We start from the raw sequence: 452,227 nt of genomic DNA, 5'->3' as shown, positions 1-452,227 counted from the left end.
GGGATGAGGGGACAAGCGTGCCCGGCCGCGCAGCGGGCTGGCTGCGGGCAATGGCGGAAAGTGGTGTAGGCGATTGACGCGAGAGGGGGTCAGCGTGGCGCCTGATGGCGCCACGCCGTGGGGGCGGGATCAGCCGCGCGCAGCGCGCGCCTCGAGGCCGAGCAGACGGTCGCGGATGCTCTGCTCGATGCCGGCAGCATCCAGGCCCAGGCCGGCCAGCAGCACATCACGCTTGCCGTGATGGATGAAGGTATCCGGCAGGCCGAGATTGAGCACCGGCACGGTCAGGGCGCTGGCGGCGAGGTATTCGTTCACTGCGCTGCCGGCACCGGCCATCAGTTGGTGATCTTCGAGTGTGACCAGCAGGCTGTGGTGGGTGGCCAGTTCACGGATCAGCACTTCATCCAGCGGTTTCACCCAGCGCATGTCGATCACGGTGGCATCCAGTGCCTCGGCAGCGGCCTGGGCGGCCGGCAGCAACACACCGAACGACAGGATGGCCACCTGGCGGCCTTCCCGCACACGCCGGCCCTTGCCGATCGGCAGGGCGTTGAAGCGGTCTGCCAGCGGGACACCGGGGCCGGTGCCGCGCGGGTAGCGTACCGCTGCCGGGCCGGGATGTTGCCAGGCGGTGTAGAGCAACTGGCGGCATTCGTTTTCGTCCGCCGGCGCAGCGATGATCATGTTCGGCACGCAGCGCAGGTAGGCGAGGTCGAACACGCCGCCGTGGGTGGCGCCGTCTTCGCCGACTATGCCGGCGCGGTCAATGCCGAAGGTCACGTCCAGATTCTGCAGCGCGATGTCGTGGATCAACTGGTCATAGGCGCGTTGCAGGAAGGTGGAATAGATCGCCACCACGGGTTTCTGGTTTTCGCAGGCAAGGCCGGCGGCGAGTGTCAGCGCGTGCTGTTCGCAGATCGCCACATCGTGGAAGCGCTCGGGGAAGCGGCGGCTGAACTCAACCATGCCGGAGCCTTCGCACATGGCCGGCGTGATCGCCACCAGACGCGCATCACGCGCGGCGGCATCGCACAGGAAACCGCCAAAAATATCCTGGTATTTAAGCAACGGGCCGGGTTTCGGCACTGCCTGCTCAAGCTTTTTCTTCGGCTCGATCTTGTTGATCGCGTGATACCCCACCGGGTCGGCTTCCGCCGGCGCAAAGCCCTTGCCCTTGGTGGTGTAGACGTGCAGCAGCTGCGGGCCTTTCAGATCGCGGATGTTGCCCAGTGTGTCGAGCAGTTCGTCGATATCGTGGCCATCCAGCGGGCCGATATAGTTGAAGCCGATGGATTCGAACAGCGCGTCCGGGCTGACCATGTTCTTCATGCTCTCTTCCGTGCGACGCAGGAAATCCCACGCGGCCGGCATGGCCGAGAGCACTTTCTTGCCGCCTTCGCGCAGCGCGATATAGGTCTTCGACGCCCAGATGCGCGCGAAATAATTCGCCAGCCCGCCCACGTTGTGGGAAATCGACATGTTGTTGTCGTTGAGGATCACCAGCAGGTTCGATTTGGTATGCGCGGCGTGATTGAGTGCTTCGAAGGCCTGGCCGGCGGTCATCGCGCCATCACCAATCACGGCCACGCTGCGACGTTGCCTGCCGGCCATTTCCGCGCCCAGTGCCATGCCCAGTGCAGCGCTGATCGACGTCGAGGAATGGCCCACACCAAAGGTGTCGTATTCAGATTCAGCACGATTGGGAAAACCGGACAGGCCGCCCTGCTGGCGGATGCTGGTCAATTGCTCGCGCCGGCCGGTGAGGATCTTGTGCGGGTAGGTCTGGTGACCCACGTCCCATACCAGCCGGTCGTCCGGGGTCTCGAACAGATAGTGCAGCGCCACGGTCAGCTCGACCACGCCGAGGCCGGCGCCGAAATGGCCGCCACACTGGCCCACGGCATACAGCAGGTAGGCGCGCAGTTCGTCCACAACCTGATGCAGTTGTTCACGGGGCAGGGCACGCAGGTCCGCGGGGCGGTCGATGCGGTCCAGAAGCGGCGTGGACGGCCGGGTCAGCGGTATCTCGTCAAACGTCTTCGCCATGCGGTGCTCAAAGTTGCGTTGCGTTAAGTTGCGTCATGTCAGGGCGGCATTATAGCCGCCCGTCGGGTGTCGGGTCAGTGTGTGCGGGCCACGATATAGCTCGCCAGGTCCTTCAGCAGGGTCACGTCGCGCTCCGTGGCGACGCTGTCCAGCAGCGCATGGGCCTGCTGGCAAAGTTGAGCGGCACGTTCACGGCTGGCTTCCAGGCCGATCAGGCCGGGGAAGGTGCTCTTGCCGTGACGTTCATCCGAGCCGCTGGGCTTGCCCAGTTGCTCGGTGGCGGCGGTGACATCAAGGATATCGTCCTGAATCTGGAATGCCAGCCCGATCAGGTCGCCGTACTGGCGCAATGTGTCGCGCAGTACCGCCGGGGCACCTGCGGCCAGCGCGCCCATCACCAGCGCGGCGGTGATCAGCCGGCCGGTCTTTAGGTAGTGGATTTCTTCCAGTGCCGGCAGTGTCAGCATCTGGCCGTGCGCCTGCATGTCCTGCATCTGGCCGCCAGCCATGCCGCCGGCGCCGGCGGCGTGGGCCAGGGTGCGCACCATCGCCAGGCGGGCGGTGTCGCTGTGGCCGCCGCCGCTGGCGAGCACTTCGAAGGCGCGGGTCTGCAGCGTATCGCCGGCCAGAATGGCAGTGGCTTCATCGTAGGCGATATGGCAGGTGGCGCGGCCCCGGCGCAGGTCATCGTCGTCCATCGCCGGCAGGTCGTCATGCACCAGTGAATAGGCGTGGATCAGTTCCACGGCCACCGCCGGCGCGTCGGCCTGCTCATCGGTGCCGCCGCACAGGGCGCAGGCGGCGTAGGTGAGCACCGGGCGAATCCGTTTGCCGCCGCCGAGGGCAGCGTAGCGCATGGCGTCGGCCAGCCGCGGGGAGGCGCCCAGGTCAGCGGGCACGGCCAGGTTCAGTTGCGCCTCCAGGCGTGCGCGATGCGCCTGCATGAACTGCTCGAGGCGGGTGAAATCAGGCGTTGTCAGCATCGTCGCCATCACTGAAGGGTTGCGGTTCGGCGTCCTGATGCTGGTCCAGCAGGATACGCACCTTTTGTTCGGCCTGTTGCAGTGCCTGCTGGCACTCGCGGGTCAGGCGGATGCCATCCTCGAACGCCTTGAGGGACTCCTCCAGCGACAGCTCGCCGGATTCCATGCGCTCGACCAGACTCTCCAGAGTGGCCAGCGCGTCCTCAAGACGGGCTTGCTTTTGCTTTGCGGCCATAGCGGGCGGGGTCCTCGGTGGCGGGGCGGACGGGCATTGTGACATGCCACGGCGGTGGCGGGCAGAACACTAAAAGAGAGCAGGGGGCGAGTCAATCTGTACGGCCCTTGCGAAGTGAGTGGGCGCTTGCTACAGGCGTGTGCATTCCAAATCGGCATAAGACGGCTATTTCCTGAACAGCCCCGCCAGGGCTATATTGGTGGGCCTCGTCGGCCGTGCGGGCATTCCGGATTCCCGAGATCTCCTAAACCCTTGGTATTCATGCCCGCACCCCCGGCGGGGGCCTTTGGGCCTCTTGCCAACCGATCTATCAGCAGAAGACGGATCAATCTCTGTGTCAGGCAGCCTTCAGAAGAGTCAGTTCACATTCGCCGCAATTTGCGGAGCAATTGCCCCGCTCACTAATTTTTAGCGGGCGGGGCGTTGATGCTCTATTCCCCTTTAACGATAGTGCAGGATTGGCTAAACATGCCGAGTACTGTGGTGCTCCGGTAGTCGACACTGGAAACTTTAGAGATGTTGCCCTTTTGCTTGGCTGCATCAATAGAGGCATTACCCCCAGCGACTATCCCCAAAATATTGGCGGCGCATGACTCCCCAGTCTTGGATGAGTGCTCGTTGTCTGAAGCGTTTACCGGTCCGGCTACTGAAGTGAACAAAAATCCGTTGCCCACCGGACTGACGGCAGCAGCGCAGCCGCCAAGAGTGGTAATCATTGTCCCCATTGCAAGCAGTTTAATAATTTTCATTTCAACGACCTTGTTTGGTTTTATGGATGTGCTTCCATTCGAGAAGCGCACGAAGTGTAAAACAATTGTCACAAAGCTGGCAGCTAAGGCCTCGCGCTGGCCGTCCCGTCGGGGCGGCCTTATCATCGCCGCCATGAAACTGATACTTGCCCCCATGGAGGGCCTGGCCGACTTCTGGTTGCGTCAGGTGCTCACGGACATCGGTGGTTACGACTGGTGTGTCACGGAGTTTGTCCGTGTCAGCGGGCTGCTGTTGCCGCCCAAGGTGTTCTATCGCTGGTGTCCGGAACTGAAACAGGGCGCGCGGACCCGCGCCGGCACCCCGGTGCACGTGCAACTGCTTGGCTCCGACCCGGCCTGTATGGCCGAGAACGCAGCGCTGGCGGCGTCGCTGGGGGCGCCGGCCATTGATCTGAATTTTGGCTGCCCGGCCAAAACCGTGAACCGGCACCGGGGCGGGGCGGTGCTGCTGGATGAGCCGGAGCTGGTGCATGCCGTGGTCGCCGCCGTGCGCCGGGCGGTGCCGGTTGATATCCCGGTGTCCGCGAAGATGCGGCTGGGCAATGCGGATGACGCCCGGGCGCTGGACAATGCCCGGGCCGTGGCGGCGGCCGGGGCGAGCTGGCTGACGGTGCATGGCCGTACCAAGGCTCAGGGTTACCGGCCACCCGCATTCTGGGATCGTATTCACGCTGTGCAGGCGGCTGTCAGCCTGCCGGTGATCGCCAACGGCGAGATCTGGACACCGGACGATGCGCGCCGCTGCCAGGCGGAAAGTGGCTGCCAGGCCCTGATGCTGGGGCGCGGTGCCGTCAGTGACCCGTATCTGGCGCATGCCATTCGTACCGGCAGAGGCCATGGCTGGGATGACATCGCGCCGCATCTGGATGCCTACGTACGCATGCTGCTTGGTACTGGCAAACCTGACCAGGAAGCCGGTCGGGTGAAGCAATGGCTCAATTATCTGCGTCGTGATTATCCTCAGGCCGCGGCGCTGCTGGCACGGGTCCGCCGAGAACGCGATCCGCACGCAATGCTGACGCTGCTGGCGGCGGATAAAGCCGCCTGAGTACCAGCCCCCTCCCTGTTGTCCGACCGGTCATCCCGCGCTACACCTTCGACTAAAGTCATGATGTGCGTGCTTGCCCCCTTGTTTTAAGTTGAACGGTAACCCGTCCATATCCAGTGGACAGGCATATCAGGTATGCAAAGGGGTAAAGCATATGAAAGAAGAAAATGCCCGTGCCTACTGGGCCGCGAACGTGAGGTTGATCCTCACCTATATCGCCATCTGGTTTGTCGTGTCGTATGGCTTCGGCATTCTGTTGGTGGATGTTCTCAATCACATCGAGTTCTTCGGCTTCAAGCTGGGTTTCTGGTTTGCGCAACAAGGCTCCATCTATGCCTTTCTGGTGCTGATCGTGATGTACGCGGTGTCGATGAACAAACTCGACAGGAAATTCGACGTACACGAGGAGTGATACCGGAATCCACGCTACAACTGCTCGGGTTGCAACCCGGCACTAACAATAACGAGAGGCCATAGTCATGGATGTGCAACTGCTAACCTATCTCTTCGTTGGCGGGTCATTCGCGCTCTATATCGGTATTGCGATCTGGAGCCGAGCCGCGTCAACCAAGGAATTCTACATTGCCGGTGGTGGTGTATCGCCGCTGGCCAACGGTGCCGCCACCGCCGCTGACTGGATGTCCGCTGCTTCCTTTATCTCCATGGCGGGGATCATCGCCTATTCGGGCTACGACGCGTCGGTGTACCTGATGGGGTGGACCGGTGGTTACGTGCTGCTGGCCATGCTGCTGGCGCCCTACCTGCGCAAGTTCGGCAAATTCACCGTGCCGGATTTTGTCGGCGACCGGTATTACTCGAGCACCGCCCGGACCGTGGCGGTGATCTGCGTGCTGTTCGTGTCGTTCACCTATGTGGCCGGGCAGATGCGTGGCACCGGTATCGTCTTTGCCCGCTTCCTGGAAGTGGACGTGAACGTGGGGGTCATCATCGGTATGGCGGTGGTGTTCTTCTACGCCGTGCTCGGGGGCATGAAGGGGATTACCTACACCCAGGTGGCGCAATACTGCGTGCTGATCTTTGCCTATCTGGTGCCGGCCGTGTTCCTGTCCATCATGATGACGGGCCACATTCTGCCGCAAACCGGGTTCGGGGCCACGCTGCTGGACAGCGCGGGGAATGACACCGGTGTCTACCTGCTGAACAAACTGGACCAGGTCGTCACCGATCTGGGTTTTGGCACCTACACCGATGGCACCAAATCCACCATTGATGTGTTCTTCATCACCGCTGCGCTGATGTGCGGTACGGCGGGTCTGCCGCACGTGATCGTGCGTTTCTTCACGGTGCCGAAAGTGCGTGATGCGCGCGTGTCTGCCGGCTGGGCGCTGTTCTTCATTGCCCTGCTGTACACCACTGCACCGGCGGTTGGCGCCTTTGCCCGCACCAACCTGATCGATACCGTGAACGAAACCGCCTATCAGGAACTGCCGGAATGGTTCTATAACTGGGAAAATTCCGGTCTGATTGCCTGGGTCGACAAGAACGACGATGGCCTGGTGCAGATGCGTGCCGGCAACCCGTTCGCCGGTGCGCCGAGCTATGCGGGTGCCAATGATGACCCGGCGGCGCGTGGCACATACGGAGAGCGCCTGTTGAACAATGCGCCGACCGAAAATGATGGCGAGGTGTATATCGACCGCGACATCATCGTACTGGCCAACCCGGAAATCGGTAACCTGCCTGCCTGGGTCATCGCGCTGGTGGCTGCCGGTGGCATTGCCGCAGCGTTGTCCACCGCAGCGGGTCTGCTGCTGGTGATTTCCGCCGCGATTTCGCATGACCTGCTGAAGAAAACGCTGATGCCGAATATTTCGGAGAAACAGGAATTGCTGGCGGCGCGCTTGTCTGCGGTGGTGGCGATCTGCATTGCCGGTTACTTCGGGGTCAATCCACCCGGCTTTGTGGCGCAGGTGGTGGCGTTCGCCTTTGGTCTGGCGGCGGCAAGTTTCTTCCCGGTCATCATCATGGGCATTTTCTACAAGCGCATGAACAAGGAAGGTGCGATTTCCGGCATGGTGGTGGGTCTGGCCTTCACCTTTGCCTATATCGTCTACTTCAAGTTCATTTCGCCTGAACTGAACACCGCCGAGCACTGGTGGCTGGGCGTGTCGCCGGAAGGTATTGGCACGCTGGGCATGATCCTGAACTTTGCCGTGGCGTTTACGGTATCGCGCTTCACGCCGCCACCGCCGGAGCACATCCAGCACATCGTCGAGGACATCCGTGTTCCGCGTGGTGCCGGTGCAGCCGTGGATCACTGAACCGCGTATCCCGGCCCGGCGTCCGCCGGGCCGGTGATGCCACAGTGAGGATGAATGTGGTACACACAAGAACGGGGCATCGCGGGGCGGTGTCCCGATTTTGCTTTCTGAAGACCGAGGATTCTGCATGATCCGTCTGGATCTCGCTCAGCTACCCTTTTCGCTGCTGGACGACGACGCCCTGGCGCAATTGCGTCAGGGCGCGGATGTTGCCTATTACGATCGCGGCGAGGTGATCCTTGATGCCGGTGACGTCGGCCAGCATGTCTTCGTGATTGAAAAAGGCGCGGTGGAAGAGCTGGACCTCAGCGCCCCCAGCGCCAGGGCCCGCATCGGGCTGTATACCCATGGCGATCTGTTCGGCGCCATCAGTGTACTCAACGGGCATAGCCGTTACCGCTTTGTGGCCGACCAGGAAACGCTCTGTTATCTGATCCCCGGCGTGCTGTTCTCCAGGCTGTGCGAGGCCAGCGCGCCGTTCGCCGATTACTTCCGCCAGCGCCTGGCGGAAAAGAGCCGCCTGCTGACAGAGCAGCGGGAGGGTGGCGTGACCATGGCGGGTTTCATGCTCGCACGCGTCTCTGAATGCATGCGCGCACCGCTGCTGCTGGAAGCCGGCGACACCATCCAGGATGCGGTGCAGGCGCTGAACAAACAGCGCGCCGACAGCGTGCTGGTATTTCGCGATGGCGATCTGGGCATCATCACCAAGACCGATATGCTCAACGCCATGGTGTTGCATGGCCGGGGTGTCGATGCAGCGCTGGGTGAGGTGGCCGAATACCGGCTGGTGACAGTGGCGCCCGAGGAATTCCTGTTCGCCGCACTGGTCAAGATGACGCGCCATGAAGTGGCGCGTGTGGTCGTGCTGCGGCAAGGGCGACCGGTGGGCGTGGTCGAACTGCCGGATGTGCTCAGTTATTTCTCCAGCCGCTCGTATGTGGTCGGGCTGGAAGTGGAAAAGGCCAACGACCTTGATGCACTGGCGTTGGCCAGCGCACGGCTGCCAGAGCTGGTCAGGGCATTGATGGCGCAGGGCGTGAAGCTGCGCTTTGCCATGGATCTGCTGGCGGCACTGAATGGCCGCATCATGAGCAAGGCGTTCGGGTTCGTCGTGCCTGCGGCACGCCAGGCGCAGAGTTGCCTGATCGTCATGGGCAGTGAGGGACGCGGCGAGCAGATACTGAAAACCGACCAGGACAACGGGCTGATCCTCGCCGATGACGTCGACTGGCCGGACCGCGAGCCGGTGCTGTCCCGGTTCAGCGATACCCTGCTGACGCTGGGTTACCCCCCGTGTCCGGGCCATGTAATGGTGAACAACCCGGAATGGGTGCACAGTGTATCCGGCTGGCGGGCGCGTATCGCGCGCTGGGCGATGCTGCGCGACGGCACCTCCATGATGAGGCTGGCGATCATGCTGGATGCGCACGCTATCGCCGGCGACCTGACACTGCTGGACAAGGTGCGCACGGCACTGTTCGACCAGTGCAGCCGCGATGAGCTGCTGCTGTCGCAGTTTGCCCGTAGCGTGCTCAAATTTTCCACGCCGCTGACACTGTTCGGCTCACTGAAAAAGCCGCAGCACGGCATTGATATCAAGAAGGGCGGCATTTTCCCGATCGTGCACGGCGTGCGCACGCTGGCGTTGCAGGCACGTATCGATGCGACCTCGACGTTTGTGCGGCTGGAACGGCTGGCCGCCAGTGGCGTCCTCAGCCGGGAAATGGCCGAGGACCTGGGCGAGGCGATGTCGCTGTTTGCCGAACTGCGGCTGCATCAGCAGCTGCAACGCATGGCCGATGGCGAGCCCGGCGAGGGCAACCTGCTGGTGGTGCAGAAGCTGCCGTCCCTGGAGCGTGACATGCTGCGTGATGCGCTGCATGTGGTGAGTGATTTTCGCCAGCATCTCTCGCGCCGGTTTCATCTGGAATACTGAAGTCTCCACGCCGGACCGGCGTGGAAGAAGTGGAGTGGAGCATGTTGAAAGCGATACGGCGGGCGGTGGATCGCCATCGTCACGGGCAGGGGGCCTACGCGCACCTGTTCGAGCGCTACCAGGGCGACGAAGTGGTTGCCCTGGATTGCGAGACCACCGGCCTGGACCCGCGCAGCGCCGAGCTGGTATCCATCGCAGCGGTGCCGGTGCGGGAGGAACGGGCCCTCAGTGGCAGCGCGCTGGATATTCGGCTGCGCCATCCTGCCGGATTGAGCGGTGACTCGATCCGTATTCACCGGTTGCGGCCGATGGACCTGAGCGATGGATTATCGGTGGAGGATGCCCTGGCCGCGCTGCTGGATTTTATCGGCAACCGGCCGCTGCTGGGCTGGTGCATCGACTTTGACGTGGCGGTGATCAACCGGCACCTGCGGCCGCGCTTCGGTTTTGAGCTGCCGAATGCCACCATCGAGGTGTCGGCGCTGTACCAGCGGTACCTGCGCCGCATCCAGCCGGAAGTGACGCCGGACCTGCGCTTTGAGGCAATTGCAAAGGCATTGTCCTTGCCGGAGCTGGAACGCCATTCGGCAAAAGGTGACGCCACCACTACGGCGCTGATGTATCTTCGCTTGAAGAAACTCGGCGCGGTTGCCACACCGAACTGACAGGCTGTTGAAAACACCCTGCCCTGCGCGCGCAGAACAACAACACAAGATGACGGGAGACAAGCGTGATTGCACGTCTGGAAGTACTGCTGCTGGTGATCGGATTGCTGATGGTACTGTTCGCCTACGGCCGCTATATCCGCCGTACCGGTGACTGGCACGGGGTGCTGGTGTTCTGGCGCCGGCGGCTGGCGCTGTCGGTGCCGGAGTTCAAGCTGCAACGGGCCGGTATCGTGGTAATGTTTCTGGCGGTGGCGTTGCGCCTGGTCAGCAGCATCTGGCTGGTGTGAGGGCGGGTTCTGCCACACCCTGAATAACGGCGCATGATGCCGCAGCGGGTCCTTGGGCCCGCCTGATCAGATAACAACGGAGACGGGGCGGTGTTCTCACTGTTACAGCTTGGCGGCCTGGCGCTGCTGTATGTGCTGGTGTTGTTCGTGATCGCCTGGTGGGGGGACCGCGCGGCGCGGCGCGGCTCGAAGCTGGTCAACAACCCCTGGACCTACAGCTTCGGCCTGGGGGTCTACTGCACGTCCTGGACCTTCTTCGGTGCGGTAGGCGAGGCCGCCAACCGGGGCTGGAGCTACCTGCCCATTTATCTCGGCCCGATCCTGCTGGTCGGGCTCGGTGGCACCGTGTTGCTGAAACTGATCACGCTCGGCAAGCAACAGCGCATCACCTCCATCGCCGACTTCATCGCGGCCCGCTACGGCAAATCACAACGGCTGGCAATGCTGATCACCCTGATCGCGGTGATTGGCGTGTTGCCCTACATCGCACTGCAACTGAAAGCCGTCACGCTGGCCTTCGATGTGCTGGCGCCGGGCACGGCGGAGCTGGACGGCATGGCCGACAGCGCGCTGGTGGTGGCGATGCTGATGGCCGCCTTCACGCTGTTGTTCGGCACCCGTCATCTGGATGCCACCGAACACCAGTCCGGGCTGATGCTGGCGGTGGCCTTTGAGTCGTTCATCAAGCTGGTGGCCTATATCGCGGTCGGCGTGTTCTGTCTGTTCTATGTGTTCGAGGGGCCGCTGGGTTTCTTCACCGACGAGACCGTGGCCTCCCTCGCCGGAGACCTGTTTGCCATCGGCTGGCCTGAACAGGATTTCATCGCGCAGATGCTGCTGGCGATGGCCGCGATTGTCTGCCTGCCGCGCCAGTTCCACGCGGCGGTGGTGGAGAATAACGATCTGCGACACCTGCGCACGGCGCGCTGGGTGCTGCCGGCCTATCTTGCCATCTTTGCTGTGCTGGTGATGCCGATTGCACTGGCCGGCCTGATCCGCCAGCCGCAGTTTGCCGCCTATGCCGACGTCTATGTGCTAACCCTGCCGATGATGGAAGGGCCGGGCTGGCTGACGCTGCTGGTGTTCATTGGCGGCATCGCGGCCGCGACCGGCATGGTGATTGTGTCCACCATCGCCGTGGCAATCATGGTCACCAACGAAGTGCTGTTGCCACTGTGGCTGCGCCGCCGCGTGAACCTGCGCGATGACCTGGAAGAGCTTGGCAGCAATGTGCGCAGCCTGCGTCGGCTGGCGATTGTGCTGATCCTGCTGCTGGCGTTCCTGTTCCATCAGCTGATGGTGGATTACGTGCGCCTGACCAGCATCGGGTTGTTGTCATTCGCGGCGGTGGCGCAGTTCGCCCCGGCGCTGTTCGGCGGCCTGTACTGGCGTGGCGGGCAGGTGCGCGGTGCGGCGAGCGGGCTGGTGGTGGGCATCGTGGTGTGGGCATTCTGTCTGTTGCTGCCGGCCATTGCGGACCCGCAATGGGTGGCGATGCTGAACAGGGAAGGGCTGCTCGGGTTCGGCGTGCTGCGGCCGCAGCAATTGTTCGGCCTGCAAGGGCTGACACCGCTGGCGCACGGGGTGATCTGGAGCCTGTCGCTGAACACCCTGGCCTACATCTGGTTCTCGCGCCGTGCGCGGCCCTCGGCGCTGGACCAGTCACAGGCGACGCTGTTCGTCGACATGCCGCTGGACTGGTGGCGTGATGCCGGCACCTCCGGGCTGGTGAGCCAGGGTGAACTGCTGGATCTGGCCGGCCGCTGCCTGGGCGCCTACCGTGCGGAAGTGCTGTTTCGCGAGCACGCTGACAAACAGCAATTTTTCTGGCAGCCGGAATTGCCGGCGCCGCTGCACCTGGTGCGCTTCACCGAACGGCTGCTGGCCGGGGCCATGGGGGCGAGTTCCGCGCGCATCCTGCTCGGCACTTTGCTGACAAAACAGGAAGCCGACCGCCACGAAGTGGCGCGCATCATGGATGAAGCGTCCCAACTGATCCAGTTCAACCACCAGTTGCTGCGTACCACCATCGAAACCATTTCCCAGGGCATCTGCGTGGTGGATCGCGATCTTAATATCGTCGCGTGGAACCGTGCCTACGAACGCTTGTTCGATTACCCGGAAGGGCTGATCCGCCTTGGCCGGCCGATTGCCGACGTGTACCGCTACAACGCCCAGCGCGGTTTTTACGGCGAAGGTGACCTGCATGAGCAGGTTGGCCGGCGGGTGACGCTGTTGCGCGAAGGGTCGGCGCACAACTTCGAGCGTGTGCTGCCCAACGGCACGGTGGTGGAGGTGTCGGGTATGCCGATGCCCGGCGGCGGCTTTGTCAGCACCTTCCTCGACATTACCGCGCGCAAGCGCGACGAATGGGTGTTGCGCGAAATCAACGAAAACCTGGAACAGATCGTCGCCGACCGCACGCGGCGTCTGTCGGAAGTGAACGAGCGCCTGCAACACGCGATTGCCGAAGCACAGCGCGCCAACCAAGGCAAGACACTGTTTCTTGCTGCCGCCGGGCACGACCTGATGCAACCCTTGAATGCGGCGCACCTGTTCTGTTCCTCACTGCAACAGCGCATGCAGGCCGACACGCTGGATGATGTCCCGCGCGCGCGGGAAATGGTGGCCAATATCAGCGGCGCGCTGGAAGCCGCCGAAGGGCTGATCAGTGATCTGCTGGACATCAGCCGCCTGGATACCGGCGCCATGCCGGTGGATGAACGACCGCTGCCGCTGAAGCGCCTGCTGGCCAACCTGGCCGGTGAATTCTCGGTGCTGGCGGAATCCCGCAATCTGGTGCTGCACTGGGTGCCGTGCGACGCGCTGGTCTTCACCGATGAAAAACTGCTGCGGCGCGTGTTGCAGAACCTGCTCGCCAATGCGGTGCGCTACACCCGTGAAGGCCGCATCCTGCTCGGCTGCCGGCGCTTGCCGGGTGCGGTGCGCATTGAAGTCTGGGATACCGGCAGTGGTATCGACCCGGCCGAGCAGAAGGAAATCTTCCGCGAATTCCGCCGCCTGCCCAACAGCGAGCAGCACGGCAACGGCCTGGGGCTGGGCCTCGCCATTGCCGAACGCATCTGCAAACTGCTGCGCTTTGAGCTGTCGGTGCGCTCCTGGCCGGGGCAGGGCACGGTGTTCAGCGTCACCATGCCGCTGGCGGATGCCCAGACCGTGCGCCCGGTGGAGACGCCGCCGCCGTCGTTTGCGCCGCGCCGCCTGGACGGCATGCGGCTGCTGTGCGTGGACAACGACAGCACCATCCTGGCCGGCATCGCCGCGCTGCTGGGCGACTGGGGCTGTGATGTGCTGTGCGCCCGCTCACTGGCCGAGGCCGAGGCACTGCTGGCCGACGGCACCGTGCCGGACATGCTGCTGGTGGATTATCAACTCGACGACGAAGACGGTTTCGACGTGGTGACGGCGCTGGATGCACGCTGGGATGATGCCGTGCCGGCGGTGCTGATGACCGCCAACCATGATCCCCGGGTGCGGCAGCGGGCGCAGGACCAGGGGCTTGGATTTCTGCAGAAGCCGGTGGATGCGCAGGCGCTGTATAACGCGCTGACGGGGCTTTGAGCAGATCGGACCAAGACTTGCCAATGATGCGCCGACCCTGGTCGGGCTTCTGGTATCTACCGTTGCGTGCTGTGCTCGCGAGCTGGATGTTTTAACTGACTGTTGAAAAACAGTCTGTGCTGACGGCCTAATCCGGCCGTCAGTAAAATCAATCGCTTATCGCGTTTTATTTTGATTGAGCCGTCAGTGCAGGCTGTTTTTCAACAGCCTGTTCATAACCCTCATGGCCGCCAAATACCTAGTTCTGGTAATTGGGCGCGCGTCAACACCTCTGTTAAATGGGCGTTTTTTGGGGGGGGGGCGGCCAGACAGCGGTCGCCGTGGACATGGCAGGCTGCCTTGCCGGCCATGCGACAGGGTGACCCGAGAGACAGGCGCAGACCTGTGTGTCGGGTTGCTGTGCACGGCCATCCCCTTTCGCATGGACAGTGGGAAGGGGACGTCATGAGTCATGTTCATCGTGCGCGGCAGCGCCTGCACATCTGCTTGATAGCTGGCGCCGTCTTCTCTGCGCGTTGTTTCGGTTTCGCAATCGTAATGTTACTGCTGCTGGGCAGCCCTGCCGTGGTGGCGGACTGTACGCGGCAAGGCGCCGACATGACGTGTGCCGGGGTGCCGGTGGAGGGCATCCGCGAGGACAACTCCGCCATCAGGCAAATCGTCGTCGAGCCGGGAGGCGATGGCAGCACGCCGGTGGAGCCGGGACAGACCGGCATATTCCTGCGCCAGACCGGCCTGCACGGCACCGATCAGGTGCGTGAAACAGAGTTCGGCAACAACACGGTCCAGTTGGATCATGACGGTGATGGTGCAGAGCAAGAGCCGACACCGGAATGGACGGTGCTGGCGGATGACCAGGGCCAGCCGGTGCTGATCGATGGCTACTATGTGCGCTTGCTGCCCAATGACGCATTTTCACTGGCCAACGACAGTGGCACGCTGCGGTCTTTTGGCGACGGCGACGCGCTGGCGGAATACCTGCTGGAAGAAGAGGTCGCGCTGGGCGATGGCGGCGGTGCCCTCACCGGCAGCCTGACGGTCGATAACCGGGCCTCGTTCGAGACCGTCGATGCCGACGGCATCACTACCGTCTCCAGCGGTGGCAAGGGTGGCAACGGCGGCTGTACTTCCTACCTCGTCTATACCAAATGCCGTGGCGGCTGGGCCGGCGGCAACGCCGGGTCCGTGGCGGTCAACCACCGTGGCGCCATTACCGTGCGCGGCGACGGTGTGCACGGTATCCGTGCGGTCAGCCTCGGTGGCCAGGGCGGCAACGGCGGTGGTTCATTCGGGGCGTTTTATTCCAGTGCCGGCCGGGGTGGCAATGGAGGGCACGGTGCGCAGGTGAGTGTGCTGCTGAGCAGCAGTTCGGTGATCGAAACCTTCGGCGCGGGCAGCTATGGGGTGCTGGCCAGCAGCAGTGGTGGTAACGGTGGTCGTGGCGGGTCTTCCTCCGGTTCGGTTGCGCTGGGCAGTGCCGGCGGCAATGGCGGTAACGCCGGCCTGGTCAACGTGATTCACCACGGGCAGATCACCACCCACGGTGAGGCTTCCTACGGCATTTACGCCCTGAGCACCGGCGCGGGCGCCGGCAAGGGCAGCAGTTCCGGCGGATTGGTCGCGGTGGGCGGCAACGGTGGTGGCGAATCCAGCGGCAATCAGGTGACGGTGATCAACACCGGCACCATCCTCACCGGCGGCGAGAACGCCATCGGCATCTTTGCCCAGTCGATTGGCGGCGGTGGCGGTGATGGCGGCGGTGCTGGCGGGCTTTTTTCCGTGGGCGGCAGCGGTGGCTCCGGAGGCGGCAGTGATCTGGTCACGGTCAATAACGCGGGTGTGATCCGCACCCAGGGCGAAGGGGCCACGGCCATCTTGGCGCAGTCCATCGGGGGTGGCGGCGGCAACGGCGGCAATGCTGTTTCGGGCGGCACCAGCGGCTCGGTGGCGGTCGGCGGTGATGGCGGGCTGGGCGGTGACGGCAATGATGTACTGATCAATGCGCTGGCGTCCGGCGAGGGGCTGGCGGACCTGATCGCCGGTGTGATCGAGACGTCCGGCGCGCGGGCGCACGGTATCCAGGCACAGTCCATCGGCGGTGGTGGTGGCAATGGCGGGCTGGCGGTGGCCGGCTCGGTGGACCCCGGCTTCAGTGCCAGCGTGGCGTTGGGCGGCAGTGGTGGCCAGGGCGGCGATGCGGCGGCGGTCACGATCAATCAGCATGGTGAGGTGCTGACCGGCGGCGACCATGCGCACGGCATCTTTGCCCAGTCCGTGGGTGGCGGCGGTGGTAGCGGCGGTGGTGCGATCAGTGCCTCGGTCAGCGGCGGTTATGCGATGGGGCTGGCGCTGGGGGGCAGTGGCGGCCAGGGGGGCGATGCCGGCGAGGTGGCGGTTAGCCTGCTCGGTGATGTGTCCACGCAAGGTACGCAGTCCTTCGGTGTGCTGGCGCAGTCGGTGGGCGGCGGCGGCGGTGACGGCGGCTTTGCCGCAGTGGTGACCACCGGCAGTGTGAGCGGCAGTGTCAGCCTCGGCGGTGGCGGTGGGCAGGCCGGGCACGCCAGTGATGTGTCGGTGCGGATCGGCGAGGTGGCGAATGCGCACCAGATCGCCACGCAGGGCGAAGGGGCGCATGGCGTGTTCGCGCAGTCCGTGGGTGGCGGGGGCGGCAATGGCGGCATGGCGATCAGCGGTAGTCTTGGCGGTGGTTCGGTATCGGTGGCGCTGGGTGGCAGCGGCAGTGGCGGTGGTAACGCCGGCGCGGTCGGGCTGGTGAATTACAACCTGATCCAGGCTCTGGGAGAGTCTGCCACCGGCCTGATGGCGCAGTCGGTGGGCGGCGGGGGTGGCCACGGCGGGTTCGCGCTGAGTGGCGCCGTGGGGGTGTTGTCGGCCGCTGCCGCCGTGGGCGGCTCGGGCGGTGGCGGCGGTGACGGTGGCGATGTGTCGCTGGAAAACCATGGCACCGTCATCACCGAAGGCAATCTGGGGTATGGCGTGCTGGCGCAGTCGGTGGGCGGCGGTGGCGGCAACGGCGGCTCGGCGGTGTCGGCCACGCTGGCGATCTCGGTGGAGAACGTGCCGGCGGCAGGTGCCTCGGTGGCCATCGGCGGCCGGGGCGGCACCGCCAGCCACGGCGGTGAGGTGTTGCTGGCCAATACCGGCAGTGTGCAGACCGGCACACAGACCACGGTGGATGACGAGGTGGTGCGCACCGGCCAGGGTGCACACGCGCTGTTTGCGCAATCAGTGGGTGGCGGTGGCGGCAATGGCGGCTTTGCCGGTGCCGCAGCGCTGACGCTGGGCCAGGGCGCCAGCTTTGCCGTGGCGGTCGGTGGGCAGGGCGGTGCCGGGGGCGACGGCGGTGAGGTGGCGCTCACCAGCACCGGCGAGGTATTGCAGACATTTGGCGATGGCGCGGACGGGATTCATGCCCAGTCCATCGGCGGCGGCGGTGGTGACGCCGGCTTCGGGCTGGCGCTGGCGGCCAGCGGCGGCGGGCAGACCAACCTCAGCGTCGGGGTGGCCATTGGTGGCGCGGGCGGCGACGGCGGCACGGGCAATCTGGTCAGTGTGGACAACCAGTCCGCCATCAACACAGCGGGTAACCAGTCCAACGGCATCCTGGCGCAGTCCATAGGCGGTGGTGGCGGCAACGGCGGCTTCGCGGCCACGGGCACTGTGACCGTATCGGGCAATGCCGCCCAGGCCGGTGTGTCGGTGGGCGGCCAGGGTGGCACCGGCAACTTTGCGTCGGCGGTGACGGTGAGCAATGCCGGCGCCATTACCACCCTGGGCGACGGCTCGCTGGGTATCCTGGCGCAGTCCATAGGTGGCGGCGGTGGCAATGGCGGCCTGTCCGTGACAGGGCAGTTTGTCATGAGCGAGGATTATTCCGGCCAGGTCGGCCTGGCCATCGGCGGCAACGGTGGCCAGGGCAGTTACGGTGGCCAGGTGGCGGTGGATAACCTGGCGGCGGGCAGCATCACTACCTATGGGCTGGGGGCGCACGGCATCCAGGCGCAGTCCGTTGGCGGCGGTGGCGGCAAGGGCGGGCTGGCGGTGTACGGTGGCATCAGCAAAGCCGGCAACGAGAAGTCGCTGAGTATTGCCGGCAGCGTTGGTGGCTGGGGCGGGGATGGCGGCTACGGTGACCGGGTGGATGTGGTCAACGCCGGGGCCATCCGGGTGCACGATGATTCGGCCATCGGCATCCTGGCGCAATCCATCGGTGGCGGCGGTGGGGACGGTGGCGATGCCTATACCGGCCTGCTCGGCCTGTCCAATACCTCGCAGTCGCAGGCCACCACCTACAACCTGGCGGCGTCGGTCGGCGGCGAAGGTGGCAGTGGCAATCATGCCGGCGCGGTGAAGGTGGTGAACAGCGGCAGCATCATCACCGGGAGCCTGACCGAGATCGACGGCGTCGAGTATGTCGCCGGCATGGGCGGCTATGGCATTTACGCCCAGTCGGTGGGCGGCGGTGGCGGTATCGGTGGCCGTGCCAACACCATGAACGTGGTGTTTGGCGGTGTCTGTACGGTGCCGCTGGCCTGCGACCGCAGCAACAATAATTTGGCCCTGGCCGTGACGGTGGGCGGCTTTGGCGGTGCCGGCGGCGATGGCGATGCTGTCGAGGTGATCAACACCGGCACGCTGGTCACGCTGGGCGATACCGCCGATGCCATCTTTGCCCAGTCGGTGGGTGGTGGTGGCGGCAGCGGCGGCAATGGCGTGAACGGTGTCGAGGGCGGGCCACCGCTGAAAAGCTATACCCCGATTTATCAGGACATCAGTGTCGTGGTGGGCGGCAATGGTGGCGCCAGCGGCAACGGCGGCGATGTGCTGGCGCAGAACGCCGCCGAGATTCTCACTTCCGGTGCCAATTCCAACGGCATCTTTGCCCAGTCAGTGGGCGGCGGTGGTGGCGTCGGCGGCAAGGCCGTGATCGGTGCCGTGGGCAAGGTCGGTGTCGGCGGTGAAGGGGGTGCCGGCGGTGATGGTGGGCGTGTCGACGTCGCGCAACTCGGCGGCGGCACCATCGAGACACTCGCGGTGGCCAGCCACGGCATCTTTGCCCAGTCGGTGGGCGGCGGTGGTGGCATGGCCGGCAACGTGGACCGCATGTTCGCGTCCGGCGTGCTGAGTCACCTGGGCGATGTCGGCGACGGCATGGGCAGTGGCATTGAGGCGGCGTTTGGTGTCGGCATCGGCCTGGGGCTGGCGTTTGGGCGTGACGCGGGTAATGGCGGCCACGGTGGCGCGGTGGATGTGTCGGTGGACGGCAATATCCTCACCCACGGCGACAGCAGCGCGGGCGTGTTTGCGCAGTCCGTCGGCGGTGGTGGCGGTGTGCGCGGCGAGTTGGGCAATGAGGGGCCGGTGCTGTCGATGCTGTCCTGGCATATCGGCTCCAATGGTGATGCGGGCAACGGCGGCGGCGTCAATGTCGAGGTGGACGGTAATGTCCTCGCCAGCGGCAACGCGGCGCAGGGTATTTTTGCGCAGAGCAGTGGCGGTAAGGGCGTGGCCGGTGATGTGGATGTGCTGGTGCGCGGCCAGGTGTTGATGGCGGCGCTGCTGGAGGATGAAGACGGCACGGCGGACGATCCGCAGCGTGGCCTGGGCGCGGTGGGCATCATGGCGCACAGCGCGGCGCTGGGCAGCGATGGTGACCTGGGTCAGGACGACTCGGTGGACCGGGCCAACAGTGGCGACATCACCATCACGATTGCCGGCGCGGACAGCGTGGTGCGCGGCGGTCGCAGCCAGGTGGTGCGCGATGACCCGGCCGATTATGCCGAATATGTCGGCATTGGAGTCTGGCTGCTCGATGGCCGCAACAATACCGTGACCAACGAAGGCACGATTCTCACCGCCGACGGGGTGCAGGGTGGCCTGGCCATCTATGCCAGTGGCAGCCACGGCGAGATTGGCCTCAGCGGCGGACACACCACTGTCGATAATCACGGCCTGATCATCGGCTCGGTGGACCTCGGTGAGGGCACCAATGCCTTCAACAATTTCAGCAGTGCGCAGTTCGATACCGGGCGCGCCGTGGACCTGGGCGCCGGCAATACGCTGTCCAACGAAGGCCGGGTGGAAATCGGCGGTGCCGGGGCCATCCTGACCACCGAACTGACGGGCCGTTTTGCGCAGAGCGGTGACGGCACGCTCGGGCTGGACCTGGACCTGGCCCGTTCCGGCGGGGCCGATGAGGCGGACCGCCTGAACGCCACTGGCGATATCGTGCTGGCCGGCGACGTTGATCTGCATGTCCACAACGTCAGCCAGCTCAAGCCCGGCCAGTATTCGGTGACGCTGGCCGAGTCTCAGACCAGCTTGGCAAATGCCGGCCTGACGCTGCTGCATCCGGAATCCGCAGTGATCCAGTTCGATTACCGTTTGGTTGGCGACACCGCACTGCAACTCGACTACGGCATTGATTTTCAGGTCGACGGCCTGACCGGCAACCAGCAGGCACTGGGCGGCCACATCAACGCGATTCAGACGGCGGGCGGGTCGGACACGCTGGCGCCCTTCGTCACCAGCCTGTTTTACCTGCCAGATGCCGAAAGCTATCAGCAGGCAGTGCGGCAGATGCTGCCTTCCGCCTATCAGGCCAACGAGGCCACGACGCTGTTCGCGGGCATGAATTTCGCGCGCAAGATGCTCAGTTGCCGGAGCAGCGACGGCGCCTATCGTTATGTCGCGGAGCAGGAATGTGCCTGGATGAGCCTCCAGCGTGAAACCTCCCGGCGCGATGAAACGGACGACCTGCCCGAGTCACGCCAGGACACCACGGCATTCGCCTACGGCATCCAGGCCGCGCTGGACCGGCAGGAACGGTTCTTCGCCGGCTTTGGTGTCGGCTTCGACAAAGTGCAGGGCAACGCCGGCGACAGCATGAAAAGCGACGGCACCCGCTTCCACCTGGGCGCCGTGCTGAAGGCGCGCTGGGGCAACAGCGTGCTGTCGTCGTCGTTCTCCGGTGCGCTCGCCAACATGGACGTGGTGCGCACTGTCTCCATGCCGGGGCAGCCGGTGCAGCATCTGGAAGCCACCCAGCGGCTGCGCTACCTGGCGGTCAACGGCATGGCCAGCCATGCGTTTGAATTTGGCAATCTCTACCTCAAGCCGATGCTCGGGCTGGGCATGACGCACATGATGTATTCCGGCTACACCGAACAGGGTGGCCCACTGGCGTTGCGTGTCAGCGGTGACCGCCATACTTATGTCTCGCTGTCGCCCGCGCTGGAGTTGGGCGGTGAACTTGGCCTGGGACGCAGTGCGCTGCTGCGCCCCTATGCGCAGGTGGGTGCCACCCGTCTGCTCTCCGGGGATGATCCATCAATCTCGGTGGCGCTGGCGGCGGCGCCGGGCGGGGTGGGCGCCTTCACGGTATCCGATCAGCTCGACGACACCCTGCTGGATATCACGGCCGGCGTGGACCTGCTCACCCACGATGGCTTCAGCGTGCGCCTGAGCGGCACGGCGCGCACCGGCGACACCGTGCGGGATTATGGCGGGCAGCTCAAGATCGGGTTGCGGTACTGAGTGTCGGGCTCCGGGCACTAAAGCCATGGGCGGCAGGGTAGGTAGAGCAGGGGGAGTATGTGGATCCCGGCAACGCTGCCGGGCTTTCGCCATCTCCCTCTGGCTCCCTTGCCCGGAAACTGGCAGCATTCCCTGCTTTCCTGTCCCCTGGGGGGAAGCCACATGACCACTGCCGCCGCAGAGCGCCCGACTAACTCGCCAGCCCGTGTCCTGTTCGCCAGCCTGGTGGGCACCACGATCGAGTTCTACGATTTCTACATCTACGCCACCGCCGCCGTGCTGGTGTTCCCGCACCTGTTCTTCCCTGGCTCGGACCCGACCACCGCCACCCTGCAATCGCTGGCCACCTTTGCACTGGCATTCTTTGCCCGGCCCCTCGGTTCGGCGGTGTTCGGGCATTACGGCGACCGCGTCGGCCGCAAGGCGACACTGGTGGCGGCGTTGCTGACCATGGGGGTCTCCACTGTCGTGATCGGCCTGCTGCCGACCTACGCGCAGATCGGCATGCTGGCACCGCTGTTGCTGGCGCTGTGTCGCTTTGGTCAGGGGCTGGGGCTGGGCGGCGAGTGGGGCGGCGCGGTGCTGTTGGCGACCGAGAACGCGCCGCCGGGCAAGCGCGCCTGGTACGGCATGTTCCCGCAGTTGGGTGCACCGCTGGGCTTTCTGTTGTCCGGCCTGTCGTTCCTGATCCTGGCCGAGACGCTGAGCGAACAGCAATTTTTCTCCTGGGGCTGGCGTATTCCGTTCCTGGCCAGCGCGCTGCTGGTGGCGATCGGCCTGTATATCCGCCTGCAGATCGAGGAAACGCCGGTGTTCCGCCAGACACTGGACCGCAATGAGCAGGTGAAACTGCCGATGGTGGAAGTGGTGCGCAAGCACCCGCGCACGCTGGTGCTGGGCACGCTGATCGCGCTGGCCACCTTCGTGTTGTTCTACCTGACCACGGTGTTCAGCCTGACCTGGGGCGTGTCGCAACTGGGTTATGCGCGCGATGAATTCCTCACCATCCAGTTGTTCGCGGTGCTGTTTTTCGCGCTGATGATCCCGGTCGCGGCGCTGGCGGCGGACCGCTACGGCCGCCGTCGTACATTGATCCTGGTGACGGCCGGCATCGCCCTGTTCGGGCTGCTGTTCCAGCCGATGTTTGGCGGTGGCAGCCTGGCCGGCGTGGTGATCTTCCTGACACTGGGCCTGGGTCTGATGGGCATGACCTACGGGCCGCTGGGGACGGTGCTCTCCGAGTTGTTCCCCACCGCAGTGCGCTACACCGGCGCCTCGCTGACCTTCAATATGGCCGGCATCTTTGGGGCCTCGCTGGCGCCCTATATCGCCACCTGGCTGGCCACGCACTACGGCCTGCAATACGTCGGCTATTACCTGGCGGTGGCGGCGCTGCTGACGCTGGCAGCCCTGTGGATGACGCGCGAAACCAAGGATGATGACCTGAATCAGGTCTGAGGCGCGCCTCAGGCGTCGGAGGCGGATTCCGCGTGCGCGGTGTCGATGGCGATGTCGCGCAGCAGCAGCACCGCCTGCGTCCGGTTGCGGGCGCCGAGCTTGCGCAGGATGGCGGTCATGTGCGCCTTCACCGTCGCCTCGGACACATTCAGTTCGATGGCAATCACTTTATTGGCCATGCCTTCCAGCAACATGCCCAGCACGCGGAACTGCTGCGGCGTGAGGCTGGTGATACGCCGGGCCAGTTCCTGCTCGCTGGCCGAGGCGGCGGTGGCGCTGCTCTGACGGGCCGTGACCGGCAACCAGGTCTCGCCCTTGAGCACCGCTTTCAAGGCATCGGTCATGGTGTCCAGGCTGGTGGACTTGGGGATGAAGCCGTTGGCACCGAAGTTGACCGCGCGCTGCATGATATCCGGTTCGTCACTGGCAGAGATCACCACCAGCGGCGTCTGCGGATACTGCTCGCGCAGATAGATCAGGCCCGAAAACCCGTGTGTGCCCGGCATGTGCAGATCCAGCAGCAACAGGCTGAAGCTGCGCTGTGCTTCGACCAGATGCTGCACGGCGGCCAGCGAATCGGCCTCGGTGATCGGTGCATCGGTAAAGCAGCCCGCCACGGCCTGGCGCAGGGCCGCGCGGAACAGCGGATGGTCGTCGGCGATCAGTATCGGGTCCATGGGCTGATTATAGGCCTGTGAGGAAAGAAAAAGCTGCCATGCCGGGTCTGTGACCGGGGTGACGGTCGGTCACGTGCCCATGCCGGCATGGCAGGAGGGTACGGCAACGCTATTTCCATCGGCCCTGCTGGGCCTGTCTGGCCGTCCAGCAAGGCAGCCGAAGCGTAGTGTAGCGAGACCTACATGAGCAGAGGCTAACGCGGCGGGACGGCCAGACAGGCCCAGCCCTTCGGGTTGGGGCTGAAAAAGCGCCGCTCCGCGTTGCTCGTCGTTCATTTGGGTCCGCCAAACTTCACTCCTCGCGCCTCGCTTGAAGCGCCTACTTCTGGTGATCGGCGCTTTTTCAGCCCCAACAGGGCCGATGGAAATAGCGTTGCCGTACCCTCTGGGCAAAACGCCCATGGGGACAAACGCAGAATCAGCGATTCATGCGGGTTTCGACCAACTGGGGCACCACCGCCGGCTCGGCCAGCGTGGACACATCGCCCAGGCTGTCGTGCTCGTTGGCGGCGATCTTGCGCAGGATGCGGCGCATGATCTTGCCGGAGCGGGTCTTCGGCAGCCCCGGCGCCCAGTGGATCAGATCCGGTGTGGCAATGGCGCCGATCTCGCGGCGCACCCACTGCCTGAGCTCGGCATACAGCTCATCGCTCGGGCTGTGGTCGCAGGTCAGTGAGACATACACGTAAATCCCCTGGCCCTTGATCTCGTGCGGGTAGCCGACCACAGCTGCCTCGGCAACGGCCGGGTGCGATACCAGCGCGCTTTCGATCTCCGCCGTGCCCATGCGGTGGCCGGAGACATTGATCACGTCGTCCACCCGCCCGGTAATCCAGTAGTCGCCATCGGCGTCACGGCGTGCGCCGTCGCCGGAGCAATAAGTGCCGGGGAAGGTGGTGAAATAGGTATCGATGAAGCGCTGGTGATCCCCCCACAGCGTGCGTGCCTGCGCCGGCCAGCTGTCCAGGATCACCAGATTGCCCTCGCCGGGGCCGTCGATCAGGGTGCCGTCGTTGTCCACCAGCGCCGGGCGGATGCCGAAGAACGGCCGCATGGCGGCGCCGGGCTTGGTGGCGTGTGCCCCCGGCAGTGGCGTGATCATGACGCCGCCGGTTTCGGTCTGCCACCAGGTGTCCACCACGGCGCTGCCGCCGTGGCCGACGCTGTCGTGGAACCAGTGCCAGGCTGCCGGGTTGATAGGCTCGCCGGCAGTGGCCAGCAGTTTCAGTGAATCACGACGGCTCTGCGCCAGCGGTCCGTCGCCGGCAGCCATCAGGGCACGTATTGCGGTGGGCGCAGTGTAAAGCGTGTTGACCTTGAACTTGTCGATGATCTGGCCCAGCCGGGCGGCGTCGGGCCAGTTCGGCAGGCCCTCGCTCATGACACAGGTGGCGCCGTTGGCGAGCGGGCCGTAGACCAGATAGGTATGGCCGGTGATCCAGCCGACATCGGCGGTGCACCAGTAGATATCGCCGGGGTGGTAGTCGAACACCATTTGGTGGGTCAGTGAGGCATAGGTCAGGTAGCCGCCGGTGGTGTGCAGCACGCCTTTCGGTTTGCCGGTAGAGCCGGAGGTATAAAGGATGAACAGCGGGTCTTCCGCATTCATTACCGCCGGTTCGCACTGTTCCGAGGCCGTGGCCATCAGGTCGTGGTACCAGAGGTCGCGGCCGTCGTGCCAGTCCACGGCACCGCCGGTATGTTGCACCACCAGCACCTTGCTGGCGGCTTTCGCTTCCGGGCGGGCCAGGGCGGCGTCCACGTTCGCCTTCAGCGGGATCTCACGGCCACCGCGCAGGCCGGCATCAGCGGTAATGACCAGTGAACTGCCGCAGTCCGCGATACGGCCGGCCACGGCTTCCGGCGAGAAACCACCGAACACCACCGAATGAATCGCGCCGATGCGCGCGCAGGCCAGCATGGCAAATACGGCTTCGGGAATCATCGGCAGATAAATGGTGACGCGGTCGCCCTTGCGCACGCCCAGGTGCTTGAGCACGTTGGCCAGTTTGCAGACTTGCTGGTGCAGAGCCGCGTAGGTGATGACGCGCGCCTCGCCCGGTGTGTCCGGCTCCCAGTACAGCGCTACGCGATCCGCGTGGGCTGACAGGTGGCGGTCGATGCAGTTTTCCGCCGCGTTGAGCTGGCCATCAGCGAACCAGCGGATATGCAGGTCGTTCTTGTCCCAACGGATATCGCGGATCTGCGTGGGGGGCTGGCGCCAGTGCAGGCGCTGGCTCTGTTCGCGCCAGAACGTATCCGGCCCATCAATGCTGCGCGCGTAGAGCGCGTCATAGGTGGTGGCATCCATCCAGGCGTTGTCGCGGAAACGCGGTTTCACTGCGACGGGCTGGATATCGCTGGGCGCCACGGTGGCGTGTGTAGCGGACATGACGGGCTCTCCCTGAGCTTGGGAACCTCTGAATAACTCCCCGGTGGTTCTGCGGGCGCTACAGCATGCAGTAGCAAGGCGCGGCGCGCCGGCAATACCCCATTCGGGGCACATAGTGGCCGTAGCCCTTGCCAAGCGACGCAACGCGGCTAATGCGTGCTGTAGCGCCCGCCCTTCGGGGCTTTCCGGGCGGCGCCTGCGGAGCAAAGCGACTTCTCGACGTAGCCCGCTATGCCTTCGAAGTCGCGCCTTGATCAGGCGCCGCCCGGGAAGCCAGAACCACCGGGGAGTTATTCAGAGGTTCCCCTGCCTTTGTTATTCGTTCCATGCCCGATGCGGCAGGCACCAGGGGTAATGGTGCCCGGCTGCGCATCCCGAAGGCACGGCGTGGCCGGGGTATCCGGCACGATCAGATATCACGGGGTAGTGACTCCCCGGAGTGTGCGCGCGGTGCCCGGTGCTCTGAATTAGACCTTGGTAGCAAAATCGGAGTGAGGGGGCGGAAGTGGAGGGCCGCCCGGCGGCGGGGGCAGGGCCAAATGCACGGTGAGGCGTGTCTCGCCTGGCACAGAGGTGATGGTCAGTTGCCCGCCGATGCGTTCGATACGGGTACGCATGCTGTGCATGCCGACACCACTGCCGTCGCTCACTGCCTCGACATCGAAACCGATGCCGTTGTCGGAGACCTCCAGCATCAGGATGCCGTCTTCACCCGTGTGCAACTGCACCTGGAAATGATCGCCGCGGCTGTGTTTGATGGCGTTGGTCAATGCTTCCTCAATAAAACGCGTCAGTGTCAGTAGCGGGATGGAGGACAGTGCCCGGGGCCAGTCGGCGGGCACCTGCCAGGTGGAGGTCAGGCCCAGCTCTTCAAACAACCGTACAAAACGGTGGCGCAGGGGGGCAATCCAGGCGGACGGCGTGGTGTGTGTGACGGCCGAGCCCGCGCTGTTGTCGATGATTTGCCGCAGGTCACTACGCAGTTCCTTGAGCATGGACAGAAAGCGGGTGCTGCCGAGCTGCTCGCCGGACTGCTCGACCACAGCGATAGAGCGCATCAGCGAGCTGCCCAGGCTGTCGTGAAGATCATGGGAGAGCCGCAACCGCTCGGTGAGGCGGATATTGCGGCTTTCCAGTTGGTGCTGGTGTTGCAGTGTGCGGGTCAGCTCGGCGCTGGTGTGGCTGATGGCGGTTTTCAGCTCCGTGTTGAACGCCTTGATGTGGCGCAGGTTGCTGGCGAAGCGATCCGCGATGATCAGAAACATGAACAGCATCGAGATGGGGGATGCAATCGGGGCATAGATATGCTCGCCGCCAATCACCGTGAGCACTACCAGCAGATCGTGTGTGGCGATGACCAGGAAAGACAACAGACACAATGCCAGCAGTACATTATGCCGCTGCCGGTTGAGCCAGGCGTGAAACTGGAACTGGATGCAGTTGGCGATAAAGACCAGCGTGTAGCCGGGGATCACGGCCATCAATACCGGCGTGAGATGGTCGTCCGGTATCCACCATAGCGTCACCGTCAGACACAACGTGATGCCAGGCAGTGCACGGGACAGGCGCGGGAAACGTTGCCCGCCGAAGTGCCAGGTGAACAGGCAGAACGCACTGCAATAGATCGTCAGCACCAGCGTGACGGCACGATTCCAGTCGGCACTGTTGGTGAAGGGCCAGGGTGAGGTGGCCAGCATGGTGTGGGCGAACAGCGCCCAGGACAGCGATGCCAGCGCGTACCAGCCGAATGCCCGCTCCGAGCGCTGCACGGCCCACAGGGAGAGAAACAGACAGCCGAGCACCAGCGAGATACTCATGTTGAGCGTGAACAGATCGCGCTTCTGCCAGACTTGCTGCGTGTGCAGCGGCCAGATTGTGGCGGGATCACCAATGTCCACCTGCCCCAGCCCGAGCACATCGTGACGCATGCCGACGACACGAAACCACAGCGTGTTGTCGCCATCAGCATTCAGCGCCGCGCGGGGCAAAACCCAGTAGCGGGGCATATTCCAGCTGCGGGAGAAGGGTTCTTGCAGATGCGCGTCGCGCCAGAGCAGCGTGTCATTGATCAACAGGCTGCCTGCCATCGTCACATGGCTGACTGCGACCGCGATGGCCGCCTTGCCGTGGCATCCGTCGTGCCAGCGCAGGCGGTACCAGACCGCGCCATCATGGCCGGGCCAGCGCTGAAACCAGGTATCCGGCAGGGCAACCTTCACCCAGCCATCGGTGGGCGGTTGCGCGCTACCGGGCTGTTCCGGCGCGGCGGCGATGTCGAGCAGGCGTGTCCGGCAGTCGTCGGCCGCCACCGGCGTGGCCAGGCCGGCCAGCAGCAATGTCAGGGCAACAAGCCACGCTGACGCGCTTCGTTGACGGCGCGCGTGCGCGATGAGACGGCCAGCTTTTTGTAGATATTTTTGATGTGGCATTCGGCTGTATGGCGTGAAATGAACAACCGTTCGGCGATTTCCCGATTGGTCAGCCCCTCCGCGACCTGATGCAGTATTTCGGTTTCGCGGGTACTGAGGCTGACTTCCCCCATGTCAGTGTCCTGCTGCGCTTCGGGTGCGGAAGCGGCGGCGGGAATGAGTTCCAGAATACGGCGTGCGATGAACGGGTCAATAGGCGCGCCGCCGCGCAGCACGCTGCTGATGGAGAACGCGATCTCCATATCGTCCCTGTCCTTGAGCACATAACCCGTGGCGCCGGCGCGCAGCGCGGCGAGGATGTGATCCTCCGTGCTCCAGGCCGAGATCACCAGAATGCACAACTCCGGCGCCGAGGCCCTGAGCTGCCGGATCAGTTCGATGCCGCTGCCGTCCGGCAGCCCCAGATCCACCAGCGTCAGGGCGGGGCGCTGCGTGTCGAGGCGCGCGCGTGCCTTGGCGATGCTGGACGCCATGTCGAGCGCGCCCAGGCTGTAGCCCAGGTCCTGCAGGATGCGCAGCAGGCGCTGCTGCATCAGCGGATCATCCTCGACCACCAGGACCGGGGCGGGGAGCGGTGACGCGGGAAACGGGGAAGAAGGGATCGGCATGGTGCTGCCCAGGGTTGTCAGTGGCGATGTTGTTCGATGGTTGCCGGGCAGTGTCCCACAGACGCGCCGGCCCGGCACATCACCAGAAGTGGGTAATTTGCCACCCATTGTGACCGTCATGTTAGACCTTTTGCCAATACCTCCTGCCGCGCACGCGGGTTCACGCTGTGCAGGTTACTGCTCAGGAGGACTTAATAATGAAAACAAGGCTGTCACTCGCCGTACTCGCGGCTGCACTCAGCGCTAACGTTGCAAGCGCGCAAACCCTGGAAGAAAGAATTTCCGCACTGGAATCCCGGTTGCAATCGGGGACCAAGGTGGATATTGGTGGTTATATCAAACTGGATGCGCAGGTCAGCCGTTTCAGTGACGGCAACCGGGCCACGGCGACCATTGGCGATGATTATCTCGTGCCCAGCACGATCCCTGTGGGAGGTGAAAGCGGTGGCGCCCACACCGATTTCAGCGCCAAGGAAAGCCGTTTCTGGCTGAAAACCACCACGCAGACAGACTACGGCAAACTCGGTACTCACATCGAAGTGGATTTTTCCACGCAAAGCATGGGCGATGAGCGGATCAGCAACAGTTATGCACCGCGTATCCGTCACGCGTATCTGACTTTCAACGACTGGCTGATGGGCCAGACCTGGACCACCTTCTTCGACGTCGCAGCACTGCCCGACCTGCTCGATTTTGTGGGGCCGGCCGGTACGACTTTCGGTCGTCAGGCGCAGATTCGCTACAGCCCGGGCCAGTGGGATTTCGCGATGGAAAACCCGTCCACCACGCTGTATGACACCAGCAACCTGGTGGGCAACCCGAGCTCGTTCGATGACAACCGCGTGCCCGACCTGATCGTCCGCTACAGGATGCCTGTCGGCAAAGCCCATTACAGCCTGGCTGTCATGGGCCGCGAACTGGCCTACCGTGATGGCACCGGCAGCCGCGAAAGCGAATACGGTTACGGCGTGAACTTCTCCGGCAAGATCCCGGTGGGCGATCGCGGCAACGACATTCGCCTGCAGTTGACCGGGGGCAATGCCATCGGCCGCTATATTGCACTGAACGGTTTCCGTTCCGGTGAAATCGAAGCGGATGGTTCCATCGAGCCGATCGATACCTGGGGTGCCATGCTGGCCTACCGGCATCTGTGGAGTGACCAGTGGCGTTCCAGCGTGTCCGCCTCCGTGGTGGAAGCCGATAACCCGGATACCGTGGCAGCCGGTGTCGCGAAAGCCTACCGTACAGCGCACGTCAACCTGATCTATACGCCGGTGGCGCGTCTGGAGCTGGGTGGTGAGCTGATCTGGGGCGAGCGCGAAAACGAAAGCGGCGACAAGGGCGACGTAGAGCGCTTCCAGTTCTCCGCCAAGCTGGCATTCTGATCCGTGCTACAAAGGGAGGGCGTCCGGCGTAATTGAGCAGGCGCTGGACGCAAAAAACGGGAGGCCTGGTAACAGGGCTCCCGTTTTTTATGTGCGGCGTGCGTGAGAGTCAGCCTTCGATGGCTTCCGCTTCCAGGGCATACACGCCGTTCTCGTCGTGTTGCTCCTTGCCATGCAGCGGCGGGTTGAAAGCGCAGGCCAGTTGCATGTCGGTCTTGGCACGCAGCAGATGATTGTCGTGCTTGTTCAGGATGTACACGGTGCCAGGCTTGATCGGCCAGATCTTGCCATCATCCAGTGTCTCCACTTCACCCTCGCCGGAAATGCAGTACACCGTCTCGAAATGGTTCTGATACCAGATGTGGGTTTCGGTACCGGCGAAAATGGTGGTGATGTGGAACGAGAAACCCATGCCATCGTCTTTCAGGGACAGGCGCACGGATTCCCAGTTGCCATTCTCGGCACGCACGGCGCGATCCGTATTGCGGGTTTCTTCAAGCGTACGAACAATCATTGAACTCTCCTCTGGACGGTGCCGGTCCTTCGGCGAAAACAGCCCGCGCCGGAAACGGGGCGCGGGCGGGGAATAGGGCCTCTCCCGGGGAGGTAACCGGCCGGCGCGGCCCGCTGGTTACGGGAGAGGCGGTGTAACTCGGGCGCCTCAGGCCACCGCGCCGACTTTCTTCGGCTTGGCCTTGTCCTGCATGACCTGATCGACACTGTCGGTCACGATCTGCAGGCCCTTGCGCAGGTCTTCCTCGGAAATGGTCAGCGGGCACAGCGTTTTCACCACGTGATCGTCTGCGCCGGATGTCTCGATGATCAGATGGCGCTTGAACGCCTCCGAGGTGATCTCGTCGGCCAGTTCACCACTGGTGCAGACCAGGCCCTGCATCATGCCGCGGCCGGTGGTGGTGAACCATTCCGGGCCATACTTCTTCGCGATGGCGCTGAAGTACTCGCTGATGATGCGGCCTTTGCGTTTCACCTCGTTGCCGAAGGTGTTGTCACGCCAGAAGTGATCCAGCGCGGCAGCAGCGGTGACAAACGCCGGGTTGTGGCCACGGAACGTACCGTTGTGCTCGCCCGGTTTCCACTGGTCCAGCTCCGGCTTCATCAGCACCACCGAGAACGGCAGGCCATAACCGCTGAGCGATTTGGACAGCGTGATGATGTCCGGCTTGATGCCGATTTCATCAAAGCTGAAGAAGGTGCCGGTCCGGCCACAGCCGGCCTGGATGTCATCCACGATCAGTAGCATGTCGTGCTTTTTGCACAGCTTCTCCAGGTTGCGCAGCCACTCGAAGCTGGCTGCGTTGATGCCGCCCTCGCCCTGCACCGTTTCCACGATCACGGCGGCGGGCTTGTCGACACCGCTGGAGGAGTCGGACAACTGCTTGTCGATATATTCGGTGGTGTCCACGCCTTCACCCATGTAGCCGTCGTACGGCATCACGGTGGCGCCGTTGAGTTCGACGCCGGCAGCATCACGGTGGTGGCTGTTGCCGGTCACGGCCAGCGAGCCCAGCGATACACCGTGGAAGCCGTTGGTGAAGGTGATGATGTTCGAACGGCCCTTGATGTTCCGGGCAATCTTCAGCGCGGCTTCGACGGCATTGGTGCCGGTCGGGCCGGTGAACTGCACCATGTACTCCATGTCACGCGGCTTGAAGATCACGTCGTTGAGCATGTTGAGGAAATTGCGCTTGGCCACGGTATGCATGTCCAGGCCGTGCACGATGTAGTCCTCGCTCAGGTACGCGACCAGCTTTTCCTTCAGGACCGGGTTGTTGTGGCCGTAGTTGAGCGTGCCGGCGCCAGCCAGGAAGTCCAGATAGGCCTGGCCTTCCTCGTCATAGAGATAGGAGCCTTTGGCCTTGCTGAACAGAACCGGAAAACTGCGGGCATAGCTCTGCACTTCGGATTCGATACGGTCAAAAATCTGTGTGTCCATGGTTCGCACCTCCCAATGCGTGGGTATGACGGAGTGAGCGGGGCTCACTGTGTGGTGACGGCATCCGCCGTCGTGCCACGTGGGTATGTATCAGGGTGTTCGCTCAGGCGTCGTCGCGGTTGAACGGGCCAATGCGCAGCAAATGTTCGTCCTTGTGCTCGCCGGAAAAATGCAGCCGGCTGTCGAACAGGATGAACTGTTCGGTGGGCATGCGGCGCGCATAGGCGAAGCTGCGAAACATGCCCCATGACGCCTCGTTGTCCGGCGTAATGGTGGTTTCGATGAACTGCACGTTGGCGCACTCGTCGCGACCGATGAGCTCGGCCAGCATGCGCTTGGCCAGGCCTTGCCCGCGGGCTTTCTCGTGCACCGCCACCTGCCAGACAAACAGCGTGTTCTGCTGTTTCGGCGGGATGTAGCCGGAGATGAAGCCGACCAGATCGCCGTCCATCTCGGCCGCCACGCAGGTGTCGGCAAAATGGGTGCACTGCAGCAGGTTGCAGTAGGTGGAGTTCTCGTCCAGGGGCTTGCACTCGCTGATCAGCTTGTGCAGACGGGCGCCGTCCTGACTCTCCGGCTTGCGCAGCGCGATCTGCGGTGTGCTGTCCTGGTCCTGTTGGGTGTCCGTTTTCTCTGCAAGCATAGCGTTTACTTTCTGTTGGCCTCGGAAATGGTGGGTTTGGATGGGGCGCTGCGCGCTCGCCGGTCGCTGAGGTCCACGGTCGGTTGGGCCCGATCCATGGCGCCGAGATCCAGCACCGGTGAGGCGTCGATATCGCCGGCATTCATCATCGCGGCGACACGTTGCAGCGAACTCAGGATCAATGACTGTTCCCAGTCGTTGAGTTCGGCGAAGCGCTCGATGAACTCTTCCTGCAGCGGCGTGGGGGCCTTCTCCAGCAGGACGGCGCCGGCCTCGGTGAGGCTCGCGTACACCCGGCGTTTGTCGGTGGAGCCACGGGTGCGCTGGATCAGCTCCCGTTTTTCCAGCCGGTCGAGAATGGTGGTGATGGTCGCCTGGCTGAGAGACACCTCATCGGCGATATCGCCCATGGTCATCTCGCCGCGATTGGCGATGGACTGCATCACCAGCAGTTGCGGGGCGGTCAGCCCGGCGACCTTGCTCAGATGGCGCGAGTACATATCAGTCGCGCGAATGATTCTGCGTAATGCAATCAACACTTCGTCATGCCTCGCCATGTCTGCTGATACTCTCGACAGTAAGTAAAAGTAATGAGGGCGTGGGCTACTCATTTCGCGTCCGCTCCTCGATATCCATACTTAATAGGTTGATAAATATGAATATCTATCCGTTAAACGTGGCGTAAACCATAGCGCCCGAAACTTTAGATGTCAAAATTTAAGGCGTAAAAATGCTTGCCGCCGGCCACCCGGATCGCTGCAGAAATGCCGCAAAGCCGCGTGCTGCGGGGTGTTCAGGGAATGAACGGGTGGTCACGGAAAGTTTCGGGCTATGAAGGCCATAGCCCGGTTTCACGCTTGAAAAACGTGCCTGGCGGCTACACTTCCGCCCCTGACGACAGGTGATAAAGCGCGAAGGCGTGCGCGTGGCGCAGCATCGTGCATGGGGGTGCAGGAAGCGTGATATCCCCCCACGGAAAGTCGGTCAATTACCCCGGGCTTTTCTGCTAGACTTGCCCGCCCCGAGGCGTCACGGGCCGCTGCCCTGACCGCCGCATCCCACGGCCCGCCCGTGCAAGATGGAGATCCTGATGAAACGCGAAGACGCAGCGCCCCACAGCATGCCGGATGTCGCCAGCATGGCCAGCCGCCATAAAGGGCCAAAGCTGGACTGGGTGGGCATGAGTGAAATCCACCTGCCGGCGCGGGTCAGCGACAGTGTGCACGGTGAGCGTCCGATCAGTTCCAGAATACAGGCGTATGTGAACCTGGCGGACACCAACGCGCGCGGTATTCATATGTCGCGCCTGTACCTGATGCTGGAAGAAACCTTCGGTGATCATTCCGTCAGCACGGCGTCCATCCGCACGCTGCTGGAAAACTTCCTGCACACTCACGACGGCCTCAGCAGCCGTGCCTTTGTCGAGCTGGACTTCGAATATTCGGTGCGGCGCCCGTCGCTGAAGAGCCAGTACGCCGGCTGGAAGAGCTACCCGGTACGTATCGCCGGCACCTTGTGCGAGCAGGGCCTGCGTATCGAGCTGTCGGTGGAAGTGCCGTATTCCTCCACCTGCCCGTGTTCGGCGGCGCTGGCACGCCAGTTGATCCAGGACGCCTTCCGCGAGAAGTTCGGTGATGTCGGCACCATTGATGCAGAAGATGCCGCCGAATGGCTCGGCACCGAGCAGGGCATCGTGGCCACGCCGCACAGCCAGCGCTCCATCGCCCAGGTGCGGGTGCTGCTGGATCATGCCCAGGATGACGCTTTCCCGATTACTGCCCTGATCGACCTGATCGAGGGTGCGCTGAAGACGCCAGTGCAGACCGCAGTGAAACGTGAGGACGAACAGGAATTCGCCCGTCTCAATGGCCAGAACCTGATGTTCTGCGAAGACGCTGCGCGGCGCCTGCAGGTGGTCATGGACCAGGATCCGCAGTACAAGGACTTCTGGCTGCGGGTGAACCACCTGGAGAGCCTGCACGCACACAATGCGGTGGCGATTGTGACCAAGAATGTGGACGGGGGTTACCTGCCGATTCCATAAAGCCGGCATGCCCGGACACCAGAAGAAGAGAGCCTCGGCTCTCTTTTTTTTGGCCCGTTTTTGGGGCTCGCGCAGTGAGGGTTCCGGATTACGACAGCAATCGCACCAGCTCATCCGGCAGCGGATGCGCCTTGTGTGTTCCCACCGCAGCACAGACCCAGATGATCTCGCCCCGGCTCAGGCAGGCGTCCTCGTCACGGCGAAACACGCCCAGCTCCCAGGTCAGGCTGCTGTTGCCGAGGCGGCCGGCGCGCACGCCGATATCCAGTTCTTCATCGAAATGAATCGGTGCCAGGTACTCGACGGTGGATTTCACCAGGTGAAAGTCCAGCCCCTGCTGTTTCACCAGGGCGTGGTAGTCGTAGCCGAGTTCGCGCAGGTATTCGTTCAGCGCGACGTCGAAGTAGGTCAGATAGTGGGCATTGAATACCACGTTCTGCGCGTCCACTTCCGAGTAGCGGACGCGCAGGCGGTGGCAGTAGGGGAAATCTCCCCGGGTCATCAGAAACGACCGCCGATACCAAGGGTCAGGTTGGTGACTTCGCTGCTGCTGCTGTCGGTGGCGCGCAGGTATTCCAGGGTCACGAAGATGTTGCGGTCCAGGCGGACGTCGACACCGAAGCCCAGCGAGACATCGCTGTAGCTGCGGCCACGGCTGCCATTGGTCTTCTCGGTGGTCTCCACGCGGGTGACACCGACCAGGCCGTAGGGGCGGACCGGTACCGTGTTCGGGAACTGGGCGCGCAGGTAGCCGCCGTAGTAGCGATCGATCTCGACCTTGCCACGGATGCCGTTCTGGTTGGTGAAACTGTCATCACCCAGGCCCAGGGCGATACGGCCTTCGGCTGCGAAGGTCTGCTCGGCGTTGAACCAGCCGCCGAAGCCGAACTGCAGTGCGTCGACATCGGCGCTGCTGCGCGCGCGCTTGGGTTCCAGGTCGCTCAGCACATAGCCCATGGTCACATAACCGGATTGCGCCTGGGCGGGCAGGGCGATGAAGGTGCCCAGGGTAAGGCCGGCAACAGCAAGGGTACGCAGGACTGCTTTCATGGTGGCTCCTGAGGTCATGAATCTCGAATGCGGGGCATTGTAGCGGATTCATTTGCCCCTCGCTCGCCGCCTGTCCTGTGGTGTGCGTGTGGTGTGCGGGCGGACACAGGCGAAGGGGCCTTGCCCCTTCGCCTGTCAGGCTCAGTGCGCGTGATCGTGCTCGTCACCGGCCTCGACAACGCCGGTCCAGGCCAGGCCCACGGGGGCAAAACCCGGCTCGATACGTTCATCATCCAGCAGGGTCACCGTCTCCAGGTCCACGGCCAGGATCGCTTCATTGGCCGGGTCGGTAATGTAGGCGATATCTTCCGTGCCGCTGGTGGTGATCTGCGCGCCGGTAACGTTGCCGAGTACCGCGACGCTGCCTTTATAGGACCAGTCATCGGCTTCCAGTACGTGCAGGGTGCCGGTGGTGTCGAGCACCAGCAGATGCTCGCCGTGGGCGTCGATCTGGTGCTGGCTGCGTGTGGCGCCGGCGCCGTTGGACCAGTCGATCTCCTGCTGGGTGCCGGCCACCGGATCCACCGCGTACATCACCTGATTGCCAGTGGCGAACGTCGCGAACTGTGACAGCGCGTGGTGGCCGCTGACCTGCGTGACGCGCAGCGGCGTGGCGACCTTGCTGGCAGTGAAGGTGGCGCCGTTCTGTGCCACGACCAGTACGCCGTCGTCACAGCCGAACGCCGCGAAATCCTCCAGCGAACCGCCGCCGTGCAGCCCGGTGCAGGGTTCGGCCAGCGTCTCTTCCAGATGGAAGTGATCGCCGTGCAGCTCGTGCACCTCAATCGCATCGCGGGTGGCGTTGCTGGTCAGCACGAACTCACCGCGTGGCTCGGCGATGCCGTGGTGGGCGGCCAGGCTGCTGTCGGCCGCCATGATGCTGGCGGCTTCCAGGCTGGCATCGGTAAACAGCACAAAGCGGTTGCTGGCCGTGGCGCCGTCGAAAAACAGCGCAGCCTGGTCTTCCACCGTGCGGTAGTGCGCTGGCGTTTCGCCGGACAGCGTCAGACTGACCAGGGACGGGTTCGCCGCGTCGATGTGATCGCCGTGGGCGAACAGGCCGGCGTCGACGAACTGGACCTGGTTCGGGTTGGCGCCGGTGTCGCGCTGGGTAATGACCGCGAAGCGTTTGCCGGGGCTGGCATAAAGGCTGTGTGCAGGATAGTCCAGGTGCAGGTCCGGCAGCATTTCTCCCGCATCCAGATCGTACACATAGGCATGCGCATCGCTGCCGGCGTTGGTGAACACCAGCCGGCCGCGCAGGCCGCCGTGGTCGTGATCATCCCCGGTGCCGGGGCGCGGGTTGCTGTCATTGCCACAGCCGCTGAGGACGACACTGGCGGCGAGAAGGGAAAGCGCCATCGGGCGCGCAAAGCCATTGGAAAAAGGGGTCATGATGTTCTGCTCCATGATGCGTGTGGTGATCACTGCAACGTCAGTGCTCAGAACGTCAGCCGGACGCCGACGCTGAGGTTGCGGCCCGGTTCCGGCACGTTATTGGCCAGGAACGAGCTGTGATGCCAGATTTTTTCGCGCAGCAGGTTGGTGCCGCGCACGAACAGGCTGTAGCGATCGTCGCCGGCGGGATGCCAGGTCAGTGATGCGTTCAGCATGTTGTGGCCAGGTGTGCGTTGTTCGTAGTCGGCAATGTCGTCCTGGCTGCCGACGTGATACATCTCCACTTCGCCGGTCAGCGTGTCCCAGTAGCGGTTGACCCGTGCACCGGCGCGATAGGCCGGAATGCGCGGCAGGTTGCCGCCGTCGACAAAGGTGGCGCGCACCGTGTCGCCAAAGGCGGTGACGGAGTATTGGTCCGACAGGAACCAGGTGGCTTCCGCCTCGGCGCCGGTAAACTCGGCGTCGGCCTGGGTGTACTTGATCAGCCGGAAATCCTCGAACTGGTCCAGCGTGCGCGCGTAGATGTAATCGTTCACGCGGTTGTGGAACACGCCGATATTGAAGGTCAGCTCGCCCATGGTGCGGCGCAGCGTCAGGCCAATGTTGTTGGAGGTTTCCGCGCGGATGCGCGCGTCATCGGCCGCGCCGCCGCAGGTCAGGGCGCTCGGGAACAGGCCGCACTCATAGGTGTTGGTGGCCAGGTGCACGCCGCGGGCATACAGCTCCTGTGCGTGCGGCAGGCGCTGCGAGCGGGCGGCCGTCAACGACAGGCTGTAGCGGGGCAGGAATTGCCAGGTGGCAGCCGCCGACGCCGAGGTGCCGTACATGCGCGAGTGCGGCAGGTCCTGCGGATCGTTGCGCGTGGCAATCTTCTGATAGTCCTGCCGTGCACCGGCTTCCAGGTGCCACTGCTCGTTGAGTGCGTAATGTTCCAGGATGAACACCCCGAGGGTTTCCGTTTCGGTCTGCGGCAGGAACGCCTCGGTGCCCTCGGTGGTCAGCCGGCTGAAGCCGTACTGTGCCCCGATCACGCCGTGCAGGCCGGCCACCGGCACATGCTCGGCCTCGACCCGGGCTTCATAGCCGAGGTTCTGGAAGCGGGTGCCGACCATGCCGCCCTCGATTTCATCGTGGGCATAGTCGGTGTAGCTGGCGCGAAAACGCACGCGCTCGACACCGGCCACCGGGTCGCGGTATTCACCGCGCAGATCGACCCGCTCGCTTTCCAGATCCACCCAGGGGGCGGCTTGCGCGTGGTCATGCTCATGGTCGTGATCGTGACCATGGTCGTGACCGTCATCGTCGCAGTGCAGGCTGCCGCCCTCCGCATGACAACCTTCGTACTCATGGCTGTGTCCCGGCAGGCCATACTTGTCCTTGCGGTAGCTGTAGGCCATGCCGATATAGCCGCGCGGTGTGATCCAGGACAACCCGGCGCTGCCGTTGTGGCTTTCGGCAAAGGTGCCGTCCACGCGCAGCGTGTCAAAGCCGTGCACTTCATAGTCGTTGGCGTCGCGGGTCGAGCCTTCCACGTGGATGGCCAGGTGTTCGCTGGCGCGCGCGGTGATCCCGGCTGCCCCGGCGCGTTCGTTGGCGACGGTGTTGCCGCGCAGCGCGACAAAGCCGTCCACACCCTCTTCCGGCATGGCGGTGGGGATCTTGTCGTCCAGCAGGTTCACCACGCCGCCGATGGCGCCGCCGCCGTACAGCAGCGTGGACGGGCCGCGCAGGATTTCCACCCGGCGTATCAGCAGTGGCTCGGCGGTGATGGCATGGTCCGGCGAAATTGCCGAGGCATCCACCAGCGCGGCACCGTCAGACAGCACGCTGACCCGTGGCGCGGTCTGGCCGCGAATCACCGGCCGGCCGGCGCCAGCGCCGAATGTGTCGACGTGCACACCCGGTTCCCCATTGAGGGTGTCGCCGAGCGTGGCCGCACTGCGGCGGAACGTTTCGTCTTCCTCTATCACGCTGTAGGGCGCGGCCAGTTTGTCGGCGTCTTCGTCCAGTGCCATGGCCGACACCCGCACCGGCGCGAGCTGGTGCGTGGTGCCGGCGTCCTCCGCATCGGCGCGCACACTGGCGCTGGCCAGTGAGGCGACCATCACGGTCCCCGTCGCCAGCGCGAGCTGGCGGTATTTGCTCAACATGCGATTACCCTCGTGTGCAGTCAGTTTCCGGAAAGCAGGAAATGACCGCCGGCACGCGGGTCAGGAAAAGCAGCGGGGCCGGCGGTCAGCCGGCGCGGGGAGGGTCCCGGCAGAGGTATTGCTCGCGGGGCGCGGCAAGGCTGCGGTTGTCCGGTGGGGCACACCAGGCGTGGGTTTCGTGTTGCGGAATCAGCGGCAGGGTGGCGGCCGGCAGGGTGGCGTGTCCGGCGGCGCAGAGCTTGCAGGTGAGATCGGAATGCGACACGCCGGCATGGCCGGGCAGCCTGTGATCGTTGTCGTGATCGCTGTGCAGCGTATGCCCGGTGCCAACGTCGATGTGGCTGAGCGCATGCACCACGGCATGGGCCTGGCCCACGACCATCAGCAGCGCCAGCAGCCAGGGCAGGGCGCGCCACGACCGGCTAGCGCGCATCGTCATCGGCCTCGGGATGTGCGTCCTCGGGCAGTGGGACGCCGGGCACCGGATCAAACCCGCCGGGATGCCAGGGGTGGCAGCGACAGACGCGTTTTGTGGCCAGCCAGCTGCCCTGCAGGCTGCCGTGATGAATGATCGCCAGGCGAGCGTACTCTGAGCAGGTCGGATAGAAACGGCACTGGTTGCCCACCCAGGGACTGAGCAGGAACTGGTACAGTCGGATCATGCCGAGCAGCAGGGATTTCACCATGCACCATGCGTTGAGGCGTCGGAAGGGTGGCCGGTTCGGGGCCAAGTGTGCGTGGCAGATTATGATATGTTGTAACAAAAGTCCAGATGATCACGCAGTGGTATAGTGACCGCTTCCCGATTGCCGTGACGCCTCGCCATGCCCGCTGCCGCCACCCTGTTGTCTCCGCTTCGTCACGCCTTCGGGCGGTTGTGGGGACAGGAGGCGTTCGGCGACAGCCTGCGCATTTTGCTGGCGCTCTCCGGCGCCCTGCTCTGGAGCCATTTCACTGCCCGGCCGGACTGGCTGATTCCGCTGTTTCTCGGTGTCATTGCCAGCGCGCTGGCGGAAACCGACGACAACTGGCGCGGCCGGCTGCGCGCGCTGCTGGTGACGCTGCTGTGTTTTGCGGTGGCATCGCTGACGGTGGAAATCCTGTTCCCCTGGCCGGTGCCGTTTGTGCTGGCGCTGTCGCTGGCCAGCTTCGTGCTGGTGATGCTCGGCGCGCTGGGCGGTCGTTATGCGAGCATTGGTTCGGCGACACTGATCCTGTCCATCTACAGCATGATCGGCGTTGACCAGCGCAATGGTGTGACGCTGGCGCTATGGCAGGAACCGCTGCGCCTGCTGGCCGGCGCCGCCTGGTATGGATTGCTGTCGGTGTTGTGGCAGGCGCTGTTTACCCAGCAGGCCGTGCAGCAGGTGCTGTCGCGCGTGTTTATCGAACTCGGTGAATACCTGAAGCTGAAATCGCGCCTGTTCGAGCCGCTTACGCAACTGGATGTGGAAAGCCACCGGCTGGCACTGGCACAGCAAAACCGGCGTGTGGTCGAGGCCATGAACGATGCGCGCGACGTGATCCTGCACCGGCTGGCGCGGCGCCGCGCCGGGCAGCGTGTGAATCGCTACCTGAAACTGTATTTCCTGGCGCAGGATATTCATGAGCGCGCCAGTTCGTCGCACTATCCCTATCACCGGTTGGCGGAGGCGTTTTTTCACAGCGATGTGATGTTTCGTTTCCAGCGCGTGCTGCGCCAGCAGGGCAGTGCCTGCAAGGCGCTCGGCCGTGCGTTGCGCCAGCGGCAACCGTTCGATTACGGTGCCATGCCGAATCCGGCCTTTGATGATCTGCGCACGTCCATGGCGTGGCTGACCACACAAAGCGATCCGGCGCGGCGTGGCCTGCTGCGCCTGCTCGGTGCGCTGATGGACAACCTCACCTACCTGGAGGATCTGCTGACGCGTGCCGGACGGCCCGATGCCCTGGTGGCGGAACACGACAGCACCTTGCTTGACCATTCGCCACGTACCGCGCGGGAAATCACGGCGCGTCTGCGCAGCCACCTGACCCCGGCGTCGTCCGTGTTTCGTCATGCGGTGCGGCTGGCGCTGGCATTGCCGGCCGGGTACGGGTTGATGCATGCGCTTCATGCAGAACAGGGCTACTGGATTCTGCTTACCACGCTGTTTGTCTGCCAGCCGAGTTTTGGTGCCACACGGCGCCGGCTTGGCCAGCGGGTCACCGGCACCCTGCTCGGGCTGGCGCTGGGCTGGGCGCTGTTCGATCTGTTTCCGTCACCGCAGTGGCAAGCGCTGTTCGCGGTGGTGGCGGGTGTGCTGTTCTTTGCCACACGCCATCGGCGCTACCGGGTGGCGACGGCGGCGATCACCTTGCTGGTGCTGTTCTGTTTCAACCAGGTGGGCGATGGTTACGCGCTGTTCTGGCCGCGCCTGATGGATACGCTGCTGGGCTGTGCGCTGGCCGGCGCAGCCGTACTGCTGGTGCTGCCTGACTGGCAGGGGCGACGGCTTGATCGTTTGCAGGCAACGATCCTGGCCAGCCATGGTCGCTACCTGCGGCAGATCATGCACCAGTACGACACGGGCAAACGGGATGATCTGAATTACCGCATCGCCCGGCGCGAAGCCCACAACGCCGACGCCGCGCTGGCCGCAATGCTGGCGAATATGCGAGAGGAGCCGGACGGGTTGCGGGGCGATGTGGAAAGCGGGCTGCGTTTTCTGGCGTTGTCCCATGCCCTGCTGAATTATCTGTCGGCACTGGGTGCGCACCGGGATCTGTTGCAGGCGCATGCCAGCGATGCATTGATTGATGACGCAGTGGAAACGATGGCGGACTGGCTGGATGCGATGGCGCAGGCCCTGATGCAGTCGCAGCCGGTGCCGGCGGGTGGTCAACGCATGGAAGAACTGGCGCAGGCGCTGGAGGCGATTCCGGAGGAACTTGATGAAGGCCATCGCCGGGTGCAGTCGCAACTGGCGCTGATTTGCCGGCAGGTGATGGCGCTGCACGACAGCCTGCAGCCGGCGTCATAAAAAAGGCCGGTGATCCGGCCTCACGATAAAAATACCTACTTGCGCGACCAGCGTGTTCCTTCGCGCGTGTCTTCCAGCACGATGCCGGCCTCGTCCAGTTGCTGCCGAATGGCGTCAGCGCGGGCAAAATCACGGGATTTTTTTGCTTCGGCGCGTTCGGCAATCAACGCATCAATCGTTTCATTTGCCAGGTTGCTGTCGCCGCTGCCCTGCTGGAACCAGGCAGACGGTTCTTGCGAGAGCAGCCCAAGCAACGCCGCCGCCGCCAGCAGTTCGGCTTTCAGGCGTGGTTTGTCGGCGTCGTCGGCCTTGTTCAGCGCGGCGGCGATGCGGTGCAGTTCGCTGATCGCTTCCGGTGTGTTCAGGTCGTCGCACAGGGCCAGATTGACCGGATGATCTTCCGGTAGTGCATAGCCAGCTTCTGGTGTCACCTGCTCACCACGGCCGAGCAGGGCGTAGTACAGACTGTCCAGCGTTGAACGTGCCTGTTGCAACACGTCTTCGGAGAAATTCAGCGGTGAGCGGTAATGCGCCGACAGCAGGGCAAAGCGCAGCACTTCGCCGGGATAGACTTTCAGCAGCTCGCGCACCAGCCGGAAGTTGCCCAGTGACTTGGACATCTTCTCGCCATCGATATTGATATAGCCATTGTGCAGCCAGTAGCGCACATAGTCGGTGCCGTGCGCGCAGCAGCCCTGGGCGATTTCGTTTTCGTGGTGCGGGAAGATCAGGTCCTGGCCGCCACCGTGAATGTCGATCAGCGGGCCGAGGTGACGCGCGATCATCGCCGAGCATTCGATATGCCAGCCGGGGCGGCCACGGCCCCAGGGGGATTCCCAGCCGGGCTGGTCGTCGCTGCTCGGCTTCCAGAGCACGAAATCGCCGGGGTATTTTTTATAGGGCGCCACTTCCACGCGCGCGCCGGCGAGCATGTCGTCCAGAGAGCGTTTCGACAGCCGGCCGTAGTCGGGCATGCTCTGCACGTCGAACAATGCGTGGCCTTCGGCCGCGTAGGCGTGGCCCTTGTCCACCAGCGTCTCGATCATGCCGATCATGTCGCCGACATGTTCGGTGGCGTGCGGCGTGATGGTCGGTGGCAGCGCGTTCAGTGCGGCCATGTCCTGTTCGAACGCCTCGGTGAAACGTGCGGTCAGGGCACTGATCGGTTCGCCGTTGTCGCGCGCGGCGTTGATGATCTTGTCATCGATATCGGTAATGTTGCGGGCGTAGACCACCTGCGGATACAGGCGCTGCAACAGTCGGAACAGCACATCGAACGCCACCACCGGGCGAGCGTTGCCGATGTGCACGTAGTTGTAGACCGTCGGGCCGCACACATACAGGGTGATCCGCTCCGGGTCGATCGGGGTGAAGATTTCTTTCCGGCCGGAAAGCGTATTGTGCAGGGTCAGTGTCGGCATGGCGGTCAGCGTTTGTCCGGGTACAGGTCAGCAGGATCAATGAGCGGTGCCTTGTCGAGCACCAGTTGCGCGCCGTCGGCACGCCAGTAGAAGCAGTCGCGCCGGCCGGTGTGGCAGGCCGGGCCGGTCTGGTCCACGTTCAGCAGCACGGTGTCGCCGTCGCAGTCGATGCGCAGTTCGATCAGTGTCTGCGTCTGGCCGGAGGATTCGCCCTTGCGCCACAGGCCGCCGCGCGAGCGGGAGTAGTAGCACACGCGGCCGGTGCGCAGGGTGTCTTCCAGCGCTTCGCGGTTCATCCAGGCCATCATCAGCACTTCGCCGGTGTCGTGCTGCCGGGCGATGGCAGGCACCAGCCCGTCAGCGTTCCAGCGCAGGTGATCCAGCGCCTGCGCCAGCGGCAGGGTGAAACCGTTCGGCTGCTGCTCGTTGTCCTTGAACATGATCCTCTCAGCCCGGTATGCGGGTGGCGTCCTGTATCTGTTGTACGGCGTCGGCCAGCGCGACGACCTCGGTGTCGCGGCTGCCCAGGCGACGGATGGCGACCTTGCCTTCGTTCGCTTCCTGTTCGCCGATGACGAAAATCACCGGCACTTTGGCAGCGGAATGCTCGCGCACCTTGTAGCCGATCTTTTCGTTGCGCAGGTCCATTTCCACCGTTACGCCCGCGGCTTCCAGTGTGTCCCGCACGCTGTTGGCGTACTCATCGGCAGCATTGGTGATGGTGGCAATCACCACCGGCACCGGCGCCAGCCACAGCGGCAGGTGGCCGGCGTGGTGTTCGATCAGGATACCGATGAAACGCTCCATGGAGCCGAGGATGGCGCGGTGCAGCATGATCGGGCGCTGGCGCTGGGAGTGCTCGTCGACGTACTCGGCGTCCAGGCGCTCCGGCATCATCGGATCAAACTGCACGGTGCCCATCTGCCAGGAGCGCCCGATGGAGTCCTTCAGATGGTATTCGATCTTCGGCCCGTAGAAGGCGCCTTCGCCGGGCATTTCTTCCCATTCCACGCCGGCGCTGGCCAGCGCGGCACGCAGGCCGGCTTCGGCCTTGTCCCAGGCGTCGTCAGTGCCGATGCGCTTGTCCGGGCGCAGCGCCAGCTTCACGGAGATATTCTCGAAGCCGAAGTCCGCGTACACCTTCATGGCCTGCTGGTGGAATGCGGTCACCTCTTCCTGCACCTGATCTTCGGTGCAGAAGATGTGGCCATCGTCCTGGGTAAAGGCACGCACGCGCATGATGCCGTGCAGGGCGCCGGACGGCTCGTTGCGGTGGCAGCCGCCAAACTCGGCATAGCGGATCGGCAGGTCACGGTAGCTGTGCAGGGCAGCGTTGTAGATCTGCACATGGCCAGGGCAGTTCATCGGCTTCACCGCGTAGATCCGTTTTTCGGATTCAGTGAAGAACATGTTGTCCTGGTAGTTGTCCCAGTGGCCGGATTTCTTCCACAGGCTCACATCCATGATCTGCGGGCCACGCACTTCCTGATAACCGCTCTTGCGGTACACCTGGCGCACATACTGCTCGACCTTCTGCCAGATGGCCCAGCCGCGCGGGTGCCAGAACACCATGCCGGGGGCTTCTTCCTGCTGGTGGAACAGGTCCATTTCCCGGCCCAGCTTGCGGTGATCGCGCTTGGCGGCTTCTTCAAGCTGGCGAAGATGTTCGTTCAGCTCGTTCTTGTCGCGCCAGGCCGTGCCGTAGATGCGTTGCAACTGGGCGTTGTTGCTGTCGCCACGCCAGTAGGCGCCGGCCACCTTGGTCAGTTTGAAGCCGTCACCGAGCTTGCTGGTGGCGGGCAGGTGCGGGCCACGGCACAGGTCGATGAAGTCGCCCTGGCGGTACAGGCTCACTTCCTCGCCCGCCGGCAGCTCGCGGATGATCTCGGCCTTGAAGGTCTCGCCCTTTTCCAGGAAGAAGGCGATGGCCTCGTCACGGTCCCAGACTTCGCGGCGGATCTCTTCGTTGCGGCGCACGATATCCTGCATGCGCTTCTCGATCGCCTTGAGGTCGTCCGGGGTGAACGGCTGCTCGCGGTGGAAGTCGTAATAGAAGCCGTTTTCGATGGTCGGGCCGATGGTGACCTGGGTCCCGGGGAACAGCTCCTGCACGGCCTCGGCCATGACGTGCGCGGCATCGTGACGGATCAGTTCCAGCGCATCGGCGTCCTCACGGGTGATGATCTGGACGGTGGCGCCCGCCGGGACGGTCAGATAGACGTCCCGCAACTGGCCGTCCACTTTCACGGCCAGGGCCTGTTTGGCCAGCTTTTTACTGATGCGTTCGGCGATCTCGCTGCCGGACACGGGCTGCTCAAATTCCAGGGCCGCCCCGTCGGGCAGCCGGTACGCTATGCTCATGGGATCAGGTCGTCGGCTTGTGGCTAATAGGGTTGGATAGCCGGCTGATGGTAGGCAATCAGCCGGGGGGCTGCAAGGAAACCACGGGAGCTGGCAGCCTGCCAGCAGGGTTACATGCTGCCCTCATGCAGTAACAAAGCGATGCTATGCGCCCCCGGATGCCGGGGCTATTCTGCCCCGAGTCACAGCCCAGGATGGCGCCATGGAACCGTTCAGCCCGCAACATTATCAGCGTCTTCTGCGTGTCGCGCAGCGCATTACCATGCAGCGTGACACGCTGCGCCTGTGTGAAGTGATCCTCGACGAGGCACGGCTGCTGGCGCGGGCAGATGGCGGCATGCTGTACCTGCTGGATGACGGTGCCGGCGCGCGGGCGCCGCAACTGGAATGCGTGCTGCTGCGCTGGCCGGCGCTGGTGCTGTGCCAGGGCGGCGCCGGCGGGGTACCGGTGACGGCAGCGCCGGTGGTGGTTGCCGCCGGCAGCCTGCATCCGGCTGCCCGCGCGGTGCTCAGCGGTGAAGTGCTGGTCGGCCCGCAACCGGGCGAACTGGCCGGTGTGCCGCCGGACATGCGCGAACGGGTGGAAAACAGCCTGGTGGTGCCGCTGCTCAATCACGGCCGCGAAGTGCTCGGCGTGCTGCAACTGTTCAACGCCCGCGATGATGACTCGCAGGAAGTGACGGATTTTCCGCCGCGCCTGCTGGCACTGGTGTCCGGGGTGGCCAATTATGCCGCCATCGCCTTGCATAATGTCCTGCTGGTTCAGGAGATGGAGCAACTGCTGGATGCCTTCATCAAGGTGATCGCGCGAGCAGTGGACGAGAAAAGCTCGCACACCTCCGGCCACTGCCAGCGAGTGCCGTTGCTGACTGAACTGCTGGCCCGGGCCGCCTGTGAGGACCAGCAGCACTACGCCGATTTCAACCTGAACGACGACGAATGGTATGAACTGCGCGTGGCCGCCTGGCTGCACGATTGCGGCAAGCTGACCACGCCGGACTCCGTGCTGGAAAAATCCACCAAGCTGCACACCCTGCATGACCGCATCGACGAGGTGGCGACACGCTTCGCCGTGCTGCGCGTGCAGTATCAGGCGGAGTGTGCTGCCGCCGTGGCGGATGAGCCGCAGGCGGCAGAGGCCCTGGCCGAGACGCTGGCGCGCACGCTGGAGACGCTGGTGGATGAGCTGGCGTTCCTGCGCCGTATCAATGTCGGTAGCGAGCGCATGGCCGAGGCCGACCAGCAGCGCGTGCGCGAGATCGCCATGCGCGAGTGGCGTGACGTCGACGGTGTGCTGCAACCGCTGCTCAGTGATGAGGAAGTGGCCACACTGTGTATTGTCCGGGGGACGCTGACCCCTGCCGAACGGGACATCATCAACAACCACATCCAGGTCACGCTGGACATGCTTGAGTCGCTGCCCTTTCCACGCAAGCTGCGCCGGGTGCCGGAATACGCCGGTGGTCATCACGAGCGTATCGACGGCACGGGTTTCCCGCGTGGCCTGACCGGCGAGCAGATGTCGCTGCCGGCGCGGATGATGGCGATTGCCGACGTGTTCGAGGCGCTCACTGCCCACGACCGCCCTTATAAGTCACCGATGAAAATTTCCGAAGCGCTGGGTATCCTGCGACGCATGCGCGATGCCCGGCATATCGATGCCGGGCTGTATGAACTGTTTGTCCGCGCCCGGGTCTGGGAAAGCTATGCCCTCCAGATTCTCGACCCGGCGCAACTGGATGTGAGTGATGCGAGTTCTTATTTGTAGTCTGTGTCTGTTGTTGTCTGTGGCCGCCCGGGCGGCGGATTCCCTGCTGATCACCCTGCACGGCGACCCGGCGCCCGGCGCCCTGCTGCGGGCGGAGGTGGTGCCGGGTACGCAGGTGTGGCTGGGCGATACGCCATTGCGTGTGAGCCCGGCGGGCCAGGTGCCGTTCGGCTTCGGGCGCGATACCGAGGGCGAGGCGACATTGCTGCTGAAGCAGGGAGCACGGGAGGAACGGGTCCGTCTGCCGTTGTCGCCACGCGAATGGAATATCCAGCGCATCGAGGGCGTGCCGCAACGCACCGTTGATCCGCCGCCGCCGGAGGTGCTGGCGCGCATTCGTGAAGAAACGGCGCTGGTGCGCAGGGCGCGGGATACCGACAGCTCGCTGGATTTTTTCGCCGACGGCTTCATCTGGCCGCTGACCGGCCGCATCAGCGGCGTATATGGCAGCCAGCGTGTCTACAACGGCGTGCCCGGCAGCCCGCACCTGGGCCTGGATATCGCCGCGCCCACCGGTACGCCGGTGGTGGCACCGGCGGCGGGTGTGGTGACGCTGGTACACGACGACATGTTCTATTCCGGTGGCACCCTGATCATTGATCACGGCTACGGCGTCTCGACCACCTTCATTCATCTGAGTGAAATGCTGGTGCAGGAAGGCGACGAGGTGACACAGGGGCAGGCCGTGGCCCGCGTCGGTGCCACCGGGCGTGCCACCGGGCCGCATCTGGACTGGCGCATCAATTGGTTTCAGGAGCGGTTGGACCCGACCACCGTGGTCGGGCCGATGCCGTCACGCTGAACGCCACGCCTCGCTGCGGTTGCCGCCGGCAGCGAGGGCCCGCGACAGGGCCTGATCGGCAGCCTGCAGCAAGGTATCGGCGCTTGGTTCGCGCAGGTGTTCGCTGGCGGCTACGCCGCCACTGAGCGTGATGACCTGGCTTGGGCTGCCAAAGTGCGGAATCCCCATGGCCTCCACTTGCCGGCGCAAGCGTTCTGCCAGATGCAGTGCATCGAAGCCATTGCCGCCTTCCAGTACCAGCGCCAGAGAGCGGTCACCACGCCGGGCGACAAAATCACCGCTGCCAGCAACCATGCGTTGCGCCGTGCGTGCCACGGTGGCCAGGCAGAACAGCGCCTCGTGTTCGCTGTAGGTGGCGACGAGGGTATCGAAATGATCCAGCGTGCAGATCACCACGGCGATACGTGGCGGGTGGTGGTAGGCAAAGTGCTTGCGCAGCCGCTGATCCAGCGCAGCGCGGCTGACCACGCCAAGTTCGCGGTCCGGTTGCAGAACCTCCGGCTGGCCGGGGTCCGGCCGGTGCAGGCCGCGCCGGTGCAGATTGAGCAGGCTGGCCTGCAGGAAACGCTGGCGTTGCAGCCGTTCATTGAAAAAGTGACTCAGCAGCAGGATCAGGATGAAAGAGAGAAAAAAGAAACCGGTGTGATAGAGCTGGATACCGGAAAGGCTGGAAAAGCGGGCCGAACATAGCAGGAAGCCACCGGCGGTACACAGTCCCACCCACAGTGCGCAACGAAACGGCACCCGCGAGACCGTGCTCATGAAGGTCAGCGGCAGCAGCATCCACAGCAGGGTCATCGCCTGGTAGGCCGGTGCGCTGAAGCGGCAGATATACAGTTGCAGGCTGTTCAGCAACAGGATGGCCAGCGGTACGATCCACGCCAGATGACGGCGCGTCATGGCGCAACTGGCCGCCACGCCCACCAGCAACAGCAGCCCGATCGCCAGCGCGCGGGTTGGCAGGGTGAGGCGTAACAGTGCCGGATCGGTGCGCCATTCGATCAGTGTGGTGATCAGGTACAGCGGTATGCCAACCAGTACACCGATGCGTGCGGCCAGCACCTGGGCCGGTTGTTGCCGGCGCCAGAAGGGTTGCTCCAGCGCCGCAGGGAAGCGCAGCAGCCAGATCGGCCGGTGCAGCAGTGCAGTGAGCCGGTCGAGTTGGGCCACCGGGGTGTCTGGCGGCGGGTGTTGCTGCACAGGGTCCTTCCCGGGCAGTGACGTCATGGGGTGAGGACTCGCACGGAGCCGTCGTCATCGACGCAGGCGACCCGGTTACGGCCGGCGCCTTTGGCCTGGTAGAGCGCTTCGTCGGCGAGGTGGATCAGTCGCTCGGCAGAATCAACACCCTCGGCGGTGCAGGCCACACCGATGCTGATGGTGACCACGTTGTTGCTTTTGGAGTTGCGGTGCGGAATGCCGAGCCGCTCAATACGGGCGCGCATGCGTTCCGCAAACACCAGCGCATCACGCAGCCGAGTGCCACCCAGCACGATGACAAATTCCTCGCCGCCATAACGGGCAACGAAATCGGTGGCCCGCTGCACCATGGCCTTGGGCACCTCGGCCACTGCCTTGAGGCATTCATCACCAGCCTGATGGCCGTAGGTGTCGTTGTATTGCTTGAAGTAGTCGATATCGAACAGCAGCACGGCGATGCTGTCCGGGGCGCCGCGCGCCTGGTGCTGCATGTTGTGCAGCAGGTTGCTCAGGCGCACGTCCATGCCGCGCCGGTTGACCGCGCCGGTGAGGCCGTCCTCGGTAGCCTGGCTTTCCAAGGACCGGTTGGCGGCATGCAATTCGCTGCGGTGCAGGTGCAGTACCCGGTCGGAAAGGAAATGCTGCCTTTGCAGGCGCTCAAAGAAATACTGGCCGAACAGGCTCATGACCGTGGCGCAGGCGGTGAAGGCGGTGATCACCAGCGCCTCGGCGTCGCTGAGGTGGCTGGCGCCGAACAGGATCACCGCCTGCGCGGCGAGGATGGCCAGGCTGGTGGGTAACGCCCAGTAGAGCTGGATGCGAAACAGGCTGCCAAGCAGCAGGATGGCCAGGAACGGGACGTAGAAGTAGGCATCCTGCAGTGGGTGATCGACGCTGAGCCCCAGGTACAGGTGGATGCCGGCAACCACCAGTGCCATGCCGGCCACCGCCGGCTGCAGCCAGCGCAGGGCATGGCGGCTTGCCAGCAGTACGCCCACCGTGACCATGGCGGCCAGCAGGCGCGGCCGCCAACTGATCTCGGTGGCCTCCGGGGCCACATGATGCTCGACCGCAAAGGCCACGACATACACCAGCAGCATCAAGATGGTGGCAGCGGGAATCAGGCGGGCAGCGTTGTCGCGGAACTGTTCGCGGAAGGCGCTTTCCAGCCGCGCTGGCAGGGTCAGGTGCCAGGGCAGGGCCAGGTCGCGTCCGTTGGGTAATGACTGGTCTTCTTGTAGTGACTGCTGACTGTTCATCCCTGCCCCTGACGTCCCGGGTGGTCCCGGGTAACGCAAACAACCCCTTGCGGCTCAATAGATTACCACCGGCGGGCGGGCTGCCACCAGTTGCCGGGTGATGCGCAGCCGACAGGCCGTGCAGGCATTATGAAATCATGACTGCCGCAGAGGACGATGCCCTGTTCCGGCTCCCTTGCCCGATGCCAGTGCAGGACGCGTTCATAGAGTTTACACATGACCGCTGAATGGCATTCAGATTTTGCTTTGCAGAGAAATTTTTCTGCCAGAAAAACATCGCCGAAAAGAGGTTTTTCTGCTGCCTGCTGCGGCGTTCTCTCGCGATCCTCAAAAACAAAAAAATCCCTGGGTATCAAAAGACAATCAGCTTGATATCAGGCCGATATCTGACCTGTTTTTTGCAGCCTTTCCCTCGCATTCGTTCGATATCAGCGGATGTAAAAGAGCCATCACCTTTGCTCTATCTTAGAAACGTGGCGTGAAAAAACAAACAGAGCGCGTCACGTTCTGCCATCAGCAAGCCATGACGTGTTGCTGATAAACCAAATCAGTATTAATCGGAGACAAATGCATGAATATCAAACTCAACGAACTGTCCGTACAGACGAAAATCGCCGACATGCCGGATTTTCTGAAACGCCGTATGGATGAATTTTTCCTGGAGCGCTGGGGGAAACTGTGGGGGGGCAAGCACATCCTTCGGGGTCGCATTCCTGACCGGCAGTCGATCCAGTTGTTGAGCAACGATTACCTGAGCATCGCCGGACACGAGGAAATCGTGAAAGCGCAGGTGGACTGTCTGCTGGGAGACACCCAGAGCGTGCTGATGTCCGGGTCGTTCCTGCGCGGTGACAACCACCAGCGCCGGTTCGAGCGGCGCATGGCGGATTACACCGGCTATGAATCGTCGATCCTGGCGCAGTCCGGGTACGCCGCCAACGTGGGGCTGATCCAGGTGCTGGCCAGTGATGGTGTGCCGGTGTACATGGACATGAACGCCCATGCGTCCATGTGGGAAGGCGTGATCAGTGCCGGCGCCCAGGTGCGGCCATTCCGCCACAACGATCTGGAGCACCTGCGGCGGCAGTTGAAGACATACGGACAGGGCATTGTCTGTGTGGATTCGGTGTACAGCACCATGGGGGCGTTGTGTGAACTGGAGGGGGTAGTGGATCTCGCCACCGAATTCGGTTGCCTGATCATCGTCGACGAGTCCCATTCGCTCGGGACGCATGGGCCGTTCGGCAGTGGCATGGTGCGCGAGTACGGTCTCAATGACCGGGTGCATTTTGTCACCGCGAGCCTGGCCAAGGCGTTCTCCGGCCGTGCTGGCATCATCCTCTGCAGCAAGACCTTCGAGGAGTATTTCTGGTGCACCGCGCGAACGGCGATTTTCAGTTCCTGTCTGCTGCCGTATGAAATCGCCGGCCTCGACAAGACGCTCGACATCATCATTCGTGATGGCTGGCGGCGTGAGGCCATGCGGATGAACTCCGACTTTCTGCGCAACGGGCTGACCGAGCTGGGCTACAACGTCTCGGCCAGCCAGTCGCAGATCATCTCGCTGGAAGCCGGGCCGGAAAACCTGACCCTGAAACTGCGCGAGGCGCTGGAGGAGCGTGACGTGTTCGGCTCGGTGTTCTGCGCACCGGCAACGGCCAAGAACCGCTCGATGATTCGCCTGAGCATCAACGCCGGCCTGACGCTCAATCAGGTCGGGCATGTGCTCGATGTGTGTGCGGAGATTCGTGATGAAGTGGGTATGTGGGACTGGGCGTCGACCCGTCGTCTGCATCGTGACGTGGTGACACGTCAGCGTGCCGTCGGCTGATAGATCCCGGGCCTGAGCCAGGGAAGGCCTGGAAAAGCCTCGGCTTTTCCGGGCACTTTCCCTGGGTCCGGCCGCCGGGGGCGGGCTGCGGGGCTTGTGCTGCAGAGAGGCTTATTGCTTGTCGAGCTCTTCCAGGTAGGCCATGTAGCTGGAGGTTTCGCTGTCGTACTCAATATCTGCCGGCGGGCTTTCCACCAGTGCGCAGAACCAGGTCTGGTCGCCGCTGACACGCGTTGCTGTGTGCACGTAATCGTCCCAGAAGAAATCCTCATCCTCGTCGAATTCGTCCGGTGATGCCCACAGCCACGGCACTGCCTTGCCGGAAGAGATGCGTTTCATCAGGGCGGCCGGCGGTTTCAGGCCGCGCAGGTTGAACAGGGTGCGTTGCAGGTCGGTTTCGCTATAGACCACCAGGCGCCAGAGCTGGCCGGTCTCGCTCACCATCAGGAAGCCGGTCGGGTCCTCGACGTAGTAGTACTCGGCGACATGGTGCCTGTCGACCAGATCGAAGAAATAGCGGATGAAGTCGGCATCGTAGAGAAAATCCGGCGCTTCCAGTGCCAGCGTGCTCTGGATCAGCGAGGAAATTTCGGAGAAATAACGGCGCTGCAGGTCATTGATGGTCTTGTTGATGCGCATCGTGATCTGCGGATCGCTCTTCATCATGAAGTGATCGATGATGCCGGCGTTGAACGCCTCCACGGCGATTTTCTCGTCCGCCACGCCGGTCAGCAGAATCTTCTTGATACGGTGGTTGCGGATGCGCTGGCAGAATTCCAGGCCGGTCATCTCCGGCATGTCGTAGTCGACCACGACCACGGAAATGTCGCGGAAGCGCTCCGGATTGCTGATCTCCTGCTCGATCAGGGTCAGGTCCAGCCGGATGACCCGGTTCGAGGCCGTGTTGGACGGCTGCTGGTAGTAGGAGAAGCAGCGCTGGTCCAGCGGCGTGCGCTTGGCGCGGCCGTTGAGCATCGCCAGGCATTCCACGGCCGAGGAATAGAAGACACAGGCCAGTTTCTCATCCAGCTGCAGGCTGAAATTATCGAGAAACCGTTCGTTGTCATCCACCATCACCACGGTGGTGGGATGAAAGTAGGGCTGAATGACAGGCTTCAACATGATTAGCGACCCCGGGGAAAAGACAATTCGAACAGTGTGTATTCGCCGAGCCTGGACTCGCAACGGATGCCACCATGCAGGCTCTGCATCACCAGACGGCAGAATGACAGGCCGAGCCCGGTACCCTGATCAACCGTTTTCGACGTGTAAAAGTAGTCGAAGATGTGTTTTACCTGGGTACGGGGAATGCCCGGCCCGGTGTCCATGAAAATCAGCCGGTTGGTGTCCACGCCACGACTGCTGCTGATATGGATCACACCCTTGCCGGCACTGATGACGCTGTGCAGGGCGTTCTTGGTCAGGTTGAACAGCACGTGGGTCACCAGCAGGTCAGACCCATAGTATTCAAAGTCTTCGCCTTCCTGCCACTGTACCAGATGCCGTTCGCGCTCGGATTTGAACGGGTATCGCTCCAGCGCCCGGCGGATGGTGTCATTGATGGAATGATTGCGAAAATTATCCTGCTTGATGGTGGTCTGACCGGCACTGAGCAGCAGCATGTCGATGATGGTATGGGAGAAGTCGATCTCCTCCTGGATACGGTTGGCGGCGTCGCTGAGCTGGTCCAGGCGGGTGCTGCGGATGCGGCGCACGTCCAGGCCGGCCTCCATGGCCGCGCGGTGTGCGGCGACCAGGTGCGGCAGGTATTGCACCAGGCCGGAGGTGGCGCCCTTCATGCCAGAAAGAGGCGTACGCAGCTCATGGGCTATATTGCGACCGATGGCCGCGTGGGCGTTGAGTTTTTCTTCCTTCACCATGTTAGCGGTGTAGTTGAAGATACTGCCTGCAATCACCACGAACGCATAGATCGGCAGTTGCTGCATGTAGGCGGAAAAGGCGGCGGCGCTGTCCGCCGTCAGCAGAAAGGCCATCCAGCCCAGCAACGAGCCGACGACAGCAATGCAGATCACCAGCAGCCAGTCGTACACGGCCAGCACCAGCATGAACAGCGCCGCCATGGTACTCATGCTCCAGACCAGCGACAGGTCGTTGCGCAGCAGCATGTAGGTAAAGAAGAACGGCAGGGCGTAGCTCAGGGCAAACACCCAGTAGCCGGCAAAATAGCGCTGCATGCGCGCCGGCCACAGGCGATAGAACAGCAGCGGGATACACACCAGCACGCCACCGATTCGCAGCCACACGCTTTCGTACGGCTGCGGGAAGACAAATTGCCAGATGAAGTAGTAAAGCGGAAAGCTCACCAGGCCGAGCACGCCGACCATGGGCGCATTGTGGCGAGAAAAATGTGCACTTTCGCTGATCGACTGGTTAAGACGGGAGACAATCATCAGGTATCGGCACGCATGACATAAAAAGGCTGGCCTGTTGGCCAGCCTTGGTAGAGCACTGAGGCGGTTGCCCGCTGGATCAGCGCAGCAGTTCCAGCAATGCGCGACGACGGTCGCCGGAAAGGCGACGGAAGCGCTCGAGCAGACGCTCTTCCTGCTGGGCGGCAGTCTGTTCGTCGGTCAGTTGCATGTCCGGACGCGGATGATCGCCGTTGACGGCGTACAACTCCGGTGCGGCTTCGCTGACGCCATCCACTGGCGCCGACAGACCCAGACTTTCTTCCAGTCGCGCAACGATTTCAGAATTCATGCTGCGATGGTTGATACGGGAAATTTCCGAGATCATGCCGCGAATGCCTTTCGGCAGGCGTACCACGAATTTTTCCACTTCCTGTCTTGTTTGTACGGATGCCTTTCTGTTGTCCATCACACTCCATCCTCCCGACAAAAACACTTAAATATCATAATGATAGCAGTCTGTGCTGCGTGCCAACCCGATGATACTACACCGCAAACGGGAGTGTGCCTCAGTACTGATTAACATCATGGTGTGACCGCAGCGCATTCTGGCGGCGTCTCCGGGGCCAAGCTCTAGGGTGGATTCCACCGGCTGACGCGGCCTGAGGGTCAAGTGACCTGCGCCGGGGCAAGTGACATAATTCGCCCTGATTATAATCGTGGCATTTTCATTCACAGAACGAATGACGGGCGGGAAGCCCTGCCAGCAAGCCCTTCCAGAGAGCCCCATCATGAACATAGGTCGCGTTGATCTCAACCTGCTTAAGTACCTGGATGTCCTGCTGCGCGAATTGAACGTCACCCGTGCCGCCGACCAGCTCGGCATCTCCCAGCCAGCCATGAGTAATGGCCTCAAGCGCCTGCGCGAACTGTTCGGTGACCCGCTCCTGATCCGCACCTCCAATGGCATGAACCCCACCGAACGGGCGCTGGAGCTGCAACCGCTGGTGCGCCAAGTGCTGGCCCAGACGGAAGCGATGCTGACCCCGGACGAGGAATTCCTGCCCGACAGCAGCCGCCGGGTGTTCCGCATCATGACCAGCGACTACGCCGAGGCGACCCTGGTGCCGCATCTGGTGCGCCGCCTGCGGCTGGAGGCGCCGAACGTGGTGCTGGATTTCCTGACGCCCTCTGACGTCAGCTATGCCGACATGGAGCAGGGCCGGGTGGACCTGGCGATCAACCGCTTCAACGAGATCCCCCGCTCCTTCCACCAGGTCACCCTGTGGAAGGACTACTTTTCCTGCCTGCTGAACCGGGGCAACCCGCTGGCGCGGGATTTCAATCTGGATGCCTACCTCAGCGCCCAGCATATCTGGGTGTCCAAGACCGGCTTCGGCGTCGGCTTCGGCATGAACCCGGAAAAGCTCGGCGGCCTGGGCTGGATCGACCAGGCGCTGGCGCGGATCGGCAAGACCCGGCGCATCTCCATTTTTACCCGCCACTATCAGATGCCGGCGCTGCTGGCGATGAACAATGACCTGGTGGCGACGCTGCCGAGCCGGGTGGCGCGCATGCAGGCCCAGAACCCGAGGCTGGTGATCAAGGACCCGCCGTTCGTGATTCCGCGCTTTGAGTTGAAGATGGCCTGGTCACCGCTGCTGCATCACAACGCGGCGCACCGCTGGCTGCGTAAGCTGATTCAGGAAGAGGCGGGGAATATCCTGCGCGAGGACCCGGACGAGCGGGAGCAGGATATTTGAGGGGGCGGGTCTGACGTCGGACGTCTGACGTCGGACGCTAAACCGGGAAGGCGCTATCCTGCAGCATCGGGGCATATGCCGGTCCCCAGTATCGGTGGGCAGTGTTTTTGGTTTTGGCGTCAGACGTCCGACGTCAGACGTCCGACCTCTTTCTCACCCCACCGGCCCCCGCGGCCCCAGCGAGCCGGCCTCAGCCAGCGCCCCTTTCGCCACCCCTTCGAAGGCACGCACGCGAAAGTGCTTGCCGGGCGCCTCGTCGGCGAGCTGGCGGGCAATGTGCTCGGCCAGATGCTCCACGGTGGAGTCGGTGTCGATCAGGTAGCAGTGGTCTTCGGGGATCAGCAGTTCGAACAGGCCCTGCTCGGCTTCATAGCGGAAGCGGTGGTGCGGCACCTCATCAATATAGTAGGTGCCTTCCAGGTCTTCGCGGGTGCCGATGTAGATATCTTCCCAGCGATCCGCCCAGAGTTTTTCCCAATAGCGGCTGCGACGGCCATTTTCGAAGATCTGGATGCAGGAGCGGTGGCCGTGGGCAATGCGCTGGCAGTTGCCGTCGTGTTTCTTCAGGCCGTGGGAGTAGTGGTAGCTCGGTGCCGTGCCCACGTCTTCCTCGCGCAACGTCAGCACCAGCTCGCGCACGTTGGCCGGCAGCACCGGCTGGACGATATCCAGCAGAAACAGGGTCAGGGTGCTCTTGGTGACTTCCGAGCCCGGCAGGTACACCGTGCTGCACGTCGGCGCCTTCATGCGGATGGTGCCGCCCTGATAGACCCACTCCAGATTGACGTCACCGCCGGCCTGGCCGGCTACCAGATGGTCACTGTCGGCGGGCACCACCAGTTTGTGATCCACGGTGGCATCCACGGCCTTCTTGACGGCCTTCTTGATCAGGCCGAAGTCGAACACCATGCCCTGCTCGTCGAGATCGCCGGTCAGTTCCAGATCAACGATCCAGGATTCGCCCACCATGCCGCGCTTGCCGTGCAGGTAGGAAAAATCGAGCACTGTCAGGTTATCCACGAAGAGGGTTGCCATGTTTGCCTGCTTGTCTGTTCGTTACCGCGAGATAAAGCGGCCAACATTATGACAGTTGCGGCCAGCCGGCTCATCCTACCGTCCGGCGATTTGTTGATTATTAACGTTACAGGTGTGAACCGTGCCACGTCGACAATGCTGGCTCGTAGACACTGGTCATGCCGGTGGCGCTGGATTAAGGTGATTGTCCCGTGGCGTGTTGTGGCTCCAGCAAGAGGGTGCGCGGCACGCCGGATTCTTTTTCCGCAGTGAGACCGGGCAATGGCCGACACCATTTTTTCCAAGATCATCAGCCGGGAGATTCCGGCCAACATCCTCTTTGAGGACGACCAGGCGCTGGCGTTTGCCGACGTCAACCCGCAGGCACCGACGCACTTCCTGGTGATTCCGAAAAAGCCGATTCCAAAGCTTTCTGACGCCACCCGGGAAGACCAGGCGTTGCTGGGCCACCTGTTGCTGGTGGCGAATAACGTGGCGGCGGAACAGGGGCTGACGGATTTCCGCCTGAACGTGAACAACGGCGCCGGCGCCAGCCAGACGGTGTTTCATCTGCACATCCATGTGCTGGGTGGCCGGCCCTTCAGCTGGCCGCCGGGCTGATGTGCCGCTGCTGAAGGCGCCAGGCGCCTTCAGCGGCTCAACCAGCCGATCAACTGCCGCGTCACCGCTTTCGGCGCCAGCTTTTCCATCGTCACCAACCCGTTGAACTGCAGGCCGATGGCGTGATGCACGGCCTTGCTCTCCACCGCGTGCCAGGCCGCGCGGGCCACTTTCTCCGGCCCCATATTGACCCCCAGCTTGCGCAGCACCGGCGGGATGAACGCCTGTTGTGACAGCATCGGTGTGTTCACAAACGGTGGCATCAGGTCGCAGACGTGGATACCCAGTGCGCGCCATTCCAGGTTCAGCGCTTCCGTCAGCCCGCGCACCGCGAACTTGGAGGCGGAATAGCTGGCCAGGTGCGGGATGCCGTGCACCGCCGAGGCGGAGCTCATGTTGATCACCACCGGGCGCTCGGCCTGTTTCAGCCAGGGCAGGGCGGCGCGGGTCATGGTGATCAGGCCGAGCACATTGATGCGCAGGGTCTGCTCGTGTTCGTCCAGCGGCAGGTCCTCGAAATGCCCGGTGCGCAGGATGCCGGCGCAGTTGAACAGCACCCGCAGCCCGTGATCCCGGGCGAAATCATCCACCGCCGCCTGCGCGGCTTCGCTGTCGCTGACATCCAGCGCCCGATGCCAGGCCGGGGCGCCGCTGGCATCGGGCAGGCCGCCGGCGATGCGGGCCAGGTCGCGCTGGTTGATATCCAGCAGGCCCACGCGCCAGCCCTTCTGATGGAACAGTTGCGCGGTGGCCAGGCCGATGCCGGAGGCGGCACCGGTAATCAGAATGCTGTTGCTCATTACAGTCCCCGTTGAATAAAAGTCGCCATGCGTGCGATGGCGTCGTCAGCACTGCTGAGCACACCGGCATGCACGGCAAAGACGTGCCACATCTGCTGATAGATGCAGGTATGGTGCGCCACCCCGGCGGCGGCCAGCGCCTCGGTGAGCCGCAGGGTGTCGTCGGCGAGAATCTCGTCGGTGGCGCCGATGGTCAGGCATGGCGGCAGGCCGCGCAGGTCGGCGCGCAGTGGCGAGACGTACGGCAGTTCGCGCCGGGCCGGTGCGTACAGATCGGCAGCATGCTCCAGCGTGCGCCAGCTCAGCATCACGTCGTCCGGCTGCTCGGCATGGTGCGCGGCCGGGTGGGTGAGGTCCGCCCAGGGCGAGATCAGGATCAGCCCGGCCGGCAGCGGCAGGCCGCTGTCGCGCAGGCGCAGTGCGGTGGAGAGGGTCAGGCCGCCGCCGGCGGAATCGCCGCCAATCACGATGTTCTCCGGCGCATAGCCCTGGGCCAGCAGGCTTTGGTACGCCGTCACGGCGTCGTCCTGCGCAGCCGGGAACGGATGCTCCGGCGCCAGCCGGTAGTCGACCACGAACACGCCGGCGCCGCTGGCCCGCGCCAGGTGGCTGGTCAGCGCCCGGTGCGTGCCCGGGCCGCCCACTACATAGGCGCCGCCGTGCAGGTAGAGCAGCGCGCGCGCCGGTTGCGCCGTATCCGGGACATGCAGGTATTCCGTTGGCACGCCATTGAGCGAGACGACGCTGCGCTCGACGCCGCGGGCGGTCAGGGTGGTCAGTGCCGAGAGGCGCAGGCCGCGCCGCAGCACGGCGACCGGCACCGCCGGATGGAACATCGGTTTCACCAGCGTGCGCAGTGCCAGCCGCAGCGACGCCGCCGCCAGTTGCTGGCCGCGCCGGGTGTCAGCGGGCAGTAAAGTGGTAGTCATCCGGATTGATCCGTCGCGTCAGTTGCCGGTAGCGGAAGGTGAAGCCCGGCCAGTTATTGGTGTTCTTGCCGCTGTCGGTCTTGTACCAGCTTGTGCAGCCCTTGTCCCAGACGGTGCTGCGAATCTGCTCCTGCAGCGCCAGGTTGAAGACGTCTTGTGAGACCTCGTGCACTTCCAGCGAGCGCGCGTTGCGCTCGTCCATGGTCTTCAGGCTGTCCATCACATAGTGAATCTGGCTCTCCAGCATATAGACGATGGAGCTGTGGCCCAGGTTGGTGTTCGGGCCGTAGAGCATGAACAGGTTCGGGAAACCGTGCACGGTAATGCCCAGGTAGGCCTCGGCGCCGTCGCGCCAGGCCTGGTTCAGGGAGAGGCCGTTGCGGCCGGTGATCTGCATCGGCGACAGGAATTCGGTGGCCTGGAAACCGGTGCCGTAGATCAGCACATCGGCCGGGTGCTCGACGCCGTCGCGGGTGCGCACGCCGGTGGGCGTGATGTTGTCGATGCGGGTATCGACTACCTGGACGTTGTCGCGGGCCAGCGCCGGGTAATAGTCGTTGGAGATCAGCACCCGCTTGCAGCCGATCGGGTAATCCGGGGTCAGCGTGCGGCGCAGCGCCGGGTCCTTGATGTGCTTGTGCATCAGCGCCTGTGCTTTACGGGCGTACAGCGTCATCACCTGTTGCAGCGCGGTGAAACCGAGCACGCGGGTCTCGTACAGCGAGTAGATGCCGCCCCGGCTGAGTTTCTGCAGCAGCGGTGAGCGTGCGATCAGGGCTTTTTCCAGCCGCGTGTAAGGGCGGTCGGCCTTGGGGATCACATAGGGGGCAGAGCGCTGGAACAGGGTCAGCCTGGCGACGTGCGGCGCAATGGCCGGCACGAACTGGATCGCGCTGGCGCCGGTACCGATCACGGCGACCCGCTTGCCGGTCAGGTCGAGATCATGGCGCCACTGGGCCGAATGAAATGCCGGGCCCTGGAAGCTGTCGATACCCGGCAGCCGGGGAATGGACGGGCGATTGAGCTGGCCGGTGGCGGTGATCAGGTAACGGGCGCTGAGGGTGTCGCCCCGGGTGGTGTTGATGCGCCACAGGCCGGCGGTGTCATCGAAGTGGGCGCCGGCTACTTCGGTGCCGAAGCGGATATGCCGGTACAGGTCATACTTGCGCGCGCAGTGCCGGAGGTAGTCGAAGATTTCCGCCTGCGGGGCAAAGCGCCGCGACCAGTCCGGCTTGCGCTCAAACGAATAGGAATACAGGTGCGAAGGCACATCGCAGGCGGCGCCGGGGTAGCTGTTCTCGCGCCAGCAACCGCCCACGTCCTCGGCCTTTTCCAGCAGCACGAGCGAATCGCGGCCGGCTTTTTTCAGTTTGATGGCCATACCCAGCCCGCCAAAGCCGGCGCCGATGATGGCCACTTCAAAGGTGTTCTGCATGACATATCCCGGTCACAGTCCCTGATGGTGGGCATGCTAGTGCAGGTCAGGCGGCTTGTTTATGACCGCAGCGGCCATTAGATTGTGATTTTCGGACATCCGGTCAAGTGGCGTCATGAACCTTCAGGCACGCCGGGGCACCGCCTCGGTACAACTGCTCTGCCAGCTCGGTGAAGAACTGGGCGTGTCCACGGCGGCCTGCCTGCGGGATACCGGGCTGGACGAGGCGCTGCTGGCCGACCCGCTGGCGGAGATCACCGCCGGCCAGGAACTGCATCTGGTGCGCAATCTGGTTGCCCGGATCGGCAGCGGCCCGGGCCCGGGTGTGCTGGCCGGGCAGCGCTACCACCTGACCAGCTACGGCATCTGGGGCTTCGGCCTGGTCAGCAGCCCGAGCCTGCGCAGTGCGGTGGAGCTGGGTATCCACTATCTGGACCTGACCTTTGCCTTCGCCCGCATCTGGCTGGAGGAAGTCGAAGGTGAAGCGCGGCTGCGCCTGGATGGCAGCCACCTGCCGGAGGATGTGCGCGTGTTCCTGCTCGAACGGGATGCCGCCGCCATTGCCACGCTGCAACGGGAGTTGTTCGATACACCGCTGCCACAACGGCGCGTCTGCTTCCGTCATTCGCCGCCGGAGGATCTCGGCCCGTACCGGCAGGTCTTCACCATCATGCCCACGTTCAACCAGCCACAGGACCTGGCCGCCTTCGATGCCCGCCTGCTCGATTTGCCGCTCCCGCAGGCCAACAGCCACACCCGCCGGTTGTGCGAGGCCCAGTGTCGTGACCTGCTGGTGCGCCGCCGCGCCCGCGCGGGGATTGCCGGGCAGGTGCGCGAGCAATTGCTGGCCGCTGCGGCAGACATGCCGGACATGGAGCGGGTCGCGCAGGCGCTGCACGTCAGCTCCCGCACCCTGCGCCGGCAGCTCGAGGCGCAGGACACCAGCTTCCGCGCCCTGGTGGAAGAAGTACGCCAGGCGCTGGCGGAAGAGATGCTGCGTGCCGGGGGCTTCAGCGTGGAAGAGGTGGCGGCCAGGCTGGGCTATGCCGAAGTGGCCAGCTTTATCCACGCTTTCCGCCGCTGGACCGGCATCACACCGGGGACCTTTGCCCGCCATGCCCGCGCCGGGCTGTGACCGGGTGCGCGCCAGACGTCGGGCGTGCGTGCTAGATTCGGCATCACTGGGGAACGCCTGATTGGGGAATCATCGTGAGCCTGACCTTATTGCGCCGTCTGCTGTGCGCGGTGTTGCTACTGTGCAGCGGCCTGACCGTGGCCGGTGAGCTGAGCGACGACAGCGCGCAGTTCCGGCGCGACATACTGGATATCAACAAGCGCCTGCTGCTGATGGAAGAGGAACTGCTGTTCCCCGCCGACACGCGCGTGACGCTGTTTCTGTCGCTGGACGTGGGCCGTTTCTTCACGCCGGATGCGGTGACGCTGAAACTCGATGGCGACACCCTGGTGAGCCATCTCTATACCGAGCGCGAAATTCGCGCCCTCAGGAACGGCGCCGTGCAGCGGCTGCATACCACCAACCTGCGCAACGGCGAGCACGAACTGACCGCCTTTGTTACCGGCATCGGCCCGAACGGCCGTGAAATTCGCCGCGCCGGCACACTGACGTTCGAGAAGGCCAGCGGCCAGCATTACATCCAGTTGCGCCTGGAAGATGATGCGGCGGCGCAGCAACCCAACATCGTCTTCCGCAACTGGCAGTGATGCGCCGCGTCCTTGCGTTACTGCTGCTTGCGCTGTGGCCGGCTGCCGCGCCGGCCTCGGCCCTGCATGCGGCACACCGTGTCGAAGACCCGGCCTACGGCCAGATCCTCTACGATTATTTTCAGCAGCAGTATTTTGCCGCCTTGACCACCACGCTGGTGGCGCTGGACAGCAACGCCCTGCCGACACAGCGGGATCGTGCGCGGGTGATGCTGGGCGTGCTGTATCTCGCCTACGACATGCCGCAGGATGCCGAGGAAGTGTTCGGGGCGTTGCTCACCGAAGACATCGACCCGTCCCTGTCGACGCGCATCTGGATACATCTGGCGGAGCTGTATTATCGACGCGCGCAACCGGAACAGGCGCTGGCGTTGCTTGATCAGCGTGTCACGCAGGTGCCGGACGACCTGCGCGAAAACTACCATGCCCTGCGCACCCGCATCCTGATGCGGCTGGGGCGTTACGACGACACCCTGGACGCGCTCGCCCAACTGGACACCGGCAGCCGCCTGAACGCCTACCTCAAGTACAACCTGGCGGTGAGCCGCATCAATGCCGGGCAGGGCGAGGCCGGCCTGCTGTCCTTGCGCGAGCTGACGGCCCTGCCGCCCGGCGATGCGGAAATCAACGCCATCAAGGATCGCGCGCTGCTGGCGCTGGGTGTGCATCATCTGCGCCAGGGCGAGCCTGAACAGGCCGCCTACTACATGGGGTTTGCGCGGCTCGACGGGCCCTACGCGGAACTGTCGCTGCTGCTGCACGCGCGCGCAGCGCTGGATCAGGATGCGCCGGCGCGCGCGCTCGGATCCCTGCAACAACTGGTGGCGCGGCCGATGCAGTACGAGCCCGTGCAGGAAGGTGCCCTGCTGCTGCCCGGCGTGTATGAAGACCTGGGTGACTACAGTGCCGCCGAGCAGGGGTATCGCAACGCCATCGAGGGCTACACCGCACACTATCGTTACCTGGGCACGCTGGCCGAACAGATCCGTGCCGGTGGCTGGTTTGCCGAACTGCTCGGCGAGGTGCCCTGGAGTACCGCGATGGACCCGCTGCCACCACTGGTGCCAGAACGGGTGGAGAGCTTTGTGTCATTCCGGGCGCTGTTTGCCTCCCATGCGTTTCATGCCGCCTGGCGCAATTATCACGAACTGCTGCGCCAGCGCCGCCTGCTGACCCGCTGGCGCGCCGCGCTGCCGGCCATGGAGCAATTGCTGGCGGCGCACGAAACGCGCCACCAGGAACGGGTGCCCCAGGCACACGCGCTGCTGGCGGAGGTGGACGCAGCCCGGTTGGAGCAGCAGCTCCAGCATCTGTTCGAGCGTCTGGATGCGGCAGTGCAGGACAACGACTGGCGCGCTTTCGGCGATGAAAAAGAAACACGGTTGTTGGCCGCCCTGACAGAAGCGCGCGCCCTGGCGGAAAAATGGGGCGACCGGGTGCGGCCGAACGTGCGGGAAAAACTGGCCTTCTACGAAGGGCTGCTGGCCTGGGACCTGCAGGACGATCAGGTGCCGCGCCAGTGGCAGCATCGCAAGCTGCTCAATGAAGCACAGCGGCTATTGCAGGACACCGATGCCCTGCGCGGGCGCGTGGCGCGCGCCGCCACCGACGACAGCGGCCGGCTGGCGCAGTGGCGCAGCGCACTCACCGACCTGACCCGGGCCGTGGATGAGCTGGACGCCCGTGGCGAGCAGTTGATGCAACGCCAGCAGGTCGCGATTGAAGCGCTGGCGCTGGAGTGGATTGCGCGCGAGCGGCCACGGCTGAACGGGCTGGCGGCGCAGGCGTGGATGGCGTTGAGTGATGTGCAGGCGCGTGCTGCGCGGTAGGGTGGGTAGAGCCAAAGGCGAAACCCACCGGGTCCATGCCCGTTATCCACTCCCGCAAAATCATCGAAGCTGGCCTTTACGGCGGCCGGCAGTTTCGCTGTTTTTGTGCGAGCAGTGTGCGGCATGGACGTGGTGGGTTTCGCCTTTGGCTCTACCCACCCTACGGAGCTCTTGTGAAGGTCGGCAACATTAAAGTGTAGCCAGGTAGCGTTCCACGCCGTCTGCGGGCGGTCGCTCGCCTGTCCAGAACAGCTGCGCTTCGGGGTGTCCTGTAGCGGGTATGTCATCATCGAGCAACTGCGCCACGCGGCGGGCAATCGCCTCGCCGGAATCCACCCAGATCACCGTTGGCCACAAGCGCGCCAGCATCGGCCTGAGCAACGGAAAGTGTGTGCAGCCCAGCACCACATGACTGACCGGATCAGGTTGCGTCAGCCAGCCATTCAAATGCGCGAACAGGCCGTCCGGTTCACGTCCTTCGGCCACCCAGTCTTCCGCCCACTGCACCAGCTCGCGGCTGCCGAGGCGGCGTACACGGCAGCCGGCAGCGAACTCGCGGATCAGGTTGTCGGTATAGGGGCGATGCACGGTGGCAGGGGTGGCCAGCAGGCCGATTTCGCCGCCGGGGCAGGCGGAGGCCGCGACTTTCAGTGCCGGCACTACGCCCACCACCGGGATCGGCAGCGCGGCGCGCAGCGCCGGCAGCGCCAGGGTGCTGGCGGTATTGCAGGCCACCACCAGCATGCGCGGCTGTTGCGCGGTCACGGCGTCACGGCACACCTCCACCACCCGTGCGGTCAGGGTCGCGTCGTCCTTGGTGCCGTAGGGAAAGCCGGCACTGTCCATCAGATAGTGCAGCGGCTGGGTCGGCAAACGGCGACGGATTTCCGCGGCGACGCTCAGGCCGCCAACACCGGAATCGAAGACCAGGACGGGGGGTGCGGGCATGGGGGTGAGGGGGTTGTGGGTTTGGGGGGAGTGTACTCGGTAGTGGGGGGGGATATAAGGGGTCGGACGTCGGACGTCTGACGTCGGACGCTAAAACAAAAAGACGTCGGTTCTTTGCTCTTCTTCTTTTGCGTCAGACGTCCGACGTCAGACGTCCGACCCTTCTTTTTTGCATCCGGCCTTCTTCACAACGCCCCCAAATCCTCCGAATAAAACACCTCACCATGCCGATCAATCAGAATCGCCGACACCCCCGGCAGCCGATTCGCCAATGCCAGGCCCTGCTCGCGACCGAGCACGAACAGGCTGGTGGACAGGGCGTCGGCGTCGATGCCGCGCTCGGCCAGCACGGTGACGCTGACCAGCTCACCGGCCGGCTTGCCACTGGCGGGGCTGAGGATGTGATGCACATGCTCACCGTCGCGGATAAAAAAGCGTTCGTAATCGCCGGAGGTGGAGACGGCGATATCTTCCAGTGGCAGGGAAATCGCCACGGCTTCTTCGCGGCGTGGATGGCGGATGCCGACCTGCCAGGCGCGGCCGCGCCGGTCGCCGAGCACATAACTGTCGCCGCCCAGGCTGATATAGGCATGGCGCACGCCGGCCTGATGCAGGATGGCCACGGCGCGGTCGATGGCGTAGCCCTTGGCGATGCCGCCGAGATCAATGCGTGTGGCCGGATGGTGCAGGCGCAGGCGACGCTGTTCATCAAGCGTGACCTTGTCCATGCCGACACCCTCCCTGGCGTGTGCCAGGGCGTCGTCATCCGGGGCGATGCCGGCGCGGTAATCGTACAGGTGGCCGACGGTGGCAAAGCTGATGTCGAAGGCGCCGTCCGTCAGGGTGGTATAGTGACGCGACGTCTCGATCAGTTGCGCAAATTCCTCCGACACGGTCATCGGGGCCTGCGTCGCCGTGTGGTTGGCCTGATACAGCTCGCTGCCTTCGCGCCAGGGCGAGTATTGCCCGTTGATACGGTCGAACTCCGCCTGGATCTGCGCCACGGTGTCGCGGCTGTCCTGCTCGCCCGGCCAGAATTCCAGCGTGGCGCGCGTGCCCATCACGTTCCACTGCGCCTGCACCCAGTCGGCGTGCGCGCTGGCGGCCAGCCAGCACAGTGACAGGAGGCAGGTCAGCAGCAGTCGTGGCACGCGTGACTCCATCAAGGTAAACGGGCGCAGCGTCAGGCAATCGTCAGACAATCGGCTGGAACGCCGTCAGGCGCTCCATCATGGTGGCGTTGCCCAGGCTGTGCAGCGGGAAGCGGCTGCCGAACAGGCCCGCTTCACCATGCAATGCCATGTAGTTCAGCAATACCGTTTCCACCAGCAGGTTGACGTTGTTGGCCGCCGGCGAACTGGCCGTTTCCACCGAACCGTTGGCACGCATCCAGCCAAGCTGCTGGTGGCGCGCCTGTTCATCAGGCGAACCGCCGAGCAGCTGTGGCCGCCCGCCGGGATTGTAGACCAGAAAGAACGACGCCGCCGTGCCGCTGCTGTCGCCGGTCCATTCGCCTTTGCCCCGGCCATTGATGGAATCGTCGATGCGGCCATTGCTGGACACCGAACCGTCGCTGAACACATACAGCATCAACGGCGTGCCCATCCGTGCAGCGTATTCCAGGCAGGCCCCCATGCAGCGGCCGGCGCGCAGGTCGCGCAGCTCGCCGGTGCCGCGTTCGCCGGTGTGGTAATCGTAGCCGCCGATGGTGACGCAGCCGGCGCCCGCGTAACCGCCAATGACCAGTTTCATGATGGAGGCGGTCTTGCGGAATTCGCTGTCACTGTTGAATTCAGCTTCGGTAAAGATACCGCCGTCGCCGACGATGTTTGTATCCAGCACCGGGTTCAGCGCTGACGGATCCCCGTAGCGGTCGGTGATATCCGCCGCTTCGATATACCCGCAGCGCATCAGTTCTTTCAGCACGGCATCCTGGGTCACGGCGGTATCCACCTGGCCGAGTTTGCTGTGGCTGATGCGCGCCACCGCTTCCATCACTGCTACCGCATCGGACTGGTCCAGCAGGCCAACCAGCTTGCCGGTGTTGACCAGGCCGGTGACATCCGAGGGACGGTCCACCTTGGTCGGCCGCACGCTCGGATCGATCAGCCAGGCAGGCGCCATGGAATTGCCGCCGGAATCGGAACTGGAGGAGCCAGCCAGCGCCAGCAGCTCGCCGTTGGCGCCAGCCTTGAAGATGCCGTACAGCGGGTTGTGCGGATTGTTGGCGGTGTCGTTTTCCGAGCGAGCCGGAATCACACAGCCGTTGGTGCCGGCACGCGCGCCGGCACTGGTTTTTTCCAGAATGCCCTGAAGAAACCCCGAGTCGGTATGGAAGGCCAGGCCCAGGCTGCGGTCAATGAACGGGCTGCCCAGTGACGGCAGCATGTTGCCGGGCAGGCCCTGCATCGAATAGCCGGCAGCAGACAGAAACGCCTCCTGCCCGCCTTCGCGACCGACCAGCACGTTCGAGCCGGCCATGCTGGCGCCGCCAGCCAGATCGAAACAGATGAAAGGAATTTTGCCGGCACCGGCCACCTGAATGCCGCAGCCGGCTTTCAGGTTTTCCAGATCGGGCGCCAGGGCGGCCATGGCCGCGCGCGGATTACTGAACAGACTGAACACACCCAGGCTGCTGACCAGCCCGGCGCCGCGCAGCAGGCCGCGTGCGAGAAAGTCGCGCCGGGTCATTGGCCGGCCATGGTTCAGCCGCGTCAGCGGCATATCCGGATGCAGTGGCGGTAAGCGTCTCATCCTGGCCTCCGTTATTTGATCAGCATGGTGGCGCCGCCGAGTGCGGCGGCACAGGCGGCTTTCACCGCGGTTGCCGTCTGCCCGGCGGGGCAGGCGCCATTGCAGCGGGCCAGACCATCGGGCACACCGTCCGGTGCGCCCACCGGTTTCACATCGCCGGTGGACAGCAGCAGCTGCGTCAGTTCGGTGCGCACACTGGCATGGGCCGGCTGCGAATCCAGCCCGGTGCCGAGCATGCGCGCAAGCAGCGGGGTGATGATCTGGTCCTGCCAGTCCTGGTCACTGATCGACTGCGCATTGGCGTTGTAGTCGAAGCCGGTGAACAGCGGCGCGATGCCGGCACTGCCTGTCATTTCTGCTTCCACGAGGGCGTTGCAGTACTCAATCGCCAATTGCGCCACGCCGATCTGGTGCGCAGTCAGGAAACCGCCAAAGCCGTCACTGATCGGCAACTGCTGCCGCACCAGTGAGAAGGTTTCCGGCACATCGCCCCAGGTCGCCGGCACGCCGGTGAGCGCGCTCATGGTGGCGTTGATTTCGTCGAAGGTGCGCACGCCGATATCCGGCTGCGGTGCCGCCGGCACTTTCGGAATCGGGATCGGTGTCGGTTCGGTGTAGACATTGGTGTGGCTGCCCAGGCGCGCGAACGAGAGGAAAAATTCATCCTGCTCCTGGCCCACGTCCAGCGCGATGATGGTGCCCAGCCGGGACAGCGGCTGTATGCCGCCGAGGTAGCCGGGGCCGCCGATCTCGGTGTCGAGCTGGCTCCAGGTCTGGCCGACGGTGATTTCGCGGCCGTTGATGCCGACGCGCAGCCCCTGCAGGGTAGTGGCCTGTGGTGCCGTGTTGTCCAGATTGATGAAAAACGGCTCGGCGAACAGATACGCATAGTTATCAAAGCGCGAGACTTCAAAACCGATATAGGACTCCGGCGTGTTGATCAGCTCACTGATACTGAACAGCAGATAGAAGCGCTCGCCCACACCGGCGGCAAAATTCTGAGCAATCTGGCTGGCATTGAGTGCGCGGTTGTGGACCGCGACAAACCGGATCACGCCCTGCCAGAGCCGGTTGCCGGAGGCTTCGTTGCCGAGCACCAGCGCGTAGGTGTCGTTCCAGCTTTCCAGCGCCGACGGCGCGACCGGATCAGTGATGCCGCTGTCCTGGCCGTTGATGTACAGCCGCCGGCCGTTGACCGCATCGAACGTCAGCACCACGTGTTGCAGGCTGGCCTGGAGACTTTCCGCCGGGCTGTCCAGCAGCGGCTCGCCATTGGCGCTGGTGTTGTTGTGGCGCAGTGCGAAGCCATAGCTGGACTGCTGCTGGCTCAGCGTCAGGTTGCGCGCGTCGGCGCCCGCCGCGTAGCTGACGATATGCGCGTTTTCCTGGCCGGTGGTGGCCGGGATCACCCAGGCTTCCAGGGTGAATTCGCCGCTGCCGGTGATCAGGTCGGTGAGCTTGCGGCTGGCGGCGGTGTTGCCCTGCGCCTTGCCACTGTTGATGCGGATGCCCCAGCCGCCGACCCATTCCACATCGCCGGAGAGTGTCAGGTTCAGTTGTGGTTCCACACCGCTGTTGTCGAACGCGGTGTTGCCGGTGCCGCTGCGGAATTCATAGCGGGCAATCACGTTGGCGTCATGGCGGCCGCCGCTGGCGGCAAGGATGCCATCGTCCAGCCGCAATGCCTTGGAGAGCACCAGCGCGCTGTCCGGTTCGCTGACCGGAATACCCTCGGCCATGGCGGTAATGGCATCGCGTAGCACGATGGCATCGTCGCCGCATACGCTCCAGCAGTTGTGCGAATCCTCGCGCAGCCGCGCAACCAGGCGCGAGCCGTCCGGGTTATCCAGATTGACGCTGTTCTGCACCGCCTTGTAGGCGTTGTCCACGTCGCTGGCGGCGAAGTAGGGCGAGATCGGTGTGCCGGCGGCATTTGGCACATGGCACTCGCTGCAATGGGTGGCGAGGATCGGATGCAAATGCTGTTCAAACAGCGCGGAGGACGCCGGGAACGTTCGGCTGCTGCCCGGATCACGAATCGGGGGCGGCACAAACTCCACTTCGCCGGCATTGCCGTCGATGCTTTGCCCGGCCCAGTTGTCGATCCACACGGTAATCTGGTCCGCGCACGCCTGCGCCGCGATGGTGTCATTGCCGATCCAGCAGTGGTGGCCGCCGCGAATCTTGCTGACCATCTGCGAGTTGCCCGGCTGGCGCAGGTTCACCACGCTGTTGGCAGCGGTATAGGCCAGGTTGATGTCGTCGTCGCGCACAAATGAAGGCGCCTGGCCGCCGGTGCCGTGGCAGGCGCCGCAGCGGTCGGCACGCACCAGGTTGTCCCACACATTGAGCTTGAAGGCGACCACATCGCTGGTGCGGGCCACCGGGCCGGTGTAGTTCACATCATCGTCGTTGTTCGGCGGCGGGTTCTGTGTCACCGGCGCACCGCTGCCGCCACTGCCACCGCAGCCGGTCAGTGCGACGAACAGCAGGGACAGGGCCATTGTCGGGATACGCATCGCTCAGTCCCCCATGCAGTAGACGGCAGCGTCGACGAACAGGTCGCGCAGCCGGTGGCCGTTGGCGCTGAACGCGGCGCGCATGTCCTCGACCTGTGACAGGTCCGCCGTGGAAGCGGGGCTGCGCAGGCACACGGTGCGGAACGTCTTTTCTGCCTGGCAGGTCGCGAACGCTTCACTGTGGGCGAGTTCCTGGCCGAGACTTTTTGCCCCCTGGCCGTGGCCGGGCAGGCTGCCGTCCCAGCCGAGCACGGCGTTCTGGCCGTCGCGCCAGTAGTTGAGCCAGGTGTCGTCGCCGGTTTCAAAACCGTGGATGAAGTTGTTGGCATTGATGCGGTATTTCGCCTGCACCCGGGTGCCGGTGGCAGGGTCGGTCTGGCCGTCGCGGTTATATAAAATCTCGCCCGCCGGTGAACCTTCCGGGCCGCTCCAGTTGTAATAGGCGAAGGCGCCGGCCATCGGGTCCATGCCCGAGTGGCAGGCGATGCAGTTGTTCAGGAAGATGCGGCTGTCGCCGCCGGGGCTGCGGGTGATGTCCTGGCGAATGCGGTCTGCCGGCCGAGTGGCGTCCTTGAGCTGTTCCAGGTCGTGGCAGAGGTGGTTCATCAGGGTAAAGCGCAGCATGGCGCGGTTGGTGCCGGCGTAGAAAAAGGCTTTCGCCGCGGCGCGGCTGGTCATGATGCCGGCGGTGGCGTCGGCGGGCAGGCCGTAGAGGGCGGATTGCGCGCGCGCGGTGAGCACTTGCTGCAATGGCACATGGGCGGCTTCCATGGCTTCAAAGTGCGCGTTGCTGGTGCCGGAAGGCGCGGGAATGTCATTGTGGCCCAGCGCGCTGAGCTCGCCCTGGTCGCCGGTGTAGACCAGGTCGGCGAACAGCACTTCACGGAAATCCCGGTCGTCGCGCACCAGCCCGATCACCGTGGCGGTGTAATCGTTCAGCGGGGCGAACACATCGCGCTCGCGGTTGGTCCAGGGCGTGGCGAAGTTTTTCAGCACCACGTTGTAGAAACCGTCCTGCTCGGTGGCCAGCAGTGCCGCTTCGCGGGTCTGCCCGGCGTCGATCAGGCTGGCCATGGTGGTCAGCAGCGCGTCCGTGGCCGGTGTGCCGGTCAGACGGTTGTGCATCCGTTGCGCCTGGTCACGGGCATTCGCCGCCGCCTCGCTGGCCGCCACAAGGCCACCCAGGCACAGCATCAGTGCCGTGACGCGTTTGATTCGTTTCATCCCCTCATCCCCCCGACGAGGTCGCAGCCCGCCATTGCGGCGAACGTCTGTGGTCTTTGTTGTCGTTCCCGCACCCACTATAACGGCCTGGCAAGGCGGGTTTGCGCTACTGACGCACCCCCGTATAGTGAACCGCCGCCCAGATTTACAATGCAAAGTTGTTGATACTGGCGGTCCGACCGCCCGTCGGGGAAACGGGCGGTCGATCACAACAAGCAGGGTGCGGGGGCAATCAGATACCGTGTCAGGGGAAATGTTTACACCTCGGTGGATCCGTGCCGGCGTCATGCTGGCGGCTGTGCTGTGGCTGACGGCCTGTGACCTGGGTGGCAGCGGTGACGGCGGCAGTGGCGACGTGGCGTTGCTGGACCGGCCGGTGGCCTATGTCAGCCGCAGCGAGGCACTGGACGAGGACGGCGCGCCGTTGTCGCCGGTGCTGCGCGAGCCGGCCGGTTTTATTCCCGGTGCGGTGCTGCACCTGCGCGATCTGGCCTCTCCCAATGCCCGCGAGCGGGTGCTCACGGCGGGGCTGTTTGATGACCCGATCGATATCCGCGACCTGTCGGTAAGTTTCGATGGCCGTCGCCTGCTGTTCGCGCTGCGCGCACCGGAAATTCCCAATGCCGATGACGACGAGCAGCCGACCTGGAATATCTGGGAATACGACGTCGACAGCCAGCAACTGCGCCGCGTGATCAGCAACGAGCTGATCGCCGAGGAAGGCCAGGACCTGGCGCCACGCTACCTGCCGGACGGCCGCATCCTGTTCGTCTCCACCCGCCAGCGGCAGGCCCGTGCGCGCCTGCTCGATGAAGGCAAGCCGCAGTTTGCGCCGTTGGAAGAAACGCGCCGCGAATTTGCCGTAGCGCTGCACGTGATGAATGCCGACGGCACCGACCTGCGGCAGATCAGCTTCAACCCCAGCCACGACCTCGCGCCCATGGTGATGGACGACGGCCGCGTGCTGACGCTGCGCTGGGACAACAAACAAAACCGCAACAGCCTGGACTTCTTTGCGCTGAACCCGGACGGCACGGCGACAGGGCTGCTGTACGGCAGCGACCGCCAGAACCCGGACCCGGACGGCCTGCAATTCACCCGCCCGCGCTGGTTGCCGAATGGCGACCTGCTGGTGATGGCCCGCGAAGACGGCGGCGGCTGGGCTGGCGTGCCGCGCCGGCTGGCCGTGCAGCGTTTCCAGCGCGCCTCGCAACCGCTGCCGGGCGAAAGCGCCGAGGGTGCCGAAACCGATGTGCTGGGCCTGCCACTGGCGCCGACCCGGGAGACGCTCTCCGCCGGCGGGCGTGTGGCCGCCATGGCGCCGCTGTTCGACGGCACCGACCGCTATCTGGTGGCCTGGTCACCCTGCCGGGCGCAGGTGGGCAGCAGCCTGCGTGCCTGCGACGACGAGGTGCTGGCGAACCCGGAGGCTGAAGAAGCCGCGCCCGCCTATGGCCTGTGGATTTTTGATCGTGTTACCGGCACCCAGCGTCCCGTCGTGCTGCCGCAGGCGGGCCGCATCATCAGCGACGTGGCGGTGATGGCGCCGCGCACCCTGCCGCCGGTGCTGGCCGACGGGCAGCCCGGTGCCGGGCTGGACCCGCTGCTGTTCGAGCAACTCAGCGGCGTGCTGGATATCCGTTCCGTGCTGGATATGGATGGCGCCTTCAATGTGCAGGGCACCCGCCCGGCGGGCATTGATACGCTGACGGATTATCGCGACCCGGCCCTGATGACGGCGGCGCAGCGCAACGTGCGCTTCCTGCGCGTCAGCAAGGCGGTGCTGATACCGGATGACGATGTGGTGGAGGTGCCAGGTGCCGCCTTCGGCCGCAGCGCTGCCTTCGGCATGCGCGAAATTCTCGGCTATGTGCCGGTGGAGCCGGACGGTTCGGTGCGCGCGGTGGTGCCCGCCAACGTGCCGCTGGATATCCAGTTGGTGGATGCCGCCGGCCAGGCGCTCGGTAACCGGCACGGCAACTGGCTGACGGTGCGCCCCGGTGAAACGCTGCGCTGCAACGGCTGCCATGCGCCCAATAGCGCCGTGCCGCACGGTCGCTATGACGCCGTGCAGGCGCCGTTGAACGACGGTGCGCCGGTCACCGGCCTGCCGTTTCCGAACACCGACCCGGCGCTGTTTGCCGATGCCGGCGAAACCATGGCGCAGGTGCGCGCGCGCCTGCTGCCGGAGGATCAGGCACTGCGCCCCGACCCGGACTATGTCGACATCTGGACCGACCCGGCCGTGCGCGCCGTGGACGACCCGCTGCGCCTGGGCTACGACGCCCTGACCACGCCGGCGCCGGCCACCGATGACTGTCTGGCGGACTGGAGCACCCTGTGCCGCGCCATCATCCATTACCCGAACCATATCCAGCCGCTGTGGGACCTGCCGCGCGAGGTGGACGACAACGGCACGCTGGTGGACGTGACCTGTTCAGGCTGCCATACGCGCCGCGACGCCATGAGCCAGTTGCAGGTGGCGCCGGCGCAGCTGGAACTGACCGGCGACGCCTCCGGCCAGCAGCCCCTGCACATGACCAGCTACCGCGAACTGCTGTTTCCCGACACCGAACTGACCCTGCAGGACGGCGCCCTGGTGGAGTTGCTTGTGCCGCTGATCGAGAACGGCCAGCCGGTGTACGAAGTGGACGAAAACGGCGAGTTGCGGCTGGATGAAAACGGCGACCCGATTCCGGTCATGGTGCCGGTGCAACTCGGCCAGCGCATGAACCCCGGCAATGCCCGTGGCAGCGCGCGCTTCTTCCTGCCGTTTGCCGACGGCGGCAGCCATGCTGGCTGGCTCAGCCCGGAAGAAATACGCCTGCTCAGCGAGTGGCTGGATGGCGGTGGCCAGTATTACAACGACCCGTTCGAGGTGCCGCAGACATGAGCGGCTGGCGTGTCCTTTTTTTCCTGCTGTGCCTGCTGCCGGCTGTGGCACCGGGCGACACGCTGACGGTCACCGTGGCCGATCCCTTTATCGAACTGCGCACCGGGCCGGGGCGCGGTTATCCCGTGTTCCATGTGGTGGAGCAGGGGCAACAGATCGTATTGCTGAAACGCCGCACGCAATGGATCGAGGTCCGTGCCCCGCGTGGTCACCAGGGCTGGGTCAGCCGTGCGCAACTGGCGCGCACGCTGGATGACACCGGCGATTATGTGGCCCTGGAAGAACGTGAACTGGCGGATTTTTTCACGCCGCATGCGGAATTCGGTGTCCTGGTCGGTGAGCTTGACCGCACCACGGCATTAAGTGTGCAGGCCGGCTGGGCCTTTACCGACCGCTTCCAGCTGGCGTTGTCGTGGACGGAAGCCAACAGTGATTTTGCCAGCCGCCGGTTGCTGGATGTGTCGCTGATGAACCAGTTTCTGCCACACCGCAGGTTGTCGCCGTATGTGCTGGTCGGCGGCGGCCGTGTGGACGTGGAGCCACGCACGGTGCTGGTCCAGTCCAGTGATCGCAGTGAGCGTTCGGTGCATGCCGGCGCCGGCCTGCGGCTCTGGCTCACGCGCGGGTTCGTCTGGCGCGCGGAATACCGGCATTACGTGTTTCTCACCACCCAGGATGACAACGAAGAGCTGGAACAATGGCGAACCGGATTCAGTGTGCTGTTCTGAGCGCCGCGCTGGCGCTGACCACCGTGCCGGCCCTGGCCCAGGTGCCCGGTGACCTGTCACCGGAGGTGACCACGCGGCGGGTCAGTGAAGCGCAGATCGAGGGCAGCAATATCGAGATCGGCCTCTACGGCGGCCTGATCAATATCGAGGACTTTGGCAGCAGCGGACTGGTGGGCGCGCGGCTGGGTTATCACCTGTCCGAGGATGTGTTCTTCGAAGCGGCGGTGGCACAGGCGAAAGCCGGCGACAGCAGTTTCGAAACACTCAATCCGGGCGTATCGCTGCTGGACGGCGATGAGCGGGATTTCCGCTACTACAATTTTTCCGTCGGTTATCAGTTGTTGCCGGGCGAAGCCTTTCTGAGTTCGCGGCGCGCCTACAACAGCGCCTTCTACCTGCTGGGCGGCGCCGGCTCCACGCGCTTTGCCGGTGATGATCATTTCACGCTGAGCCTGGGCGCAGGTTATCGCCTGATCCTGGCCGACTGGCTGACGCTGCGCATGGAAATGCGTGATCACCTGTTCGAGCTGGACATCACCGGCCGCAACAAGACCACGCACAATCTGGAATGGACACTGGGGCTGGGTGGTTTCTTCTGAGCTGCCCGCCAGCAAAAAAGACACGCAAAAAAGAAAAGACACGAGGGGGAAACATGGCACTACGACAGATGATCACACAAGGCTGCGCAGCCATTGTGCTGGCGCTGGCCTGTGAGAGCGCACTGGCCGAGCCGGTGCCGGCACCGGATTTCACACTGAAAAGCCGCAGTGGCGACAACATCCGCCTGAGCGAATTGCAGGGGCAGGTGGTGATGGTGAATTTCTGGGCCTCCTGGTGCGGCCCGTGCCGCCAGGAAATGCCGCTGCTGGACGATCTCTACGAAGAATACCGCGACTACGGTTTCGAACTACTGGGCGTCAACGTGGATGAAAATACCGCCGATGCAGAAGCCTTGCTGGCGCGTATCCCGGTGGAGTTTCCGATCCTGTTCGATCCGCAGGGTTCACTGAGCAAGGCCTGGGAAGTGGATGCCATGCCCAGTACCGTGCTGATCGACCGTGACGGCAATGTACGTTACCTGCACCGGGGCTATCGCAGCGGCGAAGAAAAAATCTACGCCGAAAAGCTGCGTGCGCTGGTGCTGGAATAAACCGGGAGCCACTGCATGAAAGCCGTCCTGCCCGTGCTGTGCCTGTTGCTGCTCACCGGTTGTGCCGTACAGCCCTGGGTGCAGCCCTACGAGCGTGCCCGGCTGGCGGACCCGATCATGAGCCGTGACCGCAGCCCGGCGGCATCCGCCTACCTCAAGCATGTGCATGAATCCCGCGAGCGCGCCCGTGGCGCGGAAGACGGCGCCGGGGGAGGTTGCGGATGCAGCTGAAGCCTCTGGTCTGGCTGTTGCTGTGGCTGCCGGTGGTAACGCAGGCAGCGGTGCTGGCGGAAGAACGGTTGGACGTGCTGTATCACCGCTATGACGGCGGCGGCATGGACATCAAGGGGCCGTCGGTGCTGGTGCGCAAGAACTTCGCCGAAAAAGTCTCGGTGAATGCCAACTATTATGTTGATCAGGTCAGCGGCGCCTCGGTGGACGTGGTCACCACCGCCAGCCCCTACACCGAAGAGCGCATCGAGAAATCCGTCGGCGTCGATTACCTGACCGGGAAAACCCTCTATTCCGTTGGCATCAACGCCAGCGACGAAGATGACTATATTGGCCGCACCGCGTATTTCAGCGTCAGTCAGGATTTCTTTGGCGACCTGACCACGGTGTCGTTCAGCTACGCCCAGGGCGATGACGAAGTGCGCCGCCGTGGCGACCGTGCCTTCAGCGAGGACCTGAGCCGGCGCAGCTATAAAGTGGGGCTGAGCCAGGTGCTGACCCGCGACCTGATCATAAGCCTCGGCCACGAGTTGATCACCGACAGCGGTTACCTGAACAACCCGTACCGCTCGGTGCGTTTTCTCACGCCCACCGGCTACGCCTACCAGCCGGAAGTCTACCCCGGCACCCGCACCAGCGAGGCCTGGGCGCTGCGGGGCAGTTACTACCTGCCCTGGCGCGCGGCGTTGCACGCCGAGCATCGCTGGTTCGAGGATTCCTGGGGTATTGAGGCGCGTGACTGGAGCCTGGCGTTCGTGCAGCCACTGTACCAGCACTGGCTGCTGGAACTGCGCGTGCGTCAGTACCGGCAGGAAGCGGCGGATTTCTACAGCGACCTGTTCCCCTATCAGGACGCGCAGAACTTCATGGCGCGCGACAAGGAAATGAGCAGCTTCAGCTCACGTTCCTACGGCGTGTCGGTGAGCTACCAGCAACGCCTGGACAGCCTGCGCTGGGCGGAGCGCTTCGGTGTGCAGCTCGGGCTGGACCGGTATGAATATGACTATCGGGATTTTCGCGATCTGCGCGTGAATACCACCGCCGGACAGGAACCGCTGTACAGCTTTGATGCACTGGTGACGTCGTTCGTGGTGACGCTGTGGTACTGACGGAATGCCATGATTGATCTCATCATGATATGCCGTGATCATGCACGCTTCTGATCGGGGATTTCATGATGACAAGAATAATCTGCGCCCTGCTGGCAGCCGTGCTGCTGTGCGGCTGCCAGTCCATTTATCGCCCGCAATCCGGCAATGAACCGCTCGGTTACCGGGATGCCCGCCTGAGTGATACCGAATACCGTATCTCGTTTGAAAGCTGGCGCAGCGGCGATCGCGCCCGGTTGCGCCCGCTGGCGGAATATCGTGCTGCTGAACTGGGTGCGTCGCTGGGCTATGACTGGATGCAGATCATGGATGCAGACTACGTGATGCGAGAGGACGCTGCGCTGGGTAACGATGCGGCCCTGATTACCCGGGGCGCGGCCACCTCATCTGGCGTGGTGACCGATGTGACCCCGGGTCTCGGTATGCGGCAGAGGGTATACGAAGTGTCCCTGCGGGTGCGCTATCTGCATGAGCCGTCAGACGATGCGCTGGGTGTGCTCGCCCTGCTGGCGCGACCGCTACCCTGAATTGTGGCGTGAGTTACGGCGCCGGCAATCCGATCTCGCCTTCGTGATCAAACTTCAGCGGCAGCGGGCTGCCGCCGACCCGCGCCGAGCCTTCAATGCGGTAATGCAGCGGTTCGCCGGATTTGTAGTCGAGTTGCTGTAATTGCCGCAGTGTCTCGAACAGCCCGGTCACCACCCGCGTCTGCACCAGCGCATCGCCCATGGCCGGCACGGTGACTTCCGCATTGGTCAGGCCACGGCCGAACGGCTGGCCTTCCAGGAACACCTGATAGTCCAGCGAGCGCAGCGTCAGCGGAAAATCATTCGGATTGCGGGCGCGCAGCGTCAGCGCCCATTCCTGCTCCAGCATGGTGATGCCCAGCAACTCCACATTGGAGAGTGTCACCTCTGGCGGCTCGGCATTGCGCAGGCTGGCGCAGGCGCCGAGCAGCAGGGACAGGCACAGCAGGGTCACGAGGCGTAGTGGCATGAATCGGGTCTCCGGTCAGTGTGGGGCATGTTCAGGCAGACCGTGATGCAGCCCGCCGGTTCGGATGGCCGGCGGGGTTCCTTTTTTCTTTCACAGAGTGTCGGTCAGCAGCACGCCGAGGCTCACACGGTTTTCATAATCGTCGTAGTTGATCAGTGAATCCCCATAGCCGGTAAAGACCTGGAAGATGCCCTTGAAGCGGCTGGAGATCGGGAAGGTATAGTCGATCTGCCCGGCACCCCGGTTTTCGCCACGGCGCAGGTTGTTGCGCAGCATCACTTCCACCACGTGGTTGCCGAACGGGCGTGCCACGGTGAGTTCGAAATTGCCCATGTATTTCTCGATGTCCGGGTTGTCGTCACCGCGCGGCGACATCGGGTCGTCTTTTTCATTCTCGGGGAAGCGGTACCAGCCCATCAGCTGCCAGTAATACTGCCCGGTGCGGGCCACATAGCTGCCGAACAGCCGGTCCCAGCCGCGCGAGGTGGGTACGTCCTGGCCGTTGGACTGGTGCACATAGCCGAAGCTGATCAGCTCGGAGTCCACCGGGCCGAACTGCCAGTCCACCGTGCGGGTGACAAACAGCTCCGGCATGTAGTTGGTCTCCCGGAATGGCCGTGACTGTTCCTTGTTATAGACCTGGAAAAAACTCACCTGGGTGTAGGCGAAATAGACGTTGTAGTGATCCAGCACCTGGGTCACCAGCGGCATCTTGATGGACAGCTGGAACTTCACTTCATAGGGGTTGAGCTCGCTGTCGTTCTTGGTCGGGTCGTTCCATTGCCGGTTCGACCAGTAGCTCATCGGCATGATGTAGTTGCGGCGGTGCGGGGTCATCACGAACGGGTTGAACTGCGAGTTCTCTTCCAGCAGCAGCCGCTCACGCAGGGCATCTTCATTGCGCTGGCGGCCGGATGGCCTGTCATCGCCGCACCATTCCTTCAGGGTCGACAGCGGTGTCTCCACCGGCGCGTTGCGCACAGCACGCAGCAGGCAGGCGTCCTGTTCGTCCATGGGCTGCGTGTCGCCGGCCTCAGCGGTCTCCGGGGTTCGCGTCTGCCCGGGATCAGGGGCGGGCGGCGCGATGATTTCGGCGTGAACGGCACTGACGCTCAGCAGCAGGGCAAGCGGGATGAGGGCGTGACCGCGCATGGACGCTCCTTGTGACATGGCTGGGCGGGTGCGGGCATGCCGCGCGCAACGCGACATGCCGGACATTCTGCAACAGCAGGGCGGGTAATGTTGTTAAAGATTTGTTGGCCGTGGGCTGCGTCATGCAAAGGATTACAGGCGGCGCAGTTCCTCGTCGTCCAGTGTGCGGGCTTCCTCGGCCAGCAGTACCGGAATGCCATCGCGCACCGGATAGGCCAGGCCATTTGCCTTGCAGACCAGTTCGCCGGTGCTTTCCTGCCAGATCAGCGGGGCCTTGCTGACCGGGCAGACGAGAATATCGAGCAGCTCTTTGTCCAGCATGCGGGCTTCCTTCATGCGTTATTGATGCGGTTGCAGGGCAGTATACCCGAACCGCTGCCAAACACTGGTTTCAAACGCCTGTTTGACTCGCGGGTCACAAATACTGGTGGGACGGGCACTGGCGCAGCGCTAACATTGGCGCCCATCAGTGCGCTGAGTGTTTTTTGAGCACCTGCGGCGCCATGCCCGGATTTATATCTGAACACCCTGTTTCCCGGAGGTCGTCATGCCTGAATACAAAGCCCCCGTGCGCGACATGCGTTTCGTGCTGCACGAGCTGCTGAACCTGGACGAGCACTACGCCAATCTCGGCCTGGAAGAAGTGAACGGTGAACTGATCGACGCGTTCCTGGAAGAAGGCGCGAAATTCTCCGCCAATGAGCTGGCGCCGCTGAACCGTTCCGGCGACGAAGAAGGCTGTCATTTCGATAACGGTGTGGTCACCACCCCGAAAGGCTTCAAGGAAGCCTACGCCAAGTACGTTGAAGGCGGCTGGCCGGCCATGGGCGGCCACGTCGAGTACGGCGGCCAGGGCCTGCCGTCCTCTGCCGGTATCGCCATTTCCGAAATGACCGGCTCCGCCAACTGGTCCTGGAGCATGTACCCGGGCCTGTCCCACGGTGCTGTGGCCACGATCGAAGAGCACGGCACCCCGGAACAGAAAGACACCTACCTGCCGAAGCTGATCAGCGGCGAGTGGACCGGCACCATGTGCCTGACCGAGCCGCACTGTGGTTCCGACCTGGGTATCCTGAAGTCCAAGGCCGAGCCGCAGGCCGACGGTTCCTACGCCATCTCCGGCACCAAGATCTTCATTTCCGCCGGTGAACACGACATGGCGGACAACATCATTCACATCGTGCTGGCACGCCTGCCGGGCGCACCGGCCGGCACCAAGGGCATTTCCCTGTTCATCGTGCCGAAGTTCCTGGTGAACGCCGACGGCAGCCTGGGCGAGCGCAACGGTGTGGCCTGCGGCTCCATCGAACACAAGATGGGCATCAAGGCCTCCGCCACCTGCGTGATGAACTTTGACGGTGCCAAGGGCTACCTGATCGGGCCGGAAAACAAGGGCCTGAATGCCATGTTCACCTTCATGAACTTCGCTCGCCTGGGCACCGCGATCCAGGGCGTGGCCCACGCCGAGATCGGCTTCCAGGGTGGTCTGGCCTATGCCCGTGACCGTCTTGCCATGCGCGCCCTGTCCGGCCCGAAAAACCCGGATGGCCCGGCGGACCCGATCATCGTGCACCCGGACGTACGCCGCATGCTGCTGACCGCGAAAGCGTTCGCCGAAGGCGGCCGTGCGCTGGTGTACTTCACCGCGCAACTGGGCGACGTGGTCCAGAAAGCCAAGTCCGAAGAAGAGCGCAAAGAGGCCGATGGCCTGATGGCGCTGCTGACCCCGATCGCCAAGGCGTTCCTGACCGAAGCCGGTCTGGAAGCGGCCAACCACGGCGTCCAGATCTACGGTGGCCACGGCTTCATCCGCGAGTGGGGCATGGAACAGAACGTGCGTGACGCACGTATCTCCACCCTGTACGAAGGCACCACCGGCATCCAGGCACTCGACCTGCTGGGCCGCAAAGTGCTGCAGACACAGGGTGCTGCACTGCGCAACTGGACCAAGATCATCCACAAGTTCTGCCAGACCAACGTCGACAACCAGGGCATGCAGGAATTCGTCGAGCCGCTGACCCGCCTGAACAAGGAATGGGGCGACCTGACCATGTCCATCGGCACCCAGGCGATGCAGAACATCGAAAACGTCGGTGCAGCGTCCGTCGATTACCTGATGTATTCCGGCTATATCACGCTGGCATACTTCTGGGCAGCGATGGCCGATGTGGCCCAGCGCAAGCTGGCCGAAGGCACCAGCGAAGAAGATTTCTACAAGGCCAAGATCGCCACCGCGCGGTTCTACTTCAAACGCATCCTGCCGCGTACCGCAGGCCATAAAGGCGCCATCGAAGGCGGCCTGGACTGCCTGATGGAGCTGGACGAGGCACACTTCGCGTTCTGAGGCGGCTGCCTGCACCGATCACAACAATGCCCGCCTCTGGTGGGCATTGTTGTTTCAGGCCCATGACCTGAAAGTCACTGACAGCATTTTTTGCGGAGAAAGACATGGCAACGTACAAGGCACCCCTGGATGACATGCGTTTCATCCTGCACGACGTGTTCGACGCCGAGACACTCTGGGCCAGCATGCCGGCCACGGCAGAAGTGAGCCGCGACCTGGCCGATGCCGTGCTGGAAGAAGCCGGCAAGATGGTGGAAGGCGTGATGCTGCCGCTGAACCGCTCCGGCGACGAAGAGGGCTGCACCTGGAACGATACTGTCGTGACCACGCCGAAGGGCTTCAAGGAAGCCTTCCGCATGATGGCCGAAAACGGCTGGACAGCGCTGTCCGGCAACCCGGAATACGGCGGCCAGGGCATGCCGAAAATGCTGGCGGTGCTGTTCGAGGAAATGATGCACAGCGGCAACACCTCGCTGGCGCTGTACACGCTGCTGTCCAATGGCGCCTGCCTGTGCCTGGACGCGCACGCCACGGAAGCGCTGAAAAGCACCTACCTGCCGAAAATCTACTCCGGCGAATGGTCCGGCACCATGTGCCTGACCGAACCGCACAGTGGCACCGACCTGGGCATCCTGCGCACGAAAGCCGAGCCGCAGGCGGACGGCAGTTACGCCGTCACCGGCACCAAGATTTTCATCACCGGCGGCGAGCACGATTTCAACGACAACATCATTCACCTGGTGCTGGCAAAACTGCCGGACGCCCCGGCGGGCAGCAAGGGCATCTCCCTGTTCCTGGTGCCGAAATTCCTGGTCAATGACGACGGCAGCGTCGGCGAGCGCAACGGCGTGACCTGCGGCTCCATCGAGCACAAGATGGGCATCAAGGGCTCCGCCACCTGCGTGATGAACTTCGACGGCGCCAAAGGCTGGCTGATCGGCGAAGCCAACCAGGGTCTGGCGTGCATGTTCACCATGATGAACTACGAGCGCGTGTCCATCGGCCTGCAAGGGCTGGGCCTGGGCGAGATCGCCTACCAGAGCGCGGTGGAATACGCCCGCGACCGTCTGCAGGGACGTGCTGCGGGCGGCGCGCAAAACCCGAACGGCAACGCCGATCCGATCATCGTGCACGGCGACGTACGCCGCATGCTGATGACCATGCGCGCCCTCAATGAAGGTGGCCGTGCCCTGTCCGCGTACCTGGGCATGCAGCTCGACATCGCCAAGTTCTCCGACGACGCCGCAGCAAAAGCGCATGCGGAAGATCGCGTGGCCCTGCTGACGCCGGTGGCGAAAGCCTTCTTCACCGACCGGGGCCTGGAAACCTGCGTGATTGGCCAGCAGGTGTTCGGCGGCCACGGCTATATTCGCGAGTGGGGCATGGAGCAGTTCGTGCGTGACGCGCGTATCGCGCAGATCTACGAAGGCACCAACGGCATTCAGGCGCTGGACCTGGCGGGCCGTAAAGTGGCACGCAATGGCGGCCAATCCGCCGCCGCGTTTGTAGCGGAAGTGCGCGAGTGGCTGGCAGGCGTGGCGGACCAGCCGGCGCTGGCCGAGGTGAAGGCGCCGCTGGAAAATGCCCTGGCGCTGCTGGAAGAAGGCACCGCGACACTGCTGACCCAGGCTGGCAATGATCCCGACGCAGTCAACGCCCTCGCGGTGGAATATCTGGACCTGTTTGGTCTGGTCACCTACGCCTGGTTGTGGGCGCGCATGATGCTGGTGGCCGCCGGCCGTGACGACAAGCTCGGCCAGGGCAAGCAGGTGGTGGGCCGCTTTTTCTTCGAGCGCCTGCTGCCGCGTGCGGAAACCCTGCTCAAACAGATGCAGGCCGGCAGCCGCACCATGATGACGCTGGCAGCAGAAGACTTCTGATCACACCGTCCCCTTGAAAAACGCGGTCATATGGCCGCGTTTTTTTTGCGCGCAGTTCGCTAGAACGGATCAGGCAGCGTCAGGGTGATGTCGTTGACAGTCTCCGGTGCATCAATATAAGGATTGCGCTGCCCCTGCGCGGTCTCGATACGATCATTCCGTGCGCGCTCAATCTCATCCGGCGGGTCCAGTTCGTTCCAGCGCTGATACATCTCCAGCGCCCCCACCAATGGCAGGCCATGTTGCGTGTGCATGTACAGCATGGCGCGCGCCACGTCGCCCTTGGCATGATCCGGTGGCTCGAAGGTCTGGAAGGTCAGCCGGTAGCCGCACGCATGGGCATTGTCGCTGGTGCGGGTTTCGCCGATCAGCGCGCCGCGCCGGTCCAGGTCGGCGCGGCGTTCGATGGGGAACATCTGGTGCAGGTCGTCGCGGGCCGTCTGGTAGCCCTCGGTGCGGCGGCAGGTAATGCTGTTGCGGCAGCGGAAATGCTGCTCAAGCTGCCGGTCGGGGTAGAGCCGGTCTATCTGGGTGCTGGTGCCGGCCGCGAACGGGCTCTGGCAATAGAGGGTGCTGCCGCCTTCGGGGTAAATCTGGCTGAACAACTGTTGATCGGCGGATTCCGCCAGGGCGGGCGCACTGGCGCCCAGCAGAATGGCGGTGACGGCTATTATTCTGTAGGTCTGCATGCCATGTGACCCCCATCACATTCTTCCTTCAAAAGTTACTCTTCTGGAGGACATCTGTGAAGCCCGGAAGCGGCCGGATCAGCCGTTGGCGGGGGGCTCGAAGGCGCTGATAGAGTAATCCAGGTACATCTCGATGCGCTGGCGCAGGTCACTGGACATGGTGATGCGGCGCGAGCGGCGGTCTTCGGCATCCTGCTTTTCGATCAGCAGGCCACGGTCGATGGCCTGTTGCAGGTACTTGGCCGCTGTGCGCTGGCTGACCTTGGGCATGAAGGCATACAGGTCGGTCTTGCGGTAGGCCTTGTCGGCATTGAGCCACATGCGGGTGAACAGATCGGAATAGTTCAGATCGTAGAAGATGTTGTCGCCGAACAGTTCGCCCCAGTACTGGTCACTGCTGGTCAGTGCCACGACGAAATGACGACGCTTCCTGTCGCTGTGCTTTTTCTTCCGAACCTTCACTCTTTTCCCCCTGAGCGGTAACTGCATCCTGCATCGGATGAACCGGCGCGCTGTCGCTGTGACGATGGCGCATATCATCCCATGCTTTGCCGCGATGGCAAGCCCTCCGCGCCCGGCGGTGCTGGCTTTGCGGCGCTGGCCGGCTGGCAGGGCGGCACCTTCTGGCATGATAAGTGCATGCAAAATTTCATGCAAATGATTGTGCAACAAGAGGTCGCCATGCAATTACAGCTTTATAAAACGCTCTGGGGACATACCGGCAGCTACGCCGACGCGGTGCAACAGGCACAGGACGCGGGGTTCCAGGGCATTGAGTGTGCAGTACCGGCCGCCGATGCGGACCTGGATGCCTTGGCCCGGGCGCTGGACGGGCCATCAGGACACCTGCCCTGGATCGCCGAAATCTGTACCGCCGGCAGCTATGTGCCTGAGCGATGCGCCACTTTGGTGCAACACCTGGACAGTCTCGACGATGCCCTGCGGCGCTGCCGGGTGCTCGCCCCCGTGTTCGTCAACTGCATGGGCGGTTGCGATGCCTGGCCGCTGGCCCGCTCGCTGGATTTCTTTCGCGGGGCGATGGCGCTGGCGGACAAGCATGGGCTGACCATCAGTTTCGAAACCCACCGTGGCCGCTCGCTGTTCAATCCGTGGCGCAGCATGGAGATCCTCGATGCACTGCCAGACCTGAAGATCACTTGTGATTTCAGCCACTGGTGCGTGGTGGCCGAGCGCCTGATGGACAGCGAGCTGGAGGCGATTGCACTGGCCGCCGAGCACGCCCACCACATTCATGCCCGCGTCGGTTACGACCAGGGGCCGCAGGTGCCACATCCTGCCGCGCCGGAATACGCCGAGGCACTGGCCTCGCACCAGCGCTGCTGGGAACAGGTCTGGGCTGCCCAGCGCCGGCGCGGCTACCACACCACGACCCTGACGCCGGAGTTCGGCCCCGACGGTTACCTGCACCAGTTGCCCTTCACCGGCGCCCCGGTGGCGGACCTGTGGCAGGTGAACACCTGGATCGCCGCCACCGAGCGTGACCATTTCCGCGCCGTGCAGGCGCTCGATGAAGCCGTGTAGGCAGGAGGCAGGCATGACCACACAAACCCGTTACCTGCGTTATGACGATGGCTTCTGGCCGCACACCCTGGCGGTGGTGTATGCCTTTGGTGGTTACGTTGCCGGTTTTGCACTGATCCTGTTCGCCAGCTGGCCAGGGAAAATCGCCGGCACCCTGTGGCTGGCGCACGCCATGGTGATCGCCGGCTACATGATTCACGAATGCGCCCATAACACCGTATTCCTGTCGGCCAGGCACAACGCCCGGCTCGGCCGGGCGCTGAACTGGCTCACCGGCGGATGCTACGGCACGTACGAAGACCTGCGGCACAAACACATGCGCCACCATGTCGACAATGCCGACGTGATTGCGCTGGATTATCGCGGCTGGCTGCTGCGCCATCCGCGCATGCTGACACTCACCCGCGCACTGGAATGGGCCTATATCCCGGTGGTGGACATCATGATGCACGCCATGCTGATCATCGCGCCGTTCGTGTTCGCGTCAAAAAAGACACAACGCTGGCGCGTGGTGCGCGTTGCCGCGATCCGCTGGACGTTGGGGGCGCTGCTGTTCTGGTATAGCTGGCAGGCATGGCTGCTGTACCTGCTGGCCTATGGCCTGTTCCTGATGGTGCTGCGTTTTATGGATGCCTTCCAGCACAGTTTTGAGTACGTGCTGGCACTGGACGATAACCCGGATCTGATCCGCCACAAGGGTGACCGTGAATACGAGGACACCCACACCTACAGCAATCCGATTGCCGCGAACCTGCCGGCCATTGACTGGCTGACGCTGAACTTCGGCTATCACAACGCACACCACACCCGCCCGACCACCCCCTGGTACCGGCTGCGCGCGCTGCATTTCGACACCTATGGCGATGACCGGCGCATGATCGTGCCGCTGAAAGCACAGCTGTTGAGTTTTCATCGCCGGCGCATGGACCGGGTGCTGCTGGATGCGGCAGAGGAAGATCCTGCCGAGGTGGCGCGCCGCTGGCGCGATGGCACCGTGGTCGGGTCCACCGGCGCGTCATTCCTGACGGCGTTTTGAGGTTGCACCGGCACGGGGCAGGGCGCACCAGTGTGCGTCATGCCGCAGGCCATGCACCCGGTTTTGGAGTCTGAAACATGCAGTTTTACTCGTATTGTTTCGAAAATATGGCGATGCCCGCTGGCACTGATGTTGCAGCGTCCCGGGTACACCCGTTTCACCGACACAGGACACGAGCATGACATCGAGCCTGCCTGCGACCGCCCTGCCGGAACGCGCGCGTCAGGATACCCGCTGGCGCACACCGCTGTTCGATTTCCAGCGCACGCTGACCTGGCGCGGGCGCGTGGCGCTGGGCGTGCTGGCCTGGGTGCTGTTTGTGTCCGCCTGGCAAATGCTGGCCCGTGCCGGCATCGCCCCGGAGCAGCTTTTCCCGGCGCCGACGGATGTGTTCGGCGCGCTGTACCGGTTGCTGACCGAGCAGCAATTCCTGGGCGATATCCGCGCCAGCCTGACACGCATCCTGATCAGCTTCGCCATTGCCGCCAGCATTGCTGTGCCGCTGGGCGTGTTGATGGGCGCGTTCCCGGTGGTGGCCGCGTTCGGTAATGCCCTGGTGTCGCCATTCCGTTATCTGCCGGCACCGTCGTTTATTCCGCTGTTGTTGATGTGGCTGGGCACGGGCGAAGCGCAAAAGATCGCGCTGCTGTGCCTGGGCGTGGTGTGGTTCCTGATCACGCTGATCATGGATAACACCCGCGCGGTGCGTGTGGACCTGATCGAAACCGCCAAGACCCTCGGTGCCACGCGGCGCGCCACACTCTGGACGGTGGTGGTGCCTGCCGCGCTGCCCGCCATTGTCGACACGCTGCGGCAGATGCTGGCGGTGTCCTGGACCTATCTGGTGATTGCAGAAATCGTCGCGGCCACCGACGGCATTGGCGCCATGATGATGCGCGCGCGCCGGTTTGTGCGGGTGGACGACATCATGGCCGGCATCCTGGTGATCGGTTTGCTGGGGCTGCTGCTGGATCTGTTGTTCCGGGCGCTGCACTGGTGGGTATTTCCCTACCTGCGCCGGCGCCGTCAATAAGTACGGATTCAATAACGCGGCGCTGTGCCGCGGGAGAGGAGAGTGCAATGAAAAAACTGACCATGACGTGTCTGGCCTTGCTGCTGTGCGGTGTCACGGTGACGGCCAGTGCAAAAGAAAGTGTATCGGTGTCGCTGTTTTCCTGGCCGGGCTACGGCTTCTGGTTCATCGCCAGGGAGAAAAACATGGTGCCGGAGCTGGAGCTGGATATCAGCATCATCGAAGACCCGTACGACAGCTTTGCGATGATGAGCGCCGGCCGTCTTGATGTGACTTCCAGTACGGTGGAATACGGCCCGATCGCCGCGTCGCAGGGGTCGCCGGTGAAGCTGGTGGCCTACACCAATCCGTCCTACGGCACCGACAAGATCATTGTTGGCCCGCAGGTCAAAGAGGCCAGTGACCTGGTCGGCAAACAGGTGGCCGTGATGGAGGGTGGCCTGTCGCAAATTTTCATGGGCATCTGGCTGGAGGACAACGGCGTGGCCATCGACCAGGTGAAATTCGTCAACCTGATCATGGACGATGCGGTGGGCGCGCTGGTGGGCGGCACGGCCGCAGCGGGCGAATACTGGGAACCGTTCGGCAGCCAGGTGCTGGCCAACCTGAAAGGCGCGCGCGTGGTGGCCAGTTCACTGGAGCCTTACTGGCAGGAACAGGCGCTGCTGGGCGACGGCATGTACATGTCCGAACGCTTTATCAGCCAACGCCCGGAGGCGGCGAAACTGGCCATGCAGGCCTACTTCGCCGCGGTGGATTTCTGGAAGGAAAACCCGGCAGAAGCCAACCGCATCATTGCCGGTGCGTTGCGTTTTCCGGTGGCGGATGTGGAAGCGGTCATCGGCGCCACGGGCGAGCCCCATGAAGGCGGCATCGCCGTGCTGGACCTGCCGCAGGCGGCACGCCTGATGGGCGTGCTGGAAGGCGAACCGCCGCTGGGCCTGAGCAACGGCCAGATTCGTGATCACTGGGCGCTGACCAGCGAATGGTGGAAAAAATTCGGACTCATCAGCGATATCCAGGCGCCGGAAGCCGGTATCGATTTCCGTCCGCTTACCGCAGTGGCCGGCGAATAGTCTCGCCGGTGCAGGAGGTTGCATGAATGCCTATGCCGCGTCCCGTCTCCACAGCGCGCCGGTGGCCCGGCGCGAGCTGCGGGTGGAAGGGCTGAGCAAACAGTTCACGTCGCGCCACGGCAGCACCATGACGGCGGTGGATGATGTGTCGTTCCGGGTATTGCCTGGCGAAGTGTGTGCGCTGCTGGGGCCGTCCGGTTGCGGCAAGTCTACCGTGCTGCGGATGGTAGCGGGGCTTGAGCAACCGAGCGACGGCAGTATCGTGCTGTCTGGCCGGGAGGTCACCGGGCCGGGGCGGGATCGCGGGCTGGTGTTCCAGAGTTACACCTGTTTCCCCTGGCTCACGGTGCGCGAGAACGTGGCCTACGGCCTCAAAGTCACCGGCTCGACGCTGGCGCTGCGCGAAGGCACCGTGGATTATTTTCTGGAACGGGTGAAGCTGACACCGTTTGCCGACCGCTATCCGGATGAGCTGTCCGGCGGCATGCGCCAGCGTGTCGCGATTGCCCGCACGCTGGCGAACGGGCCAGACCTGCTGCTGATGGACGAGCCCTTCGGTGCACTGGATTCGGAAACCCGCTGGCAAATGCAGCGACTGTTGCTGGATGTGGTGCGCCGTGAAGGCATGAGCGTGCTGATTGTCACCCACGATGTGGATGAAGCGCTGTATCTCGCCGACAAGATTGTCTGTCTGTCCCGGCATCCGGGTCGCGTGCGGGATATCCTGATGCCGCCAGCGGAAAAGCCGGCGCAACCGGACGAGCTGTACAGCGTGCCGGCGTTCGTGCAACTGCGGCGGCAGATTCTGGGCATGCTGCGGGAAGAGGGGCGGTCCGATCGGCCCGGCTGACCGTGGCGAGGTGCGCAAGGGGAAGAAAAGAGGCCGCTGGAATGCAGCGGCCTCCTGGTGTGTGCGGATCAGAAACTCTGACGCACACCGAGCAGCCAGTTCTGGCTGTCGGTCTCGACCTCGAAACCGGCATCGATGTCGGTCTTCTGTTGCAGGTAGCCCACGGTGAATGCCAGGCCGTTGTCAAACGGCGAAACGGCCAGGTCCAGACCATAGGCTTCCGGCTTGAAGCGGATATGCTGTCCGCTCACGCTTTCGGATGCGTGTGCCTTGCGGAAAAACAGCTCGGCATCGAACATGCCGATGGCGCCGCGCACACCGACCCGGAAACCGGTGCCGTTGACGATTATGCCGCTCTGTATGCCGGTCAGGCGATCATAGGTGACCTGCGCGTAGGCGCTGGCTTTCATGTCGCCGCTGTCGAGGGTATAGAACATGCCGGGACCAATCGACAGGTGATCATCCAGCACCATGCTGTCGCTGCCGGTCAGGTCGCTCAGGTCGTAGCTGATGGCGGTGTAATTGGCACCGATGAAAACGTTTTGCCAGGGTGCAATGCGGCCGTCAAAAACAACGCCACTGTCGGTGTCCACGTTTTCGCTGGTGCCGCCACCGTCAAGGTCGCTGTCGCCACTGAGGGCATAGGCAAATTGCAGGCTGTTGTAGCCCAGCGCATCCGGTGCGGCCGTGCTGCGCGGCGAAGCCTTGCCATCAAACAGGTAGCGCAGGCCGAGCTCGGTCACGACAATGTCCAGCTCCTCATCCGGACCGCCGTTGGAGCTCAGGTCCAGCTCGCCCCAGTAGCGTCCGAGACGGACCTGCACACGGTCGTTGATGCGATAGAACAGGTCCACGCCCTTGGCCGCCGGGTCGATATCGATATCGTTGCCCGACATTTCGGAATCGGTGCGGGCGCCACGGTACCAGACGCCGAGAGTCCACTGCGGGTTGAAGCTGGCCTGCGCACCCGCGGCATAGCCGAACCCGTTACTGGCGATGGACTGGAAGCCGACCCGGTCCAGCGTGACCTCCGCCCAGAGGTCCAGCTCGACGCTGTTCAGCGCCAGCGGATAATGCACGCCGGCGCCAAACCGGCTCCAGTCCTGCACTTGCGAGTCGATATCGCCCAGCGTGGCGAGGGAGAAATCCCAGGCGGTGGTGCCGGCACGCAGGTAGACAAACTCGTTCAGGGAGGCGGCGCCGTCGATGGCGAATCCGGAAACGTCCGGGCGGACGGGGGCGCCCAGGCGTGAGGTCTTGCCGTCCACGGCGTAAGACAGTTCCGCATAGTCCCAGCCAGGCAGGGCAGCGTGAGCAACGGTGGTCAGGGCAACAGGCAGGGTCAGTGCAACAAGCCGTATGGGCTTCGTGAATGAGGCCATGTTTCTCTCCTTGGTTTTTATGCTGCGCTTCATCATGAAGCGGTCAAAGGGCTACCGGGGCAGCCAGGGCGTATTTTGCAGAGGTTTCAGTTTTGTGAACAGCACCGCAGGGGCGCTGCCGGGACAGACGGGCGGGTGTGGCAATAAAAAACGGCCCCGCAGGGCCGTTTCAGAGAAGGAACTGTGATCTCAGTCCCATTCGGGTGCGAAGTCCGGATTGGCCAGCCGCTCGCCACGGTCCAGCGTGGCGATGGCCTGCATCTCCTCGCCGGTCAGGGTGATTTTGCGGGCGTCGAGGTTGGCCTTCAGATGCTCGCGCCGGGTCGAGGACGGAATCACCATAAAGCCTTGCTGCAACAGCCAGGCCAGCGTCACCTGCGCCGGCGTGGCGTTGTGCGCGGCGGCGATACGCTGCAGCGTCTCATCCTCCATCACTTTGCCGTAGGCCAGCGGCATATAGGCGGTGAGGGGAATGTTGTGCCGGCTGGCGAAATCCGCCAGCTTGCGGTTTTGCAGAAACGGATGGATTTCCACCTGGTTGGTGGCGATGTTGTCCGCGCCGATGGCATCGATGGCCTGTTCCATGTGCGCGATAGTGAAGTTGGACACGCCGATCTGTCGTGTCAGGTGTTGCTGGCGGGCTTCCAGCAATGAGGTCATGTATTCCGCCAGTGGCACCTGTTCTTCCGGTACCGGCCAGTGGATCAGTGCCAGATCGACCTCGTCCACGCCGAGTTTCTCCAGGCTTTCTTCCAGGCTGGTGATCAGGTTGTCGCCCGCCAGTTGCGTGGTCCAGACCTTGGTAGTGATGAACAGGTCTTCGCGGGCAAGGCCACTGTCGCGGATCGCCTTGCCGACGTCGGCCTCGTTACCGTAGATCTGCGCGGTGTCGATATGCCGGTAACCGAGTTCCAGGCCCATGCGCACCGAGTCGACCGCCTGTTGTCCCTTGAGACGGAAGGTGCCCAGGCCAAAAACGGGAATCGTCATGATGTGCTCCTCAGTGTTCTGCAAAACAGCCATCACGGGGTGGCGTTGGCCACGGAATCAGATCATCTCACATTCCGGCGCTGCGGGGTGGCGTCTGTCGAGCCAGCCACTGAAGCAGGTCAGTGCCAGCGCCAGCAGCACCACCAGCGCGCCGGTCCAGGGCGTGGCCGTCAGGCCCGGGCCGGCAACGATCAGTCCACCGAGCCAGGCAGCCAGGGCGATACCCAGATTGAAGGCAGCAATGTTCAGCCCGGATGCCACATCGACGGCTTGCGGCGTGAAACGTTCCGCCTGCGCGACCACATACACTTGCAGGCCCGGCACATTGCCGAACGCCACCGCTCCCCAGGCCATCACGGTCACGATCATCAGCCAGGGATGCGTCGCCGTGAAGGTCATGATGCCGAGCACCCCCGACAGCAGCAGGAATATCCATTGCAGCGCCCGTACCGGGCCGAGACGGTCGGCCAGCCGTCCGCCCCAGAGGTTGCCCACCGCTACCGATACACCGTAGACCAGCATCACCAGTGCAATACGGTGCCCCGGCAGGCCGGTGACCTGCTCCAGAATGGGGGCCAGGTAGGTGAACGGAATGAAGGTGCCGCCGTAACCCACTGCCGTGATCGCGTAGATCAGCAGCAGCCGGGGCTGCGCCAGCACGCGCAATTGCTGGCCGAGTGTGGCCGGGCTGCCCTGGCGAATATCGCGCGGGATCAGCAGTGCGCTGGCAACCAGCGCCACCAGGCCGAGCAGCGAGACCGCCAGGAACGTGGCGCGCCAGCCAAAATGCTGGCCGATCACCGTGCCCAGCGGCACGCCGGTGACCAGCGCCACAGTCAGGCCGGCGAACATGATGGCGATGGCACTGGCGGCTTTCTCCTTCGGCACCAGGCTGGTGGCGATGGTGGAGCCAATGGAAAAGAACACGCCATGGGCCAGCCCGGTCAGTACCCGCGCCACAATCAGCGGCGCATAGCCCGGTGCCAGCCAGGCAAGCAGGTTGCCGAGGGTGAACAGCGCCATCAGGCCGATCAGCAGCGGCTTGCGCGGCACGCGGCCGGTCACTGCGGTCAGCAGCGGGGCGCCGATGGCCACACCCAGCGCATACAGGCTGACCAGCAGCCCGGCGGACGGCAGGCTCACTGCCAGGTCGGTGGCGACGGTGGGAATCAGCCCGACGATGACGAACTCGGTGGTGCCGATGGCAAAGGCGCTGATGGTCAGCGCCCAGAGGGCGAGTGGCATGCGGGATCTCCGGCAGGTTCAGGTTGGCGCAGAGTATGGGTCTGCCGGGGTTTGCCATTAAGGTGGGTAATGGGAAATGATTGTTGCTCCTGATGCATGAATGGAGAATGCCATGTCCGGCCATGATGCACCGCAGTCCGCAGAGTTGCGCCTGTTCGTGGCAGTGGTGGAATGCGGCACGATCAGCGCCGCTGCGGAGCAGCTCGGCGTGGCGCCATCGGTCGTGAGCCGCACCCTGAGCCGGCTGGAGCGCAAGCTTGGCACCACGCTGCTCAGCCGCACTACGCGGCGTATGGAATTGACGGAAGAAGGCCGTTTCGCCCTGGAGCGCGCCCGCGTCATTCTCGACCAGATGGACGCACTGGAAGACAGCCTGGCCAGCCGCCGCGAACAGCCCGTGGGCCGCTTGCGGGTCGATGCCGCCACGCCCTTCATGCTGCATGCACTGGTGCCGCATGTGCCGGCGTTTCGGCGTCTGTACCCGCAGATATCCCTGCAACTGAACACCAGCGACCAGATCATCGATCTGCTGGAACAGCGCACGGATATCGCCATTCGCATCGGGCGCCTGGCCGATTCGACACTGCACGCGCGCTCCCTGGGCATGACGCCACTGCGGCTGTTGGCCAGCCCGGACTATCTTGCCCGCGCGGGCACCCCGCGCAGCGTGGCGGAGCTGCCCCGGCACAGCCTGCTCGGCTTCAGCCGCCCCGAGAGCCTCAACACCTGGCCAGTACGTCAGCCGGACGGGGGCGGGCTGGTCATCACGCCGACCCTGAGCGCTTCCAGCGGCGAAACCTTGCGTGCGCTGGCCCTGGCCGGTGAGGGGATCGCCTGCCTGTCCGGGTTCATGACCGATGCGGACCTGGCTGCCGGCGCTCTGGTGCCGGTGCTGCCCAACGCCATGAAAGGCGCTGCGCAGGAGATCAACGCGGTGTATTACCGCCACTCGCAACTGGCGCTGCGGATTCGCTGTTTTCTGGATTTCATGCAGCAGAAATGCGGAACTGCCTCAGCGTGACAGGTGCGCCACCGCCTCGGCTGGCGTCAACAGCGGGCAGGGGGCGTCGTCGCCGAGCACCAGCAGATCGCGGTCGCCCGTCACCAGCGCATCGGCCTGGGCCATGACGGCCAGTTGCAGGAATGGCGCGTCATCCCTGTCACGGCAGGGCGGAACCGGCGGCATGATGGCAGGCAGGGTGACGGGTTCGGCCCAGGGCAGGTAATCCGCCAGCAGGTCGTGCTGCTCATCCTCGCCCAGGCGGAACTTGGGGTACGCCAGCACACGGACCAACTCCAGTGTGGTCACGCGGCTGACCAGCGGCACGAACAGCGCCGCCTGCCAGGCCAGCCGCAACCGGCCGCTGATGCCGCCGGGGCGGATCAGCGCCGACAGCACCACGTTGGTGTCGAGCACCCAGCGTGGTGGCGCCTGGCGTTTCATGTGCGGGGTTTGCGCGGCTTGGCCGGCCTGGCCTTGCCATAACGGGCGGCGGGTTCCGCCACTTCACGGACTGGCGCCGCCGCCCGGCGTGCCCAGGCCACGGCATCGGCCAGGTCGTCCTCGGTGAGTGATAACTCGGCCAGGCGCGCCCGGACGGCATCCGCCCGTTGCAGGCGCACGGGCGTGAGCAGCAATTGCCCGGCGCGCACTTCAATCTCGAAATACTCTGGATTGCCTGCCGCTTCCACCGCCGCCTTGGGCAGTGTGAGCTGGTTCTTGGCAGTCATCTTGGCCAGCATGGGCTGTCTCCTGTGGGTAAGGATTCCTTACCCTATCATTTCATTTGTGTGCAGGGAAGCACTCGCCGCCATCCTGACGCGGCGCGGCCTGCCCGCTATAGTGACCCGCCCTGATCACCCTGGAGTTTCACCCGATGGAGTACCTGCACCTGAAAATGCTGCACATGACGCTCGCCGCCGTGAGCCTGCTGTTCTTTGTCACGCGCGCTGCCTGGGCGCTTCAGGGCAGTGCGCTGCTGCAACATCGCTGGGTGCGGATCAGCCCGCATGTCATCGACACGGCACTGTTGCTGGCCGGCGTGGCGCTGATGATGACGCTGCGCATTTCACCGCACGACACGCCCTGGCTGGCGGCCAAGCTGATCGGCCTGGTGGTGTACATCGGCCTCGGCGCAGTGGCGATCCGGCGTCGCAACGGCTGGGCGATGCTGGCGGCGGTGCTCGTATTTCTCTATATCGCCGGCGCGGCCATGCGCCACAGCCCGCTGTCATGGTTTGCCGGCTGAGACGACCTGTGTCGCGTGCTATGGTCCGTGCACCTTTAATAGGGTGTTGAAAAAGCCTCTTTGAGGCTTTTTCAAGCCACCTTTGCGGCGCAGGTCCGCAAAGGTGGGCACTGGAAATCAATCGCTTGCCGCGCTTGATTTTGCTGACAGCTTAATCAAGCTGTCAGCACAGGCTGTTTTTCAACAGCCTGTTAACAGACGACGTGAGAGGTGGACCATGTTGCAACGATGGCTGGGCGCCGTGCTGCTGGGCGTGTCCTGGGCGGCGCTGGCAGACAAGACGCCGGAATACGGCGTGGCGCTGGAAGGTTTCGATTACCCGTACCCGGTGCGTTATTTCGAGTTCGATTCCCAGCAGCAGTCGTTGCGCATGGCCTACCTGGACGTGCAGCCGGAGGACGCTAACGGCCAGACCGTGGTGTTGCTGCACGGCAAGAATTTCTGCGCCGCCACCTGGGAAAGCACGCTCAATGCCCTGAGTGAGGCGGGTTACCGTGTCATCGCGCCGGACCAGATCGGTTTCTGCAAATCGGCCAAGCCGGCCCATTACCAGTTCAGTTTTCAGCAACTGGCCGCCAATACCCACGCGCTGCTCGACAGCCTGGGTATCAAAGAGCACCTGATCATGGGCCACTCCATGGGCGGCATGCTCGCCACTCGGTATGCGCTGATGTACCCGGAGCGGGTGTCGCAACTGGTGCTGCTGAACCCGATTGGCCTGGAGGACTGGCTGGCGAAGGGCGTGCCGTATCGCGATGTGCAGGCATGGTATGAAAGTGAACTGCGCAGCAATGCCGAGGGCATGCGTCGCTACCAGCAGGCGACCTATTACGCCGGCGAATGGCGGCCGGAATTCGACCGCTGGGTGACCATGCAGGCGGGCATGTTCGCCGGCCCCGGCCGGGAGCGGGTGGCGTGGCTGTCGGCGCTGACCTACGACATGATTCTCACCCAGCCGGTCTATTACGAATTTCCGCGCCTCAAAGTGCCGACGCTGTTGCTGATCGGCGAGCAGGACAACACCGCCGTGGGCAAGGCCAGTGCGCCGGAAGCGGCGCGTCGCGAACTGGGCAATTACCCGGCGTTGGCGCGCGAGGCGGCAGCGCGTATTCCGGACGCGGAACTGATGTTGTTTCCCGAGTGGGGCCACTCGCCACAGGTCCAGGCACCGGCGGCATTCCACCGCATCCTGATCGAGCAACTGGCCGACTGACGCCACGGCGTGAATGGTCAATACAGCCGCCATGCCGCGCCGTAGGGTGAGGGCCGACAGCACAACAGCGGAGAGCAGCGCATGTCCCGTCTGCGTGGCAAGACCATCGTACTGACCGGCTCATCCAGTGGCATCGGCGCCGTGGCGGCGCAAAAAATGGCCCGTGCCGGCGCGCGCCTGTGCCTGGTGGCGCGCAACGAAACACAACTGCGCGAGGTGCAACAGTCGATTCAGCGTGCTGGCGGTGAAGCGTGGATCTATCCTGCCGACCTGACGGTGGAAGATGAAGCCGCCGCCTGTGCGGAGGCGATCCTGGCCGAGCACGCGCGCGTGGATGTGCTGATCAACAACGCCGCCCGCTCTATCCGCCGGCCCATCGTCGAGGCGCTGGACCGGCTGCACGATTACCAGCGCACCATGCAGATCAATTACCTCGGCGCCGTCAGCCTGACGCTGAAACTGTTGCCGCGCATGCTGGCCCAGGGCCACGGGCAGGTAGTGAATATCTCGACGCTGTCGACGCAGGTACCGATCCCATTGTTCTCGGCGTACCTGGCCAGTAAATCTGCGCTGGAATCTTTTTCGCGTTCATTGCAGGCCGAGCTGGGTCATCAGGGGATTGATGTGACGGTAGTGCATTTCCCGATGGTGCGCACGCCAATGTCGAGCAAGACCAGCATCTATAAACACATGCGCATGATGGACAGCGACGGAGCGGCGGACTGGCTGATCCGCGCAGTCGAGAAACGCCCTGCACGCATCGCCAGCCCGCTGGGCAACGTCGGCAGCGTGATACTGGCCGCCGTGCCGGGGCCGGCAACGCGCTTTACACAGCCGCTGTTCCGCTTGATGGACTGGCGTTTGAAGAACAAACTGAAAAAAGAAGGTGTGGAGTAGGGTGGGTAGAGCCAAAGGCGAAACCCACCGTGTCCATGCAGCACACTGCTCGCACGAAACCATCGAAACCATCGAAACCATCGAAACCATCGAAACCATCGAAACCATCGAAACTACCCACCTCCGAGGCAAGGCAGTTTCGATGGTTTGGCGGGAGTGATTAACGGACATGGACCCGGTGGGTTTCGCCTTTGGCTCTACCCACCCTACCGCCCCCGCTCCATCAACAAACGCTCAGTCTCCTCCCAACCAATACAGGCATCCGTAATCGACACGCCGTAGCGGAGGGATTCACCCATGGGCTGGTTGCCTTCCTGCAAATGACTTTCCAGCATCACACCGATCAGTGAGCGATCTCCCGCGCGCCGTTGCGCCAGCACATCGTTCAGCACCAACGCCTGGCGCCGATGATCCTTGCTGCTGTTGGCATGGCTGCAATCGACCATGATGCGGGGCGCCAGGCCCGCCTTTTCCAGCGCCTCGCGCGCGGCGCGCACAGGCTCTGCCGAATAGTTCGGCCCATGCCGCCCGCCGCGCAGCACCAGGTGCGTATCCGGGTTACCGGTGGAACGGATCACCGCCGGATGGCCGTGGCTGTCGACACCGAAATGCTGGTGCGATGCGGCGGCGGAGCGGATCGCGTCCACCGCGACGGCCACACCACCGTCTGTGCCGTTCTTGAAACCGGCCGGCAAGCCCAGGCCGCTGACCAGTTCGCGATGAATCTGTGATTCGGTGGTGCGCGCACCAATGGCGGCCCAGCTCAGCAGGTCGTCCAGGTAGCCGGCGGCCATCGGATGCAGAATTTCCGTCGCCAGTGGCAAGCCCAGATGCGCGATGTCGCGCATCAGCGTGCGTGCCGTGCGCAGCCCGGTGGCCATGTCGTGGCTGCCATCCAGGTGCGGATCGTACAGCAGGCCCTTCCAGCCAACGGTGGTGCGCGGCTTTTCCACGTAGGCGCGCATCACCACCAGCAATCTGTCGCTGACGGCCTCGGCCAGCGGTGCCAGGCGCGCCGCGTACTCCAGTGCCGCCTCCGGATCGTGGATCGAGCAGGGGCCGACCACCACCAGCAGGCGGTCGTCGTCGCCGTGCAGCACGGCACGGATCGCCTGGCGGTGCTGGTTGATGCGCAGCGCCAGCGATGGCTCTACCGGCAGGGCCGCCTTCAGTTCGGCGGTGCCCGGCAGGCGCTGGCTTTGCGCGGGTGTGGCGGCGCGGGCGGGAAGTGATGCGTTCATGTCCTGTCCTTATTCATCGTGTGTCGTCGTGTGCTGCCCGCCAGGCCCGGAAACGAAAAACCCCCGGGCGGGAAGCCGACCGGGGGTTTTCATGTGTTGCGTCAGTCAGGCGTCCCGGGTGCTGGGCGCCTGTGCGGGTATCAGGCGCGCCAGTGGCTAAACCAATACCCGAAGAAATAGCTGTTCGGAGACGACACGCACGCCGGCACACCGGCCACCGGGGCGGCGATCTGTGTCAGCGATGTCATGTGTGATGCAGTCATGGTGTGCGGCTCCAAACGTCTGAAGCAGGATATGCGATCTATTGTGACAGTTTCAACCATGGTTGATCAGAGCGCCCACCAGGCAGGCAGCAGTGCACGGGTGCCCGGGTGGCTGAAACGGTCGTCGATCAGGTACACCACGCCGGTATCCTGCGGCGTGCGAATTACCCGGCCGGCTGCCTGCACCACTTTCTGGAGGCCGGGGTAATGGTAGGTATAGTCATGCCCTATATCGCTGCCCGGGGCGCTGTTGCCAAACAACCGCTGCAAGCGTTCGCGCATCTGTTCATTGACCGGGTTCAGTTGCGGCATGCCCAGCGTGGCAATGAACGTGCCGATCAGGCGGCTGCCCGGCAGGTCGATACCTTCACCAAATGCGCCGCCGAGCACGGCAAATTCCACCTGTTGGCTGCGCAGGGTGAAACGGTCGAGAAACGCCTGCCGTTCCGGTTCGTTCATGCGCCGTGACTGTTTCGCCAGCGGAATGTCCGGGTGCCGGCGATGCAGGGCGGTGGCCACCTGTTCCAGATAATCGAAGCTGGAAAAGAACGCCAGATAATTGCCGGGCCGGTCGGCAAACTGCCGGGCGATCAGGTCGACAATCGGTTTCACCGACCGGGCGCGATGCCGGAAGCGGGTGGAGCAGCGCACGATGGACACCTGCAACTGGCTGGCACTGAACGGCGCCGGAATATCCACCCAGGGGGTGTCGGTGGGCAGGCCGAGCAAATCACGGTAATACCGGTCGGGACTGAGCGTGGCAGAAAACAGCACGCTGGCGTGCGCGGTGTCGAAACGCGAGGCCAGCAGTGAGGCCGGCACCAGATTGCGCAGGTACAGATCACCCTGCAGGCCGTCGGGGTCGTCCAGCCGGGAGGGCTGGCCACGCGTCAGGGTGAGATCCGTCATAAAGCAGTCGTCGGCCAGTTCTGCCACACGGCAGAATTTGCTGGCTTCGAAATAGAAATCCAGCAGTGCGGCATGTTGCTGCGTGGGGTGGGCGTTACGGTGTTCGCTGATGGCGTACACGGCGCCCTGCAATGCATTGATGAACTCTTCCGGTGGTTCGTTCAGCACCTGATAGCGTGCGTCCTGCTCTTCGTCCCGTTCTGCGTCCTGCGACCAGTGCTGCGCGTTCAGGCGTTGCCATTGATGCAGCATGCCGGCGAGTGGGCGACGCAATGCGGCGGGCACGTCGTGCAACAGCGCTTCAAGACGCGCCTGCGGCAGCGTGACGCTGTACATGCCCCGCGCGCGGTCGACCAGATTGTGTGCTTCGTCGATCAGCAGGCCGACACGCCAGCTGTTTTGCTGGGTCAGGCCGTGCAGCAGTGCGTTGAAGTCGAAATAGTAGTTGTAGTCACCGACGATCACGTCGCACCAGCGGGTCAGTTCCTGGCCGAGATAGTAGGGGCATACTTCGTGCGTCAGTGCGATCTCACGCAGACGCGACTGGTCCAGAAAACCCGCCTCGACCGCTGCCTGGCGTGCGGCCGGCAGGCGATCATAAAAGCCCCGAGCCAGCGGGCAGGCATCACCGTGGCAGGCTTTGCCGGGATGCTCGCAGCGCTTTTCCCGCGCCACCAGTTCCAGGGTGCGCAGTGGCATGGCTTCACTGTGCTCGCTGAGAGTCTGCACGGCATCCAGCGCCAGTTGCCGGCCCGGTGTCTTGGCGGTGAGAAAAAACAGCTTGTCCAGCGGTTGCGTGGGCAGGGCTTTAAGGGCGGGAAATAGCGTGCCCAGAGTTTTTCCGATGCCGGTGGGCGCCTGGGCAAGCAAGGCGTGGCCGCGATCAAATGTGCGGTAGACCTGTTCGGCCAGTGGCCGCTGTCCGGTGCGAAACGGGTAGGGAAATGTCAGCGCCCGCAGTGCTTCATCCCGCGTTTCACGATGCTGGAGCTCCTGCTCGGCCCAGAGCAGAAACCGCGCGCAGTGTTCAGAAAATAACGCCTGTAACGCTTCCCGCGTCATCTGCTCGCGGAATACGGTTTCCTGCTGGATGCTGACATCGAAGTAGACCAGAGCCACGGTCAGTGATGCGAGATTGCGCGCCTCACACAGCATGGCGCCGTACAGATACAGCTGCGCCCAGTGCAGCGCCCGGTGATTGTCCGGCACGCGGGCGAGGTCGCCGCGGTGAGTCTTTATTTCTTCAAGCTGGTTCAGTTCGGCGTCGTAACCGTCCGCGCGGCCACGTACTAGAAGACAGCCAAAAGTGGCTTCCAGTGCGATTTCCGTTTCGTAATGTGGCGGCCGCCGTGCGGCGACGGTCTGATGGCCGAGCATGCCTTCCTGCGCCGACGGCGAGGGTGTAAAGCGCAGGTCGATGTCACCGGTCTTTGCGGTGAATTCGCACAGGCTGCGCACGGCCACGGTGTAGCGCGGTGTGTTCATGTGTCATCCGCCCAGCGCAGATAACAGACACTCACCGGCATGCGATGTTCGGCACAGAACGCGAGCCAGCGCAGCTGGTGGTCCTGCAGGCGATCACCGGGGCCTTTGACTTCGATCATGTCGTAGCGGCGCTCGCCGGGATAAAACCGGATCAGGTCCGGCATGCCGGCGCGGTGCGCACGTATATCCTGCAACAGGCGCCGGAACCAGAGCGCGAGATGCTCGGGCGGCAGGCAGGCCAGGGCCTGTTCAAGCAAGGTCGCGTCCAGTGCGCCCCAGAATACAAACGGGTTTTGCAGGCCGGCTTTTTCATGGAAGTGCCGGCGTACTGTATCGCGCCAGCGGGTGTCGTCCAGCTCGGCCAGGGCGGCATCGAACAGCGCCTGCCGGCGCGGATAAAAATCCGGTTGCAGCAGGTCGGCCGGGGCATGATGAAACGGATGAAAGAAGGCGCCTGGCAACGGAGTGAACAGGGCCTTCCAGCACAGCAGGCCGAACAGGCCGGTGATCAAGGTGTTCTCGACGTAGTACACGGGCGCGTCATCGCTGTGCAGATGATCCCGCACCACATATTCCACCGGCTGTGGTACGTCCGGGCGGGGCAGTATCAACAGCTGCTCTGCCGGTGGCGCCGGCCGGGCGGTGCGCTCGGCCGGTTCGCCAAGGCGGCGTTGCAGGCGCGGCATCATGCGTGCCAGTTGCTGCTGCTCGGCATCGTCCTCTGGTTGTTGCCAGGCGTGCCGGGCCAGTGCCAGTGCATCACGGTCAAGGCCGCAACGCTCCAGTACCCGGATATGCCGCGCCCGGGCGCCGGGCCAGCGGCAGGCGGGATAAATCGCCAGCGCAGTATCGAAATCCTGATCTTTTTCCGCCTGCTGCCCGAGCCGGAACAACAACCGCTCGCGGCGTGCCCGCAGCCAGTCGGTACCGGCGTCGCCCTGCGGCAGCCGTGCCAGCACATCGGCCACCGGTTCCCCGGCGTCCAGCGCCTCGCGACAGGCGTGCAGTCGCAGCCCGAGATCAATGTCGGCGGCATCGTGGAAGGCACGGGAATGCTGATCCATCGGCACGATTTCATAGCGGTAGACGCCAAGTTCCGCGAGCACGAACTCTGACCAGTCCTGATGCAGATTGCCGAAGAACATCAGCCGCAGCCGGTCGCACAGCGGCATGATCGTCAGGGCGTAAAGCGTATCGGTCAGCGAGGGCGCCCAGGCTGAAAGTGGTCGCGGGGCCGGATCGTCTGCTGCCAGCGCGGCAAGCTGATCGGCCTTGCGGCCGGCGGGCAGGCGCTTGCCGAAGCTTTGCTGCAATTCCGGCCGTGTGAGGACGGCAAACAGTTCGGCCGGGGTAATCACCGGGTCTGGCGTCACCCAGCCCTGTTCGCACAACGTGGTCATGGCCGCCGGGATATCGTCAATCTCGGCATAGCGCAATTTGCCGGCGCGGAACAGCGTGCCCTTGCGCATGATCATGCGTACCAGCAGTGCCCGCGCTGCCTGCGGAAGCGTTGTGAAGCGGGCGATAAACACCTTCTCTTCCGGGCTCAACAGATCGGCATAGCGCGCGCTGAGCCAGTCCAGTGCGGTATGGAAGTTGTGCAGGTAGTAATACGGATCATCCAGCGCGGCAGGGGCCGGCTGCGTCGCTGGTGTGCTGGAGGGAATACTGTCCGTATGTATAGTCATCCGCATAGGCTAGGGCCTGTGCGGACGAATGTCACCCCGCGCTGTGCAGGGCGGGGTGACGGGGGGATTACTGCGCCAGGGCCATATTCCAGAGCTGGGTGGAGCGTGCCCCCGAGCGGCAGAACGCGAGCACCGGATACTCCGCGCTATCCAGCGCGCGGCGCATGGTGGCGGCCTGTTCGTCGGTGATTTGCCCACTGACGACGGGGATATAAATGTAGTGTAGTCCGGCGGCCGTGGCGGCTTCCGCCAGCGCGGCGCTTTCCGGTTGCGACGGGCCGCCTTCCTGGTCCGGGCGATTGTTGATCAGCGTGCGGAAACCCTGCGCCTTGAGCGCGGGAATATCCGCTGCGGTGATTTGCCCGCAGGTGGCGAAATCATCGGTATGACGGGTGAAGTTGTCCATGTGCAGTCTCCTCGACAGGATGTTGCACAGGGTAATGCCAAATCAGTCCCGTGCCGAGGGGCGCAGACGATACTGGATAGTGGGCGCCCGGTGCGGCGTATCGACAGGGGCCGGTTTGCGAGCTTCGGCTTCAGCGCGGGCTTGTTGTTCGCGGCGTTTTTTCAGCAGCACTTCAGCGTCCGCGATCACTTCCTGAAGCTGTTTGACGGTCAGACGGTCCAGAACAATAGCCATATTTTTTCGGTCTGTATGAATTAGCGATCAGACCAGACAGGTGCCGAACCATGCAACCTGTCTGTGTCCGCGTTCCCCGACGGTCTTTTTCAAAGGAATAGCACTGGAGATATTTAGAGAATAGATATATTTCCGGCTATTCGATAAGGCTTTCTGTAATAATCAGGTAAAACCCTTCACGTTCTGTGACATGACGCATGAGGTGACGATCAGGTACGGGCCTTAAAATCTCAGGGTGTACTTAATTGGCAAACCACTTCCTGTTACGCGTTACCTTGCTTCAGCCTTAATGAGCCAGTGCCAAGGCACGGATCCACTTGCTTGATATTGAATTGATATCATATCTGTCTGGCGACAAATGGCAACAGGAAATTAAGCATCGACATACGGCTTATATCGTGATTCTGAGCACACTTGTTCGCTGAATGCCGGTTTATGGGATTACTGTACTGATGTGTAATCCTGAGCTGCTCAGGTTCTTGCCAGCGTTCATGAGCAGGCACAGACGATAACATAATCGCCACGGTGGCCGCGTGAAGGTTTCATCACACCGGAATGGAAACGCACCATGGTGCATTTTTAGTTCTGGTGAATTTGGTTTTAGTTACAGGGGCTTAATTCTGGTGGTTTGGTGAAACCTGCGGGTTCTGGCTGGCCTGTCGGGCTGTGCCGGCTGCAATGGTTGCACCCGGCCCAAAAAAGGCGTTAAGTCTTTCGCCTCGGGATCGGTTATTCGGACGATCAGTATTCTCACAATCTGAAACTCCTCAACGGGGAGGTAGACAAGGATGTCTAGGCATATCGCCGTGGTGCTCTGTTGCACCCTGGGCATGCTGGCGTGTTCTCCGGATACGCCGGAACAGTCCGCTGTCCAATCCGCCGCGCAGGATAATGCGACGGCATCTTCCGCCGTGTACGCGCGGGTCAATCAGCAGGTCATTACCCGGTCGCAGGTGGATGAGCGGGTTGCGTTGCTGCGTGACAGTGGCGCGCTGCATCGTCGAGAGACTGCGCTGCGACAACTCATTGATGAGCAATTGATTAGTCAGGCCGCGCAGGAGCAGGGCCTTGAGTTACCCGACGGGACGCTGGATGACGCCATCAGCCGTTTCCGGGCACGCTTCCCGGACCTGGCGACTTACCGGCGTTTTCTTGATGACATACCCGGAAAAGAAGCCACGCTGAGAGCAAGGTTTCATCGTCAATGGCTGTTGCAGCAACTGGCGAATGAAAAATCGAGTACTCCTATATCCGATGAGCAGGTGGCTGAGTTCTATCGTCAGCATCCAGAGCAGTTTGCACGGCAGCCCCGTGTCGCTGGCCGGGGTATTCTGGTGCCCGTTCCCGAATGGTCATCAGCGTCCTTCAGGGAGGCTGCCTCCCGGCAGGCCCAAAGAATCCATTCGATGCTGGTCGCGGATCCGGACCGGTTTGCCGATATGGCGCGTGAGTATTCCGGCGACCTGTCCGCCAGGACGGCTGGGTTGCTGCCCGGCATTGAGGAAGGAGACGGGACCGGGTTATACGAGGCAATGGCGGCGCTTTCTCCCGGACAGATCAGCGACCCTGTTCGTACCGCGCGCGGTTTCTGGATCGTCCAGCGTATTGCCGCGCGCCCGGCGAAACAGCTGGCGCTGAACGATGCCGCGGGCAGTATTCGTACGCAAATCATGCGCCGTGAAAGCGTCGCGCGTGAGTCTGCAACGCTGTTGAGATTGCGTGATGAGGCACAGGTGGAAAGGCTTGTGCCGCTGGTGGTGCTGCCATCGGCGATGCGGCGCGAGAGTGACAGCGATTCACCTGCGGGGGACAGGCCTCATTTGAGGCTGCCCGGTGCACCGGGTTCGCAGGGAGGCGGGCAGCCATGACCAGAACAGGGAGACAATCCGGATGGCTGGCGCGGACATTGTTCAGTATTTGCGTGCTGTGGTCAGGCCCCTCCATCGCGTCGCATGAATGCGCGTCATGGTATGACACCAATGTCATGCTGCTTCTTGATTACTCGTCCAGCATGCAGGGTGGCAAGGACGCGCTGGCGAGAAACTTTGGTCTGGGCGTGCTGGATGGGCTGTCTGCGGTAGGGCATCTCTCCCGGGCTGGTGGAATCGGATTTCCCACGCCACCGGGCGGGTCGGGCTGGTGGGTTGATGTGACCAGTGGCAATCGCACGCTGCTGCGGGATCTTGTTGCCGTGACCCCGTCCGATGGGGTCTCCACGCCGCTCTACAATGCCGTCGTGCTGGGTTCGAACCATCTGGCCGGGCTGTCTGCTTCCGGCCGCAAGATCATGGTGGTGGTGACCGACGGTGCGGACTCCGGACCCGCCGGAGGCTACACCCATAACCAGGCCGCCATTGCCCTGAATGGCATTGGCGGTTGGCGATATCTTGTCTATGCGGGGTCTGCCGGTGAGCCAGGTGAGGCACTGTTGCAGGATCTCGCCATAACCAGCGGCTCCCAGTACCGGGTGGCATCGCCCGGAGTATCCGCATCGACGCTTGTGGATGAAGTGCTCGCTGCGGCATGTCGCAATTATCGGCCGCACGCGGCGATGACATTGTCCACCACACACCTGCGGCTGGGGCAGGACGGGTTCAACATCACTTTTGATGCTGGCAGTGCCTCCGATCACGAGACATCGGATGCAGGGCTGACCTACGAGTGGACCATCACCGCACCGGATGGTACGACGTTCGGTGCTTCGGGGATGGTGCATACACAAGTCTTCTCGGATCAGTGGCTGCCCGATACGTCGTTCCAGGTGCGTCTGGAGGTACGTGATCCTGACGGCGCAACGGACTCTGTAACGCAAAGTTTTCAGGTCACCGGGAGTGCACCTGCCATCACGCTGGTCGGGGGCGATGTCGATGCACTGGACACCCTCGCCGTGCGCGCTGATCCGGGAAATGACATTGATGGGGGCGCGCTGACGTTTGAATGGGAAGTCCTCACCGCGCCTCCCGGTGGTCAGTTCAGTGCTGGCGACACGTTTGCCTCGCGTGAAGTCAGCTTCGTCACGGAAGAAGGCGACATCGGTGAATGGGCCTTCCGCTGCACAGCTATCGACGATGAAGGCGAGGAAGACACGGACACCCTGTCGCTGCTGGTCAATAACCTGCCACCAGAAATAAACCTGATCGGCGATGAAGAAATCGACGTCGGTTTTGATATCCAGGTCGAGACCACCGAAGTGGATGACCCCGACAACGCTGACGGCGGTGGGCTGGAATTCAAGTGGGACATTATTCAGGCACCGCAGTCTTCCTCACTGATGGTGCAGGAAGATTTCCATCTGCTGCCGCTGCTCATTATGTCGACCCAGGACGGCGATGCCGGGACCTGGGTGTTCCGTCTCACGGTGACCGATGATGAACTGCCGCCGTGGCAGGAAGAGGTCACGGAAGAATTCACGGTGCTGGTGGACGGCCTGCCCGAAGCGGATATTGCCGGGCCGTCCACAGTGGGGTCGCTGTCGTTCCCGGTCACCCTCAGTGGTGAGGATTCCCTGGACCCGGATTCGCCGTGTGAAAGTGATGCCTACCGATGCCATGACACCCTGGAGGGCGGCCTGCCCACGGGGCTGTCGCCGGGTATTGTGCGCTACACCTGGACCTTGCTGGACGTACCCTACGATGCACCGCTGGAATATTTGCCCGGCCGGGTGGACGACGCGCTGGGCCTGCCGGCGGAAGGTGCGACGCTGACCATCGGCCCGGGTGACCTGGTGGCGGGCGACTGGCTGTTCCAGCTGGAGGTGGAAGACGGTGAGGGCAATACCGATGCCACCACGTTCCAGCTATCCGTGATCGACGAAGGCGGGCCGCCATGGGTATGGATCATGCCGCTGTTTTCCCGCCATACGGTAGACGCTGCCGGTGTGCTGCACAGCGACGTCGCGCTCAGCGGCCTGCTGAGTGTTGATTACGACAACATTCTGCTGGGGGAAGCGCCGGCCTTCGGTCTCGGCATTACCGATTACACCTGGAGCCTGCCGCTGGTGCCGTCGGGTTGCATAGCGGCCAGTGCACCGTCCGGACCGTCAGCAACCCGCTTTGAACTCTATGTGGCAGGGTCATCGCCGACGCTGACCTGCCTGGGGTACTACCAGGTGGGGCTGGAAGTGACCGACGACGACAGCGTGCCGAAGCGCAACAGCGCGCAGGCTTATGTCAGCCTCGGCAATTGCGACAGCCTGGTGTGCGTGGACTTTCCGCTGGAGGCCGTGCCGCACACGGAAGACTTCACCGACCAGACGGATGTGCTGATCTACTACCACGTGGATTCACTGGTCTACGACAACCCGCTGTTCGTCAGCGGGCTGTTCGCGCGATTGCAGATCTTCCATGAGAGCGACCCGGTTAATCCGTTTTATACCGCGTATGACCCGAACATCATCAGCGTCCTGCATGGCAGTACCACGGTGCTCAAGTGGGATGGGCGGGGTACCGGCGGGCTGCGGCCCAAGCCGGGGCGGTACAGCATCGAGATTGATCTGGTGGACATCGGCATGACACCGCGCGGCATCAGCGACCGCGAAAACAACGCCATTCTGATCGCTGTCGCGGCACCGGCCATTCTGCCTGCGTCCTCGGAATACGTTGTCCGGGAAAAACTGGAGGATGGCACGGAGCAGGTGAGTATCGAATACCAGGTCGACGGCGGGGCGACGATAGATGACGTGGCCTGGGAAGCCATGGACGCGTCGGATGTCGTGGTGGCGGAGGGCCGCCTGGGGACGGCGGCCTCGGGCACCCTGTCATGGAATGGCACCAACCATGCCGGTGATCTGGTGCCGGCAGGCGATTACCGCATCGTGTTGCGCGCGCTGCGTGGCGGCGGGGTGCTGGGCGAAAGTGCCGAGCATACCGTCAAGATACTGCGGCTTGACCTGGATGCTGATACCTCTCGGGACGGCCTCATCGACGACGTGGCGGATGACACTGGCGAAGATGACTGGGTCAAGGCGCGCGGCGCTGTCTTCGCCGTGAACCTCGACCGCGATGGCGGCCGCACCGCCGCCGGCAGGCCGATCCCCGACGCGGTACATTTCGATGATGCCGGCGACCCGGTGCACGAAGACTTCGAGATCAACGGTGCGGCGGATGAAGCGGACATTACGCCGTTTGTGATCCGCAATCCGGGCACTTCGTTGCCGCCATCGGTGAAAGTGTTCCTGCGGGCAGCGGAGCAGGAAGACATTGAGTCCGTGCATGTGTTCAAGCAGATCAGCGCAGGTGAGACAGCCATCTGGGGTGCGCTCGGCGGGCGCGTGGGTAATCCGGCGCCGCCGCTGGAACTGGATATCACCCGGTGGGTGGACCCGGGTTCACCGGACTTTGTCGGGGGCGGGCCCGGTGGCGATATCACGTTCGGGCTGGAAGGCATGTTTTTCCGTTTTGTTGGCATGTTTGCGGTGAATCCGTTCGATGGTGAAATCGATTTCACGCTGGAGCTGCGTGACGGTGGTGCGGTCGTGGCCAGCGATCAGATCCGCATGAAAGTGGCACCCTGGATCATGCTGCCGCATTCACAGCCCTCGGAATCGGTCTGGGTGCTGGATGATCCGGGTAACGCCAGTTTCCGCGAGACCGCCTCGGCAGAGGCCGGTTATGTCGGGCTGGATCATTCCGGGCAGATGCAGGCGTTGGGCCTGGCCGAGGGTGCCACGCAGTGGTTCCAGGACCATGGCGAAATGGGTTACTACGAGCGCCCGGGCGGTGCCAAGGTCCAGGCCGGCATGCGTCTGCCCTATGCGCGAGGGTTGCTGGATCCACAGCCGCCATGGATTCAGACACGGCTGCTCGGGCCGGATTTCGCCATTTTCCAGATGGGGGTGGACGTGGGTGGCGGAGCGGGCGATTACGGCGGCAATGTCGAGTTGCTGCCGCCCACGCCGGCATTCCCGCTCGGCCGCATTGTCGTCGGCGATACGCGCTCGGATGCGCTGTTCGACTTCTTCGCGTCGCAGGAAGTGCAGCCGCCGTTTGAAGTGCCTACCGCCTGGCTGAGCGTGAGCCATGTCGACGAAATATTCGGTTTCTCGATCGTTGACGGCGAAGTGATCGTGGCCAGCCCGGCAGAAGCCTGGACGCAGCTGGAAACCATCCCCGTGGCGGACCGTGGCCGGTCTGTGCTGTTTGCCATGGGCGCAGCGCCGGAAGACGGCGCCGCGTCGGCGGACAGTATCGATCCGCGACGGCTGGAAACCGGTGTGGATCATACCGGTGCGGGCTGGGGATATGTGCGTATCTATAACGATGACGCCAGCGGTTCCGGTGCACGCGGGCAGGTGGCGGAAATCACCACACTGGGTAACGGCTTTATCGAGATCGGCCGGGTCTGGAACACATTTCCGAAACTGCTGCCGGACGGCTCGGGCGATCCGAATGCTTATGAAAATGTCATCCGCACCGCGCCACCTTCGCAGGTGGGATGGTTCGTGCCGCCGAAGAGCGGTGACAAGTATGTGCTGGTGGAAGATACACGGTTCTGGAAGGCCCCGGCACCGGCCTTTATTACGGTGGCGGAAGTGCTGGGTGATACCGAGATGCACGCCTTCAACCTGATTACGGTGCAGGACAAGATCCAGGATGTCATCGACGCGCTGAATGCAGCGGCCGGTGTGCCCCTGACGTATATCGAAGTGCCGACTCTGTATGTGGGCGCCCGGGCCGGCTTCGACACAGGACGCTTCAGTGTCGCCTTTACACCGGGCGCCCCGAACTTCCAGCCCGTCAACGGCCATTACTATTTCCCGCGTCAGTTTGGCGCGCGGGATGTCGGCAGCGGTGACGATATTTTTGAGGTGTTGATTCGTGGCCTGCTGCCGAACGTCGAATATGTCGACGACTGGAATCTGTATCACCGTCTGGACGGCGAGGTGCACTGCGGTTCGAATGTGGTGCGTCAGCCCTACGGGCTCGACTGGTGGAGTAATCAGCCATGACGCGATGCATGCAATTGTGGGGTTTCCTGTGGCTGGCCGTGCTGGCGGCGCCCGCCGCCATGGCGCAGGAGCAGGATATGCCGTGGCCGGATGACGTCAGGGCATCGGCAGCGCGGATCAGTGCCGTGCTGCGCGAGGCAGCGAGCCTGCCGCCACATGATGTCGCGGGCCGTGTCAGCCAGGGCGAGGCGTTTGATGCCGCGCTGGACGAGATGGCGAAGCTGGCATCCGCCGATCTGGTTGCGCAGGCGCGGGCGCAGGAGTATCGCTCGGAAGCAGCCAAACTGCTGCTGATCGCCGCTGACCGGCGTGATGCACCCGACCGTTATGACACACTGCGCGAACGCTACCTGACAGCAGTGGCCGAACCGGCTGCGCGTGCACCCGCAGCCCCGCCCCTGTCGGCGGCGCAGGCGACGGAAGCCTACCGGCTGGCCTGGGAATACTGGTTGCTGCGGCCGACTTTGGCCGGGCAGGCGCCGCAGGCAAACCAGCGCATGGTGGATGCGCTGGTAGCGATCGATAATCCGGCGTCGGTGCAGGCTGTCATGATGGTGGTGGAAGCCTCGGCCAGTGACAAGGCGTTTCCGGGCCGGGCGCGAGCGTTTCGCCAGCACGACCTGCTGCAGATTTTAGGGCGCATGCCGGGCGAGAACAGTCTGCAGGCGCTGATGCGCAGCGTGGCGCTGATCAACAGCCAGCCGGCCAGCCTGACCAACGAAAAATCCGGCGCCCCGATGGCGCAGCCGGATTACCTCAATGCCGCCACCTATGCCGAGCGCCTGCTGACCGACGCCGAACACTTTGGTACCGCGTCCCGTTGGCGCGCGGTGCTGAACCGTGTGCCGGAAAAAAACGGTGCCACGGCGGACAACGACCTCTTGCGGAAAGCGCGGGCGTTCTACCGCGACAATCCGGTAGGCACAGACGCCGGAAAGACACCGCAGAACTGACAGGGAGAGCACACGCATGATTTCGCACTGCGGACAGGGAATGTCCGGCGTTGTCCGGATGCTGGGGCTTCTGGCGGGGCTGTTGCTGGCCGCGCCACTGGCCCAGGCGGACGATCTGGAATATGGCCCGCCCTTTATCATCGGCGATGACCTGATGGTGCCGACCGGCATGGCCGTGGACGCGGCCCGGGAACGTCTGCTGATTGCGGACACCGGCAATCACCGTATCCGCTATACCCGCCTTGCCGATTTTCCTGGCCCCTATACCTGGCATGAATTCGGTTATAACGCAGACGCGGCAGCAGCGGGTGCTTTTCGTGAACCACAGGGCGTGGCGGTGGACGCCGACGGCAATGTGTTTGTCGTCGATGCGTTGTCCGGCCAGGTGCAGTTGTTTCGTTACGACAGCGGTGCCGACAGCTACAGCCACGACGCGGCATTCGCCAGCGCAGGCACCACCGTGGACGGCCGCGCCATTCTCATGCCCCGCGATATTGCCGTGGCGGAAGATGGCTCGGTCTACCTGCTGGATTCCGGTAACAACCGCGTGCTGGTGGCAGACAACGCTGACGACGACAGCTGGGCTGTCTGGCGTGAGGGCACGGACTGGAACAATCCCTACGGGCTGGATGTGACCGCAACCGGGGACCTGTGGTTGGCGGATACCGGCAACAGCCGTGTGCTGCGGCTGCCGGCAGGCGGTGGTGCCCAGACAGCCTTTGGTCATTTCGGCACTGGCAGCGCGCAGTTCCGTTACCCCCGCGATGTGGCCGTCGGTGATGACGGTCGTGTCTATGTCGCGGACACGGATAACCACCGTATTGTCGTGCTGGAAGACACCGGCGCTTTCTATCGTCATCTCGGCGGTGCGCCGCTGTTTGATGCGCTGCAGAAAATCGTACTGGACGGCGAGGGCAGGGTGCTGGTCCTGGATGCCACAGAACATCGCGTGGTGATGTATCCCGGTGCAGGCTATACACCGCCGTTCGATGCCTACGTGCGCGATTATGTCGGCGACGAAGGTGTACAGCCATCGGACGACGGCTATCTGTTGTCCTCGCCAGATATTCTCGTGCGTCATCATCCGGATATTGACCTGGACGCCGCGCTCAGTGCGGGCCTTAACAGTTATGCGTTTCAGCAGCCACGCTTCAACGAAAACAACTATCTGTACCTGGCGGTTCGCAATCGTGGCGAGCAGCCGATCACCAATGTGACCGCCCGCCTGTTCTGGGCGGACCCGGCTTCGCCGCTGGCGTTCCCCGATGACTGGCACGACAGCGGCTTCTATAGCGCCTACGCCTCGTCCTCTTCCAACACGCCGGATAACCGGCTGTATCTGCCAACGATTGCAGGCCGGCAGACGACCAGCGACGGCATGACCGTAGTGGGCCCGCTGGTGTGGCGCCCCCCGGCACCGGAGGACGTCGAGGCCGAAGACGGCGGTGTGCATCTCGCGGTACGCCTGCTCAACCTGTACGACCCGTCCGTCTCCGCGCCGGGGCTGGCGCAGGTCAGGCAGAACAACAATGTCGCGCTGCGACCCGTCACGGTTTCACGAGGCCCGTTCCCGATTGGTGAGCAGGACACGCTGCTAGTGCGCGCGGATTTCAGCGGCATCGGCGGCAGTGCCGACCCGGCGATGATCGAAACCCGCGTGACGGAGGCGGCGGCCTGGCTCGAACGCGTCAGCTATGGTCAGACCACACTGGTGCCGCTGTATCGTGGCCCGGTGGCGCTCGATCATGACAGTGCGCACTATCAGGACAGCAGCCGCAATCTGCTGGTGGAAATGGCCGAAGAGGTGCTCGACAAACTCATTACCGCAGAGCCAACTGTACTGGATGGCGCCACGGCAGAGGCCGCAGACGATATCGACCGCGTGGTGATCGTGGTCAATGACCCGGCCTTCCAGCGTGACTGGGCCACGACCGGACTCTGGCCCTATGACGCTGCGGGGGAGACTCGCTATCTGTCTGTGTCCGTCCAGGGGCCGGACAACAATACCATGCAGTATGCCCACGGCCTGTCGCATCAATTGCTGCTGGAAGACCTGTACGTCCACGACGAAGTGGACAGCCTGCTGACGCACACGGCGGATCACTGGGACAATATGGCGCGGCCGTTTGACGGGGCGCATCCGCTGGTCTGGTCCAAGGAAAAAGCCACCTGGGTCACGTCCCATGGCGGGCGCGTACTTTATATCCAGCGCCCGCCGTCCGGCACAGAGCGCGAAGGCGAGCCGCCGATCCCGCTGCACTATCAGGCAGAAATAGACAGCGACCAGATCGCGGCAGTGGCCATCGGGCTCACCGAAGGCGCCACCACACTGGAATCCGAGCACCATTTCTACTGGATCGAGGCGCGCAGCCCGGCGCTGGCGCAAGCCGACCCGGTGCCGGCCGACGGTGTGCTGGTGTACTACGCAAACCGCCTCATTCCCCAGGGTGAGGCACCGGTGCTGGTGCGCGACGGCACGCCTTCCACCGATCACATCAATGACGCCGCACTGGCCGTGGGCGGCAGCCTGCAGCCGGCAGGCACCGGCATTGATATCGACGTGCTGGACAGGCTGCCCGATAACGACGGTTATCTGATCGATGTGGATTATGATCCGCCACCGGATAAGTACGATCTCTATGTGCGCCGTGGCGACCCGCACTGGACCAGCCCGGACATCTGGGTGGACAACCAGCGCGATGGCGACGGCTATGCCCCGTATGACCAGACCGTGCAATTGTCCACCGGACCGGGGGAAGAGCAGCCGATTGCCGACGAGCAGAATCGTATCTATGTGCGCGTTCATAATAGCGGGCCGGCGACCGCCTACGATGTGGAAGTCAAATTCCTGATGTCCGAGCCTTACCACACGGTGGGGGGCGAGGGCAGTTTCGATGAACGGGCGATCCGTTTTATCGGCAGCATTCCCTCGGGTGAATACCGTGATGTCTTCTTCGTCTGGACGCCGGACGGCACAGACGATGAACATAACTGCGTGCGCGTCGAGATCCGTCGCCAGGTCAATGATACCGATGCCAGCAATGACAAGGCGCAGCAGAATCTTCGTGTGGTCACCAGTGAAACCGCGAGCCCCTATACGCCGGTGGCGTTCAACTTCCAGATCGTCAATGAACAGGAACAGCCGCAACTGTTCTACTTCCGCGAAGACGGTATCCCGGCGGACTGGCACAAACAGTTTGCCGACGCCAAGCGTCTGGTTGCACCGGGCGAGCGCTACCTGGGGCAGCTTGATCTCCGGCCGAATGACGATGCACCCGTCTGCACCGACCACGATATCCATGTCACCGCCTGGATGCCCCGTGGCGACACACTGGTGCCGGTCGGTGGCACCACGGTCAGTGTGGGCTTGCGACGTCGTACCGACATGACACTGGACACCAGTGTCCGGGATTGTGGGAAACGCTTCCGGCCACAGGCCGCGAGCGCATATCAGGACGGGCAGAATGCCGAAGCCAGAGCGGCGCTGGCGGACATGGGGTTGCTGCTGGACGCAGAGAAGATGCCCGGGCAATGCGCCATCATCAGCGCCATGGGGTGCACACAGCCACCGCGCCCGACCGAAATGGTCACCGTGCGTTACCGGGACCCGGCGGGCAATCCGGTCTACCGGGAAGTGATGACGGATGAGTACGGTTGCTTCGAGGATGCCTATGTGGCGGTGGAAGGCGGCACCTGGGAGGCCAGCAGCCATTACCCCGGCGACGACTGCGCCGGGCCGGCATTCAGCAGCGTCAATCTGTCCGTGCCGCTGGTGCAGACCGGCGACCAGGACGGTGATGGGCTGGCCGATGAAGACGAAGTGCAGGGTGATGCAGACGGCGACGGCATTCCCAATCATCTGGATCGCGACAGCGACAACGATGGCATTCCCGACGGTGAAGAGCTGTACGATCCTGACGCGCCAGACAATGGCAGCGAACGTGATCCGTTGCGCGATGCCGACGGCGATGGACTCGATAACGTCGTTGACCCGGACAGTGACAACGACGGCATCCCGGATGGCGAGGAACCGCGTGGCGATATAGACGGTGACGGCCTCGACAACAGCCTTGATCCCGACAGCGATGGCGACGGGATACCCGATGGTGAGGACGACATGCCGTACACCCCGACTGGTGGCGCGTCCTGTGATCTCAGCGAACGGGCAACCTGCTGGGTGCACTGGCTGGTCGCGCTGGTCATCGTGGTGGCGCTCATCCTCACGGTAGTTGGACTGGTCCGGAAACGGAAACGGCGCTGGTGCCTGGTGCTGGCGGCGGTGCTGCTGGCGCTACTCGCGCTGATACTGCTATGGCTGTGCCTGCATCTTTATCTGCTCTATGCGGCCCTGCTGCTGGTGGTGGCACTGGTGTTGCTGTTGCTGACACGTCTGCTGTTGTAAGCCTGCGGCAAACCTGTGGGAGCGGGCGAGCCAGATGGCCCGCCCTGATGCAGCAACACAACCTGGCCAGAACGCGAACCCGGCCGGCGCCGCGGTCGGCATCCATCGCCATCAGACGGCCGGCGTGCGCCAGGGTTGGCCAGCACGCCGGTCTGGCTTGTCTTGCTCTCACTCCATCGGATCAATGTGATCACTGCTACAGGGCGCAACAGGCGGTACCCGACAGATGTCGGGGTACGCAACAGACCGTCGTGTGAGGCATTATGGGCGATTCGGGGGCGTGCTGGGGCGTCGTTCAGCCGGTGACGGCATCCAGCGCCGGTTATCAGGCCGGCCTGGTCACAGGAAGACTGCATGAATCGACCATTATCGTGCGGGGCGGAGCGCGGCTTTTCGGTGGGCATGTTTCTGATCGTCTGCCTGGTGATGGTGCTGGCCGGGCTGCGCGTCGCGCAGGCCGCTACGGAATTTCACGCCATCGAACTCACCGGGCCGGACAACCGTTACCCTCTTATCTCCAATGTGTATTCCTCAGGTTTCATTCCCGCGCCGGAAGGCCTGGCGCTGGACAAGGCTCCCGATACCGTGCCGGCGGGTGAGCGCTTTGGCCTGTCCCCGGATTTCAGGCAACACGGCCGGTACTGGCTCTATACCCGCGTCGTCAACCTGACCCAGACCAGTGACTGGATGCTCCACATCAGCAATTTCGGTTTCCGACAATCGGGCGTGCTGGTCCGGAGTGACGATGGTCAGGTTGTGCAGCGGTTCGGCAAGGGGGGCTATGGCGACACGACGGATATCAACACCCTCGGCCGGGCGGTGAACCTCAACCTGCAAGCCGGCAAATCCTATCTCGTGGTGGTTGAACTGAACGCCCGGCGCGGCACCTGGCATCCCTACATCGGGTTGATGAGCGGGCAGCAGTATGCGGCCTGGGCCATGCACCTGGACCTTGCTTTCAAGGTGGCCATAGGCGTCATCCTGGGCCTGGTCGTACTGGGGCTGGTCTGCTGGTTGCTGATGTCGGAAGTCGCTTTTTTCTGGGGCGCGCTGTCGTCGCTGCTGATGCTTGTCTATTACCTGGGACACAGCAGCATCCCGGCGCTGATATGGCAATCGGCGTATATCGAGACGGACTGGTTCTGGTGGCTGGTCTCTTCAACCCTGATGACACAACTGGCCTTCGCCGGCAGTTTTCTCCGCATCAACCGCGCCTCCGGGCGATGGTTTCAGGTGTTTGTCGGCGCGGCGCTGTTGACGTTGGTGATCTGCCTGCTCGCCACCGCATTGCCCATGGAAGCCAAAGTACGCCTGTACGTGCTGGATTACCTGGTGGTGTCGCTGGTGATTCTTGGCTCGGGTGTGGCCAAGGTGCGCCGCGAAGGTAGCTACTACTTTATTTATCTGCTCGGCTGGTTCCCGGTGGTGCTTTCGATGCTGCAAGTGGTGCTGGTCACGCAGGGGGCGTCCCGGGCGTTTCAGGAAGTAACCGAATCCTACAAGATGCTTCATGTGCTCTATATCCAGATCTTGCACATGCTGCTGCACGCCGTGGCGCTGATCCTGCGCGTGCGTGCCCTGCGCGACGAAAAGGTCAGGGCCGAATACCTCAGCCAGTCGAAGTCGCGTTTTATTGCGCAGAGCAGCCATGACCTGAGCCAGCCGCTCAATTCCATGAGTATCTTTCTGGAGCACTTGCAGCCGCATGTCCAGGGGTTGGACGGCAAGAAAATACTCTACCGGCTGAAGAATACGCACCGTCAGATGAGCGAATCTTTCAAGTCGATCATGGACCTTAGCAAACTGGAATCCGGTGCGATCCGGCCCGAGTTGAAGGCTGTTCAGCTCAACGACCTGTTTGCGCGCCTGCAGAACGAGTACCGGGTGCTGGCGAGAGAGAAGGGCATTGAACTGAGGTTCCACCCCTGCTCCGTAACCGTCTTCAGCGACCCGATGCTGCTTGATCGCATGTTGCGCAATCTGGTCTCCAACGCCGTGAAATATACCGACACCGGGCGGGTCGTGGTGGGCTGTCGTCGGCGCGGCCGCCAGGTCGCCATCCAGGTGCTGGATACCGGCTGCGGCATGGACGACAGCGTGCAGCAGCATATCTTTGATATCTACCACCGCGCTGCCGACGTGCCGCAGAAAACCGAAGGGGCCGGCATCGGCCTGTCCATCGTCAGGCATATCGCTGAACTGCTGGAGCACCCTGTGAACGTGATCTCCAGACCCGGCCAGGGCAGCACGTTTACCCTGAGCGTGCCGGTGTTGGCAGACCCGGCGTTGCCACGGTCAGCAGCGGCGGACCAGGGCGACAGCGCATTGAAGGTGAGCCTGATTATCCAGGACGATGCACTCAGGGATGCGTTGTCTGCGCGCCTGCAGAGCTGGCAATGCCAGGTCTCGGTGTTCCGTTCCGTGGACGAGGCTTGGCAATCCGGCTGGCCCGCCGCCGTGCTGCTCTGTGACGATGCCGCGCTCACACAGACGGCGCTGCCGGCGGACGCTGTGCAGCGGCTGGCCCGGGACCTCGTGGCAGCCTGTGTGTGCGCCACAGACGCGGCGTTGCCGGCGCAGTGGATCGCGGTATCCCCACAGCTTCTGCCGTCCCAGTTGCGGGCGTTGCTGAATGTGGCCGCCCGGCGGCGTCAGTCACCGATGAGCCTGGATATGCCAACGTAAACACGCCGCTCGGGTGGTGGACGTGATACGGTCCTTGCGCGTGCCCATTGTTAAGGCGCGCCCCGCAACCCCGGCCAGCATGAGCCCGACCCATGACCGCCAAGGTACTGATAACCGAAGATCACGCACTATACCGGGACGGCCTGCGCCTGCTGCTGCATGACGCCTTCCCCGACATCCAGGTCATCGAGGCCGCCGACTTCGACGCCGCCAAGGTGGCCCTGGCCACGCATCAGGATATTGCGCTGGTGTTGTTTGATATCCATCTTCCCGGCACCACCGGCCTCAATGGCCTCAGAGAAATCAAGACCCGCTACCCGGCACTGCCGCTGGTGGTGATCTCCACCGTCGATCACCACGCCAGCATCCAGCAGATGCTCCAGCTTGGCGCCGACAGCTTTATTGCCAAGACCAGTACCAAGGCAGCAATGATCAAAGCGTTGCGGGACATCATGGACGGCGAGACGGTGATTGTGGGTGGGCAGGCGCATACCGGCCATGTGATGTTGTCACCGCGTCAGCTTGCTACGCTGGAATTGTTGTCGCTCGGGTTGCCGAACAAGGAGATCGCGGCGCAGCTGAATATTTCGCCGGCGACGGTGAGGGAATATGTGTCGGATTTGTTGGGGTTGTTTGAGTGTGATAACCGGACGCAGGCGGTGCTGAAGGCGCGGCAGTTGGGCTTTATTCTGGATTGAGCGGCTTTTCCTGCTTCGATGCACAGCTTTATTTAAAGTCTTTCTCCGTGTTGGTGGAGCATTGATTTTTTACGTGAATAATATTTAATTTTTTGTGAGGAGTTAAGAGTGTGGCCGCATGTGGAGTCTGATGGAGAAAAACTGCAGCGCCAAGAGGGAGTTCCCCTTCATGAGATGCTTGGCGTGGGCCAGAGTAAATATCTATCTTGGCCGCTTTAAGTTTTTACTAAGTATGGTGGGCCCACCTGGACTCGAACCAGGGACCAAGGGATTATGAGTCCCCTGCTCTAACCAACTGAGCTATAGGCCCAAATAAATCACGATATTCTGCTTTTCACTATTTTAACGCTCACGGCTCTGGCTGGCCGCTCATAAAACAAAGGCCGCTGAATTATTCAGCGGCCTTTGTGCTTTTGCAACCCCTGATCAGGAATCGCCATCCAGGAAGCTGCGCAGGTGTTCGCTGCGAGACGGGTGCCGCAGCTTGCGCAGTGCCTTGGCCTCGATCTGCCGGATGCGTTCGCGGGTGACATCAAACTGCTTGCCGACTTCCTCGAGGGTATGGTCGGTGTTCATGTCGATGCCGAAGCGCATGCGCAGCACTTTCGCTTCGCGGGCGGTGAGGTTGGCCAGCACTTCGCGGGTGGCTTCTTCCAGGCCCAGCATGGTGGCGGAATCCACCGGCGATTCGATGTTGGCGTCCTCGATGAAATCGCCCAGGCTCGAGTCCTCGTCGTCGCCGATGGGCGTCTCCATGGAGATCGGTTCCTTGGCGATCTTGAGCACTTTGCGCACTTTGTCTTCCGGCATTTCCAGGCGCACACCCAGTTCTTCCGGGGTTGGTTCGCGGCCCATTTCCTGCAGCATCTGGCGCTGTACCCGGTTGATCTTGTTGATCGTCTCGATCATGTGCACCGGGATGCGGATGGTGCGTGCCTGGTCGGCGATGGAGCGGGTGATGGCCTGCCGAATCCACCAGGTGGCGTAGGTGGAGAACTTGTAGCCACGGCGGTATTCGAACTTGTCCACGGCTTTCATCAGGCCGATGTTGCCTTCCTGGATCAGATCCAGGAACTGCAGGCCGCGGTTGGTGTACTTCTTGGCAATGGAAATCACCAGGCGCAGGTTGGCCTCGACCATTTCTTTCTTGGCGCGGCGGGCCTTGGCTTCGCCGATGGAGACGCGGCGGTTGATTTCCTTGATGTCCGCCACGGGCAGGCCGGCGGCTTCCGAAATCTGCAGAATGCGTTTCTGGGTGCGAAGGATATCGTCCTTCACCACATTGAAGCGATCCTGGTCGAGCTTGACCTTCTTGTTGCGCAGCATGTCATCGGCCCACTCGACGTTGGTCTCGTTGCCGGGGAAGGTCTTGATGAAATCCTTGCGGTCCATGCCGCCACGTTTGATCGCGAGCGCCATCACTTCACGTTCGTGGCGACGGATCACGTCCAGTGTGTTGCGGACCTGGCGCAGCAGTTCGTCGTACACGCGCGGCACCAGCTTGAACAGGGTGAACATTTCTGCCATCTGCTCGAGCTGTTTGCCGGTGGTGGCGTGGTCGCGACCGTTGCGCTTCAGAGAACGCTGGACTTTTTCCCAGCGTGCGCGCAGTTCGTTGAAGCGCTCGGCGGCCAGTACCGGATCGATGCTGCCATCGTCCTCGTCACTGTCGTCGTCGCTGTCGTCGTCTTCTTCCTCGTCGCCTTCAGCGGCCTTGGCCTTCTCTTCCTTGCGCGCGGCGAACTGGGCCTCGGTCGGTTGCGACGGGGCGGCGGCGCCGTCGTCGTTCGGATCGAGGTAGCCGGCGATCAGGTCGGAGATGCGACGCTCTTCGGTGGTGATCTTGTCGAACTCGCCCAGCACCACTTCCACGGAGCCCGGCCAGTAGGCCATGGCGTGCAGCACTTCGCGGATGCCTTCCTCGATGCGCTTGGCGATTTCGATTTCGCCTTCACGGGTGAGCAGTTCGACGGTGCCCATTTCGCGCATGTACATGCGCACCGGGTCGGTGGTGCGGCCCGGTTCGGATTCCACCGACGCGAGTACGGCAGCCGCTTCTTCCGCCGCGACCTCGTCGGTGCTGTCGGCGTTCTCGTCCATCATCAACTGATCGGCATCGGAGGCTTTTTCCACCACCGGAATGCCCATGTCGTTGATCATCTGGATGATGTCTTCCACCTGATCGGTATCGGTAATCGAATCCGGCAGGTGGTCGTTCACTTCGGCATAGGTCAGGTAGCCCTGGTCCTTGCCCAGAGCGATCAGCTGTTTTAGCTGTGACTGCTGCTGCTCTTTCTGCGAGGTCATGTCGCGGCCCGTGGTTGGTGAAGCGGGATTAGCCAAGCGGCGGATTATACTGGAAGCGCTGTGCCATGCCTACTCGAACACCGGTCGCAGCGCCTGTGGGAAGGGGCTGGGCGGCGTGTTCTCGGGGTGGCAGGAGCGGCCTCCTGTGGTCCGGATATGGGGGCATCCGGGCGTCTTTGCAAGCGTTCAGGACGGGCTGTGCAGCGGCGCGGCCAGGGTCAGGCGGGCGTCGCTGAGGGCCTTGCTCAGTGCCGCCAGGCGGCGGATGTCCGGCGCGGGGGCGGCCTGTTCCCGGGCGATGGCGTTTTCGAGCTGGGTCACTTCCAGTTTTTTCAGGGCGTCGCGCCAGTAGCGGCGCGCGGTGATCTCGTCCATGGCCGGGCGCAGGGTCTCGCGCAGCAGGCGGGTGAGGCTCTCGCCCTGTTCCAGGGCCATGATGGTGCCCAGCAGTGCGGCGGGCGGCAGGTCCGGCTGGTCGCGCAGCAGGTCGGCCACCTGCAGCAGCAGGTCGAGGTTGGGCAGTTCCAGCTCTTCGATATCGGCCGGAAGTGGGTGTTCGCTTACCAGCGAGGGCACGTTCAGCAAGACGCACGTGAGGCGTTCCGCCAGGCTCAGGGTGCTGCTGCGGGGGGCGTCAGGCTTGTTGCGGCGCTTGGGTGTCTGGGCGCCGTAGCCGGGCGGTATGAAGTCTGGCTCGCGCTCCGGGGGTGCGCTGTAGCCGTAGTCGTAGCCGTCATCCGGCGGCGGTGCGCTGTGTGGCGGCGCGTCGCGCGGGGCGGCGGGCCGGGCCGGCGCGGCAGCCGGTTCGAGCTGGCGCAGTTCGTCTTCGTCCAGGCGCGTGCGGGTGGCCAGTTCCTTGCGCAGCAGGCTGCGGTAGAAGTCGCCTTTGGTGCGCTGGATGTAGGGCATGGCCAGCCGGGCCAGCCGGGCGCGGCCGTCGACGGAGTCGGTGTTGAGGCCCTCGGCCAGGTGGCTGAACAGGAAGTGGGACAGTGTCGGCGCTTCCTCGGCGCGGGCCAGCAGGCTCTCGCGGCCCTCGCGGCGGATCAGGGTGTCCGGGTCGTCGCCATCGGGCAGGAACAGGAAGCGCGCCTGTTTGCCGTCCTCCAGCACGCTCAGGGCCGATTCCAGTGCCCGCCAGGCGGCGCGGCGGCCGGCGTCGTCGCCGTCGAAGCAGAACACCACCTCGTCCACTTGGCGGAACAGCTTGTGGGCGTGGTCTTCGGTGGTGGCGGTGCCGAGGGTGGCGACCACGTTCGGCATGCCGTGCTGGGCCATGGCGATCACGTCCATGTAGCCCTCGACGACGAACAGTTGCGGTGACTTGTCGCGGCTCTGGCGCCATTCCCACAGGCCGTACAGCTCGCGGCCCTTGTGGAACACCGGGGTTTCCGGGGAGTTCAGGTATTTCGGTTTGCCGTCGCCGAGCAGGCGCCCGCCGAAACCGATGGTGCGGCCACGGCTGTCGCGGATCGGGAACATGATGCGGTCGCGAAATTTGTCGTAGGTGCGGCCGGTGTCGTCGCGGCGCACCAGCAGGCCGGCTTCCAGGGCCTGTTCCAGGCCGTGGTTGTCCAGCGACAGGTTGCTGATCAGGTTGTCGAAGCCGGGCGGGGCAAAGCCCAGGCCGAAGCGGGCAGCGACTTCGCCGCTGAGGCCGCGGCCCTTGAGGTAGTGCACCGCGCGCTGGCGCTCCGGGGCGCTTTTCAGCTGCTGGCGGTAGAAGCGGTCGGCGCGGGCGAGCAGGTCGTACAGGCTTTGCAGGTGGTCGCGGCGGGCGTGGTCTTCGGCGCTGTCTTCACGCTCGCGTGGCACTTCCACGCCGGCCTTGTCGGCCAGTTGCTTGACGGCTTCGGGGAAGCTCAGGTGTTCGTATTCCATCAGGAAGCCGACCGCGTTGCCCTTGGCGCCGCAGCCAAAGCAGTAATAGAACTGCTTGTCGGGGGCGACGGTGAACGAGGGGGTCTTCTCGTTGTGGAACGGGCAGCAGGCGCTGTAGTTGCGGCCGGTCTTCTTCAGCGGGACGCGGGCATCCACCAGCTCGACCAGATCGGTGCGGGCCAGGAGGTCCTGAATGAAGGATTCCGGAATACGTGCCATGGGCTGTCGCAGTCAGGTGTGAGAGCCAGAGTGTAACGGCACGACGCCGGGGCGCCCAGCGCACCGGCGATATGCGGGAATGTGACGCAATGGAGCGAAATCAGGCGCTCAGGCGCGCCTTGATACGGCCGCTGACGGCGCCCATGTCGGCGCGGCCCTGCAGTTGCGGCTTGAGCTGGCCCATCACCTTGCCCATGTCCTGCATGCCGGCGGCACCGGTGGCGGCAATGGCCTGGTCGATGAGGGCGTCGATCTCGGCCTCGGAGAGCGGTGCCGGCAGGAATTCGCGCAGCACCTCAATCTCGGCCAGTTCGGTATCCGCCAGTTCCTGGCGGCCGGCATCGGCGTATTGCGTGGCGGCGTCCTGGCGCTGTTTGACCAGCTTGTCCATGATCACCAGCGCGCGCTCGTCAGAGACCTCGATGCGCTCGTCCACCTCGACCTGCTTGAAGGCGGCCAGGGCCATGCGGATGACGCCCAGACGGACGCTGTCCCTGGCGCGCATGGCATCCTTCATGGCACTGGTCAGGCTGGCCTTGATGTCGCTCATCGGGGCGCTCCTGAGAAATACGCCTGAAAAATAGGCCTGAAGCGGAAGGTACTAACGGCCGGAAAGGCCGATCAGTACAGACGCTTGCGGTGCAGTTGCTCGCGCGACACCTTTTTCAGGTGGCGTTTTACAGCGGCGGCACGCTTGCGCTTGCGTTCCTGGGTCGGCTTTTCGTAAAACTCGCGACGACGCACTTCGGCCAGAACACCGGCCTTCTCGCAGGAGCGCTTGAAACGGCGCAGGGCCACGTCAAACGGTTCGCCTTCTTTTACACGTACTTGCGGCATGCAATCTTACCCTTGTGTTGTTCAGGTCGGCCCGATGGGCACCGCCCTGGACTCGGTTCTGTATGTCCGTGCGGACACGGAGAGCGCGGCATTCTACCGGAGCCCGGAGGATTTGCAAAGCAGCCCGGCAGGCCCGATATCGGGCCTGAAACTGGCCCCTCGCGTGGCCGGCGACTATCATCCGCCCCCTGACCCGCCCCTGAACCCGAGGCCCTGATGCGTGTACTGGGTATAGAAACAAGCTGTGACGAGACCGGCGTGGCGCTGTACGACACGGCGCGCGGCCTGCTGGCGGAAGCCCTGTACAGCCAGGTGGCCATGCACGCCGAGCACGGTGGCGTGGTGCCGGAACTGGCCAGCCGTGACCATGTGCGGCGCCTGCTGCCGCTGGTGCAACAGGTGATGGACCAGGCCGGCTGCACGGCGGCGGACATCGACGGCGTGGCCTATACTGCCGGCCCCGGCCTGGCCGGGGCGCTGCTGGTCGGCGCGGCGGCGGCGCGTTCGCTGGCGTTTGGCTGGGGCATTCCGGCGGTGGCGGTGCATCATATGGAAGGCCATTTGCTGGCGCCGCTGCTGGAAGACGAGCCGCCGGCGTTTCCGTTCGTGGCGTTGCTGGTCAGCGGCGGCCACACCCTGCTGCTGGAGGCACGCAGCCTGGGGGATTACCACCTGCTGGGCGAATCGCTGGACGATGCTGCCGGGGAAGCGTTCGACAAGGCCGCCAAGATGATGGGGCTGGGCTATCCCGGTGGCCCGCGCATCAGTGCGCTGGCGGAGCAGGGCGACCCGGCGCGCTTTACCTTCCCGCGCCCGATGACCGACCGGCCAGGGCTGGATTTCAGCTTCTCGGGCCTGAAGACCTATTGCCTGAACACCATCGCCGAGTGCGGCGGCAAGGAGGCGCTGAGCGAGCAGGACCGCGCCGATATTGCCCGTGCGTTCGAGGAAGCGGTGGTGGAGACGCTGGTGATCAAATGCCGCCGGGCCATGCAGCAGACCGGCCACGACACTCTGGTGATGGCCGGGGGCGTCAGCGCCAACCGGCGCCTGCGCGCCCGGCTGGCAGAGGCGCTGGCGAAGCCGGCCCGTGGCCACAAGCCGGTGCGGGTGTGTTATCCGCGTCAGGCATTGTGCACCGATAACGGCGCCATGATTGCGTTTGCCGGTGCGCTGCGGCTGGCCGGTGGTGAACAGCAGCAGGATCTCGGCATTGCCGTGCGCGCCCGCTGGCCGCTCACGGAGCTGACGCCGGTCACGCGCTCAGTCTGACTTCGGTTTTCTGAAGCCCAGTTCCTGGCCGCTGACCAGCTTGCGGATATTGCTGTGATGCCGCGCCAGCAGGATCAGCGTCAGCAGCAGCATCGGCCAGAAGGCGCCGGGCAGCCAGAACCACAACACCGCCGGCATGACGATAAAGGCAATCATCGACGCCAGTGAGGAAATGCGTGTGGCGCCGAACACACCCAGCCAAGTGAGGCCGGTGGCGATGCCGGTGGGCCAGTGCAGCGCAAACAGCAGGCCGAAGGCCGTGGCCACGCCCTTGCCGCCGCGCAACTGGAAAAACACCGGGAACAGGTGGCCGAGAAAGGCGCAGAAACCGATCAGCGCGGTGGCCGTGGCGCTCAGCCCGATCTGTGCGGCGACCAGCACCGGCACCACGCCCTTGAGCACATCACCCAGCAGGGTGAGCGCCGCCGCCGGCTTGCCGGCAATGCGCAGCACATTGGTGGCGCCGGGGTTGCTGGAGCCCTGGGTGCGTGGGTCGGGATAGCCGAACAGGCGGCAGACCAGAATGGCGCTGGAGATCGAGCCCAGCAGGTAGGCGCCCAGACACAACAACAGTGTGAGCCACCAGGCATCCTGTAATGTGTTGAGGTCCACCGGCTATAATCCTCCGCTCTGCGCAGAGCGCCCGGCGAGTGCCGGCGCTCCCTGGGCGGCAAGCTTCGCATGATCGCATAAGGATTGAAAATGGATATCGTCTATATCCGCGACCTGAAGGTGGATACCGTCATCGGCATCTTCGACTGGGAGCGCCGCATTCGCCAGACCGTGAGCCTGGACCTGGAAATGGGCGCGGATATTCGTCGCGCGGCCGCCACCGACAGTATTGAAGACACGCTGGACTACAAGGCCGTCGGCAAGCGCCTGATCAGCTTTATCCAGACCTCGGAATTCCAGCTGGTGGAAACGCTGGCGGAGAAAGCCGCCGCCATCGTGCTGGATGAATTCGATGTGCCCTGGGTACGGCTGCGGCTCTCCAAGCCGGGCGCGTTGCGTGGCTCGCACGATGTCGGCGTGATCATCGAACGGGGTGAGCGTTCCTGATGGCGTCACAAGCGATGACCCGGGTGTACCTGAGTCTCGGCTCCAATATCGACCGTGAACACAATATCCGTGCCGGCCTGGATGCGCTGGCAGCGCAGTTTGGCGAGGTGCATCTCAGCCCCGTGTACGAAAGCGAGGCGGTGGGCTTTGACGGCGCGCCCTTCCTGAATCTGGTGGCACGCATCGATACCGGGCTGCCATTGGGCGAGCTGGCCGGCCTGCTGCGCGACATCGAGGCGGACCACGGCCGTGTGCGCGGCGACAAGAAATTCGCCAGCCGGACGCTGGACATCGATGTGCTCACCTACGGCGACCTCACCGGCCTGGTCGATGGTGTGGAGCTACCGCGCGATGAAATTCTCAAGCACGCCTTTGTGCTGCGTCCGCTGGCCGATCTCGCGCCGCAGGCGCGCCATCCGGTGCTGGGTGAAACCTATGCGGCACTGCTGGCGCGGCTGGACATGTCGGCGCAGAAACTCTGGCAAGTGCCTTTCCGCTGGCCCGCGTAAGCGCGTCCGTTGACGTGGATCAACAAACGGTGACATTGTCCAATGTGACCGTTTTCGATGATTTCCTCTCCGCCTAAGCTGTCCCCGTTTTCCGCTATCTGGCAAGGGGTACGGCTATGTCCATTCAGATTGATCCGGTCCGCCGCAATCTCCGGTTCGCACTGCCGCAAGGGCGCGTGCTGAACTGGCATCCGGCGGGCCTGCATGTCACGCAATTCTTCAACACGCTGTCACTGTTCTTTCCCGCAGGCGAGCGTTTCTTTATCCAGAGCGTGCGCAATTTCCGGCATGAGATTACCGATACCGCACTGAAGGCGCAGATCTCGGCATTTATTGGCCAGGAAGGTTTTCATACCCGCGAGCACGAGGATTACAACCACGCGTTGCAGGGAGCCGGCCTGCCGGTGCAGGCGATGGAGCGCGTAGTGGAACGGTTGCTGGAGGCGGTGAAGCGACTGCCAGCGTCAGTGCAACTGGCAGCCACGGTGGCACTGGAACACCTCACCGCTGTGCTCGGTGACATGCTGTTGCGCAATGAAACGCTGCTTGCGGAAGCTGAGGTGCATTTCGCCGCTGTCTGGCGCTGGCACGCGCTGGAAGAAACCGAGCACAAGGCGGTGTGCTTTGACGCCTATGAACAGGTGGTGGGACGCGGTGCGCGCGGCTATGGCCTGCGGGTGATGGCGTTTCTGCTGGCCAATATGCTTTTCTGGGGTCTGTTCATACCGTTCTATGTGGTGATGGTGACGCGGGCGGGCGGGTTGTTCCGGCTCAAGGGCTGGTGGCAGGTGGTGCAACTGGTGGCGGGCCGGCCGGGCGTGCTGCGGCGCGCATTGCCGGACTGGGCTGATTTTTTCCGGCGCGATTTTCATCCCTGGCAGCACGACAACCGCGCGTTCCTGGCGCTGGCGCCTGCGCTGATGGACGAAGTGGCCGCGTTCAATGACCTGCCGGCACGGCGTGCCTGAGGGAAGAGCTGATGAGCAAAAAAGTATCCACGAAAGCGCCTGTCACACAGGTGAATGTGGTGATTGTCGGGGCCGGGTTTGGTGGCCTGTGCATGGCGATCAGGTTGCGCGAACAGGGTAACGATGATTTTGTCGTGCTTGAAAAGGCCGGCGAGGTCGGCGGCGCCTGGTATTTCAATGGCTATCCGGGCGCCGGGTGCGATGTGCAGTCGCATCTGTATTCGTATTCGTTTGCGGGCAAGCCGGACTGGTCGAAACGCTACGCGCCGCAGCAGGAAATCGAGCAGTACATTCTCGATGTCACCGAGCAGTATGGGTTGCGGCCGTTCATTCGTTTCCGGCAGGAAGTGAATACCGCGCATTTCGATGCGGCGACGGCGCGCTGGACACTGCACACGGCACAGGGCGACACCTTTGTGTGCCGTCACTTTGTGCTGGCGTCGGGGCCGTTGCATGTGCCGAATATTCCGGCCATCCAGGGCCTGTCCGATTTTCAGGGCAAGGTGATGCACTCGGCGGAATGGGATCATGACTATGATCTGGCCGGCAAGCGGGTCATTTCCATCGGCACTGGCGGTAGCGCGATTCAGTATTGCCCGGAGATCGCGCCGGTGGTGAAAAGCCTGTCGGTGTTCCAGCGCACGCCGGCCTGGGTGGTGCCCCGTGATGAACGCGGTTACCCCGGTATCAGCAAGGCGTTGTTCCGGCGCTTTCCGTCGCTGCGCCGGCTGCATCGGGCGCGGCTGTACTGGAGTAACGAGTCACGGGTAATGCCGGCGTCCAGCCCGCGCGCGGCGCGTGTGCTGGAAGCCCTGTGCCGCGCCTTTATCCGCTTCCAGGTGCGCGACCGGCAACTCGCCCGCGCATTGACCCCGGATTATGCGTTCGGCTGCAAGCGGGTGCTGATCTCCAACAAGTGGTATCCGATGTTCAACCGCGACAATGTGTCGCTGGTGACCGCCGGCATCCGTGAGGTGCGTGCCCACAGCGTGGTCACGGATGACGGGCTGGAACACCCGGCGGACTGCCTGATTCTCGGCACGGGCTTTGTCGTTGACCCGCGCATCTACATGAAGGATTTCCCGCTCACCGGTTTGCCGGGGCATGAATTGACGAAGGACTGGGCCGAGGCGGCGGAAGCCTATTACGGCGTCACCGTCAGCGGCTATCCCAACCTGTACATGCTGGTGGGGCCGAACACCGGCCTGGGGCACAATTCGATCCTGTTCATGATCGAATGCCAGGTGAATTACATCCTGCAATGCATGCGCCTGCTGAAAGCCGAAGAGGCGGATTACCTGGATGTGAAGCCGGCGGCGCAGCGCGCCTTCAATGACGCGGTACAACGGCGGTTGCAGGGCACCACCTGGACATCGGGCTGTACAAGCTGGTACCAGCAGGCGGACGGGCGCAACGTTGCGCTCTGGCCGGGGGCAACCTGGCGTTACTGGCTGGAGACGCGGCGGGTGTGCAGTACTGATTATGAGTTTGTATCGCTGGAAGAGATTCAGCAGCAAGGCGCGGCCTGACGGGGGCTGTCGAAGAGTGTCCGCTGCGCTCACACCGCAGGGTGCGAGCGCAGTGGATCGCCCGGTTTATTATTCCTCAGCGGTCCATTCTATGAATTCTTCGCAGGTAATGGGGTACTCCAGGTCGGCGCCATTGATCATGACCAAAACGTCTGTGCCGGAAAAATGGATGGACATGTCGTCATCATTGCTCCCTGTCACCAGCACCTGGCCCGCGTGCGGGCAGTCCTCGCCGATATCCTGTTCGAGGGCCGTATCGGTTTCGATGTCAATATAGGCTTCGATGGCACCGACAAACACGGTCAGGCGGCCAGTTTGTTCTGCGGAGGTGGCGGTGGGGGTAACTTCAAAATTGAGATCGTAGTTCTGTAAGTGAAAGTAGTGGAGGCCGCTCTGGCTCTCCAGCAATGTATTGGATACCGCATCGTAAACCTCTACCCGCTGAGTGACGCTCGCATTGGTATTGGTCAGTGCCAGGCCATCGGTGCCGCTGGTGGCTGTCAGGGAACCGTCCGCCCGGGTCTGTTGCACGGTTCGGAAACCACCAGCGATATCCAGCACATCATCCTCGAAAGTGGAGATATCATAAGTCTGAGTGGCCGGCGCTTCCGAGACGTAGGTTAGCAACAGGTTCGTGTTGCGTTCATGGTAAGTCATGGGGGGGGAAGGGGGGGCAACGGCGCAGTTCTCTACTTTAAGACTGAATGCGCCATCGCCGAGATCCGTTTCCGTCAGAAACTCATCACATTCATTGCGGATATCATCCACAAGAGCGAACAGATCGTTATACGTATCGGCAATCACTTCGGGATAACTCACCGCCAGTCGCGCTGCCACCGGCGCGTAATCCTCATCCAGCGGCAACGGAATCGGGTCAATGGTGCCGAGCTGGCCACCATCGGAGGAACCCCCGCCGCAAGCGGCCAGGGCCAGGCACAGGGCCAGCGGGGTAAAGCGGGTCAGGGCGTGTGTTGTAGCGTTCATACGGGGCAATCCTGTATCCGTCAGGTGAACAGCAGCGGTGCGGGCACCGCAATCCGTGCACCCGGTCGGGCCGGGTGCCTTGTTATTCGGTGTACGGTTGTAACACAGATGGCGTGCGGCCATAAGACCGGCGGGGAGGGGAGCCGGCCCGCCGGGCAGGCCGGCGGGCTGGTGTGGCGTCAGAGCTGGATGGGTGGCATCGCACTGCTGATCCACTCGTTGAACTCGTCACAGGAGTCCAGCGGTGTGGTCACGCCATTGAGAGTGATCGAGCCGCCGTTGCCGGTCAGCAGGATATCCAGCGAGGTGCCCTGGCCGCCGGCGATGGTGAAGTGGCCGTGGCATTCGGTGCCGTCGCTGAGGGCAACGGGAACCGGCGTGGCGAGGGTCACACTGCCCTCCATGGGGGCGCCCAGGTACACATTGCCCGCCACGGTCACCCCCAGGCTGCTGCCCAGTTCCTGTGCGTTGATGCTGAAATCGCTCAGACGCCAGTCGAGCACAATGGGCGGGGTGGCATCGAACTGGGCAACGACGCTGAAGCGGATATTGACGTCCGACATGGACATAAATGGGATCGGGAAGCCATCCGGAAGATCGTCGACACGGAACTCGCCGTCCAGTCCGAACTGCTGGCTGTTGCTGGTCACGCCGTCGTTATAACTGCCGGTATGAGTGTATTCGCTGAAGGTAAAGCGGGCTGGCACGTCCTGGTTACTGTGTTCGAGGTCCAGGCGCATGGCACCGTCCAGCGTCAGGCTGTCAGGGTCCATCTCGCTGCCGTCGACACGGCAATTCGAATAAATCACCAGAATCGACAATTCGGTTTCCGATGAGGAGTGGGTGCCATCGTCATTCAGGCAGGTCTCGAAGGACAGCGCGTCCTCGATCACATTGAGCAGCTGCATCGGCAGGATACCCACCAGCCCGAAGGTGTATGCCGTCACCGTGGCGGCATTGTCTTCGGTCAGTACCAGCGTCGGTGCCGCAGACTGTTGCCGGGAAGAACCGGAATCGCCGCCGCAGCCGGACAGAACAACACTTGCCAGCAGCACAGGCGCTGCCAGGCCGCGCCAGCCGAGGGCGCGGAAGTGGTTAGAGATCATGGTGTTTCCCCCAAAAAGAAAGACAGCTGTCAAAATCGTTTTTATGCGTGATCGGGACCGATTGGCATGAGGCTATGATATCGCCTCCGACGCGCGATATTCACGGGTGCGTGTTAGCAGAACGTCCGAATTATGTGTCTTGGGCCATGGCCTGTGGCTCATGCGGGTGGCTCATGCGGGTGACATGGCGCGCGCGGTGGTGCTGGACAAAGTGCCTGCTCAGCCGCCCTGGAATGCCAGCGAGCGGCCGCCGTCCACAGCCAGGATCTGCCCTGTGACATACGGTGCATCCAGCGCCAGCCATGCGACAGCGCCGGCAATGTCCGCCGGTGTGCCGCAGCGGCCGAGAGCGGTGGCGTCCAGAATGTCCTGTTGATTTCCCTGACCGGTTTCCGGCCACAGGATTGGCCCGGGTGAGATGCCGTTGATGCGCACGTCTGGCCCCAGCTCCCGTGCGAGTGAGCGTGTCAGTGTGGCCAGGCCGGCTTTGGCGATGCAGTAGAGCGAGTGGTCCGCCAGCGGTTTTTCGGCGTAGACATCGATCAGATTGACCACGGCGCCCTGGCGGGCGCGCAAGGTATCAGCCAGTGTCTGGATCAGAATGAAGGGCGCGCGCAGGTTGCTGTGCAGCAGTGCGTCCCAGTCGTCGTCGGTGGCGCTTGCCAGTGGCGTGGGATAGAAGCTGGAGGCGTTGTTGACCAGCACATCGACATGCCCCCACTGCGCCTTGGCGGCGATGCCGAGTTCACGCACGGCGGCCGGGTCATTGAGGTTGGCGCTGAGCACGCGGGCGGAATCCGGCCGCAACTGGTTCAGTTCCGTCGCCAGTTCGGCGGCATCGGTGGCGCTGCGGCGGCAATGAATAATGATGCTGAAACCGTGCTGGTGCAGGGTGCGCGCAATTTCCGCGCCGATGCGCCGTGCCGCGCCAGTGATCAGTGCGACTTTTGCCATTGTGTCCGGTACTCCTCGATCGCCGTGATACGGGCACGCTCAATGGCTTCGCCCAGTGCCTTGCCTTCAAAGCCCTGATCCCGCAGTGCCCGGACGTCCACGCGGTCGCTGGCAGCTGCCGCGCCGAGCAGATAGGCCGCCTGCGGGTAGTCGCGGTCGGCAAACCCCTCGCGGCCGCGCGCGTCGGCTTCGCAGGCCGCCACGAACAGCCGCAGGCGTTCCGGGCGGCGCGGGTAGTCCAGTGCCCGCAACAGTTTCCAGACCGTGCCGGGGCGCAGCTCCAGCGCGCGGTGGCAGTGCGTGTGCCAGGTGGCGGTGAGCAGGCCCAGTTCGCGGAACTCTGCCGGCACTTTCAATCTGGCACACAGCCGGCTCACCGGCGTGCCGCCGCGGGCTTCGTGGGCAATGTGGCGGGGCCATTCGGACGGCGGTGTGTCGCCCTTGCCCAGGTCATGCACCAGCACGGCAAAGCGTGCCAGGCCGGGCAGGTCCATGCGGGCCGCCTGCGCCAGTGCCAGGTACTGATGAATCAGGGTGTCCACTTCCGGGTGGTGGGCGGCCGTTTGCGGCACGCCGCGCAGGGCGGCCAGCTCGGGGAAAATCACCGCCAGCGCGCCACAGGCTTCCAGTGTCTGAAAGTACACCTGCGGGTCACGTTCGTTCAGTGCCTTTTCTGTTTCTTTCCAGATACGTTCCGGTGACAGAGCGAGCAGCTCTTCCGGGGTGCTCAACTGGCGCATCAGCGCCAGCGTCTCGTCGGCGATGGTAAAACCCAGCCAATGGAAGCGGGCAGCGAAACGGGCCACGCGCAGCACCCGCAGGGGGTCCTCGGCGAAGGCATCGGAGACGTGGCGCAGGCGGCGGGCCTTGAGATCACGCTGGCCGTGGTAGGGATCGATCAGCGGGCCACCCCGGGCGCGGGCCATGGCGTTGATGGTCAGGTCGCGGCGTGCCAGGTCTTCTTCCAGTGTCACCCTGGGCGAGGCATTGAAGGTAAAGCCATGGTAGCCGACGCCGGCCTTGCGCTCGGTACGCGCCAGGGCGTATTCCTCGCCGGTTTTCGGATGCAGGAACACCGGGAAGTCACGGCCCACTGGCCGGAACCCCTGGTTGACCATTTCTTCCGGCGTGCTGCCGACCACCACCCAGTCCCGCTCGTGGACCGCGAGGCCGAGCATGTCATCGCGGACTGCGCCGCCGACCAGAAAAACCTGTTGTTGCTGCATTGTGTGATTGCACCCGGGCGTTCATCTGCGCATCATGTTCGCATGATGACGTTAGCCCGCAAACCGCAAACTGCACACGCTGCCCCGGCCAAGGCCCCGGCGGCGCGTGCGCGCGTGGTGGTCGGCATGCCGGTGCGCGTGGCCCGCGCCTGGCGCAAGCCCCTGCTGCGATCCGGTTAACGCATCCCGTCAATCAGAAGCCGCAGCGTCGTTCCGACCCTGCGGCTTTTTTCGTTATACGGGTCGGGACATTTCATTGTCCTTTAGCCGTTACAGGAACATCCCTATGTCGACCGGCCTGGCTTATTTCACCGTGGTGCTCGTCTGGGCCACCACACCCCTGGCAATCAAATGGAGCGCGGAGGGCGGCGCTGCCGCAGGCAGCCTGATGCTGCGCATGCTGATCGCGACCGCCCTGGGCATTCTGCTGCTCTGGTGCAGCGGGGGCCGCATGCGCTGGCACCGGCGTGCGCTGCTGGGGTATCTCGCTGCCGTGCCGGGGGTGTTTGGTGCCATGGCGCTGACCTATCGCGCGTCCGCGAGTGTGCCCTCGGGGCTGATCTCGGTGATGTACGGGCTGGCGCCGTTGCTGTCCGGGCTGATGCTGCAATGCCTGCCGGGTTCGGTGCGCCTGCGCGGCTGGCACTGGGCCGGCTGCGTGATCGGAGTGATCGGGCTGGCGGTGATTTTCAGCGACGCGCTGGTGGGCGGTGGCCGGCTGGTGGCGGTGCTGATGCTGTTTGGCGGCGTGTGCCTGTTTTGCGGCAGTGCCATTGCCGTGCAGCGGGCGGCGGCAGGGCAGCCGCCGCTGAACCAGACGCTCGGGGCGTTGATCCTGAGCCTGCCCTGTTTTGTGGCCATGTGGCTGCTCAGTGGCGAACCGACGGCGATCCCGCTGACGGAGCGTGGCCTGTGGGCGGTGCTGTACCTGTCGCTGTTTGGCTCGTTGCTGGGGTTCCTGTGTTACTACCTGGTGCTGTCGCGGTTGCCGGCGGCCACTGTGGCGCTGATTACGCTGATAACACCGGTGCTGGCGCTGGGGCTGGGCATGTTGCTCAACGGCGAGCAGCCGGCGCTGTCCATGCTGGTCGGCGCGGGGCTGATCGTGGTGGCGCTGGGGGCGTATCTGTACGGGGATCGCCATGGCATGCGCCGTGCGCCGGTGGTGGAGTCGTGAACAGAGCTCTTCACAGACAGGCAGACTCTATGGCCTATGCGCGTGAGTCATCCGGCCATTGCCCCTGTACTGGCCGGCATGCTGTAGTCCCGTGATGGTAGTCCCGTGACGCAGGAACAGGAGCACTGACGCATGAAAACGAGAATCACCGAACTGCTGGGCACCCGCTATCCGATCGTCCAGGGCGGCATGCAGAATGTCGGCTATGCCGACCTGGCGGCGGCGGTCTCCAACGCCGGTGCGCTGGGTATCATCACCGCGCTGACCCAGCCAACACCGGAAGACCTGGAGCGTGAGATCCGCCGCTGCCGGGAAATGACCGACCAGCCGTTCGGGGTCAACCTCACCATCCTGCCGACCATCAAGCCCGTGCCGTATGAAGAATACGCCCGCGTGGCCTGCGAAGCCGGCATCAAGGTGGTGGAAACCGCCGGCCGCAATCCGGAACCGTTCATGCTGCTGTTCAAGGAATACGGTGTGCATGTGGTGCACAAGTGCACGTCGGTGCGCCACGCGCTGAAAGCGGAAAGCATCGGCGTGGCCGCAGTGAGTGTGGACGGGTTCGAGTGCGCCGGGCATCCGGGCGAGGACGATATTCCGAATCTGGTGTTGCTGCCGGCGGCGGCCGCAAAGCTGAAGATTCCGATGCTCGCGTCCGGCGGGATCGGCACCGGCGCGCAGATGGCCGCCTGCCTGGCACTGGGGGCGGACGGCATCAATATGGGCACGCGCTTTATGGCGACGAAAGAAGCGCCCATCCATGACAACATCAAGCAGGCCATTGTTGCCGCGTCGGAGCTGGATACCGCGCTGATCTTCCGGCCGTTGCGCAACACCGCGCGTGTGCACAAGAACGCGGTAGCGGTGAAAGTGCGCGAGATCGAGCAGGAGGCCGGCAAGGATCTGGATTTCGAGATGATCCGCGACATGGTGGCCGGTACCCGTGGCAAGGTCGCGCTCAGCGAGGGCGATGTCGATTACGGTATCTGGACGTCCGGCATGGTACAGGGCCTGATCCACAGCATCCCGTCCTGCGAAGCACTGGTGCAGGAGATCATTGCCGATTGTCAGAAGGTGATTCGGGAGCGGTTGAGCCCGCTGGTTTAAATCTGTCCGGGCGGGGTGGATCTGCGCCGTGAAAAGTGGGGGCGGAATGTCCGCCTCCTGCGCTTGCCCGTGCTGGCGGCTTTATCAGGCCGCCAGCACGGGCGCTTAGTCGCTGCCGTCGGTGATATCTTCTTTGGGCGGAATCGACAGCCGCTCGACCACACGTCCATCCTCAATACTTTCCAGGTGCACATCGAACTGCCATAAACGATAGAGATGGCGCATCACGTCGTGGGCACGGTCGCGGGCCAGTGGCCGGCGATCCTGGCGAATATGTTGCAGGGTAAGTGACCGGTCGCCACGGATGTCCGCATCGTAGACCTGAATACTCGGTTCATGGATGCTCAGGTTGTACTGCTCGGAGAGCAGCTGCCGCACGGTCTGGTAACCCGCGTCGTCGTGAATGGCGCGAATCTCCAGATGGTCCTCGTTGTCGTCATCCAGCACGGCGAACAGTTTCATCTCGCGAATCACACGCGGTGAGAGGAACTGCTGGATAAAGCTTTCATCCTTGAAGCTTTGCATGGCGAACTTGAGCGTCTTCAGCCAGTCGCTGCCGGCGATGTCCGGGAACCAGCGCCGGTCCTCCTCGGTGGGGGCCTCGCAGATACGGCGGATGTCGCGAAACATGGCGAAGCCGAGCGCGTACGGGTTGATGCCGCTGTACCACTGGCTGTCGAATGGTGGCTGATAGACCACCTGCGAGTGACTCTGCAGGAATTCCAGCATGGCGCCTTCGGTAATCAGGCCCTCGTCGTACAGATCGTTGAGCAGGGTGTAGTGCCAGAACGTGGCCCAGCCTTCGTTCATGACCTTGGTTTGCCGCTGCGGATAGAAGTACTGCGCCATCTTGCGCACGATGCGCACGATTTCCCGCTGCCAGGGCTCAAGCAGTGGCGCGTTCTTCTCGATGAAGTAGAGCAGATTTTCCTGTGGTTCCGCCGGATAGCGCTGTACCTGCTTGCGGCGCTTGATGCCTGGCTGCATTTCGGGAAAGGTCTTCCACAGTTCGGATACCTGCTGTTGCAGCAGCGTCTCCCGTTCCTGCTGCCGTAGTTGTTCTGTGGCGGCGGAAATGGGGTAGGGGCGCTTGTAGCGATCGACGCCGTAATTCATCAGCGCGTGGCAGGAATCCAGCACGCGCTCGACTTCTTCCACGCCATGGCGTTCTTCGCACTGGGCAATGTAATGGCGGGCAAAGACCAGGTAATCGATGATCGCCGAGGCGTCGGTCCAGGTACGGAACAGATAGTTGCCCTTGAAGAACGAATTATGGCCATAGCAGGCGTGTGCGATCACCAGCGCCTGCATGGTCATGGTGTTCTCTTCCATCAGGTAGGCGATGCAGGGGTTGGAGTTGATCACGATTTCGTAGGCCAGCCCCATCTGCCCGCGCCGGTAGCGGTTCTCCACCTCCACGAACTGCTTGCCGAATGACCAGTGGTGATAGCCCACCGGCATGCCGACGGACGAGTAGGCGTCCATCATCTGTTCCGAGGAAATCACCTCGATCTGGTTCGGGAACGTATCCAGTTGATACTTGTCCCGCGCGATGCGGCCGATCTCCTCATCAAAACGCTGGATCAGGTCGAAGTTCCATTCCGAGCTGGTGGACAAAGGCTCCCGCCGGACAGGTTCGCTCACGGGGTGTGTTCCTCCATACGCTGACGAAACAGCTCACGGAATACCGGGTAGATATCCTCCGGGCCATCGATCTGTTGCAGGGCAAAGGCATTGGGGTGCTGCAGGTGCACCTGCATGTAGCTGTCCCACAATGCCTGGTGGCGCCGGGGCATGATCTCCACATAGGCAAAGTACTGCATCTTCGGCAGCAGTTCCTCGCGCAGGATGCGCACGCAGGTGGGCGAGTCATCGTTCCAGTTGTCGCCGTCGGACGCCTGCGCGGTATAGATATTCCATTCATCCTCCGGGTAGCGTTCGCGGATGATCTCGCTGGTCAGTTTCAGGGCGCTGGACACGATGGTGCCGCCGGTTTCACGTGAATAGAAAAACTCCTGTTCGTCGACTTCCTTGGCACTGGTGTGATGGCGGATGAAGACGATCTCGGTGTGGGTGTAGTTGCGTTGCAGGAACAGGAACAGCAACAGGAAAAAGCGCTTGGCCAGTTCCTTCATTTCCTGGTTCATGGAGCCGGAGACATCCATGATGCAGAACATCACCGCGCGGCTGACCGGAACCGGCTGGCGCACGGTGTGGTTGTAGCGCAGGTCCACCGTGTCGAGAAAGGGGATGCGGCCAACACGGCCTTCGCGGCGAGCGATCAACTCGGCGAGTTCGGCCAGACGGGCCTGCCGTTCCGGGGATTGCTCCTGCTCCAGCAGCGCGGCTTGCTCGGCTTTCAGTTCGCCAAGCTGGCGGCGGCTGGCTGCACCGAGGGCGCGCCGGCGCATGGAGGCCTGGCGCATGGAGCGCACGATATTGATTTTTGACGGGTTGCCTTCGCTGACGATGCCGCCGTGCACGGCTCGATAGCTGGACTCACCCTGCAACTGCCGCTTGATCAGGTTGGGCAGCGCCAGGCCCTCGAACAGGAAATTGAGAAACTCGCGCGGGTCCAGTTCAAAGGCAAAATCATCCAGCCCTTCACCCTGGTTCGACGCCTGTCCACCGTCGCCGGCGCCGCCACCGGGTGGCCGGGCAATGGTGTCGCCCTGCTGGAATTCGCGGTTGCCGGGATGTACAACGCTGCGGCGTCCACCGGGGCCGTGGTGGAACTGTGGTTCGCTGAGGTCCTTGCGCGGAATCACGATGCGCTCGCCGCGCTCCATGTCGCGAATGGAACGCTGGTTGACGGCGTCGTTGACGGCCTCGCGGATGTGTTCGCGGTATCGCTTGAGAAAGCGTTGCCGGTTGATGGTGCTCTTGTGCCTGCCATTGAGCCTGCGGTCGACAATGAAGCTCATGCCGCCCTCCCGGTGCGGAGACTCTGCCAGCGGCCGTGAACGGCGCCCATGACGGACGCCGGGCCGCGCGTTACTGCGCCTTGCGGACGCGCAGGTACCACTCGGACAGCAGGCGAACCTGCTTCTCGGTGTAGCCGCGATCCATCATGCGCTGCACGAAGTCGTTGTGCTTCTTCATGTCTTCCTTCGAGCCCTTTGCATTGAAAGAGATGACGGGGAGCAGGTCTTCCGTGTTCGAGAACATTTTCTTCTCGATGACATCGCGCAGTTTCTGGTAACTCAGCCATGACGGGTTGCGGCCTTCGTTGTTGGCGCGTGCCCGCAGAACAAAGTTGACCACTTCGTTGCGGAAATCCTTCGGATTGGAGATGCCCGCCGGCTTCTCGATCTTCTCCAGTTCCTCGTTCAGCGCCTGGCGGTCGAAGATCTCGCCGGTGTCCGGGTCGCGGAACTCCTGGTCCTGAATCCAGAAATCGGCGTAGGTAACGTAACGGTCGAAAATGTTCTGGCCATACTCGGAATAGGATTCGAGGTAGGCGGTCTGGATTTCCTTGCCGATGAACTCGACATAGCGCGGCACCAGGAATTCCTTGATGAAGCGGCGCAGTTGTTCCTGCCGTTCCTGCTGGAACTGCTCCTGTTCGATCTGCTGCTCCAGCACATGCATCAGGTGCACCGGATTGGCGGCGATCTCGGAGTGGTCGAAGTTGAAGACCTTGGAGAGAATTTTGAAGGCGAAGCGGGTGGATATCCCGGTCATGCCCTCGTCCACGCCGGCGGCGTCGCGGTACTCCTGGATGGACTTCGACTTCGGATCGATATCCTTCAGATTGTCGCCGTTATAGATGCGCATCTTCGAATAGATGCTGGAGTTCTCCGGCTCTTTCAGCCGGCTCAGAATCGAGAACTGCGCCAGCATGTACAGCGTGTCCGGCGCGCACTGGGCGTCGCGCAGGCTGCTGTTGGCGAGCAGCTTTTCATAAATGTGCACTTCCTCGCTGACGCGCAGGCAGTAGGGCACCTTGACGATGAAGATACGGTCAATGAAGGCTTCGTTGTTCTTGTTGTGCCGGAAGGTCTGCCACTCTGCTTCGTTGGAGTGGGCCAGCACAATACCCTCGAACGGAATCGCGCCCATGTGCTCGGTGCCGTTGAAGTTGCCTTCCTGGGTGGCGGTGAGCAGCGGATGCAGCACCTTGATCGGTGCCTTGAACATCTCGACGAATTCCAGCAGGCCCTGGTTGGCCCGGCACAGGCCGCCGGAGAAACTGTAGGCATCCGGGTCGTTCTGGGCAAAGTCCTCCAGCTTGCGGATATCCACCTTGCCGACCAGCGCGGAAATGTCCTGGTTGTTCTCATCGCCCGGCTCGGTCTTGGCAATGGCAATCTGGTCGAGAATGGAGGGATACAGTTTCACCACGCGAAAGCGTGAAATGTCGCCACCGTATTCATGCAAACGTTTGACTGCCCAGGGCGACATGATGGAGCGGCTATAACGCAGGGGAATGCCGTATTCCTCTTCCAGGATCGGGCCATCCTCATGCGGGTCGAACAGGGCCAGTGGTGATTCATTTACCGGAGAACCCTTGATGGCATAGAAAGGCACCTTCTGCATCAAGGACTTGAGTTTTTCTGCCAGGGAGGATTTGCCGCCACCCACGGGACCAAGCAGATACAGGATCTGTTTCTTTTCCTCCAGGCCCTGCGCGGCATGGCGGAAATAGGCGACGATATTTTCAATCGCTTCCTCCATGCCATAGAACTCGCTGAACGCCGGGTAACGGCGAATCATCTTGTTGGAAAAAATGCGCGACAGGCGCGGGTCTTTGGAGGTGTCGATCATTTCCGGCTCGCCGATGGCCATGAGCATGCGTTCGGCGGCGGTAGCGTAGGTGGACGGGTCTGACTTGCAAAGCTGAAGGTATTCCTCCAGCGAGTATTCCTCCTGCTGGGTGGCTTCATAGCGGGTTTGATAGTGGCTGATAATGCTCATGCCTGGCTTCCTCACTGTGCGCCGGTGATTGTCAGACCGGTGGTTACATGATGTGGTTTTCCTTCCTCGGGTTAGCCTGCCGCAAGCCTTGGCGAACAGGGGTGGGGTGTGTTTGTAGAATGGCCATTATTGGTTGCGAAAGTCAAAAAAAATAATTCGCGCCGGCGAAAGAAATTTCGCCACTGGTCGGGAACCCGCAGTGCGCGGGCGAATCGTGAGTGGTGGGCTTAACGGGGGCTCAGCGACCGCAGTCGCAGCGGAACAGGCGGTTGTCTTCCAGCCGCAGGGCGCTGAGCTGGCCGCCCCAGACGCAGCCGGTATCCAGTGCCACCACATTCACGTCGGCGGGCGTATTGCCGTTGAGTGCGGCCCAGTGGCCGAACAGGATGCGCACCCCGGTGGCGTGTCGCGCCGGGTGCATGAACCAGGGCACAAAACCGGTCGGCGGCGCGTCGGCTTCGCCTTTGGTGGTGAGGTCCAGCGCGCCGTCGGCGTCGACAAAACGCATGCGCGTCAAATGGTTGGTGATCACGCGCAGGCGGGTCATGCCGGTCAGCGTGTCATCCCAGCGGTCCGGACTGTTGCCGTACATGGCGTGGAAAAAGGCGCTGGCCTGCGGGCCGCGCAATGCCTGTTCCACCTCCGCGGCGCGGGACAGGGTGTCGGCCAGGCTCCACAGCGGCGGAATGCCCGCATGGGTGATGACACTGTTCCAGGCGGGCAGTGCCAGCGCCAGCGGCTGGCCGCGCAGCCAGTCGAGCAGTGTGTCGCAGTCCTCGGCAGCGAGGATGGCGGCCAGGTCGCGTTCTTTTTCGCGCACGGGCGCGGCGCCGGCGGCCAGCGCCAGCAGGTGCAGGTCGTGATTGCCGAGGACGGTGGCGACATTGTCACGCAGGCTGTGCAGCAGGCGCAGGGTGCCGAGGGAATCCTCACCCCGGCTGACCAGGTCACCGGCCAGCAGCAGGCGGTCTTCGGCCGGGTCGAACCGGATCGTGTCCAGCAGCCGTTGCAGCGCGCCCAGGCAGCCCTGGATATCACCGATGACGTAGTGACTCATTTCAATGCAGGGCCAGCGGTGGCGCCAGGGTGAAGGCGGGGATGGCGGCGTCGAAGCAGGTGCCGTCCTCGGCCAGCATCTGGTAGCTGCCGTACATGCTGCCGATGGAGGTTTCGAGCACGGCGCCGCTGGTGTAGGAGAAGCTCTGGCCGGGCGCCAGCCGTGGTTGCTCGCCGATCACGCCTTCACCGTGCACTTCCTGCACCCGTTCCTCGGCATCGGTGATGACCCAGTGGCGGGTCAGCAGCTGTGCGGCCATGTCGCCGTGGTTGCGGATGGTGATGTGGTAGGCGAACACCCAGCGGTGGCCTTCCGTGTCGCTCTGGTCCGGCAGGAATTCGCTCTCCACCTGCACCTCGACGTGGTAATGCGGGTTGTCGGGGGTGGGTGGCGTCAGGGGGCCACCGGCGTGCAGGGGGGTATCGCTGGGCTTCATCGGCATCGGCTGGCTCGCGTCTCAGGCGTGGCTGGCCCGGGCGGCTGCGGCATTGCCCAGGGCGGCGAAATCCGCCAGTGACAGTTGCTCGGGGCGCAGGCCCGGATCAATGCCGGCGGCTTCGATCTCCGCCGGCGCAAGAAAGGATTTTAGCCCATTTCGGATCGCCTTGCGTCGCTGTGTGAAGACCTGGTTGACCAGCGCGGCAAAACGCGGGTAGTCCGTCACCGGATGCGGCAGTGTCTGGTGCGGCACCAGCCGCACGATGGCGGAGTCGACTTTCGGCGCCGGGCTGAAGGATTCCGGTGGCACCATGAACAGGAAATCGGTCTGGCAGTGGTACTGGATCATGATGCTCAGGCGGCCCCAGTCGCTGGTGCCGGGCACCGCCACCAGGCGGTCGACCATTTCCTTCTGCAGCATGAAGTGCATGTCCTGCACCACATGGATCTGGCTGATCAGGTGGAACATCAGGGGCGTGGAGATGTTGTAGGGCAGGTTGCCGACCACGCGCAGGCGGCGGGTGTCGCCCTCGGGCACCAGGGTGCTGAAGTCAAAGCGCAGCGCATCGGCCTGGTGCAGTGTCAGGCGGCGCTCGCTGAGGGTGCGTTGCAGCAGCGCGATCAGGTCGCGGTCGAGTTCCACTGCGTGCAGGTGTTCGAGCTCGTCCATCAACGGGCGGGTCAAGGCGCCCTGGCCGGGGCCGATTTCCACCATCAGGTCATCCGCACGCGGGGCGATGCTGCGTACCAGCCGGGTGATGATGCCGGTGTCGGTGAGAAAGTTCTGGCCGAAGCGCTTGCGCGCCTGATGCTGGGCCATGCGGGGCTCCGGGTGGATGGTGGGCTGGGGCGGCAGTGTAGCGGTTTTGCCGGCGCCGATCAGCCCTGTGCCAGGCTCAGCGCCAGCCGTGTGGCGGCCAGCAGGCTGCCGTGGTCGGCCCGGCCGCTGCCGGCCAGATCGAACGCGGTGCCGTGGTCGACGGAGGTGCGGATGAAGGGCAGCCCCAGGGTGATGTTCACCGCCTGGCCGAAGCCGGCGTATTTCAGCACCGGCAGGCCCTGGTCGTGGTACATGGCGAGCACGGCGTCGTGGTCCTGCAGATGGCGCGGGGTGAAGGCGGTATCTGCCGGCATCGGGCCGGTCAGGTGCAGCCCTTCGGCGCGCAGCGCGGTGAGCGTGGGGATGATCACGTCCAGTTCTTCCCGGCCCAGGTGGCCGCTTTCACCGGCATGCGGGTTCAGGCCCAGCACCAGGATGCGCGGGTACGGCAGGCTGAAGCGCTGGCGCAGGTCGGTGTCGAGGATGCGCAGCGTTTCGGCCAGCATGGCGGGCTGGAGGGCGTCGGCCACGGCGCGCAGCGGCAGGTGGGTGGTGGCCAGCGCCACACGCAGGGTGTCGGTGGCCAGCATCATCACCACGCGCGGCGTGCCGCTGCGGGCGGCCAGGTATTCGGTGTGGCCGGTGAAGGCCGGGTCGGCGCCGTCGCAGATGACGGATTTCGCCAGCGGCGCGGTGACCATGCCGGCGAAGGTGCGGTCCAGGCAGCCGTCGATGGCGCGGTCCAGCATGGCCAGGGTGCCAGCAGCGGTGGCCGGGTCGGCGCGGCCGGCGATGACCGGCACGCCGGCGGGGCAGTGCCACACCGGCAGGGCGTCGGTGGGCAGCGCCTGGCCCGGCGTCCAGTCATGCAGCCGCACGTTCAGCTTCAGTTGGCGGGCGCGCTCACCGAGCACATCGTGGTCGCCGAGCACCACCAGCGGGGCGCCGGGTTGCGCCTGCGACAGGGTCAGTACCAGGTCAGGGCCGATCCCGGCGGGATCGCCACTGGTGACAGCAATGGGTGCGCGCATGCAGGCTCCGGCAGACAGGACAGATTGAGCTTATCACTCCCCGCCCTGTGCGGCCGGGAGGGTTCAGATACGGATGTCGACGTAGGCCTCGTTGCGGGTTTCGCGCAGCCACTGTTGCAGCTCTTCTTCGTAGCGCCGTTGCTGCAGGGCCTGGCGGGCGCGCAGCACGCGGAATTCGTCGCTCATGTCGGCGGTGCGGGTGTCCTCCACACGCAGGAAGTGCCAGCCGAATTCACTCTGGAAGACCGGCGACAGCTCGCCCACCGGCGTGTTCTCGAAGGTGTTCTCGAACTCCGGCACCATCTCCCCCTGGGAGACCCAGCCGAGGTCGCCGCCGGCGCGGGCGCTGCCGGGGTCTTCGGAGTATTCACGGGCCACGGTGGCAAAGTCTTCGCCTGCGGCGACGCGATCATGCAGCTGGTTGATCAGTTGCTCGGCCTGGCTCGGGGTGCGCAGGGCGCTGGTGCGGATCAGCACATGGCGCACTCTGACCTGCTCGACGAACTGGGTGGCACCGCCGCGTTTCTCTTCCAGCTTGAGGATGTGGAAGCCGTTGCCGGCGCGCAGGGGCTCGGACACTTCGCCGGGGTTCAGGCGCACGGCTTCCTCGGCAAACAACGTTGGCAGCTGCGCCGCCGGGCGCCAGCCCAGGTCGCCGCCTTCCAGGGCCTGCGGGGCATCGGAGAAGCTCACCGCCATTTCGCGGAAATCGGCACCGTCGCGGATGCGCTGCACCAGGCTGGTGGCTTCATTGCGGGCACTCTCCACCTGATCCGGCGTGGCGTCGTCCGGCAGGCCGATCAGGATATGCCCGAGGCGGAATTCGGATTCGAACATCTGCTTGCCCATTTCCGATTCCAGGAAACGCTCCACTTCCCGGTCGGTGATGCGCACCCGGCGTGCCACCTGGCGCTGGTGCAACTGGTTGATGACCATCTCGCCACGGATCTGCTCGCGGAAGGCGGCCCAGTCGAAGCCGTCGGCGCGCAGCGAGCTGGAAAACTCGTCCAGCGTCATGTTGTTCTGACGGGCAATGCCGGACAGTGCCTGGTTCAGCGAGTTGTCATCCACGCGGATGCCGCCACGCTCGGCCATGTCCAGTTGCAGCCGTTCCATGATCAGCCGCTCCAGCACCTGCGGGCGCAGTACATCGCGCGGTGGCAGTTGCTGGCGCTCGGCGAGAAACTGCCGGGCGAGATCGTCGACGCGCTGGTCCAGCTCGCTTTCCATGATCACACTGTCGTTGACCACGGCGGCGATGCGGTCAAGCACCTCCATGCGGGCGCTGGCCTGCAGCGGCAGCAGCGTGGCGGCTGCCAGTAGCAGGGCGGCGCCGAAGCGGCGGGTCGCGTCAATCGTCTTGTCGTGCATAGTCTCTCCCGTATCCCGGAATGCTGCGTTCCAGCAAAGACTCCAGCCGGCCACCAAAGCCGCCCAGGCCGAGCATCTGGATCTGTAGCTGGAATGTCTGGTCGGCCTCGAGGGTGCCGTCACCGTCGCGGTCAGTAAGGTCGCGAATGCTGACCAGGCGCAGTTGCCAGCAGCAGTCGCGGTATTCCACGCCGGTGAGGTTTTCCAGCGAGCGGTCTTCTTCGATATCGAACAGCCAGCGTCCAATCAGGCTCCAGTGGCGATGGACAGGCCAGATCGCCGCCAGTTCCGTCTGCTGGATGTCTTCACGTGCCCGATAGCGATAGCCGGCGTGAAACACACGCCGTTCGCCGTCACTGTAGCCCAGCCGCAGGCTGTTCTGCTCGCGGCGGTCGTTTTCACGGTCCCATTGTGTTTCCGCAAACAGATGCCAGTAGCGGCTGAAGTACCAGGTGGCATCCGCCACCACCGGCGACCATTCGCGGGTGTCCACCGGCCGGTTTTCCAGCTGGATGCGGCGGTCATGGTAGTAGAACGACTGGCCGGCCCGCAGGCGCAGCACTTCGCGGCCGGTGTCCGTGTGCAGGAAGCGCGAGGTCAGGCCCATGGAGAGCTTTTCCTCGTCGCCGATGCGGTCATAGCCGGTAAAGCGGTTTTCGCGGAACAGGCTGCTGTAGCCGAAGGTCAGTTCGCCGGCATCGAAGTTGGGCAGGTAGCTCTGGTCTTCGAAATCGATGCGGTTATAGAACAGGCGCGGCTCCAGGGTCTGGGTCCAGCTGTCGCCGTTGAAGTCCTGCGGGCGTTCCAGGAACACGCCGGCGTCGACGCTGGCGCCCCACATGTCACGGGTCGGTTCGCGGCTCGGCAGGGTGTCCACGCCGTCCAGCGCGTAGCGGGTGTGGTATAGGCGCAGGCGCGGCTCGATGTACCCCCAGGAGCGCGTCAGCGGCAGGCTCAGCGCCGGCTCGAAGTGCAGCCGGTCGCCGGTGATGTTGTCCTGCAGCAGGTCGGTGTCGCGGTCGAAGCGGGTGAACTCGCTGACCCACAGCAGCTTCAGCGGGCCGTACAGGGCCGGGTCGCCGGTCAGCGCCAGCTGCGGCAGGCGGCGGTAGGGCTTGTTCTGGTCCGGCAGCAAAGGGTCGATGGTCTGCCAGCCCTGCACGCGGGTCAGGAAGGTCCAGGTGCGGCCCCGGTAGCGGGCCTCGCCCAGACGCGGCAGGTTGGTCTGCGAGCGCACGTCGAGGCCGGTTTCCAGGTCCTTGAAATAGAAGTCGTCGGAGACGTAGTTGACGTCGGCGCGCAGGAACCAGTTGCGCACCTGGCCGTCATGGGTCCAGCGGCCCAGCTCACGGTCCTCGTTGTCGAACTGCCGGTCGCTGGCCAGCCAGCCGTAGCTGAGGGTGCCCTGGCCGAAGTGGGTCAGGTAGCGGAATTCGCTGTCCAGGCCACTGCCGCGGTTCTGGATATGGCGTGGCGCCAGGGTGGCATCCATCTGTGGGTGCAGGTTCAGGTAGACCGGCTGGCTGATGTCCAGGCCACCGTCGTCGCCGGTGCTCAGGCTCGGGAACAGCAGGCCGGTCTTGCGCCGGTCGTCGATCGGAAAGGTCATCCACGGCAGGTACAGGACCGGCACGTCGCGCACGCGCAGCACCATGTCGCGCGCGGTGCCCCAGCCCTTGTCGCGGTCCAGGGTGATCTCGCGGGCGCCGATTTCCCAGCCGCGCTTTGTCGGCGGGCAGGTGGTGTAGCTGCCGGCATCGATATAGACGGTCTGGTCGGACTGCTCGATGCGCTTGGCGCTGCCACGGGCGCTGATGTCGAACAGCGCGTATTCCACCTCGGTGAACAGGCCCGCCTGGGTGCGGGTATTGCCGCGCATGCTGCTGGCGCGGGCGCTGAACAGGGTGGAATCGGCGCGCACATCGCCTTCCAGCAGGAAGTCGCCGGTGTCCTGGTCCAGTTGCGCCCGGTCGGCGCGGATAAAACGGCCCGGCTGGCGGATTTCCACATCACCGATCAGTTCGGCCAGGCCGCCGGGCACCAGACGTGAGCGGTCCATGGTGACTTCGGTGTCGGCGGTGGGGTCGGGTTCGCCCAGGCTCGGGTTGTAGTAGGTGCCGCTGCACCAGGCCGGGATCGGGCGTTGCTGTTCGATCGGCAGGGCGGCCATTTCCTCGCGCGTGGTCCAGCCCAGCTCGGCGGCAAACACCGGCAGGGGGGCTGCCACGGCCAGCAGCATCAGGCGGCAGGTCAGGCGGTTACGGGCTGAGCGCAGTGGCATTCGTCGTCCGGAACAGGTAAAAAGCGCTGCATGTGGCACCGCCATTCAAACAATGGTGTGCGGGGTTAAAGGCCGGGAGTGTAAAGGAACAGTGCAAGCAATGCAGCCGCAGAAGGGTAACGAGGATGTCCGGCTGGCGGCGCTGACCCGCTGGATTGCCGAGCAGACCGGTCATGCCGTGACACCAGTGCCGGCCTCTGCCGATGCCAGTTTTCGCCGCTATTTCCGCGTCGTGCTGCCGGAAGGCTCCCGAGTGGTCATGGATGCACCGCCGGAGCGTGAGGACAGCCGCCCGTTCGTGGACGTGGCCGGGCGCCTGGCCCGCGCCGGGGTGGCGGTGCCGTCGATTCTCAACGCCGACCTTGCGCAGGGCTTTCTGCTGCTGTCCGACATGGGCCGGCAGACCTGGCTGGAGACGCTTACCGCCGACAACGCCGACGCCAGCTTCCGCCGCGCCATCGATACCCTGATCCGCATTCAGCAGGCCGACACCGCCGGCCTGCCCGAGTACGACGATGCCCTGCTGCGCCGCGAACTGGCGCTGTTCCCCGACTGGTTCCTGCAGCGTCATCTGGTCGAACACCTGGGCCTGCCGCTGGATGCCGACCGTGCGCCGGCGCTGCACCGGGACCTGGCGGCGCTTAACGACCTGCTGGTGGCCCGGGCCCTGGCCCAGCCCCAGGTATTCGTGCACCGCGATTACATGCCCCGCAACCTGATGCAGGGCGAAACGGCCGACCCCGGCGTGCTGGATTTTCAGGATGCGGTACGGGGGCCGATCAGTTACGACGCGGTGTCGCTGTTCAAGGACGCTTTCCTCAGTTGGCCGGAGGAGCGCGTGCTCGGTTGGCTGCGGCACTATTGGGAACAGGCGCGCGCCGCCGGCCTGCCGGTGCCGGCGCAGGTGGAGGATTTCCTGCTGGATTGCGACCTGATGGGCGCCCAGCGGCATTTGAAAGTGATCGGTATCTTCGCCCGCATCTGCCACCGCGACGGCAAGCCGAAATACCTGGCCGATGTGCCGCGCTTTTTCAGTTATCTGCGCACGGTGGCCGAACGCCGCGACCAGCTCGCGCCCCTGGCCCGGTTGCTGGACCGGCTGCGCGATGCCGGCGTGCCGGGAGTGGCCTGATGCGGGCCATGATCCTGGCGGCCGGCCTCGGCACCCGCATGCGGCCGCTGACGGATCACACCCCCAAACCGCTGCTGCGCGCCGGCGGCGACAGCCTGATCGGCCATCATATCCGCCACCTGCGCGAGGCGGGCATCACTGAACTGGTGATCAACACCGCCTGGCTCGGTGAGCAACTGGAACATGCCCTCGGTGACGGCCGCGCGCTGGGTGTCAGCATCCAGTGGTCGCACGAGGGCACGCCGCTGGAAACGGCCGGCGGCATTCGCCGTGCGCTGCCGCTGCTGGGTGACGAGCCGTTCCTGGTCGTCAACGGTGACATCTGGACCGATTACGATTTCCGCCGCCTGCCGCGCGCGCCGCAGGGCGATGCCCATCTGGTACTGGTGGACAACCCCGCGCACCATCCCGAAGGCGACTTTTTGTTATTTTGTAACAGCGCAGCCTTGGCCCGTGACGGGAAAGTGCTGGACAATACCGCCGGGTCGCGTGCCCTGATGCCGGCCGGCCTGCCGCTCACGTTTTCCGGTATCGGCCTGTATCGCCCGGCCCTGTTTGCCGGGCTGGCGGACGGCGAGGCGAAGCTGGCGCCGCTGCTGCGCCGGGCCATGGACGAAGGGCGTGTCAGCGGTGAACATCACACCGGCCTCTGGTTCGACATCGGCACGCCGCAGCGGCTGGCCGATCTGGATCAGTTGCTCACCCGATAAACTCAGCGCAAAACGCCTGCGGGCGTTACGAGGAACAGGCATGGCCAAGCAGGACTACTGGATTGCCCCGTCGATTCTGGCGGCGGATTTCGCACGCCTGGGTGAAGAAGCGGCAGCGGTGCTCGACGCCGGTGCTGATGTGATTCACTTCGACGTGATGGACAACCACTATGTCCCCAACCTGACCATCGGCCCGATGGTCTGCCAGGCGCTGCGCAATTACGGCATCACCGCACCGATCGACGTGCACCTGATGGTGAGCCCGGTGGATGCGCTGATCGACAGCTTCGCCAAAGCCGGCGCCAGCATGATTACCTTCCACCCGGATGCCAGCATCCACGTGGACCGCTCGCTGCAACTGATCCGTGATGCGGGTTGCCAGGCCGGCCTGGTGCTTAACCCGGCCACCTCGCCGGACGTGCTCGAGTACGTGATGGACAAGCTCGACATGATCCTGCTGATGTCGGTGAACCCCGGCTTCGGCGGCCAGAAATTCATCCCCGGCACGCTGAAGAAAGTGGAACAGGTGCGCCGCCTGATCGACGCCAGTGGCCGTGCTATCCGCCTGGAAGTGGACGGTGGCATCAGCGAGCAGAATATTGCCGACGTCGCCGCCGCCGGGGCCGACACCTTCGTCGCCGGATCGGCCATTTACGGCAAGCCCGACTACCGTGCGGTGATCGACCAGATGCGCGCCGCGCTGGCCTCGGTCCCTGCTTCCCCAGACCCTCGCCTGAAGCGAGCCTGACCTGACCGAGAGGCCCCCGCAGCATGATCCGGAAAAATCCCAGTGGTGACCTGCCCGTGGTGGCCCAGTCCGCCTTCGTCGATCCGACGGCGATCCTGTGCGGCAAGGTGTTTGTCGGCGAGAACGTGTTTATCGGCCCCTATGCAGTGATTCGTGCCGACGAAGTGGATGCCAGCGGTGGCATGGAGCCGATCATCATTGGCGACAATTCCAATATCCAGGACGGCGTGGTGATCCACTCCAAATCCGGCGCGCGCGTGGAGATCGGCGAAAACACCTCGATAGCACACCGCTCCATCGTGCACGGTCCGTGCAAGGTGGGCCGCAACGTGTTCATCGGTTTCAACACCGTGCTGTTCAACTGCGAAGTGGGTGATGGCTCTGTCGTGCGCCACAACTCGGTGGTGGAAGCCTGCAAGGTGCCGGCCAACTTCTACGTGCCGTCCACCAGCCATGTGAACAGTGACGAGGACCTGGCGCGGATCGAGCCGGTCACGGCGGATGCGTCCAGCTTCTCCGAAGACGTGGCGCAGACCAACGTGCGGCTGGTGCAGGGTTACAAGAAGATCCAGAACGAGCTGTAAACGCCCACGTGAGGACGTGATTTCCTGAGAGCTGGTTCACATTTCTGGCACGCCGTGCCGGGCAAGCCCGACACGGTCGCCAGCCATCCTTTTTTCCGTTTTTGCCCTTTATTCGTTATTGCACGGACGCCAGCCCCCTGTGCTGGCACATCTGTGCCATCACCTTGCCACCATTTACAGCGCGACCGCTTTGCATAACCGTTGCACCCCTGTGAAGGGTTGCCCCGCCGACCGTCTTGCGTCGCGTCGGTGTCCGGGCTTTTTCGCATCCTGATTTGGATGCCAGACGCGATCCACACGCCGGTCACTTGACTGGCCAGCACATCTTTCGTGGGGGAAGTTGTGAGCACCGATGTTTTAACCCGTTACCGGGCGGCGGATGCCGAAGCCGGTATTGCTGCGCATTTCGATGCCGAGCGTCAGGCCGCCGAGGCCGCCGTCAGCGACTACGATGAACACGCCTTGCGCAAGGCGCTGCGCGGTCCCTTGCTGACCCGGCGCATGCCCGGCCGTCTTGAAGACGCTTTCCGTGACCATGCCCGCGCGCGCGCAGCCAATCTGTTGCGTGTCTCCATCTACGGCATGCTGATGGTCTATACCGTCGTGTCCGGTGCTGCGGCCCTGTTCAGCCATTCTCCCGGGCTGAACACCTGGCTGCTGGTGGCCGTGTTGCCGGTGGGGCTGGTGCTGGCATCCCTGTGGCTCGGTACGCGCCGGCGCGATCTGGAGCGCTTCGTCGAACCGCTGCTGATCGGCGGCGTGTTCTTTTCGCTGCTGGGATGTGTGCAGGCGGCGCTGTTGCTGGGCGAGGATTTTTTTGCGCAGGTGGCGGCCTACGAAACCATTTACGTCCTGATCATTGTCTTTTCCATTCTGCGTCTGCCGCTGGTGGCGGTGTCGCTGTCGACGTTGCTGGCGTTTGTGCTTGCCGTTGCCATCGCGCTGGCGGTGAACGGTCACTTCCTGTGGCTCGACAGCCTGCTGTATTTCTTCATGCCCTGGACGCTGTGCGTCGTCATCGGCGCCATGCTGGAAAATTCCGAACGGCGTGATTATCTGCAGAACGAACTGCTGAACCTGGAATCGCAGCGGCTGAAGGAACTCAACCAGCAGGCAGAAGATGATCTGCTGCGGCAGAAATTGCAGGCGGACTATCTTGCCCTGATCGCCGGCAACCCGAGCCTGGCGGTGCTGTTTGAGCGCACGCTGGGCTTTCTGGTGGAACAGACCGGCGCACTGATTGGCATGGCGTACCGCGTTGACGGCCAGCGCCTGCGCGTGATGGCCGCCTGGGGCGGGCAGCCGGGGCGCTGCGGCCAGATCAGTGATGCCGCCGACACCCTGATCGGCCCGGTGCTGCAACACCGCCGGCCGACACAGTTTCGTGATTTGCCGGCGAATTACCTGCCGATCCGCACTGCCTTCGAAACCGTCACGCCCGGTTGTGTGCTGATCGTGCCGGTATGTCGTGGTGACAGCGTGGTGGCGGTGATCGAACTGGGCAAGCTGTCTCACTTCACCGATCAGGAAACCGATTGTGTGACCGGCGTGGCGACCAGCTTCGCCTTTGCCGTACAGGCCGCCGCCGGACAGGCGGACGCGCCATTCTCCATGCCCGCCGCCGGCGTGCCGGCCTGATCGCCGGGCGGGCGCTGAGACGCAGCGCCCGCCCGGGGCTCCTTAACTTTCTTTTTCATTCCCCACCGGCTGATCCGTGCAAGACTGAATCCGGGCTGGCGTGGTGCGCTGCGCGCCGTCTTTGATGGGTGAAATTTTCCTTGCGGGAGTGCCTGCATGCTCTGGTTGCTGGGCCTGCACATTGTGGCGTTGCTGTGCTGGTGTGCAGCGATTCTCTGTGTGCCGATGCTGTGGCAGGAAGGGGTTCACTTCGACACGGGTGATGCCACGGCGGGCGCTGTGCGCGAAAGCCGGCACGACAGCGGCGCCACAGTGATACCGCGACGGGTCTTTACCTGGCTGGCGACGCCGGCAGCATTGCTGGCCATTGCATCCGGCACGGCGCTGTTTCTGCTGATGGGTACGGTGCAGGGCTGGTTGCTGCTGAAACTGGTGCTGGTGGTGATGCTGGTCGGTGCGCACATCGCCGCAGGGCTGCTGATGCTGCGCGCCGAACGATCCGACAAGGCGCCGCCACGGTATGCAGCGGCGGGGTTGAGCCTGCTGATGCTGGGGATCATGACGCTGATTTTTTGCCTGGTGCTTGCCAAGCCAGGCACCTGACAACGCACAGACTGACGGACGGTGATACAGGACAGACATGGCCATCACGGTGACGGGACAGCAAAACAAGCCGGGCGCGCAGACACTGTCAGCGCGTATCGACCGGCACGTCCACACCGACAGCGTGTTCGTATACCAGTCGCCCGCCCAGCAGGCCCGCTGCCGCCGTGAGCGCGGCACTGAGCAGTGTCAGCACCAGACCTGCGGGCATGATCACCGCGCCATGATCGTCCGTGCTGATGCGCAGCAACCAGTTGAAGCTGGCCAGCGACAACAGCATGACCGCCACCAGTGCATGGCACCAGGCGGTGACCAGCCGCCGGATCGGCCGCACACTGACCAGGTCGATCAGCCCGACGATGCCGGAAAACCAGCCCCCCGCCGCCCCGACGCCCGCCAGCCACACGCCGGCACGACTCCAGAACGGATCTTCCGTAAGCAGATACCCGGTATCAGTGCCGACCAGCGCCAGCAGTGCCGCCACCGGAAAATGAATCAGCATCGGATGCAGCGGGTGGCCGCCAATGGCCATGCGGCTGGGGATCGGGCGGTGGGGAGTATCGGGGGTGGACATGGCAACAGGCTCCCTGCAAGGACAATCCGTACGCAGTCTGCATTGAGACTACCGGTCGCTGCCGGCGGGCGCACAATATTTGATGTTTTTTTCAGATTGCTGCTGCCGGCCGGGCTGTTTTGTCTGAGCGGCTGCGACGGACCGCAGTCCACGTTGCAGCCGGCGGGTGATGCTGCGCGCGTTACCGCCGCGCTCTGGTGGGGCATGTTCGGTGTGTCGGTGCTGGTGACGGCGGCCTTCACCGCATTGTGGCTGTATGCCCTGCGTACCCGGCGCGAGACGCCTGACATGGCGCAACAGCGACGGACTCAGCGCCGGCTGATGATCGGCGGCGGTGTGCTGCTGCCGGTGACTGCGATCGTGGTATTGCTGGGGTTTGGCATTCCTGCCGGTCACGGCATGTTGCCCTGGCCGGATGACGGCACAGCGCCGTTGCGGATTGAAATAACCGGCCACCAGTGGTGGTGGCAGGTGCATTATCCGGACGCTGGCGTGACCACCGCCAACAGGTTGCACCTGCCCGTCGCCAGACCGGTGGACCTGCACGTGCGCAGTGCCGATGTGATCCATGCCTTCTGGGTGCCGCGTCTGGGCGGCAAGATCGATGCGATTCCCGGCCGCAGCAATGTGTTGCGGCTGCGTGCCACAGAAACCGGCGTCATGCGTGCACAGTGCGCAGAGTTCTGCGGCCTGGGCCACGCGCATATGGCGATGGATGTCGAGGTGATGGCGGCGCCGGCGTTCGAGCAGTGGTTGTCGCAACAGCAGCAACCGGTCGCACGCGACAGCGCACACACAGAGGGGCGTGCAGCGTTCCGGGCACATTGCGCTGCGTGTCATGGTGTGCGCGGTGTGGCGCCGCAGGGCAGCGGGCCGGACCTGACCACCGTGGCCCTGCGCAAAGAGGGCCTGCTGGGCTGGCTGCAGGGCCATGATGCAGGTTTCTCGGCACCGGGTGTGCCTGCGCATCGTGCGCTGGTGCCGGCCCGGCAGCCGGCCATTGTCGCCTGGCTGGAGAGCCTGCCATGAGCGGCTTCGGCACGATGGCGCCCCCGGCGCTCGACCCGGCACGCGGCGACGCCGGCCGGCGGCACGATGAATTCAATCGCGTCTGGGGCAATCCGCGCGGGCTGCGCACGCTGACCATCGTCAATCACACCACCGTTGGCCGTAATTTCATGCTGGCTGGCGGCGTGTTCTTCCTGCTTGGCGGGCTGATGGCCATGCTGATGCGCACGCAACTCGCCTTGCCTGGCCAGGACTGGTTGCCACCGGACATCTACAACCAGCTGTTTACCATGCACGGCACGGTGATGATGTTTTTGTTCGCGGTGCCGGTGCTGGAAGGGCTGGCCATGTACCTGATCCCGAAAATGATCGGCGCCCGCGATCTGGTGTTTCCGCGCCTGAGTGCGTTCGGGTTCTGGTGTTACATTTTTGGCGGCGCCATTCTGCTGTCCAGCCTTGCACTGGGTATTGCACCGGACACCGGCTGGTTCATGTATACACCGCTTTCCGGGGCCGAGCACACGCCCGGACTGAACGCGGATTTCTGGCTGATCGGTATCACGTTCGTGGAAATTTCCGCCGTTTCCGCCGGGGTCGAACTGGTGGTGTCGATCATGCGCACGCGCACCCGGGGCATGACGCTGCAGACCATGCCGCTGTTCGCCTGGTACATCCTCGCCATGGCCCTGATGATCGTATTCGGTTTCCCGCCGTTGATTCTGGGCAGCATCCTGCTGGAGCTGGAACGGGCCGCCGGCCTGCCGTTCTTTGATGTGGCGCGTGGCGGCGACCCGGTGCTCTGGCAGCATCTGTTCTGGCTGTTCGGGCACCCTGAGGTATACATCATTTTCCTGCCGGCGGCGGGCATCGTTTCGACCATCCTGCCGGTGTTCGCGCGGCGTCCCATTGTCGGCTATCGCTGGGTGGTGCTGTCGGTGATCACCACCGCGTTCATCAGTTTCGGGCTGTGGGTGCACCACATGTTCACCATCGGCATTCCGCAACTGGCGCAGGCGTTTTTTTCCATGGCCAGCATGCTGGTGGCGATACCGACCGGCGTGCAGATCTTCGCCTGGCTGGCGACGCTGTGGACCGGGCGGCCGGTGTTTCATGTGCCGATGCTGTGGATCACCGGGTTTCTGGTGATCTTCATCACCGGCGGCCTGACCGGTGTCATGCTGGCGCTGGTGCCGTTCAACTGGCAGGTGCATGACACCCATTTTGTCGTTGCACACATGCACTATGTGCTGGTCGGCGGCATGCTGTTTCCGCTGGTGGCCGGGCTGTATTACTGGCTGCCGCATTTCACCGGCCGCATGCCGTCGCGCACACTGTCGCGCTGGGGCTTCTGGCTGACCTTCGGCGGTTTCAATCTCACCTTCCTGGTGATGCATCTCACCGGCCTGCTCGGCATGCCGCGCCGCGTTTATACCTACGAAGCAGGGCTCGGCTGGGACTGGCCGAACCTGATCTCCTCCGTGGGCAGTTTCGTGATGGCCGCTGGTGTGGCAGTGGTGCTGCTTGATCTGCTGATACACGGGCTCTACGGCCGCCGCGCCGGCATCAATCCATGGCAGGCGGACACCCTCGAATGGGCCACTGCCACACCACCCAGCCCGTACAACTTCATGAGCCTGCCGCCGGTGACATCGCGGCATCCGCTTTGGGATGACCCGTCGCTGCCGGAAGCGATTGCCGAAGGGCGCTACGCGCTCTCAGTGGCTGACCATGGCCGGCGCGAAACCTGGGGCAGTGATCCGGTCAGTGGTCGCGTGCGCGAAATAGTGCATCTGCCTGGCAATTCCTGGTGGCCTTTTGTGGCGGCACTGGTGCTGGCGGTGATGTGCATCGGGTTGCTGGCCAAACAGTATCTGCTGGCGGCGCTGGCGGCCGGGGTTGTGTTGGCATTGCTGCTGCGCTGGTCGTGGGAAAACGGTGCGCACCCGAACGCGGCGCCGGATGCACGCACGGCCGAAGGCGATCCGCCGCTGCATTCGCGCACCTTCGACGGGCCGGGTTTGTGGGGCATGGTGGTCACGCTGCTGGCCAACGGCGCGCTGTACATGGCGCTGCTGTTCGGCTGGTTTTATCTGTGGACGGTGGCACCGCAGTGGCAGTTGCCGGTGGACAGCCGTGTTGACTGGCCCATGTGGCTGCTGGCCAGCGTGCTGATGGTCGGTGGCTGGTGGCTGTTCCGGCGTCGGGTGCAGTGCCTGCGTGACGGCAAGGACGAGGGGCTGGAGCGGGCGCTCTGGCTGATTGCCGCGATCGGGCTGGCGCAATGCATGACGCTGGTCGCCACCTGGCACGGCTCCGTGCTCGCGCCGCGCGCTACCTCGCATGACGCAGTGATCACGGTGTTTCTGTTGTATCTGTTGTTGCATTGCATGCTGGCGACGCTGATGACGGCGTTGCAGGCGCTGCGTGTGCGTTATGGATATGTGGGCCGGCTCGCGCCTTACGAGCCGGCGGTGGTGGAATACTGGTGGGCATACTGCGCACTGGTCTGCGGCGTGACCTTTGCCGCCGTGGTGTTGTGGCCGTTGGGCTGGGGAGGTGTGTGATGCAGGATGACAGCCTTCGTTCGCCGTACCATCCGGTTCAGCTTGTGGTGGGGCTGAGCATCTGGGCGGTATGGTTTGTGATCATCTACGCGGGGCTGTCCGTGGCCTGTGAACAGCAGCCGGGCGGGTTGCAACAGGGCTCGCTGACGTCCGTGAACCTGGTGCTGATGGCCTTCACCATGCTGACCTGCGGGCTGCTGCTGTTTCTGGCCCATCACAACTGGCGCAGCGCACGACGTATGTGGCGTGCGCTGTCCTCTTCGCAGCGTTTTATTGTGCGTCTTTCTGTTGCGCTGGACCTGGTGGCGGCGCTGGTCACGCTGGCCGTGGGGCTGCCGGCCGTGGTCCTGCCGCCTTGCCTGTGAGCCGGGGGCTGCCACTGCTGCTGCTCTGGAGCAGCCCGGCCTGGGCGCACTCTCCGCTGTCCGGGGAAGCGGGCCTGCCGGTGTGGCTGGCTGCGCTGCTGCTAGGGATGCTGTGGGCGCTGTACCTGGCAGGTTGTCGCCGCGTGGCGCCGGGCGGAGCCTCTCTCGCGTTGTTTCATGTCACGTTGCTGATTACTGCGTTGACCCTGTTTGGCCCGCTGGACGAGCTGGCGGAAACCAGCGCATCGGCACACATGGTGCAGCACATGCTGATGATGGTGGTGATTGCGCCGCTGTTGGTGCTGGTGCGGCCGCTGCCGCAATATCAGGCGGCGTTTGGTGGCAGCCGCCATCTGTTGCGGCCGCTGTTACGCGGCGCGCGCTTCCCGATGGCGATGGCGCTGCTGCATGCGCTGGTGGTGTGGGGCTGGCATGTGCCCGTGCTGTACCGCTGGGCGCTGCACAACGAATGGGTGCATGTGCTCGAACATGCCTGCTTCCTGATCAGCGCCGGGCTGCTGTGGTGGGCGGTGCTGCGCAGCAGCCTGCGTGGCACGCCGGCGGCACTGGTGGCGTTATTGTTCACACTGATGCAGACCGGTTTTCTCGGCGCGTTGCTGACGTTTTCGGATCGCAGTTTTTATGGCGACGCGCGCAGCGTGGCGGACCAGCAACTGGCGGGCCTGCTGATGTGGGTCATGGGCGGATTGCCGTATCTGGTCGCCTCCGCCTGGTGTGGCTGGCGCTGGTGGCGGCGCATGCAGCCCGCCTGATTGGTCAGCGCGCGTCGTCGACGGTGACCTCATGCAGGCCCAGAGGCGTGCCGTCGGCATCCAGCACCTGCACCGGCCGTACCGGGCGGCCGCTGTGGCGGTCGCGCAATGTCAGCGGCGGCCGGTCGGTGAGAATCCACTTGTCACCCCACTGGCGCAGCGCGGTCAGCGCCACGAACAGGTCGCGGCCTTTTTCGGTCAGGCGGTACTCCGGGCGCCGGCCAGCCTCGTCGGTTTCCACGCGGTTGAGCACGCCGGCTTCCACCAGCCGGTTCAGGCGATTGCAGAGGATGTTGCGGGCAATACCCAGCGCCTGCTGGAAGTCGCTGAAACGGCGCGTGCCGAGCATCGCCTCGCGCACGATCATCAGCGACCACCAGTCGCCGATCTGGGTGAGGGCGCGGGTGATGGCGCAGCATTCTTCGTGCAGGGCAGCGGGGTCTTTTCGGTTCATGCGTGCCAGTGTAGAGAGAGTGGTTGCAAAATGAAACCGTACTGCTTATCGTCCGTGGTTTCAAATTGAAACCATCTGCTGGCGACCCGGGTCGCCGGTTGCAGGAGCCCTCTCATGTCCGATCCCGCTCTGGCCCCTCTGCTGCGGCCCTTCCAGTGCAAATCCCTGACCCTGCGCAACCGGGTCGCCATGGCGCCGATGACGCGCACTTTCTCGCCCGGCTTTGTCGCCAATGAGCAGGTGGCCGGCTATTACCGTCGCCGCGCGGAAGGGGGCGTCGGCCTGATCATCACCGAGGGCACCACCGTCGGCCATGCGGCGGCCACGGGGTATGACCGGGTGCCGGCGATCCACGGCGAAGCGGCGCTGGCTGGCTGGAAGCAGGTGGTGGACGACGTGCATGCGGCCGGTGGGCAGATCATTCCGCAGTTGTGGCATGTGGGGGCGGTGCGCAAAGAAGGCGTGGGCCCGGATCCGTCCGTGCCGGGCTACAGCCCGTCCGGGCTGTTCAAGCCGGGCAAGGCGAATGGCCGTGCCATGACGCAGCAGGACATTGACGAGGTCGTGGCGGCCTTTGCCCAGGCGGCGCGCGACGCCAGGGCGGTGGGCTTCGACGGCGTCGAGATCCACGGCGCACACGGCTATCTGATCGACCAGTTCCTGTGGGAAGGCACCAATGTGCGCGAGGACGCCTACGGCGGCTCGCTGCTCAAGCGCACCCGTTTCGCGACCGAAGTGGTGGCGGCAGTGCGCGCGGCGGTGGGTGAGGATTTTGCCATCGTGTTCCGCTTTTCGCAGTGGAAACAGCAGGACTACGACGCCCGCCTGGCGCAGACGCCCGAGGAGCTTGCCCAGTTGCTGGCGCCGCTGGTCGAGGCCGGCGTCGACATCTTCCACGCCAGCACGCGCCGTTTCTGGGTGCCGGAATTCGACGGCTCGGACCTGAACCTGGCCGGCTGGACCCGCAAGCTGACCGGCAAGCCGACCATGAGCGTCGGCAGCGTTGGCCTGGATGATGACTTTATCGGTGGCAAGAACATGGGAATGGGCGGTGACGCCAATCCGGTCGGGCTGGATGAATTGCTGCGCCGCATGGCCGCCGACGAATTCGATCTGGTCGCCGTCGGCCGGGCGTTGCTGGTGGACCCGCAATGGCTGCAGAAGCTGGTCGAGCAACGTGCCGATGAGATCCGCCCGTTCACGAAAGAGGCACTGATGTCCCTGAGCTGATCGCTGCAAAGGTGGCCAGCCGGTCATCGCGTCGTTGCGCGCGGTCGTCCGGCTGGCTTCGTGGACAGCCGTCCACCATCCCGCCTGACGATAATCTTCTCCCTTCCTTTGCATTAACTTTTTTACTGTTCATACGTGCATGCAGTGCGTAGTAAAAATAAATGAACGGTAAAATTATGTTTCCCGGTTTGCGTAGTGATGCTGTTGCATTTTGATGCGCGCACTTTATCTGGAAACACTGCTGCGTGAGCGGTTTGCCTGCGAAAAAATAGACGTCCGATGCGGCATTGTGCATCGCGGTGGCCTGTTTGCATCCGTTCTGTTTCTGCTGCATCGGATTCCTGAACAAAAAAGTGAACATGACCCAAAAAAAGCGCCAACTCTGTTGCGTTTTTTAAGATGATGTCAGATGGCCACAATATACAGGGCCTGCGACAGCCATCACACTTCACGCCATGCAAACTCTGCAGGTTCTGCCCGATGCGTCGAGCCTCTGCCGGAGTACGCATTCAGGTCATGCAAGTCACGGATGAAACAGGAGTGTCAGGTGTTTCGGAGTCATGAAGTTGGTGCAGGTGTCGTTCATACCCGTCTGGGCGTGTTGTTCGCAGTGGTGGCGTTACCCTTGTGGGCGATTGCGCTCGGTGGTGCGTCCCGGAACGATACGACGGTAACGATGCACTACGTCAGCGAGCAGGGCGTGGGCAAGGAAGCGGGGCGTATTGCCATTACCGAAACTGGGCACGGCGTGGTGTTTACGCCAAATCTTTCCGGCCTGCCGGAAAGCAGTGCCGGGTTGCACGGGTTTCATATCCATGTGCACGGCGACTGTGGCCCTACCGGGCCGGACGGTGAGACCGGACCGGCGCTGGCCGCCGGCGGGCATTATGATCCGGACGACGCCGGCCGGCACGGCAGCCCCTGGGGCAACGGCCATCTGGGTGACCTGCCGCCGTTGTTTGTCGACGCCACCGGGCGCGCGACCCAGCCGGTGCTGGCACCACGCCTGACCCAGGTGGCGACACTGCGCGGCCGCGCGCTGGTGGTGCATGCCGGCGGTGACAACCATGCCGACCAGCCGCAAGCGCTGGGGGGCGGTGGCACGCGCATGCTGTGTGGCGTGATCCGCTGAACATCTCCCGCTCATACCCGTGAACTGATTTGCCCGCTCCCCTGGCGGGCCTGGCCGTCCGGGCCGTACAGGCCGCTTTCCGGATTGGCCTCGCGCGCGCAATCCCGCAGAAAATTCAGCATCCGCTGATTGTGGTGCAGCCGCATGTCGATCAGCAGGCCATTCAGACGATTCTGCCGCGCCACCTCCGCGGCCAGTGCCTGCACAGCGTGCCAGCCGGGCAGGCAACCCTGCCGGGTGGCTGCTTCGGTATCGCCGTCGGCGCTGTCCTCGAAGCCGAGCTGTTGCTGGACCGCCCGCCGGCGCTGTTCGCGCAGATTCAGATCTTCCAGCAATTGCTGTTTGCCCGCAGCCAGATCGGCCAGCAGATGGCTGTCCGGTTCGCCCTGTTGCAGCACCGTGCGTTCGCGCTGTAGCAGCGCTGACAGCGTCTCCAGTTGTCCCTGTTGCTGCGCGATGTGGCGCTGCAGCGGTGTCTGGGCAGCGGCGTTCATGAACGGCCCAGCAGGTCGCGCACGCTGGCGATCAGCGCGTCGGCGATCTGGTCGGTGCGGATTTCCAGCCGCCCCTCGCTGATGGCCTGGCGGATTTCCTCCACCCGGGCGGTATTGATGTCCTGATCACTGCTGCCCTGATGGCGCAGGTGAGTGACCGCCGCGCTGCTGCCGGCGGAGGCATCGCCCGCGCCGGCGCTGCGGTCAGTCTGCTTGCCCGGCGCCAGGCTGCCCGGCGACGTCAACGGAGTGAGCTTGTCGATTTTCAATGGACGATCTCCATTCTGGCCCTGCCGGTTCTATCGGCCCGGGCCGGGATAACTTTAGGTTCAAAAACAGCCGGGCTGGCCGGGCTCCCGGCAGGATCAGCCGCGTCAGCGGGCGGCGTGCACCCGGCCGGGGCCGATCACCTCGGCGTTGAGCTGGGTGCGGGGGTCAAGCTGTACCCGCACCAGATCACCGCGCGCACCATCGTCCAGTGCCACCACGTCACGGGTGATCTTGAACCCGGCGCCGTCGGCTTCCATCACCACCTGCTGGCGCCGTGTCACCAGCGGGACAGCGCGCAGGTGCTGTGCCTGGAGTACGGTGCCGGCACTCAGCGGCCGGGTGCTCTGCCGGCCCACCGCCGCGTCTGCCTCGCGCAGGGCCTGGTGCGGCAAGCGGCTGAGGTCGCCGCGTTCCTCGCGCAACAGGGCATGCGTCACGGTGGTGCCGGCGTCGATATCCGAGGCCGCCACCCAGTACGGGCCGATCACGCTGACCTGCGCCTGCAGATACCGTACCTGCTCTGCGCAACGCACACCGACAGTCACACGTCCACCGCGCGCCAGCTGTGACGCGTCCTGCGCGGCGCCGGGCAGAAAGGCCATGGGCGCCGGGCAGTCACCGGCCGTCACCGTCGCGGGTTGCACGGTGATGCGGACCTCTTCCGCCAGGCCTTGTGTGTGCGCCTGCAGCAGTGCCAGCGCGGCGTCGGTCAGCGGGTCAGCCGGGGCGTGCACGGCCAGTGCAGAAAAACTCAGGCCGCACAGCCAGCGCAGCAGGGTGGGGCGCAATGGTTGCATAACTTGTCCCTCGCGGTGGATGGGTGTCTGTCCCGCATTCTAGGGGTGGCGGGAAACCGCGAATAACCGAAATAGCGACCAAATAACGGCCTGTTTCCGCGTTTGCCCTGGCCGTGCCCCGTTTAGGCTGTTGCTCAAATGGAGACCCGACCCAGGGGCAAGCAGATGATCGACAAACTCGCCGGCGCGCTGAATTTTCATCAGGAAGCACTGAACCTGCGCCACGAACGACAGCGTGTGCTGGCCAGCAATATTGCCAACGCCGACACGCCCCATTTCAAAGCGCGCGACTTCGATTTTTCCCGGGAACTGTCCAGTGCCCTGCAATCGGGCCGCGCGGCATCGCAGGGGTTGTCCCTGCGCACCACCTCGGCGCGCCACCTTGATGCTGCCGGCCAGTCGTCGCCGCTGCATGAGCTTTTGTACCGCGTACCGGAACAACCGAGCCTGGACGGCAACACGGTGGACATGGATCGCGAACGGGTTGCCTTCGCCGAGAACGCGATGCGCTACCAGGCGGCACTGACGATGCTCAACAGCCGCATCCAGGGCCTGAAATCCGCGATGCAGCCTGAATAAAGGGAGAAGCACCGATGTCGCTGTTTTCCGTGTTTGATATCTCCGGCTCCGCGCTGAGCGCGCAGTCGCAACGCATGAATGTCTCGGCCAGCAACCTGGCCAATGCCGACAGTGTCGCCGGCCCGGATGGCGAGCCGTACCGCGCACGGCAGGTGATGTTTGAAAGCCAGGCCGATGCGCAGTCCACCGGTGGCGTGCGGGTGACCGGGGTGCTGGAGAGTGACGCGCCACTGAAGCGCGAATACCAGCCGCACCATCCACTGGCGGATGCGCAGGGGTATGTGTCGATGCCGAACGTGGAGCCGGTGGATGAGATGGTCAACATGATCGCGGCCTCGCGTTCGTACCAGGCCAATGTGGAAGTGCTCAACACCAGCAAGCAACTGCTGAACAAGACATTGACCCTGGGAGAAAGCTGATGGCGGTGGCGACGCAGAACACGGTTGACAGCAATGTGCTGGGCGCGATCAACGGGGGTGGCAAGAACAGCCGTGGCACCGCGCAGGATTTGCAGGACAGTTTCATGACGCTGCTGGTCACGCAGCTCAAGAACCAGGATCCGATGAACCCGATGGACAATGCGGAGATGACCTCGCAGCTTGCCCAGATCAACACTGTCAGCGGCGTCCAGGAACTCAACGCGACACTGGAAAATATCACCGGCCAGCTCGATGCCAGCCGCGTCCTGCAGGCGGCCGGCCTGATCGGCAAGGGCGTGCTGGTGCCGGGTGAACGGGTGCTGGTCGGCGATGAAGGTGCCACCACGCCTTTCGGCATTGAACTGAAGACGCCGGCGGACAATGTGGTGGTCACTATCCGCGACGCCAGTGGCCAGGTCGTGAGCCGCTATGAACTGGGCGAAATGAAAGCCGGTGTCGAATCGTTTGTCTGGGATGCCCAGCTGGAAGACGGCACGACCGCACCGAAGGGCGCCTACAGCGTCAGCGTGGAAGCCAGCCTGAACGACGAGACGCTGCCGGTGACCACGCTCAGCTATGCCCTGGTCAGTGGTATCAGCACCGGCAGCGATGGTGCGCCACGGCTTGATCTCGGCGGTGTCGCCGAACCCGTTTCCCTGGAGGACATCCGGCAGATTCTCTGAATCCGTCGCCGTTAACCAATCTGTTTCAAGGAGCACAACGATGGGCTTTTCACAGGCACTGAGCGGTCTCAACGCCGCGGCGATGAATCTGGATGTGGTGGGCAACAATATCGCCAACTCGCAAACCGTCGGTTTCAAGGGCAGCAGCGTGCAGTTCGCCGATGTCTATGCCGGCGCCCAGGTGGGCCTGGGGACAAGAGTGGCGGCGGTGTTGCAGGATTTCTCCGACGGCACACTGGAAACCACCGGCCGCAACCTTGACCTGGCGGTGGCAGGCACCGGCTTTTTCCGTTTCATGCAGGGCGAGCAGGTAGTCTATTCGCGGAATGGCCAGCTCATCATGACGCCGGAGGGCTACCTGGAAAATGCACAGGGCGCGCGCCTGACCGGCTTTCCGGCGGGCGTCGGCACCGGTGGCCAGCCGGTGCCACTGCAGGTGCCCTCCGGCGCCATGAACGCCACCGCGACCACGGGCGTGGAGGCGAGTTTCAATCTGGATGCCCGCGCCGACCTGATCGACCGCGCCACCGTGCCGTTCGACCCGGCCGATGGCAACAGCTATTCCTACGCCAACACCGGCACGGCATTTGATTCCCTCGGTGTCGAACACACCATGACCATGTACTTCAGCAAAACGGCCGACAATACCTGGGAAGTGCGCGTGGCGGTGGACGGCAATGCCGATGCGGCGAACGTGGGCGAGCTGGTGTTCGACAGCAATGGCCTGCTCAACGAAGCCGCCAGCACTTTCCCGACCTATGGTTTCACGCCGGGCGGCGGTGCCGACGCGCTGAACTTTGCGCTGGCGTTCGACGGCACGACCCAGTTTGGCCAGGACTTCAACCTGGATAACCTGAACCAGAACGGCTACACCGCCGGCACCCTGGTGGGCATCACTTTCGATGACGCCGGCAACGTGGTGGGCAACTACTCCAACGAACGCTCGCAAGTGCTTGGCACCATCGCGCTGGCCGACTTCCGCAACCCGGAAGGCCTGCAGGCCGCCGGTGACAACGTCTGGGTGGAAACCGCGACATCCGGGCAGCCACTGCTGGGCCTGCCGGGCAGTGGCATGTTCGGTTCACTGGAAAGCGGCGTGGTGGAAACCTCCAACGTCGACCTCACCCGCGCACTGGTCGACCTGATCATTGCGCAGCGCAATTACCAGGCCAACACCCAGACCATCAAGGTGCAGGACGAAGTGCTGCAAAGCGCCGTCAACCTGCGCTGACGGAGTTGAACCATGGACCGCATTCTCTACACCGCCATGAGCGGTGCCCGGCAGAGCATGGAACAGCAGTCGGTGATCAGCCACAACCTGGCCAACGCCACCACCAGCGGTTTTCGCGCGCAACTGCATGCCCTGCGCGCGGTGCCGGTGCAGGGCGATGGTCTGTTGCCGACGCGCGTCTCGGTGATGGCCACCACGCCCGGCTCCGATTTTTCCACCGGAGCGGTGAACGCCACCGGCCGTGATCTCGACGTGGCGTTGCAGGGCGACGCCTGGCTGGCGGTGCAGGGCGCCGACGGCGCGGAAGCCTACACCCGGCGCGGTGACCTGCAGATCGATGGCGACGGCCTGCTGCGCAGCGCAGGCCGGCCGGTGATCGGTGATGCCGGGCCAGTGGTGATTCCGCCGGGCGCGCAGGTGTTCATGGGCGCCGACGGGACGCTCAGCGTGCTCGGTCCCGGTGAGGACCCGGGCGCGGTGGTGGAAGCCGGCCGCATGAAACTGGTGAATGCCGGCGCCGTGACGCTGGTGCGCGGTGACGACGGTCTGTTTCGTCCGGCGGCGGATGCCGACGGCAACGTCGCCGTCCTGCCGGCGGATGACAACGCGCGGCTGCTTTCCGGTGCACTGGAAGGCAGCAACGTCAGTACCGTGGCCACCATGGTCGACATGATCGGCAGCGCGCGCCGCTACGAAATGCAGATGAAGGTGCTGCAAAGCGCCGATGACAACGCCCAACGCGCCAACAGCCTGCTGTCGCTGCAGGGCTGAGCCGGTACACAGGAGCACGTGACATGATCAAATCCCTCTGGACGGCCAAGACCGGGCTGGAATCGCAACAGGTGAAAATGGACGTGATTGCCAACAACCTGGCCAACGTCAGCACCAACGGTTTCAAGAAATCCCGCGCCGTGTTCGAAGACCTGCTGTACCAGAACCTGCGCCAGCCGGGCAGCGCGAACGATGTGCAGAACCGCCTGCCGTCGGGTTTGCAGATCGGTTCCGGTGTGCGTCCGGTGGCGACCGAACGGCTGCACAGCCAGGGCGGCCTGGAGAACACGGGCAACTCGCGCGATCTGGCGATCAATGGCCAGGGTTTTTTCCAGGTACTGATGCCCGACGGCAATATCGCCTACACCCGCGACGGCAGTTTCCAGCTGGATGAAAACGGCCAGATGGTGACGTCCTCCGGCTACCCGCTGGAACCGGCTGTGATCATCCCGCAGAACGCGCTGTCGGTGTCCATCGGCCAGGACGGTATCGTGTCGGTGACCGAGCCGGGCTCAAACCAGTCCCGCGATGTCGGCCAGCTCACGTTGTCCACGTTCGTCAATCCGGCCGGCCTGGAAAGCGTTGGCGAAAACCTCTACCGGGAAACCAGTGCCTCCGGCATGCGCGTGGAAAGCACACCGGGCCTCAACGGTGCCGGCCGGCTGTACCAGAACTATGTCGAGACCTCCAACGTCAACGTGGTGGAGGAAATGGTCAGCATGATCCAGACCCAGCGTGCCTATGAAATCAACAGCAAGGCCGTGCAGACCTCGGATGAAATGCTGGCCCGGCTGAGCCAGCTGTAACGGACGGGAGCGCGGCATGGACCTGATGCGGAGTGTGCTTCTCGGCGTGGTGTTGCTGGGCGGGTGCGCGCAATTGCCGCGCCCGTCCGTGGTCGGCGAACAGGAACAGGTGGATATTCCCGAGCCACCGCCGCCGCTGGCCAACGGCAGCATTTACCAGGCCAGCCGTGGTTACTATCCGCTGTTCGAGGACCGTCGCCCGCGCCTGATCGGCGACGTGCTCACTATCGTGCTGGATGAACAGGTTAGCGCCAGCAAGAACGCCCGCAGCAACGCCAGCCGTTCCGGCGGCGCCAGCTTTGAAATGGAACAGGTGCCCGAGGCGCTGGAAACGCTGGCCGAGTACGGCTTCGTGATGACCGGCAAGAACGATTTCGAGGGCGGTGGTGGCGCACAGGCGAACAACAGCTTCACCGGCACCATCACCGTGACCGTGCTGGGTGTGATGGGCAACGGCAACCTGCGCGTGCGTGGCGAAAAGCAGATCGGCATCAACCAGGGGGTGGAATTCATCCGCTTCTCCGGTGTGGTGGACCCCAGTGCCATCCGTGGCGACAACAGCGTGCTGTCCACCCGTGTGGCGGACGCGCGGATCGAATATGTCGGCGATGGCTATATCAATGAGGCGCAGCACATGGGCTGGTTGCAGCGTCTTTTCCTGAACATTTCCCCCTTCTGATACAGCGACGGAGCTCGGGCATGAAACGGATCGGACTGTCGCTGGTGCTGCTGCTGATCAGCGCGAACGCGCTGGCAGCACCGCTGCGCGAGCTGGCGGATTTCGCCGGCGTGCGCGCCAACGTGCTGGTGGGCTATGGGCTGGTGGTGGGGCTGGACGGCTCCGGTGACCAGACCATGCAGACGCCGTTCACCACCCAGTCACTGGTGAACATGTTTTCGCAACTGGGCATCACCGTGCCGGCCGGTACCAATATGCAGCTGCGCAATATCGCGGCGGTGATGGTGACCGCAGAACTGCCGCCGTTTTCGCGCCCGGGACAACGCCTGGATGTGGTGGTGTCGTCGATCGGCAATGCACGCAGCCTGCGTGGCGGCACGCTGTTGCTGACCCCGCTGAAAGGCGTGGACGGCACCACCTATGCCATTGCCCAGGGCAACCTGCTGGTGGGCGGTGCGGGCGCCGAGGCCGGTGGCAGCAGTGTGCAGATCAACCAGCAGGCGGGTGGCCGCATCAGCCGCGGCGCCATGGTGGAACGGGAAGTGCCGCTGGAACTGGGGCGCAATGGCGGCCTGCTGGAGTTGCAATTGCACCAGGCGGATTTCAGCACGGCGCAGCGCGTGGTGGAGGCCGTCAATGGCGAGTTCGGCTACCCGGTCGCGGCGGCACAGAATGGCCGCGTGATCCGCCTGCAAGGCCCGACCGACAGCAACGAGCGGGTCAATTTCATGGCCCGCGTGCAGCAGGTCCAGGTGGAGCCGATGGCCGCGCCGGCGCGGGTGGTGATCAATGCGCGGACCGGCTCCGTCGTGCTTAACCAGCGCGTCACGCTGGCCCCCGCCGCCGTGGCCCACGGCAACCTGTCGGTGGTGATCGATACGCGCTTCGGCGTCAGTCAGCCGGCGCCGCTCGGCGACGGCGACACGGTGGTGGTGCCTGACAGCGAGATCACCATCAGCCAGCAGGCCGGCGCGCTGCAGACGGTACAGGGTGCGGACCTGATGGCCGTGGTGGATGCGCTGAATGCACTGGGTGCGACACCGCAGGACCTGATGTCGATTCTGGAAGCACTCAAGGCGGCCGGCGCGTTGCGTGCCGAACTGGAGATTCTCTGATGAGCATCGGCAACCTGAACCAGCAGCTGGCGCTGGATGTACAGGGCCTGGCCCGGGTACGCCGCAGTGCCGCCGAAGATCCACAGCGCGAACTGCAGAACGCGGCAGCGCAATTCGAGGCGCTGTTTCTGCACCAGATGCTGAAAAGTATGCGCGATGCCACGCCGCGCGCGGACCTGATGGACAGCGCGTCAGTGCGTTTTCATGAATCGCTGCTGGACCAGCAACTGTCGGTGCATCTGGCCGGCCGTGGCACCGGACTGGCCGAGCAACTGGTGCGGCAGCTCAGCGGCGACGCTCCTTTGGCACCACCGAAACCATTGTGGGGCGCTGCGCCAGCGCCCCGCGCTGAAGCCACCTCCGGCCGGGTCGGGTTTATTGAGCGGTTGGCGCCCGCCGCGCAGGCGGCTGCCGGCCGCACCGGGGTGCCGGCGAAACTGATTATCGCCCAGGCGGCGCTGGAAACCGGCTGGGGCCGGCATGACATCCGTACCGCCGACGGGCGTGACAGCCACAACCTGTTCGGCATCAAGGCCGGCGCGGACTGGCGCGGAGAAACCACCGAGGTCGTCACCCACGAGTACATCAACGGCGAGCGCGTGCGCGTCACTGATCACTTCCGGGTGTACGACTCGCTGGACGCTGCGCTGACGGATCACGGCCGCCTGCTCACGCAACACGAGCGCTATGCCGGTGTGCTGTCGGCCACCAGTGACGAAGCCGCTGCCCAGGCGTTGCAGGCCGGTGGTTATGCCACCGATCCCGATTATGCAGACAAACTGATCGCAGTCATGCGCGGCATCGACCTGCCAGGCACGGAAAATCAATCGCTTGCCGCGCTTGATTCGACGGATGGCCCGATCAGGCCGTCAGCACCGGCTTTTTTTTAACAGCGCGCTAAAGTGAACCGCGACAGCGCCGATAACACAGGTATCGGTTCGAGGACATATCATGAGCATCTTCTCTGTCGGCCTCAGTGGTCTCAGCGCGGCACAGACCGCACTGCATACCACCAGCAACAACATCAGCAACGTCTACACGCCGGGCTACAACCGCGAGCTGACCTTGCTGGGTGAGACCCGCACGGGGAGCGGTGTGCGTGTCAATGATGTGCAGCGGCAGTTCGACCAGTACGTGGCCGGCCAGCTCAACGCGGCCAACAGTGCTTTCCAGGCGCTGCGCAGCTACCAGACCCAGGTCAGCCAGATCGATAACCTGCTCGCGGATGACAAGGCCGGGCTGGCGCCGCTGATGCAGAATTTCTTTTCGTCGCTGGAAGACCTGGCCGGCAGCCCGTCCGATCCGGCCGCGCGACAGGGCGTGATCGGCGCGGCCGATACCCTCACGGCACAGTTCCGCGCGTTCGACGATTACCTGCAGGACATGCAGGTCGGTGTCGATGGCCAGATCCGCGACGAGATTACCCAGGTCAACAACGACGCCGAACAGATCGCGCTGCTCAACCGCGAAATTGCCCTGGCCAAGGCCAGGCACGGTGAAGCGCCGAACAGCCTGCTGAACCAGCGCGACCAACTGGTGGCGCAGCTCAGCGAACGTATCAACGTCAAGCTGACGGTACAGGACAGTGGCACCTACAACCTGACCATCGGCAACGGACAGCCGCTGGTGGCCGGCAGCAACAGCTTTTCCCTGGAAGCGATGACGTCGCCGGAAGACCCGACCCGCACCGTAGTCGGCTACCGCGATTCCGCCGGCAATCTGTCAGCGCTGGACCCGCGCAACATCAATGGCGGCTCACTGGGTGGCCTGATCAGTTTCCGCGATGAAACACTCGACCAGACGCGCAACCAGATCGGCCAGCTTGCCGTGACCCTGGCGGTGGCCTTCAACACCCAACACGCCCAGGGCGTGGACATGGAAGGCAATCCCGGCGAGGCATTCTTTGCCATCGGCGTACCACGGGTCTACGGCAACAGCCAGAACACCGGCAGCGCCAGCCTCTCCGGTGTCTTCGGTGACCTGGATGCGCTGACCGCGAGCGATTACGACCTGCGTGTCAGCGATGCGGCTGCCGGTGAGTTCACCGTCACCCGCCGTGACAGCGGCGAATCCTTCACTGCCACCCTCAACGGCGCAGGCGAACTCGAATTCGGCGGCGTAGTGCTGACCGTGGATGACCCTGCCGCGCTGGCCGATGGCGACCGCTTTCTGTTGCAGCCGGTGCGCGCCGCCGCCGGCGACATGGAAACCCTGATCCGCGAAACCGGCGCGATTGCCGCCGGTTTCAGTGGTGACAGCGGCGATAACGAAAACGCCCTGGCACTTCAGAACCTGCAGGAAAAAGCGCTGGTCGGTGGCGCCGCCACCTTCAGCCAGGCGTACGCGACGCTGGTGGGTGACGTCGGCAGCCGGACCAATATCGTGCAGGCCAACCTGGCGGCCCAGCAGGGCCTGACCGAACAACTGAGCGCCGTACAGCAATCCGAATCGGGTGTGAACCTGGATGAAGAAGCGGCCAACCTGATCCGTTACCAGCAGTATTACCAGGCCAACGCGCGGGTGATCGAGGCCGGCGTGGCGGTGATCGACACGCTGCTTGGCCTGCGCGCCTGAAGGGAGCATTGACGGTTATGCGTATCAGCACCGTGACCATGTTTGAACAGAGCGTCTCCTCCCTGAACCGCCAGCAGGCGGACTTCATGAAGGTGGGCCAGCAGATCGCCTCCGGCCGGCGGGTGGTGAACCCGTCCGACGATCCGCAGGCGGCCTCGCGTGCCGTGCGTGTGGCGCAATCGCAGGCACTGACGCAGCAATTCACCGATGCCCGGGTCACGGCACGCAATGCACTGTCACAGGAAGAAAGCGTACTCAACAGCGTCGGTGACGCCATCGCCAGCGCCCGTACCCTGGTGCTGCAGGCTGTCAACGGCACGCTGTCCGACGCTGACCGCGATTCTGTCGCCAGTGAACTGCGCGGCATCTATGAAACCGTGCTCGGCCAGGCCAACGCCACCGATGGCAACGGCCGTTACCTGTTCGGTGGTTACCGGGACAGCAGCCCGCCGTTTGTGCGCGACCCGGCCGGCGACGTGCAGTATGTCGGCGACACGAACACCCGCGAGCAGCGCATTGATGCCTCACGCCTGATGCCGGTGGGAGACAACGGCGACGCCATTTTCCGTTCGGTCCACAGCAGCGCCGGCTATCTGGCCGAGGCCGATGCCGGCAACACCGGCTCATTGACCTTTGCCGGCCCGGACACAGTGAATGCCGCCGACCCGGATTACGGCAGCCGCCTGGACATCACGTTCGCTGTGGCTGGCGATGTCACCACCTACAGTATCAACGGCGGGCCGGCCCAGCCGTACACACCGGCGCAGCCGATCCAGCACGCCGGCCTGTCGTTCACCTTCGAGGGACAGCCGGCGGATGGCGACAGCGTGGTGATGGACCGCGCCGAAAACCTGAACACCGATCTGTTTGCCACCTTCGAAAAGGTGCTGTCGGTACTGGAGAATCCGGCCACTTCCGCCAGTGACAAGGCGGCCCTGAACAACACCCTGAACAGCGCGCTGCGGGAAATGGATAACAGCCTGGACAACGTGCTGACGGTGCGCGCCTCGGTGGGGGCAAGGCTGAACGAGCTGGAGGTGGTCGATTCCGTGGCCAGCAACCGTCAGCTCAATTACGCCGAAGCCATGTCGGATCTGGTGGAACTGGATTACGTCAGCGCCATCTCTGAATACACACTGCGGCAGGTCGGCCTGCAGGCAGCACAGAAGGCCTTTGTGGATATCAAGGGCATGACATTATTTGACCGCTTGTAACGCGGGAAGAGGGTCTCGCGTACGGCACACCACCACCAAAAGCGTGGCAACTCTGGCAGTGGTGGTGTGTTCGTACGCGGATTGGTTGACGGGAGAGTGTGTGCTACACGTGCGCTTTTTTCCTCGAGAGCGAGGCGGGCGAAAGCCCGCCCTTTTTTTGAATCGCTCTTGTGAATATTTCTCCCGATACCTCCTGAATGCATCTGAACCGGGCGAATCCTGTCTGTCAGTGCTCCCAGGGATTGATCAGATGTACTCCCGTCGGTTCGAAATCAGCGATATTGCGTGTTACCACGGTCATGCCGTGTACCATCGCAGTGGCTGCAATCAGGGCATCTGCTTCACTGCGCTGGTCCGGCACGTGCAACCGGGCGCATTGCAACGCTACAGCGGTATCAATCGGGAGAATTCGGCCACGGAATTCCGGCATGACATGACGATCCATCCATTCACGCAGCAAACGCCCCTGGCTGCCGTCCCGGCGCATGACTTGCAGAATCCCTTTTTCCAGCTCGAACACGGTGATAGTGGAAATAAACATGCTGCTGGCGTCCACGCTGCCTGCCCAGGCGACCACGTTGGCATTGGCCCTGTTCGTGCGGGCCTTGCGCAGTTCAGAAACGACGTTTGTGTCCAGGATAAACATCAGGACAGGTCAACCGGCCGTTCGGTGATTTGCATGCGCTCCGGTTCGAAATCAATATCCGCAGCCTCGGGCATGGCCAGGGCTTCGGCGATATTGCGTCGCTGTCCGGTGAGCCGTTGGTATTCCTCGATGCTGAGCAACACATGTGCAGGCTTGCCCCGGTCTGTAATAAAGACAGGCCCCAACCGGGCAGCTTTTTTGGCCCGCCCGACATCCTGGTTCAACTCGCGGCTGGAGAGAGTGGTGATCGTCATCAGGGTGCTCCCTGGTGGTCGGACTCGATAATGTAGTGATGTTGCTACATTGGGGCTGGGAATGTCAAGCCTCACCCCAACGGCGCCAGCGCCTGGATGACTGTCTCCATCATCGTCAGCCCTTGCTCGAACAACCCTTGCAGAAAGCGGCCCAGATCCGTCATCAGCACCGTCAGCAGGAAAATGCCTACGGTCAGTGAGGTGGGAAAGCCCACCGAGAACACGGTGAGCTGCGGCGCCGAGCGATTCAGGATGCCCAGTGTCAGGTTGATGATCAGGAGGGAAGCCACCAGCGGCAGGGCCAGCAACAGGCCGGAGACAAACAGGGTGCCGCCGAAGCGCACCAGCAGGATGAAGCCGTCCGGGTTCAGGCCAAGCAGGCCGATCGGCAGGGTGTGGAAACTGCTGGCAAGAATATCGATTACGATCAGGTGTCCGTTCACCGCCAGGAACATCAGCAGTGTGATCATGTACAGCAACCGCGCCAGGATCATGGTGTTGGCGCCGGTGTCCGGCGACACGAAGGTGGCAAATGCCAGCCCCATCTGCAAACCGATAAAGTCACCGGCGGCCTGCACGGTGCTGAGCATGACCCGTATCACCAGCCCCATGGCGATACCGACCAGCAGTTGTTCCACCAGAACGCCGAAGCCGGCCCAGGACATCAGCGGTACATCCGGCAGTGGTGGCAGGCCTGGCGCCAGCAGCATGCTGATCAGGGCGGCCAGCGCCAGCTTGACCTCCTTGGGCACGCTGGGATGGCCCCACAGGGGAGACACCAGCAGAAAGCCGGTCAGACGGGTGAACGGCCAGAGAAAACTCACCAGCCACAGATGCAGTTGTTCAAACGTCACCTGCAACATGGCGGTTTACAACAGGTGCAGCGGAATGTTCTGGAACAGTTCGCGGGTGAAACGGGTGATCAGCTCCAGCAGCCAGGGGCCGGCGATCACCAGCACGGTGAATACGCCGAGTATTTTCGGAATGAAGGAAAGGGTCATTTCGTTGATCTGGGTGGCGGCCTGGAACAGGCTCACCAGCAGGCCGATCAGCAGCGCGGTGATCAGCAGGGGGGCTGCCAGCAGCAGCGTTACCATCATGCCCTGGTAGGCGAGGTTCATGACGGCTTCGGGGGTCATGGGGAAACCTGGGGAAAAGGTCGGACGTCGGACGTCGGACGTCTGACGCTGAAGATAAAAACCTGTGTGATACGGCAAGGCCACCGGGGGGCGGGATACGTGGGTGCGAAAGCTGCTGGTACAGAAGCCGTTTTTTTTTGCGTCCGACGTCCGACGTCAGACGTCCGACCCGCCCGCCGCCAGGCGGGCTCTCTGATATAAAAAGCCGCGACCTGGCTGATGAATGGGGGTTCATCAGCCAGGCCACGGTTCAGGAAAAGCGGTGGCCGGCTCATGTCGGGAAAAAACTCTGCGCCAGCGAGCCGATGATCAGTTGCCAGCCGTCCACCAGGACGAACAGCATCAGTTTGAACGGCAGCGAAATGGTGGCGGGCGGCACCATCATCATGCCCAGGGCCATCAGCACACTGGCCACCACCAGGTCGATGATCAGAAACGGGATGAAAATGGTGAAGCCGATCTGGAAGGCGGTCTTCAGTTCGCTGGTGACAAAGGCCGGCACCAGAATGCGCAGCGGAATATCGTCCGGGCCGTGCAGGTCGCCCACTTCGCCGAGGCGGGCAAACAGTGCCAGATCCGGTTCGCGGGTCTGCGCCAGCATGAATTCGCGAAACGGCTCGCTGCCGGTGCGGAAAAATTCTTCCAGCGTGATCTCGTCGTTGCTCAGCGGCACCCAGGCGGTCTCGTGCACCCGGTTCAGCACCGGCGACATGATGAACAGCGTCAGAAACAGCGTCAGGCCAATCAGCACCTGATTCGGTGGCGCCGACGGTGTACCCAGCGCGGTGCGTAGCAACCCCAGCACGATGATGATGCGGGTGAAGCAGGTCATCATCAGCAGCAGTGCCGGTAAAAACGCCAGGCTGCTGAGCAGCAGCAGGGCCTGCAGCTGGATCGACCATTGCTGGCCGCCGTCGGCTGTCGGTGCACTGACCAGCCCCGGTATGGCCGCCTGTGCAAGCACCTGCACGGGCGCGCTGCACAGCAGCAGTGCCAGCGGCACACGACGCCATGTCATGCATCCCTCCCCGGGGCGAAAGTCTGCCGGGTCTGTGCGCGCAGGGCGCGGGCAAAACGACTGGCGAAACCCTGTTCAGTGGTGTCCGGTGAAGGAGTCCCGGCAGGCGCCGGCAACTCGTGCAGCTTGCTGACCTGCCCGGCGGCGACACCGAGCACCAGCCAGGTGTCCTGTACTGCCACCACCACCACACGCTCCTTCGGGCCGACGGCGCGGCTGGCGACGACGCGCAGCCACTGCCCGTCACCGTGCAGCGCCGGGCTGACGCGCCGCGCCAGCCACGCGCACAGCAGAATAACGCCGAGCACCAGCGCCAGCGCGAACACCGTCTTGCCGATCACGGCAAGACCGACCACGGCTTCGTTGCCGAAAGTGCTGGTGGTGGCCTGTGCGGTCTGCGTGGCAGTCATGGCTGGGCTCGCAAAAAAAATCAGCGGTTGAGTTTCTGGACGCGTTCGGAACGGGTGATGATCTCGGTGATACGGATGCCGTACTTGTCGTCCACCACCACGACTTCACCCTGGGCAATCAGGTAGCCGTTGATCAGGATGTCCATCGGCTCGCCGGCCAGGCCGTCGAGCTCCACCACCGAACCCTGGGTCAGCTCCAGCAATTGCTTGATGGTGATGCGGGTGCGGCCAAGCTCCACTGACAGCCGCACCGGGATATCCATGATCATGTCCAGGTCGCGGACATCACCGCTGGTGTCGCCGTCGTCCAGCGGACGGAATACGTCATCGCCCGCCGTGCGCGCCTGCTTCGGTTCTGCTTCCGTGGCGGCCTGCTCGGCAAGGGCCTCGGCCCACGGGTCGTCCTGACTGGCGTCTTCCGCAGGCAGGGCGGTGTCGTCGTGCTGATCCGGCTTCTTCTTGTCAGTCATGGTCGTTGTCTCGGCTTGTCGTCGTCGCGGCCTTGCGGAAGCTGTGCGCCGGCGTCGGGCTGGTGTGGTCGATCATGCGCAGTACGCGCAGCGCGCGCTGTTCATGCCGGCTGCCATACTCGCATTCCATCACCGGCACCCCGTCGACGCTGGCGGTGATCATCTCGGGCAATTCGATCGGCAGTACATCGCCGGGCTTGAGCGTGCGCACCTGGCCCAGGCGGCTGGCGATCGCCGTGAACTCGGCTACCAGCTCTACCCGCGACTGGCGGATCTCGCCGGCCATGCGCTGGCTCCAGGACTGGTCGCCACCGTCACCGCTGTCGGCAACCGGGTTGCTGAGCAGGTCGCGCAGCGGCTCGATCATCGAATAGGGAATGCAGACCTGGAAATCGCTGGCCAGATTGCCGACCTCCAGATGGAAGGTGGTGTTGACGACGATTTCGTTGGGCGAGTTGGTGATGTTGGCAAACTTGGCCTGGATTTCGGAACGCAGATAACTGATGTCCAGCGCGAACACCGATTTCCAGGCGTCCTGGTAGGCGTCCAGGGCCAGCGACAGCATGCGGCGGATGATGCGCTGCTCGGTGTTGGTGAATTCGCGGCCTTCGGATTTGGTCACGAAGCGGCCGTCACCGCCAAACAGGTTGTCCACCACCATGAACACCAGGCTCGGTGGAAATACCAGCAGCGCAGTGCCTCGCAGCGGTTTCATCGAGATCAGGTTCAGGTTGGTGGGCACCGGCAGGTTGCGGGCAAAATCCTTGAAGCTCTGGTAGCGCACCGAATCGACGGTAATGTCGGCACCACGGCGGATCAGATTGAACAGTGCAAAGCGGAACTGCCGGGCGAAACGCTCGTTGATGATGTCCAGGCTGTGCAGGCGCTCACGCACCACCCGGTGCAGGGATGCCGGGTCGTACGGGCGCACGCGCGGCGGCTGGGGCTCGGCCGGCTCGTCGTCATTGGCCGGGCCGTTCAGCAGCGCGTCGATCTCTTCCTGGGACAGCAGGTCGTCCTGGGCCATGGCGGGCTTATCCGGTCACTGAACAATGAATTCGCTGAACAGCACCTTGCTGACCGACAGCACCGCCGGTGGCGTGGTCAGTGAGGTCTGCAGCATGTCTCGGATTTTCGCTGCCAGGATGTTCTTGCCGTCTGGCGCGGTGGCAAGCTTTACATCCTGTGCGGACAGCAGGGACAGCAACTGGCTGCGTACCTGCGGCATGTGTGTTGTCAGGTAGTCGCGCGTGCGGATGTCATCCACCTGCAGCCATAGCGCCGTGTACAACAGGTTGCGGCTGTAGGCATCGCCCTGCAGGTTGACGGTGAAAGGATCGATGCGCACAAAAATCGGCGAACCGGCGTCCGGCACCGTGTTCTCGACCACGGGCTCCGCCGGTGCCGCAGCCTGTTGCTGATTGAACAGCAGATAGATATTGGTGGCCGCCAGGCCCGCCATCATCACCAGCACCAGGACCAGCAGCCATTGTGTTTTTCGTGAGCCTGTTTCGGAAAGCGCCATCGTGTTGCCTTAACGGTGTCAGCAGATTCTGTGAATCAGTATGCCGCTGGCGTGCCGGTGCCGATGGCGAGAAAAGGATGGAATATTGGCGCCAGATTTGGCTTTTGGCAGGCGATCCCGCCCGCCGCAAGCCTCAGGCGTACAGGTCGACCCCGTGCACCGTTATCGGCTGTGTCGCCGGGGCGGTGTCGACAGGCATGTCACTGGCGGGTGCCATGCCGCTGGCGCGGCCCTGGCCGCCGTGGGAGGCGTGCTGCTCACCCGGTGGCTGGCGGTGCTCGCCGACCATCGCGTCGCCCAGTGTGATGCCCTGCTCGGCCAGTGCTTCGCGCAATTGCGGAATGGCCTGTTCCACTGCGGTGCGTACGGGGGCATGGGCAGAGAAGAACTGCGCCTGGGCGCCCTGCTCATCCAGCGTCAGGCTGACCGACAGCGGGCCGAGATGCGCCGGGTTCAGGTGCATCTCCACGCGCTGCTCACCACCGCGCAGGCCCCGGCTGAACTGCACCAGTTGCTGGCTGAACTCCTGTGGCCACTGCGGGCTGTTGAGCGGCGCAGGCAAGCTGCTCGACGTGGCCGGCGGCGGTGCGCTGGCCGGTGTCGGCGTGGCGCTGTTTATCGGTGTCGCCATTTCCCTCGGTGCACTGATCATCGGTGCCTCGACCTGTTCAGCCTGATGCTGCACGGCGTCGGTCAATGTCGGGGTGGCGGGCAACCCGGCGGTGGTGTGTGGTGTGGCCGGCACCGGTGCCGGGGCCGGCGGCGGCATCTCTGTGGCGGGCAGGGCGGGCATGGCTGGCGCACGCTGTTCGCCGGCCCGGGCCACGTTGTGTTGCGGCGCTGGTGGTGCCATGCCGGGCAGGCTGGCCATCAGTGCAAGGGTATCCGGCGACAGCGTCACCTGTTCGTCCACCGGCGTGGGATCGGGCCTCTGTGTGTCGCTGTCCGGTGTCGTCAGCGTGGGCGGTAATGCTGGCGCCGGGTGCGGCACAGCGGTGGTGGCCGGCGCCTGTTCGCCGGGCACGGCCAGGCGCGCCTGTGTCATCAGTGCGGCGAAATCGGTGGGCCACTCAATGGCCGGGGTGGCCAGCGTCGTCGGTGCCAGTGTCGGGGTGGGCACGCTGGTCAGCGGCAGTAAGGTGGAGATAGAGATATCCATGGTCGCTCCCGGTCAGTCCGTGGTCGCATTGTCTTGCCGCCGGCGGGCGAGCAGGCCGGCGCTGAGTTCATCATCCTGGCGGCGTGCCTGCCGTTCGGCCTGCTGGTGTGCGTGACGGGTGCGGCGGCTGATCAGTGTGTCGTAGGACGACAGCGTGCGTTGCTGATGCTGCCACTGTTGCTGGCTGGCGCTGACGCGCCCTTGCTGCGTGGCCAGCGCCTGGCGTGCCTGCTCGATGGCGGTATCCAGCGACTGGATAAAACGCCGGTAGTTGTCCAGCGCCACTGTGTCAGTGCCACGGTGCAGCGCGTCTTGCAGGCGTGTGGCGTATTCGGCGCGGTACTGCAGCAGCACATCGAGCTGGCTGGCGGTTTGTGCTGCGCTGCGGCGATCGCCGGCCAGTGTCTGGCCGGCGTGGTCGCGGGCCTTGCGGGCCTTGTCGAGCAGGTACTGCAGTGGTGAAAACGGTGTCATGACGGGGCTCCCTGGCCGAGCAGCGACTGCATCGCCGCGTGCGCCCCGGCGATGTCGGCCTGCTCGTGGATGGACTGTTGCAGGAACGCTTCCACTTTCGGATACAGCATCACGGCCTGGTCCAGTTGCGGGTCATGGCCGGGCGTGTAGGCACCCACGCTGATCAGGTCGCGGTTGCGCTGGTAGCGCGAGAACAATTGCTTGAACTGCTGCGCCTGCTGCCATTGCGCCGGTGTCACCAGTGCGTGCATGGCGCGGCTGATGGAGGCTTCGATATCGATCGCCGGATAGTGCCCGGCTTCGGCCAGTTGACGCGACAGCACGATATGGCCGTCGAGAATGGCGCGCGCGGCATCGGCGATCGGGTCCTGCTGGTCGTCGCCTTCGGTGAGTACGGTATAAAACGCAGTGATGGAACCGCCGCCACGTTCGCCGTTGCCGGCCCGTTCCACCAGCGACGGCAGTTTGGCGAACACGGATGGCGGGTAACCCTTGGTGGCCGGTGGCTCGCCGATGGCCAGCGCGATTTCCCGCTGTGCCATGGCGTAGCGGGTGAGTGAATCCATGATCAGCAGTACGTTGCGGCCGGCGTCGCGGAAATCTTCTGCCAGCCGTGTGGCATAGGCGGCGCCCTGCAGCCGCTGCAGTGGCGAGGTGTCGGCCGGTGCCGCCACCACCACGGCGCGGCGGCGTCCGTCTTCGCCGAGAATATTGTCGATGAAATCCTGTACTTCGCGGCCACGTTCGCCGATCAGCCCGACCACGATCACATCGGCGCTGGTGTAGCGCGCCATCATGCCAAGCAACACCGATTTGCCGACACCCGAGCCGGCGAACAGCCCCATGCGCTGGCCACGGCCGACACTCAGCAGGCCGTTGATGGCGCGGATGCCGACATCAATGCGGTCGTGGATCGGTGTGCGTCGCAACGGGTTCACGCTCGGTGTCAGCAGGGTGTCGTGCGGGCTGTCGTGCAGTGCGGGGCCGCCGTCCAGCGGTGCGCCGCTGCCGTCCACCACGCGCCCGAGCAACGATGGCCCGAGCGGAAACCGACGTGCCCCGGCACGGCTGCCACTGCCCATGGGAAACACCCGCGCGCCCGGTGCCAGGCCACTGAGCTCTGCCAGCGGCATCAGAAACAATTTATCCCCGGAAAAGCCCACCACCTCGGCTTCGGCGAACCGCTCGCTGTCGCGTCCGCGCGTGGCGACTTCGATACGGCAACCACTGCCCAGCGGGATCTTCAGGCCGACAGCTTCCAGCACCAGCCCGGTGGCGCGGGTAATGCGTCCGCTGAGCTGATAGTCGCTACTGTCGGCGACGCGCTGGCCGACCCGTTGCAGTGTGCGTTGCCAATGCTGGCTGTGCGTCTGCATCAGCGCGGCTCCGTGTCGACGGGGCGGTCGCGGCGGCGCAGGGTGCCAAGCAGTTGCTGCCAGCGTGTGCCCACCGAGGCGTCGATCTCGCCGGCGTTGCTGCTCAGGCGACAGCCGCCGCGTTGCAGTTGCTCGTCGGCGAGCATTTGCCAGCCGGCGGTGTCCAGCTCGGCGCTGAGTTGCTCGCGGGCCAGCAGCAGATCATCCGGGTGCAGCCACAGGGTCGGTGTGCCGCTCGCCAGTGGTGCGTCGCGCAGCAGCTGGCGTACCAGGGCCAGTACCTGCTCCGGTGTGTCGCGCAGCGCGTCGCCGGCGAGTTTGCGGCCGACGATCAGTGCCAGGTCCACCAGCTCGCTGGCGATGTCGTCATCCAGCTTTTGCAGCGCCTGGTGAAAATTGCGTGCCATGGTGGTCAGGGGGTGCAGCAGGTCGCGCTGTTGCTGACGCATTTCCTGCTCGCCCGCCTGGCGGCCGGCTTCCAATCCATGCTGGTAACCGGCCTCGCGGCCGGACTGGAAGCCGGCATCGTAGCCTTCCTTGCGGGCTGTTTCGCGGGTGCGGCGGCGCAGCGCATCCAGCTCCGACTGCCAGGTGTCGATATCCGGTGCTATGGGCTCCGGCGGAGTATCCGCCATGGCATCGGCCGGAGCATGGTGCAGCCCGTCCAGGTCGCCCATGCGCCAACGGCGCCAGCGCCGCAGGGGGCCTGTCTTGCCAAGCGCGTCAGACATAGGTGTCGTTGCCTCCGCTGAGCACGATGTCGCCGTTGTCGGCCAGGCGACGTACCACCTGGAGAATGGCCTTCTGTTCGTTTTCCACCTGCGACAGGCGGATCGGGCCGCTGTTTTCCATGTCCTCGCGCAGCAGTTCGGCCGCGCGCTGCGACATGTTGCGCAGGAACTTCTCGCGCAGTTCCGTCTGTGACCCTTTCAGCGCGATGGTCAGCGAGTTGCTGTTGGTCTCCTTGAGCAGCAACTGGATGCTGCGGTCGTCCAGCTCGAGCAGGTTCTCGAACAGGAACATCTCGTCGATGATTTTCTGGGCCAGGTCTTCGCTGTGCGCGCGCACCGTTTCGATGGCGGTTTCTTCCTGGCTCGCGTTCATCAGGTTGAGAATCTCGGCGGCGGTGCGCGCACCACCCATCTTGCTGCGCTTGAGGTGCTGGCCGGAGAGCATGCCGCCGAGCACTTCGGTGAGTTCCTGCAACGCGGCCGGCTGCACGCCATTGAAGGTGGCGATGCGCAGCACCACGTCGTTGCGCAGTTTGTCCTCGAACAGTTCCAGCACATCGGCGGCCTGGCGCCGTTCCAGATGAATCAGGATGGTGGCGATGATCTGCGGATGCTCGTCGCGGATCATTTCCACCACGCTGGTGGCGTCCATCAGGTTCAGGGCATCAATGCCGGAGTTGGTGCTGCTGTGTTCGAGAATATCCTCCAGCAGCGTGGTGGCGCGTTCGTTGCCGAGGGCCTTGGTCAGCACGGCGCGAATATGGTCGCTGGAGTTCAGGTTGAGCGCGGCGAACTGTTCCGACTCCTCATGGAAATCGTCCAGCACCTGACGCATTTCATCGTGCGAGACCTGGCCCAGCCGGGCCATTTCCTGGCTGATATCCTGCACTTCAAGGGGTGTCAGGTGACGCAGCACTTCGGCGGCGCTGTCTTCGTCCAGCACCAGCAACAGGATGGCGCTGCGACGGGCGGGGCTGAGCTTGAGCGTATCGGTCATGTCGGGTCGTCTCAGTCCGGTTGCGTCATCCAGCTGCGGATGATCATGGCGACCATCAGCGGGTCTTCGCTGGCCATGTCCTGAAGATCGCGCAGGTTCTGTTCATAGGTGTGCGCATGGCGGCGGCGCTTGCGCCGGCGTGCCAGGCGGTTCTGTTCGTCCGCGTCTTCGCCGTCTTCCTCGCCGCTTTCCTCGCCACTTGCCTCGACCCGCCGTGTGCTGGCCTGCGCCTGGACACTGGCGGCGCGCTGGCGGGCGCTGGCGTCTGCGGCGGCACGCTCGGCCTGACGTGCAAGCATCGGACGCAGCAGCAGGCGGTACAGCAGCAGCGCGATGATCAATACGATCAGATAGCGGCCCAGTGTGAGGGCCACATGTTGCCACTGTGGCGATGTCCACCAGGCAGGTGCCTCGTCCTCTCCGGGATCAGTGAACGGGCTGTTGACGATTTCCAGACCGTCGCCGCGCGCCGGTGAGAACCCCATGGCCTGACGCACCAGTTGATCGATGCGTGCCAGCGCTTGCTCGTCGAGCGGCTCACGGGTGGCGGCGCCAGCCTCGTCCAGAGCGTCGCGGTAGTTCACCACCACCGCCACCGACAGGCGCTCGATGCGGCCAAGGCTGTGGCGGGTGTGGGTGACATTGCGGTCAACTTCGTAATTGACGATGTCCTCGCGGCGCAGTTGCCGGGTGTTGTCTTCCTCGGTGCCGGCATCGTCAGTGTTGCCACGGTTGATCGGCGAAGGAGCCGCGCCCGGTGGCGTATTCGACAGCGCGCCGGGAACACCACGGGCCAGGGTGTCATCGCCGCTGTAGGTGGCATTGATGCGTGTACTGCGCACGGCGGCGTCGTTGCCGTCCTGGTTCGGCCGGTAGGTTTCCGCCGTTTCCTCGCGCTGGGTGAAATCGATGTCGGCGGTCACCTGGGCGCGCACATTGCGACGGCCAAGGATCGGCGTGAGGATATCCTCGATACGCTGGCGATAGTCGCGTTCCACTTCGCGGATGTAATCCAGCCGCGTGCCGTCCAGCCCGGTGCCGCTGCCATCCTGGCGCGACAGCAGGCGGCCGGTATGGTCCACCACGGTCACTTCACTGGTGGCCAGTTCCGGCACGCTGCTGGACACCATGTGGGCAATCGCCTGCACCTGGCCGTCACCGAGCGCGCGGCCAGGGTGCAGGGTGAGCACCACCGACGCCTTGGCGGGTTCGCGTTCGCGAATGAACACCGACGGTTTGGCCAGCGCAAGATGCACGCGGGCATGTGCCACCGGGCTCAGCGATTCGATCGAACTGGCCAGCTCGCCTTCCAGGCCGCGCTGGTAATTGACCTGCTCGGCAAACTGGCTGATGCCGAATGCCTGGTTGTCCATGATGCTCAGGCCGACATTGCCCGCCTGCGGCAGGCCCTGCTCCGCCAGTTGCAGACGCAGGCGATGGACCTGACCGGACGGCACCATGACGGCCTGGCCGCCTTCACTGAAACGGTACGGCACGCCGCGCTGTTCCAGCTCGCTGATGATGCGACCGCCGTCGGCCTCACCAAGATTGGCGTAGAGCACGCGATAATCCGGCGCACTGGCCCACAGCAACAGCACCACGATCACGGCCACGGCGGCAGCGCCGGCCAGCAGCAGCGGCACCAGCGGCTGGCCGGCGCCGGCCTCGTTGCCACCGCGCAGGCGTTGCAGCCACTGGCTCAGGCTGGCGCCTGCTCCGTTCGGCGGCGCGCTTGCGCCCTCGCTCGCTGTAGTGCCACCCATGGTGCCACTCATCGGGGGGCTCCGGCGCGGGAATCAGCTTCTCTGGCTTGCAGCATCACAGTCCGTTCTCTCTGTCTCTGCCTGACGTGGCCGTGGGCACGGGAGCGCGCCGGACGGCAGTCCGATGCATGCCATTATGCGGAGCGCTGTCTGCGGCAAAGGAAAGAAAAGCCCGCGCTTTTGTCGCCAATTGCGCGCATGGCCGTGCCGATGGCGCTGCTAGTCTGTGGGGCCTGATGACACTGCCACCGAGGTCACGCCCGATGTCGACACCGGAAATCCAGTCCGCCCTGCAACAGATCCAGCAGATGGCCACCCAGGCGGCCGGTGGTCGTGGCCAACAGTTGTCCACGGTGGTCGGCGGCGGCGGTTTTGCCGGCGAGCTGCACGCCAGCCTGCAGCGCATCAATCAGCTGCAGGCGCGTTCCAGCCGGCAGGCCGAGGCTTTCCAGGCCGGCGCGCCGGACGTGGCGCTGCATGATGTGATGGTGGACATGCAGAAGGCGAGCGTGGCATTCCAGATGGGGGTGCAGGTGCGCAACCGGCTGGTGTCGGCCTACAAGGATGTGATGAATATGCAGGTGTAAGGGGAGCTCACGCCGTCAGGCGTATCAACAGGCCTCGAATCTGCTCCAGCCGTTCGGAAAGCGTGATCAACTCCTCCGGCGGTATTTCGCGAATCACTTCACCGCTCTCCCGGTCCACCAGACGAATGATGGTGCGGCCGGAATGTTCCGACAGTTCGAACTCGACGCCGTAGGCGCGCAGAACACCGTTGACCTGTTGCACGGGGGGGAGCAGGTCTTCCGGCACGGCCGTTTGCCGTTCTTCGGTCAGTACTTCATTGAGCACACGTTCCACGCGCTGGCGCGGCGTCAACGCGCTGTGCGCCACACTGCTCAATGCCTGGCTGACCGCATCGGCGGAAATTTTCATGCTGGGCGTCCTGTATGGGCGGTTCAGGAAACTGTATCGGCCATACAGGGCGCGACTTTAACAGGGTGTTGAAAAAGCCTCTTCGTGACTTAAACCACCTTTGCGATGCAGGTCTGCAAAGGTGCAAAGGGAAATCAATCGCTTGCCGCGCTTGATGTGCTGACAGCTTACTCAAGCCATCAGCACAGGCTGTTTTTCAACAGCCTGTTAGGGGATCAATTGTCGATGGGCGGAATGAATTGCTGATCTTCAAGTACTTTGATCAGGCTGCGCATCAGGTAGTTATTCATGAAGTTGACGTAATAGATGCGTCCGCCGGGGGTGAGGGTGTTGATAAAACCGGCCTCCCTCATTTTGGCAATCCGGTGGGTGCGGGCACGGGCATCCAGCCCGTCGATGGCTTTGCTCAGGTCTCCTGCCTTGAAACTCTGCAGGTGCACCCCGGTTTGCAGGATGCGGGACTCCGGGCGAGTCAGGTATCCGCGTGCTTCGCTCAGTGCAATTGTCGGATAAAGGATGCGTTCACGAAGAAAGCCGGCATCGAGCAGTTTGTTCAGTTTGGTTATTTCACCAAGGATGCCGGTGAGTACGTAATCACACCATTCCAGCAACGCTTGATCAGTGCCGGCGTCTGCTCGTGAGAGGCATGTATAGTATCGGTCCCTGTCGTTGCAGAACACGGCTGTAGGGTTCAGAAGTTTCCCTTGCTTGACGTTAAAGCCGTATTTGATCAGCAAGGCATACGTGAGCAGGCGGACCACCCGTCCATTGCCGTTGCCGAAAGGATGGATCCATACAAAGCGATGATGAGCCAGGGCGGTCTTGAGCAGATCATACTTGGGAGGATGATCCTGGTTGATGAAACCCAGCAGTTCATCCATGTAGGGTTGGACCGCATGCGCCTCAGGGGGGAGGTGCTCCGCATTGTGAATCTCGACATTCCAGGTACGGTATGCTCCAGGCGTCCGGTCGCCCTCGGCACCGAGATCATCGACAACAAGCTGATGAAGTTCTCGGATGAAATGATGTGTGAGTGGCGCGCCTTCGTCGATATTGTCCTCAATGAAGTTCATTGCGTTTTCGACATTGGCGATCTCCGAGAAACGTTCCTTCGAATGCTCCGTGTGTTCGATTTTTTGTTCTATGTACTCGGAAATGGTGGTGCGGTTGCCTTCGATACGGGCCGAGCCGATGCTTTCCAGAATATGAAAGATGTTCTTGAGCTGGAAAAACATCCATGGCGCGGTACTGCCGCCGAGCTTGAGCCGGCGAAGATGATCCAGTTCAAGCAGGGTATCGGTCAGTGGTGAGTCGAACTCCGGGCTGACGAGCCTGAGCGGGAATTCCTTTCCTTTCTTTGTCATAACTACACCGTCATATCTTAACTGTTTGATAGTTATGTTTTTTTGTGATCTTTCGTGGTTTGGTTATCTACAATGTTGCCTGTAGCGTAACTACAACAGGTGATGTTGGCCAGCCTTGAGTGGAGGGCTTGAGAAAAAAGAAAGGGCTCCTTGCGGAGCCCTTGGTATCGCCAGGGAGGCGGTCTGGGGGGACTGGACCTCCCGGCGGCGATATTAGCCCAGCAGGGACAGAACGCTCTGCGGAACCTGGTTGGCCTGTGCCAGAACCGAGGTGCCAGCCTGTTGCAGGATCTGCGCGCGGGTCATGTTGGAGACTTCGACGGCGTAGTCGGCGTCTTCAATCCGCGAGCGGGCAGCAGACAGGTTGGTTTCGGTGGTGCTCAGGTTGGTGATGGCGGAGTCGAAACGGTTCTGCATGGCACCCAGTTCCGAGCGCAGGCTGTCGACGGTGCTCAGTGCGGAGTCCAGTGCATCCAGCGGATCGGCGGTGAGCTGGTCGCCCAGGGTCACGGCGCCGGTGGCGGTATCCACTTCGGCGGCGTAGTACACGGTGTTGCCGTCGGCATCGCTGCCTTTGACAGCGTAGCCGCTGCCGTCGGAGAAGGCATACACCTCAGCGTTGTTGCCGACCAGTGCAGTGTCCAGGCCGCTGGTGTCGATGGAAACGGCGGCGTCCGGGTTGCTCAGCTGGCTGAGTGCCGAGCCGACCGTGGCGTCTGCGGCAGCGGAGGCGGCAGCGGAGGAGTCGTAGCTGACGGTGCCGTTGGCGAAGTCGACGGTGGCGGCGACGTAGTCATCGGCGCCGCGCTTCATGTGGTAGGTGCCGTCGGCCATCAGGTGCATGGTCGGCTGTGCGGCGACGTTGCTGTCACTGCGGCCGGTGATGTCGTCGGCTTCCACCACGACACCGCCACCAACGTGGATTTCGTTACCGGTCGCGGCAGTGGCGCCCGTGGCAGGGGTGACGGCGGTGCTGGAGTCGAACTCCAGGGCGTTGGTGTCTGCGTTGTAGGTGGCGGCGTAGAAGGTGGTGCCGGCATCGTCGGACACGTACAGCGTATCCGGGTTGTCGTCGTCCACGTACACCGCCCAGGTGGCAGCGCCGGCCGTGTCAGTGAAGCTGAAGTCTTCCAGGTTGCGGGAGGCCGGCACGGTTTCGGTAACGGCCGTGGCACCCAGGGAAGCGGTTTCGAAGGTGTTGCTCACGTCGAACGCGCTCAGGTTCAGCGTGCTGGCAGTGATTTCCTTCAGGTTCAGGGTGATTTTCTCACCATCGTTGGCGCCGACCTGGATGGTCAGGTTCTGGTCATCGGCCAGTACTTTTACGCCGTTGAAGCTGGTTTCGCGGGAGATGCGGTCGATCTCTTCCAGGCGCTGGTTGATTTCGTCCTGGATGGAGGAGAGGTCGGAACCGCTGTTGGTGCCGTTCTGCGATTGCACCGTCAGTTCACGAATGCGCTGCAGGTTGTCGTTGATCTGGTTCAGCGCGCCTTCCGCGGTCTGCGCCACGGAAATGCCGTCGTTGGCGTTACGCTGTGCCTGCGACAGACCGGTGATCTGTGCGCTCATGCGGTTGGCAATGGCCTGGCCGGCAGCATCGTCAGCAGCGCTGTTGATACGCAGGCCGGAAGACAGGCGCTCCATCGACGTTTGCAGTGCGCTTTGCGAGCGACCCAGGTTCTGCTGGCCGATCAGCGCGGTGATGTTGGTATTGATGACTGACATAGACTGTGTCCTTTCCTGTTCACCAAGAGGTCGGGCGCTGCGGTGGGCCGCGCCCCTGCCGGTCCGGTTTCTCGCGGGCCGTTATCCACTCTTTCGGCGGTCGGAGTGTGCGCTTTAGGGTTGCCGTGAAAAGTTTTTGCGGCGTCTGCGCGGTCGCTAAAGTCTGCAGACGGCCTGCCGATAGCCACCATAAGGAAGTAACAAGCGTAATAAGGCCGGCGGCGTCGGGCCTGTACCGTGCCGTCTGAAAGGCTATCCGGGGGGCATATGACGACAGACGGGCAGGCGCAGTACCGTCGCATTGATCAGCCGGCGCAGATGCAGCCGCTGCTGGATACGTTGCTGCAGGCCGGGGGCGCGCGGCTGGTATGGGCGGATCAGCCGGGCGAGGCGGTTCCGGTACTGGTGCAGGCGGTGTCTGCGGAAGAGGGCGTGTTGCTGGACCTGTCTGCCGTACCGGAACTGCTGGCGCCGCTCGCGGGCGGTGAAGCCTGCATGCTGCTGGGGCAGTACAACGGCGGGCAGCTGCGCACCGCGCCACTGAGTGCGGCCGGGCCGGTGGATGCCGGGCACGGCAGCCTGCTCTGGCGCGGCCCCTATCCGCAATGGGTGGACTGGCTGCAGCGGCGCGACACGTTTCGCGCCACGCTTGGCCTGGGCATGCGAGTGCCGGTGCTGGCGCGGCGTGAGGCGGTCCGGGCCGAAGGCTGGTTGCGTGATCTGTCGGTGCAGGGCTGTCTGGTGGAATTTGCCGCCGGCAACCTGTCCATACTGGGCGAGGGGACGCCGCTGGAACTGACCCTCAGTTTTCCGAACGGCTCGCGGCTGGTGCTGGACGCCCTGGCGCGCTATCAGCGTGCCGATGTGTCGCGTGGACTGGTCAGCCAGGGGTTTTCCTTTGTCGCCTGCAGTACGGAGCAGGAACGTCAGCTCTGGTACTACGTGCGCGAAATCGAACGCGAAGCTGCGCGCGGCAGCGGCGGCAACCAGACATTGCTGGTGGCGTCACCGCTGTTCCGGCAGGACGCACCGGAACCGGCCGCCGGCACAGAGGTGCGTGCGGCAGCGCGGGTGCCACAGTATTCCAGGCTGGCGCGGATCGCCGCGTATCTCGACAGTCAGATCCTGCTGCTGCGCGAAGGGGGTGTGATTGAACCCGGCCCGTTGTCGCGGCAGGCGGAGATCCTGCTGACGCTGCACGACGAAGATCGGGAAGCATTGCTGTTCGCCAGCCATTGCCTGCATCGTGAACCGGCGCTGGTGCGGCACTGCATCAGCGTGGCGGTGATGTTGCTGGATATCTGCCTGGCCAGGGACATCCCGCGCCGGCTGTGCAAGGCCGTGGCGGCCGCTGCGCTGGTGCACGATCTTGGCAAGGCATTGCTGCCGGATGCGGTGCGCGAGGCGGACGTCATCACCCCGGCACAGTTCAGTACCCTGGCCACGCACGTCGCCGCACTGGACGTGCCGCTGGCCGGCTGCGGCTGGCTCACTGCGCCGGTGATCGACGCGGTGGTGCGGCGTATCAACGAGCGGCTCGACGGCAGTGGCTACCCGGCCGGGTTGTCCGGGGAGGCATTGCCGGCGCTGGCCCGGCTGGCGGCGGTGGTGGATGTGGTGGATGCCATGAGCCATCCGCGTGCAGATCGTCCGGCGCGCGGCATCGACACGGTTTACCGGCACTTGCTGGACGCGCCACAGCAGTTTGATGGCCGCTGCGTCCAGGATTACATCCGGCATTTCGGCACGCTGCCGGTGGGGACACTGGTGCGCTACGCAGAGGGCCAGCTGGCCCGGGTGCTGCGGCTGGACATCACTGGCCGGCCGATGGCGGTCCAGCTCACGGCCGGGAACGAAGCGCCGGACGCCGGCACGGGGGAGGTATTGCGCGGCCGTACGCTGGCCCGTCTCGGCGAACCCCGCGCGGTACCGGAATACGCGATGCCAGCCCAGGACAGTCATCCGGGGACGGCGTGACCGGCGGCGCAAGCCGCCAACGGCACACAGAAATTCCATCGCTGGCCGCGCCTGCCGGCACAGGCTGTTTTTCAACGGCCCGCTAAAGTTCCTGCCTGCCCCTGCCGATAGCCCGAAATAGCGGTGTGTGGTGTGCCTTATCGACAGCTCGCCCGGTGCCGCCTCACGTCACAATACAACTGCGATGGATGAAGGACAGGACATGGCCTCAATATCTGCACTGGGCATCGGCTCCGGGCTGGAACTGAACGGGTTGCTGGATCAACTCGCCACGGCGGAACGGCAGAAGTTGAACCCGATTGCCCAGCAACGCCAGAGCTACGAAGCGAAGATTTCCGCGTTCGGCAAACTCGAGAGTGCGCTCTCGCAGTTCCAGGAGGCGGCTGCCAAGCTGAAGGAGCCGGAACAGTTCCGTACCGTGACACAACGCCTGACCGGTGACGCGTTGACCGCGTCCAGCCAGGACGGTGCCGCGCTGGGCACCTACCAGATCGAAGTCCATCATCTGGCGCAGGGTTACAGCATCGCCACCGCAGGCATCACTGATGAAGAAGCCTGGCTCGGTGGCGGCAGTGTCAGCTTTACGCTCGGCAACGGTGACACGTTCAGTGTCGATATCGACGCTGATGACAGCTCGCTGGAAGATATTCGTGACGCCATCAATGACGCCGGCAAGGGCGTGCAGGCGTCGCTGGTGAATGACGGCGGCGACACGCCCTGGCGGCTGGTGCTGGCATCGGAGCAGAGCGGCGAACAGGCGGCGGTGACCGATATCCAGTTCAATGGCGATCTCGGTAGCGCCCTGTCGCTGGATGCGGCCACGGAAGTACAGGCCCGTAACGCCTCGATGACCATCAACGGCATCAGTATCCAGAGCCAGGGCAATGTGGTCGAGGACGCCATCGAGGGTGTCGCGCTGACGCTGTCGGAAGCGGGCAGCGCCACGCTGGAGATTTCCCGCAACACCCCGGCGGTGGAAAAGGCGGTGAAGGATTTCGTCAACGCCTATAACGCGTTGCAGAAGAGCATGACCAGCCTGACGCGTTTCGATGCCAGCACCGGCGATGCCGGCGAACTGCTCGGCAACAGCACCCTGCGCACCGTGCAGTCGCAATTGCGCGGCGTGCTCAGCGCCGGTGTCGAGGGCGGTGACCTGACGTTGCTGTCGGATGCCGGCATCTCGCTGCAACTCGATGGCACGCTGAAAATCGACGAAGACGATCTCAAGGAAGTGGTCAGCGACAATCTGTCCGGCCTGTCCCGGCTGTTCGCCGGTGCCGGCAAGCAGGACGGGCTGGCCGATACCCTGCATGACACGATCGAGGACATGCTGCGCGACAACGGTCTGATCGATACGGCCACCAACGGGCTGGATACCAGCATTGCCGGCCTGGAGCGCCAGTATCAGCGCACGGAAGAACGCATCGATGCCACCATCGCGCGGTATCGCACGCAATTCGCGCGGCTGGACAGCATGGTGGCGCAGATGAACTCGGTCAGCAGTTACCTGACCCAGCAGTTCGACATGATGAACTCTCAGCTTGGGCGTAAATAACGCGCCGGTCAGCACCGGCAACACAGGGGAGAAACCGGACCATGAATGCCACCAGAGGCACCTCGTCACGCGGCAGGGGCGCTGGCGCCTACGCCCGGGTCGGTGTGGAAAGCGGTGTGATGTCCGCCAGCCCGCACCAGTTGATCACCATGCTGTTTGATGGCGTGGCCGCCGCACTCGGCACCGCGCGCCTGCATATGCGACAGGGCAATGCCAGTGGCAAGGGCGAGTCGATCTCGAAGGCGCTGGACATCATCAACAACGGTCTGCTGGCGGCGCTGGATCGTGAACGTGGCGGAGAACTCTCCGAGCGGCTGGGCTGGCTGTATCAGTACATCAGCCGCCAGTTGCTGGTCGCCAACCTGCATAACGACGAAGCACGGCTGGACGAAGCGGCACGGTTGCTCGATGACATCGGCTCTGCCTGGCGGCAGATCGACCCGCGCAGCCAAGGAGCCGTGCATGACTGATGCCACCGACGCCAGGGACGGCAAAGCGGTTTCACCAGAACGCGTTCTGGTGGCGTATGAACTGTTGCTGACACGCAGCCTGCGGATGCTCGCCAGCGCGCGCGCGCAGGACTGGGACGCACTGGTGGACGAACAGACACGCTACGTGATGGAAGTGGAATGGCTGGCCCGGCACGAGCAAAGCGTGGCCTTGCCGCTGGATGCCGTGGAGCGCAAGGCGGTACTGTTGGCGCGCATGCTGGAGAACGAAAGAGAAGTGCGCGCCTGCCTGACGGCGCGCCGTGACGAACTGGGCCAGTTGCTGGGCACCAGCATGCGCCAGCGTGAACTGGGCCGCGCCTACCGCCCGCGCCGCCCGCTGCCGGTTGATATACATCCGCTGTTTGATCCGGACAAACCATGAGTGGCATCACGCCGATCCTCGACACCCTGTTGCATCAGGTGCTGGGCCGGCGTGTCGAAGTGCCACTGAACCAGGCGCTCAATGAACCGGTGCGTCCGCTGCATCCCGGTGATGCGCTGCCGGCGCTGCGCAGTGATTCGCGGCTGGACCCGCGTGCGCCGCCGCTGATAGATCTGGCGCGTGGCCCTGCACAGAATGCGCCGGCGCCCGCGCCATCGCCGCCAACGGTGGCGGCAACGTCAGCGCGCACGCATTTCAGCGTGGCAGCGAAAGCCATCGCCGATGTGCTGTCACGATTTCCTGCACCGCCGTCGGCGATCCGGCCGGCGGCGCCGTTGTCGAGTGTGTCACCCCTGAATGCATCACTGGCGCAGGACGAACTGGTCACAGCACTGACGCAACAGCTGCGCGCGAGCATCGAACACAGTGGCCTGTTCTATCAGGCGCACCTGGCGCGCTGGCACCGTGGTGAGCTGCCGCTCGCGGCGCTGGCGCGCGAACCGCAAATGCAACTCACGCGTCCGGTGCTGTCACAGCGGCTGTTGCAGGACGAGGGCCTGCAGACGTTTCAGCGTACAGACACACAGGCGATATCGCTGTCGGCGCCAGACAAAAAAAATCAGTTCACTGATTTCGCCATGCGCATGCCCGCACACGACAGGATGGCAGAACCCGCACCGCAGAACGCAGCAGCCAGCGCCGCAACCATCAATGACACCCTGCAGGCACTGGTGCGACATCAACTGGAAGTGCTGACCACGCCGGTGGTGCACTGGCAAGGCGATGTGTGGACCGGCCTGTTCATGTCGTTGTCGCTGACATGGCTGCCGGTGTTGCCGGATGAGATGCCGGCGCAGGAACAGGACCCGGACGTGCCGAAGCACGAGCCGGAGGATCCCGATGCTTGTCGCTGGCAGGTGTCCCTGACGTTGTCCCACGCGCAACTGGGGCACCTGCACGGCAGCCTGCAACTGGCGCGCGGGCATCTGCTGATGACATTGCTGTGCGAGCGTGACGAGGTGACGGCGCTGCTTTCAGCGAACAGGGAATCACTGTGCCAGCGTCTTGCAGCAGCAGGTTTTGACACCGTGCAGGTGCGGGTAAAAAACGCTGAGCGGGAGCCGACCGGCGATGAGCGGTGATTCATCGTCGCTGCCACCCCGTCGCAGTGCGGTTGCACTCGGTTATGGTGAGCAGGACAAGGCACCGCGCGTGCTCGCCAGCGGCTACGGACCGTTGGCAGAACGCATCATCGAGGAGGCGCGGCGGCACGACATCTATGTGCAGTCAACGCCGGAACTGGTGGGCCTGTTAATGCAGGTCGACATCGACGAACAGATCCCGCCGCCGCTTTATCACGCGGTGGCAGAATTGCTGAGCTGGGTGGAAACGGTCGCGCAGGCGGAAGATTTTTCTCGCTAAGATGCAGAAAACTAAGGAAATAGAATTAGAAACATAAATAACCCGAAAACATCACTTGAAAAATCGATAAAATCTCGACAACATAACTGCGAACTGATTCACAAAAACCGTCTCTTCCAGGCTTCCCGCCATTCGTGCGGCGAACAGAAAGGAAAACTGTTTTTGGCACAGTTGGTTACAGGACGACGTGTCAGCCACGCTGACGTGACCTTTAGCGAACCCCGGGGGGGGATAGGTAATGGGTACGCGTCCATGGGCTAAGAACAAGGCATGAGTACGACTATGTCGGGTTCAAACAGGTTTTATCAGCTTATGGTGAATGGGAAACGCCAGTCTGCATCAGAACTGATGGCAGTTTTTCACTCTTAAGAAAGCCATTTCGGCGTCAGCAATGCAATGTGCCCGGGGGTGCGCCTCAGGGCCAGGGCGCTCGCTTGCCTGCCGAAGGAGAAAACGCGAAATGATCACGGATACCCTGCTCAGTGAAATCCAGGACATTAACCTGACCTACCTGCTGCTGGCGCAGCGCCTGCTGAAAGAAGATTACGCCACGGCGCTGTTCCGCCTGAAGATCAATGCGGCCATGGGCGATTTGCTGCTGTCGCTGTCGGCGAAACAGCTCGGCCGGCTGGCGCGCATCAATCAACTGCTGTGCCGCCTGTCGCTGGACGATGCCGACCAGCTTCGGCAATTGACGCACAACCAGCGGGAGCAGGGAATGTCGCAGACCCATGCGGCGCTATTAATGGCGTCAGCCAGTTATCAGCACGCATAGGGGGCGCAGGGCGATGTCTGATAAAAGCCTCGTGCTGGAAATGCGGCAAGTGCAACTGGCCATCGAGCTGATCGAACTGGGCGCCCGCTTGCAGGTGCTGGAATCGGAAACCGAACTCAGCCGTGGCCGGCTGATCAAGCTCTACAAAGAGCTGCGTGGCATGTCGCCGCCCAAGGGCATGCTGCCGTTTTCCACCGACTGGTTCATTACCTGGCTGCCGAATATCCACTCGTCGCTGTTCTACAGCTTTTACCGCGAACTGGTGGAAGAGCAGGACTGCGAGCGCATGGAAGGCTTCGTCAAGGCGTATCGCCTGTACCTGGAGCAGATGGCGCTGGACGATGCCGAGCCGGTGCTGGGGCTGACCCGCGCCTGGACACTGGTGCGTTTCTTTGAAAGTGGCATGTTCGAACTGTCGCAGTGCACCTGTTGCAGTGGCCGGTTCGTCAACCATGCCCGCACCCCGAGCCATGATTTTGTCTGCGGCATCTGCCAGCCGCCCTCGCGCGCCGGCAAGACCCGAAAGCGCCAGGCGATGCGTGCCGAAGCGGCTGCCCTGGCGGCACCGGGATCGACGCTGGAGCGGGCGTCTGCCGGACGCAGCTGGCAAAACTGATCCACTGCATCGCATGACCTGATCGGGAGGGCGCAGGATGGCGCCCTGCTGCCCGTCAGGCTGCTCCGTCCTGCCTCCTGCGCACCGCGCTTCTCCGCGTTTTTCTCCTGCTGACCCTCAAGCCCCGCCACGGCGTGCCGATAGATACGGTAACGACACCCACGCTGCCGTAAAGGATACCGCTCGTGCTGATACCCCTGGGCTTCATCATCGTCGCACTTTCCGTGTTCGGTGGATTTTCGCTGGCGGGCGGCCACCTCGGCCCGCTGTACCAGCCGACCGAAATACTGATGATCTGCGGTGCGGCGGTCGGGGCATTTATCGCCGCCAACAACGGCAAGGCGATCAAGGCGACATTGCGTACCGCGTCCACGCTCAAGCGCACCACCGGCTATGACCGCGATACCTACATGGAACTGATGGCGCTGCTGTACAAGCTGCTGTCGAAAATGCGCCGCGAAGGCGTGCTGGGTATCGAGCGTGATATTGAGCAGCCGCAGGACAGCCTGCTGTTTTCCGAGCACCCGAAAATCCTGTCTGACCCGATGATCATGGGCTTCATTACCGATTACCTGCGTCTGATGGTCAGCGGCGGCATGGACCCGATCGAAATCGACGAACTGATGACGCACGAGATCGAGGCGTTTGAACACGAGGCGCATATTCCCTCCGACGCACTGGCCAAGGTGGGCGATGCACTGCCGGCGTTCGGCATCGTCGCGGCGGTGCTCGGGGTGGTGAAGGCGCTGTCGGCCGCCGATGCCGGCGTCGAGGAAATGGGCTACATGATCGCGCACGCCCTGGTCGGCACGTTTCTCGGCATCCTGCTGGCCTATGGCTTCGTCAATCCGGTGGCCAGCCGTATCGACCGGCAGGTGAACGAGGCGGTGAAGATGCTGCAGTGCGTGCGCGTCACACTGCTCGCCAGCCTGAACGGCTATGCGCCGCAACTGGCGGTGGAATTCGGACGCAAGGCACTGCACCGCGCCGAGCGGCCATCCTTTACCGAACTTGAAGAGCATGTACGCGCCACCCGTATTGGCGGTACCACCGAAGCATGAGCAGCAACGCCGGCCCGCATCGTCCGATCATCATCCGCCGCAAGCGCTACACGCGACCGGCGCATCACGGCGGCAGCTGGAAGATCGCCCTGGCGGACTTCATGACCGCGCTGATGGCGCTGTTCCTGGTGCTGTGGATTCTGTCCACCGCGTCGCCTCAGCAGTTGCAGGGGCTGGCGGAATATTTCCGCACACCCCTGTCGGTCGCGATGACCGGCGGTGACCGGCCGTCTGCCAGCACCAGCGCCATCCCCGGCGGTGGCGACGACCCGGCACATGTCAAAGGGGAGCAGGCGCGGGTGGACCTGCGCCAGCAAACCCGCCCGGCGGATGTGCAGCGCCGTTTTTCCGAGTTGCAGGCGCGTATCGAACGGGTGGTCAGCGCAGACCCGTCACTGCGGGAACTGCTCGGGCAGATGCGCTTTGACACGATTCCCGATGGCCTGCTGATACAGCTGGTGGATACCGACCAGCGGCCGATGTTCGAGCTGGGCAGTGATCAGGTGGCGCCGTACATGCGCGACCTGTTGCGCACCCTGGCGCCACTGGTCAACGAACTGCCGAACCGTATCAGCCTCAGCGGGCATACCGACAGCCTGCGTTACGCCGCCGGTGAAAGCGGCTACAGCAACTGGGAACTGTCCGCCGACCGGGCCAATGCCTCACGCCGGGAACTGGTGGCCGGCGGGCTGGATTCAGCGCGCCTGCTGCGGGTCACCGGCATGGGCGACCGCGTCCCGGTGCCGGGCACTGATCCTGGCGACGCAGTGAACCGGCGCATTGCGTTGCTGGTGCTGTCCGACCTGGCCGCAGAACGTATCCAGGCACAGCATGACACCTCGACCCTGCAAGACCTGCCGGGCATGCCGTCGCCGTTACGGAGTGAGTGACGATGGATATCAGCGAATTTCACGACAGTTTCTTCGAAGAGGCGGAAGAACTGCTGCGCGAAATGGAAGCCTGCCTGCTGGCGCTGGACGTCACAGCGCCGGATACGGAACTGCTCAATGCCATCTTCCGGGCCGCCCATTCCATCAAGGGGGGCGCCGGTGCATTCGGCTTCCAGGCGTTGCAGCAGACCACGCACCTGCTGGAAAACCTGCTCGATCACGCGCGGCGCGGCGAGCTGACACTGCGGCGGGATATCGTCGATTTATTTCTGGATACCAAAGACATGCTCAACGATCAGATGGCCGCCTATCGGCAGGGCAATGAACCGGATCCCGAGGCGTTGCAACGCATCTGCGAAACGCTGCTGCAACTGGCGCTGGAAGAAGTGCATGACGGTGGCCAGGCGCCACCACCACCGCCGGCACCGGTAGCCGCCGCAGCGGTGGCGGCCGATGAGCCGGCCGCCGTCCATGACGCACTGCGCATCACCTTCCTGGGGGTCGGGGAGGCAGACCGCACGCTGCTGGTCGCAGAGCTGGGCCAGCTTGGCAACGTGCTCGCCAGCGACGGCGATGACGTGCGCTACAGCGTGACGCTGGCCACCAGTGTGGCGCCCGCCGATATCGAGGCAGTGCTGTGCTTTATCGTCGAGCCGGAGCAACTGGAGATCGAGCTGTCGGCGGCGCCCTCTGAAGAGGAGGCTGCGCCACCGGCAGACTCCCGGGAGGCGACGCCTGTGCCGGACCCGGTGCAGACGCCGGCGCCGCACCGCGCAGAGGGGCCTGCGCAAAGTGCAGTACAAAACACCGCACAAGGCGCTGCAGCACCCGGCACCCAGAACAGCGAGTCGTCCTCGATTCGCGTACCGGTAACCAAGGTGGACCAGATCATCAACCTGGTCGGCGAACTGATCATCACCCAGTCGATGCTCAATCAGGTGTCCGGGCAACTGGACGGCTTCGCGCACGGCGCGCTGGTGAATGGCCTGAACCAGCTGCAGCGCAACGCACGGGCCTTGCAGGAATCAGTGATGTCGGTGCGCATGGTGCCGATGGATTATGTCTTCAGCCGCTTCCCGCGTCTGGTGCGTGACCTGGCCGGCAAGCTGGACAAGGATGTGGTTCTGGTGACCGAGGGCAAATCCACCGAACTGGACAAAAGCCTCACCGAACGCATCGTCGATCCGCTCACGCATCTGGTGCGCAACAGCCTGGACCATGGCATCGAGTCGCCGGACGTGCGTGAAGCGGCCGGCAAGCCGCGCCAGGGCACCTTGTCGCTGTCCGCCCGCCACCAGGGCGGCAACATCCTGATCGAAGTGGCCGATGACGGCGGCGGCCTGAACCGGGAAAAAATTCTCGCCCGTGCCCGTGACAATGGCCTGTCGGTGTCCGACGCCATGAGCGATGCGGATGTCTGGCAGCTGATTTTTGCGCCGGGCTTCTCCACCGCCGAGCAGGTCAGTGACGTGTCCGGCCGGGGTGTGGGCATGGATGTGGTAAAGCGCAATATCCAGGGCATGGGTGGGCACGTGGAAATCCTGTCACAACCGGGGCAGGGCACCACCACCCGCATTGTGCTGCCGCTGACGCTGGCGATCCTGGACGGCATGTCGGTCCGGGTCGGAGAGGAAACCTTCATCCTGCCGGTCAGTGTGGTCACCGAATCAATGCAGCCGCGCGCCGAGCAGCTCTACCGCATGGCCGGCGACGATCTGTTGTTGAAAGTGCGTGAAGATTATCTGCCGGTGGTCGCGCTGCGCGACGTCATGGACGTACCCGGCGCCCGGGTCCAGGCGACCGGATGCATTGCCGTGATCGTGCACGGCGAAGGCCGCCGCTATGCGCTGCTGGTGGACGATCTGATCGGCCAGCAGCAGGTGGTGGTGAAAAACCTGGAAACCAACTATCGCAAAGTGCCCGGCATTTCTGCCGCCACCATTCTCGGTGACGGCCGTGTGGCGCTGATCCTGGATATCGCCGACCTGTACCGTCTTAACCAGAGCAAGGGCGAACGCCGCGCGCCAACCACGCCGCTGACGCCACCATCCCGTGAGCCTGTCGAGGAGCTGGAATCATCATGAATGCATTGAACTTGGCCCACGCCGGCACCGCCGGCGAGGCGGGCAGCCGCGAGTACCTGGTGTTTTCCCTCGGCGGGGAAGAGTACGCCATCGACATCCTGAAAGTGCAGGAGATCCGCGGCTACGAAAACGTCACCCGCATCGCCAATGCGCCGCCGTTCATCAAGGGCGTGGCCAACCTGCGCGGCGTGATCGTGCCGATCATCGACCTGCGCATCAAGTTTCGCCTGGCCAGCGCCGAGTACGACAGCCAGACCGTGGTCATCGTGGTGAACATCGGCGCGCGCGTGATGGGGGCGGTGGTCGACCGCGTCTCTGATGTGATGACGCTGACACCGGAGCAGATCAAGCCGGCGCCGGAGTTCGGCGTCAACCTGCCGCTGGATTACATCAACGGCCTCGGCAATCTGAAAGACCGCATGCTGGTGCTGGTGGATATCGAGAAGGTGCTGACCAGTGAAGAAATGGCCCTGGTGGATGAAGTCAGCGAATAACCTGGTGTGTTGACGGGGTGCCAGAATCATCCCGTTAAAGGAGAGAGACAGCATGCGCAACAATCAGCCGGTCAGCGGTCGCGAATACCCTTTGCGCGATGACCATTTCCTGATTTCCCGGACCGACCTGAAAGGCCGTATCACCTACGCCAATCCGGCGTTCGTGGAAGTCAGTGGTTTCAGCCGGGAAGAACTGCTCGGTGCCCCGCACAATATTGTCCGCCATCCGGACATGCCGGTGCAGGCGTTCGGCAACCTCTGGTCGACCATTGCCGCCGGGCATACCTGGATGGGCGTGATCCGCAACCGGCGCAGGAATGGCGATCATTACTGGGTGCGCTCGCACGTCACGCCGGTGGTCGAAGGCGGCCGTACCACCGGCTATGTCTCCGTGCGGCTGAAAGCCTCGGCGGCGGAAATCCGCGACGCCGAACGCGACTACGCACTGCTGCGCGAAGGCCGCGGCCGGCATCTGGTGCTGCATCGTGGTGAAGTGCGCCAGCGCGGGCTCACCGGCATGCTGCGCCGCTTTAACCGGCGCGCGCTGGAAGTGCGTCTGGCGGGGCTCGCGCTGGTGTCCTGCACGCTGCTCGGTGTATCCACCGGCATTGGCCTGTACGGCCTGTGGCAATCGGGCGAGGCACTGAGCCGCCCGCTGCTGGTGGCGCACGGCGCGGTCATGGTAGTGGGCCTGCTGCTGATGATCGGCCTGTGCGTGCGGCTGACCCGGCAACTGTTGCGGCCGGTCAGCGACGCGGTGCAATTCACGCTGCAGATCGCCGCCGGCAACCTCGGCGCCCGCCTGGCCGGTGAGGCACATCACGGCAACAACCGCTTGCGCCGGGCACTGGACGTCATGCGTCGCAGCCTGGCCAGCATCGTCGGTGATGTGAACGAAGGGCTGGATGTGGTGGCGCCGGCGGCGCGCAGTATTGCCGAGGGCAACGAAGACCTGTCGTCGCGTTCCGAGCAGCAGGCGGCGTCGCTGCAACAGACCGCCGCCAGTATGGAGCAGATCACCACCACCGTGCGGCAGAACGCCGACAATGCCCGCCAGGCCAGTTTGCTGGCGTCCGAGGCGGCGACCACGGTGGCTGGCAGTCGTGAGGTGATGGGGCAGGTGGTGGACACCATGGGCCGCATCACCACCAGTTCGGAAAAAATGTCGGTGATCATCGATGCCATCGACAACATCGCTTTCCAGACCAACATCCTGGCGCTGAATGCGTCGGTGGAGGCCGCCCGCGCCGGCGAACAGGGGCGCGGCTTTGCCGTGGTGGCCGGGGAAGTGCGCAGCCTCGCCGGGCGCTCGGCGGAAGCCGCGCGGGAGATCCGCGAGCTGATCGCCCGCTCCGGGGAGGAAATCGATGCCGGTGCACAACTGGTGCGCCGTGCCGAGGGCACCATGGAAGGGGTGGTCAGTTCGGTCACACGGGTGAACGACATCATCGGCGAGATCAGCGCCGCGTCGGAGGAACAGAGCACCGGCATCAGCCAGGTCAACCGCGCCATTACACAGATGGATGAAGTGACACGGCAGAACGCCGAACGGGTCGGCGCCTCGGCCCGGGCAGCCAGCGCCCTGCAGGAACGCGTCGGTATTCTCGGCGGCGCCATGGGGGTGTTCCGGCTGGAGAGTGAACCGGCGCCGCCCCCGGCACGACGCACCCCCACGCTGACAGTGATCAACGCGACGGCGGAGAAAGCCTCTTGAGCAACGCCCCGCCGGATGCATCGACAGGTGCCTTTGCCGGCCTGCTGGAACGCGATCTGCTGCTGACCGACGCGGACTTTACCCGCGTCAGCCAGCTGATCTATCAGCGCGCCGGCATCGTGCTGGCGCCGCACAAGCGCGACATGGTCTACAGCCGGCTTGGGCGGCGCGTGCGCAGCCTGGGGCTGACCCGTTTCAGCGACTACCTGACGCGGCTGGAGCTGCACGGCAATGCCACCGAATGGACTGCGTTCACCAATGCACTGACCACCAACCTGACGTCGTTTTTTCGCGAGGCGTATCACTTCCCGCTGCTGGCGCAGCACGTCACCGGGCGACGTGGTCCGGTGCGGGTCTGGAGCGCGGCGGCGAGCACCGGCGAGGAAGTCTGGTCGATCGCCATCACGCTGCTGGAAACCCTCGGGCCGCAGGCGGACATCGAAGTCGTGGGCACCGATATCGACACCGAGGCCCTGCGCCGCGCGCGGGCAGGCATCTATCCGCAGGAATTGCTGCGCGACATGGACAAGGGCCGGCTGAAGCGGTTCTTCCTCAAGGGCGCCGGGCAGCACAGCGGCTTTGTCAGGGTCAGGCCGGAACTGACGGCGCGGGTACGCTTCGGCGAACTGAATCTGGTGGCGCCGGCGTGGCAGGACATCGAGCCGTTTGATGCCATCTTCTGTCGCAACGTGATGATCTATTTCGACCGCACCACCCAGGCTCGCGTGCTGGACCGGCTGGCCGCCTGCCTGAAACCGGACGGGCTGTTGTTTGCTGGCCATTCGGAGAATTTTTCCCAGATCAGCACGCGCTTCCGGCTGCGCGGGCAGACCGTTTACACCCTGAGCTAAAGCAGGCGTGACGATGGCCGATAAACCTGTCAACAGGGATCGCAGGCGTGTGCTGCGGCATAACGGGAGAGCGTCTTGAGCGGCAACAGAATCCGGGTGCTGTGCGTGGATGATTCAGCGCTGATCCGCGACCTGCTGAGCCAGATCATCAACAGTCATCCGGACATGGAAGTGGTGGCCGTGGCGCCGGACCCGCTGGTGGCGCGTGACCTGATCAAGCGACACAACCCGGATGTGCTGACGCTGGATGTGGAAATGCCGCGCATGGGCGGGCTGGATTTTCTCGAACGCCTGATGCGGCTGCGGCCGATGCCGGTACTGATGCTGTCGTCGCTGACCAGCGCCGGTTCCGACGTGACGCTCAAGGCGCTGGAGCTGGGCGCGCTGGATTTCATTGAAAAGCCGACACTCGGTGTACGCGACGGCATGTTCGAGTACAGCGCACTGATTGCCGCCAAGATCCGCATGGCAGCGCGCGCGCAGCCGCGCCGCATCGAACCGGCGAAACAGGCCCCCGGCGCGCTGGCGGCGCTGGCGGTGTCGAGTGAAAAACTGGTGGTGCTTGGCGCTTCCACCGGCGGCACCGAGGCGATTCGCGAAGTGTTGCAGCCGCTGCCGGCGAATGCGCCCGGCATCCTGATTGCGCAACACATGCCCGGTGGCTTTACGCGCTCGTTCGCGCAACGGCTGGATGGGCTGTGCCGCATCCGGGTGAAGGAGGGCGAGCATGGTGAACGGGTGCTGCCGGGCCATGCCTATATTGCGCCGGGCGATGCGCACATGACACTCGGGCGCAGTGGCACCCACTACGTGGTGCAGCTGGATGACGGCCCACCGGTGAACCGGCATCGCCCGTCGGTGGACGTGCTGTTTGAATCCGCTGCGCGATTGTCGCGGGACAACACCATCGGCGTGCTGCTCACCGGCATGGGCAAGGACGGTGCGCGCGGCTTGCTGGCGCTGCGCGAGACCGGGGCCAGCACGCTGGCACAGGATCAGCAGACATCGCTGGTGTTCGGCATGCCGCGCGAGGCCATCGCACTCGGCGCTGCCAGCGAAGTGGTGGCGCTGGGAGACGTCGCCGAACGCCTGCTGGCACTGGCGACACGCACCACACGCGGCACGCGAGCGCATGCTGTAACGGGGCCTGCTGACAGGCCAACGCATAACCGGAACCAGGGAAACCCGCATGATGACTTTACTGCGTAACCTGAACATACGCACCGCCATGGCCGGAGTGTTGATCTGCTGCGCGCTGCTGATCGGCGCACTGGCGGTACTGAGATCGGTGAACAACGCCTCCACCGAGCAATCGATGGACGTGCTGGACAGCGTCAACGTGCAACAGCTCAACGAGATCAACCGCGCCCAACTGCTGCTGGCGCGGGCGCGGCTGAGCATGGACATGGCGGCCAGTTACCTTGAGCGCGAGATGAACAGCCAGGCGCACGATCTGCTGCGCCGGGTGGAAGGGCTGGTCGGTCAGTCGCGCGCGCATTTCGAAACCTTCCTCGCGGTGCCGAAAGAAGCGGAAGGCAAGGCGCTCGCTGATGACCTGGCGATGAATTACAGCGAACTGGTGACGCTGCTGCTGGAGCGGCGTGCATCACTGGAAAAGGAAGACCTCTACGGCTTCTTTGAACTGGGTATCAGCATGGCCGCCATGGACGAGATTCTGGAAGACAGCAATCAGCGCTTTGTCGACCACGCCTCCCAGGTGGTGGACATGGAGCTGGCTCGCTTTGACCAGCAGATGGCGCTGTTCCAGCGCATCGGTATCGCCGTGCTGGTGGTGACTGCTCTGGTGCTGGTGCTGATCTACCTGATGCTGCGCAAAGTGGTGATCCTGCCATTGGGGGATGCGGTGGAGCATCTCAACCGGCTGGCCGATGCCGACATGTCCCAGGATATCCGCGTGCCCGGGCGCAACGAGATCGGCACGCTGTTTGCCGCCATGCGCAAGTTGCAGGACAGCCTGTCCGGCATCGTCTACGACGTGCGCACCGGCAGCGGCGCGGTGTTCACCGGCGCGGCGGAAATCGCCAAGGGCAATGCGGACCTGTCCTCGCGCACGGAAGAACAGGCGGCCTCGCTGGAAGAAACCGCTGCCAGCATGGAGCAGTTGACCGCCACCGTACGGCAGAACGCGGAAAACGCCAGCCAGGCCAGCAACCTGGCCAGCGAAGCCTCCGGCACCGCCGTGCGTGGCGGCGAGGCGATGCAGAAAGTGATCAGCACCATGTCCGGGATTTCCGAGTCCTCGAAAAAGGTGGCCGAGATCACGCGCATGATCGATTCGATTGCGTTCCAGACCAACATCCTGGCGCTGAACGCGTCGGTGGAAGCCGCGCGGGCCGGCGAGCAGGGCCGTGGCTTTGCTGTGGTGGCCGGTGAAGTGCGCAACCTGGCCGGCAGCAGTGCGGACGCGGCGCGCGAGATCAAGCAACTGATCGAACAGTCGGTCGTGCAGGTGGATCAGGGCTCGGTGCTGGTGCAACAGGCCGGCAAGACCATGGACGAGGTGGTGGCGGCGGTGAAGCGCGTCACCGACATCATGGACGAAATTTCCTCTGCTTCCCGCGAGCAGAGCGGTGGCATCGAGCAGGTCAGTCAGGCGGTCAGCCAGATGGACGAAGTCACCCAGCAGAACGCAGCGCTGGTGCAGCAGGCCATGGCCGCCGCCGCGTCGCTGGAGGAACAGGCACGGCATCTTGAACAGGCGGTGTCGGTGTTCCGGCTGCGCCAGGGCGAGGAGCAATACAGGCCGGCGCTGAATGCTGTCGAGAGCGGGCAGGACGATGAGCCGGCACCGCCACTGCTGACACTGGAGACGCCGGCCTACGATGACAGTGTGGCGCCGGCGCCGCCTGCCGGCCGGCGCACCTCACGCCGTGAACCGGTCACCACCGAAGACGACTGGGAAGAATTCTGATGGCGCCTGTTGCGCCACCGGCAACCGCGCGCCCTGCGCACAGTGATTGAGAGACCGCGATGATAGACAAGGACATGAGCATTCTGGTGGTGGACGATTTCCCCACCATGCGCCGCATTGTACGCAGCCTGCTGAAAGAGCTGGGTTTCAATAATGTCGATGAAGCTGAAGACGGCCAGGAAGCGTTGAGCCGGCTGCGCAGCGGCAGCTTCGAGTTCGTGTTGTCGGACTGGAACATGCCGAACCTGGATGGCCTGGAGATGCTCAAGCAGATGCGCGCCGATGCCGCGCTGAAAGACCTGCCGGTGCTGATGATCACTGCCGAGGCGAAGAAGGAAAACATCATTGCCGCCGCCCAGGCCGGCGCCAATGGTTATATCGTCAAACCCTTCACGGCGGTGACGCTGGAAGAAAAGCTCAACAAGATTTTCCAGAAGTTGGGCAAGTAGGCCATCGGTGCCGGCAGGAGAGACCGTTATGAGTGGTGAAGCGCATTCCATGACCGCAGCGGAACAGGGCGGTTCCGATGAACTGATGCAGCGTATCGGCGCGCTTACCCGCATGTTGCGGCAGAGCATGCGTGAGCTGGGCCTGAACAAGGAAGTGGAAAAAGCAGCGGCGGCGATTCCTGATGCGCGCGCGCGGCTGGACTATGTTGCCTCGATGACCCGCCAGGCCGCTGAGCGTTCGCTCAATGCCATCGACCGGGCCCGGCCGCTGCAGGACGAGATGGAAACCACCGCCGCTGCATTGGAAGTGCGCTGGGCCGAGTGGTTTGCGGCACCGGACGCGCTGGATGATGCCAGAGAGCTGGTGCAGCAGACGCGCGCCTTTCTCGGTGCCGTGCCGGCCTCCACCCGCGCCACCAGCCAGGAACTGCTGGAGATCATGATGGCGCAGGATTTTCAGGATCTGACCGGGCAGGTGATCCAGAAAATGATGGAGGTGATCCAGGAAGTGGAGCACCAGCTCATGCAGGTGCTGCTGGAAGCCATACCCGAGGGCGAGGAACGCGAAGACATGCAGCGCCGCCTGCGCCAGCAGTGGGCCTCCGATGCGTCGCGCAACCAGGACTCACTGAAGAACGGTCCGGCCATCCAGCCTGGCGGCGACGACATCGTCAGCAGCCAGGACCAGGTGGATGATCTGCTCGACGAACTCGGCTTCTGAATCCTCGGCTTCTGAATTTGAGGCGCCTTCGTTTAAAGCGGCAATAAGCCCCTTTCCGAGCCGCCTTATCCGGCAATTGGCCCCCGGCGCGCTGCACCACAATGGTCCCATGCCATTGTGTGCCACGACCGGGTTGCCATGTCTGACGAAACCAGCGATCAGGAAAAGACCGAACAGGCCACCCCGCGACGCCTGGACAAGGCGCGTGAGGAAGGCCAGGTGGTGCGTTCGCGTGAACTGACCACGTTTCTGTTGCTCGCCGGCGGGGTGGGCGGCCTGTGGGCCATGAGTGGCGTGTTGTATGGCCAGCTTGGCCGGGTGATGGAACAGGCCTTCCTGTTCGGACGCCCGCAGGCGCTGGAACCGCGCGTGATGCTGGTGCGGGCTGGTGAGCTGGGCGAGTTGACACTGTGGTCGCTGCTGCCGTTCCTGCTGCTGATGGCGGTGCTGGCGCTGGTGGCGCCGATGCTGCTCGGTGGCTGGATGATTTCCGCCAAGGCGCTCGCGCCGCAGGCATCAAAACTCAATCCCCTGAAAGGCCTGAAACGGCTTTTTTCCTCGCAGTCGCTGGCCGAACTGGGCAAGGCAATTGCCAAGTCCGCGCTGGTCGGGGGCGTGGCGGTGTGGTTCCTGATGACACACCGTGGCGAATTCATGGCGCTGATGGACCAGCCGGTGCAACAGGCACTGGCCAGTGCCCTGCGGCTGGCGGCGACGGCCTGCGCACTGATGGTGCTGACGCTGGTGGTGGTGGTGCTGATTGATGTGCCCTACCAGCTCTGGAGCCACGCGAAAAAACTGCGCATGAGCCGCGAGGAAATCCGTCGCGAGCACAAGGAATCCGAAGGCGATCCGCACGTCAAGGCACGTATCCGCTCGCAACAGCAGGCGATGGCGCGCAACCGCATGATGAGCCGCATCCCCGAGGCGGATGTGATCGTCACCAACCCGACCCACTATGCCGTGGCGCTGCGTTACGAAGAACAGCGCATGGGCGCGCCGCGCGTGGTCGCCAAAGGTGCGGACGCCATTGCCGCCCGTATCCGGGAGCTGGGCAGCGAGCACGGTGTGCCGTTGCTGGAGGCGCCGCCGCTGGCGCGCGCCCTGTACCGGCACGTGGATCTGGAGCAGGAAATTCCCGGCGCGCTGTACACCGCCGTGGCGGAAGTGCTGGTCTGGGCCATGCGGCTGCGGCGTGGTGAACAGCCGGCGCGGCCAGCGCAGCTGCCGGTGCCGGTGGAACTCGATCCGCAGGGAGCCGGCGCATGAAGGGGCTGGGTGTCGCCACCGCCGGCCAGTGGTTCGCCGATGGCCGTGCGAAACTGCTCGCCGGACCGGTGCTCATTCTGCTGGTCCTGAGCATGATGATCCTGCCATTGCCACCGCTGGCACTGGATCTGTTTTTCACCTTCAACATCGCGCTCGCGGTGATGGTGCTGCTGGTGGCGATGTTCACCCGCGACACGCTGGAATTCGCATCATTTCCTACCGTATTGCTGTTCACGACCCTGCTGCGCCTGTCGCTGAACGTGGCCTCGACCCGCGTGGTGCTGATGGAAGGCCACCAGGGCGGCGATGCGGCCGGCAAGGTGATCGAGGCGTTCGGGCATTTCCTGGTGGGTGGCAATTTCGCCGTCGGCCTGGCGGTGTTTCTGATTCTGGTGGTGATCAACTTCATGGTGATCACCAAGGGCGCCGGCCGCATCGCCGAAGTGGGCGCGCGTTTCATGCTCGACGCCATGCCCGGCAAACAGATGGCGATCGATGCCGACCTCAATGCCGGCCTGATCGGTGAGGAAGACGCCCGCACACGGCGCGCCAACGTGGCCCGCGAAGCGGATTTCTACGGCTCGATGGACGGTGCCAGCAAGTTTGTGCGCGGCGATGCCGTGGCCGGGCTGGTGATCATGGTGGTGAACATTATTGGCGGCCTGCTGATCGGCATGCTGCAACACGATATGTCGTTCGGTGACGCCGGCCGGACCTATGTGATCCTCACCATCGGCGATGGTCTGGTGGCGCAGATTCCGGCGCTGGTGATTTCCACCGCCGCCGGCGTCACGGTGTCGCGGGTGAATACCGACCAGGACGTTGGCCAGCAGATGATCGACCAGTTGCTGGTCAATCCGCGCGTGCTGGCGCTGGCCGCCGGCGTCATGGGCCTGCTCGGCATGGTGCCGGGCATGCCGAATCTGGTGTTCCTGTTTTTCACGGCGGTGCTGGGCGCGCTGGCCTGGTGGTTGTCACGGCGTGCACTGGAAGCACAGATCGCCGGGCAGATGACGGCACCGGAGCCGGCCACACAGGAAGCACCGGAAGCCAGCTGGGACGACGTGCAACTGGTGGACACGCTGGGCCTGGAAGTGGGCCACCGGCTGATCCCGCTGGTGGACTATCGCCAGCACGGTGAACTGCTCGGGCGTATCAAGAGTGTGCGCAAGAAATTCGCGCAGGAAGTCGGCTTCCTGCCGCCGGTGGTGCATATCCGCGACAACCTGGAACTCGGCCCGAACAGTTATGTGATCACGCTCAAGGGCGCGGAAATCGGGCGCGGCGATGCCTACCCGGGCAAATGGCTGGCGATTGATCCCGGCCAGCTTGCCGGCGAAGTGCCGGGCACGCCCACGCAGGACCCGGCCTTCGGCCTGCCGGCGGTGTGGATCGAGGCGGCACTGCGCGAACAGGCGCAGGTGTACGGCTACACGGTGGTCGATGCCAGCACCGTGGTGGCGACCCATCTCAATCATCTGCTGCACCGCTACGCCAGCGACATGCTCGGCCGCCAGGAAGTGCAGCAGTTGCTGGACAAGCTCGGCGAACAGAACAAGGCACTGGTCGAGGATGTGGTGCCGAAAGCCCTGTCGTTGCCGTTACTGCAACGGTTGCTGCAGCAACTGCTCGACGAGGATGTGCCGATCCGCGACATGCGCAGCATTCTCGACACGCTGGCCGCCCAGGCCGGCACCCCGGAGCTGGAAACGCTGGTGGCGCAGGTGCGCGTGGCGCTCGGCCGGGCGATCACGCATCAATGGTTCCCGGGCCGCGAGGCGCTGCATGTGATCGGGCTGGATGCCGGCCTGGAACAGGTGCTCAGCCAGGCGCTGCACGGCAACGGCGCGCTGGAACCGGGGCTGGCAGACACCTTGCTGGAACAGGTGGGCGCAGCGTTGTCGCGCCAGGAAGCCGCCGGCGAACCGCCGGTCCTGGTGGTGCAGCACGAACTGCGACCGCTGCTGGCGCATTTCCTGCGCCGGCGGCTGCGTCATCTGGTGGTGATGTCGCAGCACGAAATTCCCGATGACCGTGTGCTGCGTGTGACACAGCTTGCCGGGATGGCGGCGTGAGGCACCTGCTGTGCGGTGCGTTGCTGTGGAGTGTCGCCCTCGCGCCGGCGGCCGGCACGCTGCCGCCGGGCAGCTGGGTGGCGAGTGCCCCGGCGCTCACGGTGGCGGTGGGCGGGCGCGGTTATCACAGCGCGGCGTTGCGGCCGCGCAATATCGCGCTGGTGCGCGGCGGCGAGATTGTCAGCGTGCGCTGGCGCTACGACGCCGCGCCCAGGGTGCGTGGCTGGGTCTGCCATGGTGCGCAGGCCGAGCGCTGCGTGGCGCTCGACGGGCCACGTGGTCATACGCGCGCGTTTGCCGGCGCCGCTGCCAGCGGGCCGTTCTTCTTTCGCTTTGAAGTGCCGCGGGGCACCGCCCGTGCCGAACCGGTGCAGGCGCTGCAACTGATCGTGAATTTTCGCTGACGCAGGCTGCGGCGGCGGAACGGCATCGCGGCCCGCATGGCCGCGACAACAATAAAAGGGGGGACATTCCCCGGGGTAACACGCTGCCCCGTGGTGGCCGCACACCGTGGCGCCGGGGCGCATGCCGCTGAGGAACGAGGATGTATACGGCACAGGGCAAGATAGACCAGGACCTGCTGCTTGAGCAGCATTTCCCGGCAGTGAGACGACAGGCACTGGCGCTGCAGGTGAAACTGCCGGCGAGCATTGAACTGGATGACCTGATCCAGGCCGGCATGGTCGGCCTGCTGGACGCGTTGCGGCGTTTTGATCCCCAGGCGGGCGCCAGTTTCGCCACGTTTGCCAGCCAGCGCATTCGTGGCGCCATGATCGACGAACTGCGCAGCCGCGACTGGCTGCCACGCAGTGTGCGACGCAACGCGCGGCAACTGGACCAGTGCATCCACGCGCTGGAACAACGCCTGGGACGTGCACCGCAGGAGCGGGAAATCGCCAGCGCCATGGGCATGTCGCTGGCGGATTACCGGCAATTGCTCAACGACACCAACAACGGCCAGCTGCTGCCGTTCGAGGACATCGTGGCCGAATGGGGAGAGCCGGAAGCCGGCAGCGATGGCCCGCCGTCGCCGTTCAATGCACTACAGGATGACGAACAGCGGCAGCGCCTGAAACGCGCCATCGACGCCCTGCCGGAGCGGGAAAAACTGCTGATCGCGTTGTATTACCAGGAAGAGCTCAACCTGAAGGAAATCGGGGCGGTGCTGGGCGTGACGGAATCGCGCGTGTGCCAGTTGCACGGTCAGGCAGTGAGCCGGTTGCGGGCGCGGCTGTCGGAGTAGGCGGGTGGGGCAGTGCATCCCGCCAGCCCCTGCAATGCTGCACGTCCACACACCATCACGGTACCAGTCCCCGCGCATGCCACTGCCGCCGCATCGCATCGCCACGGTGATATTCAAACAGCCAGCGCTGATGCGGCGATGTGCTCAGGTTCAGGTAGTCCACCCGCACCGGTTGCAGCGTCAGTAATGCAAAACAGTCCGGCAAGTGTGCCGGCGGTGTGCTGTCGGGCCCGTGGTAACCGGGCGGCAGCGGTGTGCCGGGCGCCGGGCCGGTGAACAGCACTTTGCCGGTGTCCGGCAACGCCTCCCATATCTCTTCGCGCAATGATGATCCCTGCTCGGCACCGGTCAGGGTCACGGTCCCGCGCAGGCGAAACTGTTCGCTGCGGGCCGGCAGGTACCAGCAGGCCTCGGCCTGTTCATGGCGGCGCAGGCCGCGCACTTTGTGGCTGCGCAGGTCGGTGGTGGCGACCAGGGTGCCGGTGTCCGGCAGCCAGCGCCGGCAGACCAGTGTGCGGCAGGTGACGTCGCCGCTGTCACTGAGGGTAGCCAGCTGGATATAACGGGCGCTGTGGTGCGGATTGTGCGCCAGCGCATCGCTGAGCAGCGCTGGCCAGTCGGGTGTGGACGGCATCGGATGCTCCATGCGGGCCAGAGAGGTGTGTTGCCAGCCTAGCCGTTGGCGGGTATTCGTCGCAATGAGGCACCGAGCATGTCCAGCGTGTAGCGCACCAGATCGGCCGGCGATTGTCCGCTGGGCAGGCTCGGGTTCGGCGGCTGGCGGGTGAGCATGATCACGCCGTGCAGGGCGCCGCGCAGGTACATGGCGGTCTGTTCCGGGTCGTTGATGCGCTGCGGATCGAGGCTGCCGTCGGCCAGCCCGCGCTGGATGGTGGCGGTCATGATATCCATGATTTCGCCCGAGCAGACTTCCAGCGGGGTGTCGTCATTGCCGTGGGTGAGGCTGGGCCATTCGCTGGCGGCGCGGGTGAGCAGATCGAAATAGTCCGGCTGTTCCAGCGAGAAGGCATAGTAGGCGCGGCCCATGGCGTTGATCTGCTCGCCGCCGGTGAGCCCGCTGGCGGCCAGTTCGCGGAAGCGGCAACGCAGGTTTTCTGCGGCACGCAACATGATCGCTTCGAGCATCGCCACTTTGTCGCGGAAGTAGACATACAGCAGGCCACGGCTGAGCTGCGCCTCGCGGGCGATGTCGTCCATGGTCGAGCGCTCGATGCCCTTGTCGAAGAACACCCGTTCGGCGGCATCAAGGATGCTGTCGCGACGCTCCTGTTTTTCCTGTTCCCGGCGTGCCCGCACGCTCATCTTGTGATCTCGCAGGTAGTAGTACTTGTGTTCAGGTTTGCGTATAACGCAGCCTGCCCCGGGGTGAAAGTGCACCAGTAAAGCGGGCATGCTAGCGTTTTGATAGCTCATTGACAAAATGTCAATAAATGACAATATGTCACGGAAGTGCCGGAGGTGCCACTGTTTCGCCTGGCCATGACCTCCGGCCGGCTTGTTTCAGGTTCCGCTGATCGATCACGGTTCATAACAGTACGCGCTCTCTCAGGGGCGCCCCGCAGGGGGTTGGAAGTATGCGCAGGATTCAGGCAAGGCACTGGGGCTGGCTGGTCCCGGTGGCGGCAGTAGTGGCCATCATGGTGGCCTGCAGTGGCCGCGAGGCGCAGGTCGAGGTGCGTCCGGTAACGGTGCGCACGGCGCCAGTGCTGGCGGGTGAGGACCTGGCGCCGTTGCGGTTTGCCGGGGTGGTCCGGGCGCGGCAGCGTGCCGAGCTCACCTTTCAGGTCAGCGGCACCCTGCACGAGCGGCCGGCGGAGATCGGCCAGCCGGTGGTGGCCGGTGACCTGATGGCCCGTTTGCGTAATCCGCAATTGATCCCGGCACGGGATTCTGCCCGTGCCCGCATTCGCGAAACCGATGCCCAGCTGCGCCAGGCCGAGCAGGAATACCAGCGCGCGGTGACGCTGCGTGAGCGCGGCGTGCTGTCGGAACAGGACCTGGAGCAGTTGCTGGCCCGGCGCGATGCGCTGGAGGCAGGGCGGGCCACCGCCCAGGCGGCACTGGCCGAGGCGGATCAGCTGCTACGCGAGAGTGAACTGCGTGCGCCGTTCGCGGGCACGGTGGAAGCGGTGCTGGCGGAGCCGGGTGAATTTGTGGCCGCCGGGCAACCGGTGCTGCGGCTGTCCTCGGCGCTGGGCCTGGAAGTGGAAGTGCGTATCCCGGAAATCCTGCGCACAAGCCTGAAGCCGGGCGACAGGCTGACGGTGTGGCGGGTGATGGAACGTGGCAGTGAACCGCTTACCGGTGTGGTGACAGAAATCGGTCGCGGCTCGCGTCGCGGTGAATTGTATCCGCTGGTGGTGTCGCTGGATGATCCGTCGCTGGCACCGGGGGTGTCGGTAGAAGTGGGCGTGCCGCGCGGCCGCCGCGAGGCGCTGGCGTTGCCGGTGCTGGCGGTGTTCCGTTCGTCCGAAGGCCCGGCGGTGTTCCGCGTGCGTGACAACATTGCCGAGCGTGTGCCGGTGACAGTGCTGCAACTGGCCGGCGAGCAGGTGCTGGTCAGTGGCGAGGCGCTGTCCGCTGACGATCAGGTGGTGTATGCCGGCCTGACACGGCTGGTATCCGGTGACCGGGTGACCGTGATTGGGCAGGTGGCCGCGAGTGATCAGGTGGGCACGATGGATCAGCTGGAGAGCTCGCAGTGATTGATTTCCTGCTGCGCCGCCAGCGTCTGCTCGGTCTGGTGGTGGTGATGATGTCGCTGGTGGGGCTGGCGGCCTATTTCAATATGGCGCGCCAGGAAGACCCGAGCTTCCCGCACCGCGCCGGACTGCTTACGGTGCAATACCCCGGCGCCACCGCCGAGGCGGTGGAGAGGCTGGTGTTGCGCCCGCTGGAAGAAGAGCTGTTGCAGGTGGAGGAGATCAACCACATCAACAGCAACGCGCGCGAAGGCTTTGCCGTGGTGCGCATCATGCAGCTCGACAAGATCTACGACACCACGGCGGCCTGGGACCGGGTGCGCCAGGCGATGGAGCGGGCGCGCCTGCAATTCCCCGATGGCGTCGGCCAGATGGTGCTGGATGACCGCATCATCGACACCCCGGCGGTGGTGCTGGCGCTCGGTGGCTCGGCCTCGGTGGCGGAACTGTCGCGCCAGGCAGAGCGCCTGAAAGACCGGCTGCTGGATATTCCGTTCCTGTCCCGCATTGAAATAGAAGGCCAGGCTGACGAGCAGATCACCATCGCTGTGGACGACGCAGAGCTGCATCGTATCGGCCTGACGCCGCAGCAGCTTGGCAACCTGATCGCGCAGCGTAACCAGGTGGTGCCTGGCGGCTTTGTCGTCGCCGGGGGCAAGCGGCTGTCGGTGCTGGCCAACAGCGAATTCCTGAACATCGATGAACTGCGCATGACGCAAGTGCCGCTGGCCGATGGCAGCACCGTGCCGCTGGCTGCCATTGCCGAGGTCTGGCGCGGGCCGCGAGAGCCGCTGCAGGCGGAAACCTGGTACGACGGCGAACGTGTGGTGCTGCTGAGCCTTTATGCCCAGCGCGGCCAGGTGGATGCGCTGCGTTTTGGCGAGGAATTGCGGGCGCGGCTGGCGGAGGTCTCGCCGCAGTTTGCGCCGCTGGCGATCCATGAAATGTTCTTCCAGCCTGACAAGGTTGGCGAGCGCCTGACCGAGCTGGAAGGCAGCCTGCTGATGAGCGTGCTGATCATCGTTGTGGTGGTGTTTGTCGGCATGGGGTTGCGCATGGGCATCCTGGTGGCGTCGATCCTGCCGGCGGTGGCGCTGATCAGCCTGGGGCTGTACAACCTTGGCGGCGGCATCCTGCACCAGATCGCGGTGATCGCCATGGTCATCTCGCTGGGTATTCTGATCGACAACGCCATCGTCATGGTGGAAAACGTGCAGACCCGCCTGAGCGACGGCGCCACCCGGCTGGAAGCGGCCGGCGGGGCGATCCGTGAACTGGCCGGGCCGCTCGGCGCCTCGACCGCCACCACGCTGGCGGCCTTTACGCCGATGCTGCTGTCCAAGGGCGGCACGGCGGATTTTACCCGGGGCATTCCGGTGATGATCATGCTGACGCTGTCGGTCAGCTATCTGCTGGCGATCAGCGTGGCGCCGTTGCTGGCGGCGCGCTTCCTGCGCCGGGAATCCTCCGAACGGACGCGCTGGGTGCTGACCCTGGGCGACCGGCTGGCTCACCTGAGCACCGGCCGGCCACGGCTGGTGCTGGCCATCAGCGCGGCGATGGTGCTGGTCAGCTTTGCGCTGGTGCCGGCCATGAACCTGCAGTTCTTCCCCAACGCCGACCGGCCCAAGGTGATCCTGGACCTGCACTTGCCGGAAGGCACCGACCAGGCCTATACCGCCGGTGTGGCCGAGGAACTGGAACGGGTGGTACGCCAGCGCAGTGACGTGCAGGTGGTGCACCGTTTCGTTGGCCACAGCGGCCCGACGTTCTATTACAACCTGGTGCGCACGCCGCAGGCGCCGAACCGCGCCCGGCTGGTGGTCAATGCCGTGGACCTGGCGGCGACGCGCCATGTGATCCGCGATATCCGCGAGTATGTGCGCGACCGTATGCCGGAAGTGAACCTGGCGGCCAGCCAGCTCGGCCAGGGGCCACCGCGCGAGGCGCCGGTGGAAGTGCGCATCTATCACGCGGATGACACCCAGCGCATGCGCGCGGCCGAGGAAATTTTTGCCATGCTGCGTGGTATTCCCGGTGCGGTGGACGTGCGCCACAACATTGATTTCGGCGTGCCGGCGTTGCGCGTGGACGTGGACGACGCGGTCGCGCAGCGCTTCGGCCTGACCCGTGCCGAGGTGGCCCGCACACTGTTCGGCCAGAGCTACGGCCTCACCGCCGAGCAGTATCGCCAGGAGCGCGACCCGATGCCGATGGTGGTGCGTTCCGTGGAAGGCACCGCGCTGCCGCTGTCACGGCTGCTGTCGGTGAATATCTATCCGCAGCAGGGCGACCCGGTGCCCCTGATGCAGGTGGCACGCATTTATGCCGACTGGGAGCCGGCGGGCATTTCCCACCGGGACGGGGTGCGCGTCTATAACGTGGTGGCCAATCTGTCCGACGGGTACAGCTTCAGCCAGGTGCTCGATAACCTGCGCGCGCAACTGGCCGAGCGGCCGCTGCCGGAAGGCGTGCGGCTGGAATACGGGGGCGACAGCGAAGGCAGCGGCGATGCCAACCGGGCGCTGGCCAGCTCGGCGCCGATCGGTGTGCTGTTGCTGCTGTTCTTCCTGCTGTGGCAGTTCAATTCTTTCCGTCGCGTGGGGCTGGTGCTGCTGACCGTGCCGATGGCCGCGGTGGGCATCATTCCGGGGCTGGCGCTGTCCGGTTCGCCATTCGGCTTTATGTCGATGCTGGGGGTGGTGGCGCTGGTGGGGATCGTGGTCAACAACGCCATCGTGCTGATCGATGTGGTCGACCAGCGTCTGGCCGCCGGTGACAGTGCGCAGGATGCGGTCTTCTACGCCGTGGCGCGCCGCACCCGGCCGATTCTGCTGACCACCGCCACTACCGTGGCCGGCCTGCTGCCGCTGGCGTTTACCCAGTCGACGCTGTGGCCACCGATGGCCTGGGCGATCATTTCCGGGTTGATGGCCTCGACGGTGCTGACGTTGCTGGTGGTGCCGGCGTTGTGTCTGGTGATGTTCCGTCACGAGCAACGCACGGCCTGAGATCGCAAAGAAAACGGACATCGCCGCCACAGCGATGTCCGTTGCCCGGCTCAGAAGGCCAGGCCAAACCCCACCGTGGTCACCCACGGATCAATATTGGCGGTGCCGATACGGGTGCTGTTCAGGTTCACCTCGGTATCAATGTCGGCGTAACGCACGTCGGCATTGATGAACCAGCCCTCATTGAAGGGCACATGCACTCCCACCTGACCGGCCAGCCCAAAGGAATCCTCCAGCACCAATCGGCTGCCGCTGAGTGCCCCCTTTGTGTCGGTGTCGAAGAAGCGGGTGTAGTTCACGCCCACGCCTACATAGGGCTGCACGGTGGCCGTGGGCAGGAAGTGCCACTGCAGGCTCAACGTCGGCGGAAGCTGTTTGGTGGTGGCGATCTTGCCGCCCAGCGCATGGCTCCGGATGTCGTGCTCGAAGGGCAGGGCGCCGAGCAGCTCGATGCCGACATGGCGGGTGGCCATCCAGGTCAGGCTGATGCTGGGCTCGACGTTGTCGCTGGCGTCCAGATCGACGGTGCCGCCCAGCACGCTGCCATTGTCGGAATCCGGTTTCACCTGGGTCACGCCGAACTTCAGCAGCCAGTCGCCGGCCTGGTGGGCGGCGGCGCTCTGGGCCAGGAACGGGCTGGCAGCCAGCAGGCAGCCGGCCAGTGCAGTGCGGTAGCGGGGGAATTCCAGGGTCATGATGCGGCTCCAGCGTCTCGGGATCGTTGATGGCACCAGTATCCCGGCTGGCCGGCGGGGGCGGACTGACCTGGATCAAGCCGGGCGGCTGCCGCCATTGATGCAGATCAAGCACCGCCAAGGCTCGCCGCGGGCGGCAATGCCCGCTACAATCCAGCCTCAGTTATCCGCGTCATTGCCACGGATCAAAGGAACCTTCGGTGTACCGGGACCACACGACACAACAGTCTGCCCGCTTGTTCGCGCCCGCCTGCTGGCGATGGTGAAGCTCGGCCGTGCCCTGCACACAGGGCGACCCCGGTTGTGTTTTCACCCCGTATTGCATCGCTATCGCTGAACAAGGACAGATCATGTCACCGGAACATCTTGAGCAATTCGCCCGCGCGGGCTTCAACCGCGTCCCCGTGGTCCGCGAAGTCCTCGCCGACCTGGACACCCCGCTTTCTGCCTACCGCAAGCTGGCCGCCGCGCCCTACAGCTTCCTGTTCGAGTCCGTGCAGGGTGGCGAGCGCTGGGGCCGGTATTCAATCATCGGGCTGCCGGCACGCGAAGTGATTCGCGTCTACGGCAACGAGATCCGCGTGACCGGCGAGGCCGGTGAGCACAGCGAGACGGTCAGCGACCCGATTGCCTGGATCGAAGCCTACCGGCTGCGCTATCGCGCCCCGGAGATCGAGGGCCTGCCGCGTTTCAACGGCGGCCTGGTGGGTTATTTCGGCTACGACAGCGTGCGTTATTTCGAACCGCGCCTGGGCCAGCCGAAGGGCCGCGATACGCTCGGCAACCCGGATATCCTGCTGATGCGCAGCGAAGAAGTGGTGGTGTTCGATAACCTGCGCGGCAGCCTGTTCCTGGTGGTGCTGGTTGATCCTGCCGCCGCTGGCGCATTGCCCGCTGCCAATGCACGGCTGGATGCATTGCAGGCGAAACTGCGCGCGCCGCTGCCGGCACCGGAAGATCGCCCCTATGGCGACGCCATCAACGAGACGGATTTTGCCTCCGATACCCCGCAGCAGGATTTCGAGGCCGGGGTCGAGCGGATCCGCGAATACATTCTGGCCGGCGACGTGATGCAGGTGGTGCCGTCGCAACGCATGTCGGTGCCGTTCGCTGCGCCGGCGCTGGATCTGTACCGGGCGCTGCGCTATCTGAACCCGTCGCCGTACATGTTCTATCTCGACCTGGATGATTTTCACATCGCCGGGTCGTCGCCGGAAATTCTCACCCGCATCGAGCACGGCGCGGTGACCGTCCGCCCCCTGGCCGGCACCCGCAAGCGTGGCCGGACCGACGCTGAGGACCGGGCGCTGGAAGAGGAACTGCTGGCGGACCCGAAAGAAATTGCCGAGCACCTGATGCTGATCGACCTGGGCCGTAATGACATCGGCCGCATTGCCGAGGCCGGCTCGGTGCGCCTGACCGACAAGATGGTGGTAGAGCGTTATTCCCACGTCATGCATATCGTTTCCAACGTCGAAGGCCGGTTGAAAGACGGTTTCGGCCCGCTGGATGTGCTGCGCGCCACCTTCCCGGCCGGCACGCTCAGCGGCGCGCCGAAAATCCGCGCGATGGAAATCATCGATGAACTGGAGCCGGTCAAGCGCGGCGTCTACGGTGGCGCGGTGGGCTATATCGGCTTCAACGGCGAAATGGACACCGCCATTGCGATCCGCACGGCGGTGATCCGTGATGGCCGGCTGTATATCCAGGTGGGCGCCGGCGTGGTGGCGGATTCCGTGCCACGGCTGGAGTGGAAGGAAACCATGAACAAGGGCCGGGCGGTGTTCACTGCCGTCAACATGGCCCTGCGTGGACTCACCCTGCCTGCCCGTGGTGCACAGCAAGGAGGTGCCCAATGATGCGGGTGCTGATGATCGATAACTACGATTAGCGTCTACTGAAGGCCATTGACTTCCAAGGTGTAAACGTAAGTTGTTGATTATGAACTGTTGATCGTCTGCTGCTGTCTGCTCCCTGCTAGACCGATCCACTGCAAAAGTGTATAATGGTGTGTATAACGACTCGACGGGAGGGCGTTATACACATGGCACTCAACCTTCTTACAGTACGCAAGATCGAAGCGGCGCAACCTGGCCCCCGTGCCTATCTGCTCAGGGACGGCGGTAGCCTGTACGTGCGCGTCCAGGTCAATGGAAGCAAGCTCTGGTGGTATCGATACCGCCTTGGGAAGACTCCCCACAACTACTCGATCGGTCCCTTCCCCAAGGTGTCCTTGGAGGCTGCGCGCAAGGAACGCGATTGGGCGCGTGCGCTGGTCCGCGAAGGTCGTGATCCGATCCTGGAGAAGCGGGTAAAGATCGCCAATCAGGTCGAGCAGAACGAGTACACGTTTGAAGAGGTCGCCCGCAGATGGATGGCGAGCAATGTGCAGTGGGGCGAAGGGTACGCGGATCAAGTCAAGACCGTTCTCGAAAAGGACGTGTTTCCCGAGATTGGCAAGCTGCCGTTCGGTGCCATCAGGGCTTCTCACCTGCGTCCCATCATTCAACGTGTGGTTGAGCGCGGCGCCCCAACCGTTGCGATCTTGATCCGGCAGTGGTTCGGTCAGATCTTCGGATATGCGTCGGGTGAAGGGCTCTGTGACAACGACCCATCCGCCTTGCTGAAGCGATCGGTCAAGCGCCCGAGAGTTCGGCATCATCCACCGCTGACGTGGCAGGAGATTCCCGCCTTCTTGAACGGTGTGGACGATGCGGGCTATCGGGCCACCGTTATTGCGTTGCGGTTGATGGCTTTGACCTACGTCCGCACGGCCGAACTGCGCAAGGCGCACTGGTCCGAGTTCGATCTGGACAGTGCGTTGTGGACGGTTCCTGCGGGGCGCATGAAGATGCGCGATCCTCACATCGTGCCACTCTCGAAACAGGCGATTGCGCTCTTGAAGGAGCTGCACACGCTGACGGGTGGTGGCAAGGTTCTGTTTCCCAGCTATCGGAAGCCAGGGGAGACGATCTCAGCCACAACGCTCAACAAGGTGTTGGAGCGCATGGGTTATGGCGGACGGTTTTCCTCGCACGGCTTCCGCTCAACTGCCACTACGCTGCTTGGTCTGTTGAGCTATCCCGAGAACCGAGTCGATCTGCAACTGGCCCACTCGAAGCGGAAGAAAGATTCGTCGCGCGCACCCTACGACCACACCAAGTACATCTCATCGCGGAAGATCATCATGCAGGATTGGGCGGACATCCTCGATGCGCTGGCCCGTGGCGATTCGATGAGCGAGGTCATGGAAACCTTCGGGCCGCTGTCGAAGCGGCGCAGGGCCTTGCTGCGGGTCATCGAGCGGGAGTGAGGTGAGTGCCGGGCGGAGGCTGCTCAGGACATTGAGCGGGCGCGTCGAAGAAAGCCCTCTTGAGGCGCTGTCAGGGAAGCATCGGGTCGAATCAGGTAGGCGGTCACGATCATCGGTGCGCTCGCCAACGGCCGCAGAGCGATGCCCTGGCATTGATACCCGGCAAGCCTCTTGGATGGGGCCACAGCAATTCCGTACCCCGCTGCGACCATTGTCATGGCGACCTCGAACGTACTGACGGCTTCTTCGCGGTTCCACAGTTCGTTCTCGAACGCGCTCTGTGCGACCGTGCGCCACGATGCTTCGGCGGTTGATTGCGCATAGATCAGCGGCTGTTTGAGCGCTTCCTGGCAGGGTACTTCGCGGTAGGCCAGCAAGTGGGATCGCTTTGCCACAGCGACGGCCAGGGTGTCGTGCCACAGCGGTTCGCAAACCCAGCCCGGCCACTCCCGATGGGTGGTGGACAACGCGAAGTCGAAGCCATTGTCAGGTCGTTCCTGTTGTTGTCCGGTGGCCGCTGTACCGATCAGAACGGCCATGGTTTCCGGTTCTTCGGCGCGCTGTATGGCGAGCACGTCGGCGAGTTGGGGAGGAACCCAATCGCCGAGGACTGCCAGACGGATTTCAGTGGAGACGTCGATCGATCTCACGTGCAACTTCCGAAGGCGCTAAAGCATGGAAACTTAATCGAATGAGTTAAGTTTAACGTGGTTTATATCGTGGCGCTGATCGACGCTTTTGGCAATGCAAAAGCGATCGATTCAACGCGGCCGACCAGCCGGGACAACTACATACGAAGCGGAACCAGCGATCGCGTTTGGGGCGGTGGTGCGGGAGGAAAGAACGAACCAGGGGATCGCACAGGAAACGCTGGCCCACCTGGCCGGGATCGAGCGGTCGCACATGGGCAAGATCGAACGGGGCGAGCACGTACCCACGCTTCCCCTGATCCTCAAGATCGCCCGCGCCCTGAAATGCAGCTCTGCCCACCTGATGGCTGCGATGGAAACCAAGCTGGCCGAACTCGACCCACCCAAGCGCGGCAACTGAGGGCGCGGTCATCGCATCCTATTCCTGTTCGCCGTCGTTCTTGGCCCGAAGCGCCGAGTCGTCGCGCTTTGCCTCGGTGTTGGCGAGGCGCAGATAGGGGTTGTCCGGGGGTGTTTCATGGAACAGCGAATCGGCGCTGGTCAGTAGGTATCCGTGCAGCCGTCTGGACTTGCGCGGTCCCGTCACCTCGCAGTTCCAGATGTTCAGCCCGCTGGCCTGCTTGCGGTGCAAGCCCAGCTTCTCGAACTTTTTCTGCATCCACTGCCATTCCGGCAACTTGTCCTGCTTGGCCAGCGGGCTGATCTGCGGGTGTTCCTGCGCATAGCGCTGGAACACGCCGGGACTGACGAGATACGCCGTGCCAGCCACGGTATGCACCAGTGCCTTGGCGTCGTTGATGATGAGCTTGCGGGTCTGGATGCTCTGACGCAGCCACGCGAGGAAATGAGCACCGGATGGATCGGAGCCGCTTTGGTGTACCGCTTGGACCGGCGTGGCGTCGGCAGGTCTGTCGTCCAGCAACGATGCGGGTTCGGGTTTCACGAGAGGTTGAAGCGGCGTAGCCGGGATGGTGGACGCGGGGGAGTCAAGCAGTTCCAGCAGTTCCGCGACGCTGCTGTCCGCAGTCACTGGTGCGGCGGATTCGGTGGGCGCCAGGACGGATTCCCCTCTTTCCACGTCGATAGCCTCGGATGCTGTTGCCTGCGCCGCCGGTTCCTCCGACTCCACCTGCACGGTGCCCACGAAGGCCGCCGGGCGGTCGGCTGCTTCCCAAATCATCGCCGGGGACAGTTTCAGGAAGGTGAAGCTGTGCGACCAGCCGGCATCGCTCGTGACTGTGGCTTTCCAGATCGCCTTGCCGTCCGGCGTGGCCAAGGCGATGCCATGGTCCTGAAGCACGTTGAACACCGCCGTGTTACTGGCCGGGATGCCATCGATGCCCTGCGATAGCAGATGCGCCCGCAGCCTGTCGGAGACGGTCTTGCTCACCAGCCAGAGCGCGTCCTGGGTCAGCCAGCCGTCCGAAGCCTGGGGCTGGTTCAGCTTGAATTCCTCCTTGAGCAGATAGCGCAGGCCGTCGAGCAGCTTGCGTTGCAGCGCGTGCTTGGGTGCGGCCAGCGCTTTGTTCGGGTCGCCGCCGAGTTCGTGGGCGACCGAAGCCTGGTCGGCCTGCACGACTAACTCGCCAAGCGTGCCGGCATGCTCATACTGGCCGGCCAGGACGTACAACAGTGAGGTCCACAGATCGGTGAAGCTGCTGAGCCAGTCGAGGATCTCGCGGTCCAGCAGTCGGGTGTACAGCAGTCCGGTGGCGGCACCGTGCAGCCGATACTCGCGGTCCTTGCGGTAGCGGAAGCGATACGGCCGCTGCAACGGGCCATGCCAGGGATGCCAGAGAGTGCCATCGGCATATTCGACATGCAGATCGACAGCGATCTTGCCGATGTCGTGCAGCAGCGCCGCATAGGCGGTGCCAGCGGTCCAGGCTTCGGCCTGGGCCGCCTGCGCTTCCGGCGTGACGCCGGCGGGCAGCAGATGCGACTGTCGCAGCTTCAATGCGTAAGCCACGATCTCCAGGCCGTGATCCAGCATGCCGCCCGGATAGGCGTGATGGTGACTCTCGGAGGCGGGGAACTGCTGCACCAGCTCGGCGTAGCGCTCCAGGGGCGTCAGATACAGCGCGGCGAACTGTTTGCGCGACAGCGAGGTCCGTTGCCAGATGTGTTCCAGCAGCTTCCGCCGGCGCGGCGTCGCCAGCAGCGAGGCAGCCGACTCCGGCCGGGTCAGCCCTTGGGGCATCGCTATGGAGGCGGTGGGCGGAGTGCCGGCGGTTGGTACCCTTTTGCGTTGGAACAGCGAGAACATGACGACACCGGAGTAACGGGCTGGTGGGGGAGCCTTTTGGCCTTTTCGGGTAGGGCCTTTCCCCTTGACCCCGTTCCCTTGCCCCTTCCCAGCCCTTTTGGCCTTTATGGAAGCCTTTGGGTATAGGGCAACCCGTGGGTATCCAGCCACAGACAAACGGGTTCTGGCCCATGCCGCTTTGAAAGCGGAAGGCAGCCTGTGTCCTGCTTACGATGTGCCTTTCCGCAGTGGGATGGAGCACAGCTTATGCAGCAGCACGACGCACCAAAGGGTTCCTGGATTGACAAGGTAAGGAAATTTCCTTACTATCAAAGCATGAGGATCAAAGACAGGAGCCCGACCATGCCCGGCATCCACGAACTCGCCACACTCACGTCCAAGGGACAGATCACGTTGCCCAAGTCCATCCGGCAGGCGCTGGGTGTGACCACCGGCGGCAAGGTGGCCTTCGAGCTACGCGGCGGCGAAGTCGTCGTCACCCGCGCCGAGGCCGAGCACGAAGACCCGGCGATCAGCGCCTTCCTGGGCCTGCTGGAAGCGGACATCCGCAGCGGCAGGAACGTCGGAGCGCTGCCGGTGGAACTCGCCCAGGCCATGCTCGCCAACATGGGCCACGCCTCAGACCTCGATGAAGACATCGAGGGAGAAGTGGCACTTTGATGCAGCGCCACGGATGGGTGCTGCTGTTCCATGAGTGCATCGTGGAGCAGCTTCAGAAGCTGCACGCGGCGGCCGGACGCGCCGAGCGCAACGATCCGAAGGGCTTTGAGCGCAACGCCAACGTCAAGCTGTTTCGTGCGTTGAGCCAGTTGATCCTGGAGACGGTGCCGAGCGATCCGGCACGGGACGAATACCGCCAGGGTAATACCCTTGGGCCAGCCTATCGGCACTGGCGGCGCGCGAAGGTCGGACGGCGGTTTCGCTTGTTCTTTCGCTACGACTCCAAGGCGAAGACCATCGTGTTCGCCTGGGTCAACGATGAGCAGACGCTGCGGTCGGCGGGCAGCAAGTCCGACCCCTACGCCATGTTCGAGAAGATGCTCGAACGAGGGAATCCGCCGGACGATTGGGACAGCCTGGTTGCCGCGAGCAGGTCTGATTGGTCCACACAGGAGAAGCGATAAATCCTCCGCATGAGGTAACAGTGATGAACGCGACGCCCCGTACCACAAAAGCAGAACGCGCCGGCAGATGGCTCGGCCGTGCGTGGCGTGGCCTTGCACGGCAAGAGGCCCGTGCCATCCAATGGCTGGGGGGCAAGGGACTGCCGGCCGGCGTAGCACGGCTGCTGTTCTGGATCGTGAAACTCGTCGTGTTCGGCGTGCTGCTGTACGCAGCGTTCTGGCTGGCCCTGCTGATCGCGTTCGCGCTGATCGCAGCCTGGCTTGTGCGCAATGCCGACCTGGATGAAGAAAAGCAGCCTGAACTCAGGGATGGCCACTCGGGCATTGGCTGGTACAACAAAGATGACTTGCGGATCGACATGGGTGATCCAGACGATCCGTAGCGCTCCCGTACTTCGCACCAGCACGTTCCTTCTACTTCGCGGCTCCCTTAGTTGCAGCCGCCATCGCGATACGTGAGCCGCTACCACCGGCCGACTTCGCATCCATGGAGCCGGTGGCCAGTCCGCCAACAATACCGCCCGTTTTGATTCCTGCCCAAGTCAAGGCGATTACCCAAAATCCGGGCAGGATGATGAACATCATCGCCATCGCGAAGTTCAGCAACATATCGCCGAATGCGTTGTTCAACCCCATCAGCGGATTGAAATTGCTGTGCGGGGAATGCCAGCCGTAGAGCGCGTTGAGGATCGTGCTGTCGATCCAGCGGGCGAGCTGGAACCAGAAATCGACGAAGAACAGCGCGAACTGCACGGCGGTCACCGTGACCACCGTCCGCAAATCGTAGGTGCCGAAGATCAGCACCAGAGGAATGCAGATGACCATCGCCATCTTCAGGAACGACAGGATCATGGGCAGCGCCTGGCGCACCACGTCCATGGCCGGAAACATCCCGATCGATCCCACCGTCAGCCCCAGGTCCGACACGGCGCGGGTCGCGACATTGGGCAGCGTCATGCCGATCTGCCCACCGTAGTCGGTGTAGACATGCCCCTGGTTCATGACCTGGTGCCGTGGTGAGGCAATGGCGCGAATCACGGAATCATCGGCCTGGGCCTGGCTCAGAAAGCCGGCCCACTGGCCGAGCCGGGACAGCAGGCTCGGATCGACCTGGGCCAGCAGCCGGTCACGCAGTCCGTCGCCGCTGTCCAGCCACCATTGCCGACAACTCGGATAACCGCCACCGCTGGATACTTCGGCGAGGCCGGCGTCGCGCGCATCGTCATAGGGCCAGGCGTCGCGTGGTCCGCGCGAGCGATACGTATCGTAGAAGCCGGCCGTGTCCAGGAAGAAGCGCGAACCGATCCAGGTCACGTCGTTCATCTGCTCCTCGCTGAGTGTCGGCCGGCTCATGAACAGCCTGGCGCGGGCCGGCCCGTAGCAGTCGTGCGTGAAGTCGGCGACTTCCTGGGCCAGCACCGGGTCGGCGATGCGCGTGCTGTCGATCTCCATGCGCATCTGCCGCAGGTCCGTGCCGCAGGGGATCGCCGCCACGGCGGCGCCGGTGACGGCCTTGGACAGCGAGTGCATGAAGAACCACCAGACTGGCACATGGGCACTCTGGTTGTTGATCGTCGTGAACGAAGCGGACCAGTTCGTTTCCGAGGGCAGCGGCACATTGACCTGGCATTGGGTCGAGCGCGTGCGATCGAACTGGATGGTGCTCAGGTCAAGGGGAATGAAGGGAATGCCGGCGAACATGATGACCACGATCGCCACCCACACGCGGTTCTCGATGCGCATGGACGAGAGCACGCCCTTGTTGCCTTCGTCCGCGCCTTCCGCACGGGCCTTGAGCCATTCCTGCACGACGATGGCGAGGAACGGCAGCGCGAAGATGCCGCTGGCCACCAGCACATTCCAGATGCCGTTGTTGATGATCCAGGCAACCAGTGTCAGGTAACTCAAGATAGTCCGTGGTGTAGAGGGTCATGGTCGTCGTCCCGCATTGCTACGGTTGTCGCAGCAGCGCGCTGATTTCGAGCAGCACGATGGCGGCGACGGCGCCGACCTCCGCGCGCAGCAGGCGCTGATGCGCTTCGCGGGATGCGTCGCGCTCCCGGAGTCGGCGACGCATCCATATCCACCCGTAGGCCGTCGCGCCATACAGGCACAGCCGCCAAACGAGGAAGTAGCCGGCATGCTCGTCCAGCCACCGACTCCAGGTGTCCGCATCACCGACGAGGCGAATGCCGACGAGGTTGACGGCCACGGCGACGAACACGATCAGCGCAATCCATCCCAGTGTGCGTCCGAGTTGCCGGTTGAACAGCCACTTCCGCAGCCCGATCCTCATGGCGGATTGCCGGGGTTCTGCGGCCGCTGGATGGCGTCGAGGCGATCGCGCTCGGTGTCGCCCTGGTAGATGCCGCGCGAGCCGGCGCTGCGCGTACCGTGCCGCTGGATGATCGCCATCGGCGAATTCGCCGCCAGTTCGCGCCGCAGGTCCAGTTCGGTCTTGAGGTTGTTGATCTCCTGTTCCAGCAGACCGCTTTCGTGGGCGATGGCACCCTGCGCGAGCTGGTTGGCCGCGACGTTGGGCTCCTTGCGGCCGGCGAGCAGCGTCCGCTGCAACAGCAGGGCCTTCTCCAGCACGCTGGCCAACGCGACTTCGGAAGCCAGACGCCGCGCGAGCACATCCTGGTCCGGTTCGTCGCGCAGCGCCTCGATGACGCCGCGCGTAATCGGCAGTGAAGTGCTGCCGGCCGCTTCCAGGTTCTCGAACGTGGTCGCGCTGGCACCCGTCACCAGATCCCGCAGCGCCTCCAGCCTGGTCTCGTACTCTTCCTGAATCAGGGGCGTCAGGCCGACGCCGGCGGTGGCCTGGGTCTTGAGGCAGCCATCGCAGGTCCGGTGCTCTTGCTCGCCCAGCACGCGGGTTGCCCAATCGGTGGCGGCTTCGGGAGAAGGCCAGGTCTGGCAGCTCAGGCGATTGCCGCAGGTGATGCTGTCGATCGGCGCGGTATCGGTCGCGCCGCGGCCGTTGAGCAGGTTGTAGCCGGCGCGGGTCACGTCGCTGACCACGCGGATGGGATTCTGTCCGGCGCCGCCGGCATTGCTGCCGCCGACCCAGGGCACACCGTCGTTGCCGCGACTGGTTTCGGCCTGTTCGATGGCCGATACGGCATCGGTGCTGGCCACGGCCTGTTTGAGCGCCATGCCTTCGGCCAACTGATCCCAACCGAGCTGACCGCCCGCCGCGTCGGCCATGCGGTTGGCGATCGCGCGGCAGGTGAGCTTGCTGCGGTCGAAATCGAGCCGTGCCTGCAAGATGCCGTTGGTCAGCAGGTTGTACAAACCGGGATCGGCGCGCTGGATGATGAGTGCCGGCAGCGACGCCACGGCCGCCGTGGCGTTCTGGATCACCTGGCTCATGATCGTCTGGAAGCCATTGGTGATGCCGTTGAGCTGGTTCTGCAGCGTGGTGGTGATGCTCATGTCGCCGCAGATCAGGTTGCTGTTCCAGCCGATGCCGACACCGAGGTGCTGCATCTGGCCGACCGGCCCCATCGACACCGCCCGGCCGCCACCGATGCTGTACAGCACGTCATCGCCGATGACGCTGCCGCGATGATGCACGCCGTAATCATTGACGCTGGTCTGCGCCCACAGCGGGTTGCTCATCGCGGCCAGGATGCCGGCAAACAGGATGCTGCGCGCCAGCCGCGTCATGGTGAAAGGATGTGAATGCGAGGACATGCTCATGGGCCGCACCTCAGTTGAAATCCGTGCTGCCCAGGAACACCTGTCCGCGCCGCTGGCAGCAGGAGTACGGGCGCCACAGTGCCCAAGCGTAGTCGCCTTGTTGCGCCTGGATGCGGGCGTTGTTGTGCGGGAAGACCGCGCAGGAAGATGACAACCGAGGCGTCAATTCCTGCCACTTTCCCGTGGAGGCATCGCTTTCCACCAAGGCACCTGCGGGCCAGTAGCCCGCGCTCGCATTGGCAAGCAGCGGCTGATAGACATGGACCTGGCCGCGCCGGGTCACGATGTCGCCGGCACGCTGGGCGACGACGGCGGCCGCCTTGTAGTCGTCCACGTGATGCAGGAAACCACCGCGCGGATAGACGTTGCCCCAGAGATTCAGGCCGGTGCGCGTGCCGATTTCGCGCATCCCAGGGATCAGTGCCTCGGGGTACACGGACTCGGGGATGTTGTAGCGCCAGGCCACGGTATCGAGCGTGCTCAGCAGGTACGGCATGAACGCCGTGCCCGCACCGGCGCAGGAGTAACCCAACTGGCTGACGAACTCGCTGAAGATGGTGGCGCCTGGATGCCCGATCACGTCGGCGTTCTTGAACTTCGCCAGGTTGTTCTCGTGTTCTTCGTTCGTCGTGCCGTCGCCGCCACCTTGAGCGGTGGGATTCGGCATGCTCATCGCCCGCACTTCCACCCAGGGGTTCTCGCCGGTGTTCGAGTAGCTCGACACGACGGCATCGGGAATGTAGTGCTGCACCTTGACCGAGGTGCGCACCGTACAGCCGGTGAGTGTGCAGTACAGCCAATAGCAAATGCCCTGCACGCGATAGGACAGGCAATCGGGCGACAGCACCGAGCCGGTGATGGTGGCGGTGTTGAGTGCGAAGGCGGAAGCGGCGGTGCCCAGCAGGACGGACGCCATGCCGGTGCGCCATGCGCGGCGGGATAGCTTCATGGCTGCGCCCTCCGGTATTCCTCGATGCGCGCCAGCGCGCGCGACACGTCGGTTTCGCCGTAGACGACGTAGCGCCGATCGACGACCACGGCGGGAATCCTGGTGACGCCTAGGCTCCAGGCATCGGTCACGCCCTGGTAGGCGTCGGCCAGGCGTCGCTGGAGCGGTGCGCCGCCATCGTGCAGCCGCTGCCGGACGATCGCGGCCGCCTGTGCCGGGTCGGCGGGAAGGTTTGCGGCCAGCTCCGCCTCGATGCGGGCCGGCGCGTCCAGCTCGACGACGTGGATACCGGCGGGCACCTCTACGGCGTGGTGCCGGTCGGTGAATACCCGGACGTCCGCCGCTGCGGCGTGGGCCATCGCGGCTGCGGCCATTGCCAGCATGCACGAAGCCAGCGTTGGGCGGCAGCGCAGCCGGTGTCGTTGTGTCTCGACGTGTTCAGAGTGTGGGTACATGGGGTGGCTCCCATTGGGTCGATACTCGCGCTAGTCGATCCCATCGGGCAGATGGACACCATCAAGAAAGGGAACTGTCCCGCGACCGCTTTCATCCGACCCGAACACGAAAAAAGAGGCGCCTGGTGGGGCGCCTCAAGGACTACAGCAAGCCGGCTTCCGCGAAGGAAAAAGGCGTTCCTTCACCGACGATGAAATGGTCCAGAACACGAACGTCCACCAATTCGAGAACCGATTTCAATCGGGTCGTGATTGCCTTGTCGGCATGGCTCGGCTCGGTCACGCCCGAAGGGTGATTGTGGGCAAAGATGACCGCGCTGCAATTGTGCTCGATCGCCCGCTTGAGGACCGCGCGGGGATACACACTGGCGCCATCGATGGTGCCGTGGAACATCGGCTCGAAAGCGATCACGCGGTGCTGCGAGTCGAGAAACACGACGGCAAAGACTTCCAGTGCTTCGCTGGCGAGTTTCAGCCATAGATATTCTCGCACGCTGGCCGGGCTGGTTAGCTCGGTACCGTGTTTGAATAGACGTTCCTCCAGCACACCGATGGCTTGCCGGATCAACGGATCTTCGTGGATGCTCGCGTACCGGACGAGCGCTGATGATGCACCGTCGGCGACGGTATCGGACGGATTCATGGGAACCTCCTTGATAGATGAAACGGGGGTTCCCGTCCCCGTGTGGGGGTGAGACCCCCGTGGGACGTGATGATGAAAGCCCGGAATCGGGCCTGGATGATTGGCATCCTCCATCGAAGACGACGGACGTTCGCGCGTGGGATGCGGTGCGAACTGGAACGATCAACGCGGTCGGAACCGCGCCGCAGCCTTGAAGATCGCGGCTACCTGGGCATGTCGCTGACGTTGTCAGCAGGCATCTCGGGTATCTCGGGCAAGGTTTCGGTCATCGCCGGCTCATCGCCCGATGACGTCAGCAGATCAATGGCCGACAGCAAGGCATCGCCTTCGACGGCACCCGGCAGCAGCAATGCCTGGCCGGTGCGGTTGTCGATTACGCGCAGCATCGGGGTCGCGGTGATGCCGGCCAGCGCGGCTTCCTTGGCCTGTGCCCGGATCACGGCGTCGGGCCGTGCGCTGGCCAGGCACTCGTGCAGCTCGGGCGTCGCGCCGGACGGCTGGATGCCGGGCGGCAGGCCCCGACCGCTGCCGTGGGTATGCTGGTAAATCCAGGCGACGGTGTTCCAGAACGCTTCCCGCCCGCCGGTTTCCCCCGCGCATTCCGCCAGGCGTGCCGATTGCGTGGCGGCTGGTTCGTGCATCGGCAGCGGCAGATGGTGCCATTGCCAGTTCACGTCGGGATTGGCGTCGATCCAGCGCTTCAGCACAGGAAAGTAGGCTTGGCAGTACGGGCATTCCAGATCGGCGTACTCGATCAGCGTGAACCGCGCGTCGATGCGACCGTAGCGCCACGGCGGGCCTGCCGACGCGGCAGCCTCGGCGGATGCCGGATCTCCAGTGTGTGGGCTGCGTCCAAGCGACCAGGCCAGCAGCACGAGCAGCACCGCGATCCCGGCCAGCATCGGTCCCAGGTAACGTCGTGGCGTGTGGGTAAGAAGGCTTGGCGCGCGCATGATCTTTCCGCCTCAACCGAGGGCGTCGAGCGGCAATGGCTCGATGCCGCGAGCCCGGTCGATTTTCTCCGCGACCTTGAAGGCGGCCTCAAGCTCCCCGATGCCGTATTGCCGCATCAACTGATAGCGCTCGGCCTTCTCCTCGGGCTCAGTCATCGCCATGGCCAGGTAGAGACTCGGCGGCACGGCGCGGAACAGGACTTCCATCGACTTCGACAGGATCACGCCTTCGCTGAATTTGCCGGACTCCTTGCGCGCCGACAGCATCAGCGCCTTCTGCGCCGGATTGAGTTCGCGGAAGCGCGCGACCTTCTCCACTTCGTCGGGCGGCATCGACAGGCAGATCCACCACTCGATCATCGACAGCATCGGTTCAGCGGCCTTGGGCAGATCGTCCAGGTTCTGCGTTGCCAGCCAGAACCAGGCGCCGAGCTTGCGCCACATCTTGGTGATCTTGACGACGTAAGGGGCGAGCAATGGATTGCGGGTGATGATGTGACCCTCGTCGGTGACGTTGACGATGGGGCGCCCCAGGAATTGATCCCGCTCGGCGATGTTGTTGACAGTGTTGATGAGCGAGATGTAGGCGATGGAAAGCTGCGCGTTGTAGCCCTCGCGTGCGAAGGTCGCCAGATCGACGATGGTGATGTCGGCCTCCGGCCATGGCGTGCCGGGTCGGTTGAACATTTCGCCATCCAGTCCCTGGCAAAACATATCCATCGCGTCCGCCATTTCCAGCAGGCGAGCGCGCCGGGCTTCGGGCAGCGCGGAATCGCTGGCGCGCTCGCGCAGGGCGTCGCGCACGTCCTCGGTCAGCACCGTGCGCTTCTCCGGCGCACAGCGATGCGCCGCGTCGAGAATGCACTGGCGGATCAGGCTGCGATCGGCGCGGGTCATGCGCGCTTCTTCCTTGTCCTCGCCGCCGGTAATCATCAGGCGGGCGGTGATCTCCAACTCGCCGAGCACGTCGCGCTGTTCATCGCTTTCGCTCGATGCGTCTTCGGGTTCCTGTTCCTCGTCCAGGGCATCGGCGTCCAGCGTCCGCACCTGGCTGGGCGTATCGACCAGACGCCACGCATCGGCGAAAGGCGCGAGGCTCACCCCGGCGCCGGGCGCGAGCTTCACCCGATGCACCGTCAGGCCAAGGCGCTGGGCGAATTCGCCAAACAGACCGAAGCTGTTCCCCGCCTCGACGATGAACAGCCGGGGCCGGTAGATCGCGACGAGCTGGTTGAGGATGTTGTTGAGCGTGGCCGATTTGCCCGAGCCGGTCGGGCCGAACAGAAACAGGTGGGCATTCATCTGCCGGTCGCGCCGGTTGAGCGGGTCGAAGGCGACGGTGCCGCCACCGCGATTGAAGAAGGTGATGCCGGGGTTCCCGGTGCCCTGATTGCGCCCCCACACGGGCGCGAGATTCGCCGCGTGCTGCGCGAACATGAGCTGGGTGTACCACTGGCGTCGATCCCTGGCCGGGTCATAGAAGCAGGGAAGCCAGCGCAGGTAACTGTTGAGCGGCGCGACCTCATCCTCCTCGCGCACGGGCAGGAGGCCGGCGTTGAGCATGACATTGGCGAGTTGCAGGCCGCGCGCATCGAGTTCGGCCATGTCGCGCCCGCGCAGGTAGAAGGCCAGCGCGCCACGGTAGAGCTTGTGCGAACTGCCGATCAGCGAACGTGCCTGCTGCACGTCCTGCCGGGCCTGCTCGGACGCCAGCGTTTCGCCGACCGCTTTCTTGCCCAGGTAGTTCAGATGCGCTTCCAGTGCGTCCTGCGGCGTGGCGACGAGGGTGAGACACATCACAGTGTCCTCGGGCATCTGGTCGAACAGCGCGTTGCAGGCATCGCCGCCTTTGCGCGTTTCCCCGGTCAGATGTCCGGTTGCCGGCGGCGTGCGCAGCCGGTCGAGCACCATGACCCGATGCGGCATGTTGTCGAAGAACCAGATGCCGTTCGCCACGTCGGAGCGTGGCTGGCCGAAGAACAGCCGTTGCGAGAAGTCCGTGCCGCTGGCGAGTTCGACGTCGCCTTCGTTCGTTTCTTCGGGGTAGGCGGCCAACTGGTAGAAGCGCTCACGATCGGCAGCCGTCGCGCCCAGCAAGCTCGGATTCGGGTTGAACCAGCGCAGCAACCAGGCGTGGATGTCCGCCGCGCCCAGGCGCCGCGCCTTGACGCCGGCATTGGCGAGACCGCCGACCAGCCGGTCGCACACTGTTGCCAGGGCCTGTTCGGGCGATTGGCCACGACGGTGTGAAGCGCCCGGCGCGCGACGATAGACCACCATGCGCACGCGCCGCGTCTGGCCGCGCCACGGCAGGCGGGTCACGGTGGTGTCGTCGAACAGGCCGCCCGGCTTGGTGATGGCCCGCAGGTGATGCGCGAAGAACCGCAGGTAGAAGTCGCTGAACGCGCTGCCCTGTGCGCGCGGTTGGATGTAGTCCCGCAAGACGTTCAAATAGTTCGTCCAGTCGGCTTCGTCCTGGGCGTAGAGCTGCACCACCCACGGCTGTTCGTCGAGTTCGTCGAAGCTGTCCTGCAGGGCATTCTCCAGCGCGTCTCGGGCCTGCCACAGCCAATCGCTTTCGCGTCCTTCGGTGCCGATCGGTGTCAACTCGAAGAACGCCGCCACCGATTCACCGTCCTCCAGCAACAGGCTCTTGGCGTCGGCCAGATATTCCACCCACGGCAACAGGTCCACGAAGGACGGCGCCACGTCGTAGAGGGCCTGTTCGTCCGCCTGAGTGGCGGGCCGGTGTTTCGGATCGAGGCGGGTGCCGGGCTCGGGAATGCCATGCGCTTTCAGGTCGGCCACATGGCGTTCCCAGGCGTCGGCCTGCTGTGCCTCGGATTCCTCGGATGCCGGCACAGGTTTGCGCGGCCACGGCAGCGACCACGCCATTCAATAGTCCTCCACGCGCTCGCCCGGCAGGGCGTACTGCACGCGCTGATAGAGCGGGAACACCGTGCTGTAGCCGGGCACCGGCACCGGATCGGAGCCTGCGAGGTGGGGAAACACATACATGACGAGATCGGGGTTCGGCAGGCGGTGGAACTGCCGGTAAATCTCGTTCTGTGCCGTGCGGGTATAGCGGGCCTGCACGCCGGGCGCGGCCTGCACGTCCGTGTCGGTGAGCGGCCGCCGCAGGGTTTGCCGGGCGTCCAGCAGCTCGCGCGATGCGCGGCCGCCGCCCGCTGGTCCGCCCGTTTCCTGATTCCAGATGTCGAGCATGGTCTGGTCGCCGTGGGTCAGCAGCTTCTCCTTGCTGGTCGCGCAGCCGGCCAGTGTGATGACCATGAGCACGACGGCGAGCCGTTCAATCCAGATCCGGGACATAGGAACCTCCGAGACGGTGATCGACCCGGCGCCCCTTGGCGTCGTAGTCGATGGTGAGTGGCTGCTCGATATGCACGGCGACCTTGGCGCCCGGCTCGACGTAGACGGCGGCGAAGGCCTGGCCGTAGAGCTTGTTCACCCACTGCGACATCTCCTGCACCCCGCCAGCCAGGATGCGGCCCATCGCCTCGTTGGCGGTGATCCCGACCGTCCCGATCGAGCCGTCGCTGCCGACGTAGGACACCCGGCCGCTGTCCGAGTCGATCAGCGAGGCTGCGCCCGCGCCGGCGGCCGTGATCAGGGCCTGGGTGCCGAGATACTGCTGGGCGTTGCTGCGCCGTTCACCGCTGACACAAGGGATGCCGTGGGGATCGCTGATCCAGCCGAGGCCTCCTTGGGTACCGGTGTCGCTCCGGTTGCTGTTGTTGCGACCGGACTCTTCCGGCAGCGTGCGGATGGTGCCGTCCTCGAACACAAAGGTGATGGAGCGGATTTGCCCGCGCACGCAGGAAAGCGTCCAGTCCCCCGAGGCCGTGCCGCTGACCACGGCGCCGGCCACATCCGGGATGTCGATGCCGTTGGCCGTGAGGTTGTCGGGGCCGATGACGACCTTGAACGGATAGGGATCGTTCACCGTGCCGTCGATGGGCACGCGCCCGATAAGGGCCGTCATCGCGATCGATCCCATCAGGGTCGAGTTCGACGGCACGGTGTAGACCGCCTCAAGCGACGACGTGCCGACGGCGCCGCCGGTGGCGCGGCCGAGGGTTTCGGATGCGGCGTCCAGGGTTTCCCCGGCCGGGCTGAAATCGTTGGGGAAGCTGAAGCCGCCGCGACTGCCGCTTCGGCCTTCGGCGGGCCTGGCGTCGTCCGGCTCGATCCAGCGCACGCCGTCACGGCCGAAGTGCTGGCCGTCGCCGTCCTCCAGCCCGAGACCGATCGGCAGGTCGGTGTGGCCGGCCCTGCCCCCCAGGCCTTCAAACTGGCGTTGCAAGTCCTGCAACAACCCCTGGGCCTGTTGCCGTTCGCTGACCGCCTGTTCGCGATCCTGACGCAGTTGGGCGCGTTCGGTGTCCAGGACATTCTGGATACGTTGCTCGATCGACCGCTCGCGCTGACGCAGGCGGTCGTTCTCCGCCCGCTGGTTGCGGTTGTCGGACAGCGCGGTATGCAATTCGGTGCGCAACTGCCGCACCTGGGCCACCAGCGTGGCGACCGTATCGTGCGGCGTGTCGCCTTCGATGCCGAGCGCCCGCATCTCGTCCGCCGTCAGTTGACCGCCGGCATCGCCGGGGAGCGGCGATGCGCCACGGTCGCCGGAAAACAGCTTGATGCCGATGAACACCAGCAACAGCGCCATCGGCAGCATCAACCACTTGAGCAAGCCGTTACTGCGCATCGCCGGCTCCTTCCGCGCTGCCGGCCGCTGCGGAGGCCGGCAAGTTGTGCGCAGCGTCGATGGGACTGATGGCCGGCAGCAGCGATTGCGCCAGGCCGCGGCCGCGCGTCACCAGGTACACCACGCTGGTGTCGCGCGAATCGCCCGCCGGCCCCAGGTCGGGGTGCTGGAACGTCGCGGTGACGAAATCGCCCTGCAAGGCGCGCGGGTCCAGGTCGATCCACCGGGCGGACGTGTTGGTCAGCCGGATCGCCGTCACCCACTGATCTTCCAGCCGCCATGCGGCCAGCGCCCTGGCGCGCACCGGCAGCGTCGGCAGCAATGTGTCGAGCGTCAGGTCGCGGCGCAGGTTCACGCGCACCACGCCGTTCACCGGCTCCACCGTGCGCAGCGGCGCGTACAGGCTCTGCGCGGCGTAGCGCGTCAGCACCACGGGAACCGGCGTCTCCCGCGCGGGGAGCCGCGCCGTGTCGGCGGCTGGTGGCTTGCCGGTGTCGCCGTAGCGCTTGGCGTGCGATTCGCCTTCGACGATGCGCACGGGTTCCAGCGGCGCCTCGCCAGGTTCGGCGGCAATGTCGAGCAGGATCAGGATGCCCGTGTCGGCATCCTGCAATTGCAGGCGGGTCGGCTCAATCGGTTCGCTGGCAAGCAGGTAGAGGGCGCCACCGGCGCTTTGCACGCGCAGGCGGTCGCCCAGCGAGGCGGGCACGCCGACACGCACATTGCGGTCGATGAAGATCACACGCTCGTGGCCGACCACGAGAGGCACGGCCAGCGGCAACCGCTCCCAGCGCAGAATTTCCAGCGCCAGAGCGCTCGGGATCAGGGCCAGGGTCAAGGTGGCGGTTGCCAGGATGTTAAGAACAAGACGTTTCATCGCGGGACTCCCTACGGACCTCCGGGACCATCGACGGCGGAGGCGGCTGCCCCCTGCGGCGCGATGCGTTGCGGGGTGCTGCTGTAACAGTCCAGCGCCAGGCCGAAGGGATTGCGCTCCGGGTCGATGTCCAGACGCACCACCTTCAGTGGGTAGCGCACCAGCGCGCGCTTGACCTGTTCGGCGCCGTGATACTCGTCGGCCGTCACGTCCAGTGTGACGATCCAGTCGCGGTCGGACACCACGCGGACGCGCGCCGTCGGGTCGTCGCCGAAGCCGCGACCCGGAATCTCGTAGATGCCCCGCACGCGCTGACGCAGTTCGCCCGTGCTGCGGCGCTGCTCGTAGTCGCGCCGCAGGAATATCTGACAGCCGGGTGTCAGGTAGGCCGACAGCGCGTGGATGTTGCGCGCGTAGTCGTCCTCGCCGTTCGTCGGCCAGCGGTTGAGCTGCTGGAAGACATAGAAGGTGAAGGCGTAGACCGACTCCGGCGGCACTTCCCACCACTTGCGCACGCTGCCCGAACGCAGGTCCGGTGGCACGTGGATGGTCAGATCGCGAGGCGCACTCCACCAGCCGAAGCCCAGCACCAGGGCGACGACGAACAGCGCGCCGGCTCCCAGGCGCAAGGTCTTGATGTGCGCCTGCAGGTGCGTGATCTCGTTCTTGAAGCGGCTCATGGCGCACTCCTGCGCGCCGTCCAGTAGCCCGACCGCGTGACCAGCGACCTGCCGCCCGTATAGGGCGCGAGGGCGGGATGGCGCAGCGCGATCCACCACTGAAGGTGCCGGTACAGCCAGGTGTCGGGACGCCCCCGCTTGTGGCGTCGCAACGCGCCGCCGCCAACGAACACGCCCATGCCGATGGCCGCCACGATCAGGGTCGGCACCATCGCGAGCGTGGATGCCAGCCACGCCAGCGGAATGCCCAGCATCAGGCCGACCGTGGCGGAGAGCCCTACGCAGACCCACAGTTCGTCGGCCGTCAGCCCGCGCACCACCACGGGCTGACGGTTCAGGCGATGCGGCAGGAAAGTCACCGTGCCGTCGTGCAGGCTGTCCTGGCTCCCCGACATTGCTCCGGTCTCCCTACAGGACGCCGGTGGCTTCAGTGAGCAGCCAGATGCCCACGACCAGCAGGATCGCGCCGATCGCGACCGTCAAACCGAACTGGCCCCAGGTCTTGCGCCCGGTGTGAATCTCCGAATAGGTGCTGTAGGCGTGGTAGCAGACGCCGACGAACATCGAGGCGACCACGAGCAGCGCGACCAGCATCACGATGTCGTAACCGTAATTGCGCAGCGTCTCCATGATGCCGCTGCCGGTGCCCCGCGACGGGTCTTCGATGGTCGGCAGGCCCTGGGCCTGCACGATCGGCGACAGGCTCGCGGAGATCACGGCGACGGCGGGCAGGCCGGCCAGGCGGGCGAAGCGAGTGGAGATGAAACGGAAAGTCATGGCGGAATCCTCTTTGCGTCAAGAGAGAAGGAAAAACGTCAGCACGACGTACATCGCGACGAATCGCACCGCGACGCCGAGGAACTGGCGCTGGGAGATGCTGTTTTCGGCCCAGCCGACATAGGCGGTGCGCAGTGCCCAGACGCCCCACAGCAACAGCACGACGAACACGCCGCCGACCAGGACGACGGAAACATCCGAAGGGCCGAAGCCGCTGTTGGCCTGAAAGGCGGCGACCTGATCGCTCGTCATGGCGCGTCCTCCGCGTCTTGGCGGTAATCGCCGATCAGCGTTGTGGGGTCGCGCGGTTGTGCGCGCTGCGGGGTCAGGTAGTCGCGGATGCCGCTGCGGACACGCTCGATGTCCTCGCGCAGCCGCGCGTAGTCGAAGTGGTAGCGGGAGGCGTCCTGCTTCGGCAGGCGCTCGCTGTGCTCGGCCAGCCGGTCGAGCATGTCGAGCTGACGCATGAGGACGGCCAGTCGCTCTGGTTCCGTAGCATCACCGGCGAACACCGAGGCTTGGAACGCCAATAGAGGGATAGCCAATAGCGCGGCGATCGGAAGACGCCGGGCAAGTTCGTGGCTGTTGGTATGTCCCATCGTGCCTTTCCCCATGGACGCGGATGGCACGATGCTGCGGCACACGGACTAGCCGCGCCGCAGTAAATAGGAACAACGCTGCTACCGGATTGATCTAGCCCGAGCTGAGTCTACGAAAAAGCGACAGCACGGATGCTCTCTGGCAAGAACCACCTTTCAAGTGTTGCGATGGCATCTGGCGAAAGCTGCTGTGTGAACAGCAGGGCAAGGCGGCGTTTCGGTCTTGAGCAGGCAACATAGAACAAGTTTCGATTTCGCTCGAAGGCCGCCTGCTTCCCGGGTGGGATGGCTGCGCTTCCTGCCAGTTCGAGCATCTCTCCAAAGTTGTACTGGTTCCACCCGCGACCGATGACAACAAGAACATTCTCGAACTCCGCGCCCTTTACTCCGTGTTTGGTTTCAAAGGGAGAGTGACCATCCAGATAGCTCCGTAGCGTTTTGATTTCTGCGTATCTGACCGCGCGTAGCTTCTCTATCTCCGCCAGTGCGGCCGGCATCTCTTCGCCGCTTGCTCGATCGAACTCGCGTAGTTCCCGCTCACGCTTCTCGATGGCTTCCGGGAGTCTTGGCTTCCGCCGGTTGAGCAGGTGGTCGATGACTTCTCCGACCGTGCCATTTTCGCGAATCGCCAGTAGCTGGCTCATCGCATCGTGCCAGGCTGCCTTATCGGCCTGACTCCGCAATAGCGGCGTGTTACCGCCCAGCGCATCGAACATGGCGCCGAACCTATTCGCGGAGAAGGCATCGCACGCAGGCTCCAACTGGTCTACGAAGAAGGCAATATACGGATGTTCCTTCTTGGCAAAGGAATCGTTGTAACGAAAGACTGATGGCAAGCTGGCATAGCCCTGCTCACTGGCAAGAAGCCTATGCGTCAGCATGAGTACCTTTGTACTTTCCGGGGAAAAATCCCATCCCTCTTGTGTCAACGAGGCCTTCACTCCCTCAAGTGTGTCGTGGCCGACTTCCGAAGGTAAATCTCCTCCCCAATGGGCACCGGTTTGTCGTCCTCCAGTCCAGGCATTTGTATGAAATACGCTGACCTGTCCAATAGCGTCAGGGTCTTCGACAAATTGTTGTAGCTCCGGGCGCATCCGGTTGAGGCAGTCAACAATGGCTTTGACTGATCGGAAGTTGGCTTCCTTGCCAATCTCTTTGACTTGCGGATGCTCAAGTCTTCCGCATCCATTGCCATATATCTTCTGCCAATGGTCGCCGAAGAAGCCGAATAGGGGTGAAGGCGGATTCCCCAAAAACAGCCGCTGAATCGCCTCGACCCAATCCTTATCGGTATCTTGATATTCATCCACAAGAATGATTGGAAACCGATCTGTCACTATATGCCTAAATTTGGCATGCTCCATCAATGAAACAGTGAGGGGCAACACATCATCGTGATGGAGAGACACGCGATCTTCACGAATGGAGCGGTGCCCAAAGTTGTACTCGATTACACGGTTACCCAGGCCGCCTCCAGCTTCCGCAATTCTCTCTTGCCATGCCGGCATCGCCTCAACCAAACCACGGAGTTGTTTCTGGAAGCCACTGATCAATGACCAACAGAAGGCATGATTGGTGTCGCAGTACACCATTGGGCTTCTGTCAGTACGGGCGGCAATTTCATCGCGGGCCACATTGGTAAATGTAATGCACGCAATCTGCTTGTTTTTCCTTGGAAATGTGCTTTTGTGGCGCTCGATCAAATAGTGGAGCGCTTTGATGAGGGAGTAGGTCTTCCCAGCGCCTGCTCCAGCTTCTAGCCGGAAGTGCTCTCCGGCATCCAGGCTGCGAAACATGGCATCAAGAGCGCGCTGGCTGGCAACCTCGGCCGGTGACTGCGGATCAGGCATCAGCGGCATCCTCCTCGTTGGCGATCATCGCCTCGGCCGCCAGGGCAAGCGCCGGGTCAGGGATGGCTGGCTCGATGCCAGCCGCTAGCCAGCGTATTCCATCGAGAATGTACTTGGGGGTCGTCCAGGCTTTTTCTTCTATTGCGTACTTCAGCGCAAACTCGGACTTCTTGATCTTACTGGCTTGGCTTCTGGCTCCCGCTTCAAGCTCTTCCCGTGTGGCTCCATTCAAGCCGAATAATGCTCGGTTCGCGAGAATGAAAGCATCTTCAAAGGTGCGACCGCATGGCCCGTTCTCTTCCTCCGCGCACTGATAGGCGATGCAGTTGCCATGCTTTGCCTTTTCGGATTCATCCTTGGTCAAGAGGCCATTGAGGGTGAATGGATTATCATCGGAGAACCAGGCTTTCAGGCAGGCGTTGCTGGAGTAGGTTCCCTTGTGGACCTCGCACGCGCTTCCGCCCGGTTTTTCTACCGAATCTAGATCGGTAAGGATTAGGGTTGGCAATTCAAGAAAGCGCAGGAGCCCGAAGAAAAGATGAGCATATGCTCCGCCGACTTCCATAGTGGTTACGTACTGGCTTGATAGCTTTGGCCGATCTGGCTCTGCGGTTTCCAGTTTTTCGATGATCGCGGGGAGCAAGAGCCGCTCGCTCAAACCTTCTACTAGGATCGCTTTGTCGGAAAAAAACAGGTCGCAGCGGGTCAACGTCATATACTGATGCAGAAACTTCTTGTCCGGTTCGGAAACGCCGTCCAGCCCCTCGCGTAGATCCTTGACCCTCGTTTGCCGAACGCCAGCGGCTGCGCCTTGTACTTCGCCACTGAGGAAATAGCGGATACTTTCAAATCCGGCCTCGTTGGCTATATGCGATGAGTGCGTGGAAACGACGAACTGGACCGGCCAAGCCGTCTTACTTTCCGTGCCTTCAACCAGCAGTTGAGCAGTCTTCGCGAGCTGACGTATGAAAACCTCCTGCATCTGAGGGTGCAAATGAGCCTCGGGTTCCTCAATGAAGACCAGGTGCACCCCTGGAGAATTTGGTTCGGCCAGAAACGATTTATAGAATCCCGCAAGCTGCAAAAGGATGAAAATGAGGTTTCTGGCTCCAAGCCCGTTGTAGGACTCCGGCAGAGTCACACCGCTGTAGCCGGCATAGCGCACCTTGGTGAAATTGGAGAGCAGCTTGCGAACATCAAGCAATGTCTCGGTATGCAGTTCCTGATTTCCCAATCCTGGGTATCCAAAGTTCTTCAATGCCGGTATCAGATTGTTCAGTTGGCCGCCGAAGCTGCTGTCTATCTGAGATTGAATGTCCTGAACGGCCTCTTTCAGCGCTTGGGCAATCTGTTTGTCAGCCTCATCTGCCGAAGATGAAGAAGCTGTGGCAAAGAGGAGTTCAACAGTCTTGGCGAGTACATCGGACTCGCGGGATGTTATGTCGTCCAGGCCTCTTTGAGCGTTGATGAAGCCGGTTTTGATCAGAGCCTTCAGTGCACTCGGCTGCAACTGACGATTGTTCTCCGCATCATTCGGATCTTCCGCCCATACCCTGACGGCAAAGCTGGTTGGAATACGTTCTCGAAGCGAGCGAAAGAAAGCTATCCTCGTTTCATCGGTCAGGGGGGTATCCGGCTGACCCGAGAAAAATTGGGCGAGCTGTCCATCCTTCAACTCGTAGCGGACTACAGCGAGTACCTCATTACAGTCGGGGTCGAGGTCGATAACGAATGGACTGAGAGGCCCCAACTGTGGCTGAGCAGGGTCATATTCAAACGTCAAACGCAACTCGATGAACGGAATCAGAGCCCTGACTACATCGTCATCTTGGCCATTATTATGAGCTTCCAGTGCCGTGCAGAACCTGTCGTAGCAGGCACTGGAGAAATCTTCGAGTTGAAATGCTGCGCTGCCTTCGGCTAGTAGTCGCCGTATGATCTCGGACAGTGAAGTTTTGCCACTGTTGTTTCGCCCCACGACAACAGTAGTCAAATCCTCCAGAGCAAGCTGCACGTCTGCGAGTAACCGGAAGTTCTTGATCTTTGCATGACGCAGCTTCATCTGTATTCCCCTAGGCTATTGGCGTGTCGGGTTACGTCAGGCTTCTCTGGCTCTAGCTGGCAACCCTTTGTTTTAACCCCCAAGTTTAGTAGCTAGTGTACGTAACTACAGGTATTTCTTGAAGCTTCCGGCCGCGATGTCCACGACCACGCCCAGCAGCACGGCACTCGGCAAGAGAATCAGGATCGGGCTCACGCTGATCGGCAACGCGAGGTAGACCGCCCACGGCAGTACCACCAGGGGCATCAAGGCCGCCTTGGCGCGGTGATAGACGAAGCCGGATTCGCGCCCCGCGCCGAAGCGGCGGATGTCACGGCGCACCAGGCCGTCCACGAGGCCCGTGAAAGCCGCCATGAGGAACAGCGGCAGCATCAGGCACAGCACCAGCAGGCGCACGAGGAACACCAGCACCGTGTACGCCGCCGCGATCAGATAGCTTTCCAGGTGGACATAGACCTGGCTCAGGTAGTACCGGAAATCCCTGGTCTGACCGTGGCTGCCGGCGCTGGCCTGCGCGGAGGCGTTCTGCACCCACTCCAGCAGCCCGGTCTTGAGGAAGACCCATTCATACGCCCACTCGACAACCCGATGGGCGGTGCGCCCCGGTTCCTGCACCACCACGCTGCGCGTGAAGTAGGTCGATAGCTGGTCCAGCTCGTAGGCCACCATGTCCTGCGCGTGGCGCCATCCCTGTTCCGGCCAGAACAGGTGCATGCCGATCCATTCGATCAGGATGCACAGCAACAGCGACCCGCACAGCACGCCGAAGAAGCGAAACGGCAAGGTGACAAGGCTGGCGAGAAAACCTCTCTGGCGTACCTGTTGGCGTTGCGCCGCGACGGCCGGATCGCTCATGCCCTTCCATCCTCGGCAGTATCGGCGAAGGCCATTTGCTTGAAGTCGTCGAGCAGGTCTGCCGGCAGCGCCTCGTGCTGCAACGCCGGCAGGCCCTGGCTTTCCCACCAGTCGCCGGCATCGACGTAGTGCTGGCGCATGTAGTCGGCCAGCTCCTGCAAGTCCTTGGGCATGGCCTCGTCGGCGTCGGGCGCGGGCAGCGGCATGCGGATCTTCCACAGGTTGCCGCCTTCGAGCAGCGCGAAGGCCTGCCCCTTCGGCAGATTGACCACGTGCGCCGGTTCGATCAGTGGGACGCTGGTGGTGGTGATGCGATCCTGCGTGTTGGACGTGAACGCGGTGTGCCCCTGGGGATCGGAGGTATCCGTGGCGCCGCTGACGATTGAGGTGGTGTACACCTCGACCTTGGGCAACTGCTGGGTCAGCAACTCGGCGGTGATCGTCTCCCGCACGCGCAACATGAACAGGTTGTTGAAGTTGCCGATGACCTGACCGGCCTTGGCGCGGTTGCCGATGCGCGCCTCGATGTCGCTGAGTGTTTGCGTGTACGCCGTGACCTGCATACCGGCGCCGCCGCCCTTGTTCACCATGGGGATGAATTCATCGCCCATCAATTCGTTGAACTCGTCGGCATGCACATTGATCGGCACCTTGGCGCCGGTCGAGGCGCCGGGCAGGCCGTCGTCGATGCCGAACTTGTAGATGTGCCCGGCGACCGATACCAGGTCGGAGAACATCGAGTTGCCCACGGCCGCCGCGACCTCAGCGTCCGAGAGTGCATCCAGGCCCACGTACACCACCGCGCGTTTGCGGATGATCTGCAACCAATCGAAGATCGGTCGCGGATCATCGAGATCGGCATAGTTCGGCGCCAGGAGTTGCGCGATCTTGCCCGTGGTGAGCTTTTCCAGCAGCGGCAGCAGCGAGGCGACGATCTTGTCGAAGTAGGTGCGGTCGTAGCGCACCGCCGAACGCAGGCCGTCGAGCACCGGGTCGTAGATGCGCACCTGCGACAGATACTGCTCGATCGCCACCACGCGCTTTTCCCGCCCGATCATGTGACGGGGAATGTTCTTGTCGTTCAGCCTGCCTTCGAGCTGGACGATGACCTCCCAGGCCTTCGGTTCGGCCTTGGCGAAAAAGTGCTGCGCGTATTCGATGAACAACGCATCGATGTTGACGACGTGGCGCTGGATCAGCAGGTAGTCCGGGCGTCGTCCCAATTCCACCAGGGCACGCGCGATGATGTTCACGAAACGCCAGGCGAACTCGCGAAACGCTGCGCTGTTGCCTTCGCCGGAGAGCTGGCCGGCGATGCGCGTGGCGACCTCCGAAATTCGTCCGAAGCGGCCCACCGCGTTGTAGCGCGCGGAGATGTCCGGCCAGCCGAGATGAAAGCAATAGAACTCCCCTGCGCGTCCTGCGCGCTGGGCCTCCACGTACATTCTTTTCAACAGGTCCGCGTCGCCCTTGGGGTCAAAGACGATCACGACCTCGTGTTCGCCATTGACCCTGCGGCGGATGTCCTGGGTGATGAACAACTCCGCGAGTCTCGTCTTGCCGACACGGGTGGTGCCGAGCACCAGCGTGTGGCCGACACGCTCGCCCAGCGGCAGCGACACATCGACCTCGTGCGGTTCAATGCCGTGTAACCGTGGCAGGCCGCCGACCGGCGGCAGCGGCCGCGCCGGGTTCAACGGGTTGTCCCACGCAGTCACGCGGGCCAGCAGAGGCAGCGGGCGAGGCGCGAACTCCAAACGCTCCTCCAGCCGGCGCACGGATCGGTAGAGCGGTGTCAGCTCGACGTAGCGGCGAAACTCCGGCCGGTATGTCTGCATCAGCCTGTGGGTGTGGCGCTGATCCCAGCGAAAACCCCGGCCCACGAACAGGCGATGCTGGCTCACCGGCACGTCGCGACTGGCCATCACGTAGCGCGGCATGCGGCGGATGTTGCGGCGATAGCGCAGGATCGCCCAGGCTTCGTAGAAGCGGATGGTGCCGAAGGTCAGAAAGGCCAGCGCACCGGCCAGGCCCACCAGCGGGCTCAGTGCCAGCGACCAGGGCGCGGCGAGGCAGAGAACGGCGGCGCCGAGGCAGACCGCGACGGTGTAAAGCTCGACCGCCGGACGCAGCAGGACTTCCACCGAATGCGGCTGGGCCATGTCACTGCTCGATCCCCGTGGCGGTGATGAGCACGGGGTAGTGGCGGATGCCAAGCCGTCGGGCCAGGTCGTCGGCGGAGATCGGGGACAGGATCAGTTCCGGCGTCAGGCGTCGCAGGGCATCCAGCGCGACCTGGGACTCGACGTTGACCACGAGGCCGACCGCGCCGAGTTCGTGCAAGACTTCCACGCGCTGACGCAGCCAGGCGCGTGAGCGTTCGTCATCACCGACGAGGAACAGCGGGCGCAACCCCTGCGCCTCGATCACCCGACGCTCCACCGTGCCCGGCGTCAACAGCGTCGAGCGCACTGGCAGCATGTCGGCCTCGCCGTGACGTTCCCCCGGCAGCGGCGGCACCTCGATATGCGGTGGCGGTAGTGCCTGGCGAGGGTTTCGGGGCTGGAGGTTCAGCGCCTGGTAGTAGGGCAAGGCGGACGCGCCGCCCCGATCCTCGACGACAACAAGGGTCTGGTCGGCGGCATGGGCGGTGAGGGCCAGCAGACCCAGCAGCGGCAGTACGCACAGGCGGATGTTCATGGTCGATGACTCCTCGATGCGATGGACGGAACCGGGCTGCCCTGCACACGCGCCAGATGTTTTTGAACGCTGCGGCGGTAGCGGGCTGCCGGTGCGCCACCGGCGGGGCGGTGATAGCGGCCGATGGCGAGCAGCCAGTCATCGCCGGGCCTGTGGTGTTCGCGCAGGATCGCGGCGGCGACCGCGAGATTCCGGTACGGGTCCAGCAGTTCGCAGGGGTGATCGAAACGGTGCGCCTGGTAGCCGAGGTTGATCTGCCCCAGACCAACGTCGATGCGCGTCGCCGGCACCTCCCGCAGCGCGCGCCGCAGGTTTGCGCAGGCGGCCTCGCGGGTCTGGAACCGCCGTGCCTGGCCGGCGACATTCAAGGTCCAGGGCCACGGAGTTCGCTGCCCGCGCAGCGCGATGCCGCTTTCCTGCAAGGCCACGGCGTACAACACCGCCGAGGGAATGCCGGCGTCGTGCGCGGCCAGTTGATAGGCCGGCGGCGGAATCTCCCGCGCCAGGACGGGCGCGGTCCAGACAGCGAGGCAGAGCAGGCACAGGACGCCTGCCCGGCAAAGGCTCACTGACGCAGCCATTGCCCGTTGACCTCGCGCACGACGGCCGGCAGCTCGCCCGGCACACCGATCGATAGCCACCGGCCGGCGTCGTGATTCAGGGTGATGGTCCGTGCGCGCACCTTGGCCGGCTCGATGCCCGCCTTGGCCGCCCATTGCCGGATGCGCGCATCGTCCTGGCGGCTGCCGACCATGTAGAGATCAAAGGCCGTGCCTGCTGTCTGCAATTGCCGCACGCGCTGTTCGCAGGGCGGGCAGTCGTCCTTGACGAAGACCGCCAGCCGGCCCAGGGCGCCGGACGTGGCGGGAGTGGCACCGGCATCGGTCAGGACGACGGGCTGAAGCGTGGGATGGAGCCGCTTCCAGGCATCGTCATAGGCGTGCTGGTACGCCAGCAGCTTCTCGACGCGGCGGGCCTCGGCCTGCACCTGAAGCTCTGCGTAGCGGCGGCGTTCCTCGTCCGTGCGCGCTTCGATGCCCAGGGCCGTGAAGGGGTCGAGGCCGGGCGAGTACACGCCCAGCGGCCCCTGCATCAACTGGCGGTAGCGTGCCCACTCCTCGTTTTGCAGCCCCCAATCCCGTGCCAGGCGTTCGTCGAGATCGGCGTCGATGGCGGTCCGGTCGCGGCTCTGGACGATGCGAGAGTCGGCGGCGGGCGCGTTCTGCGCGACGGCGATCGCCGAAGCCATCGACGCCACGGCGAAGGCGAGAACGAAACGAACGAACCACGGCTTCACGAAGACCTCCTACGGCACGCTCAAACGCCGCGCCTGCCCGTTGAACAGAAAGGTCGCGGTCCGCCCTTCGAGGGATTCGAGCCGCCAACCGCTCTCGGTCTCGCCGAGACGCAGCACGCGGACCGCCGCGAGCGAGCGGGAATCGGTGGGTGCGATGGACAGGAAGCGCTCGCCCGCACGCAGTTCGATGTCCAGCAGCCGGAATGGCGGTTCGACGGTCGCGGGCCGTGCGGCCTCGGCCGGAGGCGGGCGACGTGCCGGCGCGGCAGCGGGTGGCGGTGGCTGGCGGACTTCCTTCAAGCGCGCTTCGAGCTGATCGAGGCGGCTTTCCAGGTGTGCGATGTCGGTCGTGGCAGGCGGTTCGGCGTCCGTCTGTTCGAGCCGGGCGAGCCGTTCCTCCAGCGCCTGGCGAACCGCGTCGAGGCTGGCCTGGGTCAGCGGTTCTGGCTGGTGCCCGGTGCTGTCCGTCAGCAGTTCCAGTTCGGTGAGGCGGCTATCGAGCAGCGCGACCTCAATGGCCGGCGCGCTGGTGCGCACATCCCCGGCCAGACGGGACAGGGCCACGTGATTGACGACGACGGCCGCGCTGACCAGCAGCAGCCAGGTTGCTGCGGCGACTTGCAGGAGACGGGTACGGGATGCCGGATGGAAGTCAGGAGGCAGGGTCATGGCAGAGGCTCCTGTTCCTGGGTGAAGCACACCCGCCGCCCCACATCATCGACGTGAAGCTCCCAGGCCGGCCCCGCCAACGTCAGCAGGGCGTCGCGCAGAAACAGCGGCCCAAGCCGCAGGTGCGCTGCCGGCAACGGAAGGTCATGGAACACTGCGGCGTCGGAACCGGCTTCGCAAAGGGTGTAGCCGGAGCGCAGCAGCACGTAGCGCAGGGCCTCGCCGACCGTCGCGGGCAGGGTTGCGGGCATCGATACGTCGATGACTTGCAGCAGCAGGTCTTGCTGGGCGGCCTCCGGGACCAGTTCCACCAGCGTGTAGCGGCCATAGCGGACGATGGGAATCCAGCCGTCCGGCACGGGTTGCGCGCGTGCTTCAGGCTCCGGCTCGATGACGGGTGGCGCGACGGATGACGTGGCGCATCCGGCGGTCAGAGCGGCGGCGATCAGGCCGGCGGCAAGCGCGGCGTGTCCGACCGGGTGTTGGCGGTGAATGGATAGCATGCGGCGGCTCCCAGGGGCTTCGTGATGCCACCTTCGCAGGGGAAGGCCGTCGCATCAGCGAACAAAGGGAACTGCGGGCCGCCCGATTTTTCGACTGCCAGGTATCGCGGGGCCGATTACGCACCGGCCCGACAGAAAAGAAAACGGCCCCCGAAGGGGCCGCCAAAAATCGAGCGATGCTCAATGTACCAACTGCCGTGCCAGTGCCACTTCCACCGAGTCGCCGTCCTGATTGAGAACGTCCAACCCTGATTCCGGCACGTCTCCCGACGTGCTCTGCGACACCGTGATCTTCTTGGCCATCAGCCCCAGGCAAGTCATCTGCGAGGTGGCCGCGTAGCCGAGGTAGATCACCCGGACCGGCTGCTTCTGCCCGATACGCCAGGAACGGCGCGCGGCCTGCTGCAGCGAGTACACGTTGTAGCCCGACTGCATGAACACGATGGTCGGAAACTCCAACAGGTCCAGGCCGGTTTTCACCAGTTCGGGGTTGGTGATGAGCACGTCGATGCCGCGATCCAACTGCTCGGCGATCCAGTCTTCCCGGCGGGAGGCATCCACGCTCGCGCGCAGTACCGCCACCTTGAAGCCTTCCTGCTCCAGCAGCACCTTCAAGCGCGATGTGGTGTCGCGCGTGCCGGTATAGACGCTGTAGACCAGCACCTTGCGTCCCGCCGCTTTTTCCTCGCGGCAGATATCGATCAGCTCCCGCTCCTTCGGCATGACCTCCAGATCGGTGAACAGCGACGGCGTGAACGCCAGCAGGTTGCGGGTGCGCGGATGCTTGACCGTCTCGGACCGAAAGCACGTGTCCGGCCAGGCCAGCAGCACGTTGAGGACCACACCCAGCAGCGTCGTGTCGCGGCGCGCCAGCGCCTGCTTCAGCTCGGCGGTCAGTTGCCCCGCCAGGCGTCCATAGGCCTGCGCCTGCTCCGCGTCCATCGCCACTTCGCGGAACTCCTCGTCGTAGGGCGGCAGCACGTTGCCACCGATGTCCTTCAACTTGAGGAAGACCGTGAACGGCAATACGCAGCGCAGCACGCCCTTGGGACCGAAGCCGGGGGCCTTCACGGTTCGCACCGTGATCTTGCTGCCCTTGGCGGTCTTGTGGGCCGAGCCGTTGCTCTCGGAGTAGATGTCCTTGAGCACGCCGTGATCGCGCATGAACGCCATCGCGGCCGGCGTCAGACTGCCTTGCTTGCTCGGCCGGTAGCCGTCTTCGATCATTCGCCCAGGCAGGGCGCGGAACAGCAGGTAGAACAGGTCGTCGCCGTAGCCGCCCATCAAGGTGCCGGTCAGCAGCAGCGTCTTGCGTGACTTGGAGGCCAAGACCCCCATCGCCTGCCCCTGGGCGGAACCCGCGTTCTTGTACTCGTGCGCCTCGTCAGCGATGAGCAGGTCGAACGTGCCTTGCGGCAGGTAGCGTTTGACGTATTCCGAAGGCTGATAACCCCCTTCACCGAAGCCGAACTCCATCGAGGCCATCGCACGTTCCATGCGCTGGGCCTGCCGGTCGGAAAACACCAGCTCGCCGTTGTCGTCCATGAGATTGATGAACTCGTACAGGTTGTCGCCCAGCATCGAAGCCAGGAACGACTCGCCGAACTTCTTCATCAGCTTCTGCGCCGTGACTTCGCCGATCGTGGGAATACGCTTGAGCGCCTTGAGCACGGCGTGGGACTGGTCGTTGACCGACAGGCGCCGGGGACGGATCAGCGTCCACAGCGTCGAGGCGCAGTGTCCGCACTTGCGGCGGGTTTCCTCCGCTTCGAGTTCCACCGGGTTGATCGGCTCGCCGTCCAGATCGGTGATGACCTGGCCGCAATGCGGGCATGCCCCCACGTCGCCGTGACGGGTACGCCAACGCACGAACACCGGCTTCCAGTGAAAGCCCATGCGCATGCGCACACGGCCGAGGACGAAGAACTCCTGCCCCTGGGGCGGTACGCCCAACTGCTCGCGCAGTTTCAGCAGCTTGACCAGTGTGTCCGGGCCGTTGAGCACCCAGACCTTGGCGCCGGCCACCGTCTCCTGAATTTCGCGCCGCCACTTGTAGACCAGGTGGGGTGGCGAGAGCACCAGGGTGCGGCGGTAGCCTTCGGCGTTGAGCACGGCGGCCGTGGCGATGCCGACGGTCGTCTTGCCGCAGCCCATCTCGCCATTGACGATCGCGGCACGTTCGCCACGATCGACCAGCAGCTCGGTGACGGCATGGACGACCTCGGCCTGGGCGGGAAACAACTTCCGCTTCAGGCCGGCCAGGATGCCCTGGCGATGCGCCCGTGCCTGCCCGGCGTAGACAGGCGGGTTGGCGCGGTTGAGAGAATCGAGCAGCTCGTCGCCGAACTCGGTGACGAAATCCTGCAAGCTGATCGTGAGTGGGGAATTAGCCGCTTCCAGCAGGTCGCCCTGCGCGGCATCGGGAATGGTTTCGAGATCGAGGGACATGGTGATGCTCCAAGAAAAATGGGGCATGCACCTCCCCCTTGGGGCAGTGACATGCCCCAGGGTTGGGAAGAAACGCGACGCTCACACGTCGCGGAGAAAGCGGATCAATATTCTTCAGGCAACAGCAACGTGGTCACGCTGCGATCCCATTCGGTGATGATCCAGAGTTTCAGGTCGGAAGTGACTTGGTAGGACGAGAACAATCGATCCTCGCCGGACTTCAAAGCGACATCGTTCTGCCGCCTGTCGTCGTCGCAGAGATCGCCCCAATCGCCGTTGAGATGGCGCTGGAGATAGGGTCCGGGGTTGAACACACCCCGTTGAACAAGGTCATTCACGCCTGCGGTCATGAGCAATTTTCCGGCCCGAAAGCGTGGTTGAGACAGAACTGCGAGTGCCATGGTGACTACCTCTCAAGAAAAAGGGGCCACGGCACCCCACAGGGGCGACATGACCCCGGTGGGTGGATGAAAACGACGGCGAACCGTCAAGGAACAACGATCAGCGAATGGTCAGTACCTGGCCCCATGTGGGAGAGCCAAGGGTCATGTCCCACGCCCTGATAACAGGCACGAACCTGTCGGTGAGGATGCGCGTCTCGGCCACGGAGCCATCGTCACGCTCGGTGTATTCCGTCTGGTGAGACTTCTCCTTGTGGGTATCACCTTTGACGACGAGCGTGCGGCCGTTCTTCGATTGCACGACGCCTGAAACCGCGCCTGCTGCCAGAGCCAGGGCGAGATGCCAGTGCGACAGGGCGCGCGCCGGGGGCCGTGGCAAATGCTGCGCGGCGCCCAGGTGCGTGTCGATTGACGGCCACAGCCCTTGCAGGCGTTGTACCTCGTCGGCGAACTGCTCGGGTTCGAGCGTGACGCGATAGAAGTGCTCCGGTTCGGCGGGAGACGCCGGAACCGTGTAAGGCTGGAACGGCCATTCGCAGGGCAATTCCTCGGCTTCGATGTCGCCTTGCCCGACTTGCAGCAACAGGCTGCGCGCCGTCTTGGCGTCCTCCGGCACCTGCTCGCGCTGACGCACGCGCCGGCCGAAGATCACCACCTGCTTGAACTGCACGTCTACCGCACGGTAGATGCGCAGGTCGGCGAAGTGGCGGGTCAGCCAGCCGACGAACTCGGCATCGAGTACATAGGCCGGGATGATGAGCACCAGCACGCCGTCGTACTGCAACAGCGGCAGGCTGCGTTGATAGAACAGCTTTTCCAGCCGTGCGCGGCCCTGACCCTGGTAGCCGATGTTGCCATCGACGCCCCGCGTCAGATCGCCATAGGGCGGGTTGAACCACAGCAGTCCGAAGGACTGGCGGGAAATCAGCGAGTCCATCAGGTCGCCGTGCAGACAACGATCGACGAGTCCGCGCGCATGGGTGGCGCGTTCCGTGTCGTACTCGACGGCAAATGCCTTCACCTGTTCGCGCCCGAGGGCGTGAGCGGCTTCGGCGATCGCCACGCCTTCGCCGGCGCAGGGATCGAGAATGCACATGGCGCCGGATGAGGGTGCCAGCGCGGTCAGGGCTCTTTCCAACGTGGGTTCGTCCGTCGGGAAGTAGCCGTTCTTGATGAAGTTGCGCGCAAGGCGCGGAAACATGAGAGCCATGGGAATCTCCTGTGAGTGGGATGAAAGCGGGGCACGCGCGACGCACATGCCCGTGTGGTGAGCGTCAGGCCACCCGCCGCAGCGGTTTGCCCGAGGCCAGCTCGACCTGCGAAACACCAAGGGTGCCGTTGCGGATCAGTTCGCCCAGCGCTGTGGTCAGCGCCGGAACGTCCAGGGCCAGCCGATGGCCTTCCAGCGGCCCGAGGGCGAACGGAAGGCGGGTCAGCATGTCCCGTGATTGCAGCAGCTCCAGCACGGCATCGCGCCAGTGATCGAGTAGAGGCAGGGGGCAGGTCTCCCGCACCAGCGCCCATAGGCGTTCGGTGTGGTCGGTCACTGTCCTGGGCAGTAGCGCCAATGCGCTGGCGTTGGCCTTGTCGGGCTTCACGCAGCGCTTGTCGAACAGCCACAGATGAGACATCGAGCCGAACAGCGTGCGCCGGAAGACGCGCGTGGTGCGCTTCTCCAGGTTGTCCGCATTGCCGACGAAGACCGGGATCGATGCCTGATCGGTGACGAGATGGAACTGATCCAGCCCCTGCTCGGACCGACCGAGGGTCAGACGGGCAAGGAACTCCTGGACGGCGGTATCGCGCGCCCAGACGGACAGGAAGACCAAGTTGCCGTGCTCGTCACCGATGCAGCCGTCGGCCATGAGGTCGGGGCATTCGTCGATGCGGTAGAGCACATTGGGTGATGTAGATGCAGGCATGGTGATGTCCTCGAAGAAAACAGAGGCAGCACCACCCGCGAGGGCAGTCACTGCCCCAGGGGGATGGAAGGGAACGCCCGGTGAGCGTCTTGGCAAAGAGAACAACCAGTGCGTCGCAACGCACCGTAGCCTTGAAGGTCTCGGCTACCTGGGCATGTTGTCGGCAACGCCGACGGACATGGGAAGTAGCCTGCTTCAACAGGCCGATGAGCGGGAGCGAAAAACCGCCACGCGACGCCACCCTGTTTGCAAAGAGGGCTCCGAAGGGGTGTCTGCCGAACAAAAAAAGCGGACCATGCCGTCATGGGCATGATCCGCTTGAGGGTCAGGCTTTCAGCTGACGCAGACCTTCCGCCAGCAGCCAGAGCGCCCGGTTCAGCCGGACGTTCTGGTCGATGCCTTGAACGGGCCGCGTGCGTTGCTGGCGCCCGTTCGCAGTACGACCGGTCAGGCCGCCTTTGATGAGGTTCTCTTGGACTCGATTGAAGGTGGACCAGAGGTCCAAACGGTTGTCGTCGAAACGACGTGGCCGCAGAACCTGACTTTCCGTGATCGGCAAGGTCTTGCCGGAATCGTCGTATTTGAGGGTCAGCGCCGATCTGGCGAAGACCTTGGCCTCACCGTCATCGAGTGTGATAGCACCCATGGCGTCGCGCGAGTGTTGCACTTGCTCGAAACCCTGCAAGACCTCGTAGGCGCCTTCGATGACGTGATCGGTGACGTTGCCCTTGTGAGGAACACGGACGTCGGCGAAGGTGTCTCCGCACACCAGGCCGTTCTGGCAGACGAAGCGGAACATGCCCGCCAGCATCTGATAGCTGCTGGTGCCGTCGTGCGAGTTGAGCAAGATGATCTCGCTTGCCTCGGTGCCATTGATCTGGCTCGCATGACGAAGCCGCAGCATGTGCTTGGTGTAGTCACGCCGATCTTCGTGGCGCACACGTGTCTGGCACACCATGAACGGTTGGAAGCCCTCTTTGCGCAACTCCGTCAACACGGCTGCGGTCGGTATGTAGCTGTAGCGCTGGGAACGGCTTTCGTGCGGGGTTTTCGCGAAGATGGATGGGGCGACGGTGCGGATTTGATCATCCGACAACGGGTGATCCGAACGCAGCACCGGAGAACGATAAGAAAAGCGGGATGCGAGTTTCATAACTATCTCCTTTTGAGGATTGGAGCAATCGGCATCGAGAGGTCAAAAGCCGGATGCGTGCGATTGCATGGGACAAAGAAAGCCCTGCGGAGCAGGGCCTGTATGGATCAGGTAAAGAGGAATGCAGCCCCGTGAAGCACAGACCTGCGGTTCAGTCCGGCTCGAATTGCCGGCTGTAGGGGTTGAGGCGAAGCGCTTCGCTCCCTTTTGAGGGTCGGTGTGAAACCGTCCAGGTAGAGGTTGGCGAGGTACTGGTCGCGGTAGGTCAACGCCTGCCGTGCCTGTTCCTCGGTGAGACCGTCGCTGATGAAGTGATCGAGCAGTTCCTCGTCGGAGGAAACTTCGTTGTTGGACAACTGATCTTCGACGAGGCGCAGCAACGACGCCGGGAGAGAGGCCAGGATCGGGTCCATGACGTACCTCTCGTGCTCAGGCCACTGACGCCGGCATGCGTCGACGTGCGTGATGAGCGAGCACGCCTTCCCGCCACTCGGGGGATTGCACCGGCGCCATGTCGAGATAGCGCAACGGGCACGAGTAGTAGTAGGGGTGCATGGATTCATCCAGGGGCTTGTGGCCCCATTCGCCGCCCGAGCCTTGCAGCAGGTCGCAACGGATGACGTTGATGGAATCGCCGGCAGCGAGCTTCATGAATCCCGCCTGCTTGGCGGTGATGCGCGTCACGGACCACAGCACGTTGCCGCGCATGGTGTGGGCGATGACCTCCGAGCGAGCGTTTTCGCCCTCCTGCGGTTCGATCAATTCGCGAATCAGTTGGTCGCGGGTTTGCCGCGAGAAATACCAGCCCATGGGAGTTCTCCTGTGAAAAAAAGCCGGAGCACTCCCCCGACGGGGGAAATACCCCGGCGGGTGGTTGGAACGTCGCGGGAAGCGACGGAGGGATCAGGCGGAGGCGATATGCCAGTCCTGGGACAGCGGCGCGAACTCGTAGCCCAAGGCACCGAGACGGTCGCGTTGCTGACGCAACAGGCGGCGATCGACGGTGGCATCGAGCTTGACGATCTCGCCCAGCGGCCAGAGAGCGCCGAACAGCGTGGCGTCGTCGTCCTGTGTCACCGGCTTGGAAGCCGGCTTGGCGGGAACGTCGGCGCCGAACGGCGTGGTATCGACCAGGGGATCGCTGGACGTTGCCGCCTTCGCTTCGGCAGGTGCCGAAGTGGAAGGGACAGGTGCCTGCGCTTCCTCGTCGATCGGATCGACTTCCTGCGGACTCAGCCGGTTGGCTTCATCGCGGCTCAGGTGGTCGATGTTCGATAAGGTCATTCCGCCCAGGTGTGCGCGGATCTCGATGACCATGCGACCGCTGGTGTTGTACGTCGAAGGGCGAATCTCGGTGATGACGAAATCGCCCTCGTACTTGCCTTCGCGGTACTGGTCCAGCTCGGCGTTCTTGATGACGAACTCGCCGATGGAGGTGGCGAGGCGGCCGACGTTGAAGTCGCCGTTCCTGCCGTGGATGGTCTTGATGGCCAATTGGCCGGGAAGAGTGATCATGGGTCAGCTCCTTACGATGAGGTTACGAGACGCCGATCGGAAAGACCGGCGGCCCGTTGGATGGAAAGGAAGCAAGGCCCCGGCGAGGGGGCCTTGTGGGTTTAGAACGACTCGGCCAACGCCGGTACTTCGGCTGCTTCGTCGTCGGAAACCGCCTCGGATGCGGGTGCATCCTGGGCAGTGAGTTCGCTCGAAACGCTGGGCGCTTCGTCGCGAGCCGCTTCCTCGGAGGCCTTGGGTTCGGCCTTGTAGACGAGCTGGCCATCGACCTTGATCCAGCTTACGAAGAGCAGGCGGGCCTTCAGGCTGACGCCCTGTTCGCCGACACGCTTCCCCTTGCTGTAGGTGAAGATGTCGGTCCACAGATCGCCCAGGCGAAAGCCGATCAGCACTTTGCGTTCGGCCTCGACGGCGGGGACGCAACGGCGGATCAGGTGCTGCGCTTCGCTGCCGGATACGCGCACGTCGAAACGGCGGTACTCCGGCTTATCGCTGGGACCATTGAGCGCCGCGATGTCGCAGGCCAGGAAGGCATCGCCTTTCTTGGGCTTCACTTCGCGGATGCGATTGAGATACCCGAGGCCGGTGATGTGCAGATCGAAGAAGTTGGACTTTTCGGATGAAGTGGTCATGGTGAATCTCCAGACTTGAGGGACAAGAAGGCGGAGACACACCCACCCCGGCGGGGAGGCATAACCCCCGCGCGGGTTGATGGATCGAACGATCCAGGTACTGCTTGTGCATCCTTCGCCCTGGGAGGGGCGAACGTTCGCGCATGGGATGCTGGTGCGAACTGGATCGGTCACGCGGTCGGAACCGCGTCGTAGCCTCGAAGACCGTGACTACCTGGGCATGTTGCTGACGGATCAGCGGAACATGGCCGCAGCGTGGCATGGCGGCGGCGAACCGGCGACCGTCAATCGGCTTCCGCAGCCATCCCTATTTCTGTGGGGCACAAAGAGAAAGAGCCCCGTGAAGGGGCTCAAGGTGGAGGGGGTCATTCTTCGTAGACGGGGAGGCCGTCCAGTATCGCGGCGTTCGGATCGAAGATCAGTACGCGCACGTCCGCCATGGCGGCCAGGTGCAGCACGTTCAGCAGCGATGAAGGAACGCGCGCATTCGCCTGCTCGTTATACAGGGCCTGGACATCGCGGCCATCGACGATTTCGAGGTTGGCGTCGGTCCAGGGCGTAGCGATCAACTTCACGCCCACGGCATCGCTGTCGGGAATCCTGAAGGCTTCAAACAACAGGCCGGTGAGCGTGGACGTGTCCGCGAGGTCTTCGAGATACTGCATCGTTTCCTCGGGAAGATGCCCGGAACTGATCTCCCAGCATCGGCTGTAGTGGCCGGTGTCGAAGGTCAGACGCCGCACCACGTCGCGGGCGGCTTCTTCGGAATAGGTATCGCCGACATGCACCGGCGTTCCGAAGTCGTCCGCCATGACGGCATAGATCACCGTGCGCGCGAAGCCATGGTTCCGGCATTGAGCGTCCAGTTCATCCGGCACGGCTTGGCCTTGAGTGATCAAGGTGAAGTCGTCGCAGAAGACGCATTCAAAACGCAGGATCTGGTCGTCCCGCAGATGGGACTGCGAGGCGTGCAGCGGAAGATAGGTCAGCGGGCAGTCGTCATCGTAGGCGATGGCGATCATTCGCTGAATGGAAAGGCCGTTGTAGCCACGGACGAAGGGATTGGAAACAGGATTGGCATTGGGGTTCATGATGGTTCTCCAGTAGAGGAAAGGCGGAGCCGATCCCCTGCCGGGGATCGACCCCAGAGGGATGAAAGAAACGGTGCCCGTCACGAATGATGGGCCGCCGGTGCTGTTACCAGCCGGTGTAGTTGAGGATCAGCGTGGCGATGATCTTGCGTCGCTCCAGGTCCAGGCCGCCCAGGTCGGCCAGACCGTGGACGCCAACGCGCTTGAGCAGCGCACCGCCGTCCTTGGCGTTGTAGAAGCTCACCATCGCGGCGAGAAAGACCCTTTCGCCGGAACTCATGGCGCCGATGGTCTTCCTGATGACGGCGACGTTCGGGCACAAGTCCCACTTGTCTACGGCCAGGTTCAGACATTCCTGCGTGCCGTTGCCGAACAGGCCGGGGCCGACCAGTTCGACGCCGCGCTTCCAGGCGTGGAAAAAGGCGTCGGGGGCTTTCGAGAAGTGCAGATCGTTGCGCGCGATCTCGTCAAAGATCGCCTGCTCGCTCATCGGATTCATGACGAGGTTCTCCTGATGACAGATGGATGGGGATCACGGGTACTGGCGCTGCGTCCATGCGCCGGTTTCCAGGGCATGGCGAGCGGCCTCGTGGCTCGGGAAATACTCGACGGACTCGCGGGAGACGGGGCCGTCGTCGTCGAAGGTGCCGATGTAGTGCCCGGCGGCACTGCGCAGCACCTGCAAGGGCAGGCTTTTGCCCACATACGCCAGCGCCAGCAGACCCGAAGGGCCTGTGGGCTTGAGTGCGACAGGATCGAAGGACATGGTGCTCTCCTATGAAGGGATGGGAAGCGCCACATCCCGACGGGATGAAGCGGATTCCCGTGGGGTGGAACGAAGCATCGTCGCCAGGACATGGCGATCGTCCGCACGAGCGATGCGAAGCGGACTGGATCGGTCAACGCGGAAGAACCGCGTCGCAGCTTTGAAGACCGAAGCTGCCTGGGCATGGTGCTGACGGAGGTCAGCGCGCATGGGCTGTAGGTTCGGAGGCTTGGCGTGCATTGGCGAGCCGAAATCCGCTCGCGGTGATCGCCCGATTGCTTGCCGAGCGTGGTGCGTCGGCGCAGCGAAAGCTGGCGTGAAGGGAAAAGCAGCCGAAGGCGCGAGCCTTCGGCGGGGAGGAATCACCACCCGTGGGCTGTTGCAGGGCGTGGCCGTCGTCAAAGCCTGCCGCTGGTCCAGCAATCTCACCCGACCCGTTTCGTGGCTGGGGCCGGAAACCTCTGGCACACATCCGCGCACAAAGGGAACCCGTTGTTTCGCCGGCGGGCACCGGCACCGAGTACCGTGGACCCGAGGGGTCTCCTGACGATTCGCGCAGCGCCGGCGGGCCGGCAAGTCGTCAGGAGACCCCTCGCGATCAACGGAAGGAACACCGATCAATGGAATGGCGGCGAGCGCCATTCGTGGAGAAACGACCTTCTCGTCCCGTGGCCCTGTATCGGCCAGGCGGAACGCGCACACCGTTGCAGAAGGAGACGCGCGCTGGGGAGTCCCACGGGGCGCGGGACGGTTTGCCTCGCCGTCAGTGAAATCCCGGCGCGGCAGAGGTGTTCGTTGGCATCAGGACGCCTTAGGCGCAGCGCGCCGCTGGCGCGAAGCCCTGCGCCTGCCCGTCGAGGATTCGGCCGGCAGCGTGCCCTTGCAGTCGGGATAGCGGCTGCACGACCAGAAGGCACCGTTCTTGCCGTTGCGCTGGCGCGTCGCCGCACCGCATACCGGGCAGGCCGGCCCTTCGGGCAGCTTGATCGACAGGACGGTGCCTCGATATTGCTGAACCAACTGCGCGACCCAGGCCGATTGCTTGTCGATGAAGGTGTCCAGCGTCATCTGGCCGGCCTCGATCATGTCCAGCGCCTGTTCCCAGATCGCCGTCGTGCCGGGATCGGTGATCGCCGCCGGCACCGCGTCGATGAGTGTGAAAGCCGCATCCGACGCGCGGATGGCGCGACCCTTCTTCACCAGATAGCCGCGAGCCAACAGGCCGTTGATGATGCCGGCGCGCGTGGCTTCGGTGCCGATGCCCGTCGTCTCCTTCAGCTTCTGCTTCAGCCGTGGATCGGTGACCAGCTTGGCGACACCCTTCATCGCCTTGATCAATTCGCCCTGGGTGTAAGGCTTGGGGGGCAGCGTCTTCAGTGCCTTCAGTTCGACCTGCTGGACACCGCAGCGCGCTCCGGTGTCCAGCGGCGGCAGGATCTGGCTGCGCTGGGCCGGCTCGTCGTCCGCCGCATCCTGCCCCTTGCCGGGGAGCGCCAGGTGCCAGCCAGGCACGATCACCCGCTTGCCGACGGCCTGCAACGATTGCCCTGCACAGTCGAGCATCACCAGTGTGCGGTCGAATTCGTGATGCGGCAGGAACTGCGCCAGGTAGTGCGCCCGGATCAGCGCGTAGACCGCCAGCTCCTTCTCCGGCATGGCCGAGAGGTTCGCAGGCTCCAGCGTGGGAATGATGCCGTGGTGCGCCGTTATCTTGCTGTCGTTCCAGACGCGCGAGCGCTGTGTCCTGTCGAGCCGGTCGATCAACGGGCGCAGGCCGGGATCGGTGGCGAGCAGCGCGTCGAGCACGGTCGGCACTTCGGCCAGCATGCTCTCGGGCAGGTAGCCGGAGTCACTGCGCGGATAAGTCGTCGCCTTGTGCGTTTCGTACAAGGACTGCGCGATGTCCAGCGTCTCCTGTACGTCCAGCCCGAGTTGCCGCGAACACACTTCCTGCAAGGTGCCGAGGTCGAACGGCAGCGGCGCGGCTTCGCGCACACGCTCGGTTTCCACCGACAGCACCTTCGATTCACGACCCGCACGGATGCGGTCGGCAGCCTGCTGCGCCACTGGCTGCTGCAGGCAGCGACCGGCTGCGTCCGTTGTGCCGTCGGGCGGCATCCAGCTTGCCGCGAAGGACTGGCCCGCGTGGGACAGCGTGACGTCGATGGTCCAATACGGTACGGAGACGAAGCGTGCGATCTCGCGGTCGCGGTCCACCACCAGTTTCAGTGTCGGTGTCTGTACGCGACCGACCGACAGCACGCCCTGATACCCGGACCGCCGACCCAGCACCGTGAACAGGCGGCTCAGGTTCATGCCGATCAGCCAATCCGCGCGCGAACGGGCCAGTGCGGAAAAATACAGTGGCAGCGTTTCGCCACCCGGCTTGAGTTGAGTCAGCGCCTTGCGGATCGACGCATCGTTGAGCGCCGACAGCCACAGCCTCTGGATCGGGCCACGGTAGCCGCACAGATCGATGATCTCGCGCGCGATCATTTCGCCTTCGCGGTCGGCGTCGGTGGCGATCACCAGCTCGCCGGCCTGGGCGACGAACTGCTTCACGATCTTGAACTGCGCGGCGGTCTTGGCCTTGACCTCGATGCGCCAGCGCTCGGGAAGAATAGGCAACTGCTCGATGGACCAGTGCTTGTACTGCTCGCCGTAGGTTTCCGGCGGTGCCGCCTCGACAAGATGGCCGATGCACCATGTCACCGTGATACCCGAACCGCTGTAGCAGCCGTTGCCGCGCTGCCGGGCGCCCAACACCCTGGCGATGTCCTTGCCTTGCGAGGGTTTCTCGCACAGATACACCCGCACGCTTGGCCTCCTTCGTCATGGCATGGCGCTTTCTGAGTCAGGCTCCAGCATGGCGGTCCAAGGGCGGCGCGACAGCAAACAAGCCGGATCGGCATGAGACCGGCTTTCGGTCGGTGCTCGAAGGCCGGGTGAGTGGATGTCGGCGGAACAGGATGGCGCTATACCACTGGTATAACGGGTGCATGAGCTGGCGCACGGTGAGCGGCTGACGGCTGGTCCAGCCGCTCACACGATCCTGCGCAGCGGCTACTCGTCGTGGGGTTGCTCCATGGCCTGTCCCTTGACACCCAGCGTTACATCCTCGACGCGATACGGCAGGATGCCAACCCGGCGCGCTTCGATCTTGAAGGTCACGCGCTCGTTCTCGTCGGCGTCTTCCCACTCGTCGCGCACAGTGCGGCCTTCGACCAGCACGCGCATGCCCTTCTGGTATAGCGTGCTCCAGTGTTCGGCGTCGCGGTGCCACAGTTCCACCGGCGCCCAGAAACCTCCACGGTCCTCGAAAGTGCCATCCTTCATCGGCACCGGGTTGTCGAAGTAGACGTTCAGGCGCAGCAGCCGGCGCGGCTCGTCGTTGCCGTTGGCAAACTCGCGATAATCTGGCGCAGAGCCGATGTTGCCCTCGCCGAAGAAATGCGTGCTCATGGTGACTCCTTGGAAGTGGTGGGGTTGATCGAGGCGGCGTGCCCCTGGATACGCCGCAGGTAAGCCGCTTCGGCCTGGGCCATCTTTCCGGCGCAGTCCAGGGTTTGGCGGGCAATGCTGTGCGTGAGGCTGATCTGCATGTTCAGCGCGATGCGCTGCAGCTCCATCGCGTAGAGGTCGTCGATCAGCGATGCCGGTGTCGCGGGATCGGCCAGCAGCGCCTCCCACAAGGCGACGCCCATGCTAGAACGGTCGAGATTGCGCCAGCGCAGAAAGGTCGTGCCTGCGCCAGTGGTCTGCTGGGCCAGTTGCACACCGAGCAGGCTGAAGGGATAGCCGCGCGCCTGGGGCAGTACCCGCCGCTGCGCCAGCACGATCAGGTCGTCGCGCAGCGCCGCACACTGGTTGGCCCAGGACTCCAAACGTCCCTTACCCTTAAAAGGCTGTAAAAGGCCCTTTAGGTAGGCTGCGTGTTCCAGGCGCTGGAAGTCCGCCTGTTCCAGTGGCGTGAAGCGTGTCGGTTTGTCGGTGAGAGCAGATTCCGTCATGCTGGCTCATCCTCATCGGATGCGGCGCCGTCGTCGTTCGCGTCGTCTTCCGTGGCTTCGTCGGCTGGCGCAGCGCTCGGGATATCCGTCCTTTCCTGCCTGCCATCCTGCGATGACCGGCGGTTGATCGGCGGCGCGAAGCGCGAGCGGCGCGTGCCTTCGAGCACGTCGGTCGGCAGCTCGCCGAACTTCTCCAATGCCGCGCGCGCCGCTGCGTTCTTCGCCGCGAAGTCATCGCGCGTGGTGCCGGAATAGCGGTACTGCTGGGCCAGGGAGAACAGGCTGCGCAGCGCATGCGCACCGTCGTTGAGCCAGCGCTCCAGGGTGCTGCGATCGATCAACGCCGTGTGATGCGCCAGGATCAGGCGCCGCGCCAGGTCGTCGTAGTCGGCCAGCAGGTAGACCGCCATGAACCCCAACTGAGAATTGACGAACAGGGGCAGCTTGACCGGCTGCACGTTGAGGTTCTCGCCCAGGCTGAGAGCTGGCGGTACGTCGGCCAGGGCCTGGTCAACCTGTTCGCGCAGCGTTTGCAGGCGCGTCTTGGTGTCGGCGATCTTTTCCTCGATGCGCAGCATCCACCAGTCCGAGTAGGGGTCGTCCTGCTCGGCGCCGCGCTTGAGCTTGTTCATGATGGAGATGAAGCCGTTCAGGCCGATGATGCCGGGCCGGCCTTCGGCGGGCGCGCGGCCGTGCCAGATGCGTGAGGCGTGATGCGTGTGCAGCGTCAGCGCCATCGCGCTGCGCAGCGACCCGAGATTCAGTTGCAGGGGTTCGTTTGCCATAAGAGCGACTCGCTGTGAATGAACGAGTCGCCAGCATCGACAAGCAGTGGAAGGCTGTCAGTCAACAAACCGCATTGCGCCGCTGCCTTGTTTACAGGAACGGGAAGGCAGGCTGTTGCGCTATACCACTGGTATAGCCCGCTGGCTTCAAGACTCCTTGAACAGATCGTGCAGGCGGGTCAGATGCTGCTGCGCGGCTTCGTGATCGATCGCTGGCGGAGACCAGTCGCGCTCGGGTGCGCGCAGCGATTCCAGAGACGACGGTGAAATAGCGGTCGGTGCGTGTTCCGGTTGGCCGGCCCAGGCATGGAACTCGCCCTTGATCGCTTTCTGGATGACCCCGAAGAGATAACCGGCGGGATTGCGGATGCCGCCGGCCTGGCAGCGGGCCGCCCATTCGTCGAGCACCGCCTGTTGCAGGGTGTCGTCCACCCGCTGAATTGCGACCAGTGCGCCGGACTGCTGTTCCTCTTTCAAGGCGAGGAAGCGCTGAGGCAGACGAAGGTTTTCGCGCGCGCGCGGTACTGTACGTACTTTATTATTTTTAATACTTTCTTTACGTACTGTACGGTCCTGCTTCGGATTCGGAAGAAGGGCGTCTGACGGGGCTTTGCGACCCGCTTCGGATTCCGAAGACTGCTGTTCTCCGTGCCGAAGAAGGGCTTTCGGGCCTTCTTCGGCTTCGTGAATGGTCTCGTCCTGTGGATAACTTTCGAGAGCGTTCCACCCCTGGCTTGCCAACCGCTGCGCCAGCACCTGCAGGCGCGTGGGCAGAGCGCGGCCGTTGAGCAGTGGGTCTTCGGCGATCTCCTGGAGTGTGTGGACGCCGACGTGCTGCACCGCCTTGCTCGCATGCGTCAGCGCCTGGCTTACCAGGTCCAGGTAATCGGGATCGAGCTGCATGGCCTCGAAGGGCGTCAGCGGTTCATCGTGCAGCACGTACAGGTTGCCCTGGATGCGCCCGGTGCGCGGATCGCGCCGACGCCGCACCAGACTGAGCCAGCGCGTCAGGCGCAGCAGCGTGAGTGCGCGCGCCACCGTCTCGTGGGAGGCCTTCGGCGCGCACGGTGTCGAGGCCAGGTAGGGGCGGAGTTGTTCGTAGGTGGGAAAGGCGGTGATGCCGTCGTCGTCGAGCAGCAGCCGGAACACCTGCCAGGCGTTGCGTTCCAGTGGCGTGAGGCGATGATCGAAGAACAGCGCGCGCGGCACGCTCTCATGGCGGTTGCCACTGAACAGGAATCCATCGCTGGCCGCCGGCACGGTCTGTCGTGGCGGCAGGCGTTGAGCGGCCTCGTCCAGCAGGGCGGAGAGCGAGACTGGACCGCCTCCCCGATGAGGCTTGTCGATCGCCATGGCCTACACCAATCCCTGATCGATCCAGCTCCGAATCGTCGCCCAGATGACGGAGGCCGGCAGGGCGAGTTGTTCGGCAAGATCGAGGGTGAGGTCGAGCATCGCCATGTCGTCGTCCAGCGCGATGCCGCGTTGCTCGACGGCGGGCTTCCAGCGCCCCCACAAGCCGGTGTCCTGTTCCTCGCTCAATACCGGATGGCGGCCCTTGCGTTTGGGCAGGCCGAGAACGTCCCGGCGCAACGCCACTTCCTGATGGGTCAGGCCGTAGAACTTGCTGACCATCTCCGTGCTCGCGCCCAGGCGGAGCATGCGATCGACGGTGGCGATCTCCTTCTCGACGTCCTCCACCTGGTTCAACAGGCGTTGCAGCACCTCGCGGTTCACCTTGACCGAGCACCAGGACACCGTGGCGTTGACCAGCATGCTGACCAGCTCCGGGTGTTTGAGTGCGTCCAGCTCCCGGTCGCCGAAGCCCATCGCCTTGCAGCGGCGCAACTGGCCGTTGCGCAGATTGTGCAGCGCCTGGGCGATCACGGCCTGGTTGAGTGGATGCGGTGCCGACATCGCGTCTCCCTCGGCCTTACGGTTCGGTGGCGGTGCGCGCGCCCGATGCCGTGCCGGATTCCAGTTCCAGCAGCCGGCGCGCGAGTCGCAGCAGACGAAAGAGTTTGACCAGGCCGCTGTCGCTGAGACGCGAGGCCTGCGCCTTGTCGCCATTCTTCCGACCCTGCAGCAGCGGCCCCAGGGCATCGGTCAGGCGCAGGTTGTCGAGTGCGGTGGGTGCTGCGGCCGCCGGCCGGTATCCCGCACTGAGGGCGTGCAGCAGGGTGAGCGTCGCGCGGGCGATGAGCGGCATCGCCTGCGGGTCCGTCGATAGGGCGCCTATGTCGCAAAGGAAGCCGATGCCGTCGTCGATGGCCTCGATGCGCTCGGCCTGTCCGGCTTCCTCGGCGATCTCGCGCGCGAACTGCGTGATATGCACGCGCAGCCGATCCGGCGCGTCCAGGCCCGGTTCGATGTACCAGACATCGGAAATCGGATAGAGACCGCCGGCCTGCACCGGAATCGCCTGCAAGGCGTTTGCCTCGAAGTCGGGCAATGCCTCGCCGGTCTGGTCGGCCACCAGGCGTTGGATCGCCTGCAAGCGTTCGGTGGTCGGCGCCGGCGACACGATATGGCCTCGCAGGCGTTCGTCGTGATCGTCGTCCGAAGGCTGCACACTGCCGGGCGTTTCCGAGGGAGGGGGCGATGCCGGCGGTTCCGGCATCCGTGGTGGCTTCGGCGATGTGGCTGGGGGCTGCGCCATGGGAACTGGCGGCGCCGGGTCGGGCGAGTGCGGTGGCTGTGGCGTCACGGGCGCGGCCGCGGCATTGCCGGACTGCGGTGCGGGGGGCACCGGATCGCTGGTCAGCGCACGCTGCCGGTTCTCGGTCTCGCCGATCTCCAGCGTCAGGCTATCGTAGTCGGCTTCCAGCAACTCGGCCATCTGCCCGATGAGTTCATCCTGCACCCGCTTGATCGAGAAGCCGTCGGTGTCGCCGTCGAACAGGGCGAGCACGTCGTTGAACAGCGACGGGAAATCGACGGCCAGCCGTTTGTTCGCGCCGCGCGCTTCCCATATCCGTGTGCTCGCCCTGCGCAGGGCCGTCAGCCGTTCCACCTGGGGCCGGCCGAGACCGCCGTAGAGCACGGCTGGGATCGCCGGCAGCAGGTAGCGCACGGCGTCCTGCATACGGCTGATGTGTGGCTGGGCGATCGGGTAGCCGTCGGCACTGAGGCGACGCGCCAGCTCGCTCTGCGTCAGCGTCTGGCCGGACTCCTGTTCGTAGAGTTCGCGGGCCTTCTCCACGCCCAGGGCGCGTTCGATGAACGACAGGCCGCCGTGCAGTTCATTCTCGGCCAGGTGGCCGGTGAGCGCGATGATCTCGCCGCGTTCGGGCCAGGGCCGGAACAGGCAGGGGATGCGGAAGAAGCGCTCGTCCTTCGTTTCGCTCCACAACTCGCGCAGGATGGCGAGTCGCGTGTTGCCGCCATTGCGAATGATGTAGTGCGTCCCGCCGGGCCGGCGGGTGATGGCCGGCGGCGCGTCGAGGCCACGCTCCCGAATCGATGCCTTGATTTCGTCGTAACGCGGATTGCGCGTGACGCGCGGATTGAGGTCATAGGGCTGGAGCTGGTCCAGCGTCACCGTCATGGGAGTATCGGCGATGGGATCGCTCAGTGCCTCAGCGACCGGGCCGCTGCGCTCGAAGCGCTCGGCCAGCAACTTGGCCGCCATGTCCTGGGGGGTCGGTTCAGCCATCGGCGTCGGCCTCCCTTGTCGTCGCTTTCAGGTCGGTGGCGCGATCGGTGCGGCGCAGTCGAGCGCGCGCGTTGAGGCCGGCGCGGCGATCGCCGGGCGTCGAGCCGGTGTAGATCGGAGGCAGGCCCGGCTTGGTGAACTTCAGGTGTCCGCCCGCTGTGCGAGCGACCTCCCAGCCTTCCTTCAGTGCGAAGTCGATGAGCGGTTTCAGTCGCTTGTTGCCACGCTGTAGTGAGCGCGCGATGGTCATGTGCTGCTCCTCCGGTGCGCTCCCGCTTTCAGTCGAGTGAACGAGGGTTCCCAACTCGGCAACAGTTCGCAGGCGAGTGCGCGCATCGTGTCGAAAGCGGCCGGCGTCGTCCGCCCCGTAGGGCGTCGGTGTTCTACGCGATGCACCGGCAAGGCCTGGGTCGATGCGCGCGGATAGGCTTCGATGGCGGGGATGCTGGTATCGAGCACGGCGATGCCAGACTCGGATCGGAACAGGTCGCGCAGTGCCTGCTGTATGAGCCGCGCGTTGCTGGAAACCGGATGCACGCGGTTGATGAGCAGGTGTAGCGGCGGCGGCTCGATGCCGAGGCGCCGGTATGGCGCGATGTCCCGCATCAGTTGCAAGGTGCCACGTCGGAATTCGCGTGCAGCCAGTATCTCGGGGGTGACTGGCGAGAGTGCCAGGTCAGAGGCCAGCACGGCCATTTCAAGCAGGACACTGCGTGCGCCCTGCGTGTCGATCAGCAGCAAGTCGTAGTGTGCGTGGAATATGGGCAGCAGATTGCGCAACCGAAGTCGCCCATCCGGCGCGTGCAGCAACAGGGTATTCAACTGCCCCTTGTCGTCGTTGGAAAGCACCAGGTCCAGGCCCGCAATCGCGGTGCGCGACACCAAGCGCCCCATGTCCTGCTCGTTGAAAGCCAACAGCTCGTAGATGCCGGCCGAGGCGCGCGTTTGCAACTCGAAATAGCTCGACAAAGTGGGTTGCACGTCCAGGTCCAGCAGCAGCACACGCAACCCTGCGTCGGCCGCGAAGCCGCCCAGGTTGGCCGCCGTGGTTGTCTTGCCCACGCCGCCCTTGGTCGAAATGATGGATACCACCTGCATGGGCTTCTCCTCACGGAATGGGATGAACCGGAAAAGGAGAAGCGTCAGGCGCGTTCTTTGAGGCGATCAGCGATCCACTGGTCGATCTCGGTCGAGTCCCAGCCCACTGCGCGCACGCCCAAACGCAGTGCCTTCGGGAACCTGCCTTCTTTCATCAGGCTGTAGATGTGTGCGCGCTTGAAGCCGGTCTTGGCTTCGACTTCGGCGCGGCGCAGGATGCGACGTTCAACCGGCGTCGCCGGGGCGGTGGTCTGCGAAGACATGGTGGGCACTCCTTGACGCTCATCGGCGCTGTTCGGAAAGTGCCTCGTATTCAATAGCGCATCGGAACGGATTGCACTGCAACTGCAGACGGTTCGACTGCAATTACAGTCGGCGATCGCTGGCGTCCAGATGCCGCCTTGCCGCAGAGAATTTTGCCCATAAAGTGCGCTCGCTGATTCTTAGGTGACTCTCGCAATGCACGAGCAGCACGTTGATGAGGGGGTTGAGTCTCAGTCGAATACACCCTCGACGTAGCCAACCGGAATAAGGCCCGGTAAGGTCTTGAAGCGCGTGACACGCACGCCGGCAGCTTCTAGTGCGTTGCACAGCGAGCGGGTGGAGAAGCGATGCTTGATGGGAAAGCCCGTAAGTGAAAGTAATCTCGACAGGACGGTAGCCAATCTGGTTTCGTCGTGACAGAACGTTGGCACAACGAGTTTTCCGTCTGGTCGTAGCACCCGTCTCAGCGCCGCAAGCGTTGCGGCAAGGTCAGGCATTAGGTGCAGCACGTTCGCAGCGACAACACAGTCGAATGAGGCACGATCAAAGTGCAGTGCTTTGATGTCGGCTTGCTCGCAACGGACGTTCTGGAACCCTGCCTCCTGTACTCGTTTCGCTAGTATGGCCACCATTGCGGTGGCGTAATCCGTGGCAACGACCTCGCGTGCCGCACCTGCGATAGCAGTGGTGAACAAGCCGGTGCCGGCGGCAACCTCAAGAACCCGGTTCTCGCCGCGGACGGCATCCGCCGCAAGGATAGCGGCGCTTTTCATAGGACGCGCCAACGGGGCGGTGATTCGATCGTAGATGCGCGCTTTACTTTCCCAATAGTGTTGATCTGACATTCTTTTCTCTCCTGGCGAATCAGTGGCGCAGCAAACGCAATCCGTTGAGCACCACAATCAGGCTTGCGCCCATGTCGGCGAACACCGCCATCCACATCGTGGCGTGTCCCGAGAAAGTGAGCGCAAGAAAGACCGCCTTGATGCCAAGCGCCAGCACGATGTTCTGCGTCAGCACGCGCGCGGTTGCACGTGACAGGCGAATGAACGTCGGAATCTTGCGCAGGTCGTCATCCATCAGCGCTACGTCAGCCGTTTCGATGGCCGTGTCGGTACCGGCGGCACCCATCGCGAAGCCGATGTCAGCGCGAGCCAAGGCGGGCGCATCGTTGATGCCGTCGCCCACCATGCCGACCTTCCCCGTCCGCGCCAGTTGTTCGATCTCGCGCAGTTTGTCGTCTGGCAATAGGTTGCCCTGCGCGCGGTCGATGCCGGCTTGCCTGGCAATGGCCTGTGCCGTATGTGGGTTGTCGCCGGTCAGCATCATGGTTTTGATGCCCAGGGCATGCAGATCCTCGATGGCGCTCGTGCTGCTGTCCTTGATGGTGTCCGCTACCGCGATAAGGGCTTGCGCGCCACTTGTACATACCAGCGTCACCACGGTCTTGCCTTCGACTTCCATCGCGGAGATGCGCTGTTCCAGTTCCGGCGTGCAGTGCCCCAGCTCTTCGAGCATCCGATGGTTGCCGAGGTGATAGGTCTCACCGTCGATGCGGCCACTCACCCCTCTGCCGGGCAATGCGGTGAAATCGGCAACTTCGAGCAAGGCGACCCCATCAGCCTTGGCGGCTTGCGCCACAGCCTTGGATACGGGATGGTCCGAGCGAGCCGCCAGACTCGCGGCAATTCTGCGGCTGTCGCTAGGCTGTGCATTGGCCCACGCCACGAAATCGGATTGCGCTGGCTTGCCATGCGTGATCGTGCCGGTCTTGTCCAGCGCCAGCCAGCGCAGCTTGCGGCCTTCTTCCAGATAGACACCACCCTTGATGAGAATGCCGCGGCGCGCAGCGGCGGCCAATCCGCTGACGATGGTGACAGGCGTGGAAATCACGAGAGCGCACGGACAGGCAACGACCAACAGAACCAGCGCGCGGTAAATCCAGTCCAGCCACGCTGCGCCCATGAACAGCGGTGGTACCAATGCGACGACGATGGCTACGACGAAGACGATTGGGGTGTACCAGCGGGCAAACTGATCCACAAAGCGCTGGGTCGGCGCACGGCTGCCTTGGGCGGCCTCTACGGCATGGATGATGCGGGCTAGCGTAGAGTTGGTGGCTATGGCTGTGACGCGGTATTCGAACGAACCGGATTCGTTGATCGTGCCGGCGAACACCGGATCGCCAAGCGTCTTTTCAACCGGGAGGCTTTCGCCGGTGATCGGCGCCTGATTGACCGTGGAATGTCCTACCAGTATTTCGCCGTCGAGGGCGATCCGTTCTCCCGGTTTGACTCGAACACGGGCGCCAATGGCGACCTGCTTGGCGTCCACATCGCGCCATGTGTCGTCGGGTTGTCGCACGGTGGCCTTTTCCGGGGCCAAGTCGAGTAGCCCGCGTATGGCGTTACGGGCGCGATCCAGCGATCTGGCTTCGATCACCTCGGCCAGCGTGAAAAGCGCCATCACCATCGCCGCTTCCGGCCAGTGACCGATCAGCATTGCGCCCGTGACGGCAATCGACATCAGGGCGTTCATGTTGAGATTGAGGTTCTTGAGCGCAAACCAGCCCTTCTTGTAGGTGGAGAGACCTCCCGTGAAAATGGCGACGAGCGCCAGAGCGATGACTGACCAGTGGTTGCCGTCATGAAGCCAGTAGACGACCTCCGCTGCCGATGCCGCCACTAGGGAGACGGCAAGCGGCCACCACTTGGTAGGTGCTGTCGCCGGGGCAGCCGATGTAGTGGTGTCCGCTGCCTCAAGCACCTGTGCCTCGAATCCAAGCGCTTGCAGTGCGGCGAGCACATTTGGCAGCGCGTGGTCGGCATGACGCACGGACAGGGTGCGTTGCACCAGATTGAAATCGAGATAGGAGACGCCGGCCACGGTTGCCAGCTTGTTACGGATCAGCGTTTCTTCGGTCGGGCAATCCATCTTGGCAATGGATAATCTGGTGGTCTGCCCGGCCACGGCTGCATCCATGCGTACAGCCTGCATGCCGATCGCCTTCAGGGCTTGTTCAACCGGCAACAGCGAAGGCAGTTCATGTCGCACCGCCAAGGTACGCTGCATCAGATTGAAGTCGAGTCCGATCACACCCGATAGGCCGCCTAGTTTGCTTCGGATCAGTGCCTCTTCAGTCGGGCAATCCATGTTCTCGATGCGGTAGACAGCCTCGGCCGATTCGGCGATAGGTCGGGCTTGCGTTGCGGCTGGAATGATCGGTGTGGCCGCACAGTCACACCCTTCTGGGCTGTGTTCGCTCATGAATAAGTTCCGTCACATGGGTCATCTATGTTGTTGCCCATTAGAATCTCTATAGTTACTATAGAGTCAAGTGATAGATGGGTAGATGAGCTATGGAAATCAAGATTGGAGAGCTTGCGAAGCGGACAGGATGCGAGGTCGTGACCATCCGCTACTACGAGAAGGAAGGGTTGTTGCCAGAGCCCGCGCGCAGCGACGGCAACTTCCGGTTGTACGGCGCCGCGCACGTCGAGCGTTTGCGTTTCATCCGCCACTGCCGTTCTCTCGACATGTCGCTGAGCGAGATCCGGACGCTATTGGGCCTGCGAGATAGCCCGACTCGGGATTGTGGCGAGGTCAATGCGCTGCTGGACGCTCATATCCAGCAGGTGGAAGTCCGCATGGAGGCGCTGTTGCAGTTGAAACGGCACTTGCTCGCACTGCGCGAGACGTGCTCGGGTGCTCGGCCGGTGGAAGCGTGCGGCATCTTGCAGGGGTTGTCAGATGGCGATTGCCACGACGCCGACCTTCGGAATCCCAATCCGCAGGCCGAACTGTTGGTTGCTGCAGTGGATGTGCCAAACGGCGCGCGCCCGACGCGCACTGGCGGTCGGACTCGCCAGTTGACTCCAAAGGAGGCCAAGAGTAGAACCTCGCGGGCGCAGACTCTGTGATACCACAGCATTTCGCGTTTGTTTCTTGACGAGCTGCCCCTCCGAGAGCGGTTCGACTACAACTACCGTCGGCGATCGCTGGCGTCCAGATGCCGCCTTGCCGCAGAGAATTTTGCCCATAAAGTGCGCTCGCTGATTCCGGGCCGGCCTTCGTAGTGGGCAAGCAATGCGCTGATGACGGAATCCGTCGTCTCGAACGACGAGTACGGCCTCCCGCCCGGTGACTTGCCGAGCAGCAAGGTCAGCAGCCCGCCAACGATGTTGAGATAGGTCGTTTCACTCCTGGGCGCCACCTCGCGAGATGGATCGCGCTTGTGTTCAAGTTCTTCGCATACCGATTCGTACTTGGCCTGCATCGTGGCCAGGGACTGCTCATGTTCCGCCAGTTGTACACTGAGCGCTTCGCGATCGGCCAGCAGGGTTTGCAGGGATCTGACACTGATGGCCGGCTGCAGTTGCCGCTCGACGACATCGAAAAGGAAGGCGGGTTTTTGGTCTGGGTAGAAGTGCGACATCCACAGCTTGAGATCAACGTGGCGCACGGTTAGGTCGGGATCATCGAACAGCATGGGATCGTTGGATGTGATGCCATTCTTTCCAAACGATAGATCTCCGTTTCTGATAGCATCGAAGATGCGTTCGGTATTGAGGCAGAGCATTGGCCATCGCGGAAAATCCTGGCGGTCAGGTATTGGCTTGTCTCCGATCACGTGGAGAATGCGCGACTCGAACCGCATTAGATCACTCCAGCGAATGGCCGCTTCAATCGGTCGGTAAGAGACCTTGGAGTAGTGATGGTGTCTGGCCTTGCGCATTTGCGTTTCCATCCGTCTATTCTTTACATTCGATTCATCTCCGATGCCGGTGTTGACTGCGATTCATGTTGCCGTCTGTATCAAGCGAGTATTAACTGCGCGCGGAAGGCGCCAGGGATGGAGCATAGGGAAATTGATGTAGACAGCACTTGCCACGAATTTCTATGAATACTGCGTTGCACCGGCATAAAGCCCCCGTTAAGTACAAAATTCTGGACCAGAGATAGCCGTTTCGACCGGCGTAATCCCGGAGCTTGGGAGTGTTGTTTCCTATTGCGTCTGAGTAAAGACGCATATGGTCAGAATCGATCTTGATGAGGACATAGGCCGGTGTTGAGACTTTTCCGGACATCGCAGTTGAACGTGGCGGACTGGCAGGGTGCCATCAGTAGGATGGCCGCTTAAAATCGCGTGATCTTGCGGAGTGACGTGACCCGATAGCGCCTGACGGGTGACCTGTTGGGCGACAGCTTGGTGAGTGGGGCGATACCTCTCGGGTCTGAGTCGAGACCAAAAAAGAAACCTGGCCTGACTGCGGATTGACAAGATTGTCTATTCTCTTACCTTGCCAGAGCGCCATCACCTGCGAGTGTGGCGCGTTGGATGAATCTGCCGAGCTGGACCGAAGGTTCGTTATCCGGCCGCAGAAGATAGGTGGTCAGCATGAGAGGCCCACCATCTATGGGGCGCGAAACGACGTCGGGGTTATGGTACGCACGAACCTGTGCTTCGCATGCCAAGCCCAGTCCGTAGCCTGCTGCGATCAGGGCGAACATCACGTCATGGCTCGACGCGTGCTCGGCGATGACCGGCTGAGTTTCAACGGCTCTCAACAGACGTTCGATCTGTTTGTAGTGGCCTTCGCAGTTTTCCGGATGGCAGAGGATCAACGGGTATTTGAGCACTTTCTCCAAAGGCAGTTGTTTGCACACTAGCAAAGGATGGCGTGCGGGCAGCGCCACGATCAAGGGATCGTGCCAGACAGCTTGCGAATACATCCCATCGCAGCCTTCGTCCGAGCGGGAAAAACCGGCGTCATACAAGTCGTTGCGCAATCCTTTTGCCTGGTGAGAGAGCGGCACTTCAAACAGGCGTATTTCCACCTCAGGCTCCTCTAGTCGACATTGAGCCAGCAGTGTTGCCAAGCGTTGTGCCACGATGCCATCGGATAGAGCAATTCTCAGCATGCCGCGATAGCCGGAGGCAGCGGCCTGAACGTTTGCCCGCGCTTGATCAAGGGTGGTGAAGACGCGACGGGCATCTTCCGTCAATACCTCCCCCGCCCAGGTCAGACGTGTTCCACGAGAGGTTCGTTCGAAGAGTTGTGTGCCCAACTCCGACTCAAGCTCCTTGATCGTCCGGGAGAGAGGAGACTGTTCGATGTTCAGGCGTTCGGCGGCGCGGGCGAAATGGAGTTCTTTCGCAACTGCAATAAAGCATCGTAAATGACGTAGCTCCATGAGGCCCCTTCATTACTCGTGCATGGCATGCACGAAGTCCCTGGTTGGTTGTTGTCCACCTGTTGGCCTCCAAGTGTTGTCATCCATGAGGGCTGAGGGTGCCGAGTACCGCTACGCTTACCAGAATCAGGAGCGCGATCGTCGCCTCGATGGTCACACTCAGTCGCAGGTGCTGTGCAGAGTGCGAGGGGGCGCCGGTATGGATGTCACGTTCGAGCCGGGGCACCAACCACCAGCGATGCAGGGCGGCGAGGCCCAGCATCGCAGCGAACAGCGCCAGCTTGAGCAGCATCAGGTTGCCGTGCCGGCTGTGAAACAGCGGTGCGATGGACCAGCCGACCAGATCCCCGTAGTGAAGGATGCCGGTCACCACCAGGACACCGACGAAGACGGTGCCTGGGCGCGAAAAGGTGTGCAGTGCCCGCCACAGCATGTGCAAGCCCTCACCCGCGGCGGGCTTTCCGTGTCGAACGAACAGAATCAGCAAGGCGAAGATGGCCCCGATCCAGCCGCCGGCAGCGAGCAGGTGCGCCATACCAGCCACCAGCCGCACCGTACCACTCACACCCTCGCCACTGGCAGCGTGTCCGTTCCACGCCAGGCTGACCAGCGCCACACCGGCCAGCAGGGTCACTCGCCGAATGGGGAATGGGCGCTCGGCGCGCTGCGACTGCCAGCCGAGTACAGCAAGCAGCAGAACCAGCAGGAATGCTCGCGTCAGCCCGGCGCGCCCAGCGGCGGTGTCGAACAGATACCAGGCCAAGTCGTCCCGCACCAGATCGGAAACCGCGACCCCCATGATGCCAGCCGTGCTGCGCACAATCTCAATGCCCACTAGCGCCAAGCCGAGCACTCCACAGACCAGGAGCCCCCGGGTCAAGGCCCATCTGGGCTGGGGGGAGCGCTTATCGCCGCCGATCGTTGAGGCGACCGGACCGTACCACGCGAATAGCGGCAATCCGAACAGCAGCATCAAGTCCAGGTACTGCATGAACCGAAGCGTATAGTCGGGAAGACTGGACATGATGTTGGCGCCCTCTCATCTGATGGTGAAGCTGTATTCGCCAGTCATCGGATGGTTGTCATCACCGACGGCGCGCCATTGCACGTGGTAGACGCCTACTCCGAGGGGATTATGCAACGTAGCGCGCAGCGTCTTGCCGTCGTTGATGAGTTCAACGTCGATGTGCTCGACTTTCTCTGCGGCCCCACCGTCCTTTATGACGCTCAGCTCCAAGCGCGAGGCGCGAAGTACAAGCTGTTCACTGAAGACGAGATCGATCTGCTGCGGTGTCGTGACAACAGCATCGGCCGTCGGTGTGGATTTGACGAGGGAGATATGGGCCTGAGCGACCGATGTGATCAGCAACCCGGTCGCAAGACAGGCACCAACAATCAGAGAGCGAAATTGAGTAGTACGGTTCATGTGTATTACACCTCTTCCTATGTTTTAAGAATTTCGGCTGCAGCAACTTCGGCCGCCGCCTTCTGTTGATTGGCCGGACAGGGTGTCGCCGCGTGCCAGACGCGCGGGATACCCGGCCCGTTGCAACGTCGACAGCAGCAGATCGTTGCCTTGATCGAAGTTGCCTCGAACTCGAACGCGACCGGTGGCCAAATGCACTTCCACGGCATCGACTCCCGACAGCTCTTTCAACGCATCGGTGACTTTCGCGATACATGAGCCGCAGCTCATACCCTGCACATCGAGATCCACTGTGTTCATGACTGCGTTCTCCTCTTGATCCCGAAGGTCACCGGGACATTGGCCGTTTCATCGCATCGATCAGCGATAGGCTTGATAGACGCTGGTGCTGCCATCGACATGGATCAGCAGAACGTCGTAGGGGTCTTTGCGGTCGCCATAGAGCGGGCCGTCCATGCCAGGTGACCCGATCGGCATTCCGGGCACGGCCAAGCCGATCGCCTCGGGCTTTTCGTTCAGGAGACGCTTGATATCGGCAGCCGGTACATGGCCTTCGATGGCATAGCCGCCGATTCTGGCGGTATGGCACGAGCCAAACTGCTTGGCAATGCCGAGCCGTTCACGTATGCCGGTGTTGCCGGTATTGGAAGTACGCACCTGGATGCCCACTTCTTCAAGATGCTGGACCCATTCGGTGCAGCAGCCACAGCTGGGGTCTTTCCAGACTTCTGCGCTCAGCTCCGATGCGGTTGCCACATTAGTACCGAGCATGGACGACAGAAACAGGCCCGCCAGCCAGATGCGGGATTTGATAGTGACATTCATCATGCTCGGCTCCGTGACTCTTTAACTGTCGGTACAGGGGGATTCATGATGCTCGGCTGTGATTCGAGGCCCGAAATGCACCATGCGTCTTCATACCGATGCTAGAGAGCAGGCGCTGTCAGACAAATGACCCGCGCGTTACATTTATGTCATTCACGTGTCATCTACGCGGGTTCCACACAGCAATCAGTCACTGCTTTGCGGTCGCCTGCTCGGGGCGCGGAGTCGCTGAACTGCAAGCGACACCAGATGGCAAAGGCCGCCGGCTGTGCCCAGCGGGGTCAGGGACATGCAGAACCACAGCCTGCCCACGACAGGCTTCATGATGCGTGCCGACATGTCGGCACCGACGTTCGACTTCCACAGCAGCGGCATCAATTCGAAGGTCGTAGTCACCATCGTCATCAGCATCGAGCGCAGGCATTTCAGGGTGCCGTCGATCATGGCCGCATCCACGTCCTGCCGGATCGCAGGCGACCTGTTCCAGCGCGTCACGATAGGTGCGGTCAACAATGGACCATCACCACGATACCGGTTTGTGCCGCGACTCCGCCGACAGCGATCAGGCCCACCAAGAGCCTATGGCCTCAAGCTCATCCGAAAATGACTATTGGATGACGGGAATGTAATGGACGAGTCATCTCGGCGACAGTGACCGTCGCCTATGTTGGATGCCTGAGTTCCACAGACTTGGGTTCTTATGGCGGTGCGCTATGTGATGTCTGTTCAGAACGGCCCCGGGGATTGCAGCCTCTGCGGGTTGCCACATCCGGCATGCTCTGAATCGAATCCTTCCGCCATAGCGACTTCAGGTGCAGCAGATACCCGATGGCATGTGCCGCAGTGATGCGTGCTCTGCCACCGAGATCAATCAATACCGATCACCGGAGATCATTCATGTCATCCAGACCTTTCGGCTCAGACGCCGAGGAAAAATTCGCACTCTCACGGCGGCATTTTGTCCACGGGCTGGCCGCTGGCGGCGCGCTGTTCGGTCTCGGGCTGTGGCCCAAACCTGTGTGGGCGCTGAAATCGCACGGGCAGAAGACGGTGCTGGCAGGCACCGAATTCGACCTCTCGATCGGCGAAACACCGCTGAACTTCACTGGCGCCACCCGTACCGGCATTACCGTGAATGGATCGGTGCCGGCACCACTGCTGCGCTGGCGCGAGGGCGACACGGTCAATCTGCGGGTATCCAACAAACTGCCGGCCGACTCGATCCACGGCCACCAGACCTCGATCCACTGGCACGGCATCCTGTTGCCGGCCAACATGGATGGCGTGCCCGGCCTGAGTTTCGACGGCATCAATCGCGGTGAAACGTATCCGTATCGTTTCGACGTGATCCAGAACGGTACTTACTGGTACCACAGCCATTCCGGGTTCCAGGAACAGGCCGGCGTTTACGGCGCGATCGTGATCGATCCGCTGGAGCCAGAGCCCTTCACCTACGACCGCGACTACGTCGTACTGCTGTCGGACTGGACCGATCTGGACCCCACGGATCTGTTCGCGCGGCTCAAAAAGGCATCGGACTACGACAACTTCGCCAAGCTCACGGTCGGCGACTGGATCAATGACGTGAAGGAACAAGGTCTGGCGGCCACTCTGCGGCACCGCAAGGCGTGGGGCGAGATGCGGATGACCCCGACCGACCTGTCGGACGTCAACGGCAACACCTACACCTACCTGTTGAACGGCACCACCGCGCTGGGCAACTGGACGGGGATTTTCCAGTCCGGTGAAAAGGTGCGGTTGCGCTTCATCAATGGCTCGGCCATGACCTATTTCGACGTGCGCATCCCGGGTCTGAAGATGACCGTTGTCGCCGCCGATGGCCAGTACGTGCGCCCGGTGTCGGTCGACGAGTTCCGCATCGCAACCTCCGAGACATTCGACGTGATCGTGGAGCCCACCGGCCAGGATGCCTTCACGATCTTCGCGCAGGATATGGGCCGCACGGGTTACGTCAGCGGCACCCTCGCGGTGCGCGAAGGCCTGCGCGCGCCGGTGCCCGCAGTCGATCCGAAACCGATCCTGACCATGGACGACATGGGTCATGGCGGCATGGGCGGTGGTGGTCACGACATGTCGTCGATGTCAGGCGGCTCGATGGAAAACAGTTCCATGGAAGGCATGGACCACAGCGGTCACGACATGTCCGCGATGGCCGGCGGCGCCATGGCCGGCATGGACCATGGCGCAGGCGGCATGCAGCAGCACCCCGCCAGCGAGAGCAACAACCCGCTGGTCGACATGCAGACCATGGCCCCGACCGCGAAGCTCGACGACCCCGGCATCGGCCTGCGCGACAACGGCCGCCGCGTGCTGACCTATGCCGATCTCAAGAGCACCTTCCCCGACCCCGACGGACGCGAGCCCGGCCGCACCATCGAGCTGCACCTGACCGGCCACATGGAACGCTTCGCCTGGTCGTTCGACGGCATCAAGTTCTCGTCGGCCGAACCGCTGGTGCTCAAGTACGGCGAGCGCATGCGCATCGTGCTGGTCAACGACACGATGATGACCCATCCGATCCACCTGCACGGCGTGTGGAGCGATCTGGAGGACGCTGACGGCAACTTCCAGGTGCGCAAGCACGTCATCGACATGCCGCCCGGCAGCCGCCGCAGCTTCCGCGTCCGCGCCGACGCGCTCGGACGGTGGGCGTTCCACTGCCACCTGCTGTACCACATGGAAGCCGGCATGTTCCGCGAAGTGCGGATAGAGGAATGAGCATCATGAAATCGACACCTCTCACCACACGCACGCGCGCACTCGGCGTTGCGATCGCAATCGCGCTGGGCGCTGTGTCCGCGCCAGTCCTCGCACAGGAAGTGGACCACTCGAAAATGCAGATGCCGGCGCCGAAACCCGCCCCAGCGGCCCGCAAGCCCGAACCGCAGCCGTCTACAGCCCCGACCGCCGCGCCAAAGCCAGCGATCGATCCGCATGCCGGCCATGTCATGCCGGCGCCAAATTCCAAGCCAAAACTCGCACTCGGGCCGGCCCCGGCCCAAGCCACGTCGGTCGACCATGCCGCAATGGGTCACGAGATGCCGCCCACGGAGGCGATGGACCACTCGGCAATGGGTCATGACATGCCGCCCGACGAGCCAACCGAGGAAATGGATCACTCCGCCATGGGCCACGACATGAAAAGCATGACGGCGGAAGAACATGCCGGCATGCAAGGACAAGACCTGCCGGCGAACGCCGCACCGCGCGAACCGATCCCGGCGGTGACCGATTCCGATCGCGCGGCGGCATTCCCCGACGTCGCCGGACACACTGTGCACGACGACGGCATAAACTGGTTCGCGCTGCTCAACCGGCTCGAAACCTGGGACGCGGACGAGGGCAACGCGATCGGATGGGAAGGCCGCGGCTGGGTCGGCACCGACCTTGACCGCGTATGGGTGCGCAGCGAGGGCGAGTCGATCGACGGCAGTATCGAGTCGGCCGACGTCGAAGTGCTTTATGGCCGCGCGATCGCACGGTGGTGGGACCTCGTCGCCGGTGTTCGCCACGACTTTGGGGAAGGGCCGTCGCAAACCTTTGCTGCCGTCGGTGTGATGGGCTTGGCGCCGTACATGTTCGAAGTTGAGGCGACCGCCTACCTCGGCGAATCGGGCCAGACCGGTCTCGGGCTTGAGGCCGAGTACGAGACGCTGTTCACCAACCGCCTAATCGGGACGTGGCTGGTCGAGGCCGAAGTATGGGGACAAGACGATCGGAAGCGCGGCATCGGTAGCGGCCTGAGCACGCTAGAGGCTGGCTTCCGTCTACGCTACGAGTTCCATCGTCAGTTCGCGCCCTACATCGGCGTGGTGTGGGAGCGCGCATACGGTGGCACCGCCGACTACCGGCGCGAACAGTCCCGCGACATCGAGGACACGCGCGTTGTCGCGGGCGTGCGCATCTGGTTCTAGGAGAGCCCACCGCTATGTCGCTCCTGAAACGTAAGGCCTCGATTATGTTGGTCGTCAGCACCCATCATGTCGAGGACGGCTCCGGCGGCCGCCAATGTTCCGGCTGAAGGCGGGCTACCGCTGATGGTCGTCTACAACCCGACCTGGGTACCATGGGCTGTGGGCCGAACACATCGGCCGGCGGCTCTGGTTCTAAGAGGAGGTTTACCATGACAAAGCAGACTGTCCCGGGCCGAAGCGGTGGTACGAGGGCATCGCTCTATCGCCTGGCAACGAGCGATCACTTATGTCCGTATGGTTTGAAGACGAAGTCGTTCCTGGAGCGACGAGGCTTCTCGGTCGAAGACCATCCATTGTCGACGCGAGAGGAAGCCGATCGCTTCATGCAGGAGCATGAGGTCAAGACCACACCGCAAGTTTTCATCGGAGGCGAGCGGATCGGCGGCTATGACGATACACGCAAGCACTTCGGCAAAAGACTGCGCGGCAAGGACGAGACGACCTATCAGCCGATTATTGCGCTATTCAGCGTTGCGCTCTTGATGGGGTTTGCAGTGAGCTGGTCCGTCGCCGGAACCTTGTTCAGCATCCATGCCGTCGAAGCGTCAATTGCCGTCGCCATGTGCTTCCTCGGTGTGCAGAAACTCCAGGACGTCGAAAGTTTCTCGACCATGTTCCTCAACTACGATCTTCTCGCGCGCCGCTATGTACCCTATGCGCATTTCTATGCCTTCGGCGAGACGCTGGCGGGAGTTCTGATGCTGGCCGGAGTCCTGATGTGGGTCGCATCGCCCCTGGCTCTGTTCATCGGTACAGTAGGCGCCGTCTCGGTATTCAAGGCGGTCTACATCGACAGGCGCAAGCTCAAATGCGCCTGCGTTGGCGGCAACAGCAATGTGCCACTAGGCTTCGTCTCCCTTACGGAGAATCTCATCATGATTGCAATGGCCATATGGATGCCGCTGCGCATGGGATGGATGTAATCAGAAAAGTGGTACGTTCACGAAGCTTTTCGACGGCTGTATCTTTAACCCGCATCAGCGAGAGCGACCCTACTACCTAGGTTTCTCCGGGTGCTTGATTGCCGCACGATGGTCTGTCATCGGAAGTACGAGCTCCAAGAATGTCTGTCAATGAATGCGGGGATCTGCAGACTAACTTGGCTGAATCCTACTGCGGCGAGTGTAACGCTCCGCCATCTAAGCGCGTTCTAATTTGCTCCATCTGATCGATTTCGGATCGCTGCGCTCTAATGATTTCAGTGCAAAGGTCAACAAGCTCAGCATCATTGAGATCGGCTTCGCGGCACATCAGGATCGCGCCGGAGTGATGCGGAATCATCGAATCGATGAACTGGCGATCGTTGATGAGAATTTGCGCACGCGTCGCGGTAAACGATCCAACCGTTAAAACGGCAAAAAGTACATAGAGCGCGACGTTAAGACCTCCCTTGGAAAACATGTGCGGCATCGTTGCGAGCATGAAAATTCCCATAGGCGCCCACATCGTCACCGCCATATAGAACATGTTGAGATTGTTCCGGAAGTCGTGGATGCCATCGATCATCGTAAACATGACGATATACATGACAATCAGGGCGAGGCCCATGTTGATCCAGAACATCAGGTAGGGTCGATGTGTTCTCTTCCCGTGACCATCGTCAGTCGTGTGTGAAGTGTGCTCCATATCGAATCCCTTTCTCCAGCTTCAGTAATGGTCATCCTGAGGAGCTGTCGCTGTCATTCTGATGATATTTCGATTACATTTTTGTAATCTCCGTGTCATCATTCTGGCAGGTCCAGCTAGATAAGCTGCTGGTTGAAGCCACCTGACCCGATTCCCCTGGAAGGCCCGGGCATCGCATGAGTAACACAACGATGAAACTGCTGGTTGTCGAAGACGAGAACAAGACGGCGGACTATGTTCGTCAGGGCCTTACGGAAGCAGGGTTTGTAGTTGACTTGGCGCGCAACGGGCTCGATGGTCACCACATGGCCATGACCGAAGCCTACGACCTGATCATGCTTGATGTCATGCTTCCTGATATAGACGGCTGGCGCATTCTGCAATCAATCAGAGCGGCGGGCAACCAGGTTCCGGTGTTGTTTTTGACCGCACGTGGCAATGTGGATGATCGCGTGCAGGGGCTGGAGCTGGGTGCCGATGATTACCTGATTAAGCCGTTCGTTTTTGCCGAGCTGCTTGCCCGTGTGCGCACTTTGCTGCGTCGCGGCGGCATGCCTATCCACCACGACCGCATGCAGATCGTGGATCTAGAACTGGACCTGGCTCGGCGGCGCGCGATCCGCGGCGGACGGCGTATTAATCTGACCAACAAGGAGTTCGCGCTGCTTGAGTTGTTAGCGCGTCGCCAGGGTGAAGTGTTGCCGCGCTCGCTGATCGCGTCCCAGGTCTGGGACATGAACTTCGACAGCGACACCAATGTGATCGATGTTGCGATTCGTCGGCTGCGGGCAAAGATCGATGATGACTTCGAGCCCAAGCTCATTCATACCGTCAGGGGCATGGGCTATACGCTGGATGTTCCGGATGACGAATAAGCCTGCTATCGCTCGCCGTCCAGCCTCACTCGCGCTGCGGATAACCTGGTTGGTCGGCCTGGCGATGCTGCTGGTATTTCTGATATTTAACTGGATCAGTGTCAAATCATTGGATCAGCACTTCGCCGAGATGGATGAAGAAGAGCTGAGGGTGATAGCCAGTTCGGTGATCCGAGCGCTAGGTGAGGTGCATGACAATAGCGATGCGCAGGCCTTGCAGCGTGCAGTCCGTGGGCATCATGGCGTCTACTACTATGTAGCCAATGCTGCTGGAGAAGCACTCTATGCTCCCAGAGGTGGTCCCGATCTGGCGCGCTTTGCCGCGAATGAGCATCCTGTCAATCTCGCAAGTGAGCAGGAAATGTCAATATGGGAAGAAAGCGGGACGCACTATCGCGGCGCTGTTTTACAGATCGGCGGCGATAACACCCTGAGTGAAAAGTACACGATAGCCGTTGCGATGGATATCGGTGTCCATCTCACATTCATCAGCAGTTTTAAACGCATCCAGTGGTGGACGGTCTGCGTCGTCATGTGCATCGTGATTCTGGTGGCCTGGAGTGCGGTTCGCTGGGGGCACAAACCGATTCGCAGGGCCAACGAAAAGATTCGAGCGATCACCTCTTCCAAGTTGTACATGCGATTGGACCCGAAGGAAGTACCGATCGAACTGGAAGAGACCATCGCCTCGTTCAACGCTATGCTCGGGCGCATCGAGGAGGGATACGCCCAACTCGCCAATGTCTCCGCCGACATCGCCCATGAACTGCGCACGCCAGTCACCAACCTGACCACTCAGACGGAAGTGGCGGTGGGTCAGCCCCGTTCCGCTGATGAGTACCGGGAAATTCTTTACTCGAACCTAGAGGAATTCGGGCGCCTGAATCGGATGATCAACGACATGCTGTTTCTGGCACAGACCGAGAACGCCCCGGACGATCTCTATCTGGAGACCGTGGACCTCACCGAAGCGACCCAGGGATTGTTCGAGTATTTCGAGGCATGGGTGGAAGATCGGGGTGTCTCGTTGCAGCTCAAGGGGCGCGCAGCACCGATACAGGCCGATCGAGAAATGCTTCGCCGCGCACTCAGCAATCTCCTTTCCAATGCGATCCGTTACACGCCGCGCGGCGCAAGCATTACTGTTCGACTGCATCAAGATGTGGGAGCTACCACGATCAGTGTCGAAAACCCCGGACCAAAGATTCCGCGACAAGCATTATCTCGAATCTTTGATCGCTTCTACCGCGTTGATCCTTCACGTCAGAGCAAAGGTGAAGGCGCGGGGTTGGGCCTGGTGATTGTCAAGACTATCGTCGAGGCGCACAAGGGTAGAATCCATGCGGAGTCGGATGACAGCCTTACGCGCTTTGTCGTCACGCTACCGCATACTTTTTGTAACCCTTTGTTTGCGACCAAAGCTAGGCTAAACGATGGGTAACCCGAAAAATATTGTATTCATCGCGACGCGCGGATGGGTTCGTGCTCGCACATTAAGTCGCGAAGTATCGCTTATTCCTGAAGAGGTCTTATAGTCATGGCGGAGAACAATGAACGGTCCCATAATCAGGCCGTAAAAAAACAGGACTTCGGGTCGCAGCTTACTGATCCTGTGTGCGGGATGAATGTAACAGAAGAGTCTCCCTATCACGTTGCACATGAAGAAAAGTCTTTTTATTTTTGCAGTGCAAAGTGTATGCACACGTTCGAAAGCGAGCCTGAGAAATTCACTGCACCACGAAATAAAGAAGAATCTGCCGGACAAGTAGAGCCTGGTACAATCTACACTTGCCCTATGCATCCTGAAATTCAACAGGACCATCCAGGAAGCTGTCCCAAGTGTGGCATGGCGCTCGAGCCGCTCATGCCCAGCCTAGATGACGATAATCCAGAACTAAAAGATTTTTCCCGACGATTTTGGTGGACGCTGCCTTTCACCATCGTGGTCACCGTGCTGGCGATGTTCGGTCCCCAGCTTGGCTGGTTCAACATGGGCATGCAGGCGTGGATAGAGCTCGTACTGTCATTACCGGTAGTGCTATGGGCAGGGCAGCCATTTTTTGTGCGCGGCTGGCAATCTGTTATCAACCGCAGTCCCAACATGTGGACGCTCATTGGTTTGGGTACGGGGGCGGCATTCATGTACAGCACGGTCGCAACAGTGGCCCCGGGCATTTTCCCCGAAACCTTCCAGTCGATGGGGCGCGTTGGCGTTTACTTTGAAGCTGCGGTGGTCATCATCTCACTCACTCTTTTTGGCCAGGTTCTCGAACTCCGCGCCCGATCCCAGACCTCCGCTGCTATCAGGTCATTACTCGGTTTAGCACCCAAAACTGCCCGTCGTATCAATGCAGACGGAACTGAAGAGGATGTACCGCTGACGCATGTTCACGAAGGTGATCGCCTTCGAGTGCGACCCGGAGAAAAAGTACCCGTTGATGGGGTCGTCGAAGAAGGCAACAGTTCACTCGATGAATCCATGCTTACAGGGGAGCCTATTCCCGTCAGCAAGCGCCCAGGTGACAAAGTCATTGGCGCGACCATGAATACATCCGGCGCGCTAGTGATACGAGCAGAAAAAGTAGGTTCAGCCACGGTGCTGTCGCAAATTGTCCAACTTGTTGCGCAAGCCCAGCGCTCTCGCGCGCCAATGCAGCGGATGGCTGACCTCGTGGCCGGCTACTTTGTGATGGCTGTGGTCGTGATCGCAATCACGACATTCTTTGTCTGGGGAGTTTTCGGCCCGCAGCCAAGTTGGGTCTATGGTCTGATTAACGCAGTGGCTGTATTGATCATCGCCTGCCCTTGTGCGCTGGGGCTCGCTACGCCGATGTCCGTCATGGTGGCAACGGGTCGCGGTGCCACCCAGGGCGTGCTGTTCCGCGATGCTGCAGCAATAGAGAATCTGCGGAAAGTCGATACGCTCATCGTTGATAAGACGGGCACTTTGACCGAAGGCCGCCCGGCCTTCGATCAAGCCGTTCCCGCTGGCGACTTTGCCGCTGATGAAGTCCTGCAAATTGCGGCCAGCTTGGATCAAGGTAGCGAACATCCCCTTGCTGACGCGATCGTCACTGCCGCTCGCGAGCGCGGGCTGAATCTAAGCCCGGTGGAAGAATTTGAATCCGGCAGCGGTATCGGCGTGAGCGGTCGGGTGGATGGCAAACCGCTCACGCTGGGTAACACCGCGCTCATGGAGCAGGAGAACGTCGACGTGGCCGAGCTGAGCGATACTGCCGAAAGTTTCCGAACCAGGGGTGCGAGCGTTATGTATCTGGCAGTGGACGGCAAACTCGCTGGCTTGTTGGCGGTTTCTGACCCCATCAAAGAAACCACCCCTGAGGCCGTGGACGCCCTGAAGGCAGCGGGGATCCGCATCATCATGGCCACTGGAGATGGCGTCTCTACAGCGAGGGCTGTTGCTGAACGGTTGGGCATCGACGAGATTTTTGGTGAAGTGACCCCTAGCGACAAGCTCGATTTGGTAAATAAGCTTCAATCCGAAGGACGGATCGTTGCGATGGCGGGCGACGGCATCAATGATGCGCCGGCTCTTGCCAAGGCCAATGTCGGCATTGCCATGGGGACCGGAACTGATGTGGCCATGAACAGCGCGCAAGTCACATTGGTTAGGGGGGACCTGCGCGGTATTTCCACGGCTCGCTTCCTGTCGGAGAAGACCGTCCGCAATATGAAGCAGAACCTCGGCTTCGCATTTGTTTACAACGCGCTGGGTGTACCGCTTGCAGCAGGCGTCTTGTACCCGTTTGCGGGCCTTCTTCTTTCGCCGATGTTTGCCGCATTGGCTATGAGCTTGAGTTCGGCGTCAGTGGTGTTCAATGCCCTCCGGCTTCGCAGATCAACCTAAATAAAGCGACACCTTGAAACTAGCTAAGGCACATCAGGAATTCCCACTAGCGCCAGATTGGTAGTTGGCAAGGACGCCAGCGCCGGCCAGAGTTGATAACGGTTGGCATGACTTCGTCTTCAAGCCATTGCCAGGCGATAGAGCTATGCCGTTGTACCACCGCTTTGGCATGGTGAGCTTCCTCTTAGCGCTAGAGCCGCAGACCGCTGCCCGGCACCACGTGGGCCAAGGTATGAGAAAACGATAGACCGAGGGTATCTCGCACGCTTTCCCCTCTACGAATTTGTGTTGTGGTCTGCGCAGATCGGGTTGGGCGGCTAACGGACCAAGGAGCAAGTAAATGACTAACGACGCGCCGAGCCCGGCAGAAACTTATGAGCACTACCTCAGCCCCGCTATGGCTGATCCATTCACACGAATATTGCTTGAGATTGTTGGCCCGCAGCGCGGCGAGCGCGTGCTGGATCTGGCCTGTGGCACAGGGAGCGTGGCAAGAGGGGTCGCTCCGATGATTGGTACCGACGGCAAAGTGCTTGCGCTCGACATCAATCCCGACATGCTAGCTGTTGGGCAAGCCCAGGCGGCGCCGACCGGAGCACTGATTGAATGGCGGGAAGGCTCGGCAGTGACTCTGGGACTGCAGGACGAGTCGTTTGACCTGGTGCTCTGTCAGCAAGGGCTACAATTTTTTTCCGACCGTACTGCATCCTTGAGGGAGATGCATCGGGTGCTGACAGCGGAAGGTCGTGCTGGAATCAGCGTCTGGCAGTCGCTGGATCAGCACCCGCTATACAGGGAAGTATTCGAATCGACAGCGCGTCATCTGGGGGTGGCTATAGCTGATGTTAGCCTGTCCTTCTCGCTCGGCGATGCCGATGAGTTGCGTATGCTGCTGAACGACGCCGGCTTTCGGCGCGTCGAAATCCACCCACGATCACTTGAGGTATTCCTGCCTATGCCTGAGCGTTTTGTACAGCTCATGGTGATGGGCGCAGCGACCACAGTGCCGTTATTTGCAAAGCTGGATTCCACAGCCCGGTCTGAACTGGTCGAAGCTGTCAAGGAGGATACACGAGAAGTCGTCCACTATTACGGTGACGGGGATGAGCTGCGTTTCATGATGTTTACTCACATCGTCGTGGCGCACGGGTGACATTGCTAGCGTCGTAAGCGCGAAGTGAATACCTGAAGGAATGGGGGCGTCCTCTAAGGCGTCTTGATCCGCTGTCGTGGACCCTTCATCTTCACAAAAAGGGAGGAGTGTTCTCATGGCGAGGAGACAGCAGCGGATATACATGCCGCAGTTCCGCCAGCAGATGGTCGAGTTGGTCCGGCTCGGACGCAAGTATGAGGATCTGGGCCCGGAATTCGGCTGTACCCTCGTGGTCGATCCGGCAGCGGTCAAACGGGCGGAGCGTGATGAGCTAGCTGGCCAGGCTACGCCGCGAGAATCGCAAGCCCAAGCTGGAGCGGGATCTGGTGCGCCACGCAAGGGCGACTCTCTGCAGATTCAACTAATAGACGGAGAAGAGCCTGCATGTTATTATTGCTTGGATATGAGGCTGCCGTGGAGATTGGCTTCCGCTCGCATCTTCCCTGTTAACTGAACCTCGGTCTGCCATGACCCGTACCGCTTCAATCAACATTGCTCAGTGGTGGCGCTTCCAATAGGAAGCGGCACGTCGTTGCGGCCTCGACCCGCACCTTGCCGCCGTATCGGTGGGCAAGATTCAGCAGATGGCTCTCCGGCACGGCAGCTCCAAGACTCAGGAGATTTGCCCGATGCCATTAAAAACCTCCCTTGTCGACACCTTGCGGGCTGCTCCGTGGAGTGTGATCGTGCGCGCCGTTAACAGGTGGCCGGCTCGGTCGACTTCGTGCAGGTTCTTGCCGGAAGCTTTGTTGCAGCCAAGCATAGACACGGTAGTGCCGATTTTTCCTCGCCAAGACCGCTTTCTAGCGTTCGTTCTGCTGAAATCCACTGCTGATGTGTATAATAAAGTGTATAACAGCCATGGTTCTAAGATAAGAAATTCAAATAAAACAAGAGGTTGTCATGGCTAAACTGTTGATGATCGACAATTACGACAGCTTCACCTACAACATCGTGCAGTACCTGCAGGAGCTGGGCGCCGAGGTGCTGGTGCATCGCAACGACGCTATCACGCTGGCGCAGATCGAGGCGCTGGCGCCGGACCGGCTGATGATTTCCCCCGGCCCCTGCACGCCCAATGAAGCCGGTATTTCGATGGAAGCCATCGCTCACTTTGCCGGCAAGCTGCCGATCCTGGGTGTCTGTCTGGGGCACCAGAGCATCGGCCAGGTGTTCGGCGGCAAAGTGGTGCGGGCGCGTCAGGTGATGCATGGCAAGACTTCGCCGATTTACCACCGGGGTGTCGGGGTGTTCCGTGGCCTGCCTTCGCCGTACACCGCCACGCGTTACCATTCACTGGTGGTGGAAAAAGACAGCCTGCCGGAGTGCCTGGAAATGACCGCCTGGACGCAGCACGCGGACGGCAGCGTGGACGAGATCATGGGCATGCGGCACCGCACGCTGGACATCGAGGGGGTGCAGTATCACCCGGAATCCATTCTCACGGAGCATGGCCATGCTCTGCTGAAAAACTTCCTGGAGCGTTGAGCCATGGATATTCGTGATGCCCTGGCGCGGGTGGTGGAGCATATCGACCTGAGCCGCGAAGACATGCAGCAGGTGATGCGGCAGATCATGACCGGCGGCGCGACCGATGCGCAGATTGGTGCCTTCCTGATGGGCCTGCGCATGAAAAGCGAATCGCTGGATGAAATCACCGGGGCTGTGGAAGTGATGCGCGAGCTGGTCACGCCGGTGGATGTCAGCGGCCTGAATTACCTGGTCGATATCGTCGGCACGGGCGGCGACGGTGCCAACCTGTTCAACGTGTCTTCCGGTGCCTCGTTCATTGCGGCGGCGGCGGGCTGCCGCGTGGCCAAGCATGGTAACCGCTCCGTCAGTTCAAAAAGTGGCGCCGCCGATCTGCTGGAGGCCGCCGGGATCAGGATTGACCTGTCGCCGGAAGAAATCGGCCGCTGCATCCGCGAAGTGGGCGTGGGTTTCATGTTTGCTCCAGCGCATCACAGCGCCATGAAATATGCTATCGGGCCGCGCAAGGAACTGGGCCTGCGCACGCTGTTCAATATCCTTGGCCCGATGACCAACCCGGCCGGCGTGCGGCGTCAGGTGGTGGGGGTGTTTTCCGACAAGCTCTGCCGCCCGATGGCGGAAGTGCTCGGACGCCTGGGCGCTGAACACGTCATGGTGGTGCACGGCCTGGACGGGCTGGATGAAATCAGCCTGGCGGGCCGCACGCATGTGGCGGAATTCCGTCACGGTGAACTGAACGAGTACATGCTCACTCCGGAAGACGTGGGCCTGGAATCGGCCTCGCTGGTCGGCCTGGATGTGGCCGGTGCCGATGAATCCCTGGCGTTGATCCGCGACGCATTCGGCAAGCGCAAGACGGCCGCCAGTGCCAAGGCCGCCGAGATGATGGCCCTCAACGCCGGCGCCGCCATTTATGTCGCCGGTGTCACCGCAACACTCAAGGATGGCGTGCGCATGGCCGAAGACCTGGTGCATAACGGCGAGGCCGGCGAGCGCATGCGCGAAGTGGCCCGTTTCACCGACCTGCTCAAGAGTGGCCAGGCATGAGTATTCAGCACACCGGCACGGTGCTCGACCGCATTCTGCTGCGCAAGCAGGAGGAAGTCGCGGCACTGCAGAAAGCGCACCCGCTGGCGCAGATTCGAGAGCAGGCGCAGGCCATGAACCAGCAATCCCCGGCGCGGGGTTTTATCCGCGCGCTGGCGCATCGCATCGGGCAGGGCAAGCCGGCGGTGATCGCCGAGATCAAGAAAGCGTCGCCGTCGAAAGGCGTGATCCGCGAGGATTTCCAGCCCACCGCGATTGCCGCCAGCTACGAGCGCGGTGGCGCGGCCTGCCTGTCGGTGCTGACGGATCGGGATTTCTTCCAGGGCAGCGATGACTACCTGCAAGCCGCCCGTGCCGCCTGCACCCTGCCGGTACTGCGCAAGGACTTCACCATCGATGCGTATCAGGTGTGGGAAGCCCGCGCCCTCGGCGCCGACTGTGTGCTGCTGATCGTGGCGGCGCTGTCGGACGCGCTGCTGGCCGAGCTGTACCAGAGCGCTGTTGACGCCGGCCTGGACGTGCTGGTGGAAGTCCACACTGCCGAAGAGCTCCAGCGTGCCCTGCGCCTGCCGGCGCGCCTGATCGGCATCAACAACCGCGACCTGCACAGCTTCGATGTGTCGCTGGATGTCACCCTGTCGCTGCTGGCCGATGTGCCGGCGGACCGGTTGCTGGTCACCGAAAGCGGCATCCTTGCCCCTGCTGACGTCGCACTGATGCGCGAGCAGGGTGTGCACGGCTTCCTGATCGGTGAAGCCTTCATGCGCGCCGAGGATCCCGGCGCTGAGCTGGCGCGCCTGTTTCGCTGACCCCACTCCACTCACCCGGCGCGGGACGCTTTCATCCAGGCGCGCATGACAAGGCGGCGCTGATCCGGTAGAAATGAAGCGTTTTCTGTCGCCGGGGCACCTTACCTGGCATAGCCCGACGCAGATCGGGCAGCAGCCTCCGGAGCAGGAAGCTCACTACTCACCATGGGAAGGGAAGGGTTATGTTTCATGACGCATTGCCGCCCGGCGAGCTGGATGAGGCGTTGTTCGCCGAAGCGGCCGGTAACTGGCACTACATTCGTTTTTTTCGTTTTCCCGATATTGAACTGACCGATGCCACCACTGGCGTCGTCAGGGCGCGGCTGACGCAGCGCTCTGCGGCGACAAGGGTGTTGTGGGATAACGGGCCCCAATGCTACACCGCTGTATACGGTCACAATGTCACCGCAGTTTCCGCCAGCACACCTCATTTCAGTTCCCGCCTGATCATGCAGAACCAGGGCGGAGGTACTGAATTCACGACGGACATAGCCGACCATATCAGTTGCCGTGACACGGATCGCCGCAACGTGTGGAGTTTCAGTATCACGGAGGAGCAGTCGAAATATATCGTGCGGGCCGCCGCCACCCTGTTCGGGCCGGTGCAATGGGAGGCGTGCTCATGAAAATATGGATGATACCGGCGCTGCTGATATTGGCGGGCTGTTGTGGCCGGCCGCTGGTGCCGGACGAAGTGATGGCTCTGCGCGATATTCAGGGTGCACAGGTGCGCTATGACGACGTGCGTGTGCACGATGGCCTGTTCCGGCGCACGGCGAAGGTGCGCAAGGCGCTGCGCCAGGAAGGCAGTACCCTGGCGGCGCTGCTGGAACAGGCGGCACTCACCGACGACAGCGGCGAACCACTGACGGAGCGGGAGGCTGTCCAGCGCTTTGCGGACAGGCCGGATGCACTGACGCTGGGGAATCACATCTATTACCAGCGTGATATGTATCGGGATAATTTTGCGCGTGGTCCAAATGGGGAGGTGCCGGTGTGGGACCTGGCTCTGCTGGCCCACGAAATCACCCATGTCTGGCAAAACCAGCATCGCGAGCGCACGGGCTACAGCCTGGCGGCGGTGATCCTTGAACACCTGCGCTATGACCAGCCGTACGCCTTCCGGCTGGCACCGGGCAAGGCGTTCCTGGAATACCGCTTTGAGCAGCAGGGCGCGATGATCCAGCGCTATGTGATCTGCAGCTATTACCCCAGCACTCCCTGGTTCGAACAGTTGCGCGCGGTGGTAGAGCCGGTATTTGGCACTGCACCAGCGGTACCGGCGGGTGTGCGCATGGTGCGGCCGGAAAACGTCTCCTGTGACGGGTAAGGGGAATCCAATGAAAGGTTATCTGATGGGGTTTGCCGTGCTGATGCTGTTGTCACTGGCCGGCTGTCTGAAGCAGACCCATTTTGTTGCACCGAAACAGGAAGACGTGGCGTTGATGCTGATACCGTTCGACGCCAACCCGCGCAGCGACGCGCTGCCACGGGACTGGTCGGCACAGGATGGCGTGAGCGGCGTTTTTCCCCAGCAGGAACAGCGCATCCGGCAATATTGTGGCAGCGAGTCCGAAAAGGGAGTGCCTGCTGTGGGCGTGAAGCTGCTGGTGGCGCTTGGCGGCGCCCTGGGCGACTACCTGACCGAGCGCATGAGCCGGTCGCTGGCGAAAAAGATCGAACAGTACACCGCACAGTATGAGGCAGAAGGCCAGTTCGACTTCTATCGCATGGATGACGCCGGCAAGCCGGTATCGCCCTGGCGTTGCCTGCGGCTGGTGCGCTTTCACGCGGACCAGCCGGCGTTCGAGGCGCTGGTGGAAATCCGTCCACAGGAGGAGAGCGCTGATGCCCTGCAAATGGTGCTGCGCCGGGTCTACTGTAACGTGCCGGCGGTCCCGGCGGATCGGCGCCGCATTGCCGTGCAATTGAGTCTGACCGCCGACGCCACCTGGCAGCAGGGCAACCGGGGCATGCAGGAGACGCTGTTCGAGCACCGCTTCCCGGTGGTGTACTGCCCGCGCCGGGGTGGGCCGACGGTACAGTATTTCCTGACCGGCGAGGGGGAGCCTCTGAAGCAAGACGTGGACGAACCGGTTAAATGGGGTCAGGTGCCTCGCCTGCCCAGGGTGCCGCTGTCGGTCGGGTTTGACGGCCAGTTGATGGGCTTGGGCACGGTCTCCCTGCTCGCCACGGTCACTGAATCCGGCCTGCCACCCAAGTGGCTGGAAAAGGCCTACGAGATCGTCAGCGACAACGAAGACGCCCTCAGCGACCTGCTCAAGAAGGAGGCAGAGAAGCTCGGCGAGGAAGAGGACGACGACGAGGACTGAGCCGCCCCGTCTTTTTTTCCGGCGGCTGTCGAATCCCGGCGCCGCCCGGCGACTACAGGCATCTACCCGACGGTTTGATGCCATGAAATACCTGTGCCTGGTCTACATCGACGAACAGCGGTTGGCGGCCCTGCCACGCCAGGCGCTGGACCGGCTGGCGGCGGACAGCGCCGCCTACGACAGCGCCTTGCAGCAGCGTCACTGTGTGCTGGATGCCCGTTGCCTGCGGTCGGCCCAGCTGGCCACCACGGTGCGGCCGGGCCACCCGGATGCAAATGTGCCGCTGATCACAGACGGGCCCTATGCTGACACGTCCGAGCAGTTGAGTGGGTATATGCTCATCGAGGCCGGCGATCTGGATCAGGCGATTCGCATCGCCGCGCAGATTCCCGCCGGTGCCCTGGGCTGTGTCGAAATCCGCCCGCTGGGGCCGTGACCGGGAGATGTCATGAGCAGCCAGCCGCGGAGTATCGCTATGCAACAACAGGTCGAAGCGCTTTACCGCAAGGAGTCGCGGCGGGTGCTGGCGACGCTGATCCGCCTGCTGGGGGACTTCGATCTGGCCGAGGAAGCATTGCAGGAAGCCTTCATGGCCGCGATGCAGCAATGGCCGCATGATGGTTTGCCGGACAATCCCCGCGCCTGGCTGGTGTCTGCCGGCCGCTTCAAGGCGATCGACAACCTGCGCCGCCGTGCGCGCTTTAATGCGTCGGTGGCGGAAATGGCGCTGTTGCACAATGAGGTGGATGACACCGACCTGCTCGACGACAGTGTCGAGGATGATCGCTTGCGGCTGATCTTCACCTGTTGTCACCCGGCGCTGGCGCCAGAAGCGCAAATTGCCCTGACGCTGCGTGAAATCTGCGACCTCACGACCGAAGAAATCGGCCGTGCCTTTCTGATCAGCACGCCCACCGTGGCGCAGCGCATCGTGCGCGCCAAGACCAAGATTCGTGACGCCGGCATTCCCTACGAGGTGCCCACGCTGGCGGAATTGCCGATGCGGCTGGACAGTGTGCTGCGGGTTATTTACCTGGTGTTCAATGAAGGCTACTACGCGTCCTCGGGTGGCTCGCTGACGCGCACGGATGTGTCCGCAGAGGCGATCCGGCTTGGCCGTCTGCTGCTGGAATTGCTGCCCGAGCCGGAGGTTGCAGGGCTGCTGGCCCTGATGCTGCTGATCGAGGCACGCCGCCCGGCGCGGCTGGATGTCTCCGGTGATCCGGTGCTGCTGGAAGAACAGGATCGCACGCTGTGGGACCGTGCCCTGATAGAAGAGGGCGACCGGCTGGTGCTGCGCGCCTTGCGTTCGCGTCGCTTTGGCGCCTACACGCTGCAGGCAGCGATTGCGGCGGTGCATGCAGAAGCCGTGAATGCGGCCGACACCGACTGGGCGCAGATCGTTGGCCTCTACGATGCCCTGATGAACCTGACGCCGTCGCCGGTGGTGGCGCTGAATCGCGCGGTGGCCGTGGCCATGCGCGACGGCTCGCGCGCCGGGCTGGCGCTGATCGATGCGTTGCATGCGCAGGGCGAGTTGCGTGGCTACGCGCTGTCCCACGCGGCCCGTGCCGACCTGTTGCGGCGGCAGGGTGACAACGAGGCCGCCCGGACGGCCTACAGCGTCGCGCTGTCGCTGTCACAGCAGGATGCCGAGCGGGCGTTTCTCTCCCGTCGCCTGCAGGAACTGAATGAATGAACCGAGCTTGTATACGACCTTACCGCGTTGGAGGACGCACCATGAAATATTTGTGCCTGGTCTACAGTGATGAACAGTTGCTCCACAGCCTGCCGGACAGCCCGAAGGATCCGGAATGCCATGCCTACGCCAGCAGCCTGTACGAGAGCGGTCGCATGATCGCCGGTGAAGCGCTGCAGCCGGTGGCGACCGCCAGCACGGTGCGTGTGCGCGACGGCAAGACCGTGGTCACCGATGGGCCGTTTGCGGAAACCAAGGAACAGCTGGCGGGTTTCTACCTGGTGGAAGCGCGCGACATGAATGAAGCCCTGCAGATCGCCGCGAAGATTCCCCCCGCGCGTGTCGGCAGTATCGAAGTACGTCCGATTCGTGATCTGGACGTATGACAGGGTGGTGTGGGTCGAACGACGGACGTCTGACGTCTGACGTCGGACGCTAAAAGCGGTTGATATCCGACGCGGACGGCGCTGCCTTTCCATTACCAGAGTCGTTTGCTTTCGGTTTGGCGTCAGACGTCCGACGTCAGACGTCCGACCCTCCCTTATCCGCTATTACGCGATGAACCGTTATAACTCCCACTGACACAGGAGGTGTGCCATGAGTGTTGCCCTGATTCCCCATCTGCAATGCCGAGAAGCCAGCAAGGCGGCGGAATTTTATCAGCGTGCCTTTGGCGCGGAAGTGAACATGATGATGCCGGCACCGGATGGCCGCCTGATGCACGGTGAACTGCAGATCGGCGATGCCCGCTTGATGTTGTGCGACGTGTTCGAGGAGTGCGGTGATGTACCGCAGGCCGGTGCCATCAGCCCGGTCACGCTGCACCTGCAGGTGGATGATTGCGATGCGCTGTTCCAACGCGCACTGGACGCCGGCTGCGAGACGGTGATACCGCTGGAGGATATGTTCTGGGGCGATCGCTACGGCGTGCTCAGCGACCCGTTCGGACACCGCTGGTCGATCGCTTCTCACGTGCGGGATGTGAGCCCGGAAGCATTGCAGGAAGCAATGCAGCAGTTCTCACAGAACAATGACAAACCCGGCTGTGCCTGACAGGAGAAACAGCATGAGTAACACGGTGGAAAACGAGATTCGCGCGCTGGTAGAAGCCTGGCACGCCACGGTGACCGGTGGCGATCTTGATCGCATCATGGCGTTCTACGACGATGACGTGGTGGCGTTTGACGCGATTGCGACACTGCAATTTGTCGGCGCAGCGGCATACCGCGAACACTGGGCGCAGTGCCTGCAGTTCATGGGCGAGGGCAGCATTGTGCTGCACAGCGTGACGGTGCAGGCAAGCGACGATCTGGCGGTGGCCTGGTTTATCGACCGCTGCAGCGGCCCCAACGAGCAGGGCGAAATGGAAAGCGGTTATACGCGCGGTACGGCCTGCTACCGTCGCCAGGGTGACGGCTGGCGGATTGTGCATGAACACTTCTCCATGCCCATCGACATGCAGACCGGCAAGGCAATATTCGACGCTGCACCGTAAGGCCATCCTCCCAAGGTCGGATGTTGTCTTCGGAGGCGGTGTTCTAGGCTGACGTTCTGTCCGTCTGCAAGAGCGTGGTCCATGAAACTGAAGATCGGCTACAAGGCGCTGCTGGCGGAAGCCGGGCGCGAGGCAGAACTGCTGTCCCAGCAGGATGCTGCTGCGCTGTTGCACGACAGCGACGTGGTCTTTGTGGACCTGCGTGATTTGCGTGAGCTGGAGCGCGACGGGCTGCTGCCCGGCGCCTTCCATGCACCGCGCGGCATGCTGGAATTCTGGGTCGATCCGGAAAGCCCTTACTTCAAGCCGGTATTCGGCAGCGGCAAGCGGCTGGTGCTGTACTGCGCCAGCGCCTGGCGCTCGGCGCTGGCCGCCGCGCAACTCACGCGCATGGGGGTGCCACGCGTCTGCCATCTGGAAGGCGGTTTCCGCGCCTGGCAACAGGCAGGCCGTCCGACCACCTCCCTGCGTCGACATAGTGAACAACGCAAGGCCCCGCCGGCCTGACCCCTCCCCCGGAGGCTGGCGGGGCAGCGCGTTGCCCCTGCAAAACATTGTCAAAAGGACGCCGTGCTGGGCGACAACCCGGCGCACGGAGGGCCAACATCATGCCAGCAGGAGCGGTTGCCCGAGGCAACGCTGCCGGTCGCCTCGGAGGGCGACGGGTCCGTTCTCCGGCCTGTGTGAAGACATGCAGGAGGTCAGTATGAAAAAGTCTATACGTCGAGTGTTGCCCCTGGCAGGGGTGCTGGCGATGGGCGCGCTGTCCATGCCGATGGCACAGGCCGACATCAGTGTGGAAGATCTGCACGGTGTGCTGGAACGGAGCGCGGAATACGGCTTTACCTACTACAAGGACATCGAGATCGACGACGATGGTTCGGCGGAGATCGAAGGCTGGCTGGCCGGCAATGCCATGGCCAAGGTGACCTTCTCCGCGCAGGGCGCGGTGGTCGAGGAAAGAACCCGTGGCGAGCGCGAGCGCAAGCACAGCATGCAGCAAAGCGATGTGCGCGCTGCCGTGCAGGCTGCGGCCGGCGAGGGCCTGACCCGTGTCGATGATGTGCAGATCAATCGCAAAAATGTGATTGAGGTGGAAGGGCAGACCGCCGATGGCAAGGATATCGATGTGCGTGTCCAGCTGGGCAGTTTCGATATCGTCAAAGTGGACAAGGATGACTGACAGGCATGATCAATACGCCAGGCCTGTGCGGGTTGAAGCGGTTCTGGAAACCGCTCGACGGGAGCGATTCTCCAGCCACCTGACAACGGCGTGAGGCGCACGAAAAATCCGGCCCGAAGGCCGGATTTTTTTGTGATACCCCGGGCAAAAGGCGATATCAGTCGCGATCGATATTGATCACCTTGTAGCTCTCCGCGTCGATATGAATTTCCATTTCGCCACCGTTCTGGCCATAGCCTTCCACTTCAATGGTATTGCCGCGACGGGTCTGGATTTCCTCGATCTGCGTCAGGCCCTCGTCCGTGGCGGCTTTCACGGCGTTGCGCACGTCATCGGCGCTCAGGCCGCGGGCACCACCGTCCCGGCGACGGCGTTCCTCTCGGACCGCTTCACCCTGCAGGGTGAAGTCGACATCGGCGGTCCAGTTGTCGTCCAGCCAGCCTTCGACTTCCACCTCGCCATCATCGAAGCTGATTTCTTCATAGTGGGTAAAGCCATATTCACCGGTCTGCTTCAGCAGTGCGTCGACTTGGTCAGGTGTCATCCGGGCCTGGGCGCTGACAGCGGCCAGGGACAGGGAACCGGCGATCAGGGGCAGCATCAGGGCATGTTTCGTTTGCATGGTGAATCTCCTTGTTCAGCGCTTGGTATCGTTGCGACGGGGGCGGTGTGCCCCGTCGTTGAAAGCCATACTCACACAAGGCGGTTTTCAGGAAGCTGAGTGGCTTGTTAATGTGCCGTTCATGTTCGAGCCGCGACAATGGGCGCCATGAAGACATCAATTAAAGTACTGTCATGCACCTTTGCCCTGCTGTTGGCGCTGTGGCCGGCCGCCCGTGCCGATGATGACTGGCGCTCGCTGCATGATGATGTGCGGGCCGGGCGGCTGGTCAGCCTCGGGTCGGTGCTCGACTGGCTTGAGCAGCATTATGTCGGCAACGTGATCGAGGTGGAGCTGGACCGCGACGACGGCAAGGTGTACTACGAAATCGAGATGGTCGGCCCCCAGGGGCAGGTGGTGGAGTTCGAATTTGATGCGGCGACCGGCGAGCTGGTCGGTATCGAGGGCGTCAATATCAACGGGATGAAACGCTGAATGAAAGTGTTGCTGGTGGAGGATGATCAGGCACTTTGCACGGCTCTGGCCCGGGCGCTCACTGACGCCGGCCTGCTGGTGGAAACCAGCGGCACCGGCAGCGATGCGGATTTCCTGGTGCGCACGGAACGGTACGACGTGGTGATCCTTGATCTCGGCCTGCCCGATGGCGATGGCACCCGCTGGCTGGCGCAGTGGCGTGCGGATGACATCGACCTGCCGGTGCTGGTGCTGACCGCACGCGAGCGCTGGTCGGACAAGGCCGCCGGCTTTTCCGCCGGGGCCGACGACTACGTCACCAAACCGTTTGAAACCGGCGAGGTGCTGTTCCGCCTGCATGCACTGGTGCGCCGCAGCCACGGCCATGCGCACCCGGTGCTGACGGTGGGCGACCTGCGGTATGACAGCCATGTCGGCAGCGTCACCCGCGCCGGCATGCCGGTCACCCTGACCGCGCAGGAACTGCGCCTGCTAGCCTGCCTGATGCGTGCGGCGCCGCGTATCGTCAGCCGCACGGAACTGTCCGAGCACGTTTACGACCGCGACAGTGAACCGGATTCCAATGTCATCGATGTGCAGGTGAGCCGGCTGCGCCGCAAGCTCGGGGGTGAGCGTATCGAAACAGTCCGGGGCCAGGGCTACCGGCTGGTGGCAATCGAATGATCCGGCGGCCACTGTCGGTGGGCCTGCGGCTGTGGATCGCCGCGCTGGTGCTGGTGCTGGTGATTCTGCCGCTGGCCGGGCTGGCACTGGCCTACAACTTCCGGCAGGCGGTCAACCATTCCTTTGATGAACGTCTTGGCTCGCTGCTCAACGTAGTGTTGGCCGGTGTGCGCTATGACCCGCTGGCGGACCAGCTTGTGGTCACCCGCTCGCTGGGCGATGCCCGTTTCGACCGGGTGTTTTCCGGCTGGTACTGGCAGGCCAGCGACGGCGAAATGCTGGCGGTCACCTCACGCTCGTTGTGGGACCAGCGGCTGGCGGTGCGGTTGTCTGCCACGCCGGGGCAGGTGGCCTTCGACACCACCGGCCCGCGCAACACGCCGCTGCGGGCCATGCAACGGCCGATCCTGCTCGCCTCGCTCGGCCGGCCGCTGTACGTCACCGTGGCGGCCTCGCGGGAAGAACCGGATGCCGAGGTGCGCAGCTTCGAGCGGTTGCTGGGGGTGTCGTTGCTGGCATTGGCGGTGCTGTTACTGACCGGGCTGGCGTTGCAGATTCGCTGGGGGCTGACACCGCTACGGCGCATGCGCGCGGCATTGCGCAGAGTGGAAGCCGGCGATGCCGCGCGCCTGGACGAACAGGGCCTGCCCGGTGAACTGGCGGACCTGGCCACAGCCATGAACGAAGTGATTGATAAAGACCAGCGGTTGATCGAACGCGGCCGCAGTGCCGCCGGCAATCTGGCGCACGCGCTGAAAACCCCGGTGGCGGTATTGCAGACGCAGGCCGATCGCCTGCCGCCGGAGCAGCGCGAACAGCTTCGTGCCGAACTCGCACGCATTGACGATGCCGTGCGCCATCACCTGGCCCGCGCCTCTGCCGCAGGCGGCGCGGCGCTGGCCGGGCGCACGCGCGTTATGCCGGTGATCAGGCCGGTGCTGGACGGCCTGGGCCGGCTCGCCTCGCGCCGCGGCCTGGCGATGGAAACGGCGGTGAACGAGCAACTGACATTACGCATTGACCCGCAGGATTTGCAGGAGCTGGTCGGCAATCTGCTGGAAAATGCACTCGGCTGGGCGCGCGCACGAGTGCGTGTGACGCTGGAGCGCGACGGTGAACAGGGATTACTGTGCATTGAAGACGACGGCCCCGGCATGACCGCTGAACAACGCGACGCCGCACTGGCACGCGGCGCACGTCTGGATGAACAACGCCCCGGCTCCGGCCTCGGCCTGGCCATCGTGGCCGAACTGGTCACACTCTACGGCGGCACACTCACTCTGGATGAATCGCCACTTGGCGGGTTAAGGGTGAGCGTTGCCTTGCGCCGATGACATCGGCGCAATGCAACGCAGTTGCGAGCTACGGGCTACGAGCCGCGAGCGAAAGAAAAGAGCTCTTCCGCTCGTAGCTCGTAGCTCGCGGCTCGCAGCTCGCCGCTTCCCCTATTGCTTTTTTGCAAACGCACTGGCTTCGATAGCTTCCAGCGTGATGCTGACCTCCATCTCGTCACTGACGGCCGGGGCGTAGGCGCCCATGCCGAAATCGGAGCGCTTGACGGTGGTTTCTGCGCTCAGGCCAATGGCGCGGGCGTTGTCCCACATCGGGTGTTCGCCGACTTTGTTTACTTCCGTGTCGAGCACGACTTCCTTGCTGATGCCGTTCACCGTCAGGATACCGACCAGATCAAATTCCTGTTCCTCGCGGTCCGCGTTGCGGATGCCGGTGCTGCGGAAGGTGATGGTCGGGTGATCATCGGCCTTGAAGAATTCCGGTTTGGTCAGCAGGTGCTCGTCCAGCAGCGGCACGTGGGTGTGTACGCTGCGCACGGGGATGGTGACGTCGACGCGGGATTGTTCCGGGTGTGCTTCGTTCACATACACCGTGCCGGTCACTTCATCGAAACTGGCGCCGGGGGTGGAAAAGCCGAAGTGGTCCCAACTGAAGCGCACCTGGGTATGCGTCGGATCAAGGGTGTATTCGGTGAGGGTGTCGGCCTGGGCCAGTGGCGCGGTGGCCAGCAGGGCCAGGGTCAGTGCAGGAGCGAACAGGCGCATGAAGATCCTCCATGAGTGAGCGATACGGAAGCCTTCGAGCATAGACGTGGCCGGGGTGGTGGCTCCACCCCGGCGAACTGAACGTATTGATCGGATTTCCTGAACGGTCGGGTGTTCAGCGCAAGGAAAACAGGACGTCGGTGACGCGGCCTTTGCGCAGCAACTGCTTGGCATCCTCGGCGCTGAAGCAGCCGCTCTGGCGGGTGCCCTGAAAGCCGCAGATGAAACTGTCCCAGTTCGGGCTGCCGGTGACATTGAAACCGGTATCGCCGGCTTTCGGCACGGTCGGATCAATCTTGACGTAACCGTAGGCCTGATCGTTTTGCACCTTCACCCAGGCGTTGAAGTTGTACGGCAGACAGTCCGCCGGCGTGTTGGTGCCGGCTCGCCAGCGGAAATTGCCATTCACGGTAGGTTCGCCAAAGAACACACCGAGCTGGTAGGCCACGGTGATCTCGCTGATCTGGCAACTGCCGACGGTCAGGTTGCGGCGGGTGATGGTGCCTTCGCAGTCGCACGCCATGCCCTCGGCGGACTGCATGCGGCCGCGTTGCAGGCTGGCGCTGTTGGGGGAAGGTTCCACCCGGCGCGGGGCGGCGGCGGGAGGCGGGGTGCGGGAGGCGGGCACCGTAGCCGGCGCGCCGGATGTCATGGCGACAGGCGTGGCCTGCGGTGCGGGTGTCGCTGCCCGACGTACCGGTTGTTGTTGACGCGCCGCCTGCTGGGCGGCCAGCGCCTGTTGGCGTTCACGCAGGGCCTGTTGCTGTGCGGCCTGCTGGCGCTGTTGTTCGGCCTGGGCCTCGGCCAGTTGGGCTTGCAGGCGGCGGTTGGTTTCTTCGGCTTCCAGTGAGGCGCTGAACACCTGTTGCACGAGCGGGTCACGTATCTGGAAATTGCCGCTGGCGTATTGCTGTTGCAGTTGTGAAAGATTGTTGCCCTGACCGTTGTCGAGCCAGATATCACGGATGGACGCGCTCATGATGTCGGCGGTCTGGTGGGTGGGCAGGTCCGCCTGCAAGGCCGTCGCGCCGATGGCCACCGTGGCGAAGGTCCGCATGAAATTGTCACCGCCGCTTTTGCGGCCCTTGTAGTTGTGGGTCCGGCCGCCGTACCGGGCCAGCACCTGCGGGGTGGTGCTGTATTCCTTGTACAGGGCCAGGTCCATGGGGGAGTCGTTGTCCGCATCCAGCAGGTTCGGGTTGCCGCCCATCTGCAGCAGTGATTCGAGCACTTCGTAGTGGCCGGCGTTGGCCGCACGGTGCACTGGCGTCCAGTTGTACTGATCCGGGGTGCGCAGATTCGGGTGGGCACCGCCCGCCAGCAGGATTCTGACCATCTCACCGGCGTTGTCGCCCACGGCGTAATAAAGCGCGTTGTAGCCGTTCCGGGTGGTGATGTTCGGATCTGCGCCGGCCGCCAGCAGGCGTACCGCGATGTCCTGATGGCCATGGTCTGCGGCGGCCATCAGCGGGGTGAACGGGCCGTCGCCGTTGCGGCTGTTGACGTCGGCACCGGCCGCCAGCAGTTGGTCGAGCGTTTCCCCGGCGCCGTAATAGGCGGCCTGGTACAGGCTGCTGAAGCCGGAATGGCTGTTGCTGTTGACGTCGGCGCCTGCGGCCAGCAGCAGTGCCACCATCTCGGCGTCATTGTGTTGGGCAGCATAGAGCAGCGGCTGGCTGTACTGGGCGCTCACCGGCGGTTCGGGATGGGCACCCGCTGCCAGCAGCAGCTTCCCCATGGCGGAATGCTCGTTTTTCAGGGCCAGGCTCAACAGTGGAACCTGTTCGGTACCGTTCGGATTGCCGCCGGCGGCCAGCAGTGATTCCAGCAGCGCGCGGTTGTCTTTTTCCACGGCCACCTGCACGGCAGTCCGGCCGTCGCCGTCCTGAAGATTGGGGTCGGCCCCGGCGACAAGCAGCAGCGCCACGGCATCGGCGCTGTCGTGGGTGGCTGCTGCGAGCAGCGGTGTGCTCTGTCCGGCGGTCATCTGGTTCGGGTTGGCGCCGGCATCCAGCAGTTGTTGCATCAGGGATATCTGGTTATGCCGTGCTGTGCGGTACAGCATGGTCATGCCCTCGCCATCCTGTTGCGCGGGGTCGGCGCCGGCGGCCAGCAGCAAGGCGGTGAGTGTGCTGTCTCCGTTGGCGACGGCAACGGCCAGCGCGCTGTTGCCGTTGGTGTCGGTCTGGTCTGCGCGGGCGCCGGCGTTCAACAGATGCGTGGCGGTGTCGACATGGCCGCTCTGGACGGCGGCGATCAAGGCCGTCAACTTTCGGGATTCGTTGGTGCCGTGGATGTCGGCGCCGGACTGCAGCAGAAAGGCCACGGTATCCGTGTGGCCCGCAGCGGCGGCCTGATACAGCGGCGTGCGTCGGCGCAGATCCCGTTTGTCCACGGACTTGCCTTCGGCATGCAATGCCCGGAGGGTATCGAGATCCCCCTGGCTGGCGGCGTTGACCGCCCTGGTCGAGGCGCATCCACCAAGCAGAAGTGACAATGCCACGGTGACCAGGCAGACGGTTGCTGCTCTGTTGAGATACGTCATGATGTGTTCCCTTCCCGTTTCGTCAGGCGGGTTTGATAACATGATGTTTTCTGCGGCGCATACCCCAAACGGGGGATGTCCGACGGCCGGAGCCGGAGGAAGAGAGGAGAGCAATGATGACAGATCCGGGCTGGGCACGCCGGGTGAGACTGCAGCAATTGCGCACTGTATTGGCCGTGGCGCAGAACAGCAGCCTGGTGAAGGCCGGCGAGGAGCTGGGCCTGAGCCAGCCGGCGGTGAGCAAGATATTGCACGAAGTCGAGGCAGATCTCGGCGTGCAGTTGTTTGTGCGTACCAGTCGTGGCACGCACACCACACCGTTCGGTGAGATGCTCGCCAACCAGGCCAAGGCGGTGTTTGCCCAGCTCAGCCAGGTGGAGCAGGAAATCCACAATGCCCGCGAGGGGCTCAGTGGCCATGTGTCGGTGGGGGCGCTGATCGCCGGGTCGGCGCAGGTGCTGCCGCAGGCAGTGGTGCGGTTGCACCGGCTGGCGCCGGGCATTCGTACCTCGATCCGCGAAGGCACCTACCGGCAACTGGTGCCGGCGCTGCGGCAGGGCGAGCTGGACATGATCGTCGGCCGGCTGCCGGCCCACCGTTACCGGGAAGGGCTGGTGGTGGAGCCGTTCTATCAGGAAGAAATCCACTTCATTGTGCGCCCCGGCCATCAGGCGCTGTCGCTGCGCCAGCCGGACCTGGCCGCGTTGCGCCAGTGGCCCTGGATCCTGCCGCTGCCGGACACCACGCTGCGGCAGATGCTGGAAGCGGCGTTCCATGATCTCAACCTGGAACTGCCGGTGGCGCCGTGCGAATCCCTCTCCGTGATCGGTAACCGGTGCATGCTGCTGGAGACGGACTACATCTGTGCCTTCCCGGCGCGGGTCATCGAGCCGGACGTGCGCGCCGGGCTGCTGGCACGGATTGATATGGCAGAACCCCTGTTCTTTGGCCCGGTCGGGGTCTCGTTGCGCAAGGACAGCCCCCTCTCCAAGGCCGCAGAGGCGCTGCTGCGCGAGCTGCGGGCAGCGGGCAGCGAGGCGCTGTCGCCCTTCTAGGCTATTACTTCAAGTTATATTACATAGACACATATTCATTTCAGGGAATGGCGCTGGCTGGTTAGAGTCAATCGCCAGAGATGCCCTGTGATGGCTGCTGTCATGAGTCAGGCGGGGCGCTGAATAACAACAACGGGAGCGCCTGATGTCCGTTCATCCCGCCGCCGGGTCCCTGACCCGTCCTGCAGGTTCGCGCCAGAGCCCGTCGTTGTGCCCGGAAATCGTCGCTCCGGCGACCACACAACCACGGTAAGGAACCTGCTTCATGACTGACGCCCCTTCTCCCCAGGCTGACACCGTCACGCGCGCTGACGCAGAAATCATTGTTCGCCGCGCTGCGCGCGCCCTCGGCCGGCATGGCCTGGTGCATGCCTACGGACATTGCAGCCAGCGTCTGGACGCCGATCATTTTCTGGTCTGTACCGCCAAACCGCTGGGCACCATTGCGCCAGGTGAGGCCGGGACCGTGGTGCCGGTCAACGGCCCGTTGCCGGACGGTGTGCTGGGCGAAGTGCGTATTCACCGGGAAATCTACCGCCGCCGGCCGGACATCGGCGGCATCGTGCGCAGCATGCCGGCGCGCGCCATGGCGCTGTCCGCGCTGGGCCGCACGCCCCGTGTACTGCACGGCATGGGCAGCTATTTCGCGCCGGGCACGCCGCTGTGGGATGACCCGCAACTGATCCGTGATGACCTGGCTGCCGAGCAACTGGCAGACCTGATGGCTGACAGCCCGGCGCTGGTGATGCGGGGCAACGGCGTGGTGGCCGCCGCCGAATCGCTGCAATCCGCCGTGGTGCTGACCTGGTACCTGGAAGATGCCGCGCGCGTAGAGATGGATTGCCTCGCCAGCGGCCAGCCGGCAAAAGAACTGAGCCTGGAAGAGTCGCAGCGGCGGGCCACCCGCTCGGGCCTGATCTTCGAGCGCATGTGGGACTACCTGACCCATGGAGACCCCGAATGAGTGCGCAGACAGCGACACCTGACAGCAACGATGTGACGCTGCCCGATTTTTCCGGGCAGGGCTTTCTGCCATGGCTGCAACGCGCGAGCTATCGGCTGGCCCGGGCAGAACAGGTCCTGGCCGGTGTGTTTGTGGGGCTCGTGTTCCTGTTGCTGATCCTGAACATCAGCACACGTGCGTTCGGCAATGCGCTGTACTGGGTCGATGAAGCAGCCGTGACAGCGATGGTGTGGATGGCGTTTCTGGCAGCCTCTGTGAGCCTGTATGCCCGCGCCAACATCGCCGTGACGCTGCTGACCGATGCGCTGCCGGCAGTTGCCGCGCGCGCGCTGGCGGTGTTGGTGGACCTGGTGCTGCTGGCGTTTGTGCTGGCGCTGATCTGGATGCTGTGGCGCTGGTTCGCGCCGATGGACCTGTACAGCGTCGGCTTTGATACCGATGCGCTGGCGGCCGAGTTTTTCAATTTCATCTACCAGGAACCGACGCAGACGCTGGGCGTCGCCAAGTTCTGGCTATGGCTGATCCTGCCGGTGTTCGGCATTGCCAGCCTGATCCACGCGCTCTCCAACCTGGATATCAGTCTGGCGCGCCTGCTGCGCGCGAAGGAGGCCTGATGGTTGCCGGACTCTTTGTTGTGCTGCTGGCCATCGGCGTGCCGGTGGCGTTTGTGCTCGCGATCAGTGCGCTGATCTATATTTTTTCCACGGGCAATACCGTATTGCTGGATTCCTACCCGCAGCAGTTTTTCGGTGGCCTGGAAAATTACGGCCTGCTGGCCCTGCCGTTGTTCATTCTGGTGGGCGAGTGCATGAATGAAGGCGGTATTGCGCGGCGGCTGATGAACATGGCCACCGCGCTGATCGGTTCCATCAAGGGCGGGTTGGCCTACGTGAACCTGCTCTCGAACATGATGATGGCGTCGATCCTGGGTTCCACCGTGGCGCAGATCACCATCATGTCGCGTATTGCCGTGCCGGAAATGGAACGGGTCGGGTATCGCCGCGATACCGCCGTGGCAATCACCGCCGCCGGCGGCCTGCTGGCGCCGATCATCCCACCGTCGATGATGTTCGTGATCTTCGGCGTGATCGCACAGATTTCCATCGGCGACCTGTTTATCGCCGGTATCGTGCCGGGCGTTCTGCTCGGGCTGGCGTTTTTTGCCGTGCTGGGCTGGATGGCGCGGCGGCATGATTTCCCGACCACGGAAAAGCTCACCTTCGCCCAGCGCCTGAAAGCCATGCGTGACGGCGCCGCTGCCGTGCTGATTCCGCTGACCATTGTCGGCAGCATCCTCGGCGGGCTCGCGACACCCACGGAAGCCGCCGCGCTGGCCTGTGTGGCGGCTATTCTGGTCGGTCGCCTGGTCTATCGTGAATTCGATCTGCGCATGTTGTGGCCGGCGCTGCTGCGCACGGCGCGCAACTCCGCCATCGTCCTGTTCCTGATTGCTGCCGCGAACCTGTTCAGCTGGGTGATCACCTTTGAAAACCTGCCGGCGCTGGCGGCCGCCTGGATCAGTTCCCTGTCGGATTCGCCGGCCACGTTCCTGGTGCTGGTGATGCTGATGCTGCTGGTGGTGGGCATGATCCTCGACCCGATCCCGGCACTGATCCTGGTGGTGCCGGTGCTGCTGCCGGTGGCGACCGATGTGTACGCCATCAGCCCGTTCCACTTCGGCATGATCGTCTGCCTGACGCTGGTGATGGGGCTGCTCACTCCACCGGTGGGTTCAGCGCTGTTTACCGCCTCGGCGTTGTCCGGCGTCCGTGCCGAACGTATCGCCGTGCTGCTGCTGCCCTACCTGGCAGCGATGCTGGCAGTGCTGTTGCTGCTGATTTATGTGCCCTGGCTGGTGACGGTGCTGATATGAACGAGATACGGCATGTGGCGGTACTCGGTGCCGGGCTGATCGGGGCTGGCTGGGCCGCGCTGTTTGGCTTGTGCGGTCGGCGCGTGACAGTGATCGACCCGCATCCCCACGCCGCCACGCGGGTTGCCGACGCAGTGGCGCAGGCCCGACCGGTGCTGGCGGCGCTGGGGCTGGCGCCGGTGGCGACGCCGGCCATCGGTTATGTCGCCTCGTCATCACAACTCGATGCCGACGTGGCACTGGTGCAGGAAGCGCTGCCTGAAGACGCTGCGCTGAAGCGGGCTGCGTTTGAACAGCTTGAGCCGTTCATTGCCACCGACACGCTGATTGCCTCCAGTTCCTCCGGTTGCCTGCCGACGCCAATGCAGGCGGGGCTGGTGCACCCGCAGCGCCTGTTCATTGCCCACCCGTGCAATCCGCCGTGGCTGATGCCGCTGGTGGAACTGGTGCCCGGCCGCTACACCGACGCGGCGGTGCTGCCGCGCGCGGCGGCGTTCTATCAGCAACTCGGCCGGCGCACGGTGCAACTCTCCGGTGAAATTCGTGGCCATCTGGTGAACCGCCTGCAGGCAGCGCTGTGGCGTGAGGCCGTGCATCTGGTGGCCAGCGGTGCGGCGACCGTCGAGCAGGTGGACCAGGCGGTGACCGAAGGGTTGGGCGCGCGCTGGGCGTGTTGCGGCCCGCACATGATTTTTCATCTGGCCGGTGCCGAGCGTGGCATGGCCGGGTTTCTCGATAACCTGGGCGAAGCAGTGGAGCAGTGGTGGGCCGATCTGGGCACCCCGACGCTGGATGACGAGACCCGCCGGTTGCTGATCGAGGGCATGCAGGCGGCCACCCGTGGCCGGGAGGTGGCGGCACTCGCCAGCGCCCGTGATCAGGGCGTGACACACATGCTGCGTGCGGCACGTGCGCTGGAGAATGGATAACGGTGCGGCCCAGGCACCGCGATTTTCTTTTCGTATCACAACAATGACCCGAGACCGGGAGAGGTTCATGAAAAAGCTCGCGATTCTTATTTCGACACTGCTGTGTCTGTCCTTTGTGCCCCTGACCGGACAGGCGAAAACCCTGCGCCTGGGTGTCATCACGCCGCCGTCGCACCAGTGGAGCAAAGGTGCCCAGGCGTTTGCGGATGAAGTGAAGGCCCGTTCCAACCGGNGGAACTGGAAGTGCTGGTGTTCCCGTCCGGCCAGCTCGGCAGTGAAGCGCAGATGCTGCAACTGCTGCAGCGGGGTGGGCTGGACATGGCGTTCCTGGCGGCCGGTGAACTGGCCAACCGCCGTCCGTCTTTTGCGGCGCTGTTTGCCCCCTATATTGTCGAGACGCCGGAGCAGGCCCGTGCGCTGCTGCAGGGCGAGACGGCAACGAAAATGCTGGAAGACGTGCGACCGCTGGGCCTGGTTGGCCTGGGCTATGGCATGGCCGGCCTGCGTCAGATCGTGATGCGCGGCGATGTGCAGAGCGTGGAGGATCTCAGGGGACGCAAGGTGCGCACCATGCCGATCGAACCGGAGCGTGACTTCTGGCTCAAGCTCGGCGCCGCGCCGACACCGATTCCGCTGCCGGCGCTCTACGATGCGTTCGCCAATGGCCAGGTGGACGGCATGCAGATCGACTTCGAGGGCAGCTGGAATACCCGCTACATTGATAACGCCGGCACGGTGATCGAATCCAACCACATGATGCTGCCGATGGTGGGCGTGGCCTCCGCGCGGGTCTGGAGCTCCCTGTCCGAAGGCGAACGCACGCTGTTGTCGGAACTGGCGGCCAAGCACCTGGACCAGATCCTGCGTGTGTATGCGGATATCGATCGCGACTATCTGGCCAAGATCCGCGACGCTGGCGTGCCGGTGCTGACCGTGCACCGCGAGTTCTTTGGCCCGGGTGTTGACCGGTGGTACGAAGAATGGCGCGCGCGGGCGCCGGTACTGAAAGACCTGGAGGCCGACGCCGAAGCGATCCGCGCGGCCGGCGAGTAACTGCCGCCCTCACGGACAGTGCGCGGGCATTGCCCGCGCACGTCAGTCCGGCTCCAGCAGGCGTGGCCCCGGGCCCTGCTCGCCGAGTTCGTCCCAGGGATTGCGCAGCGGGCAGCCTTCGATGGACAGGCAGCCGCAACCGATACAGCCATCCAGTTGATCCCGCAGCCGGGTCAGCCGGTCGATGCGCTCATCCAGATCCCCGCGCCATTTGCGCGACAGGCGCGCCCAGTCCTTCGCAGTGGGGGTGCGTTTTTCCGGTAACGATGCCAGCGCCTCGGCGATCTCCGCAAGGGGGATGCCGGTGCGCTGCGCCACCTTGATGATCGCCACCCGGCGCAGCACGTCGCGGGTATAGCGGCGCTGGTTTCCCTTGTTGCGCGCGCTGTGGATCAGGCCGCGCGCCTCGTAGAAATGCAGGGCAGATACCGACACACCACTGCGGCGCGCCACTTGCCCTACGCTGAGTTCTTTGGGAAATTCCTCCGGGCAGCCTTTCTTCATGACGTATCCTTGATGACCGTGTCGGATGTAAAAGCACCGCCACGCGCTTTCTGCCAACGGCCTGTGCGTGACAGGCCCCAGGTAAGGTTCAGGTTTTATCGCAGCCACCGGCCCGGTGCAACGTGGGCAGCTATTCTGGAGCACTGATGCGCGAACGTCCGTTGATCACCGGCTTTTATCAGGATGACGACGGCGACTGGGTGGTGACGCTCAGTTGCGGCCACACCCAGCACGTGCGCCACCGGCCGCCGTTCATGCAGCGGCCCTGGGTGGTCAGCGAGGCCGGTCGCCAGGCGCAACTGGGCCAGCCGTTCGAATGTGGTTGGTGCCGCCAGGCCCGGGCGCGCTAACCAGGCCACCTGAAAACCTGAGCCGTGCGGGCGGCCAGCGGCGTCGGATGACGGCAAACTATGGTGGTGCCGTGGGTTCGTGCGGCCGCATCGGGGTGGGCGAATGCGAGTTGTGGCCATGGCTTCAGCGCGTGAGCATTGCTCTCACATGAAGCGATGACCCTGGAGCATAGCGGTGCTGTACGACCACACGGATTACCTTCGCTGCCTGCCACCTGCCTGGCAGGCACGCGCTACCATTCCCCCGGAAACTGACTGCTGGGCCTGGCGCGGCATGCAGGTGCATATCGCACGGGTGCGGCGTCCGCAGGCGCCGGCCAGGCTGATGATCCTGCACGGCGCCGGGGGCCACGCCGGTGCACTGTGGCCTGCCGCAGCACTGGCGGCAGAGATCGGCTATGACGTGCTGGTGCCGGATCTGCCCGGTTATGGGCGCACGCGGGTGCCACGTCCTGGCGCGGTGCGCTACCCGGACTGGGTGGCCTGCGTCGCCGACCTGTTGCGTGCCGAGCAGGCGCGCGATGACCGGCCGCTGGTGCTGGTCGGTGCCAGCATGGGCGGCCTGCTGGCCTATAGTGCCGCCGCACGTGCGGGAGGTGTGGCGCATCTGGTGGTGACCTGTCTGCTGGACCCGCGTGATCGGGTGGTCTGGTCGGCGTTGTCGCCGCTGGTCGGGCGCTGGAGCCTGGGGCTGATGAAGGCGTCGGCGCGGCTGACCGACCCGTTGCGGCTGCCGATCCGTTGGCTCACACCGATGCAGCGCATCGCCAATGATCCGCGGCTGTCGCAACTGTGCTGCACGGATGAGCGTGGTGGTGGCGGGCGCATCGCGCTGGGGTTTCTGCGCACCTGGCTGGGATCGTCGCCGGAGGTCGAGCCGGAAGCGTTTACCGCCGCTCCGGTGGTGCTCGCGCACCCGGCGGATGATCGATGGACGCCGGCGTCACTGAGCCTGCGCTTCTTTGAGCGCATCGCGGCACCGAAACGGTACCTGCCACTGCTCGGCGCCGGGCATTTTCCGGTCGAAGAACCGGGCATCAGCCAGTTGCAGGCATTGTTCGCCGAGCTGTTCGCCGGTTTTGTCCAGGCCTGAACAGGCAAAGGCGCCATGAGGCGCCTTTGCCGGGAGGTTGTCCGGTGCCCGGGTCAGCGGGTGCCGTACACCACCATGGTCTTGCCCTTCACCGAGACCAGCCCCTGGTCTTCCAGGTTCTTCAGTACCCGGCCGACCATTTCCCGTGAGCAACCGACGATACGTCCGATCTCCTGCCGGGTGACCTTGATCTGCATGCCGTCCGGATGGGTCATGGCGTCCGGTTGCTTGCACAGGTCGAGCAGGGTGCCGGCGACGCGCCCGGTCACATCCAGGAATGCCAGATCACCCACCTTGCGGGTGGTGGCGCGCAGGCGCCCGGCAATCTGGGCGGACACGGTGAACAGGATGTCGGCGTCCTCGCGGGCGAGCTGACGAAATTTGGCATAGCTGATTTCGGCCACTTCGCATTCGGTCTTTGCCTTGACCCAGGCCGAACGGCTCGGATCCTGTTCGAACAGGCCCATTTCACCGAAGAAGTCGCCTTCATTCAGATACGCCATGATCATCTCACGGCCATCATCATCCTCAATCATGACGGTGACCGAGCCCTTGAGCACATAGTAGAGCGCGTCGGACTCATCACCTGCATAGATGATGGTGCTTTTGGCCGGGTATTTGCGCCGGTGGCAATGGGCCAGGAAATTGTCCAGGTTGGGAATAATCTTGTTGCTGGAATCCGTCATGGCCTGTTATTCGCGTGGTGGGTAAGTAAAAAAGGTGACAAAACGGTCCGATATTGCCCTTTTTTGACGCCCCTGCCAAGGCGGGCCTTCACAGGCTGCGGACTGATCGGCATCGGCGGTCGCCGAGCTGGCTCATGCGGAGGGTATGGTGGCGGGGGGCCCTTGTGGTAATCTGCGCCCGCATTGAAGGAGTCTCCTATGCAAGCAACCATTCGCTGGCAGGGTAACGTCTGTTTTGAGGCGGAATCCGGGTCCGGGCACAAGATACTGATCGACGGTCCGCCGGATCACGGTGGCGAGAACCGCGGCCCGCGCCCGATGGAAACCCTGCTGCTGGGCATGGGCGGCTGCGCCTCCTTTGATGTGGTGCATATCCTGCGCAAATCACGCCAGGACATCACCGACTGCCGCTGCGAGATCCAGGCCGAACGGGCCGAGGACGAAGTGCCGGCGGTGTTCACCCGTATCCATCTGCATTTTGTTGTCACTGGCAACGACCTGAAGGAAAACCAGGTCAGGCGGGCGGTGGAGCTGTCGGCCGAGAAGTACTGCTCGGCCTCGATCATGCTCGCCCGTGCCGGTGTCGAGATTACCCACAGCTATGCCGTCGAGGCCGCCTGAAGTGAGCGAACGCCCCTCCGGTCTGGGCGGGCTGCGCCATGTAGCGCTGTTCGTCGGGGACCTGGCGGCCTGCGAGCAGTTCTATGTCGGGCTGCTGGGCATGGCGGTGGAGTGGCGTCCCGACGAGGACAATGTCTACCTGTGCTCCGGATGTGACAATCTGGCGCTGCATCGCTGGCAGGGAGAAGCCTTTCCTCGCCCGCAGCGACTGGATCACATCGGGTTCATTCTCGACGCCATGGACGACGTCGACCGCTGGTTCACGTTTCTGAAAGATCAGGGCGTGACGATGAGATCGGAGCCGCGTACGCATCGGGATGGCGCGCGCAGCTTCTATTGTCTGGACCCGGAAGGCGTGGTGGTGCAATTCATCTTCCACCCGCCGATTTCCGGCGGCCGGTTCATTCGCAACGACTGACTGCGCAACGCGCAGAGGAAAGGTAGAACGAGGTGAGAGATCCGAACCCGAAGATCAAGCTGCACGGTTTCAACAACCTGACGAAATCGCTCAGCTTCAACATCTTTGACATCAGCTATGCCAAGACCGAGCAGCACCGCAAGGAGTACATCGAATATATCGATGAACTGTACAACGCGGAGCGGCTGACCGAGATTCTCACCAACGTCACCCGGATCATCGGTGCCAACATCCTGAATGTGGCGCGCCAGGATTACGATCCGCAGGGGGCGAGTGTGACCATGCTGATCGCCGAACACGATGCTCCGCCGACCGACCCGGACTTCGACGAAGAAGGCCCGGGCCCGCTGCCGGACACCATCGTCGCGCATCTGGACAAGAGCCACGTGACGGTGCATACCTACCCGGAATCGCACCCGGACAACGGCATTTCCACCTTCCGTGTGGACGTGGACGTGTCCACCTGTGGCGTGATTTCGCCGCTGCGTGCACTGAACTACCTGATCCACAGCTTCGACTCGGATATCGTCACCATCGATTACCGTGTGCGTGGCATGACCCGTGACGTGGACGGCACCAAGCACTACATCGACCACGACATCACCTCGATCCAGAACTTCCTGACCGAGGACACGCAGAACGGTTACCAGATGATCGACGTCAACGTCTATCAGGAGAACATCTTCCACACCAAGATGCTGCTGAAGGACTTCGATATCGACAACTACCTGTTCGGTGCCGGCGCGGATGAGTTCAACGCCGAGGAACTGGAAGACATCGAAAGCCGTCTGCGCAAGGAAATGCTGGAGATCTTCTACAGCCGTAACCTCGACTGACGTTGACGCACTTGTTGACCGCGAACGCCCCTGCCTTGTCAGGGGCGTTCTGCTTTGCAGGCTGTTGAAAAACAGTCGGCGCTGACGGCCCGATCAGGCCGTCAGCAAAATCAAACGCGATAAGCGATTGATTCTCAGTGCCCACCTTTGTGGCTGACCTGACGGGTGGCCATTTTCCTACAGCGGCCAACCCCTTTGGCTGACAGGACTTTCAGCGTTGCCCGACAGCCACGGTCCGGACCGCCTGCGATGATGCTCATCCGCCTCGGGATGAGCCTGTCATGGATGACCACGATACCAGTTACCGTTTGCTGTTCTCCCACGTCGAGATGATTCGAGAGCTGTTGCGCGGCTTCGTGCCGGGCGACTGGGTGCGAGAGCTGGACCTGAACACATTGGAGAAAATGAACGGCAGCTACGTCAGCGACGACCTCCGCAGCCGGCACAGCGACGCGGTCTGGCGGGTGCGCTGGGGGCCACGCTGGGTCTACATCTATCTGCTGCTGGAGTTTCAGTCCACGGTGGACCGCTTTATGCCGGTGCGTATCCTGAGCTATATCGGGCTGTTGTATCAGGATCTGATCCAGCGCAAAGAGCTGGACAAGACGCGACGCCTGCCGGCTGTGTTGCCGATCGTGCTCTACAATGGCAAACGCCGGTGGCGCGCGCCGATTGCGCTGGAGCCACTGATCCAGGCGATGCCGGAGGCGCTGCGTGAGTTTCAGCCACAACAGCGTTTTCTGTTGCTGGATGAAGGGGCTTGTGCAGAACCGCCGGGGGCGCGGCGAAATCTGGTGGCGGCGCTGTTCCAGCTGGAGCACAGCGCCTCGCCAGAGGCCCTTCAGCGGGTATTGACGCTTCTGGTAGACTGGCTCGACACCCCGGAAATGGCGGATCTGCGTCGCCACTTTGTGGAGTGGCTGCAGCGCCGTGGCCCGAGCCTGGACCCGGTGACACACTGGCGTGAGATCAATGACTTACAGGAGGCGAACACCATGCTCGAGGACAGAATACGAGAGTGGAAGGCACAGTATCGCCGGGAAGGTCTTGCTGCGGGGCGTGAAGAAGGCATTGAGCAGGGCCTCGAGCAAGGTATCGAGCAAGGCTCCATTCAGGAGGCCAGAGCCATCCTGAGCCGTCAGTTGACGCGCCGTTTCGGCAACATCCCGGCGGCGGTGGAAACGCGCCTGAGCCTGGCCAGCCGCGAGCAACTGGAGCATTGGATCGACTGTTTTTACGACGCCACCACGCTGGACGAGGTTTTTCGATAAGTCCCCTGCCGGGCCTGCCGCAAGGTCTTCTTTCCCTTTTACTGTAACGACATCAAAGCGTCATTCACGGACGCTACCGTCTCCCCGCCATAACAATGATCTTGGGGAGAGCTTTATGCGCCGTGTCACACGCCGTGATTTTCTGCAGATTTCCGCCCTGGGCCTGGGCGCAGTGGCAGTGTCCACCGGGCTGTCAGGCTGTGGCGGCTCGTCCAGTTCGTCCCGAGGACGCAAAGTCGGTTTCCGGCACGGTGTGGCCAGTGGCGATCCGCTGAGTGACCGGGTGTTGCTGTGGACCCGCGTCACGCCGGAGGACTTCGACACCACTGCCATTGAAGTGGGCTGGGAAGTGGCCACCGATGCCGGGTTTGCGGACCTGGTCCACAGCGGCACGGCGCAGGTGTCGTTTGAGCACGACTACACCTTGAAAGTGGACGTGCTCGATCTGCTGCCGGGCAGCATCTATTACTATCGCTTCCGCGCGGCCGGCGAGCTGTCGCCGGCAGGTGTCACCCGTACGCTGCCACAGGGCAGCGTGACGCAGGTAAAGTTTGCCGTGCTGTCCTGCTCCAACTACCCGGCCGGTTATTTCAACGTGTACGCCGAAGCCGCGAAGGAACAGGGCCTGGACGCGGTGCTGCACCTGGGCGACTACCTGTACGAGTACGACAGCCAGGGCTACGCCGGCGAAGACGCCGAGGCGATGGGGCGCCTGCTGCCGGCCAACAACGATGTGGAACTGCTGACGCTGCTCGATTATCGCCGCCGTTATGCCCACTACCGCACCGATACCGACCTGCAGGCGCTGCATGCCAGCGCGCCATTTATTGCCGTGTGGGACGATCACGAGATCGCCAACGATACCTGGCGTGAGGGGGCGGAGAATCACGATCCAGCCACCGAAGGTGAATTCCTGGCGCGCAAGCTGCAGGCATTGCAGGCGTACTTCGAGTGGATGCCGGTTCGGCCGGCCATGCCGGACGACGAAGAAATCATCTACCGCAGTTTCGATTTTGGCGATCTGGTCAGCCTGCACATGCTCGATACCCGGGTGATCGGCCGCGACGAGCAGCTCAATTATGCTGACTACCTGACGGCGGACGGTATCAACCTGCCGGCCTTCCAGGCGGCCATGGGGGACCCGAACCGTTCGTTGCTCGGTGCCGAACAGCGGTTGTGGCTGCAGAACCAGTTGATGTCGTCGGCGGCCACCTGGCAGGTGCTTGGCCAGCAGGTGCTGATGGCGCGCATCCACATGCCGGCAGAAATGCTGCAGGGCGTGCTCGCCCAGGACCCGGCGCTGATTGGCCTGATTGCCGAACTGACGGAACTCAAGGGCCGCTATCTGATGAACGACCCGAACCTGACGCCGGAGGAGATCGCCCGCGTCACCACGGTGCTCCCGTACAACCTGGATGCCTGGGATGGCTATGTGGTGGAGCGGGAGACGCTGCTGGGTACGGCACACGCCGCCAGCAAGAATCTGGTGGTGCTGGCGGGCGACACCCACAACGCCTGGGCCAGCAACCTGACCGACATGGACGGCAACGCCGCCGGAGTGGAATTCGCTACGGCATCGGTGTCGTCACCGGGCCTGGAAGAGTACCTGCAACTGCCGCCGGAGATGGTGCCCACCGCAGAGCAGGCCATCAGCCTGCTGGTGGATGATCTGCACTACCTCAACGCCAACCAGCGTGGCTATCTGCTGGTGACCTTCACGGCCACCGAGGCGCGCGCTGACTGGCGTTATGTGTCCACGGTGAAAGCCCGTGAGTACAGTCTGGATGCGTCCCGTGCCCGCAGCCTGGTCGTGCAGGCCGGCAGCAACACCCTCTCCGAACTGGTGTGAGTTCACCGGCCGGTGTCGCCGCTGTGAGGGCGGCACCGGGCCGGCTCAGACGCGGTAGGTACTGAAGGTCATCACCTTGCTCATGACCGTCATCAGGTGACGCACTGGCGGCGGCAGGGCGGCGCCGCCAGCCTGTTCGGCGGTGACGGCGTGCCGCAGTTCGTCTTCGCGCATCTGTTCCAGAATGGCGCGGGTGCGCTCGTCCTCCAATGGCACCTGACCGAGATGGCTGTCCAGGTGGCGCACCACCTGTTGTTCCGTTTCCGAGACGAAGCCCAGGCTCCAGCGGTCACCGGCCAGCCCGGCCAGCGCGCCGATGCTGAACGACATTGCGTAGAACAACGGATTGAGCCGGCTCGGTACGCTGCCGAGTTCGCGGATGCGATCCTCGCACCAGGCCAGGTGGTCTTCTTCCTCACGGGCGGCTTCCTCCATGGCGCGGCGCACATGCGGCAGGCCGGCGGTGCTGGCCTGGCCCTGGTAGAGCGCCTGCGCGCACACTTCGCCGGTATGGTTGATGCGCATCAGGCCGGCAATGTGCCGCGCCTGATGCACGTCCGCCGGGCGGCTGTCGCTGTGCGCGGCGTCGGCCGGACTCGGCCGTTCGCCACGGGTGGCGCCGGGGGTGAGGGTGCGCAGGGCGTTGTCGGCGCGGGCGAGCAGTTGATCCAGCGGGCTCAGCCGGCGGCCGGTAGTACGGGCGTTGTCGTTCATGCGGCGCAGTTTACCATGGCGTGATGACGGCTGTGATAGTCTGCGCAGACTCGCTGGCGCCGGGGTTGATACAGAACAAGAAAGGGTGGTGTATGCGCCGAGCCATCCACCGTGGAATGGGGATTTCAGGGTGAAGGATCTCAATGACCTGCGACTGATCATGGAGTCGCGCTATCCGATCGTGGTGGTGGAAACCTGGGAAGAACAGCGTGCCCTGGACCTGGTGCGCCGTATCGGCATGCGGGAGGGGCGGCCGGTATTCAGCTGGAGCATTGTCGATGGCCTGCGCCGGCTGGAAGTCGAAGGCGCGCCAAATCAGCGGCATACGGTCGAGCCGGATGCGGTGCTGGGACAGATTCGCGGCAATGCCGAAGGCGGCATCTATGCCCTGTGTGATTTCCATCCGTTTGTCGAGAACGCGCCGAAGGTGGTGCGGCTCTTGAAGGAAATCGCCCTGCGTCACGACACCGTGCCGCACACGCTGGTGCTGGTCAGCCACGCCTTTACGCTGCCGCCGGAACTGTCGCGCTTCAGCGCCCGGTTCCGGCTGTCGCTGCCGGACCAGGAACAGCTCATGCACATTGTGCAGGAAGAGGCGCGTGCGTTTGGTCGCGCCCGCGGCGAGCGGGTGCGGGCCGGCCGCGAGGCGCTCGACAAGCTGGTGCGCAATCTGCGCGGCCTGACCACGGAAGACGCGCGCAAGCTCGCGCGCGGCGCCATCATCCACGACGGCGCGATCACCGAGAATGACCTGCCGGAAGTGAACCGTGCCAAATTCCGGTTGCTGGACATGGATGGCGTGCTCAGTTTCGAGTACGACACCGCCAGCTTCGGCCAGGTGGGCGGGCTGTCGCAGCTGAAGCAGTGGTTGCACCGGCGTCGTGACGCCTTTCTGCAACCGCAGGGCCCGGATACGCCGCGCGGCATTTTGCTGGTGGGCGTGCAGGGCGGCGGCAAGAGTCTGGCGGCGAAGGCGGTGGCCGGCCTGTGGCACCTGCCTCTGTTGCGGCTGGATATGGGGGCGGTCTACAACAAATACTTCGGCGAGTCCGAACGCAACCTGCGCGAAGCGCTGCAACTGGCGGAAACCATGGCGCCCTGCGTGCTGTGGCTGGATGAAATCGAAAAAGGCCTGGCCAGTGGCGACAACGACGGCGGCACATCGCGCCGTGTGCTGGGCACGCTGCTGACCTGGATGGCCGAGCGCAAGGCGCCGGTGTTCATGGTCGCCACCGCGAACAATATCGAGCAGTTGCCACCGGAGCTGGTGCGCAAGGGCCGTATCGACGAGCTGTTCTTTGTCGACCTGCCGGCGGCGGACATCCGGGCCGAGATTCTGCGTATTCACCTCGACCGCCGTGGCCAGGATACGGCGCAGTTTGATCTGGCCGCGCTGGCGGAATACTGCGACGGTTTCACCGGCGCCGAGATCGAGCAGGCGGTGGTGGCCGGGCTATACAGCGCCCGTGCCCAGGAGGCACCCTTGTCCGAGGCGCACCTGCGCACGGAAATGACCAGCACGGTGCCATTGTCGGTGACCATGGCCGAGCAGCTGGCGGCACTGCGCGCCTGGTGCCATGGCCGTGCCGTGCCGGCTGGCTGACAGGGAGCCCACATTCAGGATGCAGATCGATCCGGACCTGGCGGGCGAGCCGCAGTCGCTCTCCGCCGCCTATATCACCTCAGTGCTGCCGCCGCTGCTGGACCGTTATGGCCTGACGCGGGACGCGGTGCTGGCGCGTGCCGGGATTGATCCGCTGCAACTGGCGCGGGCCGATACGCTGGTGCCGATGGTCGACGCGCTGCGGCTGTTTCTGGTGATCCTGGAGCAGACCGGCGATGAAGGGCTGGGCTTTGAAGCGGGCCGCTGTGTGCAGCCGCGCTCCTATCAGGTGCTCGGTTACGCGGTGCTGTCCAGTGCCAGCCTCGGCGAGGCGATCCAGCGTCTGCTGCGGTTTGAAAAACTCGCTGGCAATCTCGGCCGCTCCACCCTGACGCCGGGCGACCCGGTGCAGCTGAGCTGGCACTGCCCGCTGCCGGGCGCACCGGCACGCTATATCACCGAGGCTGCCATCACCGGCTGGATCACGTTTGCACGGCAACTGCTGGCGGAGCCGGCAGCACCATTGTCGGTGCATTTCCGGCATGTGGCGCCGGTGCGCAGTGAGCGTTACGCGGACTGGTTCGGTTGCCCGGTGCACTTTGAGGCCGGTTTTGACGGCGTGATGCTGGCGCCGGCGATGTTATCGCTGCCGCTGACCAGCGCCGACCCTGGCCTGAACCAGATGATGGAACGGGAAGCCGCCGCGCTGCTGGCGGATTACGATGCCGGCACCAATCTCGCCAACGCGGTGCGCAGTCATCTGTATCGGATGCTGGCGGACGGTGAGCCGGGGCTGGAGGCGGTGGCGGGGCGCATGGGGCTGGCGGCGCGTACGCTGCAGAGCCGGTTGCATCGGCAGGGTGTCAGTTTCCAGGAATTGCTGGACGGATTGCGCCGGTCGCTGGCAGAGATTTACCTGCGCGATCCGGCGCTGGGCCTGACCGATATCGCACTGCTGCTCGGCTTCGCCGAGCAGAGTTCCTTCAATCGGGCGTTTCGTCGCTGGCGTGGCCAGAGCCCGACAGCATTCCGTCGCCAGCAGTGAACTGCACGATGGCCTGACGCAACACGTCCAGTTCCACCGGCTTGGGGACGTGGGCGTTCATGCCGGCAGCCAGGCTGCGTTCCCGGTGCTCGCGCAGGATGTGCGCGGTCAGGGCAATGATCGGCACGGCCTTGCGGTCGTGCATGCGCTCCCAGTCGCGAATCCGGCGCGCGGCTTCAAAGCCGTCCATTTCCGGCATCTCGCAATCCATCAGCACCAGATCGTAACGGCCATCGCGGACCGCTTCGAAGGCTTCGCGGCCGTTCGCCACCACATCGCCATCCAGGCCAAGTTTGGCCAGCATGCCACGGATCACTTTCTGCGAAAGCTGATGATCTTCCGCGACCAGGATGCGCAGGCCGGGGTCCGGGGCCTGGTCACGCAGGTCCGGCGTCTTGCGCCGTGACGCGGCGCCAAGTTCCTCCGCCAGCGCCTGACGCAGCCGGTTGCCGGATACCGGCTTGCCGAGCACGCGGTGAATGCCGACGTTGCGCGCGGCGGTGGCGGTGGGTGCGTCGTTGATGCCGGTGAGCATGACCAGAATCGGCGTGCGCGTGATCAGCGGATCCTCGTGCACGCGCGCGGCCAGTTGCATGCCGGTCATGCCAGGCATGCGCTGGTCCAGCAGCACCACGTCGTAGGGGTCGTTCAGGTTCGCCTGGGTGCGGATGCTGGCCAGGGCCTCGCGCGGGTCGTGGCTGGCGGTGACGCGCATGCCCCAGGCCAGCGCCTGCTGGCGGATCACCCGGGTCATGGTACTGGAATCATCCACCACCAGGATGGAGCGCCCCTGCAGGGTGGCGTCGTCGCCCTCGACCACGCCGGGATCGACCATCGCCGGCAGCGGCAGCACAAACCAGCTGGCTGGCCCGGCGCGGCCATGGCGTACGCCGCAGCGGCCCTCCATCGCGTCGACCAGTTGCCGGGCGATGGACAGACCGAGCCGGGTGCTGTCGCCGTTGTCGTCATCAGTGTTGTCATGCGGGGTGAGGGCGCTGAAGGCGTCACCGGCCTGTTGCAGGGCGCTGCCCTCGAATTCAAAGCGCAGGTGGTCGGCACGGCCGGAGGCGTCGCGGGCAACATCAATCACCAGCTCACCGGGCTGGGCGTGGCGGATACAGGCGCCGAGGATATTGGTCAGCACCTGCTTGATGCGGTTCGGGTCACCTTCGACCTGCTGCGGCACGTTGGTGTGCACGTGCGGGATCAGTTCGATCTGCTTTTCCTCCGCTTTTTCGCGGAACAGCTCGACGGCATCCATCACCAGTTCATTCAGATCGAAGCGCAGTTGCTCAAGCTCCGTGTGGCCCTGTTCCAGGCGCGAATATTCGAGCACGTCGTTGAGAATCTTCAGCAGGCTCTCGCCGGCGTTCTGGATACCGCGCACGCATTCCTTCTGATTGGGCGTCAGTGGCGTGTCACGCAGGATTTCCGCCATGCCCAGCACACCGCTCATAGGCGTGCGGATTTCATGGCTCAGCCGCGCCAGGGTTTCGCTGCGCGCGTGCCAGGTGGCGGCGGTGATGGCTTCCTCCTGTTGTTCGCGCAGGGTCTGGCGCAGGTCGTCGCGGCTCTTGCGCGACAGGCCCAGGGCAAACAGCAATGCCTCGAACGTGGTGCAGGCAAGCACCAGCAGCGGGCCGTCCAGGGTGATCGGTACGATGGCAAAGCCGGCCAGGATCGACAGCAGTGCGGCCAGGATCAGCGGCAGCCGCGCGACCAGGTACAGCCCGGCCAGTTCACCCTGGCGCAGCCAGCAGGCCATGCCCAGCCACAGCAGCATGATGGCGTTGATGATGGCCAGCCCCTGCACGATCTGCAGCGCCAGCAGTGGCGGCAGCATCCAGCTCAGCAGGGCGCCCACGCCGGCGACAATGATCATGCCCAGCAGCCAGGGCTCCGCGCCGGGCAGCAGCGTGCGGCTGTTCAGGAAGGCACGGCTGAAGGCCGTGCTGGTAGTGATGGCAAGCAGCGCAGCAAAGGCTTCCAGGTGCGGATGCAGGCCGGCGGCCGGCAGATACTGATAACCGAGGAAACCACTGCCGGCAAGCAGCGTGATCAGCAGCGCGGACAGGAACAGCGAATAGTGGAAATGCACGGTGTTCCGGTACAGCAGGCTCTGCGCGAAGTTGTACAGCACCAGCCCGAGCACCACGCCGCACAGCAGCAGGAACAGGCCGTCGTTCCACAGCGAGCTCTGCAACTGATGCTCGACGCTGTTCAGATGCAGGGTGTAGTTCATGTGCCGCTCGGGCACCACGCTGAAGTAGTAGGTCTCGGTGGCCCCCGGCGGCAGGGTCAGGGCGTAGACTGGCGCGCGTGCGCGCAGGTCGCCCCAGGGCGCTGACAGGTCGGTGCCGCCGTGGCTGGCCTGGTACATGCCGCGCGCGTCCGGGCGATAGAAGCTGATGCGTGCGTACAGGCCAGGCGTGATGCTCAGCAGCAGCGGCTGCGGCTCGGCGGTGTCGTTGTACAGCGCCAGCCGTATCCACCAGCGCTGGTCGCTGAAGCCGAGGAACTCGGACGAGCGCAGCGCCGGCACGAACTGCCGGTCGTAGGCACCGCTGAGGATATCGTTGAATTCGATCTCGCCGGTGTCATCCAGCAGGTGTTCGGAATAGACCGTGATGCGGGCGCTGTCGAGATGGCCATTGATGACGAAAGGCGGCGGCGGGTCGGCCTGCGCCGGCGCCGCCAGTGCAGCGCACAGCAGCGCCAGGCACCACAGCCAGAGGTCAGGACGCTGCCGGCTCGGGCGGCGCGCTCTGCCGCTCAAGAACGAAGGCGTCGAAGCCTGCCTCCGAGAGCAGGTAGGCGCCGAGCTCACTGCGGCGGCCCCCGTCACAACTGACCACATAGATAAAATCCTTTTCCAGACTGCGTAGTTCACGACGCAGCTCCGTCAGCGGGATATTGCGTGCGCCCGGTGTGCGATCATGCCTGAACTCCATCGGCAAACGAACATCAATCAGCACGCAGGCACGGTCGCCGTCTTCATTCAGGGCGTCCAGCTCGTCGTTGCTGACACGCCGTACCACGGACTGTTGCAGGATGTCGCGGAAATCCTCCTTGCCCAGGCACATCAGGATGCCGTCGCTGGTCATGGTGACCGTGGCATTGCGCGGTGCGTCAGAGATCAGCGCGTCCTCGCCGAAGAAACTGCCGGCGGTGAGGGCTGCCAGCGTGTCCTCACGTCCACCCTGGCGACGGGTCACCATCGCCTTGCCCTGCTTGATGACGTAGAAGGTATCGCCGCCGTCGCCTTCACGCACGACTTCCTCGCCCAGGTGACAGGTACGTTCCTCGAACTTTGCAAACAGCGACTGGATGCGCGTCGGAGGGACCTGTGCAAACAGCTCGGAACCGAGCAGCGCATCCATCCAGTCACTTTGCCGGTCGTCCTCGCCTTCCTCAAGCATGGATTCCGCCGCCTGGGTCCAGGTCATCAGCAGGTCCAGATGATTGCGTTCCAGCAGGTAGAAGGTGCTTGGTTCGGTGGTGATGGCGTTGACGGTGTGCTCGGGGTAGTTGTCCAGGGCCAGGTAGTTTTCATCGTCGTCGGCGGGGAAGGGGCGTACCTGAAAGCTGGCGTCGGTGATATCCACCGCGCCGCTGACAAGGAACATGGCCTGCCCGGCCGGCTGGCCGCGTTTGAAAACCAGCCGCGCAGGGGGCAGCTGCAGCACATGGATACGCGCGCGGATTTCCGCCAGGTGCGAATCGCTGAGGCTGTCAAAGGGAATAAAGTGCTTCAGCCGCTGGAGATCAATGCGGGTCGCGTCATCGCTCATACGGAATAGTGGCCCCGGTTATTTTTCTACGACGGAAGCATTATGTCAGAAGGACAGGGGGGCTTCACAGGGGCTGGTTGGCAACGCGGCCGCCCGGACGGGCGGCCGCTGGGGTGGATCACTGTTCGCGGGCGATGGCGCGGTAGCCGATGTCGCTGCGGAACTGGCAGCCGTCCCAGTGGATGGCCCGCACGCCTTCGTAGGCGCGTTGCTGGGCCGCCGAGACGCTCTCGCCCAGGGCCGTGACGCACAGGACACGGCCGCCACTGGTGACCACCTCGCCGTCGCGGCTGCTGGTGCCGGCATGGAACACCTTCAGGTCGACGGCGTCGACGCCCTGAAGGCCACTGATCACATCACCTTTGCCGTAGTCGTCCGGATAGCCGCCGGCCGCCATCACCACGCCCAGCGATGGGCGTGTGTCCCACTCGGCCTCGGTGCGGTCAAGGCGGCCATCCAGTGCGGCCAGGCACAGCTGCGCCAGATCGCTTTGCAGGCGCATCATGATCGGCTGGGTTTCCGGGTCACCGAAACGGCAGTTGTATTCGATCACTTTCGGTGTGCCGTCGCTGTCGATCATCAGCCCGGCGTACAGGAAGCCGGTGTAGGGATGCCCTTCGGCAGCCATGCCGCGCACCGTGGGCAGGATGACCTCCTGCATTACACGCTCGTGGATGGCCTGTGTCACCACCGGGGCCGGTGAGTAGGCGCCCATGCCGCCGGTGTTCGGGCCGGTGTCGCCATCGCCGACGCGCTTGTGATCCTGGCTGGTGGCCATCGGCAGCACATGCTCGCCGTCGACCATGACAATAAAGCTGGCCTCTTCGCCGTCGAGGAAGTCCTCCACCACCACGCGGTGGCCGGCATCGCCAAAGCGGTTGCCGGCGAGCATGTCGCGGATCGCCGCTTCGGCTTCTTCCAGGGTCATGGCCACGATCACGCCCTTGCCGGCGGCCAGGCCATCGGCCTTGATCACGATCGGTGCGCCGCGCTCGCGCACATAGGCGAGGGCGTCGTTGACGTCGGTGAAGTTGCGGTAGGCGGCGGTGGGGATGTTGTGCCGCGCCAGAAAGTCCTTGGTGAAAGCTTTCGAGCCTTCCAGTTGTGCTGCGCCGGCACTCGGGCCGAAGCACTTCAGGCCCTCGGCCTGGAAGTGATCGACGATGCCGGCCACCAGCGGGGCTTCCGGGCCGACAATGGTCAGGGCCACGTCGTTGTCACGGGCGAAGTGCGCCAGCGCTGTTTTGTCGAGCACCTCGATGGCGATGTTTTCCACTTTCGCTTCGCGTGCGGTGCCGGCGTTGCCCGGTGCCACAAACACCTTTTCCACATCCGCAGACTGGGCCACTTTCCAGGCCAGCGCGTGTTCGCGGCCGCCGTTGCCAATGATCAGCACTTTCATGTCGTGTCTCGCCTCAGTCTCAGTGGCGGAAATGCCGCATGCCGGTAAACACCATTGCCATGCCGGCTTCGTCGGCGGCGGCAATCACTTCTTCGTCGCGGATCGAACCACCGGGCTGGATGACGCAGCTGATACCCACCTTGGCGGCGTTGTCGATGCCGTCGCGGAACGGGAAGAAGGCGTCGGACGCCATCACCGAGCCTTTCACTTCCAGCCCGGCATGCTCGGCCTTGATGGCGGCGATGCGGGCGGAATTGACGCGGCTCATCTGGCCGGCGCCGACGCCGACAGTCTGGCGGTTTTTCGCGTAAACGATGGCGTTGGATTTAACGAACTTGGCCACTTTCCAGGCGAAGATCAGATCGTGCATTTCTGCTTCGGTCGGCGCGCGTTGTGTGACCACCTTGAGGTCGGCTTCGGTGATCATGCCGACGTCGCGATCCTGTACCAGCAGGCCACCGTTGACACGCTTGTAGTCCAGGCCGCTGGCGGTGGGCGCGTCCCATTCGCCGCACACCAGCACGCGCACGTTTTTCTTGGCGCCGGTGATCGCCAGCGCTTCCTGGCTGACCTTCGGTGCAATGATCACTTCCACGAACTGGCGATCGACGATGGCCTGGGCGGTGGCCGCATCCAGTTCACGGTTGAAGGCGATGATGCCGCCGAAGGCGGATTCCGGGTCGGTCTGGAAGGCCAGGTCGTAGGCCTTGCCGATGCCGTCCAGGCTCACCGCGACACCGCACGGGTTGGCGTGCTTGACGATCACGCAGGCGGGCTTGACGAAGGATTTGACACATTCCAGCGCGGCATCGGTGTCGGCGATATTGTTGTAGGACAGCTCTTTGCCCTGCAACTGGCGCGCGGTGGCGATGGACGCCGGCGCCGGGGTGCGCTCGGTATAGAAGGCCGAGCGCTGGTGCGGGTTCTCGCCGTAGCGCATGTCCTGCGCCTTGCTGAAATTCAGGTTCAGGGTGCGCGGGAACGGGTCGTTGCCGTTGCCGACCTGCTTGCCGAAGTAGTTGGCAATGGCGCTGTCGTAGGCGGCGGTGTGCTCGAACGCGCGGATGGCGAGATCGAAGCGGAAGGCATCGCTGAGGGCGCCGTCATGCTCGCCCAGCTCCGCCAGTACGCGTTCATAGTCGGCCGGGTCGGTGACGATGCCGACGTGGGCATTGTTCTTGGCGGCGGCGCGGACCATGGTCGGGCCACCGATGTCGATGTTCTCGATGGCGTCTTCCTGGGAGCAATCCGGCTTCGCCACGGTCTGCTCGAACGGGTACAGGTTGACCACGACCAGATCAATGCGCTGGATGCCGTTGTCGGCCATCACGGCGTCGTCCTGGCCCCGGCGGGCAAGGATGCCGCCGTGGATTTTCGGGTGCAGGGTCTTCACGCGGCCGTCCATCATTTCCGGGAAACCGGTGTGCTCGGACACTTCCTTCACCGGGATGCCGGCCTCGGCCAGCGCACGGTAGGTGCCGCCGGTGGACAGGATTTCGATGCCACGGCCGCTCAGGGCGCGGGCGAAATCCACCACGCCGGTCTTGTCGGAGACACTGATGAGGGCGCGTTCAACGGCTTTGCTCATGACCTTGTTTCACCTCGTGGTCGGAAACAAAAAAGGGCAGTCTCGACTGCCCTGACGGGTGCGGGCTTGCTGTGCGCGGGGGGCTTACAGCAGGCCGTATTGCTTGAGTTTCTTGCGCAGCGTGCCCCGGTTCAGGCCGAGCATCTCGGCGGCCTTGGTCTGGTTGCCACGGGTGTATTCCAGCACCTTTTCCAGCAGCGGGATTTCCATTTCCGCCAATACCATCGGGTAGAGGTCGTTGACCGCTTCCCCTTCGAGATTGTTGAAGTATTCGATCAGGGATCGTCGCACGCAGTTGCGCAGAGTGTCCTGGCTGTCAGTCTGCGCCAGTGTCAGGTGGGGAGTGCGGTTTTCAGCGGTGTTCATGCTAATCAGTGTCCGTGCGGCTGTACTGGTCATGCGGCCATTACTCCTTGTTGGGCAATGTCTTGCGCAACGCCTTCCCGGGTGTCGGCGTCAGACACCACGTAGCGACCGATGTCGATTCGGTCGGCCACATCTTCAAGGTTGTGGAAATACTGCTCGACTGCCTGCCGCTGTGCATCGGGCCCGGTCAATCGGTTGAACTTCTGCCGGAACATCTCGCCTTCCGGCAGGGCCTGTGTGTACCAGCCCAGATGTTTGCGAGCGATACGTACGCCGGCGTCCTCGCCATAAAGCTGGTGCAGTGCCCCGAGATGTTGCAGCACCAGCGTTGCCACTTCCCGGACTTCAGGAGACGCCGGCAATGCCCCATGTGTGAGGTAATGAACGGTATCCCGGAAGATCCAGGGATTACCCTGGGCAGCGCGGCCGATCATGATACCACCCGCGCTGGTGGTTTCCAGTACCCGTTTGGCTTTTTGCGGTGAATCGATATCGCCGTTGGCAATAACCGGAATGTTCACCGACGCGACGATGCGGGCGATGGTCTCGTACTCTGCCTCGCCTTCGAACTTGTCCTCGCGCGTGCGGCCGTGCACGGCCAATGCACGAATGCCACAGGATTCAGCAAGTTGTGCGATGTTGACGCCGTTGCGCGCCTCGCGGCTCCAGCCGGTGCGGATCTTCAGCGTCACTGGCACATCGACGGCGCTGACCACTGCCTCGAGAATGTCGCGCACCAGTGTTTCGTCGCGTAACAGTGCCGAGCCGGCCGCTTTCTTGCAGACTTTTTTTGCCGGGCAGCCCATGTTGATGTCGACGATCTGTGCACCGAATTCGACATTCGCGGCGGCCGCCTCGGCCAGCATGCCCGGATCACCCCCGGCGATCTGCACCGAGATGGGCCCGGGCTCGCCGCGATGATCCAGGCGATGGCGGCTTTTGCGGGAATGCCAAAGACGCGTATCCGCTGTCACCATCTCGGACACCACCAGGCCAGCGCCAAGTTGCCGGCACAGCTGCCGGAACGGGCGATCTGTGACGCCGGCCATGGGCGCCAGCACCAGATTGTTGGCAAGGGTATAAGGGCCGATCTGCATGTGGTGACTCAACCCGTGGCAGCGAAGGGGGCACATGATAGTGGCCCGGTGCCCGGGGGTAAAAGGGCTTTTCGGGACGAGGTGCCGGGTGGTGCGCCGCGCCCGGTGCGGGCGCGGGCGTCCCGCGCTGGTCTCAGGAGGCGCTGGCGGGGGCCGGGTGCAGGTGCAGGCGATAGTTCTCCGCATCCGGGCCGGGATTGAGGATCTCGAACGACACCCGGATGGGCACGTCGCGCGGCATCGCCTGCAGGCCGGTCAGGTCGCCGCGCAGGTATTCGGCCGGCAGGAAGCGGCGGCTGGCCACCGGCTGGCCGCGCAGTGAGCTGAAGCTCAGTTCGATCACCGGGAACGGCTGCTCATAGTCGGCCTGGTTGAACAGGATGGCATCGACGATCAGTGCCCCGGCCACCTGCGGATGCGTGCGCACGATCAGGTTGGTGCCGCGCAACAGGCTGATGTCGGACGGGTTCGGCAGTGCGCAGCCGGCCAGGTGGCAGACACCGGCATAGAATGGGCGCCACTGCGGCGTCCGCGCCAGGTGATCGAAATTGAATACCAGGTACTGTGCGGTCAGCACCAGCAGCGCGGCCAGCGACAGCAGGCCCCACTTGACCAGGCTGCCGATGTTGGCGCGTGAACGCTCGAACGGATTGGCGGCTTTGCTGCGGGTGGCCGTGTCCGTGCCTGCTCCCAGAACGGCGAAGTCATCGTCGAAATCATCATCGAGACTGTCTGCGTAGTGGTTGTCCGCGTAGTGGTCATGATCGGCCGGGCCGAGCTGATCGTCCTCGGCGAACAGGTCGAAATCTTCCGCGAACAGGTCATCCGCCGGTGCGGCGGCCTTTTTCCTGGGCGCGGCCTTTTTCTTCACGGGGGGCGGCGCTGCTGCCGGCGTATCGTCCTGCAGTCGCATGCTGCTGGCCTTCGTCGGTGGCGGCGGTTCTTTTTCTTCCAGCTCCTGCAACAGGGCCTCGGCCCAGGACTCGTCGGCGTTCTCGCTCTGGGTGGCGCGGCCGGCGCCGCTCATGGAGGAAAAATCCTCGTTCTGCAGACGCTCGTCGTTGTCCTCGTCCAGCGACAGGAAGGAGTCCGACAGCTCCATGCCGCCGCCGAGCGAGACGCGGGTATCGTTCTGTTCCTGCGCCGGGTCTTCGGGGGCGGGTGGGGTATCTTCCGCCGGCGTGTCGTCCAGGGTCCACTTGTTCGTACTGGCCGGGGGGGCAACTGGCGGTGGGGGAGGCGCGTCCTCGTCCAGCAGCGCCTCGGCCCAGGATTCATCATCGCCGGCCTTGCGGGGCGGCTTCGCGGCGGCGGGCCTGGCTGGCGCGGCCTTGGGGGCCGGTGCAGCGGCCGGCTTCGCGGCCGGGTCGTTCAGCAGGTGATCGGTGGCCTGGAATACCTGCAGGCAACTGCCACAGCGCACCGCACCGCGCGCCTGGCGCAGGTGCTGTTCGCTGATCTTGAACTGGGCGCCGCAGTGCGGGCACTGAGTCTTGTATTGGACGGCCATGCTGATCCGGCTGTTCTTATAGGAAGGAATGGCTTCCGTTGTACATAAAACCCGACCGCTACCGCAAGGGCGGCGGTCAGGCTTTGCGGGTTCCGTCTACTCTTGTCCAGTCGCCACGCACCGCGACCGGGTTCAGTTCGACCTGGGGCTGGTAGGCTGCGACCACATTGCCGGCCTGCTCGGCCAGGATGCCGGACAGTACGATGCGCCCGCCGGGGCGGCAATGATTGATCAGCTGCGGCGCCAGTTCCACCAGCGGGCCGGCGAGGATATTCGCCAGCACCACATCAAAGTGCGCTGCGGGCATATCCTCCGGCAGGAAGCAGGTCAGGCGGTCGCCGACGCCATTGAGCCGGGCGTTCTCGCGCGTCGCCAGCAGCGCCTGCGGGTCAATGTCGGTGGCCACGGCATATTCCGCGCCCAGCAACAGCGCGGCGATCGCCAGCACGCCGGAGCCGCAGCCGAAATCCAGCACGCTTTTGCCGGCCAGGTCGGCGCCGTCGAGCCAGTTCAGGCACAGAGCGGTGGTTTCATGGGTGCCGGTGCCGAACGCCAGGCCCGGGTCGAGTTTCAGGTTCACGGCGCCGGCATCCGGCGCCTCGGCCCAGCTGGGCACGATCCACAGCCGCTCACCGAAGGGCATCGGCTTGAAGTCGTCCATCCAGGCCCGTTCCCAGGCCTGGTCGGCGACCTGTTCAAAGCGGTAGTCGGCCGGCGGCGGGTCCAGGTGTTCGTTCAGGGCTTTGATGATCGCCTCGCCGTCGGCATCTGCCTCGAACAGGGCGCTGACGATGGTTTCCCGCCACAGCGGCGTGGCCCCCGGCGGTGGCTCGAACAGCGGCTGGTCGGCGCCGTCAGCCAGCGTCACGGCGCTGGCGCCCAGCGCCAGCAGCATGTCTTCCACCGCTTCGGCGTGATCGGCGGTACTCGGGATGTGCAATTGCAGCCAGGGCATGGGTGTGTCCGTTTTCCGGTGGTCATAACGACAGCGGCCCGGAGAGTGCTCCGGGCCGCGATTCGGCGAACGTCAGGATACCTCAGCTCTGGCCGAGCTTCGATTCCAGGTAGTGGATATCCACGCCGCCTTCGGCGAAGTGCTTGTCACGGAAGATCTTGTCGCGGTGCAGGGCAATGTTGGTGCGAATGCCGTCCACCACGACTTCCTCCAGCGCGTTGCGCATGCGTGCGAACGCGGTGGCGCGGTCCGGGCCCCAGGTGATGATCTTGCCGATCAGCGAATCGTAGTAGGGCGGCACCGTGTAGCCGGTATAGATGTGCGAGTCGACGCGCACGCCATTGCCACCGGGCGCGTGGAAGTAGGTGATCTTGCCGGGGCAAGGGGTAAAGGTCACCGGGTCCTCGGCGTTCACACGCACTTCGATGGCATGGCCACTGAAGCTGATATCTTCCTGGCGCACCGACAGCGGCAGGCCGGCGGCAATCCGCAACTGTTCCTTGACGATGTCGACGCCGGTGATCATTTCGGTCACCGGGTGTTCCACCTGCACGCGGGTATTCATCTCGATGAAGTAGAAGCCGCCGTCTTCGTACAGGAACTCGAACGTGCCGGCGCCCCGGTAACCGATTTCGATGCAGGCGTCGACGCAGCGCTTGGCCACTTCATCTTTCAGGTGCTGCGGGATATGCGGTGCGGGCGCTTCTTCCACCACTTTCTGGTGCCGGCGCTGCAGCGAGCAGTCCCGGTCACCCAGGTGAATGGCATTGCCCTGGCCATCGGCCAGCACCTGGATCTCGACGTGACGCGGATGCTGGAGAAATTTCTCCATGTACACGGTGTCGTCGCCGAAGGCGTTGCGCGCTTCCGAGCGGGTCAGGCTGATCGATTTCATCAGCGCCTCTTCGTTTTCCACCACGCGCATGCCCCGGCCACCGCCGCCGGCCGCCGCCTTGATGATGACCGGATAGCCGATCTCGCGGCCCAGGCGCAGGGCGTGCTCGCTGTCTTCGCTGACCGGGCCGTTGGAGCCGGGGACAGTCGGGACGGCGGCTTTTTTCATCGCCTCGATGGCCGACACCTTGTTGCCCATCAGGCGGATGGTGTCGGACTTCGGGCCGATAAAGGTAAAGCCGGAACGTTCCACACGCTCCGCGAAGTCGGCGTTCTCCGCCAGGAAACCGTAGCCGGGATGGATCGCATCGGCATCGGTGACTTCAGCGGCGGAAATGATCGCCGGAATATTCAGGTAGGAATCCACCGACGGCGCCGGGCCGATGCAGACGGCCTCATCGGCCAGCCGCACATGCATCAGGTCGCGGTCGGCCTTGGAATATACCGCGACGGTGCGGATGCCCATCTCGCGGCAGGCCCGCAATATGCGCAGGGCGATCTCGCCGCGATTGGCAATGACGACTTTTTCCAGCATGACGAACCCCCGTTCAGACGATGGTGAACAGTGGCTGGTCGTATTCCACCGGTTCGCCGTTTTCCACCAGGATCGCCTCGATGGTGCCGGACTTGTCGGCCTCGATCTGGTTCATCATTTTCATCGCTTCGACAATGCACAGCACATCGCCGGCCTTGACCTGCTGGCCCACTTCGACGAAGGAGGCCGAGCCCGGGGAAGGCGAGCGATAGAAAGTCCCGACCATCGGGGAGCGCATGACATGGCCGGTGTGCTGGGGCACGGCCGGAGCTTCCTGGCTGGCGGTCGGTGCCGGGGCGGCCGGCACCACATGCTGCATCGGCGCCGGTTGCTGCATTGGCATCTGCTGCGCACCGGCGCGGTAACCGCCGCGGCTGATGCGCACGGATTCCTCGCCTTCGCGGATTTCCAGTTCTTCGATGCCGGATTCCTCCAGCAGCTCGATCAGCTTTTTGACTTTGCGAATATCCATAGACTACTTCCGTCCTGTCCGGTATCTCGGTTGTTGTCGTCTCTGCGGCTCAGGCACTCTTTGCCTCTGCCAGCTTTGTCATGGCCGCCTCCAGCGCCAGGCGATAGCCGTCCGCTCCCAGCCCCACGATCACGCCAGCGGCGATATCGGAGAAATAGGAGTGGTGACGGAATGCCTCGCGCCGGTGGACGTTGGAAAGATGCACTTCGATAAACGGAATGCCCACGCCAAGCAATGCATCGCGCAGCGCGATGCTGGTATGGGTGAAGGCCGCCGGGTTGAAGATGATGAAATCAATGCCTTCGCTGACGGCGCTGTGGATGCGCTCGATCAACTCGTATTCGGCGTTGCTTTGCAGGGTCTGCAGATGGTGGCCACGTTCCTGGGCCAGGGCCAGCAGCCCCTGATTGATCTGCGCCAGCGTCTGGGCGCCATAGGTGGCCGGTTCGCGGGTGCCAAGCAGGTTGAGATTCGGACCGTGCAGTACCAGCAGTGATGCCACCTTGGCCTCCTTGCATGCCGAGCGCGTCAAAATGCAGTGAAAAGTTGTGAACTGGATGACAAAAGCCGCCTATCAGGGCGGCTTGGGCATAATGGCAGCAATACTAGGGCGAAATAACCAGCCTGAAAAGGGATTTACACCTTTCCTTACAAACCGGACCGGCCAGTCATCGGCAGAAGTGCGTCAGATCGACGGAAATACCCGCGTGTTCAAGTGACTCAGAAAACGCTCCGCGCTCATTTCCCCGAGGATGCGGCTTTCCGGGATTTCGCCGCCGTCGCGGGCCATGAATACGAGGCTGGGCAGGCCGAAAATGCCGTACTCCGCCATGATCGCCTGGTTTTCGCGGTCAATGTCGGTGATATCTGCCCGCACCAGCAGCATGTTCTGCGCCTGCATGGCGGAAAGCACCGCTGCATCGCTCAGGGTGGTTTCCTCCAGCACCTTGCAGGCCACGCACCACTCGGCGAAGAAATCCACCAGCACCGGGCGGTTATCCGCCTGCGCCTGGCGCAGGGTATCGGCCAGCGCCTGCTGGCCGCTGACGTCGACAAAGCCATACACACCGGTGCTGGCCTCGCCCGGGCTGGCGACATGGGCCGTTGCCGGTGCCTGGCGATGCGCCAGTGGCTGCCACGGGTCCGTGCCGCCGCCGGCCGCGCCGATCACCATGATGGCGCCGTACAGCGCCAGCACCAGCGCAATGCCACGGCGCAGGCGGTGGCCGCTGGCATCCAGGGCGCCGAGCTGCACGCCATAGACGGCCAGCAGCACGCCATACAGCCCCAGCGTCAGCGACGGCGAGACGATGCGGCCCAGCAGCCAGATCGCCACGCCCAGCATCACCACGCCGAAGAAGCGCTTGATGTCGTCCATCCATTCCCCGGCACGCGGCAGCAGGTGGCTGCCCCCCGTGCCGAAGATGATCAGCGGTGTGCCCATGCCCAGCGCCAGGGTGAACAGCGTCAGCGCGCCGGTCACGGCTTCGCCGCTGCTGGCCACGTAGATCAGGGCACCGGCCAGGATCGGCGTCACACAGGGCGACACGATCAGGCCGGAAATCGCCCCGATCAACGCCGCGCCGCCAAGCGAGCCGCCCTGGCGGCGCTCGCTGGCGGCATTCAGCCGGTCACGCAGGAACGCCGGCAATTGCAGCGTAAAGACACCGAACATGCCCAGCGCCAGCAGCAGGAAAATGACCGCAGAAATAATGATCGCCGCCGGTTGCTGCAGCCAGAACTGGAGGTTCAGGCCGGCACCGAACAGCGCCACCAGCAGGCCGGCCAGCGTGTAGGGCACCGCCATGCCCAGCACGTAGGCGCTGCTCAGCAGGAAGCCGCGCCGGGCGGTGGGTTCGGCCTGGCCGGCGATGATGCCGGACAGGATCGGGATCATCGGAAACACGCACGGCGTCAGTGCCAGCAGCAGACCGCCGACGTAGAACAGCAACAGCACCATGCCGAGGCTGTGGCTGCCGAGCCAGCGGGAAAAGGCATTGGCGTCCTGCGACGAGAGCGTGCTGAAAAAGCCGTTGTCGTCGCTGGCGGTCGGGGCGGGTGCAGCTGGGGCGGCGACGGGTTCCGGAGCGGGGGCGCCGAAGCTCATCTGCTCGGCGCTCACGAAGGTCAGCGGGAAGCTGGACGTCTGCGGCGGGTAGCAGAGCGTGTCCTCGATACAGCCCTGGTAATTCACCTCCAGCACGGTATCGGTCAGCGGGATGGCGTCCAGCGGCAGGCGCAGGGCAAGCTGGCCGTAGTAGACCTGTACCTCGCCGAACAGCTCGTCGTGCTTGAGTTTGCCATCGGGGACGGTGAAGTCGCTGAAGTCGTCCAGCAGGTTGCCGTGGGTGTCGGTAAGCCGGAAGCTGAAGGCGTGCTGGTAGAGGTAGACCTGATCGATTATCTCGAAGATCAGGTCAATCGCTTCGGCATCGACATTGGGCAGGGCATCGACATGAATCGCCTGTTCCGGCGTCGGCAGTTCGTGGTTGTTGCCGCCGAACAGGGAAGCATTGCCGCTTTCCCCGAACAGGGCCAGGGCCGGTGTGGCGCACACCAGCAGTATCAGGGGCAGCGCCAGGCTGCGGAAAAAAGATCGCTGAAGTATTGTCATGGTCACGCTTGGAATCGGCCCGGCCGGAAAAGTTCGGCAAGCATAGCAGAGCCGGTGCCAGGCTGCCGGTGATGGACTGCATCAACGGTGCGTGGCAATGGTATATTCGGTCGCAAGCGATACCGGCACAGTGCCATCCTGATATTGAAAGTATTGAAAGGCCGGCCGGGCAGCCGGCATTCATTGCAGCAGAGGGATTTTCACCATGGACACATCCACCGCGCCGCAGGGGGCGCCCGCACCGCACCGCAAACGTCGCTGGAGTACCACACGCTGGGCAGGGGTGGCACTGGTCGCGCTGTTGCTGGTGAATCTGGTGCTGGGCTGGTACTGGAGCCGTGAGCCGGAGCCCTTTGCCGTCGTCGCGCCGCCGCAGGCCGTGCCGGGCCAGGTGATGACCGGCACCCTGATCCAGGTGGTGAATACCCTGCTGGACAAGCCCGGTGGCTATCTCTCCAACGATATTCTGCCGCACCGCCTGTGGCTGGATAACATGCCGGCGTGGGAATTCGGTGTGCTGGTGCAGGTGCGCGACATGGCGCGGGTGTTGCGCCGTGACATGAGCCGCTCGCAGACCCAGAGCCGTGAAGACCCGGACCTGGCCGTGGCCGAGCCGCAGTTCAATTTTGATCACAAGAGCTGGGCCATCCCGGCCACCGAGAACGAATACCGTCGTGGCGTGGACGCACTGGAGCGCTATCTGGGCCGGCTGGTGGACCCGGCCAACGAAAGCGCCCGCTTCTACGCCCGGGCAGACAACCTCAACTATTGGCTGAGTGAAGTGCAGAACCGTCTCGGCAGCCTGTCGTTGCGGCTGTCCAACAGCGTCGGTCGCGCGCACCTGGATGTGGACCTGGACGATGGCGAAGGCAGTGGCCGCATCGACCGCACGCCCTGGCTGAAAATCGACGACGTCTTCTTTGAGGCGCGCGGCGCCTGCTGGGCGCTGATCCAGTTGATGCAGGCGGCAGAAATCGATTTCGATGAAGTGCTGCGGCGCAAGAACGCACAGGTGAGCATGCGGCAGATGATCCGCGAACTGGAAGCGACCCAGGAAGCCGTCTGGAGCCCGATGATTCTGAACGGTTCCGGGTTCGGTGTGCTGGCCAACCATTCGCTGGTGATGGCGAACTATATTTCCCGCGCCAACGCGCAACTGATCGACTTGCGGGCGTTGTTGTCGCAGGGCTGATCAGGGTTGCCGGAGTGTGATTTTTAGACTACATTTGGCAGCATGAAGTGCTACGAAACGGATACCTTCCGGCGCTGGCTGACGCGCCTGAAAGATGGGCAGGCCAAAGGCCGGATTGTCTCGCGCATCAGCCGCTTGATGGCGGGATTGCCCGGTGACGTGAAGGGAGTGGGCCGGGGCGTCAGCGAACTGCGCATTGATGCAGGACCAGGGTATCGGGTGTATTTCCATCAACAGGGTGAGCGCTGGGTGTTGCTGCTGGCAGGTGGCGACAAGAGTTCACAGGCGGCGGATATCAGGGCCGCTCAGACACTGTTGCAGAGATGGAGGGCCGAACATGCCAAAGACCATTGAAAAATTTCATACGTTTGACGCAGCCTATTATCTGGACAGCCCGGAAGCATTGGCCGAGTTTGTGTCGGATGCGCTGGAAACCGGGGATGTAGCCTATATCGCCCACGCGCTGGGTGTCGTGGCCCGTGCAAAAGGCATGGCGCAGATGGCCAGGGAGACCGGGTTATCGCGTGAGCAGTTGTATCGCTCGTTCAGTGAGACGGGCAATCCAACGTTGAAAACCCTGCTTGCTGTCACCCGGTCGCTTGGTATCGACATGGCCGCGAAGCCGCGGCCTGTACATTGACAGACAACAACACAGGCAGTGCCTTCCATCACGGAACCTGCCACTGCCACTGCCGCTGGCTTTCAGTTCAGGCCGTCGCCTCAAACGCGCGGTGATAAGAAACCTCACCTTCGGGCAGGTCATCTGTAAAGCCGAACGCCTGGAAATATTCCGGCGGCACGCCGGGCAGGGTCAGGCCGGGTTGCGGGCGGAAACCGAAGCGGGCGTAATAACCGGGATCGCCCAGCAGTACACAACCGGCAGCGCCGTGCTGGCGCAGGGCCGCGAGGGCGGCGTGCATCAGTGCTGAGCCGATGCCCCGCCCCTGGTGCGCGGGCCAGACGGAGATCGGTCCCAGGCCGTACCAGCCGGTGACGCCGGACGATATCGTGACCGGTGAAAGCGCCACATGGCCGACGACCTGCTCATCCTCGAGTGCCACCAGCGAAAAGGTCAGCTGCCCCGCATCGCGCAGCGCGTTGACGATGAACTGCTCGGTATGGCTGCTGTGTTCCGCGTGCAGAAACGCCGCCTGCGTCAGCCGGGTGATGGTATCGATATCTTCAGGCTGTTCGGCACGTACCGTGATGTCCAAAATCCGCCTCCTGTGGTGACAAGGGCAGAGGCAATCGTTGCCGATGTCCCCCGGCTTGATCTCGCCGGCTCTGCCCGCCTGCGCCAGAATACAAATGAATCCGCCAACAAAAAACGGCCGGTGAAGCCCGGCCGTTTTTTCAGAACAGGCAGTGCTCAGTCGTTCTTGTAGGCCTCGATCGACTTCAGCACTTCCTTGCGGGCGGCATCAGCGTTGTCCCAGCCATCCACTTTCACCCACTTGCCCGGCTCGAGATCCTTGTAGTTCTCGAAGAAATGCTCGATCTGCTGGATCAGCAGCGCCGGCAGGTCGGTGTGTTCCTGCACATCTTTGTACAGCGCCGACAGTTTGTCGTGCGGTACCGCGATCAGCTTGGTGTCCTTGCCGGATTCATCGCTCATGTTGAGCATGCCCACCGGGCGGCAGCGGATCACGCTGCCCGGAATCACCGGGTACGGGGTGACCACCAGCACGTCCAGCGGATCACCATCTTCGGACAGGGTGTTCGGAATGTAACCGTAGTTGGCCGGGTAGAACATCGGCGTGGCCATGAAACGGTCCACGAAGATGGCGTTGGTGTCCTTGTCCACTTCGTACTTGATCGGGTTGGCGTTGGCGGGGATCTCGATCACGACGTAGAGGTCGTTCGGAACATCCTTGCCGGCGGGAATCTTGGCAAAATCCATGGTGTATCAGTCCGTTGGCTGTGCGGGATGGCGGCGGATTATAGCAACCGGGGACCTGCCGTGGCCACTCGGCCGCCTGATACTTCGGTCGCAGCGGGCAATAGCGCCAAATGGAATAAGCACAAAAGCATTTATTCTTTCTTGCTCCGCCGGAGGGCCAGTTACCCTGCCGGCAGCCTCGGGCCATGCGCCCGTCCTGTATCCGCCACCCTGCGCAGGGAGCCAGACACTTGATCGCCGAATCCTTCCAGCCCCTGGTCGTGGGCCTGATCCTGATTGCCCTGTTTGCGGCCTTTGTGCGCGAATGGTTCAAGCCGGATGTGGCCGTGATGCTGGCGGTGGCGGCGCTGCTGGTGCTCGGCCTGCTGGACAGCTCGCAGGTGCTCAGCGTATTCAGCAACAGCGCCCCGGTGACCATCGCCTGCCTGTTCGTGATCAGCGCCGCGCTGGAAAAGACCGGCTGTGTGGACCGCCTCGGTGACTGGATCGGCCAGGCGTCCGGTGGCCGGGAGCGCCGCCTGCTGGTGGGCCTGCTGCTGGCCGGGCTGCTGGTGTCGCCCTTCATCAACAACACCCCGGTGGTGATGGTGCTGATGCCGGCGGTGATCTCGATGGCCGCCCGCTACCGCATCGCGCCGTCACGGCTGCTGATCCCGCTGTCCTACGCCACCATCCTCGGCGGCATCATCACCATGGTTGGCACCTCCACCAACATCCTGGTGGATGGCGTGGCCCGGGACATGGGGCTGGCGCCGTTCAGCATGTTCGAGATTTCCGCCCCGGCCATGCTGATCGCGCTGGTCGGCTGCGTGTTCATGTACTTCGCCGCGCCGCGTTTCCTGCCGATACGGGAAACCCTGACCCAGCAGTTCACCGGCAGCGGCGACCGCACCTTCATGACCGAGCTGTTCGTGCCGCAGGGCTCGCGGCTGGCCGGCCGCACGTTACACGAGGCGCGGCTGACCAACGGCACCGTGTCGGTGCTGAAGCTGTTCCGCAATGACGAAGAGTTCTCCGCACCGAAGCCGGGCATGCGGCTGGAAGTGGGCGACAAGCTGGTGGTGCACAGCCGCTCCAGCGACATGGTCGACCTGCGCAGTACCGATCTGGTCGGCCTGCAGGCCGCCAGGGCCGATGACAGCCAGGACCTGGAAACCCTGCGCCGCCAGGACGTGGTGATCGTCGAGGCCATTGTCGGCTCGTCGTCACGCTATGTGCAGCGCCCCATCCGCGACCTGGATCTGCTGGCCCGCTACGGCATTCACCTGGTGGCGGTGCACCGCAAGGACGCCTCGATCCAGGACATCGTCGATGACTTTCAACTGCAGTTCGGCGACGTGCTGCTGGTGGAAGGCACCCGGTCGCAGATCAAGCGCTTCTGCGACAACGGCGACCTGTTCGCGATTACCGACGGCAAGGCCCCGACCAACCGCCAGCACAAGGCGCCGATCGCGCTGGCCACCATTGCCGGCGTGATGCTGCTGGCGGCGCTGAACGTGATGCCCATCGAGGGGCTGGCGATCATCGGCGCGGCGGTGGTGGTGGCAACCGGCTGTGTGCGCCCGGACGAAACCTACAAGACCATCGAATGGCCGATCATCATCCTGATCTTCGGCATGCTGGCGATCAGCATTGCCATGCGCGAATCCGGCCTGGCGGCGATGCTGGCCTCGGCGCTGGTGACGCTGGGTGAGGGCTGGAGCCCCTGGGCCATGCTCGCGCTGACCATCCTGATTGTTTCCATTGCCACCGAGCTGATCAGCAACAATGCGGTGGCGGTGCTGTTCACCCCCATTGTCATCGGCGTCGCCCAGCACCTGGGCGTGGACCCGCGGCCATTCGTGGTGGGCGTGATGTTCGCCGCCAGTGCCAGCTTCGCCACGCCGATCGGCTACCAGACCAACACTCTGGTCTACAGTGCCGGCAACTACCGGTTCACCGACTTTGCCCGCCTGGGCATCCCGCTGAACCTGATTGTGTGGCTGAGCTGCGTGATCCTGATCCCGCTATTCTGGCCTTTGACGCCAGTCTGATACATATGCCTGCGCCAAGCGGGTACACTGCGCGCATTGTCATGATGAGGACACCCACTGCGTGTTTGCCGAACTTCCCCTGCATGAACGCCTGCTGAAGGCGCTGGCCGAACTCGGCTTCACCGAGCCGACCCCGGTCCAGGCGGCCGCCATTCCCGAGGCGCTGGCCGGCCACGACCTGCGTGTCACCGCCCAGACCGGCAGCGGCAAGACGGCGGCGTTCCTGCTGCCGATGCTGCATTACCTGATCGAGCACCCGGACCATCGTGCCGGCACCCGTGCGCTGATCCTGCTGCCGACCCGCGAACTGGCCCGGCAGACGCTCAAGCACGTCGAGCAACTGATCGGCTTCACCTACATCAAGGCGGAACTGATCACCGGCGGCGAGGACTTCAAGGTGCAGGCCGCGCGCATGCGCAAGAACCCGGACATCCTGATCGGCACGCCGGGCCGGCTGCTGGAACACCTGGAAGCCGGCAATCTCGATTTCAGCGACCTGACCATGCTGGTGCTGGACGAAGCCGACCGCATGCTCGACATGGGCTTCAAGGACGATGTACTGCGCCTGGCCGAAATCTGTAATCCCAAACGGCAAACGCTGCTGTTCTCCGCCACGCCGGGTGGCCAGGCAATGGCCCAGGTGGTGGCCGCCGTGCTGCGCGAGCCGCGCGAACTGGTGATCAACACCGTGCGCGATGAACACGCCAACATTCGCCACCAGTTGATCACTGTCGACGATGTCGGGCACAAGGAGCGCGTGCTGCGCTGGCTGCTCGACAACGAGACGTTCGAAAAAACCATTATCTTCACCAATACCCGCGAACAGGCCGACCGGCTCGGTGGTGTGTTGCGCACCCATCTGGACAAGGTGTACGTGCTGCATGGCGAAAAAGACCACAAGGTCCGCAAGCAGACGCTGGACAAGCTGCGCAACGGCGATATCCAGGTGCTGGTGGCCACCGACGTGGCGGCGCGCGGCCTGGACATATCCGGGCTGGAACTGGTGATCAATTTCGATGTGCCGCGCAGTGGTGATGAATACCTGCACCGCGCCGGGCGCACCGGGCGTATCGGCCACGACGGCCTGGCCATCACACTGGTGGCGGCGCACGAGTGGAACCTGATGTCGAGCATCAGCCGCTACCTGCGGCTGAATATCAGCCAGCGGCTGGTGGCTGAACATCCGGGGCATTTCAATGGCCCGAAAAAACTGAAATCCTCTGGCAAGGCTGCCGGCAGCAAAAAGAAAAAGCTGAAGAAGAAAACCGAAGCGAAAAAAGCCGGCGCAAAGAAAACCCCTGCGAAAAAAGCCGCGGTGAAAAAGCCTGCACCGGATACCCAGGGCGGCTTTGCCACCCCGCGCAAGAAACCGCGTGGCCCGGTGGAGGCATAAGCCGTGTCACTGCGCGGGGTGATCTTCGACCTCGATGGCACGCTGGTGGATTCGCAACTGGATTTTGCCGCCATCCGTGCCGCCACCGGCTGCCCGGACGGTCTTGGCCTGATCGAATACGCCGAGGGGCTGGTGGAGGACGAGGCGGCGCGCGTGCATCGCATCATTCACGAGCACGAAATGGCCGGCGCCCGGGCGGCCTCCTGGATACCGGGAGCGGACGACTGGCTCGCGGCCCTGCGCAGACAGGGCCTGCCCACCGGCATCCTGACGCGCAACGCACGCGTGCCTACCGCATTGACCCTCTCCCGCCTGGGCATCGACGTGGATGTGGTGCTCACGCGCGAAGATTGCCGGCCGAAGCCGGACCCGGACGGCCTGTTGCGTATTGCACGGCAGTGGAACCTGCCCTGTGAGGCACTGGTGTACGTCGGGGATTTCCGTTACGACATCGAAGCGGCACGGCGCGCCGGGATGCAGGCGTGGTTTTATGACACCGGCCGGCATTCGCATTTTGGTGACGATGCCGACCGGGTGTTCAGGGATTTCCTGGAACTGATGGGGGAATAGAGTGGGCGTCGTCTATGCACGCCCGCCCTGTGCTTAAATGCTGAATTTCCCTTTGAGCTTTTTCGTGACCGGCGCCAGCTTCAGGCGCGCGTGTACCGGCATGCCGTTCTTGAACGGCATCTCGGCTTCACCCTGGATCAGCGGCAGCAGGTAGGCGCGGGCTTCATCGGTAATGCCGAAGCCGTCCTTGCTGATGAAATTGCGCGGCATTTTCTTTTCCACGTTGGCAACATCGGCCAGCGGGGCTTCGCCGATGCTCCAGGCATACTTTTTGCCTTTGCCACGCACGATGGCGGGCATCACGGCATTCTTGCCCTGTTCCGCAAAGGTGACCGCAGCGCGACCGACGGCATACGCCTGCTCCAGGTCGGTGGCAGATGCCAGGTGACGGCCAGAGCGTTGCAGATAGTCCGGCACGGCCCAGTGGTATTTATGGCCCAACTCGTTTTTCACCAGTTGCGCCAGCACCGGTGCCACGCCACCGAGCTGTTTGTGGCCGAACGCATCGGTGCTGCCGGCGTCGGCGAGGAAGGTGCCGTCTTTATAGCGTGCGCCTTCGGAGACGGCGATCACACAGTAGCCGTACTTCTTCACCGCCTGCTGTACTTTTTTCAGGAACTTCGCCTGGTCAAAGGCGATTTCCGGGAACACGATGATGTGTGGTGCGTCGCCTTCCTGTTCCTGCGCCAGGCCAGCCGCCGCTGCGATCCAGCCGGCGTGACGGCCCATCACTTCCATCACGAATACCTTGGTCGAGGTGGCGCACATGGACATCACGTCCAGCGCCGCTTCGCGGATCGACACGGCGGTGTATTTCGCCACGGAGCCGAAGCCTGGCGAGCAGTCGGTGATCGGCAGGTCGTTGTCGACGGTTTTCGGTACGTGGATCGCCTGGATCGGGTAGCCCATGGTCTCGGCCAGCTGCGAGACTTTCAGGCAGGTGTCGGCGGAGTCGCCGCCACCGTTATAGAAGAAGTAGCCGATGTCGTGTGCGCGGAATACCTCGATCAGACGCTCGTACTCGCGGCGGTTGGTTTCCAGGTTTTTCAGCTTGTAGCGGCAGGACCCGAAAGCACCGCCGGGGGTGTGCCTGAGCGCGGCGATGGCGGCTTTCGATTCCTTGCTGGTGTCGATCAGGTCTTCGGTCAGGGCGCCGATGATGCCGTTGCGGCCGGCGTAGACCTTGCCGATCACTTTGCTGTCGCGGGCGGCTTCGATGACACCGGCGGCGGAGGCGTTGATGACGGCGGTGACACCACCGGACTGGGCGTAAAAAGCGTTCTTGCGGGCCATGCGGCTTCCCTGGGCTAGCTGGAAAGGGCGCCATGATAATGGTCTGGGGCGGGGGAATACAGGGTCTGACGTCTGACGTCGGACGTCGGACGCAAAATCAGAGGGTGAGAAGCGGGGTTTTAAGCGTCAGACGTCCGACGTCAGACGTCCGACCCCTTCACGTCTGCGTCAGGTGACTGATCGCCATGGCCGCCGCCGAGGTCCGGTTCTCCACGCCCAGCTTGCGGAAGATCTGCTCCAGGTGCTTGTTCACGGTGCGCGGGCTGAGCGACAGGATCTCGCCGATTTCGCGGTTGGTCTTGCCCTGGGCGATCCACAACAGCACCTGCGCCTCGCGCTGCGTCAGGTGCAGGGCTTCGCGCAGCAGCGCCAGCTCGGCCTCGCCGTCACGCTGCAACAGCCGGAACAGGTATTCGCCCGGCGCCGGTGTGCCCAGAAAACGCAGCCGCAGGCCGGCATCGCCGAGGGCGCGTTGCTGGCCGCGTTCCGGCGGTTCGCTCAGCCAGTGCCGCAGGCTCTGGGCCATAAAGCCGGGATCGAACGGCTGGGCATGCAGCAATTGTTCGGCCTGCGGCGTGGCCCAGCGCAACGTGCCGTGACTGTCGGTGGCGAACATCAGTTGGCCGGCACGGTCCAGCGCGGTACGGGCGCTCTGGGTCAGGCGTGCGTTGGCCAGATGCACGCGGATACGCGCTACCAGCTCGTCCGGATGCACCGGCTTGGTCAGGTAATCGACGCCGCCGGCGTCGAAGCCGCGCAGGATATCGTCGGTGTCCGACAGGCCGGTCATGAAGATCACCGGGATCGGGTGCAGCGCCGGTTGCTGTTTCAGCTGGCGGCAGGTTTCAAAGCCGTCCATCTCAGGCATCACGGCATCCATCAGGATGATGTCCGGCACCATTTTGTCGGCGATCGACAGCGCCTGCCGGCCTTCCAGTGCCAGCAGGGCGGTCAGGCCGGCGTTGTCCAGCGCGTGGTGGATCATGCCCAGGGTGTCGGGGGAATCATCCACCACCAGCACCACGTCCCGGCGGGCCACGGGATGATCAGACAGAGGCGGTGTCATGGGGCTGCTCCAGTAGCTGGATGATACGGGCGAAATCACAGCGCCCGAGGGCGTCGGCCAGGGCCTGCGAGAGGGGCGCGGGGATCAGCGCCGTGTGCCGTGCCAGAGCCTGGCGCAGCGCGGCCAGATGGCCGATCTCGGCCAGCGCCACCAGTTCATCACGGACTGGCGCGGGCAAGGGGGTGCTGTCGAGGCGTGGCGGTGGCGTGGGCGTGTCGTCGTAGCGCCAGTTCAGGGTCAGGTGCCGGTCGAGCAGGGTGCGCAGGGCGCTGAGCCGGTACGGCTTCACCAGATAATCGTCGTGGGCGCTCTGGCTGCCGGGCAGGGCATGGCCACCGGCGTTCGCGGACACCATGATCACCGGGCCACGGTAACTCCCTTCGCGCAGCGCGGCCGCCACCTGCCAGCCGTCCATGCCGGGCATGGCGATGTCCAGCAACACCAGATGTGGCTGGCTCTGCAGCGCCATGGCAAGGCCGGTGGGGCCGTCCGGCGCCTCCAGGATATTGAAGCCGAGTGGCGTCAGCATATCGCTGATCAGGCCACGATGGGTCGGGTCGTCGTCAATCACCAGCAACGTGCGCGGTGCACCGTGATAGCCCACCGGGGCGAGGGCCAGGGTCGGGCTGGCGCGGTAGGGCAGGCTGGAGAGCATCAGCGACAGCCGGAATTCGCTGCCGTGGCCGGGCGTGCTCTGCACGTTCAGGTCGCCGCCCATGATCTCGGTCAGCAGCCGGGTGATGGTCAGGCCCAGGCCTGTGCCGTGGGTGGCTGGCGTGCCGGCCTTGCGCACGCGCTCGAACGGCAGAAAGATGCGCTCGATATCTTCCGGCGCGATACCGACGCCGGTGTCGCGGATGGTGAATTCCGCCACCTGGTTGCGATAGCGGAAGTGCAGCGCGACTTCGCCCTGGCGGGTGAACTTGATCGCATTGCTGAGCAGATTGATCAGGATCTGCCGCAGCCGTTTTTCGTCAGCGGTGACCAGCTCCGGCACGGGGGTGGTGCAGACAAAACGGAAGCCGATGCCTTTTTCGCTGGCCTGCAGCCGGAACATGCTGACCAGTTCGTCGATCAGCGCGTGAATGCGCACCTGATTGCGGTCCAGTTCCAGCCGGCCGGCTTCGATCTTGGAAATTTCCAGCAGCCCCTCGATCAGGTCGGCGAGGTGGCTGGTGGAGCGGCGGATCGCTGCCACGGCGTCATGCAGGTGCGCCGGCACGGCGGGATCGTGCTCCAGTAATTGCGCATAACCGAACGCGGCATTCAGTGGCGAGCGCAGTTCATGGCTGAGGCCGGTGAGGTAGCGGCTCTTGGCCTGGTTGGCCGCTTCAGCCTGTTCCTTGGCCTTTTGCAGCGCGCGGTCGGTTTTTTCGTGTGCGGCGATTTCATCCATCAGCATCGCCGTCTGCCGGCGGGATTCTTCCTGTGCCACCACGCGGCTCTCGTGTGCGAGCACGAACAGCCAGGCGATCACGCCACTGATGATCAACAGCACGGCGAACACCTTGGCCAGCGTGGCGGCCATCAGCGCCAGCACCTGCGCATCGGTGTTCGGTAACTGGTAGTAGATCAACGTCAGAATCACCGCGATCAGTGCCGTGATCAGCACCAGCAACCCGATAAAATGCCCCATGCGTGAACGCAGCATGGCCACGCCGCGTTCCGGCAGCCAGCGCGACAGCAGCGCCACGATCTGTTCCTGCGCGCGCGAGCCGGTCTTGCAGCTGTCGTTGCAGCGCGCATCCAGTGAACAGCACAGTGAACAGATATGGCCGTTATAGGCCGGGCAGAACGCCATGTCTTCGCGGTCAAAGGTGTGTTCGCAGATGCAGCAGCCGGCGCGCAACGGGATGCTGGCCGGTTGCCGGGCGATGTAGTAGCGGCCACGGGTGAGCAGCGCGATGGCGGGCGCTGCCAGGAAGGCCGTCAGCAGGGCAATAAAGGGCGCCAGCGCCTGGGCCAGTTGGCCGAACAGGCCGCCGCTGCTGAGCATGCCGGTCAGCGATGCCAGCAGCATGGCGCCAACGCCGACCGGGTTGATGTCGTACAGGTGCGCGCGGCGAAACTCGATATGTCTGGGTGACAGGCCGAGCGGTTTGTTGACCACCAGATCGCCCACCAGGGCGCCGATCCAGGCCACCGCCACCAGCGCATAGGTGCCGAGAATATCCTCGAACACCAGATAGATGCCGATCTCCATCAGCAGCAGTGCGATCAGCACATTGAACACCAGCCACACCACACGGCCGGGGTGGCTGTGCGTCAGCCGCGAGAAAAAATTCGACCAGGCGATGGAGCCGGCGTAGGCATTGGTGACATTGATCTTGAGCTGGCAGAGGATCACGAAAATGCCGGCCAGCGCCAGGCTGGCGGTCGGGTTCAGGTGCAGGTGGTTGAACGCGACGATGTACATGTGCGTCGGGTCGGCGGCGTCGGCGGGCGTCAGCCCGTAGTGCAGCGCCAGCACGGCAAGAAACGAACCGGCAGCGATTTTCAGCCCACCGACCACGGCCCAGCCGGGGCCGCCGGCCAGCAGGGCACCCCACCAGCGCAGCCGCTTGCCCGGTGTCTGCTCCGGCAGAAAACGCAGGAAATCGACCTGCTCGCCAATCTGCCCCACCAGGGCAAACAGCACCGCGCAGGCGGCGCCGAACAACAGGATATTGAACTGGCCGTCACCGTGGCCGGGGAAGCCGGTCCACTGCGCCACACTTTCCGGCTTCTGAAACAGAATGAACACGAACGGCACCAGTTGCAGCAGCAGCCACAGCGGCTGCGTCCACACCTGAAAACGGCTGATAAAGGTGATGCCGTGTGTCACCAGTGGAATCACCATCAGCGAGCTGACCAGATAACCGATCGACACCGGCAGGCCGAACAGTATCTGCAGCGCCATGGCCATGATGGCCGCTTCCAGCGCGAAAAAGATAAAGGTGAAGGAGGCGTAGATGAGTGAGGTGATGGTGGAGCCGAGGTAACCGAAGCCGGCGCCACGGGTAAGCAGGTCCACGTCGACACCGAAGCGTGCGGCGTAGTAACTGATCGGCAGCGCGAGCATGAAAATCAGGGCGCACACCGTGACGGTGGCGGCCATGGCGTTGGTAAAGCCATAGCTCAGGGTGATGGCGGCACCGATAGCCTCCAGCGCCAGGAACGAGATCGCGCCCAGCGCGGTCTGCGACACGCGCGCGGCGGACCAGCGCCGGGCCTGTTTGGCGGTAAAGCGCAGCGCATAGTCTTCCAGGGTCTGGTTGGCGACCCACTTATTGTAGTTGCGCCGCACCCGCATGATGCGCTGCTGGGCTGACATGGTGGCTGACCCCGTGTGATGCCGGTCCGTTCGGTCTGGATGGTCCTGGTGCTGCATGGCGCGATCTGCGTTCGAGTGTGCAGGTTCCTTAAGCAGTTTTCGTGCCGGCATTTCCCCCAAGGCAGGCTAGTCGCGGGCTGGCGGGGCGGGTATGCGTCAAATGACGTAGTTCTCTGGTGTGTTTCCCGAATGGGGTGGCGGGGCGGGTGCCCGGATACTGACCCTCGAGTATCCCGGAGCAGATGCCGGGGATCGGCCACCGCATGTATGAGGGAAACGAGATGAGCATCACGCACAACACGCCGCGTCGTTGGGGGCGCTGGCTGGCAATACCGGCCCTGGCGCTGGCCAGCACACTGAGCCAGGCTGCCGTGCCACCGACCTCCGAGGTCAACACCACCGGGCTTGCCGTCACCGACACCACGGTAAAAGTGGGCATCCTGCATTCCATCACCGGCACCATGGCGATCAGCGAAACCGGGTCGGTGCAGGCAGAGAAGCTCGCCATCGAGCAGATCAACGCCGCCGGGGGGGTGCTTGGCCGGCAGATCGAATACGTCCAGGAAGACGGCGCCAGCGACTGGCCGACCTTTGCCGAGAAATCCCGCAAGCTGCTGATCAACGACAAGGTGGCGGCCGTGTTCGGCTGCTGGACCTCGGCCTCGCGCAAGGCAGTGCTGCCGATCTTCGAACAGTACAACGGCATGCTGTACTACCCGACCTTCTATGAAGGGCTGGAGCAGTCGCCGAACGTGATCTACACCGGCCAGGAAGCGACCCAGCAGATCATCGCCGGCATCGACTGGGTGGTGCGCGAGAAGGGTGCCAAGAGCTTCTACCTGCTCGGTTCGGACTATATCTGGCCGCGTACCTCGAACAAGATCGCCCGCGCGCACATCGAGAGCCTGGGCCTGGAAGTGGTGGGCGAGGATTACTATCCGCTCGGTCACACCCAGTTCAACTCCGTCATCAACCGCATTCGCCTGAAAAAACCGGACGTGATCTACGCCATCGTGGTGGGCGGCTCCAACGTGGCCTTCTACCGCCAGTTGCAGGCGGCCGGGTTTGACCTGACCCGGGAAAGCCCGCTGCTGCTCACCATCTCCGTGACCGAGGACGAAATCCTCGGCATTGGTGGCCAGAACATCGAAGGTGCCTACGCGGCGATGAAATATTTCCAGAGCCTGGACAACCCGAACAACGAGGCCTTCGTGGAAGCCTTCAAGGAGCGCTGGGGCGATGACATCGTGATCGGCGACGTCACCCAGGCCGCCTACCTTGGTCCCTGGCTGTGGAAAGCCGCTGTCGAAAAAGCCGGTTCGTTCGATATCGACAAGATTCGCGAAGCGTCACCGGGCATTGAGCTGACCACGGCACCGGAAGGGTATGTCCGCATTCATGAAAACCATCACCTCTGGTCGAAAACCCGCGTCGGCCGCGCCATGGACAACGGTCAGTACGAAGTGGTGTTCGAAACCGACGAACTGATGGAGCCGGACCCGTTCCCGGACATGTAACGCACACACTCGGGGCTGGTGGCCGCGCGCGGCCACCAGCGGGATCGCAGTTGTTGGGAGCAGGCCGATGTTTGCAGACTATTCCGCCGCAGAACTGACATCGATTTTTGCGATGCAGGGTTTCGCCGGGTTATCGCTGTTTTCCGTATTCGTACTGATGGCTCTGGGGCTGGCCATCATCTTCGGCCAGATGGGCGTGATCAACATGGCCCATGGCGAATTCATGATTCTGGGTGCCTACGTGACCTGGCTGACGTCCGGGTTTTTCAGTAGCCATCTGCCGGGGTTGTTCGCGGTGTATTTTCCGGTGGCCATCCTGCTTGCCTTTGTCGCCTCGGCGTTGCTGGGCGGGGCGGTGGAATGGTTGCTGATCCGGCACCTGTACAAGCGGCCGCTGGACACGCTGCTGGCCACCTGGGGCCTGAGCCTGATCCTGCAACAGGCCTACCGCTCGATTTTCGGTGCGCGGGAAGTGGGCGTGCGCATGCCGGACTGGATGATGGGCTCCTACGCGATCACCGACATGATCGAAGTGCCGATCAACGGCCTGTTCGTAATGGGCATTTCACTGCTGACCGCGCTTGGTGTGTACCTGCTGATGTACCGCTCCTCCTGGGGACGCAAAGTGCGCGCGGTGGTGCAGAACCGGCCGATGGCGGGCGCCGTGGGCATCAACACACAGCAGGTGGACCGCGTCACCTTTGCGCTCGGCTGCGGCATCGCCGGCATCGCCGGCAGCGCCTTCACCATGATCGGTTCCACCGGGCCGACGGCGGGCCAGCTCTACATTGTCGACACCTTCCTGGTGGTGGTGTTCGGCGGTGCACAGAGCCTGCTGGGCACCATTGCCTCCGCGTTCACCATTTCGCAGGCGCAATCGACCATGGAATTTTTCCTCAGCGGGTCGATGGCCAAGGTGTACACGCTGCTGGTCGTGGTCGGCATCCTGATGGTGCGGCCGCAGGGGCTGTTTGCCAGCCGTATCAGGCATTGAGCGGGGGAGCCGTGTGATGACTGCATTGCGTAATCTGTTCTCCGGCCGCGAGGTGCTCTATTTCCTGCTGCTGGCGGTACTGCTGGTGGTGGTCCTGCCGCTGGCGCTGGATGCCTTCCGCCTGAACCTGACCGGCAAATACCTGACCTTCGCGTTCGTCGCCCTGGGGCTGGTGCTGTGCTGGGGCTACGGTGGCGTGCTCAGCCTGGGCCAGGGCGTGTTCTTCGGCCTGGGCGGCTACTGCATGGCGATGTTCCTGAAACTGGAAGCGTCGGACATGGCCAGCACCGCGCGCCAGACCACGCCGGGCATTCCGGATTTCATGGACTGGAACCAGGTCACCGAACTGCCGTGGTTCTGGGAGCCGTTCCACAGCCTGACGTTCACCATTGTGGCGGTGCTGGTGGTGCCGGCGCTGTTCGCCTTTGTGATCGGTTTTGCGATGTTCAAGCGCCGTGTCGGTGGTGTGTACTTCGCGATCATCACCCAGGCCATCGCCACCATTCTCACCATCCTGATCATCGGCCAGCAGGGCTATACCGGCGGCGCCAACGGCATGACGGACCTGCGCACACTGCTGGGCTGGGATATCCGCACGGACGACGCCAAACAGATCCTGTACTTCCTGTGTGTGTTCCTGCTGTTGCTGTGCCTGGTGCTGGCGCAACTGATCCTGCGCAGCAAGTTTGGCCGCATCCTGGTGGCCATGCGTGACCGGGAAGACCGTGTGCGGTTTTCCGGCTATGACGTGTCCGGTTTCAAGATTTTTGTGTTCTGCCTGGCCGGTGTCTTTTCGGCCATTGGCGGCGCGATGTTCACGCTCCAGGTCGGTTTCATGTCGCCGTCGTTTGTCGGCATCGTGCCGTCCATCGAGATGGTGATCTTCTGCGCCGTCGGCGGACGGCTGTCGCTGCTGGGTGCCGTGTATGGCGCGCTGATCGTCAACCTGGCCAAGACCAGTTTCTCGGAATCCTTCCCGGAGCTGTGGCTGTACGCCATGGGCGCGCTGTTTATCGCTGTAGTGCTGGCATTCCCGAATGGTCTGGCCGGCCTGTACAGCCGTTATCTGGAACCGCTGCTGGCCAGGGGCTGGGCGAGTGCGCGCAGCCGTGGTGCGGCCGTTACCCCCGCACAGGAGAAAATCTCATGAGCAATGCACAGGATTTTATTCTGGCGGTGGAAGGGCTGACGGTGTCGTTCGACGGTTTCAAGGCAGTGGATGACCTGTCGTTCTATGTCGACCCGCAGGAAATCCGCGTGATCATCGGCCCGAATGGTGCCGGCAAGACCACGGTGCTGGACCTGATCTGCGGCAAGACGCGCGCCACCGACGGCTCGATCAAGTTTCGCGGGCGGGAACTGACGCGCATGAGCGAGCACGCCATCGTGCACGCCGGTGTCGGGCGCAAGTTCCAGAATCCGTCGGTGTTTGAGGACCTGACGGTATTCGAGAACCTGGAGATTTCCTACCCGCGAGGCCGCTCTGTTTTCGGTGCGCTGCTGTTCCGTCGCGACAAGGCCGTGCTGGATGCCGTGCATGAAACCGCCGCCACGGTGTTTCTTTCCGATCATCTGGACCAGCCTGCGGGCCTGCTCAGCCATGGCCAGAAACAGTGGCTGGAGATCGGCATGTTGCTGATCCAGGACCCGGAGCTGCTGATGCTGGACGAGCCGGTGGCGGGCATGTCGGTGGCGGAGCGGCGGCAGACTGCCGAGCTGTTGCGCACCATTACCCGGCAACGTTCGGTGATCGTGATCGAGCATGACATGCAGTTCGTCGAGGACATTGCCCACCGCGTCACCGTGATGCACCAGGGCAGGATGCTGGCGGAGGGCTCGCTGGAGCATGTGAAGAATGACCCGCGCGTGGTGGAGGTCTATCTCGGCCACCGTGAGAGCCGCGAGGAGGCCGCTCATGCTTGATATCTCCGGGCTGTGCGTGAGTTATGGCGAAAGCCGCATCATCAACGACCTGAACATGCGCATTGGCGAGAACGAGATTGTTGCCATTGTGGGCCGCAACGGCATGGGCAAGACCACGCTGATGAAATCGCTGGTCGGCATGCACCCGTCCAGTGCCGGCAGTATCCGGCTTGGCGGGCAAGACCTGGCGCCGTTGCAGAGTTACCAGCGCGTGCGCGCCGGTATCGGCTTTGTGCCGCAGGGGCGGATGATCTTTTCCACCATGACGGTGCGCGAAAACATCGAGACCGGTCTGTCCGCCAGCGGCGAGAAACGCATTCCCGAGCACCTGTATGAGTTGTTTCCGGTGCTCAGGGACATGCGCAGCCGGCGCGGCGGCAACCTCTCCGGTGGCCAGCAACAGCAACTGGCGATCGCCCGCGCCCTGGCCGGCAAGCCGAAAGTGCTGTTGCTGGACGAACCCACCGAAGGCATCCAGCCGTCCATCATCCACGAACTCGCGCGCACGCTGCGTCGCATCCGGGATGAGCACGGCCTGTCCATCATTGTCTCCGAGCAGGTGCTCAGTTTTGTGCTCGACGTGGCGGACCGGGTGCTGGTGATGGAGAAAGGTGCGCTGGTGCACGAGGCCGAACGCGCGGCCATCGACGAACAGGTCATTGCCGGCTTCCTGTCGGTATGACCCTTTTCTTTTAAAGCGGAAGGAGAACTCTCATGGCGGAAACACTGATCAAGGTCGACCTGAACAAATCCCCGTACGACAACGACGGCGTGCACAACCGCTGGCATCCGGATATCCCGATGGCCGTGAAGGTCAAGCCCGGTGATGACTTTATCCTCGAATGCCACGACTGGACCGGCGGCCAGATCAAGAACGATGACAGCGCCGAGGATGTGCGAGACGTGGATCTTTCGCAGGTCCACTTTCTCACCGGGCCGGTGGGTGTCGAGGGCGCCGAGCCGGGCGATCTGCTGGTGGTGGATATTCTCGATATCGGCACTTTCGATGAGAGCCAGTGGGGTTTCAACGGTTTCTTCTCGAAACAGAACGGCGGCGGCTTTCTCACCGACCATTTTCCGGAAGCACAGAAATCCATCTGGGATTTCAACGGCATGTTCACCAGGTCGCGGCATATCCCCGGCGTCGAGTTTGCCGGCCTGATCCATCCCGGCCTGATTGGCTGCCTGCCATCGAAAGGCATGCTGGATGAATGGAATGCCCGCGAAAAGGAACTCTACGACACCGAGCCGGACCGTGTGCCGGGCCTGGCCAACCTGCCGTATGCCGATACCGCGCACCTGGGCAAGATGAGCAAGGACAAGGTGCCGGCAGCGGCGGCCGAAGCCGCACGTACCGTGCCGCCGCGCGAGCACGGTGGCAACTGCGACATCAAGGACTTGTCGCGCGGTTCGCAGGTGTATTTCCCGGTCTATGTCAAAGAGGCCGGCCTGTCGGTGGGTGATCTGCACTTCAGCCAGGGCGACGGCGAAATTACCTTCTGTGGCGCCATCGAAATGGCCGGCTGGATTCATCTGCGCGTGAACCTGATCAAGGGTGGCATGCAGAAGTACGGCATCAAGAACCCGATCTTCAAACCGAGCAAGATGGCGCCGAAGTACGACGACTACCTGATCTTCGAAGGTATCTCGGTGGATGAAGACGGCAAGCAGCATTATCTGGATGTGCATGTTGCCTATCGCCAGGCGTGCCTGAATGCCATCGAATACCTGACCAAGTTCGGTTACACCCGCGCGCAGGCCTACTCACTGCTCGGTTGTGCGCCGGTACAGGGGCATATCAGCGGCGTGGTGGATGTGCCGAATGCCTGCGCCACCCTGTGGCTGCCCACCGACATTTTCGAGTTCGATGTGAAGCCGAATGCCGACGGCCCGGTGAAACACGTCAAGGGCGGCGTCGATCTGCCGCTGGCGCCGGACAAGAAATAAGGGAGGCCCGCCATGCCACTTTACGACTACAAGTGCCCGCAGCACGGCCTGTTCCATGAACTGGTGGCAATGGACAATGCCGGCGAAAGCCACGCCTGCCCACACTGCGGCACACTGGCACCGCGTGTGCTGCTGGTGGCGCCGACGTTGCTGGACATGTCGCCGGTCAAACGCCAGGCCATTGAGCGCAATGAACGGGCGCGGCACGAGCCACGCCACGGCAATCAGGTGTCGGAGCATGAACACGGCTGCTGCCACCATGCCCGCCACAAACCGAAAGTGTTCTACACCGCCGAAGGCAACAAGATGTTCCCCTCCGCGCGCCCCTGGATGATCAGTCACTGAGGCGTCCCCGGCCCTTTTCCCCGAGGGGCCGGGTTTTCTTTCCCTGTCATGATCAGCCGGGCTGTGCATCAGTTCACGCTTTCCCCGTGTTGAGACGTTTTGCCAACTCGCTGAGACGCTTTGCCTAACGCCGCATGCCACAGGCATCCCACACTGTCGCGTTTTCGTGTGTCTTTTTTTTGGAAATGGGGGAATACAGCGATGGGAAATCGGCGATGGGCAGGGATTCTGCTGGCCAGCATGGCGCTGGGCGCCTGCGGCGGCGACGGTGGCAGTCATCGGGACGGCGGTGCGCCCGGGCCTGGTCCGGACACGCTGGCGTTGACGCTGCGGGTTTCTGACGGACAGGCGCCGGCTGAACGTCCGCTGACCGTGCGCGATCTCGGTACGGGGGCCCGTTATTCACTGACCACCGACGAACAGGGCGAAGCGCTGTTCGAGCAGGCGGTCACCGGCCCGCTGGTGATTGACGTGGCGGCCTTCGAAGACCGTGCGTCGATCACCGGGTTTGTCACGCACCCGGACCGGGTGGCCGGCTGGGTGATTTCACTGTCGCCGCTGGCGGAAGCGATTCATCTGGCGGCCATCGGACAGATGCTGGACAGCGCCCTGCTGACGGACGCCCTGGCGTTGCCGGGTGAGGCGTTGCCGGAAATGAGCGCGCAATGGTGGTTGTCCGCGGAGGCCGGTTCCGACGCCGCGCCGGCGCGGGTGCTGGATGCGCTGACGCCGGTGCTGGGCCGCACGGCGGCCCGCGCCTGCCAGACGCTGGAAACCGCCGATTGCCGCAACCCGCTGGCGGGACCGGACACGGAAGACTATCGCAACGAGCTGGACCTGATGATGGCGCCGCTGGATCTGGCCGGCGGCTACACGCTGGATGAGCAGGGCGTGGCGCAATTCGGTGCGCTGCCCCTGCCATTGTGGAGCGGCGACTATGCCCTGATCGCAGGAACCATGCGTGACACTGCGCCGCTGGTGCAGTGGGCGCTGCCGGCCTACTGGCACTGGACACTGCTCAATGAAGCTGACACCAATGCCTATATCCCGACGGATCTGTCGGGGGGGCTGCCGGTGCTGGGCGATTATCCCGAGAACATGCCGCAACTGAATGGTGACGCATTGCGCTCGCCGCAACAGGCCGGCGCCTTGCTGGCCGTGCTGCTGGCGCAATACGGCATCGAGGCGGACCCGGCCAGCGCGACCGTGACGCTGGACTGGCAAGGCCTCGGCCTGACAGGAACGCGACTGGCCGCAGAGATCAATGCCTCCCTGTCGTTGTGGGGGGGTGACCCGGTGGCGGGCACCTCGTCGCTGACACTGGAAGCCGTCGACGTGCCGGCTGGCCCGCGCGTGCTGTCGGGGCGGGTCTGGTTTGCAGAAGGTGCCGGCCCCTCGGATGTGGACGTGCTGAGCACCCTGCTGGAAGCGACAGCGATCCGTACCGATGATCAGGGCCTGTTTTCCCTCACCGTCAGCGGCCAGCCGCTGCTGGTGCGGGCACGCCGCAACGGCGAGACGCTGTATGCGCTGGTCGGTGCCAGCGAGTTCGACAGCTGGGTGAATATTTCGCCGCTGACCGATGCCGCCGCACGCTCGCTCGCCGCCGTGCACGGCGGTGGCACCTTGCCGGAGAGCTGGCTCACCGCGCTGCCGTCGCTGGTGGCCGGTTATTACGAGGACATCGGCCCGCTGGCGCGCCGCGTGACGGCGCAGGCCCATGCCGTGCTGGCCGGCACCGGGGTCGCGGACGATGTGCCGGTGCTGAGTACCACCAACCCGTTCTATGCGCAGCAGGGCACCTGTCCGGGCGAGACGGCGGATCAGTATTGCCAGCAGCAGATCCTGTCGGCGCTCGGCGCCTGTGCCGCACTGACCGGCGAACAGGCCGGCATGGATTGCGAGGGCGGTGTCATCAGTCTGGCAGATGACGTGGCCTATGACGCTGGGGCCTACATGGTCCAGACTCAGGCGATGCAGATCATCACCCGCGCCTGGCAGCCCTACACGGTGGTCGGTTACACCTTCCCCGACCAGCCACCGGGCCTGCCGTTGAGCAGTGTCGGCGACACTGTGCGCGTGCCCTTGTCACGCCAGGCGCTGATCGACACCGCGTTGGCGGCGATGGTGCAGATGAGCAGCTTCCAGTCCGATCCGCTGAGCCCCACCGACAGCCTGCGGCTGGACAATCCGTCGGCGTTCCGCAGCGACATGCAGGGCTTCGGCGACGATGCCTGGGTGGATCTGATGGTGTCGTCGGAAGACGGCGGCGAGGACCTGACCGGCAGTGTGCTGGATCAGAACAATGTGGAGTACGGCAGCTTCACCGCCACCTCCCTGTTCCTGGCCGCGCCACCGGCGTTCTGACCCGCGCCGCGCGCCGCGACAGCGCGCGGCGGCTCTGCGACAATGCCCCGCAGTGACTGACCACTGACGGGGCGTTTTCGTAATGCATATCCACGTGCTTGGTATCTGCGGCACCTTTATGGGCAGCCTGGCGCAACTGGCCCGCGCACAGGGCCACCGGGTCACCGGCTCGGACCAGAACGTGTACCCGCCGATGTCCGATCAGCTTGCTGCTGCGGGGATCGAGGTGCTGCAAGGGTATGACCCCGCGCACCTGGAACCGGCCCCGGATCTGGTGGTGATCGGCAACGCCATGAGCCGTGGCAACCCGGCGGTGGAATACGTGCTTGATCGCGGCCTGCGCTACACCTCCGGTCCGCAATGGCTGGCCGACGAAGTGTTGCAGGGCCGCTGGGTGGTGGGCGTTGCCGGCACCCACGGCAAGACCACCACCAGCAGCATGGTGGCCTGGATTCTCGAACACGCCGGGCTCAAGCCCGGTTTCCTGATCGGTGGTGTGCCCGGCAATTTCGGCGTCTCCGCGCGGCTGGGCGAGGCACCGTTCTTTGTTGTCGAGGCGGATGAATACGACACCGCGTTTTTCGACAAGCGCTCCAAGTTTGTTCATTACCGTCCGCGCACGGCCATCCTCAACAATCTCGAATTCGACCACGCCGATATTTTCCCTGATCTCGCCGCAATCCAGACCCAGTTTCATCATCTGCTGCGCACCGTGCCCGCCGCCGGGCGCGTGATTCTGCCGGACGGCGTGCCGGCGCTGGAGCAGGTGCTCGAACGCGGCTGCTGGGCGGATGTGGAACGCTTTGGTCCCGGCGCAAAAGCGGTGAATGTAGAGCTGCTGGCAGAAGACGGCTCCGCGTTTCGCGTGACGCCGTTCGGTTACCCGCCGGTGGTGGTGCAGTGGTCGCTGACCGGCCTGCACAACGTCTACAACGGCGTCGCGGCGTTGCTGGCGGCACGGCATTGCGGCGTGACACCGGTGGATGGCGCCCGCGCACTGGCGGCATTTCAGGGCGTGAAACGGCGCATGGAACTGGTCGGCAGCGTGCGCGGTGTGCAGGTGTTCGATGATTTTGCGCACCATCCCACGGCCATTGCCACCACGCTGGACGGCCTGCGCCGCCGTGTCGGCCAGGACAGGATCATCGCGGTGATCGAGCCACGCTCCAACACCATGCGCCTGGGCGCGCACCGTGCACGCCTGCCGGAATGTGTCGCGGCGGCGGACCAGGTGATCTGGTACCAGCCGGCGGGTATCGACTGGTCGCTACAGGATGTGGTGGCCGCCAGCCCCGTGCCGGCGCGCACGCTGGACAGCATTGATGCGGTCATCGCGCAACTGGTGGCAGAGTATGGCCAGGGGGATGCGCCGGCGCATATTGTTGTGATGAGTAACGGCGGGTTTGGTGGTATTCATGGAAAGCTGGTGGAGGCGTTGTTGAACGTGGGTCGGACGTCGGACGTCTGACGTCGGACGCCAAAAGCAAAGGCCTGCAAGCACGTTGTTTTGTCTTTAAAGCGTCCGACGTCCGACGTCAGACGTCAGACCCCAAAAAAAGGAGCCCCCATGCTCATCGCAGCACTCATCGCCGGCCTGCACTACCTCGGCATCATGACACTCGCCGCGACGCTGCTGCTGGAGCTGGTCACCCTGCGCGGCCAGATCACCCGTGAAGCGATCGAACGGCTGGCGCGCACCGACCTGATGTACGGCATGGCGGCGATCCTGGTGCTGGCCACGGGCCTGCTGCGCCTGACCGAAGCCTATGGCCGTGGCCCGGCGTTCTATATGCACAATGGCGTGTTCCATCTGAAAGTCACCTTGTTCGTGCTGGTGGGGATCATCTCCATCGCGCCGACCATGCGCTTTCTGCGCTGGCGCCGAACCATGCTGAAGGACAACACGCTGCCGGATGCCGGCGCGGTGGCGGGGACGCGCAAACTCGTCATGGCCGAGCTGCATATCCTGTTTCTGATTCCGTTCCTGGCCGCGCTGATGGTCAGAATCTGAAGGGGCCTGCCATGAGCCATCCGCATCGCGTTACCCTGGCCTTCACTGGCGCCTCCGGCGCGCAGTACGGGCTGCGCCTGCTGCAATGTCTGCTGGCAGCGAACGCGGAAGTGTTTGTGATCCTGTCAAAAGCAGCGCGGGTCGTGATCGGCACCGAAACCGACCTGCGCCTGCCGGCGGGCACCGGCGCGGCAGAATCCGCATTGCGGGAATACGTGGGTGTGGAAACGGGCCGGCTGGTGGTGTGCGGGCTGGAACAGTGGACCGCGCCGGTGGCCTCCGGCTCCGGTGCGCCGGCGTCGATGGTGGTGTGCCCCTGTTCCACCGGCACACTGTCGGCGATTGCCTGCGGCGCCAGCAACAACCTGATCGAGCGCGCGGCGGATGTCGCCATCAAGGAAAAACGGCAACTGATCCTGGTGCCGCGCGAGGCGCCGTTCTCCGCCATTCACCTGGAAAACATGCTCAAGCTGGCGCGCCTGGGTGTGACCATCATGCCGGCGGCGCCGGGTTTTTATCACCAGCCGAAAAGCGTTGATGACCTGGTGGATTTCATCGTTGCGCGGCTGCTCGACCACCTGGGTATCCCGCAGACGCTGTTACCGCGCTGGGGTGAATCGCCCGACGACTGATCCAGTCGTGCCACAGCGCGCGGCCGGCTTCCCACTGATGATGCCCCGACGCGACATTGATATGTCCCACGCGGCCGGCATTGACGAAATCCGCCTGCCAGGCATTCGCCAGAAAGCGCGCCCGTTGCAGTGACGCAGCGCGGTCATTTTCCGACCCCACCAGCAGCGCCGGGAACGGCAGCGCATCCAGTGGAATGGGCGCAAAGGCGTGCAGTGCAGGCGGTGCGTCCGGGCGTTCCACGTCTGCGGGCGCTACCAGCATGGCGCCAATCACTTTATCGGTGCGGTAATGCTGCGCCCAGTGCGCGACCGTGATGCAACCGAGACTATGGGCCACCAGCACGATCGGTCCGGGTGTGCCCTGCACGGCATCGTCGAGCCGTTTAACCCAGTCGCGGCGTCGCGGGGTGAGCCAGTCATCCTGTTCCAGCAGTTGGCTGCCGGCAGCACTGCGCCACCAGTGCTGTTGCCAATGATCCGGGCCGGAACCGTGCCAGCCGGGAATCAGGATCTGTGTTGCGTGCGTATGGTTCAGTGGCATGTCGCACCTCCTGTTGATCAGGCTTGCCCGGCGTTCGCCGGTGCGTGGGTTGCGCGGATCAATTGCGGGCTTGCCGGTGCCAGCACATCGCCTTGCAGATAATGGACGCCGAGATCGGCCAGCGTGCGGCTGGCACTGCACGGCATGCCCACGGCCACCACACCGGTGCCGATATCGCCGAGTTCGCGCAGCAGGTGTTGCAGCGCCGGGTGCGGTGGCAGTGGCGGGCGGCGAACGTCGAGCTTGATGAAATCCGGTTGCAGCTTCAGCAGCAGCGGCAGCGGCGCCTGATCCACCGGCACGTTGTCCACGGCGATGCGATAACCCCGGCGGCGGTAGTTCTGGATCGCCATCGGCAGGTGCGGCACCTGCAACAGCGCGGCGATGCCGATTTCCAGCACCACGCGGCGCGGTGACAGGCCGCACTGTTGCAGGATGGATTCGAACACCAGGCCGTGTTCGCTGAGCACACCGGTGAGATGGCGCGGGTGCACATTCAGCGCCAGCCAGCCGTCGTCGTCGCGGGACTGCAGCAGAAAATTCAGCGCGTGCAGGGTGCGGCACAGACGGTCCAGATAAACCACTTCGTCGGCATCCGCCGGCAGCAGGAACACGCTGGCCGGTGACAGGGGCTGCTGTTGGCGTGCCGGGCGCAACAGAGCCTCGAAGCCGGCCGGGTGCAGCGAGTCGGCGTGAAACACCGGCTGGAACACGCTGCCCAGGACAATGTCTGCGAAGCGCCCGATGACACCGCTGTCGCCGAGCGACACCAGCGGGGCTGCGTCACCGCGCAACGCACCAAAGCGCTTCAGGTTTTCGCGGTTGAAATAGTCGGTGAGTTCGCGCAGCGGCATGAGGGCCTCCGGTTAACGAAAGGCCATCATGCCGGGGAGTTTGTTATGCTGTAAAAGAATTGAATTTAATTTTGATATTTCCAGATTGAATATCGGGTGTGCTGCGGCACTGTGTCAAACCGTGGTGCGGTGGTTTCACTGAATGCCCGGGCCGGCTGGCCCGGACAGGTGGATCAGAAGCTGAAGACGGTGCCCAGCGAAAAGCCGCTCGGCGAGTTGCCGGCCAGGCTGGCCGGGTCGGCGGTGCGGGCCTGGCTGTAGGGGCGCAGATTGCTGAAGGTGTCGTTGTCCAGCACAGCGTAGTTTGCGTAGAAGGTCAGGTTCGGTGCCACCTGATAGTCGGCACCGAGGGCGTACAGGTCGGCGTCGCTGTCATCGGCGTCGGCATCCAGATGGTAGTACTGGGTTTTCAGCGCCACTTTTTCGGTCACGCGATAGCGCACGCCGGCGCCCCAGGCGGCGTCATCGGGGTCTTCCGCTTTCTGGTACAGGGCACTGAAGCGGAAGTCGCCGATGTCGTAGAGGGCGGCGACGCGAGTGGCGTGGCGCTCATACTCGGGCAGCACGTCGTCGGTGTAGGTCTGGTTTTCGTGCGCGACAGCGATCCAGAAGGTAGCCAGCCGCCACTCCACGGAGGCGCTCCAGGAACCGGCGTCAGCGTCGTTGCTGCTGGCGCTGTCGAGCGAGGTGGAGTACTGCGCGTTGGCGGTCAGGCCGGCCACCGTCGGGGTGCGGTAGTGGATGCTGTTGCGGAAACGTTCGTCCCAGCCGATCTGGCCGCTGGCCAGGCCGGCGGGTGCGGCGACGCGATTGCGGGTGATGTTGCGCGCGTCGCCGATCTGGTTCGGGAAAATGTCGGTGCGGTTGCGCAGCACCTTCATTGGCGTGTCGAACTTGCCGACGCGCAGCAGGCCCCAGTCACCGGTCAGGCCGAGGAAGGTGTCGCGGTCGATCAGGTCGCCGCCCTGGCTGTCCACGCGCAGAGTGGTTTCTGCCTGCCAGACCACGGTGAGCTGCTCCTGCACTTCATATTTGCCCCGGAAGCCGAGCCGGCTGGCGTTGCTGGAGAGGTTCAGGGCGCTGCCACGGGAATCCGTGTCCAGGTAATCGGCGGACACATGCAACTGGCCATAGATCTGCGCGCCGGTCACCTGGGCCTGGGTGGCAGCCGGCAATAAAGCGGCGCCGAGCAGCAACGGCAATACTCTGTTCATGCGGTGAATCTCCTTGTTGTATCGATGCGGTAGGGTCTGTCGGTCGCGCGACTTCCGCAGGTGTGGTCAGTGCTGACGATCCCCCGGCGAGGCCGGAAGCGCTTACGGTAGGAGTTCGTGACGGAAATATGAAAGTATAAAAAGAGATTTGCTTATTCCTTTTCGGCATCCTGTGCGCGGCTCATATATTTCAAAAACGAATATATGTAGAAAAATAATGTATTTATCGGAATAAGAGATTCCCTCCTAGACTCTGCCTCGTTGCCGGCCCGAAGGCCGGTGGAGCACAAGTCCGACAGGAGTAGCCCATGAGTCGACCGACGCCGGCGGATGCCGACAGCCTGGTGGCCCGGCGCATCGAAGACGCGCTGGCCGGGCTGCGTTTCGGTGCGGTGGAAATCACCGTGCATGACGGGCGTATCGTGCAGATCGAGCGCCGTGAAAAATTCCGTTTTGAAAGTACTGTTGTGAAGACCGCCGCTGAGCGGTCGTGATGATCTGACCCCAGGCTGACCGGACCACCGGAAGTCTCCGAATGCTGTGATTGACGGAGGCTTGCCCCATGAACATCCGCTCCATTCTGATTGCCGCCGGCCTGAGTGCCGCCCTGGTTGCGCCGGCCCAGGCGCGTGAACTGCTGAACGTGTCCTACGACCCCACCCGCGAGTTGTACCGCGAATACAACCAGTTGTTCGTCAAACACTGGGCACAGGAAACCGGCGAGAAAATCACCATCCGCCAGTCCCATGGTGGTGCCGGTTCCCAGGCGCGCGCCGTCATCGACGGCCTGGAGGCGGACCTGGTGACGCTGGCGCTGGCCTACGACATCGACGCCATCAGCGAGCGCACTCAGCTGTTCCCGGAAAACTGGCAGAGCCGCCTGCCGCTGAACAGTGCGCCCTACACCTCGACCATCGTGTTGCTGGTGCGCAAGGGCAACCCGAAAAACATCCGCGACTGGGATGATCTGGTTCGCCCCGGCGTGGAAGTGATTACCCCGAACCCGAAAACCTCCGGCGGTGCGCGCTGGAACTATCTCGCGGCCTGGGGCTATGCGCTGAACCAGCATGACAACGACGAAGACAAGGCCTATGACTTCGTGCGGCGTCTGTACGCCAACGTGCCGGTGCTGGATTCCGGTGCCCGTGGCGCCACCAATACCTTTGTGCAGCGTCGTCTGGGGGATGTGTTCATCGCCTGGGAAAACGAAGCCATCCTGGCCATTGAAGAACTGGGCAAGGGCGAATACGAAATCGTCGTACCGAGCATCAGCATCCTGGCCGAGCCGCCGGTGACGGTGGTGGATGGCAACGCGGAGCGCAAGGGCAACCTGGATCTGGCGAAAGCGTACCTGGAGTACCTGTACTCACCGGCAGCGCAGGACGTGATCGGCCGTCATTACTACCGCCCCTCCGGCGACGCCGCGAAAGCAAAATACGCAGACCAGTATCCAGACGTGGACCTGTTCACCATCGACGAGGTGTTCGGTGGCTGGCAGGCGGCGCAGAACACTCACTTCAACGATGGCGGCGTGTTCGACCGCATCCTGGAAGACAACCTCACGCGACAGCGGAAATAACCTGACCACGGGACCGGGGCGGGCACGGTGTGCCTGCCCCGTGAGGGAGTACGCGCCGCATGGCCTTTCGATTCCGACAACACAGTGTGCTACCCGGCTTCGGGCTAACACTGGGCTTCACGGTTTTCTACCTTTCGCTGTTACTGCTGTTGCCGGTGGCGGCATTGCTGTTCTACACCCTGCAAATGCCCTGGGCGGATTTCTGGGCCACGGTAAGCCACCCGCAGGTGGTGGAATCCTACAAACTGTCCTTTGGTGCTTCGTTGATCGGTGCGCTGATCAATCTGGTGTTCGGCGCACTGGTGGCCTGGGTGCTGGTGCGCTATGACTTTCCCGGTCGTCGCGTGGTGGATGCGTTGGTGGACCTGCCGTTTGCCATGCCGACAGCGGTGGCCGGTATCGCGCTGGTGACCTTGTACGCCAGCACCGGCTGGATCGGCCGGTACATCGATGCGTTCGGTGTGCGCATTGCGTACACGCAACTGGGTGTGATCGTGGCGTTGACCTATATCGGCCTGCCGTTTGTGGTGCGCACCGTGCAGCCGGTGCTGCGCGATATGGCACCGGAGCTGGAAGAGGCATCGGCGATCATGGGCGCCAGCCGTTTCACGACACTGCGGCGGGTGGTGTTGCCGACGCTGCTGCCGGCACTGCTGACCGGTTTTGCCATGGCGTTTGCGCGCGCGGTGGGTGAGTACGGCTCGGTGGTGTTCATCTCCGGCAACATTCCCTACACCACCGAAATCACGCCACTGCTGATCGTCGCCAAGGCGGAGCAGTATGACTATCGCGGTGCGGCAGCCATCGGCACCGTGATGTTGTTGGCGGCGTTCGCGCTGTTGCTGATGATCAATGCGTTGCAGTGGTGGAGCACGCGCCGCCATACACAGCGCTGAGGGGGGGGAGTGATGAACACAGTTTCCACAACGCATGTTGCCGCGCCGGTGCGTCGCTGGCAGGCGGCCACTGAGGAATCGGCCTGGGTGCGCCGCAGTCTGATCGGCGTGGCGCTGATTTTTCTGGCGCTGTTTCTGATGTTGCCGCTGGCGGTGGTGCTGTATGGCGCTTTCGAGCAGGGGCTGTCGGTGTGGCTGGCGGCCATTGTCGAGCCGGACGCGGCGGCGGCGATCCGGCTGACACTGCTGGTGGTGCTGATCGCTGTGCCGCTGAATCTGGTCTTCGGGCTGGCGGCGGCCTGGGCGGTGGCGAAATTCGAGTTTCCCGGCAAGTCGGTTCTGGTGACGCTGATCGACATGCCGTTTGCCATTTCGCCGGTAGTAGTGGGCCTGATGTTCGTGATCCTGCTTGGCAATCACGGCCCGCTGGGCCAGTGGCTGATCGAGCACGGCTACCGGGTGATTTTCTCGGTGCCGGGCATCGTGCTGGTGATCGTGTTCGGCACCATGCCGTTTGTGGCGCGCGAGCTGATTCCGCTGATGCAGGAGCAGGGCAGCGAAGAGGAAGAGTCGTCGCTCACGCTCGGTGCCAGCGGCTGGCGCACCTTCTGGCACGTCACGCTGCCGAACGTGAAATGGGGCGTGATCTACGGCGTGATCCTGTGTAACGCGCGGGCGATGGGCGAGTTCGGTGCGGTGGCGGTGGTGTCCGGCCGTATCCGTGGCGAAACCAACACCGTGCCGCTGCATATCGAGGTGCTTTACAACGAATACCATTTCACGGCGGCGTTCGCGGTGGCGTCGCTGCTGGCGGCACTGGCGGTGGTCACCATCGTGGTGAAAAGCCTGATCGAATGGCGGGATGAACAACGGCGCCTGGCGGCCGTGGAAGGAGAACAGTGATGAGTATTGAAATCGAACAGGTCAGCCGCCGTTTCGGTGATTTTGCCGCAGTGGACAATGTGTCGCTGTCGCTGCCGCAGGGTGAACTGACAGCGCTGTTGGGGCCGTCCGGTTCCGGCAAGACAACACTGCTGCGCATCATCGCCGGGCTGGAGAGGCCGGATCACGGCACGGTGAAATTCCATGGCGAGGACACCACCGATGTGCACGTCAGTGACCGGGGTGTCGGCTTTGTGTTTCAGCACTATGCATTGTTCAAGCATATGACGGTGTTTGAAAACGTGGCTTACGGTTTGAAAGTCAAACCGCGCCGTGTCCGGCCGAACCAGGCCGACATTCATCGCCGGGTGAAAAAACTGCTGGAACTGGTGCAGCTCGACTGGACCGCGCACCGCTATCCGTCGCAGTTGTCCGGCGGCCAGCGCCAGCGCATTGCGCTGGCCCGGGCGCTGGCGGTGGAGCCGAAAGTGCTGTTGCTGGACGAGCCGTTTGGCGCGCTGGATGCAAAAGTCCGCGCCGAGCTGCGCCGCTGGCTGCGTCGCCTGCACGATGAAATCCATGTCACCAGCGTGTTCGTGACCCATGATCAGGAAGAGGCGCTGGAAGTCTCGGACCGGGTGGTGGTCATGAATCATGGGCGCGTGGAGCAGGAAGGCTCGCCGAGGGAAGTCTATGACCACCCGGCAAATCCGTTCGTGTACGGTTTCCTCGGCCAGGTGAATCTATTTCGTGGCCGCGTCAGCGGCGGCTGGGCGGAAATCGGCGGCGTGCGCCTGCCGGCGCCGGAGCACCGTGATGTCAGCGACGCCGGCGCGGTGGCCTACATCCGGCCGCACGATATCGAACTGGTCGAGGAAGAAATCACCGGCGAGGGCGTGATCCGCGCCGTGGTGGAAACCGTCAGCATTGCCGGTGCCGTGTTGCGGGTGGAATTGCGCCACGGCCTGGGTGACGACTTGCTGCATGTCGAAGTGCCGCGCGACCAGCCGGTGGCGCAAACATTGCAAGCCGGACAGGTGGTGTACGCGCGGCCGAAACAGTCGCGCGTGTTTTTGCAGTAATGGACAGCGCCCGCACAAATGCGCTGGGGGGCGGTAGGGTGGGTAGAGCGAATGCGAAACCCACCGGGTCCATGCCTGTTATTCACTCCCACAAAATCATCGAAATCACCCGGCCTGGGAGGTGGGTAGTTTTGATGATTTTGTGCGAGCAGTGTGCTGCATGGTCGCGGTGGGTTTCGCATTCGCTCTACCCACCCTACGGCCCCCCTATCTCTGTGCTGACGGCTCGCAGGAATGAAATCGCTTCGGCCATGTGCTGCTGGAAGTCCGGGTCGACACTGGTCTTCACGATCACCACGTTGTGTTTCTCCGATATCCAGACGTGCTGGCCCCAGACGCCGTTGGCGAAATATTCCTGGTCCGGGTCTTTCGGCACCCAGATGTGGTAGCCATAGCCGCGCTCGGGGTAGCCGTGGCCGGCCGCGAGCCACGGTTCGGGTCGGCGCGTCGCCTCGCGCACCCAGCCTGCCGGCAGCAGTTGACGGCCTTGCCACTGGCCCTGTTGCAGGTAGAGCTGGCCGAGCTTGGCGTAGTCGCGGACGCTGATGTTCAGGCAGCAGAACGCGAGCTCGGTGCCGCCGTTGTCCAGGTTCCAGAAGCCATCGTCCTGCATGCCGAGCGGTTGCCACAGCGCGCGGTGCGCGTACTGGCTGACCGGCTCGCCGACGGCACCGGCCAGCACCCAGGCGAGGATCTGCGTGGTCGGGCTGATGTAGTGGAAGCGCTCGCCCTGCGGGCCTTCGGCGGGCAGGTCTCTGATCACATCGTGCACCGGGGTGCCGATCAGGAATACGCGATAGAACAGCAGCTTGATGTCGGAGAAGGGCTTGTCATACAGCTCTTCGAACTGGATGCCGGTGGCCATGCGCAACAGGTTGCGCACGGTGACCTCGCCCCACGCCTTGCCGTCCAGTGCCGGCACATAGGTTTTCGCCGGGTCGTCCAGTGAGCGGATATGGCCTTCACCGTGGGCGATGGCCACCAGCGTGGCGACCACGGTCTTGGCGATCGACCAGGACGTGAAGCGGGACGTTTCGCTGGCGCCCTGAAAGTACTCTTCCGCCCGGATCACACCGTCCTTGAGCACCATCAGCCCGGTGGTGTCGGTGCGCTGCAGGAATTCCTGCACCGCGACCGTGCGCCCGGCGTGTTCAAACGTGGCCGGCAGTTGGCCCGCTGCGCGCGGAAAACTCACCGGATGATCGCTGGCAGGCATGGGCACGGACGGGAAAATCCGGTCCATGTGACGGAAGTTTTCCACCCGGGTGTCCGGGTGCATCAGGTTGTTCAGATTATGCGGGGAGAAACTCGTCCACGGACGAAACCACCAGAGCAGGCCGGCGCACAGCAGCGCGGCCAACAGGATCAGATATCGCAGGCGCATCGTTATTGTCGTTTTGTGATCGGGGCAGACAGTGTGCCACAGCCGCGCGGTCTGCGCCGGCCCGCCGCCTCAGTCGAGGCGGTAGGCGATCGGTACCTGCAGATCGAAGCTGCTCAAAGTCAGGATTTCCGGTGGCGGGGGCGGCAGCCGCAGGCGCCGCAGCATGCGTTCGGCGGACATGTCCAGCAGCCGGCTGCCGGAGCTTTCGACGATTTTGACTTCATTGATGCGGCCCTGGCCGTCCAGCTGGAACCAGACTTCGACGGTGCCTTCCAGGCCACGCATGCGTGCCTGGGCCGGGTATTCCTTGTGCCGTTCGATCAGGTTCTGGATCACGCCCAGGTAGCGGTTGTAGGCGTTGTCGCGCTGGCCGGTGGCGTGGGCGCCGTCGGCAATCGGGCCGGCGCGACCCTTCTGTTCCTCGGCGCCGGAGGCAGTGGAGGCCAGTTGCTCGGTCTGCGCGCCTTCGGCCGGTTGCTCGGCCTGCTGGCTGGCAGGGGGCGGCGGCGTCGGTTCCGGTGGCGGCTCCGGGCGTGGCTCGGGTCTGGGCACCGGCCGGGGCTCGGGTTTGGGCTCCGGTTTGGGCTCAGGTTTGGGCTCAGGTTTGGGTTGTGGCTTGGGCTCCGGTTTGGGTTCCGGCGGACGTGGCGGCTCCGGGGCCGGCGGTTGGGGGGCGACCACTTCTGCAGGAGGCTGTTGGGTCACGCTGGCCAGTGACAGGTTCACGCTCTGGGCCGAGGCCTTGATGCCGGCGCGACCACTGGCCAGGCCCTCGTCGCGCGGCACCCACAGCACGGCGACATGCAGCAGCACGGAGATCACCACCCAGAAGCCGGGACGGGACAACATCAACGGGCCTCCCTGGTCACCAGGCGGACTTCCTCGACGCCAGCCTGCTGCAGCGCCTTGAGCACCGGGCGCATGGCCTGCAGGCGGGTGCCGGCATCGGCCAGCAGCCGCACGGGGGGTGGTGTTTCGCCGTCGCTGTCTGGCAACAGCGCCGCAATGCCCTCCAGTGTCACCGGCTCGCCGGCGTGGGTAAGCTGGCCCTGCATGTCGAGGGTCAGCATCAGGCCCTCACTTTCCTCTGCCAGTTCGCTCTTGCTGAGCGGCGCCTCCACGGTGACTTTGTCGGCTGAAATCTGGCCCGCCACCATGAAGAACACCAGCAGCAGGAACACCACGTTGATCAGTGGCAGGGCCGGTTCCATGGCGGGGCGGCGCGGGGGTTGCTGCGACAGCATGCCGTTCATTCGATCAACTCCAGGGCGGCGTCCTGCAGGCCGGCGGCCTGGAGGATGTCGACCACGGACAGCAGCGCCTGTACCGGGGCGTCGTCGCTGGCGGTGACGCGGGTCTCGCGGTGCGGGCTGTTCTGCAACTGCTGCGCCAGTTCGGCCAGTGACAGGCGCTCGTCGTTGAGCAGCACGTCGCCACCGGCCAGCACCTCGATATGACGGCCTTCGTCGTCACTGTCCAGTGGCTCGCTCTGTTCGGTGGCGGTCACGGACATGGGCAGGTCCTGCCAGGCGCCGAAGCGGGTCGCCAGCATGAAAAAGATCAGCAGGATGAACACCACATCGATCAGCGGCGTGAGGCCGATGGTCGGTGTGCGGTGGCTGTGCTCATTAATATGCATGGGCCGGATCGGCTTCGGTTTCCTGATGGGCTTCGCTGGCGCTGGCGAAGCGGCCGTTGAGCTGCACGCGCAGGCGCGCCAGGCGGTCTTCCATGATGTGGCGGCCCTGTTCGATGGTGCGGTCGCACCAGTGGAACGCGGCCAGCGCCGGGATCGCCACCACCAGACCGGCGGCGGTGGTCACCAGCGCTTCCCAGATACCGCCGGAGAGCAGCGCCGGGTCGACCTGGCTGCCAGCGGCCTGCATGGCCTGGAAGGCGTTGATCATGCCGAATACGGTGCCGAGCAGGCCGATCAGCGGCGCCAGCGTGCCGGTCACTTCCAGCAGGCGCAGGCCGCCGCGCAGGGCTTCCAGTTCGGCGCGGGCCACGCGCAGCACTTCTTCCTGCCAGCCGGTGGCGGAGACGCCGGGGCGGGCCAGATCCAGGGCGCGGGCGATAACCCGGTCGGTCGGTGTGCTGGCGGTGCTCAGGGCCGCTTCGGCGTCAGAGCGGTTGCCCTGGGCCAGCGCGGCAAGTGCGCGGTCGGCGGCCGGTGTCGACGCCGGACGGCTGCGCAGGAATTGCACCGCTTTCGCCAGCAGGGTCGCCAGTGACAGGACCGACAGCAGAGCCAGCAGCCACATGGCCGGGCCGCCGGCCTGGAACCATTGCGGCATGAATGAGGAATCAACCGGGAGGGTGGACATGACCGTCTCCGCAAACTTGTTGGGTGTGTCCGGGGAGGTGACCGGGCGGGTCGCTACAGGCCTGGCCGGCCTGCGCATCAGGCCGTGGGTACTGAAAGACGCGGGCGACTGCCGGACACCATCTGAAGGCGCGCACAGGGTAGCGCTGACATCATATGAATGCAAGTCATTATCATTTGGCGGGAAAGGCGCGCAGGCCGGTGCCGGGCGGGGCTGTTCAGGAGCGTGTGCGTTCCAGTATCAGGTTGTAGGGCGACCAGAATTCGCGGCCGTTTTCATCCAGCAGTTTGATGTGGTCGTCATCCAGGCGCAGGAAGTTGCGGGTGCTTGCCGGGCGGTCGTAATCCAGCTGATAGACCACCGCGTCCGGGTTTTCATCGGTGCCGTGCACCAGTTGCCACAGGCCGGTGTTGAGGCGTGGCGCGGCCTCGGTATCACCGAGGCGTTCTTCGCGGGTGCGGTACTGATAGGTGTCGCGATCCAGCAGCAACAGGACGCGCAGGCCGTCGCAGTCGGGGCAGTGCAATACACCGGTGAAGGCGAGCTGGTCTGGTGCGGGGGGCTCGGGGGCCGGTGCGGGTGGCCGCGCTGCGCAGGCGGTCAGCAGAAGGCTGCCAAGCAGCAGGCTGGTGCGTAACGTGATGCTCATGTGCGTCCCCTTTCCTGTCCCCTGTTGCCGGTCCCTTATTGGAGTGGCTGAATTGGCTGATTCTTCGTCAGTTGCCCTGATGACGATAAAGGCACCGGCCCGAAAGGCAAGCCCGGCGGGGTCGAGCGTCAGCGATGCGCCTGTCGATTGTGACGTTCGGCACGTTCGCGCAGGGCCTGGTTCATGCGCTCGAAGCCGGCCCGGGTGTCCCGTTCCAGGCCGCGCCGCAACAGGGGCACCAACAGGCCGCGGAATTGTTCGCTGTGGCTCAGGCGCACACTGCCGTCTTCCAGCGGCGACAGCGTAAAGCAGTGCTCGCCATCGAACAGCCCCGGCATCAGCAGGCGGCCGCGCCAGACCAGTTTGTCGCTGGCGCGGGCATGCAGCACTTTCGGCCGGAAGCGCATCATGCGGCCCGGTTTCACGGCCAGGGTCAGGCTCAGTATCTGGCCGGGGCGGGCGATGCCGGCGGCGGCAACGATGAAAGGGTTCCATTCGCAGAAGTGCGCGAAGTCGGTGAGGATGGCCCAGATACGGGCCGGGCTGGCCTGGATATCGATCTGTGTCTGGATCTCGAACATGTGCATCCTTTCGTGAACAGTGGCGTCCGTGTCAGAGGTGGGGCGCGTCCAGCCGTACCGAGCGCATCGACAGTGATCCCAGCGCCATGCCCTCGGTGGGGAACGACACGCGATGCCGTGGACCGGCGGCGCCGAGTACGTACAGCAGTGGCAGAAAATGCTCGGCGCTGTTGACCGACAGTTGTGCGGCGTCGCCCTGGCGTTCGTAGTGCACCACCGCGTCGTGGTCGGCGCGCAGGATAGCACTGGCGATGTGCCGGTCGAAATCAATGGCCCAGGGATAGTCGCCGGTGCGGGTCATCCTGCGCAGATTGTGCACGATATTGCCACTGCCGAGGATCAGCACGCCGCGTTCGCGCAAGGGTGTCAGCTGTTGTGCCAGTTGATAGTGGCCGGCACCGTCCAGGTGCCGGTCCAGGCTCAGTTGCAGCACCGGAATGTTTGCCTCGGGATACAGGCGGTGCAGCACCGACCAGGTGCCGTGGTCCAGCCCCCACTCGCTGTCTTGCCGCGCCCCGAGATGTTCGGCCAGCCACTGTGACAGCGCCGGTGCCCCCGGCGCGTTGTAGCGCATGGCGTACAGCGCTTCGGGGAAACCATGGAAATCGTGCAGGGTATGCGGCCAGGGTTGTGCGGTGGCAGCCACGCCGTCGGTTTCCCAGTGCGCGGAGATGCACAGGATCGCCGCCGGGTGCGGCAACTCGGTGGCAAGCCGCTCCCAGCCCTGTGTGAAGACGTTGTCCTCAAGCGTGTTCATCGGGCTGCCATGACCGATGAACAGCACCGGCATCGGTGCCGTATGTGGCAGGTGCTGGAGATCAGTCAGTGGCGTGCTCATGCGGGGCCCCTGCGCAGATGGATGACCCGCCACAGGCTCACCAGCAGCGTGAGCACGGTCAGTGGCACCACGAAGTACAGCATGACCTGGCTGTAGAGTGGAAGCGCGGCATGGCCACTGGCGTTGAGGATCAGATACGCCACATAGGCGATGTAGTAGCCGAAAAACACGGCGCCTTCCCAGCGGTCGATGCGGTAGCCGGTAAAGAAGATCGGCAGGCAGGCGACCGCCACCGCCAGCATCACCGGCCCGTCGAAAGCGATGATCGATGCCGGCGCGGCGATGCCGTCCGGTGCGATCAGTGAGGCGCCGCCGAGCACGGCAAGAATATTGAACAGGTTGCTGCCAACGATGTTGCCGACTGCGATATCGCGCTCGTTGCGCAGCGTCGCCATGATCGATGCCGCCACCTCCGGCAGCGAAGTGCCGGCGGCGACAATCGTCAGGCCGATGATGGTTTCGCTCAGCCCGAGCAGTTCCGCCACCGAGACGGCGCCGCTGACCAGCCAGCGTGCCCCCAGTACCAGCAGCACCAGCCCGCCAAGGATGCTTGCTATCTGGCGCCAGAGAGGCCCGCCGTCTTCGGCGGTACTGTCCTGGCTGGCGCTGGCCTTGCGGGCCTGGGTCAGCGTGAACCAGATGTACAGCAGCAGCGCGCCAAACAGCATGGCGCCTTCCGGGCGGGAGTAAACACCGTCGCGGCCGAACCACAGGGCCAGCGCCGATGCGGCAATCATCAGTGGAATTTCCACCCGCACCATCGACACGTTGACGACCAGTGGAGCGAGCATGGCGCACACGCCGAGGATCAGCAGCACGTTGAAGATATTGCTGCCCACGACGTTGCCCAGCGCCAGGTTGGCGGCGTCGCCGCCTGCCCAGGCCGCGCTGAGCGTCACCATCAATTCCGGCGCGCTGGTGCCGAAAGCCACCACCGTCAGGCCGATCACCAGCGGCGGCACACCAAAGCGGGCGGCCAGTTTTGCCGCGCCGGATACCAGCATTTCACCTCCAACCACCAGCAGCACGAGGCCACCCACGAGCGACAGCAATACCATCCACATGATGCAGGGTTCTCCGGATTTGACAGGATACGGCGGGGATCAGCCGGCGGGGTCCACTTTGCCACGCAGGGCCTTGGTCTGGCCACGGCGGGATTTGCTGTCCATGCGTTTTTTGCGCGCGGTCTGGCTGGGCCGCGTGGCGACACGCCGGCGGCGTGTCACGGTGACGCTGAGGATCAATTCGCGCAGTCGCGCCAGCGCGTCATAGCGGTTCTTCAACTGGCTGCGAAACTGCTGCGCCTTGATCACCACCACGCCCTCGGCACTGATGCGGTGATCGTTCAGCGCCAGCAGCCGGCTGCGGTACGGTTCGGGCAGGCTGGAGGCATGGATGTCGAAGCGCAGGTGCACGGCGCTGGACACCTTGTTCACGTTCTGGCCGCCAGCGCCCTGGGCGCGGATCGCCTCAAGCTGGATCTCGTCTTCCGGCAGCGACAGGGTTTCGTTGATGACAAACATGTACGTGGTCACGAGTGGAAAAACTGTTCGCACCTTGTCACGCCGTGGCCGTGTCATGCAAGGGTCAGAATCGGCTTTTAGCCTGAAGGTTCCTTCCCTGTCACGGACAGTCTGCGATGGAACGCGTGCTGATTCTGTTTCCCGGCAATCATCTGGGTAACCTGCTGATTGCGCTGCCGCATATCCAGGCCATGTTGCGCCGGCATCCCGGTGCATTGCTGGTGGCCAATGCGCTGTACCGCGATGTGCTGGTGGCTGCGCTGGGGCACCGTGTGGCGGTGCTGTATTACCCCGCCCCGGCCCTGACGCCATCGCGGCCGTTATGGCCACGATTGCTGACCTGGCTGGCGTTTGTGCGCACGCTGCGGGCATTCCGCGCCGAGCGGTGTATCGACCTCGAAGGTGAGCAGAAATCGGCCACGCTGGCGCGGCTCAGTGGTGCACCGCGACGTGAAGGGCCGCGCCGGCGACGCGGGCGCTGGTTCTATACGCATCAGCTTCCGGGGCCAATAGCGGGGCAGCACCGCTGGCAGGGTTACGCGGCGCTCAGTGACCCGCCGGCGACGCCGGTGGCACAGGGTGCGTCCCTGACGCACGACCCGCGCGCGGTGCCCGCGTTGCAGGAACACCTGGCCCGTTGGGGCGTGCACAGCGGCATGCCCTGCGTGGTGATTCATCCCGGTGCCAGCAAGCTCTACAAGATGTGGCCGGCAGAGCGCTTTGCCGCCCTGTGCGTACGCTTGCGCGACCTCGGGCTGATTCCGGTACTGATCGGCGCCGGTGGGCGCGACCGGGTTCAGATCGAACGGATACGCGCGCACCTGGCGCAGCCGGTGGTGAGCCTGTGTGATCAGATATCGCTGGCGGAATTGATCGTGCTGATGGCGCACTGTCGCGGATTCATCGGCAATGACAGCGGGCCGATGCATCTGGCGGCGGCCTGTGGTGCGCCGGTGGTGGCGCTGTTTGGTCCGACGGACGAACGGCTCTGGCATCCGCTGTCGGCGCAGGCGCGCGTGCTGCGCCATCGTGCCTGTGACGCCGGTTGCGGGCGGCACGCGTGCCTGGCACAGGATTATCCGTGCCTGCGGGGCATTACGCCGGACCAGGTGCTGGAGCCACTGGCCGGGCTGGGGGTGATCAGGCCGCCGGTGGCGAGTGGTTATTGATCGATGCTGAAGGCGTCGCGCAGGGTGTCGGTCAGCCGCTGCGGGCCGTTGCCGCCACGCCGTGGAAACAGGAAATCCTCGATCAGGTAACCCTGCGGCGTATGCCGCAACACCAGTTCGTCCTGCCATTGCTGGCCACTGTCTTCATGACGCAGGCGCACCGTCACCAGCGCCCAGGTGCTGCCCCTCTCGCCAGTGAAATGCCGTTCGTTGGCGATCTCGAAGTGATCAGGGAAACGTGCGTTGCTGCTGAACAGCGGGCCATCTGCCAGCGGTGGCAGTGCTTCCGGGTAATCGGCGATGAAATCTTCCTGTTGCTGCAGCGTCTCCTGCAGCAGTTCGTTCAGGGTCGGGCTGAAGAACGGGCTGAGCAGGCTCTGTGAGGTACTGCCGGGCAGGCCGAACGGTTTCATCGGGATATAGCGGCCATAGAACTGGCACACCATGAAGGCGGCGGTGGTGATGTCGGCGCAGGGGGAGGGCGGGGTAACGTCCTGCGGCGGCTGTGTCACGCAGCCGCTGAGCAGCAGGGCGATCAGTCCCAGGGCCGGCAGGCGCATGCGGTTACCTCAACAGGATAAGCAGGCACAGACCGAACGCGCCCAGTGCGACCACCAGCGCGCTGCCGGCCAGCCACTGGGCGCGCAGCAGGGCGCGCTGGCTGGCTTCGGCGCCGGCTTCGATGGCGCTGACGGTCTGCTGCATCTGTTCCGCCAGCAGGCGTACCGATTCCGCATTGCCGGCGGCGGCCTGCTGCAGTTCGCTGATCTGTTGACTGACCAGCTCGGCGGACTTGTCGCCGCCGCGTTGCGTGAACGCGGGGATGGTGGTGCTGGCCACCGAGGCGATGTAGGGCAGGGCCATCTTCAGTACCGGTAGCCAGGCAGGCATGGTTACTGCTCCGTCTGTGGGGCGTGGGCGCTGCCGGGATAGCGCGGCAGGTCGTCGTCGATCGGCCACCAGTTGCACGCATCCACGGTATAGATATGCACCGCCGGGGCGGCCTGTACTTCACCTTCCAGGGAACCGGCGCGGATGCGCAGCACGTCCGGCATGTTGTCGCGCTCGCTGTACAGCGGGCTGCCGCAATGGCGGCAGAACACGCGCGTCTTACCCGGTGAGGATTCATAGCGTTGCAGCAGGTCTTCGCCACTGAGCAGGGTAAAGGCGCTACGGGCAATCGGCATATTGGTGACAAACGGCGTGCCCTGGGCGCGCCGGCACTGGCCGCAGTGGCAGAGCTGGATGCCCGGCAGTTCGCCGGTCACCTGGTAACGCACGCCGCCGCAGAGGCAACTGCCGGTGTGTCGGATATCGCTCATGCTTCAGGCCTGTTTGATCGGGATGCCGACATCCACGCCCTGGTGTTGCAGGTCGGCGTGGTAGGAGCTGCGCACCATCGGGCCGGAGGCCACCGATGTAAAACCGAGTTCCTCCGCCACGCGCGCGTATTCGCGGAACTCGTCCGGATGTACGAAACGCTCCACCGGCGCATGGTGTTTGCTCGGTTGCAGGTACTGGCCGATGGTCAGCATGTTGATGTCGTGGGCGCGCAGGTCGTGCAGGGTTTCGATCACCTGCTCGAAGGTTTCGCCCAGGCCGACCATGATGCCGGACTTGGTCGGCACATCCGGGTTGCGGGCGCCGAAATCCTGCAGCAGTTTCAGCGAGTGGTCGTAGCGGGCACCGGGCCGCACGCGCTTGTACAGGTGCGGCACGGTTTCGATGTTGTGGTTGAACACATCCGGTGGCGTGGCGCTGAGAATATCGATGGCCTCTTCCAGGCAGCCGCGGAAATCCGGGGTGAGGATTTCGATGCGGGTGCTGGGGGTCATGTCACGTACTGTGCTGATGCACTCGGCGAAATGTCTTGCGCCACCGTCTTGCAGGTCATCACGGTCCACCGAGGTGACGACGACATACTTGAGGCCCATGTCGCGCACGCTTTCGGCCAGGTGCAGCGGCTCGTCCGGGTCCAGTGCGTTCGGGCGGCCGAAGCCGACATCGCAGAAGGCGCAACGGCGGGTGCAGATGTCACCCATGATCATGAAGGTGGCGGTGCCGCCGCCGAAGCACTCGGGCAGGTTCGGGCAGGCCGCCTCTTCGCACACGGTGTGCAGCTTCTGCTTGCGCAGCATGTCCTTCACTTGTTGGATGCGTCCCGAGGAGGGCACGCGCACGCGAATCCAGTCCGGCTTGCGGACATGGGTCTGCGGCAGGTCGCCGGATTCGTCCACCATCGGGATGATGGTGCGTACCTTGCGATCTCCGCGCAGTTTTTCTCCCTGTGCCACTTTCTGGCGTGCCGGACGCGGCGTGCTCATGGGTGCTCCTCAAGGGTGTGCTGTTCGCTGTGCAGTGTAGCAGGTGGCGCCGGCAGCGCCGACAGGCGCGCGGCGTCCGCCGGCAGGGCCAGCCGCGCGCGCAGCGCGGCCAGCAGGGCGTCTTCGGTACGGGCGCGGTCGCTGTCGGCCTTGAGCCTTGCCAGGCTGGTCATCGGCTGGCCGATGTAGCCGCACGGGTTGATGCGCTGGAAAGCGGTCATGTCCATGTCGCGGTTGAGCGACAGGCCGTGGTAGCTGCGGCCGTGCCGGATGCGCAGGCCGAGCGAGGCGATCTTGGCCCCCTGTACATATACCCCCGGCGCATCCGGTTTGCTGGCGGCATCGATGCCGCAGCCGGCCAGCATGTCGACGATGGCCTGCTCGATGCCGGTCACCAGCGCGCGCGCGCCGATGCCCAGGCGGGCAATGTCGATCAGCAGGTAGATCACCGTCTGGCCGGGGCCATGGTAGGTCACCTGGCCGCCACGGTCGGTCTGCACCAGCGGGATATCGCCGGGATTGAGCACATGTTCGGGTTTGCCGGCCTGGCCGAGGGTGAACACCGGCGGGTGCTCCAGCACCCAGAGTTCGTCCGGGGTGTCGGGGCGGCGGGCGTCGGTAAAGGCTTTCATCGCCTGCCAGCAGGGGGCGTAGTCGATGGTGTCGAGCTGGCGGATGATCAGCGGCGTGTCGGTCATGGGGGGTATTATCCACCCCTGTCGGGGGCGGGAAAAGGCGGGCTGTGAAACGGGGTGTGTCATGGAGCGACGAGCTGCTCGAAGCCCGTCGCTCGCCGCTCAAAAAACCACTTTCACATGCGGGGACGCATTCAGGGCGGCATAGATGGCTTCCACCTGTTCGCGGTGCTGCATCACCACTTTGGCGTTCACCGAAACAAAGTTGCCTTTGCTGCTGGGCGTGACGTGCACGTCGCTGTCCGGGTCGAACTCCGGGGCGTGCTCGGTCAGTACCGCCACCACCACGTCGTGGATCGGGCTGTCGGTGGCACCCATCACTTTCAGGGTCATGGCGTGCGGGAATTCCCACAGGTGTTCGTTGATGGTCATGGTTTTTCCTCGTTGTCAGAGGCCGCACAGGTGTCGTTTGAAATCCACGTACAGGCGTGCCACGCGGCGCCATACCGGGCCAGGCCGGGCGTTGCTGACAGCCTGGCCGTCCAGGTTGACCACCGGCACCATTTCGCGGGTGGAGCTGGTCAGCCAGATTTCGTCGGCGCCGCGCAGGTTGGCCTCGGTGACCGGGGCCTCGCGATACGGCACATTGTGCGCGGCGCACAGTTCCAGCACCAGATCACGGGTAATGCCGCCGAGGATCAGGTGATCTTTCGGCGGGGTGATGACGGTGCCGTCGTGCACGATGAACAGGTTGCTGGCGGCGCCTTCGCTGGCGAGGCCGTCGCGCAGCATGATCGCCTCCGTGGCGCCGGCGCTGACGGCCCGCTGGCGCATCAGGATATTCGGCAGCAATGACACGGACTTGATGTCGCAGCGCAGCCAGCGGATGTCGGGCACAGTGATGGCGGCCACGCCGGCAGTTGTGTCCGGGCTGTCGGCGGCCGGTGCCGACATCGGGCTGGCCATGGCAAACACCGTGGGCGGTGTGCCTGGCGGCGGGAAGGCATGGTCGCGCACTGCGGCGGTGCCACGGGTAATCTGCAGGTACAGGCTCAGGTTGCCGCCGCCGTTTTTGCGGATCAGGGTGTCGATCAGCGCCGGCCAGTCGGCGCGGGCCAGCGGGGCGGCCAACTGGATTTCCGCCAGCGACCGTTCCAGCCGCGTCAGGTGTTCATCCAGCCGGAACGGGGTGCCGCCGTAGACGGGAATGACTTCGTAGATGCCGTCGGCGAACAGGAAGCCGCGATCCATCGGTGAAATGCGTGCCTCTGCCAGCGGCAGGAATTCGCCATTGAGGTACGCGATCGACATGACGGGCTCCGGAACGGGCGGCGGGCGATACCCGCCGCCTCGACGTCAGAACAGGTTGCTGAAGAACATCACCACATGGTGCCACAGCCGCTTGAAGAAGCCGGCCTCTTCCACTGATGTGAGGGCGACCAGCGGTTTTTCCAGCAGCACTTCGCCGTTCTGGCTGATGGTCAGGGTGCCCAGCCGCTGGCCCTGTTCGATCGGCGCACGCAGGTCGTTGTTGACGGTCATCTCGGCGTTGAGTGTTTCGTGGCTGCCGCGCGGGATGGTCATCATCAGGCGTCCGTCCAGGCCCAGCGCCACCTCGCTCTCGGTGCCCATCCACACGCGGGTGGTGGTCAGGGTTTCGCCGGCGCCATAGGCCTGGTAGCTCTCGAAGAAGCGGAAACCGTAGTTGAGCAGCTTCTGGCTTTCGCGCGCGCGGGCCTGTTCGGAATCGGTGCCCATCACCACGGAGATCAGGCGCATGCCCTCACGTTCGGCGGACGCCACCAGGCAATAGCCGGCGGCTTCGGTGTGGCCGGTCTTCATGCCGTCCACGCTGGGGTCACGCCACAACAGCAGGTTGCGGTTCTGCTGGGTGATGTTGTTGTAGGTGAAGGATTTTTCGCGGTACAGCGCGTAGTTCTCGGGGAAATCACGGATCAGCGCGCGGGCCAGCACGGCCATGTCGTAGGCGGTGGTGACCTGGCGTTCGTCCGGCCAGCCGGTGGCGTTGACGAAGTAGGAGTTTTTCATTCCCAGCGTCTGCGCCTGCTGGTTCATCATTTCGGCGAAGGCGTCTTCACCGCCAGCGATGTGCTCGGCCAGCGCCACGGTGGCGTCGTTGCCGGACTGGATCACCAGGCCACGCAGCAGGTCTTCGACGTCGACCTGCGTGCCTTCGCGGATGAACATTTTCGAGCCGCCCATGCGCCAGGCGTTGACGCTGACGGTGACCTTGTCGTCCAGCGCCAGGTTCTCCTGGTGCAGCTCACGGGCGACGATGTAGTCGGTCATGATCTTGGTCAGGCTGGCCGGTGGCAGCGGCTCGTGCGCGTTGTGCTCGACCAGGATCTGTCCGCTGGCGGCATCCATCAGGATGTAGCCGCGCGCTTCCACGTTTGGTGCGCTGGGGATCATCTGGGCGTTGGTGGTGGTCGAGAGCAAAGCCAGCATGACGCCGAGCAGGGCGACGAGAGGGGCATGCCGGAAGGTCAGCATCTGAGTTGTTTTCATGGTTCCTCACATTCCATGTTGCGGCAGGGCAGGCCACAGGGTTCGGGTAGGGACGCTCGGGTTATGCCCGCCATCGCCGGGCGGTGATACAGGAAGCTGCGGTGGTGATCGCAGCGCGGTGGCGGGCACAGGGTTTGACACAATCGCGCGGATAAATTCCGTTGTTGTGTAGTGATTTTGCGCACACGGTAACGTGTGTGCGCGTCAATGATGCTGCATTTTAGCGTGTGCCGGTCAGGATGCCATACGAGGAATGGGCTATGGGGCCTGTTCAGGGCATCACACGCACCGGCTCGCCGTAACCGGCACCGGCAACATCGTTGTGCGCGCTCTCACGGCCCTGCTCGGTGGTGAACGGCCCGATCCAGACGCGGTAGATGGCGTCGCCCTGTGTGTTGCCATGGCGGATCGCCACCGGATAGCTGAACTGTGCCAGCAGCCGGTTGACCAGCTGCTGCGCGGCATCTGCCTGCCGGAACGCACCGACCTGCAGATACAGTTCCGCCGGCGGTGGCGGGCTGTCGGCGGCGGCCCGGATCATGCTGCTGTTTGTGGACGTCTGCGTGTTGCCGGCCTGGCGGGTCTGCTGGCCGTCCGGCGTGATGACTTCCACGCGCACGCGGCCGGTGCCGCGCTGCTCGATGCCGAGGCGGTGGGCCGCAGCCCAGGACAGGTCGATTTCCCGGTCCGGGTGGAACGGGCCACGGTCGTTGATGCGCACGATCACCGATTTGCCATTCTCCAGGCTGGTGACGCGGGCAAACGTCGGCAGCGGCAGGCTGCGGTGTGCGGCGGTGAACTGGTACATGTCATACGGCTCGCCGCTGGAGGTGCGGTGGCCGTGAAACTTGCTGCCGTACCAAGAGGCAATGCCTTCGGCGACATAGCCGTCGGCGCTTGGCAGCACGTGGTAGGTCTTGCCGAACACGGTGTAGGGCGAGTGGTTGCCGTAGCGGCTGGGTAATTCGGCGCGGACTTCCGGTTCCGGCAGGTTCTCGACATCCGGACGATGACTCGGGCCGGCATCGTGCTGCTGGGTGTAGCGTTCACTGCCAGGGTTGGCATGCTGCTTCGGTGTGTCCGTCACCGGCGGCTCGCCGCTGGCATCGGTCACTGGTGCACGGCTGGCGCAGCCGCCCAGCAGGGCGGCGATCATCAGCAGGGCAAACAGGGCACGGGTGTGCATCAATCCTCCATCCGGTCCGCGATCTCGCGGCTGAGTTGCAGCACGGCCATGGCATACAGGCGGCTGCGGTTGTACCGGGTGATGACGTAGAAGTTGTCGGTGGTGAGCCAGAATTCACTGCCCTGCTCGCCGTCGAGTTCGAGCGCGGCAACCCGGGTTTCCGCCGGCAGATCATAGCAGTAGCGGTGGGCATTGTCGTCGCAGGAAAGCGGTGTGGCGCCCTTCGCGCGTGCGTCGCCCAGCGTCAGCGAGGGTTCGTAGCTGGTGCTGAAAATGCTCTGGTAGGCGGTGCCTTCCACCTGCGCGCGGGCAGCCACCGGCAGGCCGGTCTGCCAGCGATGGGCGCGGAAATAGTGGGCGACACTGCCGATCACATCGGCGACGTCGTTGATCAGGTCGATCTTGCCGTCGTCATTGAAATCCACCGCATAGGCACGGTAGCTGGACGGAATGAACTGCGGCATGCCCAGCGCGCCGGCGTAGGAACCGACCACGTCACCGGCATCGATGCCGGCCTCGCGTTCCAGCAGCAGCAGTTCTTTCAGTTCGCGACGGAAGAAATCCGCCCGGGGCGGATAGTCAAAGCCCAGCGTGGCCAGTGCATCCACCGCACGCCAGGTGCCCTTGTGGCGACCGTAGCGGGTTTCCACACCGACAATGGCGACGATGATTTCCGCCGGCACACCGTATTCTTTTTCGGCACGCTCCAGCAGGGCACGGTTTTCACGCCAGAACGCCAGCCCCTGCTCGATGCGGCTGTCCTGGATGAAGATCTTGCGGTACTCGCCCCAGGTCAGGGTGCGCTCGGCCGGTTTGGCGATCGCTTCGAGAATCTTGTCCTGGCGTGTAGCGCTGTCGAGCAGCTGTCTGACGTGCTGCTCGTCCAGCCCTTCGGCGACCAGTTCGCGGATCAGTGCCTGGCCCTCGGGGCGGCTGCTGTAGTCGTTGGCGGTGGCGTGGCTGGCGGCGACGCCCAGGCCCAGCAGGCACGCGGTGACGGAAAAACGAACAACGCCCTGTCGCATTGAAACTCCTGAAATCAGTGACCAAGCAGTTTGCGGTGTGTATGGATCGACATCAAGATGCCGAAGCCGCTCAGCAGTGTGACCGCCGAGGTGCCGCCAAAACTCACCAGTGGCAACGGTACGCCCACCACCGGCAGCAGGCCGGAGACCATACCGATGTTTACAAAGACATAAATAAAGAAAGTTAGTGCCAGAGAGGCGGCAAGAAGACGGCTGAAATTGTCCTGCGCCTGCCAGCTGATCACCAGCCCGCGGCCGACGATGAACAGGTAGGTGGCGAGCAGCAGCAGGATGCCGACCAGGCCGATTTCCTCGCCGAGCACGGCAAGAATGAAATCGGTGGAGGATTCCGGCAGAAAATCGAGCCGTGACTGGGTGCCGTTGAGCCAGCCCTTGCCGGTGATGCCGCCGGAGCCGATGGCGGTTTTCGACTGGATGATGTTCCAGCCGGCACCGAGCGGGTCGGCCTCGGGGTTGAGGAAGGTGTCCACGCGCCGCCGCTGGTAGTCGTGCAGCACGAAGAAATACATCAATGGCGCGGCGATGGAGAGTGCCGCCACTGCCACTGTGATCAGGCGCCAGGACAGCCCGGCGACAAACAGGATCAGCAGGCCGGCGGCCGCCACCAGAATAGCGGTGCCCAGGTCCGGCTGGCGTGCGATCAATGCGGCCGGGATCAGGGTAATGGCCAGCACGATCATCACATCGCGCAAGCGCGCCGGGAGGGCGCGTTCGCTGAAATACCAGGCGACCATGGCCGGCACGGCCAGCTTCATGATCTCCGAGGGCTGGAAGCGGCCGACACCGGGAATCGTCAGCCAGCGCTGGGCGCCCATGGCATGGGTGCCCATCAGCAGGACCAGGATCAACAGCACCAGGCCGACACCGTAGAAGGCCGGCGCCCAGAAGCGATAGCTGCGCGGCGGAATCTGCGCCATCACGAACAGGATGCCGAAGCCCAGGCCGAAGCGCAGGCACTGGCGCACCACCAGTTCCATGTTGCTGTCGCCGGCACTGTAGAGCACCAGCAGGCCGCCCAGGCACAGGGTGATCAGGGCCGCCAGCATTGGCGCGTCCAGGTGCAGCCGCCAGGCGAGGCCGTGGGCGCTGCCTGCGGGCTGCATCGGCATCTGGCGCAGGAATTCACGGCGCATCGGGTGTCTCCGGGGCAGGCACAGTCATGGCGGCGGTCACCGGGCCGCCAAGCGTGGCGGGCACCGTCTCCGGCAGGCCGGCGGGTGGCACGGCCAGTTGACCGGACGCGTCCAGCAGCCAGGCATCCATGGTGGCGCGCGCCACCGGGCCGGCGGCCGAGCCGCCGCCGCCGCCGCTATCCACCAGCACGGCCACGGCAATGGCCGGATTGTCGGCGGGCGCAAAGGCGATGAACAGTGCGTGGTCACGCAGCCGTTCGGCGATTTCCTCGGCGTTGTATTCCTCGTCATTGGCCAGCGAGAACACCTGGGCGGTGCCGCTTTTGCCGGCCATCCGATACTGCGCCCCGTGGCTGAGCAGGCGTGCGGTGCCGGCACTGCCGTGCACCACGTCGACCATGGCCTGGGTCATGCGCTGCCAGTGGCTGGGGGTGCTCATCACCGCCGGCTCGGTGGTCGGTGCCGGCGGCACAAGTTGCGCCACGCGCGGCACCACCGGAATGCCCTGGCGGGCCAGCACGGCGGTGGACAGAGCCAGTTGCAGGGGGGTGGTCAGCATATAGCCCTGGCCGATGCTGGTGTTGATGGTGTCACCGTGGAACCAGGCCTGGCCGCGCGCGCCGCGCTTCCACTCACGCGAGGGCATGATGCCGCGCGCTTCACTGGGCAGGTCGATGCCGGTGCGCAGGCCAATGCTGAAACGGGCCAGGAAATCGGCCATGCGATCGATGCCGAGACGGAAACCCATGTCGTAGAAGTAGGTGTCGCAGGACTGCATTACCGCCTTGTGCATGTCGACCCAGCCATGGCCCTGGCGGCGCCAGTCACGGAACACCCGCTGTTCGCCTTCGATGCGGTAGAAACCGGGGTCCCAGATGGTGCGCTGCCAGTCCGTGACGCCCGCCTGCAGGCCGGCCAGGCCAATCAGCGGTTTCACGGTGGAGCCGGGCGGGTACTGTCCCTGCAGGGCGCGGTTGAACAGCGGCTGGTCGTGGTCATCGCGGTAGCCGGCGTAGTCGAGGTGGGAAATGCCGGTGACAAACAGGTTCGGGTCGAAGCCGGGCCGGCTGACAAACGCCAGCACGCCGCCGTCGCGCGGGTCGATGGCGACCACGGCCCCGCGCCGTTCGCCGAGGGCATCCCAGGCGGCCTGCTGCACACGGATGTCCAGTTGCAGGCGCAGGTCCTGGCCCGGCTGCGGCGGGATTTCCTCCAGTACGCGCAGGATGCGGCCGCGGGCATTGGTTTCCACTTTCCGGTAGCCGGCCTGGCCGTGCAGCAGGCGTTCGTAGTGGCGTTCCACACCGATGCGGCCGGCATAGTGGGTGCCGGAATAGTTGGCCTGCTCGTCGGCGTCCATCTGTTCGATGTCTTCGGCGCTGATGCGGTTGACGTAGCCGAGCACATGCGAGAGCAGCTCGCCGTGGGGGTAGTGACGGATCGGATCGGCATCGATGCGCACGCCGGGCATGGCGTGCTGCGTGACGGCGATGCGGGCGATCTCGGTTTCGGTCAGCCGCGCGCGCAGGGGCACTGGCTCCCACGGCCGGCGCGGGCTTTGCAGGCGGCGCCGGAAGCGGTCGATGTCGCTGCTTTCCAGGCTGACGATGGTGGCCAGTTCGGCCAGTGTGTCGCCCAGGTCGGGCACCTGCTCGGGAATCAGTGCCAGCGAGAAGTCGGGCTGGTTATCGGCCAGCAGCACGCCGTTGCGATCAAAGATCAGCCCACGCGGCGGCGCGATGGCCTGGGTCTGTACGCGGTTCTTGTTCGAGAGAGTGGTGTAGCGATCATGCTGCAGGCCCTGCAGCCAGATCATGCGCGCGACCAGGATCAGTGACAGCCCCACCACGATGACCATGGACCAGATCAGGCGCACAGCAAAAATGCGGCCTTCCCGGTGATGGTCCTTGAAGGTCATCGGTGAACGCATGATGGGGTATTGAAACCTCGGTGTGGTGTGTCAGGCGCAAAGGGTGCAGTGGTGGCGTCGCGGGTGCAAGGGGGAGAGGCGGGGTCTGACGTCGGACGTCTGACGTCGGACGCTAAAAGACACTGCTTTCCCGTCTTTTTTCTCTTCGCGTCAGACGTCCGACGTCAGACGTCCGACCCGTCTTTTTCACCTGTGATATGGATGCCCACTCAGAATTGTCCACGCCCGATACACCTGCTCGGCCACCAGAATCCGCACCAGCGGATGCGGCAGGGTCAGATCGGACAGCGACCACTGCTGGCGGCATTCGGCGGACAGCGCCGGGCACAGGCCGTCGGGGCCGCCGACCAGAATGCACAGGTCCTGCCCCAGATCGCGCAGGGTGCCGAGTTCGGTGGCGAGTTTCTCCGTGGTCAGACGGCGGCCTTTCACTTCCAGGGCCACGGTCATTGCGCCGGGGTATTTCGCCAGCCGCTTGCGCAGCGCTTCCGCCTCGCGGGCGACCAGTGCGCCGGTATCGGCGTTGCTGCCGCGCTTTGGCAGGCTGATTTCCTCGATCTCAAGGCGGATATCCCCGGACAGGCGGCGGACGTATTCCGACGTACCCGCCTCGACCCAGCCGGGCATGCGGGTGCCCAGTGCCAGCAGACGGACGCGCAAATCAGGCGTCCCGTTCTTTGCCGCCGTTGTCGGCGGTGCCGCGGTCCGGGTGCTGGTGCGGGTCGCGCCAGAGGCGTTCCAGGTCGTAGAACTCGCGGGTGGCCGGCAGCATCACGTGCACGATCACGTCGCCCAGATCGACCAGGATCCATTCGGCATTCTGCTGGCCTTCCACACCCACTGGCGGGAAGCCGCTGGCCTTGGCCTGTTCGACGACGTTGTCCGCGAGCGCCTTGACGTGGCGGCTGGAGGTGCCGGTAGCGATCACCATGTTGTCGGCGATGCTGGTCAGTTTGCGGACATCAATGCTGCTGACGTTGCGGGCCTTGAGTTCATCCAGGGCGGCCAGGGTGATGTCGAGCAGGTCGGGTGTGCGGTCTGTCATGCGCTTCCTGATTCGGTGTGGGGGCTCAGTGCGAGCGGTCCGGGACATTATACAGACCCTGCTCGTGGATATAGCTCTCCACGGCAGGGGGCAGGGCGTCGCTGTGGCCATCGCGGGCCAGAGCGGCACGGATGCCGGTGGCGGAGAAATCCAGCCAGGGTGCGTCGAGCATCAGCCGGCGGCCGGCCGGGGCGCGTTGCAGGTCGCTGGCCTTACCGGGCACAAAGGCGGCCCGGACATCGAGGTTCGCTTCGCTGGCGCCGGGACGCGGCAGCACCGCGAGGTGGCACAGCGCCGGGTAATCCTGCCAGCGGTGCCACTGGTGCAGGCTGGCGAAGCTGTCGGCGCCGATCACCAGCACCAGCGGCCGGTGCGGGCCGAGCGTGGCACGGAAATGCCGCAGGGTGTTCAGGCTCCATGATGGCCCGCGCTGGCGCAGTTCCCAGTCATCCGGCACCAGGCCCGGTTCGCCCTCACAGGCCCGTTCCAGCATGGCCAGCCGCTGTGCGCCGCTGGCGAGTGGTTGCGGACGATGCGGTGGCACGGCGTTGGGCAGCAGGTGCACGGGGCAGCCGAGCACGTCGGCGACGGTGCGTGCACCCCGCAGATGTGCCGTGTGAACCGGGTCGAAGGTGCCGCCGAACAGGGCCAGGGCTGAGCCAGTGCCGGTCATTCCCTGACCTGGCCGTCGCCCAGCACGACCCATTTGCGGCTGGTCAGGCCTTCCAGGCCGACCGGGCCGCGGGCGTGGAACTTGTCGGTGGAGATACCGATTTCCGCGCCCAGACCGTACTCGAAGCCGTCGGCAAAGCGGGTCGAGGCGTTGACCATGACCGAGCTGGAGTCCACTTCGGTGAGGAAGCGGCGTGCCCGGGTGTAGTTTTCGGTGACGATGGCCTCGGTGTGCTGCGAGCTGTAATGGTTGATGTGCTCAATGGCCTCGTCCAGCCCGCTGACGATCTTCACCGCCAGAATGGGCGCCAGGTATTCCTCGAACCAGTCCGCCTCCGTGGCGGCGGTCAGGTTGGCCACCTTGCCCTCCAGCAGCGCCAGGGTGCGTTCGCAGCCGCGCAGCGCCACGCCGGCGTCGCTGAGGGCGCGGGCGATGTCCGGCAGCAGCGCATCGGCCACGGCCTCGGCCACCAGCAGCGTCTCGGCGGTGTTACAGGTACCGTAGCGGTGGGTCTTGGCGTTCAGGGTGATGCGCAGGGCCTTGGCCGGGTCGGCCTGCTCGTCGATATAGACGTGGCAGTTGCCGTCCAGATGCTTGATCACCGGTACGCGGGCGTCGCGGCTGATGCGTTCGATCAGGCCCTTGCCGCCGCGGGGTACGATGACGTCCACGTACTCGGGCTGAGTGATCAGCGCGCCGACGGCGGCGCGATCCGTGGTTTCCACGACCTGCACCGCATCTTCAGGCAGGCCGGCGGCGGCCAGGCCGGTGCGGATGCAGGCGGCGATGGCCTGGTTGGCGCGAATGGCTTCGGAGCCGCCGCGCAGGATGGCGGCATTGCCGGATTTCAGGCACAGGGCGGCGGCGTCGATGGTCACATTGGGCCGCGACTCATAAATGATGCCGATCACGCCCAGCGGCACGCACATGTGGCCCACCTGGATGCCGGTGGGGCGGTACTTCAGGCCGGTGATCTCGCCGATCGGGTCGGGCAGGGCCATGACCTGTTCCAGGCCTTCGAGCATGCCGTCAAAGCGCGCCGGGGTGAGTTCCAGGCGGTCGAGCATGGCGTCTTCCAGCCCGTTTTCACGGCCGGCGGCCATGTCCTCGCGGTTGGCGCTGAGGATCGTCTCGCGGGCGGCGCGCAGGGCATCGGCAATGCCTGCCAGCGCTGCGTTCTTCCGGGCCGTGGAGGCCCGCGCCATCTGCCGGGAGGCGGCGCGGGCGCGCACGCCCAGGTCCTGCATGTACTTCTCGATGTCCATGGTGCTCAACATATGTCCGGGTAAAGGGGGCCATTATAGCGATATGCGGCGGTTTACGCGCTCCCGGAAATACCACAGAATGCCAGAGCGGTGTCTACTGGGCAGGCATTCTGGAATCACGCCGGTCTGACTGGCTGGTACCGGCGTTCCCGCGCCACATCGCTATCAGGAAATCAAAAAAACGACACGCCCCGCGCAGGCGCCGCATGACGGCCCGTGACGGAGGCGGCGCGACAATAACAACAGGCCAGTACCGGAGGCCGTGATAACTATGCGTATCGATTATCAGGAATACAGCCGGGGCGCCATCAAGGCAGAACCCGAGAGTTTCTGGGTGGGACAGTGGCGCATCGACTACATCGCCTTCGGTGCACCGGAAAACCGTCACAAGCCGCCGCTGGTGGTGATCGGCGGGGCCTTCCAGAATTTCACCTCGTACAAATACTGTGTCGAGCACATCTACACCGATTTCCCGGTGGTGCTGGTGGACCTGCCGTCGCTGGGCAACAACGATCAGGTGTCGCCGGATCTGGGCATGGAAGACCTGGCCGACCTGCTGCATGAGTTTGTCGTGCACATGGGGCTGCCGACCGTCCACCTGATGGGCCTGTCGCTCGGTTCGGCCATTGCCAGCACCTTCGCCTACAAGTACCCGCAACTGACCGGCAAGATGATCGTGGCCGGCATCGTCGTACGGCCGCGCAAGAGCTGGCGCATGCTGGTGGAAGAATCCGTACGCGTGCTGGATGAAGGCCGCATGGATGAATTTTCCCAGGCGGTGGTGCTGTATCTGGTCAACTACCATCGCCTGAAAGAAACCGGCATCACGCCCACGGCGCGCCGGCTGTTCTACCGGCAGATGAAGGCGCTGAGTGACAACGAGCGCGAACGTTACAAGATCAATGGCCGCCGGCTGCTGTCTGTGGAGGGCCTGCTGGGCTACCCGGAATGTGAAACCCTGGTCACCACCGGCGAGTTCGACAGCTTCACATTGCCGTGGGAAAACGCCGCCTTTGCCGCACGTTGCCCGAACGCGCAGTTTGCGCTGATCAAGGGGGCCGACCACCTGCCGCAGCTGGAAAAGCGCGAGGTGTCGCTGGAGCTGTTCCTGACATTCCTGCGTGGCGCGCCGCTGGAGCAGGTGGACGGCATTACGCTGTTCCCGCGCGGCAGCTACGAGCAGCTGGAACGTCGGCGCAGTGAGCGACTGTTGCCCTGCAACACCCGTGGCCATGTGACCAGCGAATCCCGCATTGGTGATCAGTTCCGTTTTGACCAGCGCGTCAAGGTGGTCGACATCAATTTCTTCGGCTGCCTGCTGAAACTGGAAAATCCCGGTTTCTCGACGGCAGAGCATGCCCGTGACTGCACGCTGCACATGAGTTCGCCGGAACTGAAACTGGAACTGCTGGTGTTCCAGTATGAGGAGACGGGATATCTGCGCTGTCTGTTCAAGCACGGCAATATTCGCGAGGCGGAACGCTTTGCCGAACTGCTGAATGACCGCCAGTATTTCCTGGAGCCGCGCGCCAGCGGCGGTAACGTGCACAAGATCTACGGCTGACAAACCGCCCGCATCGTGGCCTGCACTGTTTTCGTCCCCCCCCCAGGAGACTGTGCAGGCTACGGTGGAAGGGTACCTTCTTGCTTCAGCTCCGTGCCTCAATGACACGTACGAACGGCATGCCCCGTGAACGTGGCATCGGCAGCAGGCGATAAAAATCCCGTGGGTTATGCACTGCCACCTGGCCGTAGCCGAGTGAGGTGAAATGTTGCTGCGCTTGGTTGTCGCTGCCGAAATGGAAACTCACCCGGCTGCGTGACACCGTGCCCAGCAGGCCGCGCAGGGTCTGCATGGTGCGGTGGAACGGATGATCGTCCAGCAGCGGATAATTGTCGGTGAGATAAATACCGGTGGGGTGTTCCGCCAGGACATGCCGCAGGCGCTGCCAGAAACTGTCGATAGTCGGCAGGTCAAAATAATTCACCAGGCCTTCTGTAATCACCAGCAGTGGCTTGCTCCGGTCAAAATGATCCCGCACCACGTTTTCCAGTGCATCGTCGGTATCGCGGGCAAACACGTTCAGCGGTACGGCCTGGTGCTGGGCGCTCAATGAGCCGGTGCGTGCCAGCAATTGCTGCTTGCGATCCGCCATGTCCGGCAGGTCCGCTTCCACATACGTCAGTTGCGGGTAACGCTGGCAGAAACGGTAGCCGCGCGGTGACAGGCCGCAGGCGATTTCCAGAATCTGCGTGACGCCTTCTTCTTCAATGGCTTTTTCCACCAGGTGATCGATCAGGTGATGGCGCTGCAGCAGGAAGGTGCGGATATTGCCCCCCACCAGTTTGCCGCCCACCAGTTCGAACGGTGCCAGCGCATGGTAGAAGACGCTGCCCATGCGGGTACGAAAGGCGGGCGCGGACAGCCCGTTGGCGGTCCAGACGTGGCCGGTGTACAGCGCAGTGAAGCTGATGGACGAGGTATCCAGGCGATCTTTTTTCAACATGGCGGGCGTATTGTTTTTCTGAAGGAGTGCCGAGGTTAGCAAGACGGCCCGGGGGCTGCACGGTCGAACGGGTCAATCTTTCCGGAAAGCTGTCAGCCGGCTTCCATCACCGACGGCAGCGGGCGACCGCACAGGCGCATCAGGATGGACGCCAGATGTTGCCATGGGTCGCCGCTGGCCATGCCCTTGATGGCCTGATCGGCGCGGGCGCACAGCGCCTGGGCACTGGCCATGCCGCGTGGTCCGAGCTTGCGCGCCAGAGGTTCGAGCTGGCGCAATCGTTGCGGTGGCATGCGGCCGGGGTCCTGTCCGGCAACCATGGCGCTCAGGCTGCGCACATCGCGTGCCAGTGCCCAGAGCACCACCGGCGCTTCCACGCCTTCGCTGTGCAGGTTATCCAGGATGCGCAGCGCGCGCGGCAGGTCGCCGGCGGTGATGGCATCGCCGAGATCGAACGGGCTGAAACGGCTGGTGTTGCCGACCGCTTGCTGGATATGCAGCGGCGCGATGGTTTCATTCGGGAACAGCAGGGCGAGCTTGTCGATCTCCTGCGCGCAGGCCAGCAGGTTGCCTTCGCTGCGTTCCACCAGCAGGGCGATGGCATCCGGTGTGGCGTTCAGGCTGGCACGGCGCAGCCGGGTTTCGATCCAGCGTGGCAGCTGCGCGGCATTGATGGGCCAGACTTCAGTCAGGGCGCCGTGTTTCTCCAGGGCCTTGACCCACTGACTGTTCAGGTCGCGGCGCCGGTCGAGTTTCGAGGCGGTGATCAACAGCAGGGTGTCCGGTGCAGGGTTGCCCAGCAGTTGTTGCAGGATTTCACTGGCGGCCTTGTCCGGGCGTTTTTCGCCGAAACGGATTTCCAGAATGCGTGCGCCACCGAACAGGCTCAGGCTCTGCGCCTCGCTGTACAGCGATGGCCAGTCGATGCCGGTATCGGTGCTGAACAGCTGCCGTTCGAGGTAACCCTGTTCGCGCGCGGCGCGGCGCACGGCATCGGCGCACTCGCCGAGCTGGAACGGCTCGTCACCGGCGATCAGGTAGGCCGGCAGCAGTTGCTGTGCGAGCTGGCGGCTGAGCTGTTCCGGTTTGATCTGCATATCAGAGCGCGCCCGGGTCGGGTTGTGCGCCTTCCGGCACGGGCGGCGGTGCGCCGTCGTCGGTGGCGTTGTCGATGAACATGTCGCGGGTGGCGGCGTCGAGCTGGCGCAGCAGTTGCCAGGTGGCGTCGCGATACATGTCCTGGCGGGTATAGGATTCTTCGTCGCTGGAGGCGGTGGCGTTTTCCGGATCGTAATTGAAGTTGCGCACCAGCGTGATCTGCCGGCGCGGTGTGATCGCGGTGCTGGTCTTGCTGTCCGCCAGTTGCCAGAAGAAGCTGTAGCGCAGTTCGATTTCCGCGGCCCGGCCCTGGGCATCCACCGCCACGGTGCGGCGGCCGAACCGTTCGTTGTCGATGCGCAGGGTTTGCGGTGCGGCGTCGTGCACAGCCACCCCACTGGCTTCCAGGGCATCCAGGGTGCCGTCGCGCAAGTCGTAACTGCCGCCGGTGACCGTCAGTGCAGCCAGGTTCTGGTATTCCGGTGCGCCGCGCAGCTTGAAGCCGCAGCCGCTGAGCACCAGGCTCAGGCCGAGCAGGGCAGGCAGCAGCGCGCGGCGGATCATGCGCTCACCACGATATTGACCAGTTTGCCTGGCACCACGATGACCTTGCGCACCGTCATGCCTTCCAGGAAGCGCTGGGCGTTGGGGGCGGTGCGTGCCATTTCCTCAAGGGTGGCGTTATCGGCTCTGGCCGGCGCGTCGATCTTGGCGCGCACTTTGCCGTTGACCTGGACCACCAGTTCGATGGTGTCTTTCACCAGTGCCTGTTCATCAAAACCCGGCCACGGCTGGTCCACCACCGGCTGCGCGTGCCCCAGCGCTTGCCACAGGGTGTGGCTGATGTGCGGGGTGATCGGTGCCAGCAGCACCACGGCGGCTTCCAGGGCCTCGCGCACCACGGCACGGTCCTGGTCGTTGGCGGGCTCGAAGCGGCTGACGTCGTTGCACAGTTCCATCACTGCCGCGATGGCGGTATTGAAGGTCAGGCGGCGGCCATAGTCATCGCTGACCTTGGCGATGGTCTCGTGGGTTTTGCGGCGCAGATCGCGCGCAGCACTGCCGAGCGCGTCGATATCCAGCGCCGGGACATCGCCAAGGCTGTCCTGGACCAGCCGCCACAGGCGCTTGAGAAAACGGTTCGCGCCTTCGACGCCGGCATCGTTCCATTCCAGAGACTGTTCCGGTGGTGCGGCGAACATGGTGAACAGACGGACCGTGTCGGCGCCGTACTGGTCAATCAGCGCCTGCGGGTCGACGGTGTTGCCTTTCGACTTCGACATCTTGGCGCCGTCCTTGAGCACCATGCCCTGGCACAGCAGTGACTTGAAGGGTTCGTCACTGGTGACCAGCCCGGCATCGCGCAGCAGCTTGTGGAAAAAGCGCGAGTACAGCAGGTGCAGGATGGCGTGTTCGATGCCGCCGATATACTGATCCACCGGCAACCAGTAATTGGCTGCCGCCGGGTCGAGCATGGCGTTGTCGTTCTGCGGGCAGCAGTAGCGGGCGTAGTACCAGCTCGACTCCATAAAGGTGTCGAAGGTATCGGTTTCACGCAGTGCGCTCTGGCCGTTGAAGTCGGCCTTGGCCCATTCGGGGTCAGCCTTGATAGGGCTGGTCACGCCGTCCATCTGCACGTCTTCCGGCAGGCGCACTGGCAGGGTGTCGGCCGGGGCCGGCACGATATCGCCATTCTCCAGGTTCAGCATCGGGATCGGCGCGCCCCAGTAGCGCTGGCGGGATACACCCCAGTCGCGCAAGCGGTAGTTGACCTTGCGCTCGCCCTTGCCGGCTTTGGCGAGATGTTCGGCGATGGCATCAAACGCCTGTTGCGACGTGAGGCCGTCGAAGGCACCGGAGTTCAGCAGCATGCCTTTGTCAGTGAAGGCGGCGCTGTCGAGGTCAACGGCTTCCCCGTTCGCAGGGGCAATTACCTGCCGGACCGGCAGGTCGTATTTGCGCGCAAATTCCCAGTCGCGCTGATCGTGGCCGGGGACGGCCATGACGGCGCCGGTGCCGTAGCTCATCAGTACGAAATTGGCGATCCACACCGGCACTTCGTCACCCGTGACCGGATGCACGGCGGTCAGGCCGGTGGCGATGCCTTTTTTCTCCATGGTGGCGAGTTCGGCCTCGGCCACTTTCTGGTGCTGGCATTCGTCGATAAAGGCAGCAATGTCTGCGTTGCCTTCGGCGGCCAGCTTCGCCAGCGGGTGGCCGGCGGCCACGGCGACGTAGCTGACGCCCATCAGGGTATCCGGGCGGGTGGTATAGACGCGCAGCGGCGCCTGCCCCGGCACGTCGAATTCAAGCTCGACACCTTCGGAGCGGCCGATCCAGTTGCGCTGCATGGTCTTGACCTGTTCCGGCCAGCCGTCGAGCTGGTCCAGGTCGCTGAGCAGTTCTTCCGCGTAGTCGGTGATCTTGATGAACCACTGCGGGATTTCCTTCTGCTCAACCAAGGCGCCGGAACGCCAGCCGCGACCGTCGATGACCTGCTCGTTGGCGAGCACGGTCTGGTCCACCGGGTCCCAGTTCACGGTGGCCATCTTGCGATACACCAGGCCCTTCTCGAACAGTTTCGTGAAGAACCACTGTTCCCAGCGGTAATACTCGGGGCGGCAGGTGGCCAGCTCGCGGTCCCAGTCATAGCCGAAGCCCAGGCGCTTCAACTGGCCCTTCATGTAGGCGATGTTTTCGTAGGTCCACTTGGCTGGTGCCACGCCGTTTTTCAGCGCGGCGTTTTCCGCCGGCAGGCCGAAGGCGTCCCAGCCCATGGGTTGCAGGACATTCCGGCCCTGCATGCGCTGGTAGCGACTGATCACGTCACCGATGGTGTAGTTGCGCACATGGCCCATGTGCAGGCGACCGCTGGGGTAGGGGAACATGCTCAGGCAGTAGAACTTTTCCCGCTGAGGGTCCTCGGTTACCTTGAACGTCTGGTGTGTTTCCCAGAAGCGCTGGGCTTCCTCTTCAATCTGCTCGGGACGATACTGTGTGTCCATCGGGGCTCTGAATCCTGGTGCTGTACTGCTGTCAAACGGGTCACAGGGCTGCATCTGCAGCCCTGGAGGCAAAAGAAAAACAAGGACCATAGGATACATGAGCATTCAGCAGGCAGACAGCGGTGGCGGCCAATGAGTGGCATGGTGCTGCTGCTGGCCGTGATGATCGGCGCCACCCTGCCCGGGGTGGTGCGACGGATGATGCCGCCGCTGCCGCCCGCAGAGCTGGACGGGGCGCCGCAGGCAGTGGTGGTGCTGGGCGCGGGGCGGCAGCGTCGTGGTGGCGGCTATCAGGTGCCGGCCTCCGGGCTGCGTCGGGCCGGTGCCGGCATGCAACTGGCGCGGGAGCTGGGCCTGCCGCTGCTGATCAGCGGTGGCTGCGCTGACGGGCATGGGCCTTCCGAGGCGGCGCTGATGCTTGAGGCGCTGCGGCATCGCTGGCCGCAGGCCGCTCCTTGGCTGGAGGAGCAGAGCCGCACCACCTGGGAAAATGCCCGCTACAGTGCGGCGCTGCTGCGTGAGCAGGGCGTCCGGCGCATTGTGCTGGTGACGGATCGGGCGCATCTGTGCCGGGCGGTGCTCAGCTTCCAGGCCCAGGGGCTGGAGGTGGCACCGCACGCCGCCAGCGAGACGCCTTCACCAGAATGGATGCCCTCTGCCGGGGCGCTGGCGTTGATTCCCGAGATTTATTACGAGTGGGCTGCGCTGGTGGTGTACCGGCTGCGCTATTTCTAGCCGAAGACTTCGTCGAGGGAGGCGGCGTCCAGGATGCGGTCGGCCCAGTGTTCGAGCTGGCTGCTGCTGGCGCTGGTCAGGCGGGTCTGAACCTCCGTCGGCAATGGTCCGAAACGACGTGTCAGCATCCGGGCCAGCAGGACACTTTCACCCTGCACAATGCCCTGCGCGAGCGCCTCGCGGGCGGCCTCATCAATGGCATGTCGTTCAAACACACTGAGAAATTTCACGGTCGGTCCTCCTTGGTTGGCCACTTCCCTTCGCAGTTGCTGGTTCAGCACGGGCGGCAGGGTCATCAGCCAGTCGATCACCCGGAATAGCTGGATAATACGCTGCCGCTCCCATTGTCTGCCAGCGAGCAGCAGCAACAGGCGCCGCTTGGTGCGATAGCGCTGGCGGTCCTGCCCCCGTGTCCGGCGGGTGTGCAGGTGGGCCAGCGTGACCAGGGCAAACGGGTTCTCGCTGGCCAGTAAGCCGGTTTCCTGTGAGGCATAGTCGAGTAGTTTGGCGATCGGGAAATCCAGCCTCTGATGACACCCCAGCACGCTGCTCTGGTAGTGGGCCGGACGCCAGTGGGGATGGTTGTCGGCCAGGATCGCAAAGCTGGCCACCGGGCGCTGGTAGCGGTCGAAGATGCGGTAGTGATAGCAGTACATGCGCTCGGCGAAGGCATTGTCACGCTGGCTCTGGATCTCGATGTGGATATAGACCCACTGGCTGTCGCCGTTAAGGAGCATCACTTCGGCCAGTTTGTCCACCACCCGTTTGCCACTCTCGGCGTCGGGCATGATCTGTTGCAGTTCCTGATCCAGAAACCGGTGCGGCTGCTGCCAGTCGATGTGCGCTGCGGCGTCGGGAAAGTAGAAGGCCATGAACTCCGGCAGCATCACCTCCACGGCCTCTTTCCAGGGCGAATCGTAATCGTCGTGTGCGTCCATGCACGGCTCCTGTTGCCTGGGGAGCAGTGTGTGGCATTGGCGCAATGGGGTCTGTCAGGAAAAAGCGGCGGGAGCTGTCAGCGATCCCGCCGTTGTGGTGTAGGAAAATGGCTCAGGCTTTGCGACGCACCAGTGCGGTGGCGCACAGCAGCAACGCCAGCCCCCACACCGGCCAGCCGCCCAGCATCATGTAGGGCGTCTGTCCGCTCATGGGCACGAATTCCCCCAGCAGCACGTCGCGGGTGAACTGCGGCAGGCGCGCGGTGACCTGGCCGCGCGGATCAACGATGGCGGTGATGCCGTTGTTGGTGCTGCGCAGCAGCCAGCGGCCGGTTTCGGCGGCGCGCAGGCGCGCCATCTGGAAATGCTGGTGTGGGCCGGCAGAGGTGCCGAACCAGGCATCGTTGCTCACGGTGATCAACACGTTACTGTCGTTGGCGCGCTCGGCTACCAGTTCCGGGTACAGGATTTCATAGCAGATGAAAGGCGAAACCACCATGTACATGGCCAGCAGGTTGGGCTGCTCGGGGTCGCCCTGGGTGAAACTGGACATGGGCAGGTCGAAGAAGGGGATCAGTCCGCGCAGCAGGGATTGCAGTGGCACATACTCGCCAAACGGCACCAGTTTCTGTTTGTGGTAGATACCGTCACCGCCGCTGATCACGGCGATGCTGTTGAAGTAGTGAATATCGAAACCGCGTCGCTCGCGGGTCGGGATGCCGGTGATCAGGGTGCTGTCCCGCGCGGCCAGCAGTTCGCCCTGATCAAGCAGAAATTCAGCGGCGTCATCCAGAAATTCCGTCAGGGCGGATTCCGGCCAGATGACCAGATGTTCCGGCGGAATGCGTGCGGTGAGCTCGGCATAAATATCGCGTGTGGCCTCGCGCATGCTCAATTGCCAGCGCAGATCCTGGGGAATATTGCCCTGCGGGAGCGCGACACGGGTGGGCTCGGCGGCCGGTTCGGTGAATTGCAGCGGGTCGGTGACCAGCCCGGTACCCCAGCCGACCAGCGCCAGCACCCCGGCGGCGATGGCGGTCTTCTGGCGCAACAGGGCCGCACCGAGTGCGGTGCCGGTGAGCACCGTGACCAGCGTCAGCAACCAGATGCCGCCCAGCGGTGCCAGGCCCATCAGTGCGGTCTCGATCATCGGGTAGCCGGCATACAGCCAGGGGAAACCGGTCAGCAGCCAGCCGCGCAGGGCATCGAGGATGACCCAGGCACCCGCAAACAGCAGCGGCGAGAGCGTTGCGTGCCGGGCGAAGCGTACGGTGAGCCAGCCAAGCAGCGCCGGGAACAGCGCCAGAAACGCGGCGAACAGGGCGGTCATCGGCACCGCCAGCCACATTGGCGTGGCGCCGTACTCATGCATGCTCACATGCACCCAGGCAATGCCGAATCCGAACATGCCCAGCCCGTAGAGCCAGCCGCGCAGCAACGCCTGGCGACGGGTGGCGCCGTGCAGGCTCAGCCACAGCAGGGCGATGCTCACCGGCATCAGCGGCCAGAACGCCCAGGGCGCAAACGCCAACGGATACAGCAGGCCGGCCAGCAGGGCAACGGGCGTGGCAAAACGGTTCAGGCGGGATGTTCCGGTGGTGCGCGCGGCGGGCTGGTCTGTCACGGTCGCTCCCTGACGTATGGCGCTGATGCAAATAGTCTGTCAGCCGCTACACTAACAGAGTGTTGAAAAAGCCTCTTCGAGGTTTTTTCAAGCCACCTTTGCGGCGCAGGTCCGCAAAGGTGGGCACGGAAAATCAATCGCTTACCGCGCTTGATTTTGCTGACAGCTTAATCAAGCTGTCAGCACAGGCTGTTTTTCAACAGCCGGTTAATGGCTTGATAACGGTGCCGGTGCAGGGCATCGGCGTATCGTTGGCGCCCACAGAGGTAACAATCACATCCCGGGCGCGCCAACGGCTGGGGGGATCATAATGAAACAGACCTGCAAGTACCATCCGGGTACGGCGGCGCAATGGTATTGCCCGCGTGACGGGATTGCTTTCTGCGATGACTGCGTCGGTGGGGAGGGAGAGCAGGCGCGCAGCCTGCTCAGTAACAAGTCGCTTGAGCCGCTGACACCGGTGCTGGCGCGCACGCCATTCTGGATGATCCTGCCGTTTTTCCTGCGCTATCCGCTGGCGCCGACGGCGGCGCTGGTGCTGCTGCTGGCGGCGTTGCCGTTGGCGCTGCTGAGCGCACATCCGGCTGGCTGGGTGCTGGCGGCGCTGTTGTGGCTGGTGCCGCTGCGTTACGCCGCACAGGCGTTGCTGGCGTTGTCACGCGGTCATTTCGACGCACCGCCATTGACGGCGCTTGCGGGGCCGGAGGGCTGGCCGTTAACCGTCGGTATGGCCGTGATCATGGCGGTGACGGTGGGGACGCTGTTGTTGCTGGCCTGGCAGGTTGATGTGCGGGCGTTCTGGCCGGCGTTGCTGATGGCGCTGTTTCTGCTGCCGTCGGTGTTGCTGTCGCTGTTGCGTGCGGGATCGTTGCCGGCGGCTCTGAAGATCATTCATCAACCCTGGCTGGTACTCGGCGTGCACGGACTGGCGATGACGGCGCTGGTGATGCTGATCGGGGGGCTGGCTGCTGCTGCCGGACTGATGCTGGCAGATCTGTTGCCGTTGTGGCTGGCGGCACCGCTGACGGGCTGGCTCGGCGGTGCGGCGTTTTTTGTGCTGGTGGCCATGCTGGGTTATCTGGCCTGCCAATGGCAGGAAGAACTGGATATGCCGACGCCGGCGCGGTTGCGCCGCGAACGCCGTCGTCGCCATCGGCGTCCGGAAGACGAGCGCCGGCTGGAAGTGCTGTTGCGCGAAGGACGCTACGACAAGGTGAAAGGCATCCTGCGCGCGCGGCTGGACAAGCAGCCACAAGCCCTGGCGTTGCAGGAGCAGTTGATGCAGTTGCTGTTCGCCACGGCGGATCACGATGCAGTGCTGGCGCAGGCGGAAGGCTGGCTGCTGGCCTTGCTGAAACACGACCAGGCATTTCGTGTCGCGGACATCATGCGCCAACTGCGCACGCTGGATGAAAAGTACCGGCCGCAGGACCCTGCCTTGTGTGCGGACATTGCCGGCCTGCTGCGTGAGGCCGGACAACCGCGTCAAGCGCTATGGCTGTTGCAGGATCTGCACCAGCGCGCGCCGGAATGGCCGGGTTTGCCGCAGGCTTATTTATTGCTGGCGAGCATTCTCGCCGCTGACCTGCAATTGCCGGCGAAGGCGGAGCAATTTATCCGTTTTGTGGAAAGCCGTTTCCGGCAGCCGCAGTTCCGCACGCTGGCGCGGGAGTGCCGTGAGACGCTGCAACTGCCGGCAGGATGAAGGGCGGCATCGCAGAGGCCGTGGTGCGTCAATCCGTCACGGCGTCCGCGCGGGCCAGATAATGGCGGGCCTTGTTGTGGTTGCCGCGCCGGGTAAAACCTTCGCCGAGGGCGCGCTGCGCCGCGATCACGGCGTGCGGATGCGCATCTTCAGGTAGTGCATGGAGCAGTGCTTCTGCGTCGTCCAGTGCATCCACACTGGCGAACTGCCGCGCCAGTTGCAGCCGCGTGGCAGTATTCAGCCGCAGTGCATCACCACACAATTGCTGTGCTTCGCGCCACAGTGCGTGTTGCTGGCGGCGCTCGCCATCGTCGACCAGTGGCAGCGTCAGCAGCCGGCTGGCCGTGGCCAGGAAATCCACTTCTTGCGGCCGTAGCTTGCGCACCTGATACAGGCCGCACAGCGCATTGAAATGCGTCGGCGCCAGACGTACCGCAGCAAGGAAATGTTGCTCGGCATCACGAAACTGCATGCTGCCCAGCGCGGCCCAGCCACCGGTGAGATGGTGGCGCAGGCCATCGCGCTCGCCTGGGTCGTCTTCGCTGTCCTGTTCCTCGAACAGTGACATATCCGGCATGCGCGCCAGCTGTACCAGCGCCGCACCGCATAACAGGCCCAGCACTGGCGGCAGCCAGGACTGGCCGAGCATCGGGGCGGTGGCAGGCAGCACCAGCCAGAATGGCAGTAACAGCCAGGCGGGCCATTCCGGTGTCTGGTTGCGGCCTGGCAGCAGGAAGCGCAGCCGCTCGCGTCCGAACAGGCCGAGGTACATGCCGACGGCGGCGGACACCATCACCTGTCCGCCGAGCAGCAACTGGTGATCGGGGCGCAGCAGGATGCCGCTGAGTGCCCCGGCAAGCACGGCGGACAGTGGCCAGAGCATGAGCATGCGGCGCCAGCCAAGCGTACCTTCCAGCGCCCAGGCAAACGGCAGCAGTACCAGCGCGCAGAGCAGCCAGCCGAGCAGGCCGTTGCTGGTGAAATGCACGGTGAGCAGGGTGGCCGGGCGGGTGTCGGCGGGGTTCAGGCCGGCGCGTTGGCGCGGCAGGGTGGCGGCGCGGTGTTCGAACTGATCGCGCAACTGTTGCCAGCGGGTGAGTTCGGCACCGTGCCAGTAGGGGATGTCCTGCCCTGCCACCGTAGCACGGTTGTGAGCGGCAAACGCCGGGTCGAAGGCGAGCTGGCGAAAGTGCCACAGGCTGTGGCGGCCTTGCTCATCGACGGGATCGCGTTCCACGGCCCAGGCCTTGTCGACCTGGCCATGCAAACGCAGCCAGGAAAGGTAGGCGGGTTGTTCGAGGGCGAGCAGGCCGCTGTCGTTGTACCAGGCCTGCAAGGCGCGTTCGTCATCGTCGCGCAGGCCCTGCCAGCCCAGCAGCAGGCCCAGTGTCAGCAACAGGAAACCAAGGCTCAGCCAGGGCAATGTGGACAGCCCGGCAATCGGCCGTTGTGGTAACGGTATCATCGTGTGGTACGTCCCCCGACGTGCGAAGCCCGCCGCGCTGTTTTTGTTTGGGTATGCAATGAAGAGTGCGGTCAGGCGGTTTCCGCAGTGTAGCGAAATCCGATAGAAGGCGGGGGGCGGTGGCTTGTGAAGCGGGTCACAGTTTCAGTAATGACCGCCCGGCACGGGGCCGGGCGGTGCGAGTCAGTTTTCCTGGGTGGCGAGCAGCGGTGTGACGCGCAGCAGGCGGATGGTGCGGGCATCGGCATTGAGCACGGTGAACTGGAAATCACCGATGGTGACCTGTTCGTTGCGCTCCGGCAGGCGGCCGAATTTCTGCATCACCAGCCCGCCGATGGTATCGAACTCTTCGTCACTGAAGGCGCAGCCGAAATGCTCGTTGAAATCCTCGATCGGGATCAGCGCCTTGACGGTGTACTCGTCGTTGTCGAGTTCCTTGATCAGGTAATCGTCGTCCTCGACGTCGGTTTCATCCTCGATCTCGCCGACGATCTGCTCCAGCACATCCTCAATGGTGACCAGGCCGGCGACGCCGCCGTATTCGTTCACCACGATGGCCATGTGGTTGCGGCTGACGCGGAAATCCCGCAGCAGCGAGTCCAGCCGTTTCGATTCGGGAATGATGAACGCCTGGCGGATGTGATCCTTGATGTTGAAGCGCTCCATGCGCGACGGGTCCAGCACCAGCGGCAGCAGGTCCTTGGCCAGCAGCACGCCGATGACCTCGTCCGGGTCGTCGCCGAGTACCGGGAAACGGGAATGGGCGCACTCGATGATCACCGGGAGAAAATCCCGGGGATGGGTGTTGGCGCGGATCGGGATCATTTGTGCACGGGGCACCATGATGTCGCGCACCTGCATGCTCGAGACCTGCAGGGCGCCTTCGATGATGCCCAGGGTGTCGACATCCAGGATGTCACGCTCGCGCAGGGAGCGGATCAGCTCCAGCAGGTCGTCGCGGTTGCCGGGCTCGCCGGAAAAAAACTGCGTGATCCGGTCGAGCCAACTTCGGCCCGGGGTGCCTGAATCGGAATGATCTTCCGGCATGGTTACTCCATTGCTTGCAGGGTGAGACAGTCTGGCGCGGCCGCAGCGGCCGCCGTGAGGTAAGGGTCGGGGAAGCCCAGCGCGATCAGGATGCGGGTTTCCAGTGCTTCCATGTCTGCGGCTTCATCGTCTTCGATGTGATCGAAGCCGAGCAGGTGCAGTACGCCATGTACCACCATGTGCGCCCAGTGTGCCTCCGGCAGCTTGTCCTGCTCGGCGGCTTCGCGGGCGACCACGTCGGCGCAGATGGCGATGTCACCCAGAATCAGGTCCTGATGTTCCACCGGAATGCCTTCCGGCATCTCGAACGGAAACGACAGCACATTGGTGGGTGCATCCTTGCCACGGTAGTCGTGATTCAGCGCGCGGCTTTCTTCCGGGCTGACGATACGCAGTGTGATCTCGCCCATGGCGCCGCCGGCGCCACGGGCTGCCGCAGCCGCCCACTCGCCCAGGCGCTGGTCGTCTATCGCATCAGGCAGGGCGTCGATCTGCTCGCCCAGCTGCACTTCAACTGTCGGAACCGGTATCGCGTTCATAGCGCTCATAGGCGTCGACGATGCGCTGCACCAGCGGGTGGCGCACGACGTCGCGGCTGTCGAAACGGGTGATGCCGATATCGGGTTCATCGGCCAGTACCGTGATGGCGTGGACCAGGCCGGAGCCGATATGGCGCGGCAGGTCCACCTGGGTCATGTCGCCGGTGATGACGGCCTTGGAGCCGAATCCCAGACGAGTCAGGAACATTTTCATCTGTTCCATGGTGGTGTTCTGGCTTTCATCAAGAATGATGAAGCTGTTGTTCAGTGTGCGGCCGCGCATGTAGGCCAGCGGCGCAACTTCGATGACGTCGCGCTCCATCAGTTTGCCGACCTGCTCAAAGCTCAGCATTTCATACAGCGCGTCGTAGAGCGGGCGCAGGTACGGGTCAATCTTTTCCGCCAGGTCACCGGGCAGGAAGCCGAGTTTCTCGCCGGCTTCCACCGCCGGGCGCACCAGCACAATACGCTGTACTTCGCCACGTTCGAGGGCGTCCACCGCGCAGGCCACCGCCAGCCAGGTCTTGCCGGTGCCGGCCGGGCCGATACCGAAGTTGATGTCGTGACGGCGAATGCTGCGGATGTATTCTTTCTGGTGCTCGCCGCGGGGCCGGATGCGCGCGCGTTTGGTGCGGATCACCAGATCGTCGGTGGGGAATTCCACGGTATTGCCGCCCGCAGGCTGGCGCTGGGCACCGGCACCCTGCAGATGCAGGTGGACGACCTCGGGCGTGATGTCCAGGCCTTCGCCGGTTTCGTCATACAGCAGGCTGATGACATTGGAGGCTGTCTGCACGGCACCCATGTCACCCGACAGCGTGAACTCATTGCCCCGGTTGGCGATATCAATGCCCAGGCGGCGCGAGATCTGCTGGATGTTTTCGTCGAGCTTGCCACACAGGTTGGCAAGGCGGCGGGAATCATACGGCTCAAGGTTGAGCTTTCGTGAAGCGACTTGCGTATTCAAAATGGTGTCTGCGGCCCTGTGGGCAGGAAAGATGGGTGCAGGATATACCGAAACTCCAGCCGGCTAAAAGCCCTGCCGGAAGCCTGCTGGCAGGTGAATGTTTACTCGCTCCCCGGGCCTTGGCGGGCGCGGCCCAGGGGGCGTGTGCGGGGGTGTGCGGAGAGCCGTGTGGAGAGCGGTATGGAGAGCCATGTGGGTCAGGCTCAGCCCTGCATGTCCAGGACCGGCCCCAGGCCGCCGTCAGCGGTGATTGATTGCAGGTGACGCGGACGCAGGAACAGCGCCTGCTTGCGCTCCGGTGCCAGGGCCAGGAATTCCTCCCGTGGCAGTTCCACTTCCAGCGCCTCGGCCTGCCAGCCGCGCGGTGACAACTCCAGTTTCACTGTGGCGCCAAACACGCTGAGTTCGTCCACCTGCACCGGCAGGTGGGCATCGGCGGCGGGCGTGTGCGCCAGGGTGGCTTCGTGCGGGCGCAGGTAGAAGGTCAGGTTGCCGTGCGGGCAGCCATTGCCGGGCAGTTGCAGCCAGGCGTCACCGTTTTCCCAGCGGCCGTCCTGATAGCGGCCGGACAACGCATTGATATGGCCAAGAAAATCGAACACAAAGCGGCTGGCGGGTTCTTCATAGACGGTACGCGGTGAACCGATCTGCTCGATATGCCCCTGGCTCATCACCACCACCTGATCGGAGACTTCCATCGCCTCTTCCTGGTCGTGGGTCACGAACACACTGGTAACGGCCATCTGCTCATGCAGGTGGCGCAGCCAGCGGCGCAGTTCCTTGCGCACCTTGGCATCCAGGGCGCCGAACGGCTCGTCCAGCAGCAGCACTGACGGCTTGACGGCCAGGGCGCGGGCCAACGCCACACGCTGGCGCTGGCCACCGGACAACTGCGAAGGGTAACGGCTGGCCAGATGATCCAGTTGCACCATCGTCAGCAGCTCCATGATGCGCGCGCGGCGCGCCTCACGGGACGGGCGCTCGGCGCGCGGCAGCATGCGCAGGCCGAAGCCGACGTTGTCGAACACCGTCATGTGGCGGAACAGGGCGTACTGCTGGAACACGAAGCCGACCCGGCGTTTCTGCACCGGCAGGCCGGTGACGTCCTGGCCGTCGAACAGCACACGGCCCCGGTCGGCCCGTTCCAGCCCGGCGATGATGCGCAGCAAGGTGGTCTTGCCGGAGCCGGAGGGCCCCAGCAGCCCCACCAGGCTGCCGCCGGGAATCTCCAGGGAGATGTCCGTCAGCGCGCTGAAGCTGCCGAAGGACTTGCTGATCTGCTGCAGGGAAATGCTCATGCTGTCTCGATCTGCTGTTGATGCTCGCGCCGTTGCCGCTGCTGGCGCCATTCCATCAGGGTTTTCAGGACCAGGGTGAGCAGCGCCATGGAGGCCAGCAGCGCCGCTGCCGTAAAGGCGCCGACAGTGTTGTAGTCCTGGTGCAGCAACTCTACGTGCAGCGGCAGTGTCAGCGTCTGGCCGCGAATGGCCCCGGACACCACCGACACCGCCCCGAACTCGCCCACCGCACGGGCATTGGTGATCACCACACCGTAAAGCAGCGCCCATTTGATATTCGGCAGCGTGACATAAAAGAACGTCTGCCAGCCGCTGGCGCCGAGCAGCAGGGCGGCTTCTTCCTCGTCGCTGCCCTGGCTTTCCATCAGCGGGATCAGCACGCGGGCCACATACGGGCAGGTCACAAAAATGGTCACCATGACAATGCCGGGCCAGGCGAACATGAGCTGGATGCCGTGATCGTACAGCCAGCCGCCAATGGCACTTTCCAGACCATACACCACCAGATAGCAGAGGCCGGCGACCACCGGCGACATCGCGAACGGAATATCGATCAGCGTCACCAGCAGCTTGCGGCCACGGAAATCATAACGGGTGACACACCAGGCCAGCAGGATGCCGAACAGCAGATTCACCGGCACCGTGATCAGCGCGGCGATCAGCGTCAGGCGGATGGCCTGGCGCATGTCCCGGTCCGCCAGGTTGCTCAGCACCATGTCCCAGCCGGCACCGAATGCCTTGCTGAAAATCAGCACCAGCGGCAGCACCAGCATGGCAAATACCAGGCCGGCGGCAAGCAGCACCAGCAGCCATTGGCGCCAGGTACGGGGCGTGTGCATGCTCAGCCTCCCCGCAGCCGTGTCAGGTACCGGCCCTGCAACAGCTGCACGCCGAACAGCAGCACCAGTGACGCCAGCAACACCACCGAGGCGATGGCGGTGGCGGCCGGGTAGTCGTATTCCTGCAATCGCACAAAGATCATCAGCGAAGTGATTTCGGTTTCAAACGGCAGGTTGCCGGCAATAAAAATCACCGCGCCGAATTCGCCCAGGCTGCGGATAAACGCCAGCGCCGTGCCGGTCAGCAGTGCCGGGCGCAGATGCGGCAGCACCACGTGCCGGAACGCTTGGCCCTGGGTGGCGCCAAGGGTGTGGGCGGCTTCTTCGTATTCCGGGCCCAGATCTTCCAGCACTGGCTGCACGGCGCGTACCACGAACGGCAGGCTGGTGAAGCTCATGGCAATGACGATGCCGGGGAAGGCGTAGGCAATCTTGATGCCGAACCAGTCAAACCCCTGGCCCAGCCAGCCGTTGCTGGCAAACAGTGTGGACAGGGTGATGCCGGCCACGGCGGTGGGCAGCGCAAACGGCAGGTCGACCAGGGAATCCATCAGGCGACGGCCGGGGAAGCGATAGCGCACCAGCACCCAGGCCAGCAGCAGGCCGAGTGCGGCGTTGATCAGCGACGCCCAGAAGGCGGCGGCCAGCGTGATGCGATAGGTCGCCACCACCCGTGGACTGGAAACAATGCTCCAGTACTCCTGCCATCCCAGGTCGCTGGTGTACAGAAACAGCGCCGACAGCGGCAGCAGGATCACCAGGCCGATAAACAGCACGCTCAGCCCGAAGCTGAGCGTGAACCCCGGCAGTACCGGGTGGCGGGTAAAGAACAGCTGTGAAGCGGCCAATCAGCGTCCTCGTGCCTGCAACTGGTCGAGCACGGCATCGCGGCCGAAGTGTTGTTCCTGTGCGGCGTCCCAACTGCCGAACACATCTTCCACGCGCAGCAGTTCCACTTCCGGGAACTGGTCAGCGGTGGCTTTCACTACCTCCGGATCGTGCACACGGTAGCTGAACTCGGCCAGCAGGCGCTGGATCTCGGGGCTGTACAGATAATCGAGATAGGCCTGCGCGAGCTTGCGGGTGCCCTGGGCATCGACCACGCGATCCACCACGGCCACCGGGAACTCGGCCAGGATACTCACCGGCGGCACCACCACGGTGTAGTCACCGTCGCCGTATTCGCGGCGGATGTTGCGCACTTCCGATTCGAAGCTGATCAGCACGTCGCCGATGCCGCGCTCGGCAAAGGTCACGGTGGCGCCACGGCCGCCGGTGTCAAATACCGCCACGTTGCGCAGGAATTTGCTCATGAAGTCGCGGATTTTTGCGTCGTCACCGTCGAACTGCTTGTGCGCAAACAGCCACGCGGCCAGGTAGGTGTAACGGCCGTTGCCGGAAGTCTTCGGGTTCGGGAATACGATGCGCACGTCTTCGCGCACCAGATCGTCCCAGCTGCGGATGTTTTTCGGGTTGCCTTCGCGGACCAGGAAGGCCGTGGTGCTGTAATAGGGCGAGCTGTTGTTCGGCAGTTTCGATTGCCAGTCTTCGGCGACCAGGCCGCGCTTGGCCAGCATGTCGATATCGGTTACCTGGTTGTAGGTGACCACGTCTGCGCGCAGGCCCTGGAGAATGGCCTGTGCCTGGCGCGAGGTGCCGCCGTGGGACTGGTTGATGGTGACGGTTTCGCCGGTTTCCGCTTCCCAGTGTTGCTGGAATTTCGGATTGATCGCCGCGAACAGTTCGCGGGCGATGTCATAGGAACTGTTCAGCAGCGTCTGGTCGGCCCGGGCGGTCACCGTAAACAGCAGGCCGGCACCCGCCACAGCGGCGAGCAGGGTGTTGAGCAGCGTGTGTCTGGGCATGAACAGGTTCCTCCGGTGATGAGGCGGCCACCTTAGCAAGCCGCCCCAGCCGTTAGAAATACTAAAAAGCGATGCTGTTATGCTTTTTGGTGATAAATCTCAGAGCGTGACGACGTGGGTGTCATCCAGTACCGCGTCGGTGCCGAGCAGTGAGTTGGCATAGGCTTCGGCAATGGTGACGGTGGCGAAATGGCCGATCAGGTCGAGGTCGTCGCTGCGGAAATTGACGATGCGGTTGTTCTCGGTGCGGCCCTTGAGCTGGCCGGGGTCTTTCTTCGAGAAGCCGTCCACCAGAATGCGCTGGCGGGTGCCGACCATGGCGCGGCTGATCTCCGCTGCCTGCTGGATGATGCGTTGTTGCAGGATGGCCAGCCGCTGTTTCTTCACTTCCATCGGCACGTCGTCCGGCAGGTCGGCGGCCGGGGTGCCGGGGCGGGCGCTGTAGATAAAGCTGAAGCTGGCATCGACGTTCATGTCGTGGATCAGGTTCATGGTGGCTTCGAAATCGGCGTCGGTCTCGCCCGGGAAGCCGATGATGAAGTCTGATGACAATGACAGGTCGGGGCGGATTCTGCGCAGGCGGCGGATCTTTGACTTGTACTCCAGCGCAGTGTGGTTGCGCTTCATCATCGCCAGGATGCGGTCTGAACCGGATTGCACGGGCAGGTGCAGGTGGCTGACCAGTTCCGGCACCTCCGCGTACACATCGATCAGGCTGTCGGAGAATTCCACCGGGTGGCTGGTGGTGAAGCGGATGCGGTCGATGCCGTCGATGTCGCGCACCAGCAGGATCAGGTCGGCCAGGTCCAGCGTCTCGCCATGCCGGCCGGCGCCCCGGTAGGCGTTCACGTTCTGGCCCAGCAGGTTGACCTCGCGCACGCCCTGTTCGGCCAGGTGGCGTATTTCCGCCAGCACCGGCGCCACCGGGCGGCTGACTTCCTCGCCACGGGTGTAGGGTACGACGCAGAAGGTGCAGTATTTGGAGCAGCCTTCCATGATCGAGACAAAGGCGGTGGGGCCGTCCACGGACGGCTCCGGCAGATTGTCGAACTTCTCGATCTCCGGGAAGCTCACGTCCATGGCCAGGCCACGGGTGCTGCTGGCCTGCTGGATCAGGGCGGGCAGGCGGTGCAGGGTCTGCGGGCCGAAGATCACGTCCACATACGGTGCCCGGTCACGGATGGCGTCGCCTTCCTGGCTGGCCACACAGCCGCCGACGCCGATGATCAGGTCCGGTTTCCGCTGTTTGAGCTGCTTCCAGCGGCCGAGCTGGTGGAACACCTTCTCCTGTGCCTTCTCGCGGATCGAGCAGGTGTTCAGCAGCAGCACGTCCGCCTCGTCCGGGTTGTCCGTCGGCGTGAGGCCGTGCGTGCCCTCGAGCAAGTCAGCCATGCGCGACGAGTCATACTCGTTCATCTGGCAGCCGTGAGTCTGGATAAACAGCTTGCGGGACATGGAACTGGGTACACCGGAGTGGCTCAAAAGGGCGCCGATTATACCCCCTGCGCAGGCCGGGATGCCACGTATGGCCCGGTCAGCATGCGCCCCGGTGCGGCAAAATGCCTCGCCCTGTGGCTGGCATCCGCGAAGTACGCTGAGTATGGTAGCGCCCACCCATCCCGAAGTTGCCTGAGCGGAGGTTCTCCCCATGAAGAAGCTGGTACTGATGACGGTCGCTGTGGTGTGCGCGCTGGCGGTGGCGGTCCTCTGGCAGACCTCCCGTGACTCCGCCGGCAAACCCCTGCCGGTGAATACCCGCATGGGCGGCCAGTTCGAGATGACCGACCAGAACGGCCAGCCGTTCAACAGCGATGCCCTGAAGGGCAAGGTGGTGCTGCTGTTCTTCGGCTTCACCCATTGCCCTGATATCTGCCCGGCAACCATGGCGCGCATGGCGCAGCTCTACAAAGACCTGGAACAGACCGGCGAGGCCAGTGACGTGCAGGTGGTGTTCATCACCTTCGACCCGGAACGCGACACCGCCGAATACCTGAAAAAATACCTGGCCTGGTTCCACCCGGACTTTATTGGCCTGACCGGCACCCCCGAACAGGTGAAGAAAGTGGCCGCGCAATACAGCGTGGTGTACCTGGCCGTGGGTGAGGACAGCGAGGGCGGTACCGAATTTGCGCACAGCGATTTTGTTTACCTGATCGACCGGGAGGGCAAAGTGCGCAAGCTCTATCCCGTCGACGCCGAGCTGGAGGAAATCAAGCATGACCTGCGGACGTTGCTTTAAATCGTTGCTGCTGGCGGCCGTTACACTGCCGGTGCTGGCCAGCGCCGCCGATCTGCACATCGAGAACGGCTGGATTCGTGCCGTGCCGCCGGTGAGCACGACCACGGCCGGCTACTTCACATTGCACAACGCTTCGGATCAGGACCGGGTGATGACCGGCCTGACCACTGATATCGCCGGCGCGGGCGAAATGCACACCATGGCACCCCAGGAAGACGGCACTCGCCGCATGCGGCGCCTGCCGGAAGTGCCGGTGCCCGCTGGCGAGACAGTGGTGTTCGAGCCGGGTGCGAAACATTTGATGCTGTTCCGTTTGCAACGGCCATTGGTGGAAGGCGAAAAAATTCCGGTTTGCCTGACGTTCAGTGAAGGCGAGCCGGTATGTGCGGAGTTTGAAGTGGTGAAGCCTTAGGCGGGCAGCGCCATAGAGATAAGAATCGGCCCCGCAGGACGGGCTGCTTGCAGGTAAACAGCGAGGACCAGGGAGATTGTCCTGCGGGGCCGAAAAGGTGGGCTCTCTCACGAGAGCCCTGTTGCAGTGCTTGCAGTGGATCTGGTTTAGAACACGAAGCTGTAGGAAACGTGGAACAGCGGATCCTGATCGTCGGTCACGTCAGCCAGGTCGTCAGAATCAACCACCTTGGACAGCGTGAAGGCCAGGTTCTCAATCGGGCTGTAGCTCAGATCAATGTGGGTGTAGTCAGTGTCGTCCGCATCATTGATGGTCTGACCTACCAGAAAGCCAAACTTGTCATAAGCGTAGCCAAGGGTGACGTAGGTGAAGTCACCAAAGGCTTTGTCACCGTCATCGTCGTTCGCATAGCTGGCGTAGTAGGTCAGACTGAAGCCGCTCATGCCCAGACCCAGGATAAAGTCACCAGCTTCACCAATCCCTTGGTCGATACCTGGATAGATGTAGCTGATGTAGGAGACGTCATAGCTCAGGCCACCGGCCTCGCCAGCAAAGCCCGCATAGACGTCATATTCACCGCCAACGGTGCTCAGAGCGCCTTCGGAAGAACCCCAGATGCCTGCGTACAGGCCGGATTCGTGGCCATAGTCCAGGCTGCCGTGGATTACGCCGGCGCTGTTGGAAACATCCTGACCACGCCACAGATAAAAGCTGGAAGCACCCAGGCTGGCGCTCACTTCCGCGTTGGCCACCATCGGTGCAGTCATGCCGGCCCCAGCCACAGCAGCAGCGATCAAAGTCGTTTTCAGTACGTTTTTGCTTTTCATCCGATTCAACCCTCTTGGTCCGTTTCTGTTCATACCTGAGCGCTGCGGGTTTTCCGTCAGCCGCTGTTTGAAGGTAAAGCACAGACCGTGCCAGTCCTGTTATTGGTTTGTTAACAACAGCTTAGGGGTGTGGTGTCGGGAGGGGGTAAAAGTGGGGTGTTTCATGGTGGTGCGCCGCACCAAAACAGGGCCTGTCATGGTGCGGCGAAGTGTTGCTGATTAGCGACATTCCCAGGGAGCGCGTACTGCGTCCGGTGCGGGGGTGCCATCGGCAAGGCTGACTCCGAGGCCACACTGGCTGCCGTCGCGGACAAAATGAACCGAGTAGGTGGCGCCTGCCTGCGGGGTAAAGCGGACGGCTGCATTGCAGCGGAATGGCGCCGGATTCCCCATTTCCCGTGTTTCCCTGAACTGGACACCCACTCGGACTGGCTCGCCTGCGGGTAGGGACGCAGGTACTTCGGCGCTCTTGCGAAGGGTCTCGTTCAACTGCGAAATCGCCTCAGAATCAAACGGGTTTCGCGACAGGGCATAGCGGGTGGACTGGAAGCCTTTCCCAGGCACACACACCATGGGCTGTGCGGCCACATTGTTGCTGGTAAACACCACCGTGGCGGTGTCGCTGCCTTCCGGGCCGTGGTAGTGGCTGCAGCCACTGGTGAGGGCAACAAGGGAGGCAAGCAGTATCGGGCGCATCATGGTCTGGCTCCTGCAAAGGGCATGGCGATGGGGAATGACAGCGAGTCTAGCAGGCTGCTGCCTGCAGTGGTGCCCCGTGCCAATGCAAAAGTCGCGCCAAATTGGTGCGTGCGACTGTGCTTTCAGCCGTCCTGGTCCTGTTCGGTGAACCAGGTGCGGATCGCTTCCCGGGCCAGGGCCGGGCGCTGGCGGGCCAGCGGGATCCAGTTCTGCCAGTTGTCGGTGGCGGCCAGCAGGAAATCGAACAGCGGCAGGTGCTGGCGCAAGACGCGGCTTTGCCGGTGGGCGATGACCGGATTGAAGTAGCCGAAGAAATCGAACATCTGGCGCGGATTTTTGCGCACCCAGAGCCAGGAGCCCATTTCCAGCGTGAACGGCAGGAACATGTGATGCGGGTGGCTGGTCAGGGCGCCGTCGTAGAGGTAGTCCCACAGATCGCCATGGGTGGTGTAGTTCACCGACTGCGGTTCGATGATATAGGGATGATGGTTGGGGTAAGTCCTTTCCAGCAGCCGCTTGAGTGTGAACACCTCAGCGATATGGGCGATGGGCTGGTGGCTGCGCGCATAGCAGCACCATAGCCGGTCGCGGCGGCCAAAGCCGCTGTGGCAGTCCACGCTCAGGGAAAACGGCGCATTCAGCATGCGCTGGCGCACCACCCGGATCACCGCCTGTGCTTCAGGTTCCATCGGTGCATCGCGCCTGCCCCGGTACCAGGGCAGGCGATTGCTGATGCGGTGCCCGCCAACCAGGAACGGCACCTTGCCGATGGCATCGATGGGCGCGTTGCGCATCAGGTCGACGCCGCTCGGGTTGCTGCGGGTGCGCTGCCAGATGCCGCCGGGGTTGATCATCGGCATGAAAAGGATGCGCACCCGCTCCAGCCGGCGCGCCATCTGTTCGTCCCAGTCCAGCCGCTGCACCAGCGAATGCAGCCACGACAACAGCACCTGGCTGCCGATCCGTTCCACGCCGTGCACCCCGCCAAAAAAGCCGATGACGGGGGCGTTCCTCGACTGGCTGCCCAGTTCAATCACTTGCACCGGCAAGGGTAACCCGCCGTGCTGCACGGTCAGCACCGTGTCGCAGCGCAACCAGCGCGCCCCCTGGTGCAGCAGTTGCTCCAGTTGAAGCTGTTCGGGCAGATGACGTTGCAGCAGGTAGAGACGCTGTTCGATCGCGGGGTAATCGGGCATGCCGGCAGTCGCTTCCGTCCTGGGGCTGGCGCGAAAAGAAGGCCAGCATGCCGGCCGGCCATGACAGTCTGATGACGGCGTGCCCGTCACCAAACCATGACGCAACTGTCACAGGGGCGTCACTGCCGCCCCCTAGCCTTCCGTCACATGAGCGTAATGGAGCGACACTCCCCGTGATCAGGTTGCTGCCGCGTTGCCCGCAACTGGAACACTCCCCGCCAGGCCCACTGGCCGGCACGCTACGCACCGGTGATCTGCTGTTGTTTGCCGGGCGTGGGCCGATCAGCGATACGATCCGCTTTTTTACCCGCAGCCACTGGAGCCATATCGGCATGGTGGTGCGGTTGCCGGAACACGACACACCCCTGATTCTGGAATCCACCACCCTGAGCGAATCGGCCGATATTCATGTCGGTGCGCCGGTGGCGGGTGTCGGGCTGGTGCCGATCATGAAGCGGATCGAGGAATATGACGGCGATATAGCGCTGCGCCGGCGGCTGGGTGAATCGCTCACGGATGCCCAGCAACGCATGGTCGCGCGCATCGCGCGCCGCCTGCACCAGCGACCTTACAAGAATTATGTGCTGACACTGGCCCGCGATACCGTCACGGGGTTCCGGCGCCGGCCGGATTTCTCCGGCATGTTCTGCAGTGAGCTGGTGGCCGAGATCTACCGGCGTCTGGGCTGGCTGGCGCGGGAACAACGGCCAAGCCTGCTGGTGCCGGGGCATTTTGGCTCGGAGCGCATGACGTTGCGCCAGGGAAGCCTGGCACCGCCGGTCCTGCTGCGTGCGGCTACAGCCAGCGCCGTACCCGCGCCCGGTAGGCCTGCCATGCCTCGCCGAATTGCCGCTGGTGAAAGGCTTCCTCTGCCGCAATGACGTGGCGGTCCATGACGTACACCACCAGTGGCAGGGTCAGCAACATGCCGGGGCTGCCGTTGGCGATGGCGCAGGCCAGGTGCAGCAACGCGAAGGACAGATAGATCGGGTTGCGTGAAACGCGGAACGGGCCTTGGGTCACCAGTGTGCTGGCGGCGCGCTGCGGCAGGAGGGTGGTGCGATGGCGGCGGAACAGCAGGGCGGTCCACAGGATCAGCGCCACCGCCGGCAGTGCGGGCAACAGTGCCAGCGCGACCCGTTCATCGGACGGCGCCAGTTGCCAGTGAAATACCCGATCCAGTGTATAGCCGATAAACAGCCCGCCCAGGTGCAGCAGTGGCGGGGGCATCAGTACCTCGGGATGATCCTGCGATGTCATGTCATTTCCTGAACTGTTTTTTACACGCCGGCAACGATACCTTGATCCGATCTGTTGTGCGTGCAAAAAAACCGGGTTATGTTTGAGACTCTTCCCGCCCTTGCGGGAGTGATCGCGATCACCAGTACCAGGCAACATCGAACCGTCGTTAGTCAGTGAACCCGGCGGCAGGTGGTGGCGTCACTCTCGGCTTTACGTTAGCCATATTCAGCCATAGAGCTACGTCATTTTGCCCACCGCTGTCCCTAACCGACTCGCCTGTCCTCAGGGGGATAAGCATGGAAGAACGCGCGGCTGCAGTACACTCCGTCCCGATCGCTTCGGGGAAATCACGCCAGCAGAGAGCCGAGCACGCTCCACCCGACACCCGCCCCACCACCACCGCAGAAATCGCCCGGCACGAGAAAGTGTATGTGCTGGACACCAACGTCCTGATCCACGATCCGAATTCGTTACTGAGTTTTGAAGAACATGGCGTCGTCGTGCCGATGACGGTACTCGAAGAGCTCGACCGGCTTAAATCCGGCAAGTCGCATATCGCGGCCGACTGTCGCGCGGCGATTCGCCTGATCGATCAGATACTGGGCCCGGCGCTGCCGGAACAGGTGGATGCCGGGGTGCCGATCCCGCGTGGCCAGGACAGCACGCTGGGCACCTTGTCGGTGCTGATGCCCAGGCCGCTGGCTGAAGGCGAGGGCGCGTTGCCGGAGCACCTGAACGACAACCGCATCATCAACGATATCGTATCGATGAAGAGCCGTGATCCGTTGCGCCGTTATGTGCTCGTTACCAAGGACATCAACATGCGCCTGAAGGCGCGTGCCTGTGGTATTGAAGCGGAGGATTACCACAACGATCAGCTGGTGTCGGACATTCGCCAGTTGTCGCGCGGTTATTTCGAGCTGAGCGGCTCCTTCTGGGACCGCATCAGCAATGTGGAAACCGAGCAGCGCGGGCCGGAAACCCTGCACCGGATTTCCCACGGGCTGCTGGTCAGTGAGGTGCTGGGCGAGGAAATCTACCCCAACCAGTTCATCATCGACGAGGAAGGGTTTGTCGGCCGCGTGCTGAGTGTGGAGCAGGGTGTGGTGACGCTGCGTCACCTGCCGCCGGAGTCGCTGCTGGAACAGCAGGCCTGGGGGCTGAAGCCGATGAATATCCATCAGGCCATTGCCCTGAATCTGCTGCTCGACCCGGATGTGCATCTGGTCACGCTGACCGGCGCCGCCGGCTCCGGCAAGACCATTCTTGCGCTGGCGGCGGCTATCGAGATGACCATTGAGCACCGCCGTTACAACAAGATCATCGCCACCCGTTCGACACCGCCGCTGGCGGAGGAACACGGTTTCCTGCCGGGCACCGAAGAGGAAAAAATGGACCCCTGGCTGGGCGCGATCAACGACAACATCGAGGCCCTGCACCTCAATGATGAAAACCCCAGCGGCAGCATCAACTATGTGAAAGAGCGCGCCAATATCCAGTTCAAGGCGCTCAATTACATCCGTGGCCGCAGTTTCCAGAAATCACTGATCCTGATTGATGAAAGCCAGAACCTGACGCCGCACCAGATGAAGGCCATCGTGACGCGGGCCGGTGAGGGCAGCAAGGTCGTGTGCCTGGGCAATCTGTCGCAGATCGATACCCCCTACCTCAGCCCGACCAGTTCCGGGCTGACGTACATGACGGAGCGCTTCAAGGGCTTTGCGTTTGGCGGGTCGGTGCAGTTGAACGGCGTGCCACGGTCATTGCTGGCGGAGTATGCGGAAACGCACCTCTGAGGGATGTTTCACAGGTGAGACAAGGCGGGCGCAAGCCCGCCTTGTTGTATCAGGCATTGATGCAGGTATCGGGGTAGATCTGCCGCCAGTGTTCAAAGCCGCCGCTCAGGCTGATGGCCCCCGCAAAGCCTTCGCTTTGCAGGAACGCGGTGGCGTCCAGGCTGCTGCGGCCGTGGTAGCAGTACACCACGAGCGTGCGGTGGCGGTCAGTGCTGGCCAGAAAGTCTTCCACATTGGCCTGGCTCAGTGGCTGGGCATCGCGAATGCGGGCGCTGGCGTGGCTGGCCGGGTCGCGGATGTCCACGAACAGGGCATCGCCCTGTTCCAGCAGGGCGTGCGCGTCACGCGGATCAATTTCGGGCGGGTTCATCGGCGTGGGTTCCGCTGCGCTCGTCAGTGCCGTTGTCCGTGCTGTCTGCGGTGGCTGTCGCCGTGTCCGCTTCGGGTCCGGAGGTTTCAGGGCTGTCAGTGGCGGGTTGCTGCGCCGGTTTTGGCTGGGTCACCGGCTCCGGATCGCCGAGCAGTTCCTCCGGCGGATAGATGCAATCCAGCTTCATGCCGATGGCTTTCTCCAGCTCCGGCAGCAGGAAGGCGTCGTCCTCGCAGGCGAAGCTGATCGAGGTGCCGCTGGCGCCGGCACGGCCGGTCCGGCCGATACGGTGCACGTAGTCTTCCGGATCTTCCGGCAGGTTGTAGTTCACCACATGGGACACACCGTCGATGTGGATGCCACGGCCGGCCACGTCGGTGGCGATCAGCACGCGCACCTTGCCGCCACGGAAACGCTCCAGCGTCTTCAGGCGCTGGTTCTGCGGCACGTCGCCGGAAATCATGGCGGCGTTGATGCCTTTCTTCTGCAGGCGTTCGCACAGCCGGCGGGTGATGTCGCGGCGGTTGGCGAACACCATGACCTTGTCCAGGTCTTCCTTGACGATCAGGTTGTGCAGCAGGTTGTACTTCTTCGAAGTCTCGGTGATGAAGACTTTCTGTTCCACGGTTTCGGTGGTGACCTGCGTCGGTTCGATTTCCACGACTTCGGCGTGCTGGGTCCAGCGCTTGGCCAGGTTCATCACGTCCTGGTTGAACGTGGCGGAGAACAGCAGTGTCTGGCGATAGTCCGAGACCGGGGTGTAGCGCACGATGCGCTTCACATCAGGAATGAAACCCATGTCGAGCATGCGGTCGGCTTCATCCAGCACCAGCACTTCGACACGGTCCAGCCACAGGTCGCGGCGGTTGCAGAAGTCCAGCAGCCGGCCCGGTGTCGACACCAGGATATCGATAACGGATTTCTGCAGGCGCTCCTGCTGGCGGTTGAAGTTCATGCCGCCCACCACGCTCATGACGCGCAGGTCGGTGTACTTGCACAGGCCGCGGGCATCTTTCTCGATCTGCAGTGCCAGTTCGCGGGTCGGTGCGACGATCAGTGCCCGTGGTTCACCAGCGTAGCGCTTGACCGTGACCGGATGCTTGAGCAGGTCGTTGATGATGGTGATCAGGAAGGCGGCGGTCTTGCCGGTGCCGGTCTGGGCGCGGCCAATGGCGTCGGCGCCGGCGAGGGTGTGCGCCAGGACCTGCGCCTGGATCGGCGTGCAGTAGGAAAAGCCCTGCTCGGCAATGCCGCGCATCAGCGGCAACTCAAGATCGAAATCGTGAAAACGTGTTTCGCCTTCTTTGGGGGCGACCTGGAACTGCTCCAGGGTCCAGCTCTTATCGCTGTTCGGCATGGGTCTCTTCTATCTGTGGTCTGTCCGTCGGGCTGCGCGGCAAGGCCGTTATTGTAGGGCCTGCCGGCCCTGAAATGCACAGTGGTAAAAAGGGCGACGGTTTTACCGTCAGGCTTTTCTGAACACCAGCGTGCGATTGTTGGCCGGCATGGCGTGATCCGCAATCAGGGTCAGCCCGGCGGTCTGCATCTGCTCAACGACCCAACCCTGATCCCGCAGACCAGAGGCCGGATTGCGCGCGCGCAGCCAGCCATCAAAGCGGGCATTGCTGTCCGATGTGAAGTCGCCATCGTAATTGAACGGCCCGTAGACCACAAACAGGCCGCCGGCCGGCAGGCGCGCGCCGCCGGTGGCGATGGCGCGGGCCACCTCGTCGGCGGCGAGGATGTGGAAGGTGTTGACGCTGAACAGATGGTCGAAGTCCAGTGCCGGCCAGGGCGCGGCCATGTCCAGCGGGATGGGGGCGGCCACGTTCGGGAGTGCGGCATCGTTGAGCCAGGCACGGATGCCGGGCAGGTTGTCGGCCAGTTCGGAAGGCTGCCAGGTGAGGTGCGGCAGATGGGCCGGCAGCCAGGCGGCATGCTGGCCGGTGCCACTGCCCAGCTCGAGGACGGTGGCGGGGGCGGTGAAGTATTGCTGCAGCACGGCCAGGATGGGGCCGCGATTGTTGTCACAGGACGGCGCGTAGGGTTTGTCCATGAAAGCCTCACAGGATGACGGGGCGCCTTGCCCCGTCATCGCTGGCGACGATCAGGCCTGGCGCTTGCGCATCAGCTTCTGGCCGTTGACGATCAGGCGCTGATACAGGGTCGGCAGGGTGCGCTGCATGGTGTCGATGGCGTACGCATCACCGCCGATCAGGATACGGCGCTTGTTGCGGCGCACACCATTGATGATGGTGCTGGCGGCGTCGGCGGCCGTGGTGCGGAACATCTTCTCAAAATCGGCGATGGATTTCTCGGCATCGGCTCCGGTGATGTGGGAGACATCGTTCATGCGTGCGTTGCGGGCAATATTGGTCTTGATGCCGCCGGGGTGCACGCAGGAGCAGGACACACGGCCGCCCTCGATCTCCAGTTCCATGCGCAGTGATTCGGTAAAGCCCCGCACGGCGAACTTGGCAGCGTTATAGGCCGACTGGGTCGGAATGCCGACCAGACCGAATACGCTGGAAATGTTGACGATATGGGCTTCGTCGGCTTCTTTCAGGAACGGCAGGAATGCCTTGGTGCCGTACACCACGCCCCAGAAGTTGATGCCCATGAGCCACTCGAAATCATCGTAGTTCATGTCTTCAACGGTGGCGCCCAGCGCCACACCGGCGTTGTTGATGACCAGGTTCACCTGACCGTAGTGGGCGTGTACCCGCTCGGCGTAGTCGTAGAAGGCCTGGCGGTCGGCGACGTCCAGCTTTTCGCTGTGCACTTCATGGCCATTGGCACGCAGGGTCTTGGCCAGCGCCTCGAGATCCTTGCTGTTCACATCGGAAATGGCCAGCCGGCAGCCTGCCGCAGCCAGCTGTTCCGCCAGTGCCTTGCCAATCCCCGAGGCAGCGCCGGTAATCACGGCGACGCGGTTTTCCAGTACCTTCATGGTGACCCTCTCTGCTATCCGTCAATAGTGACAGTGGCGAATGTCATTGTCGTTGGGGAGGCAGTGTACCCACTGCGGGCAGGCAATGTGGGCCAATTTTGACATGAGGCCATGTCACAATGACCGGAAGGCCCGGCAGACCGGGCGCTGCGGCAGATTACTGGGCGATGATGGCGTCGCTGCGGGACTGGCCGCTGATGATCCGCTCGCGGCTTTCCTGCAGCAGGGCCTCGACGGCCTCGTCGCTGTTGCCGCGTGCGGCGATGGGCGGATGGATGCAGATATGCGCGTGGCCGGGCGACAGGTGGAGGCTGTCCGCAGGCAGGACGTCGCGGGTGCCGGACAGGGTGATCGGCAGGACCGGCAGCCCCAGGTCCGCCGCCATGCGGAAGGCGCCCTTCTTGAATGCCCGGGGCTGGCCATCACGGCTGCGGGTGCCTTCCGGGAAAAAGAGGATGCAGGTGCCGTGGCTGACCTGCTGTTGTGCTGCCCGCAGGCTGGCAATGGCGCGGTCCGGATGCGAACGGTCGATGAAGATATGTCCCAGCGCCACGCAGGAAATACCGACGATGGGGATACGCCGCACCTCCTGCTTGGCTACCCAGCGGATGTCCATGCCCAGGTAGCCGTAGAGCACCCAGATATCGAAGTGGCTGAGATGATTGGCGACGATCACGTAGCTCTGGCCCGGACGTGCGTGCGCCTGGCCTTCCACGCTGACCGACACACCAGACAGCAGCAGCCCGGCGCGTGCCCAGGGCACTGCGCACAGGCGCCCGGCCTGGCGAGGGCCGATAAAGGGCGCGCTCGCCAGACACAGCAGGCCCATCGCCAGTGTGATGATCAGCATTGCCGGCACGAACACCAGCCAGATATAGAGGGTGTAAAGCAGTCGTGGCATTGCGGGCTCTCCCATACCCTGTCGCTGACCGGACCAGCGCTCTGACAGGCTGTTGAAAAACAGCCTGTGCTGACGGCTTGAAAAAGCCTCAAAGAGACTTTTTCAACACCATGCTAAAGGCCGGCCTGATGCCGCCGGCCCTGGGATGATAGCGCAACGCTGGCGCCGGGCACATTTCTCGGGAGGGAATTGTTACGTTTCCGGGTCAGCTTCGTGCGGCAGGCTGCCTGGTCCCTTGAGATGGATGTAGTCGTAGTAATGCCCCTGATATTCCGGGCGTTTCACGATGCGGCGCAGCCGGTCCAGCGTGAAGTAGGGGGCATCGCGCAGCAGGATGTTGGCCAGCCAGGCAGGGATATAGCCGCCCGGGTCCAGCACCAGTTGATAGGTGATTTCGACCGTATCGTTACCGAGATCGCGGGCGCCGAAGATGCCCTGCATTTCGGGGAAACGGATGTAGTCCTCATTCGACGGCAGCCGGTCCGGGGCGTTGCTCAGCAGCACTTCCACGCGCTGCTCGTCCTGGCTACGGATTTCGCGCACGTCGGCGCGCAGTACCGCTTCGCGGTTGGCCAGTGGCCAGGGCAGCAGGGTGGTGAAGCGCAGATAGCGCAGCAGGTCGGATTCGCGGCCGATCTCTTCGGCACTGTCGACGAAATGCAGCCAGCGCGGATAGGCGTCGTAATCGTTCAGCACGGCCACCAGTGCGTACTGGTCTGTCAGTTTGAATTGGGTCACGCCGCGGAAGGTTTTCAGGCGGGTGTCGTCACGGTGACGCATGTAGACCTGGATATCGTTGCGGTCGCTGACCAGCCGCCAGCTGTCATCCAGCGCTTCCAGGTCACCTGCCGCGTGCCCGGCCGGCGCCGCCAGCAGCAGACAACAGGCGAGCGCTATCCAGGCGATGGTGGTGAGCGAAAAGAAGCTGCACTGGGCAGAAGCGTGCCGTGTCATGGTGCGGTGTCCTCCGGCGCGAAGCTCAAGTCCGTTTGTATTCTGCGGGTTGTGCCGCGCGCCAGGTGCTGTGTCGGGAGGGCGGGGCCGCGTCAGTATCTCCGAAACGGCCGCCGCGCAAAGCCCGGACTTGTAAAAAAGGACAGGCGGTCATGCCGGCCAGAGCGTGTCGAACGCCTGTGGCCGATCGATGTGATAGCCCTGCGCATAGTCCACGCCAAGTTCGCGAAGAATATCGAGAATCGCCGGGTTCTCGACGAATTCCGCGACGGTCTTCAAACGGAATGCCCGTGCTACATCCACCAGTGCCTGGATCAGCACTTTGTGCTCGTCGTTTTCGTGCAGATGACGGATGAACGAACCGTCGATCTTGACGAAATCCACCGGCAGTTTTTTCAAATAGTAGAGGGACGAAAAACCAACGCCGAAGTCATCCAGCGCAAAGCGGCAGCCGAGTGTCTTCAGTGCCTGCATCACTTCGATGGTGGCGGCGATATCGGCCAGTGCGGCGGTCTCGGTAATCTCGAAAATGATGTCCTGCGGGTCCACCTGATAATGCCGTATCCAGTGACGGACCTGGCTGATCAGGCGCGGATTGCGGAACGACATGCCGGACAGGTTCAGCGCCAGTTGCGCGCGGATACCGGCGCGGTTGAGCGCCGCCAGGTGGTGACAGACCTGCTGGATGACCCGCTCGTCCAGCTGCACGATCATGCCGGACTGTTCGGCGGCATTGATCAGGTGCTGGGTGGCGAGAAAACCGCCGCGTCCGTCGCTGACGCGCAGCAGCGCTTCGTGGTGGCTTATTTCGTTGTCGGCGATGTCGAGGATCGCCTGGAAGTGCATTTGCAGGCCATCGCCGGACAAGGTTTCGCGCACCCGCTGTTCCCAGTAGACCCGCTCGTGGATGCGCTCGCGGTGCTCGTCATCACCACTGCAGACGTGCCAGGCGTTGCGGCCTTGCGCCTTCGCCTGGTACATGGCGATGTCGGCATTGGCCAGCAACGCTTCAATGGTTTCGCCATCGCGTGGGCAGATGCCGATACCGATGCTGGTGGTGACGGGCAGGTTGGCGTCGCCCTGCTGCACGGACAGGTCGGCCAGGGCCTGGCAGCACCGGCTGGCGGCTTGTTCGATGGCGTCCGGCTGATCGCTGGCCAGCAGGATGCCGAATTCGTCGCCACCCAGGCGGGCAATCACATCCGACTGGCGCAGGGTGTCGCGCAGCAACCGTGCCACTTCCTGCAGCAGGCGGTCACCCTGGTGGTGGCCGTTGAGATCGTTGATGTCCTTGAACTGATCCAGATCCAGCAGCATCAGGGCGAACCCGGGCCGGGTGCCGGCGGCGGTGGCGGACAGCCAGCGACGCCCCTCTTCGATGAAGCGGCGGCGGTTGAACAGGCCGGTGAGCGGATCGTGGGTCGAGAGCCAGCCGATGTGCTCCTCGGCGATGCGCTGGTCGGAGATGTCCAGGCCAATGCTGATCACCCGGCGCTTGCGCCCGTCGTCCAGGTGCCAGGCCGTGTGCCACCAGGACAACAGCAGGGTGTCGCCGTTTTCGCGACGCATGGCTGTTTCGTGGCGGAAGCCGTGATGACGGCCCTCGGCCACTTCGGTCAGGCGCTCGGGCAGGTCGGCGGGGGCAGCAGAGAGCAGGTCGATGAAGGCGCGGCGACGTATATTGGTCAGCGCCTTGCCACACAGCCAGCGCCCATAGCGGTTCACGGACAGTACGCGCCCGCGGTGGTCCTGGGTGATGACCACGATGTCGGCTGTATCCTGCAGTAGACGGCTGAAATCTTCCTGATCAGCCAGGCGTCGGGCAAGGCGAGAGGGCCCCGGTTCCCCCGAACGGGCTCGTGACTGAAGACTCAAAGACACTGGCATACCCCGCACTACATTTTTTGTGGGTGTTATCTAGCGGGCAACTCGCAGTGATCGACGTTATCAGCGCTGCCGGGGCAGCACAAGCGCGCGGGTGCTGCTAGACTTGTGGACTTTGGTGCTTGCCACTAAGAAACTGGCCTGAGCGCCGGAATCATACTTTCTACTGGCGGCGCTTGTTAAGGGCCGCCCGGGCCGGGCTTATTTGCGGATAACCCCTTGTGTTCTTCAGAGAAAATCGGATAGCCGAACGATTCAGCCATGACAGTGCATAAAAACAAGACCCTACATCTAATGATTGGCGGATTGCTGGTGCTGGCCTATTACGCCGGCCTGCCGGCGCACCTGTGGGATCCGGAGCCGGGGTTTGCCGTGCCGGCGCCCTCGCAGCGTACCCCGGCCCCGGACGATACCTGGCAGCTCAACTTCGCCTCCGATGGCGCCACCATGCAGACCCACGCGGCGTCCATGGTGGAACTGCCGGATGGCCGTATCCGTGCATTCTGGTTTGCCGGCACCCGCGAGGGCTCGGCGGACGTCAATATCCATTCTTCCGTGTTTGATCCCGCCACCGGCGACTGGACTGGCGAGCAGGTCATGCTGACCCGCGAGCAGGTCAGCGAGGGCCTGGGCCGCTATGTGCGCAAGCTGGGCAATGTGGTGCCGGCGGTGGATTCGGATGGTCGCCTGCGGCTGTACATGGTGGTGGTCAGCTTCGGCGGCTGGGCGGCGAGCCGGCTGGCAGTGGCCGAGTCCGCTGACGATGGCAGCACCTGGCGCATTTCTGACGGCCTGGTGACGTCGCCGTTCTTCAACCTGAGCACCCTGGTGAAAGCGCCGCCGATCCGCTACGAGGATGGGTCGCTGGGCCTGCCGGTGTACCACGAATTCGCGGCCAAGTTTGGCGAGGTGCTGCGGCTGGACGAAGACAACCGCATTCTGGAGCGTTCGCGCATCGGCAAGCTGCGTGAATCCCTGCAACCGCTGGTGCTGGTCAACGGTCCCGACTCCGCCGTGGCGTTTCTGCGCAATGCCAACAACAGCCGGCCGGGCATTCTCTGGCGCAGCGATACCCGGGATACCGGCCATAGCTGGTCGTCGCTGGATGACGGGCAGTTGCCCAATCCGGGCTCTGCCGTTGGCGGGGTGCGCCTGGGTAAGGATCACTGGTTGCTGGTGGCGAACAACAACGCGGTGGAGCGTGACGATCTCTATATTCTGGAGACCCGCGACCATGGCCAGACCTGGCAGACCCTGCATGCCATGCATGACGATGCCGCACTGCGTAACGCGCCGGTGTCAGTGGACGGTTTCCGCGACATGGTGCGCACGGCACTGTCGAGCATCGATGAAGGCCCCACCACGAAGGATCAGCGTGACCGCGTGATGCAGGCGGCGGTACGCAATAACTGCCGCAGTGATTTCTGCGTCTCGCAGTTCGACTATCCCTATGTGATCCGCGCCAGTAATGGCGACATCCACATTCTCTATTCCTGGAAAAAGAGCCTGATCGCCCATGCCTGGTGGCGGGCGGCGCAACAGGATGACAGGCAACTGCCGCTGGACCAGCGTCAGGCGCACGTGGAGGCGGCACGATGATCAGCAATACGATTCTTTCCTGGCCGTTTGCCACGCTGGTGACGGCACTGGTAATGGCGTCCATCGTGCTGCGCCTGCTGCGTATTCGGCAATTGCATGTCGGTCTGCCGCTGGTGGTGATCCTGGTGCTGGTGGCGCTGTTGCCGATGCCCTGGGGGCTGGGCATGTGGGTGCGCAGTTATCTGGGCGAATTCAGCATCAGCATGGGGCTGCTGGCGGTGATGTTCATGCAGCACCGGCTGGGCAGCCCCTGGTATCTGCCAACGTCCGAGCTGCGTGCGCTGAATGTGCTGATCGTCGCCACGGCGGCCTGGTTTTATCCGATGAGCCTGGGGCTGACCTATCTCGACCCTTACGGTCTTGGCTTTGGTGATTTCCGCTTCAGCACCGCGCTGCTGCTGGTCGGCCTGGCGGCCTGGGTGATGCGTGCTTACGGTATCTGCCTGATGCTGGTGGCGGCGCAGTGTGCCTTCGCGCTGCGGCTGCTGCCCTCGGACAACCTGTGGGATTACCTGCTGGACCCCTGGCTGACAGCCTGGTCACTGGGCTGGCTGGTGCGTGATTATCGGTTGACGCGCAAGGCGCGCCGCACGCCCGTGGCGGCCGCCGCCTGAGTCCTCTTCAGGCAGCGGCATTCGCTGCTGTGCTCCGGCGGCCCCACAGCAGGGCCGCCACATACCCCACCCCGAACATGATCAGGTTGCCGATCAGCCCGGTGTAGTAGAGATCGAAGGGCGCCGCCATGGCGTCCGGCAGTACGTCGTGGCCGGCGGCCACGGTCCAGCCGGTGAACAGCAGTGTGCAGGCAATCCCGCACCAGGCGGCCCGTGCATCACCGCGCCGGCTGATGAAGCCGAGAATATACAGCCCCAGCAGGCCGCCACCGAGCAGCGACACCATGATCAGGATGACGTCCTGCAGCGTGTTGGTGCTGGCACGTTCCAGCAGCAGCGCGCCGGCAATCATGCACAGGGTCGTGACCGCAGCGATGGCCCAGGCGGCGTGCAGGTAGTGGCGGTCGGTGGCGCCGGGCCGCACATGCCGACGATAGATGTCCACCACCGAGACGGTGGCAATGGAGTTGATGCTGGAATCCATGGATGACATCGCCGCCGCCAGTGCTGCGGCCAGCACCAGCCCGGTGATGCCCGGTGGCAGGAACTCGGTGATGAACCAGGGCAGCAACTGCTCGGCCTTGCGCGTGCCGTCCAGGATTTCCGTCGCCGGCAGCGCCGGCTGCACCTGGAACAGCACCCACAGTGCCGTGCCCAGAAACATGTAGAACGCCCAGATCGGCAGGCTCGCCAGCACACACACCAGCATGCCGCGCCGTGCCTCGGCGGTGGAGGCGGCGGCGCAATAGCGCTGCACGGTGTTCTGGTTGCTGGTGTACTCGGTCAGCCAATTGGTCAGGCCCACCAGCAGCAGCATGCTGCCGGTCTTGGCGGACAGCGACAGGTCCCAGCGCGGGGCGGTGATCTCGCCCTGCTGCATTTCGCCGAAACTGAACTTGCCGGCCTCGGTGGCGGTGCTGAGGATCTGCCCCAGCCCGCCGGGCAGCAGGTCGACGATGACCCACAGGCAGGCCATCCCGCCGAGCAGCAGCACGATGGTCTGGATCACGTCGGTCCAGATCACGGCGTCGATGCCGCCAAGAATGGTATAGGTGCCGACAAACAGCCCGCTGAGCACGATGGCAGTGACCGGCGACAGCCCGGTGATCTGCTGCAACAGCAGCGACAGCAGCCACAGGATGGTGGCCAGCCGCACCAGTTGCGCAATGATGAACGCCACCGCGCCGTAGACACGTACCGACGGGCCGAAGCGCTGTTCGAGGAATTCGTAGGCGGTGGTGGTGCGGCCACGACGGAAAATCGGCAGGATCAGCCAGGCCGCCAGCGCCACCGCGATCGGCAGTGTCAGGTTGGGCAGGTAGCGCAGCCAGGTGGTCTTGAAGGCATCTGCCGGGTAGGCGATGAAGGTCACCGAACTGATCGAGGTGCCGACCAGCGACAGCCCGATCACCCAGCCGCGAAAGCGCCGGCCACCCACGAAATATTCCTCGGTGCTGTCATTGCCCCGGGCAAACCACAGCCCGATACCGAACACCACCACCAGGTAGCCGAGCAGTACGCCGGCATCCAGAGCGGAAATCTGCACACTGTCCCCTTGAGATTATTGTTTTGAGGGCCTTGTTTGCCGGCCCGGTGGCCGCCTCAGCTTTCGATCACCACGCGGTCGGCCTGTTCGCCGCGATCGGTTTCATTGATGACGAAGCGTACCCGCGAGCCCTGCTGCAGGCTGCGACGACCGCCGTTCTCCAGGGCCCGGAAATGGACGAAGATTTCGCGCCCGTCATCGGCGGTGATGAAGCCGAAGCCCTTGTTCGGGTTGAACCACTTTATTTCGCCCGCCAGGGTCTCGCGGCTGGACAGCGCGTGGCGCAGGTTCGGCAGCCGCCAGGGAATCAGCGGCAGGGCGAACAGCAGCACCGGGATCAGCAGCCACAGGCCGATAAAGCCGGTGGGCTCGTCCAGCAGCGCGGTGCCGTGGCTGCCGACGAAGGCGACCAGGAACAGGAACAGCAGCCAGTGCAGGTTGCGGCGCAGCGCGCCCGCAGCGACGCACAGGGCGCTCAGTGCGGCGGCCAGCAGCAACCCGATGCCGGCCTGGCGCGCCAGCACCGGTGAAATCTGCGTGCCATCCTGGTCCGGGTGCCAGAGGGCGATCAGGTTACCCGGCGCCAGCGCCAGGCCCAGGCCCGACGTGGCCAGGATGAAGGCGAAAGACATGTAGAAGATCATGAGAAATCGGGAGTCTTGCATGAGACCTGACGCTACCTTTTCAATTCAACCATCATGTTGTGCCCCGGACATCGCGGTGCCGGTGGCGGAATTCTGCTGCTGCGCGGCGCTGTGCTCTGAAAACGTGCGGTATGGGCTCCGCATCATCGCCAGCCACATACGCGCCGGCAGTTTGCCGCTATTGTAACCAAGCTGCGTCTGAATCTCATGCCGAACCGGTATCAGCAGTGTAGTAAGGAGTCACTTTTAGTGCCGGAATATCCGTTTTTACGTCAGGACTGGCTGCAGGCCTTCGTCAGCAGCGGGGCCGTTGCGCCTGCCGGGCCCGGTGACGGGAGTGGCTGGCAGGATCTGTCAGTGCGCGATGCCCGTGGCGAGTACCTGCTGCCGCTGTACCGCAAACTGCATTCCTGGGGCGAGTATGTCTTTGATCAGTCTTGGGCCCGTGCCTACGCCCGGCACGGGCTGGATTACTATCCCAAGCTGATCACGGCGGTGCCCTACACGCCCATTACCGGCCCGCGCTGGGTATTGCCACCGGGGGTGACCGATGCGGCGGGCTGGCTGTGGCCGCAGGTCGAGGCGGCGCTGGCGGACCGGCAGGCGTCGGGCTGGCACCTGCTGTTTCCGGACGACCGCGCCCGGCAAGCGCTGGCTGACCTGCCATTGGTGGCACGCCAGGCCTGTCATTTCCGCTGGTTCAATCGCGATTACCGCAGCTTCGATGATTTCCTCGCCGCCCTGGTCTCGCGCAAGCGCAAGTCGCTGCGGCGCGAGCGTGTGCGCATCACCGAGCAGGGGTTGCGCATCGAGCGTGCGGCAGGGGAGGCGATTCCCGATGACTGGTGGCAGGCCTTCTACCCCTGCTACGCCGACACCTATCTGCGTCGCGGGCAGGCACCGTATCTCTCCGAGGGCTTTTTCCGCGCCCTTCGGGCGCATCTGCCCGGGCAACTGATGCTGGTGGCGGCGTTTGATGATGATCCGACTCTGCCGGTGGCGATGGCGCTGTATCTGTTCGACGATGAGCGGCTCTATGGCCGTTACTGGGGTGCGTTGCGGGATTACGACGCGCTGCATTTCGAGCTGTGCTACTACCAGGGCATTGAATTCAGCATTGAGCGCGGGTTGCAGGAGTTCGACCCTGGCGTGCAGGGCGAGCACAAGCTGCTGCGCGGTTTCGAGCCGGTCATCACCTGGTCGCTGCACCATCTGGTGGAGCCGGCGTTTCAGCGTGCGGTCGCTGAATTCTGCCGGGAGGAAGCTGTCGCCGTGGCCGCCTATCAGGCTGAGGCACGCACGCTGCTGCCATTTCGCCACCCCTGACAGACTGCTGCAAACGCCCGGCCAGGGGCATTCCTCTCATTCGGTAAAATCGGCCGGCGATGGTTTGTCAGTCCCCAGGGGCTGTTTCATACTGCCCGGACATGCTCCACGGCAGTGGCCCCCCTGATCAGCGGTGGCCGGAGCACGGATCTTCGACATGGATTTGTGGGAGGTGATGATGCCACGCGATACCGCACCAGCGCTGGCCCGGCGACGCAATGCGCTGTCCGTCCCGTTGGCCCGTACACGAGTGACCCGTACAGGAGTGGCCCGGCGGGTCTGGCCCCAGGAAAGGGCGCTGCTGCGCTGGCTCTATCGGATGGCCGGCGAGCCCCCGCTGGCCCTGCAGCTCTGGGATGGCAGCGGTGTCGGGCCTGAACCGGCGCCCTACACCCTGCGCATTGGCGATCGCGCTGCGTTTTACCAGCTGCTGCTGCGCCCGGGTATGGCCTTCGGTGATCTCTACAGTGCCGGGCGGCTGACGGTGCGGGGTGATCTGCGCGACCTGCTGGTGATGCTGTATCCCCTGATGGACGCCGCCCGCGAACGTCGCCCGGCCTGGCTGGAATGGCTGTGGCGGGATCGCGCCCAGGCCGGTGCCTCGGAAGAAGGCGCGCGCAGCAACATCCACCACCACTATGACCTCGGCAATGCCTTCTACCGCCTGTGGCTGGACCAGGCCGCCATGCAGTACACCTGCGCCTATTTCGAGGCACCGGACTACACCCTGGAAGAAGCCCAGCTCGCCAAGCTCGAGCACGTCTGCCGCAAGCTGCGGCTGCGCCCTGGCCAGACGGTGATCGAGGCCGGTTGTGGCTGGGGCGGGCTGGCCCGCTACATGGCGCGGCATTACGGCGTGACGGTGCTGGCCTTCAACATCTCCGAAGAACAGATTCGCTGGGCGCGGGAACAGGCCGAACGCGAAGGGCTGGCCGGGCAGGTGACCTATGTGCAGGACGATTATCGCCAGGTCGGCCGGCACCTGCCGGCCGGTGGCTGTGATGCGTTCGTCTCGGTGGGCATGCTTGAGCATGTCGGGCCGGCCCACTATCAGGCGCTGGCAGACACCATCAACAGCGTGCTCAAGCCGGAAGGCATCGGCCTGATCCATTCCATTGGCCGCAACCGGCCGCGCCCGATCAATGGCTGGATCGAGCGGCGCATCTTCCCCGGCTCGTACGTGCCGAGCCCGGTGGAGCTGATGCGGATTTTCGAGGGCGGCCGTTTCTCCGTGCTGGATATCGAGAACCTGCGCCTGCATTACGCCCGCACGCTCGATCACTGGCTGGAACGGTTCATGGCCCACCAGGAGCAGGTGGTCAGCGACTATGACGACAGTTTCCTGCGCGCCTGGCAGTTGTACCTGGCGGGCTCCAGTGCTGCCTTTACCACTGGCGCGCTGCAGTTGTTCCAGGTGGTGTTCGCACCGGCCGGCGCCAATAACGTGCAAAGTACCCGGCGGCACCTGTATCGCCACAGCGCCTTGCAGGCGGGAGCGGAAAGGGATGGTTGACCACTACGATCTGATCATCGTCGGCGGTGGCCCGGCCGGGGCCACGCTGGCGGGAGCCATGGCGACATCCGGCTGGCGGGTGCTGGTGATCGACAAGGCGGAATTCCCGCGCGACAAGACCTGCGCCGGCTGGGTGACCCCGGCGGTGCTGACCTCGCTGAACGTGCTGCCCGAAGACTACGCGGCCACTGGCCGGGTGCTGCAGCCGATTCATCGTTTCAGCATCGGCATGATGGGGCAGGCGGCCTGCATCAATGAACATGGCACCGAGCCGGTCAGCTATGGCATTCGCCGCTGCGAGTTCGACAGCTACCTGCTCGACCGGGCGCCGGTGACCAAGTTGCTCGGCGAGCCGGTGAAGACGCTGCTGCGTGACCACGGGGAGTGGGTGGTCAATGGTCGCTGGCGGGCGCCCTGGCTGGTCGGTGCCGGTGGCCATTTCTGTCCGGTGGCGCGCTGGCTGGGCGATGGGCCGGGCCGTCACGAGGTGGCCGTGGCAGCGAAGGAGGTGGAGTTTCATCTGGATGCCGCGCAACGGGCGCAGTGCGCAGTGCAGGGCGACTGCCCCGAACTGTGGTTCTGCCGTGACCTGAAGGGCTATGCCTGGGTGTTCCGCAAGGGGGATTACCTGAATATCGGCCTTGGCCGGGAAGATAACCATCACCTCAGCGACCACCTGGCTGATTTCGTGCAGAGCATGCAGGACCGTGGCCGTCTGCCGCCGAACCTGCCGTTGCACTACAAGGGGCATGCCTATCTGCTGTACGGCCACGCCGAACGGCCGCTGAGTGGCGACGGTGTGCTGCTGATCGGTGATGCGGCCGGGCTCGCCTATACGCAGAGCGGTGAGGGGATTCGCCCGGCAGTGGAATCCGCGCTGCTGGCAGCCCGGGCGCTCAGCCTGGCGCCGGCGGAGACCGCCGCCGGCCGCTACGAGACGGCCCTGCGGGCGCGCTTTGGCCTGCGCGGGGATCAGGCGCGCCGGGGCTGGCAGATGCCGGAGGCGATCAAGATGCGCCTGGCCGCCTCACTGATGAGCACCCCCTGGTTTACCCGGCATGTGGTCACGGACCGCTGGTTCCTGCACAAGAAAACGCCGGCATTGCCGGCGTGGGGGGTTGCATAAGGCAACAAGGGTACGCGTCTGGAGAGACGAGTCCGGTGGACAAGCACCGACGGGCAGCGCGCTCAGGCCGCCGCGCCGTGCTGGTTGTCGAAAAAGATCAGCGACATGGTGATCAGGTCGCGAATGTCACTCTCGGGGTGGGCCGGGTCTTTCGGGCCGAGTTCACTGGTAACGTCATCGAATTCGCCGTCGTCGGGCATGGTCAGATCGACGAAATACTCGAACACGCGACGGTCCTGGGATACCAGGGTGCCGGAAAAGACGTTGTCATCGAACAGCCCCACGCACGGAAATACCGCGCGCTGGATATCCACGCCACGTTGATAGAGCCAGTCCGCCAGGGCGGGATGGGGCACTTGCCCCTGTCGCATGGCCGTGGTGGCGTCTGCCACGGCATTCCAGGCGTTCTGCTCGCTGGCTTTCTCAAATTCCATGTTGAGTTCCCCGTACCCCGATGGGCACTTTAGGCAAAAAACGTGATCTGTCCCACAAAATGGAGCGGGCGTGCAGATCACTGGTGCCATCATCCTGACAAACGGCATTTTTGCGCGCCGTGGCCTTTGCCGAAAGCAGACAATGACCATAGGTTTTGTAGGCATATGCTTACATTGCCAGAATCGCTTCCCTGCAGCCTGCCAGCCCCGGGCGCTGGCGTCCGCGACCGGCGCTGCATTTTTGTACTGTCGTCAGGTGGTCTGATCGCTGGTGAACAGCGGCGGCATGGGGCAATCCAGCAACGTACAGACTGCCCGCAGCAACTCGGCTTCCGCCACCTGCACGCGCCCGTCGGCGAGCACGGCATCCGCACAGGCATCCACCAGCCCTGCCTTCAGCAACGGTGTCAGCCGGGCCAGGCGCTGCAATGCACGGGACAGGGCATCCAGCTTGCACTCACTGATGGGCAGCAGCGCCGTGCCCGGTGGCAGCACCGCTGCGCTCAGGCCACGGAATTGCCGGGTCGCGGTGTCGTCGCGGGCGCCGGAGGCATGCACCATGACCGACAGCAGCAGGCGGATATCCGCCGCCAGCGGGCGGTAGCTGCGAAATGCCACCGTCGGGTTGCGGTGCGCGCCGTGGCCGAGGTGGTCGGCCAGGATATGGGTGAGCACGAATTCGAACAGGGTAACGCGCTGGTCGGCACGGATCAGGGTGTCCAGGCGCGCCAGCAGCCGGTCGCGATCCGCCTGCGGTGCCTGCTTGAGCGCCGGGATGGCCAGGTCTGCCAGTGGCAGCCGCAACCGGGTGCCCAGGGCCTGTATCTGACGCAGGCGCTGGCTGACGCGCTCTGCCGAGGCGGGCGGCAGTGCCAGGGTGTCGAGCAGCACGCCGGGCGCGCCGTCGGAGACGCTGAGCACCAGTGCGTACATCACCAGTTCTGCTTCATCACTGCGGTGCAGTGCCGTGTGCAGGTGCTCGGGGATGGACTCATGAATACGGCGCGCATAACCCAGATGTGCCGGCGTGACGGTCCCGACGGTGTCCGCAGCGCGTGCCACCGGTGGCATGGCAGCTGCCATGGCGGTGGCTGTTTCGGCGAACGCATGCGTCTGCGCCGGCGCGGATTCAGGCGCCGGTGCCGTGGCGGTGGCTGAGCGCTGGCGGGCATCGACCCGGGCCCGCGCCAGCCACGGCGTACCCAGTGCAGCCAGCCGTTCATCCACACTCGGGTGAGTGGCCAGCAGGCCGCGTAAGCGGAAGGTGAGTGTCTCGCCAAAACACATGTGGCTCATGTCTTCGGCATGGCGGCTGTTCAGGTGCGAGCCGTCACCGTTGCGGATGCGGATCAGTGCGCCGGCAATGCCCGCCGGGTTGCGGGTGAACTGCACGGAACCGGCATCGGCCAGCAGTTCGCGCTGGCGTGAGATGGCGGCCTTGATCAGGCGACCGAAGAACAGCCCGATGTAACCGATCGCCATCAGCGCGGCGCCCACCACAAACACCGCAGCCGCGCCGTTGTTGCGGCCGCTGCGGTGGCTGCCGTAGCGCATGCTGTGCATCAGGAATTCGCCGGTCTTGCCAATGGCGAGAATGCCGGCCAGTGCGGCGATCAGGCGCAGGTTCAGGCGCATGTCGGCATTGAAGACGTGGCTGAACTCGTGGGCGATCACACCCTGCAGTTCATCGCGATCAAGTTGCTGCAGCGCACCACGGGTGACGATCACGCTGGTTTCGGTAGGGCGGAAGCCGGCCACCAGGGCATTGATGGCCGGTTCGTTGTCGAGCACAAACAACTGCGGCACCGGGATGCCGGAGGCGATGGCCATTTCCTCGACCACGTTGACCAGTTGCCGTTCTTCGGCGAGGTGCGTGTCCGGGTCGATGCGGCGCGCCTGCAGCATGCCGGCCAGCGCGGAGCCCCCGCCGCGCAGTTGCCAGAAACGCACTGCGCTGCCGCCGGCCACCACCAGCAGCGTGATGCCGGCGAGCCAAAGTGCGGCTGGCGAGCGCAGCCAGGCAGCCAGGCTGATCGGTTGCAGCAGCCAGTGCCAGGCCAGCAGGCCGGCGAGGTTCACTGCCGCCATGGTCAGCAGCAGGGCCAGCGTGAAGTAGACCACCAGCAGACCCGTGCGCCGGCGCGCGCGGGTCTGGTGTTCGAAGAAATTCATCGTTGCTCAGCTCAGAACTGGACCTTCGGTGCCTTGCGGGCTTCCGGTGTCTCGATCTCCAGCAGCTCGGCGTGCTGGAACGTGCTGCCGAACATTGCCGCAACGAGGTTGTTCGGCACCTGCTCACGGTAGGTGTTGTAATCCATTACCGCATCGTTGAACGCCTGCCGGGCAAAGCCGACCCGGTTTTCGGTAGAGGACAGCTCTTCCATCAGTTCGGCGATGCTCTGGTTGGCTTTCAGGTCCGGATAGTTTTCCGAGACGGCGAGGAAATTTGCCAGTGAACCGGACAGCACGGATTCGGCACGGCCGAGCCCGGCAATGGCGCCGGCGTCGTCCGGTTTGCTGCGCGCCGCCTGGCGTGCGCTTTCGGCCTGGTTGCGGGCTTCGGTGACACGGCTGAGGGTGTCTTTCTCGTGCGCCATATAGGCACGGGCGGCTTCGACCAGATTCGGGATCAGGTCATGGCGGCGCTGCAGTTGCACGTCGATCTGCGCAAAGGCGTTCTTGAAGCGATTGCGCAGCGTGATCAGACGGTTGTAGACGGAGATGGCCAGCACCACGATCAGTGCGGCGATCCCGAGGAAGAGAAACGTACCCATGGCAACTCCCGATCGGCAGAGATAGCTGTGTCGCTGAGGCTAGCCGATGCGCGCGATGGCGCACAGACCATTCAGCCGGTCAATGCTGCCACGCGGGGGGAAATGAGGGGAGTAAAAGCGCCCCGGGGGGGGGCGCGGGTCTGACGTCGGACGTCTGACGTCGGACGTCTGACGTCGGACGCTAAATCAAAAGAAGCGGTGCTGCACGGGTGGGCATTGCGGATTGTCAGCAGGCGCTGGGGGCCAATGCTTTTGACGTCCGACGTCCGACGTCAGACGCTGCCAAGCACACCAACAGGCACGTAATGATCCACCAGCAGGGCGGCGAACAGGACGAACAGATAGGTAATGGAATAGCCGAAGGTTTTCATCGGCGTGCGTGGGTCATTGCCGAAACGCAGCTTGATGGCGTGCAGCATGAAAATCACGCCGAGCACGACGGCAGCGACCAGATAGATCAGGCCGCTCATGCCGGTCAGGTAGGGCAGCAGCGATGTCAGCAGCAACAGGATGGTGTAGTACAGCACGCTGGTGCGGGTAAACGGGATGCCGTGTGTCACCGGCAGCATCGGGATTTCCGCCTTGGCGTAGTCGTCGCGGCGATGAATCGCCAGTGCCCAGAAGTGCGGTGGCGTCCAGACGAAAATGATCAGCACCAGCAGCCAGGCGTACGGATGCATCTCGCCGGACACGGCGGTCCAGCCGAGCAGGGGCGGAATGGCACCGGCCAGGCCGCCGATGACGATGTTCTGCGGCGTCGCGCGTTTAAGATACAGCGTGTAGATGAACGCGTATCCGACAAAGCCGAACAGCGTCAGCAGTGCGGTGAGACGGTTGACCATCTGATCCAGAATCAGCATCGACAGCACCGCCAGCACCACCGCGAAGGTCACGGCCTTGCGCGTGTTCAGGCGGCCGGTGACGATCGGGCGTTTTTCCGTGCGCGCCATCACCGCATCGATTTTCTGGTCCATGATCTGGTTGATGGCGGCCGAGGCCATCATCGCCAGGGTCAGCCCCAGAAACGCCGGCACCAGCGTGCGCAGCGGCACCATGCCGGGCGGATCGGTGGCGAGGAACATGCCGGCAATGGCGGTGACCATCAGCAGCAGCACCACACCGGGTTTGGTCAGGGCGAGATAATCGCGCCAGCCTGTCGTCTCAGACATCCGGCTGCCTCCGCTCGGGCTGTATGGAAATGGCACGCAGGAACAGCACCAGCGTGACCAGCAATACCACCGCGCCGAAATTATGGGCCACCGCGACATTCAGCGGCACGCGGAACACCACGTTGCTCACGCCCAATGCAAACTGTGCCAGCACCACGGCGCCCAGTGTCAGGCCGAGGTTGCGGTACAGCGCGCAGCGTGCGCGCCGCACCACACGGAACGCCAGCAGGCCGACCACCAGCAGGGTGGCGATGGCGCCGAAGCGGTGCATCACGTGGATGGTGGTGCGGGCATCGTTCTCCAGCACACCGAACTCGAAATCCTCGCCATCGTGATCATGCCCGAAGAAAGTGAAGGCATCGACGAAGTTGATGTGCGTGGTCCAGCCTTCCTCGCAGATCGGCAGTTCGGTGCAGACCACGGCGGCATAGTTGGCGGTGGTCCAGCCACCCAGTGCGATCTGCAGAATGACGATGGCCAGTGCGGTGATGCCCAGCGGCTTCAGCGAACGCACATCGCAGTCGTTGCGGAAATTCGGCCAGCGGAACAGTTTTGCGGCCAGCCAGCAGAGCAGGGTGATGGTGGTAAAACCGCCGAGCAGGTGCAGCATCACGATGGTGGGATGCAGCCCCATGGTGACGGTCCATTTGCCAAGAATGCCCTGGCAGATCACCAGCACCAGCAGCGCCAAAGGCAGTGCCACGGGCTGGTCGCTCTGCCTGCGGTTTTTCCAGGCCAGCGCGGCAATGATCAGGATCATCAGGCCGAGCAGGCTGGCGAAGTAGCGATGCACCATCTCCGGCACGGTCTTGTGCGCTTCGCGATAGGTGCCCGGCTGGACTTCGTTTTTCGAATTCACATAGTCGATCGCCTTGCGCACATCCATGTGGCCATAGCAGCCCGGCCAGTCCGGGCAGCCCAGGCCGGCATCGGACAGGCGCGTCCAGGCGCCGAGCATGATGACACCTGCGGCCAGCAGGATGGTGATGATCACCAGACGACGTTGCCAGATAAACGCACCGGTCATGCCGGCCATGCTGCGGTGGGGGGTATCGGACATGGGATTAGCCTATTGCTGAGCCTTTCAGGGTGCGCTTGAGGTCGTCACGGATGTTGTCGGCCTCGAGCAGCGTGGCATCCTGGTCCGGGTGGGTCGGATACCACATGAAAATCATGCCGTCGGGGCTGATCAGGAAAATGTGCCCGGTGGCGGAGGTGTCCGGCTGCATGGCGTCATGCAGCCGGGTCTTGATCACGTTGGCGTCGGCACGCACTTCGGTCATGCCGGCGACGTTGTCGTCGAGGAAGGCGCGCAGCCCGGCATCCGGTTCCGCGGTGTGGATGATCAGCCGGCGTACGCGGCTCGCATCGCGGTCCAGCGACAGGCGCAACTGGCGGATCAGGTAGAACAGGCCGTTCTTGCAGGCGTCATCGCAGGAGCCGTTGGCGATGTAGGTCAGGCTCCACTGCCCGGCCATGTCTTCGCTGGTGTAGGGGGCGCCGTTTTCGTCGCGCAGGTCCAGGGTGTCGACGCTGACGTGCGGCACGATCAGGGTGCCCTTGTTCAGACGCGGCAGTTCGTCCGGATTGATGAAGAAGCGGCCAGCGAGAAAGAAGGCGACAAAGACGCCGACGATCAGGCCCAGTATCAGAAAATTCTTGCTCCGTTCCTGCATGACCTTACCTGTGTACCTCAACGCTGCGATGCCGGCCGCTCAGGCGGCGTCCTGCGGGCGGCGCCGGACGCTGACAACGATGTAGAAGATCACCACCGTGGCGGCGAGGCCAAACCATTGCACGGCATAGGCGCGATGGCGTTCGGGTGTCATCACCGAGTCCTGCCAGACGCGTGGCAACTGTTCGCCCTGCTCCAGGGTGGCATCCGGGGCCACCCGGATCTCGAAGGGCGCCAATTCTACCCCAAGTAGCGGCGCGATGGCTTCCATTTCCACTTTCTGCACGCGCAGCGGCCAGGAGGGCTGTGACAGGTCGTCATCGGCCAGCACAAAAGTGCGCGGGCTGTAGACGTAGGTGCGGCCGACGACGGTAACCGGGCCGTCGACGGGCGGGATGTCGGGCAGCACATCGCGTTCGGGGCCGCGCGGTATCCAGCCACGGTTGACCAGCACCCAGTGGCCGCCGTCGCTGCGCAGTGGGGTCAGCAGGTGGTAACCGGCGACGCCATTGAGGGTGCGGTTGTCGAGCAGGATATTGTGGCGGTTGTCGAACTCGCCGCTGACGCGTACCGGGTAGTGGTTGTTTTCGTCCAGTGACAGCAGGTTATCGAGGAGCTGGTCACCCTGGGCCAGGCGTTCATTGTAGGCAGCCAGGGCGCGGGCCTTGGTGTTGCCGCGGTCAAGCTGCCAGAACCCGGCTTTCAGGCACACGGCAGCCACCACCAGCATGGCCAGTGTCGCCACCAGACCAGGACGGAACTGACGTGTTGCCATGCGTTTCTCCAGGACCACGGTGGGGTGCAGGGTTGCGCGGGCATGCTGACCGCTGTTGAACAAGCCTCAGAGGTTTCTTCCGGCCGTCCCGGCAGGCGGCTGGCGCGGCTGACTGTTACAATGGGCGCCTATTGTACACAAGGGTATGCGTTATGTGGTGGGTAAAGCTGTTGGTGCTGTTGTTGCTCGCAGCGGTGGTGGTGTCGCTGTTTCGGGGCCTGGCGGCGCTGGTGAAAGGGCAGGGGCGTGAAGGCAAGACGGCGCGTGCGCTGACGTGGCGGGTGATCTTTTCCGCAGCGGTACTCGGCCTCCTGTTTCTGTCGATGTACATGGGCTGGCTCAAGCCGCACGACGTGAATCCGACGATGCGCGGCGGCGTGCCGATCGAGCAGAAAGCACCGGCCGAATGACGTGAAGGCCAGATACAGAAAGGGCGCCTCGAAGGCGCCCTTTCTGTTTGCCGGTGAAGCTGGCCTCAGAGCCAGTACACCGCCACGAACAGGAACAGCCAGACCACGTCCACAAAGTGCCAGTACCAGGCTGCCGCTTCCCAGGCGAAGTGGTTTTCCGGGGTATAGTGGCCTTTCAGTACGCGCAGGAAGGTGACGATCATGAACACCGTGCCCAGGAATACGTGCGCACCGTGGAAACCGGTCATCAGGAAGAACAGCGAACCGTAGATGCCCGCGTCCATCGTCAGGCCCATGTGATAGGCGTGGGAGTATTCCAGTGCCTGCAGGCCCAGGAAGATCACCGCCAGCACAATGGTGGCCGCCTGGAAGGCGATCACTTTGCCGCGCTGGCTGGCCAGCAGGGCGTGGTGGGCAATGGTCAGGGTGATCGAACTGGTCAGCAGGATCGCGGTGTTGATCGCCGGCAGGCCCCAGGCGCCCATGGCGGCGGTGGTGCGGCCATCCGGGGCGACCAGCAGCGGCCACATGGCCTGGAAATCCGGCCACAGCAGCTCGTGGGTCATGGCATTGCTGCCTTCGCCACTGAGCCATGGCACGATCAGCCAGCGGGTGTAGAACAGCGCGCCAAAGAAGGCGCCGAAGAACATGACTTCCGAGAAGATGAACCAGATCATGCCCTGGCGGTAGGAGCGGTCCATCTGGTGGCTGTGCAGGCCGCCCAGGGATTCCTTCACGGTGTCACGCCACCACATGAACATGACGCCGATCATCCACAGCACGCCAATGGCCAGAATCACACCACCGAGGTGGCCGTCGTTCTGTACCTTGTCGGTGTTCTGCTGAATGAAGTTGGCGCCACCAATGGCCATCAGCAGCAAGCCGATAGAACCCATCAGCGGCCAGGGGCTGCTCTCGGGTACGTAATATTGTGTCGTTTTTTCTGCCATGCCTGTGTCTCCTGGAAACCTGTCTGCTCAGTGCTCAGCGAGCGGCAACCTCGCCAGCCCTGCCGCTCACGCGGTCAGTGATGTCGAATAGGGTGTAGGACAACGTGATCGTGGTGACATGCTTCGGGATCGACGGATCAATGTAGAAGATCATCGGCATCACCTGTTCGCTGTGTGCCGCCAGCGGCTGCTGGTCGAAACAGAAGCATTGTGTCTTCTTGAAATGGCTGGCGGCCAGGCCTGGCACCAGCGACGGAATGGCCTGGCTGATCATGTCCCGGTCGGTGTCGTTGCGGACGCGGAAATTCACGGCCTTGATCTCGCCGGGATGCACCCGCACCGAACGTTCCATCGGTTCAAACAGCCACGGCATCTGCGGGTCGTTACGGGTGACAAACTGCACCAGCACCGAACGATCCTCGTCCGCTTCCATTCCTTCCGGCACATGCGTGATGGCAGAGCTGTTGGTCTTGCCATTCAGGCCGGTCACTTCACACAACACGTTGTACAAGGGCACCATGGCGAACGCGAACACGAACATGCCTGCCACGGTCAGCACCAGTTTCTTGATGATCCCGCGGTGTCGCTGGTCAAGATTTTCGCTCATGGCGCCCTCCTGCTTACAAATCTACTGCAACGTTACTTCACAACCGGCGGTGTATCGAAGGTGTGGAACGGGGCCGGAGACGGTACCGTCCATTCCAGACCTTCCGGATTTTCCCACACTTCTGCCGTCGCCTTCTCGCCTTTCTTCAGGAAGCAGGCCTTGATCAGCACCCACAGCAGGAACAGCTGCGAGATACCGAACCAGAAGCCGCCGATGCTGATCCAGAAGTTGTAGTCGGCGAACTGCAGTGCGTAGTCGGCGTAACGGCGCGGCATGCCGGCCAGGCCAACAAAGTGCATCGGGAAGAACAGCAGGTTGACCGACAGCAGCGAGCTCCAGAAGTGGACCTCACCCCAGAACTTGTCGTACATCACGCCGGTCCACTTCGGCAGCCAGTAGTACACGGCGGCGAACATGGAGAAAATCGCACCGGACACCAGCACGTAGTGGAAGTGCGCTACCACGAAGTAAGTGTCGTGGTACTGGATGTCCGCCGGGGTGATCGCCAGCATCAGGCCGGACAGACCACCGATGGTGAACAGGATGACGAAGGCAATGGCCCATTTCATCGGCAGTTCAAACGTCAGCGAACCGCGCCACATGGTGGCAACCCAGTTGAATACCTTCACGCCGGTCGGTACCGAGATCAGCATGGTCATGTACATGAAGAACAGCATGCCGGCCAGTGGCATGCCCACCGCGAACATGTGGTGCGCCCAGACCACGAACGACAGCAGCGCGATGGACGCTGTCGCGTACACCATGGAGGCGTAACCAAACAGCGGCTTGCGGGCAAACGTCGGGATGATCGCGGAGACCACGCCGAACGCCGGCAGGATCATGATGTACACCTCGGGGTGCCCGAAGAACCAGAAGATGTGCTGGAACAGTACCGGGTCACCGCCGCCGGCAGCACTGAAGAAGCTGGTGCCGAAGTGACGGTCGGTCAGCATCATGGTGACCGCACCGGCCAGTACCGGCATCACGGCAATCAGCAGGAATGCAGTGATCAGCCAGGTCCAGACGAACAGCGGCATCTTCATCAGGGTCATGCCCGGTGCGCGCATGTTCAGCACGGTCACGATCACGTTGATGGCGCCCATGATGGAGGAGATACCCATCATGTGGACCGAGAGGATGAAGAAGTCGGTCGAGGCCGGGCCATACTGGGTGGACAGTGGTGCGTAGAAGGTCCAGCCGAAGTTCGGTGCCTGCGGATGGCCGGGGCCGAATGCGCTCATCAGTACGGAGCTGACCAGAATCGCAAACGCGGCCGGCAGAATCCAGAACGACCAGTTGTTCATCCGTGGCAGCGCCATGTCCGGCGCGCCGATCATCAGCGGAATCATCCAGTTGGCCAGGCCCACAAAGGCCGGCATCACGGCGCCGAACACCATGATCAGGCCGTGGGTGGTGGTCATCTGGTTGAAGAAGTCAGGATCGACAACCTGCATGCCCGGGTACAGCAGTTCGGTCCGGATCACCATGGCCAGCAGGCCACCGATCAGGAACATGATGAAACTGAACCACAGGTACAGAGAACCGATGTCCTTGTGGTTGGTGCTGAACAGCCAGCGTTTCAACCCGGTCGGGGCGTGGTGCTCGTGATGGTCTGCCATGTGTGCTCCCCTCCCTTACTTCTTCACGTCTTCGGGTTGAATCAGATCACCACCGCTGTTGCCGAAAGAATGGCGCTGGTAGGTGATGACCGCGGCGATTTCCTTCGGTGACAACTGGGCGCGGAACGATGGCATGGCGCCACGGCCGTTGATCAGGATATCGATGTTTTCCTGGCGACGATCCGGGTTGTTCATCAGGTCGCTGCCCTGGAAGCTCAGGCCGATGCCGCCCTGGCCTTCAGCGCCGTGACACATGGCACAGCTGCGCTGATAGATGCCCTGACCCATTTCCATGGCTTCTTCCATGCTGGCGAACGGGGTCATGTCCGGACCGCTGGCGGCGGCTTCTTTCTGCTCGTTCAGCCAGGCGGCGAATTCTTCCTGCGGCAGCACTTCCACCACGATCGGCATGAAGGCGTGCAGGCGGCCACACAGCTCGGCGCACTGGCCACGGTAGAGGCCGGTGGCGTCTTCCGGGATTTCAGCCCAGGTTTCGTTCACGAAACCGGGAATGGCGTCTTTCTTGACGCTGAAGTCCGGCACCCAGAAAGAGTGGATCACGTCGTCTGCGGTGACCAGAAAACGTACTTTCTGGCCGGCCGGCAGGATCAGCTTGTTGTCCACTTCCAGCATATAGTTGAAAGCGTTCTCGTTGTCGGTGGAGAGCGGCTCACGCTCGGCGCCGACACGTTCCTGGGCGGTGCCGATCGGGAACAGGCCGCCGTTGAGGACCGGGCGCTCCCAGAGTTCCGGCTTGGTGGCCAGGTTGGAGAAGAAGCCGACGTGGATGTTGTTGTCATCCTCATAGGCCAGGTATTCGTAGTGCCACTTCCACTGCGAGCCGGTGACTTTCACGGTCAGTTCGGCTTCGGAGGAGTCATCCATCTGGATCAGCACGCGGGTGGCCGGAATGGCCATGCCGATCAGAATGAAGAAGGGAATGATGGTCCAGACCACTTCGAGGACGACGTTCTCGTGGAACTTGGCGGGGACAGGGTTTTTCGATTTGCGGTGTGCGAAGACCGACCACATGATCAGGCCGAACACCAGCAGGCCGATAGCGGTACAGATCCACAGGATGATCATGTGCAGGCTGTAGACTTCCTGACTGAGGGCGGTGACCCCGGGCCGCATGTTCTCTGCGGATCTCTGGGTCCAGTCAGCTGCCGCCACGCCACTGAGCATCAGTGTCGTGAGCAGAGCGGCTGCACGGTGGAACAGTGTTGACTGCATGCGTTTGCTCCCTGTTTTCCCCAGCGGCTGCCTGGGCGGGCAGACGCATCTCATCGCCGCCAATGCGGCACCTGGAAAGCGGTTCAGGATGATGCGGACGAGGGGCCTCTGCCGGGTTGTCACACCCGCCGGCGGGAACATGATCAGGGGATGATCACTGTCACCTCGGTTGGCCAAAAGTGCAGACAAAACAGGCACCTGGGTTGCAGGTGACAGTGGTAGCACTTTCCGGGGTGCGGCAAATTGCCCCACGTTGCATTGTGGGCGCTAACTCTAGTCACTCGGGGGGGTAAAGTCCAGCCAAAACGCAGGGTTTTCCGGCGCTTGCGGGTGATACTTTCGGGGCGCTCCGAAGGTGGTGGCGGATAGCGTGACGGTATCAGGGCGGGCATGTATTCAGGCGGGAATGTGCTATGCTTGCCGCCCATTTTTTCGGTGCCCGCGCCCACGATGTCCAAGCCACGCCAGATCTACAAGGTGATCTTCCTCAACCAGGGGCAGATCTATGAGCTGTACGCCAGCAACATCTACCAGAGCGACCTGTACGGGTTTATCGAGGTGGAGGAATTCCTGTTTGGCGAACGTGCGCAGATGGTGGTGGACCCGTCCGAAGAGCGCCTGAAGAACGAATTTGCCGGTGTGCAGCGTTCCTTCATTCCCATGCACGCCATCATCCGTATCGACGAAGTCGAGAAAGAGGGCATCGGCAAGATCGTCGAGGCCGGCCCAGGCGGCAATATTCACGCGTTCCCCCTGCCATTCAGCCCGGGCCCAAAGGGCAAGTAAGCACCTGCTGACCTGCCGCGGATCGCGCCGTCACCGGCAGGCCCGGGGTGTCAGCACATCCACCAGCGCCTGGCTGCCGGCGACAATCCTCAGAATACAGCCTTCTATATATAGGTCCCGCGTTCCCTGTGGTGTGGGTGCCAGGGCCAGCGCCAGCCGTGCCGGTACCGGGCGAGCCCGCTTGAGCACCGACAAGGGCACCGCACGGCGCAGGGCCAGCCGGGACAGCCAGGCCGGAGTGCGGTACTGGTCGCGCAGGTAGAGCCCCAGATGGCGGCGATCCGAATGGCTGAAGTGCAGCAACCGCAGGCCGTCTTCCAGTGTGCAGCGGCGCAACTGGCTATACAGCCGCCCTGCCGGGCCGGGGGCGTGGGGGTCTTCAGGGGAACAGGTGTGTTGCGTCATCCTTGTCTGCATCCGGGCATCCTCGCCGCCGTAGTCAGGCATGATGAGAACACGATGCGTGCCGGAATGTTCCGGGTAACAGGCTGTTTTGCCGGGGAAAAGTCAGAATTGTGCGGCCCGTCGTGGTCGTGCTGTGCCGTTGCGCTCAGGCCGGCAGCATCACATCCAGCACGGTGTGATCACTGCGTCGCAGCCGCACGACATGGTCCTGAATCAGCAGCACGGTAATGTCGGCGTCCATCGGCGAGAGCTGGCTGATGACGTGCCCGGGCAGCGTCCGGGCGCTGCGCAGCAGGTCAAAGCCCAGTGTCTGCCCGGCGCTGACCGCCACACTGGCGCGCGGCAGCGCACCGAGTTCACGAACATGATTGCGCAGCACGGCGCGGTCACCGGCGCTGAAGCGATTGCGCTGGGCAGTGGCGACAACGCGCACTTCTTCCGTATGGCTGCGGCGGCTTCCGTCGCGTTTGGTGTCGGCAGCGGTGGGGGCAGCCTGGCCGAGCCAGGCCATGGTGGTGATCGCCAGCAGGCTGTTCAGGGCGAGCTTCTTCATGGTGGGGTTCCCGCGTTGAGTCTTCCTTTCCGACAGCGCATGCGGCGGATGTATCCCGTGGGGATGGGGGTCAGCGTGCAGGAAAACAAGGGCGGGTACAAACGAACAGGCCCGGTGCAAGACCGGGCCTGTTGAAGATGGTGGCTACGGGTGGACTTGAACCACCGGCCCCAGTCGAATTCGGGTCAACCATGCAATTGAGTGGCGGGTGATCCCGATTTCCCATGGCACCCAAACGTAGAAGGCCAGCTTCGTTCGCCCAGAGCCAGGTTTGGCTGCTCATCAGTTCGCTGCATTCAGCCAGCCGGACGGTGTCCGCGATTTGCCCATGCATAGTCAGTTATCCAGAGCTCAGG

431 protein-coding genes and 2 tRNA genes are annotated in these 452,227 nt (G+C 63.7%); 183 read left to right on the top strand and 250 right to left on the bottom strand.

The window, feature by feature from the left end; all coding sequences use genetic code 11:
• Nucleotides 1-129: 129 nt before the first annotated feature.
• The 4 genes from dxs to S7S_RS15575 all read right to left on the bottom strand — a co-directional run bounded on the left by dxs (nt 130) and on the right by S7S_RS15575 (nt 4,148).
• Nucleotides 130-2,046: a 1-deoxy-D-xylulose-5-phosphate synthase gene (dxs, locus tag S7S_RS15590; RefSeq protein ID WP_041026022.1), complete on the bottom strand. Its 1,917-nt coding sequence runs from the start codon at nt 2,044-2,046 to the stop codon at nt 130-132.
• A 74-nt stretch (nt 2,047-2,120) separates the two neighbouring features.
• On the bottom strand, nt 2,121-3,029 hold the full coding sequence (locus S7S_RS15585; protein WP_008733480.1) for a polyprenyl synthetase family protein: 909 nt from the start codon (nt 3,027-3,029) through the stop codon (nt 2,121-2,123).
• Nucleotides 3,013-3,264 carry an exodeoxyribonuclease VII small subunit gene (locus S7S_RS15580; RefSeq protein WP_008733481.1) on the bottom strand — a complete coding sequence of 84 codons (252 nt, stop codon included), beginning with the start codon at nt 3,262-3,264 and terminating at the stop codon, nt 3,013-3,015. Before S7S_RS15580 ends, S7S_RS15585 begins: the two co-directional genes overlap by 17 nt.
• A gap of 431 nt (nt 3,265-3,695) precedes the next feature.
• The gene (locus S7S_RS15575; protein ID WP_238582904.1) at nt 3,696-4,148 is read right to left on the bottom strand and encodes a TRL-like family protein; all 453 of its coding nucleotides are present in this window, start codon (nt 4,146-4,148) and stop codon (nt 3,696-3,698) included.
• Here S7S_RS15575 and S7S_RS15570 point away from each other — a divergent pair.
• From S7S_RS15570 to S7S_RS15530, 9 genes are all read left to right on the top strand, one after another.
• Nucleotides 4,147-5,082, top strand: a complete 936-nt coding sequence (locus S7S_RS15570) for a tRNA-dihydrouridine synthase (RefSeq protein ID WP_035203038.1) — start codon at nt 4,147-4,149, stop codon at nt 5,080-5,082. The two genes, S7S_RS15575 and S7S_RS15570, sit on opposite strands and share 2 nt — an antisense overlap.
• 154 nt (nt 5,083-5,236) lie before the next feature.
• Complete coding sequence (locus S7S_RS15565) at nt 5,237-5,494, top strand: DUF4212 domain-containing protein (RefSeq protein WP_008733484.1); 258 nt, start codon at nt 5,237-5,239, stop codon at nt 5,492-5,494.
• A gap of 67 nt (nt 5,495-5,561) precedes the next feature.
• A complete protein-coding gene (locus tag S7S_RS15560) occupies nt 5,562-7,364 on the top strand; it encodes a sodium:solute symporter family protein (protein ID WP_008733485.1) in 1,803 nt (600 codons plus the stop codon).
• Between the two features lie 127 nt (nt 7,365-7,491).
• Nucleotides 7,492-9,303 (top strand): putative nucleotidyltransferase substrate binding domain-containing protein, encoded by a 1,812-nt coding sequence (locus S7S_RS15555; RefSeq protein ID WP_008733487.1) that lies wholly within the window; start codon nt 7,492-7,494, stop codon nt 9,301-9,303.
• Nucleotides 9,304-9,344: 41 nt separating this feature from the next.
• Nucleotides 9,345-9,968, top strand: a complete 624-nt coding sequence (locus S7S_RS15550; RefSeq protein ID WP_008733488.1) for a 3'-5' exonuclease — start codon at nt 9,345-9,347, stop codon at nt 9,966-9,968.
• Between the two features lie 65 nt (nt 9,969-10,033).
• Nucleotides 10,034-10,258: a hypothetical protein gene (locus tag S7S_RS15545; RefSeq protein ID WP_008733490.1), complete on the top strand. Its 225-nt coding sequence runs from the start codon at nt 10,034-10,036 to the stop codon at nt 10,256-10,258.
• Between the two features lie 90 nt (nt 10,259-10,348).
• Nucleotides 10,349-13,840, top strand: coding sequence for a hybrid sensor histidine kinase/response regulator (locus S7S_RS15540; RefSeq protein WP_008733493.1), 3,492 nt, complete (start codon nt 10,349-10,351; stop codon nt 13,838-13,840).
• Nucleotides 13,841-14,377: 537 nt separating this feature from the next.
• The gene (locus tag S7S_RS20145) at nt 14,378-21,397 is read left to right on the top strand and encodes an autotransporter outer membrane beta-barrel domain-containing protein (RefSeq protein ID WP_144401687.1); all 7,020 of its coding nucleotides are present in this window, start codon (nt 14,378-14,380) and stop codon (nt 21,395-21,397) included.
• 162 nt (nt 21,398-21,559) lie between these two features.
• Nucleotides 21,560-22,855: an MFS transporter gene (locus tag S7S_RS15530; protein ID WP_008733497.1), complete on the top strand. Its 1,296-nt coding sequence runs from the start codon at nt 21,560-21,562 to the stop codon at nt 22,853-22,855.
• An 8-nt stretch (nt 22,856-22,863) separates the two neighbouring features.
• On the opposite strand, the gene S7S_RS15525 is transcribed toward S7S_RS15530, so the two are convergent.
• The 4 genes from S7S_RS15525 to S7S_RS15510 form a co-directional block, all read right to left on the bottom strand.
• On the bottom strand, nt 22,864-23,532 hold the full coding sequence (locus S7S_RS15525) for a response regulator (RefSeq protein ID WP_008733499.1): 669 nt from the start codon (nt 23,530-23,532) through the stop codon (nt 22,864-22,866).
• A 418-nt stretch (nt 23,533-23,950) separates the two neighbouring features.
• A complete protein-coding gene (gene acs / locus S7S_RS15520) occupies nt 23,951-25,924 on the bottom strand; it encodes an acetate--CoA ligase (RefSeq protein WP_008733501.1) in 1,974 nt (657 codons plus the stop codon).
• Nucleotides 25,925-26,391: 467 nt separating this feature from the next.
• A complete protein-coding gene (locus S7S_RS15515) occupies nt 26,392-28,260 on the bottom strand; it encodes a sensor histidine kinase (protein ID WP_008733504.1) in 1,869 nt (622 codons plus the stop codon).
• A gap of 2 nt (nt 28,261-28,262) precedes the next feature.
• Nucleotides 28,263-28,961, bottom strand: coding sequence for a response regulator transcription factor (locus tag S7S_RS15510; protein WP_144401686.1), 699 nt, complete (start codon nt 28,959-28,961; stop codon nt 28,263-28,265).
• Nucleotides 28,962-29,158: 197 nt separating this feature from the next.
• On the opposite strand from S7S_RS15510, the gene S7S_RS15505 reads away from it, so the two are divergent.
• On the top strand, nt 29,159-30,346 hold the full coding sequence (locus tag S7S_RS15505) for a DcaP family trimeric outer membrane transporter (RefSeq protein WP_035203043.1): 1,188 nt from the start codon (nt 29,159-29,161) through the stop codon (nt 30,344-30,346).
• 109 nt (nt 30,347-30,455) lie between these two features.
• On the opposite strand, the gene S7S_RS15500 is transcribed toward S7S_RS15505, so the two are convergent.
• From S7S_RS15500 to S7S_RS15485, 4 genes are all read right to left on the bottom strand, one after another.
• On the bottom strand, nt 30,456-30,860 hold the full coding sequence (locus tag S7S_RS15500) for an ectoine synthase (RefSeq protein ID WP_008733511.1): 405 nt from the start codon (nt 30,858-30,860) through the stop codon (nt 30,456-30,458).
• A gap of 147 nt (nt 30,861-31,007) precedes the next feature.
• Entirely contained in the window at nt 31,008-32,300 is a 1,293-nt protein-coding gene (ectB, locus tag S7S_RS15495; RefSeq protein WP_008733513.1) for a diaminobutyrate--2-oxoglutarate transaminase, read from the bottom strand.
• Between the two features lie 103 nt (nt 32,301-32,403).
• Nucleotides 32,404-32,943 carry a diaminobutyrate acetyltransferase gene (ectA, locus tag S7S_RS15490; protein WP_008733514.1) on the bottom strand — a complete coding sequence of 180 codons (540 nt, stop codon included), beginning with the start codon at nt 32,941-32,943 and terminating at the stop codon, nt 32,404-32,406.
• Between the two features lie 5 nt (nt 32,944-32,948).
• Entirely contained in the window at nt 32,949-33,443 is a 495-nt protein-coding gene (locus S7S_RS15485) for a MarR family winged helix-turn-helix transcriptional regulator (RefSeq protein WP_008733516.1), read from the bottom strand.
• Between the two features lie 590 nt (nt 33,444-34,033).
• On the opposite strand from S7S_RS15485, the gene folE2 reads away from it, so the two are divergent.
• On the top strand, nt 34,034-34,987 hold the full coding sequence (gene folE2 / locus S7S_RS15480; RefSeq protein WP_008733518.1) for a GTP cyclohydrolase FolE2: 954 nt from the start codon (nt 34,034-34,036) through the stop codon (nt 34,985-34,987).
• Between the two features lie 88 nt (nt 34,988-35,075).
• Here the strand turns inward: folE2 and S7S_RS15475 are convergent, their stop codons facing one another.
• The 6 genes from S7S_RS15475 to yidD form a co-directional block, all read right to left on the bottom strand.
• A complete protein-coding gene (locus tag S7S_RS15475) occupies nt 35,076-35,489 on the bottom strand; it encodes an acyl-CoA thioesterase (protein WP_008733520.1) in 414 nt (137 codons plus the stop codon).
• Complete coding sequence (locus S7S_RS15470) at nt 35,489-36,037, bottom strand: outer membrane beta-barrel protein (protein WP_008733522.1); 549 nt, start codon at nt 36,035-36,037, stop codon at nt 35,489-35,491. The genes S7S_RS15475 and S7S_RS15470 overlap by 1 nt, the downstream gene beginning before the upstream one ends.
• Nucleotides 36,038-36,178: 141 nt before the next feature.
• A complete protein-coding gene (locus S7S_RS15465; RefSeq protein WP_035203342.1) occupies nt 36,179-37,432 on the bottom strand; it encodes a YncE family protein in 1,254 nt (417 codons plus the stop codon).
• Between the two features lie 47 nt (nt 37,433-37,479).
• Nucleotides 37,480-39,585, bottom strand: a complete 2,106-nt coding sequence (locus S7S_RS15460; RefSeq protein ID WP_008733526.1) for a TonB-dependent receptor domain-containing protein — start codon at nt 39,583-39,585, stop codon at nt 37,480-37,482.
• Between the two features lie 85 nt (nt 39,586-39,670).
• Nucleotides 39,671-40,018 (bottom strand): hypothetical protein, encoded by a 348-nt coding sequence (locus S7S_RS15455; protein WP_008733528.1) that lies wholly within the window; start codon nt 40,016-40,018, stop codon nt 39,671-39,673.
• Nucleotides 40,008-40,271, bottom strand: a complete 264-nt coding sequence (gene yidD, locus S7S_RS15450) for a membrane protein insertion efficiency factor YidD (RefSeq protein WP_008733530.1) — start codon at nt 40,269-40,271, stop codon at nt 40,008-40,010. The genes S7S_RS15455 and yidD overlap by 11 nt, the downstream gene beginning before the upstream one ends.
• 138 nt (nt 40,272-40,409) lie before the next feature.
• Between yidD and yccS the strand changes: the two genes are divergently transcribed.
• Nucleotides 40,410-42,587, top strand: a complete 2,178-nt coding sequence (gene yccS, locus S7S_RS15445; RefSeq protein WP_008733532.1) for a YccS family putative transporter — start codon at nt 40,410-40,412, stop codon at nt 42,585-42,587.
• A gap of 35 nt (nt 42,588-42,622) precedes the next feature.
• On the opposite strand, the gene cysS is transcribed toward yccS, so the two are convergent.
• Genes cysS through thrS form a run of 3 tightly spaced genes read right to left on the bottom strand, consistent with a single transcriptional unit; the run spans nt 42,623 to nt 46,369 of the window.
• Nucleotides 42,623-44,008 carry a cysteine--tRNA ligase gene (cysS, locus tag S7S_RS15440; protein ID WP_008733533.1) on the bottom strand — a complete coding sequence of 462 codons (1,386 nt, stop codon included), beginning with the start codon at nt 44,006-44,008 and terminating at the stop codon, nt 42,623-42,625.
• Between the two features lie 5 nt (nt 44,009-44,013).
• Nucleotides 44,014-44,448 carry a phosphoribosyl-AMP cyclohydrolase gene (gene hisI, locus S7S_RS15435; protein WP_008733534.1) on the bottom strand — a complete coding sequence of 145 codons (435 nt, stop codon included), beginning with the start codon at nt 44,446-44,448 and terminating at the stop codon, nt 44,014-44,016.
• A 7-nt stretch (nt 44,449-44,455) separates the two neighbouring features.
• Nucleotides 44,456-46,369 carry a threonine--tRNA ligase gene (gene thrS, locus S7S_RS15430; protein WP_041026020.1) on the bottom strand — a complete coding sequence of 638 codons (1,914 nt, stop codon included), beginning with the start codon at nt 46,367-46,369 and terminating at the stop codon, nt 44,456-44,458.
• Nucleotides 46,370-46,571: 202 nt separating this feature from the next.
• Between thrS and S7S_RS15425 the strand changes: the two genes are divergently transcribed.
• The gene (locus tag S7S_RS15425; RefSeq protein WP_008733536.1) at nt 46,572-48,137 is read left to right on the top strand and encodes a GAF and HD-GYP domain-containing protein; all 1,566 of its coding nucleotides are present in this window, start codon (nt 46,572-46,574) and stop codon (nt 48,135-48,137) included.
• Complete coding sequence (locus tag S7S_RS15420; protein WP_035203064.1) at nt 48,118-48,939, top strand: M23 family metallopeptidase; 822 nt, start codon at nt 48,118-48,120, stop codon at nt 48,937-48,939. Before S7S_RS15425 ends, S7S_RS15420 begins: the two co-directional genes overlap by 20 nt.
• Here S7S_RS15420 and S7S_RS15415 read toward each other — a convergent pair.
• Complete coding sequence (locus tag S7S_RS15415) at nt 48,931-50,166, bottom strand: diguanylate cyclase domain-containing protein (RefSeq protein WP_082027742.1); 1,236 nt, start codon at nt 50,164-50,166, stop codon at nt 48,931-48,933. The genes S7S_RS15420 and S7S_RS15415 overlap by 9 nt on opposite strands.
• Nucleotides 50,163-51,398 carry a GGDEF domain-containing protein gene (locus S7S_RS15410; RefSeq protein WP_008733539.1) on the bottom strand — a complete coding sequence of 412 codons (1,236 nt, stop codon included), beginning with the start codon at nt 51,396-51,398 and terminating at the stop codon, nt 50,163-50,165. The genes S7S_RS15415 and S7S_RS15410 overlap by 4 nt, the downstream gene beginning before the upstream one ends.
• A gap of 216 nt (nt 51,399-51,614) precedes the next feature.
• Here S7S_RS15410 and S7S_RS19885 point away from each other — a divergent pair, with 216 nt between their 5' ends.
• Nucleotides 51,615-51,770, top strand: a complete 156-nt coding sequence (locus S7S_RS19885) for a hypothetical protein (protein WP_169745578.1) — start codon at nt 51,615-51,617, stop codon at nt 51,768-51,770.
• Nucleotides 51,771-51,969: 199 nt separating this feature from the next.
• Nucleotides 51,970-53,229: an alpha-hydroxyketone-type quorum-sensing autoinducer synthase gene (cqsA, locus tag S7S_RS15405; protein ID WP_008733540.1), complete on the top strand. Its 1,260-nt coding sequence runs from the start codon at nt 51,970-51,972 to the stop codon at nt 53,227-53,229.
• A gap of 111 nt (nt 53,230-53,340) precedes the next feature.
• On the opposite strand, the gene S7S_RS15400 is transcribed toward cqsA, so the two are convergent.
• The 3 genes from S7S_RS15400 to S7S_RS15390 form a co-directional block, all read right to left on the bottom strand.
• Nucleotides 53,341-54,351, bottom strand: a complete 1,011-nt coding sequence (locus S7S_RS15400; RefSeq protein WP_008733541.1) for a response regulator — start codon at nt 54,349-54,351, stop codon at nt 53,341-53,343.
• Nucleotides 54,352-54,353: 2 nt separating this feature from the next.
• Nucleotides 54,354-55,640: an ATP-binding protein gene (locus S7S_RS15395; RefSeq protein WP_035203067.1), complete on the bottom strand. Its 1,287-nt coding sequence runs from the start codon at nt 55,638-55,640 to the stop codon at nt 54,354-54,356.
• 79 nt (nt 55,641-55,719) lie between these two features.
• Nucleotides 55,720-56,067 carry an Arc family DNA-binding protein gene (locus S7S_RS15390; protein WP_008733544.1) on the bottom strand — a complete coding sequence of 116 codons (348 nt, stop codon included), beginning with the start codon at nt 56,065-56,067 and terminating at the stop codon, nt 55,720-55,722.
• Between the two features lie 322 nt (nt 56,068-56,389).
• Here S7S_RS15390 and S7S_RS15385 point away from each other — a divergent pair, with 322 nt between their 5' ends.
• The gene (locus S7S_RS15385; protein WP_008733549.1) at nt 56,390-57,361 is read left to right on the top strand and encodes a LysR family transcriptional regulator; all 972 of its coding nucleotides are present in this window, start codon (nt 56,390-56,392) and stop codon (nt 57,359-57,361) included.
• A 153-nt stretch (nt 57,362-57,514) separates the two neighbouring features.
• On the opposite strand, the gene S7S_RS15380 is transcribed toward S7S_RS15385, so the two are convergent.
• A complete protein-coding gene (locus tag S7S_RS15380) occupies nt 57,515-58,396 on the bottom strand; it encodes a 6-pyruvoyl trahydropterin synthase family protein (RefSeq protein ID WP_008733551.1) in 882 nt (293 codons plus the stop codon).
• Between the two features lie 261 nt (nt 58,397-58,657).
• Between S7S_RS15380 and S7S_RS15375 the strand changes: the two genes are divergently transcribed.
• Entirely contained in the window at nt 58,658-58,996 is a 339-nt protein-coding gene (locus tag S7S_RS15375; RefSeq protein ID WP_008733553.1) for a histidine triad nucleotide-binding protein, read from the top strand.
• A 29-nt stretch (nt 58,997-59,025) separates the two neighbouring features.
• Here the strand turns inward: S7S_RS15375 and S7S_RS15370 are convergent, their stop codons facing one another.
• From S7S_RS15370 to S7S_RS15360, 3 genes are read right to left on the bottom strand one after another with little or no spacing between them, the layout of a single operon-like run.
• Nucleotides 59,026-59,796, bottom strand: a complete 771-nt coding sequence (locus S7S_RS15370) for an SDR family oxidoreductase (protein WP_008733555.1) — start codon at nt 59,794-59,796, stop codon at nt 59,026-59,028.
• A complete protein-coding gene (locus S7S_RS15365; protein WP_008733557.1) occupies nt 59,796-60,725 on the bottom strand; it encodes an alpha/beta hydrolase in 930 nt (309 codons plus the stop codon). Before S7S_RS15365 ends, S7S_RS15370 begins: the two co-directional genes overlap by 1 nt.
• On the bottom strand, nt 60,700-62,160 hold the full coding sequence (locus S7S_RS15360; protein ID WP_008733559.1) for a flavin-containing monooxygenase: 1,461 nt from the start codon (nt 62,158-62,160) through the stop codon (nt 60,700-60,702). The genes S7S_RS15365 and S7S_RS15360 overlap by 26 nt, the downstream gene beginning before the upstream one ends.
• A 115-nt stretch (nt 62,161-62,275) precedes the next feature.
• Here S7S_RS15360 and S7S_RS15355 point away from each other — a divergent pair, with 115 nt between their 5' ends.
• The 3 genes from S7S_RS15355 to S7S_RS15345 all read left to right on the top strand — a co-directional run bounded on the left by S7S_RS15355 (nt 62,276) and on the right by S7S_RS15345 (nt 65,711).
• Complete coding sequence (locus S7S_RS15355; protein WP_008733562.1) at nt 62,276-63,295, top strand: AraC family transcriptional regulator; 1,020 nt, start codon at nt 62,276-62,278, stop codon at nt 63,293-63,295.
• A gap of 74 nt (nt 63,296-63,369) precedes the next feature.
• Complete coding sequence (locus S7S_RS15350) at nt 63,370-63,882, top strand: hypothetical protein (protein WP_238582903.1); 513 nt, start codon at nt 63,370-63,372, stop codon at nt 63,880-63,882.
• A complete protein-coding gene (locus S7S_RS15345) occupies nt 63,882-65,711 on the top strand; it encodes a tetratricopeptide repeat protein (protein ID WP_008733566.1) in 1,830 nt (609 codons plus the stop codon). Before S7S_RS15350 ends, S7S_RS15345 begins: the two co-directional genes overlap by 1 nt.
• Nucleotides 65,712-65,900: 189 nt before the next feature.
• On the opposite strand, the gene murI is transcribed toward S7S_RS15345, so the two are convergent.
• From murI to S7S_RS15320, 5 genes are all read right to left on the bottom strand, one after another.
• Nucleotides 65,901-66,659 (bottom strand): glutamate racemase, encoded by a 759-nt coding sequence (gene murI / locus S7S_RS15340; RefSeq protein ID WP_008733568.1) that lies wholly within the window; start codon nt 66,657-66,659, stop codon nt 65,901-65,903.
• Between the two features lie 185 nt (nt 66,660-66,844).
• Complete coding sequence (locus S7S_RS15335) at nt 66,845-67,810, bottom strand: FAD:protein FMN transferase (protein WP_008733570.1); 966 nt, start codon at nt 67,808-67,810, stop codon at nt 66,845-66,847.
• 43 nt (nt 67,811-67,853) lie between these two features.
• Nucleotides 67,854-69,413 (bottom strand): hypothetical protein, encoded by a 1,560-nt coding sequence (locus S7S_RS15330; protein ID WP_008733572.1) that lies wholly within the window; start codon nt 69,411-69,413, stop codon nt 67,854-67,856.
• Nucleotides 69,414-69,424: 11 nt separating this feature from the next.
• Nucleotides 69,425-71,932 carry a LamG domain-containing protein gene (locus S7S_RS15325; protein ID WP_041026019.1) on the bottom strand — a complete coding sequence of 836 codons (2,508 nt, stop codon included), beginning with the start codon at nt 71,930-71,932 and terminating at the stop codon, nt 69,425-69,427.
• A 3-nt stretch (nt 71,933-71,935) separates the two neighbouring features.
• Nucleotides 71,936-73,156 carry a hypothetical protein gene (locus tag S7S_RS15320; RefSeq protein WP_008733576.1) on the bottom strand — a complete coding sequence of 407 codons (1,221 nt, stop codon included), beginning with the start codon at nt 73,154-73,156 and terminating at the stop codon, nt 71,936-71,938.
• A gap of 253 nt (nt 73,157-73,409) precedes the next feature.
• Between S7S_RS15320 and S7S_RS15315 the strand changes: the two genes are divergently transcribed.
• From S7S_RS15315 to S7S_RS15285, 7 genes are all read left to right on the top strand, one after another.
• Nucleotides 73,410-76,049, top strand: coding sequence for an HzsA-related protein (locus tag S7S_RS15315; RefSeq protein WP_041026018.1), 2,640 nt, complete (start codon nt 73,410-73,412; stop codon nt 76,047-76,049).
• Entirely contained in the window at nt 76,046-76,777 is a 732-nt protein-coding gene (locus tag S7S_RS15310) for an SH3 domain-containing protein (protein ID WP_008733578.1), read from the top strand. The genes S7S_RS15315 and S7S_RS15310 overlap by 4 nt, the downstream gene beginning before the upstream one ends.
• Complete coding sequence (locus S7S_RS15305; RefSeq protein ID WP_008733579.1) at nt 76,747-77,376, top strand: outer membrane beta-barrel domain-containing protein; 630 nt, start codon at nt 76,747-76,749, stop codon at nt 77,374-77,376. The genes S7S_RS15310 and S7S_RS15305 overlap by 31 nt, the downstream gene beginning before the upstream one ends.
• 53 nt (nt 77,377-77,429) lie before the next feature.
• Nucleotides 77,430-77,927, top strand: coding sequence for a TlpA family protein disulfide reductase (locus tag S7S_RS15300; RefSeq protein ID WP_052269263.1), 498 nt, complete (start codon nt 77,430-77,432; stop codon nt 77,925-77,927).
• A 15-nt stretch (nt 77,928-77,942) separates the two neighbouring features.
• Nucleotides 77,943-78,158 carry a DUF4266 domain-containing protein gene (locus tag S7S_RS15295; RefSeq protein ID WP_008733581.1) on the top strand — a complete coding sequence of 72 codons (216 nt, stop codon included), beginning with the start codon at nt 77,943-77,945 and terminating at the stop codon, nt 78,156-78,158.
• Nucleotides 78,149-79,267 carry a DUF3570 domain-containing protein gene (locus tag S7S_RS15290; RefSeq protein ID WP_008733583.1) on the top strand — a complete coding sequence of 373 codons (1,119 nt, stop codon included), beginning with the start codon at nt 78,149-78,151 and terminating at the stop codon, nt 79,265-79,267. Before S7S_RS15295 ends, S7S_RS15290 begins: the two co-directional genes overlap by 10 nt.
• 65 nt (nt 79,268-79,332) lie before the next feature.
• Nucleotides 79,333-79,794, top strand: a complete 462-nt coding sequence (locus tag S7S_RS15285; RefSeq protein ID WP_144401684.1) for a CC0125/CC1285 family lipoprotein — start codon at nt 79,333-79,335, stop codon at nt 79,792-79,794.
• 13 nt (nt 79,795-79,807) lie between these two features.
• Here S7S_RS15285 and S7S_RS15280 read toward each other — a convergent pair whose 3' ends face one another.
• The 3 genes from S7S_RS15280 to S7S_RS15270 form a co-directional block, all read right to left on the bottom strand.
• A complete protein-coding gene (locus tag S7S_RS15280; RefSeq protein ID WP_008733585.1) occupies nt 79,808-80,263 on the bottom strand; it encodes an LEA/WHy family protein in 456 nt (151 codons plus the stop codon).
• Nucleotides 80,264-80,353: 90 nt separating this feature from the next.
• Nucleotides 80,354-81,415: a phospholipase A gene (locus S7S_RS15275; protein ID WP_008733586.1), complete on the bottom strand. Its 1,062-nt coding sequence runs from the start codon at nt 81,413-81,415 to the stop codon at nt 80,354-80,356.
• 132 nt (nt 81,416-81,547) lie between these two features.
• The gene (locus S7S_RS15270; protein WP_008733587.1) at nt 81,548-81,736 is read right to left on the bottom strand and encodes a Trm112 family protein; all 189 of its coding nucleotides are present in this window, start codon (nt 81,734-81,736) and stop codon (nt 81,548-81,550) included.
• Between the two features lie 226 nt (nt 81,737-81,962).
• Here S7S_RS15270 and S7S_RS15265 point away from each other — a divergent pair, with 226 nt between their 5' ends.
• Nucleotides 81,963-83,759, top strand: a complete 1,797-nt coding sequence (locus S7S_RS15265) for an acyl-CoA dehydrogenase C-terminal domain-containing protein (RefSeq protein WP_008733588.1) — start codon at nt 81,963-81,965, stop codon at nt 83,757-83,759.
• A gap of 104 nt (nt 83,760-83,863) precedes the next feature.
• The gene (locus tag S7S_RS15260) at nt 83,864-85,639 is read left to right on the top strand and encodes an acyl-CoA dehydrogenase C-terminal domain-containing protein (RefSeq protein ID WP_008733589.1); all 1,776 of its coding nucleotides are present in this window, start codon (nt 83,864-83,866) and stop codon (nt 85,637-85,639) included.
• 59 nt (nt 85,640-85,698) lie between these two features.
• Here the strand turns inward: S7S_RS15260 and S7S_RS15255 are convergent, their stop codons facing one another.
• Complete coding sequence (locus tag S7S_RS15255) at nt 85,699-86,328, bottom strand: endonuclease (protein WP_008733590.1); 630 nt, start codon at nt 86,326-86,328, stop codon at nt 85,699-85,701.
• Nucleotides 86,329-86,406: 78 nt separating this feature from the next.
• Entirely contained in the window at nt 86,407-86,790 is a 384-nt protein-coding gene (locus S7S_RS19940) for a MarR family transcriptional regulator (RefSeq protein ID WP_202966506.1), read from the bottom strand.
• Nucleotides 86,791-87,009: 219 nt separating this feature from the next.
• Between S7S_RS19940 and S7S_RS15245 the strand changes: the two genes are divergently transcribed.
• The 5 genes from S7S_RS15245 (at nt 87,010) to S7S_RS15225 (ending at nt 91,865) form a co-directional block, all read left to right on the top strand.
• Entirely contained in the window at nt 87,010-87,870 is an 861-nt protein-coding gene (locus tag S7S_RS15245; protein ID WP_035203358.1) for a sugar phosphate isomerase/epimerase family protein, read from the top strand.
• Between the two features lie 13 nt (nt 87,871-87,883).
• The gene (locus S7S_RS15240; protein WP_008733593.1) at nt 87,884-88,906 is read left to right on the top strand and encodes a fatty acid desaturase family protein; all 1,023 of its coding nucleotides are present in this window, start codon (nt 87,884-87,886) and stop codon (nt 88,904-88,906) included.
• A 178-nt stretch (nt 88,907-89,084) separates the two neighbouring features.
• A complete protein-coding gene (locus tag S7S_RS15235) occupies nt 89,085-89,939 on the top strand; it encodes an ABC transporter permease (RefSeq protein WP_008733594.1) in 855 nt (284 codons plus the stop codon).
• 47 nt (nt 89,940-89,986) lie between these two features.
• Nucleotides 89,987-91,015, top strand: a complete 1,029-nt coding sequence (locus S7S_RS15230; protein WP_008733596.1) for an ABC transporter substrate-binding protein — start codon at nt 89,987-89,989, stop codon at nt 91,013-91,015.
• 22 nt (nt 91,016-91,037) lie between these two features.
• The gene (locus S7S_RS15225; RefSeq protein ID WP_008733599.1) at nt 91,038-91,865 is read left to right on the top strand and encodes an ABC transporter ATP-binding protein; all 828 of its coding nucleotides are present in this window, start codon (nt 91,038-91,040) and stop codon (nt 91,863-91,865) included.
• 68 nt (nt 91,866-91,933) lie between these two features.
• Here S7S_RS15225 and S7S_RS15220 read toward each other — a convergent pair whose 3' ends face one another.
• The 3 genes from S7S_RS15220 to S7S_RS15205 form a co-directional block, all read right to left on the bottom strand.
• The gene (locus S7S_RS15220) at nt 91,934-93,247 is read right to left on the bottom strand and encodes a hypothetical protein (protein ID WP_008733601.1); all 1,314 of its coding nucleotides are present in this window, start codon (nt 93,245-93,247) and stop codon (nt 91,934-91,936) included.
• A 189-nt stretch (nt 93,248-93,436) separates the two neighbouring features.
• Entirely contained in the window at nt 93,437-94,237 is an 801-nt protein-coding gene (gene dkgB / locus S7S_RS15210) for a 2,5-didehydrogluconate reductase DkgB (protein ID WP_008733605.1), read from the bottom strand.
• 57 nt (nt 94,238-94,294) lie between these two features.
• Entirely contained in the window at nt 94,295-95,482 is a 1,188-nt protein-coding gene (locus S7S_RS15205; RefSeq protein WP_008733607.1) for an MFS transporter, read from the bottom strand.
• A 112-nt stretch (nt 95,483-95,594) separates the two neighbouring features.
• Here S7S_RS15205 and S7S_RS15200 point away from each other — a divergent pair, with 112 nt between their 5' ends.
• Complete coding sequence (locus tag S7S_RS15200) at nt 95,595-96,503, top strand: LysR family transcriptional regulator (protein WP_008733609.1); 909 nt, start codon at nt 95,595-95,597, stop codon at nt 96,501-96,503.
• Here S7S_RS15200 and S7S_RS15195 read toward each other — a convergent pair.
• On the bottom strand, nt 96,495-96,926 hold the full coding sequence (locus tag S7S_RS15195) for a putative toxin-antitoxin system toxin component, PIN family (RefSeq protein ID WP_008733610.1): 432 nt from the start codon (nt 96,924-96,926) through the stop codon (nt 96,495-96,497). The two genes, S7S_RS15200 and S7S_RS15195, sit on opposite strands and share 9 nt — an antisense overlap.
• On the bottom strand, nt 96,923-97,225 hold the full coding sequence (locus tag S7S_RS15190; RefSeq protein ID WP_008733612.1) for an AbrB/MazE/SpoVT family DNA-binding domain-containing protein: 303 nt from the start codon (nt 97,223-97,225) through the stop codon (nt 96,923-96,925). Before S7S_RS15190 ends, S7S_RS15195 begins: the two co-directional genes overlap by 4 nt.
• 134 nt (nt 97,226-97,359) lie before the next feature.
• Between S7S_RS15190 and S7S_RS15185 the strand changes: the two genes are divergently transcribed.
• The 3 genes from S7S_RS15185 to S7S_RS15175 all read left to right on the top strand — a co-directional run bounded on the left by S7S_RS15185 (nt 97,360) and on the right by S7S_RS15175 (nt 99,841).
• The gene (locus S7S_RS15185) at nt 97,360-97,731 is read left to right on the top strand and encodes a SirB2 family protein (RefSeq protein ID WP_008733614.1); all 372 of its coding nucleotides are present in this window, start codon (nt 97,360-97,362) and stop codon (nt 97,729-97,731) included.
• Nucleotides 97,732-97,948: 217 nt separating this feature from the next.
• Complete coding sequence (locus S7S_RS15180) at nt 97,949-98,944, top strand: alpha/beta fold hydrolase (RefSeq protein ID WP_008733615.1); 996 nt, start codon at nt 97,949-97,951, stop codon at nt 98,942-98,944.
• 81 nt (nt 98,945-99,025) lie between these two features.
• Nucleotides 99,026-99,841, top strand: a complete 816-nt coding sequence (locus S7S_RS15175; RefSeq protein ID WP_008733617.1) for an SDR family NAD(P)-dependent oxidoreductase — start codon at nt 99,026-99,028, stop codon at nt 99,839-99,841.
• 206 nt (nt 99,842-100,047) lie between these two features.
• On the opposite strand, the gene S7S_RS15170 is transcribed toward S7S_RS15175, so the two are convergent.
• The 6 genes from S7S_RS15170 to S7S_RS15150 form a co-directional block, all read right to left on the bottom strand.
• Nucleotides 100,048-101,082, bottom strand: a complete 1,035-nt coding sequence (locus S7S_RS15170; protein ID WP_008733618.1) for a 3-deoxy-7-phosphoheptulonate synthase — start codon at nt 101,080-101,082, stop codon at nt 100,048-100,050.
• A gap of 140 nt (nt 101,083-101,222) precedes the next feature.
• The gene (locus S7S_RS20140) at nt 101,223-101,345 is read right to left on the bottom strand and encodes a hypothetical protein (RefSeq protein WP_274544702.1); all 123 of its coding nucleotides are present in this window, start codon (nt 101,343-101,345) and stop codon (nt 101,223-101,225) included.
• A gap of 66 nt (nt 101,346-101,411) precedes the next feature.
• A complete protein-coding gene (locus S7S_RS15165; RefSeq protein WP_008733620.1) occupies nt 101,412-103,739 on the bottom strand; it encodes an ATP-dependent DNA helicase in 2,328 nt (775 codons plus the stop codon).
• On the bottom strand, nt 103,736-105,427 hold the full coding sequence (locus tag S7S_RS15160; RefSeq protein ID WP_144401682.1) for a VRR-NUC domain-containing protein: 1,692 nt from the start codon (nt 105,425-105,427) through the stop codon (nt 103,736-103,738). The genes S7S_RS15165 and S7S_RS15160 overlap by 4 nt, the downstream gene beginning before the upstream one ends.
• 67 nt (nt 105,428-105,494) lie before the next feature.
• A complete protein-coding gene (locus tag S7S_RS15155; RefSeq protein WP_008733623.1) occupies nt 105,495-105,833 on the bottom strand; it encodes a protein tyrosine phosphatase family protein in 339 nt (112 codons plus the stop codon).
• 42 nt (nt 105,834-105,875) lie between these two features.
• The gene (locus S7S_RS15150) at nt 105,876-106,067 is read right to left on the bottom strand and encodes a hypothetical protein (protein WP_008733625.1); all 192 of its coding nucleotides are present in this window, start codon (nt 106,065-106,067) and stop codon (nt 105,876-105,878) included.
• Between the two features lie 830 nt (nt 106,068-106,897).
• Here S7S_RS15150 and S7S_RS15140 point away from each other — a divergent pair.
• The 6 genes from S7S_RS15140 to S7S_RS15115 all read left to right on the top strand — a co-directional run bounded on the left by S7S_RS15140 (nt 106,898) and on the right by S7S_RS15115 (nt 121,751).
• Nucleotides 106,898-107,935 (top strand): peptidylprolyl isomerase, encoded by a 1,038-nt coding sequence (locus S7S_RS15140; protein WP_008733628.1) that lies wholly within the window; start codon nt 106,898-106,900, stop codon nt 107,933-107,935.
• A 116-nt stretch (nt 107,936-108,051) separates the two neighbouring features.
• Nucleotides 108,052-113,013, top strand: coding sequence for a protein-arginine deiminase family protein (locus tag S7S_RS15135; protein WP_035203085.1), 4,962 nt, complete (start codon nt 108,052-108,054; stop codon nt 113,011-113,013).
• A complete protein-coding gene (locus S7S_RS15130; RefSeq protein WP_144401681.1) occupies nt 113,010-113,966 on the top strand; it encodes a hypothetical protein in 957 nt (318 codons plus the stop codon). The genes S7S_RS15135 and S7S_RS15130 overlap by 4 nt, the downstream gene beginning before the upstream one ends.
• A 40-nt stretch (nt 113,967-114,006) precedes the next feature.
• Nucleotides 114,007-118,368, top strand: coding sequence for a CARDB domain-containing protein (locus tag S7S_RS15125; RefSeq protein WP_169745577.1), 4,362 nt, complete (start codon nt 114,007-114,009; stop codon nt 118,366-118,368).
• Between the two features lie 354 nt (nt 118,369-118,722).
• The gene (locus tag S7S_RS15120; protein ID WP_082027738.1) at nt 118,723-121,053 is read left to right on the top strand and encodes a sensor histidine kinase; all 2,331 of its coding nucleotides are present in this window, start codon (nt 118,723-118,725) and stop codon (nt 121,051-121,053) included.
• 92 nt (nt 121,054-121,145) lie between these two features.
• Nucleotides 121,146-121,751 carry a response regulator transcription factor gene (locus S7S_RS15115; RefSeq protein WP_008733638.1) on the top strand — a complete coding sequence of 202 codons (606 nt, stop codon included), beginning with the start codon at nt 121,146-121,148 and terminating at the stop codon, nt 121,749-121,751.
• A 233-nt stretch (nt 121,752-121,984) separates the two neighbouring features.
• On the opposite strand, the gene S7S_RS15110 is transcribed toward S7S_RS15115, so the two are convergent.
• From S7S_RS15110 to rpsU, 5 genes are all read right to left on the bottom strand, one after another.
• A tRNA-Ile gene (locus S7S_RS15110) sits at nt 121,985-122,061 on the bottom strand.
• A 116-nt stretch (nt 122,062-122,177) separates the two neighbouring features.
• Nucleotides 122,178-124,058 carry an RNA polymerase sigma factor RpoD gene (gene rpoD / locus S7S_RS15105; RefSeq protein ID WP_041026017.1) on the bottom strand — a complete coding sequence of 627 codons (1,881 nt, stop codon included), beginning with the start codon at nt 124,056-124,058 and terminating at the stop codon, nt 122,178-122,180.
• A 186-nt stretch (nt 124,059-124,244) separates the two neighbouring features.
• Nucleotides 124,245-126,158, bottom strand: a complete 1,914-nt coding sequence (gene dnaG, locus S7S_RS15100) for a DNA primase (protein WP_008733641.1) — start codon at nt 126,156-126,158, stop codon at nt 124,245-124,247.
• A gap of 100 nt (nt 126,159-126,258) precedes the next feature.
• A complete protein-coding gene (locus S7S_RS15095) occupies nt 126,259-126,708 on the bottom strand; it encodes a GatB/YqeY domain-containing protein (RefSeq protein WP_008733644.1) in 450 nt (149 codons plus the stop codon).
• A gap of 71 nt (nt 126,709-126,779) precedes the next feature.
• Entirely contained in the window at nt 126,780-126,995 is a 216-nt protein-coding gene (rpsU, locus tag S7S_RS15090; protein ID WP_008733647.1) for a 30S ribosomal protein S21, read from the bottom strand.
• A 216-nt stretch (nt 126,996-127,211) separates the two neighbouring features.
• On the opposite strand from rpsU, the gene tsaD reads away from it, so the two are divergent.
• Nucleotides 127,212-128,267: a tRNA (adenosine(37)-N6)-threonylcarbamoyltransferase complex transferase subunit TsaD gene (gene tsaD / locus S7S_RS15085; RefSeq protein WP_008733648.1), complete on the top strand. Its 1,056-nt coding sequence runs from the start codon at nt 127,212-127,214 to the stop codon at nt 128,265-128,267.
• On the opposite strand, the gene plsY is transcribed toward tsaD, so the two are convergent.
• Nucleotides 128,259-128,879, bottom strand: a complete 621-nt coding sequence (gene plsY, locus S7S_RS15080) for a glycerol-3-phosphate 1-O-acyltransferase PlsY (protein ID WP_008733650.1) — start codon at nt 128,877-128,879, stop codon at nt 128,259-128,261. The two genes, tsaD and plsY, sit on opposite strands and share 9 nt — an antisense overlap.
• A 90-nt stretch (nt 128,880-128,969) precedes the next feature.
• On the opposite strand from plsY, the gene folB reads away from it, so the two are divergent.
• The 4 genes from folB (at nt 128,970) to S7S_RS15060 (ending at nt 132,332) form a co-directional block, all read left to right on the top strand.
• The gene (gene folB, locus S7S_RS15075; protein WP_008733652.1) at nt 128,970-129,326 is read left to right on the top strand and encodes a dihydroneopterin aldolase; all 357 of its coding nucleotides are present in this window, start codon (nt 128,970-128,972) and stop codon (nt 129,324-129,326) included.
• The gene (folK, locus tag S7S_RS15070; protein ID WP_008733655.1) at nt 129,326-129,835 is read left to right on the top strand and encodes a 2-amino-4-hydroxy-6-hydroxymethyldihydropteridine diphosphokinase; all 510 of its coding nucleotides are present in this window, start codon (nt 129,326-129,328) and stop codon (nt 129,833-129,835) included. Before folB ends, folK begins: the two co-directional genes overlap by 1 nt.
• Nucleotides 129,836-129,951: 116 nt before the next feature.
• Complete coding sequence (locus S7S_RS15065) at nt 129,952-130,803, top strand: metal-dependent hydrolase (RefSeq protein WP_008733657.1); 852 nt, start codon at nt 129,952-129,954, stop codon at nt 130,801-130,803.
• A gap of 11 nt (nt 130,804-130,814) precedes the next feature.
• Complete coding sequence (locus S7S_RS15060; RefSeq protein ID WP_008733660.1) at nt 130,815-132,332, top strand: flavin-containing monooxygenase; 1,518 nt, start codon at nt 130,815-130,817, stop codon at nt 132,330-132,332.
• A 69-nt stretch (nt 132,333-132,401) separates the two neighbouring features.
• Here S7S_RS15060 and S7S_RS15055 read toward each other — a convergent pair whose 3' ends face one another.
• The 4 genes from S7S_RS15055 to S7S_RS15040 form a co-directional block, all read right to left on the bottom strand.
• Nucleotides 132,402-133,316 carry a hypothetical protein gene (locus S7S_RS15055; protein WP_008733663.1) on the bottom strand — a complete coding sequence of 305 codons (915 nt, stop codon included), beginning with the start codon at nt 133,314-133,316 and terminating at the stop codon, nt 132,402-132,404.
• Nucleotides 133,317-133,495: 179 nt separating this feature from the next.
• Nucleotides 133,496-134,422 (bottom strand): hypothetical protein, encoded by a 927-nt coding sequence (locus S7S_RS15050; protein WP_008733665.1) that lies wholly within the window; start codon nt 134,420-134,422, stop codon nt 133,496-133,498.
• A gap of 219 nt (nt 134,423-134,641) precedes the next feature.
• Complete coding sequence (locus tag S7S_RS15045; protein WP_008733667.1) at nt 134,642-135,376, bottom strand: pteridine reductase; 735 nt, start codon at nt 135,374-135,376, stop codon at nt 134,642-134,644.
• Entirely contained in the window at nt 135,358-136,602 is a 1,245-nt protein-coding gene (locus S7S_RS15040; protein WP_035203094.1) for a multifunctional CCA addition/repair protein, read from the bottom strand. Before S7S_RS15040 ends, S7S_RS15045 begins: the two co-directional genes overlap by 19 nt.
• A 42-nt stretch (nt 136,603-136,644) precedes the next feature.
• Between S7S_RS15040 and S7S_RS19880 the strand changes: the two genes are divergently transcribed.
• The 3 genes from S7S_RS19880 to S7S_RS15030 all read left to right on the top strand — a co-directional run bounded on the left by S7S_RS19880 (nt 136,645) and on the right by S7S_RS15030 (nt 138,886).
• Nucleotides 136,645-136,782 carry a hypothetical protein gene (locus S7S_RS19880; protein ID WP_169745576.1) on the top strand — a complete coding sequence of 46 codons (138 nt, stop codon included), beginning with the start codon at nt 136,645-136,647 and terminating at the stop codon, nt 136,780-136,782.
• A 106-nt stretch (nt 136,783-136,888) separates the two neighbouring features.
• Nucleotides 136,889-137,779: a DMT family transporter gene (locus S7S_RS15035; RefSeq protein WP_008733670.1), complete on the top strand. Its 891-nt coding sequence runs from the start codon at nt 136,889-136,891 to the stop codon at nt 137,777-137,779.
• A 132-nt stretch (nt 137,780-137,911) separates the two neighbouring features.
• Nucleotides 137,912-138,886: an NAD(P)H-dependent flavin oxidoreductase gene (locus S7S_RS15030; RefSeq protein ID WP_008733671.1), complete on the top strand. Its 975-nt coding sequence runs from the start codon at nt 137,912-137,914 to the stop codon at nt 138,884-138,886.
• A gap of 105 nt (nt 138,887-138,991) precedes the next feature.
• On the opposite strand, the gene S7S_RS15025 is transcribed toward S7S_RS15030, so the two are convergent.
• The 9 genes from S7S_RS15025 to S7S_RS14985 all read right to left on the bottom strand — a co-directional run bounded on the left by S7S_RS15025 (nt 138,992) and on the right by S7S_RS14985 (nt 150,801).
• Nucleotides 138,992-140,530 carry a SpoVR family protein gene (locus S7S_RS15025; protein ID WP_035203097.1) on the bottom strand — a complete coding sequence of 513 codons (1,539 nt, stop codon included), beginning with the start codon at nt 140,528-140,530 and terminating at the stop codon, nt 138,992-138,994.
• Complete coding sequence (locus tag S7S_RS15020; RefSeq protein ID WP_008733673.1) at nt 140,527-141,810, bottom strand: YeaH/YhbH family protein; 1,284 nt, start codon at nt 141,808-141,810, stop codon at nt 140,527-140,529. The genes S7S_RS15025 and S7S_RS15020 overlap by 4 nt, the downstream gene beginning before the upstream one ends.
• Before the next feature lie 70 nt (nt 141,811-141,880).
• Nucleotides 141,881-143,803 (bottom strand): PrkA family serine protein kinase, encoded by a 1,923-nt coding sequence (locus S7S_RS15015; protein ID WP_008733674.1) that lies wholly within the window; start codon nt 143,801-143,803, stop codon nt 141,881-141,883.
• A gap of 238 nt (nt 143,804-144,041) precedes the next feature.
• Nucleotides 144,042-144,860 carry a symmetrical bis(5'-nucleosyl)-tetraphosphatase gene (locus S7S_RS15010; RefSeq protein ID WP_008733675.1) on the bottom strand — a complete coding sequence of 273 codons (819 nt, stop codon included), beginning with the start codon at nt 144,858-144,860 and terminating at the stop codon, nt 144,042-144,044.
• 1 nt (nt 144,861) lies between these two features.
• Nucleotides 144,862-145,302 (bottom strand): Co2+/Mg2+ efflux protein ApaG, encoded by a 441-nt coding sequence (gene apaG, locus S7S_RS15005; protein ID WP_008733677.1) that lies wholly within the window; start codon nt 145,300-145,302, stop codon nt 144,862-144,864.
• 15 nt (nt 145,303-145,317) lie between these two features.
• Nucleotides 145,318-146,118: a 16S rRNA (adenine(1518)-N(6)/adenine(1519)-N(6))-dimethyltransferase RsmA gene (rsmA, locus tag S7S_RS15000; RefSeq protein ID WP_008733679.1), complete on the bottom strand. Its 801-nt coding sequence runs from the start codon at nt 146,116-146,118 to the stop codon at nt 145,318-145,320.
• Nucleotides 146,119-146,177: 59 nt separating this feature from the next.
• Entirely contained in the window at nt 146,178-147,149 is a 972-nt protein-coding gene (pdxA, locus tag S7S_RS14995; protein WP_008733680.1) for a 4-hydroxythreonine-4-phosphate dehydrogenase PdxA, read from the bottom strand.
• 63 nt (nt 147,150-147,212) lie between these two features.
• Complete coding sequence (locus tag S7S_RS14990; RefSeq protein ID WP_041026016.1) at nt 147,213-148,520, bottom strand: peptidylprolyl isomerase; 1,308 nt, start codon at nt 148,518-148,520, stop codon at nt 147,213-147,215.
• Complete coding sequence (locus tag S7S_RS14985; protein WP_008733682.1) at nt 148,501-150,801, bottom strand: LPS-assembly protein LptD; 2,301 nt, start codon at nt 150,799-150,801, stop codon at nt 148,501-148,503. The genes S7S_RS14990 and S7S_RS14985 overlap by 20 nt, the downstream gene beginning before the upstream one ends.
• A gap of 100 nt (nt 150,802-150,901) precedes the next feature.
• Between S7S_RS14985 and S7S_RS14980 the strand changes: the two genes are divergently transcribed.
• The 6 genes from S7S_RS14980 (at nt 150,902) to S7S_RS14955 (ending at nt 156,216) form a co-directional block, all read left to right on the top strand.
• Nucleotides 150,902-151,933, top strand: coding sequence for an aminoglycoside phosphotransferase family protein (locus tag S7S_RS14980; protein WP_008733683.1), 1,032 nt, complete (start codon nt 150,902-150,904; stop codon nt 151,931-151,933).
• Complete coding sequence (murU, locus tag S7S_RS14975) at nt 151,933-152,643, top strand: N-acetylmuramate alpha-1-phosphate uridylyltransferase MurU (RefSeq protein WP_008733685.1); 711 nt, start codon at nt 151,933-151,935, stop codon at nt 152,641-152,643. Before S7S_RS14980 ends, murU begins: the two co-directional genes overlap by 1 nt.
• 40 nt (nt 152,644-152,683) lie before the next feature.
• A complete protein-coding gene (rpe, locus tag S7S_RS14970; RefSeq protein ID WP_008733686.1) occupies nt 152,684-153,391 on the top strand; it encodes a ribulose-phosphate 3-epimerase in 708 nt (235 codons plus the stop codon).
• 23 nt (nt 153,392-153,414) lie between these two features.
• Nucleotides 153,415-153,975: a gamma carbonic anhydrase family protein gene (locus tag S7S_RS14965; RefSeq protein ID WP_008733687.1), complete on the top strand. Its 561-nt coding sequence runs from the start codon at nt 153,415-153,417 to the stop codon at nt 153,973-153,975.
• A 342-nt stretch (nt 153,976-154,317) separates the two neighbouring features.
• On the top strand, nt 154,318-155,613 hold the full coding sequence (locus tag S7S_RS14960) for a GAF domain-containing protein (protein WP_008733688.1): 1,296 nt from the start codon (nt 154,318-154,320) through the stop codon (nt 155,611-155,613).
• A gap of 156 nt (nt 155,614-155,769) precedes the next feature.
• Nucleotides 155,770-156,216, top strand: coding sequence for a CopD family protein (locus S7S_RS14955; protein ID WP_008733689.1), 447 nt, complete (start codon nt 155,770-155,772; stop codon nt 156,214-156,216).
• An 88-nt stretch (nt 156,217-156,304) separates the two neighbouring features.
• Here the strand turns inward: S7S_RS14955 and S7S_RS14950 are convergent, their stop codons facing one another.
• The gene (locus S7S_RS14950; RefSeq protein ID WP_008733690.1) at nt 156,305-156,790 is read right to left on the bottom strand and encodes a DUF2231 domain-containing protein; all 486 of its coding nucleotides are present in this window, start codon (nt 156,788-156,790) and stop codon (nt 156,305-156,307) included.
• A 153-nt stretch (nt 156,791-156,943) separates the two neighbouring features.
• Between S7S_RS14950 and coxB (S7S_RS14945) the strand changes: the two genes are divergently transcribed.
• From coxB (S7S_RS14945) to S7S_RS14930, 4 genes are read left to right on the top strand one after another with little or no spacing between them, the layout of a single operon-like run.
• Nucleotides 156,944-157,819: a cytochrome c oxidase subunit II gene (coxB, locus tag S7S_RS14945; protein WP_202966505.1), complete on the top strand. Its 876-nt coding sequence runs from the start codon at nt 156,944-156,946 to the stop codon at nt 157,817-157,819.
• Nucleotides 157,816-160,362, top strand: coding sequence for a cytochrome c oxidase subunit I (gene ctaD / locus S7S_RS14940; RefSeq protein ID WP_008733692.1), 2,547 nt, complete (start codon nt 157,816-157,818; stop codon nt 160,360-160,362). Before coxB (S7S_RS14945) ends, ctaD (S7S_RS14940) begins: the two co-directional genes overlap by 4 nt.
• On the top strand, nt 160,362-160,727 hold the full coding sequence (locus tag S7S_RS14935) for a hypothetical protein (protein WP_008733694.1): 366 nt from the start codon (nt 160,362-160,364) through the stop codon (nt 160,725-160,727). Before ctaD (S7S_RS14940) ends, S7S_RS14935 begins: the two co-directional genes overlap by 1 nt.
• Nucleotides 160,724-161,500, top strand: coding sequence for a cytochrome c oxidase assembly protein (locus S7S_RS14930; RefSeq protein WP_008733696.1), 777 nt, complete (start codon nt 160,724-160,726; stop codon nt 161,498-161,500). The genes S7S_RS14935 and S7S_RS14930 overlap by 4 nt, the downstream gene beginning before the upstream one ends.
• A 4-nt stretch (nt 161,501-161,504) precedes the next feature.
• Here the strand turns inward: S7S_RS14930 and S7S_RS14925 are convergent, their stop codons facing one another.
• Nucleotides 161,505-161,954: a winged helix-turn-helix transcriptional regulator gene (locus tag S7S_RS14925; protein WP_008733698.1), complete on the bottom strand. Its 450-nt coding sequence runs from the start codon at nt 161,952-161,954 to the stop codon at nt 161,505-161,507.
• A gap of 114 nt (nt 161,955-162,068) precedes the next feature.
• Here S7S_RS14925 and S7S_RS14920 point away from each other — a divergent pair, with 114 nt between their 5' ends.
• Nucleotides 162,069-163,184 (top strand): NADH:flavin oxidoreductase, encoded by a 1,116-nt coding sequence (locus S7S_RS14920; protein WP_008733700.1) that lies wholly within the window; start codon nt 162,069-162,071, stop codon nt 163,182-163,184.
• Here the strand turns inward: S7S_RS14920 and S7S_RS19705 are convergent.
• A complete protein-coding gene (locus S7S_RS19705; RefSeq protein ID WP_144401680.1) occupies nt 163,153-163,518 on the bottom strand; it encodes a hypothetical protein in 366 nt (121 codons plus the stop codon). The genes S7S_RS14920 and S7S_RS19705 overlap by 32 nt on opposite strands.
• A 213-nt stretch (nt 163,519-163,731) precedes the next feature.
• On the opposite strand from S7S_RS19705, the gene sodC reads away from it, so the two are divergent.
• The gene (gene sodC, locus S7S_RS14915) at nt 163,732-164,316 is read left to right on the top strand and encodes a superoxide dismutase [Cu-Zn] SodC (RefSeq protein WP_238582902.1); all 585 of its coding nucleotides are present in this window, start codon (nt 163,732-163,734) and stop codon (nt 164,314-164,316) included.
• An 11-nt stretch (nt 164,317-164,327) separates the two neighbouring features.
• On the opposite strand, the gene S7S_RS14910 is transcribed toward sodC, so the two are convergent.
• The 3 genes from S7S_RS14910 to flgA all read right to left on the bottom strand — a co-directional run bounded on the left by S7S_RS14910 (nt 164,328) and on the right by flgA (nt 165,877).
• Nucleotides 164,328-164,810 carry a flagella synthesis protein FlgN gene (locus tag S7S_RS14910; RefSeq protein ID WP_008733704.1) on the bottom strand — a complete coding sequence of 161 codons (483 nt, stop codon included), beginning with the start codon at nt 164,808-164,810 and terminating at the stop codon, nt 164,328-164,330.
• On the bottom strand, nt 164,807-165,079 hold the full coding sequence (gene flgM / locus S7S_RS14905; RefSeq protein ID WP_008733706.1) for a flagellar biosynthesis anti-sigma factor FlgM: 273 nt from the start codon (nt 165,077-165,079) through the stop codon (nt 164,807-164,809). Before flgM ends, S7S_RS14910 begins: the two co-directional genes overlap by 4 nt.
• Nucleotides 165,080-165,184: 105 nt before the next feature.
• Nucleotides 165,185-165,877, bottom strand: a complete 693-nt coding sequence (flgA, locus tag S7S_RS18935; RefSeq protein WP_008733709.1) for a flagellar basal body P-ring formation chaperone FlgA — start codon at nt 165,875-165,877, stop codon at nt 165,185-165,187.
• Nucleotides 165,878-166,042: 165 nt separating this feature from the next.
• Here flgA and flgB point away from each other — a divergent pair, with 165 nt between their 5' ends.
• The 11 genes from flgB (at nt 166,043) to flgL (ending at nt 175,948) form a co-directional block, all read left to right on the top strand.
• Nucleotides 166,043-166,456 carry a flagellar basal body rod protein FlgB gene (gene flgB, locus S7S_RS14895; RefSeq protein WP_008733711.1) on the top strand — a complete coding sequence of 138 codons (414 nt, stop codon included), beginning with the start codon at nt 166,043-166,045 and terminating at the stop codon, nt 166,454-166,456.
• A 14-nt stretch (nt 166,457-166,470) separates the two neighbouring features.
• Entirely contained in the window at nt 166,471-166,875 is a 405-nt protein-coding gene (flgC, locus tag S7S_RS14890; protein WP_008733713.1) for a flagellar basal body rod protein FlgC, read from the top strand.
• On the top strand, nt 166,875-167,558 hold the full coding sequence (flgD, locus tag S7S_RS14885) for a flagellar hook assembly protein FlgD (RefSeq protein WP_008733715.1): 684 nt from the start codon (nt 166,875-166,877) through the stop codon (nt 167,556-167,558). Before flgC ends, flgD begins: the two co-directional genes overlap by 1 nt.
• Nucleotides 167,559-167,598: 40 nt before the next feature.
• Nucleotides 167,599-168,789 (top strand): flagellar hook protein FlgE, encoded by a 1,191-nt coding sequence (gene flgE, locus S7S_RS14880; RefSeq protein ID WP_008733717.1) that lies wholly within the window; start codon nt 167,599-167,601, stop codon nt 168,787-168,789.
• Between the two features lie 12 nt (nt 168,790-168,801).
• Nucleotides 168,802-169,560 carry a flagellar basal body rod protein FlgF gene (locus S7S_RS14875; protein ID WP_008733718.1) on the top strand — a complete coding sequence of 253 codons (759 nt, stop codon included), beginning with the start codon at nt 168,802-168,804 and terminating at the stop codon, nt 169,558-169,560.
• A gap of 23 nt (nt 169,561-169,583) precedes the next feature.
• Entirely contained in the window at nt 169,584-170,366 is a 783-nt protein-coding gene (gene flgG, locus S7S_RS14870) for a flagellar basal-body rod protein FlgG (protein ID WP_008733721.1), read from the top strand.
• A 16-nt stretch (nt 170,367-170,382) separates the two neighbouring features.
• Nucleotides 170,383-171,045: a flagellar basal body L-ring protein FlgH gene (locus S7S_RS14865; RefSeq protein WP_008733722.1), complete on the top strand. Its 663-nt coding sequence runs from the start codon at nt 170,383-170,385 to the stop codon at nt 171,043-171,045.
• 20 nt (nt 171,046-171,065) lie between these two features.
• Nucleotides 171,066-172,160, top strand: coding sequence for a flagellar basal body P-ring protein FlgI (locus S7S_RS14860; protein ID WP_008733724.1), 1,095 nt, complete (start codon nt 171,066-171,068; stop codon nt 172,158-172,160).
• The gene (flgJ, locus tag S7S_RS14855) at nt 172,160-173,050 is read left to right on the top strand and encodes a flagellar assembly peptidoglycan hydrolase FlgJ (RefSeq protein ID WP_008733727.1); all 891 of its coding nucleotides are present in this window, start codon (nt 172,160-172,162) and stop codon (nt 173,048-173,050) included. The genes S7S_RS14860 and flgJ overlap by 1 nt, the downstream gene beginning before the upstream one ends.
• A gap of 61 nt (nt 173,051-173,111) precedes the next feature.
• Nucleotides 173,112-174,734 carry a flagellar hook-associated protein FlgK gene (gene flgK / locus S7S_RS14850; RefSeq protein ID WP_008733728.1) on the top strand — a complete coding sequence of 541 codons (1,623 nt, stop codon included), beginning with the start codon at nt 173,112-173,114 and terminating at the stop codon, nt 174,732-174,734.
• Between the two features lie 17 nt (nt 174,735-174,751).
• Nucleotides 174,752-175,948 (top strand): flagellar hook-associated protein FlgL, encoded by a 1,197-nt coding sequence (gene flgL / locus S7S_RS14845; RefSeq protein ID WP_008733730.1) that lies wholly within the window; start codon nt 174,752-174,754, stop codon nt 175,946-175,948.
• Between the two features lie 226 nt (nt 175,949-176,174).
• Here the strand turns inward: flgL and S7S_RS14840 are convergent, their stop codons facing one another.
• The 15 genes from S7S_RS14840 to fliF form a co-directional block, all read right to left on the bottom strand.
• Complete coding sequence (locus S7S_RS14840) at nt 176,175-176,594, bottom strand: type II toxin-antitoxin system VapC family toxin (RefSeq protein ID WP_008733733.1); 420 nt, start codon at nt 176,592-176,594, stop codon at nt 176,175-176,177.
• Complete coding sequence (locus S7S_RS14835) at nt 176,594-176,848, bottom strand: type II toxin-antitoxin system Phd/YefM family antitoxin (protein ID WP_008733735.1); 255 nt, start codon at nt 176,846-176,848, stop codon at nt 176,594-176,596. Before S7S_RS14835 ends, S7S_RS14840 begins: the two co-directional genes overlap by 1 nt.
• Nucleotides 176,849-176,919: 71 nt before the next feature.
• Nucleotides 176,920-177,711 (bottom strand): flagellar biosynthetic protein FliR, encoded by a 792-nt coding sequence (fliR, locus tag S7S_RS14830; protein ID WP_008733736.1) that lies wholly within the window; start codon nt 177,709-177,711, stop codon nt 176,920-176,922.
• A 6-nt stretch (nt 177,712-177,717) separates the two neighbouring features.
• Nucleotides 177,718-177,987: a flagellar biosynthesis protein FliQ gene (gene fliQ, locus S7S_RS14825; RefSeq protein WP_008733738.1), complete on the bottom strand. Its 270-nt coding sequence runs from the start codon at nt 177,985-177,987 to the stop codon at nt 177,718-177,720.
• A gap of 271 nt (nt 177,988-178,258) precedes the next feature.
• A complete protein-coding gene (gene fliP, locus S7S_RS14820) occupies nt 178,259-179,005 on the bottom strand; it encodes a flagellar type III secretion system pore protein FliP (protein ID WP_008733740.1) in 747 nt (248 codons plus the stop codon).
• Nucleotides 179,002-179,415, bottom strand: coding sequence for a flagellar biosynthetic protein FliO (fliO, locus tag S7S_RS14815; protein ID WP_008733743.1), 414 nt, complete (start codon nt 179,413-179,415; stop codon nt 179,002-179,004). The genes fliP and fliO overlap by 4 nt, the downstream gene beginning before the upstream one ends.
• A 20-nt stretch (nt 179,416-179,435) precedes the next feature.
• Nucleotides 179,436-179,885 (bottom strand): flagellar motor switch protein FliN, encoded by a 450-nt coding sequence (gene fliN / locus S7S_RS14810; protein ID WP_008733744.1) that lies wholly within the window; start codon nt 179,883-179,885, stop codon nt 179,436-179,438.
• Nucleotides 179,878-180,912 (bottom strand): flagellar motor switch protein FliM, encoded by a 1,035-nt coding sequence (fliM, locus tag S7S_RS14805; RefSeq protein ID WP_008733746.1) that lies wholly within the window; start codon nt 180,910-180,912, stop codon nt 179,878-179,880. Before fliM ends, fliN begins: the two co-directional genes overlap by 8 nt.
• Before the next feature lie 15 nt (nt 180,913-180,927).
• Complete coding sequence (locus S7S_RS14800; RefSeq protein ID WP_008733748.1) at nt 180,928-181,410, bottom strand: flagellar basal body-associated FliL family protein; 483 nt, start codon at nt 181,408-181,410, stop codon at nt 180,928-180,930.
• 133 nt (nt 181,411-181,543) lie between these two features.
• Complete coding sequence (locus S7S_RS14795) at nt 181,544-182,569, bottom strand: flagellar hook-length control protein FliK (protein WP_008733749.1); 1,026 nt, start codon at nt 182,567-182,569, stop codon at nt 181,544-181,546.
• 12 nt (nt 182,570-182,581) lie between these two features.
• Nucleotides 182,582-183,043, bottom strand: a complete 462-nt coding sequence (gene fliJ, locus S7S_RS14790; protein WP_008733751.1) for a flagellar export protein FliJ — start codon at nt 183,041-183,043, stop codon at nt 182,582-182,584.
• Nucleotides 183,040-184,419, bottom strand: a complete 1,380-nt coding sequence (gene fliI, locus S7S_RS14785) for a flagellar protein export ATPase FliI (RefSeq protein ID WP_041026015.1) — start codon at nt 184,417-184,419, stop codon at nt 183,040-183,042. Before fliI ends, fliJ begins: the two co-directional genes overlap by 4 nt.
• Nucleotides 184,419-185,150, bottom strand: coding sequence for a flagellar assembly protein FliH (locus S7S_RS14780; protein WP_008733754.1), 732 nt, complete (start codon nt 185,148-185,150; stop codon nt 184,419-184,421). The genes fliI and S7S_RS14780 overlap by 1 nt, the downstream gene beginning before the upstream one ends.
• The gene (gene fliG / locus S7S_RS14775) at nt 185,143-186,147 is read right to left on the bottom strand and encodes a flagellar motor switch protein FliG (protein ID WP_041026014.1); all 1,005 of its coding nucleotides are present in this window, start codon (nt 186,145-186,147) and stop codon (nt 185,143-185,145) included. The genes S7S_RS14780 and fliG overlap by 8 nt, the downstream gene beginning before the upstream one ends.
• An 11-nt stretch (nt 186,148-186,158) precedes the next feature.
• Nucleotides 186,159-187,922 (bottom strand): flagellar basal-body MS-ring/collar protein FliF, encoded by a 1,764-nt coding sequence (fliF, locus tag S7S_RS14770; RefSeq protein WP_008733758.1) that lies wholly within the window; start codon nt 187,920-187,922, stop codon nt 186,159-186,161.
• Nucleotides 187,923-188,173: 251 nt separating this feature from the next.
• Here fliF and fliE point away from each other — a divergent pair, with 251 nt between their 5' ends.
• On the top strand, nt 188,174-188,497 hold the full coding sequence (gene fliE, locus S7S_RS14765; protein ID WP_008733760.1) for a flagellar hook-basal body complex protein FliE: 324 nt from the start codon (nt 188,174-188,176) through the stop codon (nt 188,495-188,497).
• Between the two features lie 7 nt (nt 188,498-188,504).
• On the opposite strand, the gene S7S_RS14760 is transcribed toward fliE, so the two are convergent.
• From S7S_RS14760 to S7S_RS14750, 3 genes are all read right to left on the bottom strand, one after another.
• Complete coding sequence (locus S7S_RS14760; protein ID WP_008733762.1) at nt 188,505-188,846, bottom strand: flagellar protein FlaG; 342 nt, start codon at nt 188,844-188,846, stop codon at nt 188,505-188,507.
• A 215-nt stretch (nt 188,847-189,061) separates the two neighbouring features.
• Nucleotides 189,062-190,210, bottom strand: a complete 1,149-nt coding sequence (locus S7S_RS14755) for a Fic family protein (protein WP_008733765.1) — start codon at nt 190,208-190,210, stop codon at nt 189,062-189,064.
• Nucleotides 190,211-190,423: 213 nt separating this feature from the next.
• Nucleotides 190,424-191,935 (bottom strand): FliC/FljB family flagellin, encoded by a 1,512-nt coding sequence (locus S7S_RS14750; protein ID WP_008733767.1) that lies wholly within the window; start codon nt 191,933-191,935, stop codon nt 190,424-190,426.
• Between the two features lie 267 nt (nt 191,936-192,202).
• On the opposite strand from S7S_RS14750, the gene S7S_RS14745 reads away from it, so the two are divergent.
• From S7S_RS14745 to S7S_RS14640, 22 genes are all read left to right on the top strand, one after another.
• On the top strand, nt 192,203-193,912 hold the full coding sequence (locus S7S_RS14745; protein ID WP_008733770.1) for an HD domain-containing phosphohydrolase: 1,710 nt from the start codon (nt 192,203-192,205) through the stop codon (nt 193,910-193,912).
• Nucleotides 193,913-194,114: 202 nt separating this feature from the next.
• A complete protein-coding gene (fliD, locus tag S7S_RS14740; protein WP_008733772.1) occupies nt 194,115-195,467 on the top strand; it encodes a flagellar filament capping protein FliD in 1,353 nt (450 codons plus the stop codon).
• Between the two features lie 41 nt (nt 195,468-195,508).
• A complete protein-coding gene (gene fliS / locus S7S_RS14735; RefSeq protein WP_008733777.1) occupies nt 195,509-195,937 on the top strand; it encodes a flagellar export chaperone FliS in 429 nt (142 codons plus the stop codon).
• Nucleotides 195,930-196,340 (top strand): flagellar protein FliT, encoded by a 411-nt coding sequence (locus S7S_RS14730; protein WP_008733779.1) that lies wholly within the window; start codon nt 195,930-195,932, stop codon nt 196,338-196,340. Before fliS ends, S7S_RS14730 begins: the two co-directional genes overlap by 8 nt.
• Nucleotides 196,337-197,482: a flagellar hook-length control protein FliK gene (gene fliK, locus S7S_RS14725; protein WP_008733781.1), complete on the top strand. Its 1,146-nt coding sequence runs from the start codon at nt 196,337-196,339 to the stop codon at nt 197,480-197,482. The genes S7S_RS14730 and fliK overlap by 4 nt, the downstream gene beginning before the upstream one ends.
• A complete protein-coding gene (locus tag S7S_RS14720; RefSeq protein ID WP_008733783.1) occupies nt 197,472-197,762 on the top strand; it encodes an EscU/YscU/HrcU family type III secretion system export apparatus switch protein in 291 nt (96 codons plus the stop codon). The genes fliK and S7S_RS14720 overlap by 11 nt, the downstream gene beginning before the upstream one ends.
• Nucleotides 197,763-198,222: 460 nt before the next feature.
• Nucleotides 198,223-198,537 (top strand): flagellar transcriptional regulator FlhD, encoded by a 315-nt coding sequence (gene flhD / locus S7S_RS14715; RefSeq protein ID WP_008733785.1) that lies wholly within the window; start codon nt 198,223-198,225, stop codon nt 198,535-198,537.
• 13 nt (nt 198,538-198,550) lie between these two features.
• Entirely contained in the window at nt 198,551-199,153 is a 603-nt protein-coding gene (gene flhC, locus S7S_RS14710; protein WP_008733788.1) for a flagellar transcriptional regulator FlhC, read from the top strand.
• A gap of 185 nt (nt 199,154-199,338) precedes the next feature.
• Nucleotides 199,339-200,214 carry a flagellar motor stator protein MotA gene (gene motA / locus S7S_RS14705; RefSeq protein WP_008733790.1) on the top strand — a complete coding sequence of 292 codons (876 nt, stop codon included), beginning with the start codon at nt 199,339-199,341 and terminating at the stop codon, nt 200,212-200,214.
• Nucleotides 200,211-201,104, top strand: coding sequence for a flagellar motor protein MotB (motB, locus tag S7S_RS14700; RefSeq protein ID WP_008733791.1), 894 nt, complete (start codon nt 200,211-200,213; stop codon nt 201,102-201,104). The genes motA and motB overlap by 4 nt, the downstream gene beginning before the upstream one ends.
• Before the next feature lie 2 nt (nt 201,105-201,106).
• Nucleotides 201,107-203,188, top strand: a complete 2,082-nt coding sequence (gene cheA, locus S7S_RS14695; protein WP_008733793.1) for a chemotaxis protein CheA — start codon at nt 201,107-201,109, stop codon at nt 203,186-203,188.
• The gene (locus S7S_RS14690; protein WP_008733796.1) at nt 203,185-203,682 is read left to right on the top strand and encodes a chemotaxis protein CheW; all 498 of its coding nucleotides are present in this window, start codon (nt 203,185-203,187) and stop codon (nt 203,680-203,682) included. The genes cheA and S7S_RS14690 overlap by 4 nt, the downstream gene beginning before the upstream one ends.
• 52 nt (nt 203,683-203,734) lie before the next feature.
• Nucleotides 203,735-205,396, top strand: coding sequence for a methyl-accepting chemotaxis protein (locus S7S_RS14685; protein ID WP_008733798.1), 1,662 nt, complete (start codon nt 203,735-203,737; stop codon nt 205,394-205,396).
• The gene (locus S7S_RS14680) at nt 205,393-206,247 is read left to right on the top strand and encodes a CheR family methyltransferase (RefSeq protein ID WP_008733800.1); all 855 of its coding nucleotides are present in this window, start codon (nt 205,393-205,395) and stop codon (nt 206,245-206,247) included. Before S7S_RS14685 ends, S7S_RS14680 begins: the two co-directional genes overlap by 4 nt.
• Nucleotides 206,248-206,322: 75 nt before the next feature.
• On the top strand, nt 206,323-207,456 hold the full coding sequence (locus tag S7S_RS14675; protein WP_008733802.1) for a protein-glutamate methylesterase/protein-glutamine glutaminase: 1,134 nt from the start codon (nt 206,323-206,325) through the stop codon (nt 207,454-207,456).
• Nucleotides 207,437-209,179: a methyl-accepting chemotaxis protein gene (locus tag S7S_RS20135; protein WP_035203116.1), complete on the top strand. Its 1,743-nt coding sequence runs from the start codon at nt 207,437-207,439 to the stop codon at nt 209,177-209,179. Before S7S_RS14675 ends, S7S_RS20135 begins: the two co-directional genes overlap by 20 nt.
• A gap of 59 nt (nt 209,180-209,238) precedes the next feature.
• On the top strand, nt 209,239-209,628 hold the full coding sequence (gene cheY / locus S7S_RS14665; RefSeq protein WP_008733807.1) for a chemotaxis response regulator CheY: 390 nt from the start codon (nt 209,239-209,241) through the stop codon (nt 209,626-209,628).
• A 28-nt stretch (nt 209,629-209,656) separates the two neighbouring features.
• The gene (cheZ, locus tag S7S_RS14660; protein ID WP_008733809.1) at nt 209,657-210,349 is read left to right on the top strand and encodes a protein phosphatase CheZ; all 693 of its coding nucleotides are present in this window, start codon (nt 209,657-209,659) and stop codon (nt 210,347-210,349) included.
• 138 nt (nt 210,350-210,487) lie between these two features.
• Nucleotides 210,488-211,618 (top strand): flagellar biosynthesis protein FlhB, encoded by a 1,131-nt coding sequence (flhB, locus tag S7S_RS14655; protein WP_008733810.1) that lies wholly within the window; start codon nt 210,488-210,490, stop codon nt 211,616-211,618.
• Entirely contained in the window at nt 211,615-213,693 is a 2,079-nt protein-coding gene (gene flhA, locus S7S_RS14650) for a flagellar biosynthesis protein FlhA (RefSeq protein ID WP_008733815.1), read from the top strand. The genes flhB and flhA overlap by 4 nt, the downstream gene beginning before the upstream one ends.
• Nucleotides 213,690-214,097, top strand: a complete 408-nt coding sequence (locus tag S7S_RS14645) for a flagellar protein FlhE (RefSeq protein WP_008733818.1) — start codon at nt 213,690-213,692, stop codon at nt 214,095-214,097. Before flhA ends, S7S_RS14645 begins: the two co-directional genes overlap by 4 nt.
• Before the next feature lie 140 nt (nt 214,098-214,237).
• Nucleotides 214,238-214,936, top strand: coding sequence for an RNA polymerase sigma factor FliA (locus S7S_RS14640; protein ID WP_008733820.1), 699 nt, complete (start codon nt 214,238-214,240; stop codon nt 214,934-214,936).
• Between the two features lie 55 nt (nt 214,937-214,991).
• Here the strand turns inward: S7S_RS14640 and S7S_RS18930 are convergent, their stop codons facing one another.
• Together S7S_RS18930 and S7S_RS14630 are read right to left on the bottom strand one after the other, a co-directional pair.
• Entirely contained in the window at nt 214,992-215,570 is a 579-nt protein-coding gene (locus S7S_RS18930; RefSeq protein WP_008733821.1) for a pyridoxamine 5'-phosphate oxidase family protein, read from the bottom strand.
• Nucleotides 215,571-215,608: 38 nt separating this feature from the next.
• Complete coding sequence (locus S7S_RS14630; protein ID WP_008733824.1) at nt 215,609-216,259, bottom strand: TetR/AcrR family transcriptional regulator; 651 nt, start codon at nt 216,257-216,259, stop codon at nt 215,609-215,611.
• Nucleotides 216,260-216,531: 272 nt separating this feature from the next.
• On the opposite strand from S7S_RS14630, the gene S7S_RS14625 reads away from it, so the two are divergent.
• Together S7S_RS14625 and S7S_RS14620 are read left to right on the top strand one after the other, a co-directional pair.
• Nucleotides 216,532-217,662: an efflux RND transporter periplasmic adaptor subunit gene (locus tag S7S_RS14625; protein WP_008733826.1), complete on the top strand. Its 1,131-nt coding sequence runs from the start codon at nt 216,532-216,534 to the stop codon at nt 217,660-217,662.
• Nucleotides 217,659-220,670: an efflux RND transporter permease subunit gene (locus S7S_RS14620; RefSeq protein WP_008733828.1), complete on the top strand. Its 3,012-nt coding sequence runs from the start codon at nt 217,659-217,661 to the stop codon at nt 220,668-220,670. The genes S7S_RS14625 and S7S_RS14620 overlap by 4 nt, the downstream gene beginning before the upstream one ends.
• 50 nt (nt 220,671-220,720) lie before the next feature.
• Here the strand turns inward: S7S_RS14620 and S7S_RS14615 are convergent, their stop codons facing one another.
• On the bottom strand, nt 220,721-221,365 hold the full coding sequence (locus S7S_RS14615; protein ID WP_008733829.1) for an OmpW/AlkL family protein: 645 nt from the start codon (nt 221,363-221,365) through the stop codon (nt 220,721-220,723).
• 350 nt (nt 221,366-221,715) lie between these two features.
• On the opposite strand from S7S_RS14615, the gene trpE reads away from it, so the two are divergent.
• Nucleotides 221,716-223,224 carry an anthranilate synthase component I gene (trpE, locus tag S7S_RS14610; RefSeq protein ID WP_008733831.1) on the top strand — a complete coding sequence of 503 codons (1,509 nt, stop codon included), beginning with the start codon at nt 221,716-221,718 and terminating at the stop codon, nt 223,222-223,224.
• Nucleotides 223,225-223,409: 185 nt separating this feature from the next.
• Nucleotides 223,410-224,678: a tyrosine-type recombinase/integrase gene (locus S7S_RS14605; RefSeq protein ID WP_008733832.1), complete on the top strand. Its 1,269-nt coding sequence runs from the start codon at nt 223,410-223,412 to the stop codon at nt 224,676-224,678.
• Nucleotides 224,679-224,701: 23 nt separating this feature from the next.
• Here S7S_RS14605 and S7S_RS14600 read toward each other — a convergent pair whose 3' ends face one another.
• On the bottom strand, nt 224,702-225,328 hold the full coding sequence (locus tag S7S_RS14600; RefSeq protein ID WP_008733833.1) for a substrate-binding domain-containing protein: 627 nt from the start codon (nt 225,326-225,328) through the stop codon (nt 224,702-224,704).
• Between the two features lie 94 nt (nt 225,329-225,422).
• On the opposite strand from S7S_RS14600, the gene S7S_RS14595 reads away from it, so the two are divergent.
• On the top strand, nt 225,423-225,728 hold the full coding sequence (locus tag S7S_RS14595; protein ID WP_008733838.1) for a helix-turn-helix domain-containing protein: 306 nt from the start codon (nt 225,423-225,425) through the stop codon (nt 225,726-225,728).
• A gap of 18 nt (nt 225,729-225,746) precedes the next feature.
• Here the strand turns inward: S7S_RS14595 and mobH are convergent, their stop codons facing one another.
• Nucleotides 225,747-227,594 (bottom strand): MobH family relaxase, encoded by a 1,848-nt coding sequence (mobH, locus tag S7S_RS14590; RefSeq protein WP_035203122.1) that lies wholly within the window; start codon nt 227,592-227,594, stop codon nt 225,747-225,749.
• Nucleotides 227,595-227,909: 315 nt separating this feature from the next.
• On the opposite strand from mobH, the gene S7S_RS14585 reads away from it, so the two are divergent.
• The 3 genes from S7S_RS14585 to S7S_RS14575 are packed head-to-tail and all read left to right on the top strand — an operon-like array spanning nt 227,910 to nt 229,101.
• Nucleotides 227,910-228,254, top strand: a complete 345-nt coding sequence (locus S7S_RS14585) for a type II toxin-antitoxin system PrlF family antitoxin (protein ID WP_476625118.1) — start codon at nt 227,910-227,912, stop codon at nt 228,252-228,254.
• Complete coding sequence (locus S7S_RS14580; RefSeq protein WP_008733842.1) at nt 228,254-228,718, top strand: type II toxin-antitoxin system YhaV family toxin; 465 nt, start codon at nt 228,254-228,256, stop codon at nt 228,716-228,718. The genes S7S_RS14585 and S7S_RS14580 overlap by 1 nt, the downstream gene beginning before the upstream one ends.
• Before the next feature lie 23 nt (nt 228,719-228,741).
• Nucleotides 228,742-229,101, top strand: a complete 360-nt coding sequence (locus tag S7S_RS14575; RefSeq protein WP_008733843.1) for a DUF3742 family protein — start codon at nt 228,742-228,744, stop codon at nt 229,099-229,101.
• A gap of 31 nt (nt 229,102-229,132) precedes the next feature.
• On the opposite strand, the gene S7S_RS14570 is transcribed toward S7S_RS14575, so the two are convergent.
• From S7S_RS14570 to S7S_RS14330, 49 genes are all read right to left on the bottom strand, one after another.
• Nucleotides 229,133-230,626, bottom strand: coding sequence for a conjugal transfer protein TraG N-terminal domain-containing protein (locus tag S7S_RS14570; RefSeq protein ID WP_008733844.1), 1,494 nt, complete (start codon nt 230,624-230,626; stop codon nt 229,133-229,135).
• A gap of 43 nt (nt 230,627-230,669) precedes the next feature.
• A complete protein-coding gene (locus S7S_RS14565) occupies nt 230,670-231,014 on the bottom strand; it encodes a hypothetical protein (protein ID WP_008733845.1) in 345 nt (114 codons plus the stop codon).
• Nucleotides 231,011-232,423, bottom strand: coding sequence for an integrating conjugative element protein (locus S7S_RS14560; RefSeq protein WP_008733846.1), 1,413 nt, complete (start codon nt 232,421-232,423; stop codon nt 231,011-231,013). The genes S7S_RS14565 and S7S_RS14560 overlap by 4 nt, the downstream gene beginning before the upstream one ends.
• Nucleotides 232,424-232,433: 10 nt before the next feature.
• On the bottom strand, nt 232,434-233,372 hold the full coding sequence (locus tag S7S_RS14555) for a TIGR03756 family integrating conjugative element protein (RefSeq protein ID WP_008733848.1): 939 nt from the start codon (nt 233,370-233,372) through the stop codon (nt 232,434-232,436).
• On the bottom strand, nt 233,369-233,827 hold the full coding sequence (locus S7S_RS14550) for a TIGR03757 family integrating conjugative element protein (protein WP_476625117.1): 459 nt from the start codon (nt 233,825-233,827) through the stop codon (nt 233,369-233,371). Before S7S_RS14550 ends, S7S_RS14555 begins: the two co-directional genes overlap by 4 nt.
• A gap of 142 nt (nt 233,828-233,969) precedes the next feature.
• On the bottom strand, nt 233,970-234,470 hold the full coding sequence (gene radC, locus S7S_RS14545) for a RadC family protein (RefSeq protein ID WP_008733851.1): 501 nt from the start codon (nt 234,468-234,470) through the stop codon (nt 233,970-233,972).
• A 203-nt stretch (nt 234,471-234,673) separates the two neighbouring features.
• Nucleotides 234,674-235,423, bottom strand: a complete 750-nt coding sequence (locus S7S_RS14540; RefSeq protein WP_035203125.1) for a DsbA family protein — start codon at nt 235,421-235,423, stop codon at nt 234,674-234,676.
• Between the two features lie 12 nt (nt 235,424-235,435).
• Nucleotides 235,436-238,318 carry a conjugative transfer ATPase gene (locus tag S7S_RS14535; RefSeq protein WP_008733853.1) on the bottom strand — a complete coding sequence of 961 codons (2,883 nt, stop codon included), beginning with the start codon at nt 238,316-238,318 and terminating at the stop codon, nt 235,436-235,438.
• Nucleotides 238,319-238,753: a TIGR03751 family conjugal transfer lipoprotein gene (locus S7S_RS14530; protein ID WP_008733856.1), complete on the bottom strand. Its 435-nt coding sequence runs from the start codon at nt 238,751-238,753 to the stop codon at nt 238,319-238,321.
• Nucleotides 238,734-240,152, bottom strand: coding sequence for a TIGR03752 family integrating conjugative element protein (locus tag S7S_RS14525; protein WP_008733858.1), 1,419 nt, complete (start codon nt 240,150-240,152; stop codon nt 238,734-238,736). Before S7S_RS14525 ends, S7S_RS14530 begins: the two co-directional genes overlap by 20 nt.
• Nucleotides 240,142-241,029, bottom strand: coding sequence for a TIGR03749 family integrating conjugative element protein (locus S7S_RS14520; RefSeq protein WP_008733859.1), 888 nt, complete (start codon nt 241,027-241,029; stop codon nt 240,142-240,144). Before S7S_RS14520 ends, S7S_RS14525 begins: the two co-directional genes overlap by 11 nt.
• Before the next feature lie 11 nt (nt 241,030-241,040).
• Nucleotides 241,041-241,709, bottom strand: a complete 669-nt coding sequence (locus tag S7S_RS14515) for a PFL_4703 family integrating conjugative element protein (protein WP_008733860.1) — start codon at nt 241,707-241,709, stop codon at nt 241,041-241,043.
• Nucleotides 241,706-242,104 carry a TIGR03750 family conjugal transfer protein gene (locus S7S_RS14510; RefSeq protein WP_008733861.1) on the bottom strand — a complete coding sequence of 133 codons (399 nt, stop codon included), beginning with the start codon at nt 242,102-242,104 and terminating at the stop codon, nt 241,706-241,708. Before S7S_RS14510 ends, S7S_RS14515 begins: the two co-directional genes overlap by 4 nt.
• A gap of 13 nt (nt 242,105-242,117) precedes the next feature.
• Complete coding sequence (locus S7S_RS14505) at nt 242,118-242,486, bottom strand: TIGR03745 family integrating conjugative element membrane protein (RefSeq protein WP_008733863.1); 369 nt, start codon at nt 242,484-242,486, stop codon at nt 242,118-242,120.
• Nucleotides 242,487-242,504: 18 nt separating this feature from the next.
• Nucleotides 242,505-242,738 (bottom strand): TIGR03758 family integrating conjugative element protein, encoded by a 234-nt coding sequence (locus S7S_RS14500; protein WP_008733865.1) that lies wholly within the window; start codon nt 242,736-242,738, stop codon nt 242,505-242,507.
• The gene (locus S7S_RS14495) at nt 242,735-243,085 is read right to left on the bottom strand and encodes an integrative conjugative element protein, RAQPRD family (protein WP_035203127.1); all 351 of its coding nucleotides are present in this window, start codon (nt 243,083-243,085) and stop codon (nt 242,735-242,737) included. The genes S7S_RS14500 and S7S_RS14495 overlap by 4 nt, the downstream gene beginning before the upstream one ends.
• 110 nt (nt 243,086-243,195) lie before the next feature.
• Nucleotides 243,196-244,935, bottom strand: a complete 1,740-nt coding sequence (locus tag S7S_RS14490; protein WP_008733875.1) for a UvrD-helicase domain-containing protein — start codon at nt 244,933-244,935, stop codon at nt 243,196-243,198.
• Complete coding sequence (locus tag S7S_RS14485; protein WP_008733877.1) at nt 244,928-246,997, bottom strand: ATP-dependent nuclease; 2,070 nt, start codon at nt 246,995-246,997, stop codon at nt 244,928-244,930. Before S7S_RS14485 ends, S7S_RS14490 begins: the two co-directional genes overlap by 8 nt.
• Nucleotides 246,998-247,102: 105 nt before the next feature.
• Entirely contained in the window at nt 247,103-247,852 is a 750-nt protein-coding gene (locus S7S_RS14480) for a TIGR03747 family integrating conjugative element membrane protein (RefSeq protein WP_008733883.1), read from the bottom strand.
• Nucleotides 247,849-250,014, bottom strand: coding sequence for a type IV conjugative transfer system coupling protein TraD (gene traD, locus S7S_RS14475; protein ID WP_008733885.1), 2,166 nt, complete (start codon nt 250,012-250,014; stop codon nt 247,849-247,851). Before traD ends, S7S_RS14480 begins: the two co-directional genes overlap by 4 nt.
• 1 nt (nt 250,015) lies before the next feature.
• On the bottom strand, nt 250,016-250,552 hold the full coding sequence (locus S7S_RS14470) for an integrating conjugative element protein (protein WP_008733886.1): 537 nt from the start codon (nt 250,550-250,552) through the stop codon (nt 250,016-250,018).
• Nucleotides 250,549-251,133: a transglycosylase SLT domain-containing protein gene (locus S7S_RS14465; protein WP_008733887.1), complete on the bottom strand. Its 585-nt coding sequence runs from the start codon at nt 251,131-251,133 to the stop codon at nt 250,549-250,551. Before S7S_RS14465 ends, S7S_RS14470 begins: the two co-directional genes overlap by 4 nt.
• Nucleotides 251,118-251,849, bottom strand: a complete 732-nt coding sequence (locus S7S_RS14460; RefSeq protein ID WP_008733888.1) for a TIGR03759 family integrating conjugative element protein — start codon at nt 251,847-251,849, stop codon at nt 251,118-251,120. The genes S7S_RS14465 and S7S_RS14460 overlap by 16 nt, the downstream gene beginning before the upstream one ends.
• Before the next feature lie 9 nt (nt 251,850-251,858).
• Nucleotides 251,859-252,518 (bottom strand): hypothetical protein, encoded by a 660-nt coding sequence (locus S7S_RS14455; RefSeq protein WP_008733889.1) that lies wholly within the window; start codon nt 252,516-252,518, stop codon nt 251,859-251,861.
• Nucleotides 252,515-253,021, bottom strand: a complete 507-nt coding sequence (gene pilL2 / locus S7S_RS14450; RefSeq protein ID WP_008733890.1) for a PFGI-1 class ICE element type IV pilus protein PilL2 — start codon at nt 253,019-253,021, stop codon at nt 252,515-252,517. The genes S7S_RS14455 and pilL2 overlap by 4 nt, the downstream gene beginning before the upstream one ends.
• A gap of 180 nt (nt 253,022-253,201) precedes the next feature.
• A complete protein-coding gene (locus S7S_RS14445) occupies nt 253,202-255,469 on the bottom strand; it encodes a DEAD/DEAH box helicase family protein (protein WP_008733891.1) in 2,268 nt (755 codons plus the stop codon).
• Between the two features lie 104 nt (nt 255,470-255,573).
• A complete protein-coding gene (locus S7S_RS14440) occupies nt 255,574-255,819 on the bottom strand; it encodes a hypothetical protein (RefSeq protein ID WP_008733893.1) in 246 nt (81 codons plus the stop codon).
• A gap of 151 nt (nt 255,820-255,970) precedes the next feature.
• Nucleotides 255,971-257,080: a DUF6094 domain-containing protein gene (locus tag S7S_RS14435; RefSeq protein WP_008733896.1), complete on the bottom strand. Its 1,110-nt coding sequence runs from the start codon at nt 257,078-257,080 to the stop codon at nt 255,971-255,973.
• Nucleotides 257,081-257,144: 64 nt separating this feature from the next.
• Nucleotides 257,145-257,792: a hypothetical protein gene (locus S7S_RS14430; RefSeq protein WP_008733898.1), complete on the bottom strand. Its 648-nt coding sequence runs from the start codon at nt 257,790-257,792 to the stop codon at nt 257,145-257,147.
• Between the two features lie 325 nt (nt 257,793-258,117).
• Nucleotides 258,118-258,945 (bottom strand): DUF932 domain-containing protein, encoded by an 828-nt coding sequence (locus S7S_RS14425; protein ID WP_008733900.1) that lies wholly within the window; start codon nt 258,943-258,945, stop codon nt 258,118-258,120.
• A gap of 107 nt (nt 258,946-259,052) precedes the next feature.
• Entirely contained in the window at nt 259,053-259,358 is a 306-nt protein-coding gene (locus tag S7S_RS14420) for a hypothetical protein (protein ID WP_008733901.1), read from the bottom strand.
• Nucleotides 259,359-259,374: 16 nt separating this feature from the next.
• The gene (locus S7S_RS14415; protein WP_008733902.1) at nt 259,375-259,755 is read right to left on the bottom strand and encodes a hypothetical protein; all 381 of its coding nucleotides are present in this window, start codon (nt 259,753-259,755) and stop codon (nt 259,375-259,377) included.
• Nucleotides 259,756-259,848: 93 nt separating this feature from the next.
• Nucleotides 259,849-260,460 carry a DUF3275 family protein gene (locus S7S_RS14410; protein ID WP_008733904.1) on the bottom strand — a complete coding sequence of 204 codons (612 nt, stop codon included), beginning with the start codon at nt 260,458-260,460 and terminating at the stop codon, nt 259,849-259,851.
• Between the two features lie 101 nt (nt 260,461-260,561).
• Nucleotides 260,562-261,092, bottom strand: a complete 531-nt coding sequence (locus S7S_RS14405; protein WP_008733905.1) for an STY4534 family ICE replication protein — start codon at nt 261,090-261,092, stop codon at nt 260,562-260,564.
• A 365-nt stretch (nt 261,093-261,457) separates the two neighbouring features.
• Nucleotides 261,458-262,183, bottom strand: coding sequence for a DUF5983 family protein (locus S7S_RS14400; protein ID WP_008733906.1), 726 nt, complete (start codon nt 262,181-262,183; stop codon nt 261,458-261,460).
• 106 nt (nt 262,184-262,289) lie between these two features.
• Nucleotides 262,290-262,682, bottom strand: coding sequence for a hypothetical protein (locus S7S_RS14395; RefSeq protein ID WP_008733907.1), 393 nt, complete (start codon nt 262,680-262,682; stop codon nt 262,290-262,292).
• Nucleotides 262,683-262,715: 33 nt separating this feature from the next.
• Nucleotides 262,716-262,949: a hypothetical protein gene (locus S7S_RS14390; protein ID WP_008733908.1), complete on the bottom strand. Its 234-nt coding sequence runs from the start codon at nt 262,947-262,949 to the stop codon at nt 262,716-262,718.
• 801 nt (nt 262,950-263,750) lie between these two features.
• Complete coding sequence (locus tag S7S_RS14385) at nt 263,751-265,766, bottom strand: DNA topoisomerase III (protein ID WP_008733910.1); 2,016 nt, start codon at nt 265,764-265,766, stop codon at nt 263,751-263,753.
• Between the two features lie 246 nt (nt 265,767-266,012).
• Nucleotides 266,013-266,411 carry a single-stranded DNA-binding protein gene (locus S7S_RS14380; RefSeq protein ID WP_008733912.1) on the bottom strand — a complete coding sequence of 133 codons (399 nt, stop codon included), beginning with the start codon at nt 266,409-266,411 and terminating at the stop codon, nt 266,013-266,015.
• Entirely contained in the window at nt 266,408-266,959 is a 552-nt protein-coding gene (locus tag S7S_RS14375) for a DUF3158 family protein (RefSeq protein WP_008733914.1), read from the bottom strand. The genes S7S_RS14380 and S7S_RS14375 overlap by 4 nt, the downstream gene beginning before the upstream one ends.
• Nucleotides 266,956-267,744, bottom strand: coding sequence for a PFL_4669 family integrating conjugative element protein (locus tag S7S_RS14370; protein WP_008733917.1), 789 nt, complete (start codon nt 267,742-267,744; stop codon nt 266,956-266,958). The genes S7S_RS14375 and S7S_RS14370 overlap by 4 nt, the downstream gene beginning before the upstream one ends.
• A 147-nt stretch (nt 267,745-267,891) precedes the next feature.
• Nucleotides 267,892-269,097 carry an STY4528 family pathogenicity island replication protein gene (locus S7S_RS14365; protein WP_008733919.1) on the bottom strand — a complete coding sequence of 402 codons (1,206 nt, stop codon included), beginning with the start codon at nt 269,095-269,097 and terminating at the stop codon, nt 267,892-267,894.
• A 3-nt stretch (nt 269,098-269,100) separates the two neighbouring features.
• A complete protein-coding gene (locus S7S_RS14360; RefSeq protein ID WP_008733921.1) occupies nt 269,101-269,661 on the bottom strand; it encodes a DUF2857 domain-containing protein in 561 nt (186 codons plus the stop codon).
• A 16-nt stretch (nt 269,662-269,677) separates the two neighbouring features.
• Nucleotides 269,678-271,399, bottom strand: coding sequence for a ParB family protein (locus S7S_RS14355; RefSeq protein ID WP_008733923.1), 1,722 nt, complete (start codon nt 271,397-271,399; stop codon nt 269,678-269,680).
• Nucleotides 271,392-271,649 (bottom strand): type II toxin-antitoxin system HicA family toxin, encoded by a 258-nt coding sequence (locus tag S7S_RS14350; RefSeq protein ID WP_008733925.1) that lies wholly within the window; start codon nt 271,647-271,649, stop codon nt 271,392-271,394. Before S7S_RS14350 ends, S7S_RS14355 begins: the two co-directional genes overlap by 8 nt.
• Nucleotides 271,646-272,497: a ParA family protein gene (locus tag S7S_RS14345; RefSeq protein WP_008733928.1), complete on the bottom strand. Its 852-nt coding sequence runs from the start codon at nt 272,495-272,497 to the stop codon at nt 271,646-271,648. Before S7S_RS14345 ends, S7S_RS14350 begins: the two co-directional genes overlap by 4 nt.
• A 44-nt stretch (nt 272,498-272,541) precedes the next feature.
• Nucleotides 272,542-272,760 carry an AlpA family transcriptional regulator gene (locus S7S_RS14340; protein WP_008733932.1) on the bottom strand — a complete coding sequence of 73 codons (219 nt, stop codon included), beginning with the start codon at nt 272,758-272,760 and terminating at the stop codon, nt 272,542-272,544.
• Between the two features lie 231 nt (nt 272,761-272,991).
• A complete protein-coding gene (locus S7S_RS14335) occupies nt 272,992-273,606 on the bottom strand; it encodes a class I SAM-dependent methyltransferase (protein WP_008733934.1) in 615 nt (204 codons plus the stop codon).
• Between the two features lie 19 nt (nt 273,607-273,625).
• Nucleotides 273,626-276,028: a heavy metal translocating P-type ATPase gene (locus S7S_RS14330; RefSeq protein WP_008733936.1), complete on the bottom strand. Its 2,403-nt coding sequence runs from the start codon at nt 276,026-276,028 to the stop codon at nt 273,626-273,628.
• 92 nt (nt 276,029-276,120) lie between these two features.
• Here S7S_RS14330 and cadR point away from each other — a divergent pair, with 92 nt between their 5' ends.
• The gene (gene cadR, locus S7S_RS14325; protein ID WP_008733938.1) at nt 276,121-276,681 is read left to right on the top strand and encodes a Cd(II)/Pb(II)-responsive transcriptional regulator; all 561 of its coding nucleotides are present in this window, start codon (nt 276,121-276,123) and stop codon (nt 276,679-276,681) included.
• A 62-nt stretch (nt 276,682-276,743) separates the two neighbouring features.
• Here the strand turns inward: cadR and S7S_RS14320 are convergent, their stop codons facing one another.
• From S7S_RS14320 to S7S_RS14295, 7 genes are all read right to left on the bottom strand, one after another.
• The gene (locus S7S_RS14320; protein ID WP_008733940.1) at nt 276,744-277,508 is read right to left on the bottom strand and encodes a hypothetical protein; all 765 of its coding nucleotides are present in this window, start codon (nt 277,506-277,508) and stop codon (nt 276,744-276,746) included.
• Between the two features lie 548 nt (nt 277,509-278,056).
• Complete coding sequence (locus tag S7S_RS14315; RefSeq protein ID WP_008733941.1) at nt 278,057-278,956, bottom strand: LysR family transcriptional regulator; 900 nt, start codon at nt 278,954-278,956, stop codon at nt 278,057-278,059.
• A 79-nt stretch (nt 278,957-279,035) separates the two neighbouring features.
• Entirely contained in the window at nt 279,036-279,980 is a 945-nt protein-coding gene (gene copD, locus S7S_RS14310) for a copper homeostasis membrane protein CopD (RefSeq protein ID WP_035203134.1), read from the bottom strand.
• Between the two features lie 15 nt (nt 279,981-279,995).
• Nucleotides 279,996-280,382, bottom strand: coding sequence for a copper homeostasis periplasmic binding protein CopC (gene copC, locus S7S_RS14305; RefSeq protein WP_008733943.1), 387 nt, complete (start codon nt 280,380-280,382; stop codon nt 279,996-279,998).
• 24 nt (nt 280,383-280,406) lie between these two features.
• Nucleotides 280,407-280,682, bottom strand: coding sequence for a heavy-metal-associated domain-containing protein (locus tag S7S_RS19365; protein WP_008733944.1), 276 nt, complete (start codon nt 280,680-280,682; stop codon nt 280,407-280,409).
• A gap of 60 nt (nt 280,683-280,742) precedes the next feature.
• Nucleotides 280,743-281,210: a DUF411 domain-containing protein gene (locus S7S_RS14300; protein ID WP_008733945.1), complete on the bottom strand. Its 468-nt coding sequence runs from the start codon at nt 281,208-281,210 to the stop codon at nt 280,743-280,745.
• A gap of 183 nt (nt 281,211-281,393) precedes the next feature.
• The gene (locus S7S_RS14295) at nt 281,394-281,651 is read right to left on the bottom strand and encodes a hypothetical protein (protein ID WP_008733947.1); all 258 of its coding nucleotides are present in this window, start codon (nt 281,649-281,651) and stop codon (nt 281,394-281,396) included.
• A 453-nt stretch (nt 281,652-282,104) separates the two neighbouring features.
• Here S7S_RS14295 and S7S_RS14290 point away from each other — a divergent pair, with 453 nt between their 5' ends.
• The 3 genes from S7S_RS14290 (at nt 282,105) to S7S_RS14280 (ending at nt 286,125) form a co-directional block, all read left to right on the top strand.
• The gene (locus tag S7S_RS14290; protein ID WP_008733949.1) at nt 282,105-283,946 is read left to right on the top strand and encodes a copper resistance system multicopper oxidase; all 1,842 of its coding nucleotides are present in this window, start codon (nt 282,105-282,107) and stop codon (nt 283,944-283,946) included.
• Nucleotides 283,943-285,142, top strand: a complete 1,200-nt coding sequence (locus S7S_RS14285; RefSeq protein ID WP_008733950.1) for a copper resistance protein B — start codon at nt 283,943-283,945, stop codon at nt 285,140-285,142. The genes S7S_RS14290 and S7S_RS14285 overlap by 4 nt, the downstream gene beginning before the upstream one ends.
• 209 nt (nt 285,143-285,351) lie before the next feature.
• A complete protein-coding gene (locus S7S_RS14280; protein WP_008733951.1) occupies nt 285,352-286,125 on the top strand; it encodes a glutaredoxin family protein in 774 nt (257 codons plus the stop codon).
• Between the two features lie 187 nt (nt 286,126-286,312).
• On the opposite strand, the gene S7S_RS14275 is transcribed toward S7S_RS14280, so the two are convergent.
• Nucleotides 286,313-286,765, bottom strand: a complete 453-nt coding sequence (locus tag S7S_RS14275) for a DUF305 domain-containing protein (protein ID WP_144401676.1) — start codon at nt 286,763-286,765, stop codon at nt 286,313-286,315.
• A gap of 254 nt (nt 286,766-287,019) precedes the next feature.
• Between S7S_RS14275 and S7S_RS14270 the strand changes: the two genes are divergently transcribed.
• The 17 genes from S7S_RS14270 to S7S_RS14185 all read left to right on the top strand — a co-directional run bounded on the left by S7S_RS14270 (nt 287,020) and on the right by S7S_RS14185 (nt 302,781).
• A complete protein-coding gene (locus S7S_RS14270; RefSeq protein ID WP_008733953.1) occupies nt 287,020-287,703 on the top strand; it encodes a heavy metal response regulator transcription factor in 684 nt (227 codons plus the stop codon).
• A complete protein-coding gene (locus tag S7S_RS14265) occupies nt 287,693-289,144 on the top strand; it encodes a Cu(+)/Ag(+) sensor histidine kinase (protein WP_008733954.1) in 1,452 nt (483 codons plus the stop codon). The genes S7S_RS14270 and S7S_RS14265 overlap by 11 nt, the downstream gene beginning before the upstream one ends.
• Before the next feature lie 96 nt (nt 289,145-289,240).
• Entirely contained in the window at nt 289,241-291,571 is a 2,331-nt protein-coding gene (locus S7S_RS14260; RefSeq protein ID WP_082027735.1) for a heavy metal translocating P-type ATPase, read from the top strand.
• A gap of 340 nt (nt 291,572-291,911) precedes the next feature.
• Nucleotides 291,912-292,724 carry a class I SAM-dependent methyltransferase gene (locus tag S7S_RS14255; RefSeq protein WP_008733959.1) on the top strand — a complete coding sequence of 271 codons (813 nt, stop codon included), beginning with the start codon at nt 291,912-291,914 and terminating at the stop codon, nt 292,722-292,724.
• A 903-nt stretch (nt 292,725-293,627) separates the two neighbouring features.
• Nucleotides 293,628-294,212 (top strand): anthranilate synthase component II, encoded by a 585-nt coding sequence (locus S7S_RS14245; protein WP_008733961.1) that lies wholly within the window; start codon nt 293,628-293,630, stop codon nt 294,210-294,212.
• Nucleotides 294,213-294,215: 3 nt separating this feature from the next.
• Complete coding sequence (gene trpD, locus S7S_RS14240; RefSeq protein WP_008733962.1) at nt 294,216-295,262, top strand: anthranilate phosphoribosyltransferase; 1,047 nt, start codon at nt 294,216-294,218, stop codon at nt 295,260-295,262.
• Nucleotides 295,259-296,071: an indole-3-glycerol phosphate synthase TrpC gene (trpC, locus tag S7S_RS14235; RefSeq protein WP_008733963.1), complete on the top strand. Its 813-nt coding sequence runs from the start codon at nt 295,259-295,261 to the stop codon at nt 296,069-296,071. Before trpD ends, trpC begins: the two co-directional genes overlap by 4 nt.
• A gap of 182 nt (nt 296,072-296,253) precedes the next feature.
• Entirely contained in the window at nt 296,254-296,697 is a 444-nt protein-coding gene (locus tag S7S_RS14230; RefSeq protein WP_008733965.1) for a hypothetical protein, read from the top strand.
• On the top strand, nt 296,694-297,401 hold the full coding sequence (locus S7S_RS18925; protein ID WP_144401675.1) for an eCIS core domain-containing protein: 708 nt from the start codon (nt 296,694-296,696) through the stop codon (nt 297,399-297,401). Before S7S_RS14230 ends, S7S_RS18925 begins: the two co-directional genes overlap by 4 nt.
• A 10-nt stretch (nt 297,402-297,411) precedes the next feature.
• A complete protein-coding gene (locus S7S_RS14220; RefSeq protein WP_008733969.1) occupies nt 297,412-298,404 on the top strand; it encodes a hypothetical protein in 993 nt (330 codons plus the stop codon).
• Between the two features lie 82 nt (nt 298,405-298,486).
• Complete coding sequence (locus S7S_RS14215) at nt 298,487-298,840, top strand: YciI family protein (protein WP_008733974.1); 354 nt, start codon at nt 298,487-298,489, stop codon at nt 298,838-298,840.
• A gap of 39 nt (nt 298,841-298,879) precedes the next feature.
• Complete coding sequence (locus S7S_RS14210; RefSeq protein ID WP_008733976.1) at nt 298,880-300,103, top strand: RNA polymerase sigma factor; 1,224 nt, start codon at nt 298,880-298,882, stop codon at nt 300,101-300,103.
• Nucleotides 300,104-300,144: 41 nt separating this feature from the next.
• The gene (locus tag S7S_RS14205) at nt 300,145-300,489 is read left to right on the top strand and encodes a YciI family protein (RefSeq protein ID WP_008733978.1); all 345 of its coding nucleotides are present in this window, start codon (nt 300,145-300,147) and stop codon (nt 300,487-300,489) included.
• A 211-nt stretch (nt 300,490-300,700) separates the two neighbouring features.
• Entirely contained in the window at nt 300,701-301,156 is a 456-nt protein-coding gene (locus S7S_RS14200) for a VOC family protein (protein WP_008733980.1), read from the top strand.
• A gap of 13 nt (nt 301,157-301,169) precedes the next feature.
• Nucleotides 301,170-301,598 (top strand): YybH family protein, encoded by a 429-nt coding sequence (locus S7S_RS14195; protein ID WP_008733982.1) that lies wholly within the window; start codon nt 301,170-301,172, stop codon nt 301,596-301,598.
• A gap of 81 nt (nt 301,599-301,679) precedes the next feature.
• Nucleotides 301,680-302,105, top strand: a complete 426-nt coding sequence (locus S7S_RS14190) for a rhodanese-like domain-containing protein (protein ID WP_008733984.1) — start codon at nt 301,680-301,682, stop codon at nt 302,103-302,105.
• Nucleotides 302,106-302,304: 199 nt separating this feature from the next.
• Nucleotides 302,305-302,781, top strand: a complete 477-nt coding sequence (locus S7S_RS14185; protein ID WP_169745574.1) for a PepSY domain-containing protein — start codon at nt 302,305-302,307, stop codon at nt 302,779-302,781.
• Between the two features lie 157 nt (nt 302,782-302,938).
• Here the strand turns inward: S7S_RS14185 and S7S_RS14180 are convergent, their stop codons facing one another.
• Nucleotides 302,939-303,403 (bottom strand): PepSY domain-containing protein, encoded by a 465-nt coding sequence (locus S7S_RS14180; protein ID WP_008733987.1) that lies wholly within the window; start codon nt 303,401-303,403, stop codon nt 302,939-302,941.
• 147 nt (nt 303,404-303,550) lie between these two features.
• On the opposite strand from S7S_RS14180, the gene S7S_RS14175 reads away from it, so the two are divergent.
• Genes S7S_RS14175 through S7S_RS14165 form a run of 3 tightly spaced genes read left to right on the top strand, consistent with a single transcriptional unit; the run spans nt 303,551 to nt 305,874 of the window.
• Nucleotides 303,551-303,877 carry a PepSY domain-containing protein gene (locus S7S_RS14175; protein WP_238582901.1) on the top strand — a complete coding sequence of 109 codons (327 nt, stop codon included), beginning with the start codon at nt 303,551-303,553 and terminating at the stop codon, nt 303,875-303,877.
• The gene (locus tag S7S_RS14170) at nt 303,878-304,540 is read left to right on the top strand and encodes a response regulator transcription factor (RefSeq protein ID WP_041026013.1); all 663 of its coding nucleotides are present in this window, start codon (nt 303,878-303,880) and stop codon (nt 304,538-304,540) included.
• Complete coding sequence (locus S7S_RS14165) at nt 304,537-305,874, top strand: sensor histidine kinase (RefSeq protein WP_008733992.1); 1,338 nt, start codon at nt 304,537-304,539, stop codon at nt 305,872-305,874. The genes S7S_RS14170 and S7S_RS14165 overlap by 4 nt, the downstream gene beginning before the upstream one ends.
• Before the next feature lie 111 nt (nt 305,875-305,985).
• Here the strand turns inward: S7S_RS14165 and S7S_RS14160 are convergent, their stop codons facing one another.
• Nucleotides 305,986-306,597 (bottom strand): YceI family protein, encoded by a 612-nt coding sequence (locus S7S_RS14160; protein WP_008733994.1) that lies wholly within the window; start codon nt 306,595-306,597, stop codon nt 305,986-305,988.
• Nucleotides 306,598-306,712: 115 nt separating this feature from the next.
• The gene (locus S7S_RS14155) at nt 306,713-309,142 is read right to left on the bottom strand and encodes an ankyrin repeat domain-containing protein (protein WP_169745573.1); all 2,430 of its coding nucleotides are present in this window, start codon (nt 309,140-309,142) and stop codon (nt 306,713-306,715) included.
• Nucleotides 309,143-309,255: 113 nt separating this feature from the next.
• Between S7S_RS14155 and S7S_RS14150 the strand changes: the two genes are divergently transcribed.
• From S7S_RS14150 to S7S_RS14125, 6 genes are all read left to right on the top strand, one after another.
• Nucleotides 309,256-310,197: a LysR family transcriptional regulator gene (locus S7S_RS14150; RefSeq protein WP_202966504.1), complete on the top strand. Its 942-nt coding sequence runs from the start codon at nt 309,256-309,258 to the stop codon at nt 310,195-310,197.
• Between the two features lie 265 nt (nt 310,198-310,462).
• Nucleotides 310,463-311,161 (top strand): class II aldolase/adducin family protein, encoded by a 699-nt coding sequence (locus S7S_RS14145; protein WP_008733999.1) that lies wholly within the window; start codon nt 310,463-310,465, stop codon nt 311,159-311,161.
• Nucleotides 311,158-311,775, top strand: a complete 618-nt coding sequence (locus S7S_RS14140; protein WP_008734000.1) for a TRAP transporter small permease — start codon at nt 311,158-311,160, stop codon at nt 311,773-311,775. The genes S7S_RS14145 and S7S_RS14140 overlap by 4 nt, the downstream gene beginning before the upstream one ends.
• Nucleotides 311,775-313,034 carry a TRAP transporter large permease gene (locus S7S_RS14135; protein WP_008734001.1) on the top strand — a complete coding sequence of 420 codons (1,260 nt, stop codon included), beginning with the start codon at nt 311,775-311,777 and terminating at the stop codon, nt 313,032-313,034. The genes S7S_RS14140 and S7S_RS14135 overlap by 1 nt, the downstream gene beginning before the upstream one ends.
• Nucleotides 313,031-313,963: a 3-hydroxyacyl-CoA dehydrogenase NAD-binding domain-containing protein gene (locus S7S_RS14130; RefSeq protein ID WP_008734002.1), complete on the top strand. Its 933-nt coding sequence runs from the start codon at nt 313,031-313,033 to the stop codon at nt 313,961-313,963. The genes S7S_RS14135 and S7S_RS14130 overlap by 4 nt, the downstream gene beginning before the upstream one ends.
• Nucleotides 313,964-314,206: 243 nt before the next feature.
• Nucleotides 314,207-315,016 (top strand): TRAP transporter substrate-binding protein, encoded by an 810-nt coding sequence (locus S7S_RS14125; protein WP_202966503.1) that lies wholly within the window; start codon nt 314,207-314,209, stop codon nt 315,014-315,016.
• A 42-nt stretch (nt 315,017-315,058) separates the two neighbouring features.
• Here the strand turns inward: S7S_RS14125 and soxR are convergent, their stop codons facing one another.
• Nucleotides 315,059-315,520: a redox-sensitive transcriptional activator SoxR gene (soxR, locus tag S7S_RS14120; protein WP_008734005.1), complete on the bottom strand. Its 462-nt coding sequence runs from the start codon at nt 315,518-315,520 to the stop codon at nt 315,059-315,061.
• Nucleotides 315,521-315,666: 146 nt separating this feature from the next.
• On the opposite strand from soxR, the gene S7S_RS14115 reads away from it, so the two are divergent.
• Together S7S_RS14115 and S7S_RS14110 are read left to right on the top strand one after the other, a co-directional pair.
• Nucleotides 315,667-315,870: a DUF3565 domain-containing protein gene (locus S7S_RS14115; RefSeq protein WP_008734008.1), complete on the top strand. Its 204-nt coding sequence runs from the start codon at nt 315,667-315,669 to the stop codon at nt 315,868-315,870.
• Between the two features lie 175 nt (nt 315,871-316,045).
• The gene (locus tag S7S_RS14110) at nt 316,046-316,963 is read left to right on the top strand and encodes an alpha/beta hydrolase (protein WP_008734010.1); all 918 of its coding nucleotides are present in this window, start codon (nt 316,046-316,048) and stop codon (nt 316,961-316,963) included.
• 53 nt (nt 316,964-317,016) lie between these two features.
• On the opposite strand, the gene crp is transcribed toward S7S_RS14110, so the two are convergent.
• Nucleotides 317,017-317,649: a cAMP-activated global transcriptional regulator CRP gene (gene crp / locus S7S_RS14105; RefSeq protein WP_008734012.1), complete on the bottom strand. Its 633-nt coding sequence runs from the start codon at nt 317,647-317,649 to the stop codon at nt 317,017-317,019.
• Nucleotides 317,650-317,847: 198 nt separating this feature from the next.
• Between crp and S7S_RS14100 the strand changes: the two genes are divergently transcribed.
• The 5 genes from S7S_RS14100 to S7S_RS14080 all read left to right on the top strand — a co-directional run bounded on the left by S7S_RS14100 (nt 317,848) and on the right by S7S_RS14080 (nt 322,644).
• Nucleotides 317,848-318,270, top strand: a complete 423-nt coding sequence (locus S7S_RS14100; RefSeq protein ID WP_008734015.1) for an OsmC family protein — start codon at nt 317,848-317,850, stop codon at nt 318,268-318,270.
• Between the two features lies 1 nt (nt 318,271).
• Nucleotides 318,272-318,688, top strand: a complete 417-nt coding sequence (locus S7S_RS14095; protein ID WP_035203154.1) for a VOC family protein — start codon at nt 318,272-318,274, stop codon at nt 318,686-318,688.
• 32 nt (nt 318,689-318,720) lie between these two features.
• Nucleotides 318,721-319,524: an adenosylmethionine decarboxylase gene (gene speD / locus S7S_RS14090; protein ID WP_008734019.1), complete on the top strand. Its 804-nt coding sequence runs from the start codon at nt 318,721-318,723 to the stop codon at nt 319,522-319,524.
• Nucleotides 319,525-319,805: 281 nt separating this feature from the next.
• Nucleotides 319,806-320,795 (top strand): Rpn family recombination-promoting nuclease/putative transposase, encoded by a 990-nt coding sequence (locus S7S_RS14085; RefSeq protein ID WP_008734021.1) that lies wholly within the window; start codon nt 319,806-319,808, stop codon nt 320,793-320,795.
• 115 nt (nt 320,796-320,910) lie between these two features.
• The gene (locus S7S_RS14080) at nt 320,911-322,644 is read left to right on the top strand and encodes an alkaline phosphatase D family protein (RefSeq protein ID WP_008734022.1); all 1,734 of its coding nucleotides are present in this window, start codon (nt 320,911-320,913) and stop codon (nt 322,642-322,644) included.
• 45 nt (nt 322,645-322,689) lie between these two features.
• On the opposite strand, the gene coq7 is transcribed toward S7S_RS14080, so the two are convergent.
• Entirely contained in the window at nt 322,690-323,358 is a 669-nt protein-coding gene (gene coq7 / locus S7S_RS14075) for a 2-polyprenyl-3-methyl-6-methoxy-1,4-benzoquinone monooxygenase (protein WP_008734023.1), read from the bottom strand.
• A 130-nt stretch (nt 323,359-323,488) separates the two neighbouring features.
• On the opposite strand from coq7, the gene S7S_RS14070 reads away from it, so the two are divergent.
• Both S7S_RS14070 and S7S_RS14065 read left to right on the top strand, forming a co-directional pair.
• The gene (locus tag S7S_RS14070) at nt 323,489-324,961 is read left to right on the top strand and encodes an AAA family ATPase (protein WP_008734024.1); all 1,473 of its coding nucleotides are present in this window, start codon (nt 323,489-323,491) and stop codon (nt 324,959-324,961) included.
• Nucleotides 324,962-324,980: 19 nt separating this feature from the next.
• Nucleotides 324,981-326,006: an AraC family transcriptional regulator gene (locus S7S_RS14065; protein WP_008734025.1), complete on the top strand. Its 1,026-nt coding sequence runs from the start codon at nt 324,981-324,983 to the stop codon at nt 326,004-326,006.
• Here the strand turns inward: S7S_RS14065 and S7S_RS14060 are convergent.
• From S7S_RS14060 to dsbD, 12 genes are all read right to left on the bottom strand, one after another.
• A complete protein-coding gene (locus S7S_RS14060) occupies nt 325,945-328,782 on the bottom strand; it encodes a hybrid sensor histidine kinase/response regulator (protein WP_008734026.1) in 2,838 nt (945 codons plus the stop codon). The two genes, S7S_RS14065 and S7S_RS14060, sit on opposite strands and share 62 nt — an antisense overlap.
• Nucleotides 328,742-329,797 carry a cyclic nucleotide-binding domain-containing protein gene (locus S7S_RS14055; RefSeq protein ID WP_041026011.1) on the bottom strand — a complete coding sequence of 352 codons (1,056 nt, stop codon included), beginning with the start codon at nt 329,795-329,797 and terminating at the stop codon, nt 328,742-328,744. Before S7S_RS14055 ends, S7S_RS14060 begins: the two co-directional genes overlap by 41 nt.
• Nucleotides 329,798-329,915: 118 nt before the next feature.
• Nucleotides 329,916-331,199, bottom strand: coding sequence for a phosphoribosylamine--glycine ligase (gene purD, locus S7S_RS14050; RefSeq protein WP_008734028.1), 1,284 nt, complete (start codon nt 331,197-331,199; stop codon nt 329,916-329,918).
• A gap of 19 nt (nt 331,200-331,218) precedes the next feature.
• Entirely contained in the window at nt 331,219-332,787 is a 1,569-nt protein-coding gene (gene purH, locus S7S_RS14045; RefSeq protein ID WP_008734030.1) for a bifunctional phosphoribosylaminoimidazolecarboxamide formyltransferase/IMP cyclohydrolase, read from the bottom strand.
• 84 nt (nt 332,788-332,871) lie between these two features.
• The gene (gene fis, locus S7S_RS14040) at nt 332,872-333,153 is read right to left on the bottom strand and encodes a DNA-binding transcriptional regulator Fis (protein WP_035203432.1); all 282 of its coding nucleotides are present in this window, start codon (nt 333,151-333,153) and stop codon (nt 332,872-332,874) included.
• Between the two features lie 29 nt (nt 333,154-333,182).
• Nucleotides 333,183-334,250: a tRNA dihydrouridine synthase DusB gene (gene dusB, locus S7S_RS14035; RefSeq protein ID WP_008734034.1), complete on the bottom strand. Its 1,068-nt coding sequence runs from the start codon at nt 334,248-334,250 to the stop codon at nt 333,183-333,185.
• Between the two features lie 133 nt (nt 334,251-334,383).
• Nucleotides 334,384-335,760 carry a DUF3426 domain-containing protein gene (locus tag S7S_RS14030; RefSeq protein WP_008734036.1) on the bottom strand — a complete coding sequence of 459 codons (1,377 nt, stop codon included), beginning with the start codon at nt 335,758-335,760 and terminating at the stop codon, nt 334,384-334,386.
• A 76-nt stretch (nt 335,761-335,836) separates the two neighbouring features.
• Nucleotides 335,837-336,715, bottom strand: a complete 879-nt coding sequence (gene prmA / locus S7S_RS14025) for a 50S ribosomal protein L11 methyltransferase (protein ID WP_008734038.1) — start codon at nt 336,713-336,715, stop codon at nt 335,837-335,839.
• Nucleotides 336,716-336,797: 82 nt separating this feature from the next.
• On the bottom strand, nt 336,798-338,144 hold the full coding sequence (accC, locus tag S7S_RS14020; protein WP_008734040.1) for an acetyl-CoA carboxylase biotin carboxylase subunit: 1,347 nt from the start codon (nt 338,142-338,144) through the stop codon (nt 336,798-336,800).
• 13 nt (nt 338,145-338,157) lie between these two features.
• Nucleotides 338,158-338,616: an acetyl-CoA carboxylase biotin carboxyl carrier protein gene (accB, locus tag S7S_RS14015; protein WP_008734042.1), complete on the bottom strand. Its 459-nt coding sequence runs from the start codon at nt 338,614-338,616 to the stop codon at nt 338,158-338,160.
• Between the two features lie 49 nt (nt 338,617-338,665).
• Nucleotides 338,666-339,118 carry a type II 3-dehydroquinate dehydratase gene (aroQ, locus tag S7S_RS14010; RefSeq protein WP_008734045.1) on the bottom strand — a complete coding sequence of 151 codons (453 nt, stop codon included), beginning with the start codon at nt 339,116-339,118 and terminating at the stop codon, nt 338,666-338,668.
• A 183-nt stretch (nt 339,119-339,301) separates the two neighbouring features.
• Nucleotides 339,302-341,230 (bottom strand): protein-disulfide reductase DsbD, encoded by a 1,929-nt coding sequence (gene dsbD, locus S7S_RS14005; RefSeq protein WP_008734047.1) that lies wholly within the window; start codon nt 341,228-341,230, stop codon nt 339,302-339,304.
• Between the two features lie 205 nt (nt 341,231-341,435).
• Between dsbD and S7S_RS14000 the strand changes: the two genes are divergently transcribed.
• The 3 genes from S7S_RS14000 to S7S_RS13990 are packed head-to-tail and all read left to right on the top strand — an operon-like array spanning nt 341,436 to nt 343,062.
• Nucleotides 341,436-342,422, top strand: a complete 987-nt coding sequence (locus tag S7S_RS14000; RefSeq protein ID WP_008734049.1) for a DUF2333 family protein — start codon at nt 341,436-341,438, stop codon at nt 342,420-342,422.
• A 42-nt stretch (nt 342,423-342,464) separates the two neighbouring features.
• Entirely contained in the window at nt 342,465-342,776 is a 312-nt protein-coding gene (locus S7S_RS13995; RefSeq protein ID WP_008734050.1) for a type II toxin-antitoxin system RelE/ParE family toxin, read from the top strand.
• Complete coding sequence (locus S7S_RS13990; RefSeq protein ID WP_008734052.1) at nt 342,760-343,062, top strand: addiction module antidote protein; 303 nt, start codon at nt 342,760-342,762, stop codon at nt 343,060-343,062. Before S7S_RS13995 ends, S7S_RS13990 begins: the two co-directional genes overlap by 17 nt.
• 67 nt (nt 343,063-343,129) lie before the next feature.
• Here S7S_RS13990 and S7S_RS13985 read toward each other — a convergent pair whose 3' ends face one another.
• Nucleotides 343,130-343,636, bottom strand: coding sequence for a GNAT family N-acetyltransferase (locus S7S_RS13985; RefSeq protein ID WP_008734055.1), 507 nt, complete (start codon nt 343,634-343,636; stop codon nt 343,130-343,132).
• Nucleotides 343,637-343,791: 155 nt separating this feature from the next.
• Entirely contained in the window at nt 343,792-344,322 is a 531-nt protein-coding gene (ppa, locus tag S7S_RS13980) for an inorganic diphosphatase (RefSeq protein ID WP_008734058.1), read from the bottom strand.
• Between the two features lie 230 nt (nt 344,323-344,552).
• Between ppa and S7S_RS13975 the strand changes: the two genes are divergently transcribed.
• The 3 genes from S7S_RS13975 (at nt 344,553) to S7S_RS13965 (ending at nt 348,318) form a co-directional block, all read left to right on the top strand.
• The gene (locus S7S_RS13975) at nt 344,553-346,355 is read left to right on the top strand and encodes an SLC13 family permease (protein ID WP_008734061.1); all 1,803 of its coding nucleotides are present in this window, start codon (nt 344,553-344,555) and stop codon (nt 346,353-346,355) included.
• A 61-nt stretch (nt 346,356-346,416) separates the two neighbouring features.
• Nucleotides 346,417-347,748: a DEAD/DEAH box helicase gene (locus S7S_RS13970; protein WP_008734063.1), complete on the top strand. Its 1,332-nt coding sequence runs from the start codon at nt 346,417-346,419 to the stop codon at nt 347,746-347,748.
• Nucleotides 347,749-347,751: 3 nt separating this feature from the next.
• A complete protein-coding gene (locus S7S_RS13965) occupies nt 347,752-348,318 on the top strand; it encodes an HAD family hydrolase (RefSeq protein WP_008734064.1) in 567 nt (188 codons plus the stop codon).
• Nucleotides 348,319-348,351: 33 nt separating this feature from the next.
• Here the strand turns inward: S7S_RS13965 and S7S_RS13960 are convergent, their stop codons facing one another.
• From S7S_RS13960 to S7S_RS13950, 3 genes are all read right to left on the bottom strand, one after another.
• Nucleotides 348,352-349,611: a 6-phosphofructokinase gene (locus S7S_RS13960; RefSeq protein ID WP_008734065.1), complete on the bottom strand. Its 1,260-nt coding sequence runs from the start codon at nt 349,609-349,611 to the stop codon at nt 348,352-348,354.
• A 157-nt stretch (nt 349,612-349,768) separates the two neighbouring features.
• Nucleotides 349,769-350,677, bottom strand: coding sequence for a response regulator transcription factor (locus tag S7S_RS13955; protein ID WP_008734066.1), 909 nt, complete (start codon nt 350,675-350,677; stop codon nt 349,769-349,771).
• Complete coding sequence (locus S7S_RS13950) at nt 350,658-353,990, bottom strand: hybrid sensor histidine kinase/response regulator (protein WP_008734069.1); 3,333 nt, start codon at nt 353,988-353,990, stop codon at nt 350,658-350,660. Before S7S_RS13950 ends, S7S_RS13955 begins: the two co-directional genes overlap by 20 nt.
• Nucleotides 353,991-354,271: 281 nt before the next feature.
• On the opposite strand from S7S_RS13950, the gene urtA reads away from it, so the two are divergent.
• The 11 genes from urtA (at nt 354,272) to S7S_RS13895 (ending at nt 365,726) form a co-directional block, all read left to right on the top strand.
• Nucleotides 354,272-355,507 (top strand): urea ABC transporter substrate-binding protein, encoded by a 1,236-nt coding sequence (urtA, locus tag S7S_RS13945; RefSeq protein WP_052269348.1) that lies wholly within the window; start codon nt 354,272-354,274, stop codon nt 355,505-355,507.
• A 67-nt stretch (nt 355,508-355,574) separates the two neighbouring features.
• Complete coding sequence (gene urtB, locus S7S_RS13940; protein ID WP_008734073.1) at nt 355,575-356,501, top strand: urea ABC transporter permease subunit UrtB; 927 nt, start codon at nt 355,575-355,577, stop codon at nt 356,499-356,501.
• Nucleotides 356,502-356,517: 16 nt separating this feature from the next.
• Nucleotides 356,518-357,651, top strand: coding sequence for an urea ABC transporter permease subunit UrtC (gene urtC, locus S7S_RS13935; protein WP_008734075.1), 1,134 nt, complete (start codon nt 356,518-356,520; stop codon nt 357,649-357,651).
• Nucleotides 357,648-358,424, top strand: a complete 777-nt coding sequence (urtD, locus tag S7S_RS13930) for an urea ABC transporter ATP-binding protein UrtD (protein WP_008734077.1) — start codon at nt 357,648-357,650, stop codon at nt 358,422-358,424. The genes urtC and urtD overlap by 4 nt, the downstream gene beginning before the upstream one ends.
• Nucleotides 358,417-359,106, top strand: coding sequence for an urea ABC transporter ATP-binding subunit UrtE (gene urtE / locus S7S_RS13925; RefSeq protein WP_008734079.1), 690 nt, complete (start codon nt 358,417-358,419; stop codon nt 359,104-359,106). The genes urtD and urtE overlap by 8 nt, the downstream gene beginning before the upstream one ends.
• Nucleotides 359,107-359,138: 32 nt before the next feature.
• The gene (fmdA, locus tag S7S_RS13920; protein WP_008734081.1) at nt 359,139-360,371 is read left to right on the top strand and encodes a formamidase; all 1,233 of its coding nucleotides are present in this window, start codon (nt 359,139-359,141) and stop codon (nt 360,369-360,371) included.
• A gap of 12 nt (nt 360,372-360,383) precedes the next feature.
• The gene (locus tag S7S_RS13915) at nt 360,384-360,716 is read left to right on the top strand and encodes a zinc ribbon domain-containing protein (protein ID WP_008734082.1); all 333 of its coding nucleotides are present in this window, start codon (nt 360,384-360,386) and stop codon (nt 360,714-360,716) included.
• A 201-nt stretch (nt 360,717-360,917) separates the two neighbouring features.
• On the top strand, nt 360,918-363,083 hold the full coding sequence (locus S7S_RS13910) for a hypothetical protein (RefSeq protein ID WP_008734083.1): 2,166 nt from the start codon (nt 360,918-360,920) through the stop codon (nt 363,081-363,083).
• Nucleotides 363,084-363,165: 82 nt separating this feature from the next.
• Nucleotides 363,166-364,551, top strand: a complete 1,386-nt coding sequence (gene mpl / locus S7S_RS13905) for a UDP-N-acetylmuramate:L-alanyl-gamma-D-glutamyl-meso-diaminopimelate ligase (RefSeq protein ID WP_008734084.1) — start codon at nt 363,166-363,168, stop codon at nt 364,549-364,551.
• Between the two features lie 99 nt (nt 364,552-364,650).
• Nucleotides 364,651-365,094 (top strand): DUF2214 family protein, encoded by a 444-nt coding sequence (locus S7S_RS13900; RefSeq protein WP_008734085.1) that lies wholly within the window; start codon nt 364,651-364,653, stop codon nt 365,092-365,094.
• A gap of 11 nt (nt 365,095-365,105) precedes the next feature.
• Nucleotides 365,106-365,726, top strand: coding sequence for a flavin prenyltransferase UbiX (locus tag S7S_RS13895; protein ID WP_008734086.1), 621 nt, complete (start codon nt 365,106-365,108; stop codon nt 365,724-365,726).
• Here S7S_RS13895 and S7S_RS13890 read toward each other — a convergent pair.
• The 3 genes from S7S_RS13890 to S7S_RS13880 form a co-directional block, all read right to left on the bottom strand.
• Complete coding sequence (locus S7S_RS13890) at nt 365,647-366,267, bottom strand: RBBP9/YdeN family alpha/beta hydrolase (protein WP_008734088.1); 621 nt, start codon at nt 366,265-366,267, stop codon at nt 365,647-365,649. The two genes, S7S_RS13895 and S7S_RS13890, sit on opposite strands and share 80 nt — an antisense overlap.
• Nucleotides 366,268-366,284: 17 nt before the next feature.
• Complete coding sequence (locus tag S7S_RS13885) at nt 366,285-367,121, bottom strand: EAL domain-containing protein (RefSeq protein WP_008734090.1); 837 nt, start codon at nt 367,119-367,121, stop codon at nt 366,285-366,287.
• 173 nt (nt 367,122-367,294) lie between these two features.
• Complete coding sequence (locus S7S_RS13880; RefSeq protein WP_008734092.1) at nt 367,295-368,335, bottom strand: porin; 1,041 nt, start codon at nt 368,333-368,335, stop codon at nt 367,295-367,297.
• 308 nt (nt 368,336-368,643) lie between these two features.
• On the opposite strand from S7S_RS13880, the gene S7S_RS13875 reads away from it, so the two are divergent.
• The 5 genes from S7S_RS13875 to S7S_RS13855 all read left to right on the top strand — a co-directional run bounded on the left by S7S_RS13875 (nt 368,644) and on the right by S7S_RS13855 (nt 372,774).
• On the top strand, nt 368,644-368,829 hold the full coding sequence (locus tag S7S_RS13875) for a YezD family protein (protein WP_008734094.1): 186 nt from the start codon (nt 368,644-368,646) through the stop codon (nt 368,827-368,829).
• Between the two features lie 68 nt (nt 368,830-368,897).
• Nucleotides 368,898-369,914: a sulfate ABC transporter substrate-binding protein gene (locus tag S7S_RS13870; protein ID WP_008734096.1), complete on the top strand. Its 1,017-nt coding sequence runs from the start codon at nt 368,898-368,900 to the stop codon at nt 369,912-369,914.
• 59 nt (nt 369,915-369,973) lie between these two features.
• Entirely contained in the window at nt 369,974-370,810 is an 837-nt protein-coding gene (cysT, locus tag S7S_RS13865; protein WP_008734097.1) for a sulfate ABC transporter permease subunit CysT, read from the top strand.
• 12 nt (nt 370,811-370,822) lie between these two features.
• Entirely contained in the window at nt 370,823-371,713 is an 891-nt protein-coding gene (cysW, locus tag S7S_RS13860) for a sulfate ABC transporter permease subunit CysW (RefSeq protein ID WP_008734099.1), read from the top strand.
• The gene (locus S7S_RS13855; protein WP_008734101.1) at nt 371,713-372,774 is read left to right on the top strand and encodes a sulfate/molybdate ABC transporter ATP-binding protein; all 1,062 of its coding nucleotides are present in this window, start codon (nt 371,713-371,715) and stop codon (nt 372,772-372,774) included. Before cysW (S7S_RS13860) ends, S7S_RS13855 begins: the two co-directional genes overlap by 1 nt.
• Nucleotides 372,775-372,970: 196 nt before the next feature.
• On the opposite strand, the gene S7S_RS13850 is transcribed toward S7S_RS13855, so the two are convergent.
• The 10 genes from S7S_RS13850 to arfB all read right to left on the bottom strand — a co-directional run bounded on the left by S7S_RS13850 (nt 372,971) and on the right by arfB (nt 380,076).
• Nucleotides 372,971-374,158 carry a serine hydrolase domain-containing protein gene (locus tag S7S_RS13850; protein WP_008734102.1) on the bottom strand — a complete coding sequence of 396 codons (1,188 nt, stop codon included), beginning with the start codon at nt 374,156-374,158 and terminating at the stop codon, nt 372,971-372,973.
• Between the two features lie 69 nt (nt 374,159-374,227).
• Nucleotides 374,228-375,007 (bottom strand): energy transducer TonB, encoded by a 780-nt coding sequence (locus S7S_RS13845; protein ID WP_041026010.1) that lies wholly within the window; start codon nt 375,005-375,007, stop codon nt 374,228-374,230.
• Nucleotides 375,007-375,411, bottom strand: coding sequence for an ExbD/TolR family protein (locus S7S_RS13840; protein ID WP_008734106.1), 405 nt, complete (start codon nt 375,409-375,411; stop codon nt 375,007-375,009). The genes S7S_RS13845 and S7S_RS13840 overlap by 1 nt, the downstream gene beginning before the upstream one ends.
• A complete protein-coding gene (locus S7S_RS13835; protein WP_008734108.1) occupies nt 375,408-375,797 on the bottom strand; it encodes an ExbD/TolR family protein in 390 nt (129 codons plus the stop codon). Before S7S_RS13835 ends, S7S_RS13840 begins: the two co-directional genes overlap by 4 nt.
• Nucleotides 375,787-376,485, bottom strand: a complete 699-nt coding sequence (locus S7S_RS13830; RefSeq protein ID WP_008734110.1) for a MotA/TolQ/ExbB proton channel family protein — start codon at nt 376,483-376,485, stop codon at nt 375,787-375,789. The genes S7S_RS13835 and S7S_RS13830 overlap by 11 nt, the downstream gene beginning before the upstream one ends.
• 217 nt (nt 376,486-376,702) lie before the next feature.
• Nucleotides 376,703-377,134: a copper resistance protein NlpE N-terminal domain-containing protein gene (locus S7S_RS13825; RefSeq protein ID WP_008734111.1), complete on the bottom strand. Its 432-nt coding sequence runs from the start codon at nt 377,132-377,134 to the stop codon at nt 376,703-376,705.
• Between the two features lie 128 nt (nt 377,135-377,262).
• A complete protein-coding gene (locus tag S7S_RS13820; RefSeq protein WP_008734112.1) occupies nt 377,263-377,715 on the bottom strand; it encodes an SRPBCC domain-containing protein in 453 nt (150 codons plus the stop codon).
• 31 nt (nt 377,716-377,746) lie between these two features.
• Entirely contained in the window at nt 377,747-378,553 is an 807-nt protein-coding gene (ygiD, locus tag S7S_RS13815; RefSeq protein WP_008734113.1) for a 4,5-DOPA-extradiol-dioxygenase, read from the bottom strand.
• Nucleotides 378,550-379,617: a calcium/sodium antiporter gene (locus S7S_RS13810; RefSeq protein ID WP_008734114.1), complete on the bottom strand. Its 1,068-nt coding sequence runs from the start codon at nt 379,615-379,617 to the stop codon at nt 378,550-378,552. The genes ygiD and S7S_RS13810 overlap by 4 nt, the downstream gene beginning before the upstream one ends.
• A gap of 39 nt (nt 379,618-379,656) precedes the next feature.
• Nucleotides 379,657-380,076 carry an alternative ribosome rescue aminoacyl-tRNA hydrolase ArfB gene (arfB, locus tag S7S_RS13805; RefSeq protein ID WP_008734116.1) on the bottom strand — a complete coding sequence of 140 codons (420 nt, stop codon included), beginning with the start codon at nt 380,074-380,076 and terminating at the stop codon, nt 379,657-379,659.
• A gap of 116 nt (nt 380,077-380,192) precedes the next feature.
• Between arfB and S7S_RS13800 the strand changes: the two genes are divergently transcribed.
• The gene (locus S7S_RS13800) at nt 380,193-381,245 is read left to right on the top strand and encodes a glycosyltransferase family 9 protein (protein ID WP_008734118.1); all 1,053 of its coding nucleotides are present in this window, start codon (nt 380,193-380,195) and stop codon (nt 381,243-381,245) included.
• On the opposite strand, the gene S7S_RS13795 is transcribed toward S7S_RS13800, so the two are convergent.
• The 16 genes from S7S_RS13795 to S7S_RS13720 form a co-directional block, all read right to left on the bottom strand.
• Nucleotides 381,239-381,805: a YqhG/Tai3 family protein gene (locus S7S_RS13795; RefSeq protein WP_008734121.1), complete on the bottom strand. Its 567-nt coding sequence runs from the start codon at nt 381,803-381,805 to the stop codon at nt 381,239-381,241. The two genes, S7S_RS13800 and S7S_RS13795, sit on opposite strands and share 7 nt — an antisense overlap.
• 4 nt (nt 381,806-381,809) lie before the next feature.
• A complete protein-coding gene (locus tag S7S_RS13790; RefSeq protein ID WP_008734123.1) occupies nt 381,810-382,136 on the bottom strand; it encodes a hypothetical protein in 327 nt (108 codons plus the stop codon).
• 2 nt (nt 382,137-382,138) lie between these two features.
• Complete coding sequence (locus tag S7S_RS13785; protein WP_008734125.1) at nt 382,139-382,567, bottom strand: GFA family protein; 429 nt, start codon at nt 382,565-382,567, stop codon at nt 382,139-382,141.
• A 3-nt stretch (nt 382,568-382,570) separates the two neighbouring features.
• The gene (gene lipA / locus S7S_RS13780; RefSeq protein WP_008734128.1) at nt 382,571-383,569 is read right to left on the bottom strand and encodes a lipoyl synthase; all 999 of its coding nucleotides are present in this window, start codon (nt 383,567-383,569) and stop codon (nt 382,571-382,573) included.
• Nucleotides 383,566-384,267, bottom strand: a complete 702-nt coding sequence (gene lipB / locus S7S_RS13775) for a lipoyl(octanoyl) transferase LipB (protein ID WP_008734130.1) — start codon at nt 384,265-384,267, stop codon at nt 383,566-383,568. The genes lipA and lipB overlap by 4 nt, the downstream gene beginning before the upstream one ends.
• Before the next feature lie 99 nt (nt 384,268-384,366).
• On the bottom strand, nt 384,367-384,636 hold the full coding sequence (locus tag S7S_RS13770) for a YbeD family protein (RefSeq protein WP_008734132.1): 270 nt from the start codon (nt 384,634-384,636) through the stop codon (nt 384,367-384,369).
• Nucleotides 384,637-384,651: 15 nt separating this feature from the next.
• Nucleotides 384,652-385,515 (bottom strand): D-amino acid aminotransferase, encoded by an 864-nt coding sequence (locus S7S_RS13765; protein WP_008734135.1) that lies wholly within the window; start codon nt 385,513-385,515, stop codon nt 384,652-384,654.
• A gap of 45 nt (nt 385,516-385,560) precedes the next feature.
• Entirely contained in the window at nt 385,561-386,733 is a 1,173-nt protein-coding gene (locus S7S_RS13760; RefSeq protein WP_338010700.1) for a D-alanyl-D-alanine carboxypeptidase family protein, read from the bottom strand.
• 271 nt (nt 386,734-387,004) lie between these two features.
• Entirely contained in the window at nt 387,005-387,919 is a 915-nt protein-coding gene (locus S7S_RS13755) for a septal ring lytic transglycosylase RlpA family protein (protein WP_008734139.1), read from the bottom strand.
• Complete coding sequence (mltB, locus tag S7S_RS13750) at nt 387,919-388,944, bottom strand: lytic murein transglycosylase B (RefSeq protein WP_008734141.1); 1,026 nt, start codon at nt 388,942-388,944, stop codon at nt 387,919-387,921. The genes S7S_RS13755 and mltB overlap by 1 nt, the downstream gene beginning before the upstream one ends.
• A gap of 14 nt (nt 388,945-388,958) precedes the next feature.
• Entirely contained in the window at nt 388,959-390,098 is a 1,140-nt protein-coding gene (rodA, locus tag S7S_RS13745) for a rod shape-determining protein RodA (RefSeq protein ID WP_008734144.1), read from the bottom strand.
• A complete protein-coding gene (mrdA, locus tag S7S_RS13740) occupies nt 390,088-392,028 on the bottom strand; it encodes a penicillin-binding protein 2 (protein ID WP_238582900.1) in 1,941 nt (646 codons plus the stop codon). The genes rodA and mrdA overlap by 11 nt, the downstream gene beginning before the upstream one ends.
• A 186-nt stretch (nt 392,029-392,214) precedes the next feature.
• Nucleotides 392,215-392,688: a 23S rRNA (pseudouridine(1915)-N(3))-methyltransferase RlmH gene (gene rlmH, locus S7S_RS13735; RefSeq protein WP_008734148.1), complete on the bottom strand. Its 474-nt coding sequence runs from the start codon at nt 392,686-392,688 to the stop codon at nt 392,215-392,217.
• A gap of 1 nt (nt 392,689) precedes the next feature.
• A complete protein-coding gene (gene rsfS / locus S7S_RS13730) occupies nt 392,690-393,073 on the bottom strand; it encodes a ribosome silencing factor (RefSeq protein WP_008734150.1) in 384 nt (127 codons plus the stop codon).
• Nucleotides 393,074-393,098: 25 nt separating this feature from the next.
• Nucleotides 393,099-393,746, bottom strand: a complete 648-nt coding sequence (gene nadD / locus S7S_RS13725) for a nicotinate-nucleotide adenylyltransferase (protein WP_008734151.1) — start codon at nt 393,744-393,746, stop codon at nt 393,099-393,101.
• A complete protein-coding gene (locus S7S_RS13720) occupies nt 393,743-395,011 on the bottom strand; it encodes a glutamate-5-semialdehyde dehydrogenase (protein WP_008734155.1) in 1,269 nt (422 codons plus the stop codon). Before S7S_RS13720 ends, nadD begins: the two co-directional genes overlap by 4 nt.
• 271 nt (nt 395,012-395,282) lie before the next feature.
• Here S7S_RS13720 and S7S_RS13715 point away from each other — a divergent pair, with 271 nt between their 5' ends.
• Entirely contained in the window at nt 395,283-396,575 is a 1,293-nt protein-coding gene (locus S7S_RS13715) for an alpha/beta fold hydrolase (protein ID WP_008734158.1), read from the top strand.
• An 85-nt stretch (nt 396,576-396,660) separates the two neighbouring features.
• Here the strand turns inward: S7S_RS13715 and S7S_RS13710 are convergent, their stop codons facing one another.
• The 4 genes from S7S_RS13710 to leuS all read right to left on the bottom strand — a co-directional run bounded on the left by S7S_RS13710 (nt 396,661) and on the right by leuS (nt 401,621).
• Nucleotides 396,661-397,518: a class I SAM-dependent methyltransferase gene (locus tag S7S_RS13710; RefSeq protein ID WP_008734159.1), complete on the bottom strand. Its 858-nt coding sequence runs from the start codon at nt 397,516-397,518 to the stop codon at nt 396,661-396,663.
• A gap of 92 nt (nt 397,519-397,610) precedes the next feature.
• Entirely contained in the window at nt 397,611-398,615 is a 1,005-nt protein-coding gene (gene holA, locus S7S_RS13705; RefSeq protein WP_008734161.1) for a DNA polymerase III subunit delta, read from the bottom strand.
• Between the two features lies 1 nt (nt 398,616).
• On the bottom strand, nt 398,617-399,180 hold the full coding sequence (locus tag S7S_RS13700) for an LPS-assembly lipoprotein LptE (RefSeq protein ID WP_008734163.1): 564 nt from the start codon (nt 399,178-399,180) through the stop codon (nt 398,617-398,619).
• Nucleotides 399,177-401,621, bottom strand: coding sequence for a leucine--tRNA ligase (gene leuS / locus S7S_RS13695; protein WP_008734165.1), 2,445 nt, complete (start codon nt 401,619-401,621; stop codon nt 399,177-399,179). The genes S7S_RS13700 and leuS overlap by 4 nt, the downstream gene beginning before the upstream one ends.
• A 132-nt stretch (nt 401,622-401,753) precedes the next feature.
• On the opposite strand from leuS, the gene S7S_RS13690 reads away from it, so the two are divergent.
• Complete coding sequence (locus S7S_RS13690) at nt 401,754-402,356, top strand: YdcF family protein (RefSeq protein ID WP_035203168.1); 603 nt, start codon at nt 401,754-401,756, stop codon at nt 402,354-402,356.
• Here the strand turns inward: S7S_RS13690 and S7S_RS13685 are convergent.
• Together S7S_RS13685 and lnt are read right to left on the bottom strand one after the other, a co-directional pair.
• A complete protein-coding gene (locus S7S_RS13685) occupies nt 402,353-403,294 on the bottom strand; it encodes a DUF4351 domain-containing protein (protein WP_008734169.1) in 942 nt (313 codons plus the stop codon). The genes S7S_RS13690 and S7S_RS13685 overlap by 4 nt on opposite strands.
• A 112-nt stretch (nt 403,295-403,406) precedes the next feature.
• On the bottom strand, nt 403,407-404,918 hold the full coding sequence (gene lnt, locus S7S_RS13680) for an apolipoprotein N-acyltransferase (RefSeq protein WP_008734171.1): 1,512 nt from the start codon (nt 404,916-404,918) through the stop codon (nt 403,407-403,409).
• Between the two features lie 310 nt (nt 404,919-405,228).
• Here lnt and S7S_RS13675 point away from each other — a divergent pair, with 310 nt between their 5' ends.
• Nucleotides 405,229-406,623, top strand: a complete 1,395-nt coding sequence (locus tag S7S_RS13675) for a tetratricopeptide repeat protein (RefSeq protein WP_008734173.1) — start codon at nt 405,229-405,231, stop codon at nt 406,621-406,623.
• Between the two features lie 28 nt (nt 406,624-406,651).
• On the opposite strand, the gene S7S_RS13670 is transcribed toward S7S_RS13675, so the two are convergent.
• The 9 genes from S7S_RS13670 to miaB form a co-directional block, all read right to left on the bottom strand.
• Nucleotides 406,652-408,088 (bottom strand): rhomboid family intramembrane serine protease, encoded by a 1,437-nt coding sequence (locus S7S_RS13670; RefSeq protein ID WP_008734175.1) that lies wholly within the window; start codon nt 408,086-408,088, stop codon nt 406,652-406,654.
• Nucleotides 408,089-408,271: 183 nt separating this feature from the next.
• Nucleotides 408,272-409,135, bottom strand: a complete 864-nt coding sequence (locus tag S7S_RS13665; RefSeq protein ID WP_008734177.1) for an HlyC/CorC family transporter — start codon at nt 409,133-409,135, stop codon at nt 408,272-408,274.
• A 2-nt stretch (nt 409,136-409,137) separates the two neighbouring features.
• Nucleotides 409,138-409,674, bottom strand: a complete 537-nt coding sequence (ybeY, locus tag S7S_RS13660) for an rRNA maturation RNase YbeY (protein WP_008734180.1) — start codon at nt 409,672-409,674, stop codon at nt 409,138-409,140.
• Nucleotides 409,646-410,641 carry a PhoH family protein gene (locus S7S_RS13655; RefSeq protein ID WP_008734182.1) on the bottom strand — a complete coding sequence of 332 codons (996 nt, stop codon included), beginning with the start codon at nt 410,639-410,641 and terminating at the stop codon, nt 409,646-409,648. The genes ybeY and S7S_RS13655 overlap by 29 nt, the downstream gene beginning before the upstream one ends.
• Nucleotides 410,642-410,844: 203 nt before the next feature.
• Complete coding sequence (locus S7S_RS13650; RefSeq protein WP_008734184.1) at nt 410,845-411,939, bottom strand: sulfate/molybdate ABC transporter ATP-binding protein; 1,095 nt, start codon at nt 411,937-411,939, stop codon at nt 410,845-410,847.
• Nucleotides 411,936-412,778 (bottom strand): sulfate ABC transporter permease subunit CysW, encoded by an 843-nt coding sequence (gene cysW, locus S7S_RS13645; protein WP_008734186.1) that lies wholly within the window; start codon nt 412,776-412,778, stop codon nt 411,936-411,938. Before cysW (S7S_RS13645) ends, S7S_RS13650 begins: the two co-directional genes overlap by 4 nt.
• Nucleotides 412,779-412,780: 2 nt before the next feature.
• Nucleotides 412,781-413,626 (bottom strand): sulfate ABC transporter permease subunit CysT, encoded by an 846-nt coding sequence (cysT, locus tag S7S_RS13640; RefSeq protein ID WP_008734188.1) that lies wholly within the window; start codon nt 413,624-413,626, stop codon nt 412,781-412,783.
• Nucleotides 413,627-414,643 carry a thiosulfate ABC transporter substrate-binding protein CysP gene (gene cysP, locus S7S_RS13635; RefSeq protein WP_008734190.1) on the bottom strand — a complete coding sequence of 339 codons (1,017 nt, stop codon included), beginning with the start codon at nt 414,641-414,643 and terminating at the stop codon, nt 413,627-413,629.
• A 99-nt stretch (nt 414,644-414,742) separates the two neighbouring features.
• Nucleotides 414,743-416,098, bottom strand: coding sequence for a tRNA (N6-isopentenyl adenosine(37)-C2)-methylthiotransferase MiaB (gene miaB / locus S7S_RS13630; protein WP_008734192.1), 1,356 nt, complete (start codon nt 416,096-416,098; stop codon nt 414,743-414,745).
• A gap of 193 nt (nt 416,099-416,291) precedes the next feature.
• Between miaB and S7S_RS13625 the strand changes: the two genes are divergently transcribed.
• Together S7S_RS13625 and S7S_RS13620 are read left to right on the top strand one after the other, a co-directional pair.
• Nucleotides 416,292-416,882: an SCO family protein gene (locus tag S7S_RS13625; RefSeq protein WP_008734194.1), complete on the top strand. Its 591-nt coding sequence runs from the start codon at nt 416,292-416,294 to the stop codon at nt 416,880-416,882.
• Nucleotides 416,860-417,294 (top strand): copper chaperone PCu(A)C, encoded by a 435-nt coding sequence (locus tag S7S_RS13620; RefSeq protein WP_008734197.1) that lies wholly within the window; start codon nt 416,860-416,862, stop codon nt 417,292-417,294. Before S7S_RS13625 ends, S7S_RS13620 begins: the two co-directional genes overlap by 23 nt.
• A gap of 146 nt (nt 417,295-417,440) precedes the next feature.
• Here the strand turns inward: S7S_RS13620 and S7S_RS13615 are convergent, their stop codons facing one another.
• The 3 genes from S7S_RS13615 to S7S_RS13605 all read right to left on the bottom strand — a co-directional run bounded on the left by S7S_RS13615 (nt 417,441) and on the right by S7S_RS13605 (nt 420,016).
• On the bottom strand, nt 417,441-418,121 hold the full coding sequence (locus S7S_RS13615; RefSeq protein WP_008734200.1) for a TorF family putative porin: 681 nt from the start codon (nt 418,119-418,121) through the stop codon (nt 417,441-417,443).
• Nucleotides 418,122-418,340: 219 nt separating this feature from the next.
• Nucleotides 418,341-418,820: a hypothetical protein gene (locus tag S7S_RS13610; protein ID WP_008734203.1), complete on the bottom strand. Its 480-nt coding sequence runs from the start codon at nt 418,818-418,820 to the stop codon at nt 418,341-418,343.
• A 122-nt stretch (nt 418,821-418,942) separates the two neighbouring features.
• On the bottom strand, nt 418,943-420,016 hold the full coding sequence (locus S7S_RS13605; protein WP_008734205.1) for a M14 family zinc carboxypeptidase: 1,074 nt from the start codon (nt 420,014-420,016) through the stop codon (nt 418,943-418,945).
• A gap of 173 nt (nt 420,017-420,189) precedes the next feature.
• On the opposite strand from S7S_RS13605, the gene S7S_RS13600 reads away from it, so the two are divergent.
• Nucleotides 420,190-420,897, top strand: coding sequence for a C40 family peptidase (locus S7S_RS13600; protein ID WP_008734206.1), 708 nt, complete (start codon nt 420,190-420,192; stop codon nt 420,895-420,897).
• On the opposite strand, the gene S7S_RS13595 is transcribed toward S7S_RS13600, so the two are convergent.
• Complete coding sequence (locus tag S7S_RS13595) at nt 420,812-421,276, bottom strand: methyltransferase family protein (RefSeq protein ID WP_008734208.1); 465 nt, start codon at nt 421,274-421,276, stop codon at nt 420,812-420,814. The genes S7S_RS13600 and S7S_RS13595 overlap by 86 nt on opposite strands.
• Nucleotides 421,277-421,554: 278 nt before the next feature.
• Between S7S_RS13595 and S7S_RS13590 the strand changes: the two genes are divergently transcribed.
• A complete protein-coding gene (locus S7S_RS13590) occupies nt 421,555-423,054 on the top strand; it encodes a PhoH family protein (RefSeq protein ID WP_008734209.1) in 1,500 nt (499 codons plus the stop codon).
• A gap of 49 nt (nt 423,055-423,103) precedes the next feature.
• Here S7S_RS13590 and S7S_RS13585 read toward each other — a convergent pair whose 3' ends face one another.
• From S7S_RS13585 to S7S_RS13555, 7 genes are all read right to left on the bottom strand, one after another.
• Nucleotides 423,104-423,424: a rhodanese-like domain-containing protein gene (locus S7S_RS13585; RefSeq protein ID WP_008734210.1), complete on the bottom strand. Its 321-nt coding sequence runs from the start codon at nt 423,422-423,424 to the stop codon at nt 423,104-423,106.
• Entirely contained in the window at nt 423,405-424,781 is a 1,377-nt protein-coding gene (gene rhlB, locus S7S_RS13580; protein ID WP_008734211.1) for an ATP-dependent RNA helicase RhlB, read from the bottom strand. Before rhlB ends, S7S_RS13585 begins: the two co-directional genes overlap by 20 nt.
• Nucleotides 424,782-424,889: 108 nt before the next feature.
• Nucleotides 424,890-425,480, bottom strand: a complete 591-nt coding sequence (locus tag S7S_RS13575; RefSeq protein ID WP_008734212.1) for a DUF938 domain-containing protein — start codon at nt 425,478-425,480, stop codon at nt 424,890-424,892.
• Between the two features lie 51 nt (nt 425,481-425,531).
• Entirely contained in the window at nt 425,532-426,374 is an 843-nt protein-coding gene (locus S7S_RS13570; RefSeq protein WP_008734213.1) for an SDR family NAD(P)-dependent oxidoreductase, read from the bottom strand.
• A gap of 157 nt (nt 426,375-426,531) precedes the next feature.
• Nucleotides 426,532-427,275, bottom strand: a complete 744-nt coding sequence (locus S7S_RS13565) for a lysophospholipid acyltransferase family protein (RefSeq protein ID WP_008734214.1) — start codon at nt 427,273-427,275, stop codon at nt 426,532-426,534.
• 192 nt (nt 427,276-427,467) lie between these two features.
• On the bottom strand, nt 427,468-428,229 hold the full coding sequence (locus tag S7S_RS13560; RefSeq protein ID WP_008734215.1) for an START domain-containing protein: 762 nt from the start codon (nt 428,227-428,229) through the stop codon (nt 427,468-427,470).
• A 150-nt stretch (nt 428,230-428,379) separates the two neighbouring features.
• A complete protein-coding gene (locus S7S_RS13555; RefSeq protein WP_082027732.1) occupies nt 428,380-430,116 on the bottom strand; it encodes a putative bifunctional diguanylate cyclase/phosphodiesterase in 1,737 nt (578 codons plus the stop codon).
• Nucleotides 430,117-430,374: 258 nt separating this feature from the next.
• Here S7S_RS13555 and S7S_RS13550 point away from each other — a divergent pair, with 258 nt between their 5' ends.
• The gene (locus tag S7S_RS13550) at nt 430,375-431,712 is read left to right on the top strand and encodes a sialidase family protein (protein ID WP_238582899.1); all 1,338 of its coding nucleotides are present in this window, start codon (nt 430,375-430,377) and stop codon (nt 431,710-431,712) included.
• Nucleotides 431,709-432,326: a hypothetical protein gene (locus S7S_RS13545; protein WP_008734218.1), complete on the top strand. Its 618-nt coding sequence runs from the start codon at nt 431,709-431,711 to the stop codon at nt 432,324-432,326. The genes S7S_RS13550 and S7S_RS13545 overlap by 4 nt, the downstream gene beginning before the upstream one ends.
• Nucleotides 432,327-432,333: 7 nt before the next feature.
• Here the strand turns inward: S7S_RS13545 and S7S_RS13540 are convergent, their stop codons facing one another.
• Both S7S_RS13540 and S7S_RS20130 read right to left on the bottom strand, forming a co-directional pair.
• Complete coding sequence (locus S7S_RS13540) at nt 432,334-433,872, bottom strand: sodium:solute symporter family transporter (protein ID WP_008734220.1); 1,539 nt, start codon at nt 433,870-433,872, stop codon at nt 432,334-432,336.
• A 56-nt stretch (nt 433,873-433,928) separates the two neighbouring features.
• The gene (locus S7S_RS20130) at nt 433,929-434,504 is read right to left on the bottom strand and encodes a cold-shock protein (protein ID WP_274544692.1); all 576 of its coding nucleotides are present in this window, start codon (nt 434,502-434,504) and stop codon (nt 433,929-433,931) included.
• 219 nt (nt 434,505-434,723) lie between these two features.
• Between S7S_RS20130 and S7S_RS13530 the strand changes: the two genes are divergently transcribed.
• From S7S_RS13530 to S7S_RS13520, 3 genes are all read left to right on the top strand, one after another.
• Nucleotides 434,724-435,842 carry a GNAT family N-acetyltransferase gene (locus tag S7S_RS13530; RefSeq protein WP_052269260.1) on the top strand — a complete coding sequence of 373 codons (1,119 nt, stop codon included), beginning with the start codon at nt 434,724-434,726 and terminating at the stop codon, nt 435,840-435,842.
• Between the two features lie 157 nt (nt 435,843-435,999).
• Nucleotides 436,000-437,355, top strand: coding sequence for an SAM-dependent methyltransferase (locus S7S_RS13525; RefSeq protein WP_008734224.1), 1,356 nt, complete (start codon nt 436,000-436,002; stop codon nt 437,353-437,355).
• On the top strand, nt 437,348-438,481 hold the full coding sequence (locus S7S_RS13520) for an NAD(P)/FAD-dependent oxidoreductase (protein WP_008734225.1): 1,134 nt from the start codon (nt 437,348-437,350) through the stop codon (nt 438,479-438,481). The genes S7S_RS13525 and S7S_RS13520 overlap by 8 nt, the downstream gene beginning before the upstream one ends.
• A gap of 62 nt (nt 438,482-438,543) precedes the next feature.
• Here the strand turns inward: S7S_RS13520 and S7S_RS13515 are convergent, their stop codons facing one another.
• The 7 genes from S7S_RS13515 to S7S_RS13485 form a co-directional block, all read right to left on the bottom strand.
• Nucleotides 438,544-438,915, bottom strand: coding sequence for a hypothetical protein (locus tag S7S_RS13515; protein ID WP_008734226.1), 372 nt, complete (start codon nt 438,913-438,915; stop codon nt 438,544-438,546).
• A gap of 252 nt (nt 438,916-439,167) precedes the next feature.
• Nucleotides 439,168-441,087 (bottom strand): M48 family metallopeptidase, encoded by a 1,920-nt coding sequence (locus tag S7S_RS13510; protein WP_008734227.1) that lies wholly within the window; start codon nt 441,085-441,087, stop codon nt 439,168-439,170.
• 11 nt (nt 441,088-441,098) lie between these two features.
• On the bottom strand, nt 441,099-441,689 hold the full coding sequence (locus S7S_RS13505; protein ID WP_008734228.1) for a LemA family protein: 591 nt from the start codon (nt 441,687-441,689) through the stop codon (nt 441,099-441,101).
• A 272-nt stretch (nt 441,690-441,961) separates the two neighbouring features.
• Entirely contained in the window at nt 441,962-442,858 is an 897-nt protein-coding gene (cyoE, locus tag S7S_RS13500; protein ID WP_008734230.1) for a heme o synthase, read from the bottom strand.
• Nucleotides 442,851-443,918, bottom strand: coding sequence for a COX15/CtaA family protein (locus tag S7S_RS13495; protein ID WP_008734232.1), 1,068 nt, complete (start codon nt 443,916-443,918; stop codon nt 442,851-442,853). The genes cyoE and S7S_RS13495 overlap by 8 nt, the downstream gene beginning before the upstream one ends.
• 4 nt (nt 443,919-443,922) lie before the next feature.
• Nucleotides 443,923-444,534 (bottom strand): SCO family protein, encoded by a 612-nt coding sequence (locus tag S7S_RS13490; RefSeq protein WP_008734234.1) that lies wholly within the window; start codon nt 444,532-444,534, stop codon nt 443,923-443,925.
• Nucleotides 444,535-444,573: 39 nt separating this feature from the next.
• Nucleotides 444,574-445,308, bottom strand: a complete 735-nt coding sequence (locus S7S_RS13485) for an SURF1 family protein (RefSeq protein ID WP_035203499.1) — start codon at nt 445,306-445,308, stop codon at nt 444,574-444,576.
• Nucleotides 445,309-445,460: 152 nt separating this feature from the next.
• Between S7S_RS13485 and S7S_RS13480 the strand changes: the two genes are divergently transcribed.
• Nucleotides 445,461-445,718, top strand: a complete 258-nt coding sequence (locus S7S_RS13480; RefSeq protein WP_008734237.1) for a twin transmembrane helix small protein — start codon at nt 445,461-445,463, stop codon at nt 445,716-445,718.
• A gap of 65 nt (nt 445,719-445,783) precedes the next feature.
• Here S7S_RS13480 and S7S_RS13475 read toward each other — a convergent pair whose 3' ends face one another.
• The 4 genes from S7S_RS13475 to coxB (S7S_RS13460) are packed head-to-tail and all read right to left on the bottom strand — an operon-like array spanning nt 445,784 to nt 450,127.
• Nucleotides 445,784-446,668 (bottom strand): cytochrome c oxidase subunit 3, encoded by an 885-nt coding sequence (locus S7S_RS13475; protein WP_008734240.1) that lies wholly within the window; start codon nt 446,666-446,668, stop codon nt 445,784-445,786.
• Nucleotides 446,669-446,702: 34 nt separating this feature from the next.
• Nucleotides 446,703-447,275 (bottom strand): cytochrome c oxidase assembly protein, encoded by a 573-nt coding sequence (locus S7S_RS13470; RefSeq protein ID WP_008734241.1) that lies wholly within the window; start codon nt 447,273-447,275, stop codon nt 446,703-446,705.
• Between the two features lie 32 nt (nt 447,276-447,307).
• Nucleotides 447,308-448,894 carry a cytochrome c oxidase subunit I gene (ctaD, locus tag S7S_RS13465; RefSeq protein WP_008734242.1) on the bottom strand — a complete coding sequence of 529 codons (1,587 nt, stop codon included), beginning with the start codon at nt 448,892-448,894 and terminating at the stop codon, nt 447,308-447,310.
• Nucleotides 448,895-448,909: 15 nt separating this feature from the next.
• Nucleotides 448,910-450,127 (bottom strand): cytochrome c oxidase subunit II, encoded by a 1,218-nt coding sequence (gene coxB / locus S7S_RS13460; protein ID WP_008734243.1) that lies wholly within the window; start codon nt 450,125-450,127, stop codon nt 448,910-448,912.
• A 450-nt stretch (nt 450,128-450,577) separates the two neighbouring features.
• Between coxB (S7S_RS13460) and S7S_RS13455 the strand changes: the two genes are divergently transcribed.
• On the top strand, nt 450,578-450,913 hold the full coding sequence (locus S7S_RS13455) for a DUF1820 family protein (RefSeq protein ID WP_035203502.1): 336 nt from the start codon (nt 450,578-450,580) through the stop codon (nt 450,911-450,913).
• 30 nt (nt 450,914-450,943) lie between these two features.
• Here S7S_RS13455 and S7S_RS13450 read toward each other — a convergent pair whose 3' ends face one another.
• The 3 genes from S7S_RS13450 to S7S_RS19750 form a co-directional block, all read right to left on the bottom strand.
• A complete protein-coding gene (locus S7S_RS13450) occupies nt 450,944-451,318 on the bottom strand; it encodes a hypothetical protein (RefSeq protein ID WP_008734245.1) in 375 nt (124 codons plus the stop codon).
• 145 nt (nt 451,319-451,463) lie between these two features.
• Nucleotides 451,464-451,871 carry a hypothetical protein gene (locus tag S7S_RS13445; protein ID WP_008734246.1) on the bottom strand — a complete coding sequence of 136 codons (408 nt, stop codon included), beginning with the start codon at nt 451,869-451,871 and terminating at the stop codon, nt 451,464-451,466.
• Nucleotides 451,872-452,009: 138 nt separating this feature from the next.
• Nucleotides 452,010-452,096 (bottom strand) — tRNA-OTHER (locus tag S7S_RS19750).
• Between the last annotated feature and the right edge of the window lie 131 nt (nt 452,097-452,227).

It is taken from the genome of Isoalcanivorax pacificus W11-5, assembly GCF_000299335.2.
Classification (GTDB): Bacteria; Pseudomonadota; Gammaproteobacteria; order Pseudomonadales; family Alcanivoracaceae; genus Isoalcanivorax; species Isoalcanivorax pacificus.
Note: the sequence above shows the minus strand (reverse complement) of the source record. Positions and strands in the feature narration are given on the sequence as shown.

Bases quoted from the DNA above. Each gene is read 5' to 3' on its own strand.
- S7S_RS15195 (WP_008733610.1), bottom strand. From the start codon at position 96,926: ATGAAACGCCAGGCGCCACCACGCTGGGTGCTCGACACCAACGTGGTG.
- S7S_RS14430 (WP_008733898.1), bottom strand. From the start codon at position 257,792: ATGCCTGCATCTACATCACCCAATGTGCTCTACCGCATCGACGAATGC.
- S7S_RS13880 (WP_008734092.1), bottom strand. From the start codon at position 368,335: ATGAACAGAGTATTGCCGTTGCTGCTCGGCGCCGCTTTATTGCCGGCT.
- S7S_RS14510 (WP_008733861.1), bottom strand. From the start codon at position 242,104: ATGTCGGGGAGCCAGGACAGCCTGCACGACGGCACGGTGACTTTCCTG.
- S7S_RS13840 (WP_008734106.1), bottom strand. From the start codon at position 375,411: ATGAACGGCATGCTGTCGCAGCAACCCCCGCGCCGCCCCGCCATGGAA.
- S7S_RS13765 (WP_008734135.1), bottom strand. From the start codon at position 385,515: ATGTCGATCGCGTACCTCAATGGCGAATTCCTGCCGCTGGCAGAGGCA.
- copD (WP_035203134.1), bottom strand. From the start codon at position 279,980: ATGTCCAGTCTTCCCGACTATACGCTTCGGTTCATGCAGTACCTGGAC.
- coq7 (WP_008734023.1), bottom strand. From the start codon at position 323,358: ATGAACGACAACGCCCGTACTACCGGCCGCCGGCTGAGCCCGCTGGAT.
- fliF (WP_008733758.1), bottom strand. From the start codon at position 187,922: ATGAGTGGCACCATGGGTGGCACTACAGCGAGCGAGGGCGCAAGCGCG.
- flgD (WP_008733715.1), top strand. From the start codon at position 166,875: ATGGCGGTGGCGACGCAGAACACGGTTGACAGCAATGTGCTGGGCGCG.
- S7S_RS15225 (WP_008733599.1), top strand. From the start codon at position 91,038: ATGAATGCCTATGCCGCGTCCCGTCTCCACAGCGCGCCGGTGGCCCGG.
- mpl (WP_008734084.1), top strand. From the start codon at position 363,166: ATGCATATCCACGTGCTTGGTATCTGCGGCACCTTTATGGGCAGCCTG.
- S7S_RS14280 (WP_008733951.1), top strand. From the start codon at position 285,352: ATGACAAAGCAGACTGTCCCGGGCCGAAGCGGTGGTACGAGGGCATCG.
- S7S_RS15560 (WP_008733485.1), top strand. From the start codon at position 5,562: ATGGATGTGCAACTGCTAACCTATCTCTTCGTTGGCGGGTCATTCGCG.
- S7S_RS18925 (WP_144401675.1), top strand. From the start codon at position 296,694: ATGAAAATATGGATGATACCGGCGCTGCTGATATTGGCGGGCTGTTGT.
- S7S_RS15375 (WP_008733553.1), top strand. From the start codon at position 58,658: ATGGCCGACACCATTTTTTCCAAGATCATCAGCCGGGAGATTCCGGCC.
- S7S_RS13870 (WP_008734096.1), top strand. From the start codon at position 368,898: ATGAACATCCGCTCCATTCTGATTGCCGCCGGCCTGAGTGCCGCCCTG.
- S7S_RS15295 (WP_008733581.1), top strand. From the start codon at position 77,943: ATGAAAGCCGTCCTGCCCGTGCTGTGCCTGTTGCTGCTCACCGGTTGT.
- folE2 (WP_008733518.1), top strand. From the start codon at position 34,034: ATGAAACGCGAAGACGCAGCGCCCCACAGCATGCCGGATGTCGCCAGC.
- S7S_RS15170 (WP_008733618.1), bottom strand. From the start codon at position 101,082: ATGAACGCATCACTTCCCGCCCGCGCCGCCACACCCGCGCAAAGCCAG.
- hisI (WP_008733534.1), bottom strand. From the start codon at position 44,448: ATGTTCAAGGACAACGAGCAGCAGCCGAACGGTTTCACCCTGCCGCTG.
- urtD (WP_008734077.1), top strand. From the start codon at position 357,648: ATGAGCAATGCACAGGATTTTATTCTGGCGGTGGAAGGGCTGACGGTG.
- coxB (WP_008734243.1), bottom strand. From the start codon at position 450,127: ATGCAGTCAACACTGTTCCACCGTGCAGCCGCTCTGCTCACGACACTG.
- fliR (WP_008733736.1), bottom strand. From the start codon at position 177,711: ATGTTGCAGGTGACGTTTGAACAACTGCATCTGTGGCTGGTGAGTTTT.
- S7S_RS14795 (WP_008733749.1), bottom strand. From the start codon at position 182,569: ATGGATATCTCTATCTCCACCTTACTGCCGCTGACCAGCGTGCCCACC.
- flgE (WP_008733717.1), top strand. From the start codon at position 167,599: ATGGGCTTTTCACAGGCACTGAGCGGTCTCAACGCCGCGGCGATGAAT.
- S7S_RS15045 (WP_008733667.1), bottom strand. From the start codon at position 135,376: ATGGCAAAAGTCGCACTGATCACTGGCGCGGCACGGCGCATCGGCGCG.
- S7S_RS13570 (WP_008734213.1), bottom strand. From the start codon at position 426,374: ATGAAGGTACTGGAAAACCGCGTCGCCGTGATTACCGGCGCTGCCTCG.
- S7S_RS14080 (WP_008734022.1), top strand. From the start codon at position 320,911: ATGCGCCGTGTCACACGCCGTGATTTTCTGCAGATTTCCGCCCTGGGC.
- S7S_RS13450 (WP_008734245.1), bottom strand. From the start codon at position 451,318: ATGACGCAACACACCTGTTCCCCTGAAGACCCCCACGCCCCCGGCCCG.
- fliE (WP_008733760.1), top strand. From the start codon at position 188,174: ATGTCGACACCGGAAATCCAGTCCGCCCTGCAACAGATCCAGCAGATG.
- S7S_RS14910 (WP_008733704.1), bottom strand. From the start codon at position 164,810: ATGAACGCCGCTGCCCAGACACCGCTGCAGCGCCACATCGCGCAGCAA.
- S7S_RS15155 (WP_008733623.1), bottom strand. From the start codon at position 105,833: ATGGACAACTTCACCCGTCATACCGATGATTTCGCCACCTGCGGGCAA.
- S7S_RS13565 (WP_008734214.1), bottom strand. From the start codon at position 427,275: ATGCCACGACTGCTTTACACCCTCTATATCTGGCTGGTGTTCGTGCCG.
- S7S_RS13520 (WP_008734225.1), top strand. From the start codon at position 437,348: ATGGTTGACCACTACGATCTGATCATCGTCGGCGGTGGCCCGGCCGGG.
- acs (WP_008733501.1), bottom strand. From the start codon at position 25,924: ATGTCCGCTACACACGCCACCGTGGCGCCCAGCGATATCCAGCCCGTC.
- pilL2 (WP_008733890.1), bottom strand. From the start codon at position 253,021: ATGCTATCCATTCACCGCCAACACCCGGTCGGACACGCCGCGCTTGCC.
- S7S_RS13835 (WP_008734108.1), bottom strand. From the start codon at position 375,797: ATGCATATTAATGAGCACAGCCACCGCACACCGACCATCGGCCTCACG.
- lipA (WP_008734128.1), bottom strand. From the start codon at position 383,569: ATGAGCACGCCGCGTCCGGCACGCCAGAAAGTGGCACAGGGAGAAAAA.
- mrdA (WP_238582900.1), bottom strand. From the start codon at position 392,028: ATGCGTTCACCGATGACCTTCAAGGACCATCACCGGGAAGGCCGCATT.
- S7S_RS15510 (WP_144401686.1), bottom strand. From the start codon at position 28,961: ATGCCGATCCCTTCTTCCCCGTTTCCCGCGTCACCGCTCCCCGCCCCG.
- S7S_RS15300 (WP_052269263.1), top strand. From the start codon at position 77,430: ATGGCACTACGACAGATGATCACACAAGGCTGCGCAGCCATTGTGCTG.
- S7S_RS15160 (WP_144401682.1), bottom strand. From the start codon at position 105,427: ATGACTATACATACGGACAGTATTCCCTCCAGCACACCAGCGACGCAG.
- cheY (WP_008733807.1), top strand. From the start codon at position 209,239: ATGATAGACAAGGACATGAGCATTCTGGTGGTGGACGATTTCCCCACC.
- S7S_RS13650 (WP_008734184.1), bottom strand. From the start codon at position 411,939: ATGAGCATTTCCCTGCAGCAGATCAGCAAGTCCTTCGGCAGCTTCAGC.
- S7S_RS13555 (WP_082027732.1), bottom strand. From the start codon at position 430,116: ATGCCAGTGTCTTTGAGTCTTCAGTCACGAGCCCGTTCGGGGGAACCG.
- S7S_RS14190 (WP_008733984.1), top strand. From the start codon at position 301,680: ATGAAACTGAAGATCGGCTACAAGGCGCTGCTGGCGGAAGCCGGGCGC.
- S7S_RS13490 (WP_008734234.1), bottom strand. From the start codon at position 444,534: ATGCAGGAACGGAGCAAGAATTTTCTGATACTGGGCCTGATCGTCGGC.
- cysS (WP_008733533.1), bottom strand. From the start codon at position 44,008: ATGCCGACACTGACCCTGCACAATACGCTTTCCGGCCGGAAAGAAATC.
- S7S_RS15400 (WP_008733541.1), bottom strand. From the start codon at position 54,351: ATGTTGAAGCCTGTCATTCAGCCCTACTTTCATCCCACCACCGTGGTG.
- S7S_RS15205 (WP_008733607.1), bottom strand. From the start codon at position 95,482: ATGCCACTCGCCCTCTGGGCGCTGACCATCAGCGCCTTTGCCATCGGC.
- S7S_RS19885 (WP_169745578.1), top strand. From the start codon at position 51,615: ATGACCGCTGAATGGCATTCAGATTTTGCTTTGCAGAGAAATTTTTCT.
- S7S_RS14290 (WP_008733949.1), top strand. From the start codon at position 282,105: ATGTCATCCAGACCTTTCGGCTCAGACGCCGAGGAAAAATTCGCACTC.
- flgC (WP_008733713.1), top strand. From the start codon at position 166,471: ATGTCGCTGTTTTCCGTGTTTGATATCTCCGGCTCCGCGCTGAGCGCG.
- traD (WP_008733885.1), bottom strand. From the start codon at position 250,014: ATGGCCCAGCCGCATTCGGTGGAAGTCCTGCTGCGTCCGGCGGTCGAG.
- S7S_RS15320 (WP_008733576.1), bottom strand. From the start codon at position 73,156: ATGAAACGAATCAAACGCGTCACGGCACTGATGCTGTGCCTGGGTGGC.
- S7S_RS13475 (WP_008734240.1), bottom strand. From the start codon at position 446,668: ATGGCAGAAAAAACGACACAATATTACGTACCCGAGAGCAGCCCCTGG.
- S7S_RS13995 (WP_008734050.1), top strand. From the start codon at position 342,465: ATGAAGTGCTACGAAACGGATACCTTCCGGCGCTGGCTGACGCGCCTG.
- S7S_RS15505 (WP_035203043.1), top strand. From the start codon at position 29,159: ATGAAAACAAGGCTGTCACTCGCCGTACTCGCGGCTGCACTCAGCGCT.
- S7S_RS15455 (WP_008733528.1), bottom strand. From the start codon at position 40,018: ATGCGCGCTAGCCGGTCGTGGCGCGCCCTGCCCTGGCTGCTGGCGCTG.
- rsfS (WP_008734150.1), bottom strand. From the start codon at position 393,073: ATGACAGACCGCACACCCGACCTGCTCGACATCACCCTGGCCGCCCTG.
- S7S_RS14565 (WP_008733845.1), bottom strand. From the start codon at position 231,014: ATGAGGATCGGGCTGCGGAAGTGGCTGTTCAACCGGCAACTCGGACGC.
- S7S_RS13770 (WP_008734132.1), bottom strand. From the start codon at position 384,636: ATGACCATCAACGAACACCTGTGGGAATTCCCGCACGCCATGACCCTG.
- folB (WP_008733652.1), top strand. From the start codon at position 128,970: ATGGATATCGTCTATATCCGCGACCTGAAGGTGGATACCGTCATCGGC.
- S7S_RS15585 (WP_008733480.1), bottom strand. From the start codon at position 3,029: ATGCTGACAACGCCTGATTTCACCCGCCTCGAGCAGTTCATGCAGGCG.
- S7S_RS14560 (WP_008733846.1), bottom strand. From the start codon at position 232,423: ATGAGCATGTCCTCGCATTCACATCCTTTCACCATGACGCGGCTGGCG.
- S7S_RS14265 (WP_008733954.1), top strand. From the start codon at position 287,693: ATGACGAATAAGCCTGCTATCGCTCGCCGTCCAGCCTCACTCGCGCTG.
- S7S_RS13885 (WP_008734090.1), bottom strand. From the start codon at position 367,121: ATGCCGCTGCGCGAACTCACCGACTATTTCAACCGCGAAAACCTGAAG.
- S7S_RS19365 (WP_008733944.1), bottom strand. From the start codon at position 280,682: ATGAACACAGTGGATCTCGATGTGCAGGGTATGAGCTGCGGCTCATGT.
- S7S_RS15185 (WP_008733614.1), top strand. From the start codon at position 97,360: ATGGAGTACCTGCACCTGAAAATGCTGCACATGACGCTCGCCGCCGTG.
- S7S_RS13960 (WP_008734065.1), bottom strand. From the start codon at position 349,611: ATGGCCCGCAAGAACGCTTTTTACGCCCAGTCCGGTGGTGTCACCGCC.
- S7S_RS15055 (WP_008733663.1), bottom strand. From the start codon at position 133,316: ATGAACGCTACAACACACGCCCTGACCCGCTTTACCCCGCTGGCCCTG.
- S7S_RS14000 (WP_008734049.1), top strand. From the start codon at position 341,436: ATGGACACATCCACCGCGCCGCAGGGGGCGCCCGCACCGCACCGCAAA.
- S7S_RS14320 (WP_008733940.1), bottom strand. From the start codon at position 277,508: ATGGAAACGCAAATGCGCAAGGCCAGACACCATCACTACTCCAAGGTC.
- S7S_RS15360 (WP_008733559.1), bottom strand. From the start codon at position 62,160: ATGCAGAACACCTTTGAAGTGGCCATCATCGGCGCCGGCTTTGGCGGG.
- S7S_RS14550 (WP_476625117.1), bottom strand. From the start codon at position 233,827: ATGTACCCACACTCTGAACACGTCGAGACACAACGACACCGGCTGCGC.
- S7S_RS14470 (WP_008733886.1), bottom strand. From the start codon at position 250,552: ATGAACATCCGCCTGTGCGTACTGCCGCTGCTGGGTCTGCTGGCCCTC.
- flgA (WP_008733709.1), bottom strand. From the start codon at position 165,877: ATGCAACCATTGCGCCCCACCCTGCTGCGCTGGCTGTGCGGCCTGAGT.
- S7S_RS14415 (WP_008733902.1), bottom strand. From the start codon at position 259,755: ATGGGCTGGTATTTCTCGCGGCAAACCCGCGACCAACTGATTCGCGAA.
- S7S_RS14965 (WP_008733687.1), top strand. From the start codon at position 153,415: ATGATCCGGAAAAATCCCAGTGGTGACCTGCCCGTGGTGGCCCAGTCC.
- ectA (WP_008733514.1), bottom strand. From the start codon at position 32,943: ATGCTTGCAGAGAAAACGGACACCCAACAGGACCAGGACAGCACACCG.
- S7S_RS15470 (WP_008733522.1), bottom strand. From the start codon at position 36,037: ATGAAAGCAGTCCTGCGTACCCTTGCTGTTGCCGGCCTTACCCTGGGC.
- S7S_RS14150 (WP_202966504.1), top strand. From the start codon at position 309,256: ATGATGACAGATCCGGGCTGGGCACGCCGGGTGAGACTGCAGCAATTG.
- S7S_RS15415 (WP_082027742.1), bottom strand. From the start codon at position 50,166: ATGACGTCACTGCCCGGGAAGGACCCTGTGCAGCAACACCCGCCGCCA.
- ygiD (WP_008734113.1), bottom strand. From the start codon at position 378,553: ATGAGCACGCCACTGACTGATCTCCAGCACCTGCCACATACGGCACCG.
- S7S_RS13785 (WP_008734125.1), bottom strand. From the start codon at position 382,567: ATGAGCGATATCCGACACACCGGCAGTTGCCTCTGCGGCGGCGTGCGT.
- S7S_RS15220 (WP_008733601.1), bottom strand. From the start codon at position 93,247: ATGGCCTCATTCACGAAGCCCATACGGCTTGTTGCACTGACCCTGCCT.
- S7S_RS15230 (WP_008733596.1), top strand. From the start codon at position 89,987: ATGAAAAAACTGACCATGACGTGTCTGGCCTTGCTGCTGTGCGGTGTC.
- S7S_RS14210 (WP_008733976.1), top strand. From the start codon at position 298,880: ATGCAACAACAGGTCGAAGCGCTTTACCGCAAGGAGTCGCGGCGGGTG.
- S7S_RS14115 (WP_008734008.1), top strand. From the start codon at position 315,667: ATGCGCGAACGTCCGTTGATCACCGGCTTTTATCAGGATGACGACGGC.
- lipB (WP_008734130.1), bottom strand. From the start codon at position 384,267: ATGACCGACACGCCGCTGATCATCCGCCAGCTCGACACCATCGACTAC.
- S7S_RS13620 (WP_008734197.1), top strand. From the start codon at position 416,860: ATGACCTGCGGACGTTGCTTTAAATCGTTGCTGCTGGCGGCCGTTACA.
- S7S_RS14200 (WP_008733980.1), top strand. From the start codon at position 300,701: ATGAGTGTTGCCCTGATTCCCCATCTGCAATGCCGAGAAGCCAGCAAG.
- S7S_RS14875 (WP_008733718.1), top strand. From the start codon at position 168,802: ATGGACCGCATTCTCTACACCGCCATGAGCGGTGCCCGGCAGAGCATG.
- S7S_RS15130 (WP_144401681.1), top strand. From the start codon at position 113,010: ATGACGCGATGCATGCAATTGTGGGGTTTCCTGTGGCTGGCCGTGCTG.
- S7S_RS15365 (WP_008733557.1), bottom strand. From the start codon at position 60,725: ATGACTACCACTTTACTGCCCGCTGACACCCGGCGCGGCCAGCAACTG.
- S7S_RS14360 (WP_008733921.1), bottom strand. From the start codon at position 269,661: ATGTCGGCACCGCATCCACTCAACCAGGCCGTGATCGCCCAGGCGCTG.
- S7S_RS14455 (WP_008733889.1), bottom strand. From the start codon at position 252,518: ATGACCCTGCCTCCTGACTTCCATCCGGCATCCCGTACCCGTCTCCTG.
- S7S_RS13525 (WP_008734224.1), top strand. From the start codon at position 436,000: ATGGATTTGTGGGAGGTGATGATGCCACGCGATACCGCACCAGCGCTG.
- S7S_RS14835 (WP_008733735.1), bottom strand. From the start codon at position 176,848: ATGACGATCACCACTCTCTCCAGCCGCGAGTTGAACCAGGATGTCGGG.
- S7S_RS13445 (WP_008734246.1), bottom strand. From the start codon at position 451,871: ATGAAGAAGCTCGCCCTGAACAGCCTGCTGGCGATCACCACCATGGCC.
- S7S_RS15050 (WP_008733665.1), bottom strand. From the start codon at position 134,422: ATGATCTCTAACCACTTCCGCGCCCTCGGCTGGCGCGGCCTGGCAGCG.
- S7S_RS13875 (WP_008734094.1), top strand. From the start codon at position 368,644: ATGAGTCGACCGACGCCGGCGGATGCCGACAGCCTGGTGGCCCGGCGC.
- S7S_RS15410 (WP_008733539.1), bottom strand. From the start codon at position 51,398: ATGAACAGTCAGCAGTCACTACAAGAAGACCAGTCATTACCCAACGGA.
- S7S_RS14730 (WP_008733779.1), top strand. From the start codon at position 195,930: ATGACTGATGCCACCGACGCCAGGGACGGCAAAGCGGTTTCACCAGAA.
- rpoD (WP_041026017.1), bottom strand. From the start codon at position 124,058: ATGACCTCGCAGAAAGAGCAGCAGCAGTCACAGCTAAAACAGCTGATC.
- S7S_RS15255 (WP_008733590.1), bottom strand. From the start codon at position 86,328: ATGCAGACCTACAGAATAATAGCCGTCACCGCCATTCTGCTGGGCGCC.
- miaB (WP_008734192.1), bottom strand. From the start codon at position 416,098: ATGTCCCGCAAGCTGTTTATCCAGACTCACGGCTGCCAGATGAACGAG.
- S7S_RS13820 (WP_008734112.1), bottom strand. From the start codon at position 377,715: ATGTTCGAGATCCAGACACAGATCGATATCCAGGCCAGCCCGGCCCGT.
- S7S_RS14955 (WP_008733689.1), top strand. From the start codon at position 155,770: ATGCTCTGGTTGCTGGGCCTGCACATTGTGGCGTTGCTGTGCTGGTGT.
- S7S_RS14175 (WP_238582901.1), top strand. From the start codon at position 303,551: ATGAAGACATCAATTAAAGTACTGTCATGCACCTTTGCCCTGCTGTTG.
- fliO (WP_008733743.1), bottom strand. From the start codon at position 179,415: ATGACTGCCACGCAGACCGCACAGGCCACCACCAGCACTTTCGGCAAC.
- arfB (WP_008734116.1), bottom strand. From the start codon at position 380,076: ATGTTTGTCATCAACGAAACCCTGTCGCTGCCGGAAGACGAGATCCAG.
- S7S_RS15115 (WP_008733638.1), top strand. From the start codon at position 121,146: ATGACCGCCAAGGTACTGATAACCGAAGATCACGCACTATACCGGGAC.
- dkgB (WP_008733605.1), bottom strand. From the start codon at position 94,237: ATGACGATTCCCGTTTTTGGCCTGGGCACCTTCCGTCTCAAGGGACAA.
- S7S_RS15175 (WP_008733617.1), top strand. From the start codon at position 99,026: ATGTCCCGTCTGCGTGGCAAGACCATCGTACTGACCGGCTCATCCAGT.
- yidD (WP_008733530.1), bottom strand. From the start codon at position 40,271: ATGGTGAAATCCCTGCTGCTCGGCATGATCCGACTGTACCAGTTCCTG.
- flgK (WP_008733728.1), top strand. From the start codon at position 173,112: ATGAGCATCTTCTCTGTCGGCCTCAGTGGTCTCAGCGCGGCACAGACC.
- S7S_RS14800 (WP_008733748.1), bottom strand. From the start codon at position 181,410: ATGGCGCTTTCCGAAACAGGCTCACGAAAAACACAATGGCTGCTGGTC.
- S7S_RS14135 (WP_008734001.1), top strand. From the start codon at position 311,775: ATGGTTGCCGGACTCTTTGTTGTGCTGCTGGCCATCGGCGTGCCGGTG.
- S7S_RS15460 (WP_008733526.1), bottom strand. From the start codon at position 39,585: ATGTTGAGCAAATACCGCCAGCTCGCGCTGGCGACGGGGACCGTGATG.
- S7S_RS15030 (WP_008733671.1), top strand. From the start codon at position 137,912: ATGAAAACGAGAATCACCGAACTGCTGGGCACCCGCTATCCGATCGTC.
- radC (WP_008733851.1), bottom strand. From the start codon at position 234,470: ATGAATCCGTCCGATACCGTCGCCGACGGTGCATCATCAGCGCTCGTC.
- S7S_RS13990 (WP_008734052.1), top strand. From the start codon at position 342,760: ATGCCAAAGACCATTGAAAAATTTCATACGTTTGACGCAGCCTATTAT.
- S7S_RS14405 (WP_008733905.1), bottom strand. From the start codon at position 261,092: ATGACCACTTCATCCGAAAAGTCCAACTTCTTCGATCTGCACATCACC.
- dsbD (WP_008734047.1), bottom strand. From the start codon at position 341,230: ATGACAATACTTCAGCGATCTTTTTTCCGCAGCCTGGCGCTGCCCCTG.
- S7S_RS20145 (WP_144401687.1), top strand. From the start codon at position 14,378: ATGTTACTGCTGCTGGGCAGCCCTGCCGTGGTGGCGGACTGTACGCGG.
- S7S_RS13715 (WP_008734158.1), top strand. From the start codon at position 395,283: ATGCGTATCGATTATCAGGAATACAGCCGGGGCGCCATCAAGGCAGAA.
- S7S_RS14205 (WP_008733978.1), top strand. From the start codon at position 300,145: ATGAAATATTTGTGCCTGGTCTACAGTGATGAACAGTTGCTCCACAGC.
- S7S_RS14230 (WP_008733965.1), top strand. From the start codon at position 296,254: ATGTTTCATGACGCATTGCCGCCCGGCGAGCTGGATGAGGCGTTGTTC.
- S7S_RS14580 (WP_008733842.1), top strand. From the start codon at position 228,254: ATGCAGCGCCACGGATGGGTGCTGCTGTTCCATGAGTGCATCGTGGAG.
- S7S_RS14260 (WP_082027735.1), top strand. From the start codon at position 289,241: ATGGCGGAGAACAATGAACGGTCCCATAATCAGGCCGTAAAAAAACAG.
- S7S_RS15550 (WP_008733488.1), top strand. From the start codon at position 9,345: ATGTTGAAAGCGATACGGCGGGCGGTGGATCGCCATCGTCACGGGCAG.
- S7S_RS14500 (WP_008733865.1), bottom strand. From the start codon at position 242,738: ATGACGAGCGATCAGGTCGCCGCCTTTCAGGCCAACAGCGGCTTCGGC.
- cysW (WP_008734099.1), top strand. From the start codon at position 370,823: ATGAACACAGTTTCCACAACGCATGTTGCCGCGCCGGTGCGTCGCTGG.
- dxs (WP_041026022.1), bottom strand. From the start codon at position 2,046: ATGGCGAAGACGTTTGACGAGATACCGCTGACCCGGCCGTCCACGCCG.
- S7S_RS13900 (WP_008734085.1), top strand. From the start codon at position 364,651: ATGCTCATCGCAGCACTCATCGCCGGCCTGCACTACCTCGGCATCATG.
- S7S_RS15565 (WP_008733484.1), top strand. From the start codon at position 5,237: ATGAAAGAAGAAAATGCCCGTGCCTACTGGGCCGCGAACGTGAGGTTG.
- S7S_RS14690 (WP_008733796.1), top strand. From the start codon at position 203,185: ATGAATGCATTGAACTTGGCCCACGCCGGCACCGCCGGCGAGGCGGGC.
- S7S_RS14760 (WP_008733762.1), bottom strand. From the start codon at position 188,846: ATGAAAATTTCCGCCGATGCGGTCAGCCAGGCATTGAGCAGTGTGGCG.
- S7S_RS20140 (WP_274544702.1), bottom strand. From the start codon at position 101,345: ATGACTGCATCACACATGACATCGCTGACACAGATCGCCGCCCCGGTG.
- S7S_RS14525 (WP_008733858.1), bottom strand. From the start codon at position 240,152: ATGCGCAGTAACGGCTTGCTCAAGTGGTTGATGCTGCCGATGGCGCTG.
- trpD (WP_008733962.1), top strand. From the start codon at position 294,216: ATGGATATTCGTGATGCCCTGGCGCGGGTGGTGGAGCATATCGACCTG.
- thrS (WP_041026020.1), bottom strand. From the start codon at position 46,369: ATGAGCATAGCGTACCGGCTGCCCGACGGGGCGGCCCTGGAATTTGAG.
- cheZ (WP_008733809.1), top strand. From the start codon at position 209,657: ATGAGTGGTGAAGCGCATTCCATGACCGCAGCGGAACAGGGCGGTTCC.
- S7S_RS15390 (WP_008733544.1), bottom strand. From the start codon at position 56,067: ATGGACAACAGAAAGGCATCCGTACAAACAAGACAGGAAGTGGAAAAA.
- rpe (WP_008733686.1), top strand. From the start codon at position 152,684: ATGGCCAAGCAGGACTACTGGATTGCCCCGTCGATTCTGGCGGCGGAT.
- ectB (WP_008733513.1), bottom strand. From the start codon at position 32,300: ATGGACACACAGATTTTTGACCGTATCGAATCCGAAGTGCAGAGCTAT.
- flhC (WP_008733788.1), top strand. From the start codon at position 198,551: ATGTCTGATAAAAGCCTCGTGCTGGAAATGCGGCAAGTGCAACTGGCC.
- soxR (WP_008734005.1), bottom strand. From the start codon at position 315,520: ATGAAGAAAGGCTGCCCGGAGGAATTTCCCAAAGAACTCAGCGTAGGG.
- S7S_RS14480 (WP_008733883.1), bottom strand. From the start codon at position 247,852: ATGAGCGATCCGGCCGTCGCGGCGCAACGCCAACAGGTACGCCAGAGA.
- S7S_RS13915 (WP_008734082.1), top strand. From the start codon at position 360,384: ATGCCACTTTACGACTACAAGTGCCCGCAGCACGGCCTGTTCCATGAA.
- S7S_RS14275 (WP_144401676.1), bottom strand. From the start codon at position 286,765: ATGTTCTGGATCAACATGGGCCTCGCCCTGATTGTCATGTATATCGTC.
- S7S_RS13800 (WP_008734118.1), top strand. From the start codon at position 380,193: ATGGAACGCGTGCTGATTCTGTTTCCCGGCAATCATCTGGGTAACCTG.
- S7S_RS14355 (WP_008733923.1), bottom strand. From the start codon at position 271,399: ATGGCTGAACCGACCCCCCAGGACATGGCGGCCAAGTTGCTGGCCGAG.
- S7S_RS13575 (WP_008734212.1), bottom strand. From the start codon at position 425,480: ATGGACAAACCCTACGCGCCGTCCTGTGACAACAATCGCGGCCCCATC.
- S7S_RS14345 (WP_008733928.1), bottom strand. From the start codon at position 272,497: ATGCAGGTGGTATCCATCATTTCGACCAAGGGCGGCGTGGGCAAGACA.
- flgJ (WP_008733727.1), top strand. From the start codon at position 172,160: ATGAGCATCGGCAACCTGAACCAGCAGCTGGCGCTGGATGTACAGGGC.
- S7S_RS15040 (WP_035203094.1), bottom strand. From the start codon at position 136,602: ATGCAGCAACAACAGGTTTTTCTGGTCGGCGGCGCAGTCCGCGATGAC.
- copC (WP_008733943.1), bottom strand. From the start codon at position 280,382: ATGAACCGTACTACTCAATTTCGCTCTCTGATTGTTGGTGCCTGTCTT.
- S7S_RS14285 (WP_008733950.1), top strand. From the start codon at position 283,943: ATGAGCATCATGAAATCGACACCTCTCACCACACGCACGCGCGCACTC.
- S7S_RS15555 (WP_008733487.1), top strand. From the start codon at position 7,492: ATGATCCGTCTGGATCTCGCTCAGCTACCCTTTTCGCTGCTGGACGAC.
- S7S_RS13850 (WP_008734102.1), bottom strand. From the start codon at position 374,158: ATGCGCCTGCGATATCTGATCCTGTTGGCCGCGCTGCTGTGCGCCGGC.
- S7S_RS14100 (WP_008734015.1), top strand. From the start codon at position 317,848: ATGCAAGCAACCATTCGCTGGCAGGGTAACGTCTGTTTTGAGGCGGAA.
- S7S_RS13605 (WP_008734205.1), bottom strand. From the start codon at position 420,016: ATGCCCGATTACCCCGCGATCGAACAGCGTCTCTACCTGCTGCAACGT.
- S7S_RS13700 (WP_008734163.1), bottom strand. From the start codon at position 399,180: ATGATCCGCCGCGCGCTGCTGCCTGCCCTGCTCGGCCTGAGCCTGGTG.
- S7S_RS13615 (WP_008734200.1), bottom strand. From the start codon at position 418,121: ATGAAAAGCAAAAACGTACTGAAAACGACTTTGATCGCTGCTGCTGTG.
- S7S_RS14860 (WP_008733724.1), top strand. From the start codon at position 171,066: ATGAAACGGATCGGACTGTCGCTGGTGCTGCTGCTGATCAGCGCGAAC.
- S7S_RS14920 (WP_008733700.1), top strand. From the start codon at position 162,069: ATGTCCGATCCCGCTCTGGCCCCTCTGCTGCGGCCCTTCCAGTGCAAA.
- fliD (WP_008733772.1), top strand. From the start codon at position 194,115: ATGGCCTCAATATCTGCACTGGGCATCGGCTCCGGGCTGGAACTGAAC.
- trpC (WP_008733963.1), top strand. From the start codon at position 295,259: ATGAGTATTCAGCACACCGGCACGGTGCTCGACCGCATTCTGCTGCGC.
- leuS (WP_008734165.1), bottom strand. From the start codon at position 401,621: ATGGACACACAGTATCGTCCCGAGCAGATTGAAGAGGAAGCCCAGCGC.
- S7S_RS14585 (WP_476625118.1), top strand. From the start codon at position 227,910: ATGAGGATCAAAGACAGGAGCCCGACCATGCCCGGCATCCACGAACTC.
- S7S_RS19705 (WP_144401680.1), bottom strand. From the start codon at position 163,518: ATGCAGCAGAAACAGAACGGATGCAAACAGGCCACCGCGATGCACAAT.
- S7S_RS15425 (WP_008733536.1), top strand. From the start codon at position 46,572: ATGGAACCGTTCAGCCCGCAACATTATCAGCGTCTTCTGCGTGTCGCG.
- S7S_RS14745 (WP_008733770.1), top strand. From the start codon at position 192,203: ATGACGACAGACGGGCAGGCGCAGTACCGTCGCATTGATCAGCCGGCG.
- S7S_RS13670 (WP_008734175.1), bottom strand. From the start codon at position 408,088: ATGATACCGTTACCACAACGGCCGATTGCCGGGCTGTCCACATTGCCC.
- S7S_RS14155 (WP_169745573.1), bottom strand. From the start codon at position 309,142: ATGACGTATCTCAACAGAGCAGCAACCGTCTGCCTGGTCACCGTGGCA.
- S7S_RS14625 (WP_008733826.1), top strand. From the start codon at position 216,532: ATGCGCAGGATTCAGGCAAGGCACTGGGGCTGGCTGGTCCCGGTGGCG.
- S7S_RS15010 (WP_008733675.1), bottom strand. From the start codon at position 144,860: ATGAGTCACTACGTCATCGGTGATATCCAGGGCTGCCTGGGCGCGCTG.
- S7S_RS15310 (WP_008733578.1), top strand. From the start codon at position 76,046: ATGAGCGGCTGGCGTGTCCTTTTTTTCCTGCTGTGCCTGCTGCCGGCT.
- S7S_RS13610 (WP_008734203.1), bottom strand. From the start codon at position 418,820: ATGATGCGCCCGATACTGCTTGCCTCCCTTGTTGCCCTCACCAGTGGC.
- S7S_RS15140 (WP_008733628.1), top strand. From the start codon at position 106,898: ATGCTGGCGTGTTCTCCGGATACGCCGGAACAGTCCGCTGTCCAATCC.
- S7S_RS14140 (WP_008734000.1), top strand. From the start codon at position 311,158: ATGAGTGCGCAGACAGCGACACCTGACAGCAACGATGTGACGCTGCCC.
- flgG (WP_008733721.1), top strand. From the start codon at position 169,584: ATGATCAAATCCCTCTGGACGGCCAAGACCGGGCTGGAATCGCAACAG.
- S7S_RS15485 (WP_008733516.1), bottom strand. From the start codon at position 33,443: ATGTACTCGCGCCATCTGAGCAAGGTCGCCGGGCTGACCGCCCCGCAA.
- S7S_RS15525 (WP_008733499.1), bottom strand. From the start codon at position 23,532: ATGGACCCGATACTGATCGCCGACGACCATCCGCTGTTCCGCGCGGCC.
- S7S_RS20135 (WP_035203116.1), top strand. From the start codon at position 207,437: ATGATGACTTTACTGCGTAACCTGAACATACGCACCGCCATGGCCGGA.
- S7S_RS14390 (WP_008733908.1), bottom strand. From the start codon at position 262,949: ATGTCCTTCGATCCTGTCGCACTCAAGCCCACAGGCCCTTCGGGTCTG.
- S7S_RS13845 (WP_041026010.1), bottom strand. From the start codon at position 375,007: ATGTTGTCCCGTCCCGGCTTCTGGGTGGTGATCTCCGTGCTGCTGCAT.
- S7S_RS14530 (WP_008733856.1), bottom strand. From the start codon at position 238,753: ATGTCCCGGATCTGGATTGAACGGCTCGCCGTCGTGCTCATGGTCATC.
- holA (WP_008734161.1), bottom strand. From the start codon at position 398,615: ATGCAGATCAAACCGGAACAGCTCAGCCGCCAGCTCGCACAGCAACTG.
- ctaD (WP_008733692.1), top strand. From the start codon at position 157,816: ATGAGCGGCTTCGGCACGATGGCGCCCCCGGCGCTCGACCCGGCACGC.
- S7S_RS15530 (WP_008733497.1), top strand. From the start codon at position 21,560: ATGACCACTGCCGCCGCAGAGCGCCCGACTAACTCGCCAGCCCGTGTC.
- S7S_RS13675 (WP_008734173.1), top strand. From the start codon at position 405,229: ATGAAACAGACCTGCAAGTACCATCCGGGTACGGCGGCGCAATGGTAT.
- cysP (WP_008734190.1), bottom strand. From the start codon at position 414,643: ATGCCCAGACACACGCTGCTCAACACCCTGCTCGCCGCTGTGGCGGGT.
- S7S_RS15165 (WP_008733620.1), bottom strand. From the start codon at position 103,739: ATGAACACACCGCGCTACACCGTGGCCGTGCGCAGCCTGTGCGAATTC.
- S7S_RS15500 (WP_008733511.1), bottom strand. From the start codon at position 30,860: ATGATTGTTCGTACGCTTGAAGAAACCCGCAATACGGATCGCGCCGTG.
- fliS (WP_008733777.1), top strand. From the start codon at position 195,509: ATGAATGCCACCAGAGGCACCTCGTCACGCGGCAGGGGCGCTGGCGCC.
- cqsA (WP_008733540.1), top strand. From the start codon at position 51,970: ATGAATATCAAACTCAACGAACTGTCCGTACAGACGAAAATCGCCGAC.
- S7S_RS15385 (WP_008733549.1), top strand. From the start codon at position 56,390: ATGAACATAGGTCGCGTTGATCTCAACCTGCTTAAGTACCTGGATGTC.
- S7S_RS13790 (WP_008734123.1), bottom strand. From the start codon at position 382,136: ATGCCTGCCTGGCTACCGGTACTGAAGATGGCCCTGCCCTACATCGCC.
- S7S_RS14990 (WP_041026016.1), bottom strand. From the start codon at position 148,520: ATGCACGACAAGACGATTGACGCGACCCGCCGCTTCGGCGCCGCCCTG.
- apaG (WP_008733677.1), bottom strand. From the start codon at position 145,302: ATGCCGATGAAGCCCAGCGATACCCCCCTGCACGCCGGTGGCCCCCTG.
- S7S_RS14755 (WP_008733765.1), bottom strand. From the start codon at position 190,210: ATGACAAAGAAAGGAAAGGAATTCCCGCTCAGGCTCGTCAGCCCGGAG.
- S7S_RS15200 (WP_008733609.1), top strand. From the start codon at position 95,595: ATGTCCGGCCATGATGCACCGCAGTCCGCAGAGTTGCGCCTGTTCGTG.
- murU (WP_008733685.1), top strand. From the start codon at position 151,933: ATGCGGGCCATGATCCTGGCGGCCGGCCTCGGCACCCGCATGCGGCCG.
- S7S_RS15150 (WP_008733625.1), bottom strand. From the start codon at position 106,067: ATGGCTATTGTTCTGGACCGTCTGACCGTCAAACAGCTTCAGGAAGTG.
- S7S_RS14380 (WP_008733912.1), bottom strand. From the start codon at position 266,411: ATGAGCACGCATTTCTTCGGCGAGGGCAACATCGGCTCTGCGCCAGAT.
- S7S_RS15235 (WP_008733594.1), top strand. From the start codon at position 89,085: ATGACATCGAGCCTGCCTGCGACCGCCCTGCCGGAACGCGCGCGTCAG.
- S7S_RS14440 (WP_008733893.1), bottom strand. From the start codon at position 255,819: ATGACCGCAGGCGTGAATGACCTTGTTCAACGGGGTGTGTTCAACCCC.
- flhD (WP_008733785.1), top strand. From the start codon at position 198,223: ATGATCACGGATACCCTGCTCAGTGAAATCCAGGACATTAACCTGACC.
- S7S_RS13685 (WP_008734169.1), bottom strand. From the start codon at position 403,294: ATGGACGCACACGACGATTACGATTCGCCCTGGAAAGAGGCCGTGGAG.
- S7S_RS15575 (WP_238582904.1), bottom strand. From the start codon at position 4,148: ATGGCGGCGATGATAAGGCCGCCCCGACGGGACGGCCAGCGCGAGGCC.
- fliJ (WP_008733751.1), bottom strand. From the start codon at position 183,043: ATGACACCGTTTTCACCACTGCAGTACCTGCTCGACAAGGCCCGCAAG.
- S7S_RS15190 (WP_008733612.1), bottom strand. From the start codon at position 97,225: ATGCTGGCCAAGATGACTGCCAAGAACCAGCTCACACTGCCCAAGGCG.
- S7S_RS13545 (WP_008734218.1), top strand. From the start codon at position 431,709: ATGATCAGCAATACGATTCTTTCCTGGCCGTTTGCCACGCTGGTGACG.
- urtC (WP_008734075.1), top strand. From the start codon at position 356,518: ATGACTGCATTGCGTAATCTGTTCTCCGGCCGCGAGGTGCTCTATTTC.
- murI (WP_008733568.1), bottom strand. From the start codon at position 66,659: ATGCCCGCACCCCCCGTCCTGGTCTTCGATTCCGGTGTTGGCGGCCTG.
- S7S_RS14535 (WP_008733853.1), bottom strand. From the start codon at position 238,318: ATGGCGTGGTCGCTGCCGTGGCCGCGCAAACCTGTGCCGGCATCCGAG.
- nadD (WP_008734151.1), bottom strand. From the start codon at position 393,746: ATGACCGGCACTGGCTCAGCCCTGGCCCTGTTCGGCGGCACCTTCGAC.
- S7S_RS13910 (WP_008734083.1), top strand. From the start codon at position 360,918: ATGGGAAATCGGCGATGGGCAGGGATTCTGCTGGCCAGCATGGCGCTG.
- S7S_RS14220 (WP_008733969.1), top strand. From the start codon at position 297,412: ATGAAAGGTTATCTGATGGGGTTTGCCGTGCTGATGCTGTTGTCACTG.
- S7S_RS14420 (WP_008733901.1), bottom strand. From the start codon at position 259,358: ATGGACCCGATCCTGGCCTCTCTCCCGGCGTCGTTGCTGCGCCTCGTC.
- ppa (WP_008734058.1), bottom strand. From the start codon at position 344,322: ATGGATTTTGCCAAGATTCCCGCCGGCAAGGATGTTCCGAACGACCTC.
- S7S_RS15240 (WP_008733593.1), top strand. From the start codon at position 87,884: ATGACCACACAAACCCGTTACCTGCGTTATGACGATGGCTTCTGGCCG.
- fliI (WP_041026015.1), bottom strand. From the start codon at position 184,419: ATGCAGACGCACAGCCAGCATTGGCAACGCACACTGCAACGGGTCGGC.
- S7S_RS13955 (WP_008734066.1), bottom strand. From the start codon at position 350,677: ATGACACCGCCTCTGTCTGATCATCCCGTGGCCCGCCGGGACGTGGTG.
- S7S_RS13505 (WP_008734228.1), bottom strand. From the start codon at position 441,689: ATGGGTACGTTTCTCTTCCTCGGGATCGCCGCACTGATCGTGGTGCTG.
- dnaG (WP_008733641.1), bottom strand. From the start codon at position 126,158: ATGGCACGTATTCCGGAATCCTTCATTCAGGACCTCCTGGCCCGCACC.
- S7S_RS14295 (WP_008733947.1), bottom strand. From the start codon at position 281,651: ATGATCGACGGCACCCTGAAATGCCTGCGCTCGATGCTGATGACGATG.
- S7S_RS14640 (WP_008733820.1), top strand. From the start codon at position 214,238: ATGTATACGGCACAGGGCAAGATAGACCAGGACCTGCTGCTTGAGCAG.
- S7S_RS14485 (WP_008733877.1), bottom strand. From the start codon at position 246,997: ATGAAGCTGCGTCATGCAAAGATCAAGAACTTCCGGTTACTCGCAGAC.
- fliQ (WP_008733738.1), bottom strand. From the start codon at position 177,987: ATGACCCCCGAAGCCGTCATGAACCTCGCCTACCAGGGCATGATGGTA.
- S7S_RS13495 (WP_008734232.1), bottom strand. From the start codon at position 443,918: ATGTCCGATACCCCCCACCGCAGCATGGCCGGCATGACCGGTGCGTTT.
- S7S_RS14980 (WP_008733683.1), top strand. From the start codon at position 150,902: ATGCAGCCGCAGAAGGGTAACGAGGATGTCCGGCTGGCGGCGCTGACC.
- S7S_RS15325 (WP_041026019.1), bottom strand. From the start codon at position 71,932: ATGCGTATCCCGACAATGGCCCTGTCCCTGCTGTTCGTCGCACTGACC.
- S7S_RS14780 (WP_008733754.1), bottom strand. From the start codon at position 185,150: ATGTCTGACGCGCTTGGCAAGACAGGCCCCCTGCGGCGCTGGCGCCGT.
- S7S_RS14685 (WP_008733798.1), top strand. From the start codon at position 203,735: ATGCGCAACAATCAGCCGGTCAGCGGTCGCGAATACCCTTTGCGCGAT.
- dusB (WP_008734034.1), bottom strand. From the start codon at position 334,250: ATGCAGATCGGCCCTTATACCCTTGCCAACAATCTGGTGCTGGCGCCC.
- purH (WP_008734030.1), bottom strand. From the start codon at position 332,787: ATGAGCAAAGCCGTTGAACGCGCCCTCATCAGTGTCTCCGACAAGACC.
- S7S_RS13755 (WP_008734139.1), bottom strand. From the start codon at position 387,919: ATGCACACCCGTGCCCTGTTTGCCCTGCTGATGATCGCCGCCCTGCTG.
- fis (WP_035203432.1), bottom strand. From the start codon at position 333,153: ATGAACACCGCTGAAAACCGCACTCCCCACCTGACACTGGCGCAGACT.
- urtE (WP_008734079.1), top strand. From the start codon at position 358,417: ATGCTTGATATCTCCGGGCTGTGCGTGAGTTATGGCGAAAGCCGCATC.
- S7S_RS14315 (WP_008733941.1), bottom strand. From the start codon at position 278,956: ATGGAGCTACGTCATTTACGATGCTTTATTGCAGTTGCGAAAGAACTC.
- S7S_RS15345 (WP_008733566.1), top strand. From the start codon at position 63,882: ATGCGCCGCGTCCTTGCGTTACTGCTGCTTGCGCTGTGGCCGGCTGCC.
- mltB (WP_008734141.1), bottom strand. From the start codon at position 388,944: ATGCGACAGGGCGTTGTTCGTTTTTCCGTCACCGCGTGCCTGCTGGGC.
- S7S_RS14215 (WP_008733974.1), top strand. From the start codon at position 298,487: ATGAAATACCTGTGCCTGGTCTACATCGACGAACAGCGGTTGGCGGCC.
- S7S_RS13585 (WP_008734210.1), bottom strand. From the start codon at position 423,424: ATGAACCCGCCCGAAATTGATCCGCGTGACGCGCACGCCCTGCTGGAA.
- S7S_RS15330 (WP_008733572.1), bottom strand. From the start codon at position 69,413: ATGAGACGCTTACCGCCACTGCATCCGGATATGCCGCTGACGCGGCTG.
- urtA (WP_052269348.1), top strand. From the start codon at position 354,272: ATGAGCATCACGCACAACACGCCGCGTCGTTGGGGGCGCTGGCTGGCA.
- fliK (WP_008733781.1), top strand. From the start codon at position 196,337: ATGAGTGGCATCACGCCGATCCTCGACACCCTGTTGCATCAGGTGCTG.
- S7S_RS14950 (WP_008733690.1), bottom strand. From the start codon at position 156,790: ATGTCCACCCCCGATACTCCCCACCGCCCGATCCCCAGCCGCATGGCC.
- S7S_RS15290 (WP_008733583.1), top strand. From the start codon at position 78,149: ATGCAGCTGAAGCCTCTGGTCTGGCTGTTGCTGTGGCTGCCGGTGGTA.
- S7S_RS15020 (WP_008733673.1), bottom strand. From the start codon at position 141,810: ATGAGCTTCATTGTCGACCGCAGGCTCAATGGCAGGCACAAGAGCACC.
- S7S_RS13665 (WP_008734177.1), bottom strand. From the start codon at position 409,135: ATGCCGGAAGATCATTCCGATTCAGGCACCCCGGGCCGAAGTTGGCTC.
- crp (WP_008734012.1), bottom strand. From the start codon at position 317,649: ATGACGGATTCCAGCAACAAGATTATTCCCAACCTGGACAATTTCCTG.
- S7S_RS15135 (WP_035203085.1), top strand. From the start codon at position 108,052: ATGCTGCTTCTTGATTACTCGTCCAGCATGCAGGGTGGCAAGGACGCG.
- S7S_RS13895 (WP_008734086.1), top strand. From the start codon at position 365,106: ATGAGCCATCCGCATCGCGTTACCCTGGCCTTCACTGGCGCCTCCGGC.
- S7S_RS15120 (WP_082027738.1), top strand. From the start codon at position 118,723: ATGAATCGACCATTATCGTGCGGGGCGGAGCGCGGCTTTTCGGTGGGC.
- S7S_RS14375 (WP_008733914.1), bottom strand. From the start codon at position 266,959: ATGACGGAATCTGCTCTCACCGACAAACCGACACGCTTCACGCCACTG.
- accB (WP_008734042.1), bottom strand. From the start codon at position 338,616: ATGGATATTCGCAAAGTCAAAAAGCTGATCGAGCTGCTGGAGGAATCC.
- S7S_RS13720 (WP_008734155.1), bottom strand. From the start codon at position 395,011: ATGGACATCGAGAAGTACATGCAGGACCTGGGCGTGCGCGCCCGCGCC.
- S7S_RS13855 (WP_008734101.1), top strand. From the start codon at position 371,713: ATGAGTATTGAAATCGAACAGGTCAGCCGCCGTTTCGGTGATTTTGCC.
- flgL (WP_008733730.1), top strand. From the start codon at position 174,752: ATGCGTATCAGCACCGTGACCATGTTTGAACAGAGCGTCTCCTCCCTG.
- S7S_RS14445 (WP_008733891.1), bottom strand. From the start codon at position 255,469: ATGTCCCTCGATCTCGAAACCATTCCCGATGCCGCGCAGGGCGACCTG.
- S7S_RS13560 (WP_008734215.1), bottom strand. From the start codon at position 428,229: ATGACACGGCACGCTTCTGCCCAGTGCAGCTTCTTTTCGCTCACCACC.
- S7S_RS14520 (WP_008733859.1), bottom strand. From the start codon at position 241,029: ATGAAACGTCTTGTTCTTAACATCCTGGCAACCGCCACCTTGACCCTG.
- S7S_RS14400 (WP_008733906.1), bottom strand. From the start codon at position 262,183: ATGAACCCCAATGCCAATCCTGTTTCCAATCCCTTCGTCCGTGGCTAC.
- ctaD (WP_008734242.1), bottom strand. From the start codon at position 448,894: ATGGCAGACCATCACGAGCACCACGCCCCGACCGGGTTGAAACGCTGG.
- S7S_RS15095 (WP_008733644.1), bottom strand. From the start codon at position 126,708: ATGAGCGACATCAAGGCCAGCCTGACCAGTGCCATGAAGGATGCCATG.
- S7S_RS14395 (WP_008733907.1), bottom strand. From the start codon at position 262,682: ATGAATCCGATGAGCGAGCAGGCGATCTTTGACGAGATCGCGCGCAAC.
- S7S_RS14300 (WP_008733945.1), bottom strand. From the start codon at position 281,210: ATGATGAATGTCACTATCAAATCCCGCATCTGGCTGGCGGGCCTGTTT.
- S7S_RS15270 (WP_008733587.1), bottom strand. From the start codon at position 81,736: ATGCTGGACAAAGAGCTGCTCGATATTCTCGTCTGCCCGGTCAGCAAG.
- flhA (WP_008733815.1), top strand. From the start codon at position 211,615: ATGAAGGGGCTGGGTGTCGCCACCGCCGGCCAGTGGTTCGCCGATGGC.
- prmA (WP_008734038.1), bottom strand. From the start codon at position 336,715: ATGCCCTGGCTGCAATTGCACATCCCGAGTACCGCCGATCACGCCGAA.
- S7S_RS13480 (WP_008734237.1), top strand. From the start codon at position 445,461: ATGTGGTGGGTAAAGCTGTTGGTGCTGTTGTTGCTCGCAGCGGTGGTG.
- S7S_RS15065 (WP_008733657.1), top strand. From the start codon at position 129,952: ATGTCCATTCAGATTGATCCGGTCCGCCGCAATCTCCGGTTCGCACTG.
- S7S_RS15315 (WP_041026018.1), top strand. From the start codon at position 73,410: ATGTTTACACCTCGGTGGATCCGTGCCGGCGTCATGCTGGCGGCTGTG.
- S7S_RS14340 (WP_008733932.1), bottom strand. From the start codon at position 272,760: ATGTCTTCGCAGACCACCGCCCCGGCGACGCCGGTTGAACGTCGCATC.
- S7S_RS13485 (WP_035203499.1), bottom strand. From the start codon at position 445,308: ATGGCAACACGTCAGTTCCGTCCTGGTCTGGTGGCGACACTGGCCATG.
- trpE (WP_008733831.1), top strand. From the start codon at position 221,716: ATGTCACCGGAACATCTTGAGCAATTCGCCCGCGCGGGCTTCAACCGC.
- S7S_RS14160 (WP_008733994.1), bottom strand. From the start codon at position 306,597: ATGCGCCTGTTCGCTCCTGCACTGACCCTGGCCCTGCTGGCCACCGCG.
- S7S_RS14505 (WP_008733863.1), bottom strand. From the start codon at position 242,486: ATGACTTTCCGTTTCATCTCCACTCGCTTCGCCCGCCTGGCCGGCCTG.
- rpsU (WP_008733647.1), bottom strand. From the start codon at position 126,995: ATGCCGCAAGTACGTGTAAAAGAAGGCGAACCGTTTGACGTGGCCCTG.
- cadR (WP_008733938.1), top strand. From the start codon at position 276,121: ATGGAAATCAAGATTGGAGAGCTTGCGAAGCGGACAGGATGCGAGGTC.
- S7S_RS14750 (WP_008733767.1), bottom strand. From the start codon at position 191,935: ATGTCAGTCATCAATACCAACATCACCGCGCTGATCGGCCAGCAGAAC.
- S7S_RS13515 (WP_008734226.1), bottom strand. From the start codon at position 438,915: ATGGAATTTGAGAAAGCCAGCGAGCAGAACGCCTGGAATGCCGTGGCA.
- yccS (WP_008733532.1), top strand. From the start codon at position 40,410: ATGCCCGCTGCCGCCACCCTGTTGTCTCCGCTTCGTCACGCCTTCGGG.
- S7S_RS14335 (WP_008733934.1), bottom strand. From the start codon at position 273,606: ATGTCAGATCAACACTATTGGGAAAGTAAAGCGCGCATCTACGATCGA.
- S7S_RS14605 (WP_008733832.1), top strand. From the start codon at position 223,410: ATGGCACTCAACCTTCTTACAGTACGCAAGATCGAAGCGGCGCAACCT.
- ybeY (WP_008734180.1), bottom strand. From the start codon at position 409,674: ATGAACGCGATACCGGTTCCGACAGTTGAAGTGCAGCTGGGCGAGCAG.
- cysT (WP_008734097.1), top strand. From the start codon at position 369,974: ATGGCCTTTCGATTCCGACAACACAGTGTGCTACCCGGCTTCGGGCTA.
- urtB (WP_008734073.1), top strand. From the start codon at position 355,575: ATGTTTGCAGACTATTCCGCCGCAGAACTGACATCGATTTTTGCGATG.
- S7S_RS15060 (WP_008733660.1), top strand. From the start codon at position 130,815: ATGAGCAAAAAAGTATCCACGAAAGCGCCTGTCACACAGGTGAATGTG.
- S7S_RS14180 (WP_008733987.1), bottom strand. From the start codon at position 303,403: ATGCAAACGAAACATGCCCTGATGCTGCCCCTGATCGCCGGTTCCCTG.
- S7S_RS14985 (WP_008733682.1), bottom strand. From the start codon at position 150,801: ATGCCACTGCGCTCAGCCCGTAACCGCCTGACCTGCCGCCTGATGCTG.
- fliP (WP_008733740.1), bottom strand. From the start codon at position 179,005: ATGACATGGCGTCGTGTGCCGCTGGCACTGCTGCTGTGCAGCGCGCCC.
- cysW (WP_008734186.1), bottom strand. From the start codon at position 412,778: ATGCACACGCCCCGTACCTGGCGCCAATGGCTGCTGGTGCTGCTTGCC.
- purD (WP_008734028.1), bottom strand. From the start codon at position 331,199: ATGAAAGTGCTGATCATTGGCAACGGCGGCCGCGAACACGCGCTGGCC.
- S7S_RS14065 (WP_008734025.1), top strand. From the start codon at position 324,981: ATGCAGATCGATCCGGACCTGGCGGGCGAGCCGCAGTCGCTCTCCGCC.
- S7S_RS13760 (WP_338010700.1), bottom strand. From the start codon at position 386,733: ATGAAAACAACTCAGATGCTGACCTTCCGGCATGCCCCTCTCGTCGCC.
- S7S_RS13810 (WP_008734114.1), bottom strand. From the start codon at position 379,617: ATGTGGATGGTATTGCTGTCGCTCGTGGGTGGCCTCGTGCTGCTGGTG.
- S7S_RS13625 (WP_008734194.1), top strand. From the start codon at position 416,292: ATGAAGAAGCTGGTACTGATGACGGTCGCTGTGGTGTGCGCGCTGGCG.
- S7S_RS13795 (WP_008734121.1), bottom strand. From the start codon at position 381,805: ATGCGCCTGCCGGCCCTGGGACTGATCGCCCTGCTGCTCAGCGGCTGC.
- S7S_RS14575 (WP_008733843.1), top strand. From the start codon at position 228,742: ATGAACGCGACGCCCCGTACCACAAAAGCAGAACGCGCCGGCAGATGG.
- S7S_RS14540 (WP_035203125.1), bottom strand. From the start codon at position 235,423: ATGCGCGCGCCAAGCCTTCTTACCCACACGCCACGACGTTACCTGGGA.
- S7S_RS15285 (WP_144401684.1), top strand. From the start codon at position 79,333: ATGATGACAAGAATAATCTGCGCCCTGCTGGCAGCCGTGCTGCTGTGC.
- S7S_RS14425 (WP_008733900.1), bottom strand. From the start codon at position 258,945: ATGAAACTCGCATCCCGCTTTTCTTATCGTTCTCCGGTGCTGCGTTCG.
- S7S_RS14185 (WP_169745574.1), top strand. From the start codon at position 302,305: ATGAAAAAGTCTATACGTCGAGTGTTGCCCCTGGCAGGGGTGCTGGCG.
- fliM (WP_008733746.1), bottom strand. From the start codon at position 180,912: ATGGCCCAGGACGACCTGCTGTCCCAGGAAGAGATCGACGCGCTGCTG.
- S7S_RS15420 (WP_035203064.1), top strand. From the start codon at position 48,118: ATGCGAGTTCTTATTTGTAGTCTGTGTCTGTTGTTGTCTGTGGCCGCC.
- S7S_RS15180 (WP_008733615.1), top strand. From the start codon at position 97,949: ATGTTGCAACGATGGCTGGGCGCCGTGCTGCTGGGCGTGTCCTGGGCG.
- S7S_RS15380 (WP_008733551.1), bottom strand. From the start codon at position 58,396: ATGGCAACCCTCTTCGTGGATAACCTGACAGTGCTCGATTTTTCCTAC.
- S7S_RS13590 (WP_008734209.1), top strand. From the start codon at position 421,555: ATGGAAGAACGCGCGGCTGCAGTACACTCCGTCCCGATCGCTTCGGGG.
- S7S_RS14350 (WP_008733925.1), bottom strand. From the start codon at position 271,649: ATGACCATCGCGCGCTCACTACAGCGTGGCAACAAGCGACTGAAACCG.
- S7S_RS14515 (WP_008733860.1), bottom strand. From the start codon at position 241,709: ATGAGCCGCTTCAAGAACGAGATCACGCACCTGCAGGCGCACATCAAG.
- S7S_RS15465 (WP_035203342.1), bottom strand. From the start codon at position 37,432: ATGACCCCTTTTTCCAATGGCTTTGCGCGCCCGATGGCGCTTTCCCTT.
- flhB (WP_008733810.1), top strand. From the start codon at position 210,488: ATGTCTGACGAAACCAGCGATCAGGAAAAGACCGAACAGGCCACCCCG.
- S7S_RS14935 (WP_008733694.1), top strand. From the start codon at position 160,362: ATGCAGGATGACAGCCTTCGTTCGCCGTACCATCCGGTTCAGCTTGTG.
- S7S_RS15355 (WP_008733562.1), top strand. From the start codon at position 62,276: ATGAACCTTCAGGCACGCCGGGGCACCGCCTCGGTACAACTGCTCTGC.
- S7S_RS13890 (WP_008734088.1), bottom strand. From the start codon at position 366,267: ATGCCACTGAACCATACGCACGCAACACAGATCCTGATTCCCGGCTGG.
- S7S_RS14465 (WP_008733887.1), bottom strand. From the start codon at position 251,133: ATGGCTGCGTCAGTGAGCCTTTGCCGGGCAGGCGTCCTGTGCCTGCTC.
- S7S_RS14130 (WP_008734002.1), top strand. From the start codon at position 313,031: ATGAACGAGATACGGCATGTGGCGGTACTCGGTGCCGGGCTGATCGGG.
- fliG (WP_041026014.1), bottom strand. From the start codon at position 186,147: ATGACCGATACGCTCAAGCTCAGCCCCGCCCGTCGCAGCGCCATCCTG.
- mobH (WP_035203122.1), bottom strand. From the start codon at position 227,594: ATGTTCTCGCTGTTCCAACGCAAAAGGGTACCAACCGCCGGCACTCCG.
- S7S_RS13950 (WP_008734069.1), bottom strand. From the start codon at position 353,990: ATGTCAGCCCAGCAGCGCATCATGCGGGTGCGGCGCAACTACAATAAG.
- S7S_RS14410 (WP_008733904.1), bottom strand. From the start codon at position 260,460: ATGATCACTCTTCCCGGCCAATTGGCCATCAAGACCATCCACGGCAGG.
- S7S_RS14165 (WP_008733992.1), top strand. From the start codon at position 304,537: ATGATCCGGCGGCCACTGTCGGTGGGCCTGCGGCTGTGGATCGCCGCG.
- S7S_RS13830 (WP_008734110.1), bottom strand. From the start codon at position 376,485: ATGTCCACCCTCCCGGTTGATTCCTCATTCATGCCGCAATGGTTCCAG.
- S7S_RS14370 (WP_008733917.1), bottom strand. From the start codon at position 267,744: ATGGCAAACGAACCCCTGCAACTGAATCTCGGGTCGCTGCGCAGCGCG.
- S7S_RS15475 (WP_008733520.1), bottom strand. From the start codon at position 35,489: ATGACCCGGGGAGATTTCCCCTACTGCCACCGCCTGCGCGTCCGCTAC.
- rodA (WP_008734144.1), bottom strand. From the start codon at position 390,098: ATGCGCCGTGAATTCCTGCGCCAGATGCCGATGCAGCCCGCAGGCAGC.
- S7S_RS15035 (WP_008733670.1), top strand. From the start codon at position 136,889: ATGTCGACCGGCCTGGCTTATTTCACCGTGGTGCTCGTCTGGGCCACC.
- S7S_RS14145 (WP_008733999.1), top strand. From the start codon at position 310,463: ATGACTGACGCCCCTTCTCCCCAGGCTGACACCGTCACGCGCGCTGAC.
- S7S_RS15280 (WP_008733585.1), bottom strand. From the start codon at position 80,263: ATGCCACTACGCCTCGTGACCCTGCTGTGCCTGTCCCTGCTGCTCGGC.
- S7S_RS14270 (WP_008733953.1), top strand. From the start codon at position 287,020: ATGAAACTGCTGGTTGTCGAAGACGAGAACAAGACGGCGGACTATGTT.
- fmdA (WP_008734081.1), top strand. From the start codon at position 359,139: ATGGCGGAAACACTGATCAAGGTCGACCTGAACAAATCCCCGTACGAC.
- folK (WP_008733655.1), top strand. From the start codon at position 129,326: ATGGCGTCACAAGCGATGACCCGGGTGTACCTGAGTCTCGGCTCCAAT.
- motB (WP_008733791.1), top strand. From the start codon at position 200,211: ATGAGCAGCAACGCCGGCCCGCATCGTCCGATCATCATCCGCCGCAAG.
- S7S_RS14630 (WP_008733824.1), bottom strand. From the start codon at position 216,259: ATGAGCGTGCGGGCACGCCGGGAACAGGAAAAACAGGAGCGTCGCGAC.
- S7S_RS15370 (WP_008733555.1), bottom strand. From the start codon at position 59,796: ATGAGCAACAGCATTCTGATTACCGGTGCCGCCTCCGGCATCGGCCTG.
- tsaD (WP_008733648.1), top strand. From the start codon at position 127,212: ATGCGTGTACTGGGTATAGAAACAAGCTGTGACGAGACCGGCGTGGCG.
- cyoE (WP_008734230.1), bottom strand. From the start codon at position 442,858: ATGTCTGAGACGACAGGCTGGCGCGATTATCTCGCCCTGACCAAACCC.
- S7S_RS14490 (WP_008733875.1), bottom strand. From the start codon at position 244,935: ATGCCTGATCCGCAGTCACCGGCCGAGGTTGCCAGCCAGCGCGCTCTT.
- S7S_RS15275 (WP_008733586.1), bottom strand. From the start codon at position 81,415: ATGCGCGGTCACGCCCTCATCCCGCTTGCCCTGCTGCTGAGCGTCAGT.
- S7S_RS14030 (WP_008734036.1), bottom strand. From the start codon at position 335,760: ATGGCCGTCCAATACAAGACTCAGTGCCCGCACTGCGGCGCCCAGTTC.
- S7S_RS13530 (WP_052269260.1), top strand. From the start codon at position 434,724: ATGCCGAACCGGTATCAGCAGTGTAGTAAGGAGTCACTTTTAGTGCCG.
- S7S_RS15260 (WP_008733589.1), top strand. From the start codon at position 83,864: ATGGCAACGTACAAGGCACCCCTGGATGACATGCGTTTCATCCTGCAC.
- S7S_RS13550 (WP_238582899.1), top strand. From the start codon at position 430,375: ATGACAGTGCATAAAAACAAGACCCTACATCTAATGATTGGCGGATTG.
- S7S_RS15580 (WP_008733481.1), bottom strand. From the start codon at position 3,264: ATGGCCGCAAAGCAAAAGCAAGCCCGTCTTGAGGACGCGCTGGCCACT.
- S7S_RS15015 (WP_008733674.1), bottom strand. From the start codon at position 143,803: ATGAGCATTATCAGCCACTATCAAACCCGCTATGAAGCCACCCAGCAG.
- rhlB (WP_008734211.1), bottom strand. From the start codon at position 424,781: ATGCCGAACAGCGATAAGAGCTGGACCCTGGAGCAGTTCCAGGTCGCC.
- S7S_RS14555 (WP_008733848.1), bottom strand. From the start codon at position 233,372: ATGAAGCTATCCCGCCGCGCATGGCGCACCGGCATGGCGTCCGTCCTG.
- S7S_RS14195 (WP_008733982.1), top strand. From the start codon at position 301,170: ATGAGTAACACGGTGGAAAACGAGATTCGCGCGCTGGTAGAAGCCTGG.
- S7S_RS13690 (WP_035203168.1), top strand. From the start codon at position 401,754: ATGAGTGGCATGGTGCTGCTGCTGGCCGTGATGATCGGCGCCACCCTG.
- S7S_RS14865 (WP_008733722.1), top strand. From the start codon at position 170,383: ATGGACCTGATGCGGAGTGTGCTTCTCGGCGTGGTGTTGCTGGGCGGG.
- accC (WP_008734040.1), bottom strand. From the start codon at position 338,144: ATGCTGGAAAAAGTCGTCATTGCCAATCGCGGCGAGATCGCCCTGCGC.
- S7S_RS15125 (WP_169745577.1), top strand. From the start codon at position 114,007: ATGTCCGGCGTTGTCCGGATGCTGGGGCTTCTGGCGGGGCTGTTGCTG.
- S7S_RS13710 (WP_008734159.1), bottom strand. From the start codon at position 397,518: ATGTTGAAAAAAGATCGCCTGGATACCTCGTCCATCAGCTTCACTGCG.
- S7S_RS13470 (WP_008734241.1), bottom strand. From the start codon at position 447,275: ATGAGCGAAAATCTTGACCAGCGACACCGCGGGATCATCAAGAAACTG.
- cheA (WP_008733793.1), top strand. From the start codon at position 201,107: ATGGATATCAGCGAATTTCACGACAGTTTCTTCGAAGAGGCGGAAGAA.
- rsmA (WP_008733679.1), bottom strand. From the start codon at position 146,118: ATGGCCCAGCATCAGGCGCGCAAGCGCTTCGGCCAGAACTTTCTCACC.
- S7S_RS14435 (WP_008733896.1), bottom strand. From the start codon at position 257,080: ATGGCTCTCATGTTTCCGCGCCTTGCGCGCAACTTCATCAAGAACGGC.
- S7S_RS14720 (WP_008733783.1), top strand. From the start codon at position 197,472: ATGAGCGGTGATTCATCGTCGCTGCCACCCCGTCGCAGTGCGGTTGCA.
- S7S_RS13595 (WP_008734208.1), bottom strand. From the start codon at position 421,276: ATGACATCGCAGGATCATCCCGAGGTACTGATGCCCCCGCCACTGCTG.
- S7S_RS15305 (WP_008733579.1), top strand. From the start codon at position 76,747: ATGGCGAACCGGATTCAGTGTGCTGTTCTGAGCGCCGCGCTGGCGCTG.
- S7S_RS14085 (WP_008734021.1), top strand. From the start codon at position 319,806: ATGGATGACCACGATACCAGTTACCGTTTGCTGTTCTCCCACGTCGAG.
- S7S_RS18930 (WP_008733821.1), bottom strand. From the start codon at position 215,570: ATGCCGTCCACACCCGACTGGCCAGCGCTGCTCAGCGATGCGCTGGCG.
- flgB (WP_008733711.1), top strand. From the start codon at position 166,043: ATGATCGACAAACTCGCCGGCGCGCTGAATTTTCATCAGGAAGCACTG.
- fliN (WP_008733744.1), bottom strand. From the start codon at position 179,885: ATGACTGACAAGAAGAAGCCGGATCAGCACGACGACACCGCCCTGCCT.
- S7S_RS14615 (WP_008733829.1), bottom strand. From the start codon at position 221,365: ATGACCCTGGAATTCCCCCGCTACCGCACTGCACTGGCCGGCTGCCTG.
- S7S_RS14495 (WP_035203127.1), bottom strand. From the start codon at position 243,085: ATGGGACATACCAACAGCCACGAACTTGCCCGGCGTCTTCCGATCGCC.
- S7S_RS14595 (WP_008733838.1), top strand. From the start codon at position 225,423: ATGCAAAAGCGATCGATTCAACGCGGCCGACCAGCCGGGACAACTACA.
- S7S_RS14055 (WP_041026011.1), bottom strand. From the start codon at position 329,797: ATGAGCGATGACGCGACCCGCATTGATCTCCAGCGGCTGAAGCACTTT.
- S7S_RS13455 (WP_035203502.1), top strand. From the start codon at position 450,578: ATGTCCAAGCCACGCCAGATCTACAAGGTGATCTTCCTCAACCAGGGG.
- S7S_RS15245 (WP_035203358.1), top strand. From the start codon at position 87,010: ATGCAATTACAGCTTTATAAAACGCTCTGGGGACATACCGGCAGCTAC.
- S7S_RS13510 (WP_008734227.1), bottom strand. From the start codon at position 441,087: ATGAATTTCTTCGAACACCAGACCCGCGCGCGCCGGCGCACGGGTCTG.
- S7S_RS14840 (WP_008733733.1), bottom strand. From the start codon at position 176,594: ATGTTTATCCTGGACACAAACGTCGTTTCTGAACTGCGCAAGGCCCGC.
- S7S_RS14245 (WP_008733961.1), top strand. From the start codon at position 293,628: ATGGCTAAACTGTTGATGATCGACAATTACGACAGCTTCACCTACAAC.
- S7S_RS14925 (WP_008733698.1), bottom strand. From the start codon at position 161,954: ATGAACCGAAAAGACCCCGCTGCCCTGCACGAAGAATGCTGCGCCATC.
- S7S_RS19880 (WP_169745576.1), top strand. From the start codon at position 136,645: ATGATGACGTTAGCCCGCAAACCGCAAACTGCACACGCTGCCCCGGCC.
- S7S_RS15395 (WP_035203067.1), bottom strand. From the start codon at position 55,640: ATGATTGTCTCCCGTCTTAACCAGTCGATCAGCGAAAGTGCACATTTT.
- S7S_RS14330 (WP_008733936.1), bottom strand. From the start codon at position 276,028: ATGAGCGAACACAGCCCAGAAGGGTGTGACTGTGCGGCCACACCGATC.
- S7S_RS20130 (WP_274544692.1), bottom strand. From the start codon at position 434,504: ATGTCTTTCGCCTTCATCCTGGCCACGTCGGGCCTGGGCCTGGCGCTG.
- S7S_RS13825 (WP_008734111.1), bottom strand. From the start codon at position 377,134: ATGAGCATCACGTTACGCACCAGCCTGCTGCTTGGCAGCCTTCTGCTG.
- S7S_RS14255 (WP_008733959.1), top strand. From the start codon at position 291,912: ATGACTAACGACGCGCCGAGCCCGGCAGAAACTTATGAGCACTACCTC.
- S7S_RS15570 (WP_035203038.1), top strand. From the start codon at position 4,147: ATGAAACTGATACTTGCCCCCATGGAGGGCCTGGCCGACTTCTGGTTG.
- S7S_RS14365 (WP_008733919.1), bottom strand. From the start codon at position 269,097: ATGGCGATCGACAAGCCTCATCGGGGAGGCGGTCCAGTCTCGCTCTCC.
- S7S_RS15265 (WP_008733588.1), top strand. From the start codon at position 81,963: ATGCCTGAATACAAAGCCCCCGTGCGCGACATGCGTTTCGTGCTGCAC.
- pdxA (WP_008733680.1), bottom strand. From the start codon at position 147,149: ATGCGCGCACCCATTGCTGTCACCAGTGGCGATCCCGCCGGGATCGGC.
- S7S_RS14170 (WP_041026013.1), top strand. From the start codon at position 303,878: ATGAAAGTGTTGCTGGTGGAGGATGATCAGGCACTTTGCACGGCTCTG.